The following is a 461,373-nucleotide window of genomic DNA, read 5'->3' as shown; positions in this document are numbered from 1 at the left end:
ACCGATATCGATGCCTTTGGTCGGCTCATCGAGAATGATGACCTTCGGATTGGTCGCGAGCCACTTGCCGATGACGACCTTCTGCTGGTTGCCGCCGGAAAGGGTTCCGACAGGGACCGAAAGCGCTGCTGCGCGCAGGTCGAAACGCTCGGCATATTTTCGCGCCAGCGCCAGTTCTTCCGCCATGCGCAGAAAACCATTGCGCGAGGTGCGGGCGAGTGACGGCAGCGATACATTCTGGAAGATCGGCAGTTGCAGCACGGCGCCATGGCGTCCGCGTTCTTCCGGCACATAGACGATGCCATGTGCCACCGCATCGCCGGGGCGGCGGATACTAATCTCGCGATCTTCAAGCGTCACGCGGCCACGCGATGGCTTGGTGATGCCGAACAGCGACTGCGTGAACTCCGAACGTCCCGCGCCGACAAGGCCGTAAACGCCGAGGATCTCGCCCTTGCGCAGCTCAAAGGAAATGTCGCGAAACTCGGTCGGATGCGAATAGTTTTCAACCTTCAGCACCGGTTTGCCGATGGCGACATCCTGCTTGGGAAAGGCCTGATCCACGGATCGCCCGACCATCATGCGAACGATATCGTTCTGCCGTGTATCTGTGAGCGCACCGTGTCCAACCGCGTGACCGTCACGAAAAACGGCATAATTATCGGCGATTTCATAGACTTCATCGAATTTGTGGCTGATGAACAGGATGGCTTTGCCCTGTGCCTTCAGCCGCGCCACAATACGAAACAGGTCGTCCACTTCCTTGCGCGACAGGGCGGCGGTCGGCTCGTCCATGATAACAATGCGCGAATCCACGGACAAGGCGCGGGCAATGGCAACCAGATGGCGCTGGGCGATGGAAAGTTCTTTCAGCTTGATACGGGCATCAACAGTCGTTTCGAGCGATGACAGCAACGCCTGCGAGCGCGCATAAACAGCCTTCCAGTTGACGAAACCGAACTTCGTGCGCGGCGCATGGCCGAGATAGATGTTTTCGCCCACCGACAATTCGTCGAAAAGCACAGTTTCCTGATGAATGGCCGTCACGCCGTGATCGGTCGCATCCTGTGCGGTTGCGAAATGTACCGGCTTGCTGTCGATGAAGATTTCGCCTTCGTCGGGCTGGTAGATGCCAGTCAGGATTTTCACAAGCGTGGATTTGCCAGCGCCATTCTCTCCGATCAGCGCCGTCACCTTGCCGGGATAAAGCGCGATGTTCACGTCATCGAGCGCACGCACGCCCGGAAACGTCTTGGCTATGCCGCGCATTTCCAGAATGGGCTGATCCGTGGTGGAAAGCGTCCGCTCTCCGCCGGATGGGCCGCTGGATTGAAAGGCTGCATTCATCGCAGATACCTGAAATCGATCAAAGTGTTCCGGGGAGAAAAAGGCGGCAGGCGATGTGCGCGCCACCTTTTTGAAGACGCATCCCGAAAACCGGTTTCCACTTTTCGGGATGCGCTTTCCGATCAGAAGACCTTGGAGAACTCGTCGATATTCGACGCGTCATAGACGAAAGGATCGCTCATTGCGGCTTCGCCGTTTTCGCCGATTTTGATCTTGCCCATGCGTCCGGCTTCGATTTCCGAGCCCGGCTTGCCATCGGCATCACCCTTTACGAGGTGGTAGGCAATCTGGGTTGCCGAATAGCCAAGGTCGATCGGGTTCCAGATGGCGAATTCCTTGGTTGCGCCCGACTTGATGGCGCCGGCCATTTCGGACGGAAGACCAAGGCCGGTCACATAGACATCACCAATCTTGCCCGCATCCTTTACGGCCTGCGAGGCAGCGAGAACGCCAACGGTGGTGGGGGCCACGATGACCTTCACATTTGGATTTGAAGTCAGCAAGCCTTGTGCTTCACGGTAGCTCTTGTCGGCCAGGTCGTCACCATAAACGGTGGTCACCAGATTGAGGCCGGGGAAGTCCTTGAGTTGCTTCTTCATCTCGCCAATCCAGACGTTCTGGTTGGTCGAGGTGGTGGTGGCAGACAGGATCGCGAAATCGCCCTTGCCGTCCGGCAGGTGATCGGCTGCGAGCTTGAGGCACATCTTGCCGATCAGTTCGTTGGAAGACGGGTTGAGGTGGACGATACGGCCTTCAGGTGCGACGCCCGAATCCCACGAGATCACCTTGATGCCGCGCTGTGCAGCTTTCTTCAGGGCAGGGACGACAGCATCCGGATCGTTGGCCGAAATGGCGATGGCGTCCACACCCTGCGCAATGAGGGAGTTGATGACCTCGATCTGACCTTCCGCCGTCGTGGTGGTCGGGCCGGTATAGATGACCTCTACGCCGCCCAGTTCCTTCGCAGCTTCCTGCGCGCCCTTGTTGGCAGCTTCGAAGAAGCCGTTACCGAGCGACTTCGCGACAAGTCCGATCTTCATGTCGGCGGCCTGCGCGTGGGCCGCCATGAAGGCAACAGCCAGCGCAGTTCCTAGTGCCAGTTTCTTGAAAAGTTTCATGTCTCATTCCTCCCAGTATAAAGACATATGTTTCGCTTGTTCCGGCTCAGGCCACCTCGGCGGAATCCTCCCGTGGGTCGCCCTTGTCGGCATTTGCGGAGACCTGCGCCACGATGAGCCGGATGCCCGCATTTTCCACCATGCGCCGCGCGTCGTCCGAAATGCCGTCATCGGTGATCAGTGTGCTGACCCGGTCGAGAGGGCAAAGGATGAGGCTGGAGCGGCGTGTGAATTTCGTTGAATCAACCATCAGGACAAGTTCGTCCGCCTGGCCCATCAGTTTCTGTTCGCTCTGGATGATCAGCGCATCGGATTCCATGACGCCGAGCGGACTGATCCCCTGACAGCCCATGAACATGCGTCGTCCGTAGAAATTACGAATAACGTCATTGTCGAAAGGCGACAGGATAAGGCTCTGGTCGCGATAGATCGCACCGCCGGGCACGATCACCGTGCTTTTCGACTGGCGTAGCAGATGTTCGGCGATAGCAAACGAATTGGTCAGCACCTGCAGGCGGCGCGGAGCAAGATAATGCACCATCTGGAAAGTCGTGGATCCGCCATTGATGATGATGCTGTCGCCTTCTTCGCAAAGCGCCACGGCTTCGCGAGCGATTGCACGTTTGCGGTCCGTGTTTTCGGTCTCCGAAACCTTGAAAGGACGGCCTGCGAGATTTCCGAACTGTGGCGGATGAATAGCCTCTGCGCCACCACGCACGCGCTTGATACGGCCCTGCATATGGAGCGAAGCAATATCCCGGCGAAGGGTCGCTTCCGACGCCTCCGTCAATTCCACCAGATCCTGAATGGTAATCACCGGCTTTTCCTGAACAGCACTCAGGATGATGCGGTGGCGCTCTCTTTCGTGCATGGCTCCTCCTTGTCTTTGTATCGGGCATAAATGTCGCTCATGTCAATCACAAACAATCATAATAGGGCGCAATAGTCACATTAATGATTGATTATGATCGTTTATGATTGACAGCAATTCGTTTGATACGTCATATCTGCCGCAACATGATCGCTGGCACATTGGACATGCATGCGGACGGACATGCAGACGTACAGGCGGCTTGCGATTCACCATAACAGAATTGGGAGGATAACATGGTGGCCCAGAGCAGGCTTCTCGAAAACCGGTGGGATGATGCCAGAGCGGCAACGATGGATGAGCCGGGCAAGCTGCTTTATCGCTCCAATCTGCTCGGTTCCGACAAGCGCATCACCAATTACGGCGGCGGCAACACGTCTGCGAAAGTCGAGGAAATTGATCCGCTGACCGGCGAAAAGGTTCAGGTTCTCTGGGTCAAGGGTTCGGGCGGCGATGTCGGAACCATCAAGCTTGATGGTTTCGCCACGCTATATCAGGATAAGCTCGATGCGCTGAAGGGCATCTATAAGGGCGTCGAGGACGAGGACCGCATGGTCGGTTTCCTGCCGCACTGCACCTTCAACCTCAATCCGCGCGCCGCTTCCATCGATACGCCGTTGCACGGATTTGTCGCCTTCAAGCATGTGGATCACATGCATCCCGATGCGATCATAGCAATCGCTGCATCCGAGAATTCTCGTGAACTGACTGCCGAGATTTTCGGCGGCGAAATCGGCTGGCTGCCATGGCGTCGTCCCGGTTTCCAGCTTGGCCTCGACCTTGAAGCCTTCGTGAAGTCAAATCCCAACGCTAAGGGCGTTATCCTTGAAAGTCATGGACTTTTCACTTGGGCCGATGATGCCAAAGCCTGTTATGAAACCACGCTTGCCATCATCAACAAGGCCATTGAATGGCTGGATCAGAAGACGGCAGGCAAGCCCGCTTTTGGCGGTGCTGTCACGCAGAGCCTCCCAGTTTCCGAGCGCCGTGCCATTGCAGCACGGCTGATGCCCGAAATTCGCGGACTTATCGGTAAGGATGAGCGCAAGCTCGGTCATTTCGATGATCAGGATGCCGTGCTGGAATTTGTAAATTCAAACGATCTGCGCCCGCTGGCAGCGCTTGGCACGTCCTGCCCGGATCACTTCCTGCGCACCAAAATCCGTCCGCTGGTCGTTAATTTCGACCCGGCCAAGCCCGATATCGATGCCGTGGTTGCCGGACTTGAGGGTGCACTGGAAGCCTATCGCGCCGACTACAAGCGCTATTACGAGGCGTGCAAGCATGACAATTCGCCGAAGATGCGCGATCCCAATCCGGTAATTTTCCTGATCCCCGGTGTCGGCATGCTGTCCTTCGCACGCGACAAGGCGACTGCGCGCATCGCCGGTGAGTTTTATGTCAACGCGATCAACGTGATGCGCGGTGCATCCGGCGTATCGGAATATCAGGGCCTGCCCGAACAGGAAGCCTTCGATATCGAGTATTGGCTGCTTGAGGAAGCCAAGCTGCAACGCATGCCAAAGCCGAAAAGCCTCGCGGGGCGCATTGCATTCATTACCGGCGGCGCTGGCGGCATCGGCTTTGCCACAGCAGAACGGCTTGCAGGCGAAGGTGCTTGCGTGGTTCTGGCAGATATCGATGCAGGATCGCTCAAAACCGCTCACGAAAATCTCGCAAAGCGCTTTGGTTCCGATCAGGTGCGCAGTGTCGAACTGAACGTCACCGACGAAAAAGGCGTCGCGAGTGCGTTTGTCGAAGCCAGCGTCGAGCTGGGTGGCATCGACATTCTGGTTTCCAACGCTGGTATTGCATCATCCGCGCCGGTAGAAGCGACCGAACTTTCCATGTGGAACCGCAATATCGACATTCTGGCGACCGGCTACTTCCTCGTTTCGCGGGAGGCGTTTCGCTTGTTCCGCCGCCAGAAAATCGGCGGCAACGTGGTATTTGTCGCCTCGAAGAACGGGCTTGCAGCTTCGCCCAATGCTTCGGCCTATTGCGCTGCAAAGGCCGCAGAAATCCATCTGGCGCGTTGTCTGGCGCTGGAAGGTGCAGATGCAGGAATCCGCGTCAATGTGGTCAACCCGGATGCGGTTCTGCGCGGCTCCAAGATATGGGACGGCGAGTGGCGCGAACAGCGTGCAGCATCCTCGAAGATTGATGTTTCCGAGCTTGAGGAACATTATCGCAAGCGCTCCATGCTGAAGCTGAATGTCTTCCCCGAAGACATTGCCGAAGCCATCTACTTTCTTGCAAGCGATGCTTCGGCCAAGTCGACCGGCAACATCATCAATGTCGACGCCGGAAACCAGCAGAGCTTTCCGCGCTGACCATATAATCTGGACATTCTGGGAGGAACCATGTCCGAGCAACGCATTGCGGCCGATTTCATCGCCGAGCATAATTCCGGTTTTGAGAAATCATTGAAGAGCGATTATCAGGCGCTCGGCGAACAGCTTTTGCGCCGTGGCATCGAGATCGACACGATTACAGACAAGGTGGCGGCCTATTACGTGGCCGTACCTTCATGGGGCACAGGCACAGGCGGCACCCGCTTTGGGCGCTTTCCGGGAAGGGGCGAACCGCGCGGCATTTTCGACAAGCTGGACGATTGCGCCGTCATCAACGAGCTTTGCCGTGCCACACCGAATGTTTCCCTGCATATTCCGTGGGACAAGGCCGACCCGAAGAAACTTAAAGCCCATGCCGAAGCGCTAGGTCTCGGCTTCGACGCCATGAACTCCAATACATTTGCCGACGGCGCAGACCAGAAGCTTTCCTACAAATTCGGGTCGCTTACCCATGTCGATCCGGCAGTGCGGGCGCAAGCCGTAGAGCACAATATCGAATGTATCGAAATCGGAAAAGCCATAGGTTCCAAAGCCTTGACCGTCTGGTTGAGCGATGGTTCCAACTTTCCGGGCCAGCAGAATTTCACCCGCGCCTTTGAGCGCTATCTGGCTTCCATGGGTGAAATCTATCACGCACTACCCGACGACTGGCGCCTGTTCTCCGAACACAAAATGTATGAACCGGCCTTCTATTCGACGGTGGTGCAGGATTGGGGCACCAATTACCTCATCGCCTCGACGCTAGGGCCAAAGGCGCAATGTCTGGTCGATCTTGGCCACCATGCGCCCAACACCAATATCGAAATGATCGTCGCGCGGCTGATCCAGTTCGGGAAACTTGGCGGTTTCCATTTCAACGACAGCAAATATGGCGATGACGATCTCGACGCCGGCTCCATCGATCCGTATCGATTATTCCTTGTTTTCAATGAGTTGGTGGATGCAGATTATCGTGGTGTGGCCGACTTCCATCCGGCTCATATGATCGACCAATCGCACAATGTGACCGACCCGCTGGAGAGCCTGATCTCATCCGCCAATGAAATCCGCCGTGCCTATGCGCAGGCGCTTCTGGTGGATCGTGAAGCGCTCGAAACCTATCAGCAGGAAAACGACGCGCTGATGGCATCTGATACGCTGAAACGCGCCTATAGAACCGACGTCGAACCAATTCTCGCGGAAGCACGTCGCCGCACCGGCGGGGCCATCGAACCGATTGCCGCCTACCGAGCCAGTGGCTACCGCGATAAGGTTGCGAAGGAGCGTCCGGAGAGTAGAAGCGACGGCGGGGCGTTTAACTAAAACTCCACTTGCCACAAAACCGCCACATAATGAACGGTCCTTCGCCGCAATTAAAAGGCGATTTCTGTCGCTTGTCCGTTCCGAAAATCGCGTTTGGCAACTGTCAGCGCGATTTTCTGAATGTCAGATTGAGGCGAAACGGACCTAGTTTTTCATGCTCGCCGCGCTTCAGGGCGAGTATGCCATGATAGAAGAGACGTGAAGGTCCGCCCCACACAACCACGTCACCGTGATGCAGGATATATTTCGCAATCGGGTCGGTTCGCTTCAACCCGCCGAACTGGAAAGTCGCAGGCAGACCGAGCGACACCGAAACAATCGGATTGTTGAAATCCTGCTCGTCCTTGTCCTGATGCAATGAAAGTTTCGCACCCGGTTCATAACGATTGATGAGACAGGCATCCGGCGCAAAATCAGGATAACCGGCTTCACGGGCAGCAGTTTGGGCAAGCGCGCGGAAGGCATCCGGCATCGTCGGCCAGAGAAGGCCGGTTTCCGGATCGTGGGTACTGTAGCGATAGCCGGTCCGGTCCGTGACCCAGCCGAATTCTCCACAATTCGTCATCGCAACCGACATGCGATACCCGCCGGGAGTGGTCATATGACGAAAGGGGGTCACGGCAGAAACATCGGCCACGGCTTTCAGAACAGCATCCTCACTTGGAAGCGCAAAGCCACGCAGAAGCACAGCGCCCGGCGCCAGGATTTCACGCGGTTCAATCTGGTCGAAAAGGTCTCTCATGAGACCTTTCTAGCACGAGATCAGGAGACAGCCTCCCGAAACCTGCTTTCAAACTCAAGCCAGTCCTGTGGCTTTCTCGAAAGAGCGCATGAAAAGATCATTTTCTTCCGGCGCACCGACACTGACGCGGATGAAAGTCGTGTAACCCTTCTGCTTCCAAGGCTTCACGATGACGCCGTCTTCCAGCAGTTTTTCGGCAAACACAACAGAATCCGACTTCACGTCGATGAACAGAAAATTCCCCTTGGAGGGCGCAAAACGGATTTGTCGCTCGCTCAGGAAACCGGCCATCCGGTCCCGCTCGCTAAGCGCAAGCGCGATACCCTTTGCGAGATGGTCTTTATCCCGGCGCGCAACCAGCCCCGCAGCCTGTGCAATGCCATTGGCGTTGAAAGGCGTGCGGGCGCGGTCCAGAAACCCGCGCAAGTCCGGGTCGCTGACAAGCCCGAACCCGAGCCGCGCACCGGCCAGCCCATAAGCCTTGGAGAAGGTACGCAGCGCCACCCAGTGAAGGCCGCTGTCGCGCAGAAGTGTAGCGGCAGACGGATAATCGTCACCGGCTGCATATTCAGCATAAGCTTCGTCCACGACCAGCAACGTCTCCGGAGCAGCCGCATTGACAACGCGCTGCAAAGCCTCCGGTGTCAGCCAGGTCCCGACCGGATTGAGCGGATTTGCGAACATCACGAGACGCGGAGCGGTCGCAACCGTTGCCACCAGTGCGTTAACGTCGACTTCAAGCGACGGCGTCACTTCAACCCGTTCGACACTTGCCCCCATGGTCGTCGCATAATCCTCGTGCAGCGGAAAGGACGGGTAAAGTGTGACCACCCGGTCGCGCGGCCGCAAAACGGTGCGGCAGATTACGCCGATCAGGTCTTCCGATCCGTTGCCGAGAATGATGCGGTCCTGCGGCCAATCGAACTCGATCGCAATTTCCTGCGCCAGTTCGCGTCCCGACGGGTCGGGGTAGAGCCGCAGCAGATCATGGGCACCGGAAAAGAGCGCCTGCACCTTGGGTGACGGTCCAAGCGGGTTCTCGTTGGAGCCGAGTTTTGCGATTGCCGGAGGATGATAGCGCGCCTCCACCTCGGCAATGGTGAGACCGGCATTATAGGGGCTGAGACCACGGATTTCGGGTCGAATCAGATCGCCAAACCGGGCATTTTCCTGCGCCATTCACGTTCTCCTCTGGTGCAGCGCGTCACTTGTCGCGCGCCTTTGGGAGAGAAGTTCTAAGACTAAAATCCAATTTTGTATATATATGTATAGACAAGTTATGAAAAAGATGTTCCTATGCTGGGGAGACCACAAAAAATTGCTAAACATTCGACCCGGAACAGTTAGAAGTTCGGGCAACAATATTGTTTGCCAAAGGTCCGCAGGGGAACATGATGCAGGTTTTATCGCTTTTCGACCTAAGCGGGCGTAAAGCGCTGGTTACCGGTGCCAGCCGGGGACTGGGACAGGCTATTGCCGAAGCACTCGCCTCGGCTGGTGCCGATGTTGCCATTACAGCGCGCAAGTCCAACGACCTCTCCGAAACGGCATCCCGTATCGCCGCCCATGGCCGCACCTCGGCAACTCTTTCTCTCGATGTGCGCGATGTTGCCGCCTGTGCTGCTGCTGTCGCGCAAGCGGCAGAAGCTCTTGGCGGCCTCGATATTCTCGTCAACAATGCGGGCTATGAAGAAATCCGCCCCTCGCTCGATGTGGACGAGGCGCTCTGGGACCACATCGTGGCGACCAACCTCAAAGGCGCATTCTTTTGCGCGCAGGCCGCCGCCCGCCACATGACAGAGAGCGGGAAGGATGGAGCGATCATCAATCTGTGCTCGCTGACCTCCTATGTCGGTGTGCCAACCGCTGCTCCCTACGGTTCTTCCAAATCCGGTCTCATGGGCATGACCCATGCTTTGGCCACCGAATGGGCGCCGTCCGGTATCCGCGTCAACGGCATTGCGCCGGGCTATTTCCGCACTGCCATGACGGATGTGTTTTACGAGAATGACGACTGGCAGAAGGCGATGCTGGGCAAGATTCCGCAGGGCCGTTTCGGCGCAATGGAAGATGTTGCGGGCGCCGTGGTGTTTCTGGCAAGCGCCGCATCGTCCTATGTCACGGGGCAGGTGATCCCGATTGACGGAGGCTATCTTGCATCCATCTGAGAACCTGCTCCAAAAGTCGCCCTGTGTGGCTGCAAATGGCAATTTACCTGCGTTCCGGTGCTCACGTACCTTCAAGTACGCTCCGCTCCGGTACTCGAAAATCACCATTTTCGCACACACATGCCGCTTTTTGATTCAGGTTCTGATATCCTTACGTAGAACATCATCAGATCGTGAAATAGCATTGAAATAACTTCATAAAGCACCTTCCGGTGCTTTGACTGAAATGGGAAACTGCGATGAATACAACCGAAACCGGAACTGGCCGTAAAGTCTCCAACGGACCGGCTGCCGTATCGGTCAACAATGTCAGCATGATCTATAACGGCTTCCATGCCGTGCGTGCGGCATCTTTCGATCTCGCCAAGGGCCGTTTTCTGACCATTCTCGGGCCGTCGGGTTCCGGCAAGACGACGCTTCTCCGCCTCATCGCCGGTTTCCAGAAACCGAGCATCGGCGAAATCTTCATCAACGATGAAGCTGTCAGCGCCGTGCCGCCGCACAAGCGCTCCATCGGCATGGTTTTCCAGAAGCTCGCGCTTTTCCCGCATATGACGGCGGCCGAAAACGTCGCGTTTCCGCTGAAAATGCGCCGCTTCGATGCGCGTTCGATCCCTGAGCGGGTGGAACGCTATCTCGACCTCGTTCGTCTGAACGGCCTCGGCGGGCGCCGTGTGCACGAGCTTTCCGGTGGCCAGCAGCAGCGCGTGGCCATCGCGCGCGCCCTCGTTTTTGAACCGGACCTGCTTCTGCTCGACGAACCTCTGGCGGCACTCGACCGCAAGCTGCGCGAGGAAATGCAGCTTGAATTTCGCCGTATCCAGCGGGAACTCGGCGTCACGACCATCAATGTCACCCATGACCAGCGCGAAGCGCTCGTCGTATCTGACGAAATCATCGTCATGGATGGCGGTGAAATCCAGCAGATGGCGCAGCCATCCGAGACCTATCGCAACCCGTCCAACGCCTTTGTGGCGAACTTCATCGGCGTCACCAATTTCATTTCCGGCAAGGCATCGTCGCTCGACGGCAATCTCGTGCGGGTCGATGCAGGAATGGCTCTGGTAGGCATGGCAGGCGAGGGGCGCGGACCGGTTGCCGCCAACGCAAATGTCTCGTGCGCAATCCGCGCCGAACAGATCCGTATCGGCGGCAGCGCCGCAGCGCATGCGGAACTCGATACCGTGCTTGAAGGCATCGTTACGGATGCGATCTTCGAGGGCGAACGCATCGTCTATGAATTGCGGGTTCCTGCGTTAGGAGACGTGTTGATGCGCGTCTTCGACCACGATCCCATCGGCCATAGCCAGTTTGCAGAAGGTGAAACCGTGCATCTTGGCTGGAACGCCCGCGATCTCATCGTCTTTGCCGTATGAACTAAAACGTTACGGGGAAACTCCAGAGGAGAAACAAAATGAGCAATCTGAAGAAACCTTTTCTGATACTCGACCGCCGCCGCTTCCTGCAGAGCGCAGGCGCTTTTGCCGCCGCAGCCGGCACGACATCGCTCGGCCTGTCGCGCGCATTTGCTGAAGAGCCAGCTAAGCCGAAGGAACTGATCGTGCGCGCCTGGGGTGGCAGCTGGGTGGAGGCGCTTAAAGCGGGCGTGTCCGATCCGTTTACCGCCAAGACCGGCATTTCCATCCGTCACGACCTGACGGAAGACAACGAAATCCAGCCGAAGCTCTGGGCTGCGGTCGCGCAGAAGCGTGTTCCGCCGATCCACGTCAACTGGGATACGACCACCAATGCGACCAAATCGGCATTGCGCGGCGTGACGGAAGACCTGTCGGACCTGTCGAACCTCAAGAACACCACCGATCTTGCCAAGCCGGTTGGTCTCGACGGCTATCCGATCGTCAACACCTATGGCTATGTCTATGTGCTGGCCTATCGTCCGGAAGCCTTCCCGGATGGCCCGCCGAAGTCGTGGCACGCCCTGCTCGATCCGAAATTCAAGGGACGCATCGCGCTTTATAACGATGGCATCGGCTTCCACTTCCCGGCGCAGGTTGCCGGTGGCGGCAAGCTGGAAGACATTCCGGGCAACATGCAGCCCGCATGGGATTTCATCACCAGGGTGAAGCAGCAGCAGCCGCTTCTCGGCGAAGACCCGGATTTCACCACCTGGTTCCAGAAGGGTGAAATCGATCTGGCCTGCACCATTTCCACCAATGCGCGCGAAGCCCAGAAGAACGGCGTCAAGATCGACTGGACCGTTCCGGAAGAGGGCGCGAAGTTCGACACCGACGGCCTTTGGATTCCAAAGGGCCTGCCGGAAAACGAGCTTTACTGGGCCAAGGAATATATCAATTTCGCCCTTACCAAGGATGCGCAGCAGGTCTGGCTCGACGGCCTCGGTCTGCCGGGTGTCGTGCCGGGCCTGACCCCGCCCGCCGATCTGGTGAACGATCCGGCCTATCCGACCAAGGACGAGGATTTCAAACACCTCATCCGTATTTCGGCAAAGGTGCAGGTGGAAAACGAGAGCGAGTGGTTCTCGAAGTTCAAGGCTATCATGCAGGGCTGATCCAGCTCCATGAAAGCAAGACGGGTCGCCCGAAAGGGCGATCCTGATGCCCGACATCTTCGGGCAAACATTTTCGGACAAACATTCAGGAATTGAAACATGCGAGCGGCACGCACTGCCTATCCCATGACATGGCGCATCATGGACGCGCTGGAAGCAATCGCAGCCTTTTTGTGGCCCGCGCGGTTCAATCGCGCCGTGCCTTATCTGATGCTGCTTCCGGCGATTGCTCTGGTCGGACTGCTGGTGCTGGGCTTGATCCAGATCGCGGATACCAGCCTGCGCACGCTCGACACTTCGACGTTCCTGATGTCGGACTATTACACGCTCGCCAATTACAAGCGCGCACTGACGGAAAGCCTCTTTGCAACCGTGGCATGGCGCAGCCTGTTCGGCTCGCTCGTCGTGACCGCATTCACGCTTCTTCTGGCATTTCCCTATGCCTATCTCATGGTGCGCACGCCATCGGCTGCATTGCGCAAATTCCTGCTGATCGCGCTGTTCCTGCCCTTCTTCATCGGTCAGGTCGTGCGCGCCTATGGCTGGCTCATCATTCTCGGTAATCAAGGCATGGTCAACGAAGCGCTTGGCCTTGTCGGTATCGCGCCAATGCGGCTGCTCTATAATTATCCGGCAGTTCTGTTCGGCCTCATTCAATATATGTTGCCATTCGCCGTGCTGATGCTTGCACCGGCGCTGACCGCCATTCCGGAGGAAATGGAAGCGGCGGCAAGCTCGCTCGGTGCGAACTGGCTGCGGACCTTCGCCCATGTTGTCCTGCCCATGGCCCGCCCGGGCCTGATCGGCGCGGGACTGGTGGTAATGACGCTGTCGCTCACTGATTTTGCCGTACCGGCCATTCTCGGCGGCGGTTCTCAGGACTTCATCGCCAATGCGATCTATGACCAGTTCTTTCGCACATCCGATCAGGGGCTGGGCGCAACGCTTGCGCTGCTTCTGGTCGGCGTCGGTTCCATCCTCGTCGGGATCGTATTCACGCTTTTCGGGGCTGGTACACTTGCTATGGGGAGGGCGCGCAAATGACCTCGCCACTGTCAAAATCCATCGTCATATGGACATTCGTGATCGCCGTTCTGGTACTACTTTCCGCGCCGACCATCGTGGTGCTTGGAGCCTCCTTCACGTCCGGCAACATGATTACCTTCCCGCCGGAAGGGTTCTCGCTGAAATGGTATCAAAAGATCGCCGGAACGAGCGACCTCTGGGATGCATTCCTGCGCTCGCTTTATGTCTCCTTCATCTGCACCATTGTTGCCATTCCGGTCGGAACGCTCGCTGGCATAGCGCTGGCGAAATATGCCGTGCGGTTTGAAAAGACGATCCAGATTTACCTGCTGCTGCCCTTCACCATTCCGCTGATCGGTTCCGGCATCGGTCTCATGCTGATCTTCGGTCAGGCTGGCATTCTGGGCCAGCTCTGGCCGGTGGGGATTGCAGCCTGCGTCATCAATCTCCCATTCATGATCTGGGCGGTGACGGCAAGTGCGGCCAATCTCGATGCCGATCTGGAACTCGCCGCCGCCAATTGTGGAGCGGGGCCGATCTCAACCTTTTTCTTCGTCACGCTGCCGGTCGTTGTGCCGGGCGTCATCAGCGGCTCGCTTCTGATGTTCATTCTGGCGCTGAACGAATTTCTGGTGAGCCTGCTTCTGGTCGACGCGCGCATCGTGACGCTGCCGGTACAGATCTACAATTCGATCCGGTCCATCATCACGCCAGACCTTGCGGCCATCTCCGTCGTCTTCATAGCCTGTGCCGCTGCCGCCATCTTCCTGCTCGACCGGCTGGTCGGGCTCGACATCTTCCTCAAATCGAAATGACGGGTTGCGCCACCACCGCAACCAGCAAGGAGCCGATCATGTCCGATGTTTCTTTTCACGAACTGGCCAAACTGGACGACGCAGCGCGCGCCGAACTTCTCAAGCGCTCGGAAACCGACCTGTCCGGTTTTATTGAAAAAGTGAAGCCGATCATCGAAGCCGTTCGCACCGAAGGCGACGCGGCGCTTGTCCGCTTTGCGCGCGATCTCGACAAGGCTGAAGTCGATCCGGCGAACATCAAGGCGACGGAAGCCGAGTTCGATGCCGCTTTCGACAAGGTGGAAAAGGACGTGATCGAGGCGATCCAGTTCGGTATCGACAATATCCGCCATTTCCATGAGGAGCAGAAGCCAGAGGCCATGTGGCTGAAGGAAATGCGTCCCGGTGCCTTTGCAGGCGACCGCTTCACCCCGATCCGCTCCGTCGCGCTCTATATTCCGCGCGGCAAGGGGGCGTTTCCGTCCGTCACCATGATGACCGCCGTTCCGGCTGTGGTTGCTGGCGTGCCTGATCTTGCCATCGTCACCCCGCCGACGCCGGATGGTTCCGTCGATGCTGCCACGCTCGTTGCAGCACGCCTTGCCGGTGTGGAAACCGTCTACAAGGTTGGCGGTGCGCAGGCCGTTGCTGCCGTCGCCTATGGCACGGAAACGGTGAAACCGGCGCTCAAGATCGTCGGCCCCGGCAGCCCATGGGTGGTTGCAGCCAAGCGCCTACTTGGCGGCGTCATTGATCCCGGCCTGCCTGCGGGACCTTCCGAAGCTGTCATTTTCGCCGACGACACAGTGAAAGGTGGCCTTGCGGCGCTCGATCTGCTGATCGAGGCGGAACATGGCCCGGATTCGTCGGCATGGCTGGTCACGCATAGCCGCCGCGTCGCGGAAGAGGCGCTTGCCGCATTGCCGGACCATTGGGCGCGCATGACCGAACAGCGTGTCGGCTTCTCCAAGACCGTGCTTACCGGCAAATATGGTGGCATCGTCCTGACGTCTTCCGTGGAAGAGAGCTACAAGTTCATCAACGACTATGCGCCGGAACATCTGGAGCTTCTTTCGACCGATCCGTTCGCGCATCTCGGCCATATCACAGAAGCTGCCGAAATCCTAATGGGACCGCACACGCCGGTCGTCATCGGCAATTTCGGCCTTGGCCCGAACGCCGTGCTGCCGACCAGCCGCTGGGCGCGGACCTATGGTCCGCTTTCGGTAACGGATTTCGTCAAGCGTTCGTCCATCGGCTATGTGACGGCTTCCGCCTATCCGGAATTTGCAAAACATGCCCGCACACTGGCGCGTTACGAAGGGTTCTCCTCACACGAGAACGCCGTGTCAGAAATCCGCAAGGATTACCTCTAGAAAGAGCCGGGGAGGCTGACGATGAAGGCTGTCCGGCTTTATGCGGCGAAGGATTTGCGGGTCGAGACAATCGACCCGCCGTCGCGGCCTAAGCCGGGCTGGGTCCGGCTGAAAGTGTCGGCTGCCGGTATCTGCGGCTCCGATCTGCATAATTTCATGACCGGGCAGTGGATCAGCCGGTCACCTTCGGTCGCAGGCCATGAATTTGCAGGTGTCGTGACTGAAACCGGTGCTGGCGTGACCGGCTTCAAACCCGGCGATACGGTGATCGCGGACTCCCGCTACTGGTGCGGCGAATGCCAGTCCTGCAAAAGCGGCAGGCACAATGTCTGCGAAACGCTGGGGTTCATCGGTGAAGTCTGCGATGGCGGTTTTGCCGAGGAGACAGCACTTCCTGCACGGCTCCTCGTTCATTACGATCCGGCCATCAACCCGGTGGTCGCCGCCATGGGCGAACCGCTTTCGGTGGCGTTGCACGCCATCCGCAAGCAGCGCGTACCGTCGGGCGAAGCGGTCCTCGTTGTGGGTTGCGGGCCGATCGGCGGGCTTGCAGCGCTTCTTCTTTCCCGCCTGCATGACGGTCCTGTACTGGTCTGCGACCGCAACGAGCAGCGCGCCAGTCTTGTTTCAACTGTCACCGGCGCAACCAAGGTTCCGCTCGACAAGGCGGCAATTGAAGCCGCACTCGATGGCCAGCCCATCCGCTATGCCATTGATGCCACCGGCAATATCGGCGTCCTCAAGGCAATTCTCGACGTGCTTTCCGGCGGCGGTTCACTCGCACTTGTCGGCATATCCCACGGCAGGATCGAGCTTGATCCGAATAGTCTGGTCGAGCGGGAGATCAGCCTGATCGGCTGCCATGCCTATCAGGACGAACTGCGTGAAATTGCAAAAATCCTGCCCGATCTTGAGGCGTCGCTGTTGCAGCTTGTCGACCGGGAAATATCGCTCGATGAGGTTCCGGACGCCTATGCCCGGCTGATTGCCGGTGAAGCGGACGGCTTGAAAACGATCATACGGACAGGGATGTGACTCATGGGTGCTGGCGACAAATCGGAATCCCATCATGCCGCCGACATGGAACTGCCCGAAACCGCCGGACCGCTCTATGAGAAGGTCAAGGCGCAGGTGCTGGACAACATCCGCTCCGGTCGCTGGCCCGGCAATCATCGCCTGCCTTCGGAACATGAACTGGTGGATGCACTCGGCATTTCCCGAATGACCGTCAACCGGGCCCTGCGCGAACTGACCGATCAGGGCATATTGAAACGTATTCAGGGCGTCGGCACTTTCGTCGCGCCCCCGAAGCCGGAAACGACGCTGATCGAAGTCGTCAACATCGCCAATGAAATCAAGGCGCGCGGCGGACAGCACCGCGCCGAAGTCGTCACCCTCGACATTATCGAACCGACGCCCGAACTGCTCAATGCGTTCGAACTGCATAAGAGTATCCCCATCGCCCATTCGCTGATCGTGCACCTCGAAAACGAGGTGCCGGTGCAGCTTGAGGAGCGGTTCGTCAATACGAGCCTCGTGCAGCATTACGAATTGCAGGACTTCCGGGCTATCACGACTTACGATTATCTTCAGAAAAGCACCCCGATGACCGAGGTTGAGCAGGTCATTTCGGCGATAACACCAGACGCGGAAATTGCGCGTCTGCTGCGTCTCGATGATGGTATTGCCTGCCTGCTTCTGGACCGCCGGACATGGACGGGTGAAACGGTTGCGACCGTCAACAAGCTGATCTATGCCGGCAATCGTTACCGTCTTGGCAGCCGTTACAAGCCTGAAATCTATAGATAACCCAAACCACTTCGTAACGATCACATTTATCTGACCCAGTGCTTTTCACTGGTTGTGTTGACATTTGCTGATTCTCGTAACATTTATAGTTACATGAAAAGAGACAGCAAATTATCGGGCGTTCTGCACGTCCTTCTCCACATGGCGGAACATAAAGGGCCTGTCACATCGGAGGTTCTCGCCAAGGCCATGACCACCAATCCAGTCGTCGTGAGACGTGTCATGGGCGGCCTGCGTGAGCAGGGCTATGTTCGCTCGGAAAAGGGACATGGCGGCGGGTGGGAGATCGCCTGCGACCTCAATAAGGTTACCTTGCGCGACATTTACGAGGCCATCGGGGAACCAGCGCTTCTGGCCATGGGGAACCGCACCGAAATGCCGGGCTGTCTGGTGGAGCAGGCAGTCAATGCCTCGCTCAGCAAGGCATTCACCGACGCCGAAAACCTTCTTCTGGAGCGTTTTGGCGAGGTCACGCTCGCCATGCTGAGCGCGGATTTTCATCAGCGCGCGCTGGAGCGCGGCGTAACATTCGATTTGGAGAGCAGTCATGCATCATGATGCAATCATTATCGGCGGCAGCTTCGCTGGCTTGTCTGCCGCAACCTATCTGGCGCGCGGCAGACGATCTGTCCGCGTGATCGACGCTGGAAAACCCCGTAACCGTTTCGCCGAACATTCGCATGGTTTCTTTGCACAGGACGGCAGCAACCCGCTGTCCATGCTGGAAACGGCAACAGCGCAGGTCGAAGCCTATCCGACTGTCACGTTCACACAAGGGAAGGCCGTTTCCGGTAGTGGCGAAATCGACAACTTCGCGATCGAACTTGATAGCGGCGAAATCGTTGAAGGGCGCAGACTGATCCTTGCTTTCGGCATATCGGATGAACTGCCGGATATTCCCGGCCTCGCGGAACGATGGGGCAATTCCGTCATTCATTGTCCTTATTGCCACGGCTATGAATTCAGCGACCGTCAGCTTGGCGTTCTCAATATGTCGCCGATGTCGGTGCATCAGGCCATGCTGATCTCCGAATGGGGATCGACAACCTTCTTCATTGACAAGGGACTGGAGCCGGATGCGGAGGCATTCGCAGAACTGGAACGGCGCGGCGTGAAGATAGAACGCAGCCCGGTCCGTGCGTTGCACGGCGAGGGGATCGACATTTCAGAGATCGAACTTGAAGACGGGCGACTGGTCCCACTCAATGCGCTTTACATCGGGCCACGCAATTGGCTGAACAGCCAGATTGCCGACACGTTCGGCTGCGCAATGGATGAACTGCCACTCGGCAGAACGATACAGACAGACGGGTTGAAGACGACAACGGTACCAGGCATTTTTGCGGCGGGCGATATTACCCGTGGCGCGCACAGCGTCGCCTGGTCGGTCGCTGACGGCGTGACGGCAGGAACTGCGGCGCATCGATCTCTGGTGTTTTAGCCTCCCAATTTGTTGCAATCCGGCTACATTGGCACATCTGTCTGCGGCCGTCATATATCAGCCCCTTGCTTACACGCTCCAGTCCTGCAAATTCAGCGTTCGTGGCCCTTTCCGCAGTAGGGATTCTAGGGCCGGATCGAGGAATCCATGGTCACCGGGTCAGTTAACTCAAGACCGCTCGCAGGCATCGCGCTTGCTTGCGGCGGTTACGCCTGTTTCGCCCTTCAGGACGCGATGGTAAAATGGCTCGTCGCGACCTATCAGGTGCCGCAGATATTGTTCATGCGCAGTCTGGTGATCGTAGTCATTACCGGCGTACTGATACGCTATCGCCGCCATCCGTCCATTTTCCGAAGTCCTTATCGCAACACCATCGTCCTTCGTGCCGCACTTATGCTTGGCGCGTGGTTGCTGTTCTACAATGCGGCCCGCCATCTCGAGCTGGCAGAACTGACCACGCTTTATTTCTCCGCACCGATCATGGTCATGTTCCTGTCGATCCTCGTGCTCAAGGAGAAAATCGGACCGGGGAGGTGGATCGCCTGCGCCGTCGGGTTTGTCGGTGTAACGGTTGCTGCTAATCCCACCCATTCGCCCAATCTCATTCCCGCCGCCATGTGCATCGTGGCAGGTTTCTGCTGGGCGTGGAGCACGATCCTGGTCCGGCTCGTCAGCCGCAGCGAAACTACGATGACGCAGATGTATGCCACCGGCCTGCTTTTCGGTCTGGCCTGCGCGCTGTCCTTTCCGTGGACATGGCAGGACCCCGATCTCTCCGGCTGGCTTCTGATGATCAGTCTGGGACTTGTATCGACGCTCGGCCAGTTCCTTCTCTATGAAGGATTTCGCCATGCACCCGCCTCGGCGCTGGCGCCAGTGGAATATAGCGGGCTCATCTGGGCCTTTATCTACGGTTATCTCATCTGGGCGGAGGTTCCGGCAGCAAATGTGTTTGCCGGTGCATTCCTCATCGTGCTGGCAAGCCTGCTGCTCATCGCCTGGGAGCAGCGACAGGCAAACTTGCGCAAACGCCGCGCCCCCTGTTGAGAGCCCACTCCAAAACTCGCCCTGTGTGGCTGCAAATGGCAACTTGTCTCCGTTCCGGTACTATGTACCCAAAAGTACATTGTGCTCCGGTACTCGAAAATCACCATTCTCGCACACACATGCCGCTTTTGGATTCAGCCTCTAAGGCGCGGCCGCGTCACTCTTGAAGCGATGTCAAACCGCTTCTGCGGTCTGCCCGAGCGGTAGTGGGAACAGTCTGTCATATGCAATGTTGAACACAAACGCATAGACCAGATAGAAAACGACAATCGCTATATCCATCACAAGGGCGGCAATCAGCGAAATTCCCAGATACCAGGCGATGAACGGGATCAGCAGCACGATCAACCCGGCTTCAAAAAGGATTGCATGAAGAACACGGACGGCCATGCTCTTGTTGACGCTACCCGTGAAACGCAGCATCGCTTTGTCAAAGCCCAGATTGAACAGAAAATTCCACACGGTTGCGGTGGTTGCCGAAACAACCCCGATCACGCCCATCTCTGCTGCAGGCTTGTCCAGAATGAAGGCGGAACCGGGTATGAAGATCGCCAGACCGATGATTTCGAACATCGTTGCGTGGCGGACACGGTCCATAAAACTGCGCATTTCCTTTAATCCCTGTTGTTAATGCGCGTGCTTCTATCTTATTCTGGCGATAAGAAAAGTTAGATACTATCTGGATTTGCGATAAATGAGTATCGAACTCGAACAGCTAGAAGCCTTTGTGGCCTCAGCGGATCACGGCTCGTTCTCCGCTGCTGCGCGATATTTGCGTAAGGCGCAGTCCGCCGTCAGTGTGCTGGTTTCCTCGCTGGAAGACGATCTTGGCGTCAAGCTGTTCAGCCGTGCATCCCGCAATCCTGTGCTCACGGAGGCGGGTGCGCGGCTGTTGCCGGAAGCGCGGTTGCTGCTTGCCCGGCGTGAACATCTGATTTCCGTCGCCAGAAATTTCGGCGATCATGTTGAAAGCCGTCTCGTGGTCGCAATCGACGAGCTTTATCCCGAACCGGCTATCGCGACGCTGTTTGCAGTCTTCGCGCAGGAATACCCGCATGTCGAACTGGAGCTGACTTTTCCGCCGTCAACGGCAATAAGCGGGCTTGTGCTGGAAGGAAAGGCGGACCTCGGCGTGATGTGGCGCGCCGAGCAGATGCCGGATGAACTTGGCTTCCACACCATCGGATGGGTGCCTCTGGTTCTCGTCTGCGGGCGAGAGCATCCACTGGCTCATACGGCGGTCAGCTGGGAAGATTTGAGATCGTTTCGCCAGATCATGGCCCGAAAGCACAGCGATACGGCTGAAAGCCGTCGTCTGCGGGTGGGTGCCGAGGTCTGGTGGGTGGAAAGCCACTGGGTTATCCTGCAGATCCTCACGCGAGGGATCGGCTGGGCATTCATTCCCGAACATATCTTGCAGGATTCACCGCTGGCGCCGGAACTCGTCATTCCGAAACTGCAGTTCGACGAAGGTGCGCATCCGGTCGCGCTTGAGCTGATCTGGAACAAGCGGCGACGGCAGGGGCCAGCCGCCCAATGGCTGCAAGAGCGCTTTGCCAAGAGCCGCTTTTGAACTTCCGGCGACGAAGGTGCAAAGGGCAGGGAATACCCCTGCCCAAAGCGGATTATGCCTTTGCGGCTTCCACGAAACGTGGATCGAAAGTTTGCGCAAATGAGATATCCGCACTTGCCAGTTCCGGATCGAGCGCCTTGAGCATTTCGAACAGGCTCTTGAAGCCGTCTTCCGCAATCAGGCCCTTCTCGGAATACATGGCGCGGGACTTCTCGAAGCCGGTCTTGTAAAGCTCGCGGTCGCCCAGCAGATACTCTTCCGGCACAGCATCAGCCACGTCATCGGCAGAAGCCTTGTGAATCCAGTTCAGCGACTTGACGAAAGCGTTGACGACCCGCTGCGTCGTTACCGGATTTGCATCGATGAAGCTCTGCTGCACATAAACGGTCGCGGCCGGATTGGTGCCACCGAAAAGCTGGCGCGTGCCTTCTTCGGTGCGCGTATCCAGAAGCAAGGTGATGTCGCCATCCACTTCCAGTCGCGTGATGACCGGGTCAAGATGGACGAGGGCTGCAATTTCGCCCTTCTTGACGGCTGCGACCGCGCTTGCGCCACCGCCGACACCGATGATTGAAGCGGCATCTGCTGCCAGACCGTTCTTGATGAGCGCATATTGCAGCAGCAGCGAGGTTGAAGAGCCCGGCGCCGTGACACCGACATTCTGGCCCTTGAGATCGGCAATCGTCTTGATTTCGCCTGCGAGGTCCTTGCGCACGCCGATGCAGATGCCCGGAAAGCGGCCAAGCTCACAGACGGCCTTGATGTCCTGTCCCTTGTTCTGCATGCGAATGGTGTGTTCGTATGCGCCGGTTACCACATCGACCGAACCGCCGATCAGCGCCTGCAGGGACTTTGCGCCGCCACCAAAATCATTGATGGTCGCCTTGATGCCTTCTTCCTCAAAGAAACCCTTGCGCTCGGCAATGGTGAGGGGAAGGTAATAGAAGAGCGGCTTGCCACCAACACCGAACATCAGCTCCGGCTTTTCCGGCGTCGCAGATGCATCCTGCGCATAGGCAGGCAGGCGCGAGGCAATACCCGCAAGCCCGAAGGCTGCGGCGCCCAGCAGTATATCTCTACGTGTTGTTCTCATGGTTTCCTCCTTGAATCCTCTTAACCGTTGTGTCCGGCAGCTTTCGGGCGCCAGACAAGCAGGCGTTCCTCAACGATCGTTACACACCAGTCGATAATCAGCACGAACCCGGTCAGCACCAGCATGCCGGCAAAGACACCGGTGACGTCGAACACGCCTTCCGCCTGATGGATCAGGTAGCCAAGCCCTGCCGACGAGCCGAGATATTCGCCGACAACCGCGCCGACGACGGCAAAGCCGACAGCCGTATGCAGGCTTGAAAACATCCAAGACAGTGCGGAGGGCAGGTAGACGTTGCGCAGAAGCTGGCGTTCGTTCATGCCGAGCATACGCGCATTGGCGAGCACGGTCTGGTTCACTTCCTTCACGCCCTGATAGACGTTGAAGAATACGATGAAGAAGACCAGCGATACGCCGAGCGCCACCTTCGACCAGATGCCAAGGCCAAGCCAGAGCGCGAAGATCGGCGCAAGCACGACGCGCGGCAGCGAATTGAGGGCTTTCACGTAGGGGTCGAAGATCGCCGCGAGCAAAGGCTTGCGGGCAAACCAGAACCCGATCAGCACGCCGCCAATTGCGCCAATGGCAAAGGCCAGCATGGCTTCAAGCAACGTGATGCCGAGGTGATACCAGATCGTTCCATCAGCGAACCATTTATAGATGCGCAGCGCCACATCGCCCGGCGTCGCAAAAAAGAACTTCGCCTTGGCCGGATTGCCTAGCAGATGGGTGGCGGTGAAGAGGTGCCAGACCAGAATAACGACGACAGCCACGCTGAGCTGCGCCAGAAACAGCATAGGCTTTTTCATTTCTTTTCCCCACTCGTCTGCTGATAGCCCTTGAGAACCTCTTCCTTGAGCGCGCTCCATATTTCGCGATGAATTTCGTGAAACTTGTCGTCGAGACGAATTTCGGAAATCTCGCGCGGGCGGGCGAGGGGGATTTTATATTCGGCCATGATGCGGGCACGCGGCCCGGCGGACATGATGACGACGCGATCCGCCAGCGCGATAGCCTCTTCCAGATCGTGGGTCACGAACATGACCGCCTTCTTGTCCTGCGACCACAGGTCCAGCAGAAGGTCGCCCATGATAACCCGCGTCTGCGCGTCGAGGGGGCCGAAGGGTTCATCCATCAGCAGATATTTCGGATTGCGGATCAGCACCTGCGCAAGGCCGACGCGCTTGCGCTGTCCACCCGACAGCATATGCGGATAGCGGTCGCCGAAACTTGCAAGACCGACGCGGCCGAGCCACTCACGGGCCTGTTCGCGCGCCTGAGCCTTCGAGGTGCCTGCAATTTCCAGCCCGATGGAGACATTGTCCAAGACAGTCTTCCAGGGCATGAGGGCATCCTGCTGGAAAAGATAACCTGCCTTGCGATTGAGACCCTGCAGCCGCTGGCCGCTGATTTCGACCGTACCGCTGGCTGGTACGAGAAGCCCGGCAACGGCATTGAGCAATGTGGATTTTCCGCAGCCGGTCGGACCGACAATCGCCACGAACTCGTTTTCAGCAACTTCAAGATTGCTTTCGGCGACAGCATCGAAGCGGCCGCCATCGGCCAGCTTGAACGAAATTTGCACATCCTTGAGCGCGATTGCGGTCTTGCGTGTTGCTTCCGGCTGAATACGGCTTGGTTCGGCGCTCATCGCTCGTCACATCCGGTGAACTGACGATGTGCTTTGCCATAACGGCTCATATTTCCGCTCCTTTTCGGGTAGCGCCTCATGAATGGGGGAACAGACAAGACGCGGAATCTTGCCATCTAAAATGAGACGCAAAAATTTGCGATAGAGTCCCTTCGTATAACGTCCCGGTAAGAACATGCAACGAAAAGCGGACAACGCATTTCATTCTGTCGACAATAATATGTCTATACGAAATATTATTGCGATCAGCCGCGCCAGGTCAAGAAACGCTTCTCGATCTGCCCGATGATGAAATTGACGATCAGTCCCATCACCGACAGGATTGTGACTCCGGCAAACAGCTTTTCAAGATCGTAGAGCGATCCGGCTTCAAGGATATAGGAACCGACGCCGAACTGGGCGCCGAGCATTTCGGCTGCAACCAGCAGAATGATGGCGATGGAGATCGACACTCGCAGCCCGGACAGGATCGCAGGAAATGCGCCGGGCAGGATGATCTTGCGCACGATCGACCACCATCCGAGACCGAAGCTCTGGCCCATGCGCACAAGCGAACGATCCACATTATCGACCGCGCCGTAAGTGGCGACGACGGTGGGCGTAAAGGTGCCGAAGGCAATGAGCATGTATTTCGACATTTCATCGATGCCAAACCAGATCACGAAGAGTGGCAGGAGTGCGATCTTGGGTATCGGAAAGAGGGCGGCAACGAGCGGCACCAGACCGGCGCGGACATAGCTGAACAAGCCGATCATTACCCCGAGACTCACACCGACCGCGATGCCAAGACTGGCACCGACAACAAGCCGCCGCAGCGATGGTAGCAGATGCTGCCACAGAAGGCCCGTCTGCCAGAGCTGGACGAAGGTTTCCAGCACGGCGGATGGGCGTGGCAATGTCAGATTGGATATGAAGCCGCTTCGGGTTCCGATTTCCGCCAGCGCCAGCAGCGCTATAAACAGGATCAGGGCCATGTGACGCACCGGCTGAGGTGCGAAACCGCCACCTCGGAAAGGAACCGGGCGAACATCCTGGCTGGACTGCTTCATTTCTGCGATCTCAACCATTGATCAACTCCTGATCTGCTGCCTGCGCTTCCGCCCGCATCAGCTCCCAGAGCTGCTTCTGCTTTTCTTCCAGAACGGGGTCGCCAAGATGACGCTCGGAAAGGGGAAGATCGATGTCGACAATCTCCCTGATCCGTCCCGGCCGTCGCGACAGCACCACCACCCGATGACCGAGCCGCACCGCCTCGTTGAGATTGTGCGTGACATAGACTGAGGTGAATGGCTGGCGCGTCCACAGCGCAATCAGGTCATCCATCAGCAGCTCCCGTGTCTGGCTATCGAGCGCCGACAAGGGCTCATCCATCAGCATGACGGCAGGACGTACCGACAAGGCGCGTGCAATCGCCACGCGCTGGCGCATGCCACCCGAAAGCTGCTTCGGCAATGCCTGTCGGAAATCAGACAGCCGGGTACGCTCCAGAACATTGGTTACGATCCTGTCCATTTCTGCCCGGCCAAGACCGTGATCCTCCAGCACCAGCTTGATATTTCCTTCCACGCTGCGCCATGGCAGCAGCGCAAAGTGCTGGAAAACATAGGTGAGGGGATTGAGTGAATCTTTCGGCGGCGAGCCGATCTGCAGCACTTCGCCCGAAGATGGCCGCTCAAGACCGCCCAGAAAACGCAGGAGCGTGGACTTTCCGCAGCCCGAAGGGCCGATCAGGCAGACGATCTGCCCCTGCGGGATGGTAAGCGATATATCTTTGAGAACTTCGACCGGACCATAAGAATGGCTGATATTTTTCAGTTGCAGATCCATTTCAACTCCAGTCAGAAAGTCCGCCCTTCGACGTTAGAGCGCGTTTCGATATGATTGGATCAAATCCGCGCTCTATCTCGTTGTTTTGACGCGCATCCCGGTTTGGAATACCTGTCGTCGGGCTTTGCGCCCGACAAAACCTGCCGGCCCGGAATGTTCAGTTTCAACCAGCCTTAGCCAGTTTCAAATTGTCTTGACATAGGATGTGTCGAACAGCTTTTCCTGTGTGACGGCTTCCTTGACCATGCCTTCGGAGCGGAACCAGTCGAGCTGCTCCACGCAGCTGTTGAGTGACAAGGCCAGCCCCTTGTTGATGCGCATAGCACCATCGATCAGGTTCTGTTTTGCCGTCTCGAACGGGCTGTCGCTTTCAACATATTTGTGCACGATCGTTGCAATGTCGTCGCGCGCTGCATCGTCTGCAGTGTTGTCGACAAAGGCCGCATTATAATCGTCGATTGCCTTGGAATAGGCTTTGACGAAGGCTTCGGTCATGGCGCGCTCGTCGGACGCATTCTTAGTAGACGTGAATGCTGTCGTGACCTGATAATCCGGCGCATAATCGGAGACGAGACCGATCTGCTTTGCAGCGCCCTCACGGATGAGCTTCTTGGCGATATTGGGCTGGATGGCCCAGGAATCGATCTGCCCGGTCGACAGGGCACCGACAACAGCGCCGAGCTTCTGCAATGGGCGCAGCTGGATTTCAGAAAGAGGAATGTTGTTGGCCTTGGCAATCTTGTGCGCCATGAAATGGAATGACGATCCTGCCGTGGTGATGCCAAAACTGTGTCCCGCCAGCTTGGACGGTTCCGTCAGCCCGCCTTCATAGGCCTTGTTGGAGGCCAGAATGACATTGCCGGTAATGCCTTTTTCTTCTGCAAGCGCACCGCCGATGACCTTGATCGCACCCTTGTCGGCCAAACTGATCAGACCGCCGCTCATTGCCGTCACACCGAAATCTGCATCGCCGGATGCGATGGCTACAGCCATGGGCTGGGCGGCTTCAAAGAACTTCAACTCGATATCGAGACCAGCATCTTTGAAATAGCCACGCTCGTGCGCGATATAGCTCGGCGCATGGCTCGCCAGATGGAGAACGGCCAGATTTCGCGTCGCGGCGCGGGCAGGGGAGCCGAAAGCCGTGCTGATGCCCAACGCACCAAGTCCCATCAATGTCTGACGGCGTGTCAGGGTGAAATCCATTCCGGTTCTCCTCCGATGCGGGTGTCAGCCTGGCGCAACAGATTTCCTGCTAGGCCCGGCAAACAAAATTTCATTACGTCTCTGCCACGGAAAAATATGGAAGATTGCTTTCGCATAAAGCCACATAGCGGGATTTTCAATAAGATTAACGGTCTCGTACTTGTTCTGCCGCCAATGCACCGGCATCGATTCTCCGCAGAAACGGGTCTAACCCAGCCAGTATTGGACCTGAAGCCATCTCAGGCAGAAGATGCCCGCCAGCCAGTCCTTCGCCGTCAACATCGATGGCCCAGTCTGCCCATATATCGAGCGGTTCGCGCCCGCCGCCATAGCGTCGGCCTTGTTCCCAGAAAACCAGAACCGGCGCATGAATGCGCCGTCCTGCCGCCCGATCCGCAAGATCGTCAGCTTCATCCACACCTGCGCCTGCGCGGTAATCCTCGCATATCCAGTGCCGGACTTCCGCACTGTCAAAGGCTTCCCGATAATCCGCAAGTGCAAGCGGATGCAGCTTGTCGAGACCATGCGCCATCTTCTGCAAGGTCGTATCGATCATGAAACGAGGATTGCCGGAAAGAAGCATTTCAGGCAGCGGTTCGGGCTGTGCCAGCATGAACCAGTGCCACGCCCCCATACCGAAAGCCTTGCTGGCGCCTTCCCACATTTCCGGAGTCGGTACGACCGTCACGGATACCAGTCCAACCACATTGTCCGGGTGATCCAGTGCCATGCGATAGGCGACACGCCCACCGCGATCATGCCCGATCACAACAAACCGCTCATGCCCGAGCGCCTGCATCAACGCGACCAGACTAGCGGCCATCCGGCGTTTTGATCCGGCACCAACCGGATTGGACGTGATGCGGCTTCGTCCATAACCCGGCAGATCAGGCACGACGACTGTGCGGGGGCGGGCGAGTTTAGGGGCAATGCGATGCCATGCAGCCATGGTTTCCGGATAACCGTGCAGCAACAGAACCGGCAGGCCTTTACCACCAGTCATGACCGCGAAACAAACATCATTCGTTTCCACTTCCCGCATCTCAAAGCCGGGAAAGAGCTGCTCGATTGCTGGTTTCATACCCCACCGTTTTGATCTCGTCGGAAACTGATTCAGTTGAAAGTGCTATGCTAGAGCATTTCCTGTTTTGATTGAAACATTGGAATCAGGCCACCGCGCAACCCGTCCGCGCGATGGCCATACAACCAGCCTTTATTTCATTTGCTTTGAAGAGACAGCCAGCGGGTTGCGTGTATGTTCATCAGATTATCGCTGTAGCCTTCAACCTTATCTGCCACGAGCGCTTGTGATGAAGGATAGAGCAGTGGGATGACCGGAACCTCTTTCAGCAGAATGCGCTCAGCCTGAGCAAGGGTTTCAGCCCGCGCTCCGGTGTCGGTCATCGTTTCCGATTTTGTAATCAGCGCGTCATAATCCTTGTTCGACCAATCGGAATTATTGAAATAATTGTCGGTCGTGAACATGCTCAGGAAGGAATAGGCGTCGTTGTAATCGCCGATCCATGCCTGATAGGCAAAATCATACATGCCTTTTTCATGCAGATAATTGAAATAAGTCGCGCCCTCCACTTCGTCCTGCGAAGCATTGATACCAATATTCTTGAGCATGTCTGCGATAGCAATCATCGTGTTCTTGTTGTTGACCGAAGTGGCATAGCGCAACTTGACCGACAGGATTCCCGGTGCGACACCGGCCTCCTTCAGCAATTCCCTGGCTTTGTCCTCACGATCCAGAATATCGAGATTCATGTAATCCAGCCGGGGCGCGTCCACGACATAGTTTTCAGTACCGGGAGGCACCATCGAATAACCCGGCATCATCATGCCACGCCGGATTTCATTGGCCAGAAACTTGCGATCAATCGCCATCGATATGGCTTCACGCACACGAGGATCGCGCAGCTTACTATCCGGTTCGCCTCTGACACTGACATAAAAGGTGCCGAAATAGGGGGCGACACGCAGATTATGCCCCAGATTGGACTTGATGTAGTCCATCTGCTCGGCGGGGACCGTACCGCAAATGTCGATCTCCCCGGCCTCAAACCGGCGCATGCACGACGCCGGTTGCTCGAATGGAATCCAGTTCACCACGTCGATCTTTACATTGGATGCATCCCAGTAGTTCGGGTTTTTCTTCATGACGATCTGCGCATTTGGTGTGAAGCTGGCCAATGTATAAGCACCGTTCGACACCATGTTTCCCGCCAGAGTGAACTTGTCGCCATATTTCTCGACGGCTTTCCTGTTTAGCGGCAAGGTCGTCTGATGGGTCAGCAGTGAGAGGAAATAAGGGGTAGGGGACGTAAGCGTGATTTTCAGCGTGCGGTCGTCAAGCGCCTCGACGCCCAGCTGATCCAGTGGGAGCTTGCCGGTATTGATTTCTCTGGCGTTCTTGATCGCATAGAGAACATTGGCATAACCCGCACCAGTCTTCGGGTCGATGATACGGTGCAGCGAATATTCGAAATCACCTGCGGTAACCGGATCGCCGTTCGACCATTTTGCACCCGCGCGCAAATGGAACGTATAGGTCAGTCCGTCGGGAGAAATATCCCACGACTGCGCCACACCCGGTATCAGCTCGCCCTTTGCATCTTCGGTAACAAGCCCCTCATAGAGATCACGCAACAAAGCGCTTTCATTGACCGTCGTTGTACGGTGCTGATCCAGTGTTGATGGATCGCTGCCGCTATCACGGTTCAACACGGTTCCAGCTGACGCGACGGTAACCAACAAAAAACAGCAAGCGCCTGCAAGAAAGAAACTGCGATGCATAAAACCCTCCCATTGATGGCGCGACCCCGATCCGGAGTCGCCAGACGCATCGACTGTATATTTCTTGTTTTAATCTTACTATTTTAAGTAATAACTCCCTAATTATTGTGATAATTACTTTAATAGCACACATATAAGCACGCACTATAATTCGCTTATTAGAATTTGCGATTATAGAAAACATTTTTATGTTTTACCTTGACGACGTTTTAGGCCGGGAAAGTATTTCCGGTCATATTTTTATATTTGTGAGGGGACATGAAGTTTACTTTATCGCTGGCAGGCTGCATTGCGACGGCATGCAGTGCATCTGCAGCCTATGGTGCTGACGCAGTCATCGCGCCGGAACCGGAATCGACACAATACGTCCGGGTTTGTGACGCATACGGCGCGGGATATTTTTATATTCCCGGAACTGAAACATGCCTGCGGATACATGGCTATGTCCGCTATCTTATGCAGGGCGGGGACGATGTTTATGGCCGCGGCTTCACTGACAAGGACGACACACCTCATCTCCAGCGCAATAGCAAGCGCGATAGCTGGGACAATTCTGCCCGTTTCACATTGCGTGCCAGCACGGCATCCGAAACGGAGCTCGGCACACTAAAAACCTATGCGGAAACCCGTTTTCAGTGGGGCAATGGCAAGGATTCCGGCTCCACCGGCTCGCTGCGCGTTGCATATATCGATCTGGCGGGACTGCGTGTCGGCCTCGATTTTTCGACGTTCATATCCTTCGTGGGGTATCTCGGCGACGTCTTTAACGATGATGTGATCCTTGCGGGCGGCTATCGTACAGGCTTGATCAGCTATACCTACTCCGGCAGCAACGGCATTTCGGCGATCCTGTCGCTGGAACAGGGCAACAATCTCGATACAGATAAGCAATATGGCTTTGATGGCACTATCAGTGACTATACCCCGCACATCGTTGGTGGTCTGAAATATGCCCAAGACTGGGGCGCGGTCATTACAGTTGCTGCATACGATGCCCGGAACGAAAAATGGGCGGGCAAGCTGCGTGGCAATCTCAACATCAATGACAAGCTGTCCGTATGGGCCATGGGTGGCTTTAAGTCCAACAAAGACAGCTATATGGACGTCAAAGGCGACAACGGACAAGTTGCAGGCCAGGTTCGCGCGATCAATAGTTTCTACGGCCAATGGGGCGGCGACTGGGCTGCCTGGGGTGGCGGTGCTTACAAAATATCCGACAAGGCCATCATCAATGCCCAGCTTTCCTACGATGCCACAGACACGTTCTACACGACGGCAAACGTCGCTTACGAACTGGTTCCTGGCTTCACGGTCACGCCCGAAATCTCTTACGTGCGCTGGCGTGACAAAAAGTCTGTCCTTAACGGGTCAGACGCGTGGCAAGGCCTGATCGCGCTCCAGCGGACATTCTGAGACAAACAGAAAGAGGCGCCTGAAAAGGCGCTTCTTTTCATGAGTGATCAAGTTTCCCTTGGTCTCAACATAAATCAGATAATATGTATTATGGAACAAACCCATATCCATCTGTCTTGAAACATCGCGACAACCGCTTGCAGCGCTGTCGACATCTGAGCCCTGAATATTCGCGGCACCAAGCACTAGAGAAATGGCACTGAAAACGAGCATGTAACTTCCAGCGAATCGGACCGTTTTTCCACCTCGTTTCAGCTGACATTCAAACGTCGCAAACGGCGGAAATTACGGCGTTTTTCGGGCGCGCTCAGCGAGCATTTCTACTTTGTAAATCCGGCGAAAACCCATAGTTCCGTACCAGAATTCGAGCACTTAATTCGCTCAAGAAAATGTGAATATGTTAATTAAGTCAAAGTGTTGATAAGTTCTCTTGCAAGTGGCGCGCTTATCCATAAGATGCGGGCCATTTCAAAAATTTCAAAGGAGGGGTTCTCAAATGTATCGTAAATTTCTACTGACGGGTGTGTGTCTTCTGGCTCTGGCTGGCGCAGCTTCGGCTGAAGTCGTTCTCAATCGCGGCAACGACACTGATCCGGCGACACTGGACCATCACCGCACCTCGACGGTGGCTGAAGGCAATGTCATGCGCGACTTGTATGACGGCCTGACTATTCAGAACGCAAACGGCGAAGCAGTTCCGGGCGTAGCCAAATCCTGGGATGTTTCCGAAGACGGTACGGTCTACACCTTCCATCTGCGCGATGACGCAAAATGGTCGAACGGCGATCCGGTCACGGCCGGTGATTTCCAGTTCACCTTCCGTCGCCTGATGGACCCGAAGACAGCCGCCGGGTACGCCAGCATGCTGTTCATCATCAAGAATGCCGAAGATATTGCCGGTGGCAAGAAGCCGACTGACCAGCTCGGCGTTGAAGCCGTCGATGACCATACGCTCAAGGTCACGTTGAACGCCCCTGCTCCGTATTTCCTTGAGCTTCTGACCCACCAGACCGGCTTCCCGATGAACCAGAAAAGCGTCGAGGAAAATGGCGACAAGTTCACCACGCCCGGCAAGATGGTGACGAACGGCGCCTATATGCTGGAAAGCTTCACACCGAACGACAAGATCGTGATGAAGAAGAATCCGTATTACTATGAAGCGGATCAGGTGAAGATCGATACGGTCAACTGGATACCGTTCGAGGATCGCGCAAGCTGCATGCGCCGTTTTGAGGCGAAGGAAGTGCAGATTTGCTCCGACGTTCCGGCCGAGCAGATGGACTATGTGAAGAAGAACCTTTCCAAGGAATTCCGCATGGCGCCTTATCTCGGCGTCTATTATCTGCCGGTAAAGGGCAAGACCGCCGACAGCAAGCTGAAGGACCCACGCGTCCGTCAGGCGATTTCCATGGCCATCGACCGTGATTTCATTGCCGATCAGGTCTGGCAGGGCACCATGCTTCCGGGCTACTCGATGGTTCCTCCGGGCATCGCCAATTATGTGAAGGATGCGCCAAAGCTCGACTATTCCGACGACATGCTGGAACGCGAAGACAAGGCCAAGGAACTGTTGAAGGAAGCTGGCGTCGAACCGAACACGCTTTCGATCGAACTGCTTTATAACACTTCGGAAAACAACAAGAATACCATGGCCGCCATCGCCGATCAGCTCGGCAATATCGGCGTCAAGGCTTCACTGAACGAGACCGAAGGTGCGACCTACTTCAACTTCATGCGCGACGATGGCCCGTTCGATATCGCGCGTGCAGGCTGGATCGGTGACTATAACGATCCGCAGAACTTCCTTTTCATCAGCCAGAGCAATGTGAGCTTCAACTATTCCAAGGTGAAGAACGCCGACTACGATGCGCTGATGGCAAAGGCGGAAAAAATTCTCGATCTCAACGAGCGCGCCAAGACGCTGGCTGAAGCTGAAAAGCTGAAGCTCGATGAGATGAGCAATATCCCGATCCTCTATTATTCGTCGCGCGCCCTTGTTTCGGACAAGATCGACGGTTGGAACGACAACCTCATGGACAGCCACAAGACGCGCTGGCTCTCGTTTAAACAATAAATTTTCAGCTTGGGCTGCGCCTGTTGGCGCGGCCCTTTTCTCTTCCGGCAGTTCCGGAGGGCCCTCTTTTGTCGGGGCTAACATTTTTTAATAAGCATATGGGAGTTTTCAATGGTTCGCGGATTCTTGATGACAGGCGTTTGCCTGATGGCGCTAGCCGGTGCCGCATCGGCAGAAACAGTGCTTAACCGGGGCAACGATACTGATCCCGCCACGCTGGACCAGCACCATACAACCACCGTTTCGGAAAACCGTGTTCTGCGCGACCTTTATGAAGGTTTGTTGGCGCAAAACGAGAAGGGCGAAGCCATTCCCGGAGCGGCTGCATCGTGGGATATTTCCGAAGACGGCCTCACCTACACATTCCATATGCGCGAAAATGCCAAGTGGTCGAACGGCGATCCCGTAACTGCTGGCGATTTCGAGTTTTCCTTCCGCCGCATCATGGACCCGAAGACGGCTGCCGGCTATGCCAGCGTCCTCTACGCCATTAAGAATGCCGAGGAAGTTGCCACCGGCAAGATGCCGGTCGATCAGCTTGGCGTGAAGGCGCTTGACGACAAGACGCTGCAAATCACTCTCAAGAACCCTGCCCCTTATTTCCTCGAACTTCTCACTCATCAGACCGGTTTCCCGGTCAACAAAAAGGCTGTCGAGAAGTTCGGCGACAAGTTCACCCTGCCCGGCAACATGGTGACCAATGGCGCCTATACGCTTGTCAGCTTCACTCCCAATGACAAGATCTCCATGAAGAAGAACCCGAATTACTGGGATGCTTCCAATGTGAAGATCGATGCGGTGAACTGGATACCGTTCGAGGATCGCGCAAGCTGCATGCGCCGCTTCGAGGCGAAGGAAGTCGATATCTGTTCCGATGTTCCTGCCGAACAGATGGACTATGTGAAAAAGAACCTCGGCGGTCAGTTCCGCCTCGCTCCCTATCTTGGCATCTATTATGTCGACATCAAAGGCGAGCCATCGAGCAAGCTGCGCGATCCGCGCGTGCGCAAGGCCATATCGATGGCCGTCGATCGTGAGTTCCTCGCCAATGAAGTCTGGCGTGGCGTGATGCTGCCAGCCAGTTCCATGGTGCCGCCCGGCATTGCGAATTACGTCAAGGACGCGCCGAAGCTGGATTTCGCCGACGAAGATGTGCTGGACCGCGAAGATAAAGCCAAGGAATTGCTGCACGAAGCCGGTGTCCAACCGGGTGGCCTTTCCGTGACGCTGCGCTACAACACCTCGGAAAACCACAAGAATACCATGGCAGCGCTTGCCAACATGCTGGGCAATATCGGCATCAAGGCAACGCTCAACGAAGTCGAAGGCGCCACCTTCTACAACTACCTTCAGGAAAAGGGGATGTTCGACATCACCCGTGATGGCTGGATCGGCGATTACAACGATCCGAATTCGTTCCTGGAGCTTTATACCACCGGCAATTACTTCAATTATGCCGAATGGTCGAACAAGGATTACGACGCGCTGATGGCGAAATCCGCAACCACGACCGATCTCGCCGAGCGCGCAAAAATCCTCGCTGAAGCAGAGAAGATACTGCTCGGGGACGGGGCCGTCGTGCCGCTGATGTATTATTCGTCCACCGCTCTCGTTGCCGACCGTGTTCAGGGTTACGAAGATAACCTCATGAATTCGCACGGCACACGCTGGTTATCGACAAAGAACTAAAAACAAAATGAAACACGCCCTTAGTGGGATTTGCCGGATCGTTCAAAGCGATCCGGCAAAGAAGGGAAAAGAACATGCTGGGCTATACGCTCCGACGATTGGGTAGTGCGATACCCACGATATTCATCATCATCACGCTGACGTTCTTTCTGATCCGGCTTGCGCCCGGCGGACCTTTTGACCTTGAAAGGCCGATTGATCCACTGATCCTGGAGAACCTCAAGAAGGCCTATAATATGGATGCGCCGCTGTGGCAGCAGTATCTGATTTATCTGGGCAATCTTCTGCACGGCGATCTTGGACCGAGCTTCACGCGACGCGACTTCTCGGTGAACGATCTTTTCGCTTCCGGCCTGCCGGTTTCGATCATGCTCGGCACGCTCGGTCTGACGCTTGCAGCGATCATCGGAACATTCCTCGGCACGCTGGCGGCATTGAAGCAGAACTCAGCTGTCGACTATTTCGTCGTTGCGCTGGCTACATTCGGCATCACCACGCCCAACTTCGTCGTGGCCCCTCTCCTCAGCCTTCTGTTCGGCGTCATTCTCGGATGGGTTCCGGCGGGCGGCTGGTCTTCGGCCAATATAACCTACTGGATATTGCCGGTCCTGACGCTTGCATTGCCGCAGGTCGGCGTCATTGCGCGTCTCGTGCGTGGCGCGACGATTGAGGCATTGCGCGCCAATCACGTGCGCACCGCGCGCGCCTATGGCCTGCCGTCACGGGTGGTTGTGGGTGTGCATGCCTTGCGTGCCGCCATGCTCCCCGCCGTATCCTATCTCGGCCCGACGGCTGCAGCCCTGCTCACAGGTTCGGTCGTGGTCGAGACGATCTTCGGCATTCCCGGCATCGGTCGTTACTTCGTGCAGGGCGCGCTTAGCCGCGATTACACCCTCGTCATGGGAACCGTTGTTGTCATTTCGGTCTTCGTCGTGGTGTTCAACCTGATCGTCGATCTTCTTTATGCATGGCTTGATCCGAGGGTTCGCTATGACTGATCTTACTGTACCGACGGAAACAGCCCGGCTGGAAGTTCCAAGCCGCTCGCTCTGGCAGGACGCATGGTTGCGCCTGCGCAAGAACAAGGCTGCCGTGGCAAGCGCTATCGTCCTTCTTCTGATGGCTTTTCTGGGCATTTTCGGCCCGATGCTGAGCCCGCACCCCTATGATAAGATTTATCCGCAGTTCGTGCGTGTGGCACCGAGCCTCGAAGCCTATCCGCGTGAAGATACAATCATGCCTGGTCTTGAACGCGAACTTGCCCGGGCGCGGCTGAAAGCTGCCGGCGAGCCGGAACTGAACGGCAACAATGTCGTTGTCGACTTCACCGCACAGCGTCCGACGGACGAGCGTGTGCTGCGTTATTTCCAGCGCTCCGACCTGTTCAGCAATCCGAAAATCGAGATCGCTACTGACGGGCTGTCGGGCAAGCTGACCCTCGACGTGGCGCGCAATTATTTCCTGCTCGGCACCGATAATCTGGGCCGCGATCTGATGACGCGCATCTTCATCGGTGTGCGCATGTCGCTTGCCATCGGCCTGCTTGCCTCGGCGATGGCACTGGTTCTGGGCGTGTCCTATGGCGCTGTCTCCGGTTATCTCGGCGGGCGCATCGATAATGTGATGATGCGGCTCGTGGATATTCTCTATTCGCTGCCCTTCATCTTCTTTGTGATATTGATGCTCGTCTTCTTCGGGCGATCCATTTTCATCATCTTCATCGCCATCGGCGCGACGGAATGGCTGGATATGGCGCGCATCGTGCGCGGACAGACATTGAGCCTCAAACGTCAGGAATTTGTGCAGGCTGCGGAAGCGTTAGGCGCGACACGGCGCGGTGTCATCACGCGCCACATCATTCCGAATGCGCTCGGCCCGGTCATCGTTTTCGTGACGTTGCTGGTGCCGAAGGCAATCCTGCTCGAAAGTCTCCTCTCCTTCCTCGGTCTCGGTGTTCAGGACCCCCTCACCTCTCTGGGGCTGCTGATTTCCGAAGGTGCCCAGAACATGCGCGGCGCAAGCTGGCAATTGATCTGGCCTGCCGCAACACTGACCATCATCCTGTTTGCGCTGAACTTCCTTGGCGATGGCCTGCGCGACAGCCTTGACCCGAAGGATCGCTGAGATGACGAGTGAAAACATTCTGAGCGTGCGCGACCTGAAGGTCACATTCGACACGCATGACGGTCCGGTAGAGGCAGTGCGCGGCATCAATCTTGATGTCAAAGCTGGTGAAACCATCGCCATTGTCGGCGAGTCCGGCTCCGGTAAAAGTCAGACCACCATGGCAATGATGGGCCTTCTGGCCCAGAACGGCAAGGCAACCGGCCAGGCGCTCTATCGCGGTCAGGATCTGATCGGCATGTCCGAAAAGAAGCTGAACAATATCCGCGGCGCAAAGATCACCATGATCTTTCAGGAGCCGATGACGTCGCTCGATCCGCTTTACCGCATCGGCGACCAGCTTGCCGAGCCGCTTCGCTATCATCGCGGCATGAACAAGAAGCAGGCGCGCCCGCGTATTCTTGAACTGCTCAAGCTGGTTGGCATTCCGGAGCCTGAGCGCCGCATCGACAGCTATCCCTATGAGCTGTCGGGCGGGCAGCGTCAGCGTGTCATGATCGCCATGGCGCTCGCCAACGAGCCGGATATCCTGATTGCGGACGAACCGACGACCGCGCTGGATGTCACCATTCAGGCGCAGATTCTCGATCTTCTGGCCGATCTGCAGAAGCGGCTGGGCATGGCGGTGGTCTTCATCACGCATGATCTCGGCATCGTGCGGCGCTTTGCCGACCGGGTCTATGTGATGCGTTCGGGCGAAGTGGTTGAAACCAACGAAACGGAAAAGCTCTTCACCGCACCGGAGCATCCCTATACGAAGATGCTGCTCGACGCGGAGCCAGAAGGCGAAAAGGCCCCTCCCCGTGACGACGCGCCGGTGCTTGTTCGCGCCGACAATGTGAAGGTCAATTTTCTTATCAGCAAACCATGGCTCGGCGCTGCGAACTATCTCACCGCCGTCAACAATGTCTCGCTGACATTGAAAGAAGGCCAGACCATCGGCATCGTGGGTGAATCCGGTTCCGGCAAGTCCACGCTCGGTCGCGCTATTCTGCGTCTTCTCCCATCAGAAGGCCGCATCGCTTATCTCGGCAAGGAATTGCCGACGGAATCGCAGGCGATGCGTCCGAAACGCCGCGAATTGCAGCTCGTTTTTCAGGATCCTTTCGGCTCGCTCAGCCCGCGCATGACGGTGGGACGCATCATCACCGAAGGGCTTCTGATCCACGAACCGAACCTTTCGGCGAAAGAGCGTGATCGTCGCGCGCAGGAGGCCCTGCGGGAAGTCGGCATGGACCCGGCCATGCGTAATCGCTATCCGCACGAATTTTCCGGCGGCCAGCGCCAGCGCATCGCCATTGCGCGCACGATGATCCTGAAACCGCGCGTGATCGTGCTCGATGAGCCGACAAGCGCACTCGATCGTTCGGTGCAGAAGCAGATCGTCGCCCTGTTGCGCGACCTGCAGAAAGACCACGGCTTGTCCTATCTCTTCATCAGCCACGACATGGCGGTCGTGCGGGCCGTTTCGGACTATGTGATTGTGATGAAGAACGGAAAGATTGTCGAACAGGGCGATACCGAACAGGTCTTCGATCACCCGCGCGAAGATTATACCAAGGCTCTGATGGCGGCGGCGCTCAGCGAAGAGCGCTTCGGTACGTGATGTAATGACGGAATGAAAAGCGAAAAGGGCCCGATTTCAGGCCCTTTTCATTTGAAAGAAGCTCAAGCGACGCTGTGCAGTTCGGTGCAGACCTTGTTGCGGCCCAGATGCTTGGCACGATAGAGCGCCGCATCTGCCCTGCGGAAGACCGTTTGGAAATCTTCGTTACCCGGCATGCAGAAAGCGATGCCTGCGCTGGTCGTCGTTGAGAAATCTCCAGCCGAAGCCTCGAACACGATCGCCGAAAAGGCTTTCCGGATCGTGTCGGCCAAGGCAAGAACATCGCTATTATGTTTCTGCCTCAGGATCAGAACGAACTCCTCACCGCCGATGCGGGAGATGAGGGCCGCGCCTTTGACATGGCTACGCAGAACGCCGGAGAACGTGTACAGCACTTCATCCCCGACGATGTGGCCATGCGTATCATTGATGGATTTAAAAGCATCAAGGTCGAAGATCACGACTGAATCCCCGAGCTGCAGTTCATTATCGTCCAGCACGTCATAAAGCGCGCGCCGGTTCAGCAATCCGGTCAGGCTGTCGGTACGCGCCTCGTTGGCATGACGACGCGCAATGCGCGACTGGGTGAAATTCAGCGACAGCGCGCCAATACCCGTAATGCCTATGATGGCGGTGATGGCATTGATATCTTCGGCCCAATTGCTTGGGATCGTAGTCATGACCCACTGTTGTTGATGCAGGATGAAAGCGCCGCACAGAAAGAATGAAATCGCTGTCAGGGTATAAAGAACGATCATGCCAATGACCGGGACCGGCGCTTCCCGATAGACATGGAAATATTCTTTCGCCGTCAGCAGGAGCAACAGGGCCGAAGTCAGGTTGAAGATCGCCGTGCCGGTGCCCGTCTGCCCGGCCAGAATAGGCAGCGTGGTTGCGCATATGACGGCAATCGCCAGAACGACCAGAAAGCTCCGTTGTATCGGACGTCCGGAAATCTGCCGTGACCCGACAATCAGGAAGATGAAACCGACGCTCTCCAGAGCGAAGGCGACAATGGAGGCCGTAGCCAGCGGCAAAGGCCCCGCATAGTAAAGTACTGCCCCCGTGCCGAGCAGGATCATGCCAAGGCAGCCCCAGAGCAGAAATTTGTCACGCGAGTTCTGATACCAGACGCTGAGAATCGTCAGCCCTACTGCCAGAGAGCAGATACCTGTCGCAAAAAACAAAGTGTTCTGGTCGAGTCCCAAAGCTGCACTTCCCCCGCTGCATAGCCAAGTGTAGTTCAGCTCTTGATAATAAGCGATAAGCAATATGTTTAAATCGATCAACCATCGGTCGACATGATGCCATATCTATACAGAACAGATGAGCTATGGTTAATAATCGCCATACATGGCTTTGGTAAAAGAGGTCGAGATGTTGAAAATTGCATTGCTGGCAGGCAGCCTGACACTTCTTGCAGCACCATCGTCTTTCGCCGACGAACAGACAATCGAAGGCGTGGGCCTCGGCAGGGAAATCACCTGCACCTCCGGCGATGTCGGGATTTACGGTGCGGAAAATAACGTCAAGCTCAAGGGAGAATGCGGCCATGTCACCATACATGGCGTTTCTCATACAGTGACGTTCGAAAACGCCCGGAAGCTTTCGGTATCCGGCACGGACAACACGGTTTCGGGCGGAGCAACGCAAAATCTGATCGTTGAAGTGTCGAACAATCAGGTAACCGCCACCTTGAAGAAAGGAACGGATCCTTCAATTCTGGAGGTTTCCGGCGCGGAGAATATCGTCAACGTGAAGGTCGATGGGCCTTCGCAGTTCGATGTCAGCGGCGCGAACCATCAGGTGACCTGGTCGCTTGCAGGCGGTTCCGCCGAACCGACGATCTCGATCTCCGGCGCCGATAACGATGTAACCAAGGCTGAATGAAAATGATCTGCGCGGCACCGTGGTCTGGCGCCGCGCAGATTATCGATTTCAGGCTGCCAGCGAAGCCATATCGATGACAAAGCGGTAGCGTACGTCGCTCTTCAGAACGCGTTCATAGGCTTCGTTGATCTCCTGAATGTTGATCTTCTCGATTTCCGAAACGATGTTGTGCTGGCCGCAGAAGTCCAGCATTTCCTGCGTTTCCTTGATCGACCCGATCATCGATCCTGCAAGCGACTTGCGGCCGGGAATGAGCGAAAACGCATGCACCGGCACCATGTCTTCGGGAACGCCAACGACAACCATCGTTCCGTTTACCTTAAGCAGGCCAAGATAGGCATTCCAGTCGATAGCGACGCCAACCGTGCAGATGATGAGATCGAACGATCCCGCCAGTTTCTCGAAAGTGGTTGCGTCGCTAGTCGCATAATATTCATGGGCGCCGAGCTTGAGGCCATCTTCCTTCTTGGAAAGTGACTGGCTTAGAACCGTAACATGCGCGCCCATGGCATTGGCGAGCTTGACGCCCATGTGTCCGAGTCCACCCATGCCGACAATCGCCACACGCTTGCCGGGACCTGCATTCCAGTGACGCAACGGCGAGTAGAGGGTGATGCCTGCACAGAGCAGCGGTGCTGCCGCATCGAGCGGGAGATTATCCGGGATCGAAAGGACATAGCCCTCCTTGACCACGATATGATCGGAATATCCGCCCTGCGTCCGCGCCTTTCCCTCCGCATCGGGGGTGTTATAGGTCTGGATGAGGCCCGGAAGATACTGCTCATTGTCGACATCACGGCTGGCGCAGCCGACACAGGAATCCACGAAGCAGCCGACGCCTACCTTGTCGCCGACCTTGAACTTGGTGACGGCATTGCCGACGGCAGTAACGACACCTGCGATCTCATGTCCCGGAACGATGGGATAAACTGCATTCTTCCATTCGTTGCGGACGGTATGGATGTCGGAATGGCAAACGCCGCAATACTGGATCGAGATGACCACGTCATCCGCGTTGGGCTCGCGCCGCTCAAAAGTGAACGGAACCAGCGGCTCATCCGCATCCGTAGCAGCGTAACCTCTTGCTATGGCCATGATAGACTCCATTTATTGGATTGGGGAAGCAGGCAGAATATGCCGGAAGCAAGGGCAGAAGCGGTAGACCGATCCTGCAAGCTTCTTGCACGATCCTGCAAAACTGCCTGCTTCGCGATTGCCGATGCATGCCTGCCTGATCAATAATTGCTGTATTCTATCTCATCTGAAGCGGATCACCTATGACGTCACTGAACGACACCTACGAGGAACTTGCCGCGCTGGCGGAGCGTTTCACCGCACAGGACGGCGAATACCGAACGCCGATCGAAGGTCTGGGGATCAGCAGGCGGACGACGCCGAGCATACCGTGCCACAGCAGCTATCGGCCCTGTCTCGCCATGGTGTTGCAGGGCGCGAAATCTTTGCGTCTCGGTTCCGAGACGATCAACTATACCAAAGGCGAATATCTGGTGACTTCGCTCGACCTGCCCGTCACGTGGCGGGTAGTCGAGGCAAGCCCGGAAGCACCGCATCTGTGTCTGGCTCTTGCCATCGACAGCGAAAAGCTCACCGACCTGATCGGACGCGCCGACGTTCGCAGGCACATGATGGGCGTTGGCGATCAATGGGGCATTACCGTCAATGCTGCGCCTGCGGGGCTGCTGGATGCAGCCCTGCGCCTGCTGCGCCTTCTTGACAATCCCGAGGATATTCCGGTGATGGCACCGCTGATCGAACAGGAAATTCTCTATCGTCTGCTGACGGGTCCGGGCGGTGAGCGTTTGATAAACATCGCAACCGCCGACAGTCAGGCCAACCGGATAGCCCGGGCTATCGCTTGGCTTCGGCAGAACTTTGCAGCACCACTGCGGATCGAGCAGCTTGCCGAACACGTCAATATGAGCGCGTCGTCATTTCATCATCACTTCAAGGCGATCACGGCAATGACGCCGGTTCAGTATCAAAAGCAACTGCGTCTGAACGAGGCGCGCAGGCTGATGCTGGTCGAGCGGCTGGATGCCGGTACGGCTGGCCATCGCGTCGGCTATCAAAGCCCGTCGCAGTTCAGCCGCGAATATAGCCGCTTCTATGGAAACCCGCCGATGCGTGACATCGAAGCGGCTTAGATAGCAGAACGGCGGAACTCTCGTTCCGCCGTTCTATTGTCAGTGCCCCTGGCTGTTGCGGACTGCTGCAACATCTGCCGCCTTTACCGGGCCTGCACTGTTACCCCATGCCGAGCGGACGAATGTGGCCAGTTCGGCAACTTCATCATCCGACAGGCGGTCGGCATAACCCTGCATCACCAGACGCATCGGACGCTTCGCCGTGGACGGAACCTCGGCGCCATGCAGGATGATCGAGATCAGCGGTTTCGTCTCCGAACCTGTCACAAGATCATTACCGGCAAGCTCAGGAAAGATTTCCGGCGCGCCCTTGCCCGTCACGAAGTGGCAGGCGGCGCAGTTATCGATGTAGAGACGTGCGCCCAGAGGCATATCCGGAGAAGCTTCCGTCAGCATCTTTGTCGTTGCTTCACCGGCCGCATCGGCCGGAGCCGCTGGCAGCGCCATCGACGCCTTTGAAGCGAAGCTCTGCGGCACTTCGACAGCCGCACCGTCGATCCCCTTCAGGAAAGCGGCCATCGCCAGATTGTCTGCATCGGTGAGATGCTGCAGCGAATGCTCGACAGCGAGGCCCATTTCGCCATTGGCTGTTGAATGGGAATTGCGGCCTGTTGCGAGATAGGTTGCCAGCTCCTCGATGGACCATTTCTGCGGAGCGGAATTGGCACCGCGCAGAGACGGCGCATTCCAGCCATCGACAACACCGCCGGTTAGGAAGTCCTTGTCACCGACCTGCGTGCCGCTCTGCGCCATCAGCGGATTGCGTGGGCTGTGGCAGGCAGCACAGTGTGCCGGTCCTTCGACCAGATACTGTCCGCGATCCTCTGCTTCCGACTTGCCGGCGGCCTTGAAGCCCGCTTCCTGGCCGAGAGCAAGCCAGTTCCAGGCGCGAATGCCGAAACGCATGTTGAACGGGAAGCCGAGCTTGGTTTCCTGAACGACATTGTTCACCGGCTCCACCTGATGCATGAAATAATCATACAGAGCGCGGACATCTTCTTCCGTCAGCTTGCGATAGTTCTCATATGGCATTGCTGGATAAAGATGCGAGCCGTCGGCACGAATGCCATCATAGAGAGCGGCGCGAAACTGATCGAGTGTCCAGTTTCCAATGCCGGTTTCCTTATCCGGAGTGATGTTGGTCGTCCAGATCGTACCCATCGGGCTTGCAATCGGGCGGCCACCGGCAAAGGGCTTGCCGCCTTCCGCCGTATGGCAGGCCATGCAGTCGGAGGCATACATGACATATTCGCCCTGCCCTTCGGCAGGCTTCCAGTCTGCGGCCAGTTCCTTGGTCGGTTTAGTCAGTTGTACCGGCACGAAGATGAAGGCCAGCAGTGCGACAATACCGATGACGACCAGAGCGCCGATTATGCGAAGAAAAGTTTTCATCACCATTCTCCTCAGATCAGCGGACGCGGATTGGACAGATATTGCGTGCGGATCGCATGCGCAGTCGAATAGGCAAGCCCGCCGAGCAGGCCTGTCGGATTGTACTGCGTGTTCTGCACGAAATTGCCCGCGCCGGTCATGAACACATTGTGCTTGTCCCATGCCTGCGAGTAGCGGTTGACCACGCCCTCACGCGGGTTTTCCGACATGCTATGGCCACCCGTATTGTGCGTCGTCTGATAGGGACGCACGTCATATTGCGCGCCTTCCTTCTTGAAGGACGACTGCATCAGGTCCGGGTTCATCGTCTTGGCCAGTTCTTCCATCTTGGTCTTCATGTACTGGGTCATCCGGATATCATTCGGATTCCAGTTGAAGGTCATGCGCATGAGCGGGCGACCGTGACGATCCTTGTAGGTTGGGTCCAGATCGAGATGGTTGGTCCTGTAAGCCATATGCGAGCCATGGCTGCCGATGGACATGGCATGGCCATACCATTCAGCAATTGCCTTCTTCCATGCACCGCCCCAGCCCGGCGTACCGGACGGCAGTGGCATGCTGCGGATCGGCTGGCCGTTGGTCTGGCCTGCGCGCCAGTACGAACCGCCGATGAAGCCTTCTCGTCCGAAATCGATCTGGTTGACACCGAAATCGTCGATGCACATGCCGTTCGCGCCGGTGCCGATGAACGGATTGAACTCTTCATCCTTGAAGAAGAGCGTCACACCGCCATTCATCTGATAGGCATAATTACGCCCGGTCACACCTTCGCCCGTTGCCGGATCGTATGGCTGGCCGATGCCGGAAAGCAGCGCCAGATGCACGTTGTTGAGCGAGAAGGACGCAAGAATAACGATATCGGCGGGCTGGAACACTTCCTCCTGCGTCGCCTCGTCAAAATAGGTCACGCCCGTAGCCGTCTTGCCGTCTGGCGCCATCTCGACACGCAGAACTTCCGACTCCGTGCGATAGGAGAAGTTCGGCATGCGCTTCAGCGCATCGAGGATTGCTGTCTGAGGCGAAGACTTGGAATACTGGTAGCAGCCGAAGCGCTCGCAGAAACCGCAATGGTTGCACGGTCCCATCTGCATGCCATATTCATTGACATAGGCCGTCGACGCGATGCCGCCGGGCGACGGGAACGGATGATACCCCATGCCCTGCGCGGCATCGGCAAACTTCCGGCCGTCCCAGGTCGTGTGCATCGGTGGCATGGGATAGTCGTTTGAGCGCCATCCCTCAAACGGATTACCGCCTTCGGCGATCTTGCCCTTGAGGTTGCCAGCCTTGCCGGAAATACCGGCAATATGCTCGAAACGGTCGAAGAACGGTTCCAGCTCGTCGTAATGGATCGGATAATCGCCCAGAAGCATGTCTTCCGGAATGATCTGTTCGCCCCAGCGTTCCTGCACATAGGAGCGCAGGCGCAGCTCTTCCGGCTGTGGACGCCAGTTCAGGCCGTTCCAGTGCGTGCCCGCTCCGCCAACGCCGTTGCCAGGCAGAAACGAACCAAAACTGCGATACGGCAATGCAACTTCATTCTCGTTGCGTCGGATCGTGACCGTCTGCTGGCTGGCGCGCTGCATCAACTTCAGGCGCACGCCATATTTCAGCTCATCGATCATGTTGGGATACTTGAAATCGGGGACCGTGTTCTGGTCGTGACCGCGCTCAAGCGCAACGATTTCAAGCCCTTCCTGAGCCAGTTCCATGGCCAGAATAGCGCCGGTCCAGCCAAGGCCGACAACGACCACGTCTTTTTTCTTTTCCTGACGTGCCATTGTTAAGCCCTCTCGCCCTTGATCGAAACCGGGCCTAACGGGTAGCGAACATTGTAGCGTTCGACCCATTCCTTGTAGCTGCCGCGCGCGCCGGGGAAGCCGATATAGCTCCAGGCCTGCATGCCGTGATTGCCGCCATACATCGGATCGGCGAAATAGCCTTCCTTGGTGTTCTGCAACAGGACTGTGAAGAAGTCGCGCAGTTCAGGCTGCAAGCCGACCTCCCCCTTCTGCAGCGAGGTCAGCGCCGCGTCTTGCTGTTCCGCCGTCAAGGCCGAGAACGCAGCGCCATGCTTCTGCTCGCACCACGCATTGAAGGCAGGAATACCCTGCCTGTAAATCTGCGCAGGGTTGAGCGGCGTCTGCCAGCCGCGCGTCGGATCGGCGGACGCATCGTGGGGACCAACCATGTACCAGTCATCCGCGCGACCGTAATCACCGGCAAGCTGGAGATCGATGAAGACAGGAACACGGGCTTCGATAGCGCCTGGACCATCGCCTTCAGACGGGATCAGTCTTGCCGTTGCGGCGAGAATGAAAGCCCATTCGACTTCATTGAAATATTGACGTTCATATTCTTCGAGTGGAACCGGGGGAGTTTGTGGTTCCGCTTTAGCTGAGACAGCGAGCCCTGAAAGCATCACGCTTGCCGCGGAGGCTTTCAGAAAACTGCGACGACTCGGATATCCGGGAAGGTCGGTCATTGTCGTTTCCTGCCGATTAGGTGGGTAAGACTTTTGGAGGTGTTTCCGAGAAAATTCCACGATACGCAGATGAGAAACATACGCTCTGGATACACAAGCCTCCAGAATTGTTCAAACAACTTGTACCCTAGTTGTGCATAACCAACCTGCGTTCGCTATAAGACTAGAGCCTTAGCGCAATCCGAAAAGGCCCGGAGAATGACGAAAATCCGGTCGAATGACGCCGAGGCGCGGGCAGTTTTCACAATCACGTGAAGACAATCCCTGCCCGCCACATATTGCCCGGTCTTGCAGTTACGATCACCCATCAAAGCTGAATTGGGTTCGCCTGACCGGAACCGGCAGCAGCTTTTCACGTTGAAAGCGATGGCCGGAAGTGGCCATTATGGTGCTGTCGCGGTTTGCACGCGACTGGAGTGAAACGAAGGGAGGTCAGAAAAATGAAGGCACGCACAGCGACTGTCGGTGATCTTGAAAGCGTTTTTCACGACCTTTCGAGGCGTATGGCGATCGAATATATCGCCGCCGGCAAGGATACTAAAGCCGCTTATGACAACCTGATGATGAACCTGCGGGAAGGCCGTGCACATGCTTTGCTGCAGGACGGCAAGGTGGTTGCTATCATCGCCTGGCATGAGGGCGACGGTGCCACCGATACGCTTTTTGCGGCGAAGGAAGAATTTTTCAACCGAAATACCGTGCGTTTCTGCAAGCAGCATATCCGGCAGATTCAGGCTTTGGCCGGTGATCTGCCAATCCATTCACGAAGCTGGCTCGACCGATCCGACATCGTAAAATGGTTCAAGATCATTGGTTACCAAGAAAAAGGAACCGACAATGGTGCCCGCCTCTTCGAACTGCCTGCCCGCCGTGATAGCATAGTGGCAGCATGACATCTCGCCACCGGAGCAAGTTCCGGTGGCGTTTCTATCCCTCGCCTGTTTGAAGCAACAACCGAATTCCGTTTTTCGTTTTCTGTGAATACAAAGTAAAATCAAAGACATAAAATAATTACTGGAGCCAATTGCGAGTCTCGCATGAGTTGCGGGGAAAGATCGCTTCTTTCAAGCCTTTAACGCATTCCTGACGATTAGCCGTTATTTGGAAAGATGACTGCCATTCGGGGGAAATCATGGCTTGGAAATTCATGCTTGCAAGTGCCGTTCTTGCCGTAACTCGAACGATGCCGAGGGGTTTCGTTGCGCCCACGGGACCAGCTGTGGTCTCCGATAATGCAATGGAAATGGAACTGAAACCCGCACCGATCAATCCTGACTGGGTGCTGGACGGCACTCCGCAGGCGCGCTCCAGCGAGCAATCAGCAAGCCGGGACGGAGCCGCCTATACGGCCATCTGGGATTGCACCGCAGGCACTTTCCGCTGGTATTTCGGCTGGGATGAAACCGTCTATATTCTGGAAGGTGAAGTGCACGTTACCGACGCTGACGGCGGCACGCGCACCTTGCGGGCTGGCGACGTTGCCTATTTCCGGGGCGGCACATGGGCAACCTGGAAAATCGACAATTATCTGCGCAAGGTCGCCTTCATGCGGCGCACTTTGCCTGCACCCGCTTCGTTCCTCTATCGCGCCAGCGACGCGGTGAAACGGCGGCTAGGACGCCGCAAGAGCGGCGCGCTGAACTGATTACCGGTTTGTGATCGGGATGGGCGCCGCATCCGCGCCCATCACGTTGACGAACAGTCCGATATTTCAGTATAAATCAATGACGGCTTTCGCCGTACATGATGGGAATGGGGTTCTCCCGAAACTGCCAGCAATTGGCTGATGACTCCTGCTTGAATTGAAACAGGAGAAGAGTGCGTCGCAAGACCTCTCGAAGTGAGATATTCTATCGAATTTCCAGACGTCACCGACTAATCTCTATCCATTATTGAAATGGACACAGAACAATGCAAGCAACCCTCATGGTAGCGCTCGGTGGAGCGATCGGAAGTGTCGCGCGGTATTGGCTGGCCCTCTTGATGCTGCCGATAAGCCGCGAACTTCCCTGGGGCACCATCGTCATCAATATTGCCGGCTCTTTTGCAATCTCGTTCTTCGGTGCACTGACACTGGAGCAAGGCCGTTTTCCCATACCGGAAATCTGGCGCCTCGCCTTCATGGTCGGCGTGTGCGGTGGCTTCACCACTTTCTCGTCTTTCAGCCTGCAAACGATGGATCTTCTGCGCGCTGGACAACCCGGCAAAGCCCTGTTCAATATCGGTTTTTCGGTTGTGCTTTGCCTGATCGCCGTGTGGCTCGGGCTGCTTGCCGCAGAACGCTTCAATGGTGGTATCGAACAGGTTGCGCAGAATGTAATCGAAGAAGAAGCATCATAAGCTTCACATACGATTGCAACAGCAACGGCCGGTGTTAACGCGTGCCGTCCGGCTGTGGGCGCACAACGCGCTCTAAATATTTGTTTTAACGCGCATCTTATCCGAAAACCGTTTCACACTTTTCGGGATGAGCTCTAATGGACGCACGTGTGAAAGTGGCCCGGCTTTCAGATCCACGGCTCATATGAAAACACCCTCCATTTGCTATATTATGCAAATAAAAAATGAAGATATATTGACTTTGACGACTTTCATTTACTTAAAACGAATCAATTACTGGCCATAAATTAAGTTTTATGATATGTTTTACCTATATTATATTTTAGGATTTATAAATATGGGACTTGATACATTCTCTGTTCTTCAATCTCTTGCATTGTTTGCAGTCGTAATAGTGATAATGTTCATGATATTTATCGGCATTAATACCAATGGAACATTGTGATTTAATCACGACCTGCTTCACTGGAACGTATCTGGAAAAATGTGAAACAATTTCCGGGACAAAAGAAGACAGAACACTTGCTATAGCTCCGGAAAATATGTGCGACGCGACCTCTCAACGCTTTCCGTCACTAAATTTCTCGGTTGCGAAATCCAGGAAACTCCTGAGCTTGGGCGTCATCTGTCGATCTGAAGCATAAAGCGCATGCAGGGCGCGCGATGGGGGTTCGTATTCAGGGAGAAGCCGGATCAGCTTTCCTGACGATATCTCATCGGCAACCAGTTCATACGGTTGAAAGAGGATGCCCATACCAGAAAGCGCTGCAGCACGCAGTGCTTCACCGCTGTTGGCACAGAAACGACCTGTGATTGAAATAGTCACCTCTCCTTCCGGCCCAATGAATGACCAATGAGTGCGGAGCGATGAATGCGTGAAGATCAGGCATTCATGTTCGACCAGATCCTGCGGTGTCTTCAGGCTGCTTGCAGAATCCATATAGGCAGGCGCAGCACATAGAATAAGGCGATAGGGCGCAAGACGCTTGGCGATAAGGCTGCTGTCGGGGAGATCGCCAGCACGAAAAATCACGTCAAACCCCTCCTCCACCAAATCGACATTTCGGTTCGTAAGATTGAGGTCTACCGACACCTCGGGATGCCGCCTGAGATATTCCGAAAGTTCGGGCGCAAGCGCATGGCTTCCAAAAGTCACCGGAGCACTGACGCGAAGCCTTCCCCTTGGTTCAGACCTTGTCTCCGCCATCAATGCTTCGGCAAGGTCCATTTCCGCCAGAATGTTCTTCGCGCGCTCGTAGAACACTTGCCCGCTATCAGTAAGGCTTTGCCGACGCGTCGTCCTTGTCAGCAGTCTTACGCCCAGTCCGAGCTCCAAGGCACGTATCTGCTTGCCGGCAAGCTGTGACGACATCTCCAACTCGTGTGCCGCCGACGAGATGGATCCGGATTCGACTGCCTTTACGAAGACTCTCATGCCAGTCAACCGATCCATTACAAACAATCCGTTTCTATTATTGAAAAGTATGAACCATTTTATCCTCAGTGTTTCATAACTACAATATGCATGAAGCTGCCATTATCCCGCGATCGACCGGGACAGCACCATTTAGAAGGAAAGGCACCAAGCCATGCAACCCGTCTCTGATACAACAAGCACCGCGATCCGTCCCAGCGCACAGCAACCAACTGTAGTCCTCGTGCATGGAGCATGGGCCGATGGATCGACGTGGAGCCGACTGATCTCCCTGCTGCAGGAAAAAGGCGTGAATGTCGTAGCCGTACAGAACCCGTTGACCTCCCTGGAGGACGACATCGCGACCACCCGGCGCGCGCTTGAAAGACTGCAAGGCCCTGTTGTGCTGGTCGGCTGGTCATATGGTGGAGCCGTGATTACCGAAGCCGGCCAGAACGACAATGTGAAAGCACTTGTTTATGTGGCGGCCTTCGCGCTTTCCGAAGGTATGTCGGTCAACCAGACGGCCAAGGATTACCCGCCCCCTTCCGGTTTTAATCACGTCCAAGCCGACAAGGATGGCTTCCTGACATTGACATTGGAAGGTGTGCAGCAGCATCTTGCTCAAGACGTCGCGCCTGCACAAACCAAGGTGATATTCGCTACACAGCACCCAACCCACGCCAGTAGTTTCGATGGCAAGGTGTCCGTGGCTGCGTGGACGACGAAACCGTCCTGGTATGTGGTGAGTGAACAGGACCGCATGATTCAACCAGATCTCCAGACAGCAATGGCGCAGAAAATCTCCGCAAAGGTGACCACTCTGCCAGCCGGGCACGCACCGCACATTTCCCAACCGTCGGAAGTCGCAGAAGTTATTCTTGAGGCGATTGCCCACGTTACCCAGTAAAGAGAAGTTCGCTTTAGAACAGGCCACCACCACACGAAGCCTGCCCCCAAACCGGGGCGGGCTTTTTGCGTCTTACCAGAAATGTTGATGGAAGCAGGCTCTGGACCGTGCAGCTTGCACCGAAGCACCCGTTGCTCGCAACCGGAGTAACGCGATCGGCTTCGGTTTGGAAACGATAGGCGGCGGCTAGTGCCAGCGTTTAGATTTTATACTGAAATGGCGGAGGGGGTGGGATTCGAACCCACGGTACAGTCTCCCGCACGCCGGTTTTCAAGACCGGTGCCTTAAACCGCTCGGCCACCCCTCCAGACAATTGTTTTATCTATGCTTTTCACAAGTCTGGAAAAACAGCAAATCGCAGCAAGCTATCGATTTGCGCCCAATTGCTTAGCGAGTGACTTCTTAGCAGCTTTTCTTGCGGCGTCAACGTGCACTGTTTCATTTGCCAGCATTCTGAACAACACGGAACGAAACCGGCAGCGGATACCGATCACAATAGCTCGATCCAGCCTCCAAAACCTAACTTTCAATGTTACTGCCATGGCCAGCGGTTAAATGCGCTCTAAGTTCTTTGGCGCAGCCTCAATTGCAGATTGCCGTTCCGGCATCATTCAACACGGAGGATTCCCCATGCAGCACAAAATCCAGGAGAATATGGAAGTCATCGGCGCCGATGGCGTGCATGTCGGCACGGTCAATCGCGTCGAAGATAACCGCATCAAGCTGAAGAAAACCGATAATTCCGGCATGCACAGCGACCATCATCATTATATCGAACTCGGTTTTGTCGCCGATATCGAAGGTGACAAGGTCAGGCTGTCGGCCAATGCCGATGTTGCTGTAACCTTGGAAGAGGAAGCATCCGGTCGCCCAGTCGATCTTTGAAGCAATATCCAAGGCCGCTCATAACACGGGGCCAATGGCAGCCGTGTTATGAGACAAACTCCCCTCACCCGCTTCCCATTCTCGGTCCTGGCGCATTGTTGCAGATCGAGACTCCGATCTGATAGAAACTCAATGCCAAAACGCCGCAAGGAAGCAACCAGACTTGTCCTTTGCCACATTGCGGCTTAAACTTGAGTTTAATAATCAAAATAAGAAAAAGGGAAGCTATGAGTCTGGATTCTGTTAAGGCATTTTTTGCGGCCAAAGCGCCTGAAATCGAAGTGATTGAGCTGTCGACGAGCACCGCCACTGTTGTTCTCGCCGCCGAAGCGCATGGCGTGGAACCGGGACAGATCGCCAAGACGCTTTCTTTTTCCGCCAAAGACCAGACCATTCTTATTGTCACCCGTGGCGATGCGCGTATCGATAATCGCAAGTTCAAGGATCAGTTCGGAACCAAGCCTCGTATGCTTGATGCCGAGACCGTTCTTGCCGAAACCAGCCATCCGGTCGGAGGCGTATGTCCGTTCGGTCTGCCGAGCGCATTGCCCGTTTACTGCGATGTATCGCTGAAGAATTTCGAGGAAGTCGTGCCCGCTGCCGGAGCGACCAACAGTGCCGTGCGCATCGCTCCGCACAAAATGGCTGAGCTGGTCAGCGCCGAATGGATAGACGTTTGCCAGTAGGTCAGAATGGGCTTTTGCAGCGGGTCTGGGAGGAACTCGCGGTTATTTGATACCGGTAACAACTTTTCCCCTTTAAAGGTGAGAAAAGACTTCATATATTTTAAGAATGATTCTAAAGTGGGTTAAGAAACATATATATCCGCTTTAGCGCATGATCCGATCGAGCCTTGAACCTTTCCGGATCGCAAATGCGACAAGACCAGAATTTTGGAGCAGTTCCGAAACAGGGATAAACCGCTTTCGGTTTGGAATTGCGAACTCAAGGATTGGAGCATCGCGTCCTCGGCATCGAGGTTGCAGTTGTTCCGAGACGTGTTGAAAGGAACAGTGATGCGTCTTACCCGCCAGACGAATTATGCCGTTCGTATGCTCATGTATTGTGCTGCCAATGACGGCAAGCTCAGCCGCATTCCGGAAATCGCACGCGCCTACGGCGTTTCTGAGCTGTTTTTGTTCAAGATTCTTCAGCCGCTCGTTGAACATGGGCTGGTGGAAACTGTACGTGGCCGCAATGGCGGCGTGCGCCTCGGACGTGCAGCACAGGACATTTCGCTGTTCGATGTTGTGCGTGTGACCGAAGAAAACTTCGCCATGGCGGAGTGCTTCGAGAACGATGCCACCGAATGCCCACTGGTCGACAGCTGCGCACTCAATTCAGCGCTGCGCGAGGCACTCAATGCATTCTTCGCCGTGCTGATGAAGTACAGCATCGCAGACCTCGTCAAGGCGCGCCCGAATGTGCGGCACCTGCTTGGTCTCGATGAAATGGAAGAAGCGCGCGTAGCGAGCTGATAATTCAGCGCGAAGCTTGAAATAAAAAAGGTCCGGCTTAGAGCCGGACCTTTTTTATTCTGCGGCTGCGCGATAGGCAGACTGGGGCAATACAAAAGGCACCCCCTTTTCCGGCGGGACACCCACCCGCAACGTGCATTCATAAACACGTTCGAGCCTCTCGTCGGTCAGTGCTTCGCGCGGTGTGCCCATCACATCAAGCTTGCCTCTGTTCATGACCGCAATACGGTCGGCGAACATGGCAGTCAGGTTGAGATCATGCAGGATAGCAATCACCCCGCCGCCCGCTGCCGCGAAATCTCTCGCAATCTCCATCACCACAATCTGGTGACGTATATCGAGACTTGAAATCGGCTCATCCAGAAAAAGATAGCGCGCCTCACCATCCACAACCGGTTTCCAGACCTGACAAAGAACACGGGCAAGCTGCACGCGCTGCTGTTCTCCGCCGGAAAGTTCCTGATAAAGCCGACCGCCGAAGCCAGCGAGATCAACCCTTTGCAAAGCGAGATCGGGCAAGCGCTTTTCTTCTTCGCGAGAAACCCCACTATAGCCGCCGGTGAGCCCGATCTTCACGATCTCGCGGACCGTGAAGGGAAACGACAAGGCGCTTGCCTGTGGAAGCACCGCCCGCCGCGCCGCCATCTGCCACGGCTTGATTTCAGCGAAGGAGCGGCCGTCCAGATAGGCTGTTCCCGTGTAAGCGACGTCACCGGCAAGCGCACGCAACAGCGTAGTTTTGCCAGAACCGTTCGGCCCGACAATTGCGGTCACCTCGCCCGGATTAGCGGAGAAGGCGATATCGCTGATGATGGTCTTGCCTGACAGGCTTACGCCCAATGCTTTTGTTTCAATCATGATAGCCTCACAGATCGAGCAGGCCGCGCTGGCGCAGCAGTATCCAGAGGAAGAACGGCGCGCCAAAAAGTGCGGTGATGATGCCAATCGGCAATTCTGCCGGGGCCACAATCGTCCGACTTACCGCATCCGCCAGAAGCAGAAGCGTTGCGCCGAGCAGCGCCGACGCTGGCAGGAGATAGCGATGGTCCGGACCAATGCTGAGGCGCAGCATATGCGGCACCACAATGCCGACAAAGCCGATCCCGCCAGCAACGGCGACAGTCGCGCCGGTAGCTGCCGCTACGGTAACGATAGCGATGTTTTTGATGCGTTGCACCTGAATGCCGAGATGACCGGCTGCAGCCTCGCCCAACGCCAGTGCGTTGAGACCACGCGCAAGCAATGGCGAAACCACCAGAATGATGGCGATGATTGGTCCCGCAGCGCCAATCTTGGCCCAGGTGGAACCTGCAAGCGAACCAAGCCCCCAGAATGTCAGGTCGCGCAACTGTCGATCATCGGCCAGATAGATGAGCGCGCCGGTCGCAGCGCCCGCCAGGGCGCCAAGTGCAATACCTGCGAGCAGCATGGTAGCAACAGACGTACGGCCCCGACGCGTCGCGACACGATAGAGCAGCAAGGTGCTGGCAAGCCCGCCCAGAAATGCAGCCAGAGGCAAGGCATAGACGCCAAGGATCGCAATAACGGGAGCAAGAAAAGTGCCGCCCAGAACAATCATCGATACCGCGCCAAGTCCAGCCCCGGCGGACACCCCGACGAGACCCGGATCGGCCAGAGGATTGCGGAAAAGGCCCTGCATCACGGCACCGGAAACCGCTAACCCCGCCCCTATCAGCATACCCATGACGATACGCGGCAGGCGGATCTCCATGATGATCAGGTGATCGCGACGGAATGCATCCGCGCCTTCGGCTGCGCCGGAGGAGGTCAGAGCGCGCAGAACCGAAAGCACGGACGCATCCGAAGCGCCTGCTGTCAGGCTGAACAAAGCCGCGATGCATAAAGCAACGGCGAGCAATATGATGGTGAACCGTGCACGTGCGGCACGGTCTCCCGTGATGTCACCTTCTGAGGTGGTGACTTCATTTTCTGATTGACGCGCTGCAAAGCGCTGTTCGCGCGCTACGCGACCTTGGCTGGTCATTTCGAATAATCCTTACAATCAGACTTGCGTGCTCTTCAATCCCGCAAGTCTGATTATGTTATTGCGCTGCAGAGGCGCCATAGAGTTTTGCTGACAGGTCCCGAATGGCAGAACCAGTTCGAGGCCCAAATCCCAACAGATACGACGCTTCCATCGAAACGACATTCTTGTTACGCCCTGCCGGTGTTGCAGCGATAATGGGATTCTTCAACAGCGATTCCGGCGTCATCCCGTCCGCTCCCGTATCCATCATCAGGATCATATCGGGCGCGGCCTTCTCGACGGCTTCGTCGGTCAGCTGCTTATATCCGTGAAATTCGGTGATGACGTTTTCACCACCGGCAAGCTCAATCATGCCATCGGCCGCAGTGCCTGTGCCCGAAGCCATCATGCGCCCGCCGGGCGCCGACAGAACGAAAAGTACACGCTTGCGCGAACTGTGGCCAGCTGCGGCCTTCTCAGCCGCTTCGATATCGCGTGAGACTTCGCTCGCAAGCGCCCTGGCCTTCTCTTCCAGACCGAGAGCCTCGCCCACGATCTCGATTTTCTTGACGACGCTTTCGCCGGTATAGGTTTCCGGCACAACGATCATTGGCACAGACGCTTTCTTCAAAACATCGAGCGTATCCTGTGGGCCGCTGCCTTCAAGGAGCAGAATGCCGGTTGGATTGACCGAGAGCACACCTTCTGGTGCAAGCTGACGCATATATCCGATATCCGGCAGCTTCTTTACCGCGTCGGGATAGGCGCTTGTCTGGTCGCGCGCGGCGAGCATCTTTTCTGCGCCAAGAGCGTAGACGATTTCCGTCAGCGAGCCGCCGACGGAAACGATGCGCGACGTATCGCCGAAATGGTCGACGGCTTCTGCGCGTGCAGCACCACCAGCTGCCAGCGACAAAGCGATGGCAGCCAGAGCAGCTCCGCGACTGAAGCGCAAGGAAATGAACGACATTGCCGTCACCTTATGCAGCGGAAGACTGCGGCAGACGCGGAAGGTTTTCCGCGATCATGCGCCAGTCGGCTAGTTCGGCTTCGCCTTCATGACGCTCACCAAAGAACTGAACAATCAGTTCGCCATTGGCATCATAGGCCTCCAGCGACGTCACATGCCCGTCCTTCGTCGGCTTGCGCACAACCCAGACGTCAGCGATGTGATCGAGGCGCAGATGCATATGGAACGTCGGGTCCAGCACGTTCAGCCACGGGCCCATCATCTTGATTTCATGGATTGGGCCAGTGTGAATCTGGATGCAGCCACGGCTTCCGACAAAGCACATGATGGGCAGCTTTTCCTGCACCGCATGGTTCATCATGGCCTCGACCGATGACGTATCGACACGCCAGGCGAAATCATGACCGGCAAGATGCACAGCCTGATGGCGGTCCACACCGAAATCCTTCAACAGGCCAACGAACTGGTGCACATCGGTGAGTGCGCCCCAGCGTTCGCGGAATGCGTCGATATCGAGAAGCGATACGTCTGCCTTCGGTCCCTTTGTTGCAAGCGCACTGGTCTCAACAGCTGGCGACTGATCGTCCAGCAGCAAATCGGCGACAAGAGCCTCATAGGCTTCAACGTTCGAAGCTGGGCGCAGATGAATCTTGAAAACCGCCTCGCCCGTGGCATCGAAAAATTGCAGGCTGCGACGCGTTGCTTCGCCATCCTGCTTGGCAACGGCAAAACCGTGAACCCAATGCTTCGGGAAAATACGAAGGTCGATTTCCTTGCCGAGCGCCAGCGAAGCATGTTGGCCCCAGATCGTCTTCTCAAAAGGCCCGATCTTTTCATGAACGACGCTCTCATTACGCGTCAGCGCCATGATTTCGCCGACAGCAGCAATGCGGTTCAACAGCGTTTCGACATCGGCGCGAATACGGCGCGCCGAAATGGGGGCTGCTATATCCTGTCCGCAATGTGCTGCTACAAAATCGGCTTCTGATACACCGAGGCTCTGCGCAAAATCACGTTCGCGCATTTTCGGATTATCAGCCCGTGCCTTGAGGATCTGCTCTGGGGAGGGCTTGGAATGGGTCGTCATCTGATGGTTGCCTACTTGTTTAGGATGAGCTTGCCTTGGCGGGTGATCTTGAGACGATAGAGCGAACCGCCGTGCTCTATGCCCACTTCCCGGGAGCCGTCGAAGAGTTCGCGACTGCCATAGGTTTTCAATTGCGGCTCAAGACCACCTTCGCCGAAGCGAGGTTTCGCCTGAGCTGGGACAGACCCGGTTGAATCGCTGCGGAGCTGGCTTTCAGGAATGCGATTTGCGGCTCGTTCGGAAACGGGTCCGCGTGGTAACCGCACCTGCATGTCGATATGGATTCGCCTGTTCATTTTCTCGCCTCAGCATCGACTTTCCACACGGTGATGACAGCAAATTTGTTTTGTTGACATCAACAGTCATGTTTATTAATCACTGCATTACTGGAATAATCGAGTCAAGTTTAAATCTCGCTTTTTCCGCGCAAGCCCGGAAGAAATCCTCTTCCCAGCCAGCACGCGCCTTCTCCCGAGGGGGAAGTCATAAACAATTGAATTTTTTAATTTCTTCGTCACCCATCGGGTCGGCGAAGCGCGTCTGGGTCATGAAGGAAACATTGGAAATGCGGGCGACTGGTGGGGTTCACAAACGGTCAATTCTGGCGAGCACGGGGCTTGCTGTCATTCTGGTGGCGATGACGTCACAAGCCTTTGCGCAGGAACAGAAAGCTTCTGAAGAAGAAGCTGGCGTCGCGTTGAAGACGATCACCATTCGCAGAGCGAACGACGCTCAGGCGCCGACTTCCGTTGCGGCACCGGTTGGCAGGGTTGACCGCGAAGAGATCAATCGTTTCGGCGGCGCGAAGCTCGACGACGTGTTGCGCGGCACCGCTGGCGTGTTTACCTTGCAGAATGCTTCCAATCCCGGCGTTGCGGTCAATATTCGTGGTTTTGAAGGCTCCGGCCGCGTCAACATGATGATCGACGGCGTACCGCAGAGCTACCGCAACACCGCGCACGATGCGCAGGGCTATGCCTATATCGACCCGAACCTGTTATCTGAAATCGACGTGGCGCGCGGCGCTGTGACGACCGAAGGCGGCACTGGCCTTGCAGGCAGCGTCAATTTCCGCACCCTCGGCGTCGATGATGTCATTCTGGATGGCAAGGACAAGGGCGTCCTCGGCCGCGCTTCCTGGGGTAGCAATGGAACCGGCTTCTCCGAAATGCTGGCCGGTGCCGCCCGCGTCAATTCCATCGGGATTGTTGCGGCCATCAGCCGTCACGACTCCAACGATTACAAGAACGGCGACGGGGTGACCGTCGAGAAAACCGGCGAAGAACTGACTTCCGGCCTGTTCAAAGCTGAGTTCGGCCTTGGCGAAGACCAGAAGCTGACGCTTGGTGGCGTGCTCTACAACAACCACTACGGAACATATGCGAACGGCTACCGTCCGGGAACCTATACGATCTACGATATGTTCCTGCAGAACCGCACGTTCTTCGCACAGTACAACTACAATCCGTCCGACAACGATCTCATCGGCCTCGACGTCAACCTCTACCACAACAGCACATTGCAGAACTGGGAAGACGGCAATGGCAGCTTCGTAGGACGGCAGGTTTCGACCGAAACCACCGGCATGACGGCCTCGAACACGTCGCGCTTCACCTTCGGCGAAGTGGCGGTCGCGTGGAAGAACGGCTTTGAAATCAACCGCGACACCGCTGGCGGCACCCAAACGGGCGTCAATCCGACGGATGCCACATCCAATCGCGGCGCGGTTTTCTCGGAAGCGACCTGGAATTATCAGGCCCTGCAAGTCGTTACCGGCCTTCGTTACGATTATTTCAAGCTCGAAAGCGAAGACAGCTCGATCTCTAACAGCGATGGCGAATTCAGCCCCAAGGTCACCGTTGCCTATAACCTGACCGACTGGTTGCAGCCCTACATCACCTATGCGCATTCCATGCGTTCGCCCAGCCTGCAGGAAACATTCCTCGGTGGCGTGGCGCATACCGGAACCGGCATGATGCACGGCAATCCCAACCTTCGTCCTGAAAAGCAGCGCGGCTGGGAATTCGGCGTCAATATCGCTCGCGATGGCATCCTGACTGCTGAAGACGGACTACGCCTCAAGGCTAATTACTACACGATGCGTGTTGAGGATTACATCACGGCTGCATCCGACTACAGCCAGTTCATCAATGTCGACGGCACTTCGACAGTGAAAGGCTTCGAACTCGACGCGCGTTATGATGCGGGCTTCGCGTTCGGTGGCATTGCTTATACGCATTCCACCTCTGAACTGCCTGAGCAGACAGCTGGCATGGGCGCAAACCAGTATTTGCCGGAAGATGTCGTAACGGTTACCGCCGGTGCGCGTTTCTTCGAGCGCAAGCTCGAAAGCGGTCTGCGCGTTCAGCACGTTTCGAGCGGCAAAAGCATCAGCGGAAACGACACCGATCCCTACACGCTGGTCGACGTCTTCGCGAAATACAAGTTCACCGAAACGGTCGATCTTTCGCTTCAGGTGCTGAACATCGCCGACAAGGAATATACCCCTGCCCTCAGCACTTATGGTTCTGGTCGCGGACGTACATTCCTCGTCTCGACACAGTTCCAGTTCTAAAACTTTGGGAGGCGTTCTCGCCTCCCGTTCATGATCGTCACATCTTCGAAGACCGACCAACCTGACCGCGGCGGCCTTCTGATCCCGAGATGTGACGCGGCGGGTGCGGCCCCTACCGCTGCACTCGCCAAAAGTTATATAAAGTAGCCAATCCCAAACCTGATGGAAAAGGATCAGCAATGTTCATAGCCATGAATCGCTTCAAGGTTCGCGTCGGCAGCGAAGCCGACTTCGAGACCGTATGGAAAAACCGCGACTCGAAACTGTCCGAACTTCCCGGTTTCGAGAGTTTTCACCTTCTCCGCGGTGCGACCAATGAAGAGGAAGGCTACACGCTTTATGCTTCGCACACGGTCTGGCGCAACCGCGATGATTTCGTCGCCTGGACGAAGTCCGAACAGTTTCGCGATGCGCATCGCAATGCCGGAGACAACAAGCCGCTCTATCTGGGACCTCCGCAGTTTGAAGGCTTCAGCGCCGTTCTCGGCTCCTGACGCACGGTAGAAACGCCTATCCACAAGGTGCGGCGAAATAGCGCATAATGTCATAGCGGCGCCATTCGGAGGCCGCTATAACGATAGTAAAGCACCAATTATCTTTTAAAGATGGGTAGTTAACTCATATTTAGAATGATTCTAACTTATTGATTTTTAGAACATTTCAAAAACATAAAAATTGACAGAACGGAGCCCTACCAGCCATAACCTGACTTAATTTGGTGGGTTTTATAAACGCCACTTAAGTAATGCCTTTAATGTTCGGGCCTTTAACCCTTGCAGTTGGAGGAACCATTGACCGGTTCAGTTCGGCCTTGCGCCACGAGTGAAATAAAGCTGCCAGTTTTTCAGGTCAGCAACACAGTTGAAGTAAAGAGTGAGCCGGTAAAGTCTCTCCAGTCGACGCTTTTTGCGTCTGATTTCTGCTTTTCGGGCATGGGAGATACTTCCTCATGCTAGTCTGCAGCTGTAACGTTATTACCGATAAAGACATTGAAGCCGTTGTTATTGAGCTTCTCGATCAGGATTGCTGGCAACTTATCGTTCCTGGCACCGTCTATAATGTCATGTCCAAACGCGGCCGTTGCTGTGGCTGCTTCCCAAACGTCGTGGAAACGATCATAAGGGTGACTGAAGAGTATCATCTTCGTCATAACCAAATGGACGAAAACGTGGTCCAGTTCATGGATCGTGTACGTTCTCTACGCGACAAATTCGGGAGTTCATGGAATGAAAGGCGAACCAAAGGTCATCGAGCGGCTTAACGAGGCATTGTTCCTCGAGCTTGGCGCTGTAAACCAGTACTGGCTTCACTACCGCCTCCTCAACGACTGGGGCTTCACGCGTCTTGCCAAGAAGGAACGTGAAGAATCCATCGAAGAAATGCATCACGCAGACAAGCTGATTGACCGCATTATCTTCCTCGAAGGTCACCCGAACCTGCAGACCGTAGCTCCGCTGCGCATCGGCCAGAACGTCAAGGAAGTTCTGGAAGCCGACCTTGCAGGTGAGTACGACGCACGCGCTTCCTACAAGAAGTCCCGCGAAATCTGCGACGAACTCGGCGACTATGTTTCCAAGCAGCTTTTCGATGAGCTTCTGGCGGACGAGGAAGGTCATATCGACTTCCTCGAAACCCAGCTCGACCTCCTCGCCAAGATCGGCGAAGAGCGTTATGGCCAGCTCAATGCGGCCCCAGCCGATCAGGCTGAGTAAGCCAAATCCGCTTTGCGAATGGAAGCCGGGGCTTTGCGCTCCGGCTTTTTTTATCATCTCAACTTTACCGTTGCCCCTTTATCGTGATATTGCGCGCGCAATTTCCGATATTTTGCAAGGTTCTCCCAATGAGCGCACCGCGCGTCAGTTTCGTTTCTCTTGGCTGCCCGAAGGCGCTTGTCGATTCCGAACGCATCATCACCAGCCTTCGCTCCGAGGGCTATGAAATCTCCCGCAAGCATGACGGTGCCGATCTGGTGATCGTCAATACCTGCGGCTTTCTTGATTCCGCACGCGATGAATCGCTGGATGCCATTGGCCTTGCTCTCAACGAGAACGGCAAGGTCATCGTAACCGGCTGCCTTGGCGCAGAACCCGATGTCATCCGTGAGCGGCATCCGAACGTGCTGGCCATCACCGGTCCGCAGGCTTATGAAAGCGTGATGAGCGCGGTGCATGAAGCCGTCCCTCCCGCGCACGATCCATTTGTGGACCTGGTGCCGCCACAGGGTGTGAAGCTGACCCCGCGCCATTATGCCTACCTCAAAATCTCCGAAGGCTGCTCAAACCGCTGCTCCTTCTGCATCATTCCGGCGCTGCGCGGCGATCTGGTATCACGCCCGATCGATTCTGTGCTGCGTGAAGCGGAGAAGCTGGTCAATGCAGGCGTGAAGGAAATCCTCGTCATCTCGCAGGATACGAGCGCCTATGGCCTCGACATCAAGTATCAGGAAGCCATGTGGCAGGACCGCACGGTTCGCACCAAATTCCTCGACCTCTCACGTGAACTGGGCGATATGGGCGTGTGGGTGCGTATGCACTACGTATACCCTTACCCGCATGTCGATGAAGTCATTCCGCTGATGGCTGAAGGCAAGATTCTGCCTTATCTGGATATTCCTTTCCAGCACGCCTCCCCGGCGGTTCTGAAGAACATGCGCCGTCCGGCACATCAGGAAAAGACCTCGCGCCGCATTCAGGCCTGGCGTGAGACCTGCCCGGATCTGGCCGTGCGTTCCACCTTTATCGTCGGCTATCCCGGCGAAACGGAAGAAGATTTCGAAATACTTCTCGACTGGCTCGATGAAGCCAAGATCGAACGCGCCGGCTGCTTCAAATATGAACCGGTCAAGGGCGCAAAAGCCAATGACCTCGGTCTTGAGCAGGTGCCGGAAGAAATCAAGGAAGCCCGCTGGCATCGTTTCATGGCCAAGCAGCAGCAGATTTCGACCAATCTCCTCAAGAAGAAAGTTGGCAAGCGCCTGCCGGTCATCATTGATGAAGCAAACGGCACAATCGGCAAAGGCCGTACGCGCTACGACGCTCCGGAAATCGACGGCAGCGTTCACATCCAGTCGCGCCGCCCGCTACGCGTCGGCGACATCGTAACGGTGAAGATCGAGGCGAGCGACGCTTACGATCTGCATGGTATCGCGGTCTGATGGCGGCGGAAGCTGCCATAGCGATCAGAAAAGCCGCCGCGGCTGACGTGGCGGCAATTGTCGCCATGCTCGCCGATGACGCGCTCGGCGCACAGCGCGAAGATGCGAGCCTCCCCTTGCGAGATTCCTATCGCAGCGCCTTTGCGGCAATCGATTCCGATCCCAATCAGCTCCTGGCTGTCGTTGAACATGATGGCGAGATCATTGGTTGCATGCAAATCAGCTTTGTACCCGGCCTGTCGCGGATGGGAATGTGGCGCGGACAGATCGAAAGCGTGCGGATTGCGAGCCATATTCGTGGCGGCGGAGTAGGCCGTCAGATGATCGTTTGGGCAATCGAGCAATGCCGTGAACGCGGCTGCGGCCTTGTGCAACTGACGACCGATAAGTCGCGTTCCGACGCGCTGCGTTTTTATCAGTCGCTCGGCTTCACCGATAGTCATGAAGGACTTAAGCTATCGCTTTAACAAATAGCTTCAATATTTTGTAAGAAAATAAAAAGGGCGTTTTGAGCGCCCTTCTTTGTTTCTGTATGGAACCGCTTACTGCGGCAGCTTGTCGTCCACGCCAGCGACGTAGAAATTGAGGCCAAGCAAGGTCTTGTCGTCAGCCTGCTCGCCTTCTTTCAGCCAGACGGAACCGTCCTGCTTCGTGATCGGACCAGTGAAAGGCTTCAGTTCGCCCGACTTGATCTTGGCTTCGGTTTCTTCGGCCAATTTCTTCACATCGTCCGGCATGTTGGTATAAGGCGCCATCTTCACGAGGCCTTCCTTCATGCCCCACCAGATGTTTTGGCTCTTCCACGAACCGTCGAGAGCAGCCTTGGCGCGGTCGATGTAGTAAGGGCCCCACTCGTCCACGACAGCGGTAAGCTGCGTGTCAGGCGCAAACTTGATCATGTCCGAAGCCTGACCGAAAGCCTTGATGCCGCGATCATGCGCCACCTGAATGGCAGCGGTGGAATCGGTGTGCTGGGTGATGATGTCCACACCCTGGTCGATCAGTGCCTTGGCCGCATCAGCTTCCTTGCCCGGATCGAACCACGAATTGACCCAGATCACCTTGACCTTGAAGTCGGGATTAACCGACTGCGCGCCGAGCATGAACGCATTGATGCCCTGAACGACTTCCGGCACCGGTACGGAGGCGATGTAACCGGCAACACCCTTGGTCGACATCTTGGCGGCGATCACGCCCTGCACATAACGGCCTTCATAGAAGCGCGCATTATAGGCAGACATGTTGTCGGCAGTCTTGTAGCCGGTCGCATGTTCGAACTTCACGTCCGGGAATTTCTTGGCAACCTTGAGGGTCGGGTCCATATAGCCGAACGACGTCGTGAAGATCAGCTTGTTGCCAGCACGCGCCAGACGTTCGATGGAACGTTCAGCATCGGCACCTTCCGGAACGCTTTCCAGAAAGGTGGTTTCGATCTTGTCGCCAAGTGCCTCGATCAGCTCCTTGCGGGCCTGATCGTGCTGATAGGTCCAGCCAAAATCGCCCGGAGGTCCGATATAAATGAAACCGATCTTCAGTTTTTCTTCTGCATGCGCCGCGCCGCCGAGCATAAAGCTCGCCGCAGTGGCAATCGCCATAAGCGTCTTTTTCATGTTCCCTGCACTCCTTGTTTTTTACCCACTAACCACAACGAAAACCCTTGGGACGGTTTACGTCTACCCCTCAGCCGTTCGTTCTACCGGTCTGGCACGAACGGCTTGCCGAGCGAAGCCGGCGTATTCATCATCGTCAGGCGCTTGTTGCGCGATATGATGACCAGCACCACAATCGTCGCGAGATAAGGCAGCGCAGACAGAAACTGCGATGGCAGGCCAAAGCCCAGCGCCTGCGCGTGAAGCTGACCGATGGTCACCGCACCGAACAAGTAAGCGCCGATCAATACGCGCCATGGCCGCCACGATGCGAACACGACAAGCGCAAGTGCGATCCAGCCACGACCGGCCGTCATGTTTTCCACCCATTGCGGCACGTAGACGAGTGACAATTGCGCGCCTGCAAGACCAGCACAAGCACCGCCGAACAAAACCGCCAGAAAGCGCGTGCGCACCACATGCACGCCGAGCGCATGGGCCGAGCCATGGCTGTCGCCGATGGCGCGCAATGTAAGCCCTGCCCGCGTGCGGAACAGAAACCATGCCACGCCGATAACCAGCAGGATCGAAAGATAGAATATCGGGTCCTGACCGAAGAAGAACCGCCCGACAAGCGGCAGATCGGTCAGATAGGGAATATGGATGGCTTCAAGCCGGACACCTGGAAGCCCGACAAAGCTTTCGCCGAGCAAGGCCGATGCTCCAACGCCAAGAATCGTCAGCGCCAGCCCGGTTGCGACCTGATTGGTGACGAGTATGAGCGTCAGAAAGCCAAAAATAGCGGAGAAAAGCGCACCGACCAGAACGGCGGCAAACAAGCCTAACCAGGCCGAGCCGGTCATTTGTGCAATGGCGAAGCCGGACACGGCCCCCATCAGCATCATGCCCTCGACACCAAGATTGAGCACGCCGGAACGTTCAACAACCAGTTCGCCGATGGCAGCGATCAGGAGCGGCGTCGCTGCTGTTGCAATTGTGAGAAGAATAGCCTGCGTCAAATCCATGGGATCAGGCCTTTCCCGCTTGGCGACCGGATATGAAGCGAATGCGATAAAGGATGAGTGTATCGCAAGCGAGAACGAAGAACAGGATCATGCCCTGAAACACGCGCGCAGATTTTTCGGAGATACCGATAGCCACCTGTGCAGCTTCGCCTCCAAGATAGGAAAGCGCCAACACCAGACCGGCTGCTATTGCTCCCAGCGGATTGAGGCGTCCCAGAAACGCGACGATGATCGCCGTAAAACCGTAGCCCGGAGATATGACCGGACGAAGCTGGCCGATGGCACCGGAGGTTTCCGCGATGCCTGCGAGACCGGCAAGGGCACCGGAAACCGCAAAGACGAAGAACACTATCTTGCCCGCGCTGAAACCCGCGAAACGCCCGGCTCTTGGACTTTGGCCGATCACCTTGACCTCGAAACCCTTCAGCGTGTGCTTGAGCAGGAGCCAGACGACAACCGCTGCAACGAGCGCAAAGATGAAGCCCCAATGCGCGCGGCCCGATGCGCTCCAGATTTCCGGCAGAATGGCGCTATCGTTGAACTGACGAGTTTCCGGGAAATTATATCCTTCCGGGTTGCGCCATGGCCCGCGCACCAGCCAGTCGAGGAACAGCTGCGCGACATAGACAAGCATAAGGCTGGTCAGGATTTCATTGGTATTGAAGCGCACTTTCAGCAAAGCGGGAATGGATGCATAGGCCGCGCCGCCTGCCATCCCCATCAGCATCATCAGGGGCAGAACCACCCAAGACTGCAGATCAGGGAACATGACGGGCAGGATCGATCCCGCTATAGCACCGGCGATGAACTGCCCCTCGGCACCGATATTCCAGTTGTTGGACAGAAAGCAGACGCAGAGGCCGACCGCGATCAGGATCAGCGGCGCAGCCTTCACGAGCAATTCATGCCAAGACCAGATGTCGAACAAAGGCTCGACAAAGAAGACATAAAGCGCATGTAACGGATCCTTGCCCATCAGCGCAAAAGCAAGTCCGCCGAAAATCAGTGTCAACGACAGTGCCAGCAAGGGTGACAAAGCACTGAAAAGTCTCGACGGCTGCGGGCGTTTGACGAGTTCAATCCGCATCATGCAGCTCCCGCCTCTCCTGAGATACCGCCCATCAAAAGACCGATCTTTTCCAGCGTTACATCGGCAATCGGCAGAGGATCGGAGAGCTGGCCATGATTCATCACGGCAATGCGGTCACTGATTTCAAGAAGCTCATCAAGGTCCTGACTGATGACGAGAACTGCGGAACCGGAGCGCGCAAGATCGACAAGTGCCTGCCGGATATGTGCTGCGGCACCGGCATCCACGCCCCATGTCGGCTGGTTCACAATCATGACCGATGGTGAGCGATCAAGCTCGCGCCCGATGATGAATTTCTGCAGGTTTCCGCCAGAAAGTGCAGATGCGGGCGGATTTTCAGCACTCTTGCGCACATCCATCCGTTCAATGATGCGTTTTGCAGCCGATCGAAGTGCGCTCTCTGCGATCAGCTTCATCTTGCCGCCACGCAGGAACATCTTTGCGTCGGTCTTGTATCGCGACAAGAACAGATTGTCGGTCAGCGTCATGGTCGGAACAGCACCGTGACCAAGCCGCTCCTCCGGCACGAAAGCTGCCCCCATCATGCGGCGGTCGCTGATGCCGACCTTGCCTGCATCCTTCCCGCGAATACGCACATTCGATGGATTTGACTGCAGCACTTCACCCGAAACAGCTTCGAAGAATTCACCTTGCCCGTTGCCTGCAACACCGGCAATGCCAACGACTTCGCCTGCGGCGACCGAGAGAGAAATATCTTTCAATGCCGTCGAAAATGGCCCACGCGGCGGTTGCGACAGTGACTTGATTTCAAAAAGCGCTTCATTACCGACATCTACCGCCGCCGCGATGGGACTGCGTGCCACGACATTGATATCATTACCGACCATCATACGGGCGAGCGACGCGGCGGTTTCCTTGCGCGGATCGCAATGCGCAACGACCTTGCCATGCCGCAACACGGTCGCGCGATCACAAAGCCGCTTCACTTCCTCAAGACGGTGGCTGATGTAGAGGATCGACTTGCCTTCGGCTTTCAGGCGCTCCAGCGTTTCAAACAACTTGTCGGCTTCTTGTGGCGTCAGCACCGAAGTCGGCTCATCAAGGATGATGAGATCCGGCTCCTGAAGAAGACAGCGCACGATTTCGATACGCTGACGTTCGCCGACGGACAGATCACCAACATGGGCCTGCGGGTCGACCGGAAGACCGTAAGTCCTGCCAACCTCACGCGCACGCTTCGCAACGTCTGAAAGCGGCAGCGAACGGTCGAGCGACAAGGCAATGTTCTCAGCGGCAGTCAGCGAGTCGAACAGCGAAAAATGCTGAAAAACCATGCCTATGCCAAGTTTTCTTGCGGCGGCAGGTTCGTCTATCGTGACAGGTTGCCCCTTCCAGACGATTTCGCCTTCAAGTGGCTGCAACGCGCCGAACAACATTTTCACAAAGGTGGATTTTCCGGCACCGTTTTCACCCAGAAGCGCGTGAATTTCGCCTTCCCCGATGGTGAGATCGACACCATCGCAGGCCCGCAGCTGACCAAATACTTTCGTGAGCCGGCGGACATCCAGAAGAGGCCGGTCGGTTAAAGGCGCTGTCATTGTTCCCCAAAATTATATTTTTGAGCGACCTTATCCAGCAACTCTGCTCTTGAAAAGCCCAAAAGCAAGCAGCGGTGGACATATACACACTGCTGCAATCATCAGCCCGATCATGGAAGCAGAATGGTGGTTCCCGTCGTCTTGCGGCCTTCCAGATCCTCATGCGCCTTGCCCGCATCCTTGAGCGCGTAGGTCTGGTTGATCTCGATCTTGACGGCTCCGCTTCCGACCACGTCGAAAAGCTCTGCTGCCGACTTTTCGAGGTCCGCCCGCTTGGCTATATAATTGAACAGCGTAGGACGCGTGGCAAAGAGCGAACCCTTCTGCGCCAGAATGCCGAGATCAAACGGCGGAATGACACCCGACGATTGGCCAAAGCAGGCAAACATGCCAAGCGGCTTCAGCACGTCGAGCGAACCCATATAGGTATCGCGCCCAACAGAATCATAGACAACGTCGACACCCGCTCCGCCCGTCAGTTCCTTCACCTTTTCGGCAAAATTCTCGGTGCGGTAATTGATGACATGGTCGTAGCCATGCTTTCTGGCCAGCGCGATCTTTTCTTCCGATCCCGCCGTGCCGATGACGGTGGCGCCAAGATGCTTCGCCCATTGTCCGGCAATCAAGCCTACACCACCGGCAGCGGCGTGAAACAGGATCGTCTGGCCCGGCTCCACCTTGAATGTACGCCGCAGAAGATATTGCGCCGTCATGCCTTTCAGCATCATGGAGGCGGCGGTTTTCAGATCGACATTATCCGGAACCTTGACCAGCCGGTCCGCTGGCAGAATGCGCTCGTCTGCATAGGAGCCCGGTGTCGCCACATAGGCAACACGGTCACCGACACGAACACCCTCAACGCCCGGACCAACCGCAATGACTGTGCCCGCGCCTTCATTGCCAGGCGTGAAAGGCATCTGGGCTGCCTTGTAAAGCCCGGTGCGGAAATAAACGTCGATGAAGTTCAGACCGACGGCTTCATGGCGCACTTTTGCCTCGCCCGGACCGGGTTCGCCTATCTCGATCTGTTCATACTTCATGACTTCCGGCCCACCGGTCTGATGGACGCGAATGGCATTGATCATGATGCTTCTCCACTCTTCTTTGCGGCAGCGGCTTTCTCAGCCGCGATGACGGTCGCAGTCCGTCCCAATCCTGGGAAAAACTGCATGACAGCGCCGATGAAGTAGATGTAGAGGCCCGTCACGGATATGCCAACGCGGACCCACAACGGCGCGTCCAGAGTATAATAGAGCGCAGCCGCGCCAAAGGCACACCAGAGCAGGAAAACCGTCAGATTAAGCGGTCGCAGGCGCACAACGCGCACTGGATGCAGGAAGTTGATCGGCAGGAACGACAGGATTGCCGACACGACAACGGTTGCGAAAGCGACCCACTCGCCCGGTTTGACGATGAAAAGCGTAAAGACCACCATGTTCCAGACGACCGGGAACCCCTTGAAGAAGTTCTCCTTCGTCTTCATGCCGGTGTCGGCATAATAGATCGCGCTCGAAACCACGATGATCGCGCCGGATATGAAGGACAGATATGTCCCCATGAACCCGCTTTGATAAAGCGCGAAAGCCGGTATCAGAACATAGGTGACATAGTCGATGATATTGTCGAGAAGCTCGCCAGACCAGTTCGGCAGAACATATTTGACTTCAAGCTTGCGCGCGATGGGGCCATCGATGCCGTCGACGAAAAGCGCCAGCCCCAGCCACCACCACATCGCCGTATAGCGCCCATCACTGGCCGCCACGATGGAAAGGAACGCCAGAAACGAACCCGATGCCGTCAGAAGATGAACCGAAAACGCCTTGGCTTGCGGCGCGGTGACTTTTTTGGCTTTGAGTTTTCCGGTCAGTTTGGTTTTCACGCCGTCCGCCATTTCAGTTTGTCGCCGCGCATATCCCGCCGAAGATAATCCCCAAGGCAGCGAGTACATTTCATCAAACGGGGAACGCGTACACCAAACAAACTGACGTCCCCAACCCTCAAGATCGTTGAATAGCTTCTCCCCCAGGAAAAGCCATGATCCTGCAGCAGCTTTCCCTGAATAAGCACAAAAGAGCAAGTAAGGCGTGAGGCAAATCCGCCATAATCCCACGGAAGAATGGTCTTTTGCCTGCAATTCGGTTTAAGTGCAGCTCAAACGCATCCGTCTGGAATCATCAGACAATGCGATATGCATAGCGAACGGTCACGAGGTCTGCACTGTCGGACCAGGGATGAAACACGATGAACGATCTTGTTGTGAACAAGCCTCTCACTGACATTGTCATCAGCGGCAGCGGGCCTGCCGGGATGATGGCAGCGCTGGCGCTTGGCGCAAAAGGCTATCGCACCGTGTTGCTTGGACCGGAGACCGATAAGGGTGACCGCCGCACCACCGCACTCATGATGCCTGCCATCAGACTACTGGAGGGACTGGGCGTCTGGTCGGATATCGAGCCGGAAGCAGCCCCCCTCGCTTCCATGCGCATTATAGACGCCACGCGACGGCTCGTGAGAAGCCCTGTCGTCACCTTCCGTGCGGGCGAAATTGATGAGACTGCGTTCGGCTACAATATCCCCAATGCCGTTTTGAACGAGAAGCTGGCTGACGCCGTTTCCCGCAATCCGAGTATCCAGCGCATCAATGCCTCTGTTATCGAATACCGTCACAATGGCGACCACGTAACCATCACGCTTTCAGGTGGCGACACATTGCATACGCGGCTGGTCGTGGCAGCCGACGGGCGCAATTCGATGGCCCGCGAAGCGGCAGGCATCCGCACACGCCGCTGGAGCTATCCGCAGACAGCCGTCGTGCTTTCCTTCTCGCATAGCGTCGACCACGAGAATATTTCGACGGAGTTCCACACCGAAGAAGGCCCTTTCACTCAAGTGCCGTTGAAAGGCAAACGCTCAAGCCTCGTCTGGGTGGTCAATCCCGGTCGCGCCGAAACGCTGCTTGCGCTTGACGAAGCCACGCTCGCTCAGCGCATCGAAGACATGATGCAGTCCATGCTGGGCAAGATTAACCTCGAGATCAAGCCGCAAGCCTGGCCCCTTTCCGGCCTCGTGCCCCATGTCTTTGCGGCCAAGCGCACGATCCTGATTGGTGAAGCCGCACATGTGTTTCCACCGATTGGCGCACAAGGCCTCAATCTGGGTTCCCGCGATGTCGAAACGCTGGTCAAGGCTATCGAAAGCGATCCTGTCGACCCGGGCTCAAATCGGGTCATTCGCGCCTATGACCGCGCAAGACGTCCGGATATTCTAGCCCGCACCGGCTCTGTCGATGCGCTCAATCGTTCACTTCTCTCCGGCATGCTTCCGGCGCAGATCGTGCGTGGAGTGGGATTGGAAATGCTCCGCTCATTCGCACCGCTGCGCGCATTCTTCATGCGTGAGGGGCTTCGTCCTGGCAGCGGTTTCTCGCATCTGCTACCGAAACTGCCAAGCCTTCCACACCGAAGCGACGGCAAACGTTCCAGCTAACTTAATTTTCGGACCATCCGAGACATCGAACAGACAGAATTGCCGGTTACCGCCGACTTTAATTTGTCACGCGGTGAACTACATAATGTTGCATGGGTATGACACAGATAAAGCACGCGAAATTTCAGATCGGTCAGGTCGTCAAGCACCGGCTATTCCCCTTCCGCGGGGTTATCTTTGACGTAGACCCCGAATTTGCAAATACGGAGGAATGGTATGAGTCCATTCCGGAAGAAGCGCGCCCGCATCGCGACCAGCCGTTTTACCATCTGCTCGCGGAAAACGCGGAATCCGAATATGTCGCCTATGTATCGGAGCAGAACCTGGTGCCGGATTTAAGCGGCGAGCCTTTGCGCCATCCTCAGATCGAGGAGATGTTTGATCGACAGGACAATGGTTCCTATCGCGTAAAGTCGCAACATTCTAACTAATATAGCACTATCTTCTAAAGTGATGGTTCAAAAAAAAGGGCGCTCAAAGCGCCCCTTTTTCATAACACACTGGACAGACAGCAGCTTAGTTGGCTGCGCCCTTTGCCTTGTCCTGTTCAGCCTTCATCTTGGCTTCGAAATCCTTCTGGCGCTTCTGGACGGCGTCCTGAAGTTCCTTCTGGCGTTCTTCCAGTTCGGACTGCTTGAGAGCCGGGCCGGTCAGAGCGCCAGAGAAGCCGGTGAGTGCAACCGGAATCGGGTTCGGCTTGTTCTGATAGTTGACCGAAGTCAGGGTCAGCTTGCCGCCCTTCTTGAGCGCATTAATGAGATCGTCGGTCAGCGGAGCTTCTGCGATGCAGCGATCCGGGAAGCAGATGCCGTATTCAAGCTTGACCGGCTTGTTGTTGTCGATCTGGAGGCCGACGCCGGCAGGAATCAGACGACCAATAGGAACGGTCACCTGAAAGATCTTGCGGTTGATCTTGCCCTTGATCTCGATGAGGTTGACGGCGGTCAGGAGCTGGCCGGAATCTGCAGTGACGATGTTCTGCGTGTTGCAGATGTCATTGTCTTCCTGCTTCGAGCAAACCTTGAACCAGCCCTGTGGCGGCTGCTGTGCCGATGCAGGCATCGTCGCGGAGGCAAGCAGGGCGAACGCGCCAGCAATGGCAGATGCGGCAGCGATTGTCTTAGTGCTGGACATGATCAACAGGTTCCTTTCAACGCTCTGATCTATAGTTCCCGTTCTGTATTATAAGTCAGCGATAGACCGTCACTGGTTTTAAAATGCGGCAACAGCGTGACCTTGGGGATTTTAGCCCCCATCCGGACCCTTGCGGGCCCCAATCCGGAGCCGTGTTACAACGACTAGGGGTATGAATCCAGATGAGTTTCGACATTCCATGCCCGGAATCCGCCAAAATCTTTATTTTAGCCCCTACTGTCGCGTGACGGACACGCCCTAATTCCGCACTTAATGTACGATCATGCTAGTTTTCGGTTCCGAATCGACGCTTCCCGGCGCCGACCATCAAACTTATTTACAATGGACGATTGAAGTTGAACGGATTGATTGCCTTTCTCCGCAAAGTGGTTCTTGCGAGCCTTACCGGAGCTGTCGTCGGCGTGCTGCCGGCGCAGGCGATAGCCGAAGCACAGCCGGACTATGCGCTCTCCATGCATGGAGATGTGGCGCTGCCGGCTGACTTCACCCATTTCCCCTATGCAAATGCCGACGCCCCGAAGGGCAGCGCCATCACAATGGGCGTTGTCGGCACTTTCGACAGTCTCAACCCATTTGTTCTGAAAAGCATGCGTACGACAGCGCGCGGCCTGTTCGGGGATGTCGACCTCGGAAATCTGGTTTACGAAACGCTCATGCAGCGCTCGCGGGACGAACCCTTTACCCTTTACGGCCTGCTTGCTGAAAAGGTTGCGGTTGATCCGGACCGCAAATGGGTCGAATTCACCCTGAACCCGAAAGCGAAATGGTCGGACGACCAGCCGGTGACGGTGGACGACGTTCTCTTCACCTATGACATTCTGACAGAAAAGGGACGCCCTCCCTACAACAACCGGATGAGTCGGGTCGAGAAGATCGAAAAGACGGGGGAGCGCTCTGTTCGCTTCACCTTCAACGACAAGTCGGATCGCGAATTTCCGATGCTGATCGCCTCATCGATGCCCGTGCTGCCAAAGCACGCCATTGATCGCGAAACCTTCGGCAATTCATCCCTGAAACCACCTGTCGGCAGCGGCCCGTATCTCGTTTCCGGCGTGCAGCCCGGCCAGCGTATTATCTACAAGCGCAACCCTGACTACTGGGGCAAGGATCTGCCGTCGCAGCGCGGTCTCAACAACTTCGATACGTTGACGATTGAATATTACCGAAACGAGACATCCCTGTTTGAGTCTTTCAAGAAGGGGCTGCTGGATGTCTTCATCGAGGCAAACCCTACTCGATGGGAGAAGCTTTATGATTTCCCGGCTGTAAAACAGGGCCGTGTCATCAAGGACAGCTTTGAAAAAGGCACGCCAGCCAACATGTTCGGCTTCGTGTTCAACACGCGCCGTCCGATTTTCGCCGACCGTCGTGTCCGGCAGGCCCTGGGGCTGCTCTTCGACTTCGAATGGGCTAACCGCAACCTTTTCGCCGATCAGTACCGCCGCACGCAGAGTTTTTGGGAAGGATCGGAGCTTTCCTCCGTCGGCAAGCCTGCCGATGACCGCGAGAAGCAGTTGCTGAAACCATTCCCCGAAGCCGTTCGCGACGATGTCATGAATGGTACATGGCATCCGCCCGTAACGGACGGCAGCGGTCATGACCGCACGCCTGCAAAGAAAGCCTACGATCTCCTGACTGACGCGGGTTTTCAGTTTGAACACGGCCTCGCCGTTGATCCCTCTGGCAAGCCGCTTAAATTTGAGATCATGACGCGCTCGCCCGACGAGGAAAAAGTTGCGTTGGCTTACAAGCGCAATCTCGCGCGACTGGGCATCACAATCGAAATACGCACTGTGGACGACGCCCAATATCAGCAGCGCCTCCAGACATTCGACTACGACATGATTCTCGGAGCGTTGACCGGATCGCTTTCGCCCGGCAACGAACAATGGATGCGCTGGGGCGCAGCCTCGCGTGACGTTCAGGGAAGTTTCAACTATCCGGGCGTTGCTGATCCGGCAGTAGATGCGATGATTGAAGCACTGCTGGCAGCCAGAAGCCGCGCCGATTTCGTGAGTGCGGTCCGCGCCCTTGATCGTGTGCTTATCTCCGGGGATTACTACATTCCGCTTTACCACCTGCCCTATCAGTGGGTAGCGCGCTGGGATCGCATCGAGCATCCAAAGAAGACTTCGCTCTATGGTTATCAACTACCAACCTGGTGGCGCGCAAAGCCATGATCGGGCTTTAACGTTGATGTAATTCGCCCTACATGCACCCAATATATGATGAGTATTCAACCGGAGGCCGCGCCTCTGGTTCCCGTATGGAGACACTGCCATGGCCACCAGAAAGATAACTATCGATGTCGTGTCCGACGTCGTCTGCCCTTGGTGCTTTCTGGGGCGCAAGCGCCTTGAGGCGGCACTTGCCATGGTGCCGGATGTGGAGGCCGAAGTGCGCTGGCGTCCCTTTCAGCTCGACCCTACCCTGCCTCCGCAGGGAAAGGATCGCCAGACCTACATGCGCGACAAATTCGGCACCGGCGGAAAGATTGATGACATCCACAAGCAGCTGACCCAGCTTGGTGAGGAAAACGGCATTGTCTTCGATTTCGATGCCATCGCCCGCGCGCCAAATACTCTGGACGCACATCGCGTCATCCATTGGGCAGCACAGGCTGCACCCGATACACAGGACCGGATGGTCGGCATGTTGTTCTCGCTCTATTTCGAGCAGGGACAGGATATCGGCGACCACGAAGTGCTGGTTGATGCTGCGGCAAGCGTCGGCATGGATGCCGAAGTGGTCGCCCGGCTCCTGCAAAGTGAGGCAGACAAGGCAACGATTCGTGAGGAGATCGATACCGCCAGCCGCATCGGCGTGCGCGGCGTACCATGCTTCATCATCGATCAGAAATATGCCGTCATGGGCGCTCAGACGGCAGATGTCCTTGCTGACGCTATTCGCCAGACGGCTGAAGGCTTTGAGCCGGGGATTTCTGAAGATCGCTAAAAGACGCGAAGCGGCGGGTTAACCCGCCGCGATCTTCGCCAGTTGCGTCATGATGACGGCAGAACCGTTGAGGCGCTTTTCCGGTGTCGGCCAGTCGCGGATGAAGACGATGCTCTGATCCGGCCTGATCTTGGCCATGGAGCCCTGTTCACCGATCATTTTCACCAGCCCGACCGGGTTGTTGAACGTCGCATGACGGAACTGGATGACCACGCCCTTCGGACCGGCATCGAGCTTCTCGACATTCGCACGGCGGCAGAGTGCCTTGATGTAAACGATCTTGAGCAGGTGCTGCACTTCATCCGGCATCGGACCAAAACGGTCAATGAGTTCCGCGCCGAAAGCATCTATATCCTGCGGCTCTTCCAGATCGGCGAGACGGCGATAAAGGCCGAGGCGCAATTGCAGGTCCGGCACATAGGCTTCGGGGATCATAACCGCCGTGCCAATAGCGATCTGCGGCGACCACTGGCTGTCTTCCACTTCGCCGGAACCCTTGAGCGTCGCAACGGCTTCTTCCAGCATCTGCTGGTAAAGCTCAAAACCGACTTCCTTGATATGGCCAGACTGTTCCTCGCCGAGCAGATTGCCTGCCCCGCGAATATCCATATCGTGGCTGGCAAGCTGGAAGCCTGCGCCCAGCGTGTCGAGCGACTGTAGAACCTTTAGGCGACGTTCCGCCATCTGCGTCAGCATCTTACCTGCCGGAAGTGTGAACAGCGCGAAAGCGCGCTGCTTCGAGCGACCAACACGACCGCGCAGCTGGTAGAGCTGTGCCAGACCGAACATATCGGCGCGGTGCACGATCATCGTGTTGGCCGTCGGAATATCGAGACCGGATTCCACAATGGTCGTGGACAGAAGCACATCATACTGGCCGTCATAGAAGGCGTTCATGATGTCATCGAGCACGCCCGGCGCCATCTGACCATGGGCCACGGCCACTTTCAGTTCGGGCACGTGCGTTTTCAGGAACTCCTCTATCTCGCCAAGATCGGAAATGCGCGGGCAGACGTAGAAACTCTGGCCGCCACGATAGCGTTCGCGCAAAAGCGTCTCGCGAATGACGAGCGGATCGAACGGTGAGACGAAGGTGCGCACCGCCATACGATCGACGGGTGGCGTGGTGATGAGCGACAGTTCGCGCACGCCGGTTAGCGCAAGCTGCAAAGTGCGCGGGATCGGCGTGGCGGACAATGTCAGCACATGCACGTCCGACTTCAGTTCCTTCAGCCGCTCCTTGTGCTTAACGCCGAAATGCTGCTCTTCATCGATGATGAGCAGACCGAGATTCTTGAATTTGATCGAGTTGCCGAGCAGCGCATGCGTGCCGACGACAATATCGACCGTTCCTTCTTCCAGTCCCTTTTTGGCAGCCGCAAGTTCTTTCGTGCCGACAAGACGCGAGGCATGGGCAAGATTAATCGGCAGACCATGGAAGCGCTTCGAGAAGGTCTTGAAATGCTGGCGCGACAGGAGCGTTGTCGGCACGACTATCGCCACTTGAACGCCACTCATTGCCGCAATGAAGGCAGCGCGCAGGGCTACTTCCGTCTTGCCGAAGCCGACATCACCGCAGATCAGGCGATCCATCGGCTTGCCAGCAGCCAGATCGTCCGCCACGGACTCGATTGCCGTCAGCTGGTCGTCGGTTTCATCATAGGGGAAGCGAGCAGAAAATTCGGCATAGAGACCATCTGGCGGCGTCATCACCGGCGCACCGCGCATCTGCCGTTCGGCAGCGATCTGGATCAGATGCCCGGCAATCTCAAGCAGGCGTTTCTTGAGCTTGGCCTTGCGCATCTGCCATGCGCCGCCGCCAAGCTTGTCGAGAACAGCATCGGAGCTTTCCGAACCGTAGCGCGACAGAAGCTCGATATTTTCGACCGGCAGAAACAGCCGGTCATCGCCCGCATAGTGAATTTCAAGACAGTCGTGGGGAGCGCCAGCGGCGGTAATGGTCTTGAGGCCAATGAAGCGACCGATACCGTGATCGACATGGACGACGATATCGCCAGCGTTTAGCGAGGCAACTTCCGAGATGAAATCCTGATCGCGTTTGCGGCGCTTGGAACGGCGGATAAGACGGTCGCCCAGAATATCCTGCTCGGCCACGATGACGAGATCGCCAGCATCGAAGCCGCTTTCGACAGCCAGCACCGCCGCCGTCACCTTGTCGCGTGACAGCGCCTTGACGGTAGAAAGCCGGTCAACCGACTCGATCTTTTCCAGCCCATGCTCGTCAAGAACCTGCAAAAGACGGTCGAGAGAACCTTCCGTCCACGCGGCAACCAATACTTTCTTGCCCGACGCACGCAGTTCGGCAATATGTTTCACCACCGCTTCGAACAGGTTTACGTCGGTGGCGGCGCGCTCCTCGGCAAAGCTGCGGCCCTTATGCACATCCGCATGAACAATTATCCGCCCCGTAACCTCCGGCGCACCGAATGGCGTCAGGTCGATGCGCATACCTCCGGCCTCAGCGTGCTTCTCGACCTCTGACGGGGTTAAATAAAGCGCTTCCGGCTTGACCGGCTTGTAGGGTACTGCATCGCTGCCCGGCTCCTTGCCTTCCGCCTGTCTCAGCCGCGACTCGTAATGGTCAACGACCATAGTATGGCGCTCGGTCAGCGCCTCATGCACCAGATGGTCGAAAACCACCGGCATATTGCCCGCATGGTCGAAGACGGTATCAAGCTTGTCGTAGAAAAGCGGCAGCCAATGTTCCATGCCCGCAAAGCGACGACCTTCACTGATCGCCTGATAAAGCGCGTCATCGCGCTGCGGCGCACCGAACATCGCGACGTAATTCTTGCGGAAACGGCTGATCATGTCCGGCGAAAGCGTGATTTCGCTCATCGGCTGGAGCACGAACTCCTTGCGTGTGCCCGTGGTACGCTGCGAAGCCGGATCGAAAGCGCGGATCGATTCCAGTGTGTCGCCAAAGAAATCAAGCCGCAACGGCTCTTCCGCGCCGGGTGCATAAAGATCGAGAATACCACCACGAACTGCAAATTCGCCGATGTCGCGCACGGTGGAAACACGTTCGAAACCGTTACGTTCCAGCCGGGATGCCAGATCGTTCATATCCAGCTGGTTGCCGGGACGCGCCGAAATCACCTGTTCGGCAATAGCCGCCTGTGGCGGCAGTTTTTGCAGAACAGCATTGGCAGTCGTGAGGATGATCGCCGGATGCGGCGTCTTTTTAAGCTCGGACAGCGCGCTGAGTGCAGCCAGTCGGCGTGCAGATGCGTCTGCGCCGGGCGATACGCGGTCATAAGGCAAGCAGTCCCAAGCAGGCAGATGCAGAACCGGCATATCCGGCGCCACGAAACTCAAGACCTGCTCCAGATCGGCAATGCGTTGCCCGTCGCGCACGATATACATAATCGGTCCGCGTTCGCCGATCTCTTCCGCCAGACGAATGAGACAGAACGCCTCGTAACCGTCGGCAACGCCGTCGATCACGATATGACGATTTGCCCCGAGTGCGCTGGAGGACTTGAGACCTAGTTTGCTGAAAACGGGCATGGGAACCTTGAACTCAGAATTCTATGCGGTCGCGGAACGCGACAATATCGCGGAACAGAGGCGTGTCATAATCTGCCGGGATCGGGCTTTCACCCGTCACCCATTTCAGAAGATCGCGGTCAAGCACTTCAAGAATATGCTCGAACTCATTGAGCTGCGGATCGGTGAAGCCGACAATATATTCATCCGCATATTGCCCAAGGATCAAATCCATCTCGCGCATACCGCGATGCCACGCGCGAAACAGAAGCTTGCGGCGCCGTACATCCAGATTTTCCGTCGCCAATGTGCTGCCAGTCATCCTCGGTAAGCTCCAATCATTCAAATTGCTGCTGGTATATAGCATCTGCGCCGCAAACGGGAACCCGTTTATCCAACAAGAACAAAAAGAGCACAGAAAGATTGCGCACCGCCCTTGCACCGCAGGACGAAGCAGTTAATGCTCAAGCCCATGCGCCCATCCATGCTCGATCCATTTTTTGCTTCCGTTCGTTCGCTTTCCGGCATTGGCCCGAAGGTTGCCGCCCTGCTTGGCAAACTGCTTGGCACCGACATACCGGGCGCGGAGCCCAAGGTCGGTCAGCTCCTGTTTCTGGCACCGCACAGCGTGATCGACCGACGCAATCGGCCTGGTATCGCGCTTGCTCAGGAAGGTGCAATCGTCACGCTGGAAGTCATTGTAGACCAGCATCAGCCTGCACCACCCGGGCGTGGTAATGTTCCGCATCGCGTCTTCGCTCATGACGACACCGGCGAAATCGCGCTGACCTTCTTCCATGCGCAATTGCCTTGGCTGCAAAAAATGCTGCCTGAGGGTGAAACTGTCATCGTCTCGGGCAAGGTGGAATGGTTCAACGGTCGCGCCTCCATGGTCCACCCGGACTATATTGCGAGCTTAGAAGATGCAGCCAATCTGCCGATGGTCGAACCGGTCTATCCGCTGACCGCGGGTCTGTCGCCAAAGACATTGGCGCGCGCCGTCAAGGAAGCACTGACCCGCGTGCCTCCGCTGCAGGAATGGATCGACGGCCCGTTGCTGGCGCGGGAGCGCTTCACCAGTTTCCAGCAATCGCTGAACACGCTTCACCTGCCTGAAGACCCGTCGGATATCGCGCTTGAAAGCATTTCGCGGCGCAGGCTCGCATATGACGAGTTTCTGGCCGGACAATTGGCACTCGCCCTTGTTCGCGCGAAAACACGGCGGCTTTCCGGTCGTCCTCTGGAAGGTACAGGGCGCATCGTCGCCGAAATCATGCGCCACCTGCCCTATCGCTTGACCGAGGGGCAGGATCAGGCTGTTCGCGAAATCATCACAGATCTTAAATCGCCGGAGCGCATGTTGCGGCTTTTGCAGGGCGATGTCGGCTCCGGCAAGACGGTCGTTGGATTGCTTTCCATGGCCCACGCCGCAGAATCTGGTGGACAGTCAGCACTCATGGCGCCGACGGAAGTTCTCGCCCGTCAACATTTTGCAACCATCGCGCCGCTTGCAGAGAAAGCGGGACTGAAAACCGCCCTTCTGACCGGTCGCGAAAAGGGCCGTGACAGGAATGCAGTTCTCGAAGGATTAAAAACTGGCGAAATCGATATCGTCATCGGCACGCATGCGCTTTTTCAGGAAAAGGTCGAATATCACGACCTCGTTCTGGTCATCATCGATGAACAGCATCGTTTTGGCGTGCACCAACGTCTGATGCTGACCGCAAAGGGTTCTGCACCGGATATGCTGGTCATGACGGCTACACCTATTCCGCGTACCCTCGTCCTCACCGCCTTTGGCGATATGGACGTGTCGAAACTGACCGAGAAGCCTGCCGGACGCCAGCCCATCACGACCGCCATCGTGCCAATGGAGCGCATGGGCGAACTTGTCGAGCGCATCCGAAAAGCTGTGGCAGAAGGACAGAAAATCTACTGGATTTGCCCGCTCGTTGAAGAATCCGAAGTCGTTGAACTGACTTCGGCGGAGGAACGTTTCGAAAGCCTCAAACCCGTCTTTGGGGATCGCATCGGTCTCATCCATGGCCGCATGAGCGGGGCTGAAAAAGACGAAGCCATGCGGGCATTCAAGCAGGGCGAAACGCGGTTACTGGTCGCGACCACTGTGATCGAAGTAGGCGTAGATGTTCCCGATGCGACGATCATTGTTATCGAACATGCCGAACGTTTCGGCCTGTCGCAACTGCACCAGCTGCGCGGCCGCGTGGGGCGCGGCGACAAACCGTCAACGTGCTTGCTGCTTTACAAAGGCCCGCTGGGCGAAATCGCACAAGCCCGGCTGAAGGTCATGCGCGAGACGGAAGACGGTTTTCGTATCGCGGAAGAAGATTTGAAACTGCGTGGCGAAGGCGAATTGCTCGGCACGCGGCAATCCGGCACCCCAGGCTTCCGCTTGGCTTCCATCGAAGCGCATGGTGATCTTCTGGAAATCGCCCGCAAGGATGCGCGCTATATTCTGACAAGCGATCCCGATCTGGAGTCCGAACGCGGACAGGCGTTGCGCGTACTGCTTTATCTTTTCGGGCGTGACGAAGCTATCCGGCTGCTTCGAGCAGGATAACAAAATGGCGGCAATCAGCCGCCATTTCTATTAACTTATCGAGTTTTTGCTATAACAAGCTGAATTTACTCGACAGTTACCGACTTTGCGAGATTGCGTGGCTGATCGACATCCGTCCCCATCAGAACGGCTGTATGATAAGCCAGCATCTGGATCGGCAGCGCATAGACGAGCGGCGTGATGAATTCCGGCACATCCGGCAGAATGATGGTTGCCATCGTGTCGATGCTTGCTGCCTCGGCACCCTTCTTGTCGGTGATGAGAATGATGCGACCGCCGCGTGCTGCAACTTCCTGCATGTTGGAAACGGTCTTCTCATAGAGCCGATCAGACGGCGCGATGACGATAACCGGCATGGTTTCATCGATCAGCGCAATCGGGCCGTGCTTCAACTCGCCGGCGGCATAGCCTTCAGCGTGGATATAAGAAATTTCCTTGAGCTTCAGCGCGCCTTCCATCGCCAGCGGGAAAGACGTGCCACGACCGAGATAAAGCACATGATTGACCTTGGCCAGTTCATGGCAGACCGCAGCGATCTGGTCTTCAAGCTTCAGAACCTGGTTGATGAAACGCGGCGCCTCGGAAAGCTGGCGTACCAGTTCCTGTTCCCGCTTATCATCGATTGCGCCACGCGATTTCGCAGCTGCAATTGCCAGTGAGGCCATGGCCGACAGCTGGCAGGTAAAGGCTTTGGTGGAAGCAACGCCGATTTCAGGGCCCGCAAGCGTTGGGAAAACAGCATCGGATTCACGCGCAATGGTCGAGCCGGTGACGTTCACGACAGCGGCAATCTTCAATCCTTGCGACTTGCAGTAGCGCAGCGAAGCAAGCGTATCAGCCGTTTCGCCTGACTGCGACACGAACATCGCCAGCGAATCCTTCGAGAGCGGCATTTCGCGATAGCGGAATTCGGAAGCAATATCGCTGTCGACCGGCAGGCGCGCTATCTGCTCGAACCAGTATTTGCCAACGGATGCCGCATAGTAGGCCGTACCACAGGCAGAAATCGTCAGGCGGTCGATCTTGCTGAAATCGATATCAATCGCTTCCTGACGCACCTTACCCGTCGTGAAGTCGAGATAGTTGGCAAGCGTGTGGGAAATCACTTCCGGCTGCTCAAACATCTCCTTCTGCATGAAGTGACGATGATTACCCTTGGAGACGAGCATATTCGCCGTCTGCGTTTTCTGGATCGGCCGCTCAACTTCGCTGTTGTTTTCGTCATAGACAGTCACGCCCTTGCGCGTCAGAACGGCCCAATCGCCATCTTCGAGATAGGCGATGGTATCCGTGAAAGGCGAAAGTGCGATAGCGTCGGAACCGAGGAACATTTCGCCCTCACCGTAACCGACGGCGAGTGGAGGCCCCTGGCGTGCTCCGATCAAGAGTTCTTCGTCACCCTCAAACAGGAAAGCGAGTGCGAAGGCACCATGCAGCATCGGCAGACTGTCGCGCACGGCTTCGACCGGAGACTTGCCTTTTACCAGTTCGCGGGTCACCAGATGCGCAACCGCTTCGGTATCGGTTTCCGTCTGGAACTTGTAGCCTTCCGCCTCTAGCATGGTGCGAAGCTCGGCGAAGTTTTCGATAATGCCGTTGTGGACGACCGCAAGACGCTCAGTAATGTGCGGATGCGCGTTGCGCTCCACAGGCTTGCCGTGCGTAGCCCAACGGGTATGGCCGATACCGATGATGCCGGGAAGCGGCTCTCCGGCCAGGCGCTTTTCCAGATTGACCAGCTTGCCTTCGGCACGGCGCCGGTCGAGCCGGCCGTTCTGTAGTGTGGCAATACCGGCAGAGTCGTAGCCGCGATATTCAAGCCGCTTCAGTGCATCCACAAGAAGCGGAGCGACTTCGTTATTTCCGATGATGCCGATAATTCCACACATAGGCTGCTCCAAATCCGACGTTCAGGCGTGTTGCTTTGCGGTTTAAAGATTCTAACGCAGAACGGCAACCCAGAGGATTGCCGTTCGGTTAAACAATTGGACGACTTATTTGGTCGCAGTTTTAGCCGCTTTGATGGCAGCGTACTTCTCTCGCAGGATCTTCGCCCGCCCCTCTTTTGTTTCCTGCCGGGCACGACCGAAAGCCAGCGCATCGGCAGGGACATTGTCGGTAATCGTGCTGCCAGAGGCGATATAAGCATTGTCGCCGATTTCCACCGGCGCGACCAGTGAGCTGTTCGACCCGATAAATGCGTTTTCGCCGATCACCGTCTTGTATTTGTTGTAGCCGTCGTAATTGCAGGTGATCGTGCCAGCGCCGATATTGCTGGAGGCTCCCACAGTCGCATCGCCGATATAGGTTAGGTGATTGATCTTCGCCCCTTTGTGCACGGTGGCATTCTTCACTTCGCAAAAATTGCCGACCTTGGTTTTCTCACCGAGATTTGCACCCGGGCGCAGCCGCGCAAACGGCCCGATTTCGGCCTTCGGCCCAACGTAAGCACCTTCCATATGCGAGAAGGAATGGATCAGAGCTCCCGTCGCGACATGCACGCGAGGACCAAAAAACACGTTCGGTTCAACAATGACGTCGGCTTCGATCAGCGTATCATGCGAAAAGAAAACAGTTTCAGGTGCGATAAGCGTTACACCTGCAAGCATCATCTCGCGACGCTTGCGCTGCTGCCAGATGGCTTCGGCTTCGGCCAGTTCAACACGATTGTTGATGCCGATGACATTATCGACCGGCACTTCGATGGCCGTCACGTTCATGCCCTTGCTATGGGCGATGGCGACGATATCGGTCAGGTAATATTCGCCCTTGGCGTTGTCATTGCCCACCGCATCCAGAAGCGCCAGGGCGTGTTGACCGCGAACCGCCATCAGCCCGCCGTTGCAGAATCCGATCTGCTTCTGCTCTTCGGTTGCTTCCTTTTCCTCAATGATGGCGACAAGTTTGTCGCCTTTCTCGATGAGGCGCCCGTAGCCATGTGGATTGTCTGGGCGAAAACCGATAACGACAACGTCTGCACCCTCGGCCAGTCGTTCGCGAGCTTTCTGCAGAGATTGCGCCTCGATCAACGGCGTGTCACCGAAAACGATGAGCAGATCGTCATAGCCGCGTTCGATTGCTTCGCGGGCAGCGAGAACCGCATGCGCCGTGCCCAGGCGTTCCTTCTGCTCGAAAGCCGACACCGGGCCTGCGTTCTTTTCCACTGCCGCCCGCACATCGTCGGCGCCACGCCCCACCACCAGCGCAATGTCGCTCTTTCCGGTCCCCTGAACCGCCGTGACCACGTGAGAGACCAGCGGCAAGCCTGCCACCTGATGCAGTACTTTGGGCAAGTTGGATTTCATGCGTGTGCCTTCGCCAGCAGCAAGTACGATGGAAAGGCAGGTACGGTCTGTCATGGTATCGTCCAGAAAATTGAGATGATTTTCGCTCTTAACATCAAAGCGTCTATGAAAACTTACGGGCTGCTGCCAAACCTTTAACCCAACCGCCCGAGCGCGGGGAAATTCTCAAGCAGCCAGAACGAGAAGGATTGCATGCCTCCGGTCAGGAACAGGACACCTGCAGCGACCAGAAGCGCGCCCATTGCTTTCTCCACCTTGCCGAGATGCACGCGGAAACGTGAAAGAAACCGCATGAATGCGCCGGAAAAAAGGGCGGCAATCAAAAACGGAATGCCAAGGCCAAGCGAATAGGTTGCCAGCAATAACGCGCCCTCACCAACCGTGCTGCTGCCGCCAGCCAACGTCAGGATTGGCCCAAGAACTGGCCCGATGCACGGCGTCCAGCCGAAGGCGAATGCCAGTCCCATGACATAGGCTCCAAGCGGCGATGCCGGAGCGTTGCGCGCCTGAAAACGAGCTTCGCGGGACAGGAACGAGAAACGCAAGATGCCAAGAAAGTTTAGTCCCATCAATATGATGACGACGCCCGCAACGATTGCGATCTCCTGCTGCCATGCGCGCAGGAAGGCGCCGATGGACGAAGCTCCAGCGCCGAGCGCCACAAAAACAGTTGTGAAACCGAGAACAAAGCAAATTGCCGCAAATGCCAACGAACGGCGCGCCGAAGGCGCGGCGGCAACGGCTGTCGCCTTATCTGCGCGAAAATCTTCTACGCTCACGCCCGCCATATAACACAGATAAGGCGGCACGAGCGGGAGAACACAGGGCGACAGGAACGACAGCGCACCGGCTCCGGCTGCGGTCATATATGAAATATCGAGCACCAATACCTCTTTCAGTTCATCAAATCGCTTGCGGTCTGGCCAAACCACAGGCTTATATAGACTAGATTCTGCTCTACTTAGAATATTTTCAATGCGGCATCTCGCTCGAACACAAGTTCGCCCTAAATCGAGATCATTGCGCGATTTATAATATATTGCTCCAACCGGACGACGTTCCTATGAGCCTTATTGATGATGAAGTGCCTTCAACACCACCTGCAACGTCGACAAGACATTCTGGCTGGCTCAAGCGATACCAACATTTTCTGTTTCCAATAGCGGGCATCGCCATTGCGCTGCTGGCGATCTATGTGCTGGAGAATCTGCTCCAGAATACGTCTCGCACGGAAACACTCGCTGCCTTCCACAACATTTCGTGGATGACACTTGGTTTAGCTGTGTTCTTCACAGTTCTGAGCTACGCAGCCGTCGCACTCTACGATGTGGTGGCTGTCGATACGATTGCGCCCAACCAGATACCGCGCCGCATCGCTGCCGTCGCAGGTGCTGCCGGCTACGCAATCTCCAACGCGCTTGGGTTTTCCCTGCTGACCGGCGGCGCATTGCGTTATCGCATCTATGCTGCGGAGGGTGTTAGCCTTGCCGATATCGGCAAGATTGTCGGGACATCATGGTTCGCGATCTGGTTCGCACTGATCATCATGGTCGGTGCAGCGCTTCTTATCGACCCGCAGGATGTTCCCTGGCTTTCCGCCATCGATTCCCGAATCGATATCGTCGCCGGTATCGCCATTCTGGGTGGCATCGGCTGGCTGATCTACTGGCTGTCGCATGGACAGCGTAGTTTTACGGTGGGTTCGTTCAGTCTGCGCCTGCCGAACTCAAAAGGCGCTCTGACCCAGATCTTTGCCGGGCTTGTGGATGTAGGCGCAGCTGCCGCTACACTCTATGTACTCATGCCTGCCGACGCAGTGCCAAGCTTTGCGGTTTTCGCGCTAGTCTATGTCATCGCCATCGTGCTGGGCATTGCCAGTCATGCTCCGGGCGGTCTAGGCGCATTTGAAGCGACAATCATTGCTGGACTCGGCCTAGGCGGGAAACCGGATGCAATTGCGGGGCTTCTCGCCTACCGTCTTATCTATACGGTTATGCCGCTCGTTGTAGCGACCGCAGGCATTCTCATATGGGAGATCATGCGGCGACGTCATATGCTCGGCAAGCAGGCGCGCTTCGCCAAACGTCTGGTCGAGCCACTCATCCCGAGCCTTTCTGCCAGCATCATCTTTCTCGGCGGCATCATTCTTCTGGTGTCCGGTGCGACACCAGACCTCCGCTACCGCGTAAAATTGCTCTCCGACATTGTTCCTGAATCTTTCATGGAAATGTCGCATCTTGCCGCCAGCCTCGTCGGAGTCGCGCTGCTGATCGTTGCACGCGGTCTGTCTAAGCGGCTTGCACGTGCGTGGGTAGCAGCACTAATCCTCCTCCTCAGCGGCGCTGTCTTTTCCCTCGCCAAAGGCCTTGACTGGGAAGAGGCGACCATCCTTTGCATTTCTGCGTTCACACTTTGGGGGTTCCGGGATTCGTTCTATCGCCGCCCGATTTCCGGACCGTTCGATTTAAGCTGGAACTGGATCGCGACCGTCGGCACGACGGTACTTGTCTCCACATGGCTCGGCTTCTTCGTTTATCGTCACGTGGAATATTCCAATGACCTCTGGTGGGATTTCGCATGGAACGGCAATGCGCCCCGGTTCTTGCGTGCGACTGTCCTTGTCTTCGCCGTGGTCGCTGCAGTGGGCCTTTACTCGATTATCAACCGGGCTGGTCACCGCAAACGCAAGGTGGATTATTCCATACCTGATGCCGTGCCGGATCTCGTTGCCCAATGGCCACATACGGATGCCGCTTTGGCAATGCTTGGTGACAAGCAATTCCTCCTCGCGCCAGACAAGAGCGCCTTCATCATGTATGCGCAATCAGGGGGCAGCCTGATTGCGCTTGGAGAACCCATAGGCCAGGGACAGACGGCTAAGGAGCTTGCATGGTCATTTCACGCACTGGCCGACGAACTTGCCCTGCGAACCGTATTCTACGGTGTTGGCCCGCAAAGCCTGCCCCTGTTTCTGGATATGGGACTGATTGCCCTGAAGCTCGGCGAAGTCGCCCGTGTTGATCTCACCAATTTCTCGCTCGATGGTCCGCGTCGCCAGCCATTCCGATATGCCGACCGCAAGATCGACAAGGACGGCCTGACGTTTGAAATCATTCCGGCGGCTGACGTACCGCCACTCATTCCACGCCTGCGCGAGATTTCCGATGCGTGGCTCGATTTCAAGTCGGGCAGCGAGAAAGGCTTCTCGCTGGGGTACTTCGATGACGAATACATGAAACGCTTCGACGTCGCAGTGCTGAAAAGTGACGGAGAAATCGTGGCTTTCGCCAATATGTGGCGTGGTGCGGACAAGTATGAAATCACCGTCGACCTCATGCGCTACATGCCCAATGTACACAAGCTTCTTATGGACGCGCTGTTTGCAAAACTGCTGATGGCCAGCAAGGAAGAAGGTTACAAGTGGTTCAATCTTGGTGCCGCCCCGCTTTCCGGCCTGAGCGGCAGCAGGCTGGCATCCCGATGGAACCGCTTCGGCTCGTTCATCTACAAGCGTGGAGCCGATCTCTATCATTTTGACGGACTGAAAGCTTTCAAGGAAAAGTTCGATCCGGTCTGGACCCCGCATTACATGGTTTGCCCGGGCGGCCTGGAAACGCCGCGCGCGCTTCTCGATGCCACAACCCTCATCAATGGCAGTCCTTTGGAGTTCATCCGCAAATGACGAAAAGACGCGTTCTCTTCATTTTTCTTGGACTGGCGTTGGTGGCTGCGGTGGGCGCGTATGGCGCAATGCATACAGGCAAGATCGCCCGGCTCTGGACGAAAATCACCGATTCCGATGAACCGGTCATCCACGCCAGTGCTGAAAGACTGTCCAATATTCCGGTCTACATGCCGAAGAACGATCCCGTCGGCCTTGCGATTTTACTGAGTGACGAAGGAGGTATGAGCGACCGGGAGAAGAGCTTCATGGACGCCATGCTTGCCCGGAACATGATCGTTCTGCCGGTCGAACTCGGCCCGTGGCGCGCCGCCCTCGATAAGGAAGATGGCGATTGCAACTATCTGGACTCGGATTTCGAAGCCATCGCCAAGGAGGCTCTGCGTGGACTTGATTTGGGCGTCTATTTTCATCCCGTTCTGACAGGCGTTGGACAAGGCGCTACCATCGCATATGCCGCAGCCTCGGATTCTCCGGATGCGACGATTGCAGGCGCCGTATCGCTTGATCCGGTCCCAGCCAAGACCCGTCTGCCTTCCTGCACCGAGAAAGCCGAAGCGACCAAGGCGCCCGATGGCGGCTTCACCTATGGCTTCAACGCGGTAATTCCCGCCCCTGCCCTTGTGGTCGGTCCCAGCGGATCGCCGGTCAACAATCCGGTTACAGCCCGCCAGGAAAATGTTGCCGTGCTTCAATCCGCTCCGGAATTTCCTGCTCGCATGAAAATGGCTGTCGACAATGTCGTCGCCATGGCGGATCAGGATGCCAAGAACGAGGCCCTGCCTATCGTCGATCTTCCCGCCAAAGGCGGCAAAGCCGATATGGTTGCCGTTTTCTATTCGGGTGATGGTGGCTGGCGAGATCTCGACAAATCCATTGGTGAATGGCTGCAGGCTCATGGCGTTCACGTGATCGGTGTGGATTCGCTTCGCTATTTCTGGTCGGAACGAACGCCGGAAGAAATAGCCAATGACACGACGGCCATGATCAAGAAGGCCGACCCGACGAACAAATTGCCGGTTGCAGTTCTGGGCTACTCATTCGGCGCCGATACATTCCCCTTTGCCTGGAAATATCTCGACCCTTCCATACAGGACCGGACGAAAATGATCGGGCTTCTCGGTGTCGAGACGACGACGACCTTCCAGGTTTCGATTGAAGGCTGGCTCGGAATGGATGGCGACAAGGATGTCGTTCCTGCTATCTCGACAATCCCGCTTGATCGGGTTGTTTGCGTCTATGGCGAAGAAGAAGACGATACCGCCTGCACAGCTGCCGAGCTCAAAGGGATGGAAGTCATGAAACTGGCCGGCGGTCATCATTTCGATGAAAATTATGAGCCAATTGCCGCCAGTCTTCTGGAAAAGATGCGCGTCCGTGCCGGACTGCCGCCACGACCGGCCAGTTGATAATTAAGCCAGAGCTGGCGCCCGGAAGACGGACGCCAGCTTTTGATTTAGCGCACGACAGGTTTTTGACCACCAAACCACCAGCGCACGGAATCAACCAGCAAGAATGCAATCAGACTAATACCGACCAATGGCAGCGTCCAACCTACAAATACAGCAGCGATTGCGATCCCAATCTGTTGCGCGGCAGTGAGACGTCTCCAGCTTGCGATCAACGTTCTGGGCATTGATCCGGCAGGCGGGCGACGCTGCCACCAGATGCGATAGCCATAGACAATCATCACAATCAGCGAGAGGCCGAGCGCAGCCATCACGATCTGATTAGTGACCCCGAACAGGACACCCATATGGAGATCGATACCCCAGCGGATCAATTTTGCGATAAGCGGAAAACTCTCGAAGTCAGCACGGCTGATAACCTCCATATTTTGGGGATCGAGAGCAATCGTATCCACTTGTGTCGGCCAGGAACGGTCATATTCACGCACCAGCCAGCCTTGATCCGATGAACGGGGCAGTCGGATTTCAAGCATCGGGGAATCGAGGCCTGCCTGTTGTGCAGCCAGATAAACACTATCCAGCTGTCCGACATGATCCTGCACATCCCCTGTTCCGGACGGCATCGGCATGCCGCCATGGTCCTGATGCGCACGCTCTTGGCTAGATTCTGTCGCCTTATTCAGAACTGTCGAAACTGAAGGCGTAATCCAGCCAACCGCCGCTCTGAACTGATCAATCCTTTCCCCCGCCAATTGCGACCAGGTCATGCCGGTTGCCGAAAGGAACAAAAGACCGACAGCTATCCAGATACCGACCTGACTGTGAAAGCGACGGGTCTTCAGGTGGAGATTTTTCGTTTGTTTTTGTTTTCGCCGGATCTTCCGATTCCACCACCAAAGCAGAGTGCCGCCTAGAGCCGCGATCCACAGCCAGGATGCTGCGAGTTCGCTGTAGTAACGCCCAAAATCCCCAAGCATCAGATTGCGGTGTAGGTAGTCGATCGCCGCGCGAAACGGCAAGGTCCCACTTGTGCCATAGACAACGAGGTCGCCCTTTACTGCCAGCGTGACGGGATCGATGAAGATTGCCCGGCTTTCAGATTCTCCCAATCCAGGCTGGGTGAACATGACCCGTGTATTCCAGCCGGGCGCAATTGAAGGCCTCACGGCAAAAAGTTTTGGGCCCTCGCCTATAAAGGCTTCGGCCGCCTTCACCTGGTCCGCCAATGGCTGCAAGGTTCCAAGTGATGCGGTACGCAACTGGTCGCGGTAGATGTAGTTTTCAAGCTGAGGCGTCAGCACATAAAGCGTGCCCGTCACAGCTGCAATCAAGATAAAAGGACCAACAAACAGGCCGACATAGAAATGAAGCCGTGTGATGAAGGCCTGGAAGCCGGAGTTCGCAGAACTAGTGGTATTCGGCCGTGCCTGTACCCCAGCTTTTCCTTCAAGAAGCGTATCCGTCATGGAACCCTCCTTGAAAAGCAGTCGAAGCACAGCACAGTGCGTGGGCAGCCAGCATTGGCTGCCGCGATAAAATCATGATTTTGCATCGATATCTCCAAACGATATGAAATTGCCGTCGCGGGGCGGCGGCGTCGTTTTCAAAGATCGTGCAAAGCGGGAGGCCCTCTGGCTTGAGCAGCCGTAACAAACTGACCAGGAGGTGCGCGAACCGCGAGAGGAAAAGCGACCGTGTCTTTCGCAACAATCGAATCGAAAGACACGGTGACAGGCTGTTCTGGCAATCCTGTCCCAATGGCACACGCGGCCTGACATAGGGTCGAGCAGCAATGTCTGGCGAGATCTTTCAGGGGAGCGTTCGCATCTGCCTGCGTCGTGTGGACTGAACAGATCACGGACGAGGGACCAGCGCTCCACGCCGCCATGGAAGCCTGCGCGTATGCCGTTACCAGCCCTTGCAGAAGAATAACAAGCGTCAGCGATACAACCCAAAGGGCGGTATCCGACCGATCGCCAACAATTCTTCTACGCAAGGTCATGATCGCTCATGGCATTCTTGCAATGCAAAGTCACTGCGACAAAGGTGAAATGAACCAATTTGAAGAGAAAGTGGTGAGCGCGCAGGGATTCGAACCCTGGACCTACTGATTAAAAGTCAGTTGCTCTACCGGCTGAGCTACGCGCTCCCTGTAGGAGCAAATCGCCCCCGGAAGTGCGGCGGAACATAAGGGCGGCTTACGGATTGGTCAACACCATAAAATCAGGTTTCTTCAACATAAATTCAAAAAAATCACAGGTTTGGGATACTCCATGCCAGACCGCCTCTTCCATATGCCGGTAAACAGGCGCTTTTCATGCTCGTTTGGATACTTAACACCCTGAGCAGAGGGGCGATTCTGAACCGCGAGGTGCCTAACCAGGACTATTCAGCTCCTGCTTCTCCGTGCCGGGCCTTGCCGCCCGCTCTTGCTACAGCTAGTTTCATTCCAATGACTTAATCTGCGTGGTGCTTCATGTCTCTGGCCACCAAGGCATTTTCTCATTTCCGACGTTCCTTGTCCGGCGTGGGTATCGCGCTCGGAACACTGTTTTTCGCCGCAGCCCTCACCCCCAGCCTTATCCCGCGAACCTACGTCATGCAGGGAATTCTCGGAGGTGTCGCCTTCGGAGCCGGTTATGGCATCGGCGTATTGTGGCGCTGGCTATGGCATTATCTGGAATTGCCTGAACCCCGGAATCGGCTGCGCAGTCGGGCCAATCTTGTGGTGGGTTTGGTTTGTCTCGCCGTGGCCGTCGTAGCACTCTATTTTGCCGCGGGCTGGCAGAACTCAGTTCGTGCAGTCATGGATATGGAGCCGGTGCCCAGCGCCTATCCAATGAGTGTCTCCGCGTTAGCTGTGCTGACATTTCTGGTTCTGCTAATTCTGGTTCGCCTTCTCATTCTACTAGGGAAATTCGTCTCCGCCAAAGTACAACTCGTTATGCCTCGCCGGTTAGCCAATGTCCTGGGCATTACGATCACTGTTGTGCTCATCTGGACCATCGCCAACGGCCTGCTCATCCAGTCCACTTTCAAGGTTCTGGATCGTTCGTTTCGCGAGTTTGACGCTCTGATCGAACCGGATCGCCCACAACCGACATCACCGAACGAGACTGGCAGCGCCGCTTCGCTTTTACACTGGAACGAGCTTGGGCGGGCTGGACGTGAGTTCGTTTCCTCGGGTCCCGGAGCTGCCGATATTGCTGCCTTGACTGGCGAAAAGGCTATAGACCCGATACGGGTCTATGCAGGTCTGCAAGTAGCCGATACGCCTGAACAACGAGCCGAACTAGCACTTGAGGAACTGAAGCGTCAGAACGGTTTTGAACGTTCTGTGCTGGTCGTCATCACTCCAACCGGTACAGGGTGGGTAGATCCAGCAGCCATGGACGGACTGGAGTTTCTGCACAATGGCGATGTGGCCAGCGTTGCCATGCAATATTCCTATCTTTCCAGTCCCTTGTCGTTGTTGTTCCAACCCGAATACGGAGCAGAAGCGTCCCGAGCTCTGTTCATAACCGTCTATAATTACTGGAAAGAACTTCCGCACGATCAGCGCCCACGTCTGTATCTCTATGGCTTGAGCCTTGGGGCGATGAATTCTGAAGTCTCAGCCGAGCTTTTCGAAATGCTTGACGATCCAATCAACGGTGCCTTGTGGAGCGGGCCACCTTTCCCGAGCAGGGACTGGAAAGCCATGACCAGACGAAGAAACCCTGGAACTCCAGAATGGCTACCAGTGTTCCGAGACGGCTCCTTTGCCCGCTTCATGAATCAGCATGGTGAAGCGCCGGGAAATGGAACCCGCTGGGGGCCGTTGCGGGTGGTGTATCTGCAATATGCCAGCGATCCGGTGACATTCTTCGACAGTCTATCGTTCTATCGTCAACCTGACTGGATGCAAGCACCGCGCGGACCGGATGTTTCACCGGAACTGCGGTGGTATCCTGTCGTGACCATGCTGCAATTGGCACTAGATATGGCTTTTGGGACCGCCACGCCGATAGGACACGGGCATGTCTATGCTCCGGAACACTATGTCAATGCGTGGCTGGAAGTCACCGACGTGACCGGATGGGACGCAGACAAGATCATGAGGCTAAAGCAGCACCTGCGCCAGAAAATGGATGGAGAAAACGTCGAAGGTTATGACCAGCGCGGGGGGTAGAACACATCCCGAAAAGGATGAAACGCTTTTCGGGATGTGCGTCAAACGTGACAGTCACGACCCAGCTGGTCTCTCTGCAACTATATCAATAGTCAGGTGATTTCTGCTGCGTCTGGGAATTGCTCAGGTTCAGCATGGGTATTGCTCCATTCGGTAGCATCGTGCTTGGCAGCTGGCCGTCCCATCGTTCTGCTTGCGTCAGTGCGACAAGACCCGGATTGTCACGCAGTGCATCGCCACGCGCCTTGATCGCGGTTGCTTCCGCCTCGCCCTTTACCCGTATCGCTTCTGCGTCGGCTTCAGCCTGCAGACGAACCGCATCGGCCTGAGCCTGGGCTTCGGCACGGCGTGCGTCTGCTTGAGCCTTTGCCTGCGTCACGGTGATTTCAGCCTGTACCTTTTCGCGCTCTGCATTCTGGCGGAGACGTTGCACTTCAACTTCGGCCAACATACGCTGTTCGATGGACTGCTCATAGGAGTCCGAAAAATCGATATTCTCGATCTGCACCGTGTCGATAATAACCGGACCGCGTACACTGCTCTGAATTGCCTCCGCAATTTCCTGATTGAGACGGCTACGCTCCTGAATGGCTTCCACAGCATTGAATTTGCCGAAAACAGTCTTGCTTTCCTCAAAAACGCGTCGCTCGACAAGGCGGGACAAGAGGCCGTCTTCACCGCCGTAGGTCGCGTAGACTTCCTCCACACGGTCTGGCGGAATGCGATAATTGACCGACAGGTTCATCGTAGCTGGTTGCTGATCGCGGCTATAGGCTTCCATGCTGTTATAGATCGCAGCCTTGGATTGCACCGATATTCGCACAATCGAATCGATCACCGGAATTTTGAAGCCCAGCCCCGGTTGTGCAACGCCGGAAACCGCCCCATAGCGCAAAACAACGCCGCGCTCACCTTCGTCAATCGTGTACCAGGAACCAAGTACTACGCTCAGTACGCCGAGTATAACTATACCGGCCAAAGCCTTGGGTAAAATCTGGCGCATCCCGTCTCCTTTAGCGCTTCGTTATGAAATGGGGAGACCGAAAGCGATTCAACAAATGCACCCCGGAATCTTATCCCACCGCCTTTTAGAATGCACTGATATGGATGACAATTACTCACGGATACAGTTGATAGACTTAGTCCACAAAAACAAAGCCGCCCATGAAGGGCGGCTTCATTGAGTTTAACAAATTTCCACTGTCAGTATGGCGAATAACACTGCTGACGAGGACCGTTATACGGCTGGAAAGTATTGTCGGAAGCCCGATAGGACCGATAACGATTATAACACCACTGGACATGCGAGTTGCTGTAACCGTAAGCAGGCGCGCGATAGACCGGTGGCGGCGGCGGAGCTGCAATTGCACCACCAATGATTGCGCCAGCGCCGAAAGCTGCGAGCGGATACCACCACCCATCATTGCTGCGACGATAGCCATGACGGTAGTGCCGATAACCGCGGTGTCCATTCCAATAGCCAGGTCCCGGACGATGAGGACGACCATGCCAGCCCGGACGATACCCAGGTCGGTGTCCACCCCAGTTTCCATGTCCTGGCCCGCGGCGCCAGCGGTCATCGCGAACCTGCTGAACATTCTCATTACTTGCCGCAGGCGCAGTTGGCATCACAGGTGCAGCCGAGACCGGAACCATTGCGCCGATCAGAAAGCTTGCACCGACAATGCCAACCATCATCTTTTTGAAGGTGTTCATCCTGTGCTTCTCCATTTCAATGATGCCATCATTGCTTTCCGTTTATGAATGCACGCTGAATATTGTCGGTAAATTATGTGCATGCCTTATTTTCACGTCGCAATGCATGGCCATTCCATCAATGATTTAACGAAAGAGCCAATATTTTCGTTCGAGCTACTCCATTATTTTTGTTCGCAAATTAAGCGACAATGAGATAACTTGCGTGAATTAGGACAGCTTGTAAGCGTTTTCAGCGAGTGGGGTTTGCATTGGCAACAAGAGTACAGCCGTCCGTGAAAGTTTTGGGAGCATCTTTCTCCCAGGAAGCGAATCCCTTCACGGCAGCGGTTGAACTGACGCCCATGCCAATGCTCATCACAAATCCGCGTCTGCCGGACAATCCGATCATCTTTGCAAACGAGGCCTTCCAGAACCTCACTGGTTACGAGGCCGACGAAATCATCGGGAAGAACTGCCGCTTTCTTCAAGGCCCTGGCACAGACCCGAAACATGTCGAGATCATCCATTCGGCATTGGAAGCCGAACAGTCCGTTGAGATCGATATTCTCAATTATAAGAAATCTGGCGAGCCGTTCTGGAATCGACTTCATATCTCCCCGGTCAAAACCGAGAATGGCGAACTTCATCACTTCGTTTCGTCGCAGCTTGATGTGACGCTGGAACTCGGCAAACTGGTTGAGCTCGAAAAAGAACGCGAAACGCTCTCAATTGAAAAGCAGCGTAGCAGCGATCAACTCCAGTATATCGTTGAAGTGGCGAATGTCGGTTTCTGGACGCGGGATTACACGACCGGGGAGATTAGCTGCTCGGCCGAATATCGTCGCATTTTCGGACTGACGCCGGACGAACCAGTCAACTACGACAAGATCATCGACATGGTGGTGCTTGAAGACCGGATAACGCTTATCCAGCGTTCGCAGGAATCTTTTGCCACAGGCAAATCTTTCCGGGTTGAATATCGCATTACCAACAGGCTGGGACAGGTGCGCTGGGTGGAAACACGAGCCAAAGCTCTCCTCGGCAAATCACCTGCGCTTCTGGGTATCGTCATCGACGTCACCGAACGCAAAAAAGCCGAGGCTGACAAGGCACTTGTGACCCGCGAAATTTCGCACCGTTTCAAGAACTCAATGGCAATGGTGCAATCGATCGCCAACCAGACCTTGCGCAATGCCACCGATCCGCAAACCGCGAACGAACTATTCAGTGAGCGGCTGCGAGCGCTTAGTCAGGCTCATGACATGCTGCTTCGGGAGGACTGGACGGGCACAACGATCAGCCAGATCTGCGAAACTGCCCTCGCCCCTTTCAACAGCACGTTCGGTCATCGAATCCGAACCAGTGGTCCAGAACTCGTGGTAAGCGACCGTGTAACGGTTTCGCTTTCGCTTGGTTTGTACGAACTCGCGACCAATGCCGTGAAATACGGCGCGCTCTCCAATGAAAACGGCACGGTCCAATTCAGCTGGGATGTGCTCGAAAGGCAGGGCGAGCGAAAATTTCATATGCGCTGGGTTGAAGACGGAGGACCTGCAGTCGAACGCCCTACCCGTCGTGGCTTCGGCCAGCGGCTGCTCTATTCCGTTCTCACGGGCGAACTCAGGGCCAAATGCGACATCAACTTCGCGCCAGATGGACTGGTGATTGACGTCTTGGCCCCTATGACAGCGGATGTATTTCCGCAACTTGACAGTCTTTCCGACACACAAGCCGAGCCAGTATAAAAAAAGCAGCGAAATCGCTGCTCTTTTTCTTTGTTAGTTGTGCGGGCCGCGACGACGTGGCTCGATATAGATTCTGTCGCGATGACGATCACGATCATGGCGCCAGCGGCGATCACGATCCCGTTCGCGATAATAACGTGGTGAGTGACGATCCCATCCGCGACGATCATCCCGCCAGCGGCGATCCGTAACACAGCGACCGCTCGGCGTGCGAACCATGCCGCGACGGCAACGATAGTCGACCTGAATGGCCGAACCAGTGCTATTGGCGGCTACAGCCGAAATCGGAGCCGGAGCAACCGGTGTACCTGCTTCAGCAACAGCGGTAATCGCGAAGAGCGCGAGAGCCGCAGAAATTAACGTAAATCTCATTCCGGAGTCCTTTCCAGAGATGGCCAGAATTGGAATCTTGCCCACAGATAGGTAGGCCAAACAACCATTTGGTAAAGTCACTTAATCTTACGACGCTCTATCAATCTCGACCGCACTCTACAAAAAGCGCTGCCAATTAAACCAATTACTAACCCGCCATTTTGCGGAGAGACTTTTTAAGAAAGTCGGGATATTAGGTGCCTGTTGAATTCGCACACAGCCCTTTCCAAGCAAAGGGAAAGCCGCAGAATCTCCAATCCGCGAGGCCGATCCGGCACCGGTCCAAAACCGGTAGCGGGCGAAGCTTTGCGGCCATCGCAAGGAGCAGGAACATGGACTATTCGACCTCTGAAATCGACACGACATGGGGATCGAAAACTGGACTGGGCGCAACCCAGACCGAATGGGTCGAGCTGGTCAGCGGCCTGCCCGAAGAACATGCTCTCTTTCTCCGTGATCTGATTGACCGTCACCGCGAGCAGTTTGTCGGTGTTTTCTATAATCGCCTTATGAACAATCGTGATGCAGCGACATTCCTGTCCCAGAAAATGGTGCAGGAACGTTTGCACAATTCACTGAGCGACTGGCTGTTGAAAATGTTCCAGAGAACAGCCGACGATGTTGAGGCATTCATTCGTGAACAGCGCAAGGTTGGCGAGGTTCACGCCCGCATCGATGTGCCTATCCACGTCGTCATGCAAGGCGCGCGCCTGCTGAAAAACGAAATCGTCCGTCAACTGAAACTGGAAACTGCCTCAAGAGAGGTTCTGGCGCGCCTGATCGTACATGTCAGCAATGCCATCGACATCGCTATCGAAATCATGAGCCAAGCCTTCGTCAAGGACGCGCGCGAAAGTGCCCAGACCGACGAAGCCTACCGGGCTTTCACGCTAAGTCACGATTTTCCGCTTGAACGCGAATCGCAACGTGCAGCGCTTATGGAGTGGAGCCAGTCGCTCCTCTTCAACCTCTACGGCAATTCCGATAGTCCGCTTCACTCCCTTGCAAGCTCGGATTTCGGATTGTGGTTGCAACACAAGGCTGATCTGATGTTCTCCAACTCCGGCACGTTGGAAAACATCCGCCGGAATGTAGAACATATCGACAATGTTCTCCTGCCAGCCATCAACAGCGCACGCAAAGACAACCCCGCCGGCCTTGCGGCTTCGTTGGCACTGTTTCAAACCAAGATCGGTGAAGTGAAATTCCTGCTGTCCGAATTGTTTCAGGCGGCCGCCGCGATGGAAACAGGTCGTGACCCACTGACACGTGCTCTAAACCGGCGTTTCATGCCTTCGATCCTCACTCGTGAAGTGCGCATGGCCTCGCAAAAGGCCATGGATCTGAGCGTTTTGATGATCGATATCGATCACTTCAAGAACATTAACGACACATACGGACACAGCAGTGGCGATGCAGTCCTTCAGCAGGTGGCCGAAGCGATCCTGTCGCTTTGCCGCCCGAGCGACTTCGTGTTCCGCTATGGTGGCGAAGAGTTTCTCGTCGCTCTCGTAGAAGCCGACGAGAACAAAGCTTTTACAATCGCCGAAGAGCTTCGCAAACAGATAGCACAACAACCGTTGAACCTTCCCGATGGCGCACGCCAGTCTGTAACGCTGTCCATCGGGGTTGCAGCATTCAACGGTCACCCCGATTATAGCCATCTCGTCAATGCCGCTGACCGCGCGCTTTATCGGGCCAAGCAGGCAGGACGCAATCGCTGTGAAAAGGAAGTGCCGCTCGCGATTCATTGATCGGGGAGGCATTTTGCCATCTGGCGGTTGCGCTGCAAAACCGCCATATGCTGCCATCATGACGAATAATTCCGCCTTCCCCATTTTCGAGACAGCTTCACAAAAGCCGCGCGAACGCGATGCGCTGGAGGTCCATTTCCTGCCGGTTCCGGCGGATGCGCCGCCAGTCGATTGGATCGTTGCCGAAGGGCTGACGGACTATGAGGAGGCCCTCGCCTTCATGGAAGCACGTGTTCAGGCCATTCGGGAAGGCACCGCAAACGAACTTGTTTGGCTTGTGGAACATCCCTCGCTTTACACTGCGGGGACGAGCGCCAACGCGGGCGACCTCCTGATCCCCGATAGTCTTCCGGTGTTCAACACGGGACGCGGCGGTGAATATACCTATCACGGACCCGGCCAGCGCGTCGCCTATGTGATGCTTGACCTGAAACGCCGCCGCGAGGACGTGCGCGCCTTCGTGACCGCTCTTGAGCAGTGGATCATCGAGAGCCTGGCCGAATTCAATATCAAAGGTGAACGTCGCGAGGATCGTGTCGGCGTATGGGTTACACGCCCTGAAAAACCGCGCCTTGCCAGTGGCAGCATGTGCGAAGACAAGATCGCAGCCATAGGCATCCGCCTGCGTCGCTGGGTGAGCTTTCACGGCATAGCCATCAATGTCGAACCCGATCTCAGCCATTATTCCGGCATCGTTCCTTGCGGAATCTCGGAACATGGCGTTACCAGCCTTGTAGACCTTGGATTGCCGGTAACAATGGGCGACATGGACGTCGCTTTGGGAAGAGCGTTCGAGACGGTCTTCGGAGCCCGTCAGCTGAAATAGAGCATTTCCAGCAAAAGTGCGAAGCGGTTTTGCGTTGGATAATGCATAAAATAAAAAGATAGAGCGGTCCCACGATTCCGTTTTAACTGGAACCGCTCTAGCTCTGCCTCAGACCACGGCGTCGACTTTCACACGGCGCTCACGCATGAAGACATAGAATCCTGATCCGACGATGATCGCGATGCCGCACCATTTCGACGGTGTCGGGAAATCGCCGAACACGATCAGGCCAACGAGAACGGCATTGACTATTTCCAGATACTGGAACGGTGCCAGCATTGAGGCTGGTGCCAGCTTGAACGCCTGCACGACCATCAGATGGCTGACCGTGCCGATCGTGCCCAGAAGCAGCAGGAGCAACCATGGCTGGATGCCGTGCGGCAGGCCGAAACTCAGATCACCAAGCCCCGCCACGGTTCCAAAGATCATGACAACGCCGGCGAGCATCCACCCGCCCACACCCGCATAGAACTGCATGACGAGCGGGCTTTCCTTCGCACCATATTTTCGGTTCAGGATCAGGTAGATGGCAAAGGTTACGGCTGTCGCCAGCGGCAGAAGCGAGACGGCGCCGAAAATCTCGAAACTCGGCTGGATCACGATCATCGTGCCGATGAGACCGATGCCCACCGCGCTGAATCTTCTCCAGCCCACTTTTTCCTTTAGGAAAATGGCCGAAAAGAGCGTCAGAATAAGCGGCTCGGCGAAGAAGACGGCCATAGCATCGGCCAGCGGCATATATTTGACCGCCGTGAAGAAGCAGAGCCCACCAAACCCCATCAACGCGCCGCGAATGAGGTTGCCTGCCAGATATTGTGTTCGCAGCGCGGCGAAACCACCAACGATGAGCAGGATAAAGAACATCAGCCAGCATTGAATGAAAAAACGCATGAAGGTGACAGTGGCAGGAGGCATATTATCCACCATGGCGAGCCATTTGCCGATGGCATCCATCAGCGGCAGCAAAAGCACCGAGAGCACCATGATCGCCATGCCCTTTACGTGCGCTTCCATGCCGCTTGTCGCGCTGTTTTGCATTTCAAACTCTCGGTATTCTGAATATTCCCCGCTATCGCTCTATGCCAACTACTGCAGCGTTTCCATCCAATTTGATCGGAAATGTCCTGCTTGTTTGACTTTCGCCTTCTTTCTGGTGCAAATCAGTTCCGTTCTGAACAAAACCCTTTGAAAAAGCCGTGCGAAAACGGAACGTAAGGCGAACTTTAGTCGCCTTTCGTGAGCGCGCATGGCATCATTCAGTTGATTCGCGAACAGTATTTTCCGGTCGATGGCGAGCAGGCTCGGCAAAGACCTCCTGAAATTCAGATAGAGAGCTTTTCGGAACAGATGGACGATAGCAACGATCTCTTCTCGAGAGTGGTCAACAATGCCCGGGCCCGAGAACGGGAACAAGAACAGGGGCGCCAAGGGGAGAAACCCAGCGAAAAACCTGTGGCGCAGCCGATGGCAGCGCCGTCGCTCTCTGTTCCAAAGCCGGTAACGGCCAAGGCACCACCTGCTTCATCGGCAAGCGACGACTATAACGCATCATCCATCCGCGTTCTGGAAGGACTGGAGCCGGTGCGCCTGCGTCCCGGCATGTATATCGGCGGCACGGACGAAAAGGCGCTGCATCATCTCTTCGCTGAAGTCATCGACAACTCGATGGACGAAGCTGTCGCGGGGCATGCCAATTTCATCGAAGTGAGCTTCGATGCCGATGGGTTTGTAACGGTTTCGGACAACGGACGTGGCATTCCTGTGGATGAACATCCCCAGGTTCCCGGAAAGTCCACGCTCGAAGTCATCATGACCAAGCTACACGCAGGCGGCAAGTTCGACGGCAAGGCTTATGAAACGTCAGGCGGTCTGCACGGCGTCGGTGTTTCTGTGGTGAATGCCCTTTCTGACATGCTGGAAGTGGAAGTCGCGCGCAATCGCCGTCTTTATCGCCAGCGTTTCTCGCGGGGTATTCCGCAGGGCGGGCTGGAAGAACTCGGCGAAGTGCATAATCGTCGCGGCACCCGCGTCCGTTTCCATCCAGACCCTGATATTTTCGGCAAAACAGCGCAGTTCGATCCGCATCGTCTTTATCGCATGGCGCGGTCGAAAGCCTATCTGTTCGGCGGAGTTGAAATCCGCTGGAACTGCGATCCCTCCCTGCTCGACCCAAAGAAGGAAACACCTGAAAAGGCCGTGTTCCACTTTCCCGGCGGTCTGAAGGACTATCTTGAGGCATCGCTCGGCAAGGAACATCAGGTCACGCGCGAGATTTTCGCTGGCAAGACCGAAAAGCAAGGTGGCCACGGCGCCGTCGAATGGGCCGTTTCGTGGTTTGGTGGGGATGGTTTCGTCCACTCCTATTGTAACACTATCCCGACCGGCGATGGTGGCACACATGAAGCAGGTTTGCGTATTGCCTTGACGCGAGGGCTGAAAGCCTATGCGGAACTGACCAACAACAAACGCGCTTCGATCATAACCACCGATGACGTGATGGTGTCGGCTGCGGGAATGCTGTCGGTTTTCATTCGCGAGCCGGAATTTGTCGGCCAGACCAAGGACAAGCTTGCCACGGTCGAGGCACAGCGCATCGTAGAGAATGCGATCCGTGATCCATTCGATCATTGGCTCACGGCCTCTCCGCAGGAAGCATCTCGCCTGCTGGAATGGGTGATCGACCGCGCCGACGAGCGCTTGCGTCGCCGTCAGGAAAAAGAAACCGTTCGCAAGAGCGCAACGCGCAAACTACGCCTGCCCGGCAAACTTGCCGATTGCACGCAGAATGCCGCAGCCGGAGCGGAACTGTTCATCGTCGAGGGTGACTCGGCAGGTGGTTCAGCCAAGCAGGCGCGCAATCGCGCCAATCAGGCTATCCTGCCATTGCGCGGCAAGATTTTGAACGTTGCCAGCGCGGGACGCGAAAAACTAACGGCAAACCAGCAAATAAGTGATCTTGTGCAGGCACTCGGCAGTGGTACGCGCAAGAATTATCGAGAAGACGATCTGCGCTATGATCGCGTCATCGTCATGACCGATGCCGACGTCGATGGCGCACATATCGCATCGCTGCTCATCACATTCTTCTATCAGGAAATGCCCGACCTGATCCGCAACGGCCATCTCTATCTGGCAGTTCCTCCGCTTTTCCGCCTGAGCCAGGGCGGAAAGGTCGCTTATGCGCGTGATGAAGCACATAAGGACGAGCTTCTACGCACCGTGTTTACCGGGCGTGGTAAAGTGGAAATCGGTCGCTTCAAAGGCCTCGGCGAAATGCGCGCCGAACAGCTCAAGGAAACCACCATGGACCCCAAGAAGCGTACTCTGCTGCGCGTGCAGGTGGATGAAGAATATATCGATGAAACCCGCAACACTGTCGATGAACTGATGGGCACCAAACCGGAAGCCCGTTTCCGCTTCATTCAGGATCGTGCGGCTTTTGTCGAAGAACTGGATATCTAGAGCGCATCCTGAAAAGTAGGACCAGTTTTCGGCACGAGATGCGCGTTAACACACGAAGATGGAGCATTTTCAGCGAACCACGAAATGTGTCTAAAAATGCAGACCAGATGAACGGCAGTTCGCAAGCGCGACGCCGTTCATTTTCTTTTTCAATAAAGCTGGTTAAGCTACTGATAAAAGAAAGCTTCAGGCTTTCACATCAATGCCGAGCTTGGCTTCAATCTCCTCAATCGATTCTTTGACAAAGAAGGTCTGATCCGTACTCAGTGTCACAATGCGCGTGCCGGTTCCATAAGCGTTATAAGAAAGAACATGATTGAAATTCACCGCGAGCTTTTCGCCGTTCACTTCCGTCAACATGATCCACATCGCTTGCCCTCCTCCTGATGTTGTCCACTCCAAGGAAGGATAGGCGCGATAGAGCATTCGGCAACGGTTGCGGTAAGCAGGCCTTCAAAGATCAGCGCGCATCCTGACTTTCTCGACGGTTCTTCCGAAACTTTCCGACCACTCATCTCCTTGCCAGTCGATCCGGAAACCAGCCTTTTTATAAAGATTGATCGCAGGCATATTATCCGCATGTGTGCCGATCAGTGCTTCATCAAAACCATCAAGCAGAATTTGCGCCATCAGGGCATCAAGAATCTGTCTGCCAATCCCCTGCCCGTGATGCGGCGGATCGACCCATAAATCGGAAATGTAATTGCTTTGGGGCACCCGGGCACCCCAGCCTGCTAGTATTCCTGCCTTTTCGGCAACCAGAACACCGTCCGCAATTTCTTGGAGATCGTGCTGGAACCTGGCTTCCAGCACTTCCTGCCGCTCAGTGGTCAGTTCAATATCGCGCGCTGCTATCCGCCAGGCCCTGACCGCTAATGCAGCCATAGAAACAAATTCGCCGGGGAAACCCCGGCGAATAAGAAGTTCGGTTTTTACCACCACTTTGCCGGAGTAAACCGTCCGGCAGCCTGCTCAATGGCATGCGCTGCCTGGAACAAAGTCTCTTCCTCGAACGGACGCCCGATCAGCTGAAGGCCAAGCGGCAAGCCTTTGTCATTGATACCGGCCGGCACGGCAATGCCCGGCAGACCGGCCATGTTGACTGTTACCGTGAAGATGTCATTGAGATACATCTTGACCGGATCATTGGCGAGATCCTCATCGGCAAGACCAAAGGCAGCCGATGGCGTCGCTGGCGTCAGGATCGCATGTACGCCCTTGGCGAATACGTCTTCAAAATCCTTCTTGATCAGCGTACGCACCTTCTGCGCACGCAGATAATATGCATCGTAGTAGCCAGCCGACAGAACATAAGTGCCGATCATGATACGGCGCTTTACTTCCTTGCCGAAGCCAGCCGCGCGGGTCTGTTCGTACATATCGGCAATGTCCTTGCCGGGTACACGCAAACCGTAACGCACGCCGTCATAACGAGCGAGGTTCGAAGAGGCTTCCGCCGGTGCCACGATGTAATAAGCGGGCAGCGCATATTTCGTGTTTGGCAGCGAAATATCGATGATCTCAGCACCGGCGTCCTTCAGATACTGGATACCCTTCTGCCAAAGTTCCTCAATCTCGTCCGGCATGCCGTCAACACGATATTCCTTCGGAATACCAATCTTCATGCCCTTGAGTGACTTGCCGATAGCAGCCTCATAATCCGGAATAGGCAGATCGACCGATGTTGTATCCTTGAGATCAAGCGAAGCCATGGATTTCAACAGGATAGCGGCATCACGCACGTCACGAGCAATCGGTCCTGCCTGATCGAGCGACGAAGCGAAGGCAACCGTGCCCCAGCGTGAAACGCGGCCATAGGTCGGCTTGATGCCAACCGTGCCGGTGAAGGCTGCGGGCTGACGGATCGAGCCGCCTGTATCGGTTGCGGTGGCGCCAGCGCAAAGCTGTGCGGCGACAGCGGCAGCCGAACCGCCCGACGAACCGCCCGGCACCAAATCGGCGTTGGAGCCATTAGCGCGCCACGGATTTTTGACCGAGCCGTAATAGGAGGTTTCGTTGGACGAGCCCATGGCGAACTCATCCATGTTGAGTTTGCCGAGCATAACCGCACCATCAGCCCACAGATTGGCTGTGACGGTCGATTCATATTCCGGCTTAAAACCGTCAAGAATGTGGGAGCAGGCCTGCGTATGCACGCCCTTGGTGGCAAACAGGTCCTTCACGCCGAGCGGAATGCCTTCCAATGCACCCGCTTCACCCTTGGCAATACGCTCATCCGAAGCCTTGGCCATCGAGCGCGCCTGATCGTGAGTCACTTTCACGTAGGCGTTGATGGTTTCATTCGCGGAATCGATAGCGGAAAGATAGGCGTCGGTGAGTTCGGTCGCGGTGATGGCTTTGGCCTTCAGCTTGTCGCGCGCCTCAGCAATGGTCAGTGCGGTCAGTTCGCTCATCGTCAAATCCTGTCAGTGCGCCTCAACGAGACGCTTTTCAAAAAAGGCGCTGTATTCGGAATCCGGATAGTCCAGAACCACACCGCAGCGCGTAAAACCTGAATTCTCATAAAGCCGCCATGCACCGGCAAAACCGGGGCCCGTGCCCGTTTCGAGTACAAGGCGGGAAATGCCCTTGGCCCTCGCCTGATCGACAATCGCATCCACCAGAACCGAACCAACGCGCTTTCCGCGCACTTCCGGAAGTGTGAACATACGCTTCACCTCACCGACGCCATCTTCGTGCATCTTCAAGGCACCGCAGCCGACTGCCTTGCCGTCTTCATCGCGCGCCACAAAAACCGTCGTATCTGGCCCCGCCATCTGCTCAACTGTCATCTTGAACTGGAATTCCAGCGGTGACAGCGGCAGAAGATGCGCATTCAGGCCCTCGACCAGTGCGCACACATCATCCTGCAAAGGGGTCTCGACTGAAACCCGTATGGCCATAACCTACTCCACGACCTTTGGTACGACGAAGAAATTGTCTTCCGTAACCGGTGCGTTGGCCACCACTGCAGCAGCAATACCGCCATCCGTTACCTTGTCCTGGCGCATGCGCATGTCCATCGGCGTAACAGAAGTCATAGGCTCGATACCATCGACATTGACTTCGTTCAGTTGCTCGACAAAGCCCAGAATAGCATTGAGTTCGCCAGTCATGCGTTCGGCATCGTCGTCATTGACGGCAATGCGCGCCAGATGCGCGACGCGCTTGACGGTAGAAATATCGACGGACATCCTGTTCTCCGCAAATGCTAGATTGGGCGGCGAACCGCCACCCTGAAAAGTTTTCCTACCGGCTATAACGGCGCGATTGTTGAAGCGCAACATTTCTTGCGCTTCAAATCCAAAGTCAGAACGAATGAACGGTGCCAGCTGGATCAGCAATAACCTTCGTTTCCCGATGATCTGCCATTCCGGCCAAGAACTTGTCCGCCGTCTGGTCGATGATCGGAAATGAGGCGTAATGGCATGGCAGCACGGTTTTGAAGTTGAAATAGCGCTGGCAGGCGAGAGCTGCGACCGCGCCACCCATCGTGAAGCGGTCACCAATGGGAACGATGCCGATCTCAGGCTGATGAAGCTCATTGATAAGCCCCATATCCGAGAAGATATCCGTGTCACCCATATGATAGAGCGTCGGTGCATCTTCGAAATGGAATACCAGACCATTCGGATTGCCCAGCGCCTGCGAGACACCGTTTTCCGTCAGCATTGCCGAGGAATGAAGTGCATTGACGAAGGTAATGGTGAAACCGTCATGCGTCACCGTGCCACCCGTATTGCCAGGATCGAGCTTTTCCACACCCTGACTGCCAAGCCAGCTTGCAAGATCGGCATTGGCAATCACAATCGCGCCATGCTCCCTGGCGATGGCAACCGTATCGCCCACATGGTCGCCATGACCATGGGTCAGCGCTATATGGGTTACGCCCTTGGTCGCCTCCTTGAAGTCGATGCCCTTTGCACCGGGATTTCCGTTCAGAAACGGATCGATGAGAATAACAGCCTTTGCCGTTTCAATGCGGAAAGCGGCGTGGCCAAGCCATGTTAGTTTCATAAAGTCTCTCCTCAATCTCTGTTTCCGGCTCGATTTCCGGTTTGCGAACAGATATGACGCCGATAAAGTTGAAGGCAATATGAAACCACTTCAAAATCCGATGAGGACCAATGGCTGTCGTTGAAATCGAGGAAATTCCGGCGCTGCTTCAGTCCGGGCAGACCATTGCCGGACTGGATCTGGGAACCAAGACCATCGGCCTTGCGGTGTCTGATCTCGGTCTTTCCTTCGCGCATCCACGTCCCGTCATCAAACGGGTGAAATTTTCCATCGACGCACAGGTGCTTTTGAAGGCACTCGACGCCGACAAGGTCGGCGTTATCGTCATCGGTTTGCCTATGAATATGGACGGAACATCCGGTCCCCGCGTTCAGGCCACACGGGCATTTGTGCGCACCATGCAGCCGTTGACCGACCTGCCCTTCGTATTCTGGGACGAGCGCCTGTCGACGGTCGCTGCCGAACGGGCACTGATCGGTATGGACGTCTCACGCGGCAAGCGGGCCGATCGGATCGATTCGGCTGCGGCATCCTTCATTCTTCAAGGCGCACTCGACCGCCTGCACAGTATCAGGCGGTCGGCATCCGACGATTACGACGCCGGATAAAGCTGATCCAGAATCCGTTCCGCATTGTGGCGCGCATCCAGCATGCCATAGGTCGAACGCCACTGGCCGCCAAGACGGGTCTCGATGAACGCATCAGCCACATTGTCGGCCCCAATCTGACGCAATTCTGCTGCTGCAGCAGCATAGGCCAGTTGCTCGGTTAGAAGGCGTGCGACACCCGGATCGGTTTCGGTCAGCTGCAATGCAGCACGCAGCACATCAAGTGTCCCCTGTCCACGCGGACCAAGCTGCCCGCCGATCCACTCCAGCACTTCATCGAAAAGCCCCGGTGCGCGCGACAGCACACGTGCCACGTCCAGTGCCATGACATTGCCGGAACCCTCCCAGATCGCATTGACCGGCGCTTCGCGATAGGCGCGTGCGAGATTGCCTTCTTCGATGTAACCGTTGCCGCCAAGACACTCCATTGCTTCATAGAGTAATGCAGGTGCGATCTTGCAAACCCAGTATTTCACCACTGGCGTCATGCAACGGGCAAAAGCCGCCTCGGCACGATCACTGGCAGCCATATCGAAAGCGCGTGCCAGCCGCATGGAAAGTGCAGTCGCACCGGCAACATCGAGCGCCATGTCGGCAAGAACGCGCTGCATCAATGGCTGCTCGACAAGAGCCTTGCCGAATACCTGACGATAACGGCTATGGTGCACGGCTTCGGCGAGGCCTGAACGCATCAGTCCGGCCGACGCGATCGCGCAATCGAGCCGTGTCAGCGTGACCATATCCATGATCGTTTTGACGCCTTCACCGGGATTACCGATCAGATGACCGATGGCACCATCGAATTCAACCTCCGACGAAGCGTTGGACTTATTGCCGAGCTTGTCTTTCAGTCGCTGGAAAAAGAACCCATTTCCGCTTCCCTCTGAAGTCAGGCGCGGGAGCAGAAAACAGGAAAGGCCTTCTTCCGCCTGCGCGAGCGTCAGAAAAGCATCCGACATTGGTGCGGACATGAACCACTTGTGGCCGGTTATGGCATAGGTGCCATCGTCATTGCGTGTCGCGCGCGTCGTATTGGCGCGCACATCGGTTCCGCCCTGCTTTTCGGTCATGCCCATGCCAAGCGTAATGCCCTGCTTGGCAAAAGCGGGTTTCTGCGAAAAATCGTATCTGCGCGACAGGATGACCGGCGACCATTCCTTATAGATTTCCGGCGATGCCATAAGTGCTGCGAGCGACGCGCTGGTCATGGTAAGCGGGCAGAGATGTCCCGCCTCGAGCTGTGCGGTCAGGAAAAAGCGCGATGCACGCGCCTGATGACGGCGGCCGCTTTCGAGCGGATTGCCTTCCCAGATCGAGCAATGCAGGCCTGCCGCGATGGAACGGCGCATCAGCGCATGATAGGCAGGATGATACTCAACAAGGTCGATACGGTTGCCCTGCCTGTCATGCGTGCGCAATTTTGGCAGTTCGGTATTGGCGAGACGCGCAAGGTCCTGCGCTTCAGCCGACGACACAAAACGGCCCGTCTGTTCCAGATCGGCATGCAGTTCCTTCGGGAATCCCGCCGCAATCTGCATCAAGAGCGGATCGCCCAGATAGGCATTGTTGCCCGTCATGGGTGGCGTCTGGTTGGTAACGTCGTGCGTTTTCAAAAGCTCGTTCCGTATTGTGCGATTCAATTTAATTTAGGTTTCTTGCATTGCATTTGCTAAAATTTTGCCATCCCGAACACAATTTGTCGTCAGAACAGCACAGGTTTTTCTTGGTGAATCGCCTGAAGCCATTATAAGGACGGTTGCGGGACCTGCCTCATGGTCCTATACGGGTGACTTGCCATGACAAATCAAACGGTCCCTCCGCTTTTCCCTCACCGCCACCTGCTGGGCATCAAGGGGCTTTCGCCCCTGGACATTCTCTGCCTTCTTGATCTCGCCGATCAGGAAATCGCTGTCTCCAGACAGCCAGAGAAGAAAAAGTCCGTGCTTCGCGGTCGCACGCAAATCAATCTCTTCTTCGAAGCATCGACACGAACGCAATCGTCGTTCGAGCTGGCCGGAAAACGGCTCGGTGCCGACGTCATGAATATGTCTGTCGGCAACTCGTCGGTCAAGAAAGGCGAAACGCTCATCGATACAGCGATGACGCTGAACGCCATGCAGCCGGACATATTGGTTATCCGTCACGCTTCGGCGGGCGCGGCTGCCCTGCTCGCGCAGAAAGTCGGCTGTTCGGTGGTCAACGCCGGTGACGGCGCGCACGAACACCCCACCCAAGCACTTCTCGATGCGCTGACCATTCGTCGCGCCAAGGGCGGAATCGAAAACCTGATTGTCGCCATTTGCGGCGATGTGCTGCATTCCCGCGTCGCACGCTCCAACATTCTCCTTCTCAACGCGCTTGGCGCAAGGGTGCGTGTCGTCGCGCCGTCCACGCTTCTGCCTTCCGGCATGGCCGATATGAGCGTCGAAGTCTTCAATTCGATGGAAGAAGGCTTGAAAGATGCCGATGTGGTCATGATGCTGCGCCTTCAGCGTGAGCGCATGGCCGGCTCCTTCGTGCCTTCGGTACGCGAATATTTCCGCTTCTACGGTCTGGATAAAGAGAAGCTCAAAGTTGCCAAACCTGACGCGCTCGTCATGCATCCCGGTCCGATGAATCGCGGCGTCGAGATCGCATCCGACGTTGCCGACGGACCGCAGAGCGTGATCCAGCAACAGGTAGAAATGGGCGTCGCCGTGCGTATGGCCGTGATGGAAGCCCTGCTCGATCCGCGCCGTAATCCCAGTAACGGAGAAGCAGCATGAGCGCGATCCTGTTTGAAAACGCGCGCATCATCGATCCGTCGCGCGGTCTCGATGAAACCGGCAGCGTTCTGATCCGCGATGGCAAGATTGTTGCCGCCGGAGCGGATGCCCGCAATCAGGGCGCACCGGAAGGTGCAGAAATCATCGACCTGAATGGCAAGGCAGTATTGCCTGGCCTCGTGGATGCCCGCGTCTTCGTCGGTGAGCCCGGCGCTGAACATCGCGAAACCATCGCCTCGGCAAGCCGCGCGGCAGCCGCTGGTGGTGTAACCTCAATCATCATGATGCCCGACACCGATCCGGTGATTGATGACGTGGCTCTGGTGGAATTTGTCAAACGCACGGCGCGTGACACGGCTGTTGTCAATGTGCACCCGGCTGCGGCGATCACCAAAGGTCTGCGCGGCGAGGAAATGACCGAAATCGGTCTGCTGCGCGATGCCGGTGCTGTTGCCTTCACGGAAGGCAGGCAGACAATCGCCAATACCCAGCTCATGCGGCGCGCTCTGACCTACGCCCGCGATTTCAATGCCGTGATTGCCTGCGAAACGCGCGATCCGTTCCTTGGTGCGAATGGCGTGATGAACGAAGGCCTATTTGCAAGCTGGCTCGGTCTTTCCGGGAGTCCGCGTGAAGCGGAGGTGATTCCGCTGGAACGCGACCTGCGTCTAGCAGCGCTAACCAACAGCAACTATCATGCCGCACAGCTTTCCTGCGCAATGTCGGCGGAAGCCGTGCGCCGCGCCAAGGATCTCGGCGCGAAAGTAACGGCAGGCGTATCGATCAACCATTTGTCGCTCAATGAAAACGACATTGGTGAATTCCGCACGTTTTTCCGACTTTCGCCACCTTTGCGCGGAGAACAGGATCGCCTTGCTATGGTCGAAGCCGTGAAGAACGGCACCATCGATATTGTCGTTTCGGCTCATGATCCGCAGGATGTCGATACCAAACGCCTGCCCTTTGCTGATGCCGAAGCCGGTGCCATCGGCCTTGAAACATTGCTGGGGGCCGCACTTCGTCTCTATCACAATGACAGCATTCCGCTGCTGCGGCTGGTTGAAGTGCTATCAACAGCTCCAGCACGTATTTTCGGCCTTGATGCTGGTACGCTAAAGCCAGGCGCCAAGGCAGATCTTGCCATTGTCGATCTGGATGAGCCTTGGATCGTACGTGAAGAAGATCTGCACTCGCTATCCAAGAACAGTTGCTTTGAAAGTGCTCGCTTTCAAGGTCGCGTCGTCCACACCTTAGTGGCTGGCAAGACCGTTTACTCGGCTTGAAAAACACCGCATAACCCGGAACAATCATTCGAAAATTCCGGGTAGGCGGAATCAAGAAACAAGGGGACGTTCATGGCCGAACCGGGATTCCTTAGCTTGACGCTCATAGGGGCGCTCGTCTTCGGCTATTTTCTTGGCTCCATTCCATTTGGTTTGATCCTGACCCGGCTTGCGGGATTGGGCGACGTCCGGTCCATCGGCTCGGGCAATATCGGCGCGACGAACGTGCTGCGTACCGGTAACAAGAAGCTTGCCGCTGCGACGCTGATTTTTGACATGCTGAAAGGTACGGTCGCCGTTCTCGTCGCTTCACGCTACGGCCCGGACGCCGCTATTGGCGCAGGCTTCGGTGCCTTTATCGGGCATCTCTTTCCAGTATGGATCGGCTTCAAGGGTGGCAAAGGCGTCGCCACCTATCTGGGCGTCCTCATCGGGCTTGCATGGCCCGGAGCATTGGTCTTCGCTGCCGTCTGGATCGTGACGGCGCTTTTGACGCGCTATTCCTCCCTTGCGGCACTTATCGCCAGCATCGTTGTTCCCATTGCGCTCTATTCGCGGGGGTATCCAGCAATCGCAGTGCTCTTTGCGATCATGACGGTCATCGTTATCTTCAAGCATAAGGCCAACATTACGCGCCTCTTAAACGGCACCGAGAGCAAGATCGGAGCCAAGGGATGAAGGAAAGCGCGAATTCGAAAACTGGAATTCGCCTCTCTGATCGCCAGCGGCTTAACTGGCTACGCCTCATCCGAACCGACAATATCGGCCCTGTCACCTTTCGCGATCTGATTCTGTTTTGTGGCTCAGCATCAAGCGCGATAGAAATGCTACCTGATCTCAATATCAGAGGCGGCAGTGCCCGTCCGATCCGCGTTGCGTCCATGGACGACGCTGAGCGCGAGCTTGAAGCTATTGAACGCGCCGGTGCCCGTCTTGTCGGCATGGGCGAACCGGATTATCCACAGCAACTCAAGAATTGTGAGGCTCCGCCCCCTTTGGTTACGATCAAGGGGAATGCAGCCATTTTCAGCAAGCCACCCATCGCTATTGTCGGTTCACGTAATGCTTCGGTGATTGGCGCACGTTTTACCGAGCGTCTGGCACATGATCTTGGCGAGGCAGGATTTGCTGTGATTTCCGGACTTGCCCGCGGCATTGATGCCGCTGCGCACCGCGCAAGCATGAAAACCGGTACCGTAGCAGTACTTGCAGGTGGACTTGACTGCCCCTATCCGCCGGAAAACCTTCCACTCTATCACGCCATACCAGAACAAGGTGGCGCGCTCATAAGCGAAATGCCAATGGGCGCAGAGCCACGCTCGCGTGATTTTCCACGCCGCAATCGGATTATTGCAGGCTTGTCGCTGGGTTTGATCGTCGTCGAAGCAGCAGAGCGTTCCGGCTCGCTTATCAGCGCGCGTATGGCCGGGGACATGGGACGCACCGTGTTCGCTGTTCCTGGCTCTCCGCTTGATCCTCGTGCGCGCGGCACAAATCTGCTTCTGAAACAAGGTGCGACACTGGTTACCGAAGCAAACGATGTCATTGAAGCACTCCGGCCGCTGGCCGGTCCAAACGCCTATCAGGCGAATATACCAGCACAGCCCGATCTTTTATCTCCAGCGTTGGAAGAACCGGAATCGCTCCAACCGTTCGCAACGGAAGAGCAAAGAGACATCGTTATCGATGCGCTCGGTCCTGTACCGACCGACATTGACACCCTCGTTCGTCACACGGGTATGGATACTGGAGCTGTTCAGCTCATTCTGCTGGAACTGGACTTGGCAGGGCGGCTCCATCGATATGCCGGCAATCAGGTGGCATTGGTTCCGATGGAGTGACGACTGTTACGACCCGGCCTCATTGTGAAGCGCTTCCCGAGCCTCAATGAGAGCTATTTCGATCATATAAGCCAGCAACACATAATTCGTACTTTTCGCCATCAAACTGAGCTGTTCAAGCATCTGCTCTATATATGCTACCGTCTCGGAGCGAGTCGCGGTTTCCATATCCTCACCGTCTTCCATCTCTGGAAAACTCGCCGTATCATCCATACCTATCTCCTCGAGAGATAAACTCGATTTCTTCATACCCTATGCTACTATTGGTTTCATTCAACTTAACAGCAATCTTAAGTTGTATTTCGTGATTTTTGTTGTCCTGCTCTTGACCAAACGCTGCCCGCTGTTCATGTGAAGGCAACGAATTTCACGCGGAGAGGAGGTATTTTATCTCCATGGGGCGCGAATCTGGGCTGCTTTAAATGAACGTCGTCGTTGTCGAATCGCCTGCCAAGGCTAAAACCATCAATAAATATCTGGGCTCGAACTATAAGGTTCTGGCCTCGTTCGGTCATGTGCGGGACTTGCCAGCCAAGGATGGCTCGGTTCGTCCCGACGAAGACTTTGCAATGTCGTGGGAGGTGGATAGCAATTCCTCCAAACGCCTTGCCGATATTGTCAAAGCGCTGAAAGACAGCGATGGCATCATTCTCGCAACCGATCCGGATCGCGAAGGTGAAGCCATTTCCTGGCATGTGCTTGAAGTGCTCAACCAGAAAAAGGCGCTCAAGGGCAAGACAGTCAAACGTGTGGCTTTCAATGCCATCACCAAGAAGGCTGTTCTGGATGCCATCGCCAATCCGCGCGACATCGATGAACCTCTGGTCGATGCATATCTTGCACGCCGTGCACTGGATTATCTTGTCGGCTTCACGCTTTCGCCAGTTCTGTGGCGCAAACTGCCGGGCGCGCGCTCGGCTGGCCGCGTTCAGTCAGTGGCGCTGCGTCTCGTTGCAGATCGCGAATCCGAGATCGAACGCTTCATCCGTGAGGAATACTGGAATATCGCGGCGTTGTTGAAAACGCCGCGCAATGACGGTTTCACCGCCCGTCTCACTGCCGTTGACGGCAAGAAGCTCGGCAAACTCGATATCAAGAATGGTGAACAGGCAACGGCCATTCGCACCATGCTGGAAGGCGCAAGCTTCAAGGCTCTTTCTGTCGAGGCAAAGCCAACCAAGCGCAATCCGGGGCCGCCATTCACCACGTCAACCTTGCAGCAGGCCGCATCCGGCCAGCTCGGATTTTCTGCCTCGCGCACCATGCAAGTGGCGCAGCGACTTTACGAAGGTGTCGATATTGGCGGCGAGACTGCCGGCCTGATCACCTATATGCGTACCGATGGCGTGCAGATAGCTCCAGAAGCCATCAATGCGGCCCGTGACGCCATCGGCAAAAGCTTCGGCGCAAAATATGTGCCGGAAAAGCCGCGCTATTATTCCAGCAAGGCAAAGAACGCACAGGAAGCGCACGAAGCCATCCGGCCAACGGATTTCTCGCGTCACCCGAAGGATGTGCGTCGCTATCTCGATGACGATCAGGCGCGGCTCTATGAGCTCATCTGGAAGCGCGCCATCGCCAGCCAGATGCAGGCTGCCGACATTGAGCGTACAACCGTCGACATTGAGGCGGTCAACAGTTCGCGCTCGGCCATGCTGCGCGCCAATGGGTCTGTCACTAAGTTCGATGGCTTCCTCGCAGCCTATATGGATCATCGCGAAGAAGAGGACGACGACGAGGATAGTGCAAAGCTGCCGGAAATTCGTTCCGGTGAAGCTCTGGCGCGCGAGAAGATCGATGCGACCCAGCATTCGACCGAACCGCCGCCGCGCTATTCGGAAGCTTCGCTCATCAAGAAGATGGAAGAACTCGGTATCGGTCGTCCTTCGACCTATGCCGCGACTCTGGCCACGCTGCGTGATCGCGAATACATCACCATCGACAAGCGCAAGCTCATTCCGGAACCCAAGGGTCGTCTGGTCACCGCCTTCCTCGAAAGTTTTTTCGAGCGCTATGTGGAATATGATTTCACGGCAGACCTTGAGGAAAAGCTCGATCTTATTTCGGACGGCAAGCTTTCCTGGAAAGACGTTTTGCGCGATTTCTGGCGCGACTTCTCGGGTAATGTCGATGACATCAAGGAATTGCGCGTCACCAATGTTCTCGACGCACTGAACGAAGAACTGGCGCCGCTGGTGTTCCCGGCACGAGAAGACGGTAGCGATCCGCGTTCGTGCCCGACCTGCGGCACAGGAATGCTGTCGTTGAAGCTTGGGAAATACGGTGCATTCGTCGGCTGCTCCAACTATCCCGAATGCAAGTATACCCGCCAGCTCGGCGGAGACGCCAACGGCGAATCTGCTGCTGCGGACGAACCGAAATCGCTCGGCAAGGACCCATTCACCGGTGAGGAAATCACTGCACGGACCGGTCGTTTCGGCCCCTATGTCCAACGTGGCGAGGGCAAGGAAGCAAAGCGCGCCAGCCTTCCGAAAGGCTGGACCGTCGACACGCTCGACCATGAAAAAGCCGTTGCGCTTCTGTCACTGCCGCGCGACATCGGGCAGCATCCAGAAACCGGCAAGATGATCTCCGCTGGTATCGGTCGCTACGGGCCTTACGTCAGCCATGACGGCACGTTCGCCAACCTGGAGAATGCCGAAGAGGTCTTCTCCGTCGGCCTCAATCGCGCCGTGTCGGTTCTGGCCGACAAACAGTCGAAGGGTGGCGGTCGTGGCCGCTCCACGCCGGCTGCATTGGCGACACTTGGCGACCATCCTGACGGTGGTTCGATCACTGTTCGCGACGGTCGCTATGGGCCTTATGTCAACTGGGGCAAAGTCAACGCCACTTTGCCGAAGGGCAAGGACCCGGCAAGTGTCACGCTGGAAGAAGCGTTGGCTCTGATTACGGAAAAGGCCGGGTCTTCCAAGAGTAAAAAAACCCCTGCCCGCAAGGCTTCAGCCAGCACTGAAAAGAAAGCTGCTGCAAAAAAGCCCGCGGCCAAGAAGGCACCAGCAAAAGCCAAGTCGACAGCCAAGCCGAAAGCCAAATCCAAGGCCGAGACGGTAGAGGAGTAGCAATTGGCACGCCGTTTTTCCAAATCCGATACCGGTCGATCCGCACGGACCGAACGGCGTGCAGCCAAAGCAAAATCTGCCGATGGGAACAGCGATCCCAATGCGTTTCTGCCAACCCGCGAAGAGGTTCTCAAATATATTGAAGAGAATCCTGACCGGGCAGGCAAGCGCGAACTGGCAAAAGCATTCAACATCAAGGGCGATGCGCGGGTTTATCTGAAAGATCTTCTACGCGAACTTTCTGATGAGGGTCTGGTTGAAAAACGCGCCCGCAAACTGTCTCGCCCTGGCGCACTACCTGCCGTTACTGTGCTTGATATTACAGGACGCGACGAGGATGGCAGCTTGCTCGCACGTCCGTCGGAATGGGACGAGGCCGGTTACGGCAAACCACCTATTGTCCTGATCCGCCGCACCCGATTGAATAAAGCTTCGGAAGGCGGTCCCGCAGTGGGCGTCGGGGATCGCGTTCTGGCGAAAATATTCCGCAGTGAAGATCGCGACGGACCGGATTATACCGCCCGCGTCATGAAGCGTCTCGAGCACCGCACGAACGCGGTGCTGGGTATTGTTCGCAAGCTCGGCAACGGTGAATGGCGGTTGGACCCGGTAAACAGAAAACAGCCTGAGGTGCAGCTCGATCCGGCACAGCTGGAAAATGCTGAAGCCGGTGATCTTGTTGAAGTGGACCTGATTTCCTCGCGTCGTCAGGGATTGCCGCGCGGCAAAGTTCGACAGGTGGTTGGGTCTATCGATAGCGAAAAAGCCCTGTCGATGATTGCCATCCATGAGCATGAAATTCCGCATGTTTTCCCGGCTGAAGCGCTGAGCGAAGCAGAAGCCGCCCAGCCTGCGACGATGGACGGTCGGGAAGACTGGCGCGACATTCCGCTTCTCACCATTGATCCGGCTGACGCCAAAGATCATGACGACGCCGTTTACGCCGAGCCGGACAAGGATCCTGAGAATCCGGGCGGCCAGATTGTCATCGTGGCTATCGCTGACGTCGCCGCCTATGTCCGTCCAGATTCCGCGCTTGATCGTGAAGCACAGAAGCGCGGTAACTCGGTCTATTTCCCGGACAGGGTCGTGCCGATGCTTCCCGAACGGATTTCAAACAATCTTTGCTCGCTGCGCGAACTGGAAGATCGCCCTGCCCTTGCGGTCCGTATGATCTTTGCGGCTGACGGGCGCAAGAAATCGCACAAGTTCCATCGCATCATGATGAAATCGGCGGTTAAGCTTGCCTATTCGCAAGCCCAGGCTGCCATTGACGGCGCGCCGGATGACAAGACCACGCCCATTCTCGACGGCATACTAAAACCGCTGTGGGGCGCCTATGCTGTGCTGAAGCGTGGGCGCGATGCTCGCGAACCGCTGGAACTCGATTTACCGGAAAAGAAAATCCTGCTCACGCCCGATGGCAAGGTAGACAAGGTTATCGTTCCTGAACGGCTCGATGCACACAAGCTTATCGAAGAGTTCATGATTCAGGCGAATGTCGCTGCTGCAGAAACATTGGAAGCGCACCGTCAGCCGTTGATTTTCCGCATTCATGATGCTCCGGCTCTTGCCAAACAGGAAACCCTACGTGAATTCCTGCGTACGCTTGATCTGAGTCTTGCCAAAGGCGCGGAGCTGCAACCCGCGCAGTTCAACCGGATTCTTGAAGCCGTTGAAGGCTCGGATCATCAAGAACTGGTCAATCAGGTCGTGCTGCGCACACAAAGCCAAGCGGAATATAACCCTGATAATATCGGACATTTCGGCCTGCATTTGAGCCGCTATGCGCATTTCACCTCGCCGATCCGCCGTTATGCCGATCTCATCGTTCACCGCGCTCTGATCAAGGCCCTGAACCTTGGAAGTGACGGACTAACGACAGAGGAGGAAGCGCATCTCGAAGAAATCTCCGCGCTCATCTCCTCGACCGAACGTCGCGCCATGCTGGCCGAGCGTGAAACTGTTGACCGTCTCATTGCACATTTTCTCGCCGCACATCTTGGAGACGAATATGAAGGGCGCGTGACGGGCGTAACGCGGGCCGGTCTTTTCGTGAACCTTGCGACATATGGCGCGGATGGGCTGGTACCCATTTCAACTTTAGGTCATGAATACTATTTATATGACGAAGCGAACCATGCGATTGCCGGTGAACGGAGCGGTAAAGGCTTCCGGCTTGGTGATACAGTGACGGTTCGGCTTGTAGAAGCGCTCCCCGTTGCGGGCGCGCTTCGCTTTGAGATGGTTTCGGAACCGCATCCCCTGCCGATGGCGACCCGCTCGCATCATAAGGCAAGCCGGACGATGCGTGGGCGAAGGGGTAAACCCGCGGGTATTCCGCGTCAGAAGAGAAGAGGTCGCTGATGAGCACGCTAGAGGCCAATTCCGCGCAAAATGTTCAGGTTTTCGGTGGCGAAAGCCCCAAGGCCGCTCACCCGAAACGCCCTTTGGGTGAAGCTATGTGGCGCGGCTTTCGCGGACGTTGCCCGCATTGTGGTGAAGGAAAGCTTTTCCGGTCGTTTGTGAAGCCAGTGGCGCAGTGTTCCGTGTGTGGCGAAGACTACACGGAACAACGTGCCGACGACCTTCCTGCATACCTCACCATTCTGATCGTGGGGCACGTGGTTGTAGGCGCTTTCATGGGTGTGGAAGCAACCACCAATCTGCCACTCTGGGCTCATATGGCGATCTGGGGACCGTTGACTGTGATCATGTCGCTGCTGCTGCTTCAACCTATGAAGGGAGCGACCATCGGCCTGCAATGGGCGCTCTACATGCATGGTTTCGGAGGTAAGGGCGAAGGTGAATATGGCGACGTGACCTGAAGGTCACCATGACTGCCATGGTTCAGCCCCCGTCCACTTCAACTAAAGCCGTGAAAGCTTTGCGACCGCGTGATGCCGCATCCCTTTTGCTTGTCGACCGGTCGGGCAGCAAGCCGCGAATTCTCATGGGCAGACGCCACGCCAGCCTCGCCTTTATGCCCGGAAAGTTTGTTTTTCCGGGTGGTCGTGCCGATCCTGTAGACGGCGCTATCGCTGCCGCGGCTGAACTGAATAGTAATGATGTTGCCAAGCTGCTCGCAGGCATGGGGGCTCGTGCATCGATGCGTCGCGCCCGTGCACTCGGCCTATGTGCCATTCGCGAAACCTTTGAAGAGACTGGCCTTCGCATCGGGCAAGCGATCTCAGCACCGGTTGCTTTGCCCACACATCACGACTGGTCGACCTTCCTCGATAAAGGCATGATGCCGGCTTTGGACAGCCTGCGCTATTTTGCTCGCGCGGTAACGCCCCCGGACTATGTTCGCCGTTTCGACACCCGTTTTTTTATCGCATTTCGCGATCATATACCGGAGCTCGATCAGCAGCCACTCGTTCCCAGTGGCGAACTGGAAGACCTCGATTGGGTTTCCATTGATCAAATCGATACACTCGACGTCGCTCATATTACTCAGGCGATCTTGAAAGAAGCGCGCGTGCTTCTAACGGATACCGAATTTGAACTGCCAGCCACCTTGCCGGTGGTACAATATTGGAAGCGGCATGGCCGCTTCATTCGCGAAGTGATCTGAACCCGATGAATAAAGAAATCCAACCCGCCGATCTTGTCCCGCAAGAACCTGGCGGCAGGCCGGCTGAGGGCCAGATGCACTGGCGTTCGCTTGCAGCAGCCATTGCCACGATCAGTGCAGTTGGTGCAGCAATTGGGCTGGGCATTCCGCTGTTGAGCGTTCTTCTGGAAAGCCGCGGTCATTCCGCCAGTCTGATAGGCGCTAACACTGCCGTGGCAGGACTGGCATCCATCGTTGCGGCTCCCCTTGCCGCCCCCATCGCCGCACGACTGGGTGTGGTCAAGGCGATCTTCCTTATGCTCATCATCGGAAGCGGAGCCTTTCTCGGCTTCCACTTCTTTCAACCGCTCTGGGCGTGGTTTGCGCTGCGCATCGTCCTGCATTTCGCGTTGACCGTGCTTTTCGTTTTGTCCGAGTACTGGATCAACGCCTCCGCACCACCTGAAAAGCGCGGGCTCGTGCTTGGAATCTATTCAACATCACTTTCGCTGGGCTTTGCGCTCGGACCGTGGTTGTTCTCGAAAATCGGGAGCACGGGCGGACTGCCTTTCTATGTCGGCTTCGTCATCATCCTGATCGCCCTCATACCGGTTGCATTCGCATGGCGCGACAGTCCCGATTTCGAAGAAGGCGAACACGTACCGTTCCTACCCTTCATCTTTGCCGTTCCGACTGCAACCATGGCTGTCTTTGTTTTCGGCGCTGTGGAAACGGGCGGCTTTGCCCTCTTTCCAGTCTTCGGAGCGCGTATCGGTTATCCGGAAGCAGACGCAGCACTTCTGCTTACGATGATCGGCCTCGGCAATGTGTTGATGCAGATTCCATTAGGCCTTGTCAGCGATCGCATTTCGGATCGCCGCAAACTTCTGCTCTTCTGCGCCACGACGGGCCTGATCGGTATGATCGCCCTGCCCTATCTCATGCAGCACTGGTATCTCATGGCAGCCATTCTGTTCCTGTGGGGTGGTGTAGTGGCTGGTCTCTATACGATCGGCCTCGCGCATCTCGGCTCCGAGCTGACGGGACGTGAGCTGGCATCCGCCAATGCCGCTTTCGTGTTCTGTTATGCCATCGGCATGCTTGCAGGACCGCAAGCCGTTGGTGTCGGTATGGACATGCTGGGACCAAAAGGATTCCCCATGACTCTCGGTGTGTTTTTTGCCGCATATGCACTCTTTGCAGCAGGAAGGCTGCTTTTGAGGAAGAAGCGGGCTTGACTTTTCGCCGCCAATACGTAGTGTCGCGCCAAATTTCCGCTGCCGGATGAGATTACCGGAATCGCTGGAGGTTTCCATCCATTGAGCATGATCCCGAGAATTGGGAACCGATTTTCGGCAAGATCATGCTCCGGCAAAGATACAGAGCAGGTAATTCGATATGGCCAAGGCTACGACGATCAAGATCAAGCTTTTGTCGACCGCTGACACCGGCTTCTTCTACGTAACGAAGAAGAACAGCCGCACGATGACGGAAAAGATGACAAAGACCAAGTACGACCCGATTGCGCGCAAGCACGTCGAGTTCAAGGAAACGAAGATCAAGTAATTCGTTTTCGGTCGTCATCGACAAGATGATTGAAATAAAAAGCCGTCTCTTTCGAGACGGCTTTTTTGTTTCCAGCTTCGTGGATTCTTCAGGCTGCCGAAGAGACAATGCGGTTGCGACCACCTTTCTTTGCCTGATAGAGCGCAGCATCTGTCCTCGAGAAAAGAGCGTCAGCGCTATCCCCCATCAGCCTCAGCCCTGCAACACCCATACTGATGGTCAAGTTGACCTTGTGTTTGCCGTTGGCAACCGCAAAGGGCGTGTCTGACACAGCAATCCGGATTCGCTCGGCAACAGCCTTCGCAGCCTCCACATCGCTATCCGGCAGAACGACGACAAACTCCTCCCCGCCGTAGCGACACATGAGATCCATCCCACGAATATTCTTGCGCAGGCGCGTCGCAAATTCGCGAAGAACATCGTCACCAGCATCATGCCCGTACTGGTCGTTGATCCGTTTGAAGTGATCGAAGTCGAGCATGATGACTGACAATGGCCGCTCGCGCCCCATGGCGCGGGTCAGCAGGACAGGCATATGTGTATCGAGATAGCGGCGGTTGTGCAGCCCTGTGAGACTATCCGTCACCGCCATGGTGATCGTACGGTTCAGGCTCTGCCGCAGTAAATCGTTATAACACTTCCGTTTGATCTGGGTTCGCAAGCGCGCAAACAGCTCCAGCTTCTCAAGCGGACGCATCAGATAGTCATTTACGCCAAGCTCCAGCGCACGCACCACGAGCGCGCCCTCATCTTCCCGAACAACGAGAATGATCGGCACCAGCCTTGTGCGTTCAATGGTTCGCAACTGCGAACAAAGGCGCAGCGGATCGTAATAAGTGAAGTTGGCTGAAACAACGATACTGTCGTAATCCGTATCTATCGCCCGGATCAAAGCCGTGTTGGCATCGCTGGCCACATCGACACGATAGGTCTCTCCAAGAATGAGACGAAGGCGTGCAGCCGCCAGTTCGTCCTCATCAACTATGAGAATGCGGGCGACCTCATCCTTATCGGCATAATTCCCGCCCATCTTGCTTGCCAGCAGCGTTTCCACTTCCGCGTCCGCAACCGTGCCCGTTCGCTGGAAAAGCTCATCAGAGACCAGTTTCAGCCGCGCCAGGCTCTTCACACGCGACAATAACTGAAGATCGCTGACGGGCTTTGACAGAAAGTCGTCGGCGCCAGCTTCAAGGCCGCGAATCTTGTCATCGACACCATCGAGCGACGTCACCATCACAACAGGAATATTGGACGTACGTGGATCATCTTTCAATCGACGACACACTTCAAAACCGTCCATCTCCGGCATCAATATATCTAGAAGAACGACGTCAATCTGGCCGCCCAGACAAAGCTCAATGGCTTCAGGACCGCTATAAGCCGTAATAACCTCATAATATTCGGAGAGGAGCCTTGCCTCGAGGAGCTTTACATTGGAATCCACATCGTCAACGACGAGAATTCGTGCAGTCATGATGCCCCTCGCCCTGATTTCCGCTAAGCGTCGCCCAAATAGGATTTGATTGTCTCTATGAAGCGCGGCACCGATATCGGCTTGGATATATAGGCTTCACAGCCGCCCTGCCGAATACGCTCCTCGTCGCCCTTCATTGCAAAAGCCGTCACGGCAATAACCGGAATGTGCCGCAACTCGTCATCGTCTTTCAGCCATTTTGTGACTTCCAGTCCCGACACCTCGGGAAGCTGTATGTCCATGAGAATCAGATCAGGTCGATGTTCGCGCGCAAGATCGAGCGCCTCAAGCCCGTTTCTCGTCCGGATGGTCTCATATCCGCTGGCTTCGATAAGATCGCGAAACAACTTCATATTGAGTTCGTTGTCTTCGACAATCATCACGCTTTTCGGCATCGAAAATTCCTTGGTCTTATTCCCTGCAGCAACCCGGCATTTGCTCGATTTTCTTATCCGCCAGAGAGTCCCCACTTCTTAGACTGCGGGTAGTTTAACCTCATTTCATTGATGAAAGGCAAATAATTCCATTGTTCCTCGACTGAGCGACCGTTACACATTCGGCAAAGCAACAGAAAAAGCGGAGAAACCACATGAAAACGCTGATGAGCCAGGCGGATGCGGAAGCGATCGCCATTGAAGCGTTGGCGTGGTTGGCTCAGGACAAGGACCTGCTGCCTCGCTTCCTCGCCCTGACAGGCATTGAAGCTGCGTCGATCCGGCAGGCAGCACGTGAACCTGGCTTTCTGGCGGGGATATTACAATTTTTTCTGACACATGAGCCGACGCTGCTGCGCTACTGCGAAGAGGCCGGCCGTGATCCGGCAACAATTGAGAAAGCCTTGTCATATCTGCCCGGCGGGCTGAACCAGCACCTTTAGAAAAGACTTCGATCCGCAAATTAAAAGCCCGACACTGCCGGGCTTTTTGCTAACTATTCAGCAGCAGGATTTGCTGCAGAAACCTGGGCTTCATTCGAAACCGACAATACGTTCAACTCGTGCTGCTTGCCATCGCGTGCCGTCCAGGAAATCGACTGGCCGGGTGCAAGGCCGATCAGCGCAGTACCGATAGGCGTGAGAATCGAAATTTTGCCCTGCGCGATATCCGCTTCGCCCGGATATACCAGAGTCACCCGACGCTCCTGCCCGTCATTGGAGCGAAACTCCACAGTAGAGCCCATGTGAATCACATTCTGCGGCAAACGCTTCGCAGGAACGACTTTCGCGCGGTCAAGTTCAACCATCAACTCCTCGGCGATCTCCTCGAGACGTTCCGAAACGTTTGTGGCCAGCCCCATCAGACGTTCATAGTCGATTTCGCTAACAACGATATTGGGCTTCTTGCGATTCTTTCCGCTCATGGCGAGTGCTCACTGCTGTTGAAAGGTAATAAGTCTCCGTGCTGTTTCTGCACGAAGCCGTTCAGATTGATTTTAATGAAAGCGCTTATTTGAAATCCGCTTTTGGACAAGCGGCGTACCGTCCCCCGGAGTTCCCCTGCGCTAGGCAGAACTCGAGGGTAGCTATCCCGTGATCGGATAAACCCGATGAAGTATGGATGCAAAACGGTTGTTCATATTGCTAAACTTGGTGATATTCCCGGCAATGTCAAGTGTAAGACCAACCGGGATGATATATCCCCATGGCACTTCGGCCTTTCGATGCTATAAAAGGATGTTCCTTTTATGTTCATCAGACGGTTCGTCCTCATGGCTGACACCATTGCACCTAACAGTTCGGAAAAAGGTGTATGCCGCGACTGCCTTGCGCCGCAAAAATCGCACACTGGCAGACGATGCCATGCATGCGGCAGCCCTCGCCTTCTCCGTCACAGCGAGCTTTATAAGCTCTCTCTGGCACACATTGATTGCGACGCTTTTTACGCATCAGTTGAAAAGCGGGACAATCCGGAACTGCGGGACAAACCGCTCATCATCGGCGGCGGAAAACGCGGCGTGGTATCGACGGCCTGCTATCTTGCCCGTATTCATGGCGTGCGATCTGCCATGCCCATGTTCAAGGCACTGGAAGCCTGTCCCGACGCCGTCGTCGTTAAGCCAAACATGGAAAAGTATGTTCGCGTCGGTCGTGAAGTGCGGCAAATGATGCGTGACCTGACGCCCCTCGTTGAACCTCTTTCCATCGATGAGGCTTTTCTGGATCTGAGCGGCACGGAACGCTTGCATAAGGCTCCACCCGCAATCGTTCTCGCAAGTTTCGCCAAACGCGTAGAGGATGAGATAGGCATTTCCGCCTCGATCGGACTATCCTATTGCAAGTTTCTGGCCAAGGTTGCATCAGATATCGAAAAGCCGCGCGGTTTTTCCGTTATCGGTGAAGCAGAAGCCCTGACGTTTCTGCGAGACCGATCCGTCAGCACGATCTGGGGAGTAGGCAAGGCTTTCGCAGCCAAACTGGAAAGTGATGGAATCAGGTCGATCGGCCAACTCCAGACGATGGAAGAAGGTGCACTTGTGAAGGCGTATGGCACTATGGGGCAGCGTCTTTACCGTTTGTCACGAGGACAGGACAGCCGCAAGGTCGAGCCGGACCATGATATGAAAAGCGTTTCGGCAGAGACAACCTTCAACAATGACTTGTCGGATGCCAACGATCTCGTTCCTGTTCTTCGGGCGCTCGCCGAAAAGGTCTCGCGGCGACTGAAAGCAAGTGAAATAGCCGGGCGTACTGTCGTTTTGAAGCTGAAAACACACGACTTCAAATCGCGTACGCGCAATCGGCAGCTTTCCGATCCGACCCAGCTCGCGGATAGAATCTTCCGCCACGGATTGCAGCTTCTCGAAAAAGAACTCGATGGTACACGATTTAGATTGCTAGGGATTGGGGTTAGCGAGCTTTCTTCAAGTGATCGCGCCGATCCGCCCGATCTAGTAGACACTCAGGCCACCAAACGCGCCGTCGCCGAAAATGCCATCGACAAGCTGCGAAACAAATTTGGATTGAGTGTTGTCGAAACCGGCTATACCTTCTCCAAGGGCAATCTGGCGCGCCCGCAAATGCCGCCAGATCGAGACGACCAGCATTGAAATTACAAAGCGCGAAGAAACCTTTGTAGAAATCTTCTACATTTGGCTCTAACGGCTTGACGAGACCGATCTGTATCAATATTGGAACGGGCCAAGGCGCTACCAACTGATTTGGCAACTGCCTTACGGAAGGCCTCGTGGCGGAGTGGTTACGCAGAGGACTGCAAATCCTTGCACCCCGGTTCGATTCCGGGCGAGGCCTCCAATATTTCCATATATAAAATCAATAGACTATTGAGATCAGCGTCGAATTCGACATGGCAAGCCTTGTTGCATCATGTTGGAAGTTAATGCCTATAAATTACAAATGGTTACGCAAAAATTGGGCGAACCCGTGTGACATCGAGCGGAACATACTTGGCTCTGTTTGTTGTCGTGAACAAAACAAAAGCTTCGGCAGGTGAAGTCTAAAGAAATTGCAGACATGTTTGGTGGTATTTGTGTTCGTGTAACGCGCAATAAATACGTAATTTGGACGCTTTGTAATTTCGACAGAATTGGCAAGCGCAATCCCGCTATTGCCAGATGAGAAATATTTCAAACACTTCTGAACTCCAACGGCGCAAGAACAAGACTTTGCGGCCACTATTCATATCAGCTGACTAAGAATCACGCCCGTACCGGCACTACAGAGCGCAACAAGCACCAAGAACCTCGGTATCGAAAGTTGCTCGATCCATTCAATCGCTCGTATACGAGGCGCTTCTATGCCTTTCTTATCAAACATTATCCCCTCCCACTATTTTTGTATATTTTTATCATACGGTCAAAATTTGTCACCCGTCACTTTAGTTTAGAACGAGATCAGCTATTTACCGATGTGTAAGAGCACCAAGCACCGCGAGAAAAAATTGAGAAACCATTGAAAAAAATGACGCATGTATTGTATGACTGATTTGATGCATCGGGCGGGACATAAACTATACTTGGCAGGAGAGCCAGCTATGTCACCGAAGCTTAAAGCTGCCCTTGTGGGTGCAGTCATCGCAGTTGTTGTCGGCTTTGCCGCATCGCAAGGACTGATCAGCCAACAGACAGCAGAAGACATAAAAACCAAGACAAATGAGGTCCTTGCAGAAGAACCCGCACCAGTACCTCAACAGCCTGCTCCCGCGCCTGCCGAAGCTACTCAGCCGCAAGAAAACGATACGCCGGCACAATAAGGCTCAAGGCGACTTCAACCCGTTGCTTCCGTCAGCATCAAAACCCGGATCAACCCGTACGAAGCGCCCAAAGAAGCGTCCGGTCAGAACTGTCGGTACAAAGATTGGCTCTGCGGGATAATCGTGGCCACAGTTTGCTTCGCTTGACCGAGGCCATATTATTCAGCGTCCGACCGTCTTCCGCCTGGGTACACAGAACCGCAGCTCAGCAAACGAGATATCCTGTTCAAGTCAACGGCAACAATCTTATCCGCCACGGCATCGGACTTGACCACCTTGGTGTGCGGACCAACGTCTATCAGTGCAGCATGAATGCCACTGCGGAAGCCATCGTTGACACTAACGCCAGAGCATCTCTCCTAGATTCAGCAAAAGCGGGCGATATGGAACCAGAGGTAGGTCACAAGTACGAGGTTGCCAGCAGGTGCTTAGATTACCCCTCAAAATTCGACTTTTATCTCGTATGGCAAGTCCAGTGTAGTGTAAATTTCGTTCGTTTTAGCGCGGAAGAGCTCAATAGAATCGGAGAAGTTATCCGTCCCGCGCCTCCCACAATAGTGAGGCGTTACAAGAACTTTTCCTGGAATCAACGACAGCTGAAACTAAGAGTTACGATGATTTCATACGGCATACTCACCAAACTTGATCATATCAAGTTGGTCTTCTCGACAGATCACCCAACCTTCAGTGACCTCTCGAAGAGATCGTGAACCAACGCTCCCCCACACGAGTGACTGGCCATTCAATTGACCTGCCATTACTGACTATCAATGTTACCTAATGTTTGTAACACGCCGAATTGTTATCGGATCAACTGAACAAACATGTGGGCGCAGACCGCGATTACAAAGACTGCGGCGAAGCCGGATTCGAGACGAAAATACCAAGGCATTGCCACTCTCCAATCATGGTTAACAGACAGCTAACCAACGCGCGAAGAACGATTTGGTTCAAAATGCTTCAGCAAGAATGAATATCGTCACCCGTTAAAGGGCGCATCATAGATTCATCGCTATCTATCCGCTTTGAATTGAGATGATGCCGGCGAGCTCACATGGAGGGATTCTGATCGTTCGCGAAGGTAATGGCCAACCGTACAATGCCTGCGCTCTCAAGCGCTTAGCTACGCCGTCCCGACAAACTCGCTAAATCGTTAGCGTGCCCTTACACCGCAATCAATAGAGTGTCCAAGTAGTTCGGTCACGCACCAAAGTGCACTGCGCCAGAAACTTCGTTTTGAATGCAGTGGAAAATTGAGCAACCTCATGAAATGAAGTGGCTCCCCGGGCCGGATTCGAACCAGCGACCAACCGGTTAACAGCCGGTTGCTCTACCGCTGAGCTACCGGGGAACAGGTGCTCGTCGTGTCAGCGAGGTGGCGTATAGCAAAAGGATTTCGCGTTTGCAAAGGGCTAAATCCATTTTTTTTCATCTTTTTGCATTATGGGACAAAAACCCTATATTCTCTGGGACGTTTTCCTCCTGTGAATTGTAACATATCAGCCTAAGAGATGCGCCTGTGAGTGACGAATACGCCGAAACACCCCGGAAAAAAGCCATCGTGATTCTTGGTCGGCGAATCCCAATGCCGCAATCAGTCATGATGCGGCGCATGCTTGGCGGCACACTCGTTGTCGGCGGCTCGTTGGGGTTTCTCCCGATTCTCGGTTTCTGGATGCTTCCACTTGGGCTTATCGTGCTTTCTCACGATTCTCATCGTGTCCGCCGCTTGCGCCGCAGAAGTGAAATCCACATCTGGCGCAAATGGCTGAAACGAAGGCCGACCGACGCGTAAAGTTGATCAACTATTTCGTGCCTGATGTTACCATCGCCCAGACCCATTGCTCTATGAGGACGACACAAGAATGGGCCATTATTGCCAAGAGCGCCCCGATAGCTCTACTTGCGTAATTCGCCTGGCGTGGTCTGTCGATGTTTTCGCAAAGCCGTTGTAAGGTGGCTCTGGCTGGAAAAATTCAAATGGCGTGCGATCTCATTTATTGGCATCGATGTTTTTCTGAGGCACCGCTCAGCTTCGTCAAGTCTCAGTTCCATCAGGTACTGGTGAGGCGTCTGCCCAAAACTCTTTCGAAAGCATGTCGAAAAATGCCCTGCTGAAATTCCCAACAATGCTGCCATGTCCGGAACCGAAAGAGGCTTGTGAAAGTTTTGGTTGAGATAGGCTTCTATCTGATGACGCGCTGCTTTGCTGAGTCCGATCTTACTGTCAGTTGAAGCGCGCTCATTCAACAAGACGCGTGCGATCGTACGCATTAGAACCAACCCTAGAGCATTCAGGTAAGCTTCATCCTGTCCGCCTCGCTGGCAAATTTCATCCCAGATCAAATGAGATAGCGGCATGCAATCTTTGCATGAGAAACTCGTAACGTTCTTGGGGCCGTTGTTTTCCTTGAATAGAGAATTCTGAAAAAAACTATCCTGAAAAAATTGCTGATCAGGCTGCATGATTATGATTTCGACGGGATCAGACCAGTTAATTGATAAAGTTGTAAAAGCCGGAACAATGAAAACAGTTCCGGCTGGGAAACTAGATTTCTCATCCGTCTCCACAGAAGAATACCATTTTAAATTGCGGGCGTGCTCTCGCAGGATAATGATGGTTGTAATATCTCTGTGGTAACTCGCCACCCCGATTTGGGTAGTCGCGCACGTTAAACCGCTCTTGCTCACTTTCGTCTGCACTTTTGTACCAGCCTCCTTCCCCGCTCTCTAATCTATAATAATTGATTGAAATTCAATCACTAAGCTCATCCTCACCTTAATCATTCGATCTGAAAACAGAGAATAAGAACACACAGTTTGTTGCTAGACCGCGCACAGCCTCCCTGTCGTACACTTGTCAAAAATACAACCAATAAACTTCAGTATTTACAATAATACAATTTAAACGTGTAATTGAAATTTGCAATCGGAATCTCAAGCGCTAAACATCGACCATTCTTTTGCAAATGGTTTGCAATAGCACTTGATCGTAAAACAGCGATCGGCTATGCAATTGCAACTGATTGGCAACAAGGATTTGGATATGCTGCGTCGTATTTTACGAACAACGACACTCGGTCTCGTGAGCGGAGCTCTTCTCTGGACAAGCGCAAGCGTTGCTTTTGCGGAGAAATTCAAGGCCGTGACGACATTTACTGTTATCGCCGATATTGCGCAGAATGTTGCGGGCGATGCCGCGACGGTTGAGTCAATCACGAAGCCAGGTGCCGAGATCCACAATTATCAGCCAACACCGGGAGACCTGATTAAAGCCCAGGACGCCAAGCTGGTCCTCTGGAATGGCCTTGGCCTGGAACTATGGTTCGAAAAATTCTTTTCACGTCTCAAGGATGTTCCAAGCGCAGTTGTTTCCGATGGCGTTGAGCCAATCGATATCAGCGAGGGACCTTATAGCGGCAAGCCAAATCCGCATGCCTGGATGTCACCGAATGCCGCATTGATCTACGTGGACAATATTCGGGATGCGTTCGTCAAAAATGATCCGGCGAACGCTGACATCTACAAGGCGAATGCAGAGATTTACAAAGCGAAGATTAAAGCGACGATCGATCCTATCCGGGCTGAGCTGGCAGCTATTCCTGAAGACAAGCGTTGGCTCGTTTCAAGTGAAGGCGCATTCTCCTATCTGGCTCGGGACTTCGGTTTGAAAGAGCTTTATCTCTGGCCAATCAATGCAGACCAACAGGGCACTCCACAGCAGGTGCGAAAAGTGATTGATGCAGTGCGTGAAAATGGCATTACGGCTGTCTTTTCCGAAAGCACGGTTTCTCCTGCCCCAGCCAAGCAGGTCGCTCGTGAGACCAGCGCAAAATATGCCGGTGTTCTCTATGTTGATTCACTTTCGGACCCCGACGGTCCCGTGCCGACATATATTGATCTCCTGAAAGTCACCTCCAGCGCGATTGCCCAAGGGCTCAAACAATGAATGCACCCATAGACCTTCATGGAGATACCTTCGCCATGCTGGATAAAAGCGCGGTCGACGGTATCAATGTGAGAAATGCAACTGTCACGTATCGAAACGGCCATACGGCTTTACACAATGCAAGTTTTACGACCCCAACCGGAACGATTACAGCGCTTGTCGGCGTCAACGGATCCGGCAAGTCGACCCTGTTCAAAGCGATTATGGGGTTTGTCAAACTAGCCAAGGGCGAAATATCTATTCTCGGAATGCCGGTTGGGGCCGCGCTCAAGAAGAACCTAGTGGCTTACGTCCCGCAAAGTGAGGACGTCGACTGGAACTTTCCGGTTCTCGTTGAAGATGTCGTCATGATGGGTCGCTACGGCCATATGGGCATGATGCGCATCCCGCGCCGCGCCGACAAAGAAGCCGTAGAAAAAGCGCTTGATCGCGTGAATATGCTCGAATTTCGTCATCGACAGATCGGTGAGCTTTCAGGCGGGCAAAAGAAACGGGTATTTCTTGCGCGAGCGCTCGCACAAGACGGGCGCGTCATTCTTCTGGATGAACCCTTCACTGGCGTAGATGTGAAGACCGAAGAAGCAATCGTCACACTTCTTCGCAGTTTGCGAGATGAGGGGCGCGTCATGCTGGTCTCGACCCACAATCTTGGCAGTGTTCCCGAATTCTGCGACCGAACCGTATTACTGAAACGAACAGTTCTCGGTTACGGGCCGACTGCGGAGGTTTTCACACAAGAGAACCTCGAAAAGACTTTCGGCGGCGTGCTGCGCCATCTTGTACTCGGCGAGACTAGCGGTGCAGGACGAGGCGCCGTCAGCGTCATAACTGACGATGAGCGCCCGTTTGTTGTTTATGAGAACGAAGACTCCGCGACCCGCAAACGGAGTCAGGAACAATGACCGTATTACTTGAGCCGTTCAGTTATAGCTACATGCTGAATGCGATGTGGGTTTCGGCGCTGGTGGGCGGGGTATGTGCCTTTCTTTCGGCTTATCTCATGCTGAAAGGCTGGTCGCTGATTGGCGACGCTCTATCCCATTCCATCGTCCCTGGCGTTGCGGGTGCTTATATGCTTGGCCTCCCCTTCTCCATCGGCGCATTTTTCTCTGGCGGTCTCGCCGCAGCAGCGATGCTCTTTCTCAACCAACGTACAAAGCTGAAGGAAGATGCTATCATCGGTCTGATCTTCTCGTCATTCTTCGGACTTGGCCTCTTCATGATCTCGTTGAAGCCGACGGCCGTCAGCATTCAGACCATCGTTCTCGGCAATATCCTCGCCATCACACCGGAAGATACTCTACAACTGGCAATCATCGGCTTCGTTTCCCTGTCGCTACTTCTTTTAAAGTGGAAAGATCTGATGGTAGTGTTCTTCGATGAAAACCATGCGCGTTCGATCGGTCTCAAGCCCAATCTGTTGAAGATCATGTTCTTCACATTGCTGTCGGCATCGACTGTCGCCGCGATGCAGACGGTTGGTGCCTTTCTCGTCATCTGTATGGTGGTAACGCCCGGTGCAACCGCATATCTACTGACAGACCGGTTTTCGCGACTGCTTTGGATTGCTGTTGCTATCGGCTCCGTCACAAGCTTCTCAGGAGCCTATGTAAGCTATTTTCTGGACGGTGCGACGGGAGGCATCATCGTGGTTCTCCAGACGCTTGTCTTCCTCAGTGTATTTCTGCTTGCTCCAAAGCATGGGCTGCTGGCCGCACGCCGCAAAGCGGCAATCGCTCTAAGGGAATTCCAGCAATGACCATTCTGGATATGCTGGCCTCACCGTTTCAGTTCGAGTTCATGCGCTATGCACTGGCTATTTCCGTGCTCATCGCGATACCAACAGCATTGCTGTCGTGCTTTCTGGTCCTCAAGGGCTGGTCATTGATGGGTGACGCTATCAGCCACGCGGTTCTTCCGGGTGTCGTTGTCGCCTATATTATCGGAATACCCTTCGGTATCGGAGCCTTCGTAGCGGGCATGGCCTGCGCCCTTGCAACCGGCTACCTCACCGAAAACAGCCGCATCAAGCAGGATACGGTGATGGGCATCGTATTCTCCGGCATGTTCGGTCTTGGCCTGGTTCTTTATGTTGCGATCCGCTCGACAGTGCATCTCGATCATATCCTGTTCGGCGACATGCTCGGAATAACATTGTCCGACCTCATCGAAACGGCCATTATCGCCGCACTGACCGCTGGCATTCTTGTCGTCAAATGGCGCGACTTCCTGCTGCACGCTTTCGATCCGGCGCAAGCCAGAGCCGTCGGTTTACCGGTCCGCCTGCTGCATTACGGTTTGCTTTGCCTGATTTCGCTAACGATTGTCGGCGTTTTGAAGGCCGTAGGCATCATTCTGGCTATCGGCATGTTGATTGCGCCCGGTGCAATTGCGTTTCTGCTCACACGCAAATTCAGCACCATGATGCTGCTCGCCGTAACAATTGCGGTCACCGCATCCTTCTTCGGTGTCTATCTGGCTTTTTTCATCGACAGCGCGCCCGCTCCAACAATCGTTCTGCTAATGACCGCAATGTTTCTCGCCGCGTTCATCTACTCTTCCCGGAGAAATGCCAAGTTCGAAGAACGTGCAGAAGAAGTTTGACTGAACGCTTCATAACAAGCTGGGTCCTGTACACTCTCCGTCAGACCTGCTTGCGTGCGACGTGGACAGCTTTGCAAAGCTGTCCACGTCTTCGTCTTTACGTCATACAGCTGTTATAAATTCTCGCTAAATAGCGCCTAGACGACGTTCCAAAATGGAACTGAAGATAGTTTTTTCAGCGCAATTTCACTTTTGCGGCTTGTCGAGGTGGCTTAAAGATGCTTCAATCCAATTTGCACGGCTGTGCAGAAAAAATAAAATCAGCCGGCGATCCTGGGGAGGAGACGCTTATGCCAGCGTTTTTGGAGGTGGCGGACGCGCGCGTTCGTTATGGCAACAATGAAGTTCTCAAAGGCGTAAATCTATCCGTCAAGAAGGGTGAGTTCGTCGCGCTTCTCGGCTCGTCTGGGTGCGGCAAGACAACCCTGCTGCGTGCGATTGCAGGCTTCAACATGCCGTCCAACGGCGCGATCCGTGTAGACGGCAGAGACGTCACCAAATTGCCCCCAGATAAACGCGGAATGGCCCTTGTCTTCCAGTCTTACGCGCTCTGGCCGCATATGACTGTCGCGCAGAACATGGGTTATGGTCTGCGTATTCGTGGCACGACGAAGGAGACCATCAAGCAGAAGGTTGATGAAGTTGCTCGCCTGCTGGGGCTGGAAGCTTTGCTGGAGCGCAAACCTGCCGCCCTTTCCGGCGGACAACGCCAGCGCGTCGCCCTCGGGCGCGCCCTCGCCATTCAGCCTGACATCCTGCTTCTCGATGAGCCGCTCTCCAATCTCGATGCACGCATCAGACTATCGGTTCGCCATGAGATCAGCGCTTTGCAGCGCCGTCTCGGCATTACAGCTGTTCACGTAACGCATGACCGGGAAGAAGCCATGGTCATGGCCGACCGTATCGTCATTCTCAATAATGGCGAAATTGCACAGGCAGGCGCTCCAGAAGAAGTTTACAACCACCCCGCCTCGGATTTCGTCGCGGCATTTATGGGCGCTGAGAATCTGATCGAAGTACCAATCCAGATCAAAGCCGACCGTATCGAGATCGCGGCAGGCGCCAACAACAAGGCGAGCACGATTTCGGCAGGACGCCGAAATCTGTCCGATGGCATGGCATCGGCTCGTTTCCGCAGCGAAGCAGCCTGTCTCACCAAGCCGGGAGTTGATCGGAACTCCCCGACGTCCGAATTAGCCCTCAACGGCACGGTGGAGCAGACCAGCTATCCCGGTGGCCTCTGGAGACACATGATCCGCGTCGGGGATCGGCACATCATGGTCGACGCTCAGGAAAGCCATCAGCCCGGCGCCAATGTTGAAATCCACATACCTGAACACGCCCTGTTTCTGTTCGACAAATAGTCAGGCGCCTGCCGTCTTTTCGTCAGTGTGCTGATGATGCGTCATTGAGTTAATGGGAGACTAGAGATCAACGAAATACGCAATTCACGTTGGACTTGATCGTGCACAGCTGTGCACATTGACCTCGCCGTCTTTCCCGCACCAAAACGGGGCACCCCGTTTCAAGATCGTTTTCACGGGCATTTTCGTGCCCGTGAATGACACCATTCCCGATAGACGCCACTGGATGCACTGCATCTGCTTTCAATCAAAAGACCGGAAATCCCGGTTTCATACAGGAGTCCTTTTCATGAGAACTATCCTGAACGCGGCAATGGCAATTGGTCTCACCGTTGCACCCGCCACCGCCGATGAGCTTACCGTCATCACGGCAGGTGACCAGAACATGGTTGACTATATCAATCAGTATCTCGGACCGTTGTTCGAGAAGGAAAATCCCGGAACGACCGTTCGCGTTGTGGGAACAGGTCCCGGCGATGCGGGTTCGCAGAAGGTTCTCGAGCGTTTCGAAGCCCAGTCCAAGGCTGGCGTGGAAAAATGGGACACCGACGTCGCCGTCGTCCACGAGAAATTCGTCGGACCGATGGTAACGGCGAAGTTCCTCGAAAATTATCGCGGCAAAATCGACAGCGGTAAGCTGGTGACGCGCGATAATGCGAAAATGGCGCTCGGTACGGATGTCGACGGCTACGTCATGCCGATGTTCAACAGCCAGACCGCACTTGCCTACAATCCTGCACTCGTTGCCAATCCGCCAAAGAGTTATGACGAGCTCGTCGCATGGGCCAAGGAAAACCCAAAGCAATTCGGCTATAACGGCATCAAGGGTGGCGCATCGGGCGTGAGCTTTGTTATGGGCTGGATCTATGCTTATGGTGGCGACGCAGACAAGCTGATGAAGGGTCCATTCGAAGAGGGCGAAGCGAAGAACTGGGACAAGGCGTTTGCCTCGCTAAAGGACTTTACAAAGAACGCCACCCTCACCCCAGGCAATGCAGGCACGCTCGACATGTTGAGCCGTGGCGAAATCGCGATGGGACCAGTATGGGTGGACATGTTCTATTCGTGGAAGGCGAATGGACAGCTTCCGCCGGAAATGAAACTTGTCCTACCAGCTCCCGGCATGCCCGGTCAGCCGATGCATTATGTGATCCCGGAAAAAAGCGCGCATAAGGAACTGGCCGAAAAATTTGTCGCATTGGCGACGAGCCCGAAAGTGCAGGCCGAAGGTATCGTGAAGCGCTTCAACTGGTATCCGGGCATCGATGCCGACCATGTCAAGGCAGAGCTGGACGGCGACACCTGGAAAAAGCTCTTCACCGACATTTCGCCGGACGAGCTTGCTAAATACGGCAAGCCTTTCCCGATCGCACCTTATAACACTGCGATTCTGGAAGCTTATGAGCGTCAGGTCGGCAATTAAGCTCAACAATCCTGCCTTCTATTGGAGCGCTTTGACGAACTTGGTTACATGCAAAGCGCCCCGATGTTGATGCCGGATATGCAATCAAGGCACCACGAGCGTGTCCGGCACTCCACATTGTCATGAGGTTTCGAATGTCGCATCGACTGACAGGTATTCTTCTTGTCGCGCCCGCACTGGCGATCGTCCTATTACTGTTCATCGTACCGCTTTTCGGAGCGATCACCGGAGCTTTCAATGTTTCCGGGGAATGGGGAACCGGCAATTTCACCAAAGCATTCGAACTTTATTCCAGCGACATCATCTTCACCTTTGTCATCGTTACACTGTCGTCCCTGCTGATTGCGTTATTCTCTATCGCCATCGGCGGTTACCTGACGCTCGGCTCCAACCCGCGCGCTGTCACTGTCCTGCGCTGGCTCTATCGCTGGCCGCTTTTCATCCCCTTCATCGTGGTTGGTCAGATACTTCGCACCTTCCTAGCCAAAAACGGGTTGATGAACAGCCTGCTCATTGAAACTGGGCTCCTAACCCCACTGCAGGCAATGAGCTTTCTCGACTGGCGTGGCATCGTCATTGCATTCGTCTGGAAACAGACGCCATTCGTCACCTTGCTACTGGCAGGTGCCATGGCATCCATCGATCGCAGCACGATTGAATCCGCTCGCAATCTTGGTGCCGGGCGGCTGCGCATTCTCATTGAGATTGTTCTGCCGCAAGTCCGCCAAACGCTGCTCGTGGGGTTGATACTGAGCTTTGTCACCATGATGTCCGTCTTGTCCGTTCCTTTGATGATCAACGCCCAATCACCAACGATGATCACGGCAAACATGGCATTCCGTATCAATGCTTATGGGGATTACGGCGTCGCAAATGCATTGGGTACGATCTCGCTCCTCATGACCAGCCTCGTCGCCTGGGTTTACCTGCGCCAGACCATGAAGGAACACGGCCAATGAGCAACATCATCGACTGGCGCTGGATACCGCGTGGCATATTGCTTGGTCTGCTCGCCTTCGCGATTTTCGGGCCGCTCGCCAACCTGCTTCTGTGGGCTGTAGCTGAGCGTTGGTATTTCCCATACACACTGCCGCTTCAGTATGGTTTCTCTTTCTGGGCGAATGTGTTTTCGCCTCGCGGCAATGCGCTCTCGTCACTTGGCACAAGCGTTCTTATTGCAGGCCTGACAGTGATCGTTTCACTCGGCCTTGCCATTCCCGCCGGTTATGCTCTGGCACGCCTGAAACTGCCGTTTCGCGGGCTGATCCTACTGACGCTGCTGATCCCGCAAGCTTTTCCAAACCTGCCCGTTTACGTAAACATCGCGCAGATGTTCTACTCTTTCGGCCTGAATGGTACGATCACAGGCGTCGTTCTGGTGCATGTCACTCATGGTCTGGTCTATGCCGTCTGGATCGCCACGGCAGCGTTTTCGGCAATTGATCGGGAGCTTGAAGAAGCGGCGCGCTCAATGGGCGCTTCCGCCCTCAAGACATTCTTCGACATCACCCTGCCAATAGCCGCACCGGGTTTGCTTGCAAGCGCGATCTTTGTCTTTCTTGAATCGCTCGATGAGTTTACCGGCACTTATTTCGTTGGCGCCCCTGATATTTCCACCCTGCCCTTGCTGCTTTATACAGCGAGTTCCGGCGGCAATTATCAAATCGCGTCGATCAGCGCATTGATATTGCTGGTGCCATCAATTGCCTTCATGTTCGTGGTCGAGCGCTTCCTCAGGGCCGATGTCCTTTCAAAAGTAGGGCGATAAAATGCCAGATAAAGAAATACAGCGAGAACAGGACAGCGCGGATAACCAGCCACGGTTCATCAGCGCGCACGAAGTCGCGCTCGAGGCAGGCGTGTCACGCTCCGCTGTGTCCCGAACCTTTACGCCTGGCGCCAGTGTTTCGCCCTCAACACGCGAGAAAGTGCTGAAAGCTGCCGAAAAGCTGGGTTATCAGGTCAACGATCTTGCACGCGGTCTTCTTGCCAATCGCAGCCGTATCGTCGGAATGATTGCGGCAGACCCGGATAGTCCTTTTCGCTCCCGCCAGATTGCAGCGCTTTCCCGTCGACTTGCAGCACGTGGCAGTGTGCCGGTGTTGATCCCGACCGGCCAGCATGGAGAAAACCTCTCTGCGGCCCACGAAACGCTGTTGCGCTATCGTGCCGAAGCGACGGTAGTTCTTTCCGGCATGCCCTCGTCGTCATTTGTCGATCTTGCCCAACGAAACGGCCAGACCCTGATCCTCGTCGGACGAACCGAAGAGGGAGCCGATCATATTCACATCAACAATCGACTAGCCGCCGAAACGGCTGTCGAAATTTTCGCGGCACGAGGCATGAAAAAGCTTGGCCTCATAACGTCGAATGTCGGTAGTCTCAATCTGATTGAACGTGAGGAAGCTTTCATCGCCAAAGGCAAAAGCCTTGGATTGAGCGTCAGCGTACAGCGCGGTGACCTGACCGACTATGACGGCGGTTACGGCGCGGCCTCCTTACTCCTCGGCGAGCGAGAGCGCGTCGAAGGCGTGTTTTGCGTCAACGACCTTATGGCTTTCGGCCTGATGGACTGCGCACGCGATGTCTTCAATCTCTCTATTCCTGACGATATTTCGGTTATCGGCTTCGATAATGTCACGGAAGCACGCTGGGGGGCCTACCGGCTGACAACATTCGATCAGAATGCTGAACGCCTTTCCGCCGAAATCATCCGTCTGCTTGACGAGAGACAGGCCGCACCAAATGCGCTGCCTCAGACAGTTGTGCTCGAACTACCGCTCATATTGCGGAACAGCGTCAGGCCACTTAAAAACGAACGCGGCGTTCGAGGGATGCCAAATCAATGACTTTCCACTCCATCTGGTTGCGTCCTGCACGCGATGACCTCAAATTTCTGGAATCCATCGTTGCAGAACTGGCTGGCCACTTTGCTTCGCCCGTATTTGAACCACATGCGACACTTGTACCCGATATGAAACGCTCGGCAGACGAACTGCTGCCGCTGGTGCTCAGCCTTGCGGTTGGTCGCAAACCTCTGGATATTCTCATTGAGAACGTGACCGGAACCGAGGCTTATTTCCGCTCTTTCTACGCCACGCTGCAGAAAACACCTGCACTCATGGCACTGAAACAGGATTCACTAGGTATATCTGGAGAGAACGACATCTCGACTTTCCTTCCACATGTTTCGCTTGCCTATGGCGTTGCTGATCGAGCTTCGCGCGAAACAGAGATGGCTCGCCTAGCAAGATCACTTGCTGGTCGTAATCTACGCTTCGACCGAATGGTGATCGTCAGTTCTTCAAGCGAGACACCAATCGATCAATGGATCGTCAAACACGAAATTTATCTTGCCGGATAGAAAAAGCCTGCCAGTCGGCAGGCTCTCTATACGTCCTCTCGGCTCTAAAGCGGACGCGGATACTGCCTGTAAACCTTTTCGATATCAGTCAGGACATCTTCCGACAGTTTGACTTGATGGGCCGCGATATCGGTCTTCAACTGATCTACAGTCGTTGCACCTATGATGGCCGAGGTCATAAACGGGCGTGTCAGTGTAAAGGCAATCGCCATCTGGGCGATGTCGAGACCGTGCTTCTTCGCAACATCGATATAGGCGCGAATTGCGGGCTCTGAGTGAACATTGTTCCGCCAGATGCCGCCTTCGGAAATGACCGCGCGCGAACCGGCGGGCAACCTGCCGCCCAGATATTTCCCGGTCAGAACGCCAGCTGCAAGCGTCGAATAAGCAAGCAGTCCAACGTCTTCGCAGAGCGCCAGCTCTGCCATGTCAAAATCGAACTGGCGCTGCAGAAGACTATATTCGTTCTGGATTGAGGCGATGCGTGGCAGACTGTGCTGCTCCGCCAACCGAAGCCACTGCATCGTTCCCCAGGCTGTCTCATTGGAAAGACCGATATGCCTGATCTTTCCGTCGCGAACCATGTCTCCGAGCCCGAGCAGAACATCATGCATCTGTTGGGTTTCTGCCGTTCCATCCGTGTTGGACGGATCAAAGCTCCAGCTCTGGCCAAAATGGTAGTGAGCGCGCATCGGCCAATGGACCTGATAGAGGTCAATGTAGTCCGTCTGAAGCCGTTTCAGACTGTTCTCCACCGCCTCGCGAACACTGGTTCGGCTTGGCCTGGCGCCGTCTCGAATCCACTTCTGCCTACCGCCACCGGCGATCTTGCTCGCCAGTACGATCTTGTCACGTTTTCCAGATTTCTTGAACCAACTGCCAATGTAGGTCTCTGTCTTGCCATAGCTTTCTGGACTCATCGGAATGGCATATCCCTCGGCAGTATCAATAAAATTGATACCAGCATCGAGAGCAATGTCGAGCTGCTCATGAGCATCGGACTCGGTATTCTGTACACCCCAGGTCATGGTGCCGAGGCAAATTTCAGTGACAGTAAGGCCGGTACGGCCCAAAGGCTTCATTTTCACGAGAATTTTCCGGATCGATTGTTCGCAACTGCGCGATATGAGAATGGGGCCAATTGATAGCCCCACTCTTCCGTAACTGACAAGCCTGTCACGAAAGTTTTAGATAAAACTATAGAAACCTTTCAGCCGAATAAGGTTTCGGATCGACAAACGGTTCTTCTCCGACAAGCATCTCAGCAAGCAAACGCCCTGTCGCAGGTCCAAGCGTCAAACCGTGATGAGCATGGCCGAAATTGAACCATAGTCCCTTATGTTTTGGCGCCGCCCCAATAACGGGACGCATATCCGGCAAGCAAGGGCGCAATCCAAGCCACGGCGTCGTTTCGATGGCGTCTCCCAACTGGGGCACAAGCTTGCGCGCTATTTTCTCGTCCTTCTTGAGCTGTATATAGTTGGCAGGCGCATCCGGTGAAGCGAACTCTATGCCTGTCGACAGCCGCACACCCTGCACCATTGGGGCAAGAACATAGCCCGCTTCTTCATCCACCACTGTATGACCGAGCCGCGAGCCATCCTTCATGGTGAAATGAAGATGATGACCACGCTTGATGCCAAGCGGGACCGGATAGCCGAATTTTCGGAAGATGAGGCCGGATTGCGGACCAAGCGCCACGACAACATCGCGCGCATGGACGACCGCCTCCTCCGTCGTCACCTGCCAGCCACTCTCATTCTGTGCCAGGCTAACAGCATCTCCGTGAGCAACGACGCCGCCATTCCTGTGGAACAGATCAGCGTAGGCTTTAACCAGCCCACCCGGGTTCACAACAGTCTTGGGGTCAAGCCAGTGAATGCCACCAGCCACATCGCCAAGCGACGGTTCACGCTGGCGCAAGGCTGCCGCATCCAGAATATCATAAGACAGTTTGAAGTGCTGCAAACCGGGCAAACGGCGCACTGCTGCGTCGAATGCAGAAGATGACCGGAACACCTCGATCCATCCTTGCGACCGGATCAACCGTTCACTGCCCGACTGGGTTACCAGAGTATCATGCTCGCGAACACTCGCTTCAATCAAGGGCAGCATGGCATTCGTGGCAGTCATCAACCGCTCTGGCGACGATTCCCGCCAATATTGAAACAGCCAGCGAGCCATCTTCGGTATGTAAAACGGGCTGTAGCGAACGTCTGAGCGACGGTTCATCCCGTACCGCACGAGCGTCCAGAAGCCTTGCGGAAAGGAATAGGGAATGACGCTTGATCGCTCGATCAGACCGGCATTGCCGAAACTGGTACCATTTCCGGGCTCGCCTTTGTCAATCAGGCAGACAGAACGACCTCGCGCCTGCAGATGTAGTGCCGTGGACACGCCAACAATACCGGCGCCCAGAACGATGACATCTTGTTGCTGAATCGGCATTTCCGGCATCCACCAAACCAAACAAATAAACGCGCCGATTGCAGCCGGCGCGTTGTTGCTTACAGCAAAGAGCTGTATCTTTTACAAGCAATCAGTAGATGTCGAAGTCGAAATATTTCTTCACGATCGTGGCATAGGTTCCATCGTCGCGAATTTTCTTGATTGCCGCATTGAACTGTTCGCGTAGATCGTCATCGCCCTGACGGAGCGCAATTCCGGTATCGGTCTGCGTGCCGGGAATATCGCCGATAAGCTTGCAACAATCCGCACCATCACCCTTGATCCAGTCAGAAATCGGGAATTTGTCGGAAACAACCGCATCAAGCCGCCCATTCTTCAGGTCAGCATTGGCTTCGTCGGCAGTCGGGTAAAGCTTAACATCAGCGCCAGCCTTGCCGTAGACATCCTCCGCATAATTGCCCTGCGTCGTCGATCCCTGAGCGCCAACCGACTTTCCCTTGAATGCTTCGGCATCCAGCGATGTGATCGGGCTATCCTTCGACACGGCAACGGAAAGTGGTGTGGAATAGTATTTGTCCGTGAACGCAACTTCCTTCTTGCGCTCTTCCGTGATGCTCATCGATGCAATGACCGCATCGAACTTGTTCGACTTCAGGCCGGGAATCATCCCGTCCCAGTCGTTAGCAACAATCGTGCACTTGGCATCCATCGCCTTGCACAGGGCATTGGCTATTTCGACATCAAGTCCCTGAAGCGAACCGTCCGCCGCCACGAAATTGAAAGGTGGATACGCTCCTTCGGTGGCGATGCGGATTTCTTTCCATTCTTTGGCCTGCGCCGGCAAGGCAGCGATTACAGATGCTACGCCCGCAAATAGGATGGCTTTCAACATAACTATTCCCCTTACTGTTTTGTTATCGTTGTAATTGGCAGGGCACCCCCCGCGAATGGTAGCGTCTGATTTCATGCGCTTGCCATGACTGAAGCACCGGACGCCTTCCACTGCAAGCAGGTTTTGAAGACGCCCGGAGTCTAATTTGTCACATCAATAGATGTCGAAATCGAAATACTTCTTGCGGATCGTTTCGTAGGTGCCGTCGTCACGGATTTTCTTGATTGCGGCGTTGAACTGTTCACGCAGATCGTCGTCACCCTTGCGCAGGGCAACGGCGATCTTCGTTTCAGAACCCGGAATATCACCAAGGAACTTGCAGCAGTTTGCGCCCTGCTTTTTCAGCCAATCTGCGGCGAGGAATTTGTCGGCAGCGATCGCGTCCAGACGACCGCTTTCGAGATCAGCATTGGCTTCGTCAGCCGTCGGGTAAAGCTTCACATCCGCGCCTGCCTTGCCGTAGACATCATCAGCATAGTTGCCCTGCGTGGTGCCAGCCTGTGCGCCAACCGTCTTTCCATCGAATGCCGACGGATCGAGCGAAGTCATATCCGTATCCTTCGGCACGACAACCGCAAGCGGCGTCGTGTAATAGCGCTCGGTGAAGGCAACCTGCTTTTCGCGCTCTTCGGTGATGGCCATCGAAGCGATGACTGCATCGAACTTGTTGGCCTGCAGGCCCGGGATCATGCCGTCCCAATCATTGGCGACAATCGTGCACTTGGCTTCCATCGCTTTGCAAAGCGCATTTGCGATATCAAGATCGAAACCTTCAAGCTTGCCATCTGGAGACATGTAGTTGAACGGCGGATATGCACCTTCGCTGGCGATACGGATTTCTTTCCATTCCTTTGCCTGAACAGGCAAAGCGAGGAAGACGGAGGCCAGACCGGCCAGCAAAACTGATTTCAACATGACTTTCCTACTTCTTTAGAAGCGCACCCGAGAACTGTGAAACGGTTCTCAGTCAAGATGCGCCGGTAGACACACATAAGGCGGAGTAGCACATCCATCCGCCAGTCTGGATTGGGCAATGCGCTTAAACCCGATCCGATTCAATTGCGACTTTGATAGGACAGATTGACTGAATACCAAAACGCAAAAAGGGTCTGCTGCGTACCAGCGCAACAGACCCCGCATTCATGCGGCAGAAGCTATCAGGCAACCATACGTGCGCAATGATCTTCTTGTGCATATGCCTTGCCAAAGCGGTTCGAAAGGAATGCTTCGAGCGTAATGTCTTCCTGGCGGATAAAGCCCTGCTGCGGAAGATCACCCTTGGCCAGCATGTCGAGCACAGCGCAGATCGCCGAAGCCGTGGTAATCTGGATGCCCGAGCGAATGATCTTGCCAACCGGAGCGGCATAAACCTTGTTTGCGTAGGTTTCCTGAACCAGACGGCCGTTCTTGGTGCCGGAAACGGTCACAAAAATCACCACGACGTCCTGAAGAGTCGTCGGCAGGGCATTTTCGAAGATGTCCTTGAGCACTTCACGGCGATGACGCAGGCCGAGATCGTTGAGGAGCGCCTTCATCAGCGCAACGTGACCCGGGTAGCGGATGGTGCGGTAGTTGAGCGTGCGAACTTTGCCTTCCAGCGTTTCGCAGAGCGTGCCGAGGCCACCGGAGGTGTTGAAAGCTTCGTAGGTAACGCCGTCGAGCGAGAACTCTTCGCGTTCTTCGAGAGCAGGAACTTCGCTCAGCTCGCCATTCACGATGGCTTCGCACGGCTCGATATATTCGTTGATGACGCCGTCGGTGCTCCAGGTCAGATTGTAGTTCAGAGCATTCGAAGGGTACTGCGGCAGAGCGCCAACGCGCATACGAACGCTGTCGAGCTTGTCGAAACGCTTCGCCAGATCATAGGCAACGATGGAGATGAATCCAGGAGCAAGGCCACATTGCGGAATGAAAGCGGTCTTGGCTTCCTTCGCCAGTTCCTTGACGCGGCGTGTGCTGGCAACATCTTCGGTCAGGTCGAGATAATGAACACCTGCCTTAGCAGCAGCTTCGGCGATACGGGTCGTCAGATGGAATGGAGCGGCGCTGAGTACAGCGAACTTTCCGGTCAGAGCAGTTTCAAGAGCCTTGGCATCTTCAATATCAAGCGCCTGCGTCTTGACTTCTGCGCCCGATTCCAGTGCATCGAGCTGCGCCTGAGAGCGGTCGACAACGGTAACGGCATACTCGCCTGTGGAAGCGAGAAGATCGGCAATGGTGGCACCGATTTTGCCTGCGCCGACAACTACGATCTCTTTCATATAACTTTCCCCTTGGAATGCAATTCGGATATGCAAGAATCGCATAGTTCTATGCAAAAAGAAGCATACAAACTGACGATATGACGTTGTTTGTTTGCACATATTGACGTATTTAATATGCATTATGACGACAGAAGCCGATCTTACCCTCATCGCCCTCCTCCGTGAAAATGCCCGCGCCTCGACAGCTGACCTCGCACGGCGCCTCGGAGTGTCCCGAACTACTGTCCAAAGCCGCATCGAAAAGCTTGAGAAACGCGGAGTTATAGAGGGCTACACGGTACGAATCGCACCGGAATTCGAGCGTGATCTGGTTCGCGCTCATGTACTGGTGACCGCACTACCCAAGCTCGCGCCCAAAGTCGAAACAGTTCTGCGCGGCATGATGGCCGTTCGCTCGCTCCATTCCGTCAGCGGGCATTTCGATATGATCGCCGTTGTGGAAGCTCCTTCTATACAGGAACTCGACGCCGTTCTGGATCGTATAGGCGCGCTGGAAGGCGTTGAGCGCACGATGTCATCCATCATCCTTTCGACGCGGATCGATCGCTGAGGCACAAAGATTAGTACGGCAGCAAACGAGATCCCTCGCACCTATCAGATGGAGATTGCTCCACTGGAGCGCTTTCGGCGAAAGAGCATCGCCGCAAGGCCTAAAAGCACGGTGCCTGCGATGAACAAAAATGCTGCGGCAGCGATAGCCGGACTGATATTTTCTCGAATTGTCGAAAACATCTGGCGTGCCAAAGTACGCTGATTTGGACCAGCGACGAACAGCGTCAGCACAACCTCGTCCAATGAAGTCGCGAACGCCAATACTGCACCAGACGCGATGCCCGGCATGGCGAGCGGAAGTGTGACTTTACGAAAAACTGTCAGAGGCGATGCGCCAAGGCTTTCGGCTGCCAATTCAACACGGCGGTCGATACCTGCCAGAGCACCCGTAACGCTCACCAGAACAAAGGGGATCGAAATCACTGTATGCGCAACAATCACACCGAGATAGGAATTCGCTATTCCGAGCCGGACAAACAATAGCTGCATACCGACGCCCATAACCACGGCGGGAACGACCATGGGCAACAGGAACAAAGTTTTAATGGGGCCTAAAAGAAACAAAATCCTGCTGCGCAGGCCAAGTGCTGCCATCGTTCCCAGCACAGTCGCCAAAATCGTTGTTCCTGATCCGATAATAAGGCTGTTGACGATTGCGCGCCGCCAGACATCCGCCGTGGCGAGTTCTTCAAACCAGCGCACTGACCAGCCGGGCACTGGATAGGTCAGAAACACGCTGGATGTGAATGCAAGTGGAAGAATTGCAAACAGCGGAGCAATCAAAAAGACCACCGCGGCCACACCGAACAGGATTTTCGCGAAACGCCCCATGTTCATGCTCTCCCCCGCTCGTCAGCGGTGAGCCGTCCGTAAACGGCATAGAGTACGAGACAGGCGACGAGCAACACGAGCCCCAATGCACCAGCCATACCCCAGTTGGCCGAACCGGTTGCGTAATAGGCGATGATCGAGCTTATCATCTGGTCGCCCGGTCCACCGATCAGAGCCGGAGTTATATAGTAGCCAATAGCGCTCATGAACACGAGCAGCATGCCAGACAGGATGCCACGCATACTTAAAGGCAGTAGTACCCGCACGAAAGCCCTCCAAGGCGGTGCGCCGAGCGATGCAGCAGCCGGCATGAGATTGCTCGGGATCGATACAAGAACGCTATAAATCGGCAGCACCATGAACGGCAAAAGTACATGGGTCATGGCTATCACTACCCCTGCCCTGTTGAAGATCAACGGTAGCGGTCCATCGGTGACGCCAAGCCAGATCAACGTATCGTTGATAAGTCCCTTATCCTGTAGAAGAATGAACCAGGCAGCAGTACGCACCAGCAATGATGTCCACAACGGCAACAGAACTGCCGCAAAAAGCACACTCCTGATCCAGCCTGAGGATGATGTGAGCAAGACGGCATAGGGATAGCCAATTATTGCACAGGCAAGTGTCACCAGCGCGGCAATCCAGAACGTGCGCAGCATAATCGCCCGGTTGGCCGATGTACCGGGCGCCATTGAAACAATTTTTCCGGATGTATCGCGCTCCATATCGACCGCCGCGAGCAGGTTTCGATCAGTTGTTGGTGAAAGCGCATTCGCAATAGCATGCCAAAACTCCGGTCGGCTCCATCGTTTGTCGATCATTTCCAGGTCAGGAACAGGATCGCCCTTCTCGATGGCTGAAAGTGTTTTGCTCATCAAGGTACGAAAGCCCGATTGGGCGCTGTTCAAGCGGCGGACCATGTCGCCTACGGCCTGCTGGTCGGTCGAAGCCTTCAGGTCTGCCACGAGCGCCTGTTTCATTTCAGGTGATGGAGCCGATTGTCCGTCCCAAAGAGTTACAGCCTCGGCGGTCTGGGGGAGAACACGCAAAACCGCCGTATCGGACACGGCCTGTTTCATCATCACCCCAAGTGGCCACAGAAAAAACAAGACAATGAAAACAAGCAGGGGCGCGATCAGAAATATCGCTCGGACAGTTTTGCCGAATGGAACCGTCATGCTGCAATAGTCCAGCAATCAGCAGCATTGAACCCCGCTACGACATCTGTTCCAGCCGCCCATTCACGCGCTTTCCTGTCAAGACGCACAATAAAGTCATGAGCACTGGCATCCAGCTGGATACGCAGATGGTCCCCTTGATAGACACTGTCGATCACACGTGTTTTAAGAAGATTGTCTGAACCACCTTCCCCGCCCAGTTCGATGCGCTCGGGCCGGATGGACAGAAGAACTTTCTGTCCCGCCCCCAACGTTCCCTTCGATGATGCGGTTAGTGTGCCGCCATCCTTCAGACGAATGAAAGCGCTCGTACCTTCCACCCGCTCGACCGTTCCTTCAGCAAGATTGGTTTCGCCTATAAATTCGGCGACGAAACGGGTCTGCGGCTCATCATAAATTGCACGCGGCGTGCCAATCTGTTCGATTTTTCCTTTGTTGAAGACAGCGATCCGGTCCGACATAGTCAGCGCTTCGCTTTGATCATGGGTGACAAAGACAATCGTCAGTCCTAACCGGCCATGCAACGCACGAATGTCAAGTTGCATCTGTTCACGCAGCTGCTTGTCGAGCGCGCCAAGCGGCTCGTCCATCAGGACCACGCCCGGCTCGAAAACCAGTGCACGGGCGAGCGCCACGCGTTGTTGCTGTCCGCCAGAGAGTTGCGATGGCTTGCGTTCACGCATTGTGGAGAGCTGAACCATATCGAGCACCTTATCCACCAGCTTGCCAATCTCTGCTTTCCCAACACCTCGCATCTGAAGCGGAAAGGCGACATTCTCGCCAACTGTCATATGGGGGAAAAGCGCGTAGTTCTGAAAAACCACTCCCATGTTGCGCTTGTATGAAGGAACCGTATTGATTGCCTTGCCATCGACATGGATTGCTCCACTGCTTGGACTTTCAAACCCGGCAAGCATCATCAAAAGCGTCGTCTTGCCTGAACCGGAAGGACCAAGAAGGCTCACGAATTCACCTCGATCAATATCGAGGTTCAAACCATCTATAACTTTGAAATCACCGTAGGATTTGCTGATATTCTCGAAGCGGATGCGGCAGTCCGTCAATGAATCACTCCATCTTCCGGAAAACAGGGAAACCCCGCCGATATTGCACCGACGGGGCCATGACTGTGAATTATTGCGCCAGCCAGGCGTTGAAGCGCTTCGTCAACTCTTCGGAATTATCGATCCAGAAATCCACGTTAAGAGGAAGGGCGTCTTTCAGATTGGCTTCCGCCGTTGGAAGATCCGATGCGAATTCCGCAGGCACCTTGCTTGCAGCTTCCTTGTTCGGCAGACCGTAAGCGACATATTTCGGCAGCTTCACCTGATTGTCGGGCTGGCTGGCAAAAGCAATGAAATCCAGCCCTGCATCCTTGTTCTCGGCATCTTTCAGGATCACCCAGCTATCGACAGCATAAATGCTGCCCGGCCAGACCACCTTGAAGTTCTTGCCTTCGCTCCTGTTTATGCCCGTGATGCGCCCATTATAAGCTGATGCCATCACAACTTCATCCGAGGCCAGCAATTGCAGTGGTTGTGCCCCTGCTTCCCACCAGACGATATTCGGCTTCAATTCATCAAGTTTTTTGAACGCGCGATCCACGCCCTCCGGGGTTGAGAGCACATCATAGACCTCATCCTTGCTGACCCCGTCGGCGAGGAGAGCGAATTCAAGCGTATACTTGGCACCCTTACGCAAGGAGCGCTTGCCTGGAAACTTCTTCACATCCCAGAAATCAGCCCAGGATTGTGGGCCATCTTTCAGCTTGTCCGCATTATAGGCGATTGCTGTCGACCACACGATTGCCCCTACACCGCAATCATTGACCGCACTGTCGAGGAACTTGTCCTTGCCGCCAACCTTGTCCCAATCAATCTTCTCGTAAAGACCGTCAGCACAGCCGAGAGCAAGTTCTTCGGCTTCTACCTGCACGACATCCCAGTTGGGTTTTCCTGCTTTCACCTTCGCCTGAACGACGCCGTAACCACCGTCCCAGGATTCATCTAGCAAAGGTTTGCCGGTCTTCTCGGAAAAAGGTTTGAAGTAAATTTCACGCTGGGCGTCCTGATAGTTGCCACCCCAAGACACGACCGTCAGGTCGCGAGCAGCAGCGGAGCCAGTATAAAGTGCGGTTGCGAGGAGTCCGCCCATCAGGGCAAGGCGAGCAATTTTCATCGACATGTTCCCCATTTTGGTTCGGCGGGTTGTTCCCGCCGTTGTGTAATGAGGTCATGCTAACTTGATCGGTAGTCGTGGGCAATATTGTAGTCGCCCAACAATGCAAAAGTAGTATCTGCCCAGCTAGATGTGACAAATCCGGGCGGGAAAGCACCCGGATATGTGATCTAGTTATTGTCAGACGCGTTCCAGCGCAATGGCGATCCCCTGCCCGACGCCGATGCACATCGTTGCAAGAGCGTATTTGCCGCCATTGAGCGCGAGTTCGAGCGCCGCCGTACCCGCGATACGCGCCCCGGACATGCCGAGCGGATGCCCGAGCGCAATACCACCACCGTTCGGATTGACGCGTTCATCGTCATCAGCAATTCCAAGATCGCGCAACACTGCCAGTCCCTGCGACGCAAATGCTTCGTTCAGTTCAATCACATCGAATGCATCGGGTGCGATACCAATACGTGCAGATAGTTTCTTTGTCGCCGGAGCGGGACCAATACCCATGATGCGCGGAGGAACACCCGCCGTGGCGCCGCCCATAATATGGGCAATCGGTGTGAGGCCGTATTTCTTGATGGCTGCTTCAGATGCGATGATAAGCGCGGCAGCTCCATCATTGACACCGGAAGCGTTACCCGCCGTCACAGTGCCCCCCTCACGAAAGGGTGTGCCCAACTTCGCCAGTGCTTCCAGGCTCGTGGCGCGAGGGTGTTCATCCTTAACGACAACGACCGGATCGCCCTTGCGTTGCGAGATCGTGACCGCAACGATTTCCTTTGCAAGGCGTCCATTGGCTTGCGCGGCTGCCGCCTTTTCCTGACTGCGAAGTGCAAAAGCGTCCTGATCCTGCCGCGAGACGTTGAAATCTTCGGCAACATTTTCACCCGTTTCAGGCATAGAATCGACACCATACTGTTTCTTCATCAAAGGGTTGATGAACCGCCAGCCGATTGTGGTATCGAAGATTTCCGCCTTGCGTGAAAATGCAATGTCGGCCTTAGGCATGACAAAGGGGGCGCGGCTCATGCTCTCCACACCGCCAGCAACGAGCAGTTCCGCCTCACCAGCCCTGATAGCGCGTGCAGCCGTTATGACTGCATCCATCCCGGAACCGCAGAGACGGTTGATCGTCGTTCCAGACACTCCTACCGGCAGCCCGGCCAGAAGCAGCGACATGCGCGCAACATTGCGGTTGTCTTCCCCCGCCTGATTGGCCGAGCCAAAAATCACATCGTCGACAGCTTCCCAATCGACGGAACCATTACGCTCCATAAGCGCTTTCAGCGGAATGGCGCCGAGATCGTCGGCACGCACGGAAGAAAGCGCGCCGCCATAACGACCAATGGGAGTGCGAATGTAATCGCAGATATAGGCTTCACTCATTACATGGTCTCACAATTCGGGAACAACGAGATCGGCGACCGGGCCGTCGACATGCAGCTTTGCGCCGGTCATGGCTTGAAGGTCTTCCAGCGTCATGGCGGCCAGCTTTTCACGCAACACGAAACGCCCCTTGTCGATATCGATCACAGCATGGCTGGTATAGATGCGGGTGATACATGCGACGCCGGTTAGCGGAAAAGTGCACTTTTCAACCAGCTTCGGTTCACCCTTCTTCGTTACATGCTCGGTGATGACGACAACTTGCTTCGCACCATGTACCAGATCCATCGCACCGCCCACTGCGGGCACGCCTTTGGCGCCAACACGCCAATTGGCGAGATCACCGTTCTGGGCAACCTGATAGGCGCCGAGAATCGCGACATCGAGATGTCCGCCGCGCACCATCGCGAAACTATCGGCATGATGGAAAAATGCCGCGCCGGGCTTTAGCGTAACAGCCTTCTTGCCAGCATTGATCAGGTCCCAGTCTTCCTCACCTGCTGGCGGCGCTTCACCGAAATCCAGAACGCCATTTTCCGTGTGAAAAATCGCTTCGCGTCCTTCCGGTTGATAGCGGGCGACCATTTCGGGAAAGCCAATTCCAAGATTTACATAGGCACCATCCTGAATATCCTGCGCGGCGCGCCATGCGATCTGGGCGTTGGACAGTTTGATGTCATCATGAATATCAATCATCATACGTAGGTCACTCCAGCACGAATGAGCTCTTCTTCTTGCTGCGGATTTGCAACTTCAACGACACTGTCGACGAAGATACCCGGCGTGATGATATTTTCCGGCTCAATGCCGTCGAGCGGAACGATTTCCGATACCTGAACAATCGTCCTTGCAGCAGCCATACACATGAGTGGATTGAAATTACGCGCAGCCATGCGGTAGGTCAGATTGCCGTGCGTATCGCCAAGATGCGCTTTAATGAGCGCAAAATCAGCTTTCAGCCAACGCTCCTGCACATAAGGTCGTCCATCAAATTCAGCTATTACCTTGCCTTCGGCGAGTTCCGTGCCATAGGCTGTCGGCGTGTAGAACGCCGGGATACCAGCGCCACCTGCCCGGATACGCTCAGCAAGCGTTCCTTGCGGTACAAGTTCCAGATCGATTTCACCGGCAATATATTTGTCCGTGAAAGCGCGCGGATCGGAAGACCGCGGGAATGAACAGATCATCTTGCGAACCATCCCGGCATCAATCATTGCCGCGATGCCGATGCGCCCATTGCCCGCATTATTGTTGATCACCGTCAAGTTCTTCGGCCCCTTATCGATCAGGGCATGGATCAATTCTATTGGCGCGCCTGAGCCACCGAACCCCCCGATCATGACCGTAGCGCCATCGCCTATTCCGGCAACAGCCTCGGCCAGACTTCCGATTGTCTTGTCCATTTTACCTCCATACCAGAGCGTTCGAGCTTCGTGCTTGAGCGTCCGGTCGCAATCGCACTGGAGTTAGCCACCTCGTCGGCAAAGGGTCAAACATTTTGTGCGATAATTGACATTTGTTCATATATCGCACAAATTATCTACTCAAATTGAGAGGGATTTCATGCGCGAAACAGATTTCATCGGAGGTTTTGCAAAGGGATTGAAGGTCATCGAAGCGTTCGGTGAAGACCAACCACGTCTTTCAATAGCGGACGTTTCAAAAATAACTGGTCTCGATCGTGCAACCGCACGACGGTGCCTGCTGACACTAACCGAGCTCGAATATGCTGAGTATGACGGCAAGTTCTTCATGCTTCTGCCCAAAATTCTTCGGCTCGGGCATGCCTATCTATCTTCGACGCCATTGCCGACAATTATCCAGCCGCATCTGGACCGGCTCTCTGATGCCGTAGGAGAGAGCGCATCCGCATCCGTTCTGGATGGAACGGAAATTGTTTACATCGCGCGCGCCTCACAAATGCGCGTGATTTCCATCAACTTGATGGCGGGAAGCAGGCTTCCAGCCTACTGTGCTTCGATGGGGCGTGTGCTTCTGGCCTGGCTTCATGAACCCGAGGCTCAGGTGCTTCTCGAGCGCACTGAACGGAAAGCTTTGACACCATTTACAAAGGTGGAAATTGCCCCGCTGATGACAGAACTCTCCATTATTCGTGGTCAAGGTTATGCAATTAACGATCAGGAACTGGAGATCGGACTACGCTCCATCGCTGTTCCTGTTTTCAATCATCGAGGTTTAGTAGTTGCGGCGCTCAACATCGGGGCACCCGTGGCACATGTCGAAACAATTGACCTTGTGGAACGCTTCCTGCCTGCAATGCTTCAAGTCCAGTTGGATCTACGCAATTTGCTGAGATGACCGCAGAGAATGAAAAATCCAATTTATTCTATGATGATGAATCCAGAGCGGCCAGACGCTCGCGCTCCCTCAAACGGAATGTACGGGGTGTTTCGCTCGTTATCTTAAGGAAGAAGCGTGAAAAATATGCGGGATCTGAAAAGCCAAGGCTGTAGGCGATATGTTGCACCGATGATGGCATGGCTATCAAATCGCGCCTGGCCGCCTCAATCAGCCTGCTTGCAATCATGTCTTGTGTCGTCCTTCCTGTCAGCTGTTTGACAGTCCGGTTGAGATGCGTTGGTGAAACACCCAGCAATTTCGCATAAAATGAAACGGGTTTGTGTTCTCGGTAATAGCGGTCGATCAGCTCCAGCAGACGCTCAATGCGAGTGTGCCCATATATCTGACGGTCTTCCTGCTTTGCGGAATTTGAAGAATAAGCGTGTCGCAGAACATAGACGAATGCGGCTTGAACAAGAGATTCCAGCAGACTGTTTTTATATGGTTTTCTCGTGTGAAACTCATCTTGTACTTGCCGCAGAAGAGAGGAAAGTAACGCCAGATTCTCGTCGCCCGCTCCTTTCATCGATATGAGTTGAGGATGCATCAACCACTTCGCCATAACGCCCCCAGAGCCGTCTCCAATAAACGGCATATGAGGGCTCAAAATCGTTACAATGTGCCCCACTATATCTCGAGAGAATGCAAACCCATGATTAAAACCGGGTGGCACCATAATGGCACATGGCGTTTGAAAGGGGTGGATGGCGCCATCGAAGCTCACCTGCCCCGTACCCCCTTCAATATATAAAAGCTGAAAGAAGCTCTCGTGACGATGCAACGAAATTTCGAAATTATGCAAACTTGATCGCGAGAAAAGCGTCTCGCAGTGTAGCCAAAAATCCGGCTTCTGCTCGCTTTCTTCTCCATAAAGCTCGTATGTTGGAACAAAATTATCCGACACTTACCCTCCAATAATGTTCGATTTGTACAATAAATAGTCGAGATTATCCATTGCCAGCAGGAACGTTCCTTCAAGAATAAAGACGGAATTGCATTGGGAGGAACTTATGCGCACTCAGGTGGCAATCATCGGATCGGGCCCGGCCGGCCTGCTCCTCGGTCAACTTCTGACTAAAGCCGGGATAGACAATGTCGTGCTGGATCGCGTCAGCGCGGATTATATTCTGGGCCGTGTACGTGCTGGTGTCTTGGAAGAAGGCACGGTCAATCTGATGGATGAAGCCGAAGCTTCAACACGCCTTCACGCAGAGGGATTGCCACATGACGGTTTCTCACTCGCCTTCGACGGCCGGGATCACCGTCTCGACCTGCACAAGCTGACCGGCAAGCGCGTTACGGTTTATGGCCAGACTGAGATGACGCACGACCTTATGGATGAACGGCGGAAGTCGAGCACCACCAGCATTTATGAAGCCGCCAACGTAACACCGCATGATTTCGATACGACATCGCCATATATTACCTACGAGAAAGGCAGCAAAACCCATCGCATCGACTGCGATTTCATCGCTGGATGTGACGGGTATCACGGCATAAGCCGCAAATCTGTACCAGACAAGGCAATCGATATTTTTGAAAAGGTCTATCCCTTTGGCTGGCTCGGCATACTGGCCGACATTCCGCCGGTCGCTCATGAGTTGATCTATGCCAACCACGAACGAGGTTTTGCGCTTTGCTCCATGCGCTCGCTCACACGCAGCCGTTATTACATCCAATGTTCACTTGATGAAAAGATCGAAGACTGGAGCGACGAGCGCTTTTACGATGAACTGCGCTGTCGCCTTCCGGTACATCATGCCGAAGCAATGATAACCGGACCGTCTTTCGAGAAATCCATTGCGCCTCTACGCTCTTTCGTGGCTGAACCAATGCGCTTTGGACAGCTTTTCCTTGTTGGAGATGCCGCCCATATTGTTCCTCCGACAGGTGCGAAAGGGCTGAACCTCGCCGCCAGCGACGTGCACTATCTTTACGAAGGATTGAGAGAGTTTTATCTGGACAAATCAAAATCTGGCATCGACGCTTATTCTGCTAATGCGCTTGCGCGCATCTGGAAGGCCGAACGCTTTTCATGGTCCATGACCAAAATGCTACACCGATTTCCTGATATGGTTCCGTTTGATCAGAAAGTGCAGGAAGCAGAACTTGACTACTTCTGCACTTCCGAAGCTGCCTCAACCGCACTTGCTGAAAACTACGTCGGATTGCCGTTCTGAACGGTGAATACTATAAATAAGACGTAACTAATATTATTTAATAAAACATATAAAACTGATGCTTTATTTTAGAATTGATGTAGAGTTTTATTGATAATCGAACCCCCAGCAAGAAGTTCCGGCCAGAACTTCTTGCAACTAGCGCGGTCAGCTACCTTATTTGGGTAGCTGGCCGCGTTAATCTCTAGAGCTTCACACCAGCAGCTTCGCGCAACGTCTGGATCAGAATTTGCATAGCGGCTGTCTGTGTCGTGTCAGTTCGCATGGTCAACCCTACCGGACCTGTCGTTTCGCTTGTATCGATGGAAAGAGCGACAAGCTTGCCTTCAGATACATCTCTGGCAGCAACACCTTCTGAAATGATCCACACCGCATCACTGTCGCGGACGAAAGCACGTCCGAATGCATCGGAAACGGTCTCAATCTGAACTGGCAGGGCACCTATACCGTTCGTAATCAGCAAACGATCCACAAACGGGCGAATGATTGAATTGCGTGTCGGCATCAGAACCGGGTAGTCGGCCAGATGCTCGAAAACCGCACGTCCGTCCGTCAGGGGATGCCCTGTCCTGACAAGAAATCGAACCTGCTCCGAATAAAGATGCTCGAATGAAAAACCGGTCATCTTTTCCGGCGCGGCAAGCCGCCCTACAACCAGATCGAGATCGCCAACCCGTAGCTGCTCCAGAAGAACAGCATTTTCACCCGTAACGATTTTTACACGGCTAGACGTTCTTTCCGCGAGAAACAGGCTCATCGCTTTCGGCATGATGCGTGTTGAGACTGTCGGCAAGGCGCCAATACGAATAGGCGGCCCCGATCCATCCAATTCTTGCGACACGGAATCCAGCCCTTGCCGCAAAGCGGTCAAAGCCGTCCCAGCATGACGCAGGAATACTTCACCAAACCGCGTTATCCTTATGCCACGACCATCGCGTTCCACTACTGGAACGCCCAGAATCTCCTCCAGCTCACGCATCGTCTTGGTCACTGCTGGTTGGCTGATACTCAGGAGTTCGGAGGCCTTGACCACACTCTTCTGTCGCGCAACCTCAACAAACGTATGCAGATGACGAAATTTGATCCTGTTCCCAATCACTTATCTATAACCCTGTAGTTATGATTTTTGCCAATAATATCATTTTACTTAACCAGTTCAAAGCACGACAGTGCGATGTAAGAGGAGAAAGCTGTGCAGTTCGCATCCGTAAACGACGTCGTCATGCATTATGATTTCCAGCCAATAGCCGCAGAGAAGCCTGTTCTGGTTTTCATCAATTCGCTCGGAACCGATTTCCGGATATGGGATGAAGTTCGCGCACGCCTGCGCAACGACGTATCGACCCTCGTTTATGATAAGCGCGGCCACGGCCTTTCAGATGTCGGAGCCACCCCCTACACAATCGAACTCCTTGCGACCGACCTCATCAACCTGCTCGACAAGCTTTCGATAAAACGGGCGATCATTTGCGGTCTTTCCGTCGGTGGACTGATTGCGCAAGGTGTTTATGCAGCGCGCCCCGATCTGGTGGCCGGACTCGTTTTGTCCAACACCGCTCACAAGATCGGTACAGCAGCGATGTGGGACGCGCGCATAGCTGCTATTCAGCAGGATGGCCTTTCAAGCATCCTCGACGCGACGATGCCCCGCTGGTTCACGTCGGACTATCGACGCTCCGATAATCCTGCCTATCGTGCCTATTGCAATATGTTCGTTCGGCAACCGCTCGACGGCTATGCGGCCACCTGTGCCGCGCTGCGTGAAGCGGATTTAACCGAAGTAGCCAGGACTATTTCGGTGCCAACACTTTGTCTGGTCGGTGATCAGGACGGCTCCACACCGCCTACCCTTGTGCGCGAACTGGCAAGTCTTATCCCTGAAGCAGATTTCGCAGAGATTGCCACCAGCGGTCACATTCCCTGCGTTGAACAGCCCGATGCCTATGTCTCGCTGTTGCGCAACTTTATTTCAAACAGATTCTAACATGGAGAGTAGCCATGGCTGACAAGGCAGTGCGGTCGGAACGCTACAAGATCGGCATGAACGTACGCCGTTCAGTTCTGGGCGATACGCATGTGGATCGCGCGTCAAACGGTGCAACCGACCTTGATGCTCCGTTTCAGGAGCTTATAACAGAAGCCGCATGGGGCACGGTCTGGGCGCGACCCGGCTGGACAAAACGAGAACGGTCGATCGTTACGATTGCACTGCTTGCAGCACTCGGGCAAGACGATGAAGTTGCCATGCATATACGCGCTACGAAAAATACGGGCGCAACGAAGGAGGACATCTGCGAAGCATTGATGCATGTCGCAATCTATGCGGGGGTTCCGGCATCGAACCACGCTTTCAAGATCGCCAAGCAGACCTATGCGCAGATGGAAGCGGAGGAAGATGAAAAATGAAGAACAGTCTGCCGGAGACAACTCCGTTCTTTGCTCGCGATCTGTCCATGCATCCATCGGCTTACACGCCGTGGTATAAGACCTCCGTCCTTCGCTCGCCTACTCGTGCTTTGCTTTCGCTCGAAGGCACCAAAAGTGAAATTACGGGCCCGGTATTCGGGCACAGTATGCTGCACGAGCTGGATAATGACCTCATCCTCAATTATGCGCGCCCCGGCGAAATGCCGATAGGCCCACGCATTCTTGTGCATGGCCGTGTTCTGGACGAGAGTAGCCGTCCTGTTCCAGGCGCACTGCTGGAATTCTGGCAGGCCAACGCTGGCGGGCGTTATCGCCACAAGAAAGAAACCTATCTTGCGGCCATCGACCCCAACTTCGGCGGCGTCGGTCGCACGGTCACGGACGAAAACGGCTACTACTGGTTCAAGACCATCAAGCCCGGCCCGTACCCTTGGCCAAATGGTGTGAATGACTGGCGTCCGGCTCACATCCATTTTTCTGTGTTCGGTCATGGCTTTGCACAGCGCCTCATCACACAGATGTATTTCGAGGGCGATCCGCTGATCTGGATTTGCCCTATCGTGAAAACTATTCCCGACAAATCAGCTGTCGAACGGCTGGTCGCACCTCTGGACATGAGCGCTAATTTGCCGATGGATATGCTTGCCTACAAGTTCGACATTGTGTTGCGCGGGCGCCGCGCAACCTTGTTTGAAAATCGCCCGGAGGGCAACTGATATGGTGCAACCTCTCGGCTATCTGAAAGAAACCGTATCACAGACTGCGGGCCCTTACGTCCATATCGGATTGACACCCAATTTTGTCGGCATCAACGGCATTTTCGAGCAGGATCTCGGCTCCGGCCCTCTCTATGATGAGAAGACGACAGGCGAACGCATTACCATTAACGGCCATGTCATTGATGGCATGGGCGCACCACTCCGCGATGCGTTGGTAGAAATATGGCAGGCTGATGCGAAGGGCCTCTATAACAGCCCCTCCGAAACCGGCGGCAAGGCCGAGCCTGGTTTTCGTGGATGGGGCCGTTGTCCGAGCCATATGGACACGGGCGAGTTCACTTTCGAGACGATCAAACCTGGCCGCGTTTCTTTCAAAGATGGCCGCCTCATGGCACCACACGTTACCTTGTGGATCGTGGCCCGCGGCATTAATCTCGGACTGCAGACGCGGATGTATTTTTCCGATGAAGCCGATGCGAATGCAGAGGATCCGGTCCTTGCTCGTATCGAACATCGCAGCCGGGCGCAAACACTGATTGGTCAGCGTGAGGGTAGCGTCTATCATTTCGATATTCACTTGCAGGGCGAGAAAGAAACTGTCTTTTTCGATATTTGACGCATGAGCATCTCGGTCTTCGAACATCCGTTTCTGGCACAGCTTTTCGGCGACGACGAAGAGATATTGAGCCTGTTTACTGCGGCGGCTGATATTGCCGAGATGTTGCGCTTTGAAGCGGCTCTGGCTGAAGCTCAAGCGGGGCTCGGCTTGATACCGGTCGAGGCAGGACAAGCGATCAAACAAGCCTCAGAAACGTTCGAACCCCACCTATCTAATCTGGCAACAGCGACAGCGCGTGACGGGGTTGTCATTCCCTCACTCGTGAAAGAACTGCGTCTGGCTGTCGGAACGGATTACGGCGAATACGTTCATTTCGGCGCGACGAGCCAGGATGCCATCGATACGAGCCTGATTTTGCGGCTGAAACGCGCAAGTACAATTCTTTATGGGCGAATTCAGCAACTCACGCAGCGTTTCGATTGGCTTGATGCGACGTTCGGAAGGAATGCTCTGACGGGTTATACACGTATGCAATCCGCTATTCCGATCACCGTATCGGACCGCATCTCAAGCTGGAAAAACCCGCTCAACGCTTATGAGACCAAACTGAACACCATCGTCTTTCCCGTACAGTTCGGCGGTGCAGCCGGAACGCTTGAAAAATTCGGTGATCAGGCACCGGCTCTGCGTGCTTTGCTGGCTGATAGGCTCGGATTGCACGATAGCCCGCAATGGCATAGCCAGCGGGCCTTCATTGTCGAATTCGGCAATCTGCTTTCGCTCATCACGGGTACTCTTGGAAAATTCGGGCAAGATATTGCGCTTATGGCTGAACTGGGCACCGAACTCTCCTTGACAGGCGGCGGCGGTTCATCCGCCATGCCGCACAAGCAAAATCCGGTGTCGGCAGAGATACTGGTCAGCCTTGCCCGTTTCAACGCAGCCCAAATGGGTGGGTTGCATCAGGCTATGGTGCACGAGCAGGAGCGCTCAGGCGCGGCTTGGATGATCGAATGGATGATCCTGCCGCAAATTGTTGCGTCGACTGGCAGTGCACTCAAGATTGCATCAATCCTGATCGATAAGGTGGTTCGAATCGGAAACGAACAATTCTCGGACACATAACCATCCGGGTATCGTTTATAAGGAATTTTTCATTTTACATGACCAATTAGATAGGCATGCTGAAATCAGGACATTCCCTGTTGCGACGAGACAGTCACGCGCGGGAATGGTGGGCGATAGGGAGGAGAACATGAAGAAAATTGCATTCACCGCGCTTGCGGTCTTTTCACTCACAGCATCAGCAGCTTATGCCGATGTGGTAAAGGTCGGCGTCATTGGTCCATTTTCAGGCCCGTTTGCTCTTCAGGGCAAGAACTTCAAGGCCGGTATCGACGCCTATATGACAGAGCACGGCAACACGATCGGCGATGACACTGTCGAGATCGTTTATCGCGATGTGCCGCAGGCCGATCCTGCGCAATCGAAGGCGCTTGCGCAGGAACTCGTGGTCAAGGAAGGCGTGCAGTATCTTGCTGGCTTCTATTTCACCCCTGACGCCATGGCGGTTACGCCCATTCTCAAACAGGGCAATGTGCCGATGGTCGTCATGAATGCCGCCACCTCTTCCATTGTCACGAAGAGCCCTTATGTGGTGCGCACCTCGTTCACCACATGGCAAACGTCAACCCCGATCGCAAAGGTTGCACTCGACAAGGGTGTGAAGAAAGTCATCTCGGTTGTCAGCGATTACGGGCCGGGCGTGGATGCGGAAAACGCTTTCAAGGCAGCGTTCACAGAAGCCGGTGGCGAAGTGGTCGAAGCTATTCGCATGCCGCTCGCTACGAACGATTTCAGTCCTATCATGCAGCGTATCAAAGACTCTGGCGCGCAAGGCGTGTTCGCTTTTCTGCCGTCTGGACCAACCACGCTCGGTTTCATGAAATCCTATGTCGACAACGGATTGAAAGGCTCGGGCATTCAGCTTTTTGCTCCAGGTGACCTGACACAGGAATCCGATCTTCCCGCACTCGGAGAAAATGCTCTCGGTGTTCTGACGACTTTCCACTATGCAGTCTCGCATGACTCGCCAGAAAACAAGAAGTTTGTCGAGGAAGCTCGAAAGGCCATCGGCAATCCTGTGGAATTGTCCTTCCCTTCGGTCGGCGCTTATGATGGCATGCATGTCATCTACAAGATGATCGAAGCGACCAGCGGTGAAAAAGATGCTGAAAAAGCGGTAGAGTCCGTGAAAGGCATGGAATGGATCAGTCCTCGCGGCCCTGTATCCATCGATCCCGAAAGCCGCCATATGACGCAGAACATCTATCTGCGCGAAGTAGCCAAGGCTGATGACGGCACTTACTATAACAAGGAAATTCAAACCTTCGAGAAGCAGGGCGACCCCGGCCTAAAAGCTCAATAACTCCGGCATTCAAGAGTTAACGCCTTGATGCCTGAGCAGGCGTAAAGCGCGCACTCATGGCTCACAACTGCTTATTTTAACGCGTACCCGAAAACCTTTTCGCGTTTTTCGGGATACGCCCAACAGGACCACTCAATGCAGACTGTGCTCAGCATTGCTGTCGATGCCCTCGCCTATGGCATGGTGCTTTTCGTCATTTCCATCGGCCTTTCGGTCACCATGGGCTTGATGCGCGTCGTCAATCTCGCTCACGGCGCATTTGCAATGATCGGCGGCTATTTTGCATCCTATGCTGCCCAGCAGCTTGGCCTCAATTACGGCTTTGCGATCATCATCGCGGTCGTCGGCACGATGATAATCGCCGTTCCCGTGGAGAGATTGCTCTATCGGCGCATTTATGGGGCGCCTGAACTGACGCAGGTGCTGATGACCATCGGTATCACTTTCTGCATTATCGGTCTCACCAACTATATATTCGGACCAACGCTGAAGACCATTCCTTTGCCTGAAATGTTGCGTGGATCTGTCGATCTCGGCTTTCGGGCAATTGCCAAGCATCGCATCTTTGCAATCGGGTGCGGCTTCGCGGTGGCCCTTGGTCTTTGGTACATCATCGAACGCACTGCCTTCGGCGTGAAACTGCGCGCTGCCGTCGACAATGCCAACATGGCGGCTGCACTCGGTGTCAGAACCGAAATCGTTTACGCCATCAGCTTTGCGCTTGCCATTGGGCTTGCAGCTTTCGGCGGTGTCGTCGGCGCCGAACTTCTACCTGTCGAACCCTACTATGCACTCCGCTACATGGTGACATTTCTGGTCGTCGTCTCTGTCGGCGGCGCAGGCTCCATACCCGGAGCGCTGATTGCCTGCCTCCTGCTCGGAGCAATCGATACAACCGGGCGTTATCTGGCACCGGAATATGGCGAGTTCTTCTTCTATCTGGCAGTAATCGTCATTGTGACGCTGTTCCCGCGTGGTCTTGCAGGAAGGCTGGCCAAAAAATGACCGATATGACGCAAGCTCTCTCCCAATACCGTCACTCCTATGCGGGTCTTGCTGGCGTAGCAGCAATTATCGCTGCCAGTATTTGCGGCTGGTTTTTGTTCCCCGACAATCTGGCGCTGCTGACACGCATCATTGCCATTGCCTTGCTCGTATTGTCACTCGATCTGGTGACGGGCTATTGCGGTATAGCAACGCTCGGCCATGCTGCTTTGTTTGGCGCTGGTGCCTATGGTGCCGGCATCGCTGCTGCCCATTTCGGTATTACCGACCCGATCCTGATGACACTTATCGGTCTTGTTGCAGGAGCTATCACCGGGCTTGTTTCCGGAGCCGTTATTCTGCGCGCACACGGGCTCGCTCAACTCGTTCTATCGATTGCCGTTGTTCATCTGTTCCACGAAGCTGCAAACAAGGCATCAAGCTGGACCGGCGGCAGTGACGGACTAAGCGGCATTTCACCCGATCCGATCTTTGGCATGTTCGAGTTCGATCTCTACGGACACACGGTCTATGTCTATGCCGTATTCCTGCTGCTCGTTTCGTTCATCTTCCTACGTTATGTTGTTCGTTCACCCTTCGGTATGCTTTGCCGAGGTGTGAAAGAAGACCCGATCCGCATTCATGCCATGGGCGCTTCGGTCCAGTCAGCACAGCTTCGCATGTATGTCATTTCGGGCGCTGTTGCTGGCATCGGTGGCGCGCTGAACGCCATTTCAACGCAGGTTGTCGGACTAGACAGTCTTAGCTTCACCATGTCGGCGGAAGCTTTGGTAATGCTGGTTCTCGGTGGCACGGGATCGCTGTTCGGAGGACTGATCGGCACAGTTGTCTTCATGTGGTTCGAAGACCTCGTCTCTGCTGCGAACCCCTTCCACTGGCTTACAATGGTTGGGGTTCTGCTGATCGCCGTCGTGCTATTCGCGCCGCGCGGCCTCTATGGAACCGTCGCCTATTACTTTGAAAAGAAGGCGCGCCGCAAATGAGTACCGTGTTTGAAGTAACGAAACTGCACAAAAGTTTCGGCGGTCTGGCAGTTACAAACGATGTTTCGCTCAGTATGGCGAAAGGCGACCGCGTCGCCCTCATTGGTCCCAATGGAGCGGGCAAGACCACTTTCGTCAATCTGGTTACAGGCAACCTCGCGGCAACTTCTGGCACCGTGGCATTGGATGGAGAGAGCGTCTCCCGGCTCAACGCCATGCAGCGCGTCAGGCGTGGACTGGTGCGTTCATTTCAGGTGACCCGTCTCTTCTTCGACATGACACCCGAAGAACACGTGGCTCTTGCTGTTTTGCAACGCGAAGGCAAGACGGGACGTATTCTCGGAAACTATCGCAAAATGCCTGAAGTCATGGATGAAGTGCGCGATATTCTCGATACGCTCGGGCTTCGGCATCTCGGACAGTTGCGGGTGAGTGAGATCGCATATGGCCAACAGCGGCTTCTGGAGATTGCACTTGCATTGGCGCTTCGACCCAAAGTTCTGCTGCTTGATGAACCAGCTGCGGGTGTTCCACAGAGCGACACGGGCCGCATTGAGGAAGCGCTCGACCGACTACCGGCCGATCTGGCAGTACTCATGATCGAGCACGATATGGACCTCGTTTTTCGCTTCGCAAAGCGTGTGGTCGTTCTAGCTGCCGGAACTGTGATCTTTGACGGATTGCCGGAAGACGTCGTGCAGGATGCCCGCGTCCGCGAAGCCTATCTCGGGAGCTATGCGCAATGAGTGCCGCCTCGCTTGAAATTCGCAATCTCTCCTCCGGTTACGGCCCCACGCGCGTCATCGAGAATGTATCGTTCAAAGCAGAACCGGGATCGCGACTTGCCATTCTGGGCCGCAATGGTGTCGGCAAGACCAGCCTCTTTGCCACTATCGCAGGGCAAACGCGCCGTTATGGCGGTGAAATTCTGCTGAATGGGAAGAATATCGCCACGCTTCCATCAGCCGCGCGCGCAATTGCTGGCCTCGGCTACGTGCCGCAAACCCGCGATGTTTTCCCGACCCTCACTGTCGAAGAAAATCTCTTCGTTGGCCTCAAAAACCGACCAAAGAATGCGCTCGAAGAAGCCTATGCGATGTTTCCGCGTCTTAAGGAACGACGCAGCAATCTTGGGTCGCAGCTTTCCGGGGGAGAACAACAGATGCTTTCCACCGCGCGCAGCATTCTCGGGCGACCGACAGTGCTGCTGCTCGATGAGCCGCTGGAAGGGCTTGCTCCTGTCATCTGTGAAGAACTGATGGCTGCTTTCTCGACACTTGCGCAGAAGGGAGACATGACGATTCTGCTTGTCGAACAGCGCATCCAGAGTGCACTCGATTTTGCCGATCACGTCATCATACTGGAACGTGGGCGCATCGCATGGTCTGGCACTTCAGCAGAACTCACCGAAAACCAGCAGACCGTCGAAGAACTGCTGGGTGTCGGCGGGTTGCATTGATCAGTTCCCGACAAATGCAAATTTGTCGACGTCCACGAGGCCGCGATCAGTGATCTTGAGATGCGGGATCACAGGCAAGGCGATGAAGGCCAGTTGCAAGAATGGCTCCTCCAGAACGGAACCCAGTTCTTCCGCTGCATGACGCAGCACGCGAAGCTGGTCGCGGACAGTTTCATATGGTTCGGCGCTCATCAATCCGGCAATGGGCAAAGGCATTTCAGCCAACACCTTGCCATCTCGCACGACAACGAAACCACCTTCAATTTCGCCCAACCGATTGGCAGCTGCAGCAATATCTTCGTCTGACGTGCCAACCACACAGATATTATGGCTGTCATGACTGACGGTTGACGCGATTGCACCTGATTTCAAGCCGAAGCCGTGCACAAAGCCGGTCGCAATATTTCCATTTTTGCCGTGACGTTCGACAACGGCAATCTTGACTACATCTTTTTCGAAATCGGGTTCAACGCCGTTCGGGCCAACCTTCAGATCGAATTCGAGGCTTTCCGTTATGATCTTGCCCGGAATTATACCGATTGCACGCGTCTTGCCGCTGTTGGAATGAGAGCGGAAACTGGAAGCGCTGACTTTCGATGCCTTGACGCTATTGCGCCCGACAGGAGCAACAGTCTTGCGAGCGGCAAACAAATCCTCTGAAATCACCCTGCCCGCCGACAACACGATTTCAGCGTGACAACCTTCGAGACTATCCACCACAACAAGGTCGGCGCGCTGGCCCGGCGCAACCAGACCGCGATCAAAAAGACCGAAAGCGCGGGCGGCAGAAACGCTAGCGGCCCGGTAGATGGCAATCGGCTCCACGCCGCCTGCAATCGCCGTGCGGATAAGATAATCGAGGTGGCCCTGATCGGCAATATCGAGCGGATTCCGGTCATCTGTGCACAGTGCCAAAAACTGCGCGTGGCGCTCGGTAATGATCGGCATAAGCGCTTTCAGATCCTTGGAAACTGACCCTTCGCGCACCAATACATGCATGCCCTTACGCATCTTTTCCAGCGCTTCTTCCGCACTTGTCGCCTCGTGTTCGGTGCGAATACCTGCGGAAACATAGCCGTTCAGATCGAGCCCGCGCAGAAGCGGCGCATGACCATCAATATGGCGTCCCTGAAACGCTTTGAGCTTCGCCATGCATTCGGGATCTTTCGCCAGAACACCTGGAAAATTCATGAACTCCGCAAGACCGATCACCTTGGGATGGTCAGCAAAAGGCAACAGATCATCGATCAGAAGCTCGGCGCCAGACGTTTCCATATGGGTCGCGGGCACACAGCTTGAAAGCTGCACGCGGATATCCATGACGGTTTCCAACGCGCTATCGAGGAAAAACTTTATGCCTTCAGCACCCAGCACATTCGCAATCTCGTGCGGGTCGCAAATGACCGTGGTAACGCCCTGTGGCAATACACACCGGTCGAACTCATGCGGCGTTACGTGGGAAGATTCTATGTGAAGATGCGTATCGATAAATCCCGGCACGACGATCCGTCCGGAAATGTCGATTTCATGCTTGCCCTGATAGTTGCCGAATGTTCCAACAATCCGGTCACCGCAGATTGCGATGTCACTTTCAACAAGTTCACCGGTTACGAGATCGAAGAAACGGCCGCCCTTCAGCACGATGTCGGCAGGTTCCCGACCTGCGCCCTGATCGATCATCCGTTCCAGCATCACGTCACCTCACATTCGGAATCAATTGTCGAAAGTTACCACAATGCAAGACGCGGCGGTAAGGTCACCCTTCCGCCGCGTCCATAACCCACGAATGTCCAGATTACCGGACGTATTCGATCATTCTGGCTCGGCTGAGAACGAGCTCGACCCGATTGTCATCAAGCTTATGCAGACAGACGCGCTTGGTCCAAGGGCCGTCATGCAACGTAAACAGCGCGCGCCCCTGACCGAGGTCTTCCAGCGGCATGGCTCGGCGTGCCGGGCCTATACCCATGATGAGGTGACCATCCTTGATATCGAAACTGGCGCCATAGGGCGATGCCTGCCAGTGGCCGTCGAGTTCCCGGCACACAGGTTTCGGTGTCACCGGCTTCAACCGGCGAGATACGTAACCAATCTCACCCTCCAGTTCCGTACCCGTCCAGCGGAGTTCAACCGGCGAAGACGGCGACAGGGATGAGAACCAGCCATCGCCGATATCGTAAAGCGTGTCTTCGGAATCAAGCCAGTTGGCTATACCGTTGCGCATTTCCAGCCAGAACGGTCCACTCTCCGTCACATAAAGCCCGTCGGGGATCGTGCAATTGGTCTCTGGCAACGACAATCCGTTGAGAGCGGCCATGCAATCTCGCGCCATCTTATAGGTGTTGGCGTCTTCACGATTTGAAACAACAATCATGCCGGTTTTCGCGGCTGGATCGAGCAGAAAATAGCTCTTGTAGCCGGGATGCGAGCCACCATGTCCAACAAACCGCTTGCCAGCCACTTCGTTCCACCGCAGCCCAAGACCGTAACCGGTTACTCGTCTGTCAGAGAGACGACGGTCAGCTGACAGTTTATCGAGCAAACCTTTGAACACGCCCTCGCCATTAACAAGTGCTTGTGCCCATTTGGTCAGCGCCATGCCACTGCCAGTCAGGCTGCCAGAAGCCGAAATGTGCAGGCCAGCAGAGCTGAGCTGCCATTTTTCGTCAGACTTCCAGTAACCGGGAACCAGGCCCGCGACCGGATCATTCCAGACGTCCGGCGCTTCCATGAAAATATCGAGAGGCAGCGCAATATCCGATTTAACGAAATCATTGAAGCGAAACCCTTTTCGCTCCAGTGCAGCTTCCACCAGACGATAACCGGTGTTGGAATACGAAATTTCCGAACCCGCTTCGAAATTGAGCCGGTTGAGAGAAGCAAGGTAATCCAGAAGCTGACCCGCTTCCGTTTCTGTATAAACAGACAGCCCCAGAAGTGTGAGGCATTCCCGCGTATCGGGCAGACCACCAGTCATGTCGAGTGCACGCCCCACGGTGACATCGGCTAGTGGACTTTGCAACTCCGGCAGATGGTCGCCGAGCCGATCCTCGAGGCCGATGATATCGCTGTGCTTGAGAACCATCGCACAAAACGCATGTTTCGTGACTGATGCGTAGCGAACGACTGTATTCGCCGTGAACGGCACGCCCGTAGACAGGTTTTCAAGCCCGCTCGCATAGGCAAATTTCACTCCATCTGGGCCGAAACCGATGATGACGCCACCCGGCTCATCCGTGGCCCAGGTTCTCGACAAGACTTTCGCGGCAAGCGAAGCCGCATTCCAGTCAGCATGCGTTGACATGAAAACTCCGTCAGGCAGGTTCTTCCAGATTGACGCTTAGCGCGCGCAATTCTGTGGTATGCGGATGTGTCGTTCGCCCAGCGCGCAAATCATCGGCGCTAAGCTGTTCCACCATCTCGCCATGTTGCATCACCCCCACCTGCGGGCAGAGATGCGCGATCACAGCGAGATTGTGGCTCACCAGCACATAAGTGAGATTCTTTTCAGCGCGCAAGTCCGCGAGAAGATTGAGAATTTCAGCCTGTACCGAGACATCAAGCGCCGATGTCGGTTCGTCCAGTAGCAGAACTTCCGGTTCGGCGATCAGGGCTCGCGCGATTGCCACGCGCTGGCGTTGTCCGCCCGAAAGCTGGTGCGGAAAACGGAACCGCGCAGCTTTGGGCAACGCGACTTCGTCAAGAACCTTTTCAATACGCTTATCGATATCGCCGATACCATGAACCAGCAGAAGCTCGCTCAGGATACGGTCGATGGTCTGGCGTGGATGCAGTGAGCCAAAGGGATCCTGAAACACCATCTGCACCTGACGGAAGAAGGCGGGTGTGCGCTTTGGAGCAACGTCCTTCCCGTCGAAAGCGATGCGGCCACTCCATTGTTCGTTGAGACCCGCCATTGCGCGCAGAATAGTGGATTTACCCGAGCCGCTTTCACCAACAATTCCAAAGCTCCCGCCCTTCTCGACATTGAAGGACACACCCTTGACGACTTCATGCTCGTTGAAGCTGATACGAAGTTGATCAATGACTATCATGAGTTCAGCCAGCTTTCTTCGCGATTAAGAACCGGCAATCGATCACGAGGATGCATGAGCGATGGAATGCAATTGAGAAGCCCCTTCGTATAAGGATGCTCAGCACGCACAAGTTCGGCGGCTTTCAATTCTTCCATGACACGGCCCATATACATGACCATGACACGGTCGCAGAAATGCGACACGAGTGGAAGATCGTGGCTGATGAGGAGAAGTCCCATTCCGCGCTTGGAAACCAAATCGTCGATCAGGCGAAGAATTTCCGCCTGAACGGTAGCGTCGAGCGCGGATGTCGGCTCGTCAGCAATGAGCAGTTCGGGATCGGGCGCCAGCATCATGGCGATCATGACACGTTGGCCCATGCCACCAGAAACTTCGTGTGGATAAAGCTTTGCCACGTCGCGCGGATTGCGGATCATAACCTGATCCAGAAGATCAACCGCAGCATCCATTGCCTGACGTTTGCTACCGCCTTTGTGAGTACGCCACGCTTCAGCTACCTGCACGCCAATGGTCTTGACCGGGTTAAGCGAATATTTGGGGTCCTGAAGAATAAAGCCTGCCCGCTTGCCGCGTATCTGACGCATGCCACGTTCGGTGGCTGACAGAATGTCGATGCCATCGAATGAAAGCTTGTCGGCCTTCACTTCAGCGATTGGCGGCAGCAATTTCATGAGGGCTCGCGCGGTCAAGGACTTGCCCGAGCCACTTTCACCGACAATGCCCAGTTTTTCACGACCAAGCTGAAGCGAGATCCCGCGAACAGCATCGAAACGGCTGGTGCGCGTTTCAAAGCTGATCTGCAGATTTTTAATATCAACCAGCATCTGTTCTCTCAATTCTGCTTCGGATCGAGCACGTCGCGCAGACCGTCGCCGAGGAAATTGAAGGCGAGCGATACGAGGAAGATCGCGATGCCGGGGATGGTGGCAACCCACCATTGTTCAAAGATAAAGCGCTTGGCAGTGGCAATCATCGCACCCCATTCGGGCGACGGCGGCTGTGCACCCATTCCGAGGAAGCCAAGGCTTGCGGCGGTGATGATGATCGAGCTCATGTCGAGCGTAATGCGCACAATGACGCTCGGCACACAAAGCGGCATGATGTGACGCAAAATGATGCGGAATGGCGATGCACCGGTCAGCTTGGCGGCTGCAATGAAATCGCTCTTGCGCAAAGTCATGGTTTCCGCACGCGCCAGACGCGCATAGGGTGGCCACGCAGTCAATGCGATTGCAAGCACGGCACTTTCAACACCTGGCTTCAGCGCAGCCACGAAGGCCAGCGCCAGGATCAACCGAGGAAACGCAAGAAAGACATCAGTGACGCGCATCAACGCGGTGTCAACAATCCCGCCGAAATAGCCGGCGATACAACCGATAAAGAGCCCGATCGGCGCAACGAGAATGACAACAGCGATAACCATTCCAAGGGTTACGCGGCCACCGTAAAGAATGCGCGATAGGATATCGCGGCCTAGCTCATCAGTCCCGAACCAATGCGCGGCAGTGGGAGCAGACAGACGGTTGCCTAGGTCTTGAACACTCGGATCATATGGCGCCAGCAATGGTGCGGCCAACGACAAAACGATGAAAGCGACAATGATAAAGAGACCAATCATCGCGAGCGGATTGGCCCGAAGGTTCACCCAAATGCGGTAGCGCCTGCCCCAGTTAGCCTGAGAACGAGAAGCAGGCGAGTCATCTAGCGCCCAGTTATGAAAATTGGCAAAAATCATCGGACACGCGGATCCAGAACTTTGTAGAGGATATCGGCGAGCAGGTTGAGCCCGACATAAATGATACCGATGAGCAGTGTAGCGCCCACCACCGGATTCATATCGGCATTCATCAGCGACACGGTCAGATACTGTCCCAAGCCCGGCCAGCTGAAGACCGTCTCGGTCACGACAGCACCCTCCAGCAGACCTGCATAGGTGAGAGCCAGAACTGTCACGAGCTGCACGGCAACGGTCGGGAAAGCATGTTTCCAGATGACCGAGGTCAGCGACAAGCCTTTCGCACGTGCCGTAATCACGAACTCACCCTTGAGTGCGTCAAGCATGAAAGCGCGGGTCATACGCGTGATATACGCCATGCTGAAGTAAGCGAGGATCAGAACCGGCTGAATCATGTGATAGACGGCATCCCGGAACGCGTCCCAGTCGCCCTCAATAAGAGTATCGATCGTGAGCAGGCCGGTAACATGCGGGATCATGCCTTCATAGATGATGTCCTGTCGTCCCGGACCGGGCGCTATATCGAGTGTCGCATAGAAGACGAGAAGCGATATCAGTGCCAGCATGAAAACGGGAACAGAGTGCCCTGCAAGACAGATCACGCGGATCGTCTGGTCGACGATGGAACCCTGCCGGACAGCAGCCCACACCCCCAGCGGAATACCGATAAGAGCAGCAACAAGAAGCGCAGCCGTTGCCAGTTCCAATGTCGCGGGAAAATAACGGGCGATATCCTGTGTCACCGGATTACGGGTCAGAATAGAGTTGCCGAAATCGCCGTGCAGGACCTGCCCGACATAATGCACGAACTGGATTACAAGTGGCTGATCGAGCCCCATCTCCGCGCGGACGCGCTGGATAACAGCCTCTGGCGCATTGTCGCCCACCGCAGCAATAACAGGATCGACCGGCATGACGCGGCCGATCATGAAGGTAATGACCATAAGCCCGAACAGCGTGATTAACACGCTGCTCAGGATACCGGTCAGGTTCTTGAGGCTTTTCTTCACGCCTTGGCGATCCCTGCATAGGAATGAGAATCGGACAAGACGCCGAGACGCATTCCGGTAACATCCTTGCGGCAGGCAGCTGTGGTAACGGTCTGAAGCATCACGATAAACGGACTATCGTTCATGAATTCGCGCTGCAGATTCTCATAGAGTTCGATGCGCTTTGCTGAATCGCGTTCATCGCGGGCTGCAATCGACTTCTTCGCGAACTCCTCGTTCTGATAGGACGAGCGCCAGGCGAAAGGCTTGGTAGCCGCATTATCCGAATTATCCGGATTGTTACAGAAAACGTCGGCATTAGTGTTCGGATCGAAGTAGTCAGAACCCCAGGCGGTCAGCGCAATTTCGTGCTCGCGAGCACGCATTTTGGTGAGGACCTGACGGTTCTCTGCGGCCAGAAGTTCGACCTTGATTCCAATTTCGGCGAGGTTCGCCTGAATGGCCTGTGCGATATCCGGCCAAGGCTGAGCAGAATAATGATCCATTTTGATGGTAAAACCATCGGCAAGACCAGCTTCCTGCATCAGGCTTTTCGCCTTTTCCAAATCCTTCTGGAATGGCGTTTCGTTAACCGCACCGGGGAAACCCTCCGGGATGATGGTCTGGTGCACCTTGTGCGTCAGCGGAACGATGTTCTTCTGAATGCCCTGATAGTCGACCGCCCACTTGATCGCCTGCCAGAGCTTTGGATTAGTAAGCTTTTCAATCTTCTGATTGAGAGACATCAGGCCAATGCCCGCGATTGCCTTGGTGACGAGCTCGAAATCACCATTGCCCTGAAGAACCCGCAACTGCTCGGACGTCAGATTGCGGGCAATATCGACATCACCCTTCTGAAGCATCAAGAGCTGCGAAGACGGGTCCGCGACGTGACGCAGAAGGATGCGCTTCACATTGCCCTTGTATGCGCCATGTGGATTAACGTTCAGGATGATGCTTTCGCTCGGCTTCCAGGAAACGAGAACCCATTCGCCCGAACCGGCGCTGTTCTTCTGAAGCCAGCCGTTACCGAGATCGTCACCGGATGCATTTTCCAGAACGGTTTTCTTTTCCACGATGCTGGCAACGCTTGCCGACAGGCAATACAGCAGGAACGGCAGCGATGTCGACTGCTCGACCGTCAGAGACAATGTCGACGGATCGGTCGCTACGATGTTCTTTTCTGCATTCTCTGGCGTGAAACCGAACTGGCCAATGATGAAAGCCGGGCCCTTGTTCATCTTGATCGCACGCTGCAGCGAGAAAGCAGCATCTTCAGCCGTGATCTGCGCGCCGCTTGCAAATTTTGCATTCGGATCGATCTTGAAGATGAAGACCTTCCCATCAGCGTCGGCTTCCCAGGAAACAGCAACGCCGCCTTCCACCTGGTCCGGATTGGAAAGGCTTGGATGTACCAGACGCTGGTACATGTTGTTGCAGACTTCGCTGCCGACAGCTTCGAAGCTCTCATGCGGATCAAGACTGGTCATATTGTCGAGCTGCTGGGCCACAACCAGAATATCCTGACGCCCGGCTCCAATGGCAGGCAAAATGCTCGCATAGGACAGGAAAGGAACGGCAGCCGCACCTGCCAGAAAACCGCGTCTTGAAATCATTGAGAGCTCCTCTTGCAACGCTTTCTGAATGGCTCCCTGACATCGGGCGCTTATCGACAGCGTTCTATCTCTGGATATATTTTTCCAGCTTCCCGCTATCACGTCAGCGGAGGCAGGGGCCAATGCAGAATTTTGCATTCCCTATGCAGAGTTTGCATGAGGGCAAACTAAAGGAGAGCTTTTGCAAGAAAGAATAGCCCTTCATGCAGGGCCGTCATATCAAGTGACCGAAATCGCATTTGCAATTCTTCTCGCTTGGGTCCATCACCCCTCTCAAATACCAGACTTGATTTTGAAAAGGCTTCCCCATGGCGACAGAACAGAAGATACCCGTTTTCGATGGTCACAACGACGTGCTGTTGCGCCTGTGGTCATCGCATGCTTCCTCGCCTGAAAAGCGTTTTCTTGAAGGAGAAAATGTCGGCCATATCGACCTTCCACGCGCGCAGAAGGGTGGGCTCGGCGGCGGCTTGTGCGCCGTATATGTGCCCTCGCCTTCACGAGAACTCGACACTAATGGCAATCTGGCGACTCCGAGCCAGACGGATGCGATGAAGGCAACGCTCGCCATGTCGGCAGTACTTCTGAAAATCGAACGGGCGTCAGAAGGCAAGGTTCGTATTTGCAAAACTGCAGCCGATATTCGTGATGCCTTTGCCAACGGCATTTTTGCTTCTGTCTATCATATCGAAGGTGTGGAGGCTTTTAGCGAAGACCTTGATGCCCTTTATGTATTGCATGAGGCAGGCCTCAGAACGCTTGGGCCTGTCTGGAGCCGTCCGAATATTTTTGCCCATGGCATCCCGTTCCGGTTTCCGGCGTCGCCTGACATCGGCCCGGGCCTCACCGATCATGGCAAAGCGCTCATTCGCGCCTGCAATGAACTCAAAGTCATGGTCGACCTTTCCCACATGAACGAGAAAGGCTTCTGGGACATAGCGGCAATTTCCGATGCGCCGCTCGTGGCTTCGCATTCAAATGCGCACGCGCTTTGCCAGCAAAGCCGCAACCTGACCGACAAGCAGCTGGATGCCATTCGCGATACTGGCGGTCTCGTCGGGCTTAACTTTGGCGTTTCATTCCTGCGCGAAGATGGAAAACGCGATCCGAATACGGATCTGAGTGAACTCGTTCGCCATGCTGATTACATTGTCAACCGCATCGGGATCGACCATCTGGCTCTGGGTTCCGATTTTGACGGCACCACGATTTCTTCCACGCTTCGCGATGTCGGTGATCTCCAGCTCGTCATAGACGCCTTCCGTAAACACGGCTACGACGATGCTTCCATCGTAAAGCTGGCCCATGCAAACTGGATCAATGTGCTTGAGCGTACCTGGGGTGCTTAAGGGAAAAATAGAAACGATCTCACCCTCGTAGGGTGAGATCGAAAACATGATGGTGGATATGACCGTCGAACATTTCCAGAAGCCCCTTCGTTGCCTCCCGGCTTTCATATCGCACAGGTGAAGCAAGCGCTTTGGCCAAAGCTTCCCTACTGTCATACTGGGTCCACAGCACCATCGGATAGGCTGGCGCACCTTCATCGCGTTCGACAGCATAAAGAACTCGGACTTCCCTGATTCCCGGAAATTCAAGCCACATCGGCATAAGAATATTCGCGACATAAGCTTTGAACGCATCCTCGCGCCCAGAATGAATAGCGCCTTCAAAAAAGGCCTGCCTGACAATCATGGGAATAACTCAGTTTACTTTGGTGGGTGGGACATCGCCGGAAAAATATGCGGCAAGATTGGCGAGTACGAGCTCACCCATTCCGACACGTGTTTCAACCGTTGCGCTGCCTTGATGCGGCATCAGCACGGTGTTTGGTGCGGACAGAAAATCCTCCCTGATCGTAGGTTCGTTGACGAAAACATCAAGACCGGCACCGGCTATAGTTTCGTTATTCAAAGCAGCCAGAAGCGCATCTTCGTCAACCACACTGCCCCGGGCCACATTGATTAGATAACCCTTGCTTCCAAGTGCTGCTAGCACATCCGCGTTCACAATATTCGCCGTCGACGGATTAGCCGCGACGCACACTGCGAGTACGTCGCTCTGCTGCGCTAGTTCCGCGGGCGTTGCATGGGCAATCCAGTTTGTGCCCGCGACAGGAGAGCGGTTCCAATAGTGTACTTCCATGCCGAATGCTTCTGCACGTCGTGCAAACGACTTTCCGATCTGGCCAAGGCCCAGGACGCCAACCCGCTTCCCCTTGGGACTAACGCCAAGAGGAAATACTTCACGGCGCTCCCATTTGCCTTCCCGCACGAATTGATCGCCCTGAACAACATGGCGCATAACCGCCAGCATGAGAGCAATGCCTGTGTCGGCAACATCATCGGTCAAAACGCCAGGTGTGGTGCTGACATGTACATTGCGATCCCGCGCAAAAGCAAGATCGACCTTGTCCGTCCCAACGCCGTTGATGGCAATGAGGCCGAGCGATGGCAGACGCTCCATCCAACCATTGGAAAGCCCCGTTCCGCCACCGGTAACAACAGCACAAATGGTGCCAAGTGCCGCGTCAATCGCCGTCGTGTCTTCCGGCTTGTATAGACGAAGAATCTTGTAAGATGCATCCAATCGCTCTTCGATCAACGGCATCATCGGCTCGATAAGCAGAACTTCGTTCGTCACTTCAAACTCCATTACTAAACTACTAGAGACGCTCAGGAAATCTGACCGATAAATGCCTTCGTGCGCTCATGCTTCGGATTGCCGAAAAATTCCTCCGGCTCCGCCATTTCAAGAATTTGTCCTTGATCCATGAAGATGACACGATCTGCCACCTGCCGCGCGAAACCCATTTCATGGGTAACGCAGAGCATGGTCATGCCTTCCTTGGCGAGATCGATCATGGTGTCCAGAACTTCCTTGACCATTTCAGGATCGAGTGCAGAAGTCGGCTCATCAAAAAGCATGATCTTGGGATTCATGCATAGCGCACGGGCAATCGCCACACGCTGTTGCTGGCCACCCGATAGCTGGGCCGGATACTTATCCGCCTGTTCAGGAATGCGGACACGCTCGAGGTATTTGCGCGCTGTCTTCTCAGCTTCAACTTTCGAAACGCCACGCACTTTCATCGGAGCCAAAGTGCAATTCTCAAGCACCGTCATATGCGGAAACAAGTTGAACTGCTGGAAAACCATGCCCGTTTCCTGCCGGACGATATCTACATTCTTTCCACCTGCCGTCAGATCGTGGCCGTCTACAATGATGCGGCCTTTCTGAATGGTCTCCAGCTGATTGATACAACGGATGAGGGTCGACTTCCCCGAGCCAGACGGACCGCAAATAACAATGCGTTCACCGCGAGCGACATTCAGATCAATATCTCTGAGAGCATGATAAGTGCCGTACCACTTGTTTACTCCCTGCATGAGCACTGCAGGATCTGAAGCATCCTGCGGCAACCGGTTCGCTTTTCCCTGAGCCATCTGGTTCATGTCGAGAAACTCACTTTCGTGGACTGGATCGTCATGCCCGTCGGATGGACGGGCATGACGGAATTCGAGAGCTTACTTTGCCTGAGAGACAAAATCCGGCAGTGGCGCACCGAGCCACTTTTCATGAATCTTGTTCAGTTCGCCGTCGCTCTTTGCCTTTTCGATGAACTTGTTGACGAATTCGAGCATTTCCGTCGCCCCCTTGCGAACAGCGATACCCTGTACTTGCTGGCTGAGCTGGATTTTCTGATCATAGCGGCCCGGAGCAGCTTTTTCGATTTCGGCAGCCACGACATTGGAGAGCCCTATCAACTCAACCTGTCCCGAAAGCAGGGCTTGCACTGCGCTCGCATCATCATCGAAACGACGGATGTTGGCGTCCTGCGGCGCTACCTTGGTTACTGCCGTGTCCTGTGTTGAAGCACGAGCGACACCGATCGATTTGCCAGAAAGCTCCTCCGGCTTTGTAACAACGGTGTCCTTCGGTCCGAATACGCCAATCGAAATACCAGCATAAGGCTGCGAGAAATCAACGCTCTTTGCCCGTTCCTCGGTGATGCCCAGCGAGGCAACCAGAACGTCCACCTGTCCGCTCTGCAGATAAGGAATACGGTTTGGACCGGTGACTGGCACGATCTGTGCGTCGACGCCCAGCTCCTTCGCCAGCAACTTCGCGACATCGGCGTCATACCCGTCCGGTTCATTGCTGGTGTTCATGATGCCAAATGGCGGAAAGTCGACCAGCATACCGATCTTGATTTTTCCAGCGGACTTGATGTCGTCAACGGTCTGAGCGAATGCAGCCGGTGCCAACGCCGTTGCAAGGGCACCCGCACCAATCAGGGCCATTGCCAAACGTCTGGTAATAGTCATGTTTATCCCTTCCCTATTAAGTACCAGTCTCCTCACCGGCACCGTTTCGTTATTTTCAATGCATTTCCTGACGCCATGTTGGTTTACATTCGGTCGGAAATACTGATCGTCTTCCCGAAGCCCCCCAATTACCGAGCTGTAGCGCGAGAAAACCTCGTTTCCATTCGGCGTGCCAAAATCGATAGCGGCCAGCATAGGACAAAATAGACAGCCGCTACCGTGCCAAACACCATGAACGGGCTGAACGTCGCATTGTTGATGATCTGTCCCTGTCGCGTCAGTTCTGTAAATCCGATGATCGCGGCAAGCGAAGTGCCTTTGATGAGCTGCACGAGAAAGCCCACTGTCGGCGCAACCGAAATGCGTGCGGCTTGTGGCAGGATCACATAGCGCATGCGATTGTAGTAGCGCAGCCCCAATGCCGTCGCCGCTTCACGTTGGCCGGGCGGCACTGCATCAATACAGCCGCGCCAAATCTCTCCGAGAAAAGCGCTTGCATGCAATGTCAGCGCAATCGTCGCAGCAATCCAGGGGTTGATACCCAGACCGAAAATATTAAGGCCGAAGAACACCAGGAAGAGCTGCATCAGAAGCGGTGTACCCTGAAACAGCCTGATAAAGCCGAGTGCGATGTAACGTGGGGCGCGAGCGTCCGAAACACGCATCAGCGCGACAAGCAGCCCTCCGATGCCACCGCCGACAAAGGCAATAGCCGAAAGAGCAATGGTCCACTGCGCTGCATAGACGATAATGAGAAATTCGTTCCAGCCGAAAGGTCTGATCATGGCCCGCTCCTATCGGCTCAACGGGTATTTAAAAGCCACCTTCTCGATCACTGAGAAAATGGCCGAGAAACCGATGGACATGACGAGATACATGAGCGTGATAACAATATAGACCTCAAAACTCGCGAAGGTCGCCGACTGTAGATCGTTACCCGCCGCGGCAAGTTCGTTTGCGGAAATTACGGAGACCACACTCGAAGTCAGCATCAGATAGATAAATTGGCTGGTGAGTGACGGATAAACCGTCCGCAAAGCTGGTTTCATGATCACATAACGGAACACTTGCAGCTTTGAGAGACCGAGTGCGGTTCCTGCTTCCACCTGACCTTTATGAATGGATTCAATGCCGGCACGAATAATCTCGGTACCGTAAGCGCCGAAGTTCACCACCAGCGCAAGAAGCGCTGCACTGTTGGGCGACAATCGCAAACCAGCAGAAGGCAATCCAAAGAAGATGAAGAAAATCTGCACCAGAAACGGCGTGTTGCGGATAATTTCGATATAGGCATCAATGATTAAGCGTACTGGCTTTGGTCCAGACGTCTTCCCAAGCGCGCAGACTATCGAAACAATCAGGCCGAGCACCATCGCCGCGCAAGACAATTCAATTGTCTGCCACGCGCCGACAAGCAACTTATCCATCGCCGCGAAAACAGGCGCGAAGTTGAAATTATACAATGCTGAACCTCCCGGTACGCAATTGTGCCGATTTCTCCTCCCGGCATCAATAATTTAGATCGATCTAAATGCGTTTTGCCTCATACGTCAATCATTAATTGGGATTAGATAACAGAGGCTCTCACCGGTCCACAGGACTGTCGAACTCGCAAATATGTTTCACTGATGATCCGCTGCGCCTGTTTTTCCGGGTTTGCCAAACGGGAAAGAAGCAATCCAGCGGCATTCTCACCAACTGTAACAGGTCGGGTTGACACGGAACTCAACCGGGGGCGGGTCGCTTCAGCATCGCTTACATCGTCGAAGCCGATCAACGAAAAATCCCCACCAACCATTCTCCCGCAATCATAAAGCCCTGCCGAAAGGCCTAGCGCAATCACGTCATTGAAGCAGATTGCAGCTGTCGGCTCCCGGCCGTCCTGAAAGAGAAGCGGAGCCGCTTTAGCGATATCCGGCATCGTCTGCGGAAAGCGGACAATCATCTCAGGATCGAGCCCTTGTTGTTGCATTGCCTCGCGAAAACCTTCGACACGTTCGCGGTAAGCGGAATGAATCGGCCCGTGCACAGCGAATGCGATTGTCCTGTGCCCAAGTGTAGCCAGATGATTAACCGCCTGCCGCATACCACCCGCGTAATCAACGCCTGCGTAATCGACACGATCGGTCACATGACGCAACACCTGCACAATAGGCAAGCCCCAGTCAGCAAGCTGCTCGACGAACTCCGGTGCTGTTTCCGCTGTTGGCGAAACGATCACGCCATCAACACCATGCTCACGCATACGCTGCATAAGGGTACTCTGATTGGTGAAGTTCTCGTGACTATTGGCGAGAAGAACGACCAGCCCTGCTTCACCCACAACACTGTCTATTCCTGAAAGCAATTCGCCGTAAAACGGGTTGCCAAGGGTGGGTACGATGACGCCAACCGTATTCGATCTCTCTACCCGGAGGCTAGCAGCCCCCATATTGTAGACATAGCCCAACTCTTGAAGGGCTTTCTCTACTTTTTCGCGCGTTACTGTTCCCACCAACGGGCTTTTGCGGATAACAAGGGAAGCCGTCGCGCGCGATACGTTGGCATGGCGTGCCACATCCAGCAGCGTAACGCGACTTTTCCTGCGATCGTCACTCGGCATAACTTCACCTGTCAGCAAGTTGGGCAATGTCCGATCCGGTTGAAGACAAAACTCAATAAAACCGCCGGTCAGATTCGAAAGGCATATATCAGTTCAGTCTTGCACATTGGTCAATCCGTTGAACGGCGAACCAGCAGTCATCATGCGGAAATGGCATTACTTGGCGTTCCCAACCCATTAATTATGCGCATGTTCTCCCCACGAATATCACTTTCCTTTCGGTTTTTTTCGTTTTGAACGCTATCGTTTTCGGATTTATTCTGCCATTGGAAGAATCGAAGGTTGATCCTTTGGCAAAAATTGCATTCATATAGGTGCAATGAAAATATTGCAGATGTCGGGGCTTTGAGACCATCACCAAGGAACTCAAATGTTCACGCAATCTCACACTCGAGGAGGAAACATGCTTATCCGTCTGATCACGACTTCGGCGCTGACAAGCGCCCTCGCCCTCACCATCAGTTCTCAGGCATTTGCCCAGACGGAGCTGGCATGGTGGCACGGCATGACCGGTGCCAACAACGAAATGGTCAATGAACTCTCGAAGGAGTTCAACGAAAGCCAGAGCGAATACAAGATTGTTCCTGTCTACAAGGGAACTTATCCTGAAACGCTGAATGCCGGCATTGCCGCGTTCCGTTCCAAGCAGCCCCCCGCGATCCTTCAGGTCTTCGACGCCGGTAGTGGTGTTATGATGGCAGCCGAAGGCGCAATGGTTCCAGCTGCAGAAGTTCTGGAAAAGGGTGGCTTCAAGTTCGACAAGTCGCAGTATCTGCCTGGCATCGTCGCTTACTATTCGAAGCCAGACGGAACCATGTTGTCCTTTCCGTACAACTCCTCGTCACCAATCCTCTATTACAATAAGGATGCCTTCAAGAAGGCTGGCCTCGACGAAAACAATCCGCCGAAAACCTGGCCTGAAGTTTTCGAAGCTGCCAAGAAGATCAAATCCAGCGGTGCGGCACCGTGCGGTTTCACTTCCACATGGCTGACCTGGATTCAGACCGAAAACTTCGCGGCTTGGAACAACGTTCCTTATGGCACGAATGAAAACGGTCTCGGCGGCACCGATGTGAAGCTCGAAATCAACTCGCCGCTTTACATTCAGCACTTCCAGTCGATTGCCGATCTCGCGAAAGACGGTACGTTCCGCTACGGCGGCCGCACATCGGAAGCCAAGCAGCTTTTCACCTCTGGTGAATGCGCAATGCTGACCGAATCCTCCGGCGGCCTCGGCGATGTTGTTAAGTCGGGTATCAATTACGGCATCGGCCAGCTGCCTTACTACGAAGGTCACGGCCCGCAGAATACGATCCCTGGCGGTGCATCTCTGTGGGTCTTCGCAGGCCTTAGCGACGAACAATACAAGGGCGTCGCAGAATTCTTCAACTTCCTCTCGCAAACCAAAATTCAGGTCAAGCTGCACGAAAAATCCGGCTATCTGCCTGTAACACTGGCGGCGTACGAGGAAACCAAGAAGTCGGATTTCTATGAAAAGAATCCGGGCCGCGAAACGCCTATCCTGCAGATGATGGGCAAGGCGCCGACCGAAAATTCGAAGGGCGTGCGTCTCGTCAACTTGCCGCAGGTGCGCGATATTCTGAACGAAGAGTTCGAAGCAATGCTCGGCGGCAAGCAGGATGCGAAAACTGCACTTGAAAACGCTGTCAAGCGCGCCAACGACGCGATTGCCGCAGCTCAATAATTGATCACATAAACACAACGCCGCCTGCCCTTGTGGTGGGCGGCCTTGTCACCCACGAGGAAGCTCCCCGTGCAGAAAGTTACCTTTCCAAATAAAATCTTGCCCTACTTCCTGCTGGCCCCGCAGATCGTTCTGACTGTGGTGTTTTTCTTCTGGCCAGCCAGTCAGGCAATTTATCAGTCTTTCATGCGTGAAGACGCATTCGGGCTGAAGTCTACTTTTGTAGGCCTTGCGAACTTCACAACCGTTCTGGCCGACCCGAACTATCTACATTCATTCAGAGTAACGATTGTCTTTAATGTTCTGACCGCGCTGCTTGCCATGGGCGCAGCATTGTTGCTTGCAACGGCAGCAGATCGCGTCATCCGTGGAAAGACATTTTATCGTACGCTCCTGATCTGGCCCTATGCCGTAGCTCCTGCTGTAGCCGGCATGTTGTGGCTCTTCATGTTCAACCCAGCGATGGGTACTTTTGCGTATATTCTGCGCCGTAATGGCATTGCATGGGATCCGCTGCTTGACGGCAATCAGGCTATGGGCCTCGTCGTCGTTGCCGCGGCCTGGAAGCAGATTTCCTATAATTTCCTGTTCTTTGTCGCAGGCTTACAAGCAATTCCTAAATCGTTGATCGAAGCAGCAGCCATTGATGGCGCGCGCGGCGCACGGCGATTCTGGTCTATCGTATTTCCACTTCTTGCACCGACCTCCTTCTTCTTGCTGGTCGTGAATACGGTTTACGCCTTCTTCGACACGTTCGGCATCATCCATGCCGTGACCGGCGGCGGGCCTGCCAAAGCCACCGAAACGCTGGTCTACAAGGTTTACAACGATGGCTTCGTCAATCTGAATCTGGGTTCTTCCTCGGCACAGTCAGTTATTTTGATGGCAATCGTGATTGCCTTGACAGCGTTCCAGTTCCGCTTCGTTGAGAAGCGCGTGCATTATTCGTGAGTGAGGCGACAATGATAGAAAAACGCCCAATCTCCAGCCTGATCGGCCATCTGATCCTGATCCTAGGCATCATTATTGTTGCCTTTCCGATCTACTACACCTTCGTCGCTTCAACGATGACGTCAACGCAGATCATTCGCCCGCCAATCTCGCTGTTGCCCGGCGATCATTTCGTCGAAAACTACGGCGAAGCCATCTTTGGCGGTGTGGAGCGTGTTGTTGGTGTAAGTCTTGAACGACTTCTCTGGAACTCGTTCGTGGTTGCAATGGCAATCGCCGTCGGCAAGATCATCATTTCGTTCATGTCGGCTTTCGCGATTGTGTTTTTCCGCTTTCCGATGCGCATGTTCTTCTTCTGGATGATCTTCATAACGTTGATGCTGCCTGTGGAGGTTCGTATTCTGCCGACCTACAAGGTGATCGTGGACCTCGGCATGATCGATACCTATGCTGGGCTTACGCTGCCATTGATGGCATCCGCGACAGCGACATTCCTGTTCCGTCAGTTCTTCCTTACCATTCCGGGTGAACTGGTTGAAGCAGCACGTATCGATAATGCCGGACCATTCCGTTTCATGCGGGATATCCTGCTCCCCCTTTCGAAGACGAATATTGCAGCGCTTTTCGTCATTCTCTTCATTTACGGATGGACCCAGTATCTCTGGCCACTACTCGTTACCAATGATGCCAAGATGAACACGATCATCATCGGCCTGCGCCGCATGGTCGATTGGGCTGACGCATCCACACCGTGGAACTACGTCATGGTAACAGCCATTCTGGCCATCATTCCACCGATCCTCGTTGTGGTGTTGATGCAGCGCTGGTTCGTCAAAGGTCTCGTTGAAACGGAAAAGTAATGAGCAAAATCGTTCTTGATAACGTCCGCAAGAGCTATGGCGGCAATGTAGAAGTCATCAAAGGCGTATCGCTGGAGATTCACGACGGTGAATTTGTGGTGCTGGTAGGCCCTTCAGGCTGCGGTAAATCCACTCTCCTGCGCATGATAGCGGGTCTCGAAGGTATTACATCCGGCACAATCTCCATTGGCGATCGCGTGGTCAACGAAGTAGAACCCGCAGAACGCGATATTGCCATGGTGTTTCAGAACTATGCGCTCTATCCGCATATGACGGTTCGGGAAAACCTTGCCTATGGTCTGAAGAACCGCAAGACACCAAAGGACGAAATCGAGCGCCGCATCGCCAAGGCTGCGAAAGCGCTGGAAATCGAACCTTTTCTTGAGCGCAAACCACGCCAGCTTTCTGGTGGTCAGCGCCAGCGTGTCGCCATGGGGCGCGCCATTGTGCGCGAACCGGCAGCTTTCCTCTTTGATGAACCATTGTCCAATCTGGACGCGAAACTGCGCGTGCAGATGCGTGTCGAGATAAAGCGCCTGCAGCGCTCGCTTGGCACCACCAGCGTTTACGTGACACACGACCAGATGGAGGCCATGACCATGGCTGATCGTCTTGTCGTGCTGAATGCCGGCCATATCGAACAGGTTGGCACGCCGATTGAGCTTTACGAAAAACCTGCCTCCACCTTCGTCGCGACATTTATCGGTTCCCCATCAATGAACCTGCTGCAAAGCACAGAAAGCACCGGTTGGGCGACCGGCAGCGCGGTGCAAAAACCTGACGGGAGTTTCACCATCGGCGTTCGCCCAGAGGATATCCGTATTCTGGAAGATAGCGAGCCGGATGCTGACGGATTTAATGCAACCATTCGTATTGAAGCTGTCGAACTCGTCGGTGCAGAAAGCTACATCCACGCTGCTTTGCCAGATGGCAAGCCGCTTATCTTCCGCGTTGCCGGGCGGTCGGCACATAACATTGATGAGACTGTCAGAGTTGGCGCTTCCTCTGGAAACGTGCATGTTTTCAACAATGATGGCCAACGTGTAACTGATTGACATGAAACGGGTTGCGCCCTTCAACGGAGCGCAACCCGCTATAATAATCGATTTCTGTTTTAGAATTTATCGGTTACAGAGAAGTGGAATATTTTTCCGCCTGTGAGGAAATCCCGATAGATGACGCATCAGCAGATACTCTCCTTCGCAGTAATCATACTCATGATGGGAGCGTTTATCTGGGGCAAGTTCCGTTATGATGTGGTCGCACTTTGTGCACTTCTCCTGGCAATAGCAGTTGGGGTTGTACCCTTCGATCACGCATTTTCGGGTTTCAGCGACGACATCGTTATCATCGTTGGCAGTGCGTTGGTGGTCAGTGCGGGTGTCGCACGTTCCGGCCTTATGCAGGCGGCGGTGCAGCGTTTTCTGCCAGAAATGAACAGTGTGCGACTCCAACTTGCCGTGCTGGTGGCAGTCGTCACTGTTCTCTCAGCTTTTGTTAAAAACGTCGGCGCACTGGCAATCATGATACCGGTTGCTTTCCAATTCGCACGTCGTTCCAATGTTTCTCCATCGACCTTTCTCATGCCTATGGCCTTCGGCGCGTTGCTCGGTGGTTTGATGACCCAGGTGGGCACTTCACCCAACATCGTTGTTTCTCGCATTCGCGGCGAAATGGTTGGTGAGCCCTTCACAATGTTCGATTTTACGCCTGTCGGCGCTGTACTATCAGTCGTAGGACTCGTCTATCTGGTACTCTTCTACTGGCTCGTTCCCCAGCGCACTCGCGAAAACGTATCGCTGGATGAGGCAATCAAGATCAAGAATTATGCTTCCGAAGCGCGTATCACCAAGAACTCGACGATGACCGGCAAGCGCGTGACCGATCTCATCAAGGCAGCTGAAGGTGAAGCGATGGTGACTTCCATCATACGCAACGACCAACGATTGACGCCACTTCCAGATACGATCCTGAACGAAGGCGATGTTGTCCTTCTTGAAGGTGATCCAAAAGCACTCGATGCTGTCATAAGTGCCGGAAAGCTTACCCTGTCCGAGAACCGCAATCCGTCCGAGACAAGCGGTTCCACCGACATAGAGGTTGTGGAAGCTGTTATCGGCAAGAACTCGCGCCTAATCGGCCTAACTGCCCAGAGACTTGCCCTTTTTGCGCGATACGATCTGAACCTCCTGGCGGTCAGCCGGCCAGGCGAACGTATTACTGAGCGGCTCAGTGAGGTCATTCTCCGTTTCGGTGACGTGGTCGTACTGCAAGGCAGACAAGCAAATCTGTCCACCTTCCTGCCGGAGTTCGAATTGCTGCCGCTTGCCCGCCGCAAGCTTATGCTTGGCAGCGTTCGGCGCGGATTGATCCCGCTCGCCATTCTGATCGCTGCCATCGGGGCAACCGCGTTAAGCCTTGTACCAGTGGCGGTGGCGTTCTTTGCCGCCGCTGTCGCCATGCTGCTGTTCAAGGTGATACCTCTCAACGAGGTCTATGACGAAATCGACGGTCCAATTCTGGTGATGCTTGCGGCACTCATCCCGGTTTCGGATGCGCTGCGAACAACCGGCGGCACGGACCTCATCGCAGAAGGGCTCGCCACAATCGGCCATCAGTTACCGCCAGCAGGTGCGTTGGCGCTCATTCTTGTAGCTGCGATGATGGTGACACCATTTCTCAACAATGCTGCGACGGTGCTCGTCATGGCTCCCATCGCCACAAGTTTTGCTTCCGGACTTGGTTTCAAGCCGGAGGCCTTTTTGATGGCGGTTGCGATCGGCGCAGGGTGTGACTTCCTCACGCCAATCGGTCATCAATGCAATACGCTGGTCATGGGGCCAGGTGGTTATAAATTCAGCGATTATCCACGTCTGGGATTACCGCTATCAATCATTATAGCGATTGTAACAGTCCCAACACTGATGTTCTTCTGGCCCCTGAAATAGTCCTAGAACTGAACTGAGCGTATCCATTCGAGACTGTCGGAAACAATTTTTTCCACGGTCTCGGCGATATCTGCACGGAAGACCAGCGGTTCTCCAACAGGGCTTTCTAGTGTAGCGATCTGGCTTTCCAGCATCGTTACCGGCATAAAATGGCCTGTGCGATGCCCCATATGTTCGTGCAACACTTCAAAACTGCCATCCAGAAAGACAAACAGCACCGGTGTACCAGCAGCAGCGCGGAGACGATCACGATAGCTCTTCTTCAGTGCGGAACAGGAAACAACGATTCCGTCGGTCGAAGCAGCGAGACGTTCACCGATTTTGTCGAGCCAGGGCCAACGATCCTCATCCTGCAAGGGGATGCCCGCTGACATCTTATCGACATTGGACTTCGGATGAAGAGAGTCGCCCTCAAGAAACGGGAGCGCCAGTTCATCGGCAATCTTCTCGCCTACGGTTGATTTTCCGGAACCCGAAACACCCATAACGATAATACGCAGCATCAATTCCTCATACACTCGCGGTCATGCCGCCATCGACGTGCAAAACCTGCCCATTGACGAAAGAGGACGCATCGCTGCTCAGGAATACTGCAGCGCCGACCAACTCTTCCACGTCACCCCAACGGCCCGCCGGCGTCCTTTTCTCCAGCCATGCCGTAAATTCGGGGTTATCAACCAATGCCTGATTCAGCGGCGTCTTGAAATAGCCGGGAGCAATTGCATTGATCTGCAAGCCATGTCGGGCCCAATCGGTGGCCATGCCGCGCGTCAGGTTACGGATCGCTCCCTTTGTTGCCGTATAAGGTGCAATTGAAGGTCGTGCCAGTTCACTTTGAACCGAAGCAATGTTGATTATCTTGCCGTGTCCTCGTGGGATCATATGGCGCGCAGCTGCCTGCCCAGCATAAAATGCGCTGGAAATGTTGGTTTCCAGAAGCTGCTGCCACTTCTCGATCGGAAAATCTTCAAGCGGCGCGCGATATTGCATCCCGGCATTATTGACCAGAATATCGAGCGCACCGATTTCCTCTTCAATCGCATCAATAGCTGCACGAACTTCTTCAGCAACCGTCACATCAAAAACGGACGCAAAGACCGTATGGCCCTCGTTTTCCAGTAGCGTAACGGCCTTATCCACTTTGTTCTGATCACGGCCATTGATGATTACCGTTGCTCCATGTTCTGCAAGCCCACGAGCCAATGCAAAGCCGATGCCCTGGCTTGAGCCGGTAATCAGGGCTATGCGCCCTTCCAGACTGAATAGTTCGAAAGAAGGAGCCATCAGAAAGTTTCCAGTTTGAGACCGACGCGGCTTGCCGCCTGCACAATGTGTTGGCGCATCACTTCGCGCGCTCGCAACGGATCACGTGAGCGAATCGCATCCCTGATTGCGGTGTGTTCATTGATTGTAATCTCGACAATCTGCTCTAGTACCGCCCGCGCACGCGCCGCATTGATCGCCTGATTGATGCGTTCGGCAATAAAACCCAGAACCAGCGGAAAATATTCGTTATGTGTTGCGGAAGCGAGCGCACGGTGAAATGTCAGATCAGCGGCAATACCGGTATCCGTCCATTTTTTCGAACCGCTCATCTCTGCGAGCGCTTCATTCAGTTGCATCATATCATGTTCATCATGATGCACCGCAGCTAGCCCCGCCGCTTCTATCTCCAACGCCATTCGCAACTGGAACAGGCTGCGGAAACTGTCACGATTGGCAAGTGTTTCAGGTTCTATGCGGAGAGCATGTCGCCTGTCGGGTTCCGTTACAAACGCACCTACACCCTGTCGGGTTTCAACCAGGCCCTCGTTACGCAACTGGGCAATCGCTTCACGTACAACCGACCGGCTGACACCGAAGCTTTGTGCAAGATTATGTTCTGTCGGCAACTTTTGTCCCGGCAGAAGACTACCTTCACTGATCTGCCGCGTAATTTCCGAAGCAATACGCCCCGGAAGCTGCTCATTACGCCTGATTTCGCCAAACAAATTGATGAAGTCTCCCTGATTGCCCGTGCAAGTGGTGTGTCGTCAGCCTTTTGAAGAGTCAAGAGAAAGCTGGCAGCCCGGATTCATGATATTGTCCGGATCGATGACTTGCTTGATACCTTCAAGCAGTTTTCGTCGTGCAGGGTCAATGCACTTCTCGAAATCTTCCCTTTTGAGGCGACCAATGCCGTGCTCTGCACTGATGCTGCCTGCGTAACGATCCAGAACAGCATTGATCGTTTCCTTGGCAAGTTTGATCTTCTTGTCTTTCGCCGCAACATCGAGATTGCTTTCTGGAATGACATTGAGATGCACATTGCCGTCGCCGACATGCCCATAAGAAACGGCGAGACAATCTGGAAGGACCTTAGCCAGTTCCCTTTCTGCTTCTCCGACGAATGATGCCAGCTTTGAAAGAGGGACCGAGATATCGGTACGCAGGTGCTTGCCACGCAGCGCCTGTCCTTCGTTCATAGCTTCACGAAATGTCCAGAGATTTTGACCTTGCGCACGAGAGGACGCGATTGTCCCGTCAAGAACGAGGCCATCTTCCATCGCGCCCGCGAGAAACTGTTCCATCAAGGATAGTATGTCGACCAGGCCTGAACCCGAGACCTCCATCAAGACATAGGCCGGGTATTGTCCTAGTGGCATGGCAAGTTCTGGCATCGCCTCTAGCGCCAAGGTAAAAGCCACTGGCGGCATGAATTCAAAAGCGGACATCAAATCACAGCACTGCACACGCGCGCGCCGATAAAGGGCAATCGCGTCATCCAGCGAATTGAGCCCCAGCAGGGCAGTTTCCACCTTGTCCGGCAAGGGCATAAGTTTGATTGCCACACCGGTCACCACTCCCAAAATGCCTTCTGCCCCGATAAATAGCTGTTTCAGATCAATCCCACGATTGTCTTTCCTCAGCGTCGAAAGACCATTGAATATCGTACCGTCTGGCAGCACAACCTCCAGCCCCAGAACCAGCTCACGGGTCATGCCATAACGCAACACGTTGATGCCTCCGGCATTGGTGCTGACATTTCCCCCGATGCGACAGCTTCCCTGTGCACCAAGTGCTAATGGAAAAAACATCCCTTCGGCTGCCAGTTTGTCTTTCAGTTCGGAGAGAATGCAACCGGCATCCACAACCGCCGAAAAATCATCCGGATCAATCTTCCGAATGTGATTCATTCGCTCAAGACTTAGAATGACGAGATTGTCGCGCCCATCCGGCACGCCTCCCTGCACCAGACCGGTATTTCCGCCTTGCGGAATGATAGACAATCCCAGTGAGGCGCAGGCTTTAACCGCAGCAGAAACGTCCGCTGTCGAGCGTGGTCGGATCACAGCAACTGCCGTATTCTCCACATCTCCCGGCCAGTCGCGACAATAGCCAAGCATGTCGTTTTTCCCGGTCATAACCAGATCGTCGCCCAAAAGAGCAACGAGATCAGCCTGCTTGTTTCCAGTCATGTCCCCCGAACCGTACATGATATCCTCTTGGCTTTACCGATATGCAATGCGCTGTCGCGGATGTACGACAGTTTTTAAGATGCGGCAGGCTTTTCCGTTTCATTCCTGTGGCAAGACGGAGAAAACTGTTTTCAACGCCTACATATAAGGTTATCAGACAACCCTACAACACAAATCTGGTGGGAGACTGGAGAAGTGTCGTAATGGTAGCCGACGCCACGTTTTCGAGTAGGGTCGGCTGCGAGGCAAGGAGGAGCCTTCCAGATGCATATTGCAATCATCGGCGCTGCCGGCATGGTCGGGCGCAAACTAACGCAGCGCCTTTCAAACGACGGCCATCTCGGGGAAACTCCAGTTGAAAAACTGACACTTATCGATATCGTTGCAGCGGAACCTCCGAAAGGCTTTGCAGGATCGGTCGATACTCTGGCAGCAGATATATCTACCATGGAAACCGCTCTGAAGATCGTGTCAGGACGCCCTGACATCATCTTCCACCTCGCGGCAATCGTGTCCGGTGAAGCAGAACTGGATTTCGACAAGGGGTATCGAATCAATCTGGATGGCACCCGCCATCTGTTCGATGCGATCAGGCTTGCACACATTGCTGACGGCTATAAGCCTCGCGTGGTTTTCACATCGTCTATTGCCGTTTTTGGTGCTCCGCTCCCCTACCCGATCCCTGATGAATTTCACACGACCCCGTTGACGAGCTACGGCACGCAGAAGGCTATCAGTGAACTTCTGTTGTCAGACTACACCCGGCGCGGTTTCTTCGACGGCATCGGCATTCGCCTGCCAACTATCTGCATACGCCCCGGCAAACCGAACAAGGCTGCATCCGGCTTTTTCTCCAATATCCTGCGTGAGCCACTCTCCGGGCAAGAAGCAATCTTGCCTGTTCCTGAAGATGTCCGGCATTGGCATGCTTCGCCGCGCTCAGCCGTCGGCTTTCTAATCCATGGAGCCACCATCGATACGGAAGCAGTTGGAGCACGTCGCAATCTTTCCATGCCGGGTCTCAGTGCGACTGTAGGCGAGCAGATTGAAGCATTACGTCGCGTTGCGGGGGAAAAGGCGGTAGGTCTGATCCGCCACGAGCCAGATGAAATGATCATGCGTATGGTTGCAGGCTGGGCTCCCGGTTTTGAAGCAAAACGCGCCCAGGCTCTTGGCTTCACCGCAGAAACATCCTTTGATGAGATCATTCGCGTTCACATCGAAGATGAAATGGGAGGCCAACGTTGACACGCAAGATCGCTTTTCTTGGAACCGGCCTGATGGGCGCACCAATGGCCAGTCGGCTTCTGGATGCAGGCTTTGATGTAACCGTCTGGAACCGGAACAGCGCCAAGGCTGCCCCTCTTGCTGAAAAAGGTGCCAAACTTGCTCAGTCTGCCGCCGAGGCAGCAGAGACAGCGGATTTAGTCATCACGATGTTGACCGATGGCCCGGCAGTACGCGACGTCCTTTTCGATCAAGGAGCCGCAGCAGCCTTGAAAAAAGGCAGTGCAGTCATTGACATGAGTTCAATTTCACCAGACTTCGCACGCGAACATACCAAGCATCTAAAGGCAATTGACATCAATCACATCGATGCCCCGGTCTCCGGTGGCGTAGTGGGTGCCCAGGAAGGCACGCTTGCCATCATGGCCGGAGGAGATGAAGCGATCATCGCAGGCCTTGCCGATGTGTTCAAACCAATGGGACGCCTCACCCGCGTCGGCCCGTCAGGTGCCGGTCAGCTCGCAAAACTTGCCAATCAGCAGATTGTCGCCGTAACTATCGGAGCAATCGCTGAAGCAATGGTTCTGGTTGAAAAAGGCGGTGGGTCGCGGGCAGCATTCCGCGACGCCATCCGCGGTGGTTTCTGTGAAAGCCGCATTCTCGAACTGCACGGCAAACGGATGATTGACCGAAATTTTGAGCCGGGCGGCACATCGCGCATCCAGCTCAAAGATCTCAATTCGATCCTCAAGACTGCGGGCGACCTATCGTTGAGCTTGCCATTGACGGAGACCGTACGCGAAGCCTTTGCAGCTTTCGTGGACGAAGGCGGTGGTGAGAAAGATCACAGCGCCCTGCTCCTTCATCTTGAAAAGCTCAATGAAGGTCAGAAAAGCTAGTTTGCAGGCAATCGGGCTGCATTGGGAGGTGCAATGAAGATCACCGCAATCGAAACCATCCGTATCGCCGAACGGCCAAACCTGTTGTGGGTGGAAGTTCATACGGACGAAGGAATTACCGGACTCGGTGAGACCTTTTTCATGTCCGAGACCGTCGAGGCCTATCTCCACGAATATGTTGCGCCGCGCGTTGTCGGTCGCGATCCTTTGCAGATCGATCTGCTGGCATCTGACCTTGTGGGCTATCTCGGTTTCCGTTCAACCGGCGCGGAAGTGCGCGGCAACTCCGCTTTCGATATTGCCCTGTGGGATCTATACGGCAAAGCTACCAACCTCCCGATTGCTCAACTTCTCGGCGGCTTCAGCCGTCAGTCCATCCGAACCTATAATACCTGCGCCGGAACTGAATACATCAAGAAGGCTACCGGCCAGCAATCCGCCAATTATGGTCTGGCGGGTGCTGGCGCTAATTATGACGATCTTAATGGCTTCCTGCACCGCGCAGACGAGCTTGCGCTCTCGTTGCTGGACGAGGGCATAACGGCGATGAAAATCTGGCCATTCGACATGGCGGCAGAAAAGACACGCGGGCAGTATATCTCTCAGCCTGATCTAAAGGCGGCATTACAGCCTTTCGAGAAAATCCGTGCAGCCGTCGGTGACCGCATGGATATCATGGTTGAATTTCATTCAATGTGGCAGCTCTTACCCGCCATGCAGATCGCCCATGAACTCGCGCCTTTCAAGACCTTCTGGCACGAAGACCCGATCAAGATGGATAGTCTTGGCAGTCTCAAGCGCTATGCGGAAGCAAGCATAGCGCCGATCTGTGCCTCTGAAACACTGGGGAGTCGTTGGGCGTTCCGTGATCTTCTCGAAACGGGTGTAGCTGGCGTCGTCATGCTCGATTTGAGCTGGTGTGGTGGTCTCTCGGAAGCCCGCAAAATTGCCGCCATGGCGGAGGCCTGGCATCTGCCGGTCGCCCCTCATGATTGTACCGGACCAGTCGTCCTGTGTGCCTCAACGCACCTGTCACTGAATGCACCGAATGCCCTCATTCAGGAAAGCGTCCGCGCATTCTACAAGACCTGGTATCGCGATCTGGTCACGGCCCTGCCCGAAGTGAAGAACGGGATGATCACGGTTCCACCCGGCGCAGGACTTGGCATGGAACTTCATCCAGAAATGGACAAGGCCTATACCGTCAGCCGAAGAAAAACAGATCGATCTAATTTTTGATGTTAGCTCGGCCTAAAGTCTGGACACAGCCCCAGACTGCTAATAACAATAACGCTCTTGTTGTCAGACATCCTGACAACATATGACCTATGGGAAAGGTCATGAAATGGGAGGATATCTGTGCAAGACAAGCGTGAAGTGAAAGCAACGGCGATTTTGCCCGAGGACAGCCATTCTGCGATCTTGATCGGTCGCGTATGGTCGAAGGCCGAAAACGGCCCTTGTCCAGTACTGGTGAAAGACGGTCATGTGCACGATATATCCAGTTTGTCCGCTACAGTTTCGGGTCTTCTGGAGCACAGCTCACTGTTACGCGAGTTAGATGGCACAGAAAACTTCACCAATCTCGGCTCTCTGGACGATTTTCTTTCCGGTGATCGCGGAGAGCTGCTTGCTCCCATAGATCTGCAATCGATCAAAGCAGCCGGTGTCACCTTTGCTGACAGCATGCTTGAACGCGTGATTGAAGAACAGGCAAAAGGCGACCCCTCCCGCGCCCGTGAAATTCGCGAACGTCTGGCCCCTGTCATTGGCGACAATTTGAGAGGCGTCGCTGCTGGTTCCGAAAAGGCGGCGGAGGTTAAAGCGCTCCTTCAAGAAATGGGGCTCTGGTCACAATATCTGGAAGTGGGTATTGGCCCTGATGCAGAGATTTTCACCAAGTCCCAGCCGATGTCCGCCGTTGGATGCGGCGCAACTGTCGGTATTCTACCGATTTCACAATGGAACAATCCTGAACCGGAAGTGGTTCTGGTCGTCGCTTCTGATGGACGCATTGTTGGAGCAACTCTGGGCAACGACGTCAATCTCAGGGACGTCGAAGGGCGTTCGGCTCTTTTGCTCGGCAAAGCCAAGGATAACAATGCTTCCTGCGCTATCGGTCCCTTTATTCGCCTGTTCGATGGCGAATTCACTATGGATGTGTTGCGCAAGCTCAAGCTGTCGCTGACTGTTCACGGAGCTGACGGTTTCGAGATGACCGGCGAAAGCCCGATGGAAGCGATTAGTCGCGATCCTGAAAATCTTGCATCGCAGATGATGAACCGCAATCATCAATACCCAGACGGCGCCGTGTTGTTCCTCGGCACGATGTTCGCACCTGTCAAGGACCGTCGCGGTGCCGGACAAGGTTTCACACATGAAGTCGGCGACCGTGTGGAGATATCAACTCCCAAGCTCGGTTGCCTCGTCAATTGGGTCGACAGGACCGACAAATGTCCCGAATGGACATTCGGCATAAGGGCGCTGATCCGAAACCTGCAAGCGCGCAATCTGCTCGATAAAATTTGAGGACGGATATATGACGAAAGCCATAGATTTCTTCTACAAGATGCTTGGCGCAATTCTCGTCTTCCTCCTCGCCGGCATGGCCATTATGGTCTTTGTCAACGTGATTTTGCGCTACGCCGCAAATTCCGGACTGACCGTATCGGAAGAACTTGCGCGTTATTTCTTCGTCTGGGTATCGTTTCTCGGAGCCGTTCTTACTTTTCGCGAGAACAGCCATTTGGGCATCGAGACGCTCGTTGCCCGTTTCGGGCGGCAGGGTCGCATTACCTGCATGGCGATCAGCTATCTGATCGTCGCACTGTGTTCGGGAATTTTCTTCTGGGGCACATGGAAACAATTCGACATCAACGCCAGCATGGTTGCACCCGTCACCGGGCTCTCGATGATCTGGGTTTACGGCGTCGGACTATTCACCGGCGGCGCAATGTTCATCATCGCGGCCGAGCGTTTCCTGCGCGCTGTCACCGGTCGTCTGACCGATGAGGAAATTGCCACCTTTGCGGGCGAACATTCGCTCGATCATCTGATGGAGTAAACGACATGACGCTTGTAGTATTTGTCGGCTCACTCCTCAGCGCTATGGCCATTGGTGTTCCGATCGCCTTCTCGCTTATGTTCTGCGGTGTCATTCTCATGTTGTACATGGGGATGTTCAACACACAAATCATTGCACAGAATATGATTGCTGGTGTTGACTCCTTCACCCTTCTGGCAATCCCTTTTTTCATTCTGGCTGGGGAACTAATGAATTCAGGCGGCTTGTCCCGTCGCATCATTGATTTCGCCATAGCTTGCGTTGGCCATATTCGAGGTGGTCTCGGTGTCGTTGCCATTCTTGCGGCCATCATCATGGCCAGCGTATCGGGTTCAGCTGCTGCAGATACTGCAGCGCTTGCAACGATCCTCGTCCCCATGATGGCGAAAGCGGGTTATAATATCCCGCGCTCTGCCGGACTTATGGCTGCCGGTGGCATTATTGCACCTGTTATCCCGCCATCTATGGCTATGATCGTATTCGGCGTTGCCGCCAATGTATCCATAACGCAGCTTTTCATGGCTGGCATTGTGCCGGGTCTGATGATGGGTATCGCCCTGCTCTTCACGTGGCAGATCGTCGTCAGAAAAGACAATCTCAAAGTGCTTCCCAAGCAATCCGGCAAAGATCGGCTGCAAGCAACCGGACGCGCACTGTGGGCGCTGGGCATGCCAATCATCATCCTAGGTGGCATACGTATGGGCGTCATGACACCGACTGAAGCAGCCGTGGTAGCCGCAGCCTATGCCCTCTTTGTCGGTATGTTCGTCTACCGCGAGCTGAGATTTGTCGATCTTTACGGCGTCTTCCTGCGAGCAGCCAAGACAACATCCATCATCATGTTTCTCGTCGCTTCGGCGCTGGTTTCGTCATGGCTGATAACGGCCGCAAACATTCCGGCAGAAATCAGCGGTTATATTGCACCGTTAATCGACAGCCCAAAACTGTTGATGTTTGCGATCATGATCCTGGTGCTGATTGTTGGAACGGCATTGGATCTCACGCCGACAATTCTCATCCTGACACCCGTCCTGATGCCGATTGTCAAACAAGCAGGTATTGATCCGGCTTATTTCGGTGTCCTGTTCATCATGAACAATAGTATCGGACTTATCACGCCCCCAGTGGGCGTCGTGCTGAATGTCGTGAGCGGCGTCTCAAAGGTTCCGCTAGGAAAAGTGGTCGCAGGCGTAAATCCGTTCCTGATTTCGCAGGTGATCGTATTGTTGCTGCTGGTTCTGTTTCCAAGCCTCGTATTGGTACCCATGAACTGGCTTCATTAGGTTTAACATCAACTCTGGGAGGAGAGTTCAATGAGAAAACTGATTATGCTGGCAACGACCGCCCTTATGGCGGGAGCGCTAACCGTTCCTGCATTTGCAGAGTTTCAGGATCGCAATATTCGCGTTTCGAACGGCATTAACGAGGATCATCCCGTCGGCAATGGCATCAAGGCAATGAATGAATGTCTTGCTGAAAAGTCCGGCGGCAAGATGAAGATAACCGCGTTCTGGGGCGGTGCAATCGGAGGTGATTTGCAGGCCACACAGGCACTGCGTTCCGGTGTGCAGGAAGGCGTCGTCACGTCGTCATCGCCGCTCGTTGGCATCGTTCCTGCACTTGGTGTCTTCGATCTGCCATTTCTCTTCGCAAATGATAAAGAAGCAGACGCCGTCGTCGATGGACCCTTCGGCAAGATGATGGACGAAAAGCTTGCTGCCGTCGGCCTCGTCAATCTGGCCTATTGGGAAAATGGCTTCCGAAATCTTTCAAACTCAAAACATCCGGTCAACAAGTGGGAAGATTTCAGCGGCATGAAAGTCCGCGTGATGCAGAACAACATCTTCCTCGACACATTCCAGAACTTTGGTGCCAACGCTACTCCGATGGCTTTCGGTGAAATTTTCTCGGCGCTGGAAACAAAGGCTATCGATGCACAGGAAAACCCTTACGTCACAATCGATACGTCCAAGTTCTACGAAGTGCAGAAATACGTAACGGAAACGAAACATGCCTATACACCGTTTCTGTTCCTTTATTCCAAGCCGATCTTCGACACGTACTCACCGGAAGAACAGGCCGCCTTGCGTGAGTGTGCCGTAGTCGGTCGCGACGTTGAACGCAAAGTCATTCGCGAACTGAACCAGAAGTCGCTCGAGAAGATCAAGGAAGCGGGCCTGGAAGTAAACACACTGTCACCGGAAGAGCATGCTCGCATGCTTGAGAAGTCCCAGCCGATCTATGCCAAATATAAGTCCCAGATCGGCGATGACATTATCGACGCAGTGCAAAAGCAGCTTGGTGAAATCCGAAAATAGTAAAAGCCTGAACCAAAAAAACAGGCCGCGCTCTTTGCGCGGCCTGTTTCATTTCATTCAGGCTGCTTTCAGGCGGTTGTTGACGCGTTCAGCCAACTTGCGAGCACGTGCGAGACTGTCGGCTTGTTCGGTACTGAAACGATCTTCTCCGATTTCCATGATCAGGAATGTATCGGGCAAAAAAGTCAGTTCGTCGAAAATTTCTTCCCACGGAATATCACCCCAGCCGATCGGCAGGTGCAGATCGCCGATACCGAGTGCTGTTGCCTCGGCAGGATGATAAAACTTGGTCATCGTATAAGGACGGCCAAAACTGTCGTGAACGTGCAGATGCCCCGTCACCGGAGCCATAGCGCGAACTTGCGAACGCCAGTCAAGCCCCAGACGTGTGCATTCAATATAGGCATGGCTGAAATCGATCAGACCGCAAACGGAAGAATGATTGACCGCAACTACTGTTTCGGCAACCTGAGCCGGTGTCTGGCGATATTCAGCATCGCTCATCGCGAAAATATTCTCCAGCGCGATCCGGACGCCATAAGTTTTCGCAAGCTCCGCCATTTCGGCGAGCGCGTCCCGTTCCATCTTGTCGAGGTCGGGAATACGAGAAAGTGCAGGCATCGGAGCATGGCCGGAGTGATGAACGAGAACTTCCGCTCCGACATGGTCACAGAGTTCCAGCATCGCCCGAACAACCGCCTTTTGATAATCCAGATGCTCTCGATCCATGAAGTTGGAAACAATCTGTCCGTGAACGCTGTAGCGCATGTCGAACTGTCTGGTGATATCAACGAGACGATCCACGCGATGCGGAATGAGACGACCGCCTGAGATTATTTCCTCGCCATATAGCGACAGTTCGACAGCTTCCGAACCGAGTTCGACAATGTTGCGGATTGCGCCCTCAAGCGTGCTGAAATTACCGTCACCCGTAGGGGTGCAGAAGCCAATCGCTGATATTGTATGGTCAGAGGTCATGATGCTCGTCCTGTCAGACATGAAAAATGCGCGAGCCGAATATCCGACATCGCGCATCCCCTTTGGCATGTGCCTATTTCAGGCGTATGACCGCATGAAACGATTTCTCCTCAATTGAGAGGAATAGCGTTTCCATCTTTGCTCGCCTGATAAGTACCGGACAATTCGTCATATTTGGCGAAAATAGCATCGAGCCTTCTGCCGAGACGCTGGCGGTCAGCGTCTGGTAGCGACGCAACCATCTTCGGAATCGAACGACTGTGCCAGAAGGCATTATCGCGGTTATATCCACCCGGCTCCAGCGTGAAGACTTCCTTGAGGATCTTCAAATCGTGAGGGATCGAGAAAGCATCTCGTGAATCCTCATGGCTGAACAGGTAGTAAAAATTGTCGAAACCGCTCCAGGTAATGGCCGAAAGGCACATGGAGCAAGGTTCATGAGTGGAAAGAAAGACCATGTCTTTCGTATCCGGACGTCCATTCTCCGGCATTTCGTAGAAACGCTTCAAAGTGTGCACTTCACCGTGCCAGAGCGGGTTTTCAGTCTCGTTGTTGGTTTCCGCAAGAACAAGGGATAAATCTGATTTGCGCAACAAAGCTGCGCCGAAAACCTTGTTGCCTTCCGCAACGCCTCGTTCGGTCAGAGGAATGACATCCTGCTCGATAACGTCGATCAGTTTTTCAAGCAGTTTCAGTTCATCTGTTTGCACAGTTCTATTCCTCCCGATGTTGCAGAAAAGCGCCGGACCGTTTCGGTCCGACGCATCTATTGTTACTCCGCAAAGAATGCGAAGCGGATGACGAAGAGTGCAGCAACCAACCAGGTAGCAAGATGCACATCACGTGCCTTGCCGGTGAAGGCCTTGAGCACGACATAGCTGATGAAGCCAAAGGCGAGACCGTTCGCGATCGAATAGGTGAACGGGATAGCCAAAGCCGTCAGTGCAGCAGGCGCGGCTTCCGTTACATCGTGCCATTCGATCTCAGTCAGTTCACGCATCATCAAGCAAGCGACGTAGATCAGAGCCGGTGCCGTAGCATAGGCCGGAACCGAACCGGCGAGCGGCGAAATGAACAAGGCTGCAAGGAACAGGAGTGCAACAACCAGAGCCGTCAGACCTGTGCGACCGCCAGCCTGAACGCCAGACGCGCTTTCAACATAAGCTGTCGTAGAAGACGTACCGAGAAGCGAGCCACCAAGGATTGCCGTGCTATCGGCAAAAAGGGCGCGTCCGAGACGGTTTGGTTTACCCGGTTCGATCAGACCACCACGCTTTGCCACGCCAATCAGCGTACCAGTGGCATCAAAAACTTCAACGAGTACGAAAACCAGAATGACGTGCAAAATGCCGGTATGCAGAGCGCCCATCACATCAAGCTGAAGGAATGTTGGCGCCAAGCTCGGAGGAGCCGAGAAAACGCCGCCGAACTGGCTGATACCGAGAGCAATCGATGCAACGGTGACGACAAGAATACCGATGAGGATCGCACCGCGAACTTTCAGGGCATCCAACACTGCAATGATGAAGAAACCGGCAATCGCCAGCAGCGGGCCAGCTTTCGTCAGATCCCCCAGACCGACCAAAGTTGCCTGGTTGCCAACAACAACACCAGCGCTTTTGAGACCGATCAGGGCCAGGAACATACCGATACCCGCGGCAATCGCGCTACGCAGCGAATGCGGAATGCCTTCGACCAACCAGCGGCGTACGCCTGTCACCGTCAAGATCAGGAAGATAATGCCGGAAATGAAAACGGCACCAAGCGCCTGCTGCCAGGAAAAGCCCATCGCCCCGACTACGGTGAAGGCGAAGAAGGCATTGAGCCCCATGCCGGGCGCCATGCCGATAGGCCAGTTCGCAACGAGCGCCATGATGATCGAGCCGAGAGCTGCCGCAAGGCAGGTGGCAACGAAAACAGCGTTTCGATCCATACCCGTAGTGGACAGAATGTCCGGGTTTACGAAGATGATGTAAGACATCGTCAGGAAGGTCGTCACGCCGGCAATGATTTCCGTTCTCGCCGTAGTGCCGTGTTCCTGTAATTTGAACAGCTTTTCGAGCATCGTCCCTCCAAGGCAAGCGCCCGTCAATTGGCGCCTCAGTTCGCGTTAATTCACGACGCGCAACTTGTTGCGCTTCGTCAAGAGCCGAGCTGAGGCAACCTATGCGATTGCCATAATGTTAGTTGCCGCTGCAGATTTGCAGTCGGACAAGTTCCCCATACACCCATCACGGACAAAAGCACAGTTCTGCCGCGTGAATGCCAGTTTGTTGACATGATTTAGTGTGGACTGAGATTTCATCACGCGCCAGTCACTCATTTGCCGGGAAATATTTGAAACAGATTCAAAAAAGACAATTTGCGAGAGGGGCGCGATTATTTCTAACTAACTGATTGAAATGGGCTTTGTAAGAGCAAAGCCGTGCCATACATGCCAAGAGCAAAAAACGTATGTGCAATAAGATTGAGCAAACGTACATTACGCGCATTCGGCAATTTTGAAGCCGCCCAACCGATTCCCAAACCGGGTTGCAACAAAAACCACCCTGCCGATACTGTCAGTATACCGAAAATCCAAACCGGCAAAAAGACCGGGTCGGAAAACCATTCCGCGCCACCATAAATGGCAAAGATGACACCGTAAAGAATACCGACCGCATAATGCCCAATCCAGCCAAGTGCTACTTCATGCTTATAGGGCTTGGCATCAGAAATATTATCGTGGAAAATTTGCCCGTGGCGGAGATGCCAGAACCAGCGACCGACCAGCCCCCAATTTGGGCGCCTCTGCCCTGGTATTGCGGCCAGTATCAGCGCCCACAAGTCCATTACGACGGTTGCGCCAATTCCAATCAAAATCCCGCGCCAGATAATATCCATGCTGTATCTGCCTTTGCGTCATCGGGCGGCCAGATAAGCCTGACACCGCCCGATGCGCAAGAGCTAGATTGCGTGCACTCCTGCATTCCACGCAATACTGACTAGCAATAATTTAGAACAATAAACGCAACACCAACCGGCAATAGACATTGCTATGAAATATGAGGCGATGAAGTTTGGCAAACAAACCGCAGTTAAAAACGGAAACGCCGTATCTTCATCGCCTGCCCCCGCAAATACAAGCTGGCGGAAAATTGCGTTGGCGACAACAGCGATCTGTCCCAAAATGGTACGGATTATGTCTCATTAGCGATAAACAGCTGAATAATGAGCGGGCAAGAAACTAAAGCTGTAACGACTGGGAAAGCGGCATCGCGCAGTCAGAACCACAGACCTTCAGGTCAAGAAACTATTTAAGGGGCAACGCATAAAACAAAAGCGCCGGGACTGGAGACCGACGCTTTGTTACTTTATTCGATTTTCACTTATGGGGCGATCTTTCGAGAGAAACGCCATAAGCTATTACTTACCGAAAACGGCGCTGTGAATCTGCGAACGCGAAACACCGATATCGGCAAGAAGATGGTCGTCCATTGCACCGAGCTCACGGATAGCGCGGCGGCGGGACACGAACTGCTGTACTTTCTGACGAATGTTCATTTGCTTTCTCCTCGTTTGGATGATTATCAAATAGGCGTTTGCCCAAATTTCCACCACGGATATGATTGCAAATGAGGCATGCGTTTTTGCTTGAGCTCAAAACCTTGAAAAGGTCGAATTTACTTCTTTTCCAAGCAATGGCCCAATTATAGTCTTAAATGCGAATTTTCAGAAAAGCCTTTTGCCAATAAGCTTCTAATCGATTAAGGGAGAGGCAGGAACGAACTCCTCCCCCCGTTTCTTTCGGACATCGACATGCTTTACGGTATTTTTCTCGCGTTTGCGTCCTATGCGGCATTCGCTGTAAGCGACGCCTGCGTCAAGTTTCTTGATGGCACGCTGTCACCTTACGAAGTGGCATTCTTCGGCGCTGTACTTGGTCTGCTGGCTATTCCATTTACAAAGAAAGCTGACGATGTCTGGCTCGATATGTTTCGCACCAGCAATATCAAAATGTGGCTATTGCGAACCGTAACGGCGGCTATGGGAACAATAGGAAGCGTTACGGCATTCACACATCTCTCTATGGCGGAAGCCTTCGCGCTCATTTTCCTTCTCCCAGCCTACGTGACTATACTTTCAGTAGTATTCTTGAAGGAACAGGTTGGCTGGCGGCGATGGTCAGCGGTTCTGATCGGCTTTATCGGCGTTCTGATTGTGCTCCGCCCCGGGTTCAGGGAGCTCTCGATCGGCCACCTAGGCGCACTGGCGGCTGGCATGGGCGGTGCGATGAGCATCATCATCTTCCGCGTCATGGGTAAACATGAAAAGCGCATATCGCTTTATACAAGCGGACTTGTCGGCCCGATCATCATCTGCGGGTTTTTGATGGTCCCGTCCTACGAGCCGCCAAATACCGAGCAATGGGTTTATCTCGCAGGCTATGGCCTTCTCGCTGCGCTAGCCAATATCCTGCTGATGCTTGCAGCCCAACGTGCGCCAGCAAGTGCAATTGCGTCCCCACAGTATAGCCAGATGATATGGGCGATCCTTTTCGGATATTTTGTTTTCCACGATCACATAGATATGCCCATGCTGATCGGCATCGTTCTCATTACCATTTCCGGTCTCTTCACCTTTATCCGCGAAAGGCAACGCGGTGTTGAGGGGCCTCCGGCTGTCGTCACATCGGAACCAACTCCCGCGCTTGTTGAAGACAAGGCCGAACAATCTTGAAAGCGAACAGTGACAAGTTCGCGCTTGTCTCCGGCGTTGCCTGCTCCTACGATATAGGCAGCCTGTCCACGGTTGATGAAATAACGCTTCAAACAGAAGTGCTTAGGACGTTAACCTGATTCAACCATATCAAGACGCTTTGAGCATTTTTCCGATAACGATTTGTGTTTGACAGCGCTCTGACGCGGGCAGAAGCACGAGCAATATATTGTCAAAGGACTAGGGAAATGACCGATAAACGCGCGATGTGGACCTATTACAAGGGCGAATGGCGTGAAGGCGATGTTCGCATTCTCGGTGCAGCCTCACAAGCGACCTGGCTTGGTTCGCTGGTATTTGATGGCGCACGCCTCTTTGAAGGCGTAACACCAGACCTTGACCGCCATTCTGCCCGCGCTAATGATTCAGCCCGTGTTTTGGGATTAGAACCGACACTTTCCGCCAATGACATCGAGACGCTTGCGCGTGAGGGCCTGAAAAAGTTCAAGCCTGGAACGGACGTTTATATCCGTCCCATGTACTGGGCAGAAGAAGGTGACGCCAGCGCAGTCGCTCCGCTCGCATCGTCAACGGATTTTGCACTCTGCCTTGAAGCGATCCCCATGGTCGAGCCGAAGGGTTTCACGGTCACCACGACATCGTTCCGTCGGCCATATCTGGAAGTCATGCCGGTCAATGCCAAGGCCGCCTGCCTTTATCCGAACAACGCACGCATGCTGCGCGAGGCAAAGGCAAAAGGCTTTCACAATGCGCTGGTGACCGACGTGCTTGGCAACGTTGCGGAGACAGCAACCTCAAACGTCTTCATGGTACGTGGTGGCGAGGTTTTCACACCAGCGCCCAATGGTACATTCCTCAACGGCATTACTCGCCAGCGCGTAATCGGGCTTTTGCGCACAGCAGGCGTCACCGTCCATGAAACCACTTTGAAGATCGAAGATTTCCGCGAAGCGGATGAAATCTTCTCGACAGGCAATATGAGCAAAGTTGTGCCAATTGTCGGTTTTGATGATCGCAAACTTGAATATGGACCACTGACGAAGCGGGCGCGGGCGCTTTACTGGGAATGGGCCCACGCCTGACATCCAATCACAACATCTCCGGCCCAACGCCGGAGATGTTTTCTCCCCCCACCGCAAAGCTGCCCTATCACATGCTCGAACACACGCCTCTTTTTCTCGCAATCGCAGTCATTGCGGCATTTCTTGTCGGGCTTTCGAAAGGTGGCTTGCCGTCCGTCGGTACGCTCGCGGTTCCTTTGATGGCGCTGGTCATATCGCCGGTCACCGCCGCCGCGCTTTTGCTTCCGATCTATGTCATCAGCGACATGTTTGGCCTATATCTTTATCGCCATCACTTCTCGGCACGCAATCTTGCAATCCTGACCCCAGCAGCAATTCTCGGCGTTGGCGTTGGTTGGATGTTTAGCGCCCATCTTTCTCCTACCTTCATCGGAATGCTGGTCGGCTTGGTCGGCATCCTTTTCTGCTTCAATGCTTGGTTCGGGGCACTTTACCGCAAAAGTGCGCGAAAGGCGGATGTTCCAGGCGGCGTTTTCTGGGGCGTTCTCACGGGCCTGACCAGTTTCGTCTCGCATTCCGGGGCGCCACCGTTCCAGATGTACGTGCTGCCACAGCATCTTCCAAAACTGGTTTTCGCTGGCACATCGACTATTCTTTTTGCCATCGTCAACGCCGTAAAGCTTGTGCCCTACTGGCAGTTGCAGCAGTTTTCCAATCTCGATACATCACTTGGCCTTTGGCTTGTCCCTGCCGCTGTTATTGGCACCTTTGTCGGCGCAAAGCTGACCCGGATCATGCCCGACGGTCCATTTTTCCTGCTCGTGCAGCTGACCTTGTTTGGACTTTCCATCAAGCTGATTGCCGACTGGATCGTGCCTTATTTCTTCGGTTGAATACACCCGACGACCGCTTGCAACACGTCATCCCTTCAGTCACGATGCGCTCATCGAGCGCCTTTTGGGAGAGAGGAAGCGGGGATGGAGAATGCGGATGCAATCATCATCGGTGCCGGATTAGCTGGGCTTGTTGCCGCTCATGAGTTGGCTCTAGCGGGTCGCAAGGTCATTCTTCTCGAACAGGAAGGTGACAATTCCATTGGTGGACAAGCGTTCTGGTCACTCGGCGGATTATTTATGGTCGACAGCCCGGAACAGCGTCGCCTTGGCATCAAGGACAATATCGACCTCGCGCGGCAGGACTGGTTTGGATCGGCACAATTTGATCGGGCGGAAGATCGTTGGCCGAAACGCTGGGCCGAATCCTATCTGGAATTTGCTGCAGGAGAAATGCGCCGATGGCTGCATGGTCTCGGTATGCGCTGGTTTCCTGTTGTTGGCTGGGCGGAGCGTGGCGGAGCAAAAGCCGATGGTCACGGCAACTCAGTGCCACGTTTTCATGTAACCTGGGGAACAGGACCTGCTGTCGTAGCACCATTTGAACGATCGCTCCGTGCAGCAATCAGCAAAGGGCTCATAACCCTAAAATGCCGTCATAGAGTCAATAGCATCGCCACTACCGGCGGGCGCGTCAGTGGTGTCTATGGAGAGGTGCTGGTGCCATCGACTGTCGAGCGCGGGCAATCTTCGTCACGCGACACCATTGGCGAATTTGCCTATTTTGCTGACTGTGTAATCGTCACATCTGGCGGCATAGGCGGTGACCCCGACAAGGTTCGAAGGGCATGGCCGCGCGACAGGCTCGGCATTCCCCCGAAAGAAATGGTATTGGGAGTACCAGCTCATGTAGATGGACGCGGCATAGATATTGCCGTGGCTGCGGGCGGCCATGTCATCAATGCTGATCGCATGTGGCACTATACGGAAGGCGTGCGAAACTGGAACCCGATCTGGCCGAACCATGGCATTCGCATTCTGCCGGGGCCTTCTTCCATTTGGTTCGACGCTAAGGGCAATCGTCTTCCCGCTCCCTATCTTCCTGGCTTCGACACTCTTGGCACGCTCAAACATATTCTTTCGACCGGCTACGACTATTCGTGGTTCATCCTGACCGAAAAAATCATCCGCAAAGAGTTCTCTCTGTCCGGATCGGAACAAAATCCGGACCTCACGGGCAAAAACTGGAAGCTTTTGCTTAAAAGTCGCCTCGGTAAAGCGCCACCGCCGCCGGTCCAAGCCTTTCTCGATAACGGAGCAGATTTCATCACAGCTGGAACACTGGATGAGCTCATTGCAAAAATGAACGGTTTGACGGGAGAGAAGCTTCTGAAGCCTGACCACATCCGTGATCAAATCGAAGCGCGAGATCGCGAGATCGTCAACCGCTACTCCAAGGATGCTCAGGTGATGGCGGTCCATAATGCCCGAGCCTATATCGGTGACCGTCTCACGCGCGCCGTGCCGCTGCATTCTCTGCTGGAACCCTCCAACGGTCCGCTTATTGCCGTCAAACTTCATATTCTGACACGCAAGACACTTGGCGGTTTACATACCGATATGGACGCCCAAGTTCTCAATGCGGCAGGAGAAAAGGTGCCCGGTCTATACGCTGCAGGCGAAGCTGCAGGCTTCGGCGGTGGCGGTTATCATGGGTACAATGCACTTGAAGGCACATTCCTCGGCGGCTGCATCTTTTCCGGACGAACGGCCGGTCGTGCAGCTGCCGCGGCAACATCGCTCTAGTGAAAGACAAGACGGCAACATCGGCCTTTATCGACCGCATTCCATATATGAGTTTTTTATTTTTTGAAGCAGCGCTCGCTCTCGAAACCCTATGCAATGCGGCAACATAATGTCCCTGTAAGAAACAGGGAGCCCCTTAGGGCAATTCAGGCATGACTATGGATTTCGCCGTCCTTGCAATCGGCATCGGCTTCTTCGCGCTGCTGTTCGGCTATCTGCGCATCTGCGAAAGGCTTTGAGGCGTCGCCATGATGATCGAATACGTCGCTGGCGCCTTGGTTGCAGCCTTTCTAGCCGCTTATCTCCTTTACGCGCTCATACGACCGGAGCGGTTCTAGGCCGATCTCCGGCCAAGCCCGCGTAACCGGCAGCCTTTCAGGCCTCGGAAAAGACCATGACAATCAATGGATGGATTCAGATCCTCGTTTTTTGCGGGATCATCATTTTGCTCGTCAAACCGCTCGGCGGCTACATGACGCGCGTTTTCGGCGGTGAACGGACGCTCCTTTCACCTGTACTCGTTCCGGTCGAGCGGGGGCTTTACCGCCTCGCAGGCACAACCGAACGAGAAGAACAGCACTGGACAACCTATGCTGCTTCCCTGCTGTTGTTCAATCTGGCCGGCTTTTTGCTGCTTTACATGCTGCAACGGTTTCAGGGCTCTCTGCCCTTCAACCCGATGGGTATGAGCGACGTTCCGGCGGACCTGGCCTTCAACACCACTGCCAGTTTTGTTACCAACACCAACTGGCAGAACTATGGTGGCGAAAGCACCATGTCCTACCTGACGCAAATGGCAGGACTGACGGTTCAGAACTTCGTCTCGGCTGCTACTGGCGTTGCCATCGCCATTGCACTCATTCGTGCATTCTCGCGCAAATCCATGAAGACGCTCGGAAATTTCTGGGTCGATCTTACACGATGCACACTCTACGTCCTTTTGCCCTTGTGCATTATTCTTACCTTGGCTTTCGTCAGCCTCGGTGTGCCGCAAACAATTGGTGTTTATGCCGAAGCAACGACGCTGGAAGGCGCGAGACAGGTGATCGCGCTTGGGCCGGTTGCCTCGCAGCTCGCCATCAAGATGCTCGGCACCAATGGCGGCGGTTTCTTCAATGCCAATTCCGCGCATCCTTTTGAAAACCCGGATGCCATCTCCAACATGATCCAGATGGTTGCGATCTTCGCAATCGGCGCTTCGCTTACCAACGTCTTCGGGCGAATGGTCGGCAACGAACGTCAGGGTTGGGCAATCTTTGCTGCGATGGGCATATTGTTCGTCGCAGGCGTTGCAATCTGCTACTGGGCAGAAGCTGCCGGTAATCCCCTCATCCATGCACTCAGTGTTGATGGTGGCAACATGGAAGGCAAGGAGACACGTTTCGGCATCGCAATGTCCGCGCTCTTCGCCGTCGTTACCACCGCTGCATCATGCGGTGCAGTGATCGCCATGCATGACAGCATGATGGCACTGGGCGGAATGATCCCCATGATCAACATGATGCTGGGCGAGATCATCATCGGCGGCGTAGGTGCAGGCTTCTACGGTATCGTCCTGTTTGTTGTCGTTGCCGTTTTCGTGGCCGGGCTGATGGTTGGACGCACGCCTGAATATCTGGGCAAGAAGATCGAAGCCAAGGAAGTGAAAATGGCGATGCTCGCCGTTCTCTGCCTTCCGTTATCAATTCTGGGTTTTACCGCCATAGCGTCCGTTATTCCAACAGGGCTGGCATCGATCGCCAATCCCGGACCACATGGTTTCTCGGAAATTCTCTATGCCTATACCTCAGGCACAGCGAATAATGGTTCGGCCTTCGGCGGCCTCTCCGGCAATACGCCCTGGTATAACATCACCATCGGGCTTGCCATGCTGATGGGCCGGTTTCTCGTGATCCTGCCTGCCATGGCGATCGCCGGTTCACTTGTCGCCAAGAAAGCTGCACCGCAATCTGCAGGCACCTTCCCGACGACAGGGCCGCTTTTCGTCGGCTTGCTGATCGGTGTCATTCTTGTGGTTGGAGGACTGATCTTCTTCCCGGCGCTGGCGCTCGGCCCCATTGCCGAACACCTCGCAATGATCAAGGGGCAGATGTTTTGATGCTCAAACCCTCAAGCTGCATTCTCTCGATCCTTCTGGCAACGACCGCCGTCCTTCTCGCGGTTCAGCTTGCCGGATTGATCTGAGCTTTCCGAACGGAAACGTAATTTTACTGGAGTCTCTGTTATGAGCCAGTCCAAATCCGCGAGCATTCTCGATGCCCGCATCCTTTTACCCGCCATCGGCGATGCCTTTCGCAAGCTCAATCCCAGGAGTCTTGCGCGCAATCCGGTGATGTTCGTGGTTGCCGTCGTTTCAGCGCTTACAACTTTGCTGCTGCTGAAAGACGTCGCCACCGGCAATCCCAGTGTCGGCTTTTCATTCCAGATCGTCTTGTGGCTGTGGTTCACAGTTCTGTTTGCGAATTTTGCCGAGGCCGTCGCAGAAGGCCGAGGCAAGGCACAAGCAGACTCGCTGCGCCGGACACGAACGGAAACACAAGCTAAACTTCTGGATAGTCCCGAGGGACCAAACTGGAAAAGTGTGCCGGGAACGAGCTTGAAAGTTGGCGATATCGTTCTTGTGGAAGCCAATGACATCATCCCTTCCGACGGTGAAGTCATTGAAGGTGTCGCATCCGTCAATGAAGCCGCCATTACCGGCGAATCCGCGCCTGTCATCCGTGAATCTGGCGGCGATCGCTCTGCCGTTACAGGTGGAACACAAGTTTTGTCCGACTGGATCAAGGTACGCATCACCGCCGCGCAGGGTTCCACCTTTATCGACAAGATGATTAGGCTGGTGGAAGGTGCAGAACGCCAGAAGACACCCAACGAGATCGCGCTCAACATTCTGCTTGCAGGCATGACGCTGATATTCGTGCTCGCCGTTGTTACGATCCCTAGCTTTGCGACTTATGCAGGCGGTTATATCCCCGTCACGGTGCTGGTTGCGCTCTTCGTGACCCTGATCCCGACGACAATCGGCGCCTTGCTTTCTGCCATTGGTATCGCAGGCATGGACCGCCTCGTACGCTTCAACGTGCTTGCCATGTCCGGTCGTGCGGTCGAGGCAGCGGGTGATGTGGACACGCTTCTGCTTGACAAGACCGGCACGATCACTCTTGGCAATCGTCAGGCGACCGCTTTTGTGCCGGTCAATGGCGTAACCGAGCAAGAGCTTGCCGATGCAGCGCAACTGGCCTCGCTTGCCGACGAAACGCCCGAAGGTCGTTCCATCGTCGTTCTGGCCAAGGAAAAATACGGTTTACGTGGCCGTGACATGCAAGGTCTTCACGCCCATTTTGTACCATTCACCGCGCAAAGCCGCATGAGCGGCGTCGATATTGAGGGTTCCGTCATTCGCAAAGGCGCTGTGGATGCTGTGCTTGCCTATGTGGACCAGAATAGCCACGCCGATGAAAGAACACTGTCGGAACTACAGTCTATCGCTGACACAATCGCCAAGGCTGGCGGCACACCGCTTGCCGTCGCTAAAGATGGCCACCTTCTCGGTGTCGTGCACCTGAAGGACATCGTCAAAGGCGGCATCCGCGAGCGCTTTGCCGAATTGCGCCGGATGGGTATCCGCACTGTCATGATTACCGGCGACAACCCTATGACCGCAGCAGCCATCGCTGCCGAAGCAGGTGTGGATGACTTTCTTGCGCAGGCAACGCCAGAAAACAAGCTGTCGCTTATCCGAGAGGAACAGGCGAAGGGGAAACTTGTTGCAATGTGCGGAGACGGTACAAACGACGCCCCTGCCCTTGCTCAGGCGGATGTCGGCGTGGCCATGAATACCGGCACGGTTGCCGCGCGAGAAGCAGGCAATATGGTCGATCTTGATAGCGATCCCACCAAGCTCATTGAAATCGTTGAAATCGGCAAGCAATTGCTGATGACACGGGGAGCGTTGACGACCTTCTCCATCGCCAATGACATTGCAAAATATTTTGCGATCATTCCGGCTATGTTTCTGGCTTTCTATCCTCAGCTTGGCGCGCTCAATATCATGGGACTCTCCACGCCGCAGAGCGCCATCCTGTCGGCCATCATCTTCAATGCCCTGATTATTGTGGCTCTGATCCCGCTTTCGCTGAAAGGTGTGACCTACAAGCCGGTCGGTGCAGGTACGCTCCTCTCGCGCAATCTTCTGATCTACGGCCTCGGCGGCGTCATCGTGCCATTCATTGGCATCAAGGCCATCGATATGGCCATTACCGCCCTTGGCCTCGCATAAGGATTAACAAAAATGCTGAAACAACTTCGTCCAGCACTTGTCATGATCGTTTCGCTCACTGTCATAACCGGGTTGCTCTACCCGCTCGGCATGACAGGTATCGCCCAGGTGATCTTTCCCGCTAATGCCAATGGCAGCCTGATCGAAAAGGACGGTACAATCATTGGTTCCGAGTTGATCGGACAGGGTTTTACCGGCGACCGCTATTTTCACGGCCGCCCATCTGCGGCAGGACAAAACGGTTATGATGCCGCGAGTTCTGGCGGGTCCAATCTTGGCCCAACCAATCCAAAACTCATTGAGCGAATTAAAGCTGACGCCACCGCTCTGTCACAAGACGAAGGTTCTGCACGACCACCGATTGACCTTGTGACAACATCCGCAAGCGGTCTCGATCCGCATATTTCACCGGAAACAGCTTTCTATCAGGTGCCGCGTGTCGCAAAGGCGCGCGGGATCGATGAAGCCGCACTGCGAGAGATTGTTGAGCAACAAGTTGAAGCTCGTGAGCTCGGATTTCTTGGGGAACCGGTGGTCAATGTTCTGAAGCTGAACCTTGTTCTGGACAGGACCAGCACCAAGTAGAATAACTGGCGGCGGCATGATTTGCCGCCCTTCCTTTCAGGAGCTTTATTTGACATCGGACCCGCTTCGCTTCGGCGAGAACAGACCTTCTCCCGATGCTCTGCTTGAACAGGCGGAACGCGAAACGCGTGGCCGCCTGAAGATATTTCTCGGTGCCGCACCGGGTGTTGGTAAAACCTATGAAATGCTGATGTCCGGTCGCGCGCGCAGAGCTGATGGCATAGATGTCGTCATCGGCGTTGTCGAGACACATGGTCGAGTGGAAACCGAAGCGCTGACGGAAGGGCTTGAGATTATTCCGCGTGCGCAAGTGGCCTATCGCGGGCATCTCTTGGATGAAATGGATATAGATGCGGTGCTGGCCCGCAAACCACAACTGGTTCTTGTGGATGAACTGGCGCACACGAATGCACCGGGCAGCAGACACCCCAAACGTTATCAGGATGTCGAGGAAATTCTGGCGCGCGGGATTGATGTCTATACGACGTTCAACATCCAGCATGTCGAAAGCCTAAATGATGTTGTGGCACAGATCACGCGTATCCGTGTGCGTGAAACAGTACCCGACAGCATCATCGACCGTGCCGACGACATTGAGCTTATCGATCTCACGCCGAATGATCTCATCAAACGTCTTAATGAAGGCAAGATTTACCTACCAAAGACCGCGAAACGAGCGATCCACAATTACTTTTCTTCCGGGAATCTGACCGCATTGCGTGAATTGGCACTGCGCCGCACCGCCCAGCGTGTCGATGAGCAACTGCTCAGTCACATGCGTGCCCATGCCATTGAAGGGCCATGGGCCGCAGGCGACCGCATATTGGTTGCGGTCGACGAACGCCCCCGTAGTATATCGCTGGTTCGCTATGCACGTCGGCTTGCGGATCGTCTTCGCGCACCTTGGGCGGCCATCCATATAGAAACGGCACGGTCTGCGGGGCTTACTGAAGAAGCAAAGGACAGGCTTGCAACGGCACTGAGGCTTGCCGAACAGCTCGGCGGGGAAACCATCATCATTCCCGGTCAATCCGTCGCCGAAGACATTGTTCGCTACGCTTCAACACACAACTTTACCCAGATCGTCGCCGGAAAATCGATAAAATCGCGCTGGCGTGAGATGATTGACGGCTCCATCGCACGAGAACTGGTGCGGCTCTCCGGCGCCATCGATATTCACATAACGGCAGGTGTCGACTATGAAAACGGGGAGACCCCTCGTAAGGTAAAGACCGCCAGTCAGAAGGCAACGCCCGACATCACGCCCTATCTGATCGGTATGGTGATGACAGGAATAGCGCTTGTCACCGGCTTGCTGCTCGACCAGTTTCTGGATGTGCGCAGCATAGCACTGGTGTTCGTTGTCGGCGTTCTTGGTGTTGCGGTCACCCTTGGTCTTTGGCCAGCGCTTTTCGCATCCGTACTTAGCGCTTTCGCCTATAATTTCTTCTTTCTTTCTCCCCTCTACACGCTTTCCATCGCCGATCCTGAAAGTGTTGTGGCGCTGGTTTTCTTCCTGTTCGTGAGTTTCATTGCCAGCAATCTGGCGAGCCGGGTCCAGCGGCAGGCTGCAGCGGCACGGCAACGTGCACGCATGACGGAAGATCTATATCTCTTCAGTAAAAAGCTGGCAGGGACTGGCTCGCTCGATGATGTGTTATGGGCCACCGCATTCCAGATCGCATCAATGCTCAAGGTGCGGGTCGTGATGCTTCTCCCTGAAGGAAACAGTATAACGGTCAGAGGTGGTTATCCGCCTGATGACACTCTGGATGATGCCGATATCGCTGCAGCACACTGGACCTGGGAACACGACCTTCCCGCTGGGCGTGGTGCCAATACTTTACCGGGTGCCAAGCGGCTCTATCTGCCTCTCAAAACCGCCAGAACATCAGTTGGCGTCATCGGCCTCGACAATGATCGCATGGGGCCTATCCTCACGCCTGAACAACAGCGTCTCTTCGAGGCTTTGGCCGATCAGGCCGCAATTGCCATCGAACGCGTTCAGCTTGTCGGTGATGTGGAGCGAGCAAAACTCGCCGCCGAAGCTGACAAATTGCGTTCGGCCCTGCTCACCTCAATCTCACACGATCTGAAGACCCCGCTGGCGGCAATTCTGGGCGCAGCCACGACCTTGCGCGACTATTCCAGCTCATTGCCAGATACAGACCGTTCCGATCTCGTTGCAACCGTGGTGGACCAATCAGAGCGCTTGAACCGCTTCATCGCAAACCTCCTCGATATGACGCGGATTGAAGCAGGTGCAATGAAGCCTAATCTGTCGCTTCATTATGTTGGCGATCTCATTGGGGCGGCGCTCAATCGTGCAGCCAAGATTCTGGTTCATCATCAGGTCAACATTGCCGTTCCAGCTGATTTGCCTATGGTTCAGCTTGATGCCGTTCTGTTCGAGCAGGTCTTGTTCAATCTGTTCGACAATGCGGCGAAATATGCCCCCGAAAACACACCGATTACAATTAAGGCTCATGCTGCTCCGTCTCGTATAACACTGGAAATCAGTGATCGGGGTCCAGGTATTCCACCCGGCGATCTGGAGCGCGTGTTCGATACGTTCTATCGTGTGCGTAAAGGTGATCACGTGCAGGCCGGTACCGGACTGGGGCTTTCAATCGCTCGCGGTTTCATCGAAGCAATGGGGGGCTCTATTCGGGCCGGAAATCGGCATGAAGGCACCGGTGCCGTCTTTACAATCGCTTTGCCCGTCCCAGCTGATGAAGTTGACAAAAACTCATGAACGATCCGAAACTGAAAATTCTTGTTGTCGACGATGAACCAGCCATCCGCAAACTGTTGCGGGTCGGACTGACGACGGAAGGCTACACCGTCGTCGAGGCCGTGAATGGTGGCGAAGCCGACGAGCGTATTACGACGGAAAAGCCCGATATCGTGGTGCTTGATCTGGGTCTTCCTGACACTGATGGACATGCGCTGCTTCAACGCTGGAGAGAAACCGGCGTGACCTTGCCTATTCTCGTCCTCTCAAGCCGAACCGACGAAGCGGGGATTGTTCGTGCACTTGAAGAAGGAGCCGATGACTATGTCCCGAAACCTTTCGGTATGAAGGAACTGGCCGCGCGTTTGCGGGTCGCGTTGCGGCACAGGTTGCAACAGCAGGGAGAAAAGCCACTTTTCCAGAGTGACGGCCTAACCGTCGATCTTGTGCGCCGTATTGTGAAACTCAATGGTGAAGAAATTAAACTGTCGCCGAAGGAATACGATATCCTCCGTCTTCTCGTGCAGCATGCCGGAAAAGTGCTGACGCACCATTTTATTCTCAGCCAGGTCTGGGGGCCGGCGGCTGATGTGCAATATCTTCGCATCTATGTCCGCCAGCTGAGACAGAAGATTGAAAAATCCCCGGATCAGCCGCATTATATTCTAACCGAAACAGGCGTCGGCTACAGGCTGCGCGAAGCTGATCCTGCTCCCTGAGACAGCCGGAACCAAGGCTTTGCGAAAGCGTTGTTTGCCAAACAACCCAGAGAATTTCCAGTTTAAATTGAACTGCTGGAAATTCTCTATCTCTTTGTTTTTACGCATTATCCTACGCAAAACCACTTCGCACTTTTGCTGGAAATGCTCTAGGTAACGGAGGCAAGCGTGGTCGAGCTGGTCAACAATATCGACAATCTGGAGTTTATAATCGCCAAGGCCCGGGAGTATGACGTTCAGGTTCCCGCAACCGATGAAGAATCCGGGTCAAATGCCAGCGATGACAATGAAGTTGATATTCTCGACGCCTCACTGGCAAATCCCACCCGCAAGGAACTCTTTGCGGCTATCCGGTCCCTGAACATAGATGAGCGGCAGGAACTGCTCGCTTTGATGTGGGTTGGACGCGGAGATTTCAGTGCGGAAGAATGGGACGAAGCCCTCTCAACCGCCGCTGATCGTGACAATGGCCGTGAAGCCAAATATCTCATAGGCACACCGCTTCTCGGAGATTATCTGGAAGAAGGACTGGTTGCCCTGGGTTTTGATGTTGAAGCCTACGATAATGAATAAGAAAAATTGATGTTTCCATGCACCCTTCTGTTTTGACGCTGCCATGTCCCGGCATTAGTGTCGAAAGCAAATCGGGTTGGCTTATGCTGAACTCGAACATTCAGCACGACGGAGGACGGCACAATGCTTCAGAAAAACCTCGACCAGAAAACAGACTTCTATATTGATGGAGCGTGGCGCGCTCCGATAGAAGCCAAGACCATTGAGGTCATCAACCCCGCCAACGAAAAGCCTTATGCCGTCATCTCTGCCGGTTCCGCAAAAGACATCGACCTGGCGGTCGCAGCCGCACGCAAGGCTTTTCCGTCCTGGAGCGAAACCCCGGCGGAAGAACGCATCGGTTACATCCGACGGTTAGTGGAGATTTACGAAACCCGTCTGGACGAAATGGCCAAGGCAATTTCACTCGAAATGGGTGCACCGATTACACTTGCGCGGGAATCGCAGGCAGCGGCAGGCCTCTCGCATACCAAGGCTTTCATTGCGGCCTTCGAAAACTTCGAGTTCGAAGAGATCCTTTCTCCGAAACACCCGAACCAGACGGTCGTGCGCGAACCAATCGGTGTTTGCGGCCTCATTACGCCGTGGAACTGGCCGATGAACCAGATCGCGCTGAAAGTTATTCCAGCACTTGCGGTTGGCTGCACCGTCGTCCTGAAGCCGTCCGAGATTGCGCCGATGTCGGCCATGCTCTTTGCCGAATTTGTGGATCAGGCAGGTTTCCCGAAAGGCGTTTTCAATCTCGTCAATGGTGAAGGCACCGTTGTTGGCGAAGCCTTGTCGCAACACCCAGATGTCGACATGATGTCCTTCACCGGCTCGACCCGCGCCGGAACGGCAGTTTCGCGAGCAGCAGCAGCAACGGTAAAGCGCGTTTCGCTGGAGCTTGGTGGCAAATCGCCGAACATCGTTTTCGCCGACGCCGATCTTGAAAAGACTATGGCACGCAGCCTTGCGCATTGCTTCGAGAATACCGGACAGTCCTGTAATGCGCCGACGCGCATGCTCGTGGAGCGCTCAGTTTACGACAAGGCAGTAGACCTCGCGAAAAAGATAACAGAAGGCACGAAGGTCGGCGACCCGGCAAAGGAAGGCGATCACATCGGCCCGCTTTCCTCCTCAATCCAGTTCGAGAAAGTTCAACACCTGATCCAGAAGGGCATTGACGAAGGTGCACGGCTTGTTGCGGGTGGTACGGGACGTCCCGACGGGTTCACCGAAGGTGATTTCGTCAAGCCAACCGTCTTTGCCGACGTATACAATGACATGACGATTGCTCGCGAAGAAATCTTCGGACCGGTGCTTGCAATGATCCCGTTCGATACCGAAGAAGAAGCCGTCGCCATTGCCAACGACACTCCATACGGGCTTGCAGCCTATATCCAGACCGGTAGTCCGGAACGCGCAAAACGCGTGGCTCGCAAATTGCGCGCTGGCATGGTGCAGATCAACGGCACATCGCGTGCACCGGGAAGTCCGTTTGGCGGCTACAAGCAATCAGGCAATGGCCGCGAGGGCGGCAAATGGGGGCTGGAAGACTTCATGGAAGTAAAGCTGATCAGCGGCTGATCTTTATACTACGACAATAAAAAGCGCCGGTTAGCGGCGCTTTTTAGTTTTTTACTTGATACTCAAGCTTTCTCGATAACGCGAATGCGATGGTCCCCGCCTATATCGATGAATTGTGTCCGTGGCGGCACTTCATGAACATCGTGCGTGCCAAAGCTTTCGGGGTAGAATGCATAACCTTCCGGTGCTTGCGGTGGGCTTGTATCGTCGAGCAGCCGACCGCCCGTCAATTCCGTCATCGGATCGGGAATGGCCGAAATCAGTCTCCGTGTATAGGGATGCGTCGGGTTCGAGAATATCCGATCCCACGGTCCGCTCTCAACAATCTGCCCGAAATACATAACCGCCACACGGTCGCTCATATGCTCTACGACACTCAGATCATGGCTGATCATGATATAAGAGAGACCGAGCCGTTCTTTCAGTTCCAGCAGCAGATTGATGATCTGAGCCCGGATCGAAACATCGAGCGCCGAAACAGGCTCATCAAGCACGATAACTTTCGGATTGAGCAGCAGCGCGCGTGCTATGCCGATGCGCTGGCGTTGCCCACCCGAAAACTCGTGCGGAAAACGCTTTGCCTGCTCGGGCTTCAAACCGACAAGACGCAAAATTTCCTCGACGCGCCCATCGACTTCGCTGCGCGAGGTCACACCGTGAAGTCGCAAGGGCGCCGCCAGGGACGTATAGACTGTCTGGCGCGGATTGAGTGAAGCGAACGGATCTTGAAAGACCATCTGCGCCATCTTTGCTCGTTCCAGCCGTGACGGTTCGTCCTTTCCGGTGATCGGTCGTCCTTCAAAATAGATTTGCCCGCTCGTCGGCTTTTGCAAGCCGACGAGGGAGAGTGCAAGCGTAGATTTACCGCAACCGGACTCTCCAACAATCGAAAGACACTCGCCTTTGTTGAGGGTCAGGCTGAGATTGTTGACGGCACGCAGCAATTGCTTTGAGCGACTGAAAATGCCGCCGCTCACCGGGAAGTAAACGCAGACATCGTCGATGCGGACCAATGGTTCTGCCAGTTTGGCGGAATGCATGTCATTCATGATGGAAACACCTCACCACACCGGCATCTTCAAGTGGCGTCCAGCCCGGTTTTTGCGCACGGCAAATATCAGTCGCGCGCGTACAACGCGGCTCGAACCTGCAGCCCTTTGGAAAAGCGGAAATGGAGGGTACCACGCCTTCGATTTCCTGCAGCCGCAACTGACCTGCTTTTTGTCGTGATCCGAGCTGCGGTAGAGAGGCCAGAAGACCATGCGCATAAGGATGAGCCGGGTGGTGAAACAGGCCTGCTGTTATGCGCTGCTCGACCAAATGCCCAGCATACATGACCCCCACGCGACGACACATTTTCGCGATGACACCAAGATCATGACTAATCATCAGGACAGAAGTTCCTCGTGCAGTGCAAAGCTCTTGCATCAGACGAAGAATTTCCGCCTGAACAGTCACATCAAGCGCGGTCGTGGGTTCGTCAGCGATCAGCAAATCTGGATCACACGCGAGTGCGATAGCGATCATTACACGCTGGCGCATACCGCCAGACATCTGATGTGGATAGTTCTTCACACGTTGCTCTGGCGCAGGAACTTGAACACTGGCGAGCGCTTCGATCGCTTTGCGCTCCGCCTCGTGCCAGGTCGCACCCTGATGCAGCACGAACATTTCCGCAATCTGACGCCCTACTGGCGACAACGGATTGAGAGCAGTCATCGGCTCCTGAAAGATCATCGCTATGCGATTGCCGCGCAGCTTGCGCATTTCACGCGACGACATCGACCGCAAATCCTGCCCTTTGAAGCGTATCACGCCATCTGTTATCGACAGTGGTTTGCGCAGCAATCCGATCATCGATAGTGCAGTGATGCTCTTTCCGCAGCCAGACTCTCCAACCAGTCCGAATGTCTCGCCGGCTCCGATAGTGAACGATACGTCTTCGACCACGTTATGTTTGCTCGAACCAGAAACAATATCGATCCGGAGGTTCTCTACCTCAAGAAGTGCTTGTTCGCTCATACCTTGCGTGTCCTCATATGCGGGTCGAGCCAGTCGCGAAGACCGTCCCCGAACAGATTGAGTCCAAGCACCGTGAAGAAGATGGCCAAACCGGGAAACACGGCAGCCCAAGGCGCGTTCACGATCAACTCACGCGCATCGGTGAGCATGTTACCCCAGCTTGGATCTGGTGGACTGATCCCAAGACCAAGATAGGAAAGTGCTGCTTCTGCCAGAATTGCGTCGCCCATTCCGAGCGTACCGATCACAAGAATAGGCCCGATCATGTTTGGCACGATCTGCGTGATCATGATGCGGGCATCGCTATAGCCAAGCATCTTGGCAGCCTGAATATAGCCCTGCTTCTTTAGCGAAAGGGTGGAACTGCGCGCAATGCGGCAAGTCCAGGACCAATTCGTCAGACCAAGCGCGAGCAGAAGGCTTGGCAAACCGGGGCCGAGGACAGCCATGATTGCCAGCGCGAAGATCAGCGACGGAATTGCCAGCATGAGATTAGTCAGACCATTGACGAAATCATCCCACCAACCGCCGAAATAACCGGCAGAAATGCCAAAACACAGTCCAATAACAGTGTTGATGCACTGCGAGACGACACCAACGGTCAAAGATACTTGCGCACCATAGAGGATGCGCGAATAAACATCGCGGCCCTGTGCGTCGGTGCCGAACCAGAATTGTGCATCGGGGGGCAGTTCTGCATTCATCAGATCGGCATCGAGAACCGGATTATAGTGCGCCAGCAATGGTGCAAATACGGCAGCGCCTACGATTACGATGCACACGAACCCGCCAAATACGAGATTGAAACGGAGCTTCATGGGCTTACTCGTGGCTTATGCGCGGGTCGATAACCGCGTAGAGAATGTCAACGATCGTATTGATGACCAAAAACCACAACACGATTACGAGAATTGCCCCCTGCACCACGGGAATGTCGCGCAGCGAAACGCTATCGATCAGCAAGGAGCCAAGGCCCGGCCACGAGAATAACTTCTCCACCACCACGGCCTGCCCCATCATCGATCCGAATTGCAAGCCGATTGTCGTGATAATCAACACCAGCGCATTGCGCATGACATGCCATTTCACCAGGCGAAAGCTGCTCATGCCTTTAGAGCGGGCGGTACGAATGAAATCAGCGCCCATCACTTCAAGCACGGCTGCACGCGTTGTTCTTGCCAGCAACGCCAATGGCGCAACACCCAACGTCAGCGCAGGCAGAATGACGTTTCTGATGCCTCCATCGCCATAGCCGAAACTCGGCAACCATCCAAGTGTCAGTGCAAAGAGATACATGGCCAGCAGGCCCAGCCAGAACTGTGGTAGCGAGAGGCCCGAGACTGCGCCTATCATCGTCACACTGTCGAGAAGGCTTCCGGGTTTAAGTGCCGCGAGAAACCCAAGCGGTACGCCTATCAGGATCGCAAACCCCATAGCTGCAAAAGCGAGCTTCAATGTTGGCCACATGCGCTCCTGAATAAGCGAGACAACGGGCTGTCTTGATCGATAGGACGTACCGAGATCAAACTGTGCCAGTTGAACCAGATAATTGCCGAAACGCACATGGACAGGCTTGTCGAGGCCAAATTCCTGAGTGATCTTTTCGACCATCTTCGGGTCGTTCATGCCCTTGCCATTGGCAATTAGGCCAGAAGCGATGCTGCCCGGAACAACACTGAAAATGACGAAGATCAGCAGCGATACAGCGACAACCGTCGGTATCATCTGCAAGATGCGCCGAAAAATAAAATAGAGCACATGGTCCTCCTTTCGGATCAGCGTAAACTACGCTGGAGCAAAGGGGATCAGAGGCCCGCCCGATAACGAGCGGGCCGATCCAGATCAGCCAGAATTAGCGACCGGACGGAACCGTGTCATCAACCCACAGCTTTTCATAGGACTGAACGGCGAGCTCCGCCGAGTTTGGCTGCAGGCCATGCAACCATGGCTGATGTGCCATGACAGCCTTATTGTAGTTGAAGAACCAGACCGGCGCTTCTTCCTGCAACAGGTTGTTGGCCTTCTTCAGAAGCTCGTTCTTCTCTTCTTCAGTTTTCGCCACCTTTGCCTCATCGACAATCTTGTCGAATTCTGCGTTCGAGAACTTCTGGTAGTTACACGCAGATTGTGGGGTCGTGGAATAGAAGCACTGCATCGCCGTCAGTGCATCCGGACCGCTTTCGAGCGACCACATATAGGCCTGGAAATTGCCAGCCGGAACTACATCCGCAAGCACTGACGCTTCGACCGGCTTTGCCTTCACCTTGATACCGACCTTGGCGAGCATCGGAATGATCGCTTGAACGATGGTCAGGCCCCAACTCTCGTTTTGCGTTGCTGTCAATTCGAATTCGAAGCCGTCGGGATACCCAGCTTCAGCAAGCAAAGCTTTTGCTTTTTCAGGGTCATACGGATAAGGCTTCGCATCCTTGTCGAAGGCTGGCGATGAGTTTGGCAGCCAACCAACAGCACGATAGGCCTTGTCCTTGACGAGACGCTTGATGATGAGATCGCTATCGATGGCGTAGTTGATTGCCTGACGAACGCGCTTGTCCTGGAACGGCTTGAAATCCGGATTAAAGCCGACGGCGCGCGTATATACCTCAGCTACCTCGACCATATTCTTTGCCAGTTCAGGATCGGCAAGATAGGCGGTATATTGTGCCGGCCCGAGCACGGCTACGTCGATCTCCTTGTTGCGGAACGCAACGTCGCGCGCGGCCGCATCACCCATGATCATGATATTGATCTTGTCGGCGTAGGGCTTGCCCTTTTCGTAGTACTTGTCCCACTTCTCCACTGTCAGGCGAGAGCCAGGAACATATTCCGCAAACTTATAAGGTCCGAGACCAATCGGGTGGCGCTGAAACTCTTCGCTATCCCCCTCACCTGCCGGGTAAATGGCAGTGTTGTTACGCATGAACTGGAAGCCCGGATCAATTGGCTGTTTCAGCGTGATTTCGAGCGTATGGTCATCGATCTTCTTCAGGCCGGAAATTTCCTTGGCCTTGCCCTGCGTATATTCCTCCGCCCCTTTGATTTCGGCGATGTAACGTGCCGGTGGGAATGCCTTTTTCGGATCCATGATCCGGGTATAGCTCCAGATAATGTCGTCTGCCGTCAAAGGCTTGCCATTGTGGAAAAATGCATCCTGACGAAGCTTGTAGGTATAGACGAGCCTGTCGTCGGACACAGTCACATCGGTTGCAAGACCGAGTACCGGTTTGTTGAGATCAGCATCCCAATCATAGAGCGTACGGTGAATCGCCTTGGCGTAGAACTCGTCTTGTGTGGCAGGCGATGCTTGAATATCGAGCGTCGAGAAGCTGTCGCCGTAGGGCGCGACAAAATTGATGACGCCTCCCGAACGTGGCTCGTCCGCCGCGTAAGCCGCCGTTCCGGCCAGCAGGACTGCAGACAGCGCTGCCAGCAAAGCAAATTTTCTCATGTTGTTCCCCTTCATAAATGTCATTCTTGCGATTCAGATGAACCGTTCTTCGGACAGCTCTGTCGAAACCTCGCTGCCCGAAATCGCCCCGAAGCGTTTACGCTTCAATTCTTTTTATTGCCCCCGGAAACCGGGAGCATTTAACTCACGACCGTTCGAATACGACCTCACCGTCACGCATGGTAAGAACACAATGCGTGTCATTGAGAATCTCTTCCGGCTTCGCGGTAAGCATATTGCGTGAAAAGACCGCAATATCAGCAACCTGCCCAGGTACAAGCTTGCCCTTCACATTCTCCAGCTTCTGAGAGAAAGCACCGAACTCCGTATAAACTTGCAGGGCCTCTTCGATGGTCACGCATTCGCGGGTATCCATCACCGTTCCCTTACCCGTTTCGCGCGTAAGCATCGAATAGATGTTTGGATAGGGGTTCGGATGGCAGACCGGTGAATCACTGCCAGTCGCAGGCTTGAAACCCAGATCCTTCCAGGTTTTCAGCGGGTAGCTTGAAATTGCGCGTTCCTCGCCAAGAACAGAAATATAGGCGTCACCGAAATCGTATATGAAGACCTGTTGCGGACAAGGATAAATCCCGGCTTTCTTCATCCGCTCATGCTGTTCCGGCGTGGAGAACCCGCAATGTTCGATACGATGGCGGCGATCTGGATCGGGATGCGCTGCGAGTGCCTTTTCATAGGCTGTAATAAGCTGTCCAATCGCTGCATCGCCGATAGCGTGGCAAGCCAACTGATAACCCTTTTTATGGGCATCGAGCACCAGCGCTTCCAGTTCTGCATCCGGCAATATCTGGACACCGATATTATCGTCGTCGCCGAGATACGGCTTGCTCATCCATGCAGTGCGTCCGCCCGCCGATCCATCAAGGAAAATCTTGACGGCACCGACTGTCAGCATGTCATCGCCGACACCGGAAACAAGTCCTGCTTTGTAGCATTCTTCGACAATGGAAGGTCCCGGATCGCCGAGCAGCACGAGCCAGGTGCGCACCGGCAAGCGCTTGTCGAGTTTGGCGAGGTTGTAGGCACGGATTTCATCGAAGCCTGCGACCTGACCGACAGCGGCGTCCATAACGCTGGTGATGCCATAGGAAAGGAGAAGATTGCCTGCAGCCTCAATGGCCTCGATCATCTCTTCCGTCGTTGCCTTGGGGATCGCTTTGCGGACGGCGCCTTGCGCATTTTCTGCAACCATCCCCGTCAAAGTACCATTCTTCTGCTCGATCAAGCCGCCATCTGGCACCGGGGAATTTTCGTCAATACCCGCCAGTTCAAATGCCTTCGAATTGAAGATCGAGACGTGGCCACATGCGCGTACCACCATGACGGGATTGTGTGGAGCAACAGCATCAAGCTCCGATTTATGCGGGTGCCGACCGACATCGAGCTTCGTCTGGTCATAGCCGCGTGCTCTGATCCATGCGCCGGGAGGTGCGGAAGCAGCCTGTTCCCGAATGGCGTCAAGCAGGCTTTGCAATGTCGGCGCCGCTTGCGGCGTCGCATCAATCCACTTGAGTGTCAACCCAATCGAAATGAGATGCAGGTGAGCGTCATTCAGCCCGGGTGTGGCAAAGCGTCCTTTCAGATCGATCAAACGCGTATTATCGCCCTTCAAAGACCAGATTTGATCCTTGGTGCCCGTAGCGAGCACCTTGCCTTGCCAGATGGCCAGGGCTTCGACTGTGCCCTCTTCATATCCACACCAGATCGCACCGTTATATACTATGGTATCGGCACACAATTTGGGCATTACAGGCATTTCAGCGATCCCCTCCCTACTTCACGCTTTTATAAGTGCAGGGAGATTTCCATTGATGCTTTGAACGATCAAGCCGTGGATTTGTTAAATTTCGTGGGAACAAATTGTTCAAAATGACAACTACACGGTCAATCTGCCGAAACTTTTGAAAAAAGACCGGCATCCGCTTGGCAAAATGATAAAAGGTTTCCACCATAATGATAGCTGCCGCGCTCACCTGTCAGCAATCGCAGCTTATAAATGTTTGCGAAAAAGCGAAACATGAGCGGCGGTCACTCGTGAGGGTGTCGCATGTTCCGGAACGATCTGGATCAACCACGTACCCCCGGACTCGTTCCTTGACGGCTGTTGAGACCAGCACAATTAGCCGTCAAGGGATGGGGTGAACAGGGCGTTCTCGTCAGCACGACCACGACGCCCTGGAAAATGAAGATCAACCTGTCAATATGTCGATCCGGGCGAGCGATCCGCCAATTGTTCGGGTGTCAGCAAATCTGCATGATGAGCACGCGCAACATCAGGATGGGACCGGAGGCGACTTTTTAGATTGTTCGCACCAACTTCACGGAAGATCGGGTTCAGCGTGTCGACAGTCACACCGCGCTCCTTGGTCTTCAACTCATCTGGCAAATCGATAACCGGAATCGTCGCGTCGTATCGAGCACCGAGAAAGAAGGCGACGGAAAAGCGTTCCACACCGGCTGGCGGCGCGACAACGCCATGCACATCTGCCCGCACGAATCCATTGGTGGCAAGTTCAAGCAGTTCTCCCGTATTGATAACAAAAGTGCCGGGAACCGGAGGTGCATCAATCCATTCGCCATCTTCCCGCTGAACGCGCAGGCCGGGGATGATATCTTGCAGCAACACAGTAACGAAACCGCCGTCCTTATGCGCGCCCACTCCTTGCTCACTTTCCGCTATATCGCGCCCCGGATAACGGATAATCTTCAGGAGTTGGGATGGATGCGGCTCATAAATCTGGGCGAAAAAGCCTTCCGGCTGCCCCAAAGCCGCGGCGATGGCCTTGAGAATATCAATGCCAACGCGTGTCACCTCGGCCTGATAAGCAAGCAGCAACGGCTTAAGTTCGGGCAGTGCTTCCGGCCACTGGTTCGGGCCGATCAAACGCTTCCATGCCGGGCTATTCGGACCGATCTCGGCAGGTTCTGATTCCGTATTGATATCGAGCTGTTCGCGCCAATCCTGCTCGCCACGTGTCCGTTCGAGGCCAGCACGATTGTAACCGCGGAAATGCGATGACTTCACCATTTCTATCTTGAGTTTTTCTTCCGTTGGAAGTGCGAAGAACGTCTTCGCCGTTGCAACCACGTCCTCCACGAGTTTCGGATCGACGCCATGTCCCGTGAGATAGAAAAAGCCATGTTCGTGAAGAGTGCGGCGCAGCTCCTCAATGAAACTGTCGCGCTCCTCAGCACTGCCGTTGAAACGGGACAAGTCAAGCAGAGGCAGATTGATTGGGGTGGTATGTATAGTCATTGGAAGCTCCTGAAAAACTCTCAGCGGGAACGACGGCTGCGCGCCACACGGTGATTGACAAGACGGGCGGCGTAGTCGCCCGTGATCTGGATGGATTGCACGATCGCAACCAGGATGATGACGACGGCAACCATGACTTCCGGCATGAAGCGTTGATATCCGAAGCGAATTCCGAGATCGCCAAGTCCACCGCCGCCGACTGTTCCTGCCATCGCCGAGTACCCGACCAAGCTGACTAGCGTAACCGTTTGCCCCGCAATGATCCCGGGTAGCGCTTCAGGCAAGAGCACCTTGAAGATGATCTGAATTGGTGTTGCGCCCATGCTTTCCGCAGCCTCGATCAGGCTGTGGTCCACCTCACGCATCGCCGTTTCGGCAAGCCGTGCGTAAAGAGGTGTGATGGCCGCGGTCAGTGGCACGATGGCCGCATAGGTGCCAACAGTTGTTCCGGCAATCAGGCGCGTCAAGGGAATGATCGCCACCATCAAAATGATGAATGGCGTGGATCGAACCAGATTGACGACAGTACCAGCAATACGATTGAAGACCGGTCGTTCAAGAAACTGGCCCGGACTGGTAACAACCAGTGCAACACCGAGCGGCAGGCCAATTAATGTCGACAGAGTGGCAGATGCGGCCACCATAATGGCCGTCTGCTTCAGCGATTCAAGCAAGAGCCCGACGAGTGCCGGCGGAAGCAGATCGGACAACATGACCGATGACCTCTCCATGAAGATTGAGTGAAGACAGATAATTGCGGACGTCGGTAAGATCGGTGGAACCACCCTCAGCGACGAGTGTCATGACGCCCAGTGGTCTGCCGCCGATATAGTCTATACGCCCGTGCAATATGTTCGGATTTATCCCAAAGCGCTGCACGAGTGTCGCAACGACCGGCGCATGCGCGGCTTCACCGGAAAAGATAATGCGTAGAACCGGATCCGACCCAACAACTGGTTGTGGAAGCACCCGCTGCGATACTTCCGGCGGGAGGTCGTGGGCGACGATGCTAGCCAGAAATGACCGGGCGATCGGTGTTTGCGGAAAGGCGAAGACGTCGAAGGTCGCTCCGTTTTCAACGACTTTGCCGCCATCAAGAACCGTCACGTGGTCTGCGATCTGGCGCACCACGTCCATTTCATGCGTTATGAGCACAATCGTCAGCCCCAGTCGCCGATTGATATCTTTCAATAACGAAAGAATTTGCTCCGTGGTTTCGGGATCAAGCGCCGACGTCGCCTCATCCGACAGCAAAACGCTCGGCTCCAGAGCCAATGCGCGCGCGATACCCACACGCTGTTTCTGACCACCAGACAGTTCCGATGGATAAGCATCGGCCTTTCCCTTGAGGCCCACCAGATCAAGCAAATCGTTCACGCGGGTTCTTATGGTGCTGCGATCAACGCCTGTGAGCTCCAGTGGCAGGGCTATGTTGCCAAAAGCAGTTCGTGAAGACAGAAGACTAAAATGCTGAAATATCATTGATACTTCACGACGAACCTGTCGCAATTCGCCTTGACGCAACGTTGTGATCTCTCGCCCGGAAACAACGACTTGTCCTCCGGTTGGGTGCACCAGACCATTCAGGCAACGCACGAGCGTGCTTTTTCCAGCGCCTGAACGACCAATGATTCCGTGAATGGTTCCCTTGGCGATTTGAAGCGAGACATTGTCGATGACCGGACCGGCCTTCTTGTCATAGGTCTTTGTCAGCGAACGTATATCGATGATTGACGGTGCCGGGTTTGTATCGTCCGGTACGGCGTTCGACACCGGTCCGCTGCGTACGAGCACGTTCATGTCACCAACCCGCTACGATATTGCCATTGAACTTCTCCTCGATGAAGGCTTTGACATCAGGAGATTTATAAGCCTCGACAAGCGTCCTGACCCACGGGGCATCCTTGTTCTTTCCCGCGACAGCAAGCAGGCAGAAATAATCGGATAACTGGTCTTCGATCAGGATCGCATCACGGGTCGGAACCAGCCCGGCACTCAGCGCAAAATGTGAAGTGATGACGGAAAAATCCACGTCTTCCAGCGACCGCGGAAGCTGGGCCGTTTCCATCGGTATGATTTTGACCTTTTTCGGATTATCGACAATATCGAGTTCTGTTGCGTTGAAAGTTACACCCGGCGTAAGCTCGATAACGCCGCCAGCTTCAAGAAGCTTCAAGGCACGGCCTGCATTGCTCGGATCGTTGGGAATGGAGATTTGTGCGCCCTCTGGCAGCTCACTTAGAGATTTGTACTTGCGTGAGTAACCAGCCATTGGCAGCAAGACAGTACGTCCGCCAACAGCAACGAGATTGAGACCTCGATCCTTGTTCTGTTGATCGAAGTAAGGTGTATGCTGAAAGCCATTGGCGTCGAGATCGCCATCATTTGTCGCCGGGTCGATCAGTGCACCGTCCGAAAACTCCACAATCTCGATATCCAGTCCCTTTGCCTTGGCAACGGGTGCGAATGCTTCGGCGATTTCAGCATGCGGCCCCGACGTCACACCAAACCGGATTTTTTCCGCAAGCGCCGGTGAAGCGACGAGCGCTGAGAAAAGTGCCGCGGAAACTGCGCCGCGCAAAAATGAAACTGAATGCATCTTGTTTTCCCTGTAGTGATTTTCGGGCGCGCCTATGATGCGGTGCGCCAATTGTGCTCATTATTCCACTGGACCAGCCGTGAAGCGGCCTCCCGCAGCGTTTCTTCGCGCTTGGCGAAACAGAAACGGACGTGGCTGCGCACATCGCGTGCACCAAAAAAAGATGAGATAGGAACCGGGGTTACACCCGCTTCAAGCGTCAACCGTCGGCAAAAATCGAGATCGTCACCGCCATGATCGAGCGACTTTATATCGGCCACCGCGAAATAGGTGGCATGGACAGCTACGACATCAAAACCCGCAGATTTCAGCCCTTCAACCAGCAGATTCCGTCGCGATGCCAGCGTCGCTCGAAGGCCGAAAAAGTAGCTATCAGGTAACGAAAGCCCAACCGCAACCGCCGACTGCAATGCTGGCGGCGTGGTGAAAGTGACATACTGGTGGGCGCGAGCGATCGGAGCCAGAAGTTTTTCGGCGGCTGTCACATAGCCGACCTTCCATCCTGTCAATGAAAAGCTCTTTCCGGCGGAACCAATTCGCACGACACGGTCGCGGACTTTCTCAACACCGAACATAGAATGAAACGGGTGACCGTCGAAGACGAGATGTTCGTAGACCTCATCCGAAACGATCACGAGATCATGCTTGATCGCAAGTTCGGCGAGAAGGTCCAGCTCATCTGGATCCAGTATCTTGCCGATTGGGTTCATCGGCGTATTGACAACAATGAGTTTCGTCCGTGGAGAAATGGCTTTTACCAGCTCCTCTCGCGGTAGTTCCCAATGAGGCGGTTTCAGCCGTACCGGCACCACCTTCCCACCTGCGCGGCGGATAAGCGTAGCGTAAGCATCGTAAACCGGCTCGAACAGGATAACCTCGTCGCCCGTATCCAGATGCGCCAGAAAAGTATCGGCGAGCGCTTCCGTAGCGCCGGACGTAACTAGAACTTCCCTTTCCCAGTCTACGTCTAGACCGAGAAATCGCTTTGCGTTTTCTGCGACAGCTTGGCGGAGAACCGGCAGCCCCATCATGGGCGGATATTGTTGTGAAGTTTCACGAAGAGCGCGAACAGCGGCATCAAGGAGTTCAGGCGGTTCAAAGCCTTCTGGAAACCCCTGCCCCAGATTGATGGCTTCACGCTCAACAGCAAGCCGCGACATCGCCTCAAAAATAGACGTCCCCGCCTCGCCGAGTACCTGATTGACCATCGAAGCTCCCCTGTTGCAATCGAATTCACGGGGAGAAAGATAAAGCCTACAAAATTAGTGGACAAAGCATGGACTTGCCATCCTCGAACGAGCGAGAGAAAGCTTTTTCAAATTCTGCCGGACGTGAAACAGTTTTACGTTCCACAATCGCAACTACTTCCAAATCACGCCGCCGCCCGGCTGTGGCGATTTCGCCAGAGCTCTTCGGCTTTCTCGAAAAATTGCGCATGGCTTTCGTTGTCTGCGGCGGCGGCCGTCATCATCGCCATGGCAGCCGTCGCAACGATTGTATTTTCTGCGCGTTTGTCCGTTGCCGCGCCAGACCAGATGCCATACCAGTATTCGAATGAACTGAAGCTCGAATGCTTGTCACCACTTTCCTTGGAAAGGGTCGGAAGCAATAAATCTGTTTCACGACCATTAAGAAGCCTATGGATCGTATGCGTTCGATGCGGAACTAACTCGGCAACGTCCCGGCTGGTCGAAACTACCGAAATAGAAGGCATATCAAGAAGTACGCCCGCATCGCGGTGTAACTCACGATATGTGGGCTGTGTAACACCCAAAAACGATGCCTTGAGATTCATCGGATTGAGCAAATGAACGAGGCTATTCATAGATGAACGCGACTCGAACAGTGGGTAAAGCGCCATCAGCGCATGAATCTGAGGAGCGAAACCGGCCAACGGCATAAAACAGATGCCATGCGCTCTTAATGCACCTTCTGCGAGCGAATGTGATGTCGCGATCGGGAGATTGATAGCTTCGGCCGCTATCTCAAGCTTGCCCGAGATTTCACCTGTGCCACAATTACCGTGTAAGACAACAGGATAACCAGCCCGCGCGACCAGCAAGGCTGAAAGCATGAACCACGGTGACTGCACAGAATTCGGCGATAGATAAGCTGGCCAATCCAGCGCTGGCATGTTCAAGCCCGCGTCCATGGAATAAATTCGTCTCGCTGCTCGCGTTATGCCAGCAAGTTCAGGTGCAGTTTCCCCACGATAGTGAATGAGCCGGAGCAACGCACTGATCTGCATTGGATCGGCATTACCCGTAAAAATCGTCGTGAATGCATCGTCAGCCTCAGACATCTCGAGCGGACGGGTGTGCCCGGCTTTTCGCCCTACAACAGCGATATATTTCGCTAGTCGTCTGGCCGGATCGTTTTCGTCCTGGATGTTAGCGAACTGTGCTGCAAGCTGCTCCGGTGTCGGATGGTTTTCGAGCTCAACGACCTTACGGATTCCGAGCGGCGGCGGTGTTACAATGGCGCTTCGCTTCCACCCGTGATGCCCGGTACAGCTCGACTTCGGCAATTCGGTAAAGTCCAAACTCAACAGCGTTTCGGCCTCATTCGCCAACCGCCGTAGACGCCCACGGAGCGCTTCGGCTTTTGGTGTAGCCACCATGTTTCGGCCGGAGCGAACCAGAATGGGGTCGTTGAACTTTCCGCGAATCTGTCCGAGCAGTCGGCTCATAGCCGCAATGCTTAAGCCCATCTGTTTGGCAGCACCGCCAACACTGCCTTCCACAAGAAGTGCATCAAGAGCGATAAGCAAGCGCAATTGTCCCAAACGAAGGCTTTCACTCTCACCTTTCTCCGTTTGTTGCTGCGTTTTCACCTGCTTGTCCGACATCACTTTCTTGCCCGTCCATTTGCGGTTTTTGAAATTTAGAACGCTTATAAAACATCACGATTGACGTCATCCGACAGCCATACATAAGGAGACTTGAAAACTCAACTTTAAACGGTGACGAAAATGACCAGCTTGTTTCGGGGATTGTGGGCCGATGGTACACAAAACAGGCGTTTGGCCAGCAAATCGCTCATTTATCGGGCGATCCTAGCGGGGACGTGTCTTTCCACAACGCTACTTCTGAGCGAAATGAATGCCATCGCGCAAACCGCGATCAACGCTGCGGAAGAGGCAACTTCAGACGAAGCTGGCACCAAGAAGAAAAAGACAACGGAAGCGGGCATCGAAACGACCGCTGATGGAGCTGTCAAACTTAATCAGATTGTTGTCACGGCAACAGGGTTCGAACAGAACATCACCGACGCTCCGGCAAGCATCACTGTCGTTCCTGGCGAAGAGCTGGAAAAAGGCGCCTATCGCGATCTGACCGATGCTCTGAAAGACGTTCAGGGCGTCGCGGTGACAGGTCCAGCGGCCGAGCGCGACATATTCATTCGTGGTCTTCCTGGTTCTTATACTTTGCTGCTCGTTGACGGGAAGCGCCAGAGCACGCGCGATGCCCGCACCAACGGCAACTCCGGTTTCGAGCAGAGCTTCTTACCGCCAGCGAACGCAATCGAACGGATCGAGGTCATTCGTGGCCCCATGTCTTCGCTCTACGGATCGGACGCGATGGGCGGCGTTATCAACGTGATCACCAAGAAAGTATCGGACACCTGGAGCGGTTCTTTCTCTGTAGACGGCACGGTTCAGCAGCATTCCAAATTCGGAAATTCGTTGCAGGGGTCTTACTACATGACCGGGCCGCTGGTCCCGAACCTCGTCGGTGTTCAGGTCTGGGGACGCGGTCTCAAGCGGCAGGAAGACAATATCGTCAGCGGGACGCCAGAACAGAAAGATATCGACATCACCGGTCGCGTTACAATCACGCCGAATGAAGATCATGATATCATGCTCGAGCTGGGCAAGACTCGCCTTCGTCGCGACGCCACCGTCGGCAACACGGCGGCATCGGGCTCGGATTCCTACAACTACAATGATCGCGATCATTGGTCGATCAGCCATACCGGTCGCTGGGGACCCACAACGTCGGAATTCTCATTCCAGCAAGAATGGGCAGAACGCACCAATTTCAATTGGGACAACAAGACCAAGAGATACGTCGAGAACCTGCGTTCGCCGCATATCCGTAATTCGGTACTCGATGGCAAGTTCACAACTCCGTTCGAATTCTACGGTAATCACACGCTGGTAACCGGTGGACAGTTTTCGCAATCGGTGCTGACCGATCAGAACCCAGGACGTCGTACCGGATTGGATGAAGAGTTCAGCGTTCGCCAGTGGGCACTCTTTGCAGAAGATGAATGGTGGATCACGCCAGACTTCGCCCTGACAGGCGGTCTGCGTATGGACGACCATGAGATTTATGGCTCGCATTTCAGCCCACGCGGCTATGCCGTCTGGCACGCAACTGAACAACTGACGTTCAAGGGCGGTATCTCCACCGGCTTCCGTGCACCGGAACTCCGTACTATCGCCCCGGGATATGCTTATACGACGGGCGGCGCGGGATGCTCGTATGGTCCAAACGGCACCTGCGGCGTAATCATCGGCGATCCAGATCTGCAGCCTGAAAAAAGCACAAGCTATGAAGCGAGTGTTCTCTGGGACAACCAGTCTGGCCTTCGCCTCGGCGCAACCTATTTCTACACGGATTTCAAGGACAAGATCAGCAATGCGCTGGTGACGGATGCCAATGGTAATCCAATTCGCTGGAGCGAAGATCCGAACTATCGTCTCTGGTACAGCTTCAATATCGATGAAGCCGTCATGCAAGGTGTGGAGTTAACCTTCAACTGGGAAGCAACCGACACAATTACCGTGCGCGGCAACTATACCTACACCGACTCCGAACAGCAGACCGGTGACTACAAGGGCTTGCCTCTGACACGTACGCCGAAGCACATGGCCAGCTTGCGTGCAGATTGGATAACGCCGGTTGAAGGCTTGAGTGCATGGGCCAGCGGCAACTACCACGGCGAAGAAACCAATGCGGGTGCGCGTATCGGCACAGCCGGTGAACCCGTCTACAGGAACGGCAAGGTAGTCGCTCGCAAATACAAGCCCTATGCAACCTTCGATATCGGCGGTTCATATGACTTCAGCGAGAATGTCACTCTGAACGCTGCCGTCTACAACGTCTTCGACAAGAAAGTAGATGTCGATGACTTCAATACAGTCGTCGATGGTCGTCGCCTCTGGGTCGGCATGACTTCCCGCTTCTAGTATCACAACAAAAAGACGCCTGCCCGCAATGGCTGGCGTCTTTTCCATGAATGGGATGCTCTTATGAGCGCACTGACGAATATCGTGAAGAAAGCATGCCTGATGATGACGGGGATACTGATGGCTTCCACCGTGAAGGCTGCTGAGCCTTCCACCTCGTCCTTTGATATGGAAGCCAACGGCATCGCCTATCGTATATTCACCGCTGCGCCGCAGGAGGTTGCACCCGAAGGTGGCTATCCTGTCATATACATGGTCGACGGCAATCGCATGTTGCCGATTGCAGCAAAGCTCATGGCAGAAAACTCTGCCCTGAAGGCTATATTTGTGGGCATCGGCTACCCGACTGACAATCAGGAAGAAATCGTCCGCCTGCGATATTTCGACCTCACGCCTCCGACACCTGACGATCTGATCCCAGTCCACTTCAATGTACCAAAGACTGGAGGACGAGATGCATTCTTCGACTTCATCGACAATCAGGTAAAGCCGGAAGTCGAAAAGCGTTTCAACGTCGATAAAAGCCGACAGGCCCTGTTCGGCCACTCTCTGGGCGGATTGTTCACCCTTTATGCCTTGTTCAACCGCACAGATTCCTTCCAGAGCTATAGCGCGGCAGACCCGTCAATCTGGTGGAACGATCGTTCAATTCTAACTGATAAAGATCAGTTCATCACGCGCTTCAAGGATGCCCCTCGCCCAATCCGCTTGCTTATAGAAACCTCCGGCAAACGTGGTAGCCGCCCCGGCCAGACGAAACAGGACGATGACCGTCTGAAGAAACTGCGTGGCGGACCTTCCGGTTCAGACATATTCAAAGAGCTTTCTGAACTACCGCAAGTCGACGCAGCCTTTCATCGTTTCGAGGATGAGAGCCACGGCTCGATGATACCGCTCACGGTGGCGGACAGCCTTAATTTCATTGTGCTCGGACAAAACCCCAAGGGCAAAAACAACTGAATTTTCTCTCTCGGTCTTTGACGGAGAAGATACTTGACTGTAAAGCACAGGATTGATGAAAGGATCGAACATCATGCTGAATATCGCTCAACAGGTTACACGCTTGTGCGGTGCCGCCATAATGGCGCTGAGCATTGCCTCAACTGCAAATGCTGCTGATGTGACTATCAAGCATGCTCAGGGTGAAACAGCAGTTCCAGCCTCACCGGCTAAGGTACTGGTTTTCGATCTTGGCACCCTCGACAATCTGGATCGCCTTGGCGTCAAGGTGACTGGTGTTCCAAGCGGCATATCGTTTCCTGAATATCTGAAGAAATATCAGGGCGACGAGTATGCGAAAATCGGCACATTGTTCGAACCTGACTATGAAGCCGTTAATGCGGCAGAACCAGATCTTATTATTGTGGCAGGTCGTTCGGCTGCGAAATATGGTGAGCTTTCGAAGATCGCTCCAACCATCGATCTGACGACCAATGCGAAGAATTTCATCGCCGACACTGAAGCCAATGTCGAGAAACTTGGCCAGATTTTCGGGAAGGAAGCAGAAGCAAAGGCAGAAGCCGAGAAACTTGATGCCGCACTTGCTGCATTGAAGGAAAAGGCCGCCAACAAAGGCACCGGTCTTCTGATCCTCACTTCCGGCGGCAAAATCAGCGCTTATGGTCCCGGTTCGCGTTTCGGCGTCTTGCATGACAGTTTCGGGGTCAAGCCTGCAGCGCCTGACCTTTCCATCGGCAATCATGGCCAGCCCGTGAGCTCGGAATTTATCCTCGAAACCAATCCCGACTGGCTGTTTGTCATCGATCGTGATGCTGCCATCGGTCGTGAAGGCAATTCGGCAAAGCAGGTTCTGGACAATGAGCTCGTGCGCCAGACCAATGCTTGGAAAAGGGAGCAGCTTGTCTATCTGAACGCTCAGAACTGGTATCTGATTGGTGGCGGTCTCGGCGCGCTTCACGGCACGATCGATCAGCTTTCCCAGGCTTTCGACAAAGCAAAGTAACAGCTTTCCAAACCCAATCCGGTCGGGCCACACAGTTAGTAGCAGGTGGCCCGAAACCGTGATCAGGCAACAGAACAGGAAACGAGCGTGAAGGGACTTGCAGCAGCCATTGCCGTTGTCGTCGTACTGGCTGTCATCAGCCTGTTTATCGGCGTCAGCGATGTGTCGCTGAGCACGCTATTCGGCACCGAAGCCACTGACCGTGCCGCCGAAGTCATGCTTGTCAGCCGTATTCCACGTACCCTTGCAATCATTCTGGCGGGCATGTCCATGGCCGTCTCAGGCATGATCATGCAGATGCTGACACGCAACCGTTTCGTTGAACCATCGACGGCGGGCACAGTGGAATCAGCCAGTCTTGGCATCCTTCTGGTCATATTGTTCGCACCGGAAACGCCTGTAATCGGAAAAATGCTGGTCGCTTCTGTTACGGCGCTTGCCGGAACTGCATTGTTCCTTCGCATTCTTCGCGCCATTCCGTTGCGATCCGTTCTTGTCGTGCCCTTGGTCGGCATCATGCTTGGTGGCGTTGTCAGTGCAATCACTACTTTCATTGCTTACCGCTTTGATCTTCTGCAATCGCTCAATTCCTGGACAACCGGCGATTTTTCCGGCGTCCTTCGCGGACGCTATGAACTCTTGTGGCTTGCGTTCTTCCTTACAATCATCGCCTACATTGCCGCTGACCGCTTCACGGTCGCGGGACTGGGCGAGGATTTCACCACCAACCTTGGCCTAAATTATCGCCGTGTAGTCACACTTGGCCTTGTCATCGTTTCGATGGTCAGCGCATCAGTCGTCGTGACCGTTGGCATGATACCTTTCCTTGGTCTTATCGTCCCGAACGTCGTCAGCATGTTCATCGGCGACAATATGCGGCGGGCTGTACCGTGGGTTGCAATACTCGGCGCTGGACTTGTTCTTGCCTGCGATATTGTCGGGCGAGTAGTCCGCTTTCCTTACGAAATTCCAATCGGTACGATGATGGGAGTCGTGGGAAGCGTCATATTCCTCTATCTTCTGTTGCGGCGGGGTTCACGCCTTGCTTAAGCGCCCTACCTTGATCCTCTCGCTCCTCTCTGTACTCACTCTGCTTGCAGTGGCAGCATTCATGACAGTCGGCGCAAAGGGAAGCTGGTCTTTCATCCTGTCCTTCCGCGGCACCAAGCTTGCAGCCATGGTACTGGTCGCATACTCGATTGCGGTTTCAACGGTGTTGTTCCAGACAGTCACGAACAACCGCATCCTAACCCCCTCGATCATGGGGTTCGACGCGCTTTATATTCTGATTCAGACATTGGTAGTCTTCTTCTTCGGCGCCGTTCAAATCGATTGGATCGGACCGAATATTCGCTTTCTGGCAGAAACCGCTATCATGGTGGTTTTCGCTGGTACACTCTATTACTGGCTCTTCTCCGGAGCAACGCGCAGCCTGCACCTCATTATGCTTGTCGGCATTGTCTGCGGTGTCTTTTTCCGCAGCATTTCCAACCTGATGCAGCGGATGCTTGATCCAAATCTTTTCGCTGTCCTGCAAGACCGTTTCTTTGCCAGCTTCAACACCATCAATAGCGACATTCTGATTATGTCAGCCGTCATTGTCGCGGCTGTTTCGCTCTACGGTCTGCGCTTCGTCTATGTCTTTGACGTCCTGTCACTCGGCAGAGATCCGGCAATCAATCTGGGCGTCGATCATCGACGCATCGTGCGCAAAATCCTGTTCATGGTCACAGTGTTGGTTTCCGTTTCCACCGCACTGGTTGGACCTATAACCTTTTTCGGTCTTCTGGTCGCCAATCTGGCTTACATGCTTGCCGGTTCGGCAAAACACCGGTTTATCCTGCCTATAGCCATCTTGCTTGCAATCCTCTGCATCGTTGGCGGACAGACCATCCTGGAACGGGTCTTCTCGTTCAATACCGCACTCAGTGTCATCATCGAGTTTCTGGGCGGCCTTGTCTTCATTATCCTTCTCGTCAGGGGGCACGCGCGTTGATAGAAATCAGCCAAGTCAGCAAATCCTATAACAGCACACTTGTCGTCGATGACGTGACCCTGAAATTACCTGCTTGCGGCATAACCTCGATCATCGGGCCGAATGGGGCAGGAAAATCGACGCTGCTCTCGATGGTGAGCCGTCTCCTGCCAATGGACAAGGGTCGTGTGACCGTAGACGGACTCGATGTTTCAACGACATCCGGTGATGTGTTGGCAAAACGCCTTTCGATCCTACGACAGGAAAATGCGATTAATTCCCGCCTGACCGTGCGCGACCTCGTAACCTTCGGTCGTTATCCCTATTCTAAAGGCCGCCCGAATAGTGAAGACCGCAATCATGTCGAGCAGGCCATCGGCTATCTCGGTCTTGAATATCTAAGCGGACGCTTTCTGGATGAACTTTCGGGCGGACAGCGCCAGCGTGCATTCGTAGCAATGGTGCTATGCCAGGATACAGATTATGTGCTGCTGGACGAACCGCTCAACAACCTCGATATGAAGCATTCAGCTTCAATGATGAAGTTGTTGCGGCGAGCTGCAGACGAACTTGGAAAAACCGTTGTTCTGGTTCTGCACGATATCAATTTCGCATCGTGCTATTCCGACCACATAGTCGCCATGCGCCACGGCAAGGTTGTGCATCAAGGAAGCCCGGATGAACTTATTCATCCAGAAATCCTCGCTGACATTTACGAGATGGAGATTGCCGTCGAAATTATCGGCGGCAAACGCATTGGCGTCTATTATCTTTAGGCAACCGCATCCGAGGAAAACAGTGCCTGCAAGGCATCATAGGATGCCAGCACGGTTTCCATTTGCGCGGTATGTCCCTTGACGAAAGCATCTCCATAAACCGTCTCATCCGGATATTCGGTGATCAGCGTCAATGGCACCGTATGGCGGTCATCCACGCCGACGAGGCACGGAAACCCATTGATGATGCGGAAACCCGTTTCGCCTGCATGCTGCTCGAACAGCCTGATCTGGGCATTGTTATAGGCAACCAAGCCATCAATCGCGGCCAGATGTTTCGTCACGCGGTCGATTAGTTCTTCTGCTGCCTTCTCCCAGGAGGCATGGTGGCGGATGATCAGGAAAAAGCCCTTCGGCAGCGTCCACATGGCAAAGGAACGCGGCACATAACCGGACAGCGGACGCGTCCATTCATGCGATGGATAACCATGCAGGTTGACGTGCAGTTTCGCATCCGTCAGCTTTTCAGCCTCGATACGAATGGCCTTTTCATAGAGCCCCTCGCCGCTTCGATATTCAAGATCGTCACCCAGCGCCGTATAGCGCGCGGCGTGATGCATGTGGTGCGGCTGAAGCGCACAAAGGCGCTTGTGTATCTCGTATCCGTCCGGATTTTCCTGCGGGGAGATCGTGAAATGCGCGCTTTCGCGCGCAGCAAGCCGGTTAGCCGCCCGTAACGCGCCGACAACGCCGGTCGTTTCATTGGCGTGCTGTCCAGCGCTGATCATCATCGCGGCATCGCTGCCCTTGCGATAGGTCGCGCGCACCGTTCTGCCTGAACGGGTCTTTGCCTCGAACGGCTTGCCGCCCAGTCTGGCGATTTCACGGCGGATCTGATCGGCGGAAAGCGGCGCTTGCGCCGTCTCCAGAACCTGTTCTGCCGTCAGCGCGTCATCGGTTGAAAGCGAGCGTGTCTCCACTTTGACCGACGGCTCGGCATCGCGAAAGCGGACTTCCGGCACGATCTGGCCCGGTTGCAAGCCACGATCGCCCACCGGGCGACCTGACTTCTTCTGAAAAACTTCGAGCAGCGAGAAGTAAATATCCTCGTGCATGGCTTCGGTGAGGCTCAGCGTTTCCTCATCGTAAGGCAGGCGGCGGTCGGTGATCGGCAGACTGACCGCGATGTTCAGCTCATCGAAATAAGGTTCGCCACGCTTCCAGTCATGGGCGGCGATGGTCGCGACGGTGTCATGAAACAGCTTTTCATAGGATGTCTCATAGCGCGCGCTTTCTATCTTGCCGTGCTGCGTGACGGCCAGCCAGCCGGTCGGCGACACCAGCGTTTCGCCGATGAAATCCACATGCACGCGGTTCGGTGCGAAAACCCGGCGGCTCTCACTATGGCCATCGGCAAAGACCAGATCGACTTCATAATGAAAATCGTCTTTGCCCGAAGCCGAGAAATCTATCTCCACCTCCGGAAGAAGCGATGATAAAGGATAGGTCTCAAGCAGAAACCGGTTCTGCACACAGGCGTCATGACGCGGATAACGGATCGCTGCCGACTTCAGCGCAGAGCCATCAACTTCTTCCAGAAAGAAATGGAGGAGCGGCTTATAAGCCGAGCACAGCCGCACCTCGACACCAGCCTCGCGCAGCGTCGTTTCCGCGGCAAAGCGGCTCGGCTGGTCATCGAACAGCCATGCGTCCACCTTCGCGCCGCGCATTTCCGGTTTCAGGAAGCGTTCGACAAGCGCATGAATGGTGCGCGGATAGGTTTTCTCAAAAAGCACGCTCATCGGGAAGTCCTGCCGGTTGGATCGAGGCTGTCGCGCAGCCAATCGCCAAGAAGATTGAGACCAAGCACCGTGAACAGAATGGCGAGGCCCGGGAAAATGCTCACCCACCATGCAGTCTGGAGATAAGTGCGACCATCGGCCAGCATGCCGCCCCAGCTTGGAATGGTCGGATCGACACCGAGGCCGAGGAAGGTCAGGCTCGATTCCAGCAGGATATTATTGGCGACATTGAGCGTCATCAGCACGATGACCGGACCAAGCAGGTTCGGCAGCAGGTGCTGGAAGATGATGCGCCAGTCCTTCACGCCGATGGCCCGGGCTGACAGGATGAACTCGCGCTCGCGTAACGACAACACCGAGCCGCGCACCAGTCGCGCATATTGCACGCATTGCGAGACGATCAGCAAAATGATGGTGTTGAAAAGCCCGCCACCCAGAATGGCCATCACAGTGATGGCAAGCAATATGAAGGGCATGGCCAGCTGCACATCGACAAAGCGCATCAGCGCCATATCCCAGAAGCCGCGATAATAGCCAGCGACGAGACCCATGATGGTGCCGATAAGAACGGAGCCGAGCACCGAGACAAAACCGACAAACAGCGAAATCTTGCCGCCGGTGATGACACGCGCCAGCACATCGCGGCCCAGCGGATCGGTGCCGAAAATATGGGCCTGATTGACAAATGGCGGTGTCAGGCGCGCCAGGAGATCGATCTTGTTGGCGCCGCCCGGAAACAGATAGCCGGAGAAAATCACCGCCAGACAAATGCAGCCGGTCAGCACGACACCGACGATGAATTCGAGGCTCGCAAAACGCGAAAACAGAACGGATGAGGTCTTGGTTGCCATGGGTCCTACTCCGTGCGGATACGCGGATCGACAAGGCCATAAGCGATGTCCACGAGAAGATTGACGCCGATGATCAGCATGGAAAGGATCGCGATGGTGGCCTGCAGGACAGGATAATCGCGCCCTGCCACAGCGTCGAAGGCCAACGTACCCATGCCCGGCCAATTGAACACACGCTCCACCACGACGATGCCGCCGAGAAGCCCGCCAAACTGAAGGCCGAGATAAGTGATCAGCGGAATGGCGCAATTGCGCAGCGCATGCTTGTAGAGAACCTTGTTCTCGCTCAACCCCTTGGCGCGCGCCACCATAATATATTGCGATTGCAGCGTCTCCAGCATCGCCGTGCGCACAAGACGAACATTGGTTGCAGTCAGGATGACGCCCATGGTGAGCGCGGGCATGATGAAGCTTGCAATGCCGCTCATGCCGCTTGGCGGTAGCCATTGCAGCGAGATGCCGAACAGCAGCACCAGCATGGTCGCCAGCCAGAAGTTCGGAAAGGACAGGCCCACCAGCGAGCAGATGCGGATCAGCTGATCGGCCCATTTTCCACGCGACACCGCAGCCTTGATGCCGAGTGGAACGGAAATCACAATAGAAACGAACAGCGAGGCGAAAGCCAGCATCAGCGTGGCGGGCAGAGCGCCAGCAACGAGCGTGGAAACCGGCGTGCCGCCAAGGAAACTGCGCCCCAGATCCATTGTGAACAGTCCCTTGAGAAACTGCCAGTATTGAACGAAGAACGGCTGGTTGAGACCGAGACCTTCACGGATGCGTGCGAGATCGGCTTCGGTGATGCTGCCAGCGCCTTGCGTCAGCATCAATGCCGGATCGCCTGTCAGGCGGACCGCGAAAGCGACAAGCAGCGTCATCGCGACGAGCACGAACAACGCCTGCAAAATTCGTTTGATCAGAAATCCGGCCACCAGTGCGCCTCCGAAATGCTGCGGCAAGCCGGTCATATCCGGCTTGCCGTATTGTCATTCTTGCTTACTCGACAGTGACGTCCGTCAAACGCAGACGGCTGTCAGGCACCGGCACGAAGTTCTTCACGCGCTTGTTGACGCCGAAGATTGCCTTGAGATTGTAAAGCGGCATTTCGAGTGCACGGTCGGCAGCGTAAACCGCGATTTCCTGCAAGAGCTTTTCGCGCTCGCCGCGATCAATAACCGAGCGCTGCGCTTCCAGCATCTTGTCGAGCTTTTCGTCCTTGTCGTACGGGTTCCACTTCTCGCCGGAATGGTACATGGAATAGGCGGTGTTATCGTAGTCGAAGGTCCAGCCGCCCCAGGCCTGCTGGAACATGGCGCCGGTCTTGCCCTGCGGGATGATATCGTTCAGCAAAACATTGGTGTCATAAGGCTTGATGGTGGCATTGACGCCGACCATTTGCAGGAAGCTTGCGATAGCCTGCGCCACTTCATTGAAGCTTGCATCTTGACCGCGCACATCGATCTGCACGGTTGCGCCAGGCTTGACGCCCGCTTCTTCGAGCAGTTTCTTCGCGCCTTCCGGATCGTAAGGCAGCGGCTTCATGTTCGGGTCGAAGCCGAAGGACAGCGAACCCTGGAAACTTGCAATCGGCTCGGCCTGACCTGCCAGAATGGACTGGATGATCGCATCGCGGTCAACCGCCATGATCAGCGCCTTGCGAACGCGCTCGTCCTTGGTGATGCCATCAGCCGTGTTGAAGCGCAGGGCATAGACAGTTGGACCCGATGCAGTGACAAGCTCCAGCTTCGGATCGCCCTGAATGGTCGGGATCATACCAATCGGAATGGTCGGCGGGATGACCAGATCGACGCGACCGGCCTGAAGTTCGGCAACGGCGGTCGAAGGCTCGGTGATGAAGCGATATTCCAGTTCGGAAAGTTTCGGCGCACCGCCCCAATGATCAGCGAAAGCCTCAAGCTTGATGCTCACCTTCGGTTCATAGGACGCGAATTTGAATGGCCCGGTACCGACCGGATGCGTGTTGAAATAATCGTCGCCTTTTTCCTGAATGTATTTTGGCGGAACGATCATGCCACCATAACCGGCCAGCTTGGTGATGAGAACAGGGTCCGGTGCCTTCAAATGAAAATCGACGGTCTTGTCGTCTATAACTTCCACTTTCTCGATGGCGATATAGTTCGAACGCTGCGGGCCTTTCGCGCCCTCGTCACCGAGCAGGCGATCAAAGGTGAACTTGACGGCTTCGGCGTTGAACGGCTCGCCATTATGGAACTTGACGTTCTCGCGCAGATGGAAGCGGATGCGCTTGCCTTCGTCTAGCTCGTCCCACGAGGTTGCGAGGGCCGGAACGATCTTGAGGTCCGGTCCGCGATAGACCAGACCGTCGAAAATATTGGTGGCGACAGAAGCCCAGTTGACGAGGAAAGTGTCGATCGGGTCCCAGCTGCCTGGGTCCTGCGGCGACGAAACGGTCAGCTTTCCGGCAGCGAAAGCCGGAGCAGATACAAACACTGCCGCCGAGAGAGCGGAAGCCATGAGAACGGCTTTAAGTGTTTTCCTTATCATTGTTTTTCCCCTTTGGGTTTCTGTTGAACTTTATGCGTCAGGCAGTTTCGGCCACAAAATGCCCGGTTGCGACCTCGCGATGGCGATAGATCGGCGGCTTGTCATCAATCCGGCGCGTCGTGCTTGGAATTTCACCTTCCAGTGCGGAACGGTTGGTGCGCGCAGCGGGATCGGCAATCGGCACCGCCGAGAGAAGCCGCTTCGTGTAGTCATGCGACGGCGTTTCGAAAACCTGCTGCCGCGAGCCGAGTTCCATGATCTGGCCGAGATAGAGAACGGCCACGCGGTGGCTCATCTTTTCGACTACCGCCATGTCATGGCTGATGAAGAGATAAGCGAGATCCTGCTCTTTCTGGAGGTCCATGAACAGGTTGATAACCTGCGCCTGAATGGAAACATCAAGCGCCGACAGAGCTTCATCGGCAATAATGAGCTTCGGCTTGGAGGCAAGCGCACGCGCAATGCAGACGCGCTGGCGCTGACCGCCGGAAAATTCGTGCGGATAGCGCTTGGCATGTTCCGGGCCGAGACCAACCCGCTCCAGCAATTCTGCCACGCGCGCATTGATCGCCTTACTATTGTCGAGAAGGCCATGCGTGCGGATCGGTTCTGCAATGGAAAAGCCAACCGTCTTGCGCGGATCAAGCGATGCAAACGGGTCCTGGAAAATATACTGCACTTCGCGGCGCATGGCATATCGCTCGGCAGCACTCATGGCCGAATAGGCCTTGCCGTTGAAGCGAATATCGCCGGAAAGCGGCGTCTGCAATTGCTGGATGGTGCGCCCTATGGTCGATTTTCCCGAACCGGATTCACCGACCAGCGCCAGCGTTTCGCCCGGATAGATATCGAATGCGACCTTCGACACAGCGTTGCAGACATGCGTGACCTTCCCGAACAGGTTCTTCTTGATCGGAAAGCGTACATAAAGATCGTCTACGGAAAGCAACGGCTTGTCGCCATAACGCGCCGTGTCCTGAATGCGCTCCTCGCCCGTCAAAACCGGCATGCCGTCACGCATGGTCATGACCGGCATCCGCTTGGGAAAGGCTTCGCCCGTCATGCTGCCAAGCTTCGGCACTGCCGACAGCAGCGTCTTGGTATAGGCATGTTGCGGCTTCGAAAAAATCTGCCCAACCGGGCCTTCCTCGACCTTCTTGCCCTTCCACATGACGACCACATCGTCAGCCATTTCCGCCACCACGCCCATATCGTGCGTGATGAAAATCACAGCCATTTCAAGTTCTTGCTGCAAATCCCTGATAATGTGCAGTATCTGGGCCTGAATGGTCACATCGAGTGCGGTCGTCGGCTCATCGGCAATCAACAGTTTCGGGCGGCAGGCAAGCGCCATGGCGATCATGACGCGCTGGCGCATCCCGCCAGAAAGCTGGTGCGGATAGCGCTTCAGCAGCCCTTCCGCATCCGGCAGCCGCACCATTTCCAGAAGCCGCCTACCCTCGGCAAGCGCCGCCTGCTGGGTCATGCCCTCATGCAGCATCAGCACTTCGGATAGCTGGTTGCCGATAGTGAAAACGGGATTGAGCGACGTCATCGGTTCCTGGAAGATCATGGCGATCTCCTTGCCGCGAATGCCGCGCATCGTCTTTTGATCGGCTTTCAGCAGATCGCGTTCGCCAAACAGAATCCGGCCAGACGGGAATTTCGCGCCGCTCATATCGGCAAGCCGCATGATGGAAAGCGACGTGATGGACTTGCCCGAACCGGACTCTCCGACCACAGCCAGCGTGCGACCCGGATGTACCGAGAAACTCAGATCGTCAACGACACGGCTCGCGCCAAATTCGACACTGAGGCCATCAACGGTCAGCAGAGGCTTTGAAACTCGTTCGCTCAACTCGGTTCCGCTCAAACTTCCAACCCTCTTAAAGTGTGATGGCAGACCGCGTGGCCTGATTGAATGCACCGGACATGAAACGCAAAAGGGCAGCCACTTCCGAAAGCGCTTCTTCAGACGGGCGCGCATTGGCGGTGGAATCAACCAGAAGGCGTTCGCGAATCTGCGCATAGCGCGCGCAGGCTTCTGCTCCTTTGGCGGTGATCTTCACCGTCTTTTCCTTCGCTGCCTTGCCGGTGGTCAGCAGACCGGCATTTTCAAGCTTGCGGATGGCATACGTCGCAATATGCGTATCTTCAATATCGAGAACAAGGCAGATATCGGCAAGCTTCTTCTCGCGATCACGATGACGGATCGAATGAAGAATCAGCACTTCGATGGGAGAGAGCCCCGGCAATCCTGCTGCAGCCATGCAGCGAACCATCCAGCGCGAAAACGCGTGCGATGCGAGAATGAGGCCATATTCAACCTCGGACATACCCGGCGAACCGCCTTCAGCAAGATGCGCAGACGATACAATGGGACCTATTGAGGCAACCGGGCGCAGATGCTTGGGCAACGCGACTTCATCGAAGCTTGCTTCCCGGGTCTCGGAAGACACCGCTACAGTTTCTTCGCTGCCCCTGTTTTTCCCCATTCTTGCTGCTCCCTTATTTATGTGTATTTTATGTCACCATCTTATCGACATTTTGTCAATAAAGTGGGACTATGAAATCCTGAAAAGATTTCGAAATGCACCAGTAGTGCTGTGTAAGGGAGCCGACGATGAGCGGAACGGGACGCGGAGTATGGGACTTCTGGATCGACCGCGGTGGCACGTTTACGGACATCATCGGGCGAGATCCGCAGGGCCAGCTTCATGCACGCAAGGTTCTCTCCGAAAATCCGTCTGCCTATAAGGATGCCGCCGTTCACGGCATTCGCCTGCATCTTGGCCTCAGGACCGGCGAAGCGGTTCCCGCCGGAATTATCGGCGAAGTTCGCATGGGAACGACGGTCGCGACCAATGCGCTTCTGGAGCGCAAGGGCGAACGGCTGGCCCTTGTCACCACCAAGGGCTTTCGCGATGCGCTGCGCATTGGCTATCAGGAACGCAAGAAGATTTTTGCGACCGAGATCATCAAGCCGGAAGCGCTTTACGAAAAGGTCGTGGAACTGAACGAACGCGTTCAGGCAGACGGCACGGTTGAAACGGCGCTCGATCCCGCCGAGGCGGAAGCCGTACTGGCTGCACTGAAGGAACAGGGCTACAAATCCGTCGCCATCGCGCTCATGCATGCTTATAAATTCCCTGCACATGAGGCTGAAATTGCTCGCATTGCGCGCAGTCTCGGCTTCGAGCAGGTCTCCGTCAGCCATGAAGTTTCGCCACTGATCAAGCTGGTCGGTCGTGGCGACACCACGGTCGTCGATGCCTATCTGTCGCCGGTTCTTCGCCGCTATGTTGCGCAGGTATCCAATGAGCTGGACGTCGAGCGCACCGGCGCGCGCGTCATGTTCATGATGTCGTCTGGCGGTCTCACCGCAGCCGATCTGTTTCAGGGCAAGGATGCAATCCTCTCCGGCCCGGCAGGCGGCGTCGTCGGCCTCGCCCGAACCGGCGAAACGGCTGGTTTCCCGAATGTCATCGGCTTTGACATGGGCGGCACCTCCACGGATGTCGCGCATTTCGACGGCGAATATGAACGCGCTTTTGAAACGGAAGTTGCCGGTGTGCGTGTGCGCGCGCCGATGATGCTGATCCACACCGTTGCCGCAGGCGGCGGTTCGATCCTGCATTACGACGCCGGGCGTTTCCGTGTCGGACCGGATTCGGCGGGCGCCAATCCCGGTCCAGCCTGCTATCGCAACGGCGGACCGCTCGCCGTCACCGATGCCAATGTCATGCTGGGCAAGCTTCTGCCGGAATTTTTCCCGGCAATCTTTGGCCCCGACCAGAACCAGCCGCTGGATGTGGAGCGGGTGCGTGAACGCTTCGCCGCGCTGGCAACTGAAATCGGCGATGGCCGTTCGCCGGAAGCCGTTGCCGATGGTTTCATCCGCATTGCGGTTGCCAATATGGTGGAGGCCATCAAGAAAATTTCCGTCCAGCGCGGCTATGATGTGACGCGCTACGCGCTCAACTGCTTTGGCGGCGCGGGCGGCCAGCACGCCTGCCTCGTGGCCGACGCGCTCGGCATGAAGAATATTCTCCTTCATCCCATGTCCGGCCTGCTGTCCGCCTATGGCATGGGCCTGGCCGATATTCGCGCCACGCGCCAAAAGGCGCTTGGCGTCGCGCTCGATTCAGCAGCGCCTTCAGTCTTGAAAGAACTGGGTGAAGAACTGGCGCAGGAATGCGTCGTTGAACTTCTGGCCCAAGGCATAGAGGCTAAAGCCGTGCAGCGTCATCTGCGCGCCCACATCCGCTATGCGGGCACTGACACGGTGCTGTCCGTTGAAGCCACGTTCCCAGCAGAGGACAATGCCGACCGTCTTCGCGCCGAGTTCGAGGCCGCCCATAAGCGCCGTTTCGGCTTCATTGCGGAAAACAAGGCTCTCGTTATCGACGCTGTGGAAGTTGAAGCCGTTGGCGGAGGTGCTGGCGAAACCGAAAGCGCTCAGTCGCTCGACAGTGATCTGGAAGCGGCAACCGCCAAGCGGACCAGCTTCTTCTCGCAAGGCACTTTGCACGATGCGGGCGTCGTCTTGCGTGAGCAGATGCAGCGCGGCCAGACCGTCACCGGCCCGGCGATCATCATCGAGAAAAACCAGACCATCGTCATCGAAGATGGCTGGCAGGCTCGCCTGACCGCGCATGACCATGTGGTGCTGACGCGCATCAAGGCGCTGCCCGCCCGCACGGCCATCGGCACCGAAGCCGACCCGGTCATGCTGGAGATTTTCAACAATCTCTTCATGTCCATTGCCGAGCAGATGGGCGTGACGCTTCAAAACACCGCCTATTCGGTGAACATCAAGGAACGTCTCGACTTTTCCTGCGCAGTTTTCGACGCGGCAGGCAATCTCGTCGCCAATGCGCCGCATATGCCGGTGCATCTGGGTTCCATGGATGCATCCGTCGCCACCGCCATCCGCGAAAACAGCGACATCAAGCCGGGCGATGTGTTCCTCATCAACGCGCCTTATAATGGCGGCACCCACCTGCCTGACCTCACCGTCTGCACGCCGGTTTTCGATGACGACAATCGCGAAATCCGCTTCTGGGTTGCAAGCCGTGGTCACCATGCGGATATTGGCGGCATCGCGCCGGGTTCCATGTCGCCGCGTGCGGTCAATATCGAGCAGGAAGGCGTCTATATCGACAATTTCAAGCTGGTGGATCGCGGCACCTTCCGCGAGGAAGCGCTCGCCGCTCTGCTGACGGGTGCGACCTACCCTGTTCGCAACCTGACGCAGAACGTCAACGACCTGAAGGCGCAGATCGCCGCCAACGAAAAGGGCGTCGCCGAGCTGAAAAAGATGATCGGTCTTTTCGGCGAGGATGTTGTGAAAGCCTATATGGGCCATGTTCAGGACAATGCCGCCGAAAGCGTGCGCCGTGTGCTCGACAAGCTGCCGGACGGCCATTTCACCTATGAGATGGATCAGGGCTGCCAAATTGAGGTGCGCGTCACGATCGACAAGGAAAAGCGCGAAGCGACGGTCGATTTCACCGGCACGTCGGAACAACGTTCCGACAATTTCAACGCACCGGAACCCGTGACCCGCGCAGCTGTGCTTTATGTCTTCCGCGTGCTGGTCGAGGGCGACATTCCAATGAATGCGGGCTGCCTGCGACCGATCAAGATCGTTGTGCCGGAAGGCTCAATGCTCTCGCCGCAATATCCGGCGGCGGTCGTGGCGGGCAATGTCGAGGTCAGTCAGGCTGTCACCAACTGCCTGTTCGGCGCGACCAAGGCCATGGCCGCAGCGCAAGGCACGATGAATAATCTGACCTTCGGCAATGACGAATATCAGTATTACGAAACCATCTGCTCCGGCGCGCCCGCCGGTCCCGGTTTCAACGGTGCCGATGCCGTGCACACCCACATGACCAATTCGCGCCTGACCGACCCGGAAATTCTGGAAACCCGTTTCCCGGTGTTGCTGGAAGACTTCCACATCAGAAAAGACTCCGGCGGCAAGGGCAAATGGCATGCGGGCGATGGCACCAAGCGCACGATCCGTGCACTTAAGACACTCGATTTCGCCATTCTCTCAGGGCATCGCCGCGTAGCGCCCTTCGGCCTTGAAGGCGGCGAATCCGGTCAAACCGGTCGCAATGAAGTACGGCGAAAGGACGACTCCATCGAAGTGCTCGGCAACTGCGACCAGACCGTTCTGGAAGCAGGTGAAGCCTTCACCGTCATCACACCAACCGGTGGCGGTTACGGCAAACCCTAGTAGTTGGCCTGCCCACCGACACGCAAAGCGCCGCCAGCTGAAATTCTGGCGGCGCTTTGCGTTCAACCGGCATCGGTTGGTTAAAGTCGTCTCATAGTGACTGAGGGCGAGTGAATGCTTTCTCCACCCTTCCGATCCGGACTAAAAGGCGTTAGAATTATTCACTCAGATTATTCAAACAATTAGTAATCAATCCTAATAATTGCGGCGTAATGGTCGTTTTGGACGCATCTTTAGAATTAAATTTCTGCGATCAATAGAACATCAACCAGTTCACGGATACCGAAAATGAAATTCGCTCAGATCATCGCTACCGCAGGCATCATTCAGGCAGCTCTCTTCACCGGCGCAATGGCTGGAGAAAATCTCGACGCCATCAAGTCGGCGGGCGTTTTAAAGATCGGCACTGAAGGCACCTACGCGCCGTTCACCTACCACGACAAGGACAACAAGCTTGTCGGCTTCGACGTGGAGATTGGTGAAGCCGTTGCCGCCAAGCTCGGCGTAAAGCCGGAATTCGTTGAAGGCAAATGGGACGGGCTCATCGCTGGGCTTGATTCCAAACGCTATGATGCCGTTATCAACCAGGTAGGCATTACCGAAGAGCGTCAGAAGAAGTTCAACTTCTCCAACCCCTATATCGTTTCCAAGGTCGTTCTGATCGTCAACGACAAGGACGATACGATCAAGGATTTTGCTGACCTTAAGGGCAAGAAGTCAGCACAGTCGCTCACCAGCAATTACGGCAAGCTCGCGAAGGAAGCTGGCGCTGAACTCGTAGCCACAGATGGTTTCGACCAGTCGATCCAGCTTGTTCTGACAGGCCGTGCGGATGCGACCCTTAATGACAGCCTGTCTTTCCTCGACTTCAAAAAGCACCAGCCTAAGGCTCCGGTTAAGGTTGTGGCCGAGAAAGAAAATGCCGACGCGTCGGGCATCATCGTCCGCAAGGGCGACGATGATCTCGTTACGGCGATCAACAAGGCTCTCGACGAAATTAAAGCCGACGGCACCTACGACAAAATTTCACAGAAGTATTTCGGTCAGGACGTTTCCAAGTAAGCGTTTTTCCTGGTTTACAAGACGAAGCCGGAAGCCACTTCCGGCTTCGTTTTATTGTGATTGTGAAAAACTATTCCCAAGACATGAATGTCAGACTGTATAAGATAAGGACGCGCAGGTTCATCAGCGCAAGTTCATTTCAGTCTGACTTTATGCATTATTGAGGAGCCGAAAACCGTGCCCGATTGGCTTCAACTGATGGTGGAATCCCTGCCGACTCTTTTGTGGGCTGGCTTGATTTTCACCATTCCCCTCACCCTTCTGTCCTTTGCATTCGGCCTGACATTAGGGCTCCTGACCGCGCTCGTGCGCTTGTTCGCTCCGCTCTGGCTTTCATCTATTGCACGCTTCTATGTCTGGATATTTCGCGGCACCCCCCTGCTTGTGCAGTTGTTCGTAATCTTTTACGGCCTGCCAAGCGCCGGCATCTATCTCGATGCATTTCCAGCAGCCGTAATTGGTTTCTCTCTCAGCGTTGGTGCTTATAGTTCGGAGATTATCCGGGCGGTCATATCCGCCGTTCCGAAAGGTCAATGGGAAGCCGCATATTCCATTGGTATGAGCTGGCGTCAGGCACTTGCGCGCACCATTCTGCCACAGGCAACCCGCACCGCAGTACCACCGCTCTCCAATTCCTTCATTTCTTTGGTAAAGGATACGTCGCTTGCAGCCGCCATCACCGTGCCGGAGCTTTTCCAGTCCGCGCAACGTATCGTCGCGACCACTTACGAACCTCTCATCCTCTATATCGAAGCAGCCTTGATCTATCTCGTGATGAGTTCCGTACTCTCAGCGCTGCAAGTGCGCCTTGAAAAACGCTTCGGGCGTTATGGCGGCACACTGGAGACAAACGCATGATCGAGCTGCAACACATCGTAAAGCGCTTCGACGACGCTGTAATCCTTAACGATATCAACGTTGCGATTGCCGAGGGCACAGTAACAGCACTGGTCGGTCCATCCGGCGGAGGCAAAAGCACGTTGCTGCGTTGCATAAACCTGCTGGAGATTCCGACGTCGGGCACTCTGGTTTTGGGTGGCCAGAGTCTCAGCTTCGAGCCTGACCGTAAGCCGAGCTGGCAGGCAATCCAATCAATCCGCCGCCAGACAGGCATGGTGTTTCAGAACTTCCAGCTCTTTCCTCACCAGACCGCGATCCAGAATGTGATGGAAGGCCTCGTTACGGTTCTGAAATGGCCGAAGGACAAGGCAAAAGAACGTGCGATGGAATTGCTCACAAAGGTAGGGATGGCGCATAAAGCGGATGCTTGGCCTTCAACGCTCTCTGGTGGCCAGCAACAGCGTATCGCGATTGCACGTGCACTGGCACCATCCCCGCGTGTTCTGTTATGCGATGAGCCCACCTCGGCCCTTGACCCCGAACTCGCCTCCGAAGTCGTTGATGTTCTGAGCAAACTTGCAAAGGAAGGCACCACCATGGTGATCGCGACACACGACCTGCGGCTCGCTTCCAAAATTGCAAAGAACGTCGTCTTTCTCGAGTCGGGCAATATCGTTGAAACGGGCTCCGCACACGAGGTTTTCACGCGGCCTACGCGTGAGCGCACAAAACAATTCGTTGCGACAATCAACGCAGCCCATACTTACGACATCTAATCTGCAGACATATCGTCTCCTTAAGGGCTTTCGCCACCAGCGAAAGCCCTCGGGCGCGCCGTTGGCTCAAATTTCATACGTGCATTCAAAATTTTCCGGCGGCTCTCGACAGCCTGCCCCTTGGTAAAACAGAAAACCACTGTTACATTATGCACAACGTAGAAATTGAAGCGCCTTGCTTGCGTCCTGACAGGTTCGCGCGGCGCCATAAGGACAAGAACCTTGAAGAACCCCGACGAGCGCACCGCCGAAATGGTGCATCAAGGGGCGTCCGGCGGACAATCGGGCAATTCGCAGGCCCGGAATCCGTCCGATAACGGCAAGCGCAGACCGCGCAAGAAAGCCGTTACAGATATCGGCAATGCCCGTAGTGCATCCGATTCAGGACGCTCAAAGCCACAGGACGAGACCGAAGGCACGAATTCGCAGAGCCAGCGTAAACGCGCACGTCGGCGTCGGCGCGGTAAGTCTGTGCCGGCTGTTGAAGCTTCTGCGCAAAAGCCCGAGGCTGCAGAAGCAGCGAACAACCAACAGCGATCTTCCGGAAAAATCTCGAATCGCCGCCGCCGCGCTCGTAAAAAGAAGCAGTCACGACAACAGGGTGCGCAAACGCCGCTGGTAGCTGAAGCTGCGTTGAAGTCTACGCATAATGTCGCGCGCCCGGAAAGCCAACATGCATCGACGCCGAACAAGCGTAAGGGCGGCAATGGCCAAATGCCCCGCGCTGCTAATGGCGCGCATCACGAAAAGGGCGACGCTCCACTTTATGCGGCTTTGGATCTTGGCACAAATAATTGCCGCCTGCTGGTTGCGTCGCCGACGCGGCCGGGCCAATTCCGCGTTGTGGATGCATTTTCACGCATCGTACGATTGGGAGAAGGCTTGAGTGCCACTGGCCAGCTTAGCGAAAATGCGATGGATCGTGCCGTTGAAGCACTGAAGGTTTGCCGTGACAAACTTGCAGGCAAGAAAATCAGACGTTCGCGACTGATAGCCACCGAAGCCTGCCGTTCGGCTTCGAATGGCGAAGCATTTTTGGCACGGGTTCTGGCTGAAACCGGACTTGAACTGGAGATCGTAGACCGGCAGACGGAAGCCCGGCTCGCTGTTTCAGGCTGCGGTACACTGGTTACCCGCGAAACGGATGCCGTCGTGTTGTTCGATATTGGTGGCGGCTCTTCTGAAATTGCGCTGATTGATGTTTCCCGTCGCCGTTCTCCTCGTCTGGCAGAGCATATCATGGCCTGGACGTCTCTTCCTGTCGGCGTCGTGACGCTCGCAGAACGTTTCGGCGGACGCAATGTCACGCAGGAAAGTTTCGATTCCATGGTTTCGCATGTGACCGATCTGCTTGCGCAATTTGCCGAGCGGCAGTGTCTCGGAAATCTGACTGCCAGTCCACGTTTCCACCTGCTGGGTACATCTGGAACCGTAACCACGCTCGCTGGAATTCATCTCGGCCTCGACCGCTACGATCGGCGCCGGGTCGATGGCATGTGGATGGGTGCCGACGATGTGACGCAAATGACCAACCGTCTTCTCTCATGGGATTTTGACGCTCGTGTAGCCAACCCGTGTATTGGCGCAGATCGCGCCGATCTGGTATTGGCAGGCTGTGCTATTCTCGATGCGATACGCAAAGTATGGCCCAGCGAAAAACTACTAGTTGCCGATCGTGGTTTGCGTGAAGGCATTTTGACCGAACTGATGTCGCGCGACGGCGCATGGCGGCACAATCGCGCGACAGGCGCTAGAAACAGGCACTGAAAATGAGCAAGGCAGGCGGAAACAAGGGTGGAGTAAAAACTGGTGGTCGCGGTGGCGCGGGCTCCAGCAATCTGCAGGTACGTGTGAAGAAAAAGGCAGGCACGATCAAGGAATCGTCACGCCGCTGGCTGCAGCGCCATTTGAACGACCCCTATGTGCACAAATCCAGGCAGGACGGATATCGTTCGCGCGCAGCCTACAAGCTCATTGAAATCAATGATCGTTATGATCTGCTCAAAAAGGGCCAGAAGATCATCGATCTCGGCGCTGCGCCTGGCGGCTGGTCGCAGATCGCGGCCAAGATTGTCGGTTCAACCGACGAGAATCCGCACGTCGTTGGCATCGACTACCTTCACGTCGACCCCCTGCCCGGCGTTGTCTTGCTGGAAATGGATTTTCTCGATGATGAGGCGCCACAAAAACTGATGGATGCGCTCGGTGACAAGCCCGATTTAGTTATTTCCGACATGGCTGCCCCGACGACTGGCCACCGCAGGACTGATCATCTGCGTACCGTGCATCTGTGTGAAGTCGCCGCTGATTTTGCCATTTCGGTTTTGAAGCCGGGCGGGCATTTTCTCACCAAGACATTCCAGGGTGGCACGGAAAATGAACTACTAGCTCTGCTGAAGCAGAAGTTCCGCTCTGTGCATCATGTCAAACCACCTGCATCACGCGCGGAATCGGTCGAGCTTTATCTACTCGCCCGCGATTTCAAAGGCTGAAGCTTATTTTCCGGCTGAGGTGCTCGCGGCTTCGATGGCTGCGGGCTCCTTACCGTGATGTTTCACGACTGTTGGCGCAGACAGTTCCTTGCCTGCATCAGGTGCGAGCCGCGCAAACCAGAGAAAAGCCAGAGCGGAAACGGCAGCAACCACAAAGAAGCCGATGTGGAAGTCCACCAACTCGAGATGGGCTCCGCGTAACGACGTACTGATTTCCAGAATACCACCTGCCAATGCCACACCGATAGCAATGGAAACCTGCTGCGCCACTGCCGTGATGGGCGTCGCCTGACTGGTCTTTTCATCGGGGATTTCGGCGAAAGCCAGCGCATTGACACCAGTGAAAAACAACGAACGCGCAAAGCCCCCCACCAGCAAAAAGCCGATGATGATCCAGTAAGGTGTTGTCGGTGTGAACAGGCCGTTGACGGCAATGAAGCAGGCCGAAATCAAGGACCCTGCCATCAAGGCGCGCCGGAAACCAACGCGAACAAAGATACGCTTTGCACCGAATTTCATGCTGATCGCACCGATCGCCGAAACGAAAGTCATCATACCCGATTGAAACGGTGTGAGACCAAAGCCAAGCTGAAACATCAATGGCAGCAGGAATGGAATAGCCCCAATCCCGAACCGGAAAATGCTGCCGCCGATGACTGCGGAACGAAATACCTGATTATCGAAAAGTTTCAGGTTCAGCAGCGGATCATCGGTTCTCCTCGCATGTTGAAGATAGAGAACCGTGCAGACAATACCGATTGCAAGGGTTGTAAAACCAACCGCTGGCGGCAAGGCTGGCAGGCTGACGACCGACAGTCCGAAGACAACGCCAGACATTGCGATCCCGGAAAGAAAGAAGCCCGTCCAATCAAGGCGCTTTACGATGCGCTCGTCTGTGTCCGGCAGGAACCGCGTTGCAAACCAGATACCGACGAAACCGATCGGTACATTAATCAGGAATATCCAATGCCAAGTCAGGAAAGTCGTGATGAAACCACCGACTGGTGGACCTACCAGCGGCCCGACCATTGCTGGAATCGTAAGCCACGCCATAGCTGACACAAGTTCACTGCGCGGAGTCGAACGGATAAGTACTAGACGGCCAACCGGTGTCATCATCGCACCGCCCATGCCCTGCAAAAACCGCGCAACGACGAAAGCAGTCAGTGAATTCGATGCAGCGCAGGCTACAGAACCAACCACGAATACCGCAATTGCAGCCCGGAAGACATTCTTGGCCCCGAAGCGATCCGCCATCCAGCCGCTGACGGGAATGAAAACTGCGAGCGCAACAAGGTAAGCGGTCAGTGCCAGCTTGAGCGCAATAGGGCTTGTACCGATGTCAGCAGCGATAGCAGGAAGCGACGTCGAGATGACGTTCGAATCCATCTGCTCCATGAATAGGGCTATGGCCAGTACGAGAGGAATGATGCGATTCACGGTAATATTCCGAAATGACGGATATTTAAGAGCTGACAATCCTATGTAGCGCCGCACTGATTATTGCTAGTCAGAGCAGCGTCACATTGCGGTGAATATGCGATAAAATCAGTAATTTATCGCAGTTTTGGGCCTAACTGGCTCTCTGTCGACAAAAGTCACTGAATTTCTCACGCCAGATTTCAACCGTTCACATTTGCGTAAAACAGGGTTGCGCTTCCCGTAACAGCTTGTTACATTTCGTTACAGTTTCACGAGGCTTCGAACCGGGTGGGGGGCCGCTCCGGTTCAAGGAGGTAGGAAATGAACGATATTACAAGAACCGCCATCATCTACGGGATGATGATCATTTCACTCAATACTGCGCTTGCAGTCGGCCTTCTTGGGCTTGATTTCCTGCATTAAAGCGTGCCCCTAAACAAAGTTTTTTGCCCTCCAGGCAGACATGAAAAAGAGCGTTTCCAATAAAATGGAAGCGCTCTTTTCGTTTCATACAGTCTCCGCAGTGTTGGCAAAGATTGCACTATGTGCCTCACAGTCAGAGAATTCGACCCTGACTGTTCGGGTCAAAGAAGACCGACTTGTCCAGGTTGAAGGCCAACGTGGCCGGTTGCCCCGCAGCGATGCGGGCATCTGCGCGCAGTCGTGCCACAACGTGCTTGCCGCCCAATCGCGTAACAGCAAACGTATCCGAGCCTGCGGGCTCGACAACATCTATCAGGCAATCCCCTTCCACTATCGCATTTGCATTGCGATCAGCTCCATCCGGATCTGTGAGTGCTTCAGGGCGAATACCGAAGACAATATCCTGGCCTTCATAAGCGCCTAGTCCTTGGGGCGCCGCCTTCAATGGCAGCTTCAGTGGCTCGCCTTCGCCTCGTCCGAGATTGATGGCATAGCCCGAACCGTTCTTTTCGACTCGAGCAGTTAGCAGGTTCATTGCTGGCGATCCCATGAAGTCAGCAACGAACATATTGGACGGATTATTGTAGATTTCGGCTGGCGTTCCGAATTGCTGCAAGATTCCATCCTTGAGAACGGCGATCTTAGTTGCCAGCGTCATTGCCTCGATCTGATCGTGCGTCACATAAACGATCGTAGTTTTCATCCGGCTGTGCAGCCGTTTAATCTCGGTGCGCATGTCGACACGCAGCTTGGCATCGAGGTTGGAAAGTGGTTCATCGAACAGGAAGACCTGCGGATTACGCACCAGAGCACGCCCCATGGCCACACGCTGACGTTGGCCGCCTGAAAGCTGGCTTGGTTTGCGATCCAGCAGATGGCCGATCTGCAGGATATCGGCAACTTCCTGAATGGCCTTATCGCGCTCAGCCTTCGGAACCTTACGAATTTCCATGCCGAATGCGATATTCCCGGCAACCGTCATATTCGGATAAAGCGCATAAGACTGGAAGACCATTGCAATATCGCGCTGGGATGGATGCAGGCCGGACACCGACTTGCCATTGATGGCTATGTCACCCGATGTGATCGGCTCAAGCCCGGCGATAGTATTCAACAATGTTGACTTGCCGCAGCCAGACGGGCCCACGAGAACGAGGAAACCGCCTTCATCAATCTCGATATTGATATCCTTCAAAACCGAAACATTGCCGTAGGATTTGTAGAGATCAGATATTTTCAGAAAAGACATTGCAACTTATCCCTTTACGGCACCGGACATCAGGCCACGTACGAAATAGCGACCGGAAACGATATAGACGATCAGCGTCGGCAGAGCTGCCAAGATTGCAGCTGCGAAATGGACATTGTATTCCTTAACGCCGGTGGAGGAGGAAACCAGATTGTTGAGTGCAACCGTCATCGGTGTGGAATTCGCACCCGAGAAGGAGGCACCGAACAGAAAGTCGTTCCAGATGTTCGTGAACTGCCAGATCACCGACACAACGATGATCGGTCCTGAAGACGGTAGCAAAATACGCCAGAATATCTGGAAGAAGCTCGCTCCGTCGATCTGCGCCGCCCGCACCAGTTCTGTCGGGAAGGCTTCATAATAATTGCGGAAATAGAGCGTCGTGAAACCGATACCGTAAACCACATGCACGAGGATCAGTCCCCAAATCGTGCCCGCAATCCCCAGAAAACCAAGAACACGCGCCATCGGAATGAGCACGATCTGGAACGGAATGAAGCACGACAGCAGTAGCAAGCCAAAAAAGATGTTCGACCCGCGGAATTGCCATTTGGTCAGAACGTAACCGTTCAACGCGCCGACGATAGTCGAGATCGCAACGGCTGGAACCACCATCAGGATCGAGTTGATGAAGAACGGCTTCAGCCCGGTAGGCTGAACTCCGATCTGTGCCGTCGACCAGGCAGATAACCATGGTTCGATGGTCCATTGCTGCGGGAGGTTCAACATCCCGCCCTGGCGGATTTCTTCAAGGGGTTTGAAGGAGTTGACCAGCATCACATAGAGCGGCAGCAGATAATAGAATGCGAAGAGCAGTAGCGCAGTGTAGATCAGCGCTCGCGTCAGCTTTCCGCTGTTGATAGCATTGTCTTGCGACTGGGCGCTCATGACCGAGACCCTCCGCGAATTTCAGAATACAGATAAGGAATGATAATCGAGAAGATCATCGCCAGCATGATAATCGCCGACGATGCACCGATACCCATCTGGTTCCGTGTGAACGTATAGGAATACATGAAAGTCGCAGGTAATTCGGTGGCCTGCCCCGGACCGCCACCGGTCAGCGCAATAACAAGATCGTATGCCTTGATTGCCAGATGAGCGAGAACCACGAAAGCCGACAGGAAAACCGGACGCATCAGCGGGATAATGATGCGTCGATAGATCGTACCGGATGATGCTCCGTCAATCTGCGCTGCTTTGATGATTTCATTATCCACGCCGCGCAATCCTGCGAGGAACATTGCCATCACAAATCCGGAGGATTGCCACACAGCAGCAATCACCAGACAGTAGATTGCCATTGTATTGCTCTTGATCCAGTTGAAGGAGAAACTCTCCCAACCCCACAAATGCATTGTGTTTTCCAGACCGATACCTGGATCAAGAAACCACTTCCATGCCGTTCCAGTGACGATGAAAGATAACGCCATTGGATAAAGATAGATCGGACGTAGAACGCCTTCACCCCGGATCTTCTGGTCAAGAAGGATCGCAAGGAACAGCCCGATAACCGAACAGATAATGATGTAGAGCGATGCAAAGATCGCCAGATTGGTGATCGCACGCCACCAATGAGGCAAGGCCCACAACTTGGTGTAATTCGTAAGTCCGACGAAGCCATATGACGGCAGCATTCGGCTATTGGTTAGCGAAAGAACACCTGTATAGATGATAAAACCATAGACAAACACGAGCACTATCAGAAAGCTCGGCCCCAGAACCAGCTTTGGCACCAGTTCTTGTAATCGGTTGTTACGCTGCATATCTGCGTCACCTTGTTTACGCCACCCGGACATATGCCAAACATCAGGCGCACGTTCCGGACATCTGTTTGATCGGCATTCCAGCGCTTCTGCATTATGCGCGACCGAATGCACCCAATAAATTCAGTCTGCTGCAATTTCCGATGGAAACATGCAGGCCTTCATCATGCAATTGTTGTTTTGATTTCTGGCCACTGATGCCAGTACTTTCAGATGCTCTACCAATATCCAAAACACCTGAGATAGAAGGCGTCCGGAAAGGACCGGACGCCTCTTTGCTGTTATTTTGCACCTTCAACAGCCGACACGAGTTCTTTGACGGCATCTTCCGAGGAAAGTTGACCGTTGAACTGGCGTGTTACGACGTCATAGATCGCATTCTTCACCGCAGCAGGGTTAGCGTAACCATGCGCCATGGAGCCCAGCATCGTGCCTTTTTCACTCGCTTCCTTTTCGTCAGCGATAGCCTTCTTGCCGCAAGCATCGAAGTCGGTATCAGGCACATCGGTACGAGCCGGAGCGGAGCCCTTCACTACGTTGAATGCCGACTGGAAAGTCGGACTTTCAATCGCCGATGCCATTTCAAGCTGTGCAGGAACCTTGTCTTCCGAGACTTTGAACATGGCAAACATATCGGAGTTGAATGTGATAGCGCCCTGGGTGCCCGGATAGCGCATGCAGACGAAGTCTTCGCCCGGCTTCTTGCCAGCCTTGACAAACTCACCCTTCGCCCAGTCGCCCATGAACTGAAGGCCGGCTTTGCCTTCAATGACCATAGCTGAAGCCAGGTTCCAGTCGCGACCGGAGAAGTTATCGTCAACATAGGAACGCAGCTTCGTCATACGATCAAAAGCCTGCTTCATCGTATCGCTGCCGAGCGTTTCGGGATCCAGATCGATGAAGGCCTTCTTGTAGAAATCTGTACCGAAAGAAAGCACTACAGCATCAAATATCGTTGCGTCCTGCCATGGCTGGCCGCCATGAGCGATCGGAGTGATGCCCTGTTCCTTGAACTTATCAAGGAGAGCGATCAGTTCATCCCAGTTGGTAGGCTCCTTGCCGCCAGCCTTGTCGAGCGCTGCCTTGTTGATCCACATCCAGTTGGTGGAGTGAACATTGACAGGAGCAGCGATCCAGTGGCCGTCATACTTGGCAAACTCCTGCAGAGGAGCCGGAATGACCTTTTCCCAACCTTCCTTGTTTGCGATCTCATCAAGATTACCAAGAGCACCCTGCTCTGCCCAATCGCGGATGTCGAAGCCGAGCATCTGCACTGCCGTCGGAGCATTTCCAGCTGTGACGCGCGCGCGCAGTACTGTCATGGCTTCCGTACCACCGCCACCGGCAACCGGCATATCGGTCCAGCTAATGCCCTTCTTTTCGAGATCCTTCTTGAGAACGTCGAGCGCGGCGGCTTCACCGCCAGCAGTCCACCAATGCAGAACTTCAACATTCTGCTTATCCTGCGCACTGGCAACAGGGGCCATTCCGGCGAGCAAAGCACAGGCGGCTGTACCCATCGCGGCGAGCTTCAAAAGTTTATGCATGTCTACCTCCCGTAGAAACAAACGAAACTAAAACTATCGGATATCTGGCTAAGCCTTTGCTTCAGCGCAGTAATCCATCTCGTCATTCCCATCCGCGCCTCTTCGGCACAGACCCGAAACCAGCTGCACCACACAACCAGTTTCTCCTACTCACTGCCGCAATACGATGCGAAAGCTTCCGCTTTCACCTGTGCCCGGCCATCCCTCACGACGCTTTTCCTGAAATCCTCCATCCCACTCATACGCCGCTTAAGCCCAATTGACAACGTTGTCTTTTAAGGATGCTAAATATCCGCAAGACAAGATGTGAACATAGGATAGGCCCAAACCCTGCCAGGGTGTCAATATCTTCCGATAGATAAAACGCGTAAAATTCAATCGATTAAAACTTCAGGTAGAGCCAGCACCCTGAAAAACGCTTAGAAATTAAAGCATTACCACCTCAAGGGCAGCGTTTTACATGGTGCCTCCCATCAAACCAGCACTCTCCCCCCCCTCATCGACCTGAAATGTCGGGAGTATAAAATTTCCCTTATTTTACTGGACAAGCCCGCGACGAAACCCTAATTTCACGCCGCTCGCACAATGGTGTGCGGGCTTGTTCTCGGGGCGGGGTGAAACTCCCCACCGGCGGTATGAAGCGAAAGTTTCGAGCCCGCGAGCGCCTGAAAAGATGCCGATTCGGCTTTGTTCAGGGTCAGCAGATCCGGTGAGATGCCGGAGCCGACGGTTAAAGTCCGGATGGAAGAGAGCGAATGAGCGTTAGGATTGCGCCCTTGGGCACAATCAATGCGTTCTTTTGTGCGCCCTGATTCTAGTTTCGTGTGGAACCTATGAACCAGAGCTATCCGAACAAGACTTCCTTCAAGATCGCATTCATTCAGGCGCGTTGGCATGCCGATATTGTCGACGAAGCTCGCAAGAGCTTTATCGCGGAACTGTCCGCAAAGGCTGGCACCAATATAGAAGTCGAAGTCTTCGACGTTCCAGGCGCTTATGAAATTCCTCTCCACGCCAAAACTCTGGCCAAAACCGGCCAGTATGCTGCCATTGTCGGCGCTGCGTTCGTCGTGGATGGCGGCATCTATCGACATGATTTCGTGGCAACTGCCGTCATCAACGGCATGATGCAAGTCGGCCTAGAGGCCGAAGTTCCGGTGCTCAGCGTTGTTCTGACGCCGCATCATTTCCATGAAAGCAAGGAACATCATGAATTTTTCCATGCCCACTTCAAAGTGAAGGGCGTGGAAGCAGCCAATGCGGTGTTGCAGGTCGTTAGCGAACGCAGCCGTATTACCGCCCTTGCATAATGATGCTTCGACCGGCCTTTGCGAAAAGGCCGGTCATTCTCCTGCGATACGCTCTCCGTGGGCATAAACGTCGAATTCATCACCCCTTACTAAGGCAACAAGTGTCAGATTGGCCTCCTGAGCCGTTCGGATGGCAAGAGCTGTCGGCGCAGAGATTGCGGCCAGAACCGGCGCGCCGAACATAACTGCTTTCTGCACCATTTCGACCGAAACACGGCTGGTAATCGCGACTATCCCATTTCCCGGTGCAGTACCGGTAAGCGAGACAGCTCCGACGAGTTTATCCAATGCGTTGTGCCGCCCCACGTCCTCACGTACAGCAATAAGCCCCTCGCCTGGCACATAGAACCCCGCCGCATGAACTGCATGGGTCTCAGCATTCAGTTGCTGCTCTTTGGTAAGAGACGCGACAGCCATTGAAATATCGTTGGAAGAGAATTTCCTATCACCTTGTTCCAAAGCCTCAAGCGACCGCAACGCATGGTCGATTGAATCTATACCACAGAGACCACACCCAACGGGACCAGCCATAAACCTGCGTCGCGCGGCAAGCCTCTGCTCGGGGCGTTCGGACAGTCTGATCTGTAGGTCTATACCCTTTTCAAAGGCTACGACATCAACCGCTTCTATCTCGGAAATATGGTCAACGATATTCTCGGTGAGCGTGAAACCGATCGCGAAGTCCTCAAGATTATCCGGCGTAGCCATCATTACGGCTTGGGTTGAACCGTTATAGCTGACCGCCACAGGCACTTCTTCCGGGACCATTCGGGTGCTTTCATGAAAGCTCGACACACGATGCGCGATACGTACAGCGCTCTGGCTAACCTTGTGGATCGTCACCTTAATCGCTCCCCTGTCATCGCATCCGTTCTCCCAGCAGTTTCATGTGGCATGAAAACAACTTTAATGTAAGTTGCCACCGGACAAGCCGTCGCGATTTGAGCGGCAAGTGAGGAAAATATGGATATTCGCCAGGTAGACGACAATTATTCAGTCTCGGGCCAGATCGAGCCCGACGACGTACGCGATATTGCAGCGGAGGGATTTCGCACAATCATTTGCAATCGGCCTGACGGCGAAGGCGGCCCTGAACAACCCGAGTTCAGCGAAATTGCACGTGTCGCCGAAAAAGCCGGGCTTGCAACTTACTACATCCCGGTTGTAGGCGGACAATTGACGCAAGAAGATGTGGATGCGATGGCAGCAGCGCTGGATGAAGCTGAGGGCCCCATTCTTGGTTACTGCCGATCGGGTGCACGCTCTACGAATATTTACGGGATCGTGCAGCAGCAAAAGCGCGGATAAAGAACGAGCGCAAGCTATGTGGGCGGTGAAGCCGCAAAGGCATTTCAACAGTCTTTGCAAACATGGCGATCACCGTCCAGAAAGCCGGGTGCGACCCGAATGAACACCGCGCGATGTATGAGCGCAATATTGGCGATAATAGCTCATACCGGTACGTGTCACAGTCGCAACAACACCGCCAAGAACGAGAAGCCATCCAATGGCCTGTGGCCAGTTGAAGCTTTCAATACCGCCGCTCAGCGCGACAATAAAGATACCAGCCCAGAGCAGAGCAGCCGTACGGCGCCAGAATAACGGGTTGAGCTCATCGAAGACAGCCTTCCACAGTGAGTGAACAAGGCAGGCGAAGAAAAGGGCAGCGGCCAGCCCGATATTGAGCAACTCGACCGGAAGCCATTGTTGCGAAGTAAGCATCGTTTCCATCATCCACTTAACCAAGATGCGTATCGAGGACCCCGTTACGGGATTTGTCTTTACGATCACTAGTACTGTTACTGTTCGTCCTATTCAGCTTTCGCTTTGTGGCCGTAACGTGTTACAAGCACGGAAAGCTCCTTCGGATAAATTCACTTATTATTGCGATCACGCGAAATATCGTGTTGAAAACACTACGCTATTCGCAGTGTTCGACTGCATTGGATGTGGCGCAACCCCTTCCAGCGATTGAGAAATTTGTGGTTCCGGCCCCTGAATATTTCACTATGGAATTTCATTCACAATCGCATCAAATAACAGCTTTGTAACAATTCGGCACAGCAAAGAGGCTCCGGCAACACCGAAGCCTCAACGTTATTCACAAGGTTGCAGTTTATTAGGTAGTCTTTACTTGCCCACCGCCCTTTTTGCTAGGAAGCCGCGAAGACGGATCCGCTGACGCTGGCGCATTGGCCGGACGCCCGAAAAGAAAGCCTTGAACCTGTTCGCAACCCTCTTCGATCACCATGCGATGCTGGTCAAAAGTTTCTATACCCTCGGCCACCACCGGGAGATCAAGGCTACGACCCAACCCGACGATGGCTCGTACAATGGCTCTCGCACTAACATCCGTTTCCATGCTGGTGATGAAACTGCGGTCGATCTTGATCTTGTCGAATGGGAAACTTTGAAGGTTACTGAGCGACGAATAGCCAGTGCCGAAATCATCCATCACGATACGGACACCCAGCTTCTTCATGCGACGCAACAGTTCGAGTGTCGTCAATCGGTCCTTCATCAATGCGGCTTCTGTTACCTCCAGCTCCAATCTCGTAGGATCCAGGCCCGTTTGTGCGAGAACCGAACTCACCGTGTCCGGCAGATTGATCAAACGGAACTGTACGGGGGAGAGGTTTACGGCGATAGTTAAATGCTTCTCCCATCCGGCGGCAGTGCGGCAGGCTTCACGCAGAACCCACTCACCGAGTGGGACAATTACCCCCGTTTCCTCAGCGATAGGAACAAAAACCTCAGGTGGTATCTGGCCACGTTCCGGATGGTTCCAACGAACCAGTGCTTCATAGCCGGTACAACTACCATCTGCTGTCGCGAACAATGGCTGATAGGCAATACTGATCTGACCGCGAACCATGGCGTGGCGCAAATCGGCCTCCATCTGGCGACGCTCTCTTATTTCGCGGTCCATTTCCGGCGAGTAGAATGCAACCATACCCCGTCCTTCTGTCTTCGCCCGATAAAGCGCAATGTCTGCCGCATGTCGGATGGCTTCTGCATCCTTGCCGTCATTCGGATACACGGCAACGCCAATGCTGACACCAACAGCAGTCGGATCGAGCACTGTATTCAGTTCTGACCGGAAGGTATCCAGAATCTTTTCGGACAGTTTCCGTGCACCCTTGGGCTGTGGAACCCCGACCTGCAGAATGATAAACTCGTCGCCGCCAATACGTGCTGCCGTGTCTATACCGTTTATGGATCGCTTCAGGATGCTGGAAACCGTCTTCAATACGCGATCACCTTCGGCATGGCCGAAAATATCGTTCACTGCTTTGAACCGGTCCAGATCAAGCGCGAGTACAGCAAAAGGCTCTCGGCTGCGGCGTGCCACTGCGTTTGCGAGACGCTCTTCAAAGAACATTCGGTTAGGTAAATCCGTGAGTGTATCATGCCGCGCCATATGCTCGATCTGACGCTGGGCCGTACGCTTTTCAGTAAGATCACGGACAGCCAGAACTTCGCAAGGGCGTCCCTGATACTCAATCGTATGAACTGCGAGTTCAAAGATACGCTCATCATTTGGAAATCTGGGTGCGGCTTCGATTGCTTCCGGGCGAGAAGCACAGACGGGGAGCCCATCAGCCGCCAGCAACAGAGTATCCGGCGCAACACCGACAAGCGCCTTTTCACTGCGCCGCATGAGATCGGAAAACCGAGCGTTCATCTCGACTATTCCACCATCACGAACGACGGCCAGTCCGTCCAGGGTAGCGTTCGCAAATCCCTTCAAGTCTGTCATGTAACGATCTACAAATACTGCAATAATCGTTGTCAGCGCTACTATACTGACAACAGCGGCAATTGCACCGATCAACCAGAGACGCCCTATGCCCAGCGGATCAGCAGCAGGAAGGGTCGGGTTTGGAACCAGCTCGGTCGACGCAACTGCAGTAAAGTGGAGCGTGCAAACAGCAAGAATCCCCCCAACGGTCGGTAGCAAAACGCGCATCCAGCCGGCAGTATTCATCACAAACCAGAAAGCAGCCAGCAAAAGCAGGATCGATATTATACTGCCAATCAGGATCGGTGGAAGGTCATAGTGAACATCTGCAGCTGCTCTGATTGCGCTCATACCAGTGAAATGCATTGCGGCAATCGATAGGGTTGCTGAAATGGCTGCGATCAAAACGTATTTGAACGCCTTACCATTCAGGAAGCGCACACTCAGCCAAAAGCCAAGTACAGCAATTGCCGCTGAAAGAACCGTGATCGTAAAATCGAACTCGATTGCCACGGTGCCACGATATGCAAGCATCGCCACGAAATGGGTTGCCCACACGCCCAATCCACCCGCAAGCGCGCTTATCGCCAGCCAATTGTCACGGCGGCTTTCCGTGCATTCCCGCGCGCGGACGAGCAACAGAAAGAAAGCAAACATGCTTGCAAATGAGATGGATGCAGCCAAAACCACGAAAGGTTGATCGTGCTGTACTGTTACGCATTCCAGGACTTTAAACATACCGCCCCCTGCGCCCGCCTGAAGTGCCACCATATAAAAATACAACCAGAGCATCATTCAGACTGTGCTTTGTTCCCTGAACAAAAGTACCAATAACTATTTAAGCATTTCTGAACTATGATATATATCGGCCCACATAAGCTGACGTTGCAAGAGTGGATCAAGTACGCTTGCCAAAACGCCGTCCGACACGAGCAAGCAATATCACGGGCAAAATTCCGACTACCACGATGGCAAGCGCCGCAATGGACGCTTCCTCATAAGTCCCGCGCGCAGCCTCACCATAAAGATGCGTTGCAAAAGTTTCGACATTAAGTGGGCGCAGCAAAAGTGTTGCTGGTAATTCTTTCACACAGTCTACGAATACGAGCAGACCTGCCGCCACAATGGCTGTTCTGGATAGTGGCAGATGAACTGCACAGAATGTTTGTGTCACACCGCGCCCTAATGTGCGCGATGCATGATCCAACGACAAGGGTATGCGTTCTAATCCGGAATCAATACCACCTGCAGAAATGGCGAGAAATCGGACCACATAGGCATAGATGACCGCTGCGCCTGTCCCAATCAGTAGCAGCCCGGCAGAATATCCGAAGAAATGCGATGTGAACTGATTGACGAGATGATCAAAGCCGCCGGCGACCACCAGAATACCGATGGCGATTACAGTGCCCGGCGCCGCATATCCCATCGTCGAAAAGCGATAAGACCAGCGCGAAATTGAACCCGGAAAAAGTCGGACGGCATATGCGACAAACATTCCGCATATCAGCACCAGCGCAGTCGCGATCGAAGCCAGAGCAACGGTATTAAAAGCTTCGCCGAGCAATCGCGGGGACACACCTGCAAAACGAATACGTTTTATGGCCTCCACGACCAGATAGATTGCCGGCAGTACGAATCCGATAACTACCGGCAGTGAGCAGAGACAGAACAACCAGATCGCTTGCCCTCGTCTGGCTTTCAACGGCTCGAAGCCACGCGAATGGCGGATATTGGAAGCAAAGCGCTGCTTGCGCCGTGCCCAGCGCTCGATTGAAACGAGAGCAACAACCAGAAACAGAAGGGCGAGTGCAAGTTGGGCTGCGCCAGGCAGATCGGAACGCGTTATCCAGGTCGTATAAATCGAAACGGTCAATGTGCGAACGCCCAGGAACTCGGCAGCCCCTACATCGTTCAATGTTTCCATCAAGGCCAGACTGACACCGACCGCCACTGCAGGCCGGGCAAGTGGCAATGCAACCCGCCAGAAGATGCCCTTGCGGCTTACCCCCAGAGTTCTCGCCGCTTCGATGAGGCTGGCGGATTGGGTGAGAAACATGGCTCGTGTAGGAATATAGACATAGGGATAGAGAACGAAGCCCAGCAGAATGATACACCCGGTCATCGAGCGGACGTCGGGCAATCGAAACTGACGCGGGCTTTCATATCCTAGTACGAAGCGCACAGCACCTTGCACCGGACCAATGGGATGCAGGATATCGAGATAGGCATAAGCGATAATATATGTCGGTACAGCCAATGGCAGCAGAAGCGCCCATTCCAGCACGCCTCGACCGCGAAAATCATAAGCCGTGACCAGCCATGCCATCGACGTCCCGAGGACGGCAGCGATAATGCCAACGCCGGTAAGCAAAATGACTGTTTCAAGAAAAGCCGTTGGCAGGTTGGTGGCAAACAGATGCGCCCATAGTCCGGCTGAGCCTTGTATGGCTTCCAATGCAAGGGCGAAAACCGGCAGCAAAACCAGAATTGCGACGAAAACCGAGAACCATAACCAGTTGCGCCCTGCTCTTGCGGGTCGCAAAACTCGTTTCCGCATGGCTGCAAGGACTTCCATTCGTCTCTCTATAGTGCAACGCCGGCGCATGAACTGCACCGGCGTTATTTCGCTTAACTCATCAGGCTTTTAGTTGTCGAAACCGACTTTGTCGACCAGTTCACTTGCCTGCTTACGATGGCTGACGATTTCAGACAGCGGAACGCTGTCGATCTTCAGCTCACCGAACGATTCCACGATCGGATCAAGCGGCGCACCCGGCTTTACCGGATATTCGAAATTGGCCTTGGCATAGATCTGCTGAGCCTCATCGGAAACCAGATATTCAAGCAGCTTGACTGCCGCGTCCTTGTTCGGCGCGTTCTTTGCAACAGCCGCACCACTGATGTTAACCTGAGTACCGCCAGCCTTGAAGGTTGGCAGCAGAACCTTGATGCCTTCGCCCCAAGCCTTCTGCTCGTCGCCGCCCTTGCCCGAACGCATCAGACCGACATAATAGGAATTGGCAACTGCTATGTCGCAGATACCTCCGACGATATCCTTAGCTCCGTCACGGTCCCCGCCAGCAGCTTTGCGCGCGAGGTTATCCTTGAGACCCTTGAGCCATTCTTCAGTCTTTTCTGCACCATAGTGCGCAATATAATCCGCGAAGAGAGCGGTGTTGTAAGGATGCTGGCCCGCACGGATGCAGACTTTGCCTTTCCACTTCGGATCAGAGAGGTCTTCATAATTGATCTTGTCGAGTTCCAGATCTTTGGCTGCATAGACAACGCGAGCGCGCATGGAGAGCGCGAACCAGTTATCCTTCGCGTCGCGAAGCTGCTCCGGAACGGCCTCTTTCAGCACCTTGGAATCGACAGGCTGGGTAAGGCCCTTGTCAACGAGATCGACCAGATTACCGGCGTCGACCGTCATAAGGATGTCGGCGGGCGAATTCGCACCTTCAGAGGCCACACGCTCTGCCAGACCATCCTTCAGGAACACCGTATTGACCGTAATTCCCGTGGACGACTTGAAAGAGTCGAGCAAGGGCTGAATGAGACCCGGTTCGCGTGTCGTGTAAATGTTCACTTCATCTGCGTGGGCGGCTCCTGCGAACAGCGTTACTGCGACGAGGGCGAGACCGGAACGCGCAAATTTGGACATTTTACCTCCAGATGGACATGGTTCATTTTGAATTATGAGCGGACTAATCAAGTTATACGGTGAGGCTCGCTGACGGTCAATTACCCATGCAACTCTAACGGCGTATATTTTCCATCACTTGGGGAAAATGAGCGCCTTATCCCAATGTGGGCATAAAAAAATATCGGTCGCAGAGGCCGGAAGCCTCAATTCTGTACGCACCCGCAACAACGGCGCAGCATCAGTCACCCGTACAACCAATTCTTCGATTTCACCGAGAAACGTTCGTGATTCAATATGTCCATGCAGCACAGCTTCGTTGGATTCAGCATCGGACAGAATCGAGAAGTCTCGCGGACGCAGATAAACAAACGCTTCGGCATTTGGTTCAAGCTGTTCAGCCAGAGCAAGCTCTCCAAAGGGAGTAGCCAGTTTACCGTCTTCAGCTTTGCCCGATATCATATTGAAGTCGCAGAAAAAATCTGCGGCATAACGGTTCGTTGGTCGGTCATGGAGTTCGCGTGCCGGACCGCTTTGAACTATCTTGCCGGAGCGCATCAACACCACACTATCCCCAGTCGACAATGCTTCTTCTGCTTCGTGCGTTACGATAATCGCTGTCGTTCCAAGTTCCCTTAACAAAGCCACCGTCTCACGGCGAACCCGGGCACGCAGACCTCTGTCGAGGTTTGAAAACGGCTCGTCCATCAGTAGAAGATGTGGGTTCGGAGCAAGGGCACGGATAAGAGCAACACGCTGCTGCTCACCGCCCGACAGCATATGCGGATAGCGATCCGCCATATGGGAGAGCGACACCAGTTCGAGAAGCTCGGCTGCTCGTGCGTTCGCTTCGTCGCGGGGTATTCTTCGCAAGCCGAACAGGATATTTTCTTTGACCGTCAGATGCGGAAACAAGGCGTAGTCCTGAAAGACCACACCAACGTTCCGCTTTTCCGGCTCAATAAAAACAGATGGTCCGACTAGCGTCTTGCCTCCCATCGTGAGTGTTCCGCTATCTGGAGCATCGATACCAGCGATGATGCGCAACAGGGAGGTCTTGCCGCAGCCCGAATGACCAACCAGACAAATGATCTCACCCGCATGAACATCAAGAGACACGTCATCAAGCGCACGCACTGCGCCAAACTGGCGACCGACACCGGATAGCGTCAGCGCCGGACCGGAATGACCGGAGACCTGTCGTTCATCATGCGGGTTGCGTGCGTCCATAAGCAAGATCGCGTGTCCAGATTGCAGTTCAGGCGGATATAGAGACACATTCTCCAGAAAGCTACCAAAACAGGATAGAATATCTCAGGAATATCGTAATTGAGTATTTTTCGAATGGGTTATCTGGTTGATCGCGAACAAAAAGCGGGCCATGCTCACCATGCTTCCACATACCCAAATCACCCAATCGCATTGCAGGAGAATACCGAAATGGGGCCGGTCACGGATAAGGTGGCGACAGCCGAAAGCTTGCCGCAGGAAACCAAAATCGCCATCATTGGCGGCGGCATTATTGGTGTTTCTACAGCCCTCTTCCTGGCCGAACGCGGTATTCCCGTCGCTCTTCTTGAAAAGGGAGAGATTGCTGGCGAACAGTCCAGCCGTAACTGGGGCTGGTGCCGCCGCACAGGCCGTGACAGCCGCGAAATGCCGCTCATCGTCGAGAGCATGCGGCTATGGGATGGCATGAACGAACGCACAGGTCGTGAAACGGGCTTTCGCGTTACCGGGATTGCCTATACAGCTGAAAAAGAAGAGCAAATGGCTCTTTATGGTGAATGGATAAAAATCGCCAGCGAACACGGTATCGAAACACAACTTCTCAATACTGAGCAAGCTGCAGCACTTGCACCGGGCGTCAATCGACATCTCGCAGGCGGCATGATTACGCCACTCGACGGTCGCGCGGAACCGCAAAAGGCCGTTCCGGCATTTGCAGCAAAAGCACAAGAGAATGGTGCTGTCATCCTGCAAAATTGTGCGGTGCGCGGTATCGAGACGACCAATGGTCGGGTGACGGCTGTCCTCACCGAAAACGGCCGCCTGCGCTGTGAAGCAGTGGTCATCGCGGGCGGGGCCTGGTCCAGACTTATCGTTTCCGCTTTTGATGCCCATCTGCCGCAATTGAAAGTTCGTTCATCCGTATTCCGTACAGCGCCTATTGATGCCGGTGTGGAGCCTGCGATTGCATTTTCAGATTTTGCACTGCGCAGAAGGCTGGACGGAGGTTATACGGTCGCAAGCCTTGGAGGCTCCATCGCCGATATCGTGCCCGACAGCTTTCGGTTCTTCCGCGATTTTATACCGTCGCTTTCGACCGAGTGGCGGTCGTTGCGATTCCGGTTTGGCGAACGTTTCTTCGAGGAAGCATTCCAGTGGAAGCTTCGTCCCGCCGATCAGGTCTCCATCTTCGAGAAAATCCGCACGCTCGACCCCGCTCCACACAAGGCAGCGAATACTCAGGTCCTTGCAAAACTGAAGCAGGCAATTCCTTCTTTCGCATCGGCCACAATAGCACAGGAATGGGCAGGCCTCATTGACACAATGCCGGACGTCATTCCGGTCATTTCACCACTTCCAGGCGTGGAAGGGGCGATCGTAGCAACAGGCTTTTCAGGGCATGGCTTCGGTATCGGCCCAGGCGCAGGTAAGCTTGTGGCCGATATGGTCACGGGAGAAACGCCGGTTGTCGATCCTTCAGCGTTTCATATATCGCGCTTTTCAGATGGTTCCAAAATCCGCATCGAGAACTGGGGATAGATCTGTGCTCCAGACTATTCGATCACACCGCAGGCAAACCGTGCTCCGCCGCCGCCAAGTGGCTTGGGCTCGTCGGAATAATTGTCGCCACCAACATGAACCATCAAAGCTCTGCCTTTGATTTCATCCAGTGACTTGAGACGCGGTGCTATAACGCTTTGCGTTATGTTGCCCTCGGCATCTGTTTTGAGCAAAGGCAAATCACCAAGATGTCCTTCGCCTTCCGGCCCCATGTGATGCTTGGAATGTGAGGGGTCGTAATGCCCACCGGCGGCTTGCGCCGGAACAGTTTTTCCATCTTTTTCGCCGGGTGCGCAGCTTCCTTTCTCATGGACATGAAAACCGTGTTCACCCGCGGGAAGGCCACGCAAATCGGGTTTGAATTGTAATCCGTCCGCAGTCTGCGAGATCGTGACGGTGCCGATTTCCTTCCCCTGTCCCGTCGGCAGAGCTTCGTAGAGTTTGACACTCACATCCGCCGCAGCGGCTGGAACTGTCAGAAGCATCATTGCTGAAGCAATCAATAACGGCTGCATCATTTCCTCCTGATCGCGATAATTCGTGATGAGAGGACAACGCACACCGTCAGAAATTGTTCGAAAATAAATCTTCCGTGTGAGGACCGCGTGACAAACGCCTGACACGCGGTCCAGCCGGATTATACCGTTACGAACTGAGCCATCATGCCCACATCTTCATGTTCCAGCACATGGCAATGGAACATGAACGGGTGGCTCTTTGCTCCCTCACGGTCAAAATGGACAAGTATTTCGGCCTTGCCATTGATCAAAGCAGTATCCTTCCATCCCGACTGGTGCGCTGGCGGAGCCTTGCCATTCAGGGAAAGAATGCGGAATGAGGCTCCATGGATATGGAATGGGTGCGGCATCTCCTTGGTTGTGAGATCCCAAATCTCCCAGGAGCCAAGTTTAGCCTCGACATCAATACGATCCATGTCGAACGGTTTACCCGCGATTGCCATTTCCACACCCGAAGTCAGAGCTTCAAGCGCAGGCCCCGCATCGGCAGAAGTTCTGGCACCGTGCATATCATGATCCATGGCGCCGGACATCGAGCTCATATCCATATTGCCCATATTATGCCCGGCATGAGGATCAACTGGCGGCTTTGCCATCATCAGTTTCATATTTTCCGCCATGCGCTCATCGAAGAAAAATGAACGACGTTTTACGGATAGTTTTTCATCGGCTGCATCAGGACCATCAAGACGATCTGGAACTGCCGTGATTTTCCCTCGCAAGGTGCTGTCCACGACAAACCGCATCAAGTGCAGATCGTCACCGCCGCTGTCATCCCCATAGGTCAACAAATCAGCGGCTTCACCCTTGGAGAAATCAACCAGAACCTCGTAGCGCTCGCCGGGGCTGATGGTCAGCCTTTCGACCGCTTCTGGCTTTCCAATGAAGCCGCCATCAGATGCTATGACAAGCAAAGGCCGATTGTCGCTCAGACGAACATGAAAATTTCGCGCATTGGCGCCGTTCAGGATACGCAGGCGGACAATGGAGACGGGAACACGTGCTTCCGGTGAAACGACACCATTCACGATAAGCTTGTCACCTCGGAAACCATGCATCAAGTCCATGATATCCGGTTGATAGACCTTATCACCTTCAATCACCCGGCGATCCTGAAGCACCAGCGGAATATCGTCCACTCCGTAATCTTCTGGTAGTCCGCGCTCAGCATCCTTGCCGTCAGTAACCACCATCAAACCGGCAATACCCATATGCGCCTGGCGGGCGGTGTTGCCGTGCAAATGCGGATGGAACCAGTTGAACGAGGCTGGCTGGTTAACCGTAACTTTCGGCTTCCATTCTGCACCCGCCTCAATCAGATTATGTGGCCCGCCGTCGAGTACGGACGGAACGAAAAGCCCATGCCAATGAAGTGTAGTCTCTTCATCCATGCCATTTTCAACGGAAAGAGTGACCGTTTCGCCGTTCTTCAGACGGACGAGGGGGCCGAGATAGGCACCATTGATGCCAGCAGATGCCGCTTCGCTTCCTTCTTCAAAGCTGTGCCGACCTGTCTGCACTTTCAGTTTAACAACGCCCGATGCGTCCGGTTCGATCAACGGCGGTAAAGGCAAAGGCCGTCCAGCCGTGGCGGTCGCTGAGGAAGCAGCGCCGTGGCCCATGTGCGCGTCCTGGGCAATACTGTCAAAAGGGCGAATAGCGGTTAGAAAAGCGGCCCCTGCCCCAAGAGACAGCAGGCGACGACGTGTAATTCCAGTCATGGTTATTCTCCAGACAATAATCTCATGGCCGCCAAAGGTTTGGCGGCGATTTTCAGATCAAGCCGGAAGCAGTATGGGAGGCCGCAAATCTCTATTCGGCATTTTGCCGCTAAGTGCCGCGACAAGCGGCGGCAAACCAAAATCCAGAACAGGAGTAAAGGCACGCAAATTCGTGCCAAGCTGAACGACGCAGCCACAAATCATCATGACACAAGCATTGGGTGCTTTGGCGCCGTGATCCACTGGGGCAGATTTATCCATGCTCGACGGCATCGACGAATCGTCCATGTGATGCGGCAGGCTCAAACTGCAATCAGAAACTGTCTGCACAGATGGCATGTCATGCGCCATTGCGTAACAGAGTTGCACTGAGAGAAGAAACACGAACGAAAGCATTGTCACGAGCACGCGGGAGGGCGAACACAAGACCGCATGGCCTCGTGCTGTATTCCTGAAACCGATATCGTACTGTGCTCGATACATCTTTGCTTCCAAACGGACGACATTGGAAATCTAGTCGTCCGTTACGGCAATTAAAAGACCTGACGGAGCACTGACGGGAATTTTACCCACTTTCGCTTTTCTTTCCAAAATCGCCTATTCGAAATCATAAAGTTGCTCAAAAGCCGTTTTTTGCTTGCGATTCCATACCCCGCGGTTTTAAAGAAGCCGTATCTCGGGCTCCTCCCCCAAATTTAGACGGCCCGTAAATATTGGATCTGAAACAATGACTGTCGCTGTAGCGGTTGCCCCGCAGAAAAATTCCGCGCGCCGAGTTCTGGCCGCGAGCATGATCGGCACCACGATCGAATTCTTTGACTTCTATATTTATGCCACCGCTGCGGTGATCGTATTCCCGCATCTGTTCTTCCCTGCGAGCGACGGCAATTCCGCGCTTCTCCAGTCTCTGGCAACCTTTGCGATTGCCTTCTTCGCCCGCCCTATCGGTGGTGCTCTGTTTGGTCACTTTGGCGATAAGGTTGGACGCAAAGCGACGCTCGTTGCAGCGCTCATGACCATGGGCATTTCCACCGTCGCCATCGGCTTCCTGCCAACCTATGATTCGATTGGCGTCTGGGCCGCCCTTTTGCTCGCTCTCTGCCGTCTGGGCCAGGGGCTTGGTCTTGGCGGTGAATGGGGTGGTGCAGTGCTGCTCGCAACTGAAAACGCACCCGAAGGCAAGCGTACCTGGTACGGCATGTTCCCGCAGCTTGGCGCGCCAGTTGGCTTCATTCTGGCAACGGGCATCTTCCTCGTTCTGGCAGAAGCTCTCACTGAAGAACAGTTTTTCGCTTTCGGCTGGCGCATTCCGTTCATCGCCAGTGCACTTCTGGTTGGTGTAGGCTTGTTCATCCGACTGAAAATCGCTGAAACGCCAGAATTCCAGAAAGCAATCGACAAAGCTGAACGCGTCGAAGTACCGGTCGCAACTCTATTCAAAAAGCACAAGATGAGCCTGTTCCTCGGCACGATCGGTGCGGTTGCAACCTTCGTCCTGTTCTATCTGATGACAGTCTTCTCATTGGGTTGGGGCACGCGCGCCCTTGGTTACAGCCGCGAAGAATTTCTTATTCTTCAGATGATTGGCGTAATCTTCTTCGGCCTCATGATCCCGGTAGCGGCCCTGCTGTCAGACCGCTTCGGCATGCGTCCGGTCATGATCATCGTCACCGTTCTGATCGGCCTCTACGGCTTCATCATGGCGCCTTTGTTCGTGGCTGGTACGGCCGGCGTACTCGCATTCCTCGTCATCGGCTTCGGCCTGATGGGTCTGACCTACGGTCCGATTGGCGCTGCTCTGGCCGAGCCATTCCCAACCTCGGTTCGTTACACCGGTGCTTCGCTGACTTTTAATCTGGCAGGCATTCTGGGTGCTTCAGTAGCGCCTTACATCGCAACCTGGCTCGCAACACATTATAGCTTCGACTATGTCGGCTATTACATGTCTGCCGCAGCTGTGATCTCGCTGATCGGTTTTGCCTTTATCTCGTTCAAGCGTGGCGAATAACGAACTTCCGAAACGAAAAAGCCCACATGGAGCGATCCACGTGGGCTTTTCTTTTTAGGGAGCTTGCAGCTTTTATTCTGTGTCAGCAGCTTCCAGCGCAATAGCCACTGACTGGATAATCGACGCAAAACGCACGGCGGTCTGGATCGTTTCCGACGTCACATTGGCTTTGCGCAAAACATCCTCATGCGCATCGATGCACATGCCGCAGCCATTGATAGCAGATACGGCCAGCGACCAGAGTTCGAAGTCAATCTTATCGACACCCGGATTACCGATCACATTCATGCGCAGCTTCGCTGGCATGGTGCGGTAGTCCTTGTTGGTCGCAAGATGCACAAAGCGGTAATAGACATTGTTCATGCCCATGATCGACGCAGCAGATTTTGCCGCCTGAATGACGGAGGCATCGACCTTGGCAGCGGCTTCGGCAACAAGCGCCTTGCGCACGTCGGCATTACGAGAAGCAATGCCGCAGGCGACGAACAGGCCGTATTTCTGTTGCGGTGTCAGAGTTTCGTCGCTTGCCATCGACGAAAGATTAAGACGAACGTCCTTGGCGAAATCCGGGATCTTTGACTTCAGATCATCAATGGACATGGAACCCTCTTTATCTGTCATTTGGATACTAGAGCATGTCTCCCGAAAGTGGGAACCGGTTTTGGGGTAAAGACATGCCGAAAACAAAGAGATAGAGCGGTTCCAACGATTCCGTTTTAACCGGAACCGCTCTAGATAAAAGAAAGGCGGGCCTTGACCCGCCTTTCTGCAAACCAATCAGGGCCTATCAGGCAGCCTTGAGCGTCTCGCCACCGACTTCACGGTTGCATGGGCAGAGCTCATCGGTCTGCAGCGCATCGAGAACGCGCAACGTATCCTTGGGAGCGCGACCAACGTTGAGATTGGTTGCGTAAACGTGCTGGATCGTGTTGTCCGGATCGACAACGAAGGTGTAGCGGTACGCAACACCATCTGGCGAACGAACGCCGAGGCCATCGACCAGCGAACCATTGGTGTCGGCAAACGACCAGATCGGCAGCTTGTCGAGATCCTTGTGATCGCGACGCCATGCGAGCTTCACGAACTCATTGTCGGTCGAACCGCCCAGGACGACTGCGTCACGGTCTTCGAAATCCGATGCAAGACGCGCAAATTCGGCAATCTCGGTCGGGCAAACAAAGGTGAAATCCTTCGGGTAGAAGAAGATAACCTTCCACTTGTCCGCAAAGCTTGCTTCGGTGATTTCTTCAAATGCCGAAACGCCGTTTTCTTCGTGATGGTTGAAACCGGGCTTTACGCCGGTGACCTTGAAGGAGGGAAGCTTATCGCCGATACCGAGCATTTTATACCTGCCTGTAAATTCAATTGTTATGCGGAAATTTCTGAACTTACAGAATTTTCCGACTACGAGTCATATATAGGGATTCTTGTTAAATCGGTCAAAGCGATTATAACGATCAAATCCATCGATTTTAACGATGGAGCAAAGTCGAAAGAAGCAATGCTCAATATCAGCGTCCGCCAGCTCCATTACTTTATGGCCCTTGTCAAAGCGGGGTCCTTTTCGCGTGCAGCTGAGGTCGTGGGCATTACCCAATCGACATTAAGTGCAGCTATTCAGGCGCTTGAAACAGAACTTGGCGTAACGTTGATTGATCGTTCTGGCAGACGAATGCAGCTTTTGCCTGCCGGTGAAGATTTTCTGGCACGCGCTCGTACGATTATAGCCCTCATTGAAGAATTGCCCGAACACGCGCGACAAGCTGAACGACCGCTGACGACCAGACTGCGAATGGGCGTCATTCCGTCGATAGCGCCTTTTCTGCTGCCTAAAGTCCTGCCTGCGACCGCTAAAGCCTTTCCCGAATTGCAATTGACCATTCGTGAAGGTCTCACTCGGTCGCTGCTCGACAGCTTGCGTTCAGGTTCGCTCGATGTAGCACTGGTCGCCCATCCCTACGACCTCGATGAATTTGAGATAGCAGAGCTTGGTCGGGACATCTTCTATCTGGCAGTACGGCGCGATCATGCGCTGGCCAATCGCGATCAGATCGATGCAGACGACCTGCAAGGCCAGCCGTTTCTGCTGCTGGAAACCGGGCATTGCCTTCGGGAACACGTCATGGCCGCCATAGGGTCCACACCGGCCCAAGCAAGCGGTGACGTTCATGCCACATCCATCATGACGTTGGTGCAACTTGTCGATTTCGGGATGGGTGTTACGCTGCTGCCTGAAGTGGCGGTCAAAGCCGGAGCCACGCGCGGAACGGAGCTGAGCATCGTTCCTTATGAGGGCAAGAACAATTATCGGTCACTGGTTCTCGTCTGGCGCTCCAACGCCGCCCGCCGCAACGAGTTTCAGCTCTTTGCTGACCATCTTCGCGGCAAGTGCATGAAGCCGGCCTAGAGAATTCCCCAGGCGCGAAACCGTCCGCGCCCGGTAACTTCTCTCAGATTGAGTTCCGAGATCAGCTTCAAAGCCCCTTGCTGCGTAACCTGCAGTTCCTTCTCCACCATCTGGCTGGAAATAACGGGACTGCGCAGAACCATATCCATCAGTTGCGGCAATCGCGAATTGGACCTGCGCCCCTTGAGCTTACGCTGCATCTGTTCGCGCGCCAGCAGCAGCCGGTCATGCTCCTTCATGGTCGTATCGGCTGCATCTTCGATACTTTCAAAAAACGCCCTGAGACGGACAAGACGGTTAGGTGAGCGTCGTTCATCCGGTCGTTTCGCGCGGAGACCAAGACTGATTGCTGGCAAATGACCGATTGCAAGGCCACTCTGACGCAAGAAGGCGGCAGTCAGCAACCGACCAATCCATGACGATCGCTGCACAACTTCCAGAGAAAACCACGCGTCGTGGATCAATGCGGCGCGCATAAGGGGCGGCAAATGCCTTGTCGCTGCAAGACAGCCTCGCCATTCCTGCAAACGCGCATCCTCATCCCAGTCGTCGTCGTAGAGTAACGTATCGCGCGCGACGACTTCCGGCTTCGACCTGTTTGAGACAGTTCCCTTCAAAAGAGCATCAGTTCGCGCAAGCAAATTGTCGATGTCATCAAGCAGCGGATCAACATCATCGTCGTCCATTGCCCCGGATGGCTCAATTCCAGAGGGCACGGTATCAACCGTGCGGCCAAGCAATTGCTGAACACCAGCAGGGTCAAGAGCCCAATCTGCAGGTCTTCCAGCAATCTGCCGACGCATGCGCAAAACCGCATGTGCGATGGTCAGGGCGTGACTAGGCATCCGGCTGTCCATCAAGGCATCATGCAAGACCAAGTCTTCCATATGTACCAGTTCGCCTTCAAGCCACATCGAAGCGACGGCATCGTGCATATGCATTCGCTCGAGCATCCCTTCGCGAATGGGCGAGCGCAAAAGTCGTTCGTCGAGCCGCACCAGAGCTGCCGTAGCTTTGCTCACGGGTACGAAAAATTCTCCGAACGGCAAATCATCGATCTTGTAGGCCATGCCCCGCATATCGCAGCCGATTGCGAGAAAAGGCAAACAAAATTACCGCCTTATCCGAGAACTTCCGCAACTTTGACAGTGCGGTCTTCCCTGACCGAACGAAGTGCCGCCTCAGCCAGAGCCAAAGCTTGCAATCCATCTTCGGCTGAAGGATGCGGCGCCTTACCGGTGTCCAGCGCATCAATAAACGAGGCGATTTCCGCTGCATAAGCAGCCGTGTAGCGGGTCATGAAGAAATCATGCAATGGTGGACGGTTATAACCGTCTTTAGAAGCGATTTCTATCGAGATCGGACGCTGGTTTTCCGCCGAAACAGCACCGAGCGATCCATGGACTTCAATGCGCTGATCGTAGCCATAGGAAGCGCGGCGCGAATTGGAAATAACGCACTGGCGGCCGGAAGCAGTCGTCAAAATGACGCTTGCACTATCATAATCGCCAAGTTCTCCAATTTTCGGATCGACCAGCACCGAAGCCGAGGCCGATACGTTCTCGATTTCCTCACCGAGGAGAAAACGCGCCATGTCGAAATCATGGATCGTCATGTCGCGGAAAATACCGCCGGATACCTTGATATATTCTGCCGGCGGTGCACCCGGATCACGGCTGGTGATCGTCACCATTTCAACATTGCCGATGCGCCCATCTTTGATGGCTTTGTGCACTGCTGCAAAATGGGGATCGAAACGGCGATTGAAACCCAGCATCACTTTCGCGCCAGTTTCTCGAATGACATTGAGGCAGGCTCTAACGCGCGCTATGTCAAGATCAATCGGCTTCTCACAAAAAACAGCCTTGCCGACGCGAGAAAACCGTTCAATAAGATCGGCGTGGGTATTGGTCGGCGTGCATATCAGCACTGCGTCCACATCGTCTGATTGCTCAATAGCGTCGATACTGCGGACTTCCGCACTGGCAGAATCAGCAATTGCTCGCGCCGCCGCCTCATTTGCGTCTGCGACCGCGACCAATCGGGCCCGCTTGTCCGCAGCGATTGCGCCTGCGTGAACCTTGCCGATACGGCCCGCGCCGAGCAGTGCCAGACGTGTCACCATTGCCTCATCCTCCCAGGAAACGGCCATCTTCAGTCAAACGAAGATATACTATAGAATATTTATTCTATTTTGCTAGAATGTGACATAAAGATTGTCAAGAGACCATATCGAAAGGCCACTGATGGATTCCCCCGCCCCGTCATCAATCAACGTTCCGACGAATATCAAGGAATTCGAGGCGAAGCTGCTGGAGGTTTCCGACCGTTTGCCGAAGAGGCTGAAACAGTGCGCCGATTTCGTTGCCGCCAACCAGGACCGTATCGCTGTGTCGACCGTCGCCGAGATGGCCGAAGGTGCGGGTGTGCAGAGCTCAGCCTTCATGCGTTTCTGCCAGATCATGGGTTTCTCCGGCTTTTCGGAGATGCAGAAGCTGTTCCGGGATTCCTATGCGGGCGGCTGGCCTGACTATTCAACCAGATTGCAACATTTGCGAGAAACGGCGACCGGCAGCGCCCCTGCCCTTCTTGCCGAGTTTGCCGAAGCAGGGCGCACGTCTCTTGAAGGGCTACTCAAAACCATTGATCCAGATGCACTCGAAAAGGCCGTTCAGCTTTTAGCCAGCGCGCAGACAATCCACATTGTCGGCATCCGCCGTGCTTTTCCCGTCGCGAGCTACCTGGCTTACGCGCTGGAGAAGATGCAAGTGCCTGCCATGCTGCACAGCGCTGTCGGCAAACTGGAGAACCTGCATGCTATTCGCGAAGGTGATGTGCTTCTGGCGATTACCTTCTCCCCCTATTCACCGGAAACGGTCGCAATGGCCGAAACTGTCGCTGCGCGTGGTATCGACGTCGTCGGCATCACTGACACGTTTGTCAGCCCGATGAGTAAATCCGCCAAACAGACATTGCTCGTTTCAGAGGTGGATTTCGGCGCCTTCCGCTCACTCTCCGCAACGCTTTGTCTTGCTATAGCGCTCGCTGTAGCCGTAGGCACCGCACGTCAAAGCGACTGATCCTTCCCGTGCATATTCCATTTTTTAGTTGAAATGGAATAATAAATCCATTTTAATCAAAAATGGAATAACTGCTATGTGTGCATGAATTCTGCACAGCCTTGCAGCAATAAGAAAATAGCGAGGGAGGATTGTAGTGAAGCGGCTCGACTTGATAACGATTGGCCGATCTTCGGTTGACCTGTATGGCGCACAGGTTGGCGGCCTTCTGGAAGACATGGCCTCCTTCAACAAATATGTAGGTGGCTCTCCTACCAATATCGCAACCGGGACTGCACGGCTGGGCCTTAAATCCGCACTTATCACCCGTGTTGGTGACGAGCATATGGGCCGTTTTCTGTTACGCGAGCTGGAACGCGAAGGCGTGGACACACGCGGTATCGTCACCGATCCCGAACGCCTGACCGCGCTCGTTATTCTCGGCATTCGCGATCAGCAGCATTTTCCACTGATATTCTATCGCGAGAATTGTGCCGACATGGCATTGTGCGAGGACGACATCGATCCGGTCTTCATCGCCGAAGCTGGCTGTATTCTGGTTACAGGCACACATCTATCACATCCGAAGACAGAAGCGGCTGTTCTGAAAGCACTCCGTCTTGCTCGCGACAATGGCAGCCGGACGGCACTCGACATAGACTATCGCCCCAATCTCTGGGGGCTTTCCGGTCATGGCGACGGCGAGAACCGTTTTATCGAATCCGCAGCTGTTACGACCAAACTGCAATCGACCCTGCATCTGTTCGACCTGATCGTCGGCACGGAAGAAGAGTTTCATATTGCTGGCGGCTCGACAGACACGCTTCAAGCGCTGAAAGCCGTGCGCGCAGTAACGGACGCTGCACTGGTTTGCAAACGCGGCCCCATGGGAGCCGTGGTTTTCGAAGGCCCAATCCCTAACAGCCTCGACGAGGGACAGAGCGGCGAAGGGTTTCCAATTGACGTATTCAACGTGCTTGGTGCGGGCGACGGGTTCATGTCCGGGCTTTTGCGCGGTTGGTTGAAGGGCGAAGACTGGCCTACCAGCCTCAAATTAGCCAATGCCTGTGGGGCCTTTGCAGTCTCGCGACATGGATGCACGCCAGCTTATCCGAGCTGGGAAGAGCTTCAGTATTTTTTCCGTACCGGCATTCGCAACAAGGCTTTGCGCAAGGATGCCGCGCTGGAGCAGATTCATTGGTCCACCAATCGCAACGGCCACTGGCCAAATATGCGCGTTTTTGCCTTTGATCACCGTATTCAACTGGAAGAAATGGCCGCCGAGGCGAGCGTTTCAACGGAAAAGATTGGCGAGTTCAAACAGCTTTGCCTGAATGCGGCCTTGCAGGTGGCAAACGGGGATGAGGGTTACGGCATATTGTGTGATGGTCGACTGGGCCGCGATGCTCTTTACCGGGCCGCCGGTTCGGGCTTGTGGATCGGACGTCCGACCGAATGGCCCGGTTCGCGTCCGCTCAAGCTGGAACCGGAACTCGGACCAGACTGCGGTGGACTGGTCGAGTGGCCTGTCGAGAATGTAGTGAAGTTGCTATGCTTCTACCATCCGGATGACACAACTGAATTCAAGGCAGAACAGGAAGAAACTGTTTCACGTCTTTTCGCAGCCGCACGGCGCAACCGACTGGAATTCCTGCTGGAAGTCATCCCATCCAAAGCAGGTCCCGTCGATGACGACACAACTGCGCGTGTGATCGAGCGGTTTTATGAAATCGGCATCTATCCCGACTGGTGGAAGCTAGAACCCATGAAGACCAGAGCGGCCTGGGCCAATGCCTGTGACGCGATCATACGCAATGATGCACACACACGTGGCATCGTTGTTCTGGGGCTGGACGCGCCTGCCGAAGAACTGGAAGCCAGTCTTGCAATTGCTGCCGAATTCGATCTCGTCAAGGGCTTTGCTGTGGGACGTACGATTTTTGGTGACGCGGCACGCAAATGGCTGAACGGTTCGATCAGCGACGAAGAAGCAATCGCCGACATGGTGATGCGCTATCGTGGCCTTTGCAACGTCTGGGACAGCGTGCGTACATATTGAATTCGTTCTGCCGGGAGGAAACTGGAGGAGCTATGAAGACCGTTCGATTAACCGCCGCACAGGCATTGGTGCGCTACCTCGCCAATCAGATGACGCCGGATGGTGAGACCTTTATCGCAGGTGTTTGGGCTATTTTCGGCCACGGAAACGTGGCCGGACTTGGCGAGGCCCTCCATGGCATTCGCGACGAACTGCCAACATGGCGCGGCCATAATGAACAGACCATGGCCCATGCAGCCATTGCCTATACCAAGCAGCTTGGCCGCAAGCGTGCTTGCGCCGTCACCTCCTCCATCGGCCCCGGCGCAACAAATATGGTCACTGCAGCAGCTCTTGCCCATGTGAACCGCCTACCAGTTCTCCTCATTCCCGGCGACGTCTTTGCCAATCGTGGACCTGATCCCGTGCTGCAGCAGATCGAAGACTTCAATGACGGCACTATGACCGTGAATGACTGTTTTCGTCCGGTTAGCCGCTATTTCGACAGGATCACCCGGCCTGAACAGCTTCTCACTGCCCTGCCCCGCGCCTTCCGCACCATGACCGATCCTGCTGATTGTGGGCCGGTTACGCTTGCTTTCTGTCAGGATGTGCAAACGGAAGCATATGACTGGCCGGAAGAGTTCTTTGAACAGAAAGTCTGGCACTGGCGCCGTCCACCGCCCGATGAGAATGAACTGAATGCCGCAGCGGCAGCAATCAAGGCAGCGCTTAACCCCGTTATCGTTGCAGGCGGCGGAGTGCACTACTCCGGCGCTCACGAAGCGTTACACAATTTTGCCGAAGCACATGGCATTCCAGTCATCGAGACACAGGCTGGCAAATCGGCGCTACCGTGGGATCACCCGCTCAATTTTGGTCCGGTTGGCGTGACTGGGGCAGACAGCGCCAATGCTATCGCGGCGGAAGCCGATCTTGTGATCGGCGTCGGCACACGCTTTCAGGACTTCACGACCGGATCATGGGCGCTGTTCAAACATCCCGGGCGCAAGCTTCTCTCGCTAAACGTCCAACCCTATGACAGCTCCAAGCACGGTTCGCTTCCATTGGTTGCCGATGCAAAGATTGGCCTTGAAGCGCTCTCGAAAGCGGTTGGCAGCTATAAGCGCCAACCTGCGGACACAGCGTTGAAAGAAAAATGGTTTGCGGCGGCAGACGGGTTTACCGCTGCCCCCAGTGACGGCAACGCTTTGCCAACCGATATGCAGGTGATCGGCGCGGTACAGCGTCAGGCACAAGAGAACACGGTCGTCATGTGCGCGGCAGGCACCATGCCGGGCGAACTGCACCAACTCTGGAAAGCCGGTCGCCCCATGTCCTACCATATGGAGTATGGCTTCTCCTGTATGGGTTATGAGATAGCTGGCGGCCTTGGTATCAAGATGGCCGAACCGGATCGAGACGTCATCGTGATGGTCGGCGACGGCTCTTACATGATGGCCAATTCCGAACTCGCCACTGCCGTCATGATGGGGCAGAAGATTACGGTCGTTATTACCGACAATCGCGGTTTCGGTTGCATCAACCGGCTGCAGATGGCGACTGGTGGCGCTGAGTTCAACAACCTGCTCGACCATTCGAGCCACGTGAACCCGTCGCACATCGATTTCGCCGCCCATGCCGGAGCTATGGGTGCCGATACGAAGAAAGCAGGGTCGATCCGCGAGCTGGAAGAGGCTTTGGCGGAAACCCGCAACAGCCCGCGAACCACTGTCGTCATTATCGATACCGATCCTTACCCGACCCCTGAAACTGGCGGTTGGTGGTGGGATGTCGCGGTGCCGGAAGTCTCGGAGCGCGAACAGGTACGTGCTGCGCGTAAAGATTATGAAGCCAAGCTCAAAGAAAGAAACTGACCGATGATCCTCTATGGCACCAATCCTATCGCCTGGTCGAACGACGATGATCGCAACCTCGGTGCGCATATCACTCTGGATCAATGTCTCGATGAAACCGCCGAGATCGGCTTCGACGGAATCGAGAAAGGTCACAAATTTCCGCAGGAACCGGCTGCACTCAAAGCCGTACTTGAACCTCGCAAGCTTCGCTATGTATCGGGCTGGCATTCGCTCAATCTGCTGGTGAATTCGGTCGAAGAAGAAAAGAAGGCAATGCAGCCCGCGCTCGACCTCCTGAAGGCGATGGGCTCGAAGGTCATCATTGTTTGCGAAACGTCGAATGCCATTCACGGCGATAACGACAAGCCGCTGTCTGAGCGTCCAGTGCTGGAAGAAGCGCGCTGGGAAGAATTCGGCGCGGGCGTCGAAGCACTGGCAGAACATGCCGCCGCCCAAGGTATCGCGCTTGTCTACCATCATCACATGGGAACGGTAGTGCAGAGCGAGGACGAGATAGATCTTCTGATGCAGCATACAGGACCGTACGCGAAACTTCTTCTCGATACAGGTCACTGCCTGTTCGGTGGTGGCGACCCGGAGCGGGTTGCGAAAAAGCATATGGACCGCGTCGGACATATCCACGCCAAGAACGTTCGCCCGGCGATGGCCACTGAAGTACGCGACCAGAGCCTGTCGTTTCTGGAGGGGGTCCGTCGCGGCGTCTTCACTGTTCCGGGCGATGCGGATGGCGGCGTCGACTTCATACCTGTACTGAAAGTTGCTGCTGATAAAACCTATCAAGGCTGGCTGGTGATCGAAGCAGAACAGGACCCCGATATTCGTAATCCGTATCAGTATCAGTCACTTGGGCTAAAATCGCTGAAATCATTCGCACGCGAAGCAGGACTCGACAAAGGAGACTGAGACATGGCCAATTTGTTGCGCAAGCCCAACGGCACGCATGGCAAGGTCCACGACATCACTCCGGAAAGCGCCAAATGGGGTTATGTCGGGTTCGGGCTCTATCGTCTCAAATCCGGCGAGAGTGTCTCCGAAAAGACTGGGTCGACGGAGGTGATCCTTGTTCTTGTGGAAGGCAAGGCAAAGATTTCCGCTTCTGGCGAGGATTTCGGCGAGATGGGCGAGCGCATAAACGTGTTCGAGAAACTGCCGCCACACTGCCTCTATGTGCCTGCTGAAAGCGACTGGCATGCAACCGCCACGACAGATTGTGTTCTGGCTGTTTGCACCGCACCGGGCAAGCCAGGCCGCAAGGCACAGAAGCTTGGGCCGGAAAGCGTGACACTTGAACAACGCGGAAAAGGTGCCAATACCCGCTTCATCCATAATATCGCAATGGAAAGCCGCGATGTTGCCGATAGCCTTCTTGTTACCGAGGTATTCACACCGCAGGGAAACTGGTCGTCCTATCCACCCCACAGACACGACGAAGACAATTTTCCGGATATGACCTATCTGGAAGAGACCTATTATCACCGTCTCAACCCGGCGCAGGGCTTCGGCTTCCAGCGTGTTTTCACCGAAGACGGAAGCCTTGATGAAACCATGGCGGTCTCTGACGGAGACGTTGTGCTTGTACCAAAAGGCCACCATCCATGTGGCGCGCCCTATGGCTACGAGATGTATTATCTCAATGTGATGGCCGGTCCCTTGCGCAAATGGCGCTTCAAGAACCATCCCGACCATGACTGGATTTTCAAACGCGACAATCCGTAAACAGAAAAGCCCCGGATCCGGGGCTTTTCAATAAGCTGTCGTTCGTCCCTATCGGCTGGCTGGCAGCGTATTGTTCGCCCGCGATGCATCGATGCTCAGGGGGCCAGGTCCGGCAATAAACAGATAAAGAAAAATGAAGCAGAACAGGATTGCAGCAACACCGCCATTCTGGCCTGGGAAAAAGCTTTGGGATGCATGACCAATGAAATAGGCGCATGCCATCAAGCCCGAGAGAATGAAGGCAGAAAACCGGCTGAAAAGACCGATTAGCAGCGTGAAGCCCAAAACAAGCTCAAGGACACCCGCGGTCCACGACAATGAGAACATTGCTGGCGAACGGCCTGAAGGAAAGCCAAGTATCTTCTCCGTACCATAACTGAAGAGTACAAGAGCTGCCACGATACGTAAAATACTGAGCATGATCGGTTGATATGCAGCTGTCCATCCGTTTGCCGACATAGGCTTCCTTCCTTCAAATGAAACACTATGCCAGCATATTATTGCGGCCTGCATTAGTTAAATAAAACACATTCACGAGTACGTTATCAGGGCCTCTCGGCTAAACCGAAACAAACAGTTTAGGAAATTGGGCGTTCTTTGTTTCTGTCCTCTCCTTGCTTATCTCGGGCTTAAACGCGCGATTTTTCTCAGATCTTCCACCGCACCGGGTGCAGCCACGAAAACCTTGTTGCCTTTGGTGAGCTGTTCTCCGTCTACCGGAAAAGGATGCACATAACCTCCCGCCTCACGCACGAGACAGAAGCCCGCCATGCAATCCCAAGCATGCATATAAGGCTCATAATATCCGACCAGCCTGCCAGCCGCGACATAAGCGATCATCAGTGCGCCTGAACCATTACGGATAAAGGTTCCGCCCGCCTCAAGCAGGTCTTCTACGATTTTTGCAACAACCTGTGGTGTTACGTAGTTGTTGGCGCCGATACCCGTCACCGAATTACGGATCGTGCGGCTCGGATCGAGGACCAGCTTCTTTCCATCAAGTGTTGCACCCAAGCCTTTTGCCGAAGCATAGAGTTCGTCGAAGCACGGCGCCTGGATTACGCCAATGACGGGCTCGCCGTCTTTCAGAACGGCAATGGAAACACACCAGTTCGGCATACCGTTGACGAAAGGACTGGTGCCATCAATAGGATCCACAACCCATGTGTAACCCGAAGTGCCTTCATTCAACCCGTATTCCTCTCCCAGAAAACCATCCTGAGAAAACGCTTCCGACACACGGGCACGGATAAGCTGTTCAACGTCCCTGTCGGCAATCGACACCACATCCTGCGGATCGCGCTTGGTTTCGATAACCAGTGTTTCACGCTGCTTGAAATAGTCGAGGGCCTTGGCGCCCGCCTCGCGCGCGATCTTTTCGGCAAGCGCCAGCCGCGCTTCTAGTTCCTGTCGGGGATGGGAAGTCATGATGATTTTCCGATGAGAGATAAAGAAAGGCGCGACGTTTTTGCGCCTATTGATTGATAATGGCAAGTCCGCGCATTTTGAACTCGATCGATACATCGGTTTGCGGCGGCAGAGCCTCCTCGACCGCCGGATCGACAATGAAAAGCTTGCCGTGCTCGGTTTCGATTTCATACTCGATATGATCGCCAAGATAGGCCGAATGGGTGACACGTCCGGGAAATCCGCCGCCAGTCTTTGGCTGCAAGGTCACTGCGTTGGGCCGGATCGCAAGCTGCGCCGGACCTGGTCGAGCGTTGCGCGCGGTAACCCGGTGGGTCAGGCTGCCCACACGAATGACAGCTTCGCCCCCATCTGCCGTCATCACCTCACACGGCACAACATTCGCCTCTCCCATGAAATCTGCGATAAAGGCTGAGGCCGGTGTTTCATAGAGATCACGAGGGCTTCCCTTCTGTGCGATATTGCCCTCCTTCATGACGATGATCGTATCGGAAACGGCAAGCGCCTCGTCCTGATCATGCGTGACATAGACGGCAGTGAACCCGAGCCTTTGTTGCAACTCACGAATTTCGGTCCTTACCCGACGGCGCAGGCGAGCGTCGAGGTTCGAAAGCGGCTCGTCCAGAAGCAGAACCTGCGGTTCAAGCACAAGCGCGCGCGCTACGGCCACGCGCTGTTGCTGGCCACCCGACAGTTCTGCCGGAAGGCGATGCCCCATTCCTGCAAGACCGACGAGCTTCAGCCCGTCTTCCGCACGTTCGCGCGCTTCCGCTTTTTTCAAACCTGAAGATTCCAAGCCGTAGGCCACGTTGTCGAGCGAGTTCATATGCGGAAAGAGCGCATAGGACTGGAAGACCATGGACACATCCCGCTCATTGGCTGGCAGATTGGTCACGTCCTTGCCACCGATCAGAATGCGACCCGAAGTCGGATGTTCAAGCCCAGCCAGCAGCCGCAATGTCGTCGTCTTGCCGCAACCGGATGGTCCAAGGAGCGTCACCAGAGTTCCCGGCTCGACGGTCAGGGACAGATCGGGCAAGGCGGTAAAATTACCGAATTTCTTGGTGACATTTTCAAATGTAACGGAGCCGGGACGGATCGCAGTCATGCGGTTTTCTCCTGACGAACGGTTTTGACGGGGGGGACAGCCGCAACGCGGTTCTCGCGCCTGAGTTTGCGTTCACCCACGAGGAGCTGGAAGCCTGTAATGACCACGATCATCACGACAATCAGCATCGATGAATAAGCAATAGCCACGCCGAATTCACCGTTTTCGACCAGACCGACAATGTAGGATGTCGCCATGTTGTATTGCGCCGAAACGAGGAAAATAACCGCGCTGATGGACGTGATGGCACGCACGAAGGAATAGACCAATGCAGCTGTGATTGCGGGACGCAGCAGTGGCAGAATGACTTTGCGGATCGTGCGGAAGCTGTTTGCCCGCAACGTCAGCGAGGCTTCGTCGAGGCTCTTGTCGAGCTGGCTCATTGCTGCGATGCCGCCACGTACACCCACTGGCATGTTGCGGAAGACGAAACATGCAATCAGGATCAGCGCCGTGCCAGTCATTTCAAGCGGTGGCAGATTGAAAGCCATGATGTAGCTGACACCGATAACGGTGCCGGGAATTGCGAAGCTCAGCATCAAGGCGAATTCGAAGACGTTTCGTCCAACAAAACGCTGGCGAACGATCAGATAGGCCGTTAGCAACCCGACAGCAGCAGTCAGCGGAGCCGAAATCAGCGAGATTTCCATCGTCGTCCAGAACGAATTCCATGCCACACCGGTCCACGCAATTCCACTCTCTGCCCAATTGACGGAAAACGCCCGCGCGTAGTGCTCGACTGTCAATGTATTGTCGAGCCCCCACTGACGCACGAAGCCGCCAATAAGGATCATCGCGTAAACAACGACAGTGAAAATCATCCAAGGAATGACAAGGGCATAAACGCCGATCTTTAGGCCGCGTGGCAGCCCGGCATGCATACCGGAATCGCCTTTGCCGGTCACAGTTGCGAAGTTCTTGCCTGAGAGCCAGACGCGCTGGATAAGAAACGCAGTCAATGTAAAGCAGAGCAGCACGATTGCGAGAACTGCCGCGCGCGATGGATCGTTCTGCGCACCAACCACGGCAAAGAATATTTCGGTCGAAAGCACCCCATTGCTGCCTCCGAGCACCATCGGATTGCCGAAATCCGCCATACTTTCGATGAAAGCAATGAGAAACGCATTGGCAAGCCCCGGTGCCATCAGTGGCAGAGAAACCCTGCGAAACGTACGCCAGCGATCAGCGCGCAGAGTTTGAGATGCTTCTTCCATCGACGGTGACACACCCTCGACAACACCGATAAGTACGAGGAAGGAAATCGGGGTGAAAGACAGGACCTGTGCGATCCATATGCCAGTGAGACCATAAAGCCACCGGCCTGGTTCCACGCCGAATATATTGGAAATCTGTTCCGTCACTACGCCTGCGCGGCCAAAAAGCAGCGTCAATGCAAGACCGACAACGAAGGGCGGCGTGATGATCGGTAATATGGTGAGAAGCCGTAAGCCTTTCTTGAAAGGGAAGCCTGTGCGGGTCGCAACCAGTGCAAAAGCAAGCCCCAGCACTGTAGAACCAGTCGCAGTCATCAGAGCCAACCATAACGTGCGCCATGCAACGCCGCACCGCCCCTCACCGATAACGCAGGCCAGACTCCAGATCGAGGAATCCTGAATATTGCCGATAAACCCCTCAGGTTTGAAAGAACCGTCGAAATCCTGCACCGACCCGGCAAACATGCTGATAACAGGATAGAAGACGAATACAGCCACCAATGCAACCAGCAGTGTAATGGAAGAGACGACAAAAGCGTCCCCCTTCATGACGCCGCGTTCTGCGAGACCAAACGAGAAAATCAGCAGAAAGCAGAGACCTGTTAGGATTGCTCCAGCGCCGAATGCCGGCTGGCCGTCAGAAAGTGCGCCGAACAGATTTTCACTGATGGTCCAGTTCCAGCCGGAAAAACCGATGGCCAAGCCTTGCAGCGCCAGGAAAAGTACACCAAGAAGGCTCGCCCATATCAGAACACCGCTCCGACGTTCAACAGGCAATAGCAAGCGGGCACCGGCACAAAGCAGCATGAATACAGCAACAGCGCCAAGCCAAGGCCGTCCGAATAAGGCTACCTGCCAAAGGCCGGGTGCCGTTGCACCATCACCGAACATTCCAGCGAGCCAGCCGAAGCTCAGAAAGCCGTCTTCTATGCGATACCACGGCAACAAGACAAATGCCGCGAGTGCAAGTGCCAGAACGATATCCAGTCTGCGATTATGCTGTTTCATGGATGTCCGCGTCCCTCCAGATCGGGGATTTCCAAGGAATGGCTAGAGCATTTCCAGCAAAAGTGCGAAGCGGTTTTGCGCAGGATAATGCGTAGAAACAAAGAGATGGAGCATTTCCAATGATTCAATTTAAACTGGAAATGCTCCAGGTGCGCCGGCTCCTGCATATTTCAGGAAAACCGCTGCCTTGTTCCGTCATCCGGGTGCGTCGCACAACAAGAGCGGCGCACCCGGATTTCAAGCCAATGAAAGATCAGTTGGCGTGTGCACCGATTTCCTTATCCCAGCGCTCGAGCAGTTCCTTGCGCTTGGCGGGTTCGCCATAGGTCTTGAAGTCATAATCAATGAGCTTGATGTCCTCGAAGCGCGGGGATTCCTTTGGAACCTCGGCTGATTTGTTCGAAGGCAACTGGAAGGATTTCGCATCTTTCATGTGCGACTGCACTTCGGCGGTCAGCGCCCAGTCGTACCACTTCTTCGCATTCTCGAGATTCTTGGCGCCCTTGATGATCGACATGGAACCGATTTCGTAGCCTGTGCCTTCACACGGTGCGACTGACTTGACCGGGAAACCTTCTGCCGTCATCGATACTGCATCATGCATGAAGACGATGCCGATGCCAGTTTCACCACGCGCAGCCGACTTGACGGGAGCCGAGCCCGACTTGGTGTACTGCGATACATTTTCGTTGAGCTTCTTCAGATAATCATAGGCTTTGTCTTCACCCATGATCTGAACAAGCGTTGCCAGTGCCGTGTAGGCGGTACCGGAAGAATTCGGATTGGCCATCTGGATTTCGCCCTTATAGGACGCATCAAGCAGATCGGCCCAGCATTTCGGCTCTTTCAGGTTCTTCTTGGCAAGAATATCGGTGTTGTAACCCCAACCAAGCGCACCGGCATAAACGCCAACCGTGCGGAAGCCGGAGCTTTCGGCCTGTTTCTTGGCCCAATCATTCAACTGGTCTAGCATCGGCGATTTGTATTCGAGCGTCAGCCCCTCGGCTGCAGCCTGCAAATGGGGGTCACCGGTACCAGCCCACCAGATATCCGTCTTCGGATTGCGCGCTTCGGCCCGCACCTTGGCATAGGTTTCACCGGAGGAAAGCCGCACCATGTTGACCTTGATGCCCGTATCCTTCTCGAACATGTTCTTCATCTGCTCACAGATGACCACGTCCGCGGAACAGATAAGATTGAGATTGCCTGCGGCCTGCGCAGAAAAAGCAAATGAAGATACACCTGCGGCCAGCGCCGCAACCAGAAATGCCGAACGCATTGTTTTCCTCCCTTTATACGGCGCCTCCACGCCGACGCTTTTGCAAGCGTGTGCACAGTGTTTGCCTTTTATGAAAGCCTGTCAATGCCTTTGTAAATTTTATTCTGAAATTACAAAAAATAATTCAATCATTCTGTTTTTGACTATCATTTGCACAGCCATGCAAACTTGTATCGATAAAAGAAAAAGGCGGCCGAAAGCCGCCTTTTAGTTATTGCCTGTCAGGAGATCAGCCGATTGCCATCAAGCTGGCATTGCCACCAGCCGCTGTGGTGTTGATCGAAGTCGAAACTTCTTCCAGCAACCAGTTGAGACAATAGGCATCCGGGTTGTTTGCCAGTTCTTCCGTGGAAGCGGCTTGCGTCAGAACCAACGGTCCGGGAAGCGTTGCAAGCTTCTTGTTGATCTCGACAATGCGTTCAGCGTTCCCTTCAACCAACGCTCCAGCGAACGGTGCGTCGGATTCCCAGTTATTCGTCCAGATCGTGCGCGCTGCGACTGAAGCTGGAACATCTTTCAGGACATTCCGCAAATCTGAAGCCTCGTCGACATACACAGTATTGCCCGTAGCGAGGGCAGCCGTCATCTGGCGATAAAGGCCTGCTTCCGTTTGCGGAACCAGCAGGATATTTCCACGCGGATGCAGCGCATAAAGATTGCGCTCGCCAACAGGACCCGGCAATTCAAGGTCAAGACCGAGAGCCGAAGCGCTACCGGTGTCGCGCGCAGCCTGAGCCAGATCGTTCATGCCGCGTTGGCCAAGCCATTTCGCAAAATCCTTGAGCGCTGGATCAGTGTGAACCGAGCTATGACGCGGCGGGATTGGAGCTGTTTCCACCAGACGTCCGAGATAGAGCGGACCACCTGCCTTTGGACCAGTGCCGGACATGCCGCGTCCGCCGAATGGCTGCACGCCGACAATCGCGCCAATAACATTGCGGTTGATATAGACGTTTCCGACACGGATACGATCCGCAACATTGGCGATGGTCTCATCGAGACGCGTATGCAGGCCGAAAGTAAGCCCGTAGCCGGTCGCATTGATATCATCGATCAGGCGCTCCATATCATCGCGCTTGTAGCGCACGACATGCAGAACCGGGCCAAAGACTTCCCGCTTCAGATCGCGAAGCGAATTGATCTCGACAATGGTCGGTGCAACGAAAGTTCCATTCTGGGTTTCAGGACCGAGCGGAAGCTGCTCAACCTTGCGACCGAGATCGCGCATACCCTGAACGTGCTTTTCGATGATGTTCTTGGCTTCATCGGTGATAACCGGCCCAATGTCCACCTTCAGCTTGTCGGTGCGACCGATGGAAAGTTCCCTGAGCGCGCCCTTCAGCATTGTCAGGATACGATCTGCGACATCTTCCTGCAGGCAGAGAACGCGGAGCGCCGAACAACGCTGACCCGCACTGTCGAATGCCGATGCAATCACGTCGAACACGACCTGCTCGGCCAAAGCGGACGAATCCACGATCATTGCATTCTGACCACCGGTCTCGGCAATCAGCGGAATTGGCTTGCCGTTCGGCAACAGGCGCGAGGCAAGCTGAGCCTGAATGAGGCGCGCCACTTCGGTCGAACCGGTGAACATCACGCCGCAAGTCTCTTCCGCAGCAACCAGCGCGGCCCCAATGCGGCCATCCCCCGGCAGAAGTTGCAGCGCATCCGCTGGAATGCCAGCCTCGTGCAGGATGCGAACACCCTGTGCTGCAATCAGCGGCGTTTCTTCGGCAGGCTTTGCCAGCACGGGATTGCCTGCAACGAGTGCGGCTGCGATCTGACCGGTAAAGATCGCCAGCGGGAAGTTCCACGGGCTGATGCAGACGATAGGTCCAAGCGCTTTGTGGCCGACGCCCAGCGTACGACGGGTCTGCTCTGCATAATAACGCAGGAAATCGATGGCTTCGCGCACTTCAGCAATCGCGTTCGGCATGGATTTGCCGGCTTCGCGCATGATGAGGCCGAGCAGAACCGGCATATCACGCTGCATGATATCCGCTGCGCGCTCAAGACAAGCCGCACGTTCGGCTGGCGCAACCGCAGACCAACTTGCCGTTGCCTTCTGTGCCGCCTTCATGGCTTTCGCCACATCTTCTTCGGCGATCTCCGTCACCGTACCGACAACATCGTTCCGGTCACCGGGATTGAGAACCGAGCGGCTGGTGCCCTTTACCTTGGTTCCGGCAAGCTGAGGTTCCGATGTCCACACGCGGTCAGCGCTGTCTTTCAGAATCTTGCTGAGTTCAGCGAGCGTGACTTCGTTCGACAGGTCGAAACCGTCAGAGTTCTTGCGAGCGCCATAGAGATTTTCCGGCAGGGCAATCTGGTCATGGCGTGCTCCGACGACAGCCATTGAGCGAACGACATCAACCGGATCGGCGATCAGCTCATCGACGGAGACACTTTCATCGCCGATGCGATTGACGAAAGACGAGTTCGCACCGTTTTCGAGAAGTCGGCGAACAAGGTAGGCCAGAAGCGTTTCATGTGTGCCGACCGGCGCATAGATGCGGGCCGGACGGCCGAGCTTTTCGGCACCGACAACTTCGTCATAAAGCGGTTCACCCATACCATGCAGGCACTGGAACTCGAACTTTCCGGTTTTGAAATCCGGACCAGCCAAATGATAGATGGTGGCCAGCGTCTGCGCATTATGCGTTGCAAATTGCGGGAAAACGGCATCTGTCGCCGCAAGGAGCTTGCGTGCGCATGCAATGTAGGAAACGTCGGTATGTACCTTGCGGGTAAAAACCGGGAAGTCTTCCAGACCGTCAACCTGTGCGCGCTTGATTTCGGCGTCCCAATAGGCGCCCTTTACCAGACGAACCATGACGCGGCGCTTGTTCTGACGGGCCATGTCGATGATGAAATCGAGCACGAACGGGCAACGCTTGCCGTAGGCCTGCACCACGAAGCCGATGCCTTCCCAATCTGCCAGATCCGGATCTTCGATCAGGCTCTGCAACAGATCAAGCGACAGTTCCAGACGGTCTGCCTCCTCGGCATCGATGTTGAGACCGATATTGTAGGACTTGGCGATAGCGGCCAGCGCCTTCACCTTCGGCAGCAACTCCCCCATGACGCGTTCGCTTTGCGCACGGACATAGCGTGGATGCAAAGCGGACAACTTGATGGAAATGCCAGGGCCGTCATAAATGCCACGACCGGCGGAAGCACGACCAATGGCATGAATGGCGGTTTCGTAATCCTTGTAGTAACGCTCGGCGTCGGCAGCGGTGGTCGCGGCCTCACCCAGCATATCGTAGGAATAGCGGAAGCCGCGTTCTTCCAGCGGCTTGGCGCGCTTCAAAGCTTCATCGATGGTTTCGCCGGTGACAAACTGTTCGCCCATCATCCGCATGGCCATGTCTACACCGCGACGAATGACAGGCTCGCCGCAACGAGCGATCAAACGTGTCAGGGCAGCTGACAGGCCGCGATCATTGACCGTGTTGGTCAGCTTGCCGGTAACGACAAGTCCCCAGGTTGCAGCATTGACGAAGAGCGAACGACCACCACCGATATGAGATTTCCAGTCGCCATTCGAAATCTTGTCACGGATCAAAGCATCACGCGTCGCCATGTCCGGAATACGCAGAAGGGCTTCGGCAAGGCACATGAGCGCCACGCCTTCCTGGCTCGACAGCGAATATTCATGCACCAAGCCTTCGACGCCTGTACCCTTGTGCTTGGCGCGCAGCGCTTCAATCAGCTTGCGAGCCGTGGAACGGACTTGCTTGGCTGTTTCTTCCGGCAAGGCGGCCTGTGCAGCCAGCGCGGAAACGCATTCAGCTTCCGGCCGGCGATAAGCGGCGGTAATCGCCTGCCTCAGTGCGCTTTGCTCGCGGATCGGCGGCGCAAAATTCTGGAAAACCGGATTGATAGGAGCGGGTATGGTGTCGGTCATGGTGCAATGCTCACAAATGAAAACAGCCCCGAGCGTCTTTGCCCAGTTTAGCTCTGCTTTAAGTGGGCGCACACTATCATTTGTGCAAATTGCATTCTGCCTTCATTTGCTCCATATAAAGGATTATCGATCTTATTATAGGCTCTAAAGTAGGCTAGAAGAATGCGAAAGATAGATTCTGTAGACGATCTGGACCAATTCGATCGGCGTATTCTGGAAGTATTGAGCGAAGACGGACGCATTCCTGTCACGGAACTCTCGAAAAAGGTCGGTCTTTCCAAGACACCATGCCAGGCAAGGCTGAAACGACTGGTCGATGAAGGCTATATTGTCGGCTTTCGTGCGGCCATCGACCCTGAGAAACTCGGTCTCGATCATATCGCCTTCACGACGGTCAAGCTTTCCGACACACGCGAAGCCGCGCTTGAGGCGTTCAACACGGCCGTGCGCAAGATACGTGAAGTCGAAGAATGCCATATGATCGCAAGCTCTTTCGACTATCTTCTGAAGGTGCGAACGCCCAACATCCGGCGTTACCGCGAGGTGCTAGGCGAAAAGATATCGAGCCTGCCCAATGTCGCAAGCACATCGACATTTGTGGTGATGGAGTCGGTCAAGGACAACCGCCCGGTAAGGGTCTATCCGGGCGCATTGTAATTTTCAGTTATAGCGGCTCACCTGCCAGATAACGTTCGAGCGCTTTGACAGTCCCATCCTGCCAGATGCGCAGAAGTGCGGATGAAAAAGCCGCCACATAAGCTGGATTTGAAGCGAGCGAGCCGAAGATATCATCCATCGCAAGCCATGCCGCCGGATTGCTTTTTGCAAGAGCCGCCTGCTTTGTCAGGCGGTCCCATGACGGATCGTTCGGCTCAATAACCGTGCCGCTATCGGTCGTGCCATAGCAGTAACGGCACCAGAATGCGGAAACAAGCGCCAGTCCTGTCACAGACTTGCCTTCTGCCACACGATCAGAAGCAGTGGGCAGAATGAACTTCGGCTGACGGTTGGAGCCATCAAGGCAAAGGCGGCGGATCGTATCGCCGATGCTTGGATTGGCGAAGCGTTCGTCGATGAGGATGCGATAGTCTTCGAGATTGGTATCCGGTACGGGCGGCACCTCTGGAATGATCTCATCCTTGGTGAGCTTTTCCAGATAGCGCCGGATCAGCGGATGCTCCATCGCCTCATGCACGAAGTGAATGTCGAGCAGTCCACCCGGATAGGCAATGGCTGCATGACCGCCGTTCAGAATGCGGATTTTCATCAGTTCATAAGCGGCAACCTGATCGGTAAATGTGACACCTACTTTTTCCAATGCAGGACGCCCGGTGGGGAAATTGTCCTCCATCACCCACTGCTTGAAAACTTCGCAGAAAACCGGCCAGCCGTCTTCAACCCCGAAATCCTTCGCAGCGATTTCACGCTCGCGTGCACCGGTGGCCGGCGTGATGCGATCCACCATGGAATTTGGAAAAGCTACATTGGCAGAAATCCAGTCGGCAAAAGTCGCATCACTCAATTTGGCCAGTCCCGTCACGGCATCTTCCGTCACATGCCCGTTGCCCGGAATGTTATCGCACGACATGACGGTGAAAGGTTGAACACCCGCCGTCTTGCGCAGTTTCAGTGCCTGCACGATTAAGCCGAACACGGTCTTTGGCTGGTCCGGATGAGTGGCATCTGCCACAATATCAGGATGAGCAGGATCAAAGGTCTGGCTGGCCGGATCGATATAATAACCACCTTCGGTGATCGTCATGGAAACAATGCGAATAGAGGGCGATGTGAGATAGGCCATCAAAGCCTTTCGCCCTTCTTCGGTCGATATGGTTACATAATCGATCATGGAAGCGGTAACCCTTGCCTCCGCATAATCGGCTTCCTGTTCGACAACTGTGGTAAGCCAGTCTTGCGCCTTGAGCGTGTCCCGCATGGCATCATCACTGCCACGCACACCAGCGCCAACCAGCGCCCAGTCATGCCCCTCACCCATTCCGAACAGATCGTCCAGATAGACAGCCTGATGGGCACGATGAAAATTGCCAACACCGAAATGCACGATGCCCGGTTTCAACCCGGTTGGGTCGTAGCCGGGTTTGTGTACCTTGTCGAAGCTCTGGAGCGTTGCACGCGACAATTTGGTCATGACGATTTCCTTCAATTCAATCGGGTACGAACTGGACCTTCATCGTAGCAGGATCGCCACCGTGCTTGGTGAAGAACGGCAGCATTTCGCTGAGCGGTAACCGGTGCGAAACGAGGCGTGCCATTTCGCCCTTGTCCTGTTTGAGTATTTCCAGGGCCTGCGGAATGTTGCGGTTCAGCGAATGTGACCCTGCAATTCGAATCTGACGACGGAAAATTTCGAAAGGCGTGACTGAAATCCGTGCATCCGGTGCGCAAACGCCAAACACCAGAACCGTACCGCCGTCGGCCGTGAAGCTGACCATGCTTTCAACGACCTTGGCAATGCCGGTTGCATCGGCAACGAAATCGAAACTGCGCTTACGCTTATCCAGCATTTCCGAGCCCGACACGACTGGCTCAAGGCCGAGACTTTCGACAAAAGTCAGACGGTGTTCGTTGATGTCAGCCACGGCAACCTGTTGCACGCCTTGCGCCTTCAACGATAAGGCTAGCAACAAGCCAATCGGGCCTGCACCGAAGACGAGTGCATTTTCGGCACCTTGTGAGCCAATTTTCAGTTCCGCTGCGCCAAGACCGTTGAGGACACAGGCAAGTGGTTCCGCGAGTGCTGCTACGTCAAAAGGCAGATCGCCAATGGAATGGAGATGGCTGGCATCGACAAGGCTCATGCCTGCAAAGCCACCATTATGGGTTACCCCATAGGCCTTTAAGTCCGAGCACAGATTGGTCAGTCCCTTGAGGCAGGCACGGCAATGACCGCAGGGAATATTCGGATCGACCGCAATGCGGTCGCCCACCTTCACATTGGTCACGTCTTCCGCCACCGCGACCACAATGCCAGCATATTCATGCCCTGGTACCAGCGGAAATGCGCTGGACCCATAGCGGCCATGCAAAACATCTATGTCGGTGTGACACAGACCCGACGCCCTGACGTCGATCAAGGCGTGTCCCGACTGTAATACCGGCTCCGGCAGATCAGTCAGTCCGGCTTCGCCGTGGCCTGTAAAATAGATCGCTTTCATTGTATGTCCCGGCCCTGTTTCAAGCCATCCAGTTGCCCCCATCAACGCCGAAGGTCTGGGCGAGGATGTAGTCGCTATCAGATGATGCAAGGAAAACGGCCATGCCGGTAATATCTTCCGGCGTCGCGAACCGACCGATTGGAACGGACTTCGCTACCGCCGCTTTTTTCTCACCGGGCTTCAAGCCTTCCCATTTGGCAAAATTCGCATCCACCACGTCCCAATGTTCGCCGTCGACCACGCCCGGTGCAATCGCATTGACATTGATGCCATGCTTGACGAGCGCCAAAGCAGCCGACTGCGTGGCGGAAATGATAGCGGCCTTAGACGCGCAATAGAGGGTCACCAGCGCCTCGCCGCGGCGACCGGCCTGGCTCGCCATATTGATGATCTTGCCGCCGCGTCCGCGCTTGATCATTACGTTTGAAACCGCCTTCATCATGAAAAGCGGTCCCTTCAGGTTGATGTCGAGCACACGCTCATAACTGTCTTCGGTCAGTTCGTTGATAGGGGCCATATCGAAGATCGCGGCATTGTTGACCAGAATATCGATGCCGCCATATTCCGCGTCGATCTCTGCAACAACCTTGTCAATCTGACTGAGGTCGGTCACGTCAAGCTTTACCGCCTTGACCGATGAACCGATGCCGCGTGCGGCCTCCTCTGCCCGCTCAATATTAATATCGGCAATAATAACCCTCGCGCCCTCGCGCGCATAGGCTTCAGCGAAGCCAAGTCCGATACCGCGTGCAGCACCAGTGATGAGGGCCACCTTGTCTTTAAGTCGCATGGGGATACTCCGGGATATTGCAGCCTGCACTCACAGGTGCGTTTTCTTTTCCGTCAGCAATAATGGATGCCGTTCAAAGCGCTCCAAAGCCTTGCCATCGGGTGTAAACAAATGCGCGTCGGTCGGGTCAAAACCCAGTTTCGCCGTTTCGTGTGCACGTGCTGCGCTGCCACCGCCTGCTTCCGCAACAATCAGTCCGGTTGCGCTTTCATTTTGCACATAGAGATAGGTCTCACCACCAAGGCGCTCGACAACCATGATCTCACCTTCAAGGATACCATCGGCTGCCGGATGAAGATGCTCCGGACGAATGCCGAGAACCAGCGGCGCCCCAGCGCTTACGCCTTCGCTTTTGACAGGCGCTTTGACCGAACGTCCATTTGCAAGCTGAACTGTCACCCCGTCGGCATCGACGGCACTGGCTTTGACTTCGATGAAGTTCATGGTCGGTGAACCGATAAAACCAGCCACAAAACGATTCACCGGATGATGATAAAGCTCCAGTGGCGATCCTACCTGCTCCACCTTCCCGTCGCGGAGAACCACGATCTTGTGTGCGAGCGTCATCGCTTCCACCTGATCATGCGTGACATAGATCATCGTCGCATTGAGCCGGTCGTGCAGGCGCGCCAATTCAATACGCATCTGCACGCGGAGCGCGGCATCGAGATTGGACAGCGGTTCGTCGAACAGGAAAATCTTCGGTTCGCGCACCATTGCGCGTCCAATGGCAACACGCTGACGCTGGCCGCCAGAGAGTTGCTTCGGCTTGCGGTCAAGCAACTGGTCAAGCTGCAGCGTTTTTGCAACCTCTTCCACCTTGCGATCGCGTTCGGCTTTGGCAATGCCTGCTAGTTTCAGCGCAAAACCCATATTGTCGCGCACATTCATATGCGGATAGAGCGCATAGGTCTGGAAAACCATGGCAAGACCACGCTCATCCGGCGGCGTATCGTTGATACGCTCACCATCAATCGTGAGGTCACCGCCGGTAATTTCCTCAAGCCCAGCAATCATGCGCAGAAGCGTTGACTTTCCCGAACCGGATGGCCCGACGAAAACTACAAATTCGCGGTCTGCAATGTCGAGATCGACGCCCTTGATGACATCAATATTGCCGAAGGACTTGGTGGCGTTTTTCAGTGATAGTGTAGCCATTTCATTCCCTTTATTTCACTGCGCCGAAAGTGAGACCGCGCACCAGCTGGCGCTGCGTAACCCATCCGAAGACAAGTATTGGCGCTATGGCGAGCGTGGAAGCTGCCGAGAGTTTTGCCCAGAACAACCCTTCCGGTGACGAGAAGGACGCTATGAATGCGGTGAGCGGACCTGCTTGCGAAGCTGTCAGGTTCAGGCTCCAGAACGCTTCGTTCCAACACAGGATGATCGAAAGAAGTGCGGTGGACGCGATACCAGGAAGGCTTAGCGGCAGAAGCAGATAGCGTATCTGCTGGCCGACTTTCGCACCGTCCATACGGCTTGCTTCGAGGATTTCTCCGGGCACTTCCTTGAAAAAGGAATAGAGCATCCAGACCACAATCGGCAGATTGGACAGGGTGAAGATGATGATGAGACCGGTGCGTGTATCAAGAAGTCCGGTGTCACGTGCTAGAAGATAGATCGGCACCAGCACGCCGACTGCAGGCAGCATCTTGGTGGACAGCATCCATAGAAGAAGGTCTTTAGTGCGCTTGCCGGGGAAGAACGCTGCCGCATAAGCCGCGGGCACCGCGATAATGAGCGAGAGAATAGTCGCGCCCAGACTTTCAACGACACTGTTCATGGCATAGCGGAAATAATCAGCACGCTGGTTGACCGCGACAAAATTCTCCAGCGTTGGCTCGAAGAACAGCTTTGGTGGTGCCACCGCGTCAATTTCCGTCTTGAATGCAGCAAGCAGCATCCAGAGGATCGGGAAGAACATCAGCAACGCCACGATCCAGCCAATGATCCCGGCAGAGACGGCAGCCTTGTTGATCTTGCGTTTTGCAGCCATCGGTCAGCCCTCCTAATTATCCAGATTTCGTGCGACAGTCCGGATCAGGAACGCGGCAACGATGTTGGCAAGGATGATGGCGATGACGCCGGCTGCGGAAGCGCCGCCGATATCCCATTGCAGGAGCGCTTTCAGATAAATGAAATAGGTCAGCGTCGTCGTGGCGATACCCGGTCCACCCGAAGTGGTAACAAGAATTTCCGCAAACACCGACAGCAGAAAGATCGTCTCGATCATGATGACGACCGAGATCGGGCGCAGCAAATGCGGCAGCACGATATAATAGAACATTACCGGGCCTTTGGCCCCGTCTAGGCGCGCAGCCTCCATCTGTTCCCTATCAAGAGACTGCATCGCCGTCATCAGGATCAGCGTCGCAAACGGCACCCATTGCCAGGACACAATTATGATGACGGAAGCCATTGGAAACTGCGAGAACCAGTCGATGACCGGCAATCCGAAACTGCGTGAAATGAAGGCGAACAGCCCGTTCACCGGATGCATCAGCAGGTTTTTCCAGATCAGCGCCGAAACGGTTGGCATGACGAAGAACGGCGCAATGACCAGAAGCCGCGCTATATTCTTGCCCCAGAAATCCTGATCGAAGATGACCGCAAACAGCACACCTAGGACGACCGATATCACGAGAACCGACACGACAAGGATCAGTGTCTTGGCGATTGCGGACCATAAGGTCGGATCAGATAACAGGAAGGAATAGTTCGAGAAACCGGCAAAACCAGTAATGAATGGATTGATGAGATTGTAATACTGAAACGAGAACCACAAGGTCATCGCCAGTGGAACGATCATCCACAGCAAAAGCAGAATGACTGCTGGAGCGAGCAGAGGTCCAGTGCGGACACTGCGACGAGACTTTGCTGCAAAGCGTGATTTTGTGCCTGCGGCCAACGCATGGTTTGCTGGCATTCGGACTTATCCTCCCCTTCCCGTTTCGGATTCACCGTGGCGAACCTCTACGAAAATTAGGTCTGCCGCCTTCCTCCTACCGAAGGCGGCAGACCTTTATCTCACGGCTACTTGATGTAACCGGACTGCGTCATGATCTGTTCGACCTGACGCTGCGCGCCGTCGAGTGCTGCATCGACGCTCTGTTGACCCGCAACAGCCGACGAAACCGCCTGCCCGACAAGCGTACCGATTGCCTGGAACTCAGGAATGGCCACGAACTGGATGCCGGTATAAGGAACGGGGTCCTTGGTCGGTTTAGTCGGATCGGCAGATTCGATGGCTTTCAGCACCGTATCCGCAAAAGGAGCCGCCTTCTTGTACTCCTCGTTGGCATAGGTGGACTGGCGTGTGCCCGGAGGAACAGCAACCCAGCCTTCGGACTTGCCGACGAGCTCGACATATTCCTTCGAGGTCGCCCATTTCAGGAACGACTTCGCGGCTTCCACCTTCTTGCTCGATGCCGGAATTGCGAGGTTCCAGGACCACGCCCATGAAGAACCGTTTGGCGTCACCTCGACCGGTGCCTTGGTAAAGGCAACCTTGTCGGCAACCTGGCTCTGCTTCGGATCATAGATGCGTCCGGCAGCCGAAGTGGCGTCGATCCACATGGCGCAATGGCCGGTCGAGAACAGGGCCTGATTTTCGTTGAAGCCGTTTGACGTAATTCCGGGAGGGCCCGCTTCCTTCATCAGATCGACGTAGAAGTTAATCGCCTTCTTCCATTCGTCCGAATTGATCTGCGGCTTCCAGTTTTCATCGAACCACCTGCCACCGAACGTATTGATCAGCGTGCCGAGGTAAGCCATGTTTTCGCCCCAGCCCGGCTTTCCACGCAGGCAGAGACCATATTGTTCTTTCGACTTGTCGGTCAGCTTGGTCGCGAAATCCTTGATTTCCGCATAGGTTGGCGCATCGGGCATCTTGAGGCCCGCCGCGTCAAACAAGTCCTTGCGATAGAGCGTAAACGAGCTTTCGGCATAGAACGGCACGGCGTAAAGCTTGCCATCGACCGTCAGACCGGCGCGAACCGGCTTGATGAGATCGTCATAGCCGTAATCATCACCAAGATCATCCACCGACAGAAGCCAGCCAGCCTTGCCCCAGATCGGCGTCTCGTAACCACCAATGGTCAGGATATCGAACTGGCCGCTCTTGGTAGCGATATCGGTCGTGACGCGCTGACGCAGCACGTTTTCTTCAAGCACAACCCAGTTGATTTTATTGCCGGTCGCTTTTTCCCACTCCGGCGACAGTTTCTGCATGATGATCATGTCACCATTATTGACCGTCGCGATGGTGAGCTCTTCCGCCCACGCAGCCCCGGCCATAACTGCAACACTTGCAGCAGACGCAATAAGCCCTGCAACATAAGACTTGGTCCGCATTTCGTCTCCTCCTTTACGAATGCATAGCAAAATTCTTACATATGTAAAATTTATGGCGTGAGCTTCCGTAGCTTGTCAAGCACGGTTTTCAATTTTGCGTTGCGAGAAGAAACGACCGCTTTTGTGAACAGTTCCAAGGGCCGAAGTCGCGGACATTTCCACCTGCCAAATTCACGAACCGATGTTTTAGCATATATGGATATTCACCGCATCATTCTCTGCGAACACATTTGACTGCTTGACGTTTTGCCCCGCCTTTGACAGTTTGACGGGACTTCGCCTGGAGGAATACAACGGCGAGCGGAGCTGGAGGAACATCCTGAAATCGTTACAGAAGCGGCAACCGGGACCAGATTTTGTCCCGAGAAATCAGCACACTCCAGTTTATGCGGCGGCTTCGCAGAAAACAGCATCGTCGTGTGTACCTAGGCCGCGACAACTGACGAACAGGACGTAAAGACGTGCGCAAAACAATACGCACCATGGAGGATTTTTCGGAGTTTGTTGGGCTTTCCCGCCCGACAGTGTCGAAATATTTCAGCGATCCGTCGTCCGTCCGTCCCAAGACCCGTGAACTGATTGAAGCGGCGATCAAGCAATCCGGCTTTCGTCCCAATCTTTTCGCGGTGAACCTCAATCGACGTCGCACGACAATTCTGGGTATAATTATCCCCAACCAGCTCGATCATTTCTACATGGCGATGACGAAACGATTGCAATCGCTCGCAGAGCAACGCGGCTATCTTGCGATTGTCCTGTCATCCGATGGCAAGCCTGAGCTGGAAAAGCAGGCAATTGAAACCCTGCGTTCTCTCAATGTCGCAGGTGCCATCATCGCACCGCTTGGCGAAGAGTCGCAACATTCGACACTGGCACGTCTCGCGGAAGACGTTCCAATTGTCTATGTCGACTCTCCGCTCGACAACACTTCACCCTTTGTCGGCACCGACAATCTCAAATCCTTCCATCTGATTGTTGATTATCTGTGCCGCTCGGGCAGCGAGCCTTGTTATTTTTCCATGCCGATGGTCAACAACAATGCAATCAAGCGGCAAGATGCGTATCGACAAGCCATGGAAAAGCTTGGTTATGAGCCGCGTATCATTGACCTTGAACAGAGCCGAAGCTGGGATTTCGAACGTTATGCCTTCGAGCAAACAGCGCGCATTTTGCGTGAAAAGGGACGCCTGCCGACAAGCACTGTTCTGTGCTCCAATGATCGCATCGCCTTTGGCGTAACGAGTGCACTCTGGCAGGCCGGTCTGAAGATTGGCAGGCTCAAGGATTGCGACGTTCGTGTCGCCGGCCACGACAATAATCCACTGTCAGAATACACGTGTCCGCCACTCACTACAGTGGCGCAGGATTACAATGAAATCGGACGGCTGGCGATTGAGCTCTTGTTTCGAACACTGGGCGAAACAACGGATGACCGACTGGAGCTTCCAGAAACGCAGCGCATTCTACTCAATGCCGAAATCAAATTGCGCATGAGCGCATGAAAATGGCGGGTTACCCCGCCATTTCAGTGTTCGCTTTTTAATTCAGGCCGAGCGTCCCGCGCAGGGTAGAGAGATCTTCGGCAAGCGTGGTCACAGGACCAGCAAGCGCCTTGCGATCATCATCCGACAGCTTGTCGTAGGATTCGTAGCCGTCACCCTTCTTGTACTTTGCAAGAATGTCGTCGACAGTCTTGAAGTTGGCTTCCACCTTCTTCACGAGGTCCGGATTTTCCTTTTCCAGCAAAGGCTTGAAGAGCTCGACGATCTTCTGAGCCCCATCGACATTAGCCTTGAAATCCCAAAGATCGGTGTGGCTGTAACGATCTTCCTCACCGGAAATCTTGGTTGCAGCCACTTCTTCAAGCAGGGCAGCAGCTCCGCCAACAACCTTTTCCGGCGGAACGGTGAGGTCTTTTACACGCTTCTGGAGTTCCAGAACATCTGCGTAGAGCTTGTCGGCAACCGGAGCGAGTCCTTCGGTTGAATTCTGCGCAAACAGGCCATACTCGATGCGATGGAACCCGATAAAGTCTTCCGACTTCTCGCCGTTTTCATGGTCATCGGCGCGGCTGTCGATCGAAGCGTCAAGATCGGCGAAAAGCTCGGCAATCGGCTCGATCTTTTCGTAGGAGACGCGCGATGAAGGATAAAGCTCCTTGGCCTTTTCCAAATCGCCTGCTTTGACCGCGTCAGTGAAAGCCTTGGTGTCCTTTACCAGCACGTCGAGGTTTTCCTGCACATAGACTTTGTAGTCAGCAATCGGCTGAACAAGGTCCAGCGGCGAAACTTCAGCCTTGGCTGCGCCGAAGCTGAGCGTGAGGGCAACGGCACATGCCGATGCGAGCAATGGCAGACGATACTTCATGTTTAGCCTCTCCAGATAAAGCGCATTGCGGGAAATGCGCGTCAAATCAAAAACTTGAGATGCGATCCTCACCCGCCAGCATTTTGCGGACCGCTTGCCTCCATAAGTGCGCGCGCGTAGTAGTCCTTATGATCCTGAACACCAGGCAGCGCGAAGAAATACCCGCCCCCAATCGGTTTCAGGTATTCTTCCAGCGGCTCGCCGTTGAGACGGTTCTGCACCGTGATGAAGCCCTTCTCCAGATCGGCCTGATAGGCGATGAAGAGCAGCCCCATATCAAGCTGGCCGGATTTGCTGACCCCGTTTGAATAGTTGAATGGTCGACGCAGAATGAGGTGCTGCTCGGCATTGGCATCCCGCGGATTTGCCAAACGGATATGCGAGTCGAGTGGCGTCACCTTGCCATCCGCATCCTTCGCATAATCGGGAACATCAGCTTCGATTTTACCGTCGAATGGCGCGCCACTATTCTTGCGGCGTCCGAAAATGGCTTCCTGCTCCTGCAGCGGCGTGCGGTCCCAGCGTTCGACAAAATTGCGAATGATGCGCACAGCCATATAGCTGCCATTAGCGGCCCAGCCCGGCTCTTCATTTTGCTTCTGCACCCAAACGATGCGGTTCATCAATGCATCATCGGCGGAATCCGGATTGGCGGATCCATCGCGGAAACCGAGGAAGTTTCGTGCGCTTTCCTTCGCCCGGGGCGAATGCGGCGGTTGCACCGGAACCGTCCCTTCCTGCTTCCAGCGAACCATCAGAAGATCAGGCATGTTCTTCATGATGTCGCGCAGCGCATGAATGTTCGTGTCCGGCGTATTCGAACAGAACTGAATGACGAGGTCCCCGTGGCAGATGTCCTTCTGCAGGGCGTCGTTGGGGAAACCGGTCATGCGCTGCAGAAGTTTCGGCTTCAACGGCTTCAAACCGAAACGATCATCGAACAATGATGAACCGAGCGCCACCGTAACCGTGAGGTTATCCGGCGTGACGACAGGTCCAAGAATACCGGAATCCGATGGCGGAAACTTCGCATCAAACTCCGGTGGTTCTCCACCCTTCATCAAAAATTCTGCCCGCTCGGTGAGCAGTTTGAACATGCGTTCCAGTTCGGCGCGGTCACGTGCCAACACATCAAAGGAAGCGACGAGACCCGCAGCAGGGCGCGGCGTGACGATACCGGGCTGGTGCTTCCCATAAAAAGGCTGACTTTCGTGAATCTTGTCGCTTTCCGGTGCATTGGTCACGCTTTCCGAAGAAAGAGCATGGGCTGTCTGCGGGGCAAGCACGCCTGCAACGGCTCCGGCAACCCCGGTTGCGCCAGCCCCGAGGAGCAGTGCACGGCGACCGGCGGAAACTGGCTCTTCTGTGGTAATCTTATCGGTTTTGAAAAATTTTCTGGTCATCAATCTACCCCAAGCTGATCGCGGAGTTTCGTAAACTGTGCAGCGAGTTGAGCTGCACCTTCCTTAATTTTCGTCTTTTCATCAGACGACAGAGCATCATACGCCTTGTAGCCATTGCCTTCAGCACTCGTACCAAGCAGCTTCCTGATCGAAGCTGCGTCCTTGTCGATGCCTTCAAAGGCTTTCGGGTCAGCCTTCATAACAATGGGGCGCAGGACATCGGCAGTCTTGCCAGAGCCTTCAAGAAGGCCAGACAAAGCCTGCAGATCGGTGTGAGCGTACCGGTCTTCACCAGCATCCGACGCCGTCGATGCAAAACGGTTCAATGCAGAAGCAGTGCCCGCCATCATGCGATCCGGCGAAATCCGAAGCCCGCGAATGCGCTCTTTCAATGCAGTGGCATCCTGCTCAAGCTTGCCAGCAACAGGAGCCAGACCATCGACGGATTTCTGTTCGAACAAACCGTATTCGATACGGTGCAAACCACCGAACGCAGGGTCCTGCTCGCGCTTTTCAAAATAATCCGCACGAGCATTGATAGCCGTATCGAGATCGGAGAACGCTTCCGACACGGGAGCAATGCGCGCATAGGCTTCTCGCGCCGGACCGTAGGCGGTTTGCGCAGCCTCAAGATTACCGCTGGCTATTGCCGTGGAAAGTGCCGAAACCGATTTCTGGAATTCGGCAACCTCTGTGGTCAGATAAATCTGATACTCAGCCAGTGCACCAATGAAAGCTGTAAGCGGAAGCTTGCCCTTTTCCGCTTCACTGGCAGCGGTCGCAGTCACAATCAGCTTGCCGCGCGGATTGGAAAGGAGCCCGCAGGTAATCTGGTATTCACCAGGCGTCAACTTGGCGGTGATGGTCTGCTTGAAGCCAGGAGCGATATTTTCGCGCTCCTCAAGAACCATTACTCCGTCGAGGATTTCCCACTCAACCGTACGGTCGGACTTATTGACAATTTCGAATACCGAGCGCCCGGCCGGAACGGTCAGTTCATTCGGCTCGCAGCTTTTTGCGTTGATCGCGACCTGTATTGTGTCACCGGCTTCTGCATGGCGGGCTTTGTCCGACACACGAGATGCATAATAAAACGCAGCGCCAGCGGCGAGCAGCAACAGCACGGCGAAAGCCAGTCCGATGCGGACCAGATTGCGCGACATGGGTTCAGCAGGTTTCGGATTCGTCATTGAAATCTCTTTTACTGTGCGCTTGTTTTGGCCTGGCTTGCCGTTGCTGGTGCATTTGCAGGCATCAGAAACAGAATGAGCGTCGGAACGATGAAGGCTACATAGGCAACAACTTCACTGACGGTCGGTGTCGCGATGTAACCGAAAATGCCGGCAAGAACTGAACCAAGCGTGCTGTCGAGCGGGAGAATATCGCTCATATCGAAAACGACCGTCTGGAAATGGTTCCAGATGCCAGCTTCGTGCAGCGCCATGACCGAATTGGCGAGAATGCCTGCCGCGATGATCAAAATAAAAACGCCGGTCCAGCGGAAGAAACGGCGAAGGTTCAGCTTCAAGCCGCCTTTAAAGATGCCGTAGCCAACTGCCGCAGCTAGCAACACGCCAAGAAGCGCGCCAAGCGGTGCTGCCGCCCCTTCGCTCTGCTGGAAAGCCGCCAGCAGAAAGAACACCGATTCAAGCCCCTCGCGTGCGACAGCAAAGAACACCATCAGAATGAGGCCTAAACCTTTATGTGTCGGTGTCTGAAAAGCTGCATCGATGGAATGATGCAGTTCCGACTTGATAGAACGGGCCGCCTTGCGCATCCAGAACACCATCGAGGTCAACACAAAAACGGCAATCAGACCAATAATGGCTTCAAACAGTTCCTGCGCCTTCTGTGGGAATTCTGCACTCAGAAGCTGCAGAATAGCGCCGACGGCCAACGACATGGCCAATGCCAGCAATATGCCGATCCAGACCACTGGCATCCAGGCACTGCGGCCAGTCTGATGGAGATAACTGGCAATAATGCCAACGATCAGCGCTGCTTCCACGCCTTCGCGGAACATGATTAGAAAAGGTACGAGCATTCCAACTATCCAAAAGACAGAGAAATCGGCCTGTCCCTCGGTCGCTTCTCTTCAAACCCGGCATGAAGCCTTCGCCATTTGGTCATCTTTTTATATCCGCATGGCCAGCGCTGCAAGCTAAATGAAGTTGACCAACGTAGGAATGTTTTAGAATTATTCTAATTATTTCAGGAGCTTATGAGTCCGTTTGTTAGCGAGGAATGATAGTCTGCCAAGTTCAGAGATGATTGCATAAGTCATTGAAAATGCACTGAAGCCATGGCCCAAGCACTTTTAGACAGCAGTTGATTGCGAACTGAAATCAAACCGATCTAGGTTTCAAATCCCTCGGGCAAACCTGCTTTCCCGGCTTGCGACGGATTAAGCCTGACATAGTCAGCTTTCAAATCTTCGGATGTCTTGCGGCTGCCATCATGGCTCCAGCCGGGAGGCGCGATTATATACATCAGGCGCTGTCGCAAGGTGAGACCTGACGAGAATACGTCTTTAAACATACCAACCCATTCGTGAAACGCCACACGCACCGGATTAAATGTGCCGACATTTTTCACGATGCCATAGCGCGGCATATCTTCCGGTAATTCCTCCACGAAAGTGCCGAACATGCGATCCCAGATAATCAGCGTGCCAGCGTAATTTGCATCAAGATAACGCGGATTGGTCGCGTGATGCACGCGGTGATGCGACGGGGTGTTGAAGATGAACTCGATAGGCCTCGGTAGTTTATCTATGGCTTCCGTGTGAATCCAGAATTGATAGATCAGATTGAACCCATAGACGAAGGCGATCACCGCAGGGTGAAATCCGAAGAGTACCATCGGCACTTGCAACACGAACATGCCCGTCATCTGTCCTGTCCACGACTGACGCAGCGCCGTCGTGAGATTATAATGCTGGCTGGAGTGGTGGTTGACGTGTTCCGCCCAGACCCAGCGCACACGATGCGCAATCCGATGATAGCAGTAGTAGCGCAAATCATCGAAGATGAAGGCGACCACAAATACCCACCAGTGCAGGCCGAGATCAAGAAAGCGGAACTGCCAAACCCAAAGCAGCGCTGTCACGGAAACGAAGCCGAGCAGCAAACCCGCTGCAACATTGCCCGCCCCCATCAACAGGCTTGTAAAAGCGTCTCTTGTCTCAAATTCGCCCTTGCGTTGCCAATAGCGGATTGCCACGAGCTCAATCAGAATTCCCAGCACATAAAGCGGGATCGCAACACGCGTCACATCGAAAAATACCGGATTGCTATCCATGTCGGCTCCCCTCCCCAGACAGACCTGAAAGCCAGGATATCACTCTTTCCCGATCCTCAGCATTACTGAAAAGAAACCGCGCTTTGGGCCAGGTAAAATCCTTCATATGCAATATCAATTCAGTATCGCCCTTGTGCTCAAGTGTCAGGACGTCTGCAGCGGTCACGCATCGCGTCAAAAAGCGGTTCCCGACGCTATGGACGAGCCCTGTGGATGCGCCACGCAACAGGAAAAATGCTGTACGATGATCGTCGGTATAACAAATCTCACCGATTTCGATTTCGGGATAATCAAGATGAAAGCGCGCTTTGACACTTTCGTCGTCGGGAAGAATGCTGCGCTTAAGCCCTCCACCCAGAAAATGAATTAACAGAACGCCGAAGCCTATCCCGGCGACAACCATAAGCAGAAGCAGCCGCAAATCCATAAAATCTCCCATTCGCAGCGATGCCAACATGTTCCTGATGACATCCTAGCCACCAGCCAGTGCGAATACATCCCAAAACTTTGCGGGCCGATTTGCTAGTCGCAACCGACTTGGCATTTGCAACGGGAGATTGTTTCGATTTGGAGTACGGCGAAGCCGCCATGGGATACAAATACTGACCAATAAGCCAAAGAACACGGCCGAAATTCGAAAAGTTTCAGAATTTTCCGAAATGGTCAAAAATTTCGTGTTTCAGGGGTTGAAGATTGGAGCAAGGTGATACATATCACAGTCACTTACCGCTGTGCCTCCTCCCATTGCGCGCGGTAAGTGTTCCCCTCTGGAGGTTTGCCCAATGTGGCACCTTCATAACTTAGCCGGACTTCCCAGTCCGGCTCTTTTTTTGCCCAAAATCTGGATAGCGGCTCGTTTCACTAAAAATGTGCAACTTGTGCAACTTGCTGTTTTAAAAACACTAATTCGTAAAAATCAGCTTCACTATATTCGCCCCTCTGCAAATTAACTTATTCTCAGTTAATCAGCCAAATACACTTGGGTGCAACATAGAAAAAAGCGCCGCGTTTCCGCGGCGCTTTCCATCAATAGACCTACATTTTATCTCAGCCGTAGGCTGCTACTGGCGGACACGAGCAGATGAGATTTCTGTCGCCGCCGACATTGTCGACACGGCTGACCGGCGGCCAGTATTTTGCCGTCGCATCGAAATCGCCATTGATCGCGCTTGCCGGGAATACGGCTTCCTCACGCGTGTAAGGATGCGCCCATTCCGTTGCCAGTGTATCGCCTGCCGTGTGCGGTGCATTGGCAAGCGGATTGTCATCTGCTGGCCAAACGCCGTCGGCAACCTTCTTCGCTTCGCCCGCAATGGCGATCATCGCATCGCAGAGACGGTCGATTTCCGACTTCGGCTCAGACTCGGTCGGTTCGATCATCAGCGTTCCGGCGACCGGCCAGGACATGGTCGGTGCATGGAAACCATAGTCGATGAGGCGCTTGGCCACGTCTTCCACGGACACACCTGCGCTGTCCTTCAGAACACGCGTATCGACGATGCACTCATGCGCCACACGATCATGCGCGCCGGTGTAAAGGATCGGATAGGCGTCCTTCAAGCGATGCGCGATGTAGTTGGCATTGAGGATCGCAGCTTCGGTTGCCTTCTTGAGACCTGCGCCGCCCATCATGCGGATATACATCCACGTAATGACCAGAATGGATGCGCTACCAAACGGTGCAGCCGAAACCGCATGCTTGGAACCGATATCCACATGGCCCGGCAGGTAAGGCACCAGATGCTTGGCAACACCAATCGGACCGACGCCCGGACCACCACCGCCGTGCGGGATGCAGAAGGTCTTGTGCAGGTTCATGTGGCAGACATCGGCGCCGATATCGCAAGGGCGCGCAAGGCCGACGAGTGCATTGAGGTTTGCGCCATCGAAATAGACCTGACCGCCATTATCGTGGACGATTTCGCAGAAAGCCTTGATGCCTTCCTCGAACACGCCATAGGTCGACGGATAGGTAATCATGAACGCCGCGAGATTATCGCGATGCTTCTCGGCCTTGGCCTTGAGATCGTCGATATCGATATCGCCATCCGGACGGCAATTGACCACAACAACGCTCATGCCTGCCATCGAAGCACTGGCCGGATTAGTGCCATGTGCAGACGATGGGATAAGGCAGATGTTGCGATGACCTTCGCCGCGTGACTGGTGATAGTGGCGGATGGCCAGGAGACCAGCATATTCGCCCTGACTGCCTGCATTCGGCTGCAACGAAACACCCGCAAAGCCGGTGATTTCGCAAAGCCATGCTTCGACGTCAGCCGTCATCTTCGCATAGCCTTCAGTCTGGGCCGCAGGCGCGAATGGATGCAGGTTTGCAACCGTATTCCAGCTCACCGGCATCATTTCTGCCGCTGCATTGAGCTTCATGGTGCAAGAGCCAAGCGGGATCATCGCACGATCAAGCGCCAGATCCTTGTCGGCCAGACGACGCAGGAAGCGCATCATCTCGGTTTCCGAACGGTGCGAATGGAACACGTCCTGCGTGAGGAAACCTTCGCCGCGCCCCTTGCCGGGAACGAAAGCTTTGTCGCCATCGACCGGCTTGGCACCGAACAGAACGGCGAGTGCTGCAAGATCTTCCTCGGTCGAGGTTTCGTCAAAGGTGACACCAACTGTATCCGCATCAACGATGCGGAGCAGACGACCGCCCTTGTCGGCTTCGTCGGCAATCTTCGCAGCCTTACCGGCAACTTTAATCGTTACCGTATCAAACAGGCTATCACCTGCGATCTCGACACCAGCAGCCTTGAGGCCAGCCGCAAAGCGTGCAGCAAGGCCGGCCACGCGTGTAGCAATAGCCTGCAGTCCTGCCGGGCCATGCCAGATAGCGAAAGATGCCGCCATATTGGCAAGCAGCGCCTGCGCGGTGCAGATGTTCGACGTGGCCTTGTCGCGACGGATATGCTGTTCACGGGTCTGGAGCGCCAGACGATAGGCCGCACGACCATGCGCATCGACCGACTGACCGACGATGCGGCCCGGAATGATGCGGGTCAGAGGCTCAGACACCGCCAGATACGCGGCGTGCGGGCCGCCGAAGCCCATCGGAACGCCATAACGCTGCATGGAGCCTACAGCCATGTCGGCACCCCAGCTGGCAGGCGCTTCCATAATGGTCAACGCCAGCGGATCGGCAACGGCGATGACGAGGGCGCCCTTGGCTTTCGCATCGGCGATGACCTTGCTGAAATCGCCATAGACACCACGCGTATTCGGCCACGGCACGACGATGGCAGCGGTATTGTCATCGACAGTGCTGCCAGTTTCGATCTCCCAGCCGAGCGGTTCGGCGCGGGTGTTGATCACATCGACGGTCTGTGGGTGCAGTTCACCTGCAAGCAGAATACGGCTGCGCTTGTCGCGGTGGTGACGACAAGCAACGCCGATGGCTTCAGCAACTGCAGTCGCTTCATCCAGGAGCGATGCGCAGGCAACCGGCAGACCGGTCAGTTCCGCAACCAGCGTCTGAAAGTGGAAAAGAAGCTCAAGACGACCCTGGCTGATTTCCGACTGGTAAGGCGTATAAGCCGTGTACCAGGCCGGATTCTCAAACAGGTTGCGCTGAATGACGGGTGGCGTTTCCACACCATGATAGCCCGCGCCGATGAAGCTCTTCTTCACCACATTGCGGCCCATGATTTCATTGAGCTCCGCAAGTGCTGCATGTTCGCTCAAAGCGGCTGGCAAATCGAGCGCGCGATTCAAACGAATGGATGCTGGAACCGCCTGGGTGATAAGGGTTTCCATGGAAGGAAGGCCGAGCGCTGCAAGCATTGCGCGCTCGTCTTCCAGTCTTGGCCCGATATGACGGGCAACAAAGGGAAGAACCTGTTGCGTCATCTGTTTATCCTACCAGTTTGTCGTAACCGGCCTTGTCGAGCAGACCGGAGAGCTGGCCTTCGTCGGAAAGCTTCAGCTTGAACAGCCAGCCTTCGCCTTCTGCGGCCTGATTGATAAGGGCTGGATCGCTTGCAACGGCTTCGTTGACTTCGACCACTTCACCATCGACTGGCGCGTAAACGTCGGAAGCAGCCTTGACCGATTCCACAACCACGATGCCTTCGCCCTTGGTGGCCGTGCGGCCGACGTCCGGCAGTTCGACGAAAACGAGGTCACCCAGTTGTTCCTGTGCGTGGATCGTAATGCCGACAGTGGCAACGCCGTTTTCGACGCTGATCCACTCGTGATCTTCGGTGAACAGGATATTGGCCATGGAAATCATCCTTTGCGATAGCGATGCGGAGTGAAGGGAAGCGCCGAAACGTCAACGGGAACCTTGTTGCCGCGAACGTCAGCGAAAACACGTGTGCCGGGGGTAGCGAGGCTTGCCTCGACATAACCCATGGCGACTGGGAAGCCTGCCGATGGACCGAACCCACCGGAAGTAACAGTTCCGATCTGGCGACCGGATTCATCAAAAAGATCGGCTCCGCCGCGAACCGGCTGGCGGCCTTCCGGCTTCAGACCGACGCGCTTGGCAGATGCGCCCTTGGCGATCGCGTCCAGCACGGCTTTTGCGCCGTTGAATGCAGCCTTTTCGCGCACGGCTTTGGTGATTGCCCATGTGAGGCCCGCCGAAACAGGATCCGTTTCCGGCGTGATGTCCTGACCGTGCAGGCAGAGACCGGCTTCAAGGCGCAGACTGTCGCGAGCAGCCAGGCCGATCCATTCGACGCGCTCGTCGGCAAGCAGTTTCATTGCAAGCGCACGGGCTTCATCGGCTGGAACGCCGATCTCGAAACCATCCTCGCCGGTATAGCCCGAACGGGTCATGAACCAGCCAGCCTTGGGTTCAAACCCGCTCATGAAAGCAAGCTCAGCACCCGCCAGCCCGGCATCATTGATGACGGCTTCCGCTTCCGGCCCCTGAAGAGCAAGAAACACACGGTCAAGAGGATTGACCTTAACGTCCTTGCCCGATGCAGCTTCCGTCAAATGCTCGATATCGGCATCGGCATTGCCCGCATTGGCGACAACCATGAAACGGTCTTCGCCAAGACGCGTGACGATCAGATCGTCCAGAACGCCGCCATTATCATTGAGGAAGAAAGTGTACTTCGACTGGCCTTCCTTCAGCACAATCGGGTCAAGCGGACAGGTTTCGGCAAGAAGCGCAGCGGCATCCGCGCCCGAAATCTCGATCAGCTTCATATGAGAAATGTCGAAAAGGCCCGCATGTTCACGCGTATGAAGATGTTCCTTCATGACGCCCAGCGGATAGGTGATCGGCATGTTCCAACCAGCAAAGCCGCCGAAGCGCGCGCCAGCCTGTTCATGCAAATCCTGCAAAGGCAGGGTATTCAAATGTGCGGTATCGCCCATAACAACTCCAGAGTCGCACGTGTGCCTCCGCAAAATGCGGTTGCTTCGTGCCCCTCTGTCTCAGGCCTGAGAGACTCGCATGGCAAGGATGCCATACTTACACCTTCGGCGCAGGGTTTCCCCTGACTTTCCAGAGTTGTCTTACCCGTCTGCGGTTCCTTGTACCTGAGAGATTTCGGGCGATTTCCCCTTCGGCGGCCAATTGGCGCTCTCCCGCAGACAGACAGTGCAAGAACGTCACATGATATGGCGTCCCGACACCCGACGAAACTCCCTTACCCCAATCCGGCGCGCAAGTCATGTAGAATTGTTGTCTCTAACCGACGATTTCCCGGACTTTTGCGACAAAATTTAAAGCGGACAGGAGGTCCGGATTTATACTCTATTATACATGCATATTGCGGCACAGACGAGACCGCGCATTTACCGGCAACTAAATCAGTTGGACGCGCCGCTCTCCACCACATTTTGTGGAGCAGTTTTTCGGCCAGCAAATTTTTAAAGAAGTTTTAACCAGTTAGCTGCCGGAGCAGCCTGAATCCAGCCGATTTGCCTAACAGGGCATCAGATTGTGATCGCATGATGACCAAGCTGCGCAAAAGGCGTGCAACTGACAAGCTTTAACGCATTGCAGCTATGCAAATCTGTCTCTCCAATTCGAAATGCTTCAAGCCTATATGCTGTTTGCAACAAAGAGATAAGATTTTACTAGGTGAGAGAAATGAACCTGATCCGCTCGTACAACAACTGGCGCCGTTACCGTAACACCGTAAACGAACTGAGCCGCCTGAGCCCACGTGAACTGAACGACCTTGGCATCCTGCCTTCGGAAATCCCGTTCGTTGCACGCAAGGCCGCTGCTCGCTAATAGCGCCCCCCCCGGAAGGCATTGGCCTTCTTCAAGGATCGCGAGTCCCCATAACCGCGCGGTCCTACAGTTTCCAGAATATCACCGGGGTGCTTTCTCCTCCTCCCATTTCCTCGGTGATTCAAGACCGGATGTCCTCCTCCCAAGTCCGGTCTTCCCCATAAAACACCCGTCGCCTCCTCCCGCGACGGGTGTTTTCGTTTATGGGCTGTATTTATGCCTCTTGCGAGGCAGGTGTTGCCGCACCGCGTCTGTCGAATGCAATCGAGATTGCAAAGACCGCCAGACCAGATAAGGCAAGCAATGCGCCGACTGTTCCCGTCGACGTCCAGCCATAGCCCCATGCAACCGCAAGACCGCCGAGCCAAGCACCGAGCGCATTGGCGAGATTGAGCGCGGAATGGTTGAGGGCAGCCGCCAGCGTTTGCGCATCCGCCGCTACATCCATCAGACGCGTTTGCAATGCGGGGACGAGTGCAAACCCGCCGCCGACCAGAAGCACGTTCAAGAATGCAGTCACAGGATGCTGCATGAGGACGGGGAATGCCAACATGACGGCCATATCATAGAGCAGCACCAGACCAACAGTTCCCATAACCGAACGATCTGTCAGTCGCGACCCAACTATATTTCCAAGCACCATGCCGAGGCCGAACATCGCGAAGACGAAAGGCATCCATTTCACATCGACATGCGAAACCTCGGTAACTGTTGCCGCGACATAGGTAAAAACGGAAAACAGGCCGCCCGTGCCAATTGCACCAATCCCAAGCGTCAGCCAGACTTGCTTGCGGCGGAATGCTCCCAGTTCGCGCAGGGGTGACGCCCCCTCCTCTGCAGGCTGTTTGGGTACATAGATCGCGACCAGCACCATAGTTAGCATTGCGATCAGGCCAACGGATGCAAACATTGCGCGCCACCCGGCAATCTGGCCGAGAGAGGTCGCAAGCGGCGTCCCGCACAATGTCGCAATGGTCAGTCCCATCATGACCCGTCCTACAGCCTGAGCACGCTTGCCCGGTTCCGCCAAAGATGCGGCGACAAGTGAAGCAACGCCGAAATAAGCTCCGTGAGGAAAACCAGCGACGAACCGCATCATGTAAAGACCGGCATAGTCCTGCATGAATGCGCTTGCGAGATTACCGAAAGCGAATAGCCCCATCAGCAGGAAGAGGAGCTTGCGGCGGTCAAGCTTTGCGCCGATCACTGCAAGCACCGGTGCGCCAATCAGAACACCGAGCGCGTAAGAACTGATGAGATGGCCGCCTTGCGGTATGGTCACCTCAAGATCACGCGCGATATCGGGCAGCAGCGCCATAATGGCGAACTCACCGGTACCTATACCGAAGCCACCGATGGCAAGCGCTAGTTCCGCCAATCGTGCAGACGAACGTAGCGAAGTTTCCGGCGATGAAGCCGAAGGCTGAATTTTGGACATGAATGGGCCTGAAGGGAATGGAGGATGTCGGACAACCCTACCACTCCTTTCAGGCAAAGGCGATACGCATTGCTGCGGCGCTTTGACGGCTCAAAACAAACGATTATCTGGCCGCGACCGCCTCGATTTCGACCTTGAATTCCTCACGTGTGAAACCGGAAACGATCATCAGCGTGGAGGCTGGCGCTGGTTGCGGGAACAGCCTGTCACGAACATCCATATAAGGACGCATATAGGCCCGGTCTGTCACATAGGCGTTGATACGCACGACATCGGAAAGGTCCATACCGCCATCGCGCAAAATACGGCGAATATTCTCGAAGCAGAGTTCAGCCTGAGCGCCTGCGTCTTCCGGCACATTTCCATCCTGCGCGATGCCTAACTGACCGGAACAGAAAATCATTTCAGCACCGGCTTTAACCTTCACGCCATGGCTGTAGGCGGCAAAGGGTGCTGCCATGTCAGCGGGCAGCAGATGTTTCAAACTGTTCATCGTGAATCCTCAAGATTTCGGCGCAGCGGCCAGCATTTCTTTCAGCCGCGCCGCCCCGGCGACAATATCGGCCTCGGTCGGATTAATACCCGCAGCCAGCAGACGGCGCGCGATCATATGGTCTGCCGGACGATTGATGGAATCGACAGCCACAAGCCTGTCACCGGCAAAATGGAAGATGGAAAATGCATTTTCTTCCGGGTTCCCCGAAAGGATATGCCGATCAGCATCGAAGGAAAGTCCTGCCGTCTGCAGCTTCATATCGCCCTGATCGGACCAGAACCAGGCGACTTCCCGAAACGGCGCTTCGCGTCCGACAATGGTGCGCGCCACATGCTTTGCCTGATCGGTCGCGTTTTGTACCGATTCCAGCCGTACCCGGCGACCAGCATGAAAGTGATCGTAGCTCACGCAATCGCCAATGGCGTAGACATGGCTAGCAGAAGTACGCAGGTTCTCGTCGACAATAATCCCATTGTCGATTGCAAGTCCCGCCGTTACTGCAAGCTCCACATTTGGTACCGCACCAGTGCCGATCACGACCATATCCGCCGGGAAAATCGTGCCGTCTGCAGCTTTAACGCCGATAACATGGTTATTTTCCCCCTCGACTGCCGCCACGCCGAGACCGGTTAAAAGTGTGATGTTAGCGACGCGGCTGCGCGCTTCCACATGGGCAGAGATATGCGTTGCAACCGAACGACCCAGCACACGAGGCGCCGCTTCGATCAGAACCGTCTTTTTGCCAAGCGCGATTGCGCTATGGGCCATTTCGAGGCCAATGAAACCGCCACCGATAATGACGACATTCTCGACATTCGGCATTGCCGCTGCGATACGGCGTGCATCGTCCATCCGGCGCAGCGTAAAGACACCTTCGAGCCCGACACCCGGTACATTGGGAATGCGCGCACGTGCGCCGGTCGCGAAGATCAGTTCAGACCAGTTCAACGCGCGCCCATCATCAAGCACGACCGTCTTGTCGGCAATCGATACAGTATCGACGTGATGGCCGAACAGCATCTCGATATTATTGTCACGATAGGTTGCTTCCGGGCGCAACACCAGGCCACCGCCTTCCGGGGCTTTCAGATAGGATTTGGAGAGGGGCGGCTTATGATATGGAATATCGGTTTCGTCGTTGATGAGAACGATTTTGCCTGCATAGCCTTCCTGCCGAAGGCTGATAGCGGCCTGCGAACCGGCATGGCCGGCACCAATGATAATGCATCTGTCGTCCATAGGACCTCCGGAAATTTCCGCGCATCATAAACACGTCACGGCCCGTCGCGTGACCGAATAGCCACGGATTCACACCTTAATTGCACGCAATTCGAATATTTAAAACATTTAGTTTGACCGATCGGTCAGATTGTTTAGTAGGATATGTTTAACGCCCTTGGCCCGAGCGTGTAGGAGTTGCAATCTTGAAACGATATTGGTCCGATTATACGAGCGAGGCATTCTCCCGCCTCGATCGCGAGAAGCTCGTGGCGGTTCTGCCGGTTGGTGCAATTGAGCAGCACGGACCACACCTTCCGCTAGCCGTCGACGCTGCCATCGTTGACGGCATGGTCAAGGAAACCATCGCCCGCCTGCCTGAAACAAGCCATGCGCTTTTCCTGCCGACGCAAGCCATCGGAAAGAGCAATGAGCACAGCCGTTACCCTGGCACTTTGACGTTTTCAGCCGAGACCATCATTCGCATGTGGTGCGAGATCGGCGCTTGCGTGGCAGCAAGCGGTGTCCGCAAAATGGCGCTGCTCAATAGCCATGGCGGCCAGATCAGTGTCATGGATATCGTAGCGCGGGAGCTTCGCATCCGTCACAACATGCTTGTTGTAAGCATCAACTGGTTCGGCCTTGGAATGCCGGAAGGCGTATACAGCGATCACGACCTGAAGCATGGCATTCATGCCGGTGACATGGAAACCTCGGTGATGCTGGAGATGCATCCCGATCTCGTCGATATGTCGAAAGTACAGGATTTCCGGACGCTTACGGAAACTTTTGCAAGTGATTTCCAACATCTTTCGCTGAGCGGCGGCGCCAAGCCGGCCTGGCAGATTCAGGATATCAATCCTTATGGCGCTGCTGGTGATGCGACGCTCGCGACCGCGGAGAAAGGTCGAGCGACCATCGATTTTGCCGCTGAGCGCCTGGTAGAGGTTCTGGCGGAAATTGAACGAGCGCCGCTTTCCTGGCTCGACAACAAACCAGCCTGGTAAGGACAATGAGCGTGGCCCCCAACTCGCAAGCTCCATCCTCCCTGATTGAGATAGACGGCGTCTACAAGCAATATGGTACCGGCGTGATGGCCGTGAGCGACATGTCGCTCAGGATCGAACAAGGCCAGTTCGTCAGCTTTCTCGGCCCCTCTGGCTGCGGCAAGAGCACGGCGTTGCGCATGATCGCCGGCCTGGAATCGATTTCAGCCGGAAACATCCGTATCAACGGCCACGCTCCCGGCAAGGGGCCTATCGGCGCGCAGGATATCGGTTTCGTATTTCAGGAGCCGACGCTGATGCCGTGGGCCAGCGTCTTCGACAATGTTTATTTGCCGTTGCGCCTGTCCGGCATTGCCCGCAAGGAAGCAACTCCGCGCGTCGAAGAAGCATTGGCACAGGTGGGCCTGTCCCGCTTTGCCACGGCATTTCCGAGGGAACTGTCCGGCGGAATGAAAATGCGCGTTTCCATCGCTCGTGCTCTGGTTACGCGTCCGCGTCTTCTGTTGATGGACGAGCCATTTGCGGCGCTGGATGAGATGACGCGCTTCAAGCTTAACAATGACGTTCTGCGACTTTGGCAGGAACACGGTCTAACCGTGATTTTCGTAACCCACAGCGTTTATGAGTCGGTTTATCTGTCCAACCGGGTAGTGGTGATGGCTGCCCGACCGGGCCGCGTTGTGGCCGACATACCGATCATCGGGCCCTACCCGCGTGCCGAAAACTACCGCACGACAGACGCATATGCGAAATATTGCGCCAAGGTTTCCGACGCGCTGACCGCGACGCTTTCTTCTCAAGATATAGACCATTGAGGGCGGGAAGATGAACCAGATGCAAAACGAACTGCCCGTTCTCAATTCCGAACAGGATCGCCTCGCCCGGCGCGAGCGCACTTTGCGCATCATGATGCCGACATTGGCAATCATCATCGCGCTCGGCATATGGGAAGGCCTCGTCCGCTACTATCAGGTACCGCATTACCTGATCCCAGCTCCTTCGCTGGTCGCCGAGACCCTGATCAAGGACGGTCCATCCTTGACGGCATCCATGTGGTTCACCGTCAAGCTAACCCTGATTTCACTTGCCTGTGCCATTATTGGCGGCGTTCTGCTCGGCATGATCTTCGCCCTGTCGCGCCCGATAGAAATGGCGTTTTTTCCCTTTGCCGTTATCCTTCAGGTCACGCCGGTCATCGCTATCGCGCCGCTGATCCTCATCTATGTGCGTGATACTTTTTCAGCCCTGCTGATCTGTGCATGGATCGTGGCGTTCTTCCCGATCCTGTCCAACACCGTGATTGGATTGCGCAGCGCCGACCACAACCTGCGCGATCTTTTCCGGCTCTACCGTGCTTCGCCATGGCAGCGCCTGCGCTATCTGCTGGCGCCAAGCGCATTGCCTTATTTCATGGCGGCGCTGAAAATCGCCGGCGGCCTGTCACTGATCGGCGCAGTTGTCGCTGAGTTTGTTGCCGGTACGGCAGGCCAGAGCACAGGGCTCGCCTCACGCATTCTGGAATCGAGCTTCCGCAACGAAATTCCGCGCATGTTTGCGGCACTTTTCCTCGTGTCGCTGCTCGGCATCGTGATTTTCCTCGTGACAAGCTGGCTGTCGCGCCTTGTCCTCGGACGCTGGCATGAAAGCGAGATCCGTCGTGAGCGCTAGAATGTTGCAAGGGGTGGCCATAGCCGGTCGCACCGGACACTACGACATCCAGATCGAAGGCAATCGTATCGCCTCGCTTGTGCCGTCGCAGGCAAGGGAGGGTGGTTTGGTCACGCCGCTTTTCGCAGATGTCCATGTCCATCTGGACAAGACATTTACGATCCGGCGCATTGCGGAAAATTGCGGCGCCAAGGTGGATTGCCTGTTCGATGCAATCGACCTGATGAACTCTGACCGGAAGAACTGGAGTGAGGCGGATATTCGCGCCCGCGCGACCCAGGGCCTTGAAGCCGCATTTGAACAAGGCGTCGGCGCAATGCGCAGCCATGTTGACTGGACGACACCGGAAGTGCCCACTGCCTGGCCCGTTCTCAACGAACTGCGTCAGGAATGGAAAGACCGTCTCGACCTTCAACTTGCAGCGCTCGTCCATGGCGATCTTGTGCTTGATGCGGGTTCGCAAATCGCGGCCCGCGTTGCAAAAGACGGCGGCGTGTTCGGCGCGTTCTTCTATCGCAATGCGGATCTTGAAGCCAAAATCGAAGAGATGTTCCGTGTTGCCGTGCAGCACGACCTCAACCTCGACTTTCATGTCGATGAAGGGCTGGAGGTAGAAGCGGACGGCTTCTCGCTGATCGTATCGGCAACCAAACGCCATGGCATGGCTGGTCGGGTGCTGTGCGGTCATGCCTGCTCGTTGTCGCTGCGCAGGCCGGACGAACTGCAGCGCATTCTTCATGCTGCCGCAGAAGCAGGCACGGCACTCGTTTCGCTACCCACGACAAACCTCTATCTGCAAGACCGGATCGGCGGAAAGTCTCCGCGCCTGCGCGGTGTTGCACCGTTGAAGGAAGCGCGCGCAGCAGGCATGGATGTCATGTTCGGTTCCGACAATGTCCGCGATGCATTCTATCCCTATGGCGATTACGACCCGCTCGCCATACTTCGTCTCGCAGCGCCGGTTTGCCATGTCGAGCCGCAGGACTGGCTCGACAGCATCACCACCCTGCCCGCCCGCCTTATTGGCAGCGAATACGTGCAGCAACCGCAGGCAGGTGGCGTGGCCAGTTTTGTCTGGCACGACGCAGCAGACCTGAACGATCTCATCAGCCGCCCGCAGGCTCGCCGCGTCGTCTGGCGTAATGGCGTTGCCGTGCCTCAAATCAACGGGAGAGCCACATGAATTCTGCCGCTCCACAGCGCATCTACGACTGGGCCGCATTTCGCGCCGAAATCGACGGAATCCGCATCTACGATGACCCGAAGCAGGTCGAACTGCGCTCTCGGGATTATTTCTGGTACAGCCCCATCCTGACCGAGGATATCGGCCATTATGTCGGCGATCTCGTCGTCATTCCGAAGGATCAGGACGAGGTACGTCGCGTTGCTGCTGCTGCCGCAAAGTTGCGCATTCCGATCACCGTTCGTGGCGGAGGTACCGGCAATTACGGTCAATGCGTTCCGCTCGAAGGCGGCATCATTCTGGACATGACCAAGATCGACCGCATCGTCTCCATCGAACCCGGCAAGGTTCGCGTGGAAGGCGGCGCGCGCATTTCGCGTCTGGACGATGCCGTACGCGAAACCGGTCAGGAACTGTTGATGTATCCGTCGACCCGCCGCATCGCCACGATTGGCGGCTTCTTCTCAGGTGGTTCAGGCGGCATCGGCTCATTGCGTCACGGCATGTTGCGCGACGATGGCAATGTCTATTCGGTCAAGGTTCTGACTGTCGAACCGGAGCCGAAGATTATCGAATTGACCGGACGCGACATTCATAAAGTTCAACATGCCTATGGCACCAACGGCATCATTCTGGAGCTGGAAATCGGTCTTACCAAGGCAACGGACTGGATACATACTGCAGCCTTGTTCGATAGTTACGAGGCAACGCTCAACTTCTGCCTCAAGGCGCTAGAAGGCAATCTCGACTGCTATCTTCTGACCACTGTAGATCGCCGTTTTGCGCGCTTTTACACCAAGTTCGGCGATCTGTTCCCATCCGACAAGGATGCGGTTTTTGCCATGATTGCCCCGGAAGAAATGGCTCGTTTCGAAGCGCTCGCCACTGAATTTGGCGGCAAGATTTCCTTCGCCATGACGCTGGATGAATTGCACAAGAATGGTTTGCAGCCTGCTTATGAGTGCGGCTGGAACCACACAACCTTGCAGGCGCTGAAAGCCGAGGAAGGCTGGACCTATCTGCAGGTCGCCTATCCGCGTCCGTTTGACGTGGATGTAGTGACACGCCAGATCGAGCGCTACGGCGAAACGCAATATATGCATCATGAAATGGCGCGCCTTGAAGGAGAAGTGCAGATTTTCGCGCTTCCGCTTGTTCGCTTTGAAGGCCGTGACGAGATGTACCGCCTGATCAAGGAACTGGAGCAGGTTGACGGTTGCGATATTTACGATCCGCATGCCTACACCATCGAGGATGGCGGCATGAAAGAAATCGACAGTGTCCAGATCGAATTCAAGAAACTGGCAGACCCATATGGCCTGCTCAATCCGGGCAAAACGCGCGGCTGGACCGCTGACATGGCTTTGACTGATTAAAACAAGGGGAACCAAATGAAAAAGACACTGGTTGCGGCGTTGGCCGCACTTTCCATGGGCCTTTCTGCACAGATGGCCTATGCGCTCGACAAGGTGACGCTCGGTACCAACTGGCTCGCACAAGCCGGTCACGGCGGTTTCTATCAGGCTGTCGCAGATGGCACCTATGAAAAATACGGCCTCGATGTGCAAATCGAAATGGGCGGACCGCAGGTCAACAATCGCCCGATGCTTGCTGCAGGTCGTCTCGACTTCCTGCTGACCGGAAACTTGCTACTGTCGTTCAACAATGTCGCCAACGGCGTGCCGACGACGGTTGTTGCCGCGTTCTACCAGAAGGATCCGCAGGCATTGATGGCGCATGAAGGTGCGTACAAGGACTTCAAGGACCTGGCCAATGCCGAAACGATCCTGATTTCGAAGGACGGCCAGTTCTCGTTCTGGCCATGGCTCGTCAAGGATTTCGGCTTCAAGGACGAACAGCTGCGCCCTTATGGCTATAGCCTCGCCCAGTTCCTTAACGACAAGAAAGTCGTGCAGCAGGCCTATGCGACCGCCGAGCCGATCTATGCAGAAAAGGAAGGCGCTAAGGTTACGACCTATCTCCTCGCCGACTACGGTTACAGCACTTACGGCAATACAATCGAAACCCGTCAGGATCTGATCGAAAAGAACCCTGATCTGGTACAGCGCTTCGTCAGCGCTTCCGTGGAAGGCTGGACCAATTTCCTCTACGGCGACCGCAGCAAAGCCTACGAACGGATCCTGAAAGACAATCCGGATATGAGCAAAGAAACGCTCGATGCGGAACTGGAGCGGATCAAGAACCTTCAGCTTATCGACAGTGGCGATACGCTCGAAAAGGGAATTGGGGCAATCTCGATGGATCGCGTCAAGGCGTTCTACGAACTCGCCCGCAAGGCAGGGATTGTCAGCGGCGACGAACTCGACATGAGCAAGGTCGCGACCGATGCCTTCGTAAATAAGGGCGTGGGGCTCGACATCAAGAAAAAGCTGGGGCAATAACCCCTCCTCAATCGCGGCAGGCATGAATGAACAACGGCGACGGGAATGACGACACCGAACTGACCGGACGGGACAAGGTTCTCGGACGCAGGCGGCGCATTCTCGGTGCAATACGGGCTGCCGCAATCGATGAATTTGCCGAAAAAGGCCTTGCGGGGGCATCCACGCAAGGCATTGCGCACCGCGCCGGTCTCACCAAGCCGCAACTGCACTACTATATTTCGAGCAAGGAAGAGCTTTACGAGGATATCATCGTCTACATCCTCGAAGAATGGGAAGACATATTCCTCGGGGCCAGTACCGAAGACGACCCTGCCAAGGTGATCCGCCAATATATCCGCGCCAAGCTCGAATATAGCCAGAAAAGCCCCAAAGCCTCGCGCCTTTTCACCACAGAAATTGCCAATGGCGCACCTTATCTGAGCCGCCATTGGAAAAAGCACGTCGCAGCGACCCATAATGCAGTGAAACTCATCCAGTCGTGGGTGGATGATGGTCGGATCAAACCTGTCGATCCCCTACTATTTCAGATGCATATCTGGGCCGTCACCCAGCATTATGCCGACTTTGAAACGCAGGTTCGCAGCATGATGGAACTCGACAAGGACGAACCGCTCGATCTCGAAAGGATCGAGAAAGAGGTTTCGGCGCTGTTTCTACGGGCCTGTGGGTTGGAATAAAACGCGTACCGACAACCCTTTCAGCGTAATCCTTCAAGTTCCGCGATGCGGGCGGCACTGTCTTTTTCAAGCATTCTGGTCATTTCGCGAATGACCGTTTCCGCCAGCACAAAGAGCGCTGCCGAAGAATCCCAGGCTGACGGTACGGCCGTGCGTCCCGCCAGAACATGGCGCGCCACGCGTGCAATCGGTGAAAGCCACTGGTCGGTCACGAGGATGACTTCCACGCCTCGTGACCTTGCCGTCTCAGCCAGTTTCAAAAGACTGTCCTGATAACGACGAATATCGAAAACCACCAGAACATCGCGCTTTCCCATATCGAGAAGACGGTCACGCCACACGCTCTCCTGTCCGCCCAAGTGAAAGACATGCGGGCGAATGACCGTCATATGCGCCGCCATATATTGCGCAATGGGGTCAGTGAAGCGCCCGCCAATCAGATAGACATTGCCCTTGGCGTCACTCAAAGCCGACACGGCCTGCCGCAACTGCTTTGCACCCAAATGCCGGAAACTTTCACGAATATTCTCAAGCGTATGTTCCACCGCCGGATAGGCTGTGTCTCGCCCGGTTCCCGGCTGTTCGTTGCGGTGGTGCGGTGATTGCAGTTGAGCCGCGAGTTCATCCTGCAAGCGCGCTTGAAAATCAGGATAGCTCTGAAACCCGAGCCTGTTCACAAAGCGCAATATCGTTGGGGAGCTGACACCGGCCAAGCCGGAAAACTCCGCGACAGTTTTTAGTCCCAGCATCGGGTAATTGGCGATCAGCGTCTGGGCGGCACTACGCTCGCCCGCTGGCATCGTATCGATCCGTTCATTGATCAGTTCCGCAACGCTTGCATGCACCGGCACAGCACTTCCCGTTCCTGAACGCCCTTTTTGAATTTGGGCGAAATTGTGTTTGACAAATAATCATAGGACGTATCAAATAATCCGCAATAGCGCATAATTGGAAAAAACGTAACATAAGTTACAGCGCGGGGAACAAACAGAATGACGGACGAGCGAGAACATCGCACGGCTTCGTGCGAGCCTGTTTCTGTCTTCAACAAGGATGGGGAAAGTCCCTATCTTCTTGTCTGCGAGCACGCATCCAACTTCATTCCCGAGACTTTCGAGGGGCTCGGTCTGGGGGGAGATGCCTTGCAGGCACATATCGCGTGGGATCCAGGCGCAGTGGAAGTTGCAAGGCATCTCGCCTCGTCCCTTCACGCGCCGCTCGTCGAAAGCCAGCTTTCGCGACTGCTGATCGATTGCAATCGTCCACTCGACGCTCACGACCTCATTCCGGAAATCAGCGAGACGACCGTGGTTCCCGGAAATCACGTGCTCAATTCCATGGAACGTCTGGCACGTATCGATCTTTCACATCGGCCATTCCACACTGCTGTCGAACACGTGATTGCAGAGCGTGCGCGACGAGGACAGGCATCGTGGATCGTGACGATCCACTCCTTCACGCCCATCTATCGCGACGTCCCCCGTCCCTGGCCGATCGGCATCATCCACGACGAAGATGACCGGATCGGCAAGCCGTTGATCGCCGCACTGAGGAAAGATCCAGCGCTCAATGTCGGCGTCAACGAACCCTATTCACCAGCCGATCGCGTCTATTACACGCTGGAGCGGCACGCGCGTCCGCGCAACGCGCCCTGCGTGATGATCGAACTTCGCAACAATGAGATTGCCGATGGTCCGGCACAGATTGCCTGGGCCGAAAAACTCGCAACGATATTGAGGGACATTGCGAAAGCAATTGACCCTCGCAACACAGAACAGAAAGCCTGAAGGAGCGGGAAATGCCGAAGCCGATCAGACTGTTCGTCAAATATGTTGATGCAGTGAATTACTATGTCGGGCGCTTCGCGATGTATCTCTTCTTCGTGCTCGGCGCCTGCCTTCTATATTCGACTTTTTCGCGTGTTGTTCTCGGCGTACCGGTCAACTGGGTATTGGAAATGTCCCAGTTTCTGCTCTCGGCCTACTATCTGCTCGGTGGAGCATACGCCATGCAACAGGGCGCACATGTGCGCATGGACCTGTTCTTTGACCGTCTTTCACCGCGCAGGAAAATGATCACCGACATGATCACCATCCTGTTCATCATCTTCTATCTCGGTGTGATGGTCGCCGGTGGCATTTCATCGACCAACTACGCCATCGTTTACAGCCAGAAGAACTATACCGCCTGGGCGCCGCTTCTCTGGCCGATCAAGCTCATCATGACTGTCGGTATTCTCCTGCTGCTGCTGCAGTGCGTCTCCAATTTCTTCAAGGACTGGGCCTCCCTGCGTGGACAGCCGATCAGCACCATCGCGGGTCCTGCCATTGAGGAAGGGCATCACATATGAGTTCGGAATTCATAACGCTCTTCATGTTTGCAACCATGATGGTGCTGCTCATGACCGGGCAGCGCGTATTCGGCGTGATCGGTTTTGTCGGCTCGCTCGCCGCTCTCCTGCTTTGGGGCAAAGGCTCGTTCGAGATGCCGTATAATGCCACCTTTGCGGTGCTGAACTGGTATCCGCTTATCACTGTGCCCTTCTTCGTCTTCATGGGCTACATGCTCTCGGAATCGGGCATTGCCAGCAATCTCTACCGCATGTTCCACGTGTGGTTCGGCGGCATTCGCGGCGGTCTGGCACTGGGTACGATCGGCCTGATGGTCATTATTTCCTGCATGAACGGCCTGAGCGTTGCAGGCATGGCAATCGGCGCTACCGTCGCACTGCCAGAGCTTCTCAAGCGTGGCTATAACAAGGTTATGGTAACGGGCGTCATTCAGGCTGGCAGTTCACTTGGTATCCTTATTCCGCCAAGCGTCGTGCTGGTACTTTATGCGATGATTGCCCGGCAGCCGGTATTGCAGCTCTGGCTCGCAGGGATTGGTCCCGGCCTTCTCATGGCCGCGCTCTTTGCGATCTATATCTACATACGCTGCCGCCTCCAGCCCGAGCTCGGACCGACTTTGCCACAAGAAGAACTGGACAGGATCACATGGCACGACCGCTTCGTCGCGCTGCGCGCAGGCATTCTGCCACTCGTGGTCTTCGGCGCGATGATGGGCCTGTTCCTCACCGGCGTTACCAGCCTTGTTGAAAGCTCGGCCGTCGGCGCATTGCTTGCAACGCTTGCCGCGCTTTTCACTGGACGCCTCAACAAGATTGTCTGGGAAACCACGTCACGGAACAGTCTCACCGTCACCTGCATGTTCCTCTGGATCATTCTGGCTGCACTCTGCTTTTCATCGGTCTATGATGGCCTCGGAGCGGTGAAAGCCATTGAAAGCGTGTTGCTGAACACCTTCGATCTGTCGCCCTGGACAATCCTGATACTGATGCTGTTTTCGTTCATCATATTGGGCATGTTCCTCGATGACACGGCAATGCTGGTCATCGTGGCACCGCTTTACATACCGCTGGTCAAGAGCCTCGGCTTCAACGCCATCTGGTTCGGTGTGCTCTACACGATCACCTGCCAGATCGCATATATCACGCCGCCTTTCGGGTACAATCTCTTCATGATGCGGGCCTTGGCCCCGAAGGAAGTCACGCTGATAGACATCTATCGTTCAATCGTACCGTTCTTCTTCCTCATGGTGCTGACCATCATTCTTCTGATGATCTTTCCGCAGATCGCGATGTGGTTGCCCAACTGGTACACCGGACGATGACGATAATTACGGGAGAATGCGCATAAGCCGGTGACAAGAGCCAGAACGGCTAGACCGGAACACATAAAGGGTGAACTCAAACAAGAGTGGGAGAATGGGCATGAGTGAGAATAGCAAGCTTAACAAACGCGATTTTCTCAAGAAAGCCGGGCTGACGACCGTTGGCGCGCTGGGTGCAAGCACGCTTGCAACGCCATATGTGAGGGCGCAGAGCCCGATCAAATGGCGGCTCCAGACCTATGCAGGTCCGGCACTTGCAGAGCACGTCATCAAGCCGTCTATCGACGCCTTCAACAAGGCTGCCAATGGCGAGATGGTGATCGAACTTTATACTGCCGACCAGCTTGTGCCGCAGGGTGAGCTGTTCCGCGCGGTTCAGTCCGGCACAATCGACGCCGCGCAAAGTGATGACGACTCGATGGCGTCACCAGTCGATGTCGCGGTGTTTGGGGCTTATTTCCCCTTTGCATCGCGCTACAGCCTCGATGTGCCTGCCCTGTTCAACTGGTACGGACTCAATGAAATCTGGGAGGAAGCCTATAAGGAAATTCCGGGCGTCACATGGCTCAGCGCCGGTTCCTGGGACCCGTGCAATTTCGTAACCACCAAGCCGATCCGCAGCGTTGCTGACCTAAAGGGACTTCGGGTCTTCACATTCCCGACCGGTGGCCGCTTCCTGACCAAATTCGGCGTCGTGCCTGTCACGCTGCCGTGGGAAGATATTGAAGTCGCTATCCAGACTGGCGAACTCGACGGCGTTGCATGGTGTGGCGCGACCGAGGCCTATACGGTTGGCTGGGCCGACATCAACAAGTACTATCTGACCAACAATATCAACGGCGCATGGGCCGGTTCCTATTTCGCGAATACCGAGAAATGGGACGCCGTGCCGGATCACCTGAAGACGCTCTTCAAGCTGGCAATGGACTCATCGCATTATTATCGCCAGCATTGGTACTGGTGGGGCGAAGCTCACTATCGCACCACCGGTGGGAAGCTGGAACTGACAACTATTCCGGAATCGGAATGGAAGCAGATCGAGGACGCTGCTGAACAGTTCTGGGATGAAATCGCAACCAAGAGCGAGAGAAACGCCAAAGTCGTCGCAATCCTGAAAAAATATCAGGAAACCATGCGAGGTGCGGGCGCACCTTACCGTTATGCCTAAGGATTTTGGACGCGGCACACTGTGCCGCGTCCATCACTTTTTTCCGTTCTGGAGCGAGCATAAATGGCCGGACAATTGACTTTCGATGCATTGAAAAAAGCTGTTGCGAATGATGAAATCGATACGGTTCTCGCATGTTTTGTGGACATGCAGGGACGCTTGATCGGCAAACGCTTCTACGGACAGTTTTTCGTGGAATCTGGTTACGACGAGACCCATGGCTGCAACTATCTTCTTGCCGACGATATCGATATGGAACCAGTGCCGGGCTATGAGGCCGCCGGATGGGACAAGGGCTATGGTGATTTTGTCATCAAGCCGGATCTTTCGACCTTGCGCGTCGCCACATGGCTGGAAAAGACCGCCATCGTGCTTTGCGACGTGCTCGATCATCACGACCATCAGGATCTGGCGCATTCCCCGCGTGCTATCCTCAAGAAACAGCTCGCGCGCCTGCACGAGCGCGGCTATCGCGCCTATTTCGCGTCTGAGCTTGAGTTCTATCTTTTTGACGAGACCTATAAGACAGCCCGCGCAAAGCACTGGCAGGATATGGAAACGGCATCTCCTTACGTGCAGGATTATGTCATCCACCTGACCACCAAGGAGGAACCGGTTCTACGCGCAATGCGCAACCAGCTCGCGGCAGCGGGAATTCCGGTCGAAAACTCCAAGGGCGAATGGGGTCCGGGACAGGAAGAACTGAATGTGCGCTATGCCGAAGCGCTCGAAATGGCAGACCGCCATGTCATCATGAAGAATGCGATGAAGGAAATCGCCGAAGCACACGGCAAATGCATCACCTTCATGGCCAAGTATGATTACGGCAAGGCTGGAAGCTCCAGCCACGTGCATAATTCCATCTGGAGCGCCGATGGCAAGGAACCGCTCTTCTTTGATCCGAAAGCCCCATACACTATGACGCCGCTCATGCGTTCCTGGGTGGCCGGACAGCTCAAATACGCCACCGACTACACCTATTTCCTGGCGCCTTACATCAATTCCTACAAGCGCTTTCAGGCAGGCACTTTTGCGCCGACGAAAATCATGTGGAGCCAGGATAACCGCACTGCAGGTTTCCGCCTTTGCGGCGAAGGTACGAAAGGCATCCGCATCGAATGCCGCATCGGTGGTGCTGATCTCAATCCATATCTGGCCTTTGCAGCGCTTATCGCATCGGGCTTGCAAGGCATAGATGAACAACTGGAACTTGATGAGCCCTTTGTCGGCGATGCCTATAGTGCGGTCAAACTCAAGGAAATTCCTTACACGCTCCGGGAGGCCGCACAGGCGCTCAAGAACTCGTCGTTTCTCAAGGAAGCTTTTGGGGACGCTGTGGTCAACCACTATGTCCACACCGCCCATTGGGAGCAGATCGAATACGACCGGCGCGTAACCGACTGGGAACTACATCGCGGTTTCGAGCGCTATTGACCCGCGTGACCGATCCCGAAATGAATAACGCAATGCCAGACTTCAGAGGAAATTGCAGATGAGCGGCACGGCCAAGATCATCTCTCCGATAGACGGCTCGGTATATGCCGAGCGTCCTTTTTTAAATGAGGCTGCAATCGCCTCGACGGTGGCGGCAGCGCGCGCTGCGCAAACAGGCTGGGCTCAGTTGAGTACTGCTGAGCGCGCGCGCTATTGCCGGGCCGCACTGGATGCGCTTGCCGGGATGCAGGAAGAGATTATCCCTGAAATCGCATGGCAGATGGGGCGCCCGACCCGTTACGGCGGGGAGAATGGCGGCGTGCAGGAACGCGGCCAATATATGATCGATATCGCCGAAGAGGCGCTGAAACCTTATGTGCCCACACAGAAGGATGGTTTCCGTCGGTATGTGAAGCACGTGCCGCTTGGCGTGGTTCTGGTGATTGCACCGTGGAACTATCCCTATCTCACCGCCGTCAACACAATCATTCCCGCACTTATGGCCGGGAACACTGTGATCCTCAAACATGCCACGCAGACGCTTCTGGCTGGTGAACGCTTTGCAAAAGCGTTTGAGAAGGCCGGGCTGCCCAAGGGTGTATTCCAGAATATCGTTCTCGATCACGCATCGACGGAAAAGTTGCTTGCATCCGGCACAATTGACCACGTGAATTTCACCGGCTCGGTTGGCGGGGGGCGCGCCATCGAAAAGGCTGCTGCGGGCACCTTCATGACGCTCGGGCTGGAGCTTGGCGGCAAGGACCCGGCCTATGTGCTTCCTGATGTCAATCTGGACCATGCCGTCGCCAATCTGGTCGATGGTGCTTTTTTCAATTCCGGCCAGTGCTGCTGCGGGATCGAGCGCATCTATGTTCATGAAGCAGTCTATAACCGCTTCGTCGATGGTTTCATCGACCTGACGAAGCAATATGTCGTCGGCAATCCGCTGGATAGCTCAACGACGCTCGGACCAATGGCGCAGGCGCGCTTTGCCGATCTCATCCGCGAGCAGAAGGCGGAAGCGTTGCGCAAGGGTGCGAAGGCCCACGTCAATATGAGCGTCGAGAATGATCGCGCGGGCTCTCCCTATGTCGCGCCGGAAGTGCTCACCAATGTCGACCACCAGATGAGCGTCATGCGTGAAGAAAGCTTCGGCCCCATCGTCGGCATCATGAAAGTACGCAATGACGAGGAAGCTCTCGCGCTCATGAATGACAGCATCTACGGCCTTACAGCTTCGCTCTGGACAGCAGATACGGACCACGCTGCCGCTCTCGGTGACCGCATCGAAACGGGCACGGTTTTCATGAACCGCTGCGATTATCTCGACCCCGCACTTGTCTGGACCGGGGTCAAAGACACTGGCAAGGGTGCTGCCCTGTCACCCATCGGCTACGGCAATCTCACGCGACCGAAATCCTTCCACCTGCGTGAGAAAATCTGATCTGAATTGAATTTCTGGAAAGCAATCGACATGACCACTTTGACTGCCAAATGGAATTTCCCCACCACCGTGCTTTTTGGCCCAGGCCGCATCAAGGAATTGCCTGTCGTCCTCAAGGCCGCTGGCATTCAGAATCCGCTCTTTGTGACTGACCCCGGTCTGGCAAAACTTCCAGTGGTGGCGTCCACGCTCGCTATTCTGGATGAAGCTGGTGTGAAATACGGGGTTTTCTCCGACGTCAAACCTAATCCGGTCGAAAGCAATCTCTATGCGGGCGTTGAGGTCTTCAAAAGCGGCAAGCATGATGGCGTCATCGCTTTTGGTGGTGGTTCAGCGCTCGACCTCGGCAAGCTGATTGCCTTTCAGGCAGGGCAGACACGACCGGTCTGGGATTTCGAAGACATTGGTGACTGGTGGACGCGCGCTGACAGCAAAGCAATTGCCCCGATCATTGCCGTGCCCACGACCGCTGGCACCGGATCGGAAGTTGGCCGTGCAGGTGTCTTGACCAACGAAGCGACCCATACCAAGAAGGTCATCTTCCATCCCAAGATGCTGCCGATCACAGTCATTGCCGATCCTGAGCTTTCCACCGGAATGCCACCTTTCATCACTGCGGGCACTGGCATGGACGCACTGGCACACTGCCTTGAAGCCTATTGCGCTCCGGGATTTCATCCGATGGCCGATGGCATCGCGGTGGAGGGTATCCGTCTGGTTCTTGAAAACCTTCCCACCGCCTATGCCGATGGCAAGAATATTGAAGCGCGTGCGAACATGATGGCAGCGGCCGCAATGGGTGCAACAGCCTTCCAGAAAGGGCTTGGTGCAATCCATTCCCTGTCGCATCCCATCGGTGCCCTTTATGATACCCATCATGGCATGACGAATGCGGTTTTCATGCCCTATGTCCTGCTTCAGAACCGATCTGCCATCGAAAAGCGTATAGAACGGCTTGCCGATTATCTCGGCATCAAGGGCGGGTTCGACGGATTTCTGGCAGCAGTCATGAAATTGCGGAGCGATTTGAGCGTCCCCAATACGCTGCCCGAATTCATCAAAGGCCTCACAATGGATGACGCCCGGAAAGACCTGATTGCCGAGATGGCTATCGTCGATCCAACCGCTGGCGGCAACCCGATTGAATTGACAAAAGAACGCGCGTTGAAGTTGCTAAATGCTGCACTCGAAGGTAAGGTCTGACACGCTGAATTCAGGCTCGGCGAGGGCCATAGAAGTAAGCATCGCACCACCTATGGCGGGGGGCGATGCATTGGGGAGCAGGTTCTTGGGGAGGAGCCTGCTCCCTTTCATTTTGCGCAACATTCAGGCCTGCCCAAAACAGCGAAAACCCGGCTTTCCGCCTGTAGAGAAGCGGGAACAAATCGATATTTCAAGCGTTTACCTTAATCACCTAAGACGGAGGGTTGCACGTGAATATCTTCAAACAGACCTGTGTCGGTGCGTTGGCCGTGATCTTCGGAGCGACGTCCATCGCGCCGACAATGGCAGCGCCTTTGAATCTGGAACGTCCGGTCATCAATCATAATGTGGAACAGGTGCGCGATCATCGCCGCCCGCCACGTCACTATAATAGCCATAGGCCCCACCGGCCGGGATACTGGAACGGTCATCGCGGCTATCGGCATTATCGTCATGGCTATCGTCGCTATAATGACGGGTGGTGGTATCCGCTGGCAGCTTTCGGCGCAGGTGCCATCATTGGCGGTGCCGTAAGTCAGCCTCGCCCCGTTTATCGTGCATCGAGGATGTCCAACGCGCATGTTCAGTGGTGCTATAACCGCTACAAATCCTATCGCTCCTCAGACAATACATTCCAGCCCTATAATGGGCCGCGCAGACAGTGCTATTCGCCCTATTCTCGTTGATAATTGGAAACGCGCCCTTTGAGGGCGCTTTTTCATATAGTTTACGATGTGTCGAACAGAAACGTGATGAAATTTCCGGTTTCTGCGATAACCCAATGCTGGACGCCTCTCTCAAAGAGGAATAAGCAAGCCCGCGTCATAGCAATGTCGCGGGCAAAATTTTCTTCGTTCCCATTCTTTTGCGACATGACGGACAATATTCAGAACGTGGATGGTGAAAGAAATGTGCTCGACTTTCTCCACGACCAGTTCAGTCCAAAGCCGGCAGTCGCTCTTTAGCTGCGTGCATTGCGCGGGCAGCAGAACGATTTCGGCGCAACCTTGAGTTTGAGAATGTCGCATACCACCGCCGCAAGCCCCGCTCCTACCAATGCGCAACGTCTGGCGATGACCGCTCTGATCGTTGGCGGAATCGCTATTGGCAGCTCGCCGATCTTTGTCCGACTTTCCGAGGTGGGTCCGCTCGCAACAGGCTTCTGGCGTCTTGCACTCGCAGTTTTACCGCTTCTGCTCATGGATGGTCGCGAACGGCGCGACGAAAAGGATACTACCCCGCTCACGCTGTCCGACTGTTTGCGCCTCGCCCTGCCAGGCCTGTTTATCGCTTTCGACCTCGGCGCGTGGCACTTGTCGCTGCACATGACATCCGTTGCAAATGCCACGCTGCTTGCCAATATGGCGCCGATTTTCGTGACATTGGGCGCTTGGTTGCTTTTCAACTCGCGCGTGAGCACGTCTTTCATGATCGGCCTTGCCGTCGCGGTCATTGGCGTCGTCGTGCTAAAGGGTGGACCGGGCGAGCTTCTCCAGTCCCAATCGTCCGGCGATGCGATGGCGCTTCTGGCCGCAGTCTTCTATGCCGGTTACATTCTCTCGGTTGGCCGCTTGCGCAGCCGCTTTTCCACCATGCGCATCATGCTGTGGAGCAGCGCGATTGCAGCCGTCTTTTCGCTGCCGGTTGCGTATTTCATGGAAGGTCAGATACTGCCTGCCACGCTCTATGGATGGCTTATTCTTGCAGGCCTAGCATGGGTAACTCATGCCGCAGGCCAGAGCATGATCGCTTATGCCCTCGCCTATCTTCCGGCATCGTTCTCGTCACTCACCCTGCTTCTGCAACCGGTTGTCGCAGCGTTTCTTGCCTGGACTATCCTGTCGGAACCTATCGGCATGTTGCAGGCTCTGGGCGGCATCATCGTGATATCGGGCATTTTGATCGCTCGAAGAGGATAGGATATGAAAAAGCCCCGGTTTCCCGGGGCTTTCTTACGGAGCTGATTACTCAGCCAGCCATTCCTTGATGCGGTCCGGATGGTCCGCGATATATTTATCGACGGCCTTCTCATAGGATGTTTCCTGCGCATCGAACATCGCAGCTTCGAGCTCGCTGATCGGAATGCTCATCTTGGTCAGCAATGAAGCAACTTTCGGATTGTCTTCCTTGAAGCCCTTACGTGCAATGGCGTCGATATGTTCGGCACCACCCAGTGCGCCTTCAGGATCGGCAATGTAACGCAGCTTGTACTTGCCGAACATCCAGTGCGGGCTCCATGAGGTTGCCACGAACCAGCCGTCGGAACGTGTGGCGCGGTCAACTGTCGTCAGCATGGCCGCTTCACTCGAAATATTGAGCTTGTAGTCCAGCCCGTATTTCTTGATCGCTTCCTGCGATAGACGAGTGAGGCCTGCGCCCGGATCGATGCCCTGAATTTCGCCCTTCAGCTTCTCGCGAACTTCCGGCTTCTTCAGGTCTTCAATGGAGCTGATCTCACTTTCCGGGATGTAAGCCGGAACAATCCAACCGAGCTTTGCACCTTCATAGAGCGGGCCTAGGTCTTCGACCTTGTCCTTCACGCGTGCATAGTAATCGGCGTGCGTTTCCGGCAGCCAGGCCATCATCATGGCATCGATATCGCCACGGCTCACGCCCTGATAAAGTGGGGCCACGTCCGTCTGAACCAGCTCAACCTTCTGGCCGAGATTGTCTTCGATCAGTTTCTTGGCAAGTTTGGTGACGAACTCAGCATCCGACCAAGGTGCCCAGCCGATCTTCACCGGCTTGCCGTCCTGCGCAAATGCTGCGCCCATGGTCATCGTTCCCGCCACAACTGCCGCCAGACCGAATTTGGTTAGTTTGCCTAACATAGCTTCTCCTTTTCGATTGGTATCAGTTCCCATTGTTATTATTGGGTTATTCTTGGTTATTTTGGCTTTCTTCATGCTTCCTGCTTGCGAAAGGACGAGGCGGACTGAGTGTCCGCCGCCTTTCTTAAAGATGCGAGCCTTTTGAAAAATCCGGCTCCGCCCTTGCCGAAGCTCTGGGTAATGCGGTCGAGAATGACCGCCAGAATGACCACTGCAAGGCCACCTTCAAAGCCGAGGCCCACATTGAGGCGCTGGATGCCGGTCAACACTGTATTGCCGAGGCCGCCCGCACCGATCATCGACGCGATGACCACCATTGAAAGCGACAGCATGATCGTCTGGTTGATGCCGGCCATGATCGAGGGCATGGCGTTTGGAAGCTGCACCTTGAACAGAAGCTGCCGTGATGTGCAGCCGAAGGCCAGCCCGGCTTCAACGAATTCGGCATGTACCTGCCGGATACCAAGATTGGTCAGACGCACAACCGGCGGCATGGCGAAAATCACCGTCGCAATTGTTCCGGGCACGGCACCGAGGCCAAAAAACATTGCTGCCGGAATGAGATAGACGAAAGCGGGCATCGTCTGCATGAGGTCGAGCACCGGGCGCACAATCGAGGCGACTGTATCGCTGCGCGCCATGGCGATGCCAAGCGGAATGCCGATCACGACAGCAATAACCGTCGATGCCAGCACCAGAGAGAGGCTTTCCATAGTGCCCGTCCACAATTCCATGTGGATGATAAGGCCCAATGCGAGAGCCGTGAATATCGCGAACTTCCACCCCACACGCCACAGCGCGAGCAGTGTAAGAATTGCGACCCCACCTATCGGCGGAACTGCGAGAAGAGCGTTTTGAATACCGTCAGTCACAAAACCGATGGCGGCTGCGATCATATCGAGCGCGGGCGTAAAGTGGTCGAGAATGTAGTTGACCACAACATCCGCCCATCCGCCGACACTGAAATTCAAATCCATGTTTTACCGTCCATTTCCGTATTTCTTCTGGATTGGACCAATTCTGCCTTCATCAGGCAAAAGGCCGTTGGCGCGCAGGTCTCAGCCCGCGCGACCAAGCGTTTCAAGCAAGGCCGATTTGCTGATAGCACCGACATAACGGTTCTGGCGGTCAGTGACCGGGACCGGCCAAGGGCTTTCCGCCACCTGTGTCAGCAATCCGGCAAGCGGCGCTTCGGCTTCGATAGCAGAGACGCTATCCAGTCTCTCGCCATCCTGCGCGACAGCACCCTTTGCCAGCGCATCACGACTGACCATGCCGCGATATGTGCGGTCGGCATCGATCAACACGCCGAACGTCTTGCCGCTCGCGTCGAAACGCTCGAGCGCCGTCGCCAGCTGTTCGGGTTCAAACACGATCAGCTCGTCGTCGCGAGCCACATCGGCGGCTTTGAATACGCGGGACACATCGACATTGCGGAAGAAGGAACGAACATAATCGTTGGCCGGTGCGGACACGATTTCGTTCGGCGTTCCCACCTGGACGACCTTGCCGTGCTGCATGATGCAGATACGGTCACCGATACGCATGGCTTCGTCCAGATCATGGCTCACGAAAATGATCGTCCGGCTATGTTCAGCCTGCAGCCGCTTGAGTTCGTCCTGCATTTCGGTGCGGATCAGCGGATCAAGGGCAGAAAATGCCTCGTCCATCAGAAGAATGGTCGGCTCGCTTGCCAGCGCGCGCGCCAGTCCGACACGTTGCTTCATACCGCCGGAAAGCTGATCCGGCATACTGTGAGCATATGGTTCAAGACCAACCGCAGCGAGTGCTTTCAGTGCCTTCTGGTGACGTTCCGCCTCACCCATTCCGGCCACTTCGAGACCGAACGACGCATTGTTCAGAACCGAACGATTGGGCAGGAGCGCAAAAGACTGGAACACCATGCTCATGTCGCGACGACGAAGATCGATCAGCTCGCGCTTCGTCATTTTGACGATATCGCGGCCGTCCACTTCGATGGAACCGACAGTCGGTTCGATCAAGCGATTGAGCAGACGCAGAAGCGTGGATTTGCCCGAGCCGGAGAGGCCCATAATAACGAATACTTCGCCTTCATAGATGTCGAAGGTCGCATCATCGACGCCGATTGTTGCGCCAAGTTCGCTGTGAATCTGGGTTTTTGATTTACCTGCGCGCAATTCTTGCATTGCACGCTCCGGGTCATCGCCGAAGACTTTAAAAACGCTCTTCAAGCTTATTTTCGTCTCAGCCGGCGACTTCATACTTTCTTCCTTGTATAAAATACCATGCATTAAGTTTAACCCCGCTGTGCTGGCGGACTTAATCTCCTTTTTAACATTGATAGAACTTCATTCCAGCGCAAAGTGCCCACACGCGATCTGCGTTCCGCAAACTGTCCGCATGGAATGATTATCGATAGATTGCTTGATTCTATATAGGTCATTTCCCGACATGTCCACCCACAGCCGTGAATTCATCTGAATGATCCGTCCAGCAACCGTCCCCTTGAATGATTTTTTTGAAGGGTTGCACGACGCATTTCGAGGGCTGTTCGACACTGCCTAAAGCAGGAGGCAATCGACCAGCTTGAAGACAATAGTAGTCCCGATCCAGTCAATTACCGGAACACCCTGCGACAAATATGCTATCAGCTGCGACATCGTCCGAATTAGTATAATTCGGGATAAAAATGACTATAATTACAGAAAAATAGTGTGATTATACTGTCGCTCGGAATTATCTAGTCTATACATAAAGACGACGCGGATTGAACAATCCGCGCCGTGATAGACCTGTTTCAAAGGCCTGTTTCTTCAACGATAAGCCATATATCCGACAAAGCCGGTGATCTTCCAGCGCGCCCCGTCGCGACGACAAAAATAAAGCGTCTGCCAGTTGAGACGATCGATTGTTCCGTCCTTTCTGGCGATCGTTCCATCGAATTTTTTCCGTGCGAGAGCGACGTCGCCGGTAATATCGATCACACTCAGGTTGGTCGCACGAAAGATACCGTCCGCCAGAGATTCGGCATATTCCACCGCTGCACTCTCCGCTGCCTGTCGCAGCCATTCATCGCGATAACTTGCGAGCGTCGGAAAACCGGCGTCCCAATTGTCAGGATCGCGATCATTGTGCGCATGAATGCCAAGGAAGCGCACCTCATCGAAATCATCGGCCACCAATGACCAGTCCTGCGATACGAAGGCCTCGATATCGCGCCGTACAAGCATCTCCCAAATCTGCTCGCGATCCTTGTCGCCAGCAAACGGATTGGCCGCACCCTTCATGCTATCCTCCTGATTATCTTAATTTCCCACGTGCGGCGACCGGCAGGATATCGACGACATCCTCGCCTGAAACAAGATGAACTTCATCAAAGAGATTGGAAACAACGCAGACGTGGTCGGGAATAATTCGGAGCCGCTCACCAACCTTCAGACCCGCGACATCACCAACCAGCTTGCCGTGCTCCTCACTCAGGCCGATCACACGGGCATCGGGACGGCCCATCACTTCACCAAAGTCGCTCAGTCCCAGCGTATCGCTGGATAGTGCCTTGGACCCGGCATCAATGATCGCTCGTTCTGATGTTGGATGGCTGACGACCGTTGAAAGCACCGTCAAGGCGCAGTCATCCACTGTCGCCGCGGCCTTTTCGACCTGATAACGGTCGAAATAGATATAGGTACCGGGGCGATATTCGGTGACGACGCTGTCGCTGGGTTTGCGCCACATATCGGGCGTGCCGCCGCTTGAAATCGTCTCGCAGGGAAGGCTATTCGCCTCCAGCAACTCACGTGCCGAATAAAGCCATTGTTCAGCCTCGTCCGGCTTGCCCGCTGCGGGATAGGTCATCAGACCACCGAAACGCAGTCCTGCGCTCTGGTCTATAATGCGTGCCAGCTCCAGGGCTTCGGCTGGCGTCTGCACGCCACAGCGCCCCATACCCGTGTCGCATTCGACAAGCACTTTCAACGGATGCTTTTCATCGGTGAAACGCGCCGCCAGTCCTGCAAGGGAGGTTCGATTATCGACCGTTACAGACAGGGTGATGCGTTGATGCAGCGTATGAAGGCGATCAAGCTTTTCCTGTCCCAGAATATTGTAGGGCAGGAAAATATTCGTCAGCCCGGCATCGGCCATGACTTCTGCCTCGCCTAGCTTCTGGCAGGTGATCCCGGTCGCGCCCGCTTCCACCTGCATTTTGGCAAAGAGCGGCAGCTTATGCGTCTTGATATGCGGACGCAGTTTAACCCCCACCGCATCCGCATGGGCCTGCGCCTTGGCGATATTCGCCTTCACGCGATCAATATCGATGAGGATCGCAGGTGTATCCACCTCGTGAACGGTTTTCGGTCTGGTCATGGATCAGTCTCCAAGCGGCAAGCGCGGATCGTCTATGGTGAGCGTATTGAGGCTATGCTTGATGCGGCGCAGGCTTTCCAGCACCTTCGGGCCACGCGCTTCTGCTGTCGCCGTGGCGATCATGTCGAGAATGGCCAGCAGCGCGAAGCGTGACGATGTCGGCTTGTAGATATTGCCGTCTTCATTCGCCTGATATGGAATGAGCACATCCGCCGCCTTGGCGAGATCGGAACCGGCAGGCGTGATCGCGACTGTCTGCGCTCCATATTGCCGCGCAACCAGCACGGCCTCCACCACCGAACGCGCAAAGCCGGAGACGGAGAAAGCGATTACCGTTGTTTCATGCGTGGTGACGGCGGCATACATGCGCTGTAATTGCCCATCAACCTGCGCGCTGACAGGAATACCCAGCCGGAACAAGCGGTTCTGCATTTCTGTTGCCAGCATGGACGAGATGCCGCCAGACCCGAGACATAGCACAGGGCCACCGGCGGCAAGCCGTTCGGCCACTTTCATCAAGACGCCCATGTCGAGCCCGTCGCTGGCACGCTGAATAGCGGCAACTGCCGCATCAGTCACAGCCGTCGCTATGCGGCTTTCACGCACATCCCGCGCGGGAATTTCAGCCGTCAGATACTGCCCGCCGATGGCCAAGGCCTGCGCCAGAAAGAACTTGAAGTCGCGAACCCCGTCACAGCCAAGTGCCCGGCAAAAACGTGTCACCGTGGGTTCGCTGACACCTGCTCTGGCCGCAATTTCCGAGATTGCCGCCTTGGAAGCATAATCGGGATCGGCCAGCACGAGCGCAGCCAGCCTCCGGTCGGATTTCGATCCGTCCTGCGCCACGACATGCAGCCGCGTGATGATGTCGGCAACCTTGCTCATCGGAAATTCAAAGCGGGAGACCGCTATCCTTGTCGAAAAGATGTATGTGTTCGCTCTTCGCAGTTACAGGCACTTGCTCGCCGGGCGCAAGATGTATGCGCTCGCGAAACACAGCTCGTATAGGCTGTCCTGCGATCCGGCCATAAATATGCGTTTCGGGACCAGTCGGCTCGATCACCTCGACGGTGAGTTTCAGCCCTTTGCCATCCGGCGCGACCGTAAAATTTTCCGGTCGAATGCCTGCTTCCACCTGCCGGGTTTCGGATGATCCCGCGCCAACAGCGATTTCCTCGCCCTCTTCGGTACGGAATACTCCGTCTGACACAGTTCCCGGAATGAAACTCATCGACGGCGAACCGATAAAGCTCGCAACAAACTTGTTGGCGGGACGATCGTAAAGATCCAGCGGCGCACCGATCTGTTGAATCCTGCCCTGATTCATAACCACGATCCGGTCGGCCATGGTCATGGCCTCAATCTGGTCATGGGTGACATAGATCACCGTCGACTTCAGCCGCTGATGTAGCGCCTTGATTTCCGTACGCATCTGTACGCGCAATTGCGCATCCAGATTGGAAAGCGGCTCATCAAACAGAAATACCGATGGTTCGCGAACAATGGCGCGCCCCATGGCGACGCGCTGGCGCTGCCCGCCTGAAAGCTGGCGTGGGTAGCGATCAAGATAGGAATGGAGATTGAGGATGGACGCCGCCCTGTCCACCTTCGCGGCCGTTTCTTCTGACTTTTCGCCGCGAATGCGCGGACCAAAGCCGATGTTTTCACGCGCCGTCATATGCGGAAACAGCGCATAGGATTGAAACACCATCGCAATATTGCGCTTTTGCGGTGGCAACTCGTTAGCCCGTTCCCCACCAATCAGAAGGTCACCGCCGGAAATGGGTTCAAGCCCGGCCACCATCCGCAAAAGCGTGGATTTTCCGCAGCCGGAAGGGCCAACCAGTACGAGAAACTCTCCACTTTGAATATCGAGGTCGACATGGTCGAGGACCGTTAATTGTCCGAAAGTCTTGGTGATGCCGCGCAGAGAAACCTCTTTCATCGGTCAGTTCCCTCCGAGAATATCTTCGATGAAAGGACGGCAGCCCGCAGTCAGCCCGGCATCGACCGGAAGGATCGCGCCGGTAATCCCCGATGCGCGGTCAGAGGCCAGAAATGCCACCGTTTCTGCCACCTCGCGGGTATCAACGATGCGCCCCAGCGGATAAAACCGCTGTAGGCGCTCCAGCACGCTCGCATCCTGCGCGATACGATGATCCCATGCGGGTGTTCTTATCGACCCCGGACAGACGACGTTGGCACGCACGCCCTTCCTTCCGAACTCAACCGCAATACCACGCGCAAAGGCATTGATTCCGGCTTTGGCAGCCGCATAAGCCGGGTTTCCGAAATGCAGGAGACCGTTGACCGAGGAAATGAAGACGAAAACGCCGTGTCCGCGTGCCGCCATGGCCTGCGCCATGACATTTGAAAATCCGGCAACCGCAGTCAGGTTGAGGTCTATCTCAGCGTCGATGTTGCCCTGATCCAGCCCATCGAAGGTCTCGGCACGGGTCCAGCCCGCATTGTTGATGACAATATCGGGCAAGCCCGATTCCGCTATTATCCGCTTTGCAGCCAGCTCCAGCCCGTCGCGGTCAAGCAGATCAAAGGCATGACGCGCATGAAAATCATCGCCGGTCATTGCCTCCAGTGTCGTATCGCAACCGATCACGCGGGCGCCGCGTTCAGAGAACAGCTTGACCAGCGCGCTTCCAACACCGCCACCGGCTCCGGTAACCAGTACCGACTTTCCGGTAAATTCGCCTGCTTGCTCCACGCTATTCCCCTTTTATGCGGCAGCTTTCTGCACCTGTTTATTCCCACCAGCGTAAAAGTCAAAATGTAAGTTTGCAACAAAACTTTTCGCTTGAAAGTGCAGATTAAGCCGATAATGTAAGAAAATAACAAAAATATATCGTCATCGCACCAATGCGGGGCAAAACAAGGGAACGGGAAGATGTCTATCAATAAATGGAAGGCCGGCCTGCTGGCCGGATTGAGCGTTCTGGCGCTGTCATCGGTTGCGAATGCAGGCGAAGTGCGCATGACCGTCGCGGAGTACAGCTCCAAGACCGGCCCCTACTTCGAAGAGGTCAAGAAGGCATTTGAAGCTGCCAATCCCGGCATCACGCTCAACTTTGAAGTGGTTCCATGGGATGTACTTCTGCAGAAACTGACTACCGATATTTCAGCAGGCACCAATGCGGACCTTTCGATCATCGGCACACGCTGGTTGATCGATTTCGTGCAACAGGGCATCGCCGAACCGCTCGACGGTTACATGAACGACGAGTTCAAGGGCCGGTTCATCGAGACTTTCCTGTCTCCATCCATCCTTGAGGGCAAGACCTACGGTCTGCCGATCGCAGCCTCTGCCCGCGCCATGTATTACAACAAGGATCTGCTGGCCAAGGCAGGCGTCGAAAACCCGCCCGCAACCTGGGACGAGCTGAGAGCCGCCGCCACGAAAATCAAAGCGCTCGGCGGAGAGAATTACGGTTTCGGCCTACAGGGCAAGGAAATCGAGACCGACGTTTATTACTATTACGGCATGTGGTCCTATGGGACAGAAATTCTCAACAAGGACGGCACGTCGGGCCTCAGCACACCGGGCGCACTTGAAGCCGCGAAGCTTTACAAGTCGCTGATCGACGATGGCCTGACCCAGCCCGGCGTCACTTCCTATGCCCGTGAAGACGTTCAGAACCTCTTCAAGCAGGGCAAGGTCGGCATGATGATTACCGCGCCTTTCCTTTCCAACCAGATCAAGGAAGAAGCCCCGAACCTCAAATATGGCGTTGCAGCCATTCCTGCCGGACCGACAGGCGCGCGTGGCACCTATGGCGTGACCGATTCCGTCATCATGTTCCAGAACTCCAAGAACAAGGAGGAAGCCTGGAAGGTGCTCGACTTCCTGTTCCAGACTGAATGGCGCGCCAAGTTCACGCAGGGTGAAGGTTTCCTTCCGGTCAACAAGGAAGAAGCGAAGATGGATTATTACGTCAATAATGCCGATCTTGCCGCCTTCACCGCGCTTCTGCCGGATGCCCGCTTTGCGCCGATCATTCCGGGCTGGGAAGAAATTGCCGACATCACGTCCAACGCCATGCAGAGCATCTATCTCGGCAAGGGCGAACCTGATGTCGTGCTGAAGGACGCCGCCGCCAAGGCGGACGCAATCCTGAAGAAGTAACACTCCCCGCCTGCCCGGCAGTGCCCTCGCTCTGCCGGGCTTTTTTCTTTTCAGGGATTTTGATTGCCAATGCAAAGCCGCACCCTGCCCTATCTCCTGATTCTGCCGAGCCTGCTTCTGGCTGCGGTGGTGATCTTCTGGCCCGTGGTGCATCTCGTTGAAATTGCCAGTCATGACGTAAACCGCTTCGGGCAGCTACGCGATTTCAACGACGGCGCAAATTTCACTGCGCTATTCGCAACGCCCGATTTTCTGAATGCACTCTGGCGCACCGCACTCTGGACCGTCGCCGTGGTTGGCGGGGCACTTATCGTCTCCATTCCGGTCGCCATCATCCTCAACATGGATTTCTATGGCCGTTCGGTAGCGCGGGTCATCGTCATGCTGCCGTGGGCAGTTTCGCTCACCATGACAGCCATTGTCTGGCGCTGGGCGCTCAATGGCGAAAGCGGAATGCTCAATTCCGCACTGCGCAATCTCGGTATCATCGACAGCAATATTCAATGGCTAGCGAGCGCGGCCACCGCCTTTCCCATGCAGATACTGGTCGGCATTCTGGTCACCGTGCCGTTCACGACCACGATCTTCCTCGGCGGACTGTCATCCATTCCGGAGGATCTTTATGAAGCGTCGTCTCTCGAAGGCGCCAGCCTGTGGCAGCAGTTTCGCGAAATCACGTTTCCGCTGCTCAAGCCCTTCGTCAACATCGCCATCGTGCTCAATACGATCTATGTCTTCAATTCATTCCCGATCATCTGGGTCATGACGCAGGGTGGACCGGCAAACTCCACCGATATTCTGGTAACGCATCTCTACAAGCTCGCTTTCCGCCTCGGAAAGCTGGGAGAAGCCTCCGCCGTATCGCTTATCATGCTGGCAATACTCCTCGTCTTCACGGCGATCTATATCCGCCTCGCAATGCGGGGAGAACGCGCATGACGGGCTCGAAGCTGAAACGCACAATCATTGCCTGGGCCGTTCTGTCGCCGCTTATCGTGCTGACACTGTTTCCCTTTGCAGTGATGTTTTTCACCGCCGTCAAGCCTCCACAGGAGGTCCTGTCTCCAACATGGTGGCCAAGCAGCTTCCGCTGGCAGAATTTTTCGGAAATGTGGGTTCAGACCAAATTCGGGCAAGCGCTTCTGAACTCGCTTTACGTTTCGGTCATTGCTTCCGTCGGCGCCATCATTGTTTCCATTCCTGCCGCCTATGCCATGTCGCGCTTCCGCTTTGCAGGCCACGGTGCATTCCGGCAATTCCTGCTGATTTCGCAGATGATCTCGCCCATCGTTCTGGTGCTGGGCCTTTTCCGGCTGCTCGCCGCCTATGGATTGATTGAAAGTGTCTCCGCGGTCGGCGCGGTCTATATGGCCTTCAACATCGCCTTCACCGTGTGGATGCTGCAAAGCTATTTCGACACCATACCGCGCGATCTGGAAGAAGCTTCGTGGATGGAAGGCGCCGGGCGCGGCAAGACACTGATAAAAGTGTTTCTGCCGCTCTGCCTGCCCGCCATTGCCGTCACGGCAATCTTCACCTTCATCAATGCATGGAACGAATTCGTCGTCGCATTGACCATGCTGCGCAGACAGGAAAGCTACACCCTGCCCATTCAGGTCTTCTCGCTCGTCGCGGGGCGCTACACGGTCGAATGGCACTACGTCATGGCAGCCACCTTTCTTGCAACACTGCCGGTCGCCATCCTTTTCATCTGGCTCCAGCGCTATCTCATCAAGGGACTGGCCCTTGGAGCAGTCAAATAACCGGAGAAAATCATGTCCAGAAAACAGGTCTTCGGCGCATCACATGTGCCACTTTCCCCCGCCGTTCGCGCAGGTGACACAGTCTATATTTCGGGTCAGGTACCGGTCGGACCAAACGGCCAAATTGTTGAAGGCGGCATCGAAGCCCAGACAAAACAGGTCCTCGAAAACGTCAAGGCCGCACTTGCGCTTGCAGGCGCCACAATGGAAGACGTGGTCAAAACCACCATATGGCTGGAAGATGCTCGGGATTTCGGGCGGATGAATGCCGTTTACGGCACCTATTTTCCAAAAGAGCCTCCCGCGCGCACCACGGTTGAATCCCGCCTGATGATCGACATCAAGATCGAAGTCGAAGCCATCGCCTACGCACCACAAAAATAAGCACGTCACCTCCCCGCACAGAGTATTTCCATGCGCATTTTCACCGCATCGCTTGCGACAGAAACCAACACGTTCTCGCCGGTTCCAACCGACAGGGCCTCGTTCGAGATGGCTTTTTATGCCGCGCCGGGCATGCATCCGGAAACGCCGACGCTTTGCTCTTCGCCCATTGTCGCATTGCGCAAGCGTGCGGCAGCGGAAGGGCTGACCGTCATCGAAGGCACTGCCACCTGGGCGGAACCGGGCGGATTGTTGCAGCGGCAGGCGTTCGAGGAATTGCGCGATGAAATCCTTGACCAACTGAAAGCCGCAATGCCCGTTGATGCAGTCGTGCTCGGCCTGCATGGCGCCATGGTCGCTCAAGGTTACGACGATTGCGAGGGTGATCTTCTGGAACGCGTGCGCGCCATTGTCGGGCCGGATATTCTGGTTGCCAGCGAATTCGATCCGCATAGCCATCTGACGCCGAAGCGTGTCGAAAACCTCAATATTTTCGCGTCGTTCCTCGAATTTCCTCACACGGATTTTTATGAGCGCGGCGAGCATGTGGTCGATCTCGCGCTGGACGCCCTGAAGGGTCACATCAAGCCGGTCATATCCACTTTCGACTGCCATATGATCAGTGTGTTTCCCACAAGCAAGGAGCCGATGCGCTCCTTCGTCGACCGCATCAAGGCGATGCACGGCAAGGACGGGATTCTGTCGATCTCCGTCATTCATGGCTTCATGGCTGCCGATGTGCCGGAAATGGGGACCCGTATTCTCGTCGTCACAGACAACAATCCGGCCAAGGGGGCAGCACTTGCCGAAAAACTCGGGCGTGAATTGATTGCGATGCGCGAGCAGACATTGATGACCATGTTCGACACCGATCAGGGCATCGACCGGGCGCTGGCTGCCCATGCAGCCAATCCCGCCAAACCTGCGGTGATCGCCGATGTATGGGACAATCCCGGCGGCGGGGTTGCAGGCGACGGAACCTATGTCCTTCGCCGCCTGATCGAACGCGGCATCGACAATATAGGCATTGCTACGATCTGGGACCCCATTGCAGTGACCTTCTGTCATGCGGCAGGCGAAGGCGCAGTGATCGACCTGCGTTTCGGCGGCAAGTCCGGTCCGCTTGGTGGCGAACCCATCGATGCCCGCGTGACGGTCATGAAAACCCTTGCCGAAGGCTGGCAGAGTTTTGGCCCAAGCCGCGTGACGCTGGGGGCCTCGGCAGTCGTGCGACTTGAAGGCACCGAGATCGATATCATTCTCAACACCAACCGGACGCAGACATTCGAGCCGGATATCTTCTCGAATATCGGCATCGATCCGATGAAGAAGGATATGCTGGTGGTGAAATCGACCAATCATTTTCATGCGGGCTTCGTGCCGATTGCTGCCGAGATCATCTATGTCGCGGCGCCCAGCTCTTATCCGAGCAATCCTCGCACGACCAATTACCGCAAGCTCAGCCGTGCCATCTGGCCGCGTGTCGAAAACCCGTGGTGAACTAACGAAAAAAGCGCGGGAATTTCCCGCGCTTTTTTGAGCATTCCCCGCTTAAATTGAAACAGTGGAAATGCTCTATCTCTTTGTTTTTACGCATTATCCTACGCAAAACCGCTTCGCACTTTTGCTGGAAATGCTCTAATGAGCCAGATAGGTTGAGATAATCGGCACGTAAGTGACCAGCGCCAGCAGGATGAACAGCGCCATATACATGCTGAATGCCTGGCGAGTGAAATCTCCCACCCTCACCTTCGCAATATTGCAGACCATCAGCATGACCGTTCCAACAGGCGGTGTCAGCGTGCCAATCGACAGGTTGATAATCACGATGATACCGAAATGCACAGGATCAATGCCCAGAGCCTTTACCGTCGGCATCAGAAGCGGCACCAGAACGATCATCAGAGCTGTGCCCTCGATCAGCGCGCCGAGGATCAGCAAGATCACGTTGACTGCCAGCAGGAACGCATAAGGATTGCTGGTGAAGGACGAGATCAGCTGCATCAGCGACTGGCCGGCCTGTTCAAGCGAAAACACCCATGCGAGCGCCGATGATGCCATGATGACCAGCATGACGGACGCGGTCGATTTCGCTGTTTCGATCAGCGAATCCACCACATGCGAGATGCGCATTTCGCGATAGATCACGAAGCCGATAATCAGAACCAGCGTAACGGCAACTGCACCGGCTTCTGTCGGGGTGAAGATGTTCAAGCGGATGCCGCCAATGATCGCGAACAGCAGCAGCACCGCAGGCCATGCCGAAGCAAGCGTCGAGGCAACTTCGGCGCCGCTCATCCGCTTTTCACGGCTTGGCTTGTAGCCGCGCTTTACCGATGTCGCATAGGCCGCGATCATCAGGATAACGGCGCCCAGAATGCCCGGCAGCACACCTGCCATGAACATCTTGCCAATGGAAACATCCGCAATCAGACCATAGATGATGAGCGCAATGCCGGGAGGAATGATCGGCGTAATCAGCGAGCCAGCAGCCGTCACCGCGCAGGAGAACGCTTTGTCATAGCCACGCTTGACCATTTCCGGCACCATCATGCGGGTGAGCATGGCGCTGTCAGCCAGATTGGAAGCGCTGACGCCACCCATCAGGGTGGAAACCATGATGTTGGTGAGTGCCATGCCGCCGCGCATACGACCGACCAGAATTTCCGCGACCTTGATCAGACGTTCTGCAATGCCGGTATGCGACATCACCGTACCAAGCATGATGAAGAACGGAATGGCAAGCAGCGACGTGTTCTGTGCCGGGCTGATGAAGCGCTGCACGGCAATCGCTATCGGCATCTGGTTGAAAAAGGTGAAATAGGTGAAGACCGCAATCAAAATGGCCACATAGAGGCGCATATTGAGCGCGATCAGCGCCAGCATGATGAGAACGATGGTTGTCAGGTTCATGCCTCGCCTCCCGCAAAAGCGGCGCGCAAGGATTTGAATGCGCCTGCAAACATATAAAGAGCGATAATGACGAAGCCGACCGGCACAGCGATATCTATCCAGTAATAAGAGACCCGCAGCACGTCAGTCACTTTGAACTGAGCCGCAACCGAAAGCTTGTAACCGGCATAGGACACGTAAAGCAGGAACAGTCCCGACAGGATGGAGACGATGGCGTTGACGACATCGCGCACCTTCTCCGACAGCAGATCCACGAGCATCGGAATGGCAAGATGCTGGTTGCTGCGTTCTGCGGCGACACTGCCAAGCATCACGATCCAGATCATCAACAGACCGGCCATTTCCTCGGTCCATTGCAATGGCTGATGCATCCAATAGCGCATGACGACGGCGATGTTGAACATCGCAAGCAGGATGAACAGCGGCACGGCAGCCAGCCATTCGATCAGTTTTTCAAAGTATTTCATCGGATTGAGTTCCACGATCGAGCCATGCCGCGGCAAACCGCGACACGGCATTATCCGAGTAAGGATGGATCAGTTCAGTTCGGCTTTGATCTTGTCATAAAGGCCGGGCGACCATTCCGGGAACTGGGTGTAGACCTTTTCAGCAAGTGCCTTGAAAGGAGCGCGGTCGACATCGATAATCTCGACACCGGCTTCCTTCATCTTCTCGATCATTTCATTGTCTTTTTCGATCGTCAGCTTCTGGCTGTAGAGACCCGCATCGTAGGCGGACTCATGGATCATCTTGAGCTGATCTTCCGGCAGCGTGGAGAAGAAGGCTTCGCCGCCGACAATCAGAGCAACGTTGGTCAGATAGCCGACCTTGCTCAGATATTTGGCTTCTTCCTGGAACTTCTGGCCGTAAAGAACCGAGATCGGGTTCTCAACGCCATCAATCACGCCCTGCGCCAGCGCCGGGAAGGTTTCGCCCAGCGGCATCGGGGTTGGCGTTGCGCCCATGGCTTCGAAAGTCTTGATCTGCATGACGTTGTTCGGCACGCGAATCTTCATACCCTTCAGGTCTTCAGGCGTACGGATCGGCTTCTTGGAAATGATCTGACGAATGCCGTAGAGATAGTTCGGCATTACGATGTGAATGCCCTTCTTCTTCAGCTCTTCACTCTTTTCCTTGAACCAGGGACCATCATAAACTTTGAAAAGCTGTGCCGGATCATCGGTCAGGAACGGACCGTAGAGTACGCCGAGGTCCGGGTCATATTCGGCCAGAAAGCCAACGTCGGAAATGGTCACGACATTGAGCCCCATCATGGCCTGCTCGGTCACGTCCTTCTTGGAGCCAAGCTGCGAGCTTGGATAGAGTTCGAGCGTGATTTCGCCATTGCTGCGCTTGGCAAGATCATCTTTCCAGTAATGCATTACCTCATCGAAAGGCTCGCCGGGGTTGTTTTCATAGGCAACCTTGATCGAAACATTGGCAGCATAGGCAGCCATGCTTCCTGCCAGCAGCATGCTGGCGGCGATCATGCCGGTAACGAGTTTCTTCATCTTTGTCCTCCCATATGGGGTCATTAAACAATTGGCCTTAGGGCCGGTTTCCTCCACTAGAGCGCCATGCGTCCAATTTGGACGCTTAAAGGACGCTCTAATTTCTTCAGTTTACGCATCGATTTTCCATCGATGCGTGGCAGCCCACGTCTTCCTTCCCGACGTGGCGCATTTGCTTCGATTTCAGTCGCGTTCGATGATGATCTTCAAAACGTTACGGTCGCCGTCCCAGTAAGGGAGTGCCGCTTCAGCTTCATCAAACGGAAATACCTTCGAGATCAGCTTGTCGGCATCCGTCCCAAGCTTTTCCAGATGCGCAATGACGGCCTCGAAATCGGTGAGCGTGGCATTGCGTGATCCCATGATGTCGAGTTCCTTCAGGTTGAAGAACTGCGTCTGATAGGTGACCGGCGCCTTGGAATAGCCGACATAAACCACCCGGCCCGCAAAGCCCGCCAGGTCGACAGCCTGCGTGAAGGTGATCGGCAGACCGACCGCTTCGAAAGCAACGTCCACGCCGTCGTCGTTGGTCAGTTCCTGAACCTTGGCGACGACATCCTCACCGCCCGGCAATGCGTGTGTTGCGCCGAATTGCAGTGCCAGTTCGCGCTTTTCAGCGCTTGGATCGATGGCGATGACCTTGGCACCGCGCGCCAGCGCGCCGATGAGAACACCCATACCGATCATGCCGCAACCGAGAACAGCAACCGTATCACCTGCCTGAACACGTCCGCGCTCGACGGCATGGAAGCCAACCGAAAGCGGCTCGACCAGCGCCAGATGACGGGGCGACAGCGTCTCATTGAGGATCAATTTTTCGGCAGGCAGCACGATCTGGTCGGCCAGGCCGCCATTTTGCTGCACGCCGAGCGTCTTGTTATAACGGCACGCATTGAGCCGACCTTTACGGCAGGACGAACATTCACCGCAATTCGTATAAGGCAGCACGATAACCCGCTTGCCTTTGACATAGGCAGCGCTGACACCCTCTCCGGTTTCCATGATCTCGCCGCCGATTTCATGCCCAGGAATGCGCGGCAGCTGCACCAGCGGATTAAGCCCCTTGAAGGTGTTCAGATCACTGCCGCAGAGACCCACGTGCCGAACCCGCACACGGACCTGACCGGCCAGCAACGGCGCTTCGTCGATTTCTGCAAAACGTGTGACGTTTTCGCTCTCGATACGCAGAGCTTTGACCATCGAATTATTCCTGTCAGTCGTCATTAAAGAAAGGGATCAGGTTACGGCGCCGACCTGCCAAGGCACGAATTCGTTGTCGCCATAGTCGTAGACTTCGCTCAACGTCTTCTCGCCGGATGCGACCGCGATGATATGTTCGAAGATGCGGATGCCGGACTGTTCGATGGTCTCGTCGCCGGTGACGATACCGCCGCAATTGATGTCCATGTCTTCCTTCATGTGCTCGTACATTTCGGAATTCGTGGCGATCTTGATGCAAGGCGAAGGTTTGAAGCCGGAAACCGAACCACGGCCAGTGGTGAAGCAGATCACGTTGCAGCCACCGGCCACCTGTCCAGTCACCGCGACGGGATCGTAACCCGGCGTATCCATGAAAGTGAAACCCTGTTCCGTGACGGTTTCGGCAAACTCATAGACGGCCTTGAGCGGCATGGAACCACCCTTGGCAACTGCACCGAGCGACTTTTCCAGAATGGTGGTCAGCCCGCCGAGCTTGTTGCCATGCGATGGGTTGTTGTTGAGCTCGTCGCCATTGCGCGCCGTGTAATCACGCCACCAGTCGATGCGCTGCAACAGCTTCTCCGCCACCGCAGGCGTTACTGCGCGACGGGTCAAAAGATGTTCGGCACCATAGATTTCCGGCGTTTCCGAAAGAACGGTCGTGCCGCCATTGCGCACAATAAGGTCCGAGGCATAGCCCAATGCCGGATTGGCCGAAATGCCGGAATAGCCATCCGAGCCGCCGCATTCCAGCGCTACTTTCAACTTCGACAGAGGCTGTTTGGTGCGCACCGCCGAATTGACCAGCGGCAGCATTTCCTTGATCTCGGCAATCGCATGATCGATGGTCTTGCGCGTGCCGCCATGCTGCTGGATCGTCATGGTGCGCAGGCGCGAGCCTTCTTCCATGCGGTAATGTTCGAGGATCGGCGCGATCTGGTTGGTTTCGCAGCCAAGGCCGATCAGCAGGATGCCGCCGAAATTCGGGTGCTTGGCATAACCCTGAATAGTGCGCGTCAACAGGCGATAGCCTTCCGACTTGGTGTTGAGCGCACAGCCGCTGCCATGTGTCAGCGCCACGACGCCATCGACATTGTCGAAACCATCGAGACCGTCCATGCGGTTGAAATAATCGGCGATGTAACGCGACACCGTGGCCGAGCAATTGACCGACGAAATCACGCCGATGAAATTGCGCGTGCCGACACCGCCCGCGCCCCGGTCATAGCCCATGAAATGGCGGCGTTCTGCGTCCGGCAGCATGCCGCGTTCTTCAATATCGATGGAGAACTGATGCTCGTGTTCAGAGGGCAGCATGGCGAGGTTCTGCAAATGCACATGCTCGCCCTGAGCGATATCCTTCGTCGCAACGCCGATCACCTGACCATATTTCAGGACTTCCTTGCCTTCCGGAATATCACGAATGGCAACCTTATGCCCGCGACCGATCAGTTCGCTGGCCCTGATCCCGTCAAGGCCAATCGGATCACCGGCGCGAACCGAAATGCGCGCAACGGCAACATCATCCGACGGATGCAGCAGAATAACCGGCGCAACCGCTGTATCAACGGATTCATTCATTTGTCTGACCTCACTCCCAAATCGTCCCGGCTAATTACTCGCTGGGTTCATTATCCATCCAACGCTGCTTGGACCGGTCCAGATGCGTTCGCATGGCTGCCTGCGCCTGAAGCGGATCCCTCGCTTCCAGCGCCGCATAGATGGCTTCGTGCTCGGCCAAAGCCAGAGCCCATGTATCGTTATCCTCGAAGCGCGTCCTGATATGCGACGTCAGCGGACTATGCCGCTCGTCAAAAAGGTCGCGCACGATGCGCACCAGCACGGAATTGCCCGATTGCTCGGCAATGAGCAGATGAAACTGCCTGTCGAGCTCAATCGCCTTGCGCCCGGCATCGACATTCACCTTCATTGCGTCAATCGTTGCGCGCAACTCGGCAAGCCTTTCAGGCGTCATGCGCGCACAAGCCGTGACGACCACGCTGCCTTCGACCATTTCGCGCGCCTGCATGATTTCAAGCGGACTCTCGCCGATGGAAGCGCCATGTAAAAGCGAACGCTTTTCCGACTCTGCCGTGACATAGATGCCGGACCCCATGCGGATTTCGACATTACCGGCGATTTCGAGTGCAATAAGCGCCTCGCGCAGCGAAGGCCGCGACACGCCAAGTTGCTGCGCCAGCTCGCGTTCAGCCGGTAGCCTGCTGCCAGCAGGAAACTGGCCGTCCTGGATAAGGCTTCTCACCCGATCTGCGATCTGCTGATAAAGCCTGCGCGGTTCCGCAGTTGCCGTAAAATCGCTCATAGCGCTCCCAAATCCGCCTCTCCTCGAATTGGCCTTACCATATTTCCAACCGAACAGAAGCGCAATATGCTTAAAAACCCGGTTAATTGCGGCAAATCGCGCATTTCATCATGTGGAACCGAACCAATCGTTCGATAAAGAATCCTACTGGCTTGACCAATTTACCCTGCATCGCTTAGTTAAAACCACTGATTTATGGGAGAAGGTCATGCACGAGAAGCCAGCGATCCTGCAGTTCGGCACCAGCCGTTTTCTGTTGGCTCATGTCGATTTCTTTGTTTCAGAGGCGCTTTCCAAGGGCAAAGCCATCGGGACAATTGCCGTCGTGCAGACGACTTCAAACCCGCAGAGCAGCCAGCGCATCGCGGCTTTGAACGAAAGCAACGGCTATCCTGTGATGATCCGTGGGCTTGTCGACGGCAAGCCATCCGAAACGGAACATCAGGCGAAGGGCGTTACCGCTGCCTATTCCGCACATCACGACTGGGCGGCGATTCTCGACCTCGGTGCCAGCGTCGATGTGATCCTCTCCAACACCGGCGACAAGGGCTACGAACTCGACAGAAGCGATGACAGCTCGCTTCTTGCGAACCCGGATGCCTTGCCGAAGAGTTTTCCAGCCAAACTTCTGGTGCTCCTACATCACCGCTGGCAGCACAATCCCGATGCGCCATTGTCGCTGTTTCCCTGCGAGCTGATCTCGCGCAATGGCGACAGGTTGCGCTCGATCCTCATCGATCTTGCCCATGACTGGAAACTGCCGGACGGTTTCGTGCAATGGCTCGAAACCCGATGCATTTTTGCCAACAGCCTTGTCGACCGCATCGTTTCCGAACCCATCGAGCCAATCGGCGCCATCGCCGAGCCCTATGCGCTCTGGGCAATCGAGAAGGCCGATGGCCTGACGCTTCCTTGCGAACACGAAGATATCGTCGTCACCGACGATCTTGCGCGCTATGAGCATTTGAAACTCTACTTGCTCAACCTTGGCCACACATTCATCGCGGAACAATGGCTCAAGGGCAGCCGTCCGAAAGACGAGATCGTACTGGAAGCCATGCAGGACGAAACGATCCGGAATGAACTGGAAGCGGTATGGCGCGAGGAAGTCCTGCCGGTATTTGCTGCGGACGGCCTTGGCGAACAGGCCGAAGCTTACGTGGCTTCGGTGCGGGAGCGGTTTCTCAACCCTTTCCTCAAGCATCGCATCGCAGACATTGCTTCCAACCATGACGAAAAAAAGCGGCGTCGCTTCGCTCCGGTCATCGCCCTTGCGTCGGAACTCGGCCTCAATCTCGCACAGAGCCGTTTGAAGGCAGCTGTCGGCTAAGCCATTCGTTCAGTTCGATTTCTGCGCGTTCCAGCGCACTGTAATTCAGTAGTTTGCGCAAAAGCGCTACCGTCACGGCACGAGCCCGGAGGTTGAAACGCCCTTCCTCCGGCTCACCTTTTTCCTGATAAACGCCAAGTTTTTCATAGAGTTGCTGCAATCTGTTCTGAACGCTTCTCAGCGACAGATTGCGGCGGCGCGCAATAACGCGATCCGTAAGCCCCAGCGCGATATCGACCAGAATTTCATACTCACTTTCGCTGAAACCGCTGGCATGACCGAGGCTCTTTTGCTGCAGGCCGCGCACCTCGCGGTCGATGACGCATTGTGCTTCGACAAAGATACTGCGCAATGCCAGCCGCAGCTTATCGTCGGACGCCGATTTCAGCACATAGCCATAAGCCGCCCCTTCCGGCACGATGCGCGACACACCGCGCACATAGGCTTCGTCGGCATAGTTCGACCAGAACAGGATGCGCGTTTCAGGATTCTCCTTCCAGATGGTGCGGGCGGCCTCAATACCATTGCGCCCGCTCATCTGCAGGTCCATGACAATATGGGCTGCGCGGTGCTGACGGGCCAGCTTCTCACCTGCCGAGCCGTTGTCGGCTTCCAGCACATCGCTACATTCAGGCAATGCCGCAAGCACAGCCTCGCCAAGATAGGCGCGATGCAATGGATCATCTTCCACGATCAGAACATGCATTTTACCCTCCCGTCTCCCGGCACATTTCCACAGGCAGATGGATCGTCACGCTGGTGCCACCGCCTTCCCCATTTTTCCTGATAGCAAAACTTGCAGAAATCAACCGCGCGCGCGTGCGCATATTGTCGATCCCATGTCCGACGCCATGCCCGTCACTAGAACGTTGCACCTGGCGATCCATGCCGATACCATTGTCAGCGACTTCGACGTGCAGGCGACCGCCCTTGTCGCGAAACGTAACCCGCAACCGGCTGGCATGAGCATGGCGGATCGTATTGTTGATCGCTTCCTGCACGATGCGGAACAGCGAAGTCGCAACTGTTTCCTCCAGCCGATCGGCCATGCCGTCGCTGCGGTCGTCCAGCGTCCACTCGATGGACGATCCACTGTCGCGCACCGAACGGTCAAGATGGTTTTCCGTCGCTTGCACAAAACCGAACAGCTGAAGAATTGAAGGCTTAGCTTCTTCAATGATTTGCCTGAGATCGTGCATGCAATGCTGCAGCCCGCGAAACAGCGGTTCAAGCTGCTCGCCCGAGAGGTCCGGTGCATGGGTAAGCCGCTCCACGTGACGCGCAAGGCGTGTCAGGTCGGCCAGCGTCTGATCATGCAAATCCATACCGATGCGATGGCGCTCTGTCTCCAGCGCTTCGGTCAGCTTCAACGCGCCGAAACGCAAGCCTTCCTCGCGAGCGCGCGCTTCCGTTTCCACGATAGCGGAACGCTTGGCCTGTTCCGCCGCGCGGATCGCAAAAAAATATGGTGCAAGCAGATCGGCAATCGACTGGGCGTTTTCCACGTCCCGCATGGTGTAGCAGGCGGGCGCGAGACTGGAGCAGCTGAGCGCACCGATAATATCGCCCTGCGCCTTCAAGGGCACATGCAGGCGGCCTTTCAGATCATGCTCGATGATCGGACTGGAAAAGGAACCATCAAAGTGAAAACGCTGATCGGTGCGCGCATCGTCGGTCAGTAGATGATCGACTTCGCCGGAGAGCACCGTTCGAATGGGACTGCCCGACAACAGGGCGGGAGGATTACGACTCCAGGCCGTCGATATGCCGCTCTCATAGGCGATGTGGAACTTGCCATCGACCATCTTGATGCAAACGTCCAGATGATCATAGGGCACGATATGCGTGATTTCCGCCGCCACCGCCTGAATAATGGAATCGAAGTCGAGCTGTCCCGCCAGCAATCTGGAAATATTCAGATAGTGGTCGAGCAACCTCTGGGGCACGAGTTCGGCCAAGCGTTTCTCCTCCAAACGCAAATTGCTCCTGAAGCACTATAATACGCCGTCACATCCTCGGCGCGTCTTGCGGGTTCCCGCAATTTTGCTGCGGGAACCCGCAAGACAGTTGCTTCATTCGGCCTTCACAGAAGGCTTGTCTTCTTTCATCCTCGCTTCACCAGAAAATTGCCCGCAAGACAAGAGCGTAAAATCGCGTCAGGTGCAGACTGGTGCCGTTGAGGAGCGGCGGTGCGGGAGGCTCGCATCATAATCAATTCAGACGATCCGAAGTGCCGGGGCGCTGCGGGTCGTACACTGGCAACCGGGAGGAAAGAATGAAACTCGCAAGAATCCTTTTCGCATCCGCAGCACTGGCAGGCGTTCTCGCCGCTGGCAGCGCGATGGCTGACACATCGTCGAAGAAGATTGCATTCTCCAACAATTATGCTGGCAACTCATGGCGCCAGGCCATGCTGCAAAGCTGGGACAAGATCACCAAGGAAGCCGTGAAGGCCGGTGTGGTCGCTGCGGCTGACCCGTTCACGACGGCTGAAAATCAGGCCACAGAGCAGGCCGCACAGATCCAGAACATGATCCTGCAAGGCTATGATGCCATCGTCATCAATGCCGCTTCGCCAACCGCTTTGAACGGTGCAATCAAGGAAGCCTGCGATGCGGGCATCACGGTCGTTTCCTTTGACGGCACCGTCACGGAGCCTTGCGCATGGCGCATCGCGGTCGATTTCAAGGCAATGGGCGAAGGCCAGATCGATTATCTCGCAAAGCGCTTCCCCGATGGCGGCAACCTGCTTGAAATTCGCGGTCTTGCCGGTGTTTCGGTCGATGACAATATCCATGCTGGCATCGAAGAAGGCGTGAAGAAGCATCCGAAATTCAAGATCGTCGGCTCCGTCAATGGCGACTGGGCGGCGGACGTGGCACAGCGTGCCGTCGCTGGCATCCTCCCAAGCCTGCCGAAAATCGACGCAGTCGTGACGCAGGGCGGCGACGGTTATGGTGCTGCGCAGGCCTTCGCCGCCGCCAAGCGCGAAACGCCGATCATCATCATGGGCAACCGTGAAGACGAACTGCAGTGGTGGAAGCAACAGAAGGACGCCAATGGCTACGAAACCATGTCGGTTTCGATTGCACCCGGCGTTTCAACGCTTGCTTTCTGGGTTGCCCAGCAGATTCTCGACGGCAAGGACGTGAAGAAGGACCTCGTGGTTCCGTTCCTCAGCGTCAGCCAGGAATCGCTCGACAAGGATCTGGCCAACACCCAGAAGGGTGGCGTCGCCAATGTCGAATATTCGCTGGAAGACGCGCAGAAGGTCATCGACGCGGCCAAGTAAGCCGGGCCTCACATAATCGAGCGATTGGGGCGGGTTTCGTTCCCGCCCTTTTCCATCGTCTATTCTTCAGCATTTCCAGCAATCAGTTGAGCGTATGACAGAAACAGCAGAGAAACGGGAGGTCGTCGCCGCGCGCAATATTCGCGTGCAGTTCGGTGCGGTGAAAGCACTGGATGGCGCTGAGCTCGTGATCCGCGAAGGTGAATGCGTCGGGCTGGTCGGCCACAATGGCGCGGGCAAATCCACCATCGTCAATGTCATCAATGGCGGGTTGTCGCCACATGAAGGCAGCGTTTCCTATCATGAGGAAGCAGGACACGGCGTAGCGATGGCGCGCAAGCACGGCGTGCGCTGCGTCTTTCAGGAATTGTCGCTGTTTCCGAACCTGACCATTGCCGAAAATGTCCGCATCATGCAGCGCGATCTGACCGGCGCTGGCTGGCGCGGCAAGGCCGTCGAACTGATTTCCAAAAAGCTCGACGAGATTTTCCCCGGTCACAAGATCGACAGCGGCGCCACCATCGACGAGCTTTCCATCGCCGAGCGGCAGATGGTCGAAATCGCCATCAACTTTACCGCGCCCGGCACTGCGCCAAAACTGGTTATTCTCGATGAGCCGACCTCTTCGCTTGATGCAGGCATTGCCGCGCAGCTCATGGCCTATGTGCGCCGTTTTGTCAGCACCGGCGGCGCCGTTATCCTGATTTCGCATATGTTGGGTGAAATCCTCTCAACCTCCGACCGCATCGTGGTGATGAAGGACGGAAAGGTGGTCGCCAACCGCGCTGCGGGCGATTTCACCAATCGCAGCCTCGTCGAAGCCATGGGCAGCGTCGAGCGCGAAAAGGCTGCGCGCCGCGTTGCAAAGACCGACACGAGCGGCACGCCCGTTCTGTCCTTTGCCAAGCGCGCCAGCGACATCAAGCCGTTTGAGGCATTCAGGGGCGAAGTCATCGGCCTCGCCGGGCTGGCCGGACACGGACAGACCAGGATGCTGCTCGATCTCTACTATGCGCGGCGACCGAACTGGGTTCCGGCACGCAATTGCGAAATCGCCTTCGTTGCTGGCGACCGCAGCCTCAACGGCACCTTCCCGCTGTGGAGCATCCTGCACAATCTCACCATCGGCTCGCTGGACCGGCTGTCGTCGCTGAAACTCGTGGACCAGAAGCGGGAAGATGTCCTCGGCAGCGACTGGAAAGACCGTATCCAGATACGCACGCCGGATATGGGTAACCGCATCCTGTCACTGTCGGGTGGCAACCAGCAGAAAGTGCTTTTCGCCCGCGCACTGGCAACCAGCGCCAACACTATTTTGATGGACGATCCAATGCGTGGCGTCGATGTCGGCACCAAGCAGGAAGTCTATGAAATCCTGCGCCATGAGGCTGACAACGGACGCACCTTCGTCTGGTACTCCACCGAAATGGACGAAATCGAACTTTGCGACCGTGTCTATGTTTTCCGCGACGGCGCTATCGTTGCGGAACTGACCGGCGAAGACATTACGGAAAAGAACGTGCTTGCAGCATCATTTGAGGGAGGTCACGAATAATGCGCCTTTCCTCTTCCTCCATCCGCCTGCTGACGCCGGTTTTCTCGCTGGTTCTGCTGCTTGCCGCCGTCTTCTACATGCAACCACGCGCCATGAGCTATACCGGGCTGAATCTGCTGTTCAATCTGGCCGTCCCCATTGCGCTAGCGACCATCGCCCAGATGCTCATCATGGCGGTCAACGACCTCGACCTCTCGATGGGCACCTTCGTGAGTTTCGTGGTCTGTGTTGCCGCAACCTATCTCAACACTGCGCCCATCATCGGAATGCTGATCCTTGCCGCAGCCATTGCAGCTTATGCGGCGCTTGGCGCGCTGATCCACCTGCGCAATCTGCCTTCCATCGTCGTCACGCTTGGCATGAGCTTCGTCTGGGGCGGGTTTGCCGTTCTGCTGCTGCCCTCGCCCGGCGGACAGGCGCCGGACTGGGCGCGCTGGATCATGACCGCCAAGCCGCCTTTCATGCCGATGGCCATTGTCGCCAGCATCCTGATCGCGGTCGTCACGCATTTCATCGTCATGCGTTCGACCTTCGGCGTGCTGATGCGTGGCGCGGGCGGTAACAGCCGTTCCATAGAACGTGCGGGCTGGTCTGTGACCATGATCCGCGCCGGAACCTATGCACTGGCGGCCTTCTTCGCAGTGCTGGCCGGGATTGCACTCGTCGGTCTCACCACATCGGCCGATGCCAATATCGCGTTACGTTATACGCTTCTGTCTATCGCAGGCGTTATTCTCGGCGGTGGTGAATTCGTCGGCGGACGCGTATCGCCTATCGGAGCCGTCATCGGCGCACTGACGCTGACGCTTGCCGGATCGTTCCTCTCCTTCATGCGCATTTCGCCGGACTGGCAGATCGGTGCACAAGGCGGCATTCTCATCGTGGTGCTGGCATTGCGCCTCTTCCTCAATCGCCTCGAAAAGAGGGAGAAAAAGCAATGAGCGGTCTCACCATCCTGACCAACCGTCCGTGGATATGGTCGTTCATCGCCACTGCCGTCGTCTGGATCATCACCATCCTCTTTACCGGCGGCGCTGGCGCGCACGGGCTCTCCCACGCAGCTTTCACTTTCGCGTCCTTTTCGGTGATTGTCGGCCTCGGCCAGATGTTCGTCATCACGCTCGGACCCGGCAATATCGATCTGTCGGTCCCGGCCAATATGACGCTCGCCGCAACACTGGCGCTCAAGCTCATGGATACGCAGGACGGCATGGTGCTTGCGGGGCTTGGTGTTGCCATTCTGGTTGGTGTTGCCATTGGCATCTGCAATTATACACTGATCAAGCTTCTGCGCATTCCGCCCATCATCGCCACCTTGTCGATGAGCTTCCTGATCCAGTCCACCGCCATCTGGAGCAATCGCGGCCTGCGCGTGAAACCGCCGGAAAGCCTAGCGCAGTTCACGACATCCTCCACGCTTGGCGTTCCCAATGTCGCCCTCGTGGCGCTGATCCTGTCAGTCATTGGCTGGGTACTGTTGAAGAAGAGCATCTATGGACGCTGGATTTCGGCAATTGGCCAGAATCCTTTCGCTGCGCGCATGGCGGGCGTTCCGGTCGATGGCACCCGCTTCATCACCTATCTGCTCTGTGCAGTGCTCGCTTCGCTATGCGGCTTCCTGCTTGCCTGCTTCTCGGGAGGCGCAGCGCTGAACATGGGCGCGGAATATCTTTTGATGTCGATTGCCGTCGTCATCATCGGCGGCACGGCGGTTGCAGGTGGTGATTCCAACATCCCTGGTATTTGGGGTGCCGCCCTCTTCATGTTCCTCATAGTTTCGATGCTCAACACCTACGGCTTCGGCGCCGGTGTCCGTCTTGTCCTGACTGGCCTCACCATCATTGCGGTGATCGTCCTCGCCAGTGGTCGACGCGCCGAGCGCTAATTATCTTCGGAGTATCTCCCTTGTCTCAGACTGTTTCGATTTACGAAATCCACGACGAACGCTTCAAGCAGATGATCGTGCCGAGCGCCGATCTGGACGAACTTTATAGCGGCTGCCGCTGGGCGGAAGGCCCGGTGTGGTTCGGTGACCAGAACTGCCTTTTGTGGAGTGACATTCCGAACCAGCGCATCCTGCGCTGGGTCCCAGATGGCGGCGTTTCAGTGTTCCGCCAGCCCTCCAATTTCTCCAACGGCAACACCCGTGATCGTGAAGGACGCCTCGTCACCTGCGAGCATGGCGGTCGCCGCGTCACCCGCACGGAACCAGATGGCAGCATCACTGTGCTGGCGGACAGCTATCAGGGCAAGAAGCTCAATGCGCCTAACGACGTCATCGTGCGCTCGGATGGAACAATCTGGTTCACCGATCCCACCTACGGCATCATGGCCGATTACGAAGGCTACAAGGCTGAGCCGGAACAGCCGTCGCGCAATGTCTATCGCCTCGACCCGAAGACCGGCAACATCGATGCGGTCATAACTGACTTCCACCAGCCGAATGGTCTCGCCTTTTCACCGGACGAAACAAAACTCTACGTCGCCGACAGCGCCTATAGCCACAATGAGGATGCGCCCCGTCACATCCGCGTCTTCGACGTTGTGGATGGCGGTAAGCGCCTGACGGGCGGCACGGTTTTCTGCACCATCGACATGGGCCTGCCGGATGGCTTTCGTTTCGATACGGACGGGAACTTGTGGACCAGTGCTGGTGATGGTGTGCACTGCTTTTCGCCGGAAGGGGCGCTTCTCGGCAAGATCAGGACGCCGCAAACGGTCGCCAATGTGACTTTCGGCGGTCCACGCCGCAATCGGCTGTTCATCACAGCAACGAAGTCGCTTTATGCGGTCTATCTCACCGTCACCGGTGCCCAATATCCTTGATAAAACAACGGCGGCTTTCCAAAACGAAAAGCCGCCGCTCTTTATAAGTATAATAATTCATTGAAAAAACTGCATTCGCCGCAAGTCGCATTCATGCGAACCTGCCAATAAGGTTTCTTTATTTAAAACGGATCTTCCCGGCCCAAAAACCGGAGCGACCCGCATATCAGAACCGTGAATGACGGAACAAATCAAAGAATGATCTCTTCTGTCCTTCAGCCTGCACTCAGCAAGAAAGGCCGCAGCCTTACAAGTGAATGCATGCCCTGATGCGCTGAGGTTGTATAGCGCAACCGTCAACGCGATGGAAACAGTTTGTCAACAAAATCACTCACATTACTGTGAGTAAACTCTGAAAAAGCTACAACTTTTCATGATGTTACCCGAAATCATCAATCTTAATATTAGTAATACCTATTTCATGATCCTATTTATTTCCCGTTTATTAGAAGTACCGCAGCAACCGAAACAATGACTTGCAGCCTGACCGATCATGCAGAATGTCTGAGTTCCAACGGGCGCTGGCCCGGAGCACGATAGCGGATGTGACAGCCGCTGATGCCCTGATATTCGACGTCGACATCGACACCGAAGACTTCGGCGATGCGCTCTGCCCGCAACACCTCTCGCGGTGTGCCGAGCGCGACGAGATTGCCCTTGTCCATCACCGCGATTCGGTCGCAGAACATCGCGGCATGGTTCAGGTCATGCAAGGCGGCCACGACTGTCAGTTTTTGGCGGCTGACAAGATCAAGCAACCCGATCTGGTGCCCGATATCGAGATGATTGGTCGGTTCGTCCAGAAGCAAAATCCGCGGCTCCTGCGCCAGGGCGCGCGCTATATGCAGGCGCTGCCGCTCTCCGCCGGAAAGCGTGTGCCAATAGCGGTCAGCCAGATGGACCATATCGACATTGACCAGCGCCTGGTCAACGATTGCATCGTCTTCCGCCGACCATGGCGACAGGGCCCCAAGATAGGGCGTTCGCCCGAGTTCGACCGCCTGACGCGCCGTAATGCGCTCGGTTGTTCCCGCCTGTTGCTCGACCAGCGCCAGTTGGCGCGCAATCTCGCGACGACTAAAACTGTCGATGGATGCACCGCAGAGGTTCACTTCGCCAACGCGGCATCTACGAACACCGGAAAGCAAAGACAGAAAGCTGGTCTTTCCCGAACCATTCGGCCCTATGATGCCAAGAAACTCACCTTCCGCCACTTCCAGCGAAACATCGCGCAAGATTTCGACACTGCCCGTCGACCAGCCGATATTGCATGCTGAGAGGATCATGACGACGCCCTCCTTTGTCCAAGCAACAGGGCGAAGGCCGGCGCACCGAACAACGCCGTGATAACCCCGATCGGCAGAACCTGACCCGGAATAATGATACGCGACAGAATATCCGCAACGATCATGAAGATTGCTCCGATAAGGGCCGCCGCGGGCAACAACCTGCCGTGCCGAACTCCGACCACCATTCGCGCCGCATGGGGAATGACGAGGCCTATGAAGCCGACAGAGCCGACGATGGAAACCATGACCGCCGTCATCATGGCGCTGACGCCGATCAGCACCGCGTAGACGCGGCGCACCGGTATGCCGAGAGAAGCTGCGGATTCCGTTCCGAAGGTGAAGGCATCGAGCGCACGCGCATGCCACAGACAGATGGCAAGACCGATCAAACAGGCAGGCAAAGCGAGTGTTACGTCCGGCCAGCGCACGCCGGAAAGGTTGCCAAGGAGCCAGAACATGATACCGCGCGCCTGTTCGGCATTTGCTGCTTTGGTGACGATGAATGACGTCAACGCGTTGAAAAGCTGTGAACCGGCAATACCCGCCAGAATGATAGCGCTGCTGCCTCGCCCCGCCCGCAGCGCCAGCAGGGACACGAGACAGAAAGCAACAATAGCGCCAATGAACGCACCCAGCGAGAGTGTCAGCACGCCAGCGCCGATGCCAAGAATGGCAACGGCGACGGCTCCAGTCGAAGCGCCGGCGGAAATGCCCAGAATGTAAGGATCGGCGAGCGAGTTTCGGAGCAGCGACTGCAGAATGACGCCGGATATTGCGAGAGACGCGCCGCAACATGCAGCGATAACCGCACGGCTGAGGCGATAGCTCCAGACAATCCCTTCATCGATGGGTTCGAGCGGATATCCGGCATTCCACACCCGATTGGCTACGGTTTTCGCAACCACATCGAGTGGTATCGCCGTTTCGCCTATCGCCGCTCCGAGCCAAAGGGCAAGAAGAAGCAGGACAAGCGAAAAGGCCAGGAAGAACACGCCGGAGCGGGTCCTTCCCTTCTGTTTGAAGCCTGTTGTCGCTACCCGCGCCGTCACTTGTTCAGGCCCGAGGCGGCGATATCGGCTGCAAGTGTTTCGATGCCTTCGATCACGCGAAGCGACGTGCTCATCGACTGCGCATCCATGTCGAAGACATGCTTGCCCTTAACCGCAGGCATCAGCTTCGTGACCGCATCGTTCTCGAGAAACTGGTGCTTGACGGCAATGTCGTCAGCCGGATAGCGGCGGCGATCCAGCTTTGCAGCCACGATCATCGAAGGGTTCGATTTCGCAATCGTTTCCCATCCGACCGTCGGCCATTCTTCCTCGCTGTTGATCACATTCTTGATGCCGAGTGCCGAAAGAATATAGGCGGGTGCGCCGAACTTGCCTGCGACGTAAGGATCGGCATCGACCTGCGTGCTGGAGAACCAGACAACGGCAGACAGCTTGCCGCCAGCAGACCCAATTTTTTCGCGCGCGGCCGCTTCGCGCGCCTTCAGGTCGGCGACGAGTTTCTCGCCGCGATCCTGCACATTGAAGATTTCCGCCAGTTCGGTGATTTCCTGATAGACGATATCCATCTTGAAGGCTGCCGTACGAACACCGTCGCCACCGCCGGAATTGTCCTTGCCAACGCAATCGGAAGGCGATGTATAGGCCGGAATGCCCAGTTCCTCGAATTGTTCAGGCTTCGCAACAATGCCGGTCGGGCCGACATGCCACTGAAAATCCGCCGTTACGATATCCGGCTTCTGCGCCAGAACGCTTTCGAAGCTCGGATCGTTATCGGCGAGCCGCTTTACCTTGGCATTCACCTCCTCAAAACCTTTGAGAACAGGCCCGAACCACACTGCCGTGCCGACGACCCTGTCGCTGAGACCAAGGCTGTAAAGAATTTCTGCGCTGCTCTGGCCGACCGCAACCGCGCGGCTCGGTGCCTGCTTGAAGGTAACGTCACGACCGCAATTTTTCAGCGTCAGCGGATATTGCGTTTCCGCTGCCTGTGCAGCCAAACCGCCTGCGAGAAATGCAACCGCACAGAGGGCGGCGCGAAACGGCATCTTGCCGAGAATATTCATGAAAGTCCCCGAAATGATGAGAAAAAGACGCCCTGTCAGCTGGCGGAAAAAATCCGATACGGAAGACGGACAGGCATATCCGGGGACATGTCGAAATCATGCGATGACGATGGAAGGATGCGTCCTGCGACGCGGAAATCTGTCATAACCGGCTCCTGCTCCGGGCATCCCCGCCCGTGACAATGGACAACACTAAACGGCAGGTCTCCTGGCTCACGAATATCTGCTGTTCATCTGCCTTCCCGCGCTTCTCCGGCACAGTGGCATGACGCTTTCAACGTCACGAGGATGAACGGCAATCCGCTTACAGTTGCGGGGGCAGCCACGGTCTTGGCCCCTTTTCGGGTCGTCCTCACCGTGTTCCCTATTAATCCCCTTCGCTCTCGGTCGGGGAACCGTCGTTACACTATTACGTTGACCCGATGTCGCCGTCAAGCAGGTCTCGATGGCTATTTCCAACGCACGGTTTTCAAGCGATTCGAAAGCCCGTTATTTAAATTGCGGCCAAACTATCGTCGCATGCGCTGGCCTATTGAATTTGTTTTCGCTAATCTCCATGTAGTTTTCTCCCGCTAGAGGAGCGGGACTTTGGGGAGGTCCGCCGGGAGGCGGCATACATTCTATTTGGGAGGACATATGCGTAGATTTATTCTGGCCCTGACGTCGGTAGCGGCGTTGGCTATGGCAGGCTCTGCTTCCGCAGAAGACTACAAGGTGCTGGCGCCTGCGGCTCCGGGCGGCGGCTGGGACCAGACGGCGCGCACGATGCAGAGCGCGCTTCAGGACGAAAAGATTTCCGGCAGCGTGCAGGTCATCAACGTTCCGGGCGCTGGTGGCACTATCGGCCTTGCCCAGTTCGTGAACCAGAACAAGGGCGACCCGAGCCAACTCATCGTCGGTGGCTATGTCATGGTCGGCGCTATCCTGACCAACAAATCGCCGGTTACGCTCGACGCCATCACGCCGATTGCACGCCTCACCGGTGAATATGAAGCCATCGTCGTGCCTGCTTCTTCCGACATCCAGAACCTTGGCGACCTTGCGGCAAAGCTGAAGGCTGATCCAGGCTCCGTTTCGTGGGGCGGCGGTTCTGCGGGCGGCACCGATCACATCACCGCTGGCCTCTTTGCCAAGGCAGCAGGCGTCGACCCGACCAAGGTCAATTACATCGCCTTCTCGGGCGGCGGCGAAGCACTGGCAGCCATTCTCGGCAATCAGGTAACCGTCGGCATTTCCGGCTATGGCGAATTCGACGCCCAGATCAAAGCCGGTACGCTGCGCATCATTGGCATTTCGAGCGACGAGCGCGTGGAAGGCATCGACGCACCGACCTTCAAGGAAGGTGGCGTGGACGTTTCTATCCAGAACTGGCGCATGGTGGCCGCTGCTCCCGGCATCACTGCCGAACAGGAAGCTGCCATCAATGCCGATATCGAGAAAATGGTGAAGTCGGAATCCTGGCAGAAGGCTCTGAAAGACAAGGGCTGGGCGGATACTTATCTCGCCGGCCCGGCGTTTAAGGAGCAGCTTGCCAAGGACGTCGCTGCGACTGAAACCATCCTCAAGGAAATCGGCCTCGTCAAATGACAGGAACAGAACCGCAGGAAAAGCGCCGCCCGGAAGGGGCGGCGCCAGATTTCGCCGCTCTTGTCATCGCCCTTGTTCTTGCCGCTGTCGCCATCGCCATTGCCTGGTCGACAACCTATGGAAACGACGTGACGAGCTACTCGCCGGTCGGCCCGAAAACCGTTCCCTATGTCGTCGCAGCCGGATTGTTCGGCCTTGCCATCTGGACCGTATTCGAGGCGCTTCGCGGTGATTTTCCAGAGCGAGAGCATCAGGAGATCGCCCCGATGGCATGGATCATCGGCGGTCTGGCCATCCAGATGCTGACGATGAAGACTGTCGGCTTTTCCTTGTCCACCGGCCTGCTTTTCGCAGCAACCGCACGTGGCTTCGGCTATCGCAAATTCTGGATCAGCGTTCCCGTCGGCATCGTCTTCGCCTTCGTGATCTGGTTCATCTTTGCACGCGGCCTGCAGCTATCGCTGCCGTCCGGCTGGCTCGAACAATTCGTTTAGAGCATTCCCAGTTTTGACTGAAACATTGGAAATGCTCTAAGTCCTTGTTTTGTCGCATTATCCTACGCAAAACCGCTTCGCATTTTTGCTGGAAATGCTTTAAAGGCTCAGTGCCATCATGGATACTGTCGCACTTCTCGCCAACGGACTTCTGGTGGCGCTTGAACCATCGAACCTTCTTTACGCGCTGATCGGTGTCACGCTCGGCACCGCCGTCGGTGTTTTGCCCGGCATTGGCCCGGCGCTGACCGTCGCGCTCCTCCTGCCCGTTACCTACAAGCTGGATCCATCCGGCTCACTCATCATGTTCGCGGGCATTTATTATGGCGGCATGTATGGCGGGTCGACCACGTCGATCCTGCTCAATACGCCGGGAGAAAGCGCCTCCATCGTCACCGCGTTGGAGGGCAACAAGATGGCCCGGGCCGGGCGTGGCGGACCAGCGCTTGCAACGGCGGCCATCGGCTCGTTCATCGCAGGCCTGCTCGCCACTCTGGCGCTTGCCTTCGTCGCACCATGGGTCGTGAAATTCGCCCTGTCCTTCGGACCGTCCGAATATTTCGCGCTCATGCTTCTGGCCTTCATGACGGTCTCGGCAGCATTCGGCGATTCCACGCTTCGCGGATTGACGTCCCTGTTCATCGGACTGGCGCTCGGCCTGATCGGCATCGATCAGCTGACGGGTCAGGCACGTCTCGTCATCGGAACGCCGAACCTGCTCGACGGGATCAATGTCACGACATTGGCGGTGGCGCTGTTCGCCATCGGTGAAACCCTTGCGGTCGTGTCGAAGAAGCTTCGACCGGAAGATGAAGTCATCGCCGTCAAGGGTTCCGTCTGGATGACCAAGAATGACTGGAAACGCTCATGGATGCCGTGGTTGCGCGGCACCGCCATCGGCTTTCCAATCGGAGCCATGCCTGCAGGCGGCGCCGACGTGTCGAGCTTCCTTTCCTATTCGGCGGAACGGCAGTTCTCGAAACATCCGGAAGAATTCGGCAAAGGCGCCATCGAAGGCGTTGCGGGACCGGAGGCGGCCAATAACGCTTCGGCTGCGGGCACCCTCGTGCCGCTTCTGACGCTCGGCCTGCCAACCACGGCAACGGCAGCAATCATGCTTGCCGGTTTCCAGCAGTTCGGCCTGCAGCCCGGCCCTCTCCTGTTCGTGACCAATGCCACGCTGGTATGGGGTCTGGTGGCGAGCCTTCTCGTGGCCAATCTGATGCTGCTGGTTCTCAACCTGCCGCTGATCGGCCTGTGGGTGAAGATGCTCACCATCCCGCGCCACTGGCTCTATGCAGGTATTCTGGTTTTCGCAACGCTTGGCACAATCGGTGCGAATGCCTCCACCTCGATGCTGTTCGGCCTGCCGGTCTCATTCGAGCTCGGCCTGCTACTGGCATTCGGTGTGCTGGGCTATGTGCTGCGACGCTTCTCATATCCCATCGCGCCGGTTGTTGTTGGCCTGATCCTCGGGCCAATGGCAGAAAAGAGCCTGCGTCAGGCATTGCAGATCAGTCAGGGCAACCCGATGGCTCTGGTGCATTCCTGGGTATCGATCGTGCTGATCGCACTGGCGATTGCAGCAGTCGTTGTGCCGATGATCATGCGCCAGCGCGGCAAGGGTGCCCTGCTGAGCCAGATGGCAACGGACGAAGACTAAAAACAAAAGCCCCGGAAATCCGGGGCTTTTTTACTCAGATACGCATACGCTTACTTGATTGCTCAACCCTGAATACGACGGAACTGGTCAACGTCGATGCCAAGCGTCTCAAGGTCCTGGGCAGTAGGCTTCTGACCAGCGCGCACAGCAGCAGAGGCACGAACGGCGCTGCCGAATTGCGCGAATGCACGACCGAAACGATTATTGAAGCGGGTAAACATTTTTCTCTCCATCACGGACACTTCATTGGTCCGTGCCCATGAGATGGGGATCGCACTGACAACTTAGAAGATCGGCATTTGCATGCCAGCCATGCAGTTTCCGCATATTCCTTTCCGCTCAACTTGATCGCGATCAATGCCTTTGGCTCGCTGGCTTGCGAAGCTCTTTTCAACAAAGGAAGGAGCTAAAGAATGTCGAACACCCCCCATACACTTGGAGAAGAGTTTCCCGGCCAGCTCGACGCCATTCACGCATTGAAGGCAAAGGATGCGCATTTTGCCCGCATTCTGGAAGAATACGATTCCGTCAATGACCGCATCCACCGCGCTGAAACGAAGATTGCGCCAGTAAGCCAGGAAGAAGAAACAAACCTGCGCAAACAGCGCCTTGCCCTGAAGGACAGCATCGCCGAAGCGCTCGCCGACGTTTGATCCGTCACTCCGGCAAACTGTTGGCTCGGTAACAGCTCAGGAGCTTTTGTCCTCGACTTTGCTGTTGTCCGGGCCAACCGAGTTTTCCATCCTGCCCACTACGACCAGAACCGTGACGGCAATCAATGTCGCCATGATTGCGATATGCCAGAGGCCCAGACCACTGGCGAGCCCCACTGAGGCTGCAAGCCACATGCCGGCGCCGGTCGTGATGCCGGTTATTTTTCCGCGTGCGAAGATGATGAACCCCGCCGCCAGAAAGGCGACCCCGCTGGTGATTGCTTCAACGAGCCGCGAAGGGTCCATCCGGATATTCTGATCGTTGAATACCGGCACATTGACCAGTTCCAGCGAAACAATCGTGAAGGTAGCGGAGGCGAGACAGACGAGCATATGGGTTTTCAACCCGGCCGGTCGCCGACGCCATTCCCGCTCCAGACCGATAATGGAACCGAGCAGTGTTGCCAGCAGCATCCGCGCCAGAACCACCGGCAAACTGATTACATTCTCATGCGTAAATTCAGCCCAGAATTGTTCCATGCTTCACAACGGGCACCATTGGGTTTGGTTCCGCTATAGACGAATGTACCAACGACGCGCACTCGCAAGCAAACGATCATTTCGCCGACGCCGGTGGGACCGATTCCGTCGTGGCGGGTGGCAGGGAGTTCTCGCCATTAGGCGTATTCTCATCGGGAGAAATAACGGTGCCGTAGATTTCGACCAGCACCCACACGACCAGTGCCGCCGCGATACTGACCAGCAGCACGATGAGAACGGGCTTGCCTTCGCGCCCCTGCCTTGCCTCAGTCGGGTTGACCTGTTTCATGGATCAAATCCTCCTGTTGGTTTCAGCGGCATAAGATTTGCCGCTACAGACCTAATGGCAGGGTAGGCTATTGGTTCCAATTAAAGCATCAAGCGCGCTATCGCATTCCTGCAATTCGCATTAAACTGTTGTTTTTATGAATTTTTCGCAGCTCGACGAACCAGCGTTTTATCGCTGATTTAAACTCGCAACGAATATATGAGAGACAATGGTACGGTCGGTTGGAACCATTCACCATATCACACCCTCTCTGACCCCTTATTTATCGGCTTTTTCATATTTTTGTGCGCCGTTATGTGCACCTATTTGTGCGCTATTTTGTGTACCCGATATACCTTTAAATCACACCTGCACATAATGTGAACATATCGCCATTCATGTGGCCGAATCCTCTATCGCAAATAGCTTGTGCATTGCAGGTAGTACGAGGCCACATCTCCGTCACACGGGCGATTATATCGGCGGAGGGGCGGAATAGGACAGGACCTTTTCTAACTTCTTCTCTTGCGGTAACGAATAGGCCCTATCGCAAATCTTTTCTATCAGCGGGGGCCAATGATACGCGACTACGAAAAGCTTATTCCGCGCCACGAGCGCAGCTGCTTTGAAGAAGCGCTAATGATGGAAAGCGGATACGTTTTGGATTTCTCAGACAGAACGTTTGACGATTTCTTTTACGAGACGGTCAAAATAGACCCGCAGAGCTCACCACAGCTTTTCAATGGCAGAGGAACATCAAAGGCGAAAAGACTTCGATCATTCATTGAGAGAGCACAGCCGGGCATGGTGGCGTTTCTACTGCGAGAGCTATGGAATTATCGCGCATCGATACCGCTCCATCGGAATCAAGTACGTGAGCAACAATTGCACGATAGTTACTTCCAAACTGTCGCTCGCTTCGAAGGCGAGGACAACACAATTGACGCGTCCGCATTTGAAGCCTTTGAAGCCAATGAGACCCTTGACGAGCTGGTGGCTGCGATCAAAAGAGATCTAGATGCAAAGCGGCCACAAGCCGGTTTAGATCGACTTCATACCTATTGCATGAAGCGCTACGCTGCACTGATTAGAAAACATGGCGGCGGAGACGTTGGCGAGAACGATCCGCTTCATTCAAGAGTTGGACGATATGTTAAGCTTATGACCGGCCAGCGCAATCTCACTGAAATGTCGGAACGCATAATAAAAAGCTCCATCAGTGTTTTCGAAGCAATGAATACGATACGAAACGACAAGTCGCTAGCTCACGATAACCCTGACTTGATTGAGCAGAATGAAGCGCGGTTCATTTTTGACAGCGTGACAGCGTTTTTGCGCTTCACAAAATCCATCGACACACGTCTGTTTGAAGACTGAAAGTTGGAGTCCCGGAGGTTCTACGGATTTCCGGCCTTTTCAATGGCTTGCAGAAAAGTGGGACAGGAATGCATGCGTTAAAAACATTATGTTTTTTCATGTGTCTGCCCCACTTTCCAACCTCTATTCAGGCATATTAGGCACTGTCGGCAGCTTCCGATCCATGATGATAACCTCGCCTACCGGCTTCGCCTGCCCGCTGCCGATCGTGTAGGTCAGCGCAACGTCGCAGATCTTGAACGCAGAGAAGATCGATCGGACTTCCGGCGTGTCGTTCAGAGAAATCATGAAGCGCCCTTTGATATCTGCCATGCGCGCCGCTATCCGTTCGAAATCGGACCGGCTGAATACATTCTTTCCGTAGTCAGTCTCGCAGCCGAAATACGGCGGATCCATATAGAACAGGGTTCCGGGCGCATCATAGCGATCAATGAAATCCGACCATGACAGGTTCTCGATCTGGACGCCGGCAAGCCGCTCGTGGATCTCTTCCAGCAGCGGCCCCAGCCGCGTGACGTTGAACCGTGCAGATCCGCCAGTGTCGACGCCATAGTTGCGCCCGGTGACCTTTCCGCCGAATGCGAGGCGCTGGAGGTAGAGGAACCGGGCAGCACGCTCCAGATCTGTCAACGTCGACGGATCGCAAGCCCTCAATCGCTCGAACTCTCGCCGACTTGTGATCTGGAATTTCAGCGTCTCTATGAACTGAGGATAATGACGCTGCAGGATCCGAAAGAGTGTTATCACGTCACCGGAGATATCGTTGATGACTTCGCATTTCGGAACCAGTCGCCTGCGAAAGAACACGCCGCCCATTCCGACGAACGGCTCTGCATAGACCGAGTGCGGGATCTGCTCGATAACCGACGCCACGCGCTGCGCCAGCTGTTTCTTGCCGCCGATATAGCTTGCTGCCGGCGACACCGGATGAACGGATGTGAAAGAAAACCCTTCTTGCATTTTTTGTTAACCTGTAATGGCCAGTATGCCCCGCCCGCAAGGGTCGGGGTGTGGCATTTGACCTACCGTCATGCCGGGCGGATCTGACGTCCAATCGAAGCCGCCGCTTTTCGGTGTGTTTGCCTGCACCGAAAGCCACCCCGGTCGGGGCGGATTTTCACAATCGCAGAATCGCGATTGACTCTTTTTCAGAATGAGAACATTTTAAGAACATCAGCGAGCGGCGCTGATGTAATCCAGACACGTTAGGTGGCGTGTGTGTCTGCTTCGCTGGAGCAGAACAATGAATGCGGTTGCGCAGGGAAATGAGTACGACGACGAAATTGAATTGGTTCTCACCTACCACAAGGGCGACGTGCGGGCTGCGATCGAGGCGCTTCTGAAAGATCGGGATTTTCTCGTCAAAGAGATCGAGTATGCCAGTCTGGCTATGTCGATGGGCTTTGCACGTGGTTGGAAGCCGACAATCTTCGTGAAATGAAATGCAAACTGTACTGCGAGAACTGCGCCCGCGAAACGTTGTGCGCTTTAGCTGTGCGCGTTGTCGGCATCATCTGGAAAAGACAGCCCCGCTTATGGCCGCTCGCTTCGGAGAGTGGGTAACGCTGGAAGAGATCGAGCCACGGCTTGTTTGCAGCAAGTGCGGGAACAAAGCGGGCAACTTCATCAGTTACGGACTGCCTGAGAAATGATGCAACTTAAATGGTGTCGAACGATCATCGGTGGCCAGACCTGTTCCGGTGACTTCATAGCATATACTGAATGGGGCAACTTCTGCCGCATCCTGAGAAGCTACTTTGGTCCGAGCGCAGGGACATGGAAATGGTGCTTGATTGAATGCCAGAGCCCGTTTCAAGACCTTCCTTATGGAGTATGTGAGGACAAAGGAGAAGTCGTAAGCCTAGTGAGACGGATGTTTGAAGAATTGCGAGATAGAAAACGCCTGGAATTTCAGCGACCGTATATGTGGAATGACGGAAAGTACTGGTACAAATGAACGGATATAAGAACGACAACGCGCAAGCAGCCAAGTCTGGAAGTCTGTTCGTGCACCTCTGCGATTCCAAGGATTGCAGCGAATGGGGATCGTTCGGTTACAAAACGACGTACGGACAGCTGTGGTTTTGTCGCGCTCATAAACAGGAAGGCGAAGATTCATTGGCTGGACGCAGAAAATAAGCCGTGACTGATTTTCCACGAAAATGTAAGTTCCCTCCATAATGGGGAGGGCAATATGAGTGACGTCTGGAAAATTCGTTTGCTAGCGGCGGGGCTTATATCGGCTGGCATACTTGGACTTATCTTTGTCGATCCAACTCAAAGCAACTCGCCCTTGGGTATTTTTCACCTCAAGCTGTTTGGCCCGACCGGAGCAACCTGGATATTTCGTATAGCATGCGTGGGAATCGTTCTGTTGCCAATTGGAGTGATGTGGTCGCGTAGGAGCGAAGAACGCCGCTTCAACGCCTACTTCAAACGCCAATCGATGCTCGAGCCAGAAACCGACGACACAACTAGACGCCATCAATAACCGCGCTATTCTCTCCACAACGAGGAGGAGCGCATGTGCAATCTGTACAATATCACCACGACACATGAGGCCATGCGCCGTCTGTTCAAGAAATTCTCGGACCTGACGAACCGCGTCGATCCGCAGATGGATATCTTTCCTGACTATCCAGCCCCGGTTTTGCGAAACATCAAAGGTGATGAGCCAGAGCTTGCGATGCTCCGCTGGGGTATGCCGACGCCGCCGATGTACTTGAAAGGCGAAGCGGACAGCGGAGTAACGAACATCCGCAACCTTACCTCGCCTCACTGGCGGCGGTGGCAAGGCGTCGAAAGCCGATGCGTTGTTCCGGCCACCTCATTCTCCGAATATGGACAAGAACCGGACCCAAAGACCAAGCGCAAGCCGCTTCACTGGTTCGCTCTCAATGAGGAAAAGCCGTTGTTCGCATTCGCGGGCATATGGACAAGCTGGAAGGGTGTGCGGAAGAAGAAGGAAGGGCCCGTCGAGGTCGATATCTTCGGCTTTCTCACGACCGAACCGAATGCCGTGGTGAAGCCGATCCACCCAAAGGCAATGCCGGTCATACTCCGAACAACAGAAGAAATTGACACATGGTTGCGCGCTCCATGGGATGAAGCCAAGGAAATGCAAAAGCCCCTGCCCGACGCCGATCTGATCGACCTCACACCAAGCAATGATAATAAGGAAGCGCAGGCAAGTTTGTTCTAGGGAGGATGGAATGAAAGGGCCGAAGAAAGACGGAAACTACGCCGACAGATTTATGGATTGTCAGGAAGCCTTGGCCGATGGGCTGTTCGGCCTGATAGACAATGCGCAAGAGGCCGGATGGGATCGCATCGAAGTTGCGCGAGCCATCGCTAGCATGGCAAAGGGCGTTCAAATGGGTGAGATGGGAACGGATCCGGAGGAATAGCGACTGGCCCTCACCTAGAAATTTCTTGGTGAGATTGGAGGCCAGGCCCTACGCAATAAGAAAGCCTGCCACGGCGAAATGCTTCTCGCTATTGTCAGGCTTCAGGAAACAAGTAGATTCGTGGAGGGTCTGGCCCAAATTATTGAATAATTTTGGGCCATCCCATTATGCTAGCTATTTCGAGCCATTCTTCTGCGTTCTTCATCGAACACGGCAGCAATTTTCACGGCAAGTTCGGTCGCTATCGCCTCGGCTTCCACAATTGTACGAAAAGGCCCCAAATCTCCCGATGCTGACGGTGATACTTGGACCCAAAACTGGCCATTTCTATCCGGCCCCACGGCTTCAACTTTATAGATCAACATAAGCCCCCAATGATTAGAGATACACCATCCTTAAGCTCATTCTCGTTAAAATTGCAATACAACAGATATGGTTTGCCGACAGCCAACAGCTACTTGTGAAACCAGCTCCACATTTTCATGACATTCTCGTAAAGCGAAACGACCCCGATCAACGTTGCCAGGACGCCCAGAACCACCCACCTCATGAACCGGCCGATCGTGCGAATCGAACGTACTAAATCCAAACCGTCCTTCATCAAGGCTATGTCTTCCTCCCGCAACTGAGACAAAAACTCCCGTGTCTCTTCCGGGAGTTCTGCCATTCTGACAGCTGTTTCGGCTGAATTGTCCATCGGCGTCATTCTAGCCCCCTCTTCACATCATCGTAGAAGTCGGCGCACCGGTCAGTCCGTGCGTTCTGCCGATCGAGCGCCTCGCGCTCACGTTTCAGGATTGATAGCTTTTCCTGCCCCTCGACAAGCGGCGCATGCGCTTCCTTGCGCCGGCAGTCTTCAGGATAATCAGGCAGGTTCGTTCCTGCTGCGGCCCGGCCCTGAGTTTCACTTGCTACAATCAGCTTTCTGTCAGCGGCGCAGGAACTCAATATCGTCGTTATCAAGCAGGCAAGCGCGGCCCGCTTCAGCAAGCTTGCGTTCATAGTCGGCGATCTCCTGTTCGGTTTTCTCAGTCCGGGCGGCTTCACTGGCCCAGACATTGCGGATCTGCTCCTGATAGGCGGCGGTCACGAACTCGCTGGCTTTGAGCTGACGCTGTAGCTCATCCCGCTCGGCGCGGGCTGCGGCAAGCTCGAACTGATGAACAAGACCTCTCTTCGCTTGCCCTTCGAACAGGAACCCGACTGCCGGCAGATCCTTGAGAACCGGAACGCCGTTGAAGTAGATCGAGCCGAGCACGATGCCGGCGACAACGCCCAGCCCGATCTTGATATAGTCCAGAAGCCCGAACATCAGCCCAGCCCCGCAAGGCAAAGCTCCAGTTCACCGACGCGTTGCGCGTCACCGTATTCCCGGCGCTTTTTCAGGCCGTCGACAACCTTGCCGCCGGCGCGGTTATAGAGCGTCATCGCATTGCAGGCATCACGCCACTTACGTTCGGCCATGCGCCGCGCTGCAGTTGACTTGCAGGCAGCACCGACGCCAACGTTGTAAGAAAGATCGAGCATGGACGCCTGCACGCTAATCGGAGCGAGATCGAAGGTGACGATGCATTTTTGCAAGGGCTTGCGGAAATCGTTTTCCAGACGCGTTTCCAGCATCTTGAGGCATTGTGCATCGCTGTATCGGTCGCCGGGTTTCACTCCCTTGGTTTCGCCAGCACAGACCGTCCAGACACGACCCAGCTTGTCGTAGTATGCCTTGTTCTCGACACCCTCCCACGGAACGGTGAGATAAGCTGCAGTTATTGCAACAAGGCCAAGTCCGGACGCCAACACGCCCTTTGCACGTTTACTCATTTGAGGAATCCTTTTGGGAAATGATGCGCGCCATGAACGCCGCGATCGTCACGACGAACATCAAAAGGCGAAACCACCGGTCGGGGATGAGGGATGTGTCAGCCAGGTAGGGCAACACGGCTTCGACGCCGGTCAGGATGCCGGCTGCGATTAAGAGGCGGATGCTCCACGCATAGCGAAGCACCCACCTCCAGTCGGAGACGAGTTTCATAAGAACCTCGATATTTTGAATTTTGAACTATTTTGTCCGTTCGCCGTTATCATCAGCGGGAGGGACGCCATGCATTGGTACTACTGGATCGAAGGCGCTCTGGTTGCAGCGCTTCTGGTCATCATCATATGGATGATCTGGCGGGAAAAACGCAGGTGACGCAATCAGGCAGCCAGCAGTTCAACTGCCCTCGCCTTGCCAAACAGATCGGTTGCCATGCTTTCTAACAACGGCCACAGCTCATGATCGGAGCGGAAGGCGTTGGCCGTCAGGAAGATTTGACGGGTGCGGAAAGGCTGGGTTGACATGGCAGCGTTGACTTGTTCCGCTTCGTCATTGGTCAAGCGCTCCCAAAGAGAGACAGCCGGAATTATTGTCACGGGCTCGACAGATGGCGGCGAATACTCGGCAATCCCACCATCCTTCCATTGCCTCAAGCCCTGATTGTTCAAGAACTCATGCCAATCATCTTCCGTGATTTCGATAGCGTCGGTCGGGTAGCCCTCCGGCCAAGCGTCATCGGGATAAAAAGCGGTCGGGAAACCAGCCACGTCAAATACTGCTCGGACAATCATCAAGCATCTCCTATTGCGATATAATTTATTCGAGCTGCACCGGAAATTCTTGGGTTGCCACCCGTGTTGTAGACCTGAAAACTACAGGCTCCTGGAGCCCGATCCCAAAGCACATTATAGGTCGGGATTGTTATCTCGCCGCCGATAGCAACAATCTGATAGTTGGCGTCGGCGAACGCGACAGGAAACACCGCCGTCAAAGCTGCATTCGCATCCGTGGTTCCAGCCGTCGTTCCAGCAATTGTTAGCTGCCCTCCCGGCGTTTTCCAGTAGATGTTGTTCGAAGCCGTGCCTCTCAACCCACCCATAGTCGCCCACATCGCAGCGCCGGTTGTGTCATCAAGGATAGTGCGAGCAAATGACGATAGAACTGTAAGGTTGGCTGAACTATCCCCTGTAAGGTAAGGTAACCTGTCTGCCTCCGCTGTTCCGCTCAGATTGAGCAAAGCTATTGCAGCAGCGCCAAGATCACTTAAAGTGAGTTCGCCATTGGCATCAGTTCGCAAGAACTTGTTCGCCGCAAGAGCAATTGCTTTAAGAGCGCCATTGGCGTCTGTCTGAAGTATCTGGCGAGCAGCAAGTGTCAAAGCAGTAAGCGCTCCGGCATCATCAGTCTGCAATATCTGACGATTACCCAATGTGAGCGCTGCAAGTTTACCAAGGCTGCCGTTTGGGTCTTGGATGCCAAGCTCTGATTTATCGATGAGATCATAAAGGCCCGCAACGTTACCGATCAGAAGCTTGCCATCTTCAACACCGATGTCCGCAATCCCGCGCAGAATGCCGTTGGCGAGAAGATTGATCAGAGCCGTGCTTTTCGCCGAAAAACGGGCATTGTCTGGCTGATAGCGCATCCGATAGGAGAATGTACCGCTTGCGCCCGGCCACGCCTCAGTGAACTGCCCTGTCGTGTTGGACAAGATCAGCGGATCATCGTCCGATGTGCCGGCAATCACTCCGGTGAAACCCTGTAGAAGGACAGTATCACCCTCGCGAAATGCAGCACTTCGCCAGAGCGTGTCCGTGCCCGTGAAATCAACCGATCCATTGGTTACGGTGATCGTGCCATCGGTATAGTCAGATAGAACAGCCATGAAATACCTCCCCGCGCTGTCGACGCGGTTCTTTCCGTTTAGATTTTGATGAAGGTCAGCGCTTCCAGAAGAGCGCTTGTACGGTTCCAACAGTATTATTGACTGTTGTGGTTCCGCTGCTGGCCAGAACGGTTACCTGAAGCCCGTAGACGTTGTTTCCGGGAACCGAACTGAAATCGACATTGCTGCCGCCAAGGGTCAGTGTGTTGCTACCGCCCGAAGCCGTGCCGGTGTTCGAGATAATCTCCGCCCCGGTTGTTATGTTCAGGAGTGCCAGTTTTAAAGTCATTGAACCCGTAGACGAATAGGTCAGGGAGACATTACAGCCGGGAATAGTCTTGTTGCCGACCGGGTTATTGATGGTCAAGGCAGCAACGGCACCGGTTGATCCATTCAGAAGCTGGTTGAATGGAGCGCGTGAACCGCCTGTAACCGCCCCGAAGTCCAGATTGCTGGTACCGACAATCAGATTGTTGATCACGGCATTCTCTATCTGCGCCCACTGGATCGAAACATTCACGATCTTCGCCCAGTCCATGACGAAGCCTTCGCCGTACATCACATTATTCTGGATGACGAAAGGCTTGAAAAACTCGGTACCGTTCGAAAACACGATCTGCTCTGCGATGAAGGCGATGCGCGCCTGAGTGCTGGTCACGTCAAGGAACATGCCCGCGCTCTTGAAGCTGTCGGCAGTCCCGCCACGCACTTCCATGCCGATACGCGCATTCCAGCCCGATGGAGCATTGTAAGTGCCCATCCGGAAAGTGGCGTTTGCTGACACTTCACCGATATTGGAGGAAAGCTGCGTGATGAGATTAGCTTGCGCCGCCACATCATCCTCGACACCATCAACCCGCACTTGCAGCAACTGAATGATGCTCGCACCGTTCACGTCGAACAGCTGGGCATTGATAGTAGTAAGCTGTTGCGCGATGGCACTGTTTGGCCCGGTGGCTACGAAGATTGCTTCCTCCCACTGCGCCTGAGCGCTGCCGAATGTGCTTTCCAGCCGACGAACCAGCATCTGCCGGTCCTCATAACTGTTGGCGTGGTTGTCAGCGATCTGTGTTACCAGTTCCTGACTGAGACGGATCAATTCACGCACCTGCGGACCGATCCAGCCGAGATAGCCCTTTAGATCATCTGCCAGACCTTCGTAATCAATCGGCTTCTGATCGCCTCTGGCGTCGAGAGTGCGGAAAGGAACAGGAGCAGCCCATGCAACCGGGCGCGTACCAGATGCCACGCGAAGACGTGTGCGCACCCACCAATCGGTCAGGCTTGTAAGGCCATTCACGATCTGAAAAACGGTCACATCTTTCGTCACATAGTCATTGAAAACCTGTGTCGGGTCATTGTCGGGCCAATACTGGATTTCAACACCCGCCACGGTCACGTCATCGATCGCATCCCACAACAAACGAGCGCCGGGATGCTCGTCGCCACCATCGCCCTGCACGATATTTGGAAACACGTCGAAGCCCTGAACCTCCCCAAGATAGTCAGGAGGCCCGACCGGGATTGGAACAGGCGGGTTGGTTTCATAGGCCGTCGGATCGAAGATACCATTGCCGACTTCCTGCAAGGTCACAGCGACATCACGGGTTCCATCCTCTCCCATCGCGCCAAGGCTCTTGGAAAGTATTTGGAATGTCTTGGTGAATTTGTACCGTTCAGACTGATAATTGACCCACGAACCAACCTTCAATTCCAGAAACTTCGGATGAATGGTGAACTGCCCATTTGCCTGATAGCGGGATGCACGGATCGCGATATCGCCCAGACGGTCGCCCACGCGATGATCGGTGACAGCCGTGAAGTCCACCTTGGCGGCAAGCCGTTCCCTATCCAGAGCAAGCGCCGTCTCATCGATACGTGTTGCCAGCGGGACGGTTTCATAGAAAGCATCCGGGCTGATATAGCTACCGGCGACCGTATTCACGAGTTCAGCACGTGGCCGTGTCAGCGACAGCGTGAACGGTTTCTCCCAGTTGATATCGACATCGGTGATCGTTGCGATAACAGCTTGGTTTGCACCAACAATCGGATATTCACCAGAAACGCTCTCCACCCACGAACCGGCGCATGCTTCGCGCAGCGGGGTCATATTGCTGTCGTGAGTGACGCCATCACCGGAAGAAGCGATCAGTGCCGCTGCATAACGCTTGCTACCGTCGGGCATGACTTCATCGCAGATGTTCATTGCGGTGAACCATTCAGACAAAGGCAACCGGCTCATAGCCGTGCCGCGTCCGACAATCCGTTCCGTACCGTTATAGATACCCCGCTCAAGGTTGAACATCATGACAGCCGGATTGTCAGAATAGGCCCAGGTATTCTGGTCATTCTGGCGCTGCGGCCCGGAACCGCCGACCGTCGTATCAAAGCGAGGATCGTAAAGCCGCGCGCCTCGAACCTCGAACAACAGGCTTGCCGGTGACGTGAGATTGTCGGTTTCCATGCGGGACGTGACGACGACATAGCAACAGCCAGCGCCGCGATGGGCAGGCGTCCAGCGGCCAGCAGGATTAGCGTGGGCGATCAGCTGCGGGTCTGCCGCCTGATCCATGGTTCCAGCATAGAAACGCACCCAGACCTCACCGCCCTCGTGCACGTCAAGAATCTTGCGGCCCCATGTATCGCCGTACTTGGTTTCCTCGTTCGGAGCGAGGCCCTTCCACTCACCATCCATCGACACGCGGAGCAGTTCAAGGCAACGGAAATCCGACAGCTTGTAAACGTCCTGAACCATCCGGTTGCCCTTGCCGAATGCATTTCTATAGACGTGATGCCCCATGGTGCCGAAAATGCCCATGCCGACTTCGCGGACAAGGTTTTCGCCATACTGGGTTTCTGTCTTGGACGCCTCTGACTTCGGCTTGGGGCGCATTGAACCCAATGCGTACTTGGCGGCAGCAGCAAGCCCACCCAGAACCAGATTGGCAAGCAACGAACCACCGAACAGCCACGAGCCAGCAGAGCCGATAGCGCCGACAATCAGCGTAACCGGGTCTGCGGCCGCAGGCGATGCCAGCAGCGCGAAAAGGATAACCAGCAGATATTTCATCAGGAAACCTTGAAAGCCTTCTCGGCCATGGTTCTTGGCAGGAAGCGCAAGCCGTCCTCGCCCTTCACAGCGAAACCGTATTCACAGAAGTAACCGGCTGTATTCTCGTAGACGCCGAGATCGCCACGTTGGGCCAATGCGACGGGGATTTCCTCGAACAGGCTGGAGAGCGCTTCAGCCACCGATTTGAAACCGCGCTGTTTGATCAGCCGGTAAGCGGCAGTCTTGCTCTTGTACTTGCCCCGGATATCCTTCGCCGGATCATCCCCCAGAACCGCCTCAACAGCGTCAGCAGCGGTCAGAATGCAGTCGGACTGCCCCCAGACCATAGGCGAGTTCAGATGCGCCTCGGTGATAGCCACGAGGCGTTTTTCCCAGTCGTGATGTCGCATGGTTTACGGTGCCGTTATGAAGAAGTTTTCGCGTCGGACGGTCGAGGCGTACTCGAAGAACCTATCGCCGGGAGAAACCAACTGCTGATCCTCATGCGAGGCCGTGCGATAACCATCCCGGTGATTTTCGAGCGCGGTAGTCTCTATATTGGCCTTCAGCATGAACTCGCCATTGTCGAAGGCGTGGTCAATCGTATCGATATAGCCCCGGTACATCGGTTCAACGTGCAAGAGTTCCCGCGTGTCCGGGTCGAAATAGGCATCGTACAGGATGACAGTTCTACCCTTGTAATCGACGCTTTCAATCTGGGCGAGCTTGTCAGGCGTGATCCCGAAATCGGTAGCCACCGGCATTGTGATGGTGATCGGCAACGCCTCGGAACCCATCTGATAAGGCGGCTCCTCGATGGCTATCAGCTGGTTTGGGATATAGGTGTTTCCGTTCCAGACCAGTTCCGACATGCCGTTCCACATATACCAAGCGCCCGTTCCGAACATGAAATCGCCCATCGATCGAACAACGATGCGGCCTTCCGTCAGAAGCTGCTGAAGTCGCGTGGGGAAAGCCATCAGCGAGGAACCTCCATCAACTGGAAAGAGGCCGTAGGACGCGGCCCACGGCTCATCTGGAACGATCCCGGCACAAGGCGGGTATTCAGTTCAGGCTTTTTGAACCTGACTACAGCCGCCGCCGCGATATAGGATGCAATCGGCTGATCGACCGTTACCGTCATCTGGGTGCTTGCCGCTGTTGCCCCGACCGTGATTTGCGCCATCTGGCGATAGGTGCCACTCGTGAAGGAAATCAGATCGCCGGGCATCAGGATCAGACCGGGAACGACGTTTGTAAACTGCACCTGCCTGCCATTTGTCACCGTGCCACGTGAGGCGGTTCCGGTGATATGCGGATCGTCTGAATTGCCCCAGTAGGCTTGTGGAGTACAGATATGCGTCGGGCGATAAACAATCGTTTCCATCCCACCGCGAGCCGATGCAATGAAAGCCTGAAGTGCAACAGCCTCGCGAGCCTTCATTGGAGCCGTTTCCATGTCGATTGTCCGATAAGGGTCAGCATATTCGACAAAGGAAATTGCCCGGTTGCCATACTTTGACATGCTGACCGGGCTGTGAAGCTGCGGATATGACGGCAGGAAACGAACCGTCGAAACAAGATCGATCATACCATACCCCGCATATTGGCTTGCCTGCTGTCACGTTTCAGTCGCGCAGGGCCGCTCTTGTCGTACCCCTTGATTGCGCTCTGGCTGGTTTGCTTCGCGACGTTCTTGACGTAGGCCTGAAGGTTCCCGTCATTGTCGACGCTCACACCGACATCAACGCGCATTCCGCCGGACGCTGCCGATTGCCTTGCCCCTTGGATGCTTGGAAGCGTGGGAGCCGTAAGCTTGTGGTTTGGGATCACCTGCGCGCCGCGAGGCAGATTGACCAATTCCGGACCACGCTCACCGACCAGAGAAAGGCCGCCGCGAGCGCTGTTCGTGCCGTCGGCATACTTGCCTGTGATGAGGCTACCAATTGCGCCCCAGATGCTCCCGCCGCCTTTTCCAAGGCTGTCGAATATGCCGTCGAAGGCGAAATCGAGTAGCTTGGAGAGTATTTTGTCGAGAGCATCCGCGAACGCATCTGCTGCCGATTTCCCGGCAATCAGGTCATCGACCACGCCGCGAACAGCATCCTTTTCAGTATCGCGCCATTCTTCGGCCCGCTGACGGATTTTGTCGTGAGCTTCGGCAAGCTTGTTTGCTTCCGCACTCGCGAGCGCCCATTGGTTGGCCGTCTCTGCGATCTGGGCGCGCAGTTCCGGCGTGATGGCAACACCAGCCTTTTGCGCCGCATTGAGCAGTTCCTGTTCAGTGCGCGCCTTCTCAATGGCATAGCCATAATCATCAATCAGCGGGTTAAGCTGACGCATCGCCTCAGTCTCGGCCACAAGTGCCGTGGTGCGATCCGTGATGTTCTGTAGATCCCGGTCGAACTTCTCCGCTGGCGTCCGCTTTTTCCGGCCCTTCTTATCCTTATCCGGCGTTGCGGCAATACCGCCACCGTAGCCGGAAGGCGTGGAGGCAAGGATTTTCTCGGCGCGCTTCTTCTGAACTTCCAAGTCACCGACAGCGCGAGATAGTATGCCAGCCTGCGCTTGCGCTTGGTTCGTAGCGTATTCGAATGGAGCGAACTCCAAACCTGTCATCTTTTTGAAGGCATTTGCGCGCTGAAGAGCCGTGTTGAAATCGGCGTTCGCTTGGGCCTCGGCTGTTTTTGCCGCCTCCAACTGCAAGCTTATCTGTTTAACGAGTTCGGCCTGGTACGCTCTTGAGGCCGAAGCAGCATTGTTAAGGGCTGTTTCGTTACCCTTTACTGCGCTCGTGAAGGACTGGGCGGCTGTATCGCCGCTCGCCATGTTGTTGTAGAGCAAGAGGACTGCAGCGGCAGCGGCGCCAGCCAATAGCCCGATTGGACCAAGAGCAGCGGCAAAGCTTGTCGCAATAGGTACGCCCGTGCGCAGTGCAGTGAGGAACTTTCCGAGAGAGCCAAGTGCCGTCACAAGGCTTGCTGCCAACCCGCCCAGTGCGCGGCCAGTCAGTGCGGTGATAATAACTGTCGCAAAGGTTGCGGCAACATCGGCCACTTCCTTGAAGTTATCGGCAACATACTGGAGCGCAGCAACGAGCTTCGCGCTTGCGCCTGCCGATGCATCTGCATTGCCGATATAGGCCAGAAACTCATTGTTCACCTGGGTGAAGGCGTCGGCTATCGTGGCATTGGTGGCCTTAAACTGGGCTTCAATCGGCTTCTGCGCGTTCAGGATTGCCCGGAAAACACGATCCGATGTCAACTTGCCTTCAGCGCCCAACTGCTTCAGCCCAGCAATCGACACCTTGAACTCATCCGCGATGGCTTTTGCCAGAATGGGTGCGTTCTCGCGCAGTGAGCGCAGTTCGTCACCCTGAAGCACACCAGAGCCGAGAGCCTGACCAAGCTGTAGGATGCCCGCTGCCTGTTCCTGAGCAGCCGCCCCACCGGCCTTGAATGACTTTGATACAAGATCGGTTGCCAGCGCAATTTCGCCTTCCGATTTGGCGACAGCAGACGCCGACCGGATCAAACGTGCATATAGGTCTGTATAATCAGAAAGGCCCGTGCGGGCATCATTTGCGCTATCCTTCAGTTCATCGAGAGAACGAACCTCGACACCTGCCGACGTAGCAGCAGAACGAATGAGGTTTCCCGCCCGCGTCCATTCATCGGCATAAGCTGCAATTTCTCGTGCCCCGAACGCGGTACCTACTGTCCCAAGCGCCGCGTTAAGCGAACGAAACGAGATACCGTTAAGCGCCTTCTCGATGTTTTTGCTCATCTGTCCGGCGCGGCGTTCAATCTGGGCCATCTTCTGGTTTGAGACGCCGACAGCGCGATTGAATGTCCGCTCGAACTGCTTGACGTCTGCCGCAAGCTGAACGACAAGCTTTTCAAGATCAGTTGCCATGGAGGGGCCTTATGAAAAAGATTGTTGCGACCGCCGCCGTGATGGCCACGCTCGTTTCACCGGCCTTTGCCGTTGATGATGCGGCGTTTCAGAGCGCCGTAATGAAATGCTGGAATACTCCCGTGTCATTTGAGGACGCCGGGAGGTTTGTTCTTGCTGTGGAGATCGATGGTGAAGGCACGCCAATCGACATAACGGCTACGGACTATGTGAAAGGCGGATCGTCACGTGCCTTGGGCGATACCCTCAAGCGCGCTGTTATGCGATGCGCGCCGTATAAGTTTCCAGCCGCAGTTTATTCGATCACCTTGAATGCAAAAAAAGGAGGGAAATCCCTGAAGCCATTCAAGAATTAATCCCGCCCTTGTAGCCAGTCCCAGAGTTCATCCTGCTCGCGCTTTGACAGCGACTTGCTGTCATCACTCGAATTGGCCTTGATGTAGCCGTCCAGTGCGGCAAGGTATTGCCAGACTGACATTGCATCGACCTGTTGCGGGGTGAAGCCTATGGCTGCGCCGTTACCGTAGATGGCGGCAAATCGGATTTTCCCGTTCGGGAGTTCATCGATTTTTTCTTTCGACCTGCCGCCTTTGGCTCCCCCACTTCTTCCTCCGGCGCGCCAATAAGGGCGACCGTCAAAACAGCTTGGGCAAGCTTGACGTTTTCGAGAAGTGGACGATCTTCGACATATCGCCTGACCAGTTTGAGCGCCGAAACCGGGTCCATTCCGCCGCCGATCAGACCAAGCCGAATGTTTTCGCGAATGTCATTCAGACGCCAAGAGCGGTTTTGCAGGCGTTCAAGGATGACATATGGACCGGCATCGCAGTTTTCCTGCAACTCTGCCAGTTGCCCCCATGCGAGACGGAACTTGTATGTTCCGTCCGCGAAATCGAGGGTGATGGAAGCATCACGGCTCATTATGGCGTTACCGGCGTAACTACGCGGACCATTTCGCCGTCTGACTGCAACGAGACATTGTTCGTTGCCCGCTGACCATTGTTCGCGCCAACTTCCATGCTTTCAACATGCATGCGGCCTGTCCACGTGATGGTTTTTGCCGGAAACTCCCATTCGACCTTTGCGGGAACACTGTCGATACTGTCAAAGGCATCCAGCCAGGTATCAACACTTTCCGAAGCAAGAACGCCTTCGCCATTGACTGCCATGGAAAGACTGGTCGCATCACGGCCAACCCAGTCCACCTTATCCGGATCCAAACAATCCGGGATATTCAGTTCTTCGAGGTTCTTCGTCAGCGTGATCGAGCGCTGAGTGAAGCCGCAAGGATTTTCATAAACGATAGGATCAGCATCGTTTCCGAGGAGAACTCGGATTTTGCCGCCCTTGATGGTTGTGGCTTGTGCCATGGGGTTTCTCCATTTAACAAAGAAAAGCCGCCACAAAGGGCGGGCGCTAAAAGACCGGGATCCGATCTTATTCTGTGATGTTGTTAGCGGCTGGCTGCGACTTTCTTCCCAGCCTTATTAATGCCTCGACTTATGCGGGCACGAGCACGTTTGCGGTTCGCTCTATACGCTGGAAGAAAGAATGGCTGCGCCTTCATCTTCGAGGTTCCGAACTCCACCCAACGCGCCCAGTAGGCTTCACTTCCACCGGCATAGATCGTGATAACGAGATCATTCTTGTCTCCGACGACACGGCCAAGGATCATCGTACCTTCAGGTGCATCGCCCCAAGTCCACGAAATGCTCATCTGAAGGTCGCCGGTATCGACAGGAGCGAGGCTTTTCGCGAACCTAACTATTTCCTCCGCTGACGTTTCCATCGCCTTGCGAATTTCGGCCTTTGCTTGTTCGGGAATGGCGAGAAGCTTGCGCTTCAGGCTTTCAAGTCCGAGAACTTTTGATTTTGGTGCCATTGTCTTTTCCCGGTGTTTTCATTTTCTCTGCAACGCCCTTGGCAACGGCTGCATTGGCGCAAGGCGTTGTAACGAGACGGCATTGGCCTTTGCGATAGGCGACAGTCACCTGTGGCATGGGCTTCCAGTCGAAGTCCGCCGTAAAACGAACCCATGGCATCGGGTTACCCCTCTATAATCGCGGTGAACTGAACGATCCCATGGGCCATAATCCCGTCAGGATCATCTATGACCCGCGCAAGATTGATCCGGGTTTCGACCAAAGCACCATTCGACAAATCACCATCAGCATGGCGAAGCGCGTTCACCACTGCATCGACTATCTGACGGCAGGGCCACTTGCGACCCTGCTCACGAGACCAACAATCAATCTGGATGGTTTCCTCGCGCATATCGATGCAGTCAGCGTCATCGGGGGTGAATTCGGAAGCTCCAATACTAATGTAAGGAAATTCCGGATTAGGCTGAGGCCCATCCCAGATTCGATTAGCCACAAGTGACGCCACAGTCGAATCCGCTAACAGTTTGGCGAGAATGAAATCCTGAAGAGCCACCGAAACACTCATATCGCCACTCCGCTCTCAACCGTAAATTCAAGATACAAACGGTCATCAGTTTCGACGGGACCAGACCTAATATTATAATGAGTGCCATCTCGCGAGGCGCGCATTCGCCAGCTCGTGTCAATCTGCCGAGCTTGCGTGCAGTTTCTAACGGTAACGACGACAGGTTGCTTGCCTTCCAGTCGCGCCGCTTGCACGGTCTCACCGCCTCGCAGAAAGCGGAAATTTGCCCATAACATCACAGCGTCACCGGGAACCGTCCAACCGGTTTCACCCCCGCCATGCCCGTCTGGAATAATAGTCGGCGCATCAAACTCGACGCGCCGGTTCAGTTTTCCGGGATTATCCATTATCGATAAATCCTGTAAGGCTGCACCAGAACACGAACAGCAAAAGGAAGTTCGCCAACTGTCTGACCAACTGTGAGGCCCTGCCGATTTTCGTACCACTGCGAAACCAGCATCATCACTGCAACGCGGATAGGATCGGGCACAGTGTTGATCCATTTCAATGGATCAACCGGATCCTGCTTTCCGTAACCAGCTCGATATCGAATCCTCACATCACCCGGATTGCCGCGAACATCCGGCAGATCGGAAACGTCATCTGGAAATGGCAATGGCAAAGACTGTTCATCACCGTTCGGATCAATATAACTGACACTCACAATCTCTATGACGGGTCCGAACGGCAGGCAGAGCACAGATTGCGGCCAGCCGCATCCAGCAAATTCAAGAACCTGCACACCTAATGAACGGCCCAGCCATCCGGTTGCACCGTCGAGCCATGTCGTCGCCGCAGAGATAAGAGTTTCGACATAGGTCTGGTCGCTCTCTTCCTCTATCTTGCCATGGGTCTGCATTTCTTCCCACGACACGAAGGGTGCAGGCGCTACGATGACGCTGACGCGGTGATCCATTGTCCCTACCCGTTACTTGTCGGATTTGCTTTTCTGAGGCTCGCCCGCCCCGTCCTGCGACTTCGGCGCCGTCAAGGCCTCCAGCGCTTCGCGATCCGCCTTGGCCGCAACTTCCATGTCAGCAATGCGCGCCTCGGCATCCTGCTTGTACTTTTCGTATTCCTTGGAAATCGTTGCCAAATCATCTTCCAAGGTTTTGATGCGACTATCGGATTCGAGCTTGGCCCTACCTTTTTCAGATGAGGCCTCAGAAACGGCCACCTTCAGATTGTTGATTTCCGTCTCGGCTTCCGTCCGGAACTGTGCGAGAGCGTCTTCCGCCGTTTTTGCCTTGGCATTCGCAGCCTCGATTTCAGTCTTGGCATTGGCAAGATCACGCTCCAGATCGCTTTCCGGCGCGGCGGCTGATTTCAACAACAGAGCCTTGGCATCCAGAATACCCAGTTCCGTGCGGCTGCCTGCGGCCCTGATATCGTTAGCTGTCGCCTCGACGTAAGCGCCGCTCTTGATGAGTTTCTCGGCAACAGTTTTTGCGACATTCTGGAGTATCTGGCCTTTCTGGACGCGACCAAAGTCGCCGAAACTGCCACGGATTGCTTTCAGGTGCATGGAACTTCTCCTTTGGTTCATAGAGCGGGCAGTTTTCACTGCCCGCCTTGATGAGCCAAAAGCTTGACGTTTTCCGGCTTACGGCGTGAGAGCGGTTGTGAAATCGCCCGTCACCAGAGCACCAGGGCGCTTGACTGCAAGAGCCAGACGCTTTTCGGCACGAACCGTGAGCATATTCTTGATGAAGTTGTCGCGATCCTCGGACGAGATCAGGACTTCGATATCCATCCGGTCCCAGATTTTCGCAGCTGTACGGAAAGCACCGACAAGGAACTCATCCAGATCCATGGCCTGTGTTCCGATAACAGGACGGCCCCAGAGCTGCGGACCAGCAAGCTGGATGACATTGGCGAAGATGTAACGATTTTCACCGTCCTTCGTCAGTTCGATGTCAGCCCAGTCCGTCGGGTGAAGGACGATGCCGTCAGCAGGATATTCTGCAAGCGATGCCTGAAGGATTGCGAGGCGCAGAATATCGATCTTGGTTGGATTGATGACGGTTACGCCGGGATTGGCATATGCAGTCGCCTGCGGAACGAGCCCATGCAGATGCTGACCAGTGCCGTCACCCTTGAGAATTTCCGCTTCTTCGACCAGATCCAGACCGTAGCGGAGCTCGCCATCAATCTCGCTTTCCAGCTGCGGAATATCGTCCATGGCCTGCCGGGAAACCGGAACCCAGTGAGCAATGGTGCGAACCGGCGCATCGTCCTGTTCCCAGACATAGTTCGATTCCGGTTTCTGTGCAGTTTCCGCGGTAGCAGCTGCATTGTTGGTGCGTGTGACCATCCGCGCATATTCGATCGAATTGCTGGTAGTTGGCCCAACAGAAAGCAACTGACGAATGGTCATCTGGCGCTTGGGCATGCCAACAATTTCAGTGTCCCGTTCAGGCACGATCAAAGCGCCCGCCGACCCGGTAGCCGAGGTGATAGCGTTTTTGACCACGACGCGAACGGAACCCTTGGCACCGCGCACAGCAACAAAGTTCTTCAGATCATCAGAGGCACCCACCATCTGACCGAGCGACTTGACGCCACTATCGCCACCGCCACCACGTCGGGAAGCCATTCGCTGCTCGATATCCGTGCTCTTGGTTTCGAGCGATTCCAGCCGTTCGGTAAGCTTGTCTTGAGCCGCAGAAAGCCTGCCCTGCGCCATCAGCAGCTCATCGGCTTTCTGTTTGGTCTCGGCGGTAAGAGTGCCGGACTCCTTCGCCTGCTTCAGTGCCTCTTCGGCAGTCTGCTTGACGTTACTTCCGACGCGCTCAAGCTCCTGCTTCACTTCGCCGAGCAGTTTTTCAATGTTCTGCGATTCATTGCGCACAGTACCGATAATACCGGCAGGACGTGCGGCCATGAGTGCCGCCAGTGCAACTGACGGCATGAAATGCTTGGACATGATAGCCTCCTTGGCTGTCCTAAATGGATTTCAGGGATGCGAGGAGGTTCGAAACCTCCGATATAACGGCAGCGTCCTGCATGCCGGCTGCGGTAGCGCTGGGCTTACCGCCTTTCAAAGCTTGGATGAGTTCGCGCCGCTCGGATCGCGGTACGTTCAACCTTGCAAGAAGCGTATCGAGCTTATGTGCAGCCGCTTTCGGTCGCTCATCGTGCGATTGTGCGGCACGGCTCTCGATTTCGTCTGCCGACAACAAGCTGTCAGCAAAACCTCTATCGACGGCATCAGCGCCGCCGATCCAGGTTTCACGGTCGAGCATCCCGGCGATGTCCTTTTCGTCAAGGCCGGTGCGAGCCGCGTAAATGTCGATGGCGGTCATATCGAACGGTTCAAGCCAGTCCGCAATATCACGCAGCGCGTGACGATCCCCCGCCCCAACGACCCATGTATTATGGATCATGATGAAACCGGCGCGGGCAATCTGGACTTCATCCGCTGCCATGGCGATAACCGATGCAGCCGAGGCGGCAATGCCGACAATCTTGACCGTCACTTTCGCTGGATGGTCACGAAGCAGATTGTAAATCGCCAGACCCTCGAAATAGTCGCCACCGGGCGAGTTGATCGAGACAGTAACGTCCTTCTTGCCGATGGCTCGCAGTGCGGCAGAAACCCGCTTGGATGTGACGCCATTCCCGTACCAGTCCTCGCCAATCGGATCGAGGATGGAAATTGTGTTGTCATCCTCGCTGGCAGCTTTCACACCGCTGTTCCAGCGATCCAGCGCCGACGGAGCCATTTCCGACCTTAAGCCAGGTCGAGCATTCACCTTGGCGGAAGGCAGGTTACGCATCGTCATTGGAATGCCTTTCTTGGCTCTGCTCTGCCTGTATTCCCAGCCAAGCCCGCATAGCTGCGCGTGCAGCATTGTTATCGTTCGCGGTGCCGAGCTGGTGAAGCGGGGCAAGATTGGTTTGCGCAGTTAGTTCGTCGCCGCCATCTTTTCGCGGCAGGTTCAGTTTCGCCCTGCCCTCATTGCGGGTCATCAGGCCGTTCTGGGTCATGGTCGAGAGGAACGCCGCCTTGGACTTGCTATCCATCTGAAGCAGGGCTTCGCGGTTGAACTCAGCATAGCGATGACGATTGCCGGTTGGGCGGATAAGCTGTTTTTTGATGCGAGCTTCGATACGGTCACAAAGTGGATCGATGCCGAGCGTCAGCCATGTCAGCAGGATCTGTTCAACGCCCGATCCCCACATTGTCTGACCTTGCGCCGCATGTCCGATGATGATTGGCGGCATTCCCCACCAACGGCACATTTCTTCCACGCTGAAGCGGGCATTTTCCAGCATCTGCGCATCAACCGGCGACAGCGCCAAACGGTCATATTTCAGACCGGCTTCGAGAACCATGAGCTTGCCAGCGTTCCGGGAACCGACAAACTTTTCCATGATCGCCTGAAGCTGCTCACGCTGATCCTTGTCGAGCGTCTTATCAGAAGAGAGGACACCACTTGCCTGCAAACCGTTCCCGTAAAGCTTGCCGCGCGCCTCATCGAGCGCGATTGCCGATCCGAAAGACTGGGTGCCGAACTGGATCGGCGATAGCCCCATATCGCCGCCGAAACCAAATCCCTTGAGATGGAAAACCTTCTCGCGGGGCAGGATCTCCGATTTGCCGCGATCATTGACGTTATACTGCAAATCACCATCGCTATTGCGAAACGGAAAGCAGTGCGTGCTGGCAACAGGTTGAAGTGCAACAAGCCGACGGGCGCTATCCTCTCTAACTGAATAGGCGTTTCCGGTCGCTGCCATCCAAGCGACCATCGTTTCCCAGTATTCTAGCGCCGTCTGATCTTCGTTCGGGGAATCGCAAATCACGTCTGACAGATCGTCATCGACGCGAACGCGGTCATCATTGCCCCGTTTCTCGTACATCGCCAATGGGAGACAGGAAACAGCCTGCGCTGTCAGTCGGATGCACGCCCACGCCGTGGCTAGCTGCAACACGGAATGAAGGTTGACACTTTTCCCCGCATGATTCCCGGTTCCGAAAGCAGCCGCCCAGCCGGAACCGTTTTTCAGCGTAAGCCGACGTTCCTTGGCGATGGTTTCCTCGCGCGTCATATTGGCCGGTAAGCTGGGCTTCCGGTTTCGCGTCTTTTTGCGATTAGCCATTAGACTCCGACCATTACCGGGTTAGAGAGGAAATCATTGAGGTGTCCGCCAGAAGCTTCCGGGTTCCAGCTCATGAGAATTGCCGCATGTATCCCTGCAATCAGCGGATCAATCTTCGCGATGCCCGCATTCTGCTTGGTGATCATGTCGGCGTTGCCCTTGCGCTCGACCTTGGCGTTGCTGACGCACCATTTCATAAGCTCGCTGCCATCGTGGCAGATCGAACCATTCTCAAGCTTTCGCTCAAGCCCATAGACGGCAGATGCGAGCCACGATCCTTGCCGTAGCCGAACCATTTCCTTGTCGGTATCAATACCGGCAAGGGCCAGTTCATCGACCAGTTCTGCGATATTGTTGGGATCGATACCGATGGCACTTTTCTCAGGAAATAGCCCCGAAGACTTGACCCTGCTTATTATGGCAACGATTTCGCGCAGATGCTGGGTCGTGTCCTTGCTGATTGTGAGCGATCCCTCTTTCTCGAAATCGCGCAACCTTTCGGCAATCTCCTTGCGGCGCTCCAGCGCGATAGGATGCGCCCAGGCATGAAACCATGCATACCAACGTCGCGTCACCTTCTCGCGCCCGAATATGGCAAGTCCGAACAAGTCGTCGAGTGAACCACCGTCAGCGCCAGCCGTGCAAACCTCGCAACGCTCCAGAATGAAATCGAGCGTCACTTTTGGCTGTGAAGCTTGTAGCCAGAAATCCGCCCCACCCCATCGGTCGCCGTGGAGCGCCATACCCACCTGAACATTCAGATGCTGCGAAGCCCAGAGGATTTCGGATTCACTGCCCTTGCGCTGCTCTGCCTCGAAATCGGCGACCATCGTGTCGATGTCGAGCGACAGGCCAAGGTTCGGCATGACCAGATGCCAGTTTCGCGGGTCGGCCCATGGCTTGTTCTTCTCATCGACCTGCCACTTTTCCGGGAACTCGTACAGGATTGGAAGCATCCGGACATTGCCGGTGATCTTGCCGTCCCGAACCCCACGCGCATATTCCAGCTCGGTTTTGAATGCACCGGCTGGCTGTTCATCGCTCTGCGTGGAAATGATGATAAGCAGGCTATCCTTGCGGCGGACAAGTGCACCCCGGATCTGACGAATGACGCGGCTGGCATAATGGATGGAACCCATGATATGCAGCTCATCAATCAGGACGATGACGGGTTTCGAGCCGGTCATGACCTTCATGTCGAACGTCTTGATCTTGATGAACGCCTTCGTCACCCGGTCACGGATGGTCTTTTTATGCTCCATCACGTGGAAGCGCTTCTGTAGAAACCCTTCCTCATCTTCCTCGATCATGCCGACTGCAGCTTGAAAGGCCGTATCGGCAATTTCCTGTGTCGGACCAACGAACAGGATTTCGGCGCGAGGCGTCTTGTTCGCGAGCAACAGTGTCAGAATGAGGCCACCGGAATAGGTAGTCTTGGAGTTCTTCTTGCCCACGAGCGCGAAAATCTCGGAGACATGGCGGACATTGTCATCATCCACCGACCCCATGACAACGCGGACGATATCCTTGAACCACTGGCCGCACGCATCGCGCAGCAAGGGCTTGTCGTCAACGTCAGGCAAACGCAGTTTGCTGAAAATGCGCTCGCCACGATCTGCCTTTTCCTTGTCGAGCGGCAAATCAGGGATTGGAGATTTGCCAGCCTGAAGGCGCTCAAACCAATCCGGACAAGCAAAATTCCAGCGAGCGCCCGACGAACGAAGCTCATCAAGAGATTTTGTCATTGCAGGATCGTTCCCCACTCACTGTCTTGATGAGCCGTTTGCGCATCAATGTTCGCCTGCTCTTTTTTGCCCGGTCTCTCATCGTCAGCCGCCGACTTCGGTTTTGCTGGCGGAATCGTGAGATTTGCCTTTTCGGTGATGTCGAGGATGCGACCCGTCGCAACCGAGTTACCCTGTCGCATTTTCTGGAGCGTCACCTGCAAAGCCATGGCCTCGATAATGTCCGCACCCTGCTCAAGCTCGCGGGAAAAATGTTTTCGCAAAGTCTTTTCATCGCAGCCCAGATGACGGGCGATGCGGGAAACCGTCCAGTTGGCAGCCTTTAGAAGCGCCACAAGCTCTTGGTTTTCTTTGCTTTTTGCGAACGATGGCCTACCCCACCGCTCCTTGATCTGCCCGATAGGAGCGCCGAAGAGGTCGGTTTCCAGCTTTCCATCGTCCGACTTGCCGGAAAAATCACTCATGACAGGAAAAAAACCTCTGCGTGAGGGGGACGCGGGTCTGGGATGAAGAGGGCTTCTGACTTTTGACCCACCCCCCACCAATACGAACCAATCGTTCATTGTTATCTGGTATGAACACCGTCAATTTATTCAGGGGGCAAGATGTTCAGAAACGTAATCGGTTGGACCAATACCGGACTGTTCTTAGCAATGGCGGTCACAGCAGCAAGTGTAGGCATCTCAATTTTCGTCAATAAAGATAGTCCGTACATTGGAATGCTTGCATTAGGTGCCATGCTGTTACAGGCGATCATACTTTTGGTGCAGGCCGCCCAAAGCAAAGATATCGCTGATCAGCTGGAATGGATCGAGACCAGATTAGCGATGATACCTGCGCCCGTTGAACAGAATACTGTGCCCGAATTAGGAATGGTTGATCCAAATTAGTCCCACACACCACGATGGCGCAGACTGGCCTGCTCTTGTTTCTGCTTTTCGCTGTCGTGGCATGTCTTGCAGATGCAATGCAGGTTGCGCTCATCCCAGAACTTGCGCTCATCGCCGCGATGCGGGTCAATGTGATCGCATACCAGTTTGGAAGTTTGGGCTTCGATGCGACCGCAGCCAAGCATCTGACAGGTAAACAGATCGCGCTGCAGGATTGTCCATCGAAGCTTCTGCCAACGCGAGGTCTTGTACCATTTGCGCCAAGGCGCGCCTGCGTCACGCTCGCGCTCAATACGCCGGATCAATTCAGCCCTCATATACAAATGGAACGAGCGCCACATGAGCGCTCATCATCGTTCGTGATTTCTGGACATAGCTTGCGCACTGGCCCTGAATCGATATCTGCCACGCTGGCAGTCAGGGCGGGGTCCGAGCGCGACCACCTCAGGAACTAGTCCCCACGTTTTACCGTGTCTTGAGGCTCACTATTCTCTACCGGATCATCCCGTGACAGGATTACGCTCATAACGGAGAAAGAAATGCAAGTGGCATGATCATGGGTGTCGCCTGACCAAACAGCATCAATTCGACGACGGCAACGCCTTTGCCTTTCACTCCACCTGATACTAGTTCCGCAGTTCTTCCAGCAAATATTCCATCGCGAATAGCGACCCGTTTTACACCGACGAACACTGACTGGGGAACCTCATGATTGAATTCACCTTTATCCGCTTTCTCATTGAAATCATTAACGTGTGTGGCTTCAACCAGATATGGCTTTTCGTAGCCGCCCAATACACCAACGACATGGTCGAACGTAAGTAAACCTGCCAATGCCTCATTGATCAACCGACACCGCACCAATATGTAGCCGACCATAACCGGCTGGAGCTTTGGTGGAATTTCCTTATGAAAACGACGTAGCTTCGGCCCCAACTTCATGGGGACAACCACCTCGACATCCGCCACCGTCAACGCATCTCGAACTGCAATTTCGCGCCCGGTCATCACTCGAAGCACCAACCAAGGCGAATCATCACCTGCGCGAACCGCAGTCGCAGCCCTCATCTTCGCAATGCGTGCGCACTCAGCCTGCGCCCTATCGATAGCATCCGACTGCTCCCGCGTCGGACGCATGGAGATCGCGAAATCGATCTGACGTTGATCAATTGCCATCATGTTCACCCAATCCCCTCAATGAAGTTTCAAAATCGTAGATGGCAGAAGGGCCACCGCGCGGGCAAAAGACGACTTGCATGCGATCGAACTCGGCAGGCCATGGCCACGCACGCCGCCTGAACTCATCACGCCAAGCTGAAAGCATCGTCGTCCCTTGCGGCACAGGCTCCATTAGCTCACCTGCTGAATGCCAGACTTTCGGAAACACGGTGCCAGTGCGCTGTTGCTGTACTTCACGCAAGCGTGTGAGTGCTGGCCATGCCTTGGCGAGCTGAGCACGCAGCAGGAATGGGTTTTTCGCCAACTCGGCGTCCGCAGGCCCATCCAGCAGATAAGCAAACATACGAGCCATTCCGACAGGACCATACCCAGCCGCCCAGCCATCTGGTTTCGCGTCGTCAGCACGAGCAGCTTGGGCCTTCATAGTCTCAGCCTTTTTCAGGATCTCTGGATCGAGTGCATTCCAGAGCCGATCCCGAAAGAATGCACCCACAGGCTGCGGCTTCACTTTCCGCTCAGCTGCATCCAGCAGATACCCGTCACGCCAACGCTCAGCTTCCTTGCGTTCTACAAGGGACAATCCTGCGAACTGCCGCTTGATCCAGTCCAACGTTGTGTTGTGATCCCACCGTGGCCAGATACCGGCGTGGAAGCCAACGCCATTAACAAAATGGATCACCCGCTTCTCGAACGCCGCAGTTTTCGGATCGTCGTCCAGCGAGCCAGTATATTGGTTTTCAATCCCATCCATATTTTCGCTTGCGCGCTCTTTTTTTTCTTCGTTTGAAGGGGAGGTTAAATAAGGGTCGTTAATAGGTGCCGGTCCAGAGGCGGCAGGGGGTGCCGGTTCTAGACCGGCAGGGGGTGCCGAAATACCGGCAGGGGTGCCGACATACCGGCAGGGTCCGTCAGCATCTTGAACTGACGCCGGATCCGGGTGCTTCGGATCAAGAATGACGCGATAGACGTGCGCACTATCACGCCCGCTGTCACTTTCTTGCTCATGACGCTCAAGATAACCCGCTCCAATAAGGCGATTGATTGCGTCGAATACGGTCGCGCGCCCACAGTTCATCTCTGCCGCCATTTTCACCTGACTGCGACGACACCAACCATATTCATCCGTATGGCGTCCGAGGACGCATAGCACTTGCAAGTCGCGCGGCTTCAATGCCGGGTCTGTTGCGGCTCTTGCAGGGATGATGGATAGACGAGGATTACTCACCCTTATCCCCCTTCCCGCGCGCCCATACGCCGCCAAAATCGACAACAACTGATCGGGTAGTACCTTCACTACCAACGAACACTGGTGCTTGTGTGCGGCCCGAAAATACGGACAGGAACACTCTTCCCGTGCGTATGACCTCGGCGAGCTCTTCAGCGGAAAGCTCCCAGCACGAAACAGAACAGACACCGTTCGTAAACGTATGAAGAGGCTCGACATTCTCAGACCCTTGAGGCGGGTTGAGCTTCATATTCGTGCCATGGAAATTGACTGGATATCCCATATTCACCCCGCCCTTCGCCACGCTTCGAAACCGGCGCGCAATGAGCGCCACCGATCCGCCGCGGCGGTATCGCTATTGAGTTCGCTTCTGGATGTAATGCTAAGCAGCGTGCGCAATCTGTGTGCCGCACGATCATCGGTTAATGGCCGCTCAAGGCCGTGCTGTTGCTCAAGGAAAACCTTGAACGCAGGTTCGTTACATTTCATCGCAGCTTCCGCCGCGAAGTCTTTGGGTTTGTTTTGCTTTTGCTGGCGCGGCGCGTCCTTGCGGGCCTTCGCTATCGCTCGATCGACAAGTCGGAGTAGGAAGGCAACCATTTCAGGCGCACCGACAACAAAGTCGATTTCTTCCGGCAGCGCGCCGGGATGAAAGCGGGCGATCTCATTGAGTTCGCCCATTTCCGTTCTGGCCTCAACAAATTGGCCGCGATCGTCAGCGGAGCGGTACCATTTTTGCCCTGACAGCCCGACAAGCTTGCTCCGGATCCGATGCAATTCCATCGCTTCGGGGTTCATATCTCGCCCCTCCAATCGATAATCTCTAGGCTGCAGTTGAGCGCGAGCTGACGTTCCGCGAGCGCCCCCTTGGAACGCTCCCAGCCCGGAAGCAAAACGATGGTGTCAGCCTCCAGACAGATAAAGTTGCAGTAGGATGCAAACGCCCGCCTGATTGGAAACTCTTCCGGTGGGCCGTCGTGTGGAAACTCTGCAGGATTGTAGACGCGGTGCCCGGACGCTCGCAGCTGCGCCGTGACGCGGTGAAAAGCCGGGTAGTTATAGTCCGGCAAACCCGTCATCGGTCCTGACAGATAAATATTGCGCTTGCGGGCAGGCATGACAGCATTGGTCATTCTTCCACCCTCCCCGAAGCTTCATAACCCCAGGCATCCCAGCCTGGACGCGGCGAGCGGCAGAAAAGTTCAAGTTTCGGCAGATCCGGCCAGATACGCTCTATTGTTTCTGCGAAAAAAGCTGGTTTGGCAGAATGTCTACCTTTTGCTTCCTGATAGATCGTGCGCGGCTGAGTACCCTTGAGCGGCGGCACAACATCACCGCGCCGGCCAATCAACAAACATTCGTGGCAATCAAAGCCCCAATGGCCGTTGCCCTGATGCACCTTGTCCCAGACCCAGTGATGCACATAGTCGAAGCCGCATTCTTCCAGCACACGGATGCCCTGCGTGCGCAACCCCGCATTCGTGCACCACAAGAACATGATTGCCGGATACTCATGATCTGCGATGCCGAGACGATGGAACAAAGCGACAATCTCATCGACTTCCATTGTCGGATAATGGTTTTCCGCGCTGCGATCCATGCCGGTTTCTTCGGACCAGACCTCATATTTCCATGGTGGATCAGCGTAATAGATTGAGTATCGCCGCCCCAGTTCTTGTGGAGCGGTTGCCGCACCTTTCTCAGCGATATGGGCCATTCTTGCCACGCGGACGGCGCGCTTCACCTTTTGCGAGTGCGCCCGCACCTGCTTGTTTTCAGCCGCAATGCGCCGATCTTCCGCAATCAGACCCTCAACAAGAGCGATCTGGGCCACGTCACTGGGGAGCTTTTTAAGCTTGTCGAGTGTCGCCCCGCTATTGAAGCGGGTTCCACGCAAAAGACGAATTGCGGCTTCGCAGATCTTTTCACCACGTTCAGCATCCTGCCGGATTGTCCGCTCAGATTTCCCTGACAGTTCCGCAGTTGCCGCCACAAAGCTTTTACGCTCTTCCCGATCGATCAAGTGGCGTTGTTTGCCATTTGATTTCCTGTCACCGCCATGCCCGGTTTCAGGATATTTCTGCAGATACAGCTCCTTGCGGCGGAACGTAAAAACCGCCCTATCGGCTGGCGACAGCTCTGAACGGGCGAGATTCTCATCAATTTCCCACAATTCGGCGTCAAGCTTGCTTTCATCGCGGACATAAGCCGGAATTTCATCCCAGCCCAACTGGCGAGCAGCTTCCAGACGATGCGCACCGGCTGATAGCGCATATGGCCGCACCTTTTTGCCTGATAAACGAACCGTAATCGGCGTTCGCATGCCCAACTCGGCAAACGACTGCTTAAGAGATTCAACTTTAGCAGCGTCAACTTCGCGCAAGCGGTCACGCACATCGATATCTGTAATTTTAATGACAAGCTCCGAGGTCATACCCGCCCTCCAAGCTTGCGTGTGCGAGATAGAGAGGCTGCTTTTGCGCGATGCCCTTCCAGCAGAAGAACCGCCCGCTCCAAGGTTGCCGCTCCAACTCCATCCGCCATCGCCGTAGCGAACCGAACATGCAGATCCAGTTCGCGATCGGAAACCGGGCTTCCGCGCTCTTGACCGACGCGAGCTGCAAACGCCGCATCGAAAAGCATCTGCGCGAATGCTGATGGCTTGTAACCTTTGCTCTCAGCCATAGCGGTTAGGCACCCATAGGCTTTTGCATTCAGGCGAACCGGAACCTTAAAACTTGACGGATTCATACGAACGAACCTCCGCGAGATAGATGACGACGAAAAATGGAGAAGCCGCCCCGAAGACACAGAGGGTCGCCAGAAGAGCTGCGAAAAAGAGGTCGTGTTTGCGGATGAAATTGATCATCGGCCAACCTCACGACATACCAAGCGCGTCCATGTAGAGCTGCAGCATCGCCTGCTCTTCCTGACGCTCGTGATCTTCTTTCTTGCGAAGGCGGATGATTGCCCGGACGGTTTTCGCGTCGAAACCCGCACCTTTCAGCTCGGCGTAGACGCCTTTAATATCGTCGCCGATCTCGGATTTTTCCCCTTCCAGCCGCTCGATACGCTCAATGAAGGCGCGAAGCTGCCCTACGGCGATTGTCTGGGCTTCCGAGGTGATGGTGTCGCCAGTCGTTGGATGAACTTCGGACGCATCCAGCTCGTCAGCTTCAATATCGACTGCTTTAGTGCGCCGTTTCCCAGCCTTTACCGGCTTGGCGTTCCACGGATCGTATCCCTCATGAACCTCAACCATGACGAACAGCCTTTCCCGCACAAAGGCGCGAGCCACCTTCAACAGTGGCCCGCGCTATCGCATCAGCTTTTTTAGGAAATCGATCGAGTATCCGTCGGGAGCGATCGCAACCGAAACGGCAGGTCAAACGCCTCCAGCGAGGCGGATGAACTTCGCCTACCTCATCAATGATGATGAACTTTGCAATTTTACCGGAGATCATGTGCCCGCCTCCAGTCGGCGGACGAGATCGTCCATTACGCGCATGAGCTCGCGAGCTTCCTTCCCGATGTTCTTGCGCTCACCAGCATCAATCCGGTTATCTGTCAGGGCTTCGATGATCGCCTGCGAGACGTCCATCCCCTCCTTCATGATGCGCATTGCATCCTTTTCAGAAATCGGAGCTGCCGACGGCGCGATGTCTTTCCGAACGCCGACTGGCACCAGCTCGTAACCGAGTAGCGCCGCCATCTCTTTCGTTATCGTCGGCGATTTGGCGGCGCGGTCGATCTCGACCGCCACGTCGATCGGCGCGAAGCTTTCAGTGTTGTCCTCGCCAAACGATGCGTACTTTGAAAGCTGCGAGGTGGAGACGCGGGTAAAGTCCAGAATGCGGGAAATGCCGCCTGACAGCACATAGGCACCGTCAGTTGCGGCCTTTAGCGTTCGGCGTTCCGGCTCAGAAATAGTGCGCAAAAGAACCTCCCTGAAATTTCAAGGAAAAAAATCGCTCAAAGGATTCGGTGAAATGAGTCAGCCCTACCGATAGGACTGTCTGGTCAAGTCAATCAGGTGGCCCGCAGGCTGGAGAACAACGAAATGAACTCATCGCAAGCCCTCCGAAATTGCAGCCGGGGCGCATCCAGCCAGAGAATGCTGCGCCCCGGCGTTTCCGTCCGACTGGGAGGAGATGCCGGACGAATCGAAACTGGTTGCAGGGACCGGAATCGAACCGGCGACCTCCGGGGTATGAACCCGGTGAGCTACCTCTGCTCTACCCTGCTCAGAATTGGCTGGAGCGCCGCCGGGGTTAGCGGGGGGCGACAACGCTCCAGCCTCACCCGAAGAGGAACCAACGGGCGCAGATTGTGGCTTTCCGAATACATCGGGTCGAAGAAGATGGCGGGATATTCCCGTCAATCGCTCCACATCAAGAACCCGCTCAGGTGGCACAATGAACCATTGGTTCACTGCCTGCGGGGTGATGCAAAGCGAACGCGCCAAGGAGCTGGCACCTTTTGCCCGGTCTTTAGCGGCCTCAAGGGCCATATGCATTTCGTCTCTGTCAGCCATGCGCGATTTTAAAGCATAGCTTTCATTTGAATGCAAGGGATACTTAAATGGACGAAATTATCCACATTGAGTCACATCCAATTATGGATGAGACACAGCTACCGCAAAAAATTGGCTTGGCACTGCGCACCGCAAGGAAACAGCGCGGACTAGTTATGCGCGACATTGCGAAAGCTGCTGGCGTCAGTACTGGCGCAGTCGGCAATTGGGAACGTGGCGCAAACGTGATGTCCATGGAGAACCTTCAAGCGGTTGCAGCCTTCCTAGACATCGATCCAATTGCCTTAAGCAAGGGCAACGTCAGGTACTTGTCCAATCAAGACGACGTTTCGGATGCGGAAATTGTATCCGACATGACCCACATTGACACCGGACCACTTGATGTGGAGATACTTGGCGTTGCCGTAGGCGGCGACGATGGAGATTTCACCTTAAATGGAGAAGTGGCCGGATATGCTCGGCGACCTGCAGGGATAGCCCATCTCCGAAAAGTATTTGCACTTCACGTACTTAGCGACAGTATGGAGCCGCGATACGAGCCGGGAGAACTGCTATATTGTGGCGGTCGAGACGCCGTTGCAGGTGACGATGTTGTAATTGAAACCTTTCCGGCAGAAGGCGAAACCGTCGGAAAGGCCTACATCAAGCGCTTGGTTAAACGGTCGAAAACCGAGATCGTATGCAAGCAATACAACCCTGCCAAAGAGCTGATATTCGATCCGTATGCCATCAAAAACATGTGGCGAGTAATACCTACGCGCGAGCTTCTCGGCTATTGATAATATACGCATCAGCATAAATCCGAGCGCTTGAGGACAAGAACCTCGGACTTAGATTGATGTTGCGCCCAGGCATCCCCTCATCCCGACAACCAGTGCAAAACAGCTTCAAACCGAGCTGCCGAATGGTTGTCAGGGGCGTCACCCTCGACCGAGACCGGTACAAATCATGGGGTTTAAGCCAGCGGATTCGCCCGCAATCAGCGCATTCAATCTCAATAACCGACGTAGATCCTACAGTTGGCTCCTGCACACAAGACATTCCACAAACCACCCTGTTCTAATTTTGTTCTCACTATTGATTCTTTTTTTCGCGCTGTCGAATCGATTCTTGCTTTAATAATTTTAAAGTATCACTTGCTTTTAATTTAAAGCAGTGCTTTCTTTTGTCCCGCAATCTGATCCCCTCAGATATCAGAAGGATGAAAGAAGATGATCCGGTTTCAAACGAAAACGCATTCCGCTGCTCACCAAACCTGCATCAGCAGTGTCGAAAACCGTCTCGCCGAAAAGATGCGCGAAATGGCCTTCGCCGGTGAAAACGTCACACCGGAAACGCTTGAGAACCACGGCTTTTCCCGCGAGGTGGTTGCGAAGCTCGGCCAGCGCGCCGCAGCCCTAGCGCGCCGTCGGTCCATCAAGAGGATCGACAGCCATGCGTGACGAGATCCAGTTCCGAACCGAGGCTGGGTTTTCCTTGTCTGCCAACTACAAGATTGAGGATCGCGACACGACTTTCCGCGTCATGCTGGCGGTTTTCGGATGTTGCTTTGCCACTGGCGTCGTTCTCGGCCTGCAGATTGCGGGGCTGATATGACCGGCAAGACCTACGAGCTGACATGGCTGCCCGCAGACTGGACGGATGAATTTGTGCCGGCTCCGCTGCGGCATCCGACCGACTTCCTTCATCAATGCGACGATGGCACGTACATCGTCATCCCGAAGGAGAGTAAGGACGACCTTCGTCCAGACGGCGGCATCGAAGATCAGGGGCACCTTCTGTTCAAAGTTGCCGAAGGCGATATCGTCCGCTTTCATCCAACCGAACAGTACGGGACGTACATCCTACACTTGGCGGAAGATCGGTCATTCTCGATCAATGGAGACTATCCAAGCAAAGCCAACTGCTTTTACCACAACGATCTCGAAACACTGAGCAGCTCGCTCGACGAGTTGATTGAGACCGGCGACGGCATAAGCGGCCCGCTGGAACCGGGCAGTTATTACGTCGAAGTCTATTGGTGGGGCGATGACGTAGCTTTCCGGTTTGAGGTCGAAGCCGACGGCAAAGCGCATTTCGTAACAGCTGGCGAGGTGCACTGACATGGCCGACAAGACCAAGATCGAATGGACAGACGCCACTAGCTTACTTCCTTTCGAAGCGACCCCGGAAATGTCTAAAGCCGCGCTTGATCTTGTCTGGGAAGAAAGCCAGACGGAGGATGATCTCGTTTGCCGCATCTGGCGCGCTATGGCAGCTGTTGCACTGGCACCTGACCCCACAGAGGCCGATCATGGCTGATGGGATTTCTGGTCAATCCCAACCCATCACGAGAGAGCGCATTGAGCGAGCGCTGAATGTGCTTGCTCAGTGGATGGTGCGACTTGGCCCGGAAGGCGTGAAATGTCTCCCCATATATGAGCGCCTTGAACAAGAACTAGACCAATTGAAATCAAGGGAAGCGAAATTGTCGGAGATTAGAAAGCGGGCTTCTAACGCATCATCGCGCGCATACAGCGCGCGATGATGGTTTTTTTAACGTCACTTACCAGACAACAATGAAATCACACGCGATTTAATATTCTGAAAAGTTAGATTCAAATGGGCTTTGGCGAGTTCTGTTAATAGGCCAGTATGTCCAACGGCGTTTCGGACCGGTTTAAAGTTCGTAGCGTCTGACCAGAGTGATTGCTTTCCATTGGTCGACTTCGTACCTTCTGCGATCAACGCAAGATGGTCCATTCCTAGGTAACCTAGATCATCGTTTCCTTTTCTAATTTGGAAACTAATGTTCGCTTTTCCAAGATTATCTAATTCACGCTTTTTCCATTCCGAAATTTCATTCGCGGCCACAGGGGGGAGCTGCTTCTGCTTTTGATGAATATACTTCCTAATCAAATTTTCTGACAAGAAACAGTCAACGTAAGCAGTTAAATTAAATTCAGCGTCATTTCTTAAACTATCCAGCCATGAATCAACAGTATCTCGCTCTGGATCATCTTTGGACAAGGTGTATTCTTCTCGTGATGCATTATATAGATCACGAGCCTTCCGCTGTTTTTTTGTTTTTCTGGTGTTCTCATCATCCCCCTCTTCGCCGCGATCAAGGCGAAGCTTATCCCATTCATCAAGCACCTTCGGGATCAACTCGTTCTTCAAATATTCGAGCAACGATTGGAAGAGTGTATCATCTTCCACGATCCCTTCGCGGCTGCTAGTGAAAGGGTCGAAGCCTTCCCTATCCAAAGTGTCGAAGTGAATTTGTCCATACAAATAGCTTTCAACAATACGTTGAGTAGGAATGTGGCGAATAATGTTCTTCTCTCGAAGGCGACCATTCACAAAAAGGTCGACGGTGGCGCGTTCTTCCGTACCGGTTATTTTTAAATGCCTTGGGAGTCGAACCGTGGCTAAGAAACCCTTTATATTGAGCGGGGTTGTAACAGTTATCTCTTTTTCTTTTAGATTATCCAGTGACTTAACAAAATCGTCAGAGTATTTATTGACGTTCCACAGAAACTCCGTTTCGCGGGACAGATCAGCCAAGTCTGATATGCCCACCGGATCACCATTAACATGAATGTTGAAATTTGAGTCTAATATCGAAAATTTAAAGCTTAATGCGAGCAGCTTTTTAATATATGCATCCGAGTTTCGAAGCTGATCTTTTGATTTTTCAAAATAGATTATTGTCCCATGTTCTAGATCATCGGTAAGTCCTTTTATTAATTCATAATTTAATGCTTCCAACGGATACTCATCCGGGGTGTTATCGTGCTGTATGGCGGCATCAAGGTCTGTGTTATCGATCACACCACCAGTGAATTCCCCTCCGGCGACTTTGGTAAATATTGATATTCGTTGTGCACAGGACAGGAGCGCGAGCTTCCCTATCCCTTTTGCACCAATATACGGGCGCCCGGAATCAGATTTGCGCTGCCCATCTTTGCGCTTCGAATACCCGACCTTAAGAAATTGATTCTGAAAGGCTTCGGCATCCATACCTTTGCCGTCATCTTTGATCGAAAATGAGCTTTTCTCTCGATCAATTGTGATCCAGACATTTTTTGCGTCGGCATCCCAAGAATTTGAAATTGCCTCGCCCAGCACCGTTACAAAGTTACGGTAAAGATTGCGCCCCAAGTGATTGAGAACACTTAACGAGATTTCAAATTGGAATTGCTTGTCTTGCCTGTTCGCCATTTTGCCCCCCAAATGATGACTGAATTACTCGCCCGATAGCTTCGGCAAGCCCGACGGGCACAGCATTTCCGATCCATCTGCCCACTTCCGTAAACTTAGGCCGCATGCCGTCAGGCAGAAACTTATATTCAGGAGGAAACGATTGCAGGATCGCTGCCTCACGCAACGAAATAGCCCGATCTTGATCGGGATGCCCAAATCTTCCATTTCCAAACCCGTAACATTGAGTCGTCATGGTCGGGGCAGGTTCATCCCAACTCATCCGTGCATACACGCCGGGATAGGTCTTACCCGAACTCTTCTGATGGCATTTTGCTCTCAACTCAAACGGCCAATCTCGCCATGTTCCGCCGGGTTTCGAAACACGAATTCTCTTGAGATTTATGTCGGTTAAGGCCGATGCGATATGAAGCGGATCCGCGAAATTATCTTCCCCTGCGTTGATAGGAGGCAACTTCTGCAAGACATCCTTGACTGTTACTGGCCTCGAGTGAGTAGGCTGTAAATCAGGCAGGGGCTTATGATGAGAAGCAATGACGACCAGTCGTCGCCGACGCTGCGGCACACCGAATTCTTCACACTTGGCCACTGTCCAGTTAACAAAGTAACCCGCATCTTCCAAGGTTCGCTTGAAATCGTCAAAGACCTTTCCTTCTTTGTATTTCAGAAGGGACGGTACATTCTCCATGGTTATATAATCTGGCTGAACTTGAACCGCCAGCTTTGCAAAGCGATCCACCAAATTCCAACGAGGATCCTCATCGTAACGCTGCTTATATGTAGAGAACGGCTGACATGGAGCGCACCCAGCAAGTACCGACGGCAATTCACCAGAGAATTGCTCTCTGATCTCATTTGCACTGACTTTAGCGACGTCACCTGTATAAAATTTGGCGTCATTATTCGTTTCGTAGGCAAACTTGCAGCTGGCATCAATGTCATAGCCAGCAAGGATCTTAAAACCGGCGCGTTTTAGACCATGGCTTAATGCGCCGACACCACAGAACAAATCAACAACTTCTCCAACAGGAGAGTTACTACAATCAGTTTTAATTGAAGAAATACCCACCCCGAACACTCCCTATTTTGAATCATATACGCAACGACGTGGAAATGTGAAGATAGAAAAAGACGCCCTGGAACTATACGATTGTCGCATCAAATGGCAGCGCAATCTTCTGCAGCTCAGCGCGCCGCCACTCCAGAGAACCACCCTCCCCATAATTGGGCCGGTCGATGGTGTGCCCCATCAACGACCGGCGCAGTTCTGCATCCAGACCAGCTTCTTTCATCCGATCTTCAAACGCATGACGAAACGAATAGATCTTGTGCTTGTCGGTTGGGAACAGCCCGTTATTTTTGAAGAACTTATTCAGCGTGTTCGACATATGGGTTTCTTTATGCCGGTAACGGGGAAATCCCCCACTGTGCTTTTTAAACACTTCAACAGCGATACCCACGAGCGGAATAATCCGCTTGGATGATTCCGTTTTGATCTCCCGCTTGCCTTCGCCATCTTCGATAGCTGTTACCTCTATGTAAGGCAACTTTTCGTTTGCATGTATATGCTCAGGCAGGAGGTTGCAGATCTCGCTGGGGCGCGCGCCTGTCTCGATCATAGCGAGAACAACGCCTCGCGCTTCATCATTCAGGCCAGCCAATGCACCTTTTTTGAGAATGCTATCCTTGATCCACGTGGCACTGAAAGGCGGTCTGGATCTATTCTTCTCGATAAAACCGAGATCTGCGAAAGGGTTTTCGCGGTTTTTGTCACCAATGTGAGTGAAGTAACGACCGTAGAGAATTTTCAGATCCGACAGGATCCGGTTGCCAGCCGTCGCTGTGTGCGTAGGTTCACCCTTATCAGGAGCAATCCGCTTCAACCAGAAATTATAGACCTTCAACGCGTCAGCGCGGGTGATCTCATCAATGTGCTTATCCTCATTCAACTCGACAAAATAATTCACCGCTGACTGTTTCTGCTGCACCCATTTGCGGCGCTGCGCCTCGCTCTTGTCGCGGAGCTGATCGGCTGCAATTTGAGAGCGATAAATCTTGAACGCCTGATTGATAGTCACCTTTGGCGCATCGACTGTGCCAAGAATGGCAGCTGCCTGCATGACAGGCGCACTCGGCGCAAGGATTGTCTCGATGCGCTTGAGGATCTTATCCAGCGGCTCTGATGCGATTTCCCTTGCCGTATGAAATGTGAAACCTAGAGCTTCCACGCGTTTAACTGCAGCGTCGTATTTCGCTCTGGCCTCGTCCTTGTCGCCGCCCATAATTAGCGAGGCCCAAAGCTCGCCATCTGCCTTTTCGAGCAGATCACGCTTGGATCGCGCAACGACCAGATCTGTCGTTTGCAGTGACTGTTTAATGATGGGAGAACGAGAATCGAGCGTTCCGATGGTTCCCGGTACGCGACGGCGGTAATAGTAAATGCCCCTGATTTTGGTCAGATGACGGTCTGCACTGCTATCGTCAATCCTGCGCCCCATAGGCAGCTCCACATATGCAACCCGGTGATTTGTGCACCCGTAAGTGCGCCCGTTTGTGTCCGCATATGTAGCCAAATTTTCCGCAAGCGACAATAGCCATACAGCGCGATTGTCATTTCTCGCTGTAAATTCAATGTCTTATAGTGGTGGCCTGAAAGTGAAATTGGTACGGTCGGTTGGAGTTGAACCAACGACCTCAGGAGCCACAATCCTGCGCTCTAACCAACTGAGCTACGACCGCGTACCTTTGTGTCGGCTGCGTAACGCTCTGGCGTCGCCGACAGGGGGTCACATACGGAGAATCGATCCATATTGCAAGTGATTATAGCTCTCTTTTTTGAGAAATTCCCAATTGCGGGATTCAATATCAAATCCTGCTGTTAACGGTCACCGGCTGGTAACCATTATAGGTGACCGGCTGTGCACAACCCGGATATTGGCCCGAGCCTGTAAAATTGCCTTTCCCGTATTAACTAATGAAACAGAAAATGCAGCCCATACCAAATGGCAATGTGGACCCGCGCCCATAAGAGGCTTATTAACAGGGTGTTAACGAGCACTGCGGGCGGTCGAAAGAACAGGTAAGGACAGGTATGTCAGGATCATACCCCTTCATCGATATTGCCGCGCTGGATTCTATCCGCGAGGGCTTTGCAAAGGGCGATGCGCAGCTCGTGCTGACGCACGACCTGTCGGCAGTGCTTTGGGTCAACGGCCCCGGCGCGAAGCTTTTCGGCTTCGATCGCGTGGAAGACATGATCGGCGGCGGCCTTGATCTGCCCATCGCCACACGCCGGCAGATCGCCTCTTCGAACAGCAATGCGGAGGGTGAAACCCGAACCGTTTCCGTTCGCCTCGGCGGCGGACTGCGTTCCGACCTTACCCGGTTCAGCGTGTCACATATTACGCTTCCCGACGGCGTGTCCGGGCTGCTGCTGACTGCCGATGGCAAGGACGCAGAAGCTGAAGACATCATTTCCGGCCTCAGCGACGACAGCACGCATATTGCGCTGATCGACGCGAACAGCCGGGTGATTGCCGCGAGCCCGCGTTTTGCTGCACTCGACATTTCCTCCACGACGCTGGAAGACCTTGTCATTGAAGCTGCAGATGCGACTGACCGTATCGTCAAGCGCCGCATCCGCGCCGGAAAGCATTCCGTGCCGGGAGCGATTGCGCGACTGACCGATACGCCGCCCATGCATCTTCTTTGCATCATCGGTGATGCTCCCGTCGCGACATTGGAAGCACCCGCCGCTCTGCAGGGTGAGGCCGAAGAAATTCTGGAAGAGATACTTCCAGAGCCTGTGGAGAGCGCAAATACTGAAGATGCTTCCACCGATCAGCAGAAGCCCCGTAGCTTTGTGTTCGAACAGGATGCTCCGCCCGCGCGCTTCATCTGGAAGGTGGGACCGGACGGCACATTCAGCGAAATATCGCCGGACCTTGCCGCGACGATTGGGCCGAATGCGGCTGATGTCGTCGGGCGTCGCTTTGCCGATGTGGCCAATGTCTTCGGCTTCGATCCCGATGGCAGTATTGCGGCACTGCTGGACAAGCGTGACACATGGTCGGGAAAACGGTTGATGTGGCCGGTAGAGGGCACGGATTTGCGCGTGCCGGTCGAGCTTGCCGCCCTGCCCGTTTATTCGCGCGATCGGGAATTTACCGGTTTCCGCGGCTTTGGCCTGGTGCGTCCGGCTGAGGCCGAAAAGGACCCGGAAGAAATCGGGCTGGTGCTTGCAGGCGGCATTCCGCAGGCGCGCAAGCCCGTCAGCGAACCGGTCGAAACGGCAACACCTGTCGAAGACGACGATGTTCTGGCGCTAGGCGAAGAAGTTGCCAATGACGACAGCCCTGTCGCAACGCTGCCCAAGCCGCCGCTGGATATCGCGCCGACACCGGGACGTCGGGAATCCGATAAGGTGATCAGCTTACTGAACGCTTGCGCAGAAGAGAAAGTGGCTGCGGACCAGGCGCGGATGCTGAAGGAACGGGAGCGCGAAGAGCGTCCCGAAGGCGGGCTGACCAAGACCGAGCGCAACGCATTCCGCGAAATTGCTGATCGTCTGCGCAAGCAGGGTCTTGCCAATTCGCGCGCCGAAACCGAAACGGTCGCCATATCGGACGAGCCTGTTATTGACAGCTCGCAGCCGGTCGAAAAGACCGAAGTGAAAGCGTCGCTCATCGACGAAGTTACCGCCGACGAAGCATCACTTCCGTCATCCGGAATGGCCTATGGAGATGAAACGGCCCTGCTGGCCAATCTGCCTGTGCCGGTCATCATTCATTCGGGCGATAAGATCCATTACGTCAATCAGGCCTTGCTCGATCTCACCGGCTATGAATCGCTTGATGATATTCGCGGTGCGGGTGGCGTCGATGTGCTGTTCAACAGCGAAAGCGACGATGGCGAAACGCGACAGGGCATGGTGTTGCGCCGCGCCAATGGCAGCGAAGAACCTGTCGATGCGCATCTCAACGCCATTTCCTGGCGCGAAGGCCGCGCACTCATGCTGAGCCTGATGCCGGTGGCAGCTGCACCGGTATCCGTTGAAGCCGTTGCCGCCCCGGCTGAAGCGCCGGTTGCGATCGACAAGGACGACGAGAAGCAGGCACTTGCGGATCATGTCGAGGAACTGAAGACCATTCTCGACACGGCGACGGATGGCGTTGTCCTTATTGACCCTGAAGGCCGCATCCGCTCGATGAACCATTCGGCCTCGGCTCTCTTCGGCTATGAACGCGACGAGACGGAAGGCAAGTTCTTTTCTATGCTGTTTGCCATCGAAAGCCAGCGCGCCGCCATGGACTATCTGCACGGCCTTTCCGGCAACGGCGTTCTGAGTGTCCTCAATGATGGGCGCGAAGTGATCGGCCGCGAAGCCAAGGGCGGCTTTATTCCGCTGTTCATGACCATCGGCAAACTGCCGCACACGCGTGGGTTCTGCGCCGTCCTGCGGGACATCACGCAGTGGAAACGCACCGAGGAAGAACTAACCAATGCGCGCAAGGAAGCTGAACGCGCTTCAAGCCAGAAAACAGAGTTTCTGGCACGCATCAGCCACGAAATCCGCACGCCGCTCAATGCAATCATCGGTTTTTCCGAGCTGATGGCCGACGAGAAGTTCGGCTCCATCGGCAATGATCGCTACCGGGATTACCTGCGCGACATTAACCGTTCCGGCAATCACGTGCTGGCATTGGTCAACGATCTGCTCGACATTTCAAAGATCGAAGCTGGTGCTCTCGACATGCAGTTTGAAGCGGTCTCACTCAACGATGCCATTGCCGAAGCCATCGCACTGATGCAACCGCAGGCCAATCGCGAGCGTGTCATCATCCGTTCGAGCTTCCAATCCAACCTGCCCGACATCGTTGCCGATACGCGTTCGATCAAGCAGGTGGCCCTGAACCTTCTGTCCAACGCTGTGCGCTTCACAGCTCCGGGCGGTCAGGTGATCGTGTCGACAAGCTATGAAATGAACGGCGATGTCGTGATGCGGGTGCGCGATACCGGCATCGGCATGACCAAATCCGAGGTCGAGCAGGCACTGAAACCATTCCGGCAGGTCAACGCGCTGGAACGCCGCAAGGCCGAGACCGCGAAGGACTGGCGCAGCGAAGGCACCGGGCTGGGCCTGCCCCTGACAAAAGCCATGGTAGAAGCCAATCGGGCGCAATTTGCCATCGATTCCACTCCGGGACACGGAACGGTGGTCGAGATTGCCTTCCCGCCGACACGCGTACTGGCTGACTGATCGGCACCTTGAAAGGCTAAAGAACCTCCCCTTGCGGGAGGTTTTTTCATGTCCTTGTTCAAGCTCAAAAAAAAGCGCCGGACGAACCGGCGCTATCAGAATCTCAGAGACAAAGGACACAAAAGCAATTCGCAATGGAGCACCGGAAACGGCAGCTCGATCATCACTCAGTGTTGCATTCCTTATCGCGTGAAGCCGGTTAACGACGCCTTAAGTTCTTCGTTCAGAATTTACGCATTAGTAGCGACTGTAAAATCAGGGTTAATTTCCGCGCAGCAATTGATTAACCATAGGAAGAAGCAGCGCTGTTGATTTGATTCCGTTCTCTGCAACCGTAGACGACTTATCATAAAACTAGCGTCTTTGCTTTGACCCATTGCTGGTTTACAGCTTGAAATATGTCGCGCAAAAGTGCTCAGCAATTTTGCGATAACGATATGCAAAAAAACGAATACCAGAGGCGCGGCGCGAAGAAAAAACGTGGCGTGTTTCTATGAAACTTCACTGATTGGACGGTTGATGCGCTGGCCCCGATTTACGCGCCTCATAATTGCGCTCGTCATTCTCTGCGCCGCGGCTGCAGCAACCTTGCTGGCCGTGGTACCTTTTATTGTCTCTACCGATGCCATCCGTATCCGCGTTGCACAGGAAATCAGCGCCTGGACCGGCTATAGCGTTGAACTGCGACAAGCCCCTCGCCTGAAGGTGTTCCCCGTTCTGCGCGCATCGTTGAACGGCGTGACGCTCAGCAAACTTACCGATCAGGGTCAGAAACCACTCATGAGCGCTGATCGCATCGATGTGGAGCTTTCTCCGCTCGATGCTATCATGGGACATATCTCGTTTTCCGAAACGCAGATCGTCCGTCCGCATGTAAACCTCGACGGACCGATTTCGAATTTCTCACAGCTCCTCGATGCCATCGCCAATTCCAACGGACGCCTCGGCACCGCGATCCGTGCGCAGCGCGCCCTGCAGAAAGACGGTTCCGGGGATAATGCACAGGCAACGCAGCAGGCTTCACAACCGTTTGGCCGTGTCGTGGTTCGTGATGGGACGATTGCCTTCAACCGTCCGGATAGCGAGCCGGAAATCACCAGTGACGAGCAGATAACCGATGTCAACGCAACACTGGAATGGCCGCGCACATCAAGCGCCGCAACGCTGAAGGGCAGCGCCAAATGGCGCGAAGAGACCTCCCAGTTCAGCCTGACTGCCGCACAAGCGCTGCCGCTTCTGGCGGGCGGCACATCGGATGTGACCGCAAGCCTGACCGCCAATCCGCTAAGCCTCACATTTCAGGGCAAGGCGAATATTTCCAAGGATCGTTTTTTCGAAGGCGATCTGACTGCCAAAACCCCGTCACTCAGCGGCGCGGTACGCTGGCTCAGCCTTCCGCCAATTGCGGGCAGCGCCGAAATTGGTGCATTCTCGCTGGAATCCACCATAACCGCGACACCGAAACGGCTGAAATTCGCCGATGTGGAAATGACCGCCAGCGACAGCCCGGCCAAGGGCGTGATCGAGATCGGTCTGGAACAGGAACAGCCTGCGGTAACCGGAACACTGGCTTTCGACAAGCTTGACCTTGGTCGCCTGTTTTCAGCCTTCATTCCACTGCCCGATAGCGGCGCGCGCTCGCCGAACGAGCGCAACAATCACGACCGCGACGTGGTCGATACGAGCTTCATTGATCGCGCAGAAGTCGACCTTCGCCTTTCCGCGCAGAGTGCCACGGCGGGCCCGGTGAACATGACGGGTGTAGCTGCTGCGGTTCAGATACGAGGCGGACGTGCCATCTTCGACATCGGCGACGCCAAAGCCTTCAACGGCATCATGCAAGCCAATGTGCAGATCGTGCGTGACCTGAAAAGTGCGAGCGGCGAATTGCGTTTCAACGCCTCGGATATCGACAGTTCGCAGTTCTTTACGGCACTTGGCTTCGACAAGCCTTTCGTAAGCGGCAAAGGCAATGTTTCCCTGTTCATGAAAGGTCCGGCCAATCGCTGGTCCGGCCTTTTGACCAACGCGCAGGGCAATGTTTCCATCCAGCTCAACAATGGTCAGATGCAGGGCTTTGCCGTGCAGGATTTTCTGACCAAGGCGCAGAGCCAGCGCTTCTTCGCTCTGGAGCGAAAGGAAAACGTCGCGCTTGCCTTCAATCGTCTGGATGTGAAAGCCAATCTGTCCGATGGTGTGGCGACGCTGGAAAATGCGCGTCTCGACACTTCCGATGGCACGCTGACGCTGGCAGGCATTGTGCCTTTCGTGGATCGCAGTCTGGCGCTGAGTGGTGAAGTCGTTTTCCCGAACAGCCAGCCGCAGCAGCCACAGGAAGGCAGCACAGACGGTCAGGATAGCCAGCCGCCAGCCGAAACTCCGCCCGCCAAGCCGCCGCTCAATTTCTTCGTCGGCGGCTCGTGGGATCGGCCATTTATTTCACCGTCATCCATGGGAACGGGGCAGTAAGCCCCGTTTTTCATTATCCCATACGGAATGCCGCCTGCTCGTCGCGGCGGCGCTGCACTTCACGACGCTTGTTGACGACCGAGGCGATGATGACACCGATCGTCACCAGCGCGATCAGGATTGTACAGACAGCGTTGATTTCCGGCGTCACACCAAGGCGCACCTGGCTGTAGATCTTCATCGGCAGCGTGGTTGCGCCCGGACCAGAGGTAAAGCTTGCAATCACCAGATCGTCGAGCGACAGGGTGAATGCAAGCATCCAGCCCGAAACCACCGCAGGCAGGATGACCGGCAGAGTTACCTTCATGAACGTCGTGACCGGCGGCGCGCCCAGATCCATTGCCGCTTCTTCCAGCGAACGATCAAAGCTCACCAGACGCGACTGCACGACGACCGCCACGAAACACATCGAAAAGGTGATGTGCGCAAGCGTCACCGTCCAGAAGCCACGGTCGAAATTCATCGCCACGAACAGCAGCAGCAATGAAAGACCGGTGATGACATCCGGCATGACCAGCGGTGCGTAAACCATGCCCGAAAACAGGATGCGTCCGCGAAAGCGCGTATAACGTGTCAGCGCCAGCGCTGCGAGCGTACCCAGAACCGTCGCAATCGTTGCGGACAGAAGGCCGACGCGGATCGTCACCCATGCCGCATCCATCAGCGCCTGATTGCGAAACAGCTCGACATACCATTTGGTCGAGAATCCGGCCCAGACCGTGACCAGTCGGGATTCGTTGAACGAGTAGATAACCAGCAGGACGATGGGCAGATAGAGGAAGGCAAAGCCCAGAGCCACCGATGCGATATTGAAGCGGGACCAGTTGTTCTGCATCCTATTTCCCCTTTTCCTGCGCCCGCGCCTGCGCCTGCTGGAAAATTACGATCGGAATGATCAGCAGGATCAGGAGCACCACAGCCACCGCCGACGAGACCGGCCAGTCGCGATTGGAGAAGAACTCACTCCAGATCGTCTTACCGATCATGAGTGTCTGCGAACCACCGAGAAGGTCCGGAATGACGAACTCACCTACGGCCGGAATGAACACGAGGAAACAACCGGCCAGCACACCCGCCAGCGACAACGGGAAGGTGATTTTCCAGAAGGCGGCAAACGGTGTGCAGCCCAGGTCCTGCGCCGCTTCGATGAGCGAATAGTCCATCTTTTCCAGCGAGGAATAGATCGGCAACACCATGAACGGCAGATAGGAATAAACGATCCCGATGAAGATGGCCGTATCGGTATTGAGAATATTGAGCGGCGTATCGATGACGTTGAGCCACATCAGAAACTGATTGAGCAGGCCTTCCGGCTTCAAAATACCGATCCATGCATAGACGCGGATCAGAAACGACGTCCAGAACGGCAGGATCACCAGCATCAGCAATGTCGGACGGATTGTCGTTGGCGCGCGCGCCATGCCATAGGCCATCGGATAGGCGACAAGCAAGGTCAGGAAGGTGGAGATAGCCGCAATGCGGACACTGGACAGATAGGCTTTGTAATAAAGCGGATCATCCAACAGCCAGAGATAATTGTCGAAGGAGAGTTGTTTGATTTTCTCCCACGTTGCTGCGAACCCCTGTGCCAGATCGAAAGTTGGCATATAGGCCGGGATCGCCATCGCGACTTCCGACAGGGAAATCTTGAAGACGATGAAGAACGGGACCAGAAAGAATACCAGCAGCCAGAGATAAGGCACTGCGATGACGAGACGGCTGGCAATGGAAGCGACGAGCTTCTGCATGGTGGCCTCCTCAGGCGGTCAGCACCAGACCGGCATCGGTATCGAAGGAAACCCAGACGCGCTCGTCATAGGTCAGCGGATTTTCCGTCTTGCGCACGGCATTGAGGCTTGCAGCCTTGATCGTGCGCCCATTTTCCAGCCGCACATGGAACACCGTCATATCGCCGAAATAAGCGATATCCCAAAGCTCGCCTTCCACCGCATTGACCGAAGCATCGTCCGGCTTTTCGCGTGTGATGCGTGTCTTTTCAGGACGCACCGCATACCAGACCTTCTGGCCCGGATCGAGTTCTTCGCGGGTCTCGGTCTGAATGTGAAAGCCGAATTTTTCCGTGGCGATTTCTGCCTCGCCGTTCGCGGCTTTCACCACTTCGCCTTCGATGATGTTCACATTGCCGATGAAGTCAGCCACGAATTTGGAGCGCGGCGCCTCATAGACTTCCGCCGGCGTCGCCACCTGCTTGATGCGGCCCTTGTCCATCACCGCGATGCGGTCGGACATGGTCATTGCTTCTTCCTGATCGTGGGTGACGACCATGAAGGTCATGCCAAGCTTGACCTGCAAATCCATCAGTTCGAACTGGGTCTCCTCGCGCAGCTTCTTGTCGAGCGCGCCGAGCGGCTCATCCAGCAGCAACACCTTGGGGCGCTTGGCAACGGAGCGGGCAAGCGCCACGCGCTGGCGCTGGCCGCCGGACAACTGATGTGGCTTGCGCTTGCCATATTGCTCCAGCTTCACGAGCTTGAGCATTTCGGCCACGCGCGCGTCTATTTCCGATTTCGCCATACCGTCCTGCTTGAGGCCGAAAGCGATATTGTTCTCGACCGTCATATGCGGAAACAGCGCATAGGACTGGAACATCATGTTGACCGGGCGCTTATAGGGCGGGATGCCGCGCATATCCTGGCCGTCGAGCGTGATGCGACCCGATGTTGGCTCCTCGAAACCTGCCAGCATGCGCATCAGCGTGGTCTTGCCACAGCCGGAAGCCCCCAGCAACGCAAAGAACTCGCGATTGAAAACATTGAGCGACAGATCATCGACGGCGGTAAAATCGCCGAATATTTTCGTCACATTCTCAAAAGAAATGAAGGGCTTGGCCGCCGGATCGTTCCAGGGCGCAAATTTGCGGCGAAAACTGCCAAAAGATTCCATTCCGTTCCCCTATCCGATCTACCCGGAACCAAAAGCCTGTCTTTAAAGCGGGACCGCTCTCGATAATTATGCTGTATTACAAGACGCAGAGCGGCCCTCCGTCTGCACAGTGGGCCGCTCTTCACGATGTCGGGCGGGACATATCGGTCCCATAGTATTTCGGCTCTTACTGGCCGGTGACGATCTTGGTCCAAGCGCGGGTGACCACGCGCTGGGTCTTGGTGTCATAAGGCGTGGGCACGAACAGCTTCTTCATGACGTCTTCGGTCGGATAGATTTCCGGATCGTCAAGAATTTCCTTGTCGATGAACTCCTGCGAGGCCTTGTTGCCATTGGCATAGAACACGTAGTTCGAAGCCTTGGCAGCCACTTCCGGACGCATCATGTAGTTCATGAATTCAAGCGCTTCCGGCACATGCTTGGCGTCTGCCGGGATCGCCATCTGGTCGAACCAGATCAGCGCGCCTTCCTTCGGGATCGAATAGCCGATCTCGACGCCCTGCTTTGCTTTTTCAGCGCGATCACGTGCCTGGAAGATATCGCCCGAATAGCCGATGGCCATGCAGATATCGCCATTGGCCAGCGCATTGATATATTCAGACGAGTGGAACTTGCGGATATTCGGGCGGATCTTCAGATAAAGATCCTGAGCCTTCTGCAGATCGTCCGGCGACGGCGAATTCGGGTCGAGACCCAGATAATTCAAAGCCGGGCGCAGCATTTCGCTGGCCGAATCAAGAAGATAGATGCCGCAACCTTTAAGCTTCGCAGACTTTTCCGGGTCGAAAAGCACGTCCCAGGAGTCGATTGTGTCGGTGCCGAGCGCTTCCTTGATCTTGGCCTTGTTGTAGCCAATGCCGGTCGTGCCCCACATGTAGTTGACGGAATATTCGTTGCCCGGATCGTAGGTTGCCGCGCGGTTGGAGATTTCATCCCACATGTTCTTGAGGTTCGGCAGCTTGTCCTTGTCGAGTTTCAGGAACACGCCTGCCGGAATCTGACGGCCAAGGAATTCGCCCGATGGCACCACGAGATCGTAGCCGCTGCCACCGGCCAGGAGCTTGGTCTCCAGAATTTCGTTGGAGTCGTAAACGTCGTAGACGACCTTGATCCCCGTTTCCTTGGTGAAATCCTTGAGAATGGAGTCGTCGATATAATCCGACCAGTTATAGATATTGACCACCCGCTCCTGCGCGCTCGCGGAAAATGTGGCAGCCGCTACAAAGCCCGTCACGACGGTCGTTGCCAGAAGGAAGGATTTGATCCCCATCGTTTGCTCCAATCTGCACGATAAATTCCGGTGCAGGTTCAAGGTGTATATACTGTTTCTTTATTGCACTTTTTTAGATTGCACAGCATTCGTCAACAGGGTCGTGACAGGACGAACATAAAAATTGCATCGCAGGACCCATCCGCCCCCATCCGTGGGGCAATGAGATTTCGGTTATGCCTGACAAACACCAGCTTACTATTGGAAGTCGAAGGCCGATATCCCCGCCACCATCTCATCCAGCCCGAGCGGACGTGTCAGCGGTGGCTCGGCACGAGTGATGCAGCCCTGCCTTTCGCACAGACGACAGGCCGGACCGATCTCGGTATTACCAGCCTTTGAAAGTGACGCGCCATAGACCGTGTCGGCCCCCGCTTCCAGCGCACAACCAAGCAACAGCGCTGTCCGGCGCGGACGCTCGCTGAATGCGCCCTGCGGCCCCTCCAGCGTGCGGGCAATTGTCAGGAAAGCCGAGCCGTCCGGCAGTTCCGCCGGTTCCACCAGCACCTGCCCTGCCTGAGCGAAAGCCGCATAGACCGGCAGCTTTGGGCATTGACCGCCGAAGCGGGTCGGAAAACCTTCCGCTCCTGCAACGCGCAGTCGATTGCCTGCATGATCGATTTCCATCACGAAGAAGGGCAGCGCACTTGCCCCCTGTCGCTGCAAGGTGGTCAGCCGGTTTGCCGCCTGCTGGAATGAAACCCCGAAACGCGTGCGTAGCACATCGACATCATAACGGGCCCGCACAGCTGCATCGCGAAACTGGCGATAGGGCATCATCAAGGCCTGCGCCGCATAGCGCGCCAGTTCGAACCGCGCGATGCGCTTCGCCTCGCCCGATGACAGTTTCAAGCCCTCCGTTTCTGCGCCGATCACCACCTGCATCCGGATCAGCGCCGCCTCCATGGCAATTTCCTGCAGCTGATCGAAGGGCGACAGACGCTCCGAGATGAAAAGCCGCTGCGAATGCCGGTCATAACGCCTGCGCCAGTTCGGCATGGTGGCGACCGGCAACGTGCGAACCGTGATGCCATGCTCGCGGCGCAGCCAGTCCTTCAAGGCGCTGGGTAAATCCCCGTCCGGCTTAAGGAGGGTGTAAAAGCTCTCCGCCTCTTCCTCGATACGCGGATAATGGTTGGCCCGCCGCGCCATCACATCGCGCACTTCATCGAGCGGCAGGCGCGTCGCGGAAAGCTCAGCCCCGCTTCCCTCATGCGACAGCAATTGCGACAAATCGGACAAGCGTTGCTGCTGCTCGCGATAGGCACGGTAAAGCTTCATGATGCCGACGGCAGCATTGGGCGCGGCCTCGCCGATTTCGACCAATTCCTGATCGCCCGGCAGTTCACCGGTCAGAAGTGGATCGGAAAACACTTCCTTCAGCCCCGTGATCGTGGAGCCGCTTTCGGCCTGAAGACTGTCGAGGTCGAGCTTGTAAACACTGGCGAGCTTCAGCAAAAGCTGCACCGTCAGCGGTCGTTGATTGCGCTCGATCAGGTTCAGGTAAGACGGCGAAATACCGAGCGCCTCGGCCATCGCCGTCTGGGTCAAGCCCCGCTCGTTGCGGATGCGCCTGATGCGTGGGCCGGCAAATATCTTGCGTTCGCTCACCTGGTCCTCCCGACCCATAACGGCAGTTTTACAATTCATGACAAAATAGCTGTAAAATTCATCTTTGACAAGATTTACAAATTTACAGTGCCATCCAGTCAAAACTCCGACAGCATTACCTCAATTATAAGCTCTTTTTATTGGTTTTTCTGGCGCACTAACAATCTCGATTGTAAATCTGGTCACAGAAAGAGCGCAGACAAATTGCTCTTCCAGAACCAGTCCAAAGTGTGAGGAGACACCGAAATGACAGATTTTTACAGCCTTATTCCTTCGGCACCAAAGGGTCGCTTCGACGGCATCCAGCGTGCGCATACGGCCGAAGATGTAAAAAGGCTGCGTGGTTCGGTGGAGATCAAGTATTCGCTGGCCGAGATGGGCGCCAACCGCCTCTGGAAGCTGATCCATGAGGAAGATTTCGTCAATGCGCTGGGCGCACTTTCCGGCAATCAGGCCATGCAGATGGTTCGCGCCGGACTGAAGGCAATCTACCTCTCCGGCTGGCAGGTTGCAGCGGATGCGAACACGGCTTCGGCCATGTATCCGGACCAGTCACTCTATCCGGCGAATGCCGCCCCAGAACTGGCCAAGCGCATCAACAAGACGTTGCAGCGTGCCGACCAGATTGAAACCGCCGAAGGCAAGGGACTTTCGGTCGATACCTGGTTTGCCCCCATCGTTGCCGACGCTGAAGCAGGCTTCGGTGGCCCGCTGAACGCTTTCGAGATCATGAAAGCCTTCATCGAGGCGGGTGCAGCAGGCGTTCACTACGAGGACCAGCTCGCCTCGGAAAAGAAGTGCGGCCATCTTGGCGGCAAGGTTCTGATCCCGACGGCAGCGCACATCCGCAACCTTAACGCGGCGCGCCTGGCTGCTGACGTGATGGGAACGGCAACGCTGGTTATCGCCCGCACGGATGCGGAAGCCGCCAAGCTTCTGACTTCGGATATCGATGAGCGCGACAAGCCTTTCGTCGATTACGATGCGGGCCGCACGGCGGAAGGCTTCTATCAGGTGAAGAACGGCATTGAGCCATGTATCGCCCGTGCGATTGCCTATGCGCCTTATTGCGATCTGATCTGGATGGAAACATCCAAGCCTGATCTCGAACAGGCCCGCCGCTTCGCGGAAGCCGTGCACAAGGCACATCCGGGCAAGAAGCTCGCTTATAATTGCTCGCCGTCGTTCAACTGGAAGAAGAACCTCGACGATGCCACGATTGCCAAGTTCCAGCGCGAGCTGGGCGCGATGGGCTACAAGTTCCAGTTCATCACGCTGGCCGGTTTCCACCAGCTCAACTTCGGCATGTTCGAACTGGCACGCAGTTACAAGGATCGGCAGATGGCAGCCTATTCCGAATTGCAACAGGCGGAATTTGCAGCCGAAGCCAACGGCTACACCGCGACCAAGCATCAGCGTGAAGTCGGCACCGGCTATTTCGATGCCGTATCGCTCGCAATCACCGGCGGCCAGTCTTCGACCACCGCCATGAAGGAATCGACTGAAACAGCACAGTTCAGACCGGCTGCTGAATAACAGCCCGGCGACAAACAGGAGGAACAGTTCCATGAATTCGCCAGCACGCGTCAAGGAAAGAGCAGAAGAACAATCTTCAAGCATGACCACGGATCAGCAGACCGTTATCCGTATGCTCGCCAACGATCTGCATCGCCTCAACTACACCGTCATGAAGGCGGTCGAGGCAGGCGTTTCCGTGGAACTGGTCCGCTCGGCCCGGCATCATGGCGGCGACGGCAACTGGGGTGATCTATTGATCCCAGTCATCGTCACCCACGACAAATGATGATGCTTTCGACAATCGCCGTCGCCGCCATGTTCCTTCATTTTGTGTGCCTTCGGCAGCACGGGAACGGCGACGGCAACTGGGGTGATCTACTGATCCCAGTCATCGTCACCCATGACAAATGATGACGGTCCTCGCTCTCATGCTCGCTGCCATGCTCACACACTTCTCTTTTGGCAGCGACACAATGTCCAAACTGGCAGTTGCCCGTAAAATTCGATGAAACAGGGTTGATCTGCCACTCGCTTTATGGTCGGATTTCCTCAACTGACCTCCCCGGCTGGCCCTGCCAGTCGGGGCTTTTTTTTACATAAGAAGATAATCGACTGGTTGAGGAAGGTCGGGCAGGTTTTCCTCGCCCAATGCTTCCCGCAGATTGATTTCGATTGTATCGGCGATAGCCCCGATGGGCAGATCGTTGGGCAATGTTCCGAACGGCTCCTCCAGCTCGTCGCCCAGCGCATCCAGCCCAAAGAAAGTATAGGCCACCAGTGTCGTCACAAATGGCGTTCCCCAACCAAGCATATCGGCAAAGCCGAACGGTATGAAGAAACAGAACAGATAGGCCGTGCGATGCAGAAGCAGCGTATAACCGAAGGGAACCGGCGTGAACCGCAACCGCTCGCAGGCCGCCTGAACCTCTGCCAATGCAGACACTGAACTGTCAAGCGTCTGGAAATCGACCGGATGCAGAGCGTCTTTCACACGCATATCCGCCAGAGCTGCACCAAGCCGACGCAAGATGAAATCAGGCTTGTTGCGGCTTTCCGCCAACGCTTTCCGCTCTTCCGCAGACAACCATTTGTCGTATTTGTTTGAGCCACCGGTTTCCTCTGGCCGAAGATGGCTGACCATGGCCTGCGAAAACGCAATCGCATAACGGAGCAGCTTTTCCCGTCCGCCTTCCAGTCCCGGCACATTCTCCAGCAACAGCGTCTGACGCCCCAGACCGCGTGTCGTATAGACGAGTTTACCCCAGATTTTGCGAGCCTCCCACCAGCGGTCATAACAGGCATTGTTGCGGAAGCCGAGAAAGATCGAAAGCGCAATGCCGAGCAGCGCCAAAGCCGTCCCGTTGTTGACGGCTGGCACCCAGCCGGGAAACGCGCGATGCGCCCACACAACCAGCACCGACAGAAGGAAAACCGCAAAAATCTGCGGCAGGATACGCAGGATGATGGAGCCCTTGAGTATGAAGAAGAGCTTCCACAAAGGAGGGCGCGGGCGAACGATCATTTCAAGTGGGTCCGACGAAGATGAGCAAATGCAGCCTATACGCCTTCTTGCAACACACGACCAGAAGCACCCTGTATTTTCTTACCGTATAAGAGAATACAAAATTATATTATTCTAAATAACAGTATTACTTCTCATAAAATTGTTCTGACAAATATTATTTTATCAATTTTCATGGGTGAGAAATGTCAATCCAATCCTTGATAGACAATATTGCCTCAAACGCCAATATAGATCCTGGAACCGCCGAGCAAACAGTTGGTATATTGCTCTCCATCATCCAACACGAGGCTCCCATTGTCGCGCCGCAAATATTCAACCTGATTCCCGGAGCGCCCGCACTGGCACGCGCCAATGATGTGCTCAACCCTGAAAATCATCATGCAGATGGGATCCTCGGAACAGTTTCGAATGTGGCCGGAAATTTTGCGGGCGAGCGAATAGGCGCTTTGGTCTGCGGTCTGGCGGCATTGAAATCCACCGGCATGAGCATGGATCAGGCCAATCAGGCATTCCTGACAGTCATCCGTCATATCAGGCAAAAAGATCGCGAACTTGTGCGAAAGCTCTTTGCTTTCGTCCCGGCACTGAAAAGCCACTTCAATATTCCGCAAACTGAATCTTGACCGAAAATTCACCGAACTCCAACAAAGCCGCGCCTCATGCATTGACGCCGGTGCACCATTGGTGGTCCCTGCACCCCGATCCGGCGCACAAGCCTGCGGGTCACTTGTAAATGGTTGGTCGTGGAAGCCATAGGGTTTGCTCGCCGACTGCGGTTTGAACCGCCCCTTGCGGGGGCAAGGAATTTGGAATTTTCATGTCTGTTCAGTCTCTCATTGACAGTATCGCCACCAAGATCAACATCAATCCGCAGCTTGCAGAAAAGCTGGCTGGCTCGGTGTTTTCCGTTCTGCAGCACAGCGCACCGGAAATCGGCAACAAGATCTTCGCACTCCTGCCGGATGCCCAGCAGCTCGCCAGCGCCCACGACGTGCTTGCCTCGAGTACCGGCGGCATTATGGGTGCGCTGTCGGGACTGATGGATAATGTGGCCGGCGAAAAGATGAGTGCGCTTCTCAAAGCCGCTGCCACGCTTCGTTCCAGCGGCCTCTCCAGCGACCAGATCACCGAAGCAGGCGGGCAGGTGATCAATTATGTGCGCGACCATGACCCGCAGCTGGTCGACCAGCTGGTTGCAAACGTACCCGCTCTCAAGGGCCATTTCGGTCTCTGACACATTGATTTTCTTTTGTGTGCGCTTTCTGCGATGGCGCACACAAAAGCTTGCCGGACCCATTTGTCATTGAGGCCGGTCGCAGCTATCATGCCGTTATCGAAATCATTTTCTGGTGATTGATGTCTGCTGATACGACGGAAAAGAAGGTTACGCGCGCCCCGCGTCGCCGTACGCCTGCCTATGTCAAATCTCTTCGCGGTGTGAAGAACTGGAAGCAGGCGACCGAATGGCTTGCCTGGCGTGACATCGAAGACATCGAATGCATTACCCCCGATCAGGCGGGGGTTGCCCGCGGCAAGATGATGCCGTCGAAGAAGTTCACTTCCAATACCTCGCTGGCATTGCCTTCGGCCGTCTTCATGACGACGATTTCCGGCGACTATCCGGAAGACGGCTACGGCTTTCATTACCCGGAGGATGACGGCGACCTCAAGCTGGTGCCGGACCTCTCGACCCTTTCGGCTGTGCCGTGGGAATCCGATCCAACGGCACAAGTTATCTGCGATCTCGTCTATCAGGACGGACGCGGGGTGGAATTCACTCCGCGCAACGTGCTGCGCAATGTCGTTGCCGCCTACAGCAAGCGCGGCCTGAAACCGGTCGTTGCCCCGGAAATCGAGTTCTATCTGGTCCGCAAGAACCCCGACCCCGACTATCCGCTGACGCCACCTGTCGGTCGCTCGGGTCGCGCCATTGGCGGCGGACAGGGCTATTCGATTGCAGGCGTGAACGAGTTCGACGAACTGATCGACGACATCTATCATTTCTCCGAAGGCCAGGGGCTGGAGATCGACACGCTGATCCACGAAGAAGGCGCTGGCCAGCTTGAGATCAACCTGCGCCATGGCGACCCGGTGGAACTCGCCGACCAGGTTTTCATGTTCAAGCGCACCATCCGCGAGGCGGCGCTCAAGCACGACATGTATGCCACCTTCATGGCCAAACCCATTCAGGGCCAGCCCGGATCGGCAATGCATATCCACCAGTCCATCGTGGACAAGAAGACCGGACGCAACATCTTCACCAATGAGGATGGCAGCGAAAGCGAGGCTTTCCGCCATTTTATCGGCGGCATGCAGCGTCATGTGCCGAATGCGCTTGTCATGTTCGCGCCCTATGTGAATTCCTATCGCCGCCTGACGCCGGATGCTTCCGCACCCGTCAACGTCAAATGGGGCTACGACAACCGCACCACCGCTTTCCGCGTGCCGCGCTCCGACCCCAATGGGCGCCGCGTGGAAAACCGCATCCCCTCCTCCGATGCCAACCCCTATCTCGCGCTGGCGGCTTCACTTGCCTGCGGCCTGATCGGCCTCGTGAACAAGATTGAAGCTGAACAGCCTGCGACCACCAGCGTCAACACCAAGGAAATCGAACTGCCCCGCGGCCTGATCGACGCGGTGGAACTGTTTGAGGAAGACACGGAGCTGCGCAATCTGTTCGGCAGTTCCTTCGTCACGACCTATGCCGCCATCAAGCGTGCCGAGTTCGAAACCTTCATGGAAGTCATCAGCCCGTGGGAACGCGAGTTCCTGCTGCTCAACGTCTGACCGGTTCCACATGCCCTACCAAAGCCCAATCTCGCCCGGCATTTCCTGGTACGAAGCGAGTGTCCCTGATCGGCCGCAATATCCTGAAATGGATGGCTCGCGGCAGGCCGATGTCGTTGTCATTGGTGGCGGATATACAGGGCTTTCGGCTGCCTACCATCTGGCGAGACAGGGCGTGGACGTCACACTCATCGACGGAGCGCGGTTCGGCGATGGGGCGTCGGGGCGCAATGGTGGCCAGTTCGGCACCGGCCAGCGCACATGGGCCGAAGACCTTGAAGCCGAATATGGCTTTGAGCGCGCCAAGGCTCTGTTCGACGTGGCGGAAGAGGCCAAGGCCTATCTCCTTGCCTTTGCCGACGAACACAGGATCGATATGGAATATGTGCCCGGCCAGATTTCGGTCGTGCACAAGCCGCGCTATCTGAAGTCGTATGAACGCCATGTCGAGCTGATGGCGAGTCGCTTCAACTATCAGCACCTGCGTCTGCTCGACCGCGCTGAAACAGCGAGTCTGCTCGGTTCAGAACGCTATTTTGGCGGCGTTTATGATGCAGGCACCGGCCATATTCATCCGCTGAAACTGCTAGTCGGAACTGCAAAAGCCGCCCATGCGGCGGGCGCAAAGCTGTTTGAAGACACCAGAGCCACCAAAATCAGCACCGCAAGCGGACGGGTCGAAGTCGAAACCAATCGCGGAACCATATCGGCGCGAAATGCCTTCATCGCTGTCAATGCTTATGGCGGTCTGCTGGAACCGGTCAGCGCATCGCATGTCATGCCGATCCGCTCATTCATCGGCGCAACAGTGCCGCTTGGCGACGACAGCCCCATTATTCCGGGCGGTGAATCCATCGACGATTCCCGCTTCGTGGTGCGTTATTTCCGTCGTTCAAAGGACGGAAGGCTGCTGTTCGGCGGGCGCGAAGCCTACACTGCCGACAATCCGCGCGATATCAGCACCCACATCCGCCGCCAGATAGCCGAGATTTATCCGGCGCTGGACAAGGTCGAAATCACCCATGCATGGGGTGGCTCGGTCGGCATCACCATGCCGCGCCAGCCCTTCGTGCGCGAAGTGATGCCCGGTGTCATTTCCGCAGGTGGCTATTCCGGTCATGGCGTCATGCTGGCAAACTATATGGGCAAGCTCTATGCCGAAACCGTTGCTGGCAATCGCGACCGATTGAAACTGTTCGAAGAACTGCGGATTCCCGCCTTCCCCGGCGGTCGCACCTTCCGCTCACCGCTGCTGTTCCTTGCCCTGTCGTGGTATGCACTGATGGACAGGATTTAGAGCGCATCCCGAAAAGTGTGAAACGGTTTTCGGAACAAGATGCGCGTATTGATCTGATTGAATAAGATCGATACGCGCTCTAAGCCGTTACTTCGGCTTGTTCGCTGCACGCTCCAGCTTGGTCAACACATCGATCAGATTGGGGGCAAGCTCGCGTATCTCGGCAAGGTGCGCGGCGCTGAGCCGCTCAAGAACCTGCTCGGCCTTGTCGGTCAGCGCCAATGTGTGGCGGCGGCGGTCCGAAGGATCGACCATCCGCATCACCAGATCAGCATCCACCAGCCTGCCGACCAACTCCGTTGCCGTATGCGGAGCAATGACAAGCCATTCCGCAAGGTTGCCAACCGTCAACGGTGCATCAGCGGCATGGGCCTTGATCGCAAGCAGCGCCTGATGCTGTTGCGCCGGAAGCCCTTCCGCTTCCGCAGCCGTTGCACTGAAACTCATGAACCGGCGCAAACGATAGCGAAGTTCCGCAAGCGCCTGATAGTCGGCTTGTGTCAAAGCATCCGGATTTTGTTTCACAACAGGCTTCTTCCCTGACCTCGATATAAACACGCCCGTTCGGCTTTTCCGAAGGCGCTTTGCAGCAATCCCTTCCCCAATAGCAAGCCCCTTGCCCAAACACAAAGATGGCAATTGATTTATATCGTATTACGATATATTTAACCCGCCGTTTAGAGTGCGTCCCGAAAAGTGTGAAGCGGTTTTCGGACAAGATGCGCGTCAAAACAAACATCAAGACGCGCCGGTCTGATTCAATCAGATCGATACGCGCTCCAAGACGCTCTCCCCCAAGCTAGCGTATCCGCCGAGAAAGACAGGAGTTTGCTATGGCCCGGCAAAACGAGTTTCGAAGACCGCACGATTTCACCGGCGGCGTCGCGCGCCGCGTCGCGGGCGATTTTACCGCCGACAGGCGAATGCTGCTCCTGATCGCGATGGCGATCGTCATCGGTGCCGCCAGCACCGCTGCCGCATGGGTGCTTGTAAGCCTGATCGCCCTGGTCACCAATCTGGTCTGGTTTGGCCGCATCAGCATTGACCCGGCAACACTGGCGCACCTTTCGCCGTCCTTCTGGATCGTGCTCATCCCCGTGGTGGGTGGTCTCGCAATCGGGCTGATGGCACGTTACGGCTCCGAGAAAATTCGCGGGCACGGTATTCCGGAAGCAATCGAAGCCATCCTGATCGGCGGCAGTCGCATGTCGCTCAAAGTGGCGATACTGAAGCCACTTTCATCGGCGATCTCGATCGGTACAGGCGGCCCCTTTGGCGCCGAAGGTCCGATCATCATGACGGGCGGAGCTATCGGATCGCTTTTTGCGCAATTGTTTCAGATGAGTTCAGCCGAGCGGAAGACCTTGCTCGTGGCCGGTGCCGCCGCAGGCATGACCGCCATTTTCGGTACGCCCATTGCCGCCGTGATGCTGGGCGTCGAATTGCTGCTCTTCGAGTGGAAGCCCCGCAGCTTCATTCCTGTGGCAGCTGCAGCAGCAGTCGCTCACACAAACCGACCCTTGTTTTTCGAAACAGGTCCGCTGTTCCAGACCCATTTTCATCTGGCATTGCCCTGGTGGGGAATAGTCGCATGTGCCCTGATCGGCATTGTCGCCGGCCTGCAATCCGGCTTGCTCACGACCCTTCTCTACAAGCTGGAAGATGCATTCGAGCGACTGCCCATTCACTGGATGTGGTGGCCGGCAATCGGCGGCATCGCCATCGGCATTGGCGGTCTGATCGAACCGCGCGCGCTTGGTGTCGGCTATGATCTCATCGACGGTTTCCTCAATGATAAATTTCTGGCAACCACAGTGCTGGTGGTCCTGCTTGTCAAAAGCGCAATCTGGCTCTGCGCTCTGGCATCGGGCACGTCCGGCGGTGTTTTGGCCCCGCTTCTGATCTTCGGCGGCGCGATGGGCTGGCTGCTGGGCTTGATCTTGCCAGGCGGCGAACCCGGCTTCTGGGCGCTGCTCGGAATGGCCGCCATGATGGGCGGCACGATGCGCGCACCGCTGACCGGCACGTTCTTTGCAGTTGAAGTCACTGGCGATTTCGGCCAGATCGTTCCGGTGTTCGTGGCGACGGTAACCGCCTATGCGGTCACGGTTCTTCTGCTCAAGCGTTCAATCCTGACCGAGAAAATTGCGCGGCGCGGACAGCACATCACGCGCGAATATGGCGTAAGCCCGTTCGAGTTCGCCCGTGTGCATGAAGTCATGGTGACGAATGTGGACACGCTACCGGGAAGCATGACCGTGCAGGAAGCCTCTGCCTTTTTTGCCTCGGAAGCGGCACGGCATCGACTTTATCCGGTCATCGATAACGACCGGATACTGATCGGCATGGTGACGCGCGCTGATGCGCTGGAATGGCAGCGGAAGACGGATTTGTCCAGCCAGACGCTTGCAGATGCCGTTTCCGACACCTCCACACCTGTCGGCCATCAGGACGACAGCGTGGCGTTCATCACCGACATGATGATCGCGACTGATTGTGGACGTATCCCGATTGTGACACGCGACGGAAAACTCTGCGGACTGGTCAGCCGAAAAGACCTCTTGCAACTGAGAGGCCAGATCAACGGCAGTGAAATGGAACGGAAATCCTTCCTGCGCACGGCAGAAGCTGGCTAAACTCGGTTCACGAGAAAGGCGGGGCACCACAATCAGCGCCCCGCCTTTCTTACCACCGCCCGGTACTATTCATTATTCTACGCTACGCTTTCACTCGTCTTTGCTGCCAGACGCTGATAGGTTTCCTCAACCACGTCGCGCAGCGGAAGAATGCCGCTCATGCACAACAATGCATGCATGTGCTGGCGGGCACCTTCGTAGCCCATAAGCGGCGCATAGGGCCGCATGATGATATTGGCTTCGTCCGGATATAGTTCCTGATACTCGGCAAAGTTGGTGAAGCCCTTGTAGCTGTCGCCGCGCATCAGATAGGTTTCGACGGCTGCCCCTTCCGCCAGCACGGCATCATGACTGTCGAGAACGATGTTGTAATAGTCGATTGTCGTATCCATCGACACGCGCGCTATGCTCTGGCCGTTGACCAGATCCTTCGCGCGGATCAGAACGCCGTCGATAAGCAGCGCATGGTTGGGCGAAAGGTAAAGGTCGCGCTGCGGGGTTTTGCTGTCGATGGCATAACGTTTGACACGGATCGGCATCACGCTCTCATTCCATTGCGTGCCGCCTTTTCTGCAGCTCTGCCATCCGACCCACTTGACCGGACGCGTTTCACCGCAAGCCGTAGTCACAAGATCGCCAACGGATAATGTCTCCACCGCCACCGGGCCGGTGGGCGTTTCGATAAGTGTGCCTTTCAAAAGGCAGTGCGATCCGGAGCCTCCTCCGCCACCATGACCACCATGCCACCATTTCGTGCCCAGGGCTTGCGACGGGCGTGATGACATTGTTGAAGCCAGAGCACCCAGTGCCACAACCTTGGCGGCAGTGGCTGCTGTGAGACCCAGAAAATGTCGTCGCGCACGACTTCGCGGCGAATGCCCGTTCTTTTCTGAAGACATGAATCCCTCCGCTCTTCTCGTTACGGCACCGGCCTGAAAATCAGCGTGGATTTCTAGCAAAGCACGATGCACAGCTTCAAAATCTGAAGCGTCGTTCCGTGTTGCCCGGATCAGCGGCGCTTCAGTGCTTTGCCCCAAGTTAACAAGTCTGATCTTAACTGATCCCGACCTCGAAAAGATTCCGGCAATCAGGTCTAAAGCCTCCTCGAATAGGCGTAAGCCCTACATCGAAAGGTGAGTTTTTCTGCCGTTGAAAGGCGTTGCCAGCGGTTGCCCCTGCTGATCGAAGTTAAGTCGGCTCCTGAAAGTGTGATTTGTAGCGCTCCAGAAAATAGTATACCCCCCTATTCTAATAGAGAGGCTGTTTTCATGAGCGCACATCATCACTCCCACCATTCCGGGCATCAGCTGAGTTCCAGACACGACCATGTCTTTCTGGGAGAAAACCACCGACGCAATGAGAAGCGAACCTGGATCGTGATCGCCATCACGACAGCGATGATGATAATCGAGATCACAGCCGGAAGCCTTTATGGCTCCATGGCGCTCACTGCCGATGGCTGGCACATGTCCACCCATGCAGCGGCAATGCTGATCGCGGCCCTTGCCTATCTCTATGCGCGCAAGCACGCACATAATTCGCGGTTCACGTTCGGCACAGGCAAGCTCGGCGATCTCGCTGGCTTTGCCAGCGCCATCGTTCTCGCACTGATCGCCCTCCTGATCGGATGGGAAAGCTTCTGGCGCTTCAGTTCCCCGGTAAACATCAATTTTCACGAGGCTATTCTCGTCGCAATCATCGGACTGATCGTCAACCTCGTCTGCGCCTGGCTTCTCAGGGACGATCATTCACACCATCATGGCCATCACCATGACCACGATCACGATCACGCGGGTGGCTATGACCAGAACTTGCGTGCAGCCTATATGCATGTGCTCGCCGATGCGCTGACATCGGTGCTTGCCATCGCAGCGCTCCTGCTGGGCAGCCTTTATGGCTGGCTCTGGCTCGACCCGGCAATGGGCATTGTCGGCGCTGCGGTGATCGCACACTGGTCATGGGGGCTGATCAAAGACACCGGCTCAACCCTTTTGGACTATCTGCCCGAAGACGAAGACCTGCCGGACGAGATCGCGGAGATCATCAGCCGCGAAGGCGGAGAGATCGCCGACCTGCATGTCTGGCAACTCGGGCCAGGCCATCACGGTGCCATTGTGTCGATCGTCGCGGAGCAGCCGAAGACACCGTCCTACTATCGGAACAAGCTTGCGGCGATCCATGATTTGTCGCATGTGACGGTGGAGGTGGAAACGCGCGCTGCCTGAAAATCGCAACATTGCCATGAAGGACCGAAGTTCCCATGACCCACACTATCCGTGAAAAGCAGAAGCTCATCAATCGCGTGCGTCGCATTCGTGGCCAGCTTGAAGGCGTGGAACGGATGCTTGAGGAAGAAAAGGGCTGCGCCGAAGTCATGCAGGTGATTGCAGGCGTCCGTGGTGCGGTCAACGGGCTGATGGCGGAAGTGATCGAAGACCACATCCTGATGCATGTTGCCGATGGCGCCCTTCCGCAAAAGGAACGCGACGAAGGTGCCGGCGAACTCGTCGACGTGGTTCGCGCCTATATGAAATAGACGGTGTGTTGACATCGACCAAAAGCAGGAATAGCTAGGCGGCATGAACAAAGCACTCATCAGCACCCGGTCTTATTACGCCCCGCTCATATAGCGGCGGGTTTGCTTTGTCATAGTTCAACCGCTGCATTGCCAGCGGTTGAGTTTCAAGGACAGCACCTCTGGCCATGCGGCCCTAAAGAGGTCAGTCCATGTCTTGCGACAATAATCAGCATATAAAAATTGGCATTATCGGCTTTGGTGCATTCGGGCAGCTTATCGCCCGCCACCTGAACCCGTATTTCCAGTTGTATGCCTACGACCCCGTCGCAGACCTTGAACAGACGGTGCTAATGCATGGCGTTACCCTGACCTCCATGGAACAGGTCGCCCGGTGCAATATCGTCATCCTCGCAACGCCGGTCGCGACGCTCGACCGCGTGGTGGCGATGATCGCGCCGCATCTGCGCCCCGGTGCGCTTGTTCTCGACGTCGGTTCAGTCAAGGTCGGGCCCGCCGATATCATGCAGCGCGGCCTGCCCATGCATGTCGATATTGTCGCCACACATCCGCTCTTCGGTCCGCAGAGCGCGCGTGACGGCATTGCCGGTCTGAAAATCGCCGTCTGCCCCGTGCGCGGTACAAAATTTCGCCGCGTTGCAGCCTTCCTGAAAAAGCATCTTGCCCTCGACGTCATCGTCACGACACCAGAAGACCACGACCGCGAAGCTGCAATGGTTCAGGGTCTGACGCATCTGATCGCCAAGGTTCTGGTGCAGATGGAGCCGTTACCAACCCGCATGACGACAAAGAGCTTCGACCTTATGATGCAGGCGGTCGGCATGGTCCGCCACGATGCGCCGGAAGTGTTTCAGGCCATCGAGCGCGCCAATCCTTATGCTCCGAAGGTACGCAAACATTTCTTCGCACTTGCCGACCGCATCAACGAAGAACTGGATCATCAATCCCGTCGACACAGCTCGCTTGACGACATGCAACCAATACTCAACGAGAATACAGCTAAACTGCTGAATATGGCCGACGCCTATCCGAAATAATAGGAGTTTATTACTCATCTTTTTTCGCACTGTGCTAACAGCTTGATAATTCCTTCGGCAGATTCGGGTTTTCAACATGGCATCCACTCAGAAAACCGCATCCATACCGTCAACGGTATGGATTCTTGGTTTCGTCAGCCTGCTGATGGATATCTCTTCGGAAATGGTACAGACGCTGCTGCCACTCTATCTGGTGGCCGGTCTCGGCGCTTCGGCCATGATGGTCGGATTCATCGAAGGGCTGTCAGTCGCCATCGCAACGGTGACCAAGCTTTTCTCGGGCGTCATCTCCGACTGGACAGGCCGAAGGAAACCGCTTGCCGTCGCAGGCTATGGGCTGGCCGCCATTTCCAAGCTTATCTTCCCGCTGGCAACGACAGCGGGCGGTATCGTAATGGCCAAGGCGATAGACCGTGTTGGCAAGGGCATACGCGGCACGCCGCGCGATGCCTTGATTGCTGATGTGACACCGCCGGAAATACGCGGCGCAGCCTTCGGGCTGCGCAAGTCGCTCGACACGGTCGGCGGCTTCGTCGGTCCGCTCATTGCCATAGGGCTGATGCTCGTAACCGGCGGCAACATCATCACCATTTTCTGGATTGCAGCCATTCCGGCTTTCATTGCGGTCGCGCTTCTGATTTTCGGCATTCGTGAACCGGAAACGCCCCCTAAACGCCCCCTTGCTCGCTCCAAGGGATTTCCACGATTTGCCGATGCGGGCAAGCTGAACGCGACCGTATGGATCGTGATTGCAGTCGCATCGATCCTTACCATGGCTCGTTTTAGCGAAGCATTCCTGCTCCTCAAGGCGCAGGAAGCCGGGTTTGCAGCCGCATGGGTCCCGATCACCATGGTTGTCATGCATGCCGTCTATGGGCTGACAGCCTATCCGGTTGGCGCGCTCTCGGACAGGTTGGGGCGCAAGGGCCTGCTTGCCGCCAGTCTCGGCTTCCTGATCGTCGCCGATCTTGTGATTGCCCAATCGACCACGATCTATCCGTTCCTTGCCGGCATCGTTCTTTGGGGCCTGCATATGGGTTTTTCGCAGGGCATTCTCGCAACGCTCATCGCCGACACGGCACCAGGCCACCTCAAGGGTACGGCCTTTGGCATGTTCAACGTGATAACGGGTCTTGTCATGCTTGTCGGCAACATCGGCGCCGGTTGGCTGTGGGAAAGCTATGGCTCCTCCGCCACCTTCCTTGCCGGTGCAATTCTATCCGCCGTCGCCCTGCTTAGTCTGGCGCTGCTGCCCGGCATCGCCGCCCGCAAGACAGGTTAGAGCGGCATTTCGGAAGTCTGCTTGACCGTCTGGCTCGGTACGTCGGTCTTCAGATTCTGAACGCCCTTGATCCGGCTCAGATATTCCGACTGGAAGCGGCGGTAATCCTCGATATCCGCCGCCACCACGCGGATCATCGCATCATAATCGCCGAGCATGAAATAGCATTCGAGCACCTGCGGCAGCTTCAGGATTTCCTTGGCGAAAGTCTGAAGCGTTTCCTCATCCTGCTGGTCGAGCCGGATGCGCGTGAAGAAAGTCAGCCCTTTGCCAACCTTGGCCGGGTTCAGCACGGCGACATAACGGTCTATCACGCCCGCCTCTTCCAGAAGCTTCACCCGCCGCAGGCATGGTGACGGCGAAAGGCCGACCTCGCGTGCGAGATCGTTATTGGCGATGCGGCCATCGCGCTGCAACACGCGCAGAATCCGTTTATCGATATCATCCAGCTTCATTGGCGTTCGATTCCATTTATGCTGACCTTACTGGCATTATCTGCCAAATATTGGTGCATAAGGGCATAATTCGCAACCAAATTGCTCAAGAGATTGGTTATAGTCGCGAAACTTCTCAAGCAAACACGCAAGAGACTGAGCAAGGGGCAACCAGTTACCGGTTGGTCAACGGGAATTTTATGGATATTTCACAGGCCTATGTGCCTCAAAAAAGCAGATCCGGGCGCGGCTCGGAATTCCGTCGCGGGGCCGCAGCCGGTCTGCCGGTTCTGCTTGGCATTATTCCCTATGCGCTGGTTCTGGGCGCGCAGGCCGCACAAAAAGGCCTCAGCGTCATCGAAGTCCCCCTGATGACCGGACTGAACTTTGCAGGCGGATCGGAATTCGCAGCCATCCAGCTCTGGACCTCGCCGCCGCATGTCCTGCTGATTGTTGCGATCACCTTTCTGGTCAACAGCCGCCATCTGCTGATGGGCGCAGCTCTGGCCCCCTTCATCCGCCATCTGCCCAAGCGCAAGGCTTTTGCGAGCCTGTTTCTGATGTGCGATGAAAGCTGGGCGCTCGGACTTGCCGATGCGAAACGTCGCCAGTCGAAAGGCGTCAATCCGGCGCTGAGCCTCACCTTCTATGCCGGCGTGGCCATTCCTTTCTATCTCGCATGGGTTCTATTCACCACGCTGGGTGCCGCCTTCGGGCCGATGATGGGAGACCTGCGCCCCTATGGTTTCGACATGGCATTTCCGGCAGTGTTTCTGGTTCTGCTGGCGGGCATGTGGAAAGGTTTTGCGGCAGCGCGCCCGTGGCTGGTCAGCCTTGTGGTGGCCGCGCTGACCTATCTCACCATTCCCGGCGCCTGGTATGTCGCCGCGGGTGCCTTATCCGGTCTTGTTGCAGCCTATCTGCTGGCAGGTGAAGAATGATCGATCCATTGGCCGTTCTGACCATCGTTCTGATGGCAAGTGTCACCTATCTCACGCGGATCGGCGGCTATGTGCTGCTGCGCAACCGCACGCTCAGCAAACGTGCGACGGCGGTGATGGAAGCAGCTCCCGGCTGTGTTCTGATTTCGGTTATCGCGCCCGATTTCGTGTCCGACAAGCCTGCCGACCTGATCGCGCTTGCAATCACGATCTTCGCCGCAACGCGCTTTTCCATGCTGCCAACCGTGCTGATCGGCATCGGCGCGGCAGGCGCCTGCCGCTACCTGATCGGGTAAAGCATGTCTCCAAAAAGTGGAAACCGGTTTCGGGACAAAGACATGTTTGAAAACAAATAAGCATGTCGCCCGAAAGCGGGGCCCAGTATTGCTCAGTGCAGATGCTTTAGCTTGTCTGGGTTGCGCACCACATAGATACCGACAATCTTGCCGTCTTCTATATCGAGAGCTGTCGTCTGGATTTCGCCATCGGCTTCACGCGTGATGATGCCGGGCAAACCATTGATGAAAACCGTACGCAAAAGCGTGGACTGGTTGCCACGGAAATAACCCGCCAGTTTCTCGTGGGTCTTCATCACCTCTTCGAAGCCGAAAACAGGCTTCGGGAAAGCCGGGCGCTTGCCGCCACCATCGGCCTGAAGGTTGACATCTGCTGCCAGCATCGCACCAAGCGCATTCATGTCGCCGCTGCGCGACGCATTGAAGAAGGCCTGCGCGAGTTCGAGCCCGCGCTGCTTGTCGACCTGAAAACGCGGACGCTCCTCGCGCACATGCTTGCGCGCCCGTGCAGCAAGCTGGCGGCAGGCAGCGGCATCGCGCTGGATTGTCCTGGCTATCTCGTCGAAATCCAGCCCGAAGACATCATGCAGCAGAAAGGCGGCGCGTTCCAATGGCGAAAGACGCTCCAGCGCCAGCATGAGCGGAAGGGTGACATCGTCATCCGCTTCCTCTTCGACAACCGGATCGGGAATCCACGGCCCGAAATAGGTTTCGCGCTGGTTGCGACCGGATTTCAGAAAATCAAGGCACAGGCGGATAACAGTGCGACGCAGAAAGGCCTCCGGCTCGCGCACTTCGCTGCGATCAGCGTTCATCCATCGGATGAACGCCTCCTGCACCATATCCTCGGCATCGGCGACCGAACCCAACATGCGATAGGCAACGCGGATCAGTTTCGGGCGCAGCGGATCGAAGCTGTCAGCTGCATCGCCTTGCAAGGATGTGTCAGCCATCAGACGGCTGCCTTTACTGCCGGCTTCTTGGCTTCCGGCTCGAACCAGAGGCCGAAGCCAACCGCCATGCGGTTCCATCCATTGATGATGTTGATCATCAGCGTAAGGTTCACTTGCTCCTCCTCAGTGAACTGTGCCTGCATGGCAGTGCGGGCGTCTTCCAGATCGTGACCTTGTGACAAACGGGTCAGCGCATCGACCCATCCCAGAGCCGCACGTTCGCGCTCAGAGTAGCACGGTGCTTCGCGCCATGCGGACAACAAATAGATGCGTTGTTCGGTCTCGCCAAGAGAGCGTGCTTCAAGCGTATGCATATTGATGCAATTGGCGCAGGCATTGATCTGCGATGAGCGGATTTTGACAAGCTCGATCAGGCTCGCTTCCAGACTGGATGCGATGGTCATCGAAGCGTTCAACCAGGATTTCATCGTGGCAGGGGCAACATCGAACGGGTTGAGCAGAGGGGTCATGGTATTGTTCCTTTCGGTTCAAGGGGTTCGATAGACATGACGAGACAGCAACGCCGAATGTGACATCCGGTGGAAAAAAAATTAAATGCCCGACATTTTGGTTCTTATGCGATGGAACAAACTACCTCCCACGAAACCAATCGACGGAACTAATCGACGGAACTAATCGCCACGTTATGGAGAAATTGATGCATGAGAACGCTACAAGATAGGCTGCTTTTCCGTGATCTGTTTAAATCCAAACAGCACCAATCCGCTCCTCCTTTCCCCGTTTCCTTTCACCTGCTCCCACCTTTCCAACGCCCATCTCCCGGTTTCCTCCTTCTACCCTCGCTCCGCCCCCTTGTCCCATCTTCCTGTCTCTCCACATTGACAACATACCAACCGGTCGGTATTATTTAATAGAGGAGATTTTCCCGATCATATCGGGAACCGCTCAGAGCAAGCGGCAGCAGGCTGCCACTGAACCGGCGCACGGTTTGCAACATACCTTGCGAACAGCCTGTGCTGTAGTGAGGAGGAACCATCATGAAAAACGCGTCCACCAACAGCAACAGTCCGAAACGTCCCGTCATCACCGCATTTGAAAATTCGCCTGATCGCGGCCGAGGGATGGCGCGTGACACGCCCGTTCGATGGGCGCTTGAAGAGACCGGGCAGGACTATGATGTCCGCCTCGTCTCGTTTGAGGCGCTGAAAGCCCACCCCCATCTCGATCTGCAACCTTTCGGGCAGATACCCACCTATGAAGAGGGTGATCTGGCCCTGTTCGAATCCGGCGCGATCGTGCTTCATATTGCGGAGCAGAACCCCGGCCTTCTGCCGGATGACGCCAATGGTCGGGCGCGCGCCATCACATGGATGTTCGCCGCGCATAACACCATCGAGCCAGTGATCCTCGAAAGGGAAGTTGCCGGTTTCGTAGAGCGCAAGGAAAGCTGGTACGAGCAGCGCATCCCCATCGTGGAAGCGCGTATCCGCAAAAGACTGGATGCCCTTTCCGCCTGTCTTGTCAACAATGACTGGCTGGAGGGTGCGTTCAGTGCCGGTGATCTTCTGATGGTGACCGTGCTGCGGAGGCTGAAGAGTTCAGGCATATTGAACGATTATCCGAACCTTGCAGCCTATGTCGCGCGCGGAGAAGCCCGACCGGCCTTCAAGCGTGCATATGACGCCCAGCACGCGGTTTTCCTCGCCGTGTCGAAAGATTGAGCCTGTCTTGGCAGGCATCTATCCACAGTCGAGCTCGCTCAATATCCATTCCCTGAATGCGCGCACCTTTGGCGTATTGCGACGGGATTTGGGATAGACGAGCCAATAAGATCGCCCATCATCGCCAAGAATATCGAACGGCTGGATAAGCTGGCCGGTAGCGATTTCGATCTGGTGGAAAGCAGGCGTGAGAATGCCCACCCCCTGCCCTGCGACTGTCGCCCGACCTTCGATATGCTGCGCTCCGAGCCGGCTCTGCGTATTGCCTTGCATTTGCGGGTTTTCGATCCCCGCCGCCTTGAACCAGATATTCCACCACGGATCGCTCACATCGATGATCTTGAGCCGCAGGAGGTCCGCAGGTTCTTTCACCCCGCCTATAGTGGCCGCCAAGGCCGGGCTCAGCATGGGCGTGAAACTCGCCTTGATGAGCTGATGTGCCTCCAGCCCCGGCCATTTGCCGAAGCCGCTTCTGATCGCGATGTCCACATTAGTCGTCGCAAAATCGATCATGCTGTCGGACGTATCGAGCCGGACCGCGAGTGACGGATGCCGCATCTGGAACGAGCCGAGCCGATGCGCCAGCCAGTTGGCGGCAAAAGTGGCGAGAACGCTGATCGACAGCGTACCTTCCGCATCTTCCCGCAGGCTGGCAAAGGCATTGCGCATCGTCTCGAACGCTTCCGTGATCGCGGGAGCAAGCTGCCTGCCAAGTTCGGTCAGTTCCACCTGTCGCGGCATACGCAGAAACAGGGGCGCGCCGACACGCTCCTCCAATATCTTTATCTGATAGCTGACCGCAGCCTGTGTCATGCCCAGCTCCTCCGCAGCGCGGGTAAAACTTGCATGGCGGGCGGCGGATTCAAAAACGCGAATGGCCGATAAAGGGGGAAGCGCTGTCGTCATGATGCATAAGTCCTCCTTATGCATACTAATCGAGGTTCGATTGGAAAACAAAGGTTTTCAGGCGCATACCTATAGGCAGAGTTTAACGAGCAGCTGCCTCCCACAGCCGCTTCATTCGATAGGTGAGATCATGAAAAACGTCGATTCTGCCTGCACAACCGCCACAGCGCCCACGGTCAGCCACGGATCGGAAAGCGGCTGGAGCGCACTATTCTCCCGCCTGTTTTCGCGCAAACGTACTCATATCGTCGTTACCGAACATTCGCCGGAATATCTCTTGCGGGATATCGGCATCGGTGATGGGCGCACGCAATATTATTCGCGAGACGGCCATAAGCTGCCCGAATGGTAATGATTGCGTCACGTGCTGATGACGGCAAAGCCCCGCGCCTTGAGGCCGCGCCGGTCCTCGTGCAGACTATTGACGAGGCGGCTGCGGCTTCCGTCCAGATGCGCGCTCATCAACGCCGTCGCCTTATCGGTATTTCCTTCGCGCACCGCATCGAGAATGGAGCGGTGTTCGGCCCATGCGCGAGCGAGCGCCGCCTCGTCGCGCACTTCCAGCCAGCGCGCCCGGGAGAGGCGCTGCATAGCATCGCGCACGCCACGGCTGAGAAACTCGTTGCCGGACAGGCGCGCCAGTTCGATATGAAAATCCATGCCGATCCGGTGCCATTCCTCGCGCGATGTGTCCGCATCACAGCTGTCCAGCATCGCTAGAATCAGCTCCACACCACTGCGATCTTCAAGCGCGCAGGTGAGCTTTAACGCGGCAATTTCCAGCGCTTCACGATAGACACCGATTTGTTCAATTTCGCTGAGATTGATTGGCGAGACCGTCCAGCCGCGCCCTTCACGACAGATCAGGCCTTCCGCCTCCAGCCGCAGAAGCGCTGCCCGGATCGGCGTGCGTGAGGCTTCAAACTGCGCCTCGATCCAGCGCTCGGTCAAACGTTCGCCCGGCCCCAGTTCCAGACCGAGGATCATGTCGCGAAGCTGCGTCTCAACCTGCCTCATCTGTGACATTGGCGACCATTCTCCATTTTAGAGCATAATCCGACCGGAGTGAAACGAGGATCGATAAGATTATGCTTCAAATAAAAGGGCTTAGAGAGCGTTTTGATCTGATACAATCAGAACAAAACGCTCTCTAAGGCAGCGCTGCAATTGACAAGCCTCATCAACAGGCGCATTCATGCATACCGTTTTGGTATCCCAAAATGGAATACATTGCAATCGCGAGACATGACATGAGCACCGCCCAAGCCGCTGCAAGCGACGAAACCGTCGCTGCAGCCCGCCAGGAAAATATGGCCGTCGAAGATAATCACGAGCGCTACTGGAAGCAGAATCTGCTGATCTGCCTCATCGGTTCGTTCACGACGCTCATTGCCATGTCGCTCCTCCTCCCCTTCCTGCCGCTCTATGTGGAACAATTGGGCGTCACCGATCACGCGGCAATCGTGCAGTGGTCAGGTATCGCTTACGGCGCCACCTTTCTGGCAGCAGCCTTCGTCGCGCCGCTGTGGGGCAGGCTCGGCGACCGCTATGGACGTAAGCTGATGCTGATCCGCGCCAGCCTCGGCATGGCCATCGCCATGTCGCTGATCGGCATGGTGACGAGTGTCTGGCAGCTGGTGGCGCTGCGCCTGTTCGTGGGCATCGCAGGCGGCTATTCGTCCGGCTCGATGATCCTCGTCGCTACCCAGACGCCAAAAGAAAAGACCGGTTGGGCGCTGGGCGCGCTTTCGGCTGGCATCATGGCGGGCAATCTGGCCGGCCCGCTGCTCGGCGGCGCTTTGCCGCCGCTGATCGGCATTCGCGCAACCTTCTGGCTAGCTGGTGGCGTGATCTTTCTCACCTTTCTGGCCACCACCTTTCTGATCCGCGAAGAGCGCAAGCCACCGAAGCCGACCAAAGAGCAGAAGGCGGAATCCATCTGGGCTGCCATTCCTGACAGGAAACCGGTTATCGCCATGCTGGTGACGGGTATGCTGCTGCTTTTTGCCAATATGTCGATTGAGCCGATCATCACCGTCTATGTGATCCAACTGATGGACGATCAGACGAAAGTGACACTGATTTCCGGCGTGGTGATGGCTGCTGCAGCCCTCGGCAGCATCATGTCGTCCTCGCGACTGGGGCGCCTTGCCGACCGCATTGGCCACACCCGCGTCATCATCGGGGCACTGTCAGTTTCCGCGCTGCTTCTGATCCCGCAGGCTTTCGTGACGGAAGCCTGGCAGCTGATCGGCCTGCGTTTTCTGATGGGGCTGGCGCTGGGCGGATTGCTGCCCTGCATCACCAGCGTCATCCGGCACAATGTGCCCGACCGCGTAGCGGGCGGCATTCTGGGCTATTCCGTCTCGGCCCAATATGTCGGGCAGGTTGCTGGCCCCGTTGCTGGCGGTTTCGTCGGCGGTCACTTCGGCATGCGTTCCGTTTTTCTCGGCACATGCCTGATTATGGCTCTCGGCGCATTTTATAACTGGACCGTCCTGCGCAAGAACCGATAATTTCGGCCATCTCCCGAATCCGCAAAACCCACGGCAGAATCAGAATGACAGCACATATCTTCGCGCCTTTCGCAACGCTTGCCGAAAGGCTGCTGCCTCATGCGCTCGAACACGGCGAGGACGGGTCACATGACCTGTCCCACCTTGCCCGTGTTTGGAAAAATGCCGCTGCGATCCAGCGTCAGGAAGGCGGCGATGCCGAAGTGCTTTGCGCCGCAGCCCTGCTGCATGACTGCGTGAGCGTGGAGAAGAATTCGCCCGACAGAAATCGCGCCTCGCGTCTGGCGGCAGAAAAGGCAATAACCTTGCTGCGGAACCTCGGCTGGAATGACGCTCGCATCGACCTCGCCGCCCATGCCATCGAGGCGCACAGCTTTTCAGCCAATATCGAGCCTGTCACGATGGAAGCGAAAATCCTGCAGGATGCGGACCGGCTTGATGCCATTGGCGTGATTGGAGCTGCCCGGTGTTTCTACATTGCGGGCCGCATGGGCAGTGCGCTTTACGACTGGCGCGATCCACACGCCGAAAACCGCCCGCTGGACGACAAACTTTTCGCGCTCGACCATTTCCGCACCAAACTGTTCGGCCTCGCCTCCGGTTTCAAGACGGAAACCGGAAAGCTCATGGCCGCCGAACGGCACAGGCGGCTGGAAGCCATTTTTGATGACTTCCTTGCCGAAGCCGATGGCTAGATTGAGTAACCACCGTCGATATTAAGTGCCGTACCCGTCACCATGGAGGCGGCGTCCGAGGCCAGCCAGAGTGCAGCTTCGGCCACATCCTCCGGCGTCGAAAACCGATTGAGGGGAATGGTGGCCTTGAGTGCTGCACGAGCCTCCGGCGTGTCCTCCTCCAGAAACAGTTTCAGTGCCTCACCGTCGCTTTCGGCCGGGCAGATGCAGTTCACGCGGATATTCTTGTCCGCGAGTTCCAGCGCCATCGCCTTGGTCGCGCTGATGATCCAGCCCTTGGACGCGCTGTACCAGACGAGACCCTTGCGCGGACGCAGCGCGGTTGCCGAAGCCGTGTTGATGATGACGCCTCCGCCCTGATGCTCCATGATCGGTACAACGATCTGCGTCGAATAATAAAGCGCCTTCATATTCACGGACGCGATCAGGTCGAAACTGTCCTCCGTCACTTCGGTCAGCGGCATGTTGCGATGCGTAAAACCGGCATTGTTGATCATGATGTCGATGCGGCCGAACGTTTCGAAGGCTGTGCGCGCCACGCGCTCCATGTCGTCCTTGCGCGAGACATCGGCCTGCACGGAAAGAGCGTTCTTGCCGATATCGGCAAGCTCATCCTCGACACGCTTCACGTTCACATCGGCGAGAACGACCTTTGCACCTTCGGCTGCAAATCGGCGCGCCATGCCTGAACCGAAGCCCGAGCCGGCACCGGTGATGATTGCGACCTTATCCTGCAGCCTCTTCATGTCATTCTCCTTTTGAGCATTTCCAGTAAAGTGCAATCACTTGAATCCAGATTATTTGTTTCAATATGGCGTAAAGAGCCTGAACCAAAATGAACATGTCATGTATGCACAACCCGTTAATCCGTCAATTATGGCAGGGCGCCTTCAATTTCGTGCGATTGCAGCATTGCGACTGTTGAATTTAAATCGATTAGATAATAGACAAGGGCAGCTTGAAAATCGCATGCTGCCCACAGGCAGACTGATTTGCGCAAGAAGAGAAGAGAGCGATAGATGACCAGCCAGACAATTCCGGTAGAGCCTTTCGACTGCATCGTGTTCGGCGGTTCCGGCGATCTTGCCGAACGCAAGCTCATTCCGGCACTGTATCAGCGTCAGCGTGCAGGCCAGCTCACCGACCCAACGCGCATCATCGGCGCATCGCGCAGTGCCATGACCGATGAGGAATATCGGCAGTTCGCACGCGATGCCATCCACGAGCATGTGAAGGCTTCGGAAGTCGACGAGAAGGAAGTCGACAAGTTTCTCGCCCGTCTCAGCTATGTGGCGGTCGATGCCAAGTCCGAAGAGGGCTGGGATGCGCTCAAGACGCTGATCGGCAAGAAGCCGGAAAAGATTCGCGCTTTCTATCTCGCCGTCAGCCCCACGCTCTTCGGTGATATCGCCACGCGCCTCAAGGCGCATGGCCTGATTACCCGCGATACACGCATCATCGTGGAAAAGCCGATCGGTCGCGACCTGGAATCCGCCATGGCGCTCAATGATACGCTGGGCAGCGTTTTCCGCGAAGATCAGATTTTCCGCATTGACCACTATCTCGGCAAGGAAACCGTGCAGAACCTGATGGCGCTGCGCTTTGCCAATGCGCTTTATGAGCCGTTGTGGAACTCTGCCCATATCGACCATGTGCAGATCACGGTTGCCGAATCTGTCGGCCTTGAGGGCCGCGCCGGTTATTACGACACGGCAGGCGCGCTGCGCGACATGGTGCAGAACCACATTCTTCAGCTGCTCTGCCTTGTGGCCATGGAACCGCCATCCTCGCTGGAGGCCGATGCCGTCCATGACGAAAAGGTCAAGGTTCTGCGGTCCCTTCAGCCGATTACCAATGCAAATGTCGAAGACTTGACCGTTCGCGGCCAATATCGTGCGGGCGCATCCGCAGGCGGTCCGGTCAAGGGCTATCTGGAAGACCTCGAAAACAACACCAGCAACACCGAAACCTTTGTGGCGCTGAAAGCTGAAATCGCCAACTGGCGCTGGGCTGGCGTGCCGTTCTATCTGCGCACCGGCAAGCGGCTTGCCACGCGCGTTTCGGAAATCGTCGTCACGTTCAAGCCGATCCCGCACTCCATCTTCGGCGAAAGTGCTGGCAAGGTCATCGCCAACCAGCTTGTCATCCGCCTGCAACCGGATGAAGGCGTGAAGCAGTGGATGATGATCAAGGATCCGGGTCCGGGCGGTATGCGCCTGCGTCACGTGCCGCTGGATATGAGCTTTGCCGAATCTTTCAGCGAGCGCAATCCGGATGCCTATGAACGTCTCATCATGGATGTCGTTCGCGGCAACCAGACCCTTTTCATGCGGCGCGACGAAGTTGAGGCGGCATGGCGCTGGGTCGACCCTATCCTTCAGGGGTGGGAATTGAACAGCCAGCCTGTGCAGGGCTACACAGCAGGAACTTGGGGACCGTCATCGTCCATCGCGCTCATTGAGCGTGACGGACGCACATGGCACGAAAGCCTCTAGAGCGCATCCCGAAAAGTGTGAAACGGTTTTCGGAAAAGATGCGCGTCAAAACAAAGAGATAGAGCGGCTTCACGATTTTATCTGATTGAAACCGCTCTGGTTTCTGCTTTGGAAAGGTATGGAATGAGCATTGAACGGCACGATTTTACCAGCGGAACGGAACTGGCGCAGGCATTGTCGGAAGCCATTGCGAACAAGCTGAATGCCGCCATCGCTGAACGGGGACAGGCCACCTTGGCCGTCTCTGGCGGCACCACGCCGCTCAAGCTGTTCGAAGTGCTCTCCCGCAAGATGATCGACTGGAACCTCGTCACGATCACCCTTGTGGATGAGCGTTTCGTCCCCGTCGATAGCGACCGTTCCAACGAAAAGCTGGTGCGCGAGCATCTTTTGCGCGATCATGCGGGCGTGGCCAAATTCGTCGGCCTTTACAATCCGGCGGCGACGGCCGAAACGGCGGCGCTTGCTGCCGCCAGCCGCATTGATGCGTTGCGTCGTCCTTTCGACGTGGTGGTGCTTGGCATGGGCAATGATGGTCATACCGCCTCCTTCTTTCCCGGTGCCGACCGGCTTGATCAGGCGATCAACCCGGAAACAAGGGCGCTTGTGCTGCCGATCCATGCCGAAGGTGCTGGCGAAAAACGTCTGACCCTGACCCTTCCCATCATTGCCGAAGCCGACATGCTGGTTCTGCATATCGAAGGCGCTGCCAAGCAGGCAACGCTGGAAAAGGCGCTTTCCGGCGATGACGAGAATGAAATGCCCGTGCGGGCTGTCTTCCATCATGCGCGCACACCAATCCAGCTCTACTGGACAAGTTAAATTCGATTCAAGCCAGATTGGCACAGGTGATACCCATGCCCACCGAGACGGCACATAAACGCATTCAGGAAATCACCGCGCGCATTCGCGAACGGTCCAAGCCGACACGCGAAGCCTATCTTGGCCGTGTGCGAGAGGCTTCATCCAACAAGCCAAAACGCGCCGTGCTGGGCTGTGCCAATCTCGCGCATGGTTTCGCCGCCTGCGGCCCGCACGACAAGGCGGCGCTGATCGGCGACGAGATTCCGAACCTCGGCATCATCACGGCCTATAACGACATGCTGTCGGCGCATCAGCCATTCGAAACCTTCCCGCAGCTCATCAAGCAGGCTGCACGTGAAGCGGGTGGCGTGGCGCAGGTTGCTGGCGGCGTGCCTGCCATGTGTGATGGGGTTACGCAGGGTTTTGCGGGCATGGAACTCTCGCTGTTCTCCCGCGAAGTGATTGCGATGGCAACCGCCGTCGGCCTGTCGCACGATATGTTCGATGCGGCCGTCTATCTCGGTGTCTGCGACAAGATCGTGCCCGGTCTCATCATTGGTGCGCTGACCTTCGGCCACCTGCCTGCCGTGTTCGTGCCTGCCGGTCCGATGACCAGCGGCCTGCCGAACGATGAAAAGGCCAAGACCCGCCAGCTCTATGCCGAAGGCAAGGTCGGGCGTGCCGAGCTTCTGGAATCGGAATCGAAGTCCTATCACGGTCCCGGCACCTGCACTTTCTACGGCACGGCCAATTCCAACCAGATGCTGATGGAAATCATGGGCCTGCATCTGCCGGGCGCATCCTTCATCAATCCGGGCACGCCGCTCCGCGACGCCTTGACCCGCGAGGCTGCCAAGCGCGCGCTGGCGATCACTGCCTGCGGCAATGAATATACGCCAGTCGGCGAGATGCTGGACGAGCGTTCCTTCGTCAATGGCGTCATCGGTCTGAATGCGACCGGCGGTTCGACCAACCATACCATCCACCTGATCGCCATGGCAGCTGCGGCCGGTATCAAGCTGACATGGCACGATATTTCCGAGATTTCGGATGTGGTTCCGCTTCTGGCACGCGTCTATCCGAATGGCCTTGCCGATGTGAACCATTTCCATGCCGCTGGCGGCATGGGCTTCCTGATCCGCGAACTGCTCGATGGCGGCATCCTGCATGAGGATGTGCGCACCGTGTTCGGCGAAGGTCTGCGTCCTTACGCGATCGAACCGAAGCTGGGTGCTGACGGTACAGTCGTGCGTGAGCCGGTGCCGGAGAAAAGCGGCGACGACAAGGTTCTGGCCAAGATCCATGCGCCATTCCAGCCGACCGGCGGCCTCAAGGTTCTGACCGGCAATATCGGCAATGCGATCATCAAGGTTTCCGCCGTGAAGCCGGAGCGTCAGGTCATCGAAGCGCCCGCCAAGGTCTTCAACGATCAGGCAGAAATGCAGGCCGCGTTCAAGGCTGGCGAGCTGACCGGTGATTTCATCGCGGTGGTTCGCTATCAGGGGCCGAAAGCCAATGGTATGCCCGAGCTGCACAAGCTGATGACGGTTCTGGGCATTCTGCAGGATCGCGGCCAGCGTGTTGCTCTTGTTACCGACGGTCGCCTGTCCGGTGCATCAGGCAAGGTGCCCTCCGCTATCCACGTCACGCCGGAAGCTCTCGATGGCGGCGCCATCGGAAAAATCCGCGACGGCGATGTCATTCGTCTGGATGCCGTGAATGGCACTCTGGAAGTTCTGGTCAATGTGGCCTTGCTGAATGATCGTGGCGAAGACCGTCCCGATCTTTCAGGCAACGAACATGGCATGGGACGTGAATTGTTCCGCGCTTTCCGCCAAATCGCCGGACGGGCCGACGAAGGCGCTTCGGTGTTCTGAAAACAGTCCGAATGAAATTAAGGCAAAACAGCGATTTCAGCTGTTTTGCCTCTCAAACCATCAAAACCGGAATAAAACCGCGCGAAAAGCGCGGTTCAATTGTGTCAAAAAACTGGCTTTTTCACGCCAGCAGTGCGGCAGGCCGCAGTCAGCGTGTTGGCCATCAGCATGGCGATGGTCATCGGACCGACGCCACCTGGAACTGGCGTGATCGCTCCGGCAACTTTTTCGGCTTCCACGAAATCGACATCGCCGACCAGCCGTGTCCTGCCTTCGCCCCGTTCCGGTGCCGGAATGCGATTGATACCGACGTCGATCACCGTTGCGCCCGGCTTGACCCAATCGCCCTTGACCATTTGCGGGCGTCCGACCGCCGCCACCAGAATATCCGCCGTGCGGGCAATCGCGGGCAGATCTTTCGTGCGGCTGTGCGCAACCGTAACGGTTGCATTGGCAGCGAGCAGAAGATTGAACATCGGCTTGCCAACAATGTTGGAGCGACCGATTACCACGGCATTGAGACCCGAAAGATCACGGCCATGGATGCGCTCAATCATGATCATCGCGCCCGCGGGCGTGCAGGGAACGAAAGCCGTTTCAACTTCGCCGGTGCCAAGCTTGCCGACATTGATAAAGTGAAAGCCATCGACATCCTTGTCGGGCGAAATGGTCTGGATCACCCGGCCTGAGTCGATGTGCTTCGGCAGCGGCAACTGCACCAGAATG

Annotated in this window: 427 protein-coding genes, 6 tRNA genes, 3 pseudogenes and 4 riboswitches (2 of these 440 only partly in view); of the genes and pseudogenes, 202 read left to right on the top strand and 234 right to left on the bottom strand. The window is 55.2% G+C overall.

Going from position 1 to position 461,373, the window contains the following annotated elements; all coding sequences use genetic code 11:
• From KWJ32_RS03260 to KWJ32_RS03250, 3 genes are all read right to left on the bottom strand, one after another.
• Positions 1–1,269, bottom strand: the 5' portion of a protein-coding gene (locus tag KWJ32_RS03260; RefSeq protein ID WP_231771615.1) for a sugar ABC transporter ATP-binding protein. It extends 204 nt beyond the left edge of the window; the window shows 1,269 of its 1,473 coding nt (coding positions 1–1,269); it begins with the start codon at positions 1,267–1,269; the stop codon falls past the left edge of the window.
• A 200-nt stretch (positions 1,270–1,469) separates the two neighbouring features.
• Positions 1,470–2,465 (bottom strand): rhamnose ABC transporter substrate-binding protein, encoded by a 996-nt coding sequence (gene rhaS, locus KWJ32_RS03255; RefSeq protein WP_125334063.1) that lies wholly within the window; start codon positions 2,463–2,465, stop codon positions 1,470–1,472.
• A gap of 46 nt (positions 2,466–2,511) precedes the next feature.
• Positions 2,512–3,336: a DeoR/GlpR family DNA-binding transcription regulator gene (locus KWJ32_RS03250; RefSeq protein WP_094515790.1), complete on the bottom strand. Its 825-nt coding sequence runs from the start codon at positions 3,334–3,336 to the stop codon at positions 2,512–2,514.
• Between the two features lie 236 nt (positions 3,337–3,572).
• Here KWJ32_RS03250 and KWJ32_RS03245 point away from each other — a divergent pair, with 236 nt between their 5' ends.
• Entirely contained in the window at positions 3,573–5,669 is a 2,097-nt protein-coding gene (locus KWJ32_RS03245; protein WP_125334062.1) for a bifunctional rhamnulose-1-phosphate aldolase/short-chain dehydrogenase, read from the top strand.
• Positions 5,670–5,699: 30 nt separating this feature from the next.
• Positions 5,700–6,992, top strand: coding sequence for an L-rhamnose catabolism isomerase (gene rhaI / locus KWJ32_RS03240; RefSeq protein WP_012092968.1), 1,293 nt, complete (start codon positions 5,700–5,702; stop codon positions 6,990–6,992).
• Positions 6,993–7,095: 103 nt separating this feature from the next.
• Here rhaI and alkB read toward each other — a convergent pair whose 3' ends face one another.
• A complete protein-coding gene (alkB, locus tag KWJ32_RS03235; protein ID WP_151609509.1) occupies positions 7,096–7,734 on the bottom strand; it encodes a DNA oxidative demethylase AlkB in 639 nt (212 codons plus the stop codon).
• Between the two features lie 54 nt (positions 7,735–7,788).
• A complete protein-coding gene (locus KWJ32_RS03230) occupies positions 7,789–8,913 on the bottom strand; it encodes a histidinol-phosphate transaminase (protein WP_151609508.1) in 1,125 nt (374 codons plus the stop codon).
• Between the two features lie 215 nt (positions 8,914–9,128).
• Here KWJ32_RS03230 and KWJ32_RS03225 point away from each other — a divergent pair, with 215 nt between their 5' ends.
• The 12 genes and pseudogenes from KWJ32_RS03225 to KWJ32_RS28270 all read left to right on the top strand — a co-directional run.
• Positions 9,129–9,902: a glucose 1-dehydrogenase gene (locus KWJ32_RS03225; protein ID WP_012092971.1), complete on the top strand. Its 774-nt coding sequence runs from the start codon at positions 9,129–9,131 to the stop codon at positions 9,900–9,902.
• Between the two features lie 239 nt (positions 9,903–10,141).
• The gene (locus KWJ32_RS03220) at positions 10,142–11,278 is read left to right on the top strand and encodes an ABC transporter ATP-binding protein (protein ID WP_151609506.1); all 1,137 of its coding nucleotides are present in this window, start codon (positions 10,142–10,144) and stop codon (positions 11,276–11,278) included.
• Between the two features lie 38 nt (positions 11,279–11,316).
• The gene (locus KWJ32_RS03215) at positions 11,317–12,432 is read left to right on the top strand and encodes a PotD/PotF family extracellular solute-binding protein (protein WP_012092973.1); all 1,116 of its coding nucleotides are present in this window, start codon (positions 11,317–11,319) and stop codon (positions 12,430–12,432) included.
• Between the two features lie 99 nt (positions 12,433–12,531).
• On the top strand, positions 12,532–13,476 hold the full coding sequence (locus tag KWJ32_RS03210) for an ABC transporter permease (protein ID WP_094515782.1): 945 nt from the start codon (positions 12,532–12,534) through the stop codon (positions 13,474–13,476).
• Positions 13,473–14,273: an ABC transporter permease gene (locus KWJ32_RS03205; protein WP_006468850.1), complete on the top strand. Its 801-nt coding sequence runs from the start codon at positions 13,473–13,475 to the stop codon at positions 14,271–14,273. The genes KWJ32_RS03210 and KWJ32_RS03205 overlap by 4 nt, the downstream gene beginning before the upstream one ends.
• Positions 14,274–14,311: 38 nt before the next feature.
• Positions 14,312–15,628: a histidinol dehydrogenase gene (gene hisD, locus KWJ32_RS03200; protein WP_010658779.1), complete on the top strand. Its 1,317-nt coding sequence runs from the start codon at positions 14,312–14,314 to the stop codon at positions 15,626–15,628.
• Positions 15,629–15,649: 21 nt separating this feature from the next.
• Entirely contained in the window at positions 15,650–16,663 is a 1,014-nt protein-coding gene (locus KWJ32_RS03195) for an alcohol dehydrogenase catalytic domain-containing protein (RefSeq protein ID WP_012092977.1), read from the top strand.
• A 3-nt stretch (positions 16,664–16,666) separates the two neighbouring features.
• Positions 16,667–17,437 carry a histidine utilization repressor gene (gene hutC / locus KWJ32_RS03190; protein WP_010658781.1) on the top strand — a complete coding sequence of 257 codons (771 nt, stop codon included), beginning with the start codon at positions 16,667–16,669 and terminating at the stop codon, positions 17,435–17,437.
• A 93-nt stretch (positions 17,438–17,530) separates the two neighbouring features.
• Entirely contained in the window at positions 17,531–17,995 is a 465-nt protein-coding gene (locus KWJ32_RS03185) for an Rrf2 family transcriptional regulator (RefSeq protein WP_012092979.1), read from the top strand.
• Positions 17,985–18,878, top strand: coding sequence for an NAD(P)/FAD-dependent oxidoreductase (locus KWJ32_RS03180; protein WP_012092980.1), 894 nt, complete (start codon positions 17,985–17,987; stop codon positions 18,876–18,878). The genes KWJ32_RS03185 and KWJ32_RS03180 overlap by 11 nt, the downstream gene beginning before the upstream one ends.
• 147 nt (positions 18,879–19,025) lie before the next feature.
• Positions 19,026–19,925, top strand: coding sequence for a DMT family transporter (locus KWJ32_RS03175; RefSeq protein ID WP_012092981.1), 900 nt, complete (start codon positions 19,026–19,028; stop codon positions 19,923–19,925).
• Positions 19,922–20,075, top strand: a pseudogene (locus KWJ32_RS28270) (flagellar basal body P-ring protein FlgI); the annotation flags it as partial. The gene KWJ32_RS03175 and the pseudogene KWJ32_RS28270, both read left to right, overlap by 4 nt.
• A gap of 24 nt (positions 20,076–20,099) precedes the next feature.
• On the opposite strand, the gene KWJ32_RS03170 reads toward KWJ32_RS28270, so the two are convergent.
• Positions 20,100–20,534 carry a PACE efflux transporter gene (locus KWJ32_RS03170; RefSeq protein WP_012092982.1) on the bottom strand — a complete coding sequence of 145 codons (435 nt, stop codon included), beginning with the start codon at positions 20,532–20,534 and terminating at the stop codon, positions 20,100–20,102.
• Between the two features lie 85 nt (positions 20,535–20,619).
• On the opposite strand from KWJ32_RS03170, the gene KWJ32_RS03165 reads away from it, so the two are divergent.
• Positions 20,620–21,498, top strand: a complete 879-nt coding sequence (locus KWJ32_RS03165; RefSeq protein WP_012092983.1) for a LysR family transcriptional regulator — start codon at positions 20,620–20,622, stop codon at positions 21,496–21,498.
• 52 nt (positions 21,499–21,550) lie between these two features.
• On the opposite strand, the gene KWJ32_RS03160 is transcribed toward KWJ32_RS03165, so the two are convergent.
• The 8 genes from KWJ32_RS03160 to KWJ32_RS03125 form a co-directional block, all read right to left on the bottom strand.
• Positions 21,551–22,591 (bottom strand): ABC transporter substrate-binding protein, encoded by a 1,041-nt coding sequence (locus KWJ32_RS03160; protein ID WP_012092984.1) that lies wholly within the window; start codon positions 22,589–22,591, stop codon positions 21,551–21,553.
• A 20-nt stretch (positions 22,592–22,611) separates the two neighbouring features.
• Entirely contained in the window at positions 22,612–23,400 is a 789-nt protein-coding gene (locus tag KWJ32_RS03155) for an ABC transporter permease (protein ID WP_012092985.1), read from the bottom strand.
• The gene (locus tag KWJ32_RS03150; RefSeq protein ID WP_012092986.1) at positions 23,397–24,242 is read right to left on the bottom strand and encodes an ABC transporter ATP-binding protein; all 846 of its coding nucleotides are present in this window, start codon (positions 24,240–24,242) and stop codon (positions 23,397–23,399) included. Before KWJ32_RS03150 ends, KWJ32_RS03155 begins: the two co-directional genes overlap by 4 nt.
• Positions 24,243–24,487: 245 nt before the next feature.
• Entirely contained in the window at positions 24,488–25,309 is an 822-nt protein-coding gene (locus KWJ32_RS03145; protein ID WP_012092987.1) for an ABC transporter permease, read from the bottom strand.
• Positions 25,302–26,069 (bottom strand): ABC transporter ATP-binding protein, encoded by a 768-nt coding sequence (locus KWJ32_RS03140; protein WP_012092988.1) that lies wholly within the window; start codon positions 26,067–26,069, stop codon positions 25,302–25,304. The genes KWJ32_RS03145 and KWJ32_RS03140 overlap by 8 nt, the downstream gene beginning before the upstream one ends.
• 183 nt (positions 26,070–26,252) lie before the next feature.
• Positions 26,253–27,275, bottom strand: coding sequence for an ABC transporter substrate-binding protein (locus KWJ32_RS03135; RefSeq protein ID WP_012092989.1), 1,023 nt, complete (start codon positions 27,273–27,275; stop codon positions 26,253–26,255).
• A gap of 145 nt (positions 27,276–27,420) precedes the next feature.
• Positions 27,421–28,356 (bottom strand): alpha/beta hydrolase, encoded by a 936-nt coding sequence (locus tag KWJ32_RS03130; RefSeq protein ID WP_012092990.1) that lies wholly within the window; start codon positions 28,354–28,356, stop codon positions 27,421–27,423.
• A 137-nt stretch (positions 28,357–28,493) separates the two neighbouring features.
• Positions 28,494–30,074 (bottom strand): peptide ABC transporter substrate-binding protein, encoded by a 1,581-nt coding sequence (locus KWJ32_RS03125; protein ID WP_012092991.1) that lies wholly within the window; start codon positions 30,072–30,074, stop codon positions 28,494–28,496.
• Positions 30,075–30,332: 258 nt separating this feature from the next.
• Between KWJ32_RS03125 and KWJ32_RS03120 the strand changes: the two genes are divergently transcribed.
• From KWJ32_RS03120 to KWJ32_RS03095, 6 genes are all read left to right on the top strand, one after another.
• Positions 30,333–31,487 carry a porin gene (locus KWJ32_RS03120; RefSeq protein WP_012092992.1) on the top strand — a complete coding sequence of 385 codons (1,155 nt, stop codon included), beginning with the start codon at positions 30,333–30,335 and terminating at the stop codon, positions 31,485–31,487.
• 496 nt (positions 31,488–31,983) lie between these two features.
• Positions 31,984–33,561, top strand: a complete 1,578-nt coding sequence (locus tag KWJ32_RS03115) for a peptide ABC transporter substrate-binding protein (RefSeq protein ID WP_010658796.1) — start codon at positions 31,984–31,986, stop codon at positions 33,559–33,561.
• A 111-nt stretch (positions 33,562–33,672) separates the two neighbouring features.
• Positions 33,673–35,250, top strand: a complete 1,578-nt coding sequence (locus KWJ32_RS03110; RefSeq protein WP_012092993.1) for a peptide ABC transporter substrate-binding protein — start codon at positions 33,673–33,675, stop codon at positions 35,248–35,250.
• Between the two features lie 74 nt (positions 35,251–35,324).
• Positions 35,325–36,248, top strand: coding sequence for an ABC transporter permease subunit (locus KWJ32_RS03105; protein ID WP_010658798.1), 924 nt, complete (start codon positions 35,325–35,327; stop codon positions 36,246–36,248).
• Positions 36,241–37,374, top strand: coding sequence for an ABC transporter permease subunit (locus KWJ32_RS03100; protein ID WP_010658799.1), 1,134 nt, complete (start codon positions 36,241–36,243; stop codon positions 37,372–37,374). Before KWJ32_RS03105 ends, KWJ32_RS03100 begins: the two co-directional genes overlap by 8 nt.
• A 1-nt stretch (position 37,375) precedes the next feature.
• Positions 37,376–38,980 carry an ABC transporter ATP-binding protein gene (locus tag KWJ32_RS03095; protein ID WP_012092994.1) on the top strand — a complete coding sequence of 535 codons (1,605 nt, stop codon included), beginning with the start codon at positions 37,376–37,378 and terminating at the stop codon, positions 38,978–38,980.
• 62 nt (positions 38,981–39,042) lie between these two features.
• Here KWJ32_RS03095 and KWJ32_RS03090 read toward each other — a convergent pair whose 3' ends face one another.
• Positions 39,043–40,188 (bottom strand): GGDEF domain-containing protein, encoded by a 1,146-nt coding sequence (locus KWJ32_RS03090; protein WP_012092995.1) that lies wholly within the window; start codon positions 40,186–40,188, stop codon positions 39,043–39,045.
• Between the two features lie 169 nt (positions 40,189–40,357).
• Between KWJ32_RS03090 and KWJ32_RS03085 the strand changes: the two genes are divergently transcribed.
• Complete coding sequence (locus KWJ32_RS03085; protein ID WP_010658802.1) at positions 40,358–40,870, top strand: DUF3060 domain-containing protein; 513 nt, start codon at positions 40,358–40,360, stop codon at positions 40,868–40,870.
• Between the two features lie 48 nt (positions 40,871–40,918).
• On the opposite strand, the gene KWJ32_RS03080 is transcribed toward KWJ32_RS03085, so the two are convergent.
• Positions 40,919–41,965: an NAD(P)-dependent alcohol dehydrogenase gene (locus KWJ32_RS03080; protein ID WP_012092996.1), complete on the bottom strand. Its 1,047-nt coding sequence runs from the start codon at positions 41,963–41,965 to the stop codon at positions 40,919–40,921.
• A gap of 182 nt (positions 41,966–42,147) precedes the next feature.
• Here KWJ32_RS03080 and KWJ32_RS03075 point away from each other — a divergent pair, with 182 nt between their 5' ends.
• Positions 42,148–43,035 (top strand): AraC family transcriptional regulator, encoded by an 888-nt coding sequence (locus KWJ32_RS03075; RefSeq protein WP_040128321.1) that lies wholly within the window; start codon positions 42,148–42,150, stop codon positions 43,033–43,035.
• A gap of 39 nt (positions 43,036–43,074) precedes the next feature.
• Here KWJ32_RS03075 and KWJ32_RS03070 read toward each other — a convergent pair whose 3' ends face one another.
• The 3 genes from KWJ32_RS03070 to KWJ32_RS03060 are packed head-to-tail and all read right to left on the bottom strand — an operon-like array spanning position 43,075 to position 46,912.
• On the bottom strand, positions 43,075–44,427 hold the full coding sequence (locus tag KWJ32_RS03070) for a cytochrome c (RefSeq protein ID WP_012092998.1): 1,353 nt from the start codon (positions 44,425–44,427) through the stop codon (positions 43,075–43,077).
• 11 nt (positions 44,428–44,438) lie between these two features.
• Positions 44,439–46,208 (bottom strand): GMC family oxidoreductase, encoded by a 1,770-nt coding sequence (locus tag KWJ32_RS03065; RefSeq protein ID WP_012092999.1) that lies wholly within the window; start codon positions 46,206–46,208, stop codon positions 44,439–44,441.
• Between the two features lie 2 nt (positions 46,209–46,210).
• Positions 46,211–46,912, bottom strand: coding sequence for a gluconate 2-dehydrogenase subunit 3 family protein (locus KWJ32_RS03060; RefSeq protein WP_012093000.1), 702 nt, complete (start codon positions 46,910–46,912; stop codon positions 46,211–46,213).
• Between the two features lie 440 nt (positions 46,913–47,352).
• On the opposite strand from KWJ32_RS03060, the gene KWJ32_RS03055 reads away from it, so the two are divergent.
• The 3 genes from KWJ32_RS03055 (at position 47,353) to crcB (ending at position 49,252) form a co-directional block, all read left to right on the top strand.
• Complete coding sequence (locus KWJ32_RS03055; RefSeq protein ID WP_012093001.1) at positions 47,353–47,805, top strand: hypothetical protein; 453 nt, start codon at positions 47,353–47,355, stop codon at positions 47,803–47,805.
• A gap of 239 nt (positions 47,806–48,044) precedes the next feature.
• Positions 48,045–48,557, top strand: a complete 513-nt coding sequence (locus KWJ32_RS03050) for a cupin domain-containing protein (protein ID WP_012093002.1) — start codon at positions 48,045–48,047, stop codon at positions 48,555–48,557.
• A 94-nt stretch (positions 48,558–48,651) separates the two neighbouring features.
• Positions 48,652–48,715: riboswitch (Fluoride riboswitch) on the top strand.
• A 108-nt stretch (positions 48,716–48,823) separates the two neighbouring features.
• Positions 48,824–49,252, top strand: a complete 429-nt coding sequence (gene crcB, locus KWJ32_RS03045) for a fluoride efflux transporter CrcB (protein ID WP_012093003.1) — start codon at positions 48,824–48,826, stop codon at positions 49,250–49,252.
• Between the two features lie 559 nt (positions 49,253–49,811).
• Here the strand turns inward: crcB and KWJ32_RS03040 are convergent.
• Positions 49,812–50,705 carry a LysR family transcriptional regulator gene (locus tag KWJ32_RS03040; RefSeq protein WP_012093004.1) on the bottom strand — a complete coding sequence of 298 codons (894 nt, stop codon included), beginning with the start codon at positions 50,703–50,705 and terminating at the stop codon, positions 49,812–49,814.
• Positions 50,706–50,841: 136 nt separating this feature from the next.
• Here KWJ32_RS03040 and KWJ32_RS03035 point away from each other — a divergent pair, with 136 nt between their 5' ends.
• Positions 50,842–51,576 (top strand): alpha/beta hydrolase, encoded by a 735-nt coding sequence (locus KWJ32_RS03035; protein WP_012093005.1) that lies wholly within the window; start codon positions 50,842–50,844, stop codon positions 51,574–51,576.
• Between the two features lie 217 nt (positions 51,577–51,793).
• Here the strand turns inward: KWJ32_RS03035 and KWJ32_RS03030 are convergent.
• Positions 51,794–51,883: transfer RNA gene (locus KWJ32_RS03030), tRNA-Ser, on the bottom strand.
• A gap of 323 nt (positions 51,884–52,206) precedes the next feature.
• Here KWJ32_RS03030 and KWJ32_RS03025 point away from each other — a divergent pair.
• The 3 genes from KWJ32_RS03025 to rirA all read left to right on the top strand — a co-directional run bounded on the left by KWJ32_RS03025 (position 52,207) and on the right by rirA (position 53,939).
• On the top strand, positions 52,207–52,461 hold the full coding sequence (locus tag KWJ32_RS03025) for a DUF2171 domain-containing protein (protein WP_151609503.1): 255 nt from the start codon (positions 52,207–52,209) through the stop codon (positions 52,459–52,461).
• Positions 52,462–52,688: 227 nt separating this feature from the next.
• Complete coding sequence (locus KWJ32_RS03020; protein ID WP_012093007.1) at positions 52,689–53,147, top strand: YbaK/EbsC family protein; 459 nt, start codon at positions 52,689–52,691, stop codon at positions 53,145–53,147.
• Positions 53,148–53,477: 330 nt separating this feature from the next.
• Positions 53,478–53,939 (top strand): iron-responsive transcriptional regulator RirA, encoded by a 462-nt coding sequence (gene rirA, locus KWJ32_RS03015; RefSeq protein WP_112587686.1) that lies wholly within the window; start codon positions 53,478–53,480, stop codon positions 53,937–53,939.
• Positions 53,940–53,993: 54 nt separating this feature from the next.
• On the opposite strand, the gene KWJ32_RS03010 is transcribed toward rirA, so the two are convergent.
• Genes KWJ32_RS03010 through KWJ32_RS02990 form a run of 5 tightly spaced genes read right to left on the bottom strand, consistent with a single transcriptional unit; the run spans position 53,994 to position 58,279 of the window.
• Complete coding sequence (locus KWJ32_RS03010; RefSeq protein WP_010658816.1) at positions 53,994–54,797, bottom strand: heme ABC transporter ATP-binding protein; 804 nt, start codon at positions 54,795–54,797, stop codon at positions 53,994–53,996.
• A gap of 7 nt (positions 54,798–54,804) precedes the next feature.
• Positions 54,805–55,944, bottom strand: a complete 1,140-nt coding sequence (locus KWJ32_RS03005) for an iron ABC transporter permease (protein ID WP_010658817.1) — start codon at positions 55,942–55,944, stop codon at positions 54,805–54,807.
• Positions 55,945–56,002: 58 nt separating this feature from the next.
• On the bottom strand, positions 56,003–56,896 hold the full coding sequence (locus tag KWJ32_RS03000) for an ABC transporter substrate-binding protein (RefSeq protein WP_125300591.1): 894 nt from the start codon (positions 56,894–56,896) through the stop codon (positions 56,003–56,005).
• Positions 56,897–56,906: 10 nt separating this feature from the next.
• Positions 56,907–57,983, bottom strand: a complete 1,077-nt coding sequence (locus KWJ32_RS02995; RefSeq protein ID WP_094515760.1) for a ChuX/HutX family heme-like substrate-binding protein — start codon at positions 57,981–57,983, stop codon at positions 56,907–56,909.
• 11 nt (positions 57,984–57,994) lie between these two features.
• Positions 57,995–58,279 carry a hemin uptake protein HemP gene (locus KWJ32_RS02990; RefSeq protein WP_010658820.1) on the bottom strand — a complete coding sequence of 95 codons (285 nt, stop codon included), beginning with the start codon at positions 58,277–58,279 and terminating at the stop codon, positions 57,995–57,997.
• Positions 58,280–58,476: 197 nt separating this feature from the next.
• Between KWJ32_RS02990 and KWJ32_RS02985 the strand changes: the two genes are divergently transcribed.
• From KWJ32_RS02985 to KWJ32_RS02960, 6 genes are all read left to right on the top strand, one after another.
• On the top strand, positions 58,477–60,558 hold the full coding sequence (locus KWJ32_RS02985) for a TonB-dependent receptor (protein ID WP_231771557.1): 2,082 nt from the start codon (positions 58,477–58,479) through the stop codon (positions 60,556–60,558).
• Between the two features lie 179 nt (positions 60,559–60,737).
• Positions 60,738–61,052: an antibiotic biosynthesis monooxygenase gene (locus tag KWJ32_RS02980; RefSeq protein WP_010658822.1), complete on the top strand. Its 315-nt coding sequence runs from the start codon at positions 60,738–60,740 to the stop codon at positions 61,050–61,052.
• Between the two features lie 455 nt (positions 61,053–61,507).
• Entirely contained in the window at positions 61,508–61,819 is a 312-nt protein-coding gene (locus tag KWJ32_RS02975) for a (2Fe-2S)-binding protein (protein ID WP_012093011.1), read from the top strand.
• Entirely contained in the window at positions 61,785–62,270 is a 486-nt protein-coding gene (bfr, locus tag KWJ32_RS02970; RefSeq protein WP_010658824.1) for a bacterioferritin, read from the top strand. Before KWJ32_RS02975 ends, bfr begins: the two co-directional genes overlap by 35 nt.
• Positions 62,271–62,398: 128 nt before the next feature.
• Positions 62,399–63,712: a 30S ribosomal protein S12 methylthiotransferase RimO gene (gene rimO, locus KWJ32_RS02965; protein ID WP_012093012.1), complete on the top strand. Its 1,314-nt coding sequence runs from the start codon at positions 62,399–62,401 to the stop codon at positions 63,710–63,712.
• Complete coding sequence (locus KWJ32_RS02960) at positions 63,712–64,179, top strand: GNAT family N-acetyltransferase (protein WP_094515757.1); 468 nt, start codon at positions 63,712–63,714, stop codon at positions 64,177–64,179. Before rimO ends, KWJ32_RS02960 begins: the two co-directional genes overlap by 1 nt.
• A gap of 75 nt (positions 64,180–64,254) precedes the next feature.
• On the opposite strand, the gene KWJ32_RS02955 is transcribed toward KWJ32_RS02960, so the two are convergent.
• From KWJ32_RS02955 to pcsA, 6 genes are all read right to left on the bottom strand, one after another.
• Positions 64,255–65,322: a BMP family ABC transporter substrate-binding protein gene (locus KWJ32_RS02955; RefSeq protein WP_125334035.1), complete on the bottom strand. Its 1,068-nt coding sequence runs from the start codon at positions 65,320–65,322 to the stop codon at positions 64,255–64,257.
• Positions 65,323–65,405: 83 nt separating this feature from the next.
• Complete coding sequence (locus KWJ32_RS02950) at positions 65,406–66,326, bottom strand: ABC transporter permease (RefSeq protein WP_012093014.1); 921 nt, start codon at positions 66,324–66,326, stop codon at positions 65,406–65,408.
• 4 nt (positions 66,327–66,330) lie between these two features.
• Positions 66,331–67,413 (bottom strand): ABC transporter permease, encoded by a 1,083-nt coding sequence (locus KWJ32_RS02945; protein WP_151609612.1) that lies wholly within the window; start codon positions 67,411–67,413, stop codon positions 66,331–66,333.
• Positions 67,413–68,975 carry an ABC transporter ATP-binding protein gene (locus KWJ32_RS02940; protein WP_012093016.1) on the bottom strand — a complete coding sequence of 521 codons (1,563 nt, stop codon included), beginning with the start codon at positions 68,973–68,975 and terminating at the stop codon, positions 67,413–67,415. The genes KWJ32_RS02945 and KWJ32_RS02940 overlap by 1 nt, the downstream gene beginning before the upstream one ends.
• A gap of 110 nt (positions 68,976–69,085) precedes the next feature.
• Positions 69,086–70,060 carry a quinone oxidoreductase gene (locus tag KWJ32_RS02935; protein WP_151609502.1) on the bottom strand — a complete coding sequence of 325 codons (975 nt, stop codon included), beginning with the start codon at positions 70,058–70,060 and terminating at the stop codon, positions 69,086–69,088.
• Positions 70,057–70,866, bottom strand: a complete 810-nt coding sequence (pcsA, locus tag KWJ32_RS02930; RefSeq protein WP_094515755.1) for a phosphatidylcholine synthase — start codon at positions 70,864–70,866, stop codon at positions 70,057–70,059. The genes KWJ32_RS02935 and pcsA overlap by 4 nt, the downstream gene beginning before the upstream one ends.
• A gap of 350 nt (positions 70,867–71,216) precedes the next feature.
• Between pcsA and KWJ32_RS02925 the strand changes: the two genes are divergently transcribed.
• Entirely contained in the window at positions 71,217–72,461 is a 1,245-nt protein-coding gene (locus tag KWJ32_RS02925; protein WP_094515754.1) for a UbiH/UbiF family hydroxylase, read from the top strand.
• Positions 72,462–72,553: 92 nt separating this feature from the next.
• A complete protein-coding gene (hspQ, locus tag KWJ32_RS02920) occupies positions 72,554–72,892 on the top strand; it encodes a heat shock protein HspQ (RefSeq protein ID WP_010658834.1) in 339 nt (112 codons plus the stop codon).
• An 85-nt stretch (positions 72,893–72,977) separates the two neighbouring features.
• On the opposite strand, the gene KWJ32_RS02915 is transcribed toward hspQ, so the two are convergent.
• The gene (locus KWJ32_RS02915; RefSeq protein ID WP_010658835.1) at positions 72,978–73,595 is read right to left on the bottom strand and encodes an invasion associated locus B family protein; all 618 of its coding nucleotides are present in this window, start codon (positions 73,593–73,595) and stop codon (positions 72,978–72,980) included.
• A gap of 365 nt (positions 73,596–73,960) precedes the next feature.
• Between KWJ32_RS02915 and KWJ32_RS02910 the strand changes: the two genes are divergently transcribed.
• Positions 73,961–75,796 carry an extracellular solute-binding protein gene (locus tag KWJ32_RS02910; RefSeq protein WP_346016055.1) on the top strand — a complete coding sequence of 612 codons (1,836 nt, stop codon included), beginning with the start codon at positions 73,961–73,963 and terminating at the stop codon, positions 75,794–75,796.
• Positions 75,797–75,896: 100 nt separating this feature from the next.
• Positions 75,897–76,571 (top strand): DsbA family protein, encoded by a 675-nt coding sequence (locus KWJ32_RS02905; protein ID WP_012093023.1) that lies wholly within the window; start codon positions 75,897–75,899, stop codon positions 76,569–76,571.
• Positions 76,572–76,589: 18 nt separating this feature from the next.
• On the opposite strand, the gene mfd is transcribed toward KWJ32_RS02905, so the two are convergent.
• Positions 76,590–80,102 (bottom strand): transcription-repair coupling factor, encoded by a 3,513-nt coding sequence (mfd, locus tag KWJ32_RS02900; protein WP_012093024.1) that lies wholly within the window; start codon positions 80,100–80,102, stop codon positions 76,590–76,592.
• 13 nt (positions 80,103–80,115) lie between these two features.
• Positions 80,116–80,403, bottom strand: a complete 288-nt coding sequence (locus tag KWJ32_RS02895; RefSeq protein WP_012093025.1) for a succinate dehydrogenase assembly factor 2 — start codon at positions 80,401–80,403, stop codon at positions 80,116–80,118.
• 138 nt (positions 80,404–80,541) lie between these two features.
• On the opposite strand from KWJ32_RS02895, the gene recG reads away from it, so the two are divergent.
• Positions 80,542–82,662, top strand: a complete 2,121-nt coding sequence (gene recG, locus KWJ32_RS02890; RefSeq protein ID WP_192799824.1) for an ATP-dependent DNA helicase RecG — start codon at positions 80,542–80,544, stop codon at positions 82,660–82,662.
• A gap of 65 nt (positions 82,663–82,727) precedes the next feature.
• Here the strand turns inward: recG and glmS are convergent, their stop codons facing one another.
• From glmS to KWJ32_RS02875, 3 genes are all read right to left on the bottom strand, one after another.
• Positions 82,728–84,551 (bottom strand): glutamine--fructose-6-phosphate transaminase (isomerizing), encoded by a 1,824-nt coding sequence (gene glmS, locus KWJ32_RS02885; protein WP_012093027.1) that lies wholly within the window; start codon positions 84,549–84,551, stop codon positions 82,728–82,730.
• A gap of 105 nt (positions 84,552–84,656) precedes the next feature.
• A complete protein-coding gene (gene glmU, locus KWJ32_RS02880; RefSeq protein ID WP_012093028.1) occupies positions 84,657–86,021 on the bottom strand; it encodes a bifunctional UDP-N-acetylglucosamine diphosphorylase/glucosamine-1-phosphate N-acetyltransferase GlmU in 1,365 nt (454 codons plus the stop codon).
• Positions 86,022–86,101: 80 nt separating this feature from the next.
• Complete coding sequence (locus KWJ32_RS02875) at positions 86,102–86,851, bottom strand: cytochrome c biogenesis CcdA family protein (protein ID WP_012093029.1); 750 nt, start codon at positions 86,849–86,851, stop codon at positions 86,102–86,104.
• Between the two features lie 179 nt (positions 86,852–87,030).
• On the opposite strand from KWJ32_RS02875, the gene mprF reads away from it, so the two are divergent.
• Both mprF and KWJ32_RS02865 read left to right on the top strand, forming a co-directional pair.
• A complete protein-coding gene (gene mprF / locus KWJ32_RS02870) occupies positions 87,031–89,649 on the top strand; it encodes a bifunctional lysylphosphatidylglycerol flippase/synthetase MprF (protein WP_012093030.1) in 2,619 nt (872 codons plus the stop codon).
• Positions 89,646–91,058, top strand: coding sequence for a virulence factor family protein (locus KWJ32_RS02865; protein WP_012093032.1), 1,413 nt, complete (start codon positions 89,646–89,648; stop codon positions 91,056–91,058). The genes mprF and KWJ32_RS02865 overlap by 4 nt, the downstream gene beginning before the upstream one ends.
• 47 nt (positions 91,059–91,105) lie before the next feature.
• On the opposite strand, the gene KWJ32_RS02860 is transcribed toward KWJ32_RS02865, so the two are convergent.
• Positions 91,106–92,524, bottom strand: coding sequence for a PepSY-associated TM helix domain-containing protein (locus KWJ32_RS02860; protein ID WP_012093033.1), 1,419 nt, complete (start codon positions 92,522–92,524; stop codon positions 91,106–91,108).
• A gap of 607 nt (positions 92,525–93,131) precedes the next feature.
• A tRNA-Lys gene (locus tag KWJ32_RS02855) sits at positions 93,132–93,207 on the bottom strand.
• Between the two features lie 327 nt (positions 93,208–93,534).
• On the opposite strand from KWJ32_RS02855, the gene KWJ32_RS02850 reads away from it, so the two are divergent.
• Entirely contained in the window at positions 93,535–95,229 is a 1,695-nt protein-coding gene (locus KWJ32_RS02850) for an alpha/beta-hydrolase family protein (protein ID WP_012093034.1), read from the top strand.
• An 85-nt stretch (positions 95,230–95,314) separates the two neighbouring features.
• Here KWJ32_RS02850 and KWJ32_RS02845 read toward each other — a convergent pair whose 3' ends face one another.
• Both KWJ32_RS02845 and KWJ32_RS02840 read right to left on the bottom strand, forming a co-directional pair.
• Positions 95,315–96,232, bottom strand: coding sequence for a prohibitin family protein (locus KWJ32_RS02845; protein ID WP_094515723.1), 918 nt, complete (start codon positions 96,230–96,232; stop codon positions 95,315–95,317).
• 200 nt (positions 96,233–96,432) lie between these two features.
• Positions 96,433–96,945: a BA14K family protein gene (locus KWJ32_RS02840; RefSeq protein WP_125302062.1), complete on the bottom strand. Its 513-nt coding sequence runs from the start codon at positions 96,943–96,945 to the stop codon at positions 96,433–96,435.
• A gap of 284 nt (positions 96,946–97,229) precedes the next feature.
• Here KWJ32_RS02840 and KWJ32_RS02835 point away from each other — a divergent pair, with 284 nt between their 5' ends.
• The gene (locus KWJ32_RS02835; RefSeq protein WP_255411955.1) at positions 97,230–98,672 is read left to right on the top strand and encodes an HWE histidine kinase domain-containing protein; all 1,443 of its coding nucleotides are present in this window, start codon (positions 97,230–97,232) and stop codon (positions 98,670–98,672) included.
• Between the two features lie 33 nt (positions 98,673–98,705).
• Here KWJ32_RS02835 and KWJ32_RS02830 read toward each other — a convergent pair whose 3' ends face one another.
• Positions 98,706–99,044, bottom strand: coding sequence for a hypothetical protein (locus KWJ32_RS02830; protein ID WP_040128308.1), 339 nt, complete (start codon positions 99,042–99,044; stop codon positions 98,706–98,708).
• A 332-nt stretch (positions 99,045–99,376) separates the two neighbouring features.
• Between KWJ32_RS02830 and KWJ32_RS02825 the strand changes: the two genes are divergently transcribed.
• Both KWJ32_RS02825 and lipB read left to right on the top strand, forming a co-directional pair.
• Positions 99,377–100,798, top strand: a complete 1,422-nt coding sequence (locus tag KWJ32_RS02825; protein WP_012093038.1) for a GGDEF domain-containing protein — start codon at positions 99,377–99,379, stop codon at positions 100,796–100,798.
• A gap of 58 nt (positions 100,799–100,856) precedes the next feature.
• Positions 100,857–101,624: a lipoyl(octanoyl) transferase LipB gene (gene lipB, locus KWJ32_RS02820; RefSeq protein ID WP_172488810.1), complete on the top strand. Its 768-nt coding sequence runs from the start codon at positions 100,857–100,859 to the stop codon at positions 101,622–101,624.
• Positions 101,625–101,732: 108 nt separating this feature from the next.
• On the opposite strand, the gene KWJ32_RS02815 is transcribed toward lipB, so the two are convergent.
• Complete coding sequence (locus KWJ32_RS02815; RefSeq protein ID WP_012093040.1) at positions 101,733–102,662, bottom strand: DMT family transporter; 930 nt, start codon at positions 102,660–102,662, stop codon at positions 101,733–101,735.
• Between the two features lie 309 nt (positions 102,663–102,971).
• On the opposite strand from KWJ32_RS02815, the gene parE reads away from it, so the two are divergent.
• The gene (gene parE, locus KWJ32_RS02810; RefSeq protein WP_012093041.1) at positions 102,972–105,086 is read left to right on the top strand and encodes a DNA topoisomerase IV subunit B; all 2,115 of its coding nucleotides are present in this window, start codon (positions 102,972–102,974) and stop codon (positions 105,084–105,086) included.
• Between the two features lie 186 nt (positions 105,087–105,272).
• On the opposite strand, the gene KWJ32_RS02805 is transcribed toward parE, so the two are convergent.
• The 6 genes from KWJ32_RS02805 to KWJ32_RS02780 all read right to left on the bottom strand — a co-directional run bounded on the left by KWJ32_RS02805 (position 105,273) and on the right by KWJ32_RS02780 (position 109,103).
• Positions 105,273–105,455 carry a flagellar FlbD family protein gene (locus tag KWJ32_RS02805; RefSeq protein WP_010658857.1) on the bottom strand — a complete coding sequence of 61 codons (183 nt, stop codon included), beginning with the start codon at positions 105,453–105,455 and terminating at the stop codon, positions 105,273–105,275.
• A gap of 84 nt (positions 105,456–105,539) precedes the next feature.
• Positions 105,540–105,971 carry a GNAT family N-acetyltransferase gene (locus KWJ32_RS02800; protein WP_012093043.1) on the bottom strand — a complete coding sequence of 144 codons (432 nt, stop codon included), beginning with the start codon at positions 105,969–105,971 and terminating at the stop codon, positions 105,540–105,542.
• 47 nt (positions 105,972–106,018) lie between these two features.
• Positions 106,019–107,500: an Asp-tRNA(Asn)/Glu-tRNA(Gln) amidotransferase subunit GatA gene (gene gatA, locus KWJ32_RS02795; RefSeq protein ID WP_012093044.1), complete on the bottom strand. Its 1,482-nt coding sequence runs from the start codon at positions 107,498–107,500 to the stop codon at positions 106,019–106,021.
• A 12-nt stretch (positions 107,501–107,512) separates the two neighbouring features.
• Complete coding sequence (locus tag KWJ32_RS02790; RefSeq protein WP_012093045.1) at positions 107,513–107,989, bottom strand: GNAT family N-acetyltransferase; 477 nt, start codon at positions 107,987–107,989, stop codon at positions 107,513–107,515.
• 3 nt (positions 107,990–107,992) lie between these two features.
• Complete coding sequence (gene gatC / locus KWJ32_RS02785) at positions 107,993–108,280, bottom strand: Asp-tRNA(Asn)/Glu-tRNA(Gln) amidotransferase subunit GatC (protein ID WP_010658861.1); 288 nt, start codon at positions 108,278–108,280, stop codon at positions 107,993–107,995.
• A gap of 115 nt (positions 108,281–108,395) precedes the next feature.
• Entirely contained in the window at positions 108,396–109,103 is a 708-nt protein-coding gene (locus KWJ32_RS02780; protein ID WP_012093046.1) for a metal-dependent hydrolase, read from the bottom strand.
• A 110-nt stretch (positions 109,104–109,213) separates the two neighbouring features.
• Between KWJ32_RS02780 and ruvX the strand changes: the two genes are divergently transcribed.
• The gene (ruvX, locus tag KWJ32_RS02775) at positions 109,214–109,711 is read left to right on the top strand and encodes a Holliday junction resolvase RuvX (RefSeq protein ID WP_012093047.1); all 498 of its coding nucleotides are present in this window, start codon (positions 109,214–109,216) and stop codon (positions 109,709–109,711) included.
• Here ruvX and KWJ32_RS02770 read toward each other — a convergent pair.
• On the bottom strand, positions 109,696–111,324 hold the full coding sequence (locus KWJ32_RS02770; RefSeq protein WP_040128304.1) for an acyl-CoA dehydrogenase family protein: 1,629 nt from the start codon (positions 111,322–111,324) through the stop codon (positions 109,696–109,698). The two genes, ruvX and KWJ32_RS02770, sit on opposite strands and share 16 nt — an antisense overlap.
• Positions 111,325–111,507: 183 nt before the next feature.
• On the opposite strand from KWJ32_RS02770, the gene KWJ32_RS02765 reads away from it, so the two are divergent.
• The 4 genes from KWJ32_RS02765 to dprA all read left to right on the top strand — a co-directional run bounded on the left by KWJ32_RS02765 (position 111,508) and on the right by dprA (position 115,600).
• The gene (locus KWJ32_RS02765; RefSeq protein ID WP_012093049.1) at positions 111,508–112,476 is read left to right on the top strand and encodes an aspartate carbamoyltransferase catalytic subunit; all 969 of its coding nucleotides are present in this window, start codon (positions 111,508–111,510) and stop codon (positions 112,474–112,476) included.
• Positions 112,473–113,759: a dihydroorotase gene (locus KWJ32_RS02760; RefSeq protein ID WP_012093050.1), complete on the top strand. Its 1,287-nt coding sequence runs from the start codon at positions 112,473–112,475 to the stop codon at positions 113,757–113,759. The genes KWJ32_RS02765 and KWJ32_RS02760 overlap by 4 nt, the downstream gene beginning before the upstream one ends.
• Positions 113,760–113,831: 72 nt before the next feature.
• The gene (plsY, locus tag KWJ32_RS02755) at positions 113,832–114,437 is read left to right on the top strand and encodes a glycerol-3-phosphate 1-O-acyltransferase PlsY (protein WP_010658867.1); all 606 of its coding nucleotides are present in this window, start codon (positions 113,832–113,834) and stop codon (positions 114,435–114,437) included.
• Positions 114,434–115,600, top strand: a complete 1,167-nt coding sequence (gene dprA, locus KWJ32_RS02750; protein WP_012093051.1) for a DNA-processing protein DprA — start codon at positions 114,434–114,436, stop codon at positions 115,598–115,600. The genes plsY and dprA overlap by 4 nt, the downstream gene beginning before the upstream one ends.
• Before the next feature lie 6 nt (positions 115,601–115,606).
• Here dprA and KWJ32_RS02745 read toward each other — a convergent pair whose 3' ends face one another.
• A complete protein-coding gene (locus tag KWJ32_RS02745; RefSeq protein WP_040128683.1) occupies positions 115,607–115,813 on the bottom strand; it encodes a hypothetical protein in 207 nt (68 codons plus the stop codon).
• Between the two features lie 209 nt (positions 115,814–116,022).
• On the opposite strand from KWJ32_RS02745, the gene topA reads away from it, so the two are divergent.
• The 6 genes from topA (at position 116,023) to rpmG (ending at position 123,802) form a co-directional block, all read left to right on the top strand.
• Positions 116,023–118,680 (top strand): type I DNA topoisomerase, encoded by a 2,658-nt coding sequence (gene topA, locus KWJ32_RS02740; RefSeq protein ID WP_012093053.1) that lies wholly within the window; start codon positions 116,023–116,025, stop codon positions 118,678–118,680.
• A gap of 3 nt (positions 118,681–118,683) precedes the next feature.
• Positions 118,684–121,047 carry a ribonuclease R gene (rnr, locus tag KWJ32_RS02735; RefSeq protein WP_012093054.1) on the top strand — a complete coding sequence of 788 codons (2,364 nt, stop codon included), beginning with the start codon at positions 118,684–118,686 and terminating at the stop codon, positions 121,045–121,047.
• Entirely contained in the window at positions 121,047–121,508 is a 462-nt protein-coding gene (locus tag KWJ32_RS02730) for a DUF983 domain-containing protein (RefSeq protein ID WP_010658872.1), read from the top strand. The genes rnr and KWJ32_RS02730 overlap by 1 nt, the downstream gene beginning before the upstream one ends.
• A gap of 8 nt (positions 121,509–121,516) precedes the next feature.
• Positions 121,517–122,257 (top strand): NUDIX hydrolase, encoded by a 741-nt coding sequence (locus KWJ32_RS02725; RefSeq protein ID WP_012093055.1) that lies wholly within the window; start codon positions 121,517–121,519, stop codon positions 122,255–122,257.
• Between the two features lie 74 nt (positions 122,258–122,331).
• Positions 122,332–123,474 carry an MFS transporter gene (locus KWJ32_RS02720; protein ID WP_010658874.1) on the top strand — a complete coding sequence of 381 codons (1,143 nt, stop codon included), beginning with the start codon at positions 122,332–122,334 and terminating at the stop codon, positions 123,472–123,474.
• 160 nt (positions 123,475–123,634) lie between these two features.
• On the top strand, positions 123,635–123,802 hold the full coding sequence (gene rpmG / locus KWJ32_RS02715) for a 50S ribosomal protein L33 (RefSeq protein ID WP_002966024.1): 168 nt from the start codon (positions 123,635–123,637) through the stop codon (positions 123,800–123,802).
• 88 nt (positions 123,803–123,890) lie between these two features.
• Here the strand turns inward: rpmG and KWJ32_RS02710 are convergent, their stop codons facing one another.
• Positions 123,891–125,276, bottom strand: a complete 1,386-nt coding sequence (locus KWJ32_RS02710; RefSeq protein ID WP_012093056.1) for a PleD family two-component system response regulator — start codon at positions 125,274–125,276, stop codon at positions 123,891–123,893.
• A gap of 23 nt (positions 125,277–125,299) precedes the next feature.
• Complete coding sequence (locus KWJ32_RS02705) at positions 125,300–125,671, bottom strand: response regulator (protein ID WP_010658876.1); 372 nt, start codon at positions 125,669–125,671, stop codon at positions 125,300–125,302.
• 194 nt (positions 125,672–125,865) lie between these two features.
• Here KWJ32_RS02705 and KWJ32_RS02700 point away from each other — a divergent pair, with 194 nt between their 5' ends.
• Positions 125,866–126,153 carry a DUF3572 domain-containing protein gene (locus KWJ32_RS02700; RefSeq protein ID WP_012093057.1) on the top strand — a complete coding sequence of 96 codons (288 nt, stop codon included), beginning with the start codon at positions 125,866–125,868 and terminating at the stop codon, positions 126,151–126,153.
• Positions 126,154–126,206: 53 nt separating this feature from the next.
• Here KWJ32_RS02700 and rnk read toward each other — a convergent pair whose 3' ends face one another.
• Positions 126,207–126,635, bottom strand: a complete 429-nt coding sequence (gene rnk / locus KWJ32_RS02695) for a nucleoside diphosphate kinase regulator (RefSeq protein WP_012093058.1) — start codon at positions 126,633–126,635, stop codon at positions 126,207–126,209.
• 348 nt (positions 126,636–126,983) lie between these two features.
• On the opposite strand from rnk, the gene KWJ32_RS02690 reads away from it, so the two are divergent.
• The 3 genes from KWJ32_RS02690 to KWJ32_RS02680 all read left to right on the top strand — a co-directional run bounded on the left by KWJ32_RS02690 (position 126,984) and on the right by KWJ32_RS02680 (position 129,484).
• Positions 126,984–128,321, top strand: a complete 1,338-nt coding sequence (locus KWJ32_RS02690) for a DNA polymerase IV (RefSeq protein ID WP_040128682.1) — start codon at positions 126,984–126,986, stop codon at positions 128,319–128,321.
• 131 nt (positions 128,322–128,452) lie between these two features.
• Positions 128,453–128,526, top strand: a tRNA-Cys gene (locus KWJ32_RS02685).
• A gap of 739 nt (positions 128,527–129,265) precedes the next feature.
• Positions 129,266–129,484 (top strand): hypothetical protein, encoded by a 219-nt coding sequence (locus KWJ32_RS02680; RefSeq protein ID WP_040128300.1) that lies wholly within the window; start codon positions 129,266–129,268, stop codon positions 129,482–129,484.
• Positions 129,485–130,760: 1,276 nt separating this feature from the next.
• Here KWJ32_RS02680 and KWJ32_RS02675 read toward each other — a convergent pair.
• Positions 130,761–130,835: transfer RNA gene (locus tag KWJ32_RS02675), tRNA-Asn, on the bottom strand.
• A gap of 168 nt (positions 130,836–131,003) precedes the next feature.
• Here KWJ32_RS02675 and KWJ32_RS02670 point away from each other — a divergent pair.
• Complete coding sequence (locus KWJ32_RS02670; RefSeq protein WP_012093073.1) at positions 131,004–131,279, top strand: hypothetical protein; 276 nt, start codon at positions 131,004–131,006, stop codon at positions 131,277–131,279.
• A gap of 104 nt (positions 131,280–131,383) precedes the next feature.
• On the opposite strand, the gene KWJ32_RS28265 is transcribed toward KWJ32_RS02670, so the two are convergent.
• The gene (locus tag KWJ32_RS28265) at positions 131,384–132,187 is read right to left on the bottom strand and encodes an AraC family transcriptional regulator (RefSeq protein ID WP_040128296.1); all 804 of its coding nucleotides are present in this window, start codon (positions 132,185–132,187) and stop codon (positions 131,384–131,386) included.
• A 307-nt stretch (positions 132,188–132,494) separates the two neighbouring features.
• Here KWJ32_RS28265 and KWJ32_RS02660 point away from each other — a divergent pair, with 307 nt between their 5' ends.
• The 10 genes from KWJ32_RS02660 to KWJ32_RS02615 all read left to right on the top strand — a co-directional run bounded on the left by KWJ32_RS02660 (position 132,495) and on the right by KWJ32_RS02615 (position 142,188).
• Positions 132,495–133,433 (top strand): metal ABC transporter substrate-binding protein, encoded by a 939-nt coding sequence (locus tag KWJ32_RS02660; RefSeq protein WP_086000500.1) that lies wholly within the window; start codon positions 132,495–132,497, stop codon positions 133,431–133,433.
• A gap of 35 nt (positions 133,434–133,468) precedes the next feature.
• A complete protein-coding gene (locus KWJ32_RS02655; protein WP_012093077.1) occupies positions 133,469–134,335 on the top strand; it encodes a manganese/iron ABC transporter ATP-binding protein in 867 nt (288 codons plus the stop codon).
• A complete protein-coding gene (locus tag KWJ32_RS02650; protein ID WP_012093078.1) occupies positions 134,332–135,192 on the top strand; it encodes a metal ABC transporter permease in 861 nt (286 codons plus the stop codon). The genes KWJ32_RS02655 and KWJ32_RS02650 overlap by 4 nt, the downstream gene beginning before the upstream one ends.
• Complete coding sequence (locus tag KWJ32_RS02645; RefSeq protein ID WP_012093079.1) at positions 135,189–136,037, top strand: metal ABC transporter permease; 849 nt, start codon at positions 135,189–135,191, stop codon at positions 136,035–136,037. Before KWJ32_RS02650 ends, KWJ32_RS02645 begins: the two co-directional genes overlap by 4 nt.
• A gap of 290 nt (positions 136,038–136,327) precedes the next feature.
• Complete coding sequence (locus tag KWJ32_RS02640) at positions 136,328–137,401, top strand: ABC transporter ATP-binding protein (RefSeq protein WP_012093080.1); 1,074 nt, start codon at positions 136,328–136,330, stop codon at positions 137,399–137,401.
• A gap of 289 nt (positions 137,402–137,690) precedes the next feature.
• On the top strand, positions 137,691–138,824 hold the full coding sequence (locus tag KWJ32_RS02635; protein ID WP_012093081.1) for an extracellular solute-binding protein: 1,134 nt from the start codon (positions 137,691–137,693) through the stop codon (positions 138,822–138,824).
• 134 nt (positions 138,825–138,958) lie between these two features.
• The gene (locus KWJ32_RS02630) at positions 138,959–139,783 is read left to right on the top strand and encodes an ABC transporter permease subunit (protein ID WP_012093082.1); all 825 of its coding nucleotides are present in this window, start codon (positions 138,959–138,961) and stop codon (positions 139,781–139,783) included.
• Positions 139,780–140,592 carry an ABC transporter permease subunit gene (locus KWJ32_RS02625; protein WP_012093083.1) on the top strand — a complete coding sequence of 271 codons (813 nt, stop codon included), beginning with the start codon at positions 139,780–139,782 and terminating at the stop codon, positions 140,590–140,592. Before KWJ32_RS02630 ends, KWJ32_RS02625 begins: the two co-directional genes overlap by 4 nt.
• A gap of 1 nt (position 140,593) precedes the next feature.
• Positions 140,594–141,673, top strand: a complete 1,080-nt coding sequence (locus tag KWJ32_RS02620) for a LacI family DNA-binding transcriptional regulator (RefSeq protein WP_012093084.1) — start codon at positions 140,594–140,596, stop codon at positions 141,671–141,673.
• Positions 141,670–142,188: a haloacid dehalogenase gene (locus KWJ32_RS02615; protein WP_012093085.1), complete on the top strand. Its 519-nt coding sequence runs from the start codon at positions 141,670–141,672 to the stop codon at positions 142,186–142,188. The genes KWJ32_RS02620 and KWJ32_RS02615 overlap by 4 nt, the downstream gene beginning before the upstream one ends.
• A 44-nt stretch (positions 142,189–142,232) precedes the next feature.
• Here KWJ32_RS02615 and KWJ32_RS02610 read toward each other — a convergent pair whose 3' ends face one another.
• From KWJ32_RS02610 to KWJ32_RS02590, 5 genes are all read right to left on the bottom strand, one after another.
• On the bottom strand, positions 142,233–143,270 hold the full coding sequence (locus KWJ32_RS02610; protein ID WP_012093086.1) for an aldo/keto reductase: 1,038 nt from the start codon (positions 143,268–143,270) through the stop codon (positions 142,233–142,235).
• Between the two features lie 115 nt (positions 143,271–143,385).
• Entirely contained in the window at positions 143,386–144,636 is a 1,251-nt protein-coding gene (locus KWJ32_RS02605; RefSeq protein WP_012093087.1) for an FAD-binding oxidoreductase, read from the bottom strand.
• A 91-nt stretch (positions 144,637–144,727) separates the two neighbouring features.
• Entirely contained in the window at positions 144,728–145,489 is a 762-nt protein-coding gene (locus KWJ32_RS02600) for an ABC transporter substrate-binding protein (protein WP_010658897.1), read from the bottom strand.
• 153 nt (positions 145,490–145,642) lie between these two features.
• Entirely contained in the window at positions 145,643–146,404 is a 762-nt protein-coding gene (locus KWJ32_RS02595) for an ABC transporter substrate-binding protein (RefSeq protein WP_010658898.1), read from the bottom strand.
• A gap of 242 nt (positions 146,405–146,646) precedes the next feature.
• Positions 146,647–147,750, bottom strand: coding sequence for a saccharopine dehydrogenase family protein (locus tag KWJ32_RS02590; protein WP_010658899.1), 1,104 nt, complete (start codon positions 147,748–147,750; stop codon positions 146,647–146,649).
• A gap of 124 nt (positions 147,751–147,874) precedes the next feature.
• On the opposite strand from KWJ32_RS02590, the gene KWJ32_RS02585 reads away from it, so the two are divergent.
• Positions 147,875–148,303, top strand: coding sequence for an Lrp/AsnC family transcriptional regulator (locus KWJ32_RS02585; RefSeq protein ID WP_012093088.1), 429 nt, complete (start codon positions 147,875–147,877; stop codon positions 148,301–148,303).
• A gap of 44 nt (positions 148,304–148,347) precedes the next feature.
• Here the strand turns inward: KWJ32_RS02585 and KWJ32_RS02580 are convergent, their stop codons facing one another.
• The 7 genes from KWJ32_RS02580 to KWJ32_RS02550 form a co-directional block, all read right to left on the bottom strand.
• Positions 148,348–149,136, bottom strand: a complete 789-nt coding sequence (locus tag KWJ32_RS02580; RefSeq protein WP_041545674.1) for an ABC transporter permease — start codon at positions 149,134–149,136, stop codon at positions 148,348–148,350.
• 2 nt (positions 149,137–149,138) lie between these two features.
• Complete coding sequence (locus KWJ32_RS02575) at positions 149,139–150,314, bottom strand: ABC transporter permease (RefSeq protein WP_012093090.1); 1,176 nt, start codon at positions 150,312–150,314, stop codon at positions 149,139–149,141.
• Entirely contained in the window at positions 150,311–151,378 is a 1,068-nt protein-coding gene (locus KWJ32_RS02570; protein WP_012093091.1) for an ABC transporter ATP-binding protein, read from the bottom strand. The genes KWJ32_RS02575 and KWJ32_RS02570 overlap by 4 nt, the downstream gene beginning before the upstream one ends.
• Positions 151,379–151,448: 70 nt before the next feature.
• Complete coding sequence (locus KWJ32_RS02565) at positions 151,449–152,492, bottom strand: ABC transporter substrate-binding protein (protein ID WP_012093092.1); 1,044 nt, start codon at positions 152,490–152,492, stop codon at positions 151,449–151,451.
• A 180-nt stretch (positions 152,493–152,672) separates the two neighbouring features.
• Positions 152,673–153,875, bottom strand: coding sequence for a 3-oxoadipyl-CoA thiolase (pcaF, locus tag KWJ32_RS02560; RefSeq protein ID WP_012093093.1), 1,203 nt, complete (start codon positions 153,873–153,875; stop codon positions 152,673–152,675).
• Positions 153,876–153,884: 9 nt separating this feature from the next.
• Positions 153,885–154,574, bottom strand: coding sequence for a CoA transferase subunit B (locus tag KWJ32_RS02555; protein ID WP_012093094.1), 690 nt, complete (start codon positions 154,572–154,574; stop codon positions 153,885–153,887).
• Complete coding sequence (locus KWJ32_RS02550) at positions 154,571–155,278, bottom strand: 3-oxoacid CoA-transferase subunit A (RefSeq protein ID WP_012093095.1); 708 nt, start codon at positions 155,276–155,278, stop codon at positions 154,571–154,573. Before KWJ32_RS02550 ends, KWJ32_RS02555 begins: the two co-directional genes overlap by 4 nt.
• A gap of 160 nt (positions 155,279–155,438) precedes the next feature.
• On the opposite strand from KWJ32_RS02550, the gene KWJ32_RS02545 reads away from it, so the two are divergent.
• Complete coding sequence (locus KWJ32_RS02545; RefSeq protein WP_010658908.1) at positions 155,439–156,194, top strand: IclR family transcriptional regulator; 756 nt, start codon at positions 155,439–155,441, stop codon at positions 156,192–156,194.
• A 28-nt stretch (positions 156,195–156,222) separates the two neighbouring features.
• Here the strand turns inward: KWJ32_RS02545 and KWJ32_RS02540 are convergent, their stop codons facing one another.
• Positions 156,223–157,140 carry a helix-turn-helix domain-containing protein gene (locus KWJ32_RS02540; RefSeq protein WP_012093096.1) on the bottom strand — a complete coding sequence of 306 codons (918 nt, stop codon included), beginning with the start codon at positions 157,138–157,140 and terminating at the stop codon, positions 156,223–156,225.
• 106 nt (positions 157,141–157,246) lie between these two features.
• Between KWJ32_RS02540 and pobA the strand changes: the two genes are divergently transcribed.
• Positions 157,247–158,416 (top strand): 4-hydroxybenzoate 3-monooxygenase, encoded by a 1,170-nt coding sequence (gene pobA, locus KWJ32_RS02535; protein WP_012093097.1) that lies wholly within the window; start codon positions 157,247–157,249, stop codon positions 158,414–158,416.
• Positions 158,417–158,600: 184 nt separating this feature from the next.
• Here the strand turns inward: pobA and pcaQ are convergent, their stop codons facing one another.
• The gene (gene pcaQ / locus KWJ32_RS02530) at positions 158,601–159,515 is read right to left on the bottom strand and encodes a pca operon transcription factor PcaQ (protein ID WP_010658911.1); all 915 of its coding nucleotides are present in this window, start codon (positions 159,513–159,515) and stop codon (positions 158,601–158,603) included.
• A gap of 93 nt (positions 159,516–159,608) precedes the next feature.
• Between pcaQ and pcaD the strand changes: the two genes are divergently transcribed.
• The 10 genes from pcaD (at position 159,609) to KWJ32_RS02475 (ending at position 167,996) form a co-directional block, all read left to right on the top strand.
• Positions 159,609–160,400, top strand: coding sequence for a 3-oxoadipate enol-lactonase (pcaD, locus tag KWJ32_RS02525; RefSeq protein WP_012093098.1), 792 nt, complete (start codon positions 159,609–159,611; stop codon positions 160,398–160,400).
• 14 nt (positions 160,401–160,414) lie between these two features.
• A complete protein-coding gene (pcaC, locus tag KWJ32_RS02520) occupies positions 160,415–160,822 on the top strand; it encodes a 4-carboxymuconolactone decarboxylase (protein ID WP_012093099.1) in 408 nt (135 codons plus the stop codon).
• A complete protein-coding gene (gene pcaH, locus KWJ32_RS02510; protein WP_012093100.1) occupies positions 160,819–161,559 on the top strand; it encodes a protocatechuate 3,4-dioxygenase subunit beta in 741 nt (246 codons plus the stop codon). Before pcaC ends, pcaH begins: the two co-directional genes overlap by 4 nt.
• A gap of 1 nt (position 161,560) precedes the next feature.
• The gene (gene pcaG / locus KWJ32_RS02505) at positions 161,561–162,178 is read left to right on the top strand and encodes a protocatechuate 3,4-dioxygenase subunit alpha (RefSeq protein WP_012093101.1); all 618 of its coding nucleotides are present in this window, start codon (positions 161,561–161,563) and stop codon (positions 162,176–162,178) included.
• A 3-nt stretch (positions 162,179–162,181) separates the two neighbouring features.
• Positions 162,182–163,246: a 3-carboxy-cis,cis-muconate cycloisomerase gene (locus KWJ32_RS02500; protein ID WP_012093102.1), complete on the top strand. Its 1,065-nt coding sequence runs from the start codon at positions 162,182–162,184 to the stop codon at positions 163,244–163,246.
• A 130-nt stretch (positions 163,247–163,376) separates the two neighbouring features.
• Positions 163,377–164,549 (top strand): ABC transporter substrate-binding protein, encoded by a 1,173-nt coding sequence (locus KWJ32_RS02495; RefSeq protein ID WP_012093103.1) that lies wholly within the window; start codon positions 163,377–163,379, stop codon positions 164,547–164,549.
• Positions 164,550–164,684: 135 nt separating this feature from the next.
• Positions 164,685–165,554, top strand: a complete 870-nt coding sequence (locus KWJ32_RS02490) for a branched-chain amino acid ABC transporter permease (RefSeq protein WP_012093104.1) — start codon at positions 164,685–164,687, stop codon at positions 165,552–165,554.
• Positions 165,551–166,537, top strand: coding sequence for a branched-chain amino acid ABC transporter permease (locus KWJ32_RS02485; protein WP_012093105.1), 987 nt, complete (start codon positions 165,551–165,553; stop codon positions 166,535–166,537). The genes KWJ32_RS02490 and KWJ32_RS02485 overlap by 4 nt, the downstream gene beginning before the upstream one ends.
• Complete coding sequence (locus tag KWJ32_RS02480; RefSeq protein WP_012093106.1) at positions 166,534–167,283, top strand: ABC transporter ATP-binding protein; 750 nt, start codon at positions 166,534–166,536, stop codon at positions 167,281–167,283. Before KWJ32_RS02485 ends, KWJ32_RS02480 begins: the two co-directional genes overlap by 4 nt.
• On the top strand, positions 167,280–167,996 hold the full coding sequence (locus KWJ32_RS02475; protein ID WP_012093107.1) for an ABC transporter ATP-binding protein: 717 nt from the start codon (positions 167,280–167,282) through the stop codon (positions 167,994–167,996). The genes KWJ32_RS02480 and KWJ32_RS02475 overlap by 4 nt, the downstream gene beginning before the upstream one ends.
• Here the strand turns inward: KWJ32_RS02475 and ade are convergent.
• The 7 genes and pseudogenes from ade to KWJ32_RS02440 form a co-directional block, all read right to left on the bottom strand.
• Positions 167,997–169,737 (bottom strand): annotated as a pseudogene (gene ade, locus KWJ32_RS02470) (adenine deaminase). It abuts the gene before it with no gap.
• A 54-nt stretch (positions 169,738–169,791) separates the two neighbouring features.
• Positions 169,792–171,300 (bottom strand): serine hydrolase domain-containing protein, encoded by a 1,509-nt coding sequence (locus tag KWJ32_RS02465; RefSeq protein WP_012093110.1) that lies wholly within the window; start codon positions 171,298–171,300, stop codon positions 169,792–169,794.
• A 10-nt stretch (positions 171,301–171,310) separates the two neighbouring features.
• Positions 171,311–172,051, bottom strand: a complete 741-nt coding sequence (locus KWJ32_RS02460; protein WP_012093111.1) for an ABC transporter ATP-binding protein — start codon at positions 172,049–172,051, stop codon at positions 171,311–171,313.
• Entirely contained in the window at positions 172,048–172,878 is an 831-nt protein-coding gene (locus tag KWJ32_RS02455) for an ABC transporter ATP-binding protein (RefSeq protein WP_012093112.1), read from the bottom strand. Before KWJ32_RS02455 ends, KWJ32_RS02460 begins: the two co-directional genes overlap by 4 nt.
• A gap of 8 nt (positions 172,879–172,886) precedes the next feature.
• A complete protein-coding gene (nikC, locus tag KWJ32_RS02450) occupies positions 172,887–173,789 on the bottom strand; it encodes a nickel transporter permease (protein ID WP_012093113.1) in 903 nt (300 codons plus the stop codon).
• Complete coding sequence (locus tag KWJ32_RS02445; RefSeq protein WP_010658927.1) at positions 173,786–174,799, bottom strand: ABC transporter permease; 1,014 nt, start codon at positions 174,797–174,799, stop codon at positions 173,786–173,788. The genes nikC and KWJ32_RS02445 overlap by 4 nt, the downstream gene beginning before the upstream one ends.
• On the bottom strand, positions 174,796–176,394 hold the full coding sequence (locus tag KWJ32_RS02440) for an ABC transporter substrate-binding protein (protein ID WP_012093115.1): 1,599 nt from the start codon (positions 176,392–176,394) through the stop codon (positions 174,796–174,798). Before KWJ32_RS02440 ends, KWJ32_RS02445 begins: the two co-directional genes overlap by 4 nt.
• Before the next feature lie 308 nt (positions 176,395–176,702).
• Here KWJ32_RS02440 and KWJ32_RS02435 point away from each other — a divergent pair, with 308 nt between their 5' ends.
• Positions 176,703–177,743: a dipeptidase gene (locus KWJ32_RS02435; protein ID WP_012093116.1), complete on the top strand. Its 1,041-nt coding sequence runs from the start codon at positions 176,703–176,705 to the stop codon at positions 177,741–177,743.
• Between the two features lie 19 nt (positions 177,744–177,762).
• Here KWJ32_RS02435 and KWJ32_RS02430 read toward each other — a convergent pair whose 3' ends face one another.
• The 7 genes from KWJ32_RS02430 to KWJ32_RS02400 all read right to left on the bottom strand — a co-directional run bounded on the left by KWJ32_RS02430 (position 177,763) and on the right by KWJ32_RS02400 (position 183,324).
• Positions 177,763–178,089 carry a hypothetical protein gene (locus KWJ32_RS02430; protein ID WP_012093118.1) on the bottom strand — a complete coding sequence of 109 codons (327 nt, stop codon included), beginning with the start codon at positions 178,087–178,089 and terminating at the stop codon, positions 177,763–177,765.
• Positions 178,090–178,098: 9 nt separating this feature from the next.
• Complete coding sequence (locus KWJ32_RS02425) at positions 178,099–179,049, bottom strand: 2-hydroxyacid dehydrogenase (protein WP_012093119.1); 951 nt, start codon at positions 179,047–179,049, stop codon at positions 178,099–178,101.
• Positions 179,050–179,069: 20 nt separating this feature from the next.
• A complete protein-coding gene (locus tag KWJ32_RS02420) occupies positions 179,070–179,849 on the bottom strand; it encodes an amino acid ABC transporter ATP-binding protein (RefSeq protein ID WP_012093120.1) in 780 nt (259 codons plus the stop codon).
• A gap of 72 nt (positions 179,850–179,921) precedes the next feature.
• Positions 179,922–180,722: a transporter substrate-binding domain-containing protein gene (locus KWJ32_RS02415; RefSeq protein WP_012093121.1), complete on the bottom strand. Its 801-nt coding sequence runs from the start codon at positions 180,720–180,722 to the stop codon at positions 179,922–179,924.
• 128 nt (positions 180,723–180,850) lie between these two features.
• Positions 180,851–181,507 (bottom strand): amino acid ABC transporter permease, encoded by a 657-nt coding sequence (locus KWJ32_RS02410; protein WP_010658934.1) that lies wholly within the window; start codon positions 181,505–181,507, stop codon positions 180,851–180,853.
• Between the two features lie 9 nt (positions 181,508–181,516).
• Positions 181,517–182,185 (bottom strand): amino acid ABC transporter permease, encoded by a 669-nt coding sequence (locus tag KWJ32_RS02405; protein WP_010658935.1) that lies wholly within the window; start codon positions 182,183–182,185, stop codon positions 181,517–181,519.
• Positions 182,186–182,289: 104 nt separating this feature from the next.
• The gene (locus tag KWJ32_RS02400; RefSeq protein WP_012093122.1) at positions 182,290–183,324 is read right to left on the bottom strand and encodes a substrate-binding domain-containing protein; all 1,035 of its coding nucleotides are present in this window, start codon (positions 183,322–183,324) and stop codon (positions 182,290–182,292) included.
• Between the two features lie 403 nt (positions 183,325–183,727).
• Between KWJ32_RS02400 and ugpB the strand changes: the two genes are divergently transcribed.
• From ugpB to KWJ32_RS02375, 5 genes are all read left to right on the top strand, one after another.
• Positions 183,728–185,029 carry a sn-glycerol-3-phosphate ABC transporter substrate-binding protein UgpB gene (ugpB, locus tag KWJ32_RS02395; protein ID WP_029927219.1) on the top strand — a complete coding sequence of 434 codons (1,302 nt, stop codon included), beginning with the start codon at positions 183,728–183,730 and terminating at the stop codon, positions 185,027–185,029.
• 69 nt (positions 185,030–185,098) lie between these two features.
• Positions 185,099–185,980 carry a sn-glycerol-3-phosphate ABC transporter permease UgpA gene (gene ugpA, locus KWJ32_RS02390; protein ID WP_010658938.1) on the top strand — a complete coding sequence of 294 codons (882 nt, stop codon included), beginning with the start codon at positions 185,099–185,101 and terminating at the stop codon, positions 185,978–185,980.
• A gap of 11 nt (positions 185,981–185,991) precedes the next feature.
• The gene (gene ugpE, locus KWJ32_RS02385) at positions 185,992–186,840 is read left to right on the top strand and encodes a sn-glycerol-3-phosphate ABC transporter permease UgpE (protein WP_010658939.1); all 849 of its coding nucleotides are present in this window, start codon (positions 185,992–185,994) and stop codon (positions 186,838–186,840) included.
• Positions 186,840–187,895, top strand: coding sequence for a sn-glycerol-3-phosphate import ATP-binding protein UgpC (locus KWJ32_RS02380; protein WP_012093124.1), 1,056 nt, complete (start codon positions 186,840–186,842; stop codon positions 187,893–187,895). The genes ugpE and KWJ32_RS02380 overlap by 1 nt, the downstream gene beginning before the upstream one ends.
• Positions 187,896–188,015: 120 nt before the next feature.
• Positions 188,016–189,788 (top strand): SLC13 family permease, encoded by a 1,773-nt coding sequence (locus tag KWJ32_RS02375; protein ID WP_012093125.1) that lies wholly within the window; start codon positions 188,016–188,018, stop codon positions 189,786–189,788.
• Positions 189,789–189,790: 2 nt separating this feature from the next.
• Here KWJ32_RS02375 and KWJ32_RS02370 read toward each other — a convergent pair whose 3' ends face one another.
• The 4 genes from KWJ32_RS02370 to KWJ32_RS02355 are packed head-to-tail and all read right to left on the bottom strand — an operon-like array spanning position 189,791 to position 193,264.
• Complete coding sequence (locus tag KWJ32_RS02370; protein WP_012093126.1) at positions 189,791–190,291, bottom strand: gluconokinase; 501 nt, start codon at positions 190,289–190,291, stop codon at positions 189,791–189,793.
• Positions 190,292–190,298: 7 nt separating this feature from the next.
• Positions 190,299–191,072, bottom strand: coding sequence for an SDR family oxidoreductase (locus tag KWJ32_RS02365; protein ID WP_012093127.1), 774 nt, complete (start codon positions 191,070–191,072; stop codon positions 190,299–190,301).
• A complete protein-coding gene (locus KWJ32_RS02360; RefSeq protein WP_012093128.1) occupies positions 191,072–191,779 on the bottom strand; it encodes a FadR/GntR family transcriptional regulator in 708 nt (235 codons plus the stop codon). Before KWJ32_RS02360 ends, KWJ32_RS02365 begins: the two co-directional genes overlap by 1 nt.
• Positions 191,780–191,821: 42 nt before the next feature.
• Positions 191,822–193,264, bottom strand: a complete 1,443-nt coding sequence (locus KWJ32_RS02355) for an FAD-binding oxidoreductase (protein WP_012093129.1) — start codon at positions 193,262–193,264, stop codon at positions 191,822–191,824.
• A gap of 246 nt (positions 193,265–193,510) precedes the next feature.
• Here KWJ32_RS02355 and denD point away from each other — a divergent pair, with 246 nt between their 5' ends.
• From denD to KWJ32_RS02320, 7 genes are all read left to right on the top strand, one after another.
• Complete coding sequence (gene denD, locus KWJ32_RS02350; protein ID WP_012093130.1) at positions 193,511–194,494, top strand: D-erythronate dehydrogenase; 984 nt, start codon at positions 193,511–193,513, stop codon at positions 194,492–194,494.
• On the top strand, positions 194,491–195,372 hold the full coding sequence (locus tag KWJ32_RS02345) for an NAD(P)-dependent oxidoreductase (protein ID WP_012093131.1): 882 nt from the start codon (positions 194,491–194,493) through the stop codon (positions 195,370–195,372). Before denD ends, KWJ32_RS02345 begins: the two co-directional genes overlap by 4 nt.
• 33 nt (positions 195,373–195,405) lie before the next feature.
• Positions 195,406–196,611 carry a mandelate racemase/muconate lactonizing enzyme family protein gene (locus KWJ32_RS02340; RefSeq protein WP_012093132.1) on the top strand — a complete coding sequence of 402 codons (1,206 nt, stop codon included), beginning with the start codon at positions 195,406–195,408 and terminating at the stop codon, positions 196,609–196,611.
• A 120-nt stretch (positions 196,612–196,731) separates the two neighbouring features.
• Positions 196,732–197,901, top strand: a complete 1,170-nt coding sequence (locus KWJ32_RS02335) for a fumarylacetoacetate hydrolase family protein (protein ID WP_012093133.1) — start codon at positions 196,732–196,734, stop codon at positions 197,899–197,901.
• 10 nt (positions 197,902–197,911) lie between these two features.
• Positions 197,912–198,436 carry a TRAP transporter small permease gene (locus KWJ32_RS02330; RefSeq protein WP_010658950.1) on the top strand — a complete coding sequence of 175 codons (525 nt, stop codon included), beginning with the start codon at positions 197,912–197,914 and terminating at the stop codon, positions 198,434–198,436.
• 5 nt (positions 198,437–198,441) lie between these two features.
• Entirely contained in the window at positions 198,442–199,719 is a 1,278-nt protein-coding gene (locus KWJ32_RS02325) for a TRAP transporter large permease subunit (RefSeq protein ID WP_012093134.1), read from the top strand.
• Between the two features lie 30 nt (positions 199,720–199,749).
• Positions 199,750–200,754: a TRAP transporter substrate-binding protein gene (locus KWJ32_RS02320; protein WP_151609494.1), complete on the top strand. Its 1,005-nt coding sequence runs from the start codon at positions 199,750–199,752 to the stop codon at positions 200,752–200,754.
• Positions 200,755–200,811: 57 nt separating this feature from the next.
• Here KWJ32_RS02320 and KWJ32_RS02315 read toward each other — a convergent pair whose 3' ends face one another.
• The 5 genes from KWJ32_RS02315 to KWJ32_RS02295 all read right to left on the bottom strand — a co-directional run bounded on the left by KWJ32_RS02315 (position 200,812) and on the right by KWJ32_RS02295 (position 205,275).
• On the bottom strand, positions 200,812–201,732 hold the full coding sequence (locus tag KWJ32_RS02315; RefSeq protein ID WP_012093136.1) for a sugar phosphate isomerase/epimerase: 921 nt from the start codon (positions 201,730–201,732) through the stop codon (positions 200,812–200,814).
• A gap of 110 nt (positions 201,733–201,842) precedes the next feature.
• Complete coding sequence (locus KWJ32_RS02310) at positions 201,843–202,442, bottom strand: nucleoside deaminase (protein WP_012093137.1); 600 nt, start codon at positions 202,440–202,442, stop codon at positions 201,843–201,845.
• 62 nt (positions 202,443–202,504) lie between these two features.
• Positions 202,505–203,797, bottom strand: a complete 1,293-nt coding sequence (locus tag KWJ32_RS02305) for an NCS2 family permease (protein WP_010658955.1) — start codon at positions 203,795–203,797, stop codon at positions 202,505–202,507.
• A gap of 320 nt (positions 203,798–204,117) precedes the next feature.
• The gene (locus KWJ32_RS02300) at positions 204,118–204,615 is read right to left on the bottom strand and encodes a DUF2938 domain-containing protein (protein ID WP_012093138.1); all 498 of its coding nucleotides are present in this window, start codon (positions 204,613–204,615) and stop codon (positions 204,118–204,120) included.
• Between the two features lie 522 nt (positions 204,616–205,137).
• Positions 205,138–205,275 carry a DUF1127 domain-containing protein gene (locus KWJ32_RS02295; RefSeq protein WP_010658957.1) on the bottom strand — a complete coding sequence of 46 codons (138 nt, stop codon included), beginning with the start codon at positions 205,273–205,275 and terminating at the stop codon, positions 205,138–205,140.
• A gap of 255 nt (positions 205,276–205,530) precedes the next feature.
• Between KWJ32_RS02295 and KWJ32_RS02290 the strand changes: the two genes are divergently transcribed.
• From KWJ32_RS02290 to KWJ32_RS02240, 11 genes are all read left to right on the top strand, one after another.
• A complete protein-coding gene (locus KWJ32_RS02290) occupies positions 205,531–206,451 on the top strand; it encodes a DMT family transporter (RefSeq protein ID WP_012093140.1) in 921 nt (306 codons plus the stop codon).
• A 227-nt stretch (positions 206,452–206,678) separates the two neighbouring features.
• The gene (locus tag KWJ32_RS02285) at positions 206,679–207,533 is read left to right on the top strand and encodes a branched-chain amino acid aminotransferase (RefSeq protein ID WP_012093141.1); all 855 of its coding nucleotides are present in this window, start codon (positions 206,679–206,681) and stop codon (positions 207,531–207,533) included.
• A 71-nt stretch (positions 207,534–207,604) separates the two neighbouring features.
• Entirely contained in the window at positions 207,605–208,366 is a 762-nt protein-coding gene (locus KWJ32_RS02280; RefSeq protein ID WP_040128285.1) for a sulfite exporter TauE/SafE family protein, read from the top strand.
• Between the two features lie 84 nt (positions 208,367–208,450).
• Positions 208,451–210,112 (top strand): FAD-binding dehydrogenase, encoded by a 1,662-nt coding sequence (locus tag KWJ32_RS02275; protein WP_012093143.1) that lies wholly within the window; start codon positions 208,451–208,453, stop codon positions 210,110–210,112.
• 394 nt (positions 210,113–210,506) lie between these two features.
• Positions 210,507–212,210: a potassium-transporting ATPase subunit KdpA gene (gene kdpA / locus KWJ32_RS02270; RefSeq protein ID WP_012093144.1), complete on the top strand. Its 1,704-nt coding sequence runs from the start codon at positions 210,507–210,509 to the stop codon at positions 212,208–212,210.
• A 126-nt stretch (positions 212,211–212,336) separates the two neighbouring features.
• Entirely contained in the window at positions 212,337–214,391 is a 2,055-nt protein-coding gene (kdpB, locus tag KWJ32_RS02265; protein WP_012093145.1) for a potassium-transporting ATPase subunit KdpB, read from the top strand.
• Positions 214,392–214,403: 12 nt separating this feature from the next.
• Positions 214,404–214,976, top strand: coding sequence for a potassium-transporting ATPase subunit KdpC (gene kdpC, locus KWJ32_RS02260; RefSeq protein ID WP_012093146.1), 573 nt, complete (start codon positions 214,404–214,406; stop codon positions 214,974–214,976).
• A 49-nt stretch (positions 214,977–215,025) separates the two neighbouring features.
• Positions 215,026–217,731: a sensor histidine kinase KdpD gene (locus KWJ32_RS02255; protein ID WP_151609492.1), complete on the top strand. Its 2,706-nt coding sequence runs from the start codon at positions 215,026–215,028 to the stop codon at positions 217,729–217,731.
• The gene (locus tag KWJ32_RS02250) at positions 217,728–218,429 is read left to right on the top strand and encodes a response regulator transcription factor (RefSeq protein ID WP_010658966.1); all 702 of its coding nucleotides are present in this window, start codon (positions 217,728–217,730) and stop codon (positions 218,427–218,429) included. Before KWJ32_RS02255 ends, KWJ32_RS02250 begins: the two co-directional genes overlap by 4 nt.
• A gap of 168 nt (positions 218,430–218,597) precedes the next feature.
• Positions 218,598–219,002 carry a DUF3775 domain-containing protein gene (locus tag KWJ32_RS02245; RefSeq protein ID WP_012093148.1) on the top strand — a complete coding sequence of 135 codons (405 nt, stop codon included), beginning with the start codon at positions 218,598–218,600 and terminating at the stop codon, positions 219,000–219,002.
• 123 nt (positions 219,003–219,125) lie between these two features.
• Complete coding sequence (locus tag KWJ32_RS02240) at positions 219,126–220,571, top strand: aldehyde dehydrogenase family protein (protein ID WP_012093149.1); 1,446 nt, start codon at positions 219,126–219,128, stop codon at positions 220,569–220,571.
• A gap of 62 nt (positions 220,572–220,633) precedes the next feature.
• On the opposite strand, the gene KWJ32_RS02235 is transcribed toward KWJ32_RS02240, so the two are convergent.
• The 12 genes from KWJ32_RS02235 to KWJ32_RS02180 form a co-directional block, all read right to left on the bottom strand.
• Positions 220,634–221,620: an ATP-binding cassette domain-containing protein gene (locus KWJ32_RS02235; protein ID WP_010658969.1), complete on the bottom strand. Its 987-nt coding sequence runs from the start codon at positions 221,618–221,620 to the stop codon at positions 220,634–220,636.
• Positions 221,613–222,593: an ABC transporter ATP-binding protein gene (locus tag KWJ32_RS02230; RefSeq protein WP_010658970.1), complete on the bottom strand. Its 981-nt coding sequence runs from the start codon at positions 222,591–222,593 to the stop codon at positions 221,613–221,615. The genes KWJ32_RS02235 and KWJ32_RS02230 overlap by 8 nt, the downstream gene beginning before the upstream one ends.
• Positions 222,590–223,411, bottom strand: a complete 822-nt coding sequence (locus KWJ32_RS02225; RefSeq protein WP_012093150.1) for an ABC transporter permease — start codon at positions 223,409–223,411, stop codon at positions 222,590–222,592. Before KWJ32_RS02225 ends, KWJ32_RS02230 begins: the two co-directional genes overlap by 4 nt.
• 4 nt (positions 223,412–223,415) lie before the next feature.
• Positions 223,416–224,351, bottom strand: coding sequence for an ABC transporter permease (locus KWJ32_RS02220; RefSeq protein WP_012093151.1), 936 nt, complete (start codon positions 224,349–224,351; stop codon positions 223,416–223,418).
• A gap of 94 nt (positions 224,352–224,445) precedes the next feature.
• A complete protein-coding gene (locus tag KWJ32_RS02215) occupies positions 224,446–226,041 on the bottom strand; it encodes an ABC transporter substrate-binding protein (RefSeq protein WP_036587364.1) in 1,596 nt (531 codons plus the stop codon).
• A gap of 145 nt (positions 226,042–226,186) precedes the next feature.
• Complete coding sequence (locus KWJ32_RS02210; protein ID WP_125301137.1) at positions 226,187–227,818, bottom strand: amidohydrolase; 1,632 nt, start codon at positions 227,816–227,818, stop codon at positions 226,187–226,189.
• A 441-nt stretch (positions 227,819–228,259) separates the two neighbouring features.
• Positions 228,260–229,318, bottom strand: a complete 1,059-nt coding sequence (locus tag KWJ32_RS02205; protein ID WP_012093154.1) for a 2-oxoglutarate and iron-dependent oxygenase domain-containing protein — start codon at positions 229,316–229,318, stop codon at positions 228,260–228,262.
• Between the two features lie 20 nt (positions 229,319–229,338).
• Positions 229,339–230,031: a methionine ABC transporter permease gene (locus tag KWJ32_RS02200; protein WP_012093155.1), complete on the bottom strand. Its 693-nt coding sequence runs from the start codon at positions 230,029–230,031 to the stop codon at positions 229,339–229,341.
• Positions 229,985–231,118 carry a methionine ABC transporter ATP-binding protein gene (locus KWJ32_RS02195; protein WP_012093156.1) on the bottom strand — a complete coding sequence of 378 codons (1,134 nt, stop codon included), beginning with the start codon at positions 231,116–231,118 and terminating at the stop codon, positions 229,985–229,987. The genes KWJ32_RS02200 and KWJ32_RS02195 overlap by 47 nt, the downstream gene beginning before the upstream one ends.
• A gap of 1 nt (position 231,119) precedes the next feature.
• Entirely contained in the window at positions 231,120–231,917 is a 798-nt protein-coding gene (locus KWJ32_RS02190) for a MetQ/NlpA family ABC transporter substrate-binding protein (protein WP_012093157.1), read from the bottom strand.
• Positions 231,918–231,949: 32 nt separating this feature from the next.
• On the bottom strand, positions 231,950–233,125 hold the full coding sequence (locus KWJ32_RS02185) for an aminotransferase (RefSeq protein ID WP_012093158.1): 1,176 nt from the start codon (positions 233,123–233,125) through the stop codon (positions 231,950–231,952).
• A 164-nt stretch (positions 233,126–233,289) separates the two neighbouring features.
• Positions 233,290–234,765, bottom strand: coding sequence for a glycosyl transferase family protein (locus KWJ32_RS02180; RefSeq protein ID WP_012093159.1), 1,476 nt, complete (start codon positions 234,763–234,765; stop codon positions 233,290–233,292).
• A 123-nt stretch (positions 234,766–234,888) separates the two neighbouring features.
• On the opposite strand from KWJ32_RS02180, the gene KWJ32_RS02175 reads away from it, so the two are divergent.
• The 6 genes from KWJ32_RS02175 (at position 234,889) to KWJ32_RS02150 (ending at position 241,825) form a co-directional block, all read left to right on the top strand.
• Entirely contained in the window at positions 234,889–237,111 is a 2,223-nt protein-coding gene (locus KWJ32_RS02175) for a TonB-dependent receptor (RefSeq protein ID WP_012093160.1), read from the top strand.
• Positions 237,112–237,174: 63 nt separating this feature from the next.
• On the top strand, positions 237,175–238,071 hold the full coding sequence (locus tag KWJ32_RS02170) for an alpha/beta hydrolase-fold protein (protein WP_012093161.1): 897 nt from the start codon (positions 237,175–237,177) through the stop codon (positions 238,069–238,071).
• Between the two features lie 73 nt (positions 238,072–238,144).
• Entirely contained in the window at positions 238,145–239,074 is a 930-nt protein-coding gene (locus KWJ32_RS02165) for a siderophore ABC transporter substrate-binding protein (RefSeq protein ID WP_012093162.1), read from the top strand.
• Positions 239,075–239,161: 87 nt separating this feature from the next.
• Positions 239,162–240,124: an ABC transporter permease gene (locus KWJ32_RS02160; protein WP_012093163.1), complete on the top strand. Its 963-nt coding sequence runs from the start codon at positions 239,162–239,164 to the stop codon at positions 240,122–240,124.
• A complete protein-coding gene (locus KWJ32_RS02155; protein WP_012093164.1) occupies positions 240,117–241,070 on the top strand; it encodes an iron chelate uptake ABC transporter family permease subunit in 954 nt (317 codons plus the stop codon). Before KWJ32_RS02160 ends, KWJ32_RS02155 begins: the two co-directional genes overlap by 8 nt.
• On the top strand, positions 241,067–241,825 hold the full coding sequence (locus KWJ32_RS02150; RefSeq protein ID WP_094515669.1) for an ABC transporter ATP-binding protein: 759 nt from the start codon (positions 241,067–241,069) through the stop codon (positions 241,823–241,825). The genes KWJ32_RS02155 and KWJ32_RS02150 overlap by 4 nt, the downstream gene beginning before the upstream one ends.
• Here the strand turns inward: KWJ32_RS02150 and KWJ32_RS02145 are convergent.
• The 6 genes from KWJ32_RS02145 to KWJ32_RS02120 form a co-directional block, all read right to left on the bottom strand.
• The gene (locus KWJ32_RS02145; RefSeq protein WP_012093166.1) at positions 241,822–243,567 is read right to left on the bottom strand and encodes a peptidase M14; all 1,746 of its coding nucleotides are present in this window, start codon (positions 243,565–243,567) and stop codon (positions 241,822–241,824) included. The two genes, KWJ32_RS02150 and KWJ32_RS02145, sit on opposite strands and share 4 nt — an antisense overlap.
• On the bottom strand, positions 243,564–244,418 hold the full coding sequence (locus KWJ32_RS02140) for an ABC transporter permease (RefSeq protein WP_012093167.1): 855 nt from the start codon (positions 244,416–244,418) through the stop codon (positions 243,564–243,566). The genes KWJ32_RS02145 and KWJ32_RS02140 overlap by 4 nt, the downstream gene beginning before the upstream one ends.
• A 5-nt stretch (positions 244,419–244,423) precedes the next feature.
• Entirely contained in the window at positions 244,424–245,347 is a 924-nt protein-coding gene (locus KWJ32_RS02135) for an ABC transporter permease (protein WP_036587650.1), read from the bottom strand.
• 64 nt (positions 245,348–245,411) lie between these two features.
• Positions 245,412–246,941: an ABC transporter substrate-binding protein gene (locus KWJ32_RS02130; RefSeq protein ID WP_012093169.1), complete on the bottom strand. Its 1,530-nt coding sequence runs from the start codon at positions 246,939–246,941 to the stop codon at positions 245,412–245,414.
• 37 nt (positions 246,942–246,978) lie between these two features.
• Positions 246,979–248,814: an ABC transporter ATP-binding protein gene (locus KWJ32_RS02125; protein WP_012093170.1), complete on the bottom strand. Its 1,836-nt coding sequence runs from the start codon at positions 248,812–248,814 to the stop codon at positions 246,979–246,981.
• Positions 248,815–248,827: 13 nt separating this feature from the next.
• A complete protein-coding gene (locus KWJ32_RS02120) occupies positions 248,828–249,436 on the bottom strand; it encodes a winged helix DNA-binding protein (RefSeq protein ID WP_012093171.1) in 609 nt (202 codons plus the stop codon).
• 128 nt (positions 249,437–249,564) lie between these two features.
• Between KWJ32_RS02120 and KWJ32_RS02115 the strand changes: the two genes are divergently transcribed.
• The 6 genes from KWJ32_RS02115 (at position 249,565) to KWJ32_RS02090 (ending at position 258,355) form a co-directional block, all read left to right on the top strand.
• Positions 249,565–253,185: a hydantoinase B/oxoprolinase family protein gene (locus tag KWJ32_RS02115; protein ID WP_012093172.1), complete on the top strand. Its 3,621-nt coding sequence runs from the start codon at positions 249,565–249,567 to the stop codon at positions 253,183–253,185.
• A gap of 288 nt (positions 253,186–253,473) precedes the next feature.
• The gene (locus KWJ32_RS02110; RefSeq protein ID WP_010658994.1) at positions 253,474–254,247 is read left to right on the top strand and encodes an amino acid ABC transporter substrate-binding protein; all 774 of its coding nucleotides are present in this window, start codon (positions 253,474–253,476) and stop codon (positions 254,245–254,247) included.
• A 177-nt stretch (positions 254,248–254,424) separates the two neighbouring features.
• The gene (locus KWJ32_RS02105) at positions 254,425–255,105 is read left to right on the top strand and encodes an ABC transporter permease subunit (RefSeq protein WP_010658995.1); all 681 of its coding nucleotides are present in this window, start codon (positions 254,425–254,427) and stop codon (positions 255,103–255,105) included.
• The gene (locus KWJ32_RS02100; RefSeq protein ID WP_012093173.1) at positions 255,102–255,863 is read left to right on the top strand and encodes an amino acid ABC transporter ATP-binding protein; all 762 of its coding nucleotides are present in this window, start codon (positions 255,102–255,104) and stop codon (positions 255,861–255,863) included. Before KWJ32_RS02105 ends, KWJ32_RS02100 begins: the two co-directional genes overlap by 4 nt.
• Before the next feature lie 222 nt (positions 255,864–256,085).
• Entirely contained in the window at positions 256,086–257,630 is a 1,545-nt protein-coding gene (locus KWJ32_RS02095) for a Ppx/GppA phosphatase family protein (protein WP_036587390.1), read from the top strand.
• A 2-nt stretch (positions 257,631–257,632) separates the two neighbouring features.
• A complete protein-coding gene (locus KWJ32_RS02090; RefSeq protein WP_012093175.1) occupies positions 257,633–258,355 on the top strand; it encodes an RlmE family RNA methyltransferase in 723 nt (240 codons plus the stop codon).
• A gap of 3 nt (positions 258,356–258,358) precedes the next feature.
• On the opposite strand, the gene KWJ32_RS02085 is transcribed toward KWJ32_RS02090, so the two are convergent.
• The 5 genes from KWJ32_RS02085 to KWJ32_RS02065 all read right to left on the bottom strand — a co-directional run bounded on the left by KWJ32_RS02085 (position 258,359) and on the right by KWJ32_RS02065 (position 264,762).
• Positions 258,359–259,795, bottom strand: coding sequence for a DHA2 family efflux MFS transporter permease subunit (locus KWJ32_RS02085; protein WP_040128274.1), 1,437 nt, complete (start codon positions 259,793–259,795; stop codon positions 258,359–258,361).
• Between the two features lie 538 nt (positions 259,796–260,333).
• On the bottom strand, positions 260,334–261,449 hold the full coding sequence (ugpC, locus tag KWJ32_RS02080) for a sn-glycerol-3-phosphate ABC transporter ATP-binding protein UgpC (protein WP_010659001.1): 1,116 nt from the start codon (positions 261,447–261,449) through the stop codon (positions 260,334–260,336).
• A gap of 6 nt (positions 261,450–261,455) precedes the next feature.
• Positions 261,456–262,337, bottom strand: a complete 882-nt coding sequence (locus KWJ32_RS02075) for a carbohydrate ABC transporter permease (protein ID WP_010659002.1) — start codon at positions 262,335–262,337, stop codon at positions 261,456–261,458.
• Positions 262,334–263,215 carry a sugar ABC transporter permease gene (locus KWJ32_RS02070; protein ID WP_010659003.1) on the bottom strand — a complete coding sequence of 294 codons (882 nt, stop codon included), beginning with the start codon at positions 263,213–263,215 and terminating at the stop codon, positions 262,334–262,336. Before KWJ32_RS02070 ends, KWJ32_RS02075 begins: the two co-directional genes overlap by 4 nt.
• Positions 263,216–263,496: 281 nt before the next feature.
• Complete coding sequence (locus KWJ32_RS02065) at positions 263,497–264,762, bottom strand: ABC transporter substrate-binding protein (RefSeq protein ID WP_010659004.1); 1,266 nt, start codon at positions 264,760–264,762, stop codon at positions 263,497–263,499.
• A 596-nt stretch (positions 264,763–265,358) separates the two neighbouring features.
• Positions 265,359–265,519: riboswitch (FMN riboswitch) on the top strand.
• Positions 265,520–265,595: 76 nt separating this feature from the next.
• Here KWJ32_RS02065 and KWJ32_RS02060 point away from each other — a divergent pair.
• On the top strand, positions 265,596–266,072 hold the full coding sequence (locus KWJ32_RS02060; protein WP_012093178.1) for a 6,7-dimethyl-8-ribityllumazine synthase: 477 nt from the start codon (positions 265,596–265,598) through the stop codon (positions 266,070–266,072).
• A gap of 33 nt (positions 266,073–266,105) precedes the next feature.
• Here the strand turns inward: KWJ32_RS02060 and fdhD are convergent, their stop codons facing one another.
• A complete protein-coding gene (fdhD, locus tag KWJ32_RS02055) occupies positions 266,106–266,915 on the bottom strand; it encodes a formate dehydrogenase accessory sulfurtransferase FdhD (protein WP_012093180.1) in 810 nt (269 codons plus the stop codon).
• A 120-nt stretch (positions 266,916–267,035) separates the two neighbouring features.
• On the opposite strand from fdhD, the gene KWJ32_RS02050 reads away from it, so the two are divergent.
• On the top strand, positions 267,036–267,380 hold the full coding sequence (locus KWJ32_RS02050; protein WP_010659007.1) for a TIGR01244 family sulfur transferase: 345 nt from the start codon (positions 267,036–267,038) through the stop codon (positions 267,378–267,380).
• A gap of 69 nt (positions 267,381–267,449) precedes the next feature.
• Here the strand turns inward: KWJ32_RS02050 and KWJ32_RS02045 are convergent, their stop codons facing one another.
• The 5 genes from KWJ32_RS02045 to KWJ32_RS02025 all read right to left on the bottom strand — a co-directional run bounded on the left by KWJ32_RS02045 (position 267,450) and on the right by KWJ32_RS02025 (position 274,687).
• Positions 267,450–267,806, bottom strand: a complete 357-nt coding sequence (locus KWJ32_RS02045) for a hypothetical protein (protein WP_012093181.1) — start codon at positions 267,804–267,806, stop codon at positions 267,450–267,452.
• A 385-nt stretch (positions 267,807–268,191) separates the two neighbouring features.
• Entirely contained in the window at positions 268,192–270,552 is a 2,361-nt protein-coding gene (locus KWJ32_RS02040) for an EAL domain-containing protein (RefSeq protein ID WP_012093182.1), read from the bottom strand.
• Positions 270,553–270,712: 160 nt separating this feature from the next.
• Positions 270,713–272,422 carry an iron ABC transporter permease gene (locus KWJ32_RS02035; protein ID WP_012093183.1) on the bottom strand — a complete coding sequence of 570 codons (1,710 nt, stop codon included), beginning with the start codon at positions 272,420–272,422 and terminating at the stop codon, positions 270,713–270,715.
• Positions 272,423–272,461: 39 nt separating this feature from the next.
• Entirely contained in the window at positions 272,462–273,478 is a 1,017-nt protein-coding gene (locus KWJ32_RS02030; protein WP_012093184.1) for a Fe(3+) ABC transporter substrate-binding protein, read from the bottom strand.
• A gap of 114 nt (positions 273,479–273,592) precedes the next feature.
• Entirely contained in the window at positions 273,593–274,687 is a 1,095-nt protein-coding gene (locus tag KWJ32_RS02025; RefSeq protein WP_012093185.1) for an ABC transporter ATP-binding protein, read from the bottom strand.
• A 210-nt stretch (positions 274,688–274,897) separates the two neighbouring features.
• On the opposite strand from KWJ32_RS02025, the gene KWJ32_RS02020 reads away from it, so the two are divergent.
• Positions 274,898–276,226, top strand: a complete 1,329-nt coding sequence (locus KWJ32_RS02020) for an FAD-binding oxidoreductase (RefSeq protein WP_012093186.1) — start codon at positions 274,898–274,900, stop codon at positions 276,224–276,226.
• Between the two features lie 14 nt (positions 276,227–276,240).
• Here the strand turns inward: KWJ32_RS02020 and sodC are convergent, their stop codons facing one another.
• The 3 genes from sodC to KWJ32_RS02005 form a co-directional block, all read right to left on the bottom strand.
• Positions 276,241–276,762, bottom strand: coding sequence for a superoxide dismutase family protein (gene sodC / locus KWJ32_RS02015; RefSeq protein WP_151609608.1), 522 nt, complete (start codon positions 276,760–276,762; stop codon positions 276,241–276,243).
• Between the two features lie 122 nt (positions 276,763–276,884).
• Complete coding sequence (gene cueO / locus KWJ32_RS02010; RefSeq protein ID WP_012093188.1) at positions 276,885–278,486, bottom strand: multicopper oxidase CueO; 1,602 nt, start codon at positions 278,484–278,486, stop codon at positions 276,885–276,887.
• 57 nt (positions 278,487–278,543) lie between these two features.
• Entirely contained in the window at positions 278,544–278,969 is a 426-nt protein-coding gene (locus KWJ32_RS02005; RefSeq protein ID WP_080514359.1) for a hypothetical protein, read from the bottom strand.
• Between the two features lie 244 nt (positions 278,970–279,213).
• On the opposite strand from KWJ32_RS02005, the gene KWJ32_RS02000 reads away from it, so the two are divergent.
• Positions 279,214–280,494 (top strand): MFS transporter, encoded by a 1,281-nt coding sequence (locus KWJ32_RS02000; protein WP_151575144.1) that lies wholly within the window; start codon positions 279,214–279,216, stop codon positions 280,492–280,494.
• A 72-nt stretch (positions 280,495–280,566) separates the two neighbouring features.
• Here KWJ32_RS02000 and KWJ32_RS01995 read toward each other — a convergent pair whose 3' ends face one another.
• Together KWJ32_RS01995 and KWJ32_RS01990 are read right to left on the bottom strand one after the other, a co-directional pair.
• Positions 280,567–281,094, bottom strand: a complete 528-nt coding sequence (locus tag KWJ32_RS01995) for a carboxymuconolactone decarboxylase family protein (RefSeq protein WP_010659017.1) — start codon at positions 281,092–281,094, stop codon at positions 280,567–280,569.
• Positions 281,095–281,281: 187 nt separating this feature from the next.
• A complete protein-coding gene (locus KWJ32_RS01990; protein ID WP_012093191.1) occupies positions 281,282–281,836 on the bottom strand; it encodes a peroxiredoxin in 555 nt (184 codons plus the stop codon).
• Positions 281,837–281,995: 159 nt separating this feature from the next.
• On the opposite strand from KWJ32_RS01990, the gene KWJ32_RS01985 reads away from it, so the two are divergent.
• Positions 281,996–282,901, top strand: a complete 906-nt coding sequence (locus KWJ32_RS01985; RefSeq protein ID WP_012093192.1) for a hydrogen peroxide-inducible genes activator — start codon at positions 281,996–281,998, stop codon at positions 282,899–282,901.
• On the opposite strand, the gene KWJ32_RS01980 is transcribed toward KWJ32_RS01985, so the two are convergent.
• Entirely contained in the window at positions 282,898–283,971 is a 1,074-nt protein-coding gene (locus KWJ32_RS01980) for an RHE_PE00001 family protein (protein ID WP_040128665.1), read from the bottom strand. The two genes, KWJ32_RS01985 and KWJ32_RS01980, sit on opposite strands and share 4 nt — an antisense overlap.
• 50 nt (positions 283,972–284,021) lie before the next feature.
• Entirely contained in the window at positions 284,022–285,026 is a 1,005-nt protein-coding gene (gene iolG, locus KWJ32_RS01975; protein ID WP_012093194.1) for an inositol 2-dehydrogenase, read from the bottom strand.
• A gap of 121 nt (positions 285,027–285,147) precedes the next feature.
• On the opposite strand from iolG, the gene KWJ32_RS01970 reads away from it, so the two are divergent.
• The 5 genes from KWJ32_RS01970 (at position 285,148) to iolB (ending at position 291,594) form a co-directional block, all read left to right on the top strand.
• Positions 285,148–285,981: a MurR/RpiR family transcriptional regulator gene (locus KWJ32_RS01970; RefSeq protein WP_010659022.1), complete on the top strand. Its 834-nt coding sequence runs from the start codon at positions 285,148–285,150 to the stop codon at positions 285,979–285,981.
• A 136-nt stretch (positions 285,982–286,117) separates the two neighbouring features.
• Entirely contained in the window at positions 286,118–288,019 is a 1,902-nt protein-coding gene (gene iolC / locus KWJ32_RS01965; protein WP_012093195.1) for a 5-dehydro-2-deoxygluconokinase, read from the top strand.
• Between the two features lie 32 nt (positions 288,020–288,051).
• Complete coding sequence (gene iolD, locus KWJ32_RS01960; protein ID WP_151609488.1) at positions 288,052–289,875, top strand: 3D-(3,5/4)-trihydroxycyclohexane-1,2-dione acylhydrolase (decyclizing); 1,824 nt, start codon at positions 288,052–288,054, stop codon at positions 289,873–289,875.
• A gap of 3 nt (positions 289,876–289,878) precedes the next feature.
• Positions 289,879–290,781, top strand: a complete 903-nt coding sequence (gene iolE / locus KWJ32_RS01955) for a myo-inosose-2 dehydratase (RefSeq protein WP_012093197.1) — start codon at positions 289,879–289,881, stop codon at positions 290,779–290,781.
• A gap of 3 nt (positions 290,782–290,784) precedes the next feature.
• On the top strand, positions 290,785–291,594 hold the full coding sequence (gene iolB / locus KWJ32_RS01950; protein ID WP_012093198.1) for a 5-deoxy-glucuronate isomerase: 810 nt from the start codon (positions 290,785–290,787) through the stop codon (positions 291,592–291,594).
• Between the two features lie 48 nt (positions 291,595–291,642).
• Here iolB and KWJ32_RS01945 read toward each other — a convergent pair whose 3' ends face one another.
• The 6 genes from KWJ32_RS01945 to putA form a co-directional block, all read right to left on the bottom strand.
• On the bottom strand, positions 291,643–292,053 hold the full coding sequence (locus KWJ32_RS01945) for a DoxX family protein (RefSeq protein WP_012093199.1): 411 nt from the start codon (positions 292,051–292,053) through the stop codon (positions 291,643–291,645).
• 159 nt (positions 292,054–292,212) lie between these two features.
• Positions 292,213–293,022, bottom strand: coding sequence for an inositol monophosphatase family protein (locus KWJ32_RS01940; protein ID WP_012093200.1), 810 nt, complete (start codon positions 293,020–293,022; stop codon positions 292,213–292,215).
• 46 nt (positions 293,023–293,068) lie between these two features.
• Positions 293,069–294,130 (bottom strand): ABC transporter ATP-binding protein, encoded by a 1,062-nt coding sequence (locus tag KWJ32_RS01935; RefSeq protein ID WP_012093201.1) that lies wholly within the window; start codon positions 294,128–294,130, stop codon positions 293,069–293,071.
• Positions 294,127–296,352 (bottom strand): iron ABC transporter permease, encoded by a 2,226-nt coding sequence (locus KWJ32_RS01930; protein ID WP_012093202.1) that lies wholly within the window; start codon positions 296,350–296,352, stop codon positions 294,127–294,129. Before KWJ32_RS01930 ends, KWJ32_RS01935 begins: the two co-directional genes overlap by 4 nt.
• A 253-nt stretch (positions 296,353–296,605) precedes the next feature.
• A complete protein-coding gene (locus KWJ32_RS01925) occupies positions 296,606–297,631 on the bottom strand; it encodes an ABC transporter substrate-binding protein (RefSeq protein WP_040128265.1) in 1,026 nt (341 codons plus the stop codon).
• Between the two features lie 229 nt (positions 297,632–297,860).
• Positions 297,861–301,544 (bottom strand): trifunctional transcriptional regulator/proline dehydrogenase/L-glutamate gamma-semialdehyde dehydrogenase, encoded by a 3,684-nt coding sequence (gene putA, locus KWJ32_RS01920; RefSeq protein WP_151609486.1) that lies wholly within the window; start codon positions 301,542–301,544, stop codon positions 297,861–297,863.
• A gap of 162 nt (positions 301,545–301,706) precedes the next feature.
• On the opposite strand from putA, the gene KWJ32_RS01915 reads away from it, so the two are divergent.
• A complete protein-coding gene (locus KWJ32_RS01915; RefSeq protein ID WP_010659033.1) occupies positions 301,707–302,201 on the top strand; it encodes an Lrp/AsnC ligand binding domain-containing protein in 495 nt (164 codons plus the stop codon).
• A gap of 7 nt (positions 302,202–302,208) precedes the next feature.
• On the opposite strand, the gene KWJ32_RS01910 is transcribed toward KWJ32_RS01915, so the two are convergent.
• From KWJ32_RS01910 to KWJ32_RS01880, 7 genes are all read right to left on the bottom strand, one after another.
• A complete protein-coding gene (locus KWJ32_RS01910; protein WP_012093204.1) occupies positions 302,209–303,693 on the bottom strand; it encodes a mannitol dehydrogenase family protein in 1,485 nt (494 codons plus the stop codon).
• Positions 303,694–303,709: 16 nt separating this feature from the next.
• The gene (locus KWJ32_RS01905; protein ID WP_012093205.1) at positions 303,710–304,720 is read right to left on the bottom strand and encodes a zinc-dependent alcohol dehydrogenase family protein; all 1,011 of its coding nucleotides are present in this window, start codon (positions 304,718–304,720) and stop codon (positions 303,710–303,712) included.
• A 19-nt stretch (positions 304,721–304,739) separates the two neighbouring features.
• Entirely contained in the window at positions 304,740–305,510 is a 771-nt protein-coding gene (locus KWJ32_RS01900; RefSeq protein ID WP_012093206.1) for an L-iditol 2-dehydrogenase, read from the bottom strand.
• Between the two features lie 30 nt (positions 305,511–305,540).
• Positions 305,541–306,668, bottom strand: coding sequence for a sn-glycerol-3-phosphate ABC transporter ATP-binding protein UgpC (ugpC, locus tag KWJ32_RS01895; RefSeq protein WP_012093207.1), 1,128 nt, complete (start codon positions 306,666–306,668; stop codon positions 305,541–305,543).
• 10 nt (positions 306,669–306,678) lie between these two features.
• On the bottom strand, positions 306,679–307,506 hold the full coding sequence (locus tag KWJ32_RS01890) for a carbohydrate ABC transporter permease (protein WP_010659038.1): 828 nt from the start codon (positions 307,504–307,506) through the stop codon (positions 306,679–306,681).
• Positions 307,507–307,518: 12 nt separating this feature from the next.
• On the bottom strand, positions 307,519–308,436 hold the full coding sequence (locus KWJ32_RS01885; RefSeq protein ID WP_012093208.1) for a sugar ABC transporter permease: 918 nt from the start codon (positions 308,434–308,436) through the stop codon (positions 307,519–307,521).
• Positions 308,437–308,543: 107 nt separating this feature from the next.
• A complete protein-coding gene (locus KWJ32_RS01880) occupies positions 308,544–309,863 on the bottom strand; it encodes a sugar ABC transporter substrate-binding protein (protein WP_012093209.1) in 1,320 nt (439 codons plus the stop codon).
• A gap of 482 nt (positions 309,864–310,345) precedes the next feature.
• Between KWJ32_RS01880 and KWJ32_RS01875 the strand changes: the two genes are divergently transcribed.
• Entirely contained in the window at positions 310,346–311,365 is a 1,020-nt protein-coding gene (locus KWJ32_RS01875) for a LacI family DNA-binding transcriptional regulator (protein ID WP_029927075.1), read from the top strand.
• Between the two features lie 37 nt (positions 311,366–311,402).
• Here the strand turns inward: KWJ32_RS01875 and efeO (KWJ32_RS01870) are convergent, their stop codons facing one another.
• The 9 genes from efeO (KWJ32_RS01870) to gcvT form a co-directional block, all read right to left on the bottom strand.
• Positions 311,403–312,230 (bottom strand): iron uptake system protein EfeO, encoded by an 828-nt coding sequence (gene efeO, locus KWJ32_RS01870; RefSeq protein ID WP_010659042.1) that lies wholly within the window; start codon positions 312,228–312,230, stop codon positions 311,403–311,405.
• A gap of 68 nt (positions 312,231–312,298) precedes the next feature.
• The gene (efeB, locus tag KWJ32_RS01865; RefSeq protein WP_256885949.1) at positions 312,299–313,633 is read right to left on the bottom strand and encodes an iron uptake transporter deferrochelatase/peroxidase subunit; all 1,335 of its coding nucleotides are present in this window, start codon (positions 313,631–313,633) and stop codon (positions 312,299–312,301) included.
• Entirely contained in the window at positions 313,633–314,823 is a 1,191-nt protein-coding gene (gene efeO, locus KWJ32_RS01860) for an iron uptake system protein EfeO (RefSeq protein ID WP_012093212.1), read from the bottom strand. Before efeO (KWJ32_RS01860) ends, efeB begins: the two co-directional genes overlap by 1 nt.
• 11 nt (positions 314,824–314,834) lie before the next feature.
• Positions 314,835–315,677 (bottom strand): iron uptake transporter permease EfeU, encoded by an 843-nt coding sequence (gene efeU, locus KWJ32_RS01855; protein ID WP_012093213.1) that lies wholly within the window; start codon positions 315,675–315,677, stop codon positions 314,835–314,837.
• A 311-nt stretch (positions 315,678–315,988) separates the two neighbouring features.
• Entirely contained in the window at positions 315,989–316,933 is a 945-nt protein-coding gene (locus KWJ32_RS01850) for a sterol desaturase family protein (protein ID WP_012093214.1), read from the bottom strand.
• Positions 316,926–317,390 carry a hypothetical protein gene (locus KWJ32_RS01845; RefSeq protein ID WP_012093215.1) on the bottom strand — a complete coding sequence of 155 codons (465 nt, stop codon included), beginning with the start codon at positions 317,388–317,390 and terminating at the stop codon, positions 316,926–316,928. Before KWJ32_RS01845 ends, KWJ32_RS01850 begins: the two co-directional genes overlap by 8 nt.
• A 590-nt stretch (positions 317,391–317,980) precedes the next feature.
• Entirely contained in the window at positions 317,981–320,794 is a 2,814-nt protein-coding gene (gene gcvP / locus KWJ32_RS01840) for an aminomethyl-transferring glycine dehydrogenase (RefSeq protein ID WP_012093216.1), read from the bottom strand.
• Between the two features lie 4 nt (positions 320,795–320,798).
• Complete coding sequence (gcvH, locus tag KWJ32_RS01835; protein ID WP_010659049.1) at positions 320,799–321,167, bottom strand: glycine cleavage system protein GcvH; 369 nt, start codon at positions 321,165–321,167, stop codon at positions 320,799–320,801.
• A gap of 5 nt (positions 321,168–321,172) precedes the next feature.
• Positions 321,173–322,276 (bottom strand): glycine cleavage system aminomethyltransferase GcvT, encoded by a 1,104-nt coding sequence (gene gcvT, locus KWJ32_RS01830; protein WP_012093217.1) that lies wholly within the window; start codon positions 322,274–322,276, stop codon positions 321,173–321,175.
• A gap of 142 nt (positions 322,277–322,418) precedes the next feature.
• Positions 322,419–322,502, bottom strand: a riboswitch (glycine riboswitch).
• Positions 322,503–322,997: 495 nt separating this feature from the next.
• On the opposite strand from gcvT, the gene KWJ32_RS01825 reads away from it, so the two are divergent.
• Positions 322,998–323,144 carry a DUF1127 domain-containing protein gene (locus KWJ32_RS01825; RefSeq protein WP_002965914.1) on the top strand — a complete coding sequence of 49 codons (147 nt, stop codon included), beginning with the start codon at positions 322,998–323,000 and terminating at the stop codon, positions 323,142–323,144.
• 214 nt (positions 323,145–323,358) lie between these two features.
• On the opposite strand, the gene KWJ32_RS01820 is transcribed toward KWJ32_RS01825, so the two are convergent.
• The 3 genes from KWJ32_RS01820 to KWJ32_RS01810 all read right to left on the bottom strand — a co-directional run bounded on the left by KWJ32_RS01820 (position 323,359) and on the right by KWJ32_RS01810 (position 326,317).
• Complete coding sequence (locus KWJ32_RS01820) at positions 323,359–324,582, bottom strand: MFS transporter (RefSeq protein WP_012093218.1); 1,224 nt, start codon at positions 324,580–324,582, stop codon at positions 323,359–323,361.
• A 103-nt stretch (positions 324,583–324,685) separates the two neighbouring features.
• The gene (locus KWJ32_RS01815; protein WP_012093219.1) at positions 324,686–325,075 is read right to left on the bottom strand and encodes a RidA family protein; all 390 of its coding nucleotides are present in this window, start codon (positions 325,073–325,075) and stop codon (positions 324,686–324,688) included.
• 9 nt (positions 325,076–325,084) lie between these two features.
• Entirely contained in the window at positions 325,085–326,317 is a 1,233-nt protein-coding gene (locus KWJ32_RS01810; RefSeq protein WP_012093220.1) for an FAD-dependent oxidoreductase, read from the bottom strand.
• 185 nt (positions 326,318–326,502) lie between these two features.
• On the opposite strand from KWJ32_RS01810, the gene KWJ32_RS01805 reads away from it, so the two are divergent.
• The 7 genes from KWJ32_RS01805 to KWJ32_RS01775 are packed head-to-tail and all read left to right on the top strand — an operon-like array spanning position 326,503 to position 333,236.
• Positions 326,503–327,303, top strand: coding sequence for a creatininase family protein (locus KWJ32_RS01805; protein WP_012093221.1), 801 nt, complete (start codon positions 326,503–326,505; stop codon positions 327,301–327,303).
• A 5-nt stretch (positions 327,304–327,308) separates the two neighbouring features.
• Positions 327,309–328,118, top strand: coding sequence for an ABC transporter ATP-binding protein (locus KWJ32_RS01800; RefSeq protein ID WP_040128660.1), 810 nt, complete (start codon positions 327,309–327,311; stop codon positions 328,116–328,118).
• Positions 328,119–328,137: 19 nt separating this feature from the next.
• Positions 328,138–328,971, top strand: coding sequence for an ABC transporter permease (locus KWJ32_RS01795; protein WP_040128658.1), 834 nt, complete (start codon positions 328,138–328,140; stop codon positions 328,969–328,971).
• A complete protein-coding gene (locus tag KWJ32_RS01790) occupies positions 328,943–330,154 on the top strand; it encodes an amidohydrolase family protein (RefSeq protein ID WP_231771551.1) in 1,212 nt (403 codons plus the stop codon). The genes KWJ32_RS01795 and KWJ32_RS01790 overlap by 29 nt, the downstream gene beginning before the upstream one ends.
• Positions 330,151–331,530, top strand: coding sequence for an FAD-binding oxidoreductase (locus KWJ32_RS01785; protein ID WP_012093226.1), 1,380 nt, complete (start codon positions 330,151–330,153; stop codon positions 331,528–331,530). Before KWJ32_RS01790 ends, KWJ32_RS01785 begins: the two co-directional genes overlap by 4 nt.
• A gap of 15 nt (positions 331,531–331,545) precedes the next feature.
• Positions 331,546–332,556, top strand: a complete 1,011-nt coding sequence (locus KWJ32_RS01780) for an ABC transporter substrate-binding protein (RefSeq protein ID WP_012093227.1) — start codon at positions 331,546–331,548, stop codon at positions 332,554–332,556.
• A gap of 26 nt (positions 332,557–332,582) precedes the next feature.
• The gene (locus KWJ32_RS01775; protein ID WP_012093229.1) at positions 332,583–333,236 is read left to right on the top strand and encodes a TetR family transcriptional regulator C-terminal domain-containing protein; all 654 of its coding nucleotides are present in this window, start codon (positions 332,583–332,585) and stop codon (positions 333,234–333,236) included.
• 20 nt (positions 333,237–333,256) lie between these two features.
• On the opposite strand, the gene KWJ32_RS01770 is transcribed toward KWJ32_RS01775, so the two are convergent.
• Positions 333,257–334,036, bottom strand: coding sequence for a MurR/RpiR family transcriptional regulator (locus KWJ32_RS01770; protein ID WP_231771610.1), 780 nt, complete (start codon positions 334,034–334,036; stop codon positions 333,257–333,259).
• 192 nt (positions 334,037–334,228) lie between these two features.
• Between KWJ32_RS01770 and KWJ32_RS01765 the strand changes: the two genes are divergently transcribed.
• From KWJ32_RS01765 to KWJ32_RS01725, 9 genes are all read left to right on the top strand, one after another.
• Positions 334,229–335,023: an N-formylglutamate amidohydrolase gene (locus tag KWJ32_RS01765; protein WP_012093232.1), complete on the top strand. Its 795-nt coding sequence runs from the start codon at positions 334,229–334,231 to the stop codon at positions 335,021–335,023.
• Positions 335,024–335,034: 11 nt separating this feature from the next.
• Positions 335,035–335,586, top strand: coding sequence for a TRAP transporter small permease subunit (locus KWJ32_RS01760; RefSeq protein WP_010659063.1), 552 nt, complete (start codon positions 335,035–335,037; stop codon positions 335,584–335,586).
• Positions 335,583–336,908, top strand: coding sequence for a TRAP transporter large permease subunit (locus KWJ32_RS01755; RefSeq protein ID WP_012093234.1), 1,326 nt, complete (start codon positions 335,583–335,585; stop codon positions 336,906–336,908). Before KWJ32_RS01760 ends, KWJ32_RS01755 begins: the two co-directional genes overlap by 4 nt.
• Positions 336,909–337,008: 100 nt before the next feature.
• Positions 337,009–338,076, top strand: a complete 1,068-nt coding sequence (locus KWJ32_RS01750) for a TRAP transporter substrate-binding protein (protein WP_012093235.1) — start codon at positions 337,009–337,011, stop codon at positions 338,074–338,076.
• 63 nt (positions 338,077–338,139) lie between these two features.
• The gene (locus tag KWJ32_RS01745) at positions 338,140–339,510 is read left to right on the top strand and encodes a glutamine synthetase family protein (RefSeq protein ID WP_012093237.1); all 1,371 of its coding nucleotides are present in this window, start codon (positions 338,140–338,142) and stop codon (positions 339,508–339,510) included.
• A 58-nt stretch (positions 339,511–339,568) separates the two neighbouring features.
• The gene (locus KWJ32_RS01740) at positions 339,569–340,954 is read left to right on the top strand and encodes an aldehyde dehydrogenase family protein (protein WP_094515636.1); all 1,386 of its coding nucleotides are present in this window, start codon (positions 339,569–339,571) and stop codon (positions 340,952–340,954) included.
• Between the two features lie 30 nt (positions 340,955–340,984).
• Positions 340,985–342,157, top strand: coding sequence for an iron-containing alcohol dehydrogenase (locus KWJ32_RS01735; RefSeq protein WP_012093239.1), 1,173 nt, complete (start codon positions 340,985–340,987; stop codon positions 342,155–342,157).
• 230 nt (positions 342,158–342,387) lie between these two features.
• Entirely contained in the window at positions 342,388–342,843 is a 456-nt protein-coding gene (locus tag KWJ32_RS01730) for a BA14K family protein (RefSeq protein WP_094515635.1), read from the top strand.
• A gap of 333 nt (positions 342,844–343,176) precedes the next feature.
• Positions 343,177–344,076 (top strand): DMT family transporter, encoded by a 900-nt coding sequence (locus KWJ32_RS01725; RefSeq protein WP_094515633.1) that lies wholly within the window; start codon positions 343,177–343,179, stop codon positions 344,074–344,076.
• 45 nt (positions 344,077–344,121) lie between these two features.
• Here the strand turns inward: KWJ32_RS01725 and KWJ32_RS01720 are convergent, their stop codons facing one another.
• The 8 genes from KWJ32_RS01720 to KWJ32_RS01685 form a co-directional block, all read right to left on the bottom strand.
• On the bottom strand, positions 344,122–344,988 hold the full coding sequence (locus KWJ32_RS01720; RefSeq protein WP_010659072.1) for a glycine betaine ABC transporter substrate-binding protein: 867 nt from the start codon (positions 344,986–344,988) through the stop codon (positions 344,122–344,124).
• 71 nt (positions 344,989–345,059) lie between these two features.
• Positions 345,060–345,965 (bottom strand): proline/glycine betaine ABC transporter permease, encoded by a 906-nt coding sequence (locus tag KWJ32_RS01715; RefSeq protein ID WP_010659073.1) that lies wholly within the window; start codon positions 345,963–345,965, stop codon positions 345,060–345,062.
• A gap of 81 nt (positions 345,966–346,046) precedes the next feature.
• Positions 346,047–347,231, bottom strand: coding sequence for a glycine betaine/L-proline ABC transporter ATP-binding protein ProV (gene proV / locus KWJ32_RS01710; protein WP_040128650.1), 1,185 nt, complete (start codon positions 347,229–347,231; stop codon positions 346,047–346,049).
• 552 nt (positions 347,232–347,783) lie between these two features.
• Positions 347,784–348,257: a hypothetical protein gene (locus KWJ32_RS01705; RefSeq protein WP_010659075.1), complete on the bottom strand. Its 474-nt coding sequence runs from the start codon at positions 348,255–348,257 to the stop codon at positions 347,784–347,786.
• 13 nt (positions 348,258–348,270) lie between these two features.
• A complete protein-coding gene (locus KWJ32_RS01700) occupies positions 348,271–349,335 on the bottom strand; it encodes a D-TA family PLP-dependent enzyme (RefSeq protein WP_012093244.1) in 1,065 nt (354 codons plus the stop codon).
• A gap of 3 nt (positions 349,336–349,338) precedes the next feature.
• A complete protein-coding gene (locus KWJ32_RS01695; protein WP_010659077.1) occupies positions 349,339–350,220 on the bottom strand; it encodes a MurR/RpiR family transcriptional regulator in 882 nt (293 codons plus the stop codon).
• Between the two features lie 7 nt (positions 350,221–350,227).
• On the bottom strand, positions 350,228–351,280 hold the full coding sequence (ugpC, locus tag KWJ32_RS01690; protein ID WP_012093245.1) for a sn-glycerol-3-phosphate ABC transporter ATP-binding protein UgpC: 1,053 nt from the start codon (positions 351,278–351,280) through the stop codon (positions 350,228–350,230).
• Positions 351,281–351,283: 3 nt separating this feature from the next.
• Positions 351,284–352,057 carry an SDR family oxidoreductase gene (locus KWJ32_RS01685; protein WP_012093246.1) on the bottom strand — a complete coding sequence of 258 codons (774 nt, stop codon included), beginning with the start codon at positions 352,055–352,057 and terminating at the stop codon, positions 351,284–351,286.
• A gap of 180 nt (positions 352,058–352,237) precedes the next feature.
• On the opposite strand from KWJ32_RS01685, the gene KWJ32_RS01680 reads away from it, so the two are divergent.
• The 5 genes from KWJ32_RS01680 to KWJ32_RS01660 all read left to right on the top strand — a co-directional run bounded on the left by KWJ32_RS01680 (position 352,238) and on the right by KWJ32_RS01660 (position 357,120).
• On the top strand, positions 352,238–353,473 hold the full coding sequence (locus KWJ32_RS01680) for a sugar ABC transporter substrate-binding protein (RefSeq protein ID WP_012093247.1): 1,236 nt from the start codon (positions 352,238–352,240) through the stop codon (positions 353,471–353,473).
• Between the two features lie 69 nt (positions 353,474–353,542).
• Entirely contained in the window at positions 353,543–354,412 is an 870-nt protein-coding gene (locus tag KWJ32_RS01675; protein WP_012093248.1) for a sugar ABC transporter permease, read from the top strand.
• Positions 354,409–355,236, top strand: a complete 828-nt coding sequence (locus KWJ32_RS01670; protein ID WP_010659082.1) for a carbohydrate ABC transporter permease — start codon at positions 354,409–354,411, stop codon at positions 355,234–355,236. Before KWJ32_RS01675 ends, KWJ32_RS01670 begins: the two co-directional genes overlap by 4 nt.
• 12 nt (positions 355,237–355,248) lie before the next feature.
• Positions 355,249–355,620, top strand: coding sequence for a RidA family protein (locus KWJ32_RS01665; protein ID WP_012093249.1), 372 nt, complete (start codon positions 355,249–355,251; stop codon positions 355,618–355,620).
• Between the two features lie 30 nt (positions 355,621–355,650).
• Positions 355,651–357,120 (top strand): M81 family metallopeptidase, encoded by a 1,470-nt coding sequence (locus KWJ32_RS01660; RefSeq protein ID WP_012093250.1) that lies wholly within the window; start codon positions 355,651–355,653, stop codon positions 357,118–357,120.
• Between the two features lie 138 nt (positions 357,121–357,258).
• Here the strand turns inward: KWJ32_RS01660 and KWJ32_RS01655 are convergent, their stop codons facing one another.
• The 6 genes from KWJ32_RS01655 to KWJ32_RS01630 form a co-directional block, all read right to left on the bottom strand.
• The gene (locus KWJ32_RS01655; protein ID WP_012093251.1) at positions 357,259–358,533 is read right to left on the bottom strand and encodes a TRAP transporter large permease; all 1,275 of its coding nucleotides are present in this window, start codon (positions 358,531–358,533) and stop codon (positions 357,259–357,261) included.
• Entirely contained in the window at positions 358,530–359,000 is a 471-nt protein-coding gene (locus KWJ32_RS01650; RefSeq protein WP_172488809.1) for a TRAP transporter small permease, read from the bottom strand. The genes KWJ32_RS01655 and KWJ32_RS01650 overlap by 4 nt, the downstream gene beginning before the upstream one ends.
• A 69-nt stretch (positions 359,001–359,069) precedes the next feature.
• Positions 359,070–360,044 carry a C4-dicarboxylate TRAP transporter substrate-binding protein gene (locus KWJ32_RS01645; RefSeq protein WP_012093254.1) on the bottom strand — a complete coding sequence of 325 codons (975 nt, stop codon included), beginning with the start codon at positions 360,042–360,044 and terminating at the stop codon, positions 359,070–359,072.
• Between the two features lie 183 nt (positions 360,045–360,227).
• Entirely contained in the window at positions 360,228–361,244 is a 1,017-nt protein-coding gene (locus tag KWJ32_RS01640; RefSeq protein ID WP_012093256.1) for a zinc-binding alcohol dehydrogenase family protein, read from the bottom strand.
• Between the two features lie 36 nt (positions 361,245–361,280).
• Positions 361,281–362,825 (bottom strand): altronate dehydratase family protein, encoded by a 1,545-nt coding sequence (locus tag KWJ32_RS01635; RefSeq protein ID WP_012093257.1) that lies wholly within the window; start codon positions 362,823–362,825, stop codon positions 361,281–361,283.
• A 34-nt stretch (positions 362,826–362,859) separates the two neighbouring features.
• Positions 362,860–363,567 (bottom strand): FadR/GntR family transcriptional regulator, encoded by a 708-nt coding sequence (locus KWJ32_RS01630; protein WP_010659090.1) that lies wholly within the window; start codon positions 363,565–363,567, stop codon positions 362,860–362,862.
• Between the two features lie 208 nt (positions 363,568–363,775).
• On the opposite strand from KWJ32_RS01630, the gene KWJ32_RS01625 reads away from it, so the two are divergent.
• The gene (locus KWJ32_RS01625; RefSeq protein WP_012093259.1) at positions 363,776–364,897 is read left to right on the top strand and encodes a D-mannonate oxidoreductase; all 1,122 of its coding nucleotides are present in this window, start codon (positions 363,776–363,778) and stop codon (positions 364,895–364,897) included.
• Here KWJ32_RS01625 and KWJ32_RS01620 read toward each other — a convergent pair.
• Together KWJ32_RS01620 and KWJ32_RS01615 are read right to left on the bottom strand one after the other, a co-directional pair.
• Positions 364,857–365,603, bottom strand: coding sequence for a response regulator transcription factor (locus tag KWJ32_RS01620; protein ID WP_012093260.1), 747 nt, complete (start codon positions 365,601–365,603; stop codon positions 364,857–364,859). The two genes, KWJ32_RS01625 and KWJ32_RS01620, sit on opposite strands and share 41 nt — an antisense overlap.
• Position 365,604: 1 nt before the next feature.
• Positions 365,605–366,855 carry a GAF domain-containing sensor histidine kinase gene (locus KWJ32_RS01615; RefSeq protein ID WP_040128645.1) on the bottom strand — a complete coding sequence of 417 codons (1,251 nt, stop codon included), beginning with the start codon at positions 366,853–366,855 and terminating at the stop codon, positions 365,605–365,607.
• Positions 366,856–367,172: 317 nt separating this feature from the next.
• Here KWJ32_RS01615 and KWJ32_RS01610 point away from each other — a divergent pair, with 317 nt between their 5' ends.
• The 5 genes from KWJ32_RS01610 (at position 367,173) to KWJ32_RS01590 (ending at position 372,570) form a co-directional block, all read left to right on the top strand.
• Positions 367,173–368,189 (top strand): ABC transporter substrate-binding protein, encoded by a 1,017-nt coding sequence (locus KWJ32_RS01610; RefSeq protein ID WP_012093262.1) that lies wholly within the window; start codon positions 367,173–367,175, stop codon positions 368,187–368,189.
• A gap of 94 nt (positions 368,190–368,283) precedes the next feature.
• Positions 368,284–369,744 (top strand): sugar ABC transporter ATP-binding protein, encoded by a 1,461-nt coding sequence (locus tag KWJ32_RS01605; RefSeq protein WP_012093263.1) that lies wholly within the window; start codon positions 368,284–368,286, stop codon positions 369,742–369,744.
• Positions 369,744–370,685, top strand: a complete 942-nt coding sequence (locus KWJ32_RS01600; RefSeq protein ID WP_012093264.1) for an ABC transporter permease — start codon at positions 369,744–369,746, stop codon at positions 370,683–370,685. Before KWJ32_RS01605 ends, KWJ32_RS01600 begins: the two co-directional genes overlap by 1 nt.
• Positions 370,682–371,629, top strand: a complete 948-nt coding sequence (locus KWJ32_RS01595) for an ABC transporter permease (protein WP_012093265.1) — start codon at positions 370,682–370,684, stop codon at positions 371,627–371,629. Before KWJ32_RS01600 ends, KWJ32_RS01595 begins: the two co-directional genes overlap by 4 nt.
• A 71-nt stretch (positions 371,630–371,700) precedes the next feature.
• Positions 371,701–372,570: an SMP-30/gluconolactonase/LRE family protein gene (locus KWJ32_RS01590; RefSeq protein ID WP_049768458.1), complete on the top strand. Its 870-nt coding sequence runs from the start codon at positions 371,701–371,703 to the stop codon at positions 372,568–372,570.
• Between the two features lie 491 nt (positions 372,571–373,061).
• On the opposite strand, the gene KWJ32_RS01585 is transcribed toward KWJ32_RS01590, so the two are convergent.
• The 3 genes from KWJ32_RS01585 to KWJ32_RS01575 are packed head-to-tail and all read right to left on the bottom strand — an operon-like array spanning position 373,062 to position 375,933.
• On the bottom strand, positions 373,062–373,856 hold the full coding sequence (locus KWJ32_RS01585; RefSeq protein ID WP_012093267.1) for an ABC transporter ATP-binding protein: 795 nt from the start codon (positions 373,854–373,856) through the stop codon (positions 373,062–373,064).
• Positions 373,853–374,851, bottom strand: coding sequence for an iron ABC transporter permease (locus KWJ32_RS01580; protein WP_012093268.1), 999 nt, complete (start codon positions 374,849–374,851; stop codon positions 373,853–373,855). Before KWJ32_RS01580 ends, KWJ32_RS01585 begins: the two co-directional genes overlap by 4 nt.
• A gap of 53 nt (positions 374,852–374,904) precedes the next feature.
• Entirely contained in the window at positions 374,905–375,933 is a 1,029-nt protein-coding gene (locus KWJ32_RS01575) for an ABC transporter substrate-binding protein (RefSeq protein WP_012093269.1), read from the bottom strand.
• A 180-nt stretch (positions 375,934–376,113) separates the two neighbouring features.
• A riboswitch (cobalamin riboswitch) is annotated at positions 376,114–376,348 on the bottom strand.
• 221 nt (positions 376,349–376,569) lie between these two features.
• Here KWJ32_RS01575 and KWJ32_RS01570 point away from each other — a divergent pair.
• The 3 genes from KWJ32_RS01570 (at position 376,570) to KWJ32_RS01560 (ending at position 379,677) form a co-directional block, all read left to right on the top strand.
• Positions 376,570–377,520 carry a tripartite tricarboxylate transporter substrate binding protein gene (locus tag KWJ32_RS01570; protein ID WP_010659102.1) on the top strand — a complete coding sequence of 317 codons (951 nt, stop codon included), beginning with the start codon at positions 376,570–376,572 and terminating at the stop codon, positions 377,518–377,520.
• Complete coding sequence (locus KWJ32_RS01565; protein ID WP_010659103.1) at positions 377,517–378,014, top strand: tripartite tricarboxylate transporter TctB family protein; 498 nt, start codon at positions 377,517–377,519, stop codon at positions 378,012–378,014. Before KWJ32_RS01570 ends, KWJ32_RS01565 begins: the two co-directional genes overlap by 4 nt.
• A gap of 118 nt (positions 378,015–378,132) precedes the next feature.
• Complete coding sequence (locus KWJ32_RS01560) at positions 378,133–379,677, top strand: tripartite tricarboxylate transporter permease (protein WP_012093270.1); 1,545 nt, start codon at positions 378,133–378,135, stop codon at positions 379,675–379,677.
• A 62-nt stretch (positions 379,678–379,739) separates the two neighbouring features.
• Here the strand turns inward: KWJ32_RS01560 and KWJ32_RS01555 are convergent, their stop codons facing one another.
• Entirely contained in the window at positions 379,740–379,898 is a 159-nt protein-coding gene (locus KWJ32_RS01555) for a hypothetical protein (protein WP_100229493.1), read from the bottom strand.
• Between the two features lie 192 nt (positions 379,899–380,090).
• Here KWJ32_RS01555 and KWJ32_RS01550 point away from each other — a divergent pair, with 192 nt between their 5' ends.
• Entirely contained in the window at positions 380,091–380,330 is a 240-nt protein-coding gene (locus KWJ32_RS01550; RefSeq protein ID WP_012093271.1) for a YdcH family protein, read from the top strand.
• A 36-nt stretch (positions 380,331–380,366) separates the two neighbouring features.
• On the opposite strand, the gene KWJ32_RS01545 is transcribed toward KWJ32_RS01550, so the two are convergent.
• The gene (locus KWJ32_RS01545; protein WP_012093272.1) at positions 380,367–380,870 is read right to left on the bottom strand and encodes an MgtC/SapB family protein; all 504 of its coding nucleotides are present in this window, start codon (positions 380,868–380,870) and stop codon (positions 380,367–380,369) included.
• 76 nt (positions 380,871–380,946) lie between these two features.
• Positions 380,947–381,159 (bottom strand): hypothetical protein, encoded by a 213-nt coding sequence (locus KWJ32_RS01540; protein ID WP_010659108.1) that lies wholly within the window; start codon positions 381,157–381,159, stop codon positions 380,947–380,949.
• Between the two features lie 555 nt (positions 381,160–381,714).
• Here KWJ32_RS01540 and KWJ32_RS01535 point away from each other — a divergent pair.
• Positions 381,715–382,515 (top strand): abortive infection family protein, encoded by an 801-nt coding sequence (locus KWJ32_RS01535; protein ID WP_210251056.1) that lies wholly within the window; start codon positions 381,715–381,717, stop codon positions 382,513–382,515.
• Between the two features lie 123 nt (positions 382,516–382,638).
• On the opposite strand, the gene KWJ32_RS01530 is transcribed toward KWJ32_RS01535, so the two are convergent.
• Positions 382,639–383,475, bottom strand: coding sequence for a DNA adenine methylase (locus KWJ32_RS01530; RefSeq protein WP_151609484.1), 837 nt, complete (start codon positions 383,473–383,475; stop codon positions 382,639–382,641).
• Between the two features lie 283 nt (positions 383,476–383,758).
• On the opposite strand from KWJ32_RS01530, the gene KWJ32_RS01525 reads away from it, so the two are divergent.
• The 4 genes from KWJ32_RS01525 (at position 383,759) to KWJ32_RS01510 (ending at position 385,922) form a co-directional block, all read left to right on the top strand.
• Positions 383,759–383,956 carry a hypothetical protein gene (locus KWJ32_RS01525; RefSeq protein ID WP_151609483.1) on the top strand — a complete coding sequence of 66 codons (198 nt, stop codon included), beginning with the start codon at positions 383,759–383,761 and terminating at the stop codon, positions 383,954–383,956.
• Between the two features lie 753 nt (positions 383,957–384,709).
• Positions 384,710–385,006, top strand: a complete 297-nt coding sequence (locus KWJ32_RS01520) for a hypothetical protein (protein WP_151609479.1) — start codon at positions 384,710–384,712, stop codon at positions 385,004–385,006.
• Between the two features lie 33 nt (positions 385,007–385,039).
• Positions 385,040–385,717 (top strand): SOS response-associated peptidase, encoded by a 678-nt coding sequence (locus tag KWJ32_RS01515; protein ID WP_151609477.1) that lies wholly within the window; start codon positions 385,040–385,042, stop codon positions 385,715–385,717.
• Positions 385,718–385,727: 10 nt separating this feature from the next.
• Entirely contained in the window at positions 385,728–385,922 is a 195-nt protein-coding gene (locus KWJ32_RS01510; protein ID WP_151609476.1) for a hypothetical protein, read from the top strand.
• A gap of 454 nt (positions 385,923–386,376) precedes the next feature.
• Here KWJ32_RS01510 and KWJ32_RS01505 read toward each other — a convergent pair whose 3' ends face one another.
• The 12 genes from KWJ32_RS01505 to KWJ32_RS01450 form a co-directional block, all read right to left on the bottom strand.
• Complete coding sequence (locus KWJ32_RS01505) at positions 386,377–386,619, bottom strand: hypothetical protein (protein WP_151609602.1); 243 nt, start codon at positions 386,617–386,619, stop codon at positions 386,377–386,379.
• 5 nt (positions 386,620–386,624) lie between these two features.
• Positions 386,625–386,870 carry a hypothetical protein gene (locus KWJ32_RS01500; protein ID WP_235915099.1) on the bottom strand — a complete coding sequence of 82 codons (246 nt, stop codon included), beginning with the start codon at positions 386,868–386,870 and terminating at the stop codon, positions 386,625–386,627.
• Positions 386,851–387,234, bottom strand: a complete 384-nt coding sequence (locus KWJ32_RS01495) for a hypothetical protein (protein WP_151609474.1) — start codon at positions 387,232–387,234, stop codon at positions 386,851–386,853. Before KWJ32_RS01495 ends, KWJ32_RS01500 begins: the two co-directional genes overlap by 20 nt.
• Positions 387,234–387,740: a lysozyme gene (locus KWJ32_RS01490; RefSeq protein WP_151609472.1), complete on the bottom strand. Its 507-nt coding sequence runs from the start codon at positions 387,738–387,740 to the stop codon at positions 387,234–387,236. The genes KWJ32_RS01495 and KWJ32_RS01490 overlap by 1 nt, the downstream gene beginning before the upstream one ends.
• Positions 387,733–387,951: a hypothetical protein gene (locus KWJ32_RS01485; RefSeq protein ID WP_151609470.1), complete on the bottom strand. Its 219-nt coding sequence runs from the start codon at positions 387,949–387,951 to the stop codon at positions 387,733–387,735. The genes KWJ32_RS01490 and KWJ32_RS01485 overlap by 8 nt, the downstream gene beginning before the upstream one ends.
• A 164-nt stretch (positions 387,952–388,115) precedes the next feature.
• Positions 388,116–388,502, bottom strand: a complete 387-nt coding sequence (locus KWJ32_RS01480) for a hypothetical protein (RefSeq protein ID WP_231771550.1) — start codon at positions 388,500–388,502, stop codon at positions 388,116–388,118.
• A 23-nt stretch (positions 388,503–388,525) separates the two neighbouring features.
• On the bottom strand, positions 388,526–389,620 hold the full coding sequence (locus tag KWJ32_RS01475; RefSeq protein ID WP_151609469.1) for a hypothetical protein: 1,095 nt from the start codon (positions 389,618–389,620) through the stop codon (positions 388,526–388,528).
• Between the two features lie 55 nt (positions 389,621–389,675).
• Positions 389,676–392,690 (bottom strand): phage tail protein, encoded by a 3,015-nt coding sequence (locus KWJ32_RS01470; RefSeq protein WP_151609467.1) that lies wholly within the window; start codon positions 392,688–392,690, stop codon positions 389,676–389,678.
• On the bottom strand, positions 392,690–393,052 hold the full coding sequence (locus KWJ32_RS01465) for a hypothetical protein (RefSeq protein ID WP_151609466.1): 363 nt from the start codon (positions 393,050–393,052) through the stop codon (positions 392,690–392,692). The genes KWJ32_RS01470 and KWJ32_RS01465 overlap by 1 nt, the downstream gene beginning before the upstream one ends.
• Positions 393,053–393,085: 33 nt before the next feature.
• Positions 393,086–393,652 carry a hypothetical protein gene (locus tag KWJ32_RS01460; RefSeq protein ID WP_151609464.1) on the bottom strand — a complete coding sequence of 189 codons (567 nt, stop codon included), beginning with the start codon at positions 393,650–393,652 and terminating at the stop codon, positions 393,086–393,088.
• A complete protein-coding gene (locus tag KWJ32_RS01455; protein WP_151609462.1) occupies positions 393,652–394,263 on the bottom strand; it encodes a hypothetical protein in 612 nt (203 codons plus the stop codon). Before KWJ32_RS01455 ends, KWJ32_RS01460 begins: the two co-directional genes overlap by 1 nt.
• Positions 394,260–396,587 (bottom strand): tape measure protein, encoded by a 2,328-nt coding sequence (locus KWJ32_RS01450; protein WP_151609460.1) that lies wholly within the window; start codon positions 396,585–396,587, stop codon positions 394,260–394,262. Before KWJ32_RS01450 ends, KWJ32_RS01455 begins: the two co-directional genes overlap by 4 nt.
• Positions 396,588–396,598: 11 nt before the next feature.
• Between KWJ32_RS01450 and KWJ32_RS01445 the strand changes: the two genes are divergently transcribed.
• Complete coding sequence (locus KWJ32_RS01445; RefSeq protein ID WP_151609458.1) at positions 396,599–396,943, top strand: hypothetical protein; 345 nt, start codon at positions 396,599–396,601, stop codon at positions 396,941–396,943.
• Here the strand turns inward: KWJ32_RS01445 and KWJ32_RS01440 are convergent.
• The 12 genes from KWJ32_RS01440 to KWJ32_RS01385 form a co-directional block, all read right to left on the bottom strand.
• A complete protein-coding gene (locus KWJ32_RS01440) occupies positions 396,940–397,065 on the bottom strand; it encodes a hypothetical protein (protein ID WP_255446961.1) in 126 nt (41 codons plus the stop codon). The genes KWJ32_RS01445 and KWJ32_RS01440 overlap by 4 nt on opposite strands.
• Before the next feature lie 26 nt (positions 397,066–397,091).
• Entirely contained in the window at positions 397,092–397,508 is a 417-nt protein-coding gene (locus KWJ32_RS01435) for a gene transfer agent family protein (protein WP_151609456.1), read from the bottom strand.
• Positions 397,508–397,957 carry a phage tail tube protein gene (locus KWJ32_RS01430; protein ID WP_151609454.1) on the bottom strand — a complete coding sequence of 150 codons (450 nt, stop codon included), beginning with the start codon at positions 397,955–397,957 and terminating at the stop codon, positions 397,508–397,510. Before KWJ32_RS01430 ends, KWJ32_RS01435 begins: the two co-directional genes overlap by 1 nt.
• 83 nt (positions 397,958–398,040) lie before the next feature.
• The gene (locus KWJ32_RS01425; RefSeq protein WP_151609452.1) at positions 398,041–398,469 is read right to left on the bottom strand and encodes an HK97-gp10 family putative phage morphogenesis protein; all 429 of its coding nucleotides are present in this window, start codon (positions 398,467–398,469) and stop codon (positions 398,041–398,043) included.
• Between the two features lie 164 nt (positions 398,470–398,633).
• Entirely contained in the window at positions 398,634–399,035 is a 402-nt protein-coding gene (locus KWJ32_RS01420) for a DUF3168 domain-containing protein (RefSeq protein WP_151609449.1), read from the bottom strand.
• A gap of 346 nt (positions 399,036–399,381) precedes the next feature.
• The gene (locus tag KWJ32_RS01415) at positions 399,382–399,951 is read right to left on the bottom strand and encodes a head-tail connector protein (protein ID WP_151609447.1); all 570 of its coding nucleotides are present in this window, start codon (positions 399,949–399,951) and stop codon (positions 399,382–399,384) included.
• 12 nt (positions 399,952–399,963) lie between these two features.
• Complete coding sequence (locus KWJ32_RS01410) at positions 399,964–400,560, bottom strand: hypothetical protein (protein ID WP_151609446.1); 597 nt, start codon at positions 400,558–400,560, stop codon at positions 399,964–399,966.
• Between the two features lie 78 nt (positions 400,561–400,638).
• The gene (locus tag KWJ32_RS01405) at positions 400,639–401,961 is read right to left on the bottom strand and encodes a phage major capsid protein (RefSeq protein WP_151609445.1); all 1,323 of its coding nucleotides are present in this window, start codon (positions 401,959–401,961) and stop codon (positions 400,639–400,641) included.
• Positions 401,962–401,980: 19 nt separating this feature from the next.
• The gene (locus KWJ32_RS01400) at positions 401,981–402,820 is read right to left on the bottom strand and encodes a head maturation protease, ClpP-related (protein WP_151609444.1); all 840 of its coding nucleotides are present in this window, start codon (positions 402,818–402,820) and stop codon (positions 401,981–401,983) included.
• Positions 402,807–404,141, bottom strand: coding sequence for a phage portal protein (locus KWJ32_RS01395; protein WP_231771549.1), 1,335 nt, complete (start codon positions 404,139–404,141; stop codon positions 402,807–402,809). The genes KWJ32_RS01400 and KWJ32_RS01395 overlap by 14 nt, the downstream gene beginning before the upstream one ends.
• Positions 404,141–405,886 carry a terminase large subunit gene (locus KWJ32_RS01390; protein WP_151609442.1) on the bottom strand — a complete coding sequence of 582 codons (1,746 nt, stop codon included), beginning with the start codon at positions 405,884–405,886 and terminating at the stop codon, positions 404,141–404,143. The genes KWJ32_RS01395 and KWJ32_RS01390 overlap by 1 nt, the downstream gene beginning before the upstream one ends.
• Positions 405,883–406,350 carry a helix-turn-helix domain-containing protein gene (locus KWJ32_RS01385; protein WP_151609441.1) on the bottom strand — a complete coding sequence of 156 codons (468 nt, stop codon included), beginning with the start codon at positions 406,348–406,350 and terminating at the stop codon, positions 405,883–405,885. The genes KWJ32_RS01390 and KWJ32_RS01385 overlap by 4 nt, the downstream gene beginning before the upstream one ends.
• A 141-nt stretch (positions 406,351–406,491) precedes the next feature.
• On the opposite strand from KWJ32_RS01385, the gene KWJ32_RS01380 reads away from it, so the two are divergent.
• The gene (locus KWJ32_RS01380) at positions 406,492–406,776 is read left to right on the top strand and encodes a hypothetical protein (RefSeq protein WP_151609439.1); all 285 of its coding nucleotides are present in this window, start codon (positions 406,492–406,494) and stop codon (positions 406,774–406,776) included.
• Here KWJ32_RS01380 and KWJ32_RS01375 read toward each other — a convergent pair.
• From KWJ32_RS01375 to KWJ32_RS01320, 12 genes and pseudogenes are all read right to left on the bottom strand, one after another.
• Entirely contained in the window at positions 406,773–407,081 is a 309-nt protein-coding gene (locus tag KWJ32_RS01375) for an HNH endonuclease signature motif containing protein (RefSeq protein WP_231771548.1), read from the bottom strand. The two genes, KWJ32_RS01380 and KWJ32_RS01375, sit on opposite strands and share 4 nt — an antisense overlap.
• Positions 407,082–407,298: 217 nt before the next feature.
• The gene (locus KWJ32_RS01370) at positions 407,299–407,955 is read right to left on the bottom strand and encodes a transcription termination/antitermination NusG family protein (RefSeq protein WP_151609435.1); all 657 of its coding nucleotides are present in this window, start codon (positions 407,953–407,955) and stop codon (positions 407,299–407,301) included.
• A complete protein-coding gene (locus KWJ32_RS01365) occupies positions 407,942–409,180 on the bottom strand; it encodes a helix-turn-helix domain-containing protein (protein ID WP_192799822.1) in 1,239 nt (412 codons plus the stop codon). The genes KWJ32_RS01370 and KWJ32_RS01365 overlap by 14 nt, the downstream gene beginning before the upstream one ends.
• A 285-nt stretch (positions 409,181–409,465) precedes the next feature.
• Positions 409,466–409,978 (bottom strand): hypothetical protein, encoded by a 513-nt coding sequence (locus KWJ32_RS01360; RefSeq protein ID WP_151609433.1) that lies wholly within the window; start codon positions 409,976–409,978, stop codon positions 409,466–409,468.
• Positions 409,975–410,313, bottom strand: coding sequence for a DUF4406 domain-containing protein (locus KWJ32_RS01355; RefSeq protein ID WP_151609431.1), 339 nt, complete (start codon positions 410,311–410,313; stop codon positions 409,975–409,977). Before KWJ32_RS01355 ends, KWJ32_RS01360 begins: the two co-directional genes overlap by 4 nt.
• A complete protein-coding gene (locus tag KWJ32_RS01350; protein WP_151609429.1) occupies positions 410,310–411,614 on the bottom strand; it encodes an MT-A70 family methyltransferase in 1,305 nt (434 codons plus the stop codon). Before KWJ32_RS01350 ends, KWJ32_RS01355 begins: the two co-directional genes overlap by 4 nt.
• Positions 411,611–411,865, bottom strand: a complete 255-nt coding sequence (locus tag KWJ32_RS01345; RefSeq protein WP_151609428.1) for a hypothetical protein — start codon at positions 411,863–411,865, stop codon at positions 411,611–411,613. Before KWJ32_RS01345 ends, KWJ32_RS01350 begins: the two co-directional genes overlap by 4 nt.
• 193 nt (positions 411,866–412,058) lie before the next feature.
• Entirely contained in the window at positions 412,059–412,346 is a 288-nt protein-coding gene (locus KWJ32_RS01340; protein ID WP_231771609.1) for a DUF2312 domain-containing protein, read from the bottom strand.
• 88 nt (positions 412,347–412,434) lie between these two features.
• Positions 412,435–412,644: a hypothetical protein gene (locus KWJ32_RS01335; protein WP_256885948.1), complete on the bottom strand. Its 210-nt coding sequence runs from the start codon at positions 412,642–412,644 to the stop codon at positions 412,435–412,437.
• Positions 412,641–413,117: a phage regulatory CII family protein gene (locus KWJ32_RS01330; RefSeq protein WP_151609424.1), complete on the bottom strand. Its 477-nt coding sequence runs from the start codon at positions 413,115–413,117 to the stop codon at positions 412,641–412,643. The genes KWJ32_RS01335 and KWJ32_RS01330 overlap by 4 nt, the downstream gene beginning before the upstream one ends.
• 233 nt (positions 413,118–413,350) lie before the next feature.
• Positions 413,351–413,425, bottom strand: a tRNA-Met gene (locus tag KWJ32_RS01325).
• 91 nt (positions 413,426–413,516) lie between these two features.
• Positions 413,517–413,696 (bottom strand): annotated as a pseudogene (locus tag KWJ32_RS01320) (YdaS family helix-turn-helix protein); the annotation flags it as partial.
• Between the two features lie 101 nt (positions 413,697–413,797).
• Here KWJ32_RS01320 and KWJ32_RS01315 point away from each other — a divergent pair.
• The 5 genes from KWJ32_RS01315 (at position 413,798) to KWJ32_RS01295 (ending at position 416,015) form a co-directional block, all read left to right on the top strand.
• The gene (locus tag KWJ32_RS01315; protein WP_192799826.1) at positions 413,798–414,493 is read left to right on the top strand and encodes a helix-turn-helix transcriptional regulator; all 696 of its coding nucleotides are present in this window, start codon (positions 413,798–413,800) and stop codon (positions 414,491–414,493) included.
• A 432-nt stretch (positions 414,494–414,925) separates the two neighbouring features.
• A complete protein-coding gene (locus KWJ32_RS01310) occupies positions 414,926–415,156 on the top strand; it encodes a hypothetical protein (RefSeq protein WP_151609421.1) in 231 nt (76 codons plus the stop codon).
• The gene (locus tag KWJ32_RS01305; RefSeq protein ID WP_192799821.1) at positions 415,149–415,310 is read left to right on the top strand and encodes a hypothetical protein; all 162 of its coding nucleotides are present in this window, start codon (positions 415,149–415,151) and stop codon (positions 415,308–415,310) included. Before KWJ32_RS01310 ends, KWJ32_RS01305 begins: the two co-directional genes overlap by 8 nt.
• Entirely contained in the window at positions 415,307–415,816 is a 510-nt protein-coding gene (locus KWJ32_RS01300; RefSeq protein WP_151609419.1) for a hypothetical protein, read from the top strand. The genes KWJ32_RS01305 and KWJ32_RS01300 overlap by 4 nt, the downstream gene beginning before the upstream one ends.
• A 1-nt stretch (position 415,817) precedes the next feature.
• Positions 415,818–416,015, top strand: coding sequence for a hypothetical protein (locus KWJ32_RS01295; RefSeq protein ID WP_151609418.1), 198 nt, complete (start codon positions 415,818–415,820; stop codon positions 416,013–416,015).
• 240 nt (positions 416,016–416,255) lie between these two features.
• On the opposite strand, the gene KWJ32_RS01290 is transcribed toward KWJ32_RS01295, so the two are convergent.
• The 4 genes from KWJ32_RS01290 to KWJ32_RS01275 all read right to left on the bottom strand — a co-directional run bounded on the left by KWJ32_RS01290 (position 416,256) and on the right by KWJ32_RS01275 (position 420,656).
• Entirely contained in the window at positions 416,256–417,917 is a 1,662-nt protein-coding gene (locus KWJ32_RS01290) for an ATP-binding protein (protein ID WP_151609416.1), read from the bottom strand.
• The gene (locus KWJ32_RS01285; protein WP_151609415.1) at positions 417,883–418,986 is read right to left on the bottom strand and encodes a DNA cytosine methyltransferase; all 1,104 of its coding nucleotides are present in this window, start codon (positions 418,984–418,986) and stop codon (positions 417,883–417,885) included. The genes KWJ32_RS01290 and KWJ32_RS01285 overlap by 35 nt, the downstream gene beginning before the upstream one ends.
• Positions 418,987–419,059: 73 nt before the next feature.
• Positions 419,060–420,415: a tyrosine-type recombinase/integrase gene (locus KWJ32_RS01280; protein ID WP_151609413.1), complete on the bottom strand. Its 1,356-nt coding sequence runs from the start codon at positions 420,413–420,415 to the stop codon at positions 419,060–419,062.
• A 164-nt stretch (positions 420,416–420,579) separates the two neighbouring features.
• Positions 420,580–420,656: transfer RNA gene (locus tag KWJ32_RS01275), tRNA-His, on the bottom strand.
• 352 nt (positions 420,657–421,008) lie between these two features.
• Here KWJ32_RS01275 and pdhS point away from each other — a divergent pair.
• The 3 genes from pdhS (at position 421,009) to KWJ32_RS01260 (ending at position 426,645) form a co-directional block, all read left to right on the top strand.
• The gene (gene pdhS, locus KWJ32_RS01270) at positions 421,009–424,176 is read left to right on the top strand and encodes a cell-division control histidine kinase PdhS (protein WP_012093273.1); all 3,168 of its coding nucleotides are present in this window, start codon (positions 421,009–421,011) and stop codon (positions 424,174–424,176) included.
• Between the two features lie 48 nt (positions 424,177–424,224).
• Positions 424,225–424,488 (top strand): hypothetical protein, encoded by a 264-nt coding sequence (locus KWJ32_RS01265; RefSeq protein WP_210251626.1) that lies wholly within the window; start codon positions 424,225–424,227, stop codon positions 424,486–424,488.
• A gap of 207 nt (positions 424,489–424,695) precedes the next feature.
• Positions 424,696–426,645 carry an AsmA family protein gene (locus KWJ32_RS01260; RefSeq protein ID WP_010659110.1) on the top strand — a complete coding sequence of 650 codons (1,950 nt, stop codon included), beginning with the start codon at positions 424,696–424,698 and terminating at the stop codon, positions 426,643–426,645.
• 13 nt (positions 426,646–426,658) lie between these two features.
• On the opposite strand, the gene KWJ32_RS01255 is transcribed toward KWJ32_RS01260, so the two are convergent.
• The 5 genes from KWJ32_RS01255 to KWJ32_RS01235 all read right to left on the bottom strand — a co-directional run bounded on the left by KWJ32_RS01255 (position 426,659) and on the right by KWJ32_RS01235 (position 432,430).
• Positions 426,659–427,480, bottom strand: coding sequence for an ABC transporter permease (locus tag KWJ32_RS01255; protein WP_010659111.1), 822 nt, complete (start codon positions 427,478–427,480; stop codon positions 426,659–426,661).
• A 1-nt stretch (position 427,481) separates the two neighbouring features.
• On the bottom strand, positions 427,482–428,393 hold the full coding sequence (locus KWJ32_RS01250; RefSeq protein ID WP_010659112.1) for an ABC transporter permease subunit: 912 nt from the start codon (positions 428,391–428,393) through the stop codon (positions 427,482–427,484).
• A 10-nt stretch (positions 428,394–428,403) separates the two neighbouring features.
• Complete coding sequence (locus tag KWJ32_RS01245; protein ID WP_012093275.1) at positions 428,404–429,549, bottom strand: ABC transporter ATP-binding protein; 1,146 nt, start codon at positions 429,547–429,549, stop codon at positions 428,404–428,406.
• A gap of 166 nt (positions 429,550–429,715) precedes the next feature.
• Positions 429,716–430,819, bottom strand: a complete 1,104-nt coding sequence (locus KWJ32_RS01240; protein ID WP_010659114.1) for a polyamine ABC transporter substrate-binding protein — start codon at positions 430,817–430,819, stop codon at positions 429,716–429,718.
• A 198-nt stretch (positions 430,820–431,017) separates the two neighbouring features.
• Complete coding sequence (locus tag KWJ32_RS01235; RefSeq protein ID WP_040128638.1) at positions 431,018–432,430, bottom strand: helix-turn-helix domain-containing protein; 1,413 nt, start codon at positions 432,428–432,430, stop codon at positions 431,018–431,020.
• 246 nt (positions 432,431–432,676) lie between these two features.
• Here KWJ32_RS01235 and aceA point away from each other — a divergent pair, with 246 nt between their 5' ends.
• Both aceA and KWJ32_RS01225 read left to right on the top strand, forming a co-directional pair.
• Positions 432,677–433,966, top strand: coding sequence for an isocitrate lyase (gene aceA / locus KWJ32_RS01230; RefSeq protein ID WP_012093277.1), 1,290 nt, complete (start codon positions 432,677–432,679; stop codon positions 433,964–433,966).
• Positions 433,967–433,997: 31 nt separating this feature from the next.
• Positions 433,998–434,234, top strand: coding sequence for a hypothetical protein (locus tag KWJ32_RS01225; protein WP_010659117.1), 237 nt, complete (start codon positions 433,998–434,000; stop codon positions 434,232–434,234).
• A gap of 306 nt (positions 434,235–434,540) precedes the next feature.
• Here KWJ32_RS01225 and KWJ32_RS01220 read toward each other — a convergent pair whose 3' ends face one another.
• Complete coding sequence (locus tag KWJ32_RS01220; protein ID WP_012093279.1) at positions 434,541–435,470, bottom strand: bestrophin family protein; 930 nt, start codon at positions 435,468–435,470, stop codon at positions 434,541–434,543.
• 185 nt (positions 435,471–435,655) lie between these two features.
• Here KWJ32_RS01220 and KWJ32_RS01215 point away from each other — a divergent pair, with 185 nt between their 5' ends.
• The 4 genes from KWJ32_RS01215 (at position 435,656) to KWJ32_RS01200 (ending at position 439,557) form a co-directional block, all read left to right on the top strand.
• A complete protein-coding gene (locus KWJ32_RS01215) occupies positions 435,656–436,096 on the top strand; it encodes a hypothetical protein (protein ID WP_012093280.1) in 441 nt (146 codons plus the stop codon).
• Positions 436,097–436,290: 194 nt separating this feature from the next.
• On the top strand, positions 436,291–436,707 hold the full coding sequence (locus KWJ32_RS01210) for a hypothetical protein (RefSeq protein ID WP_012093281.1): 417 nt from the start codon (positions 436,291–436,293) through the stop codon (positions 436,705–436,707).
• A gap of 122 nt (positions 436,708–436,829) precedes the next feature.
• Positions 436,830–438,260, top strand: a complete 1,431-nt coding sequence (locus KWJ32_RS01205; RefSeq protein ID WP_010659122.1) for a glutamine synthetase family protein — start codon at positions 436,830–436,832, stop codon at positions 438,258–438,260.
• A gap of 10 nt (positions 438,261–438,270) precedes the next feature.
• Positions 438,271–439,557 carry an FAD-binding oxidoreductase gene (locus KWJ32_RS01200; RefSeq protein WP_012093282.1) on the top strand — a complete coding sequence of 429 codons (1,287 nt, stop codon included), beginning with the start codon at positions 438,271–438,273 and terminating at the stop codon, positions 439,555–439,557.
• 87 nt (positions 439,558–439,644) lie between these two features.
• Here KWJ32_RS01200 and KWJ32_RS01195 read toward each other — a convergent pair whose 3' ends face one another.
• Positions 439,645–440,004: a MarR family winged helix-turn-helix transcriptional regulator gene (locus tag KWJ32_RS01195; RefSeq protein WP_231771608.1), complete on the bottom strand. Its 360-nt coding sequence runs from the start codon at positions 440,002–440,004 to the stop codon at positions 439,645–439,647.
• Between the two features lie 386 nt (positions 440,005–440,390).
• Between KWJ32_RS01195 and KWJ32_RS01190 the strand changes: the two genes are divergently transcribed.
• On the top strand, positions 440,391–442,193 hold the full coding sequence (locus KWJ32_RS01190) for a chloride channel protein (protein WP_012093284.1): 1,803 nt from the start codon (positions 440,391–440,393) through the stop codon (positions 442,191–442,193).
• 77 nt (positions 442,194–442,270) lie between these two features.
• Here KWJ32_RS01190 and KWJ32_RS01185 read toward each other — a convergent pair whose 3' ends face one another.
• Positions 442,271–443,092 (bottom strand): Hint domain-containing protein, encoded by an 822-nt coding sequence (locus KWJ32_RS01185; RefSeq protein ID WP_012093285.1) that lies wholly within the window; start codon positions 443,090–443,092, stop codon positions 442,271–442,273.
• Positions 443,093–443,461: 369 nt separating this feature from the next.
• Here KWJ32_RS01185 and dmeF point away from each other — a divergent pair, with 369 nt between their 5' ends.
• From dmeF to KWJ32_RS01165, 4 genes are all read left to right on the top strand, one after another.
• The gene (dmeF, locus tag KWJ32_RS01180; protein ID WP_012093287.1) at positions 443,462–444,418 is read left to right on the top strand and encodes a CDF family Co(II)/Ni(II) efflux transporter DmeF; all 957 of its coding nucleotides are present in this window, start codon (positions 443,462–443,464) and stop codon (positions 444,416–444,418) included.
• Between the two features lie 35 nt (positions 444,419–444,453).
• Positions 444,454–444,729: a metal/formaldehyde-sensitive transcriptional repressor gene (locus KWJ32_RS01175; RefSeq protein ID WP_012093288.1), complete on the top strand. Its 276-nt coding sequence runs from the start codon at positions 444,454–444,456 to the stop codon at positions 444,727–444,729.
• Positions 444,730–444,920: 191 nt separating this feature from the next.
• A complete protein-coding gene (locus KWJ32_RS01170) occupies positions 444,921–445,766 on the top strand; it encodes a prephenate dehydrogenase/arogenate dehydrogenase family protein (RefSeq protein WP_012093290.1) in 846 nt (281 codons plus the stop codon).
• A 76-nt stretch (positions 445,767–445,842) separates the two neighbouring features.
• Entirely contained in the window at positions 445,843–447,048 is a 1,206-nt protein-coding gene (locus KWJ32_RS01165; RefSeq protein ID WP_012093291.1) for an MFS transporter, read from the top strand.
• Here the strand turns inward: KWJ32_RS01165 and KWJ32_RS01160 are convergent.
• Positions 447,045–447,503, bottom strand: a complete 459-nt coding sequence (locus KWJ32_RS01160) for an Lrp/AsnC family transcriptional regulator (RefSeq protein WP_010659131.1) — start codon at positions 447,501–447,503, stop codon at positions 447,045–447,047. The genes KWJ32_RS01165 and KWJ32_RS01160 overlap by 4 nt on opposite strands.
• Positions 447,504–447,682: 179 nt before the next feature.
• On the opposite strand from KWJ32_RS01160, the gene KWJ32_RS01155 reads away from it, so the two are divergent.
• Together KWJ32_RS01155 and KWJ32_RS01150 are read left to right on the top strand one after the other, a co-directional pair.
• Positions 447,683–448,423: an AzlC family ABC transporter permease gene (locus KWJ32_RS01155; RefSeq protein ID WP_010659132.1), complete on the top strand. Its 741-nt coding sequence runs from the start codon at positions 447,683–447,685 to the stop codon at positions 448,421–448,423.
• Positions 448,420–448,719 carry an AzlD family protein gene (locus KWJ32_RS01150; protein ID WP_010659133.1) on the top strand — a complete coding sequence of 100 codons (300 nt, stop codon included), beginning with the start codon at positions 448,420–448,422 and terminating at the stop codon, positions 448,717–448,719. Before KWJ32_RS01155 ends, KWJ32_RS01150 begins: the two co-directional genes overlap by 4 nt.
• A gap of 92 nt (positions 448,720–448,811) precedes the next feature.
• Here the strand turns inward: KWJ32_RS01150 and KWJ32_RS01145 are convergent, their stop codons facing one another.
• Positions 448,812–449,672: a sigma-70 family RNA polymerase sigma factor gene (locus tag KWJ32_RS01145; RefSeq protein WP_012093292.1), complete on the bottom strand. Its 861-nt coding sequence runs from the start codon at positions 449,670–449,672 to the stop codon at positions 448,812–448,814.
• A complete protein-coding gene (locus KWJ32_RS01140) occupies positions 449,672–450,142 on the bottom strand; it encodes a carboxymuconolactone decarboxylase family protein (RefSeq protein ID WP_010659135.1) in 471 nt (156 codons plus the stop codon). The genes KWJ32_RS01145 and KWJ32_RS01140 overlap by 1 nt, the downstream gene beginning before the upstream one ends.
• A 528-nt stretch (positions 450,143–450,670) precedes the next feature.
• Here KWJ32_RS01140 and KWJ32_RS01135 point away from each other — a divergent pair.
• Positions 450,671–451,354: a glutathione S-transferase family protein gene (locus tag KWJ32_RS01135; RefSeq protein ID WP_012093293.1), complete on the top strand. Its 684-nt coding sequence runs from the start codon at positions 450,671–450,673 to the stop codon at positions 451,352–451,354.
• Between the two features lie 18 nt (positions 451,355–451,372).
• Here KWJ32_RS01135 and gcvA read toward each other — a convergent pair whose 3' ends face one another.
• Complete coding sequence (gene gcvA / locus KWJ32_RS01130) at positions 451,373–452,260, bottom strand: transcriptional regulator GcvA (protein WP_010659137.1); 888 nt, start codon at positions 452,258–452,260, stop codon at positions 451,373–451,375.
• Positions 452,261–452,390: 130 nt separating this feature from the next.
• On the opposite strand from gcvA, the gene KWJ32_RS01125 reads away from it, so the two are divergent.
• Positions 452,391–452,612, top strand: a complete 222-nt coding sequence (locus tag KWJ32_RS01125; RefSeq protein ID WP_040128636.1) for a hypothetical protein — start codon at positions 452,391–452,393, stop codon at positions 452,610–452,612.
• A gap of 8 nt (positions 452,613–452,620) precedes the next feature.
• Here KWJ32_RS01125 and KWJ32_RS01120 read toward each other — a convergent pair whose 3' ends face one another.
• The gene (locus KWJ32_RS01120; protein ID WP_012093294.1) at positions 452,621–453,286 is read right to left on the bottom strand and encodes a GntR family transcriptional regulator; all 666 of its coding nucleotides are present in this window, start codon (positions 453,284–453,286) and stop codon (positions 452,621–452,623) included.
• A 224-nt stretch (positions 453,287–453,510) separates the two neighbouring features.
• Here KWJ32_RS01120 and KWJ32_RS01115 point away from each other — a divergent pair, with 224 nt between their 5' ends.
• Together KWJ32_RS01115 and KWJ32_RS01110 are read left to right on the top strand one after the other, a co-directional pair.
• Entirely contained in the window at positions 453,511–454,776 is a 1,266-nt protein-coding gene (locus KWJ32_RS01115; protein ID WP_040128633.1) for a multidrug efflux MFS transporter, read from the top strand.
• Positions 454,777–454,820: 44 nt separating this feature from the next.
• Positions 454,821–455,471: an HD domain-containing protein gene (locus KWJ32_RS01110; RefSeq protein WP_012093296.1), complete on the top strand. Its 651-nt coding sequence runs from the start codon at positions 454,821–454,823 to the stop codon at positions 455,469–455,471.
• Here KWJ32_RS01110 and KWJ32_RS01105 read toward each other — a convergent pair.
• A complete protein-coding gene (locus KWJ32_RS01105) occupies positions 455,468–456,217 on the bottom strand; it encodes an SDR family oxidoreductase (RefSeq protein ID WP_010659142.1) in 750 nt (249 codons plus the stop codon). The genes KWJ32_RS01110 and KWJ32_RS01105 overlap by 4 nt on opposite strands.
• 273 nt (positions 456,218–456,490) lie before the next feature.
• Here KWJ32_RS01105 and zwf point away from each other — a divergent pair, with 273 nt between their 5' ends.
• The 3 genes from zwf (at position 456,491) to edd (ending at position 460,647) form a co-directional block, all read left to right on the top strand.
• Positions 456,491–457,966, top strand: coding sequence for a glucose-6-phosphate dehydrogenase (gene zwf / locus KWJ32_RS01100; RefSeq protein WP_012093297.1), 1,476 nt, complete (start codon positions 456,491–456,493; stop codon positions 457,964–457,966).
• Between the two features lie 123 nt (positions 457,967–458,089).
• Complete coding sequence (gene pgl / locus KWJ32_RS01095) at positions 458,090–458,788, top strand: 6-phosphogluconolactonase (RefSeq protein ID WP_012093298.1); 699 nt, start codon at positions 458,090–458,092, stop codon at positions 458,786–458,788.
• A 35-nt stretch (positions 458,789–458,823) separates the two neighbouring features.
• Positions 458,824–460,647 carry a phosphogluconate dehydratase gene (edd, locus tag KWJ32_RS01090; protein ID WP_036587560.1) on the top strand — a complete coding sequence of 608 codons (1,824 nt, stop codon included), beginning with the start codon at positions 458,824–458,826 and terminating at the stop codon, positions 460,645–460,647.
• A 104-nt stretch (positions 460,648–460,751) separates the two neighbouring features.
• On the opposite strand, the gene folD is transcribed toward edd, so the two are convergent.
• Positions 460,752–461,373: the 3' portion of a bifunctional methylenetetrahydrofolate dehydrogenase/methenyltetrahydrofolate cyclohydrolase FolD gene (folD, locus tag KWJ32_RS01085; RefSeq protein ID WP_012093300.1), read on the bottom strand. 278 nt of this gene lie beyond the right edge of the window; the window shows 622 of its 900 coding nt (coding positions 279–900); its start codon lies beyond the right edge, outside the window; it ends in the stop codon at positions 460,752–460,754.

The organism is Ochrobactrum sp. BTU2, assembly GCF_024539785.1.
Classification (GTDB): Bacteria; Pseudomonadota; Alphaproteobacteria; order Rhizobiales; family Rhizobiaceae; genus Brucella; species Brucella anthropi.
This window is presented reverse-complemented; position numbering and strand designations above follow the sequence as displayed.

Bases quoted from the DNA above. Each gene is read 5' to 3' on its own strand.
- rhaS (WP_125334063.1), bottom strand. From the start codon at position 2,465: ATGAAACTTTTCAAGAAACTGGCACTAGGAACTGCGCTGGCTGTTGCC.
- KWJ32_RS03250 (WP_094515790.1), bottom strand. From the start codon at position 3,336: ATGCACGAAAGAGAGCGCCACCGCATCATCCTGAGTGCTGTTCAGGAA.
- KWJ32_RS03245 (WP_125334062.1), top strand. From the start codon at position 3,573: ATGGTGGCCCAGAGCAGGCTTCTCGAAAACCGGTGGGATGATGCCAGA.
- rhaI (WP_012092968.1), top strand. From the start codon at position 5,700: ATGTCCGAGCAACGCATTGCGGCCGATTTCATCGCCGAGCATAATTCC.
- alkB (WP_151609509.1), bottom strand. From the start codon at position 7,734: ATGAGAGACCTTTTCGACCAGATTGAACCGCGTGAAATCCTGGCGCCG.
- KWJ32_RS03230 (WP_151609508.1), bottom strand. From the start codon at position 8,913: ATGGCGCAGGAAAATGCCCGGTTTGGCGATCTGATTCGACCCGAAATC.
- KWJ32_RS03225 (WP_012092971.1), top strand. From the start codon at position 9,129: ATGCAGGTTTTATCGCTTTTCGACCTAAGCGGGCGTAAAGCGCTGGTT.
- KWJ32_RS03220 (WP_151609506.1), top strand. From the start codon at position 10,142: ATGAATACAACCGAAACCGGAACTGGCCGTAAAGTCTCCAACGGACCG.
- KWJ32_RS03215 (WP_012092973.1), top strand. From the start codon at position 11,317: ATGAGCAATCTGAAGAAACCTTTTCTGATACTCGACCGCCGCCGCTTC.
- KWJ32_RS03210 (WP_094515782.1), top strand. From the start codon at position 12,532: ATGCGAGCGGCACGCACTGCCTATCCCATGACATGGCGCATCATGGAC.
- KWJ32_RS03205 (WP_006468850.1), top strand. From the start codon at position 13,473: ATGACCTCGCCACTGTCAAAATCCATCGTCATATGGACATTCGTGATC.
- hisD (WP_010658779.1), top strand. From the start codon at position 14,312: ATGTCCGATGTTTCTTTTCACGAACTGGCCAAACTGGACGACGCAGCG.
- KWJ32_RS03195 (WP_012092977.1), top strand. From the start codon at position 15,650: ATGAAGGCTGTCCGGCTTTATGCGGCGAAGGATTTGCGGGTCGAGACA.
- hutC (WP_010658781.1), top strand. From the start codon at position 16,667: ATGGGTGCTGGCGACAAATCGGAATCCCATCATGCCGCCGACATGGAA.
- KWJ32_RS03185 (WP_012092979.1), top strand. From the start codon at position 17,531: ATGAAAAGAGACAGCAAATTATCGGGCGTTCTGCACGTCCTTCTCCAC.
- KWJ32_RS03180 (WP_012092980.1), top strand. From the start codon at position 17,985: ATGCATCATGATGCAATCATTATCGGCGGCAGCTTCGCTGGCTTGTCT.
- KWJ32_RS03175 (WP_012092981.1), top strand. From the start codon at position 19,026: ATGGTCACCGGGTCAGTTAACTCAAGACCGCTCGCAGGCATCGCGCTT.
- KWJ32_RS03170 (WP_012092982.1), bottom strand. From the start codon at position 20,534: ATGCGCAGTTTTATGGACCGTGTCCGCCACGCAACGATGTTCGAAATC.
- KWJ32_RS03165 (WP_012092983.1), top strand. From the start codon at position 20,620: ATGAGTATCGAACTCGAACAGCTAGAAGCCTTTGTGGCCTCAGCGGAT.
- KWJ32_RS03160 (WP_012092984.1), bottom strand. From the start codon at position 22,591: ATGAGAACAACACGTAGAGATATACTGCTGGGCGCCGCAGCCTTCGGG.
- KWJ32_RS03155 (WP_012092985.1), bottom strand. From the start codon at position 23,400: ATGAAAAAGCCTATGCTGTTTCTGGCGCAGCTCAGCGTGGCTGTCGTC.
- KWJ32_RS03150 (WP_012092986.1), bottom strand. From the start codon at position 24,242: ATGAGCGCCGAACCAAGCCGTATTCAGCCGGAAGCAACACGCAAGACC.
- KWJ32_RS03145 (WP_012092987.1), bottom strand. From the start codon at position 25,309: ATGGTTGAGATCGCAGAAATGAAGCAGTCCAGCCAGGATGTTCGCCCG.
- KWJ32_RS03140 (WP_012092988.1), bottom strand. From the start codon at position 26,069: ATGGATCTGCAACTGAAAAATATCAGCCATTCTTATGGTCCGGTCGAA.
- KWJ32_RS03135 (WP_012092989.1), bottom strand. From the start codon at position 27,275: ATGGATTTCACCCTGACACGCCGTCAGACATTGATGGGACTTGGTGCG.
- KWJ32_RS03130 (WP_012092990.1), bottom strand. From the start codon at position 28,356: ATGAAACCAGCAATCGAGCAGCTCTTTCCCGGCTTTGAGATGCGGGAA.
- KWJ32_RS03125 (WP_012092991.1), bottom strand. From the start codon at position 30,074: ATGCATCGCAGTTTCTTTCTTGCAGGCGCTTGCTGTTTTTTGTTGGTT.
- KWJ32_RS03120 (WP_012092992.1), top strand. From the start codon at position 30,333: ATGAAGTTTACTTTATCGCTGGCAGGCTGCATTGCGACGGCATGCAGT.
- KWJ32_RS03115 (WP_010658796.1), top strand. From the start codon at position 31,984: ATGTATCGTAAATTTCTACTGACGGGTGTGTGTCTTCTGGCTCTGGCT.
- KWJ32_RS03110 (WP_012092993.1), top strand. From the start codon at position 33,673: ATGGTTCGCGGATTCTTGATGACAGGCGTTTGCCTGATGGCGCTAGCC.
- KWJ32_RS03105 (WP_010658798.1), top strand. From the start codon at position 35,325: ATGCTGGGCTATACGCTCCGACGATTGGGTAGTGCGATACCCACGATA.
- KWJ32_RS03100 (WP_010658799.1), top strand. From the start codon at position 36,241: ATGACTGATCTTACTGTACCGACGGAAACAGCCCGGCTGGAAGTTCCA.
- KWJ32_RS03095 (WP_012092994.1), top strand. From the start codon at position 37,376: ATGACGAGTGAAAACATTCTGAGCGTGCGCGACCTGAAGGTCACATTC.
- KWJ32_RS03085 (WP_010658802.1), top strand. From the start codon at position 40,358: ATGTTGAAAATTGCATTGCTGGCAGGCAGCCTGACACTTCTTGCAGCA.
- KWJ32_RS03080 (WP_012092996.1), bottom strand. From the start codon at position 41,965: ATGGCCATAGCAAGAGGTTACGCTGCTACGGATGCGGATGAGCCGCTG.
- KWJ32_RS03075 (WP_040128321.1), top strand. From the start codon at position 42,148: ATGACGTCACTGAACGACACCTACGAGGAACTTGCCGCGCTGGCGGAG.
- KWJ32_RS03070 (WP_012092998.1), bottom strand. From the start codon at position 44,427: ATGAAAACTTTTCTTCGCATAATCGGCGCTCTGGTCGTCATCGGTATT.
- KWJ32_RS03065 (WP_012092999.1), bottom strand. From the start codon at position 46,208: ATGGCACGTCAGGAAAAGAAAAAAGACGTGGTCGTTGTCGGCCTTGGC.
- KWJ32_RS03060 (WP_012093000.1), bottom strand. From the start codon at position 46,912: ATGACCGACCTTCCCGGATATCCGAGTCGTCGCAGTTTTCTGAAAGCC.
- KWJ32_RS03055 (WP_012093001.1), top strand. From the start codon at position 47,353: ATGAAGGCACGCACAGCGACTGTCGGTGATCTTGAAAGCGTTTTTCAC.
- KWJ32_RS03050 (WP_012093002.1), top strand. From the start codon at position 48,045: ATGGCTTGGAAATTCATGCTTGCAAGTGCCGTTCTTGCCGTAACTCGA.
- crcB (WP_012093003.1), top strand. From the start codon at position 48,824: ATGCAAGCAACCCTCATGGTAGCGCTCGGTGGAGCGATCGGAAGTGTC.
- KWJ32_RS03040 (WP_012093004.1), bottom strand. From the start codon at position 50,705: ATGGATCGGTTGACTGGCATGAGAGTCTTCGTAAAGGCAGTCGAATCC.
- KWJ32_RS03035 (WP_012093005.1), top strand. From the start codon at position 50,842: ATGCAACCCGTCTCTGATACAACAAGCACCGCGATCCGTCCCAGCGCA.
- KWJ32_RS03025 (WP_151609503.1), top strand. From the start codon at position 52,207: ATGCAGCACAAAATCCAGGAGAATATGGAAGTCATCGGCGCCGATGGC.
- KWJ32_RS03020 (WP_012093007.1), top strand. From the start codon at position 52,689: ATGAGTCTGGATTCTGTTAAGGCATTTTTTGCGGCCAAAGCGCCTGAA.
- rirA (WP_112587686.1), top strand. From the start codon at position 53,478: ATGCGTCTTACCCGCCAGACGAATTATGCCGTTCGTATGCTCATGTAT.
- KWJ32_RS03010 (WP_010658816.1), bottom strand. From the start codon at position 54,797: ATGATTGAAACAAAAGCATTGGGCGTAAGCCTGTCAGGCAAGACCATC.
- KWJ32_RS03005 (WP_010658817.1), bottom strand. From the start codon at position 55,944: ATGACCAGCCAAGGTCGCGTAGCGCGCGAACAGCGCTTTGCAGCGCGT.
- KWJ32_RS03000 (WP_125300591.1), bottom strand. From the start codon at position 56,896: ATGTCGTTCATTTCCTTGCGCTTCAGTCGCGGAGCTGCTCTGGCTGCC.
- KWJ32_RS02995 (WP_094515760.1), bottom strand. From the start codon at position 57,983: ATGACGACCCATTCCAAGCCCTCCCCAGAGCAGATCCTCAAGGCACGG.
- KWJ32_RS02990 (WP_010658820.1), bottom strand. From the start codon at position 58,279: ATGAACAGGCGAATCCATATCGACATGCAGGTGCGGTTACCACGCGGA.
- KWJ32_RS02980 (WP_010658822.1), top strand. From the start codon at position 60,738: ATGTTCATAGCCATGAATCGCTTCAAGGTTCGCGTCGGCAGCGAAGCC.
- KWJ32_RS02975 (WP_012093011.1), top strand. From the start codon at position 61,508: ATGCTAGTCTGCAGCTGTAACGTTATTACCGATAAAGACATTGAAGCC.
- bfr (WP_010658824.1), top strand. From the start codon at position 61,785: ATGAAAGGCGAACCAAAGGTCATCGAGCGGCTTAACGAGGCATTGTTC.
- rimO (WP_012093012.1), top strand. From the start codon at position 62,399: ATGAGCGCACCGCGCGTCAGTTTCGTTTCTCTTGGCTGCCCGAAGGCG.
- KWJ32_RS02960 (WP_094515757.1), top strand. From the start codon at position 63,712: ATGGCGGCGGAAGCTGCCATAGCGATCAGAAAAGCCGCCGCGGCTGAC.
- KWJ32_RS02955 (WP_125334035.1), bottom strand. From the start codon at position 65,322: ATGAAAAAGACGCTTATGGCGATTGCCACTGCGGCGAGCTTTATGCTC.
- KWJ32_RS02950 (WP_012093014.1), bottom strand. From the start codon at position 66,326: ATGGATTTGACGCAGGCTATTCTTCTCACAATTGCAACAGCAGCGACG.
- KWJ32_RS02945 (WP_151609612.1), bottom strand. From the start codon at position 67,413: ATGCGGATTGAACTCGTCAAACGCCCGCAGCCGTCGAGACTTTTCAGT.
- KWJ32_RS02940 (WP_012093016.1), bottom strand. From the start codon at position 68,975: ATGACAGCGCCTTTAACCGACCGGCCTCTTCTGGATGTCCGCCGGCTC.
- KWJ32_RS02935 (WP_151609502.1), bottom strand. From the start codon at position 70,060: ATGATCAATGCCATTCGCGTCCATCAGACCGGTGGGCCGGAAGTCATG.
- pcsA (WP_094515755.1), bottom strand. From the start codon at position 70,866: ATGGCGGACGGCGTGAAAACCAAACTGACCGGAAAACTCAAAGCCAAA.
- KWJ32_RS02925 (WP_094515754.1), top strand. From the start codon at position 71,217: ATGAACGATCTTGTTGTGAACAAGCCTCTCACTGACATTGTCATCAGC.
- hspQ (WP_010658834.1), top strand. From the start codon at position 72,554: ATGGGTATGACACAGATAAAGCACGCGAAATTTCAGATCGGTCAGGTC.
- KWJ32_RS02915 (WP_010658835.1), bottom strand. From the start codon at position 73,595: ATGTCCAGCACTAAGACAATCGCTGCCGCATCTGCCATTGCTGGCGCG.
- KWJ32_RS02905 (WP_012093023.1), top strand. From the start codon at position 75,897: ATGGCCACCAGAAAGATAACTATCGATGTCGTGTCCGACGTCGTCTGC.
- mfd (WP_012093024.1), bottom strand. From the start codon at position 80,102: ATGCCCGTTTTCAGCAAACTAGGTCTCAAGTCCTCCAGCGCACTCGGG.
- KWJ32_RS02895 (WP_012093025.1), bottom strand. From the start codon at position 80,403: ATGACTGGCAGCACATTGGCGACGGAAAATCTGGATGTACGGCGCCGC.
- recG (WP_192799824.1), top strand. From the start codon at position 80,542: ATGCTCAAGCCCATGCGCCCATCCATGCTCGATCCATTTTTTGCTTCC.
- glmS (WP_012093027.1), bottom strand. From the start codon at position 84,551: ATGTGTGGAATTATCGGCATCATCGGAAATAACGAAGTCGCTCCGCTT.
- glmU (WP_012093028.1), bottom strand. From the start codon at position 86,021: ATGACAGACCGTACCTGCCTTTCCATCGTACTTGCTGCTGGCGAAGGC.
- mprF (WP_012093030.1), top strand. From the start codon at position 87,031: ATGAGCCTTATTGATGATGAAGTGCCTTCAACACCACCTGCAACGTCG.
- KWJ32_RS02865 (WP_012093032.1), top strand. From the start codon at position 89,646: ATGACGAAAAGACGCGTTCTCTTCATTTTTCTTGGACTGGCGTTGGTG.
- KWJ32_RS02860 (WP_012093033.1), bottom strand. From the start codon at position 92,524: ATGACGGATACGCTTCTTGAAGGAAAAGCTGGGGTACAGGCACGGCCG.
- KWJ32_RS02850 (WP_012093034.1), top strand. From the start codon at position 93,535: ATGTCTCTGGCCACCAAGGCATTTTCTCATTTCCGACGTTCCTTGTCC.
- KWJ32_RS02845 (WP_094515723.1), bottom strand. From the start codon at position 96,232: ATGCGCCAGATTTTACCCAAGGCTTTGGCCGGTATAGTTATACTCGGC.
- KWJ32_RS02840 (WP_125302062.1), bottom strand. From the start codon at position 96,945: ATGAACACCTTCAAAAAGATGATGGTTGGCATTGTCGGTGCAAGCTTT.
- KWJ32_RS02830 (WP_040128308.1), bottom strand. From the start codon at position 99,044: ATGAGATTTACGTTAATTTCTGCGGCTCTCGCGCTCTTCGCGATTACC.
- KWJ32_RS02825 (WP_012093038.1), top strand. From the start codon at position 99,377: ATGGACTATTCGACCTCTGAAATCGACACGACATGGGGATCGAAAACT.
- lipB (WP_172488810.1), top strand. From the start codon at position 100,857: ATGACGAATAATTCCGCCTTCCCCATTTTCGAGACAGCTTCACAAAAG.
- KWJ32_RS02815 (WP_012093040.1), bottom strand. From the start codon at position 102,662: ATGCAAAACAGCGCGACAAGCGGCATGGAAGCGCACGTAAAGGGCATG.
- parE (WP_012093041.1), top strand. From the start codon at position 102,972: ATGGACGATAGCAACGATCTCTTCTCGAGAGTGGTCAACAATGCCCGG.
- KWJ32_RS02805 (WP_010658857.1), bottom strand. From the start codon at position 105,455: ATGTGGATCATGTTGACGGAAGTGAACGGCGAAAAGCTCGCGGTGAAT.
- KWJ32_RS02800 (WP_012093043.1), bottom strand. From the start codon at position 105,971: ATGGCTGCATTAGCGGTCAGGGCCTGGCGGATAGCAGCGCGCGATATT.
- gatA (WP_012093044.1), bottom strand. From the start codon at position 107,500: ATGAGCGAACTGACCGCACTGACCATTGCTGAGGCGCGCGACAAGCTG.
- KWJ32_RS02790 (WP_012093045.1), bottom strand. From the start codon at position 107,989: ATGGCCATACGGGTTTCAGTCGAGACCCCTTTGCAGGATGATGTGTGC.
- gatC (WP_010658861.1), bottom strand. From the start codon at position 108,280: ATGTCCGTCGATATTTCTACCGTCAAGCGCGTCGCGCATCTGGCGCGC.
- KWJ32_RS02780 (WP_012093046.1), bottom strand. From the start codon at position 109,103: ATGAAACTAACATGGCTTGGCCACGCCGCTTTCCGCATTGAAACGGCA.
- ruvX (WP_012093047.1), top strand. From the start codon at position 109,214: ATGGCTGTCGTTGAAATCGAGGAAATTCCGGCGCTGCTTCAGTCCGGG.
- KWJ32_RS02765 (WP_012093049.1), top strand. From the start codon at position 111,508: ATGACAAATCAAACGGTCCCTCCGCTTTTCCCTCACCGCCACCTGCTG.
- KWJ32_RS02760 (WP_012093050.1), top strand. From the start codon at position 112,473: ATGAGCGCGATCCTGTTTGAAAACGCGCGCATCATCGATCCGTCGCGC.
- plsY (WP_010658867.1), top strand. From the start codon at position 113,832: ATGGCCGAACCGGGATTCCTTAGCTTGACGCTCATAGGGGCGCTCGTC.
- dprA (WP_012093051.1), top strand. From the start codon at position 114,434: ATGAAGGAAAGCGCGAATTCGAAAACTGGAATTCGCCTCTCTGATCGC.
- KWJ32_RS02745 (WP_040128683.1), bottom strand. From the start codon at position 115,813: ATGGATGATACGGCGAGTTTTCCAGAGATGGAAGACGGTGAGGATATG.
- topA (WP_012093053.1), top strand. From the start codon at position 116,023: ATGAACGTCGTCGTTGTCGAATCGCCTGCCAAGGCTAAAACCATCAAT.
- KWJ32_RS02730 (WP_010658872.1), top strand. From the start codon at position 121,047: ATGAGCACGCTAGAGGCCAATTCCGCGCAAAATGTTCAGGTTTTCGGT.
- KWJ32_RS02725 (WP_012093055.1), top strand. From the start codon at position 121,517: ATGACTGCCATGGTTCAGCCCCCGTCCACTTCAACTAAAGCCGTGAAA.
- KWJ32_RS02720 (WP_010658874.1), top strand. From the start codon at position 122,332: ATGCACTGGCGTTCGCTTGCAGCAGCCATTGCCACGATCAGTGCAGTT.
- rpmG (WP_002966024.1), top strand. From the start codon at position 123,635: ATGGCCAAGGCTACGACGATCAAGATCAAGCTTTTGTCGACCGCTGAC.
- KWJ32_RS02710 (WP_012093056.1), bottom strand. From the start codon at position 125,276: ATGACTGCACGAATTCTCGTCGTTGACGATGTGGATTCCAATGTAAAG.
- KWJ32_RS02705 (WP_010658876.1), bottom strand. From the start codon at position 125,671: ATGCCGAAAAGCGTGATGATTGTCGAAGACAACGAACTCAATATGAAG.
- KWJ32_RS02700 (WP_012093057.1), top strand. From the start codon at position 125,866: ATGAAAACGCTGATGAGCCAGGCGGATGCGGAAGCGATCGCCATTGAA.
- rnk (WP_012093058.1), bottom strand. From the start codon at position 126,635: ATGAGCGGAAAGAATCGCAAGAAGCCCAATATCGTTGTTAGCGAAATC.
- KWJ32_RS02690 (WP_040128682.1), top strand. From the start codon at position 126,984: ATGGCTGACACCATTGCACCTAACAGTTCGGAAAAAGGTGTATGCCGC.
- KWJ32_RS02680 (WP_040128300.1), top strand. From the start codon at position 129,266: ATGTCACCGAAGCTTAAAGCTGCCCTTGTGGGTGCAGTCATCGCAGTT.
- KWJ32_RS02660 (WP_086000500.1), top strand. From the start codon at position 132,495: ATGCAATTGCAACTGATTGGCAACAAGGATTTGGATATGCTGCGTCGT.
- KWJ32_RS02655 (WP_012093077.1), top strand. From the start codon at position 133,469: ATGCTGGATAAAAGCGCGGTCGACGGTATCAATGTGAGAAATGCAACT.
- KWJ32_RS02650 (WP_012093078.1), top strand. From the start codon at position 134,332: ATGACCGTATTACTTGAGCCGTTCAGTTATAGCTACATGCTGAATGCG.
- KWJ32_RS02645 (WP_012093079.1), top strand. From the start codon at position 135,189: ATGACCATTCTGGATATGCTGGCCTCACCGTTTCAGTTCGAGTTCATG.
- KWJ32_RS02640 (WP_012093080.1), top strand. From the start codon at position 136,328: ATGCCAGCGTTTTTGGAGGTGGCGGACGCGCGCGTTCGTTATGGCAAC.
- KWJ32_RS02635 (WP_012093081.1), top strand. From the start codon at position 137,691: ATGAGAACTATCCTGAACGCGGCAATGGCAATTGGTCTCACCGTTGCA.
- KWJ32_RS02630 (WP_012093082.1), top strand. From the start codon at position 138,959: ATGTCGCATCGACTGACAGGTATTCTTCTTGTCGCGCCCGCACTGGCG.
- KWJ32_RS02625 (WP_012093083.1), top strand. From the start codon at position 139,780: ATGAGCAACATCATCGACTGGCGCTGGATACCGCGTGGCATATTGCTT.
- KWJ32_RS02620 (WP_012093084.1), top strand. From the start codon at position 140,594: ATGCCAGATAAAGAAATACAGCGAGAACAGGACAGCGCGGATAACCAG.
- KWJ32_RS02615 (WP_012093085.1), top strand. From the start codon at position 141,670: ATGACTTTCCACTCCATCTGGTTGCGTCCTGCACGCGATGACCTCAAA.
- KWJ32_RS02610 (WP_012093086.1), bottom strand. From the start codon at position 143,270: ATGAAGCCTTTGGGCCGTACCGGCCTTACTGTCACTGAAATTTGCCTC.
- KWJ32_RS02605 (WP_012093087.1), bottom strand. From the start codon at position 144,636: ATGCCGATTCAGCAACAAGATGTCATCGTTCTGGGCGCCGGTATTGTT.
- KWJ32_RS02600 (WP_010658897.1), bottom strand. From the start codon at position 145,489: ATGTTGAAAGCCATCCTATTTGCGGGCGTAGCATCTGTAATCGCTGCC.
- KWJ32_RS02595 (WP_010658898.1), bottom strand. From the start codon at position 146,404: ATGTTGAAATCAGTTTTGCTGGCCGGTCTGGCCTCCGTCTTCCTCGCT.
- KWJ32_RS02590 (WP_010658899.1), bottom strand. From the start codon at position 147,750: ATGAAAGAGATCGTAGTTGTCGGCGCAGGCAAAATCGGTGCCACCATT.
- KWJ32_RS02585 (WP_012093088.1), top strand. From the start codon at position 147,875: ATGACGACAGAAGCCGATCTTACCCTCATCGCCCTCCTCCGTGAAAAT.
- KWJ32_RS02580 (WP_041545674.1), bottom strand. From the start codon at position 149,136: ATGGGGCGTTTCGCGAAAATCCTGTTCGGTGTGGCCGCGGTGGTCTTT.
- KWJ32_RS02575 (WP_012093090.1), bottom strand. From the start codon at position 150,314: ATGACGGTTCCATTCGGCAAAACTGTCCGAGCGATATTTCTGATCGCG.
- KWJ32_RS02565 (WP_012093092.1), bottom strand. From the start codon at position 152,492: ATGAAAATTGCTCGCCTTGCCCTGATGGGCGGACTCCTCGCAACCGCA.
- pcaF (WP_012093093.1), bottom strand. From the start codon at position 153,875: ATGAGTGAAGCCTATATCTGCGATTACATTCGCACTCCCATTGGTCGT.
- KWJ32_RS02555 (WP_012093094.1), bottom strand. From the start codon at position 154,574: ATGATGATTGATATTCATGATGACATCAAACTGTCCAACGCCCAGATC.
- KWJ32_RS02550 (WP_012093095.1), bottom strand. From the start codon at position 155,278: ATGGACAAGACAATCGGAAGTCTGGCCGAGGCTGTTGCCGGAATAGGC.
- KWJ32_RS02545 (WP_010658908.1), top strand. From the start codon at position 155,439: ATGCGCGAAACAGATTTCATCGGAGGTTTTGCAAAGGGATTGAAGGTC.
- pobA (WP_012093097.1), top strand. From the start codon at position 157,247: ATGCGCACTCAGGTGGCAATCATCGGATCGGGCCCGGCCGGCCTGCTC.
- pcaC (WP_012093099.1), top strand. From the start codon at position 160,415: ATGGCTGACAAGGCAGTGCGGTCGGAACGCTACAAGATCGGCATGAAC.
- pcaH (WP_012093100.1), top strand. From the start codon at position 160,819: ATGAAGAACAGTCTGCCGGAGACAACTCCGTTCTTTGCTCGCGATCTG.
- pcaG (WP_012093101.1), top strand. From the start codon at position 161,561: ATGGTGCAACCTCTCGGCTATCTGAAAGAAACCGTATCACAGACTGCG.
- KWJ32_RS02500 (WP_012093102.1), top strand. From the start codon at position 162,182: ATGAGCATCTCGGTCTTCGAACATCCGTTTCTGGCACAGCTTTTCGGC.
- KWJ32_RS02495 (WP_012093103.1), top strand. From the start codon at position 163,377: ATGAAGAAAATTGCATTCACCGCGCTTGCGGTCTTTTCACTCACAGCA.
- KWJ32_RS02490 (WP_012093104.1), top strand. From the start codon at position 164,685: ATGCAGACTGTGCTCAGCATTGCTGTCGATGCCCTCGCCTATGGCATG.
- KWJ32_RS02485 (WP_012093105.1), top strand. From the start codon at position 165,551: ATGACCGATATGACGCAAGCTCTCTCCCAATACCGTCACTCCTATGCG.
- KWJ32_RS02480 (WP_012093106.1), top strand. From the start codon at position 166,534: ATGAGTACCGTGTTTGAAGTAACGAAACTGCACAAAAGTTTCGGCGGT.
- KWJ32_RS02475 (WP_012093107.1), top strand. From the start codon at position 167,280: ATGAGTGCCGCCTCGCTTGAAATTCGCAATCTCTCCTCCGGTTACGGC.
- KWJ32_RS02465 (WP_012093110.1), bottom strand. From the start codon at position 171,300: ATGTCAACGCATGCTGACTGGAATGCGGCTTCGCTTGCCGCGAAAGTC.
- KWJ32_RS02460 (WP_012093111.1), bottom strand. From the start codon at position 172,051: ATGATAGTCATTGATCAACTTCGTATCAGCTTCAACGAGCATGAAGTC.
- KWJ32_RS02455 (WP_012093112.1), bottom strand. From the start codon at position 172,878: ATGCTGGTTGATATTAAAAATCTGCAGATCAGCTTTGAAACGCGCACC.
- nikC (WP_012093113.1), bottom strand. From the start codon at position 173,789: ATGATTTTTGCCAATTTTCATAACTGGGCGCTAGATGACTCGCCTGCT.
- KWJ32_RS02440 (WP_012093115.1), bottom strand. From the start codon at position 176,394: ATGATTTCAAGACGCGGTTTTCTGGCAGGTGCGGCTGCCGTTCCTTTC.
- KWJ32_RS02435 (WP_012093116.1), top strand. From the start codon at position 176,703: ATGGCGACAGAACAGAAGATACCCGTTTTCGATGGTCACAACGACGTG.
- KWJ32_RS02430 (WP_012093118.1), bottom strand. From the start codon at position 178,089: ATGATTGTCAGGCAGGCCTTTTTTGAAGGCGCTATTCATTCTGGGCGC.
- KWJ32_RS02425 (WP_012093119.1), bottom strand. From the start codon at position 179,049: ATGGAGTTTGAAGTGACGAACGAAGTTCTGCTTATCGAGCCGATGATG.
- KWJ32_RS02420 (WP_012093120.1), bottom strand. From the start codon at position 179,849: ATGAACCAGATGGCTCAGGGAAAAGCGAACCGGTTGCCGCAGGATGCT.
- KWJ32_RS02415 (WP_012093121.1), bottom strand. From the start codon at position 180,722: ATGACTATTACCAGACGTTTGGCAATGGCCCTGATTGGTGCGGGTGCC.
- KWJ32_RS02410 (WP_010658934.1), bottom strand. From the start codon at position 181,507: ATGATCAGACCTTTCGGCTGGAACGAATTTCTCATTATCGTCTATGCA.
- KWJ32_RS02400 (WP_012093122.1), bottom strand. From the start codon at position 183,324: ATGCCGAGTGACGATCGCAGGAAAAGTCGCGTTACGCTGCTGGATGTG.
- ugpB (WP_029927219.1), top strand. From the start codon at position 183,728: ATGCTTATCCGTCTGATCACGACTTCGGCGCTGACAAGCGCCCTCGCC.
- ugpE (WP_010658939.1), top strand. From the start codon at position 185,992: ATGATAGAAAAACGCCCAATCTCCAGCCTGATCGGCCATCTGATCCTG.
- KWJ32_RS02380 (WP_012093124.1), top strand. From the start codon at position 186,840: ATGAGCAAAATCGTTCTTGATAACGTCCGCAAGAGCTATGGCGGCAAT.
- KWJ32_RS02375 (WP_012093125.1), top strand. From the start codon at position 188,016: ATGACGCATCAGCAGATACTCTCCTTCGCAGTAATCATACTCATGATG.
- KWJ32_RS02370 (WP_012093126.1), bottom strand. From the start codon at position 190,291: ATGCTGCGTATTATCGTTATGGGTGTTTCGGGTTCCGGAAAATCAACC.
- KWJ32_RS02365 (WP_012093127.1), bottom strand. From the start codon at position 191,072: ATGGCTCCTTCTTTCGAACTATTCAGTCTGGAAGGGCGCATAGCCCTG.
- KWJ32_RS02355 (WP_012093129.1), bottom strand. From the start codon at position 193,264: ATGTACGGTTCGGGGGACATGACTGGAAACAAGCAGGCTGATCTCGTT.
- denD (WP_012093130.1), top strand. From the start codon at position 193,511: ATGCATATTGCAATCATCGGCGCTGCCGGCATGGTCGGGCGCAAACTA.
- KWJ32_RS02340 (WP_012093132.1), top strand. From the start codon at position 195,406: ATGAAGATCACCGCAATCGAAACCATCCGTATCGCCGAACGGCCAAAC.
- KWJ32_RS02330 (WP_010658950.1), top strand. From the start codon at position 197,912: ATGACGAAAGCCATAGATTTCTTCTACAAGATGCTTGGCGCAATTCTC.
- KWJ32_RS02325 (WP_012093134.1), top strand. From the start codon at position 198,442: ATGACGCTTGTAGTATTTGTCGGCTCACTCCTCAGCGCTATGGCCATT.
- KWJ32_RS02320 (WP_151609494.1), top strand. From the start codon at position 199,750: ATGAGAAAACTGATTATGCTGGCAACGACCGCCCTTATGGCGGGAGCG.
- KWJ32_RS02315 (WP_012093136.1), bottom strand. From the start codon at position 201,732: ATGACCTCTGACCATACAATATCAGCGATTGGCTTCTGCACCCCTACG.
- KWJ32_RS02305 (WP_010658955.1), bottom strand. From the start codon at position 203,797: ATGCTCGAAAAGCTGTTCAAATTACAGGAACACGGCACTACGGCGAGA.
- KWJ32_RS02300 (WP_012093138.1), bottom strand. From the start codon at position 204,615: ATGGATATTATCTGGCGCGGGATTTTGATTGGAATTGGCGCAACCGTC.
- KWJ32_RS02295 (WP_010658957.1), bottom strand. From the start codon at position 205,275: ATGAACATTCGTCAGAAAGTACAGCAGTTCGTGTCCCGCCGCCGCGCT.
- KWJ32_RS02290 (WP_012093140.1), top strand. From the start codon at position 205,531: ATGCTTTACGGTATTTTTCTCGCGTTTGCGTCCTATGCGGCATTCGCT.
- KWJ32_RS02285 (WP_012093141.1), top strand. From the start codon at position 206,679: ATGACCGATAAACGCGCGATGTGGACCTATTACAAGGGCGAATGGCGT.
- KWJ32_RS02280 (WP_040128285.1), top strand. From the start codon at position 207,605: ATGCTCGAACACACGCCTCTTTTTCTCGCAATCGCAGTCATTGCGGCA.
- KWJ32_RS02275 (WP_012093143.1), top strand. From the start codon at position 208,451: ATGGAGAATGCGGATGCAATCATCATCGGTGCCGGATTAGCTGGGCTT.
- kdpA (WP_012093144.1), top strand. From the start codon at position 210,507: ATGACAATCAATGGATGGATTCAGATCCTCGTTTTTTGCGGGATCATC.
- kdpB (WP_012093145.1), top strand. From the start codon at position 212,337: ATGAGCCAGTCCAAATCCGCGAGCATTCTCGATGCCCGCATCCTTTTA.
- kdpC (WP_012093146.1), top strand. From the start codon at position 214,404: ATGCTGAAACAACTTCGTCCAGCACTTGTCATGATCGTTTCGCTCACT.
- KWJ32_RS02250 (WP_010658966.1), top strand. From the start codon at position 217,728: ATGAACGATCCGAAACTGAAAATTCTTGTTGTCGACGATGAACCAGCC.
- KWJ32_RS02240 (WP_012093149.1), top strand. From the start codon at position 219,126: ATGCTTCAGAAAAACCTCGACCAGAAAACAGACTTCTATATTGATGGA.
- KWJ32_RS02235 (WP_010658969.1), bottom strand. From the start codon at position 221,620: ATGAATGACATGCATTCCGCCAAACTGGCAGAACCATTGGTCCGCATC.
- KWJ32_RS02230 (WP_010658970.1), bottom strand. From the start codon at position 222,593: ATGAGCGAACAAGCACTTCTTGAGGTAGAGAACCTCCGGATCGATATT.
- KWJ32_RS02225 (WP_012093150.1), bottom strand. From the start codon at position 223,411: ATGAAGCTCCGTTTCAATCTCGTATTTGGCGGGTTCGTGTGCATCGTA.
- KWJ32_RS02215 (WP_036587364.1), bottom strand. From the start codon at position 226,041: ATGAGAAAATTTGCTTTGCTGGCAGCGCTGTCTGCAGTCCTGCTGGCC.
- KWJ32_RS02210 (WP_125301137.1), bottom strand. From the start codon at position 227,818: ATGCCTGTAATGCCCAAATTGTGTGCCGATACCATAGTATATAACGGT.
- KWJ32_RS02205 (WP_012093154.1), bottom strand. From the start codon at position 229,318: ATGACTATACATACCACCCCAATCAATCTGCCTCTGCTTGACTTGTCC.
- KWJ32_RS02200 (WP_012093155.1), bottom strand. From the start codon at position 230,031: ATGTTGTCCGATCTGCTTCCGCCGGCACTCGTCGGGCTCTTGCTTGAA.
- KWJ32_RS02195 (WP_012093156.1), bottom strand. From the start codon at position 231,118: ATGAACGTGCTCGTACGCAGCGGACCGGTGTCGAACGCCGTACCGGAC.
- KWJ32_RS02190 (WP_012093157.1), bottom strand. From the start codon at position 231,917: ATGCATTCAGTTTCATTTTTGCGCGGCGCAGTTTCCGCGGCACTTTTC.
- KWJ32_RS02185 (WP_012093158.1), bottom strand. From the start codon at position 233,125: ATGGTCAATCAGGTACTCGGCGAGGCGGGGACGTCTATTTTTGAGGCG.
- KWJ32_RS02180 (WP_012093159.1), bottom strand. From the start codon at position 234,765: ATGTCGGACAAGCAGGTGAAAACGCAGCAACAAACGGAGAAAGGTGAG.
- KWJ32_RS02175 (WP_012093160.1), top strand. From the start codon at position 234,889: ATGACCAGCTTGTTTCGGGGATTGTGGGCCGATGGTACACAAAACAGG.
- KWJ32_RS02170 (WP_012093161.1), top strand. From the start codon at position 237,175: ATGAGCGCACTGACGAATATCGTGAAGAAAGCATGCCTGATGATGACG.
- KWJ32_RS02165 (WP_012093162.1), top strand. From the start codon at position 238,145: ATGCTGAATATCGCTCAACAGGTTACACGCTTGTGCGGTGCCGCCATA.
- KWJ32_RS02145 (WP_012093166.1), bottom strand. From the start codon at position 243,567: ATGAGCGTGCTTTTTGAGAAAACCTATCCGCGCACCATTCATGCGCTT.
- KWJ32_RS02140 (WP_012093167.1), bottom strand. From the start codon at position 244,418: ATGGCAACCAAGACCTCATCCGTTCTGTTTTCGCGTTTTGCGAGCCTC.
- KWJ32_RS02130 (WP_012093169.1), bottom strand. From the start codon at position 246,941: ATGATAAGGAAAACACTTAAAGCCGTTCTCATGGCTTCCGCTCTCTCG.
- KWJ32_RS02120 (WP_012093171.1), bottom strand. From the start codon at position 249,436: ATGGGGAAAAACAGGGGCAGCGAAGAAACTGTAGCGGTGTCTTCCGAG.
- KWJ32_RS02115 (WP_012093172.1), top strand. From the start codon at position 249,565: ATGAGCGGAACGGGACGCGGAGTATGGGACTTCTGGATCGACCGCGGT.
- KWJ32_RS02110 (WP_010658994.1), top strand. From the start codon at position 253,474: ATGAAATTCGCTCAGATCATCGCTACCGCAGGCATCATTCAGGCAGCT.
- KWJ32_RS02100 (WP_012093173.1), top strand. From the start codon at position 255,102: ATGATCGAGCTGCAACACATCGTAAAGCGCTTCGACGACGCTGTAATC.
- KWJ32_RS02090 (WP_012093175.1), top strand. From the start codon at position 257,633: ATGAGCAAGGCAGGCGGAAACAAGGGTGGAGTAAAAACTGGTGGTCGC.
- ugpC (WP_010659001.1), bottom strand. From the start codon at position 261,449: ATGTCTTTTCTGAAAATATCTGATCTCTACAAATCCTACGGCAATGTT.
- KWJ32_RS02075 (WP_010659002.1), bottom strand. From the start codon at position 262,337: ATGAGCGCCCAGTCGCAAGACAATGCTATCAACAGCGGAAAGCTGACG.
- KWJ32_RS02070 (WP_010659003.1), bottom strand. From the start codon at position 263,215: ATGCAGCGTAACAACCGATTACAAGAACTGGTGCCAAAGCTGGTTCTG.
- KWJ32_RS02065 (WP_010659004.1), bottom strand. From the start codon at position 264,762: ATGCATAAACTTTTGAAGCTCGCCGCGATGGGTACAGCCGCCTGTGCT.
- KWJ32_RS02060 (WP_012093178.1), top strand. From the start codon at position 265,596: ATGAACCAGAGCTATCCGAACAAGACTTCCTTCAAGATCGCATTCATT.
- KWJ32_RS02050 (WP_010659007.1), top strand. From the start codon at position 267,036: ATGGATATTCGCCAGGTAGACGACAATTATTCAGTCTCGGGCCAGATC.
- KWJ32_RS02045 (WP_012093181.1), bottom strand. From the start codon at position 267,806: ATGATGGAAACGATGCTTACTTCGCAACAATGGCTTCCGGTCGAGTTG.
- KWJ32_RS02040 (WP_012093182.1), bottom strand. From the start codon at position 270,552: ATGTTTAAAGTCCTGGAATGCGTAACAGTACAGCACGATCAACCTTTC.
- KWJ32_RS02035 (WP_012093183.1), bottom strand. From the start codon at position 272,422: ATGCGCCGGCGTTGCACTATAGAGAGACGAATGGAAGTCCTTGCAGCC.
- KWJ32_RS02030 (WP_012093184.1), bottom strand. From the start codon at position 273,478: ATGTCCAAATTTGCGCGTTCCGGTCTCGCCCTCGTCGCAGTAACGCTG.
- KWJ32_RS02025 (WP_012093185.1), bottom strand. From the start codon at position 274,687: ATGGACGCACGCAACCCGCATGATGAACGACAGGTCTCCGGTCATTCC.
- KWJ32_RS02020 (WP_012093186.1), top strand. From the start codon at position 274,898: ATGGGGCCGGTCACGGATAAGGTGGCGACAGCCGAAAGCTTGCCGCAG.
- sodC (WP_151609608.1), bottom strand. From the start codon at position 276,762: ATGCAGCCGTTATTGATTGCTTCAGCAATGATGCTTCTGACAGTTCCA.
- cueO (WP_012093188.1), bottom strand. From the start codon at position 278,486: ATGACTGGAATTACACGTCGTCGCCTGCTGTCTCTTGGGGCAGGGGCC.
- KWJ32_RS02005 (WP_080514359.1), bottom strand. From the start codon at position 278,969: ATGTATCGAGCACAGTACGATATCGGTTTCAGGAATACAGCACGAGGC.
- KWJ32_RS02000 (WP_151575144.1), top strand. From the start codon at position 279,214: ATGACTGTCGCTGTAGCGGTTGCCCCGCAGAAAAATTCCGCGCGCCGA.
- KWJ32_RS01995 (WP_010659017.1), bottom strand. From the start codon at position 281,094: ATGTCCATTGATGATCTGAAGTCAAAGATCCCGGATTTCGCCAAGGAC.
- KWJ32_RS01990 (WP_012093191.1), bottom strand. From the start codon at position 281,836: ATGCTCGGTATCGGCGATAAGCTTCCCTCCTTCAAGGTCACCGGCGTA.
- KWJ32_RS01985 (WP_012093192.1), top strand. From the start codon at position 281,996: ATGCTCAATATCAGCGTCCGCCAGCTCCATTACTTTATGGCCCTTGTC.
- KWJ32_RS01980 (WP_040128665.1), bottom strand. From the start codon at position 283,971: ATGGCCTACAAGATCGATGATTTGCCGTTCGGAGAATTTTTCGTACCC.
- iolG (WP_012093194.1), bottom strand. From the start codon at position 285,026: ATGGTGACACGTCTGGCACTGCTCGGCGCGGGCCGTATCGGCAAGGTT.
- KWJ32_RS01970 (WP_010659022.1), top strand. From the start codon at position 285,148: ATGGATTCCCCCGCCCCGTCATCAATCAACGTTCCGACGAATATCAAG.
- iolD (WP_151609488.1), top strand. From the start codon at position 288,052: ATGAAGACCGTTCGATTAACCGCCGCACAGGCATTGGTGCGCTACCTC.
- iolE (WP_012093197.1), top strand. From the start codon at position 289,879: ATGATCCTCTATGGCACCAATCCTATCGCCTGGTCGAACGACGATGAT.
- iolB (WP_012093198.1), top strand. From the start codon at position 290,785: ATGGCCAATTTGTTGCGCAAGCCCAACGGCACGCATGGCAAGGTCCAC.
- KWJ32_RS01945 (WP_012093199.1), bottom strand. From the start codon at position 292,053: ATGTCGGCAAACGGATGGACAGCTGCATATCAACCGATCATGCTCAGT.
- KWJ32_RS01940 (WP_012093200.1), bottom strand. From the start codon at position 293,022: ATGACTTCCCATCCCCGACAGGAACTAGAAGCGCGGCTGGCGCTTGCC.
- KWJ32_RS01935 (WP_012093201.1), bottom strand. From the start codon at position 294,130: ATGACTGCGATCCGTCCCGGCTCCGTTACATTTGAAAATGTCACCAAG.
- KWJ32_RS01930 (WP_012093202.1), bottom strand. From the start codon at position 296,352: ATGAAACAGCATAATCGCAGACTGGATATCGTTCTGGCACTTGCACTC.
- KWJ32_RS01925 (WP_040128265.1), bottom strand. From the start codon at position 297,631: ATGCGTTCGGCATTTCTGGTTGCGGCGCTGGCCGCAGGTGTATCTTCA.
- putA (WP_151609486.1), bottom strand. From the start codon at position 301,544: ATGACCGACACCATACCCGCTCCTATCAATCCGGTTTTCCAGAATTTT.
- KWJ32_RS01915 (WP_010659033.1), top strand. From the start codon at position 301,707: ATGCGAAAGATAGATTCTGTAGACGATCTGGACCAATTCGATCGGCGT.
- KWJ32_RS01910 (WP_012093204.1), bottom strand. From the start codon at position 303,693: ATGACCAAATTGTCGCGTGCAACGCTCCAGAGCTTCGACAAGGTACAC.
- KWJ32_RS01905 (WP_012093205.1), bottom strand. From the start codon at position 304,720: ATGAAAGCGATCTATTTTACAGGCCACGGCGAAGCCGGACTGACTGAT.
- KWJ32_RS01900 (WP_012093206.1), bottom strand. From the start codon at position 305,510: ATGCGACTTAAAGACAAGGTGGCCCTCATCACTGGTGCTGCACGCGGT.
- ugpC (WP_012093207.1), bottom strand. From the start codon at position 306,668: ATGGCTACACTATCACTGAAAAACGCCACCAAGTCCTTCGGCAATATT.
- KWJ32_RS01890 (WP_010659038.1), bottom strand. From the start codon at position 307,506: ATGGCTGCAAAACGCAAGATCAACAAGGCTGCCGTCTCTGCCGGGATC.
- KWJ32_RS01885 (WP_012093208.1), bottom strand. From the start codon at position 308,436: ATGCCAGCAAACCATGCGTTGGCCGCAGGCACAAAATCACGCTTTGCA.
- KWJ32_RS01880 (WP_012093209.1), bottom strand. From the start codon at position 309,863: ATGCGGACCAAGTCTTATGTTGCAGGGCTTATTGCGTCTGCTGCAAGT.
- KWJ32_RS01875 (WP_029927075.1), top strand. From the start codon at position 310,346: ATGGAGGATTTTTCGGAGTTTGTTGGGCTTTCCCGCCCGACAGTGTCG.
- efeO (WP_010659042.1), bottom strand. From the start codon at position 312,230: ATGAAGTATCGTCTGCCATTGCTCGCATCGGCATGTGCCGTTGCCCTC.
- efeB (WP_256885949.1), bottom strand. From the start codon at position 313,633: ATGACCAGAAAATTTTTCAAAACCGATAAGATTACCACAGAAGAGCCA.
- efeO (WP_012093212.1), bottom strand. From the start codon at position 314,823: ATGACGAATCCGAAACCTGCTGAACCCATGTCGCGCAATCTGGTCCGC.
- efeU (WP_012093213.1), bottom strand. From the start codon at position 315,677: ATGCTCGTACCTTTTCTAATCATGTTCCGCGAAGGCGTGGAAGCAGCG.
- KWJ32_RS01850 (WP_012093214.1), bottom strand. From the start codon at position 316,933: ATGGATAGCAATCCGGTATTTTTCGATGTGACGCGTGTTGCGATCCCG.
- KWJ32_RS01845 (WP_012093215.1), bottom strand. From the start codon at position 317,390: ATGTTGGCATCGCTGCGAATGGGAGATTTTATGGATTTGCGGCTGCTT.
- gcvP (WP_012093216.1), bottom strand. From the start codon at position 320,794: ATGACGCAACAGGTTCTTCCCTTTGTTGCCCGTCATATCGGGCCAAGA.
- gcvH (WP_010659049.1), bottom strand. From the start codon at position 321,167: ATGGCCAATATCCTGTTCACCGAAGATCACGAGTGGATCAGCGTCGAA.
- gcvT (WP_012093217.1), bottom strand. From the start codon at position 322,276: ATGGGCGATACCGCACATTTGAATACCCTGCCTTTGCAGGATTTGCAT.
- KWJ32_RS01825 (WP_002965914.1), top strand. From the start codon at position 322,998: ATGAACCTGATCCGCTCGTACAACAACTGGCGCCGTTACCGTAACACC.
- KWJ32_RS01820 (WP_012093218.1), bottom strand. From the start codon at position 324,582: ATGTCCAAAATTCAGCCTTCGGCTTCATCGCCGGAAACTTCGCTACGT.
- KWJ32_RS01815 (WP_012093219.1), bottom strand. From the start codon at position 325,075: ATGAACAGTTTGAAACATCTGCTGCCCGCTGACATGGCAGCACCCTTT.
- KWJ32_RS01810 (WP_012093220.1), bottom strand. From the start codon at position 326,317: ATGGACGACAGATGCATTATCATTGGTGCCGGCCATGCCGGTTCGCAG.
- KWJ32_RS01800 (WP_040128660.1), top strand. From the start codon at position 327,309: ATGAGCGTGGCCCCCAACTCGCAAGCTCCATCCTCCCTGATTGAGATA.
- KWJ32_RS01795 (WP_040128658.1), top strand. From the start codon at position 328,138: ATGCAAAACGAACTGCCCGTTCTCAATTCCGAACAGGATCGCCTCGCC.
- KWJ32_RS01790 (WP_231771551.1), top strand. From the start codon at position 328,943: ATGAAAGCGAGATCCGTCGTGAGCGCTAGAATGTTGCAAGGGGTGGCC.
- KWJ32_RS01785 (WP_012093226.1), top strand. From the start codon at position 330,151: ATGAATTCTGCCGCTCCACAGCGCATCTACGACTGGGCCGCATTTCGC.
- KWJ32_RS01780 (WP_012093227.1), top strand. From the start codon at position 331,546: ATGAAAAAGACACTGGTTGCGGCGTTGGCCGCACTTTCCATGGGCCTT.
- KWJ32_RS01775 (WP_012093229.1), top strand. From the start codon at position 332,583: ATGAACAACGGCGACGGGAATGACGACACCGAACTGACCGGACGGGAC.
- KWJ32_RS01770 (WP_231771610.1), bottom strand. From the start codon at position 334,036: ATGCCAGCGGGCGAGCGTAGTGCCGCCCAGACGCTGATCGCCAATTAC.
- KWJ32_RS01765 (WP_012093232.1), top strand. From the start codon at position 334,229: ATGACGGACGAGCGAGAACATCGCACGGCTTCGTGCGAGCCTGTTTCT.
- KWJ32_RS01760 (WP_010659063.1), top strand. From the start codon at position 335,035: ATGCCGAAGCCGATCAGACTGTTCGTCAAATATGTTGATGCAGTGAAT.
- KWJ32_RS01755 (WP_012093234.1), top strand. From the start codon at position 335,583: ATGAGTTCGGAATTCATAACGCTCTTCATGTTTGCAACCATGATGGTG.
- KWJ32_RS01750 (WP_012093235.1), top strand. From the start codon at position 337,009: ATGAGTGAGAATAGCAAGCTTAACAAACGCGATTTTCTCAAGAAAGCC.
- KWJ32_RS01745 (WP_012093237.1), top strand. From the start codon at position 338,140: ATGGCCGGACAATTGACTTTCGATGCATTGAAAAAAGCTGTTGCGAAT.
- KWJ32_RS01740 (WP_094515636.1), top strand. From the start codon at position 339,569: ATGAGCGGCACGGCCAAGATCATCTCTCCGATAGACGGCTCGGTATAT.
- KWJ32_RS01735 (WP_012093239.1), top strand. From the start codon at position 340,985: ATGACCACTTTGACTGCCAAATGGAATTTCCCCACCACCGTGCTTTTT.
- KWJ32_RS01725 (WP_094515633.1), top strand. From the start codon at position 343,177: ATGTCGCATACCACCGCCGCAAGCCCCGCTCCTACCAATGCGCAACGT.
- KWJ32_RS01720 (WP_010659072.1), bottom strand. From the start codon at position 344,988: ATGTTAGGCAAACTAACCAAATTCGGTCTGGCGGCAGTTGTGGCGGGA.
- KWJ32_RS01715 (WP_010659073.1), bottom strand. From the start codon at position 345,965: ATGGATTTGAATTTCAGTGTCGGCGGATGGGCGGATGTTGTGGTCAAC.
- proV (WP_040128650.1), bottom strand. From the start codon at position 347,231: ATGAAGTCGCCGGCTGAGACGAAAATAAGCTTGAAGAGCGTTTTTAAA.
- KWJ32_RS01705 (WP_010659075.1), bottom strand. From the start codon at position 348,257: ATGAAGGGTGCGGCCAATCCGTTTGCTGGCGACAAGGATCGCGAGCAG.
- KWJ32_RS01700 (WP_012093244.1), bottom strand. From the start codon at position 349,335: ATGACCAGACCGAAAACCGTTCACGAGGTGGATACACCTGCGATCCTC.
- KWJ32_RS01695 (WP_010659077.1), bottom strand. From the start codon at position 350,220: ATGAGCAAGGTTGCCGACATCATCACGCGGCTGCATGTCGTGGCGCAG.
- ugpC (WP_012093245.1), bottom strand. From the start codon at position 351,280: ATGAAAGAGGTTTCTCTGCGCGGCATCACCAAGACTTTCGGACAATTA.
- KWJ32_RS01680 (WP_012093247.1), top strand. From the start codon at position 352,238: ATGTCTATCAATAAATGGAAGGCCGGCCTGCTGGCCGGATTGAGCGTT.
- KWJ32_RS01675 (WP_012093248.1), top strand. From the start codon at position 353,543: ATGCAAAGCCGCACCCTGCCCTATCTCCTGATTCTGCCGAGCCTGCTT.
- KWJ32_RS01670 (WP_010659082.1), top strand. From the start codon at position 354,409: ATGACGGGCTCGAAGCTGAAACGCACAATCATTGCCTGGGCCGTTCTG.
- KWJ32_RS01665 (WP_012093249.1), top strand. From the start codon at position 355,249: ATGTCCAGAAAACAGGTCTTCGGCGCATCACATGTGCCACTTTCCCCC.
- KWJ32_RS01660 (WP_012093250.1), top strand. From the start codon at position 355,651: ATGCGCATTTTCACCGCATCGCTTGCGACAGAAACCAACACGTTCTCG.
- KWJ32_RS01655 (WP_012093251.1), bottom strand. From the start codon at position 358,533: ATGAACCTGACAACCATCGTTCTCATCATGCTGGCGCTGATCGCGCTC.
- KWJ32_RS01650 (WP_172488809.1), bottom strand. From the start codon at position 359,000: ATGAAATACTTTGAAAAACTGATCGAATGGCTGGCTGCCGTGCCGCTG.
- KWJ32_RS01645 (WP_012093254.1), bottom strand. From the start codon at position 360,044: ATGAAGAAACTCGTTACCGGCATGATCGCCGCCAGCATGCTGCTGGCA.
- KWJ32_RS01640 (WP_012093256.1), bottom strand. From the start codon at position 361,244: ATGGTCAAAGCTCTGCGTATCGAGAGCGAAAACGTCACACGTTTTGCA.
- KWJ32_RS01635 (WP_012093257.1), bottom strand. From the start codon at position 362,825: ATGAATGAATCCGTTGATACAGCGGTTGCGCCGGTTATTCTGCTGCAT.
- KWJ32_RS01630 (WP_010659090.1), bottom strand. From the start codon at position 363,567: ATGAGCGATTTTACGGCAACTGCGGAACCGCGCAGGCTTTATCAGCAG.
- KWJ32_RS01625 (WP_012093259.1), top strand. From the start codon at position 363,776: ATGCACGAGAAGCCAGCGATCCTGCAGTTCGGCACCAGCCGTTTTCTG.
- KWJ32_RS01620 (WP_012093260.1), bottom strand. From the start codon at position 365,603: ATGCATGTTCTGATCGTGGAAGATGATCCATTGCATCGCGCCTATCTT.
- KWJ32_RS01610 (WP_012093262.1), top strand. From the start codon at position 367,173: ATGAAACTCGCAAGAATCCTTTTCGCATCCGCAGCACTGGCAGGCGTT.
- KWJ32_RS01605 (WP_012093263.1), top strand. From the start codon at position 368,284: ATGACAGAAACAGCAGAGAAACGGGAGGTCGTCGCCGCGCGCAATATT.
- KWJ32_RS01600 (WP_012093264.1), top strand. From the start codon at position 369,744: ATGCGCCTTTCCTCTTCCTCCATCCGCCTGCTGACGCCGGTTTTCTCG.
- KWJ32_RS01595 (WP_012093265.1), top strand. From the start codon at position 370,682: ATGAGCGGTCTCACCATCCTGACCAACCGTCCGTGGATATGGTCGTTC.
- KWJ32_RS01590 (WP_049768458.1), top strand. From the start codon at position 371,701: ATGATCGTGCCGAGCGCCGATCTGGACGAACTTTATAGCGGCTGCCGC.
- KWJ32_RS01585 (WP_012093267.1), bottom strand. From the start codon at position 373,856: ATGATCCTCTCAGCATGCAATATCGGCTGGTCGACGGGCAGTGTCGAA.
- KWJ32_RS01575 (WP_012093269.1), bottom strand. From the start codon at position 375,933: ATGAATATTCTCGGCAAGATGCCGTTTCGCGCCGCCCTCTGTGCGGTT.
- KWJ32_RS01570 (WP_010659102.1), top strand. From the start codon at position 376,570: ATGCGTAGATTTATTCTGGCCCTGACGTCGGTAGCGGCGTTGGCTATG.
- KWJ32_RS01565 (WP_010659103.1), top strand. From the start codon at position 377,517: ATGACAGGAACAGAACCGCAGGAAAAGCGCCGCCCGGAAGGGGCGGCG.
- KWJ32_RS01560 (WP_012093270.1), top strand. From the start codon at position 378,133: ATGGATACTGTCGCACTTCTCGCCAACGGACTTCTGGTGGCGCTTGAA.
- KWJ32_RS01555 (WP_100229493.1), bottom strand. From the start codon at position 379,898: ATGTTTACCCGCTTCAATAATCGTTTCGGTCGTGCATTCGCGCAATTC.
- KWJ32_RS01550 (WP_012093271.1), top strand. From the start codon at position 380,091: ATGTCGAACACCCCCCATACACTTGGAGAAGAGTTTCCCGGCCAGCTC.
- KWJ32_RS01545 (WP_012093272.1), bottom strand. From the start codon at position 380,870: ATGGAACAATTCTGGGCTGAATTTACGCATGAGAATGTAATCAGTTTG.
- KWJ32_RS01540 (WP_010659108.1), bottom strand. From the start codon at position 381,159: ATGAAACAGGTCAACCCGACTGAGGCAAGGCAGGGGCGCGAAGGCAAG.
- KWJ32_RS01535 (WP_210251056.1), top strand. From the start codon at position 381,715: ATGATACGCGACTACGAAAAGCTTATTCCGCGCCACGAGCGCAGCTGC.
- KWJ32_RS01530 (WP_151609484.1), bottom strand. From the start codon at position 383,475: ATGCAAGAAGGGTTTTCTTTCACATCCGTTCATCCGGTGTCGCCGGCA.
- KWJ32_RS01525 (WP_151609483.1), top strand. From the start codon at position 383,759: ATGAATGCGGTTGCGCAGGGAAATGAGTACGACGACGAAATTGAATTG.
- KWJ32_RS01520 (WP_151609479.1), top strand. From the start codon at position 384,710: ATGAGTGACGTCTGGAAAATTCGTTTGCTAGCGGCGGGGCTTATATCG.
- KWJ32_RS01515 (WP_151609477.1), top strand. From the start codon at position 385,040: ATGTGCAATCTGTACAATATCACCACGACACATGAGGCCATGCGCCGT.
- KWJ32_RS01510 (WP_151609476.1), top strand. From the start codon at position 385,728: ATGAAAGGGCCGAAGAAAGACGGAAACTACGCCGACAGATTTATGGAT.
- KWJ32_RS01505 (WP_151609602.1), bottom strand. From the start codon at position 386,619: ATGGACAATTCAGCCGAAACAGCTGTCAGAATGGCAGAACTCCCGGAA.
- KWJ32_RS01495 (WP_151609474.1), bottom strand. From the start codon at position 387,234: ATGTTCGGGCTTCTGGACTATATCAAGATCGGGCTGGGCGTTGTCGCC.
- KWJ32_RS01490 (WP_151609472.1), bottom strand. From the start codon at position 387,740: ATGAGTAAACGTGCAAAGGGCGTGTTGGCGTCCGGACTTGGCCTTGTT.
- KWJ32_RS01485 (WP_151609470.1), bottom strand. From the start codon at position 387,951: ATGAAACTCGTCTCCGACTGGAGGTGGGTGCTTCGCTATGCGTGGAGC.
- KWJ32_RS01475 (WP_151609469.1), bottom strand. From the start codon at position 389,620: ATGGCTGTTCTATCTGACTATACCGATGGCACGATCACCGTAACCAAT.
- KWJ32_RS01470 (WP_151609467.1), bottom strand. From the start codon at position 392,690: ATGAAATATCTGCTGGTTATCCTTTTCGCGCTGCTGGCATCGCCTGCG.
- KWJ32_RS01460 (WP_151609464.1), bottom strand. From the start codon at position 393,652: ATGGCTTTCCCCACGCGACTTCAGCAGCTTCTGACGGAAGGCCGCATC.
- KWJ32_RS01455 (WP_151609462.1), bottom strand. From the start codon at position 394,263: ATGATCGATCTTGTTTCGACGGTTCGTTTCCTGCCGTCATATCCGCAG.
- KWJ32_RS01450 (WP_151609460.1), bottom strand. From the start codon at position 396,587: ATGGCAACTGATCTTGAAAAGCTTGTCGTTCAGCTTGCGGCAGACGTC.
- KWJ32_RS01445 (WP_151609458.1), top strand. From the start codon at position 396,599: ATGAAAAAGATTGTTGCGACCGCCGCCGTGATGGCCACGCTCGTTTCA.
- KWJ32_RS01440 (WP_255446961.1), bottom strand. From the start codon at position 397,065: ATGTCAGTCTGGCAATACCTTGCCGCACTGGACGGCTACATCAAGGCC.
- KWJ32_RS01435 (WP_151609456.1), bottom strand. From the start codon at position 397,508: ATGAGCCGTGATGCTTCCATCACCCTCGATTTCGCGGACGGAACATAC.
- KWJ32_RS01430 (WP_151609454.1), bottom strand. From the start codon at position 397,957: ATGGCACAAGCCACAACCATCAAGGGCGGCAAAATCCGAGTTCTCCTC.
- KWJ32_RS01425 (WP_151609452.1), bottom strand. From the start codon at position 398,469: ATGGCACCAAAATCAAAAGTTCTCGGACTTGAAAGCCTGAAGCGCAAG.
- KWJ32_RS01420 (WP_151609449.1), bottom strand. From the start codon at position 399,035: ATGAGTGTTTCGGTGGCTCTTCAGGATTTCATTCTCGCCAAACTGTTA.
- KWJ32_RS01415 (WP_151609447.1), bottom strand. From the start codon at position 399,951: ATGGATCACCGCGTCAGCGTCATCGTAGCGCCTGCACCCTTCGTGTCG.
- KWJ32_RS01410 (WP_151609446.1), bottom strand. From the start codon at position 400,560: ATGCACCTGAAAGCAATCCGTGGCAGTTTCGGCGACTTTGGTCGCGTC.
- KWJ32_RS01405 (WP_151609445.1), bottom strand. From the start codon at position 401,961: ATGTCCAAGCATTTCATGCCGTCAGTTGCACTGGCGGCACTCATGGCC.
- KWJ32_RS01400 (WP_151609444.1), bottom strand. From the start codon at position 402,820: ATGACGATGCGTAACCTGCCTTCCGCCAAGGTGAATGCTCGACCTGGC.
- KWJ32_RS01395 (WP_231771549.1), bottom strand. From the start codon at position 404,141: ATGGCTAATCGCAAAAAGACGCGAAACCGGAAGCCCAGCTTACCGGCC.
- KWJ32_RS01390 (WP_151609442.1), bottom strand. From the start codon at position 405,886: ATGACAAAATCTCTTGATGAGCTTCGTTCGTCGGGCGCTCGCTGGAAT.
- KWJ32_RS01385 (WP_151609441.1), bottom strand. From the start codon at position 406,350: ATGAGTGATTTTTCCGGCAAGTCGGACGATGGAAAGCTGGAAACCGAC.
- KWJ32_RS01380 (WP_151609439.1), top strand. From the start codon at position 406,492: ATGTTCAGAAACGTAATCGGTTGGACCAATACCGGACTGTTCTTAGCA.
- KWJ32_RS01370 (WP_151609435.1), bottom strand. From the start codon at position 407,955: ATGATGGCAATTGATCAACGTCAGATCGATTTCGCGATCTCCATGCGT.
- KWJ32_RS01360 (WP_151609433.1), bottom strand. From the start codon at position 409,978: ATGAACCCCGAAGCGATGGAATTGCATCGGATCCGGAGCAAGCTTGTC.
- KWJ32_RS01355 (WP_151609431.1), bottom strand. From the start codon at position 410,313: ATGACCAATGCTGTCATGCCTGCCCGCAAGCGCAATATTTATCTGTCA.
- KWJ32_RS01350 (WP_151609429.1), bottom strand. From the start codon at position 411,614: ATGACCTCGGAGCTTGTCATTAAAATTACAGATATCGATGTGCGTGAC.
- KWJ32_RS01345 (WP_151609428.1), bottom strand. From the start codon at position 411,865: ATGGCTGAGAGCAAAGGTTACAAGCCATCAGCATTCGCGCAGATGCTT.
- KWJ32_RS01335 (WP_256885948.1), bottom strand. From the start codon at position 412,644: ATGATCTCCGGTAAAATTGCAAAGTTCATCATCATTGATGAGGTAGGC.
- KWJ32_RS01315 (WP_192799826.1), top strand. From the start codon at position 413,798: ATGGATGAGACACAGCTACCGCAAAAAATTGGCTTGGCACTGCGCACC.
- KWJ32_RS01310 (WP_151609421.1), top strand. From the start codon at position 414,926: ATGATCCGGTTTCAAACGAAAACGCATTCCGCTGCTCACCAAACCTGC.
- KWJ32_RS01305 (WP_192799821.1), top strand. From the start codon at position 415,149: ATGCGTGACGAGATCCAGTTCCGAACCGAGGCTGGGTTTTCCTTGTCT.
- KWJ32_RS01300 (WP_151609419.1), top strand. From the start codon at position 415,307: ATGACCGGCAAGACCTACGAGCTGACATGGCTGCCCGCAGACTGGACG.
- KWJ32_RS01295 (WP_151609418.1), top strand. From the start codon at position 415,818: ATGGCCGACAAGACCAAGATCGAATGGACAGACGCCACTAGCTTACTT.
- KWJ32_RS01290 (WP_151609416.1), bottom strand. From the start codon at position 417,917: ATGGCGAACAGGCAAGACAAGCAATTCCAATTTGAAATCTCGTTAAGT.
- KWJ32_RS01280 (WP_151609413.1), bottom strand. From the start codon at position 420,415: ATGGGGCGCAGGATTGACGATAGCAGTGCAGACCGTCATCTGACCAAA.
- pdhS (WP_012093273.1), top strand. From the start codon at position 421,009: ATGTCAGGATCATACCCCTTCATCGATATTGCCGCGCTGGATTCTATC.
- KWJ32_RS01265 (WP_210251626.1), top strand. From the start codon at position 424,225: ATGTCCTTGTTCAAGCTCAAAAAAAAGCGCCGGACGAACCGGCGCTAT.
- KWJ32_RS01260 (WP_010659110.1), top strand. From the start codon at position 424,696: ATGCGCTGGCCCCGATTTACGCGCCTCATAATTGCGCTCGTCATTCTC.
- KWJ32_RS01255 (WP_010659111.1), bottom strand. From the start codon at position 427,480: ATGCAGAACAACTGGTCCCGCTTCAATATCGCATCGGTGGCTCTGGGC.
- KWJ32_RS01250 (WP_010659112.1), bottom strand. From the start codon at position 428,393: ATGCAGAAGCTCGTCGCTTCCATTGCCAGCCGTCTCGTCATCGCAGTG.
- KWJ32_RS01245 (WP_012093275.1), bottom strand. From the start codon at position 429,549: ATGGAATCTTTTGGCAGTTTTCGCCGCAAATTTGCGCCCTGGAACGAT.
- KWJ32_RS01240 (WP_010659114.1), bottom strand. From the start codon at position 430,819: ATGGGGATCAAATCCTTCCTTCTGGCAACGACCGTCGTGACGGGCTTT.
- aceA (WP_012093277.1), top strand. From the start codon at position 432,677: ATGACAGATTTTTACAGCCTTATTCCTTCGGCACCAAAGGGTCGCTTC.
- KWJ32_RS01225 (WP_010659117.1), top strand. From the start codon at position 433,998: ATGAATTCGCCAGCACGCGTCAAGGAAAGAGCAGAAGAACAATCTTCA.
- KWJ32_RS01220 (WP_012093279.1), bottom strand. From the start codon at position 435,470: ATGATCGTTCGCCCGCGCCCTCCTTTGTGGAAGCTCTTCTTCATACTC.
- KWJ32_RS01215 (WP_012093280.1), top strand. From the start codon at position 435,656: ATGTCAATCCAATCCTTGATAGACAATATTGCCTCAAACGCCAATATA.
- KWJ32_RS01210 (WP_012093281.1), top strand. From the start codon at position 436,291: ATGTCTGTTCAGTCTCTCATTGACAGTATCGCCACCAAGATCAACATC.
- KWJ32_RS01205 (WP_010659122.1), top strand. From the start codon at position 436,830: ATGTCTGCTGATACGACGGAAAAGAAGGTTACGCGCGCCCCGCGTCGC.
- KWJ32_RS01200 (WP_012093282.1), top strand. From the start codon at position 438,271: ATGCCCTACCAAAGCCCAATCTCGCCCGGCATTTCCTGGTACGAAGCG.
- KWJ32_RS01195 (WP_231771608.1), bottom strand. From the start codon at position 440,004: ATGAGTTTCAGTGCAACGGCTGCGGAAGCGGAAGGGCTTCCGGCGCAA.
- KWJ32_RS01190 (WP_012093284.1), top strand. From the start codon at position 440,391: ATGGCCCGGCAAAACGAGTTTCGAAGACCGCACGATTTCACCGGCGGC.
- KWJ32_RS01185 (WP_012093285.1), bottom strand. From the start codon at position 443,092: ATGTCTTCAGAAAAGAACGGGCATTCGCCGCGAAGTCGTGCGCGACGA.
- dmeF (WP_012093287.1), top strand. From the start codon at position 443,462: ATGAGCGCACATCATCACTCCCACCATTCCGGGCATCAGCTGAGTTCC.
- KWJ32_RS01175 (WP_012093288.1), top strand. From the start codon at position 444,454: ATGACCCACACTATCCGTGAAAAGCAGAAGCTCATCAATCGCGTGCGT.
- KWJ32_RS01170 (WP_012093290.1), top strand. From the start codon at position 444,921: ATGTCTTGCGACAATAATCAGCATATAAAAATTGGCATTATCGGCTTT.
- KWJ32_RS01165 (WP_012093291.1), top strand. From the start codon at position 445,843: ATGGCATCCACTCAGAAAACCGCATCCATACCGTCAACGGTATGGATT.
- KWJ32_RS01160 (WP_010659131.1), bottom strand. From the start codon at position 447,503: ATGAAGCTGGATGATATCGATAAACGGATTCTGCGCGTGTTGCAGCGC.
- KWJ32_RS01155 (WP_010659132.1), top strand. From the start codon at position 447,683: ATGGATATTTCACAGGCCTATGTGCCTCAAAAAAGCAGATCCGGGCGC.
- KWJ32_RS01150 (WP_010659133.1), top strand. From the start codon at position 448,420: ATGATCGATCCATTGGCCGTTCTGACCATCGTTCTGATGGCAAGTGTC.
- KWJ32_RS01145 (WP_012093292.1), bottom strand. From the start codon at position 449,672: ATGGCTGACACATCCTTGCAAGGCGATGCAGCTGACAGCTTCGATCCG.
- KWJ32_RS01140 (WP_010659135.1), bottom strand. From the start codon at position 450,142: ATGACCCCTCTGCTCAACCCGTTCGATGTTGCCCCTGCCACGATGAAA.
- KWJ32_RS01135 (WP_012093293.1), top strand. From the start codon at position 450,671: ATGAAAAACGCGTCCACCAACAGCAACAGTCCGAAACGTCCCGTCATC.
- gcvA (WP_010659137.1), bottom strand. From the start codon at position 452,260: ATGACGACAGCGCTTCCCCCTTTATCGGCCATTCGCGTTTTTGAATCC.
- KWJ32_RS01125 (WP_040128636.1), top strand. From the start codon at position 452,391: ATGAAAAACGTCGATTCTGCCTGCACAACCGCCACAGCGCCCACGGTC.
- KWJ32_RS01120 (WP_012093294.1), bottom strand. From the start codon at position 453,286: ATGTCACAGATGAGGCAGGTTGAGACGCAGCTTCGCGACATGATCCTC.
- KWJ32_RS01115 (WP_040128633.1), top strand. From the start codon at position 453,511: ATGAGCACCGCCCAAGCCGCTGCAAGCGACGAAACCGTCGCTGCAGCC.
- KWJ32_RS01110 (WP_012093296.1), top strand. From the start codon at position 454,821: ATGACAGCACATATCTTCGCGCCTTTCGCAACGCTTGCCGAAAGGCTG.
- KWJ32_RS01105 (WP_010659142.1), bottom strand. From the start codon at position 456,217: ATGAAGAGGCTGCAGGATAAGGTCGCAATCATCACCGGTGCCGGCTCG.
- zwf (WP_012093297.1), top strand. From the start codon at position 456,491: ATGACCAGCCAGACAATTCCGGTAGAGCCTTTCGACTGCATCGTGTTC.
- pgl (WP_012093298.1), top strand. From the start codon at position 458,090: ATGAGCATTGAACGGCACGATTTTACCAGCGGAACGGAACTGGCGCAG.
- edd (WP_036587560.1), top strand. From the start codon at position 458,824: ATGCCCACCGAGACGGCACATAAACGCATTCAGGAAATCACCGCGCGC.